We start from the raw sequence: 457,643 nt of genomic DNA, 5'->3' as shown, positions 1-457,643 counted from the left end.
AGCCGAGTTTTGAACACAGACGAGGGGATTATTCGCGGGATGTTGGGTACGCGTATCGACGCTGAAACCCACGCCGATCTAGCGGAGGCGATTGTAGGTTTGCGCGAAGAGGTGTTCGAGACACTCAAAGAACGCAATCTTGATCGCGCCATTTATCGTTTCGACCCTGAAAAATTCAATCCAACTATTCCGCTGGGCGGCAATCTTTTGTTCGCTGCACCACGTCGCGAAATTAGCCAGCAGGGGCTGGTCGCCGAAAAGATATTTATCGGCATGATCGCCGAGCATGGTCTTGCCGAGCAGGGTATCGCCATCTCACAGACGCTTGTCGAAACACTGCACCAGACATTCGGCATGGATGGCACCAACCACCCCTTGTTCACCGCGCTCAACATTGATGAAGAACTGTACGAGCAACTGGTCGATATCGCGAACCGCCGCCGGAGCCGGGGCGACGGCGCATTAACCGAGGAAGAGTTTGCACTGCTGCTTACGGTGCCATTCGCCTTCACCGCCGAGCAGATTGGCCCCGCCTTTCCCGAAAGCTTCAAGGAAGAAATTCTGGCTCTCCGCCGCAGTCGCGGGGCCGAACTGCGGGCAATGGCGGAAGACATGTTTGTGCCAATCACGCCGGAAAATTACCTGCCGCGGCTGACCTTGCTTGAGAACATGATCTATGGCCGTATCTCTTCCATGGCAGGGATGCAGGCCGATCTGGTGATGGATGTGGCTTCGGATGTTCTGCGGGCTCATAAGCTTCGTGCGCAAGTGGCCACAAATGTTTTCGATATTCCGACTGCAATCGGAGGCACTAATTTACCCCAGTCTATTCAGGAACGCGCGGCATTTACCCGTGCGGCCATGAAGCGGCCTGATGTATTTGTCTTTGATCAGGCACTGGCGGGTAGCGATCTGGGGCGTACCCGCGACCGTTTGCGTGATCTTATGCCCGAAACAACGCTGATCTTTCTGGATGACAACTTCAAAACTCCTGAGAGCTACGACATGTACGTGGAAATCAGCCATGGACGTATTGACGGGGCAGCAAGTAGCGAAGGCCCTGATGGAGCCGATAGCGTTTCTGACGATCTGCGGCGCAAGTTGACCCTTCTGCAGCGCAACCCGCTTTTTGGCGCGTTGGAAGCCCGTGCGCAGCGCCTTCTGGCATTTACCGCGCAGTGGTATGACGCACCCGCCGGTACTGTAATTTTCAACACAGGTGATCCTCCGGATGCGGCTTACCTCTGCCTGTCCGGCAAGGCGGAGCTTTCGTATCTGGATAAAGAGAACAATGCCCAGCATATCTCAACCGTAGAACCTGGCCGCGTAATAGGGGACCTCGCTGTCATTTTGCATGAGCCGAGACAGATGACGCTCAGAGCGCTGGAAGACGCCCGCTTTTTGCGCTTTGGCGCAGAGCAATACCGGTCTGTTATCGAGAATGACAAAGCCGTCCTGCTTAGCCTGCTCAGGACCGTTGCAGGGCATTTGACTGGCGCAGCTGAAGTGATCCGTGACGCCCGGATAGAAATACCGCGCGACAGTCAAAAGGAAGGCGACTAATGCGCTTGCTTCCCGACTATCGGGCCCACTGTATTCATACAGTTGCAGCTGCTCCGCGTGCGGAAATTTGGCGCACGGTTGCCGGAATCGTGGCAATGGTTGCCCTCTACATCCTGCTTGCATTGTTCTTTAATCAGGCATTGTCCGAACTGACACGCTATCGTCCTGCGTTTGAGGCAGAGTTGATCTCTGGCAGCACGCCCCTTGCCATGTATATTCTGTTGGTCAGCTTCGGGTTGATCACCGCCAGTGTGTTCATTGTGGTGAAGCTTTTGCACCAACGTGACATGCTGAGTGTCATTGGGCCGCTGGTCCTTGCTGTGCCACAGTTTTTTCGTGTGTTTGGAACCCTCGTTATACTGGGGCTGACGCTGATGGTGCTACCCCCGTACGGGTTCGGTGCGCCGATGGTCGCTAACATGTCAGCGGGTTTGTGGATGATGTTGCTGCCACTGTCGTTGGTGGCTGTCTTTGTGCAGATCAGCGCCGAAGAGATCTTTTTCAGGGGCTATCTACAGCAGCAGCTTGGCGCGCGCTTCCGCTCTCCTTTAGTGTGGATGGTTGTCCCATCTGTGCTGTTCGCGATCGGCCATTACCAGCCGGCAGAGGCAGGCGAAAACGCCGTCATGATCACGGTTTGGGCAGGCGTATTCGGATTGCTGATGGCAGATTTGACGGCGCGGTCAGGCTCACTTGGGCCAGCTTTGGCGGTTCATTTCTTTAACAATATTTCGGCGCTGTTGATTGCTTCGTTGCCAGACAGTTTGGGTGGGTTGGCCCTGTGGCATACACCTTTTGGGATGAATGATGTGGCTGAGGTGCGCGCTTGGATGCCGGTAGATTTCGCAATGATGTTTGTCAGCTGGCTGGCTGCACGGCTGGCCTTGCGCCGCTGATTGCAATTCCCGCGCGAGGCCCTTATTTGAAGGGAAACGTAACGTAACGAGGCGCTGTAATGAACTGGATCAACAACTACGTCCGTCCACGGATCAACTCGATCTTTTCGCGCCGCGAAACGCCGGAAAACCTTTGGACGAAATGCGATGAATGCGGCACGATGCTGTTTCACCGTGAAGTTAGTGACAATCTGAACGTCTGCACCAATTGCGGCCACCATATGCACATCTCTCCGCGCAATCGTTTTGCGGCGCTGTTTGATGGCGGTATCTTCAACGAAGTGAAGGTGCCTGCACCAACTGTTGATCCGCTCCAGTTCCGTGACCAGAAGAAATACCCAGACCGCTTGCGCGCAGCGCAAAAGCAGACCGAAGAGGCCGAGGCGATGCTGGTCGCGTCCGGTGAGATCGGGCGCACGCCGATCGTCGCTTGCGCACAGGATTTCAGCTTTATGGCTGGGTCCATGGGCATGTATGTCGGCAACGCAATCATCGCTGCTGCCGAAGAAGCGGTGAAACTGAAACGGCCGCTGATCCTTTTCTCGGCCGCGGGTGGCGCGCGCATGCAAGAAGGCATTTTGAGCTTGATGCAAATGCCGCGCACAACTGTCGCGGTGCAAATGCTAAAGGAAGCGGACCTGCCTTATATCGTTGTACTGACGCATCCGACCACGGGCGGTGTCACAGCAAGCTACGCGATGTTGGGTGACGTCCACATCGCCGAACCGAACGCGCTTATCTGTTTTGCGGGTCCCCGCGTGATCGAACAGACCATCCGCGAAAAGCTGCCCGAGGGCTTTCAGCGCGCCGAATATTTGCTGGAGCATGGTATGCTTGACCGCGTAACACCGCGTCCGCAAATGCGTGATGAACTGATCACAATTACGCGTATGTTGATGGGCATGCCCCCTGCCGTGCGTGGTGATCTGCCTGCGCCTGCCGAAGTTCCCCACGAATTGTCGCCAGTCGAGACGGAAGAAAAGACCGCGAAGCCTTCAAAGTAATTTCGGGGTTGGCCGTAAGCAAAAGGATGGGGTGATGTCTCGTTCGTCAGTGACGCGATCTAGTCTTTGCTCTCAGCGCTCTCTTAGAAAGATGTTTCTGTATGACCTCCGCATCCTCTGACGTGATCCTTGAACGGATGATGGCGCTTCATCCAAAGATTATTGATCTGACATTGGACAGGATGCTGCGTCTGCTGGAGGCGTTGGGGAATCCTCAGGACAAGCTGCCACCGGTTATTCACATCGCAGGTACCAATGGCAAAGGCTCTACGCAGGCGATGATCCGGGCGGGGCTAGAGGCGGCTGGAAAGACTGTGCACGCTTACACGTCGCCGCACCTTGCGCGCTTTCATGAACGTATTCGGCTGGCTGGAACGCTCATCACCGAAGAGGCGCTGACAGAGGTTCTGGACGAATGCTATGCTGCCAACGGCGGCGAAAACATCACCTACTTCGAGATTACCACCTGCGCAGCCCTGCTGGCGTTCTCCCGCACGCCCGCAGATTATACGTTGTTAGAGGTTGGCTTGGGCGGGCGTCTGGACGCGACCAACGTGGTTGGTGCACCAGTGGCCACGGTGATCACGCCGGTTGACCTTGATCACCAGCAATACCTCGGGGAAACGCTGGCTGAAATCGCCGACGAAAAAGCAGGCATAATCAAGCGGCGTGTGCCGTGCATTGTTGGTCCGCAGCAAGAGGCTGGTCTGGAAGTAATCGAAGCCGTCGCCGCCCGTAACTTGGCGCCACTCAGCATTTACGGCCAGCAATGGCATGCGCACCGCGAAGCAGGGCGCATGATCTATCAGGACGAGCAGGGCCTACTTGATTTGCCGCTTCCCAACCTTCCGGGCCTTCATCAGGTTCAAAATGCAGGCGGAGCGATTGCCACATTGCGCGCTTTGGGATTTGACGCCGCTGCCTGTGAGGGTGCTGTGACGCAAGCGCAATGGCCGGCGCGGATGCAGCGCCTCAGGCATGGCCCGTTGGTAGAGGCGGCAGGGCAGTCAGAACTATGGCTGGATGGCGGGCACAACCCCGCAGCAGGTCACGCGATTGCGGCCTTGTTGGCCGAACTGCCAAAAGTGCCGACCTATTTGATCTGCGGCATGCTCAATACCAAGGATATCAAAGGTTATCTGGACCCGCTTGCGCCACATGTGGCTGGTCTGCATGCGGTCTCTATTCCGGGCGAAGCGGCGACCCTTCCTGCAGAAACCACTGCCGCTGCGGCGCACGCGGTTGGTATGAACGCAACACAGGCTTTGGATGTTGTTTCAGCGCTTAAGGAAATCGTCGCGCAGGAGCCTCAAGCGCGTGTGTTGATCTGTGGTTCGCTGTATCTTGCAGGCAACATCTTGCGGTATAATAGCTAGCGCCCACTAGATAAGCGCTCGGCCTCATTGACCATTGATCAAACAGTCTCCTATGTCAGCTTTAAAACGGACGGCGCAATTTTCGCGCTGAACCGCAAAATCGAGGCTTGAGCATGGACAAAATTACCGAGAAAAAGCAAACGTCTTCTGTGCCTAAATCCGCGCTGGTGAGGCAACTGATCGCCAGCGCCGTCGCGCTTGGCATTATGGCTTTGGGCGCGTGGAGCCTGATGGGCCAGAAAGCGCCCTATCACCCCGAAGCATATACTGACGATGTGACGCGTCTTGGCGCGTCAGTACTGATTGGCGCGGCTGGGACCGACTAAGTCTCGCCCCAATCCTCGCTTTGCATCTCGCGAAGGCGTGACGCGGTGCGCTCAAATTCAAACGTGCCTTCACCTTCCAGATATAGCATTTCTGGTTTGGCCGCCGCCGAGCAGATAAGACGCACGCGCGCCTCATAAAGCGCATCGATCAGCGTGACAAAGCGCTTTGCCTCATTAAAATTACTACGGCCCAGCGAAGGGATGTCATCAAGCATCAGAACCTTGAGCGCCTCGGCGACAGCCAGATAGTCGGCTGGGCCAAGCGGCTGACCGCACAGGGCGTGAAAGCGTGCGCGCCCGATCCCGTTACGGAACATCGGTATAACGACATCGCGGCCTTTCACGCGCAGCGTAAGCGGCCCTGCGTCGCCGCCCGTAAGATCGCGCCAGACGGCATCCATTGCTTCGCGGCTATCGGCATTGACCGGGGTGAAATACACCGGACTGCCGGCCAACCGGTCCTGTCGGTAATCGGTCGGGCTCACCAATTCATGCACGACCATCTTTTCTTTGATCAGTTCGATGAAAGGCACAAAAAGATCACGGTTCAGACCGTCTTTATACAGGTCATCCGGTATCCGGTTTGACGTGGTGATAACAACGACACCGTCAGCAAAAAGCGCCTGAAACAGGCGCCCTACAATCATCGCGTCGGTGATGTCTGTGATCTGCATTTCGTCAAAGGCCAGCAACTTGACCGAACTGCTCACTGCTTTCGCAACCGGAGCAATGGCATCATCTACGCCTGTCTTGCGTGCCTCGTGCATAGCGCTGTGGATTTCTTGCATGAACGCATGGAAATGCACGCGGCGCGCGGGAATACCGTCGAGGGTATTTACAAAAAGATCCATGATCATGGATTTTCCGCGACCGACACCGCCCCAGAGATAAAGACCCTTTGGTGGTTCTGGCGCTTTGCGGAACAGCCCCTTCTTTACAGGCTGCAATAGTGCTTCGCGAATGCGGTCAAACTCTGGCAGGACCGCTACTTGGGCAGGGTCCGGGCGCAGGGTGCCGTCGGTGATCATCTGGTCGTATAGGGTGCTGAGGCTTGTCATGGACAAATCCCTATCGCCATGCGGCGCGGTTGAAAAGTGTGTGCATACAATCGGCTGATTGACGGGGGCAGCACGGTTGCGCAATCTTGCGCGATTATAGCGGAGACACACCTTGGAAAAATCACCTCTGTTCTCGCCTGTATTGATTGTGGGTTGCGTCATAATCATGGTGAGCTTTGCGATCCGCGCCTCTTTTGGCGTGTTCCAGATTCCCATCGCTGAGGAATACGGTTGGTTGCGCGCTGAATTCTCGCTCGCGATTGCGATCCAGAACCTTGCATGGGGTATCGGGCAACCATTTTTCGGTGCGATGGCAGAGAAGATCGGCGATCGTAAGGCTATTATTATCGGGGCTGTGATCTATGCACTGGGCTTGATCCTGTCGGCTGGCTCAGACACTCCGATTGCGCACCAGACTTACGCGTGGCTTGTCGGGTTTGGCATCGCTGGCACGGGCTTTGGTGTGATCTTGGCGGTTGTGGGCCGCGCGGCATCTGACGACAATCGATCAATGTCGCTGGCAGTTGTGACAGCAGCGGGTAGTGCGGGCCAGATATTCGGCGCACCTCTGGCTGAATGGTTGCTGGGCATGATGAGCTGGCAGTCGGTGTTCATCGTCTTTGCGGCAGCAATCCTGTCAATGATCCTGACGCTGCCTTTCATGCGTGCCCCTGTTCAAGCCGACCGCGCAGAGCTGGAAGAAGCGATGGGCACCATCCTGCTGCGCGCTTTCAAAGACCCAAGCTATACGCTGATTTTTCTTGGCTTCTTTTCTTGCGGCTATCAGCTGGCCTTTATCACGGCGCATTTCCCTGCTTTCGTCACTGAAATGTGCGGTCCGATCCTTGCTGGTGGTGTGCTGCACAATATTGGCATCACAACGACCTCGGCGCTGGGCGCTGTCGCGATATCGCTGATCGGGGCCGCGAATGTGGCTGGTACGCTGTTGGCTGGCTGGGCTGGTAAGCGGTATTCTAAAAAATACTTACTGGCTGGTATTTACACAGGCCGCACAATCATTGCGGCGGTTTTCATTATGCTGCCGATCACGCCGATGAGTGTCATCATCTTCTCAGTTGCAATGGGGTCGCTTTGGCTTGCCACGGTGCCGTTGACATCGGGGCTGATCGCGCATATCTACGGGCTGCGTTATATGGGTACGCTTTACGGGATCATCTTTTTCAGTCACCAGTTAGGTAGCTTTGCAGGTGTGTGGCTTGGTGGACGGATGTACGATGCCTACGGTACTTATACGACTGTTTGGTGGATTGGTGTCGCTGTCGGGGCATTCAGCGCCATCGTGCATCTACCGGTGCGAGAGAAGCCAGTGCGCCTTGCAGCGGCCTAATTCTAGGTGTCATGGCCCCAATCATCGGAATCAGGGGCAGGCAAAAAACCTGCGATCAGCGTGAGAACGGCTTCGGTGTGGGTGTAGGGCAGGCCATGGCCTGCATCCTCGATCACTTCATGTGTCACATCGCGGTTCCAAGCCGCCAGTTGCCCCATGGCGCTGGCAGGGATGACGCCGTCTTCAGCACCCCAAATTGCCAGTACAGGTAACCCGATACGCCGCAGTGCCATATGCTCACCCTCCATTGGTTTGGCAAGGATACCACGCAAGCTGGACATGACAGCAGGGATGAATCCCTGAAAAATAAGCTGCGCTTCTTGTCCTTCGATGATTTCCGGCGGGACAATCTGGGCTGTCTGTTCGGCGCGGATGCCGCGGCGCATCTGAATTGGAAAGGCGGCAAGCATCAGCCATTTTCCGGCCTTACCGCGCGTGCGTATGAAGCGCAGCCGCGGTGTGTCACGTATCGTCATGCCAGCAGAGGCCAGTAGTACCAGCCGCCTCACACGGGCGGGATAGGTGGCGGCAAACCCTGCCGCAATGGCGCCGCCCATTGAATAGCCGATCAGGTGGAAAGGCTCATCAATATCAAGATGGCTTAGTAGATCGTCCAATTGGCGGTTGAAGAAGGCCTTATCGTGCAGCCCCTCTGGCCGGTCGGAGAAACCGCGCCCGTAAAGGTCATACACCAAGACCCTAAATCCCAGCGCCACAAGCCCTTTGGTCAGCGGCGCCCAAACGAAGCTGGGTGTGGTCAGGCCATGGACGCACACCACAAGCGGTCCTGTTGCAGGACCAGCCAGATGGTAATGCGCGACGCCCTGACCAAGCTCGACAAACCGCCCGGGGGCAGAACCCCTGCGACCATCGCTCATCACTGATCGAGAATGCTCTATCACAAAAGGGGTGGCCACAACGGCGGCCAGAACCCCCAGAACGAGCAGCCAAATCATCCGGCGGCACGCCACTGCTTAAGGATATAGCGACTGGTCATCAGGTCCAGATGTGCGCCGCCACCATTCTTGCAGATCGTGATTTCTTCATTCGACGAACGGGTAAAGGCGGCAAGATCGTAGTAGTCTGCAATGATGTCTTCGCGCATGATAGCACCGGTCTCCAGCGGGATCTTGATCTCGCCAATATGGCCAACGGTGGTATCGAAACTGTCAACAAACAGGCGTGCGCGGCGTAAGGCTTCGTCATCTACTTCGCGCATGTCAGGGCGGTAGGCGCCGATCAGGTCAAGGTGCTGGCCCGGTTGCAGCCACGCCCCTTTAATCACTGGCTCGGTCGCCATGGTGGCGCTGCCGATGATATCTGCCTGCCTCACGGCGCTTTCCAGATCGTCAGCGATGGTCACATCGGGCCGCATGTCGACCAAGGCTTCGGAAGACGCGCGCGTGCGGCTCCAGACTGTGAACTGCGCCTTCGGGAAGGCCGCAGAATAGGCATCATACAAAGACCGTGCGACCGTGCCTGCACCGACCAGCAGGATATGTGTGGAATCCGGGCGTGCAAGGCGGCGCGCGGCCAAGAGACTGTCACCAGCAGTTTTCCATTTAGTGACCAGATGAAAGTCGATGATCGCTTCCAGCGTGCCATCGGTATCCGAATAAAGGCTGACACCACCGTTGATATTCGGCTTGCCCTTTGAGCTGTTGCCGGGAAACACAGTGGCTGACTTCACAGCCATGCCCATCCCGTCAATCCACGCGGCACGGCTTAGCAGCGTGTCTGGATCGCGGTATAGGAACGTGTCCCCGATCTCTGCCTTGGGCAGGTTGTGACCTTCGGCCAGCGCATCGGTCAGAGCAATCCAGTCGAGCAGCTTTTCACCTGCTTCAAAAGGGATGAAAGGAATATCGGTCATTGTGCCTCCTCCTGCGTAAGAAGCCCTGCTGCCACGAGGCGGTCTGCCCAGCCTTGTGATCCTTCAAATAAATGCGTCTGCCATCCACGTGCCGCCGCTGCAGCGATGTTTTCAGCGCGGTCATCAGTGAACAAAAGCGAATCCCCGCTCAGGCCCGAACCTTCTTCGACCATTTCATAGATACGCGTATCCGGTTTAATGACCCCCATGTGACCAGAGATAAAGTCGAGGTCAAAAGCCCGCAGAAAATGGTAAGAAGTGGCAGCCAAAGCATAGGTTTCGATGCCGAAATTGGTAAGCGAGAACACCGGTACTTCACGTTGTTTTAATGCGGCCATCAATCGGACTGAATGATCAATCGCCGGACTTGCAATATCCAGCCAGCGGTCATGCCATATTTTAAGCTCGGCCTGACGCTCAGGGTGTTTTGCTGCGGTTTCTGCTAAAACGGCGGAAAAATTCTCGCCCCTATCAACGCGGTCATTCATGGCGTGCAGATCGATGGTGGCAAAAAGGGCGCGGCGGTTTTCAGTGCCGATCTCGGCATCGAAGAAACGCTCTGGCTGCCATTCAATCAACACGTTGCCGATATCAAAGATCACGGCCTTTGGTGTCATGCTTTATCCTCTCAGCGGGTGTCGGAGTTTTCGGCAACCCGTTTATGTCAGCTTTTGTGCAGCTCTGATTTCACGTTCCAGCGCTTCCAGAAAGCGAGAGCGGTCAGCTTTTGTAAAGCCCTTGCCGCCGCCCTGTCTGAATGGATCAGCGGCGCGCAAGTCCGTCATAAGATCACGGGTCGCCAATACGTTGCCGATATTCGCCTGTGTCAGCGCTTCGCCGTTGTGCTTGATTACACGTGCACCGGCTTCGACGCACTTCGCTGCAAGCGGGATATCCCCTGTCACAACGACATCGCCGCGCCCTGCGCGGTCAGCAATCCACATATCCGCCACGTCAGGGCCGTCAGGGACAATAACAGTCTCTACATAAGGGTTTTGCGAAGGCCGAAGGCCGCCGTTAGATACGACATACATCTTTAGTTTGTGGCGTGTTATGACCCGCTCCGCTTCTTCTTTGACGGGGCAGGCATCAGCGTCGATATATATTGCGGTCATGCAGACCACAGCGCATCTGCGTGGAAGGTGACGTGATCTTCCATGAAGGTGGAGATGAAGAAGTAACTGTGATCATAGCCCGCTTGCATACGGAAGACGCCGTTCTGTCGGCGCTTGGCCATTGCACTGCTCAGCGCCTCTGGCATCAGCAGGTCAAGAAACTGGTCATCGGTCCCCTGATCTACCAGAATTGGTCCATCAAAGCCCTTCTCTTGCATCAAAAGGCTGGCGTCATGGGCGGCCCAATCGCCCTCCTCCGATCCCAAATATGCGGTAAGCTGTTTGCGGCCCCAGTCACTGTTTGTGGGATGCGCGATTGGTGCGAACGCAGAAACGGATTTGAATCGCCCTGGCAAAGACATCGCCAGCGTGAGTGCACCGTGCCCGCCCATGGAGTGACCGGAGATTGCCTGACGGTCCATGTCCAATGGAAAGTTTTCGGCCAGTAGCGCAGGCAGTTCGTCCGCAATGTAGGTCCACATTTGAAAATGTGGTTTCCACGGTTGCTGTGTTGCGTTGACGTAGAAACCGGCGCCTTGGCCTAGATCATAAGCTTCGTCATTGGCGACATCTTCACCGCGAGGGGATGTGTCAGGGAATACCAGCGCTATGCCCTGCTCGGCTGCCCACCCCTGTGCGCCGGCTTTAACCATCGCGTTTTCGTGGGTGCAGGTCAGACCAGAGAGAAACCAAAGCACAGGTACGGGACCATCCTGCGCCTCTGCGGGCAGGAACAGGGCAAAAGTCATATCGCAGTTACATGCTTTGGACGTATGTTTGATCACATGCTGGGTACCGCCAAAGCATGCATTGGATGAGAGGGTTTCCATGGAGGGTCTCCTTTTCGGGGTTGCCCATGGCTAACCAGCGCAAGCGCGTTGGGCAAGAGTTGTCTGTATCAAACGCCGACGGCGGCTTTTGTAACCCATCCGATCCAAAGGCTAACGCTGATGATGCTGATCGCAGTTGAAACCAGTATGGCCGCCGACACGCGCTGTGGGGCGACCCCGTAGTGCTGCGCCAGCATATACACATTGCCAGCCACAGGCAGTGCAGCAGCGGATATAATCACCGAAGCTTGGTAGGGATCGACCTTGAAAAGAGCAAAGCAGGCGAACGCCACAAACAGCGGGTGCAGCACCAGTTTACAAAAGCTCAACCAGCCCGCGACCGACAGCCGTTCGGCAGATTTTGAGGCGAGAGACGCGCCGATGGCAAATAAGGCTCCGGGTGTGGCGGCTGCACCAAGAAGGGCCAAGAATTCGTTCATAGGGTCTGGGATCGGAATTTTGAGACCGGACCAGGCAAGACCCAAGGTAATCGCAACAATCATCGGATTACGGATCAACCCCATCCCGACAGTGCGCAGGATGCGCAGGCTCATGCGACCATCACGCGATCCGGTGATCAGAATGACGATGAGCGACGAGAAAACGATCAGATCCACGGCCAACGCAAGCATGACCGGACCAATTGCCTCAGGCCCAAGAAGCAGAGTCAGCATCGGCACGCCGAGAAACCCGACATTGCCGATCACCGCGCACTGCGCCTCAATGGCGGTTACTTCGATGCTCAGGCCCCTGACGTAGCAGACAATGGTCGCAATTCCGTAGACAAATGCAGTCCCCCACAGATAGGCCGCCACCAGTCGCCCGTTCCAGACATCGGCCAGCGACAGGTTTGCGGAAAACCGGAACAACATTGCAGAGAGAGCAAAGTAGAAAACGAATTTCGTCAGATACGCTGTCGCCTCTGCCGTGAAGAATTTTGTTCGGCCGGCCCAAAAGCCCAGACCGATCAGGGCGAAAAAGGGGAGCGTTTTGAGGAAGATCGCAAGCATTTGTTACAGATAGCTTGGTGATATCTCGGACGCTAGTGAAAATCGGCCTGAAAGCTGGTGGCGGTAAGGCTGACATGGGCGTCCAGTGGCGGGAATAGTACGAACGCGCGTGGTCTGCGGGCGAAGTCATATATCCGCATCAGCCGCCAATGCGCGCGTTCACGATCTGCAACAGCGAGTTCGTTACGCGATATGTGGAACGGTGTCCTATCCCAGCCGGTTGTGGTTTTCACTTCGATCAGCCGGGGGCTGCCATCCGGCTCAAAACTGGCAATATCATATCCGGCACCATCACCATCTTTGTCCGAAACCCAGCGCACGCGCTTTGCCAGCTCAGGCGCACCATGTTGGCGCAGGGTGGCACGTTCATGCATCAATACGCGCGCCTCTCCCGCGCGGCCCAACGCACGATTCCGAGCATCACGCGCCGCAACGTCGAATTTGCGCGCGATGGAAAGGTATTCCTCGGCCTCTTTGGGCGGCGGTGCATTGCGCTGGGTGGGGGGCGTATCGAGATACAATGGAGCATCTTCGGCCATGCCCAATTTTGGTTTTGCAAACGCAGGTTCACCCATTTTCTGCAAATACCTTTCAACGGCATTCGGCAGTTTGGCGTTATAGTGCGGCAGTGGCTTGTAGCCCTTGATAAAGGGAAACCCAAATCCGATCATGATCGCACTGATATTTTGATGCAGCTTCTCGATGGACCCCTCAGGGTGAGAAACAAAGGGCAATAGTGCACGGCGGTGTTCCGCTTTGACGTATGGCGTCCCCGCCACGTCGGCATCCAGCATCGCAAAATAGTCTGCAACACAAATATCGAATTCTTCTTCGGTCCATGAGGTTCGCGCCATAGAGGCATCCTAGATTGCGCAAAGCGAAGGCACCAGGATGATATTCTGGCTTTTTGACCTTGGAAGTGAACTGACCAGTTTATATGGTAAGCCTTCATAGGCAGGAGCTTGAATGACCGCGCTGACCTCAATCCCCCAAGACGCCATTCATCGTGGGCGCAAATACAGCCAAGTGCTTGAGGGCGCGCGGGCCGTCTTCATGAAGGACGGCTTTGAAGGTGCAAGTGTGGATGACATCGCCCGTGCTGCCGAGGTATCCAAAGCGACGTTGTACAAGTATTTCCCGGACAAGCGGATCTTGTTCATAGAAGTGGCGCAGGTCGAGTGCGAGCATCTTGCACGTTCTGTTCTGGAAAATATTGATCTGTCTGCGCCCCCGCGTGAGGTGTTGATGCAGACGGGGCGGCATTTTCTAAACTTCCTGACCAGTAAAATCGGCCTGCAAATCTATCGTATTTGCGTGGCGGAATCACAGCGGTTCCCAGAGATCGGGCAGGGTTTTTTCGAATCTGGTCCTGCCGTGATGCGTGCTGAAATGGCCGTTTACTTCGATCGTGCGTGCGCGCGCGGAGAGCTTGAAATCGACGATTACGCCTTGGCGGCGGATCAGTTCGGTGAGTTGTGTAAGGTCGATCTATGGATGCGGCTGCTCTTAGGGGTTATCAAGGATGTAAGTAGCGCCGAAATCGACCGTGTGGTTGATAGTGCAGTAGAAACTTTTTTAGCGAGGTACGGGACATGAAATACACGATATTGGCAGCATTGATGTTGGCAGGTTGCGGCGCGGCGATCGCCCCGACAGCGGGCCGCGCCCCAGCAAACGCGCCGGATACGTGCAACGCAGCTGCGTATCAGGGGTTGATCGGGTCTGACGCCGCCTCCTCACTGGCACTGCCAGAACCTAAACGCCTGTATGGTCCCAATGATGCTGTAACAACGGATTTCAATCCCGCCCGGTTGAATGTTCAGCTGGACGAGATCGACAATATTGTGGCGATCACCTGCGGCTAGGTTTTTGGCCGCTTGTCGAGAATGCGCACGGCCTTTCCCTCTGATCGGGGAATGGCCCCTTTATCTCCGACCTCGATCTTTACGCTGATACCGACGGATTGCTTGATCCCCGCCGATAGTTTCGCAGCTGCGGCTGCCCGGTCATCCGCGCCAATGTTAGGGTCCGACACTTCGGTCAGAATGCGCATCTGGTCCATGCGGTCCGGCCGTGTCAGTTCGATCTGAAAATGCGGGGCCAAGCTATCAATCCGCATCAACAGCTCTTCGATCTGGGTGGGGAAAACATTAACCCCGCGAAGGATGATCATGTCGTCGCTGCGTCCAGTGACCTTTTCCATCCGCCGCATGCTGCGGGCGGTGCCGGCCAGTAGGCGCGTAAGATCGCGGGTGCGGTAGCGGATGATCGGGAACGCTTCTTTGGTGAGCGATGTAAACACCAGCTCTCCCTTTTCGCCTTCTGCCACAACTTCGCCTGTTTGGGGATTAATGATTTCGGGGTAAAAATGATCTTCCCAGATATGCAGACCATCTTTGCTTTCGACACACTCCATCGAAACGCCGGGTCCGATTACTTCGGACAGCCCGTAAATGTCCACGGCATGCATGTCGAACGCCTGCTCGATCTCAAGGCGCATGGCGTTGGTCCACGGTTCGGCCCCGAAGATACCCACCTGAAGGGAACTTTCACGTGGATCAATGCCCTGTTTGGCAAACTCGTCCAGAATGGACAGGGCATAAGAGGGCGTTACGGTGATGCCCTTGGGCTTGAAATCCTCGATCAGGCGAACCTGTCGCGGTGTCATCCCGCCAGAGATCGGCACGGTGCTAAGACCTAGCGCGTCCGCGCCAAGGTGAATGCCCATACCGCCAGTGAACAGGCCATAGCCGTAGGCATTGTGAAGCATGTCGCCGGGCCGCATTCCTGCGGCGCGCAAGGAACGGGCAACGACATTACCCCAATTCTTAAGGTCATTCTCGGTATAGCCGACAACAGTCGGCTGACCCGTCGTGCCAGAGGATGCATGGATGCGTTTCACCTGATCTTGCGGTACCGCAAACATCCCGAAAGGGTAGTTGTCCCGCAGATCTGTTTTGACGGTAAACGGGAACTTTGCCAGATCGCTCAGGTGATGCAGATCGTCAGGGTGTACGCCTGCCGCGTCAAATTTGGTGCGGTAGAAGGGAACATTATCATAGGCATGCCGGAGCGACCATTTAAGACGTTCCAGTTGCAATGCGCCAATCTCGTCACGGCTGGCAATCTCGATCGGATCTAGGCTGCTGCGGGCTGGTGTAAGGTCTTTCATGGGGTGTTTTCTCCGTCTTCGGCAAACAAGTGGCCTTTAATCGTGCGGGACAGGCCGCGCATGGTGGCAACCATACGCCCGTCTTCGCCCGTTACATCCACATCATACACACCAGAGCGTCCGCTCAGCGCGGTTTCCTGCGCCGTCGCGGTCAATAGCTCATCCGCTTTGCCGGGACTGATGTAGGTGATCTGGTTCTGCTGGGCGACCGTCAATTTGTTGTAGCTGTTGCAGGCAAATGCAAATGCACTGTCGGCGAGCGTAAAGATATAACCGCCATGGCAGATGCGATGGCCGTTGAGCATCCGATCAGTGACACGCATGGTCAGCGTAGCCGATCCCGGTGCAATCTGACTAATCTTCATACCAAGATCGCGCGAGGCATTATCGTTTGCCATCATCGCCTCGGCTGCTTTTTCCGCACGTGTTTGTGGAGTCATCACCTCACCCTGATGTGTTTCACAATTTGCAAACCATAACCGTATTTGTAACGCAATCAAGCAATTTGATTGCAAGGGGCTTGATTTGCACGGCGCTGAGGGCAAATCTGTGGGTATGAATATACCCACGATCCCGACAAACACTATGCAAGGCGCCAAAGCGGAGCGGCCAGTTGAACAGGTGGCATTCCACCGGACAGAGCTATCGGTAATCCTATCGCTCTATGGCCGTATGGTCGCAGCGGGCGAATGGCGCGACTACGGCATATCCTGCCTGCGCGAAGTGGCTGTCTTCTCGGTTTTTCGCCGCACCGCCGAGATGCCGCTTTACCGAATAGAAAAGCGTCCCAAGTTGAGAGCCAAACAAGGCATGTACGCTGTTGTTGGCACCAACGGGCAAGTGCTTAAGCGCGGGCACGATCTGAAATCCGTGCTTGGTGTATTGGAACGCAAGCTGATCCGCGTGGTAGAATAGAAAGCTAGGTTGCCGCCAATCTCTCAAAAGCTTGGCGACAACCGAAGGCAACTTGCGAAAATTAATCAGCGGTTGGCAGTCTGCGGTGGGCAGTCATTTCGCCGTCAGTTGCAGCAATCCGTGCAATTGCGTCTTTGATTGGTTCAAAAACAGTGGCCATTGCGTGTCCGTTCGCGTGTATCAGGGTGTCTTCATCCCAAACCAGCGCAACATGACCTTTCCAGAAAAGCAGGTCATTGCGCTGAGGTGCCGTGCCGGGCTCCAACAACTCACCAAGTTCCGCTTCTTGCATGTCGCTGTCGCCACCACAGGGGATATTGCAGGCTGCACAGGCCGCCTGAATCAGGCCAGAGCAGTCAATACCCAAGCGGCTGTTACCGCCCCAGAGGTACGGCGTATCAAGGTATAGTGCCGCAACGTCGGCAGGATCGCTTGCAAATAGATCAACAGTGGTGATGTGCTGTTTTGGGACAAACCCGTGGCTGGTGCGGATGAAACCGTCAGCATCGTCTAGCATGGCAAGTCTGCTTCCGTGGCTCAACGCGCAGCGATCAATCGCCTTGATATTGGCGTTCTGATATCCGTGGCTGGCCGCTGCGATAACCTTGTGGGTGATCTGCTGTGGCTTCGTGAGCGAGGAAACACCAACATACCCGCAATAACCGTCCGCTGCCGATTGTACATACGCCCAGCCGTCTTCACGCCACAAGATGGTGACATTTGCGCCGATCAGCAGCTGGCGATCACGAGCACCGTTAGGTTTACGCAGCAAGTTCACGACACTACGGCCGATCTGAGCAGGTTCGTTCAGGCCGGATCGATCGGGATCGGGGGTTGTACGGGGATGGGTCATTTGGTCAGTATCCTGTCTAAAGCATCCAGCAATGCGCGCGTGGCTTGGCCAACGCCGCCTTTGGCACGTGCGGGTGCCGCGCTGGGTTGCCAGCCGTATATGTCGAAGTGCGCGTAGTTGCTATCCGTAACAAAGCGACGCAGGAACAGCGCCGCAGTGATGCAGCCGGCAAAGCCACCTGACGGCGCATTGTCCAGATCTGCAACGGCTGGCTCAATCATTGCCTCATACGGGGTATGAAAGGGCAGACGCCATACCGGATCGGCCACGGCTTGGGCTGAACTCTCCAAGGCGGCGACAAACGTGGCGTCATCACTGAAATAGGGCGCAAGATCGGGGCCAACGGCCACCCGTGCGGCACCGGTCAGGGTCGCCATCGAAATGATCTGATCGGGCTTTTCCTCATCCGCCAATGCAAGCGCATCCGCCAGAACCAGCCGCCCTTCGGCGTCGGTGTTGTTAATTTCGACTGTCAGGCCCTTGCGCGACGTCAGGATATCCTGCGGTCGGAATGAATTCGAGGAAACTGAATTCTCCACCGCAGGGATCAGTACGCGTAGCTGCACATTTGCGCCCGTGCCCATGATCATATGGGCCAGCCCCAGAACTGCTGCCGCGCCCCCCATATCCTTTTTCATCAGGCCCATGGATGACCCCGGTTTGAGGTTCAGGCCACCTGTGTCAAAACAGACCCCCTTACCAACCAGCGTGAGGGTCGGGCCGCCATTTCCCCAACGGATGTCAATCAGGCGGGGTGCGCGGTCCGCAGCGCGGCCGACCGCATGGATCATCGGTAGATTGGCGGCTAGCAAATCCTCTCCGACGGTCACGTTGATCTGCGCATTGTGCTGCTTCGCAAGATCACGGGCGGCTTGCTCCAGATCTGGTGGCCCCATATCGGAGGCAGGCGTGTTGATCAGCGTACGTGTCAGGGCCTCGCCATTGGCGATGATCTGGATGCGATCTGCGTCGATACCCGCGGGTGCGATCAGTTTTGCGACCATCGGTTTAGCGGTCTTGTACCGGTCAAAACGGTAGCTTTCCAATAGCCAGCCCAAGGACTCGGTCTCGGCCTGCCCGGCCGATAGACCACCTGCAATTCGGTAGGTGCCTGAGGGCAGTTTGGCTGCTGCTGAGGCAAGTGCGAAACGCCCACGCGCGCGGCTTTGGGGTGTTCCGTAGCCTGCCAGCGCCATCATGGGCAATCCATCCGCCCCTGCGATGACAAGCGCCTCACCGATGCTGCCGGTAAACCCGTTCGCCCCGACCCAAGCTGCGACAGCCGGTGGTTGGTCTGCCAACCAGCCCTCTACGGTGTCCTGAGATAGAACATGCAAATCAATCGCGTCAGGGTCGACATCGGCAAAACGTAAGGACATGGAGCAGCTAACCTTTTGGTGGGGAGAGACAGAGGGGGTAGCCTAGCCCATCCTGCTGCCGCTGCAAGCGCAGTCGCTCAGATGCTGAGATCATCCATGGCCCAAACCGCAGAAAGCGACCGTTCCCCGATACGTAGCATCCGTGAAAGGGTGGCGGCGATTGCCATTTCATCCTCTCTATCTATGCAGGACGTCACATCGCCCGCGACCTGCGCAAGAAGACCCATGCCGATCTGATCCGAAATGGCGATCAGCGATCGGGCATGTTTGCGGAGCTGGCCCAGATTTCTGGCGCGCCACAGCGTGTCGCACTGTGACATTCGCACAGCCAGTTCTTCCATAGCACGAGAGATGACTGAATCAGCACTTGCTGTGCCTAACTGTGCATACAGTATGCCCAGTCTGGACTGATCTAGCTGTATTTGTTCGGATACTCTTATGTTGACAACGTTACTCATGAAACACCCCATTTTTTGCCCCCACGGCTGAGGTGGGTTATCCGTGAGAAGGGTTTTCAAATGGTTGTCGGCAAGAGGTGTTTTCGCTCGAATTCAGGATGAATTCAGTCTATTTGAGCGAAACGGCTTTTTGGAGTAAGACAGATCATGGACAAGGCAAAACCGCTTCCGGCGTATCTGGTGCAGCGTTATCACGGCTGGAAAGCAACAACATATGCGGAAAACAGCGCATGGTATCGCAAGCTGGCAACAGATGGTCAGCATCCGCGGGCTATGGTCATCTCTTGTTGTGACAGTCGCGTTCACGTCACGTCGATCTTTGGCGCGGATCAAGGCGAATTTTTTATCCACCGTAATATCGCCAATCTTGTTCCAGCCTATCAGCCTGATGGCGCGCAACACGGCACTTCTGCGGCGATTGAATATGCGGTGCAGGTATTGAAGGTCGCACATCTGATTGTGTTGGGCCATTCCAACTGCGGCGGTGTGCAGGGGTGCCTGAACATGTGCAGCGGCAACGCGCCGGAACTGGATGCCAAAGACAGCTTTGTCGGGCGCTGGATGGATATTCTGCGACCCAAGTACGAGCTGGTCAAAGACATCACAGATTCAGCAGAGCAGGTGCGTCAGCTTGAAAAGCACTCGGTTATGATGTCGCTCGAAAACCTGATGACCTTCCCTTGGTTGGCTGAAAAAGTGACCTCGGGTGAGCTGACGCTGCATGGAATGTGGACCGATATCGCCGAGGGCGGGTTGGAATACTACAACCCCGCAGCCACCAAATTCGAAACGGTCTGACAAAATACCAAGCAATAGGGGGAAACCATGTCCGAGTTTCTAAGCCTTGCCGGGCAAAACCTGCTTTCGCCCATCATTCTTAGTTTTGTGTTGGGTGTTTTTGCCGCCCTTGCGCGGTCTGACCTGAACATCCCCGAGGCAGTGGCCAAGGGCATGTCGATTTATCTGCTTTTTGCCATCGGCTTTAAGGGCGGCGCAAGCGTTGCCTCCTACGGTTTTGACCTGAGGCTTGGGCTATCGTTGCTGGCTGGTGTCGTGCTTTCGGCTTTGTTGCCACTTGTTGCTTTTGGATTGCTCAGGGTGATGACAAAGATCAGCCGCTTGGACGCAGCGGCTGTCGCGGCGCATTACGGGTCAATTTCGATTGTGACCTTTGTCGCGGCGACCTCGGTTCTGGAAGGGCGCGGTATCCCGTCAGAGGGATATATGGTCGCGGTTGCTGCCGCAATGGAAGCTCCGGCCATTCTGTCTGCACTATGGCTTGTCTCGCGCGGTGGCGATCAGTCCAAGGGCATGGACAGCACTTTGATGCGTGAGATCATGTTGAACGGCTCTATCGTTCTGCTGGTCGGTGCGTTTGCAATCGGCTGGGCGACAGGCGAACAAGGCCTGAAAGAGATTTCGAGCTTCATCGTGAATCCTTTCAAGGGCGTTTTATGCCTCTTCCTCCTTGATATGGGGCTTGTCGCAGGGCGCGGCCTACGCGGTGGCAGTGGATTGCTGACGCGCGGTGTGCTTGCTTTTGGCGTTTTGATGCCGCTGGTTGGATCGGTGTTCGGGCTTGCGGCTGGTATGGCGTTGGGGCTCAGCGCGGGCGGGGTTGCGTTGATGATGGTTCTGTCTGCTTCGGCCTCTTATATTGCGGTGCCAGCTGCAATGCGCGTGGCACTGCCCGAAGCCAATCCTTCACTTTATCTCACGCTGTCGCTGGGCGTGACATTTCCCTTTAACCTGACCATCGGCATTCCGCTTTATGTGGGCATTGCCATGGCTGTGACCGGAGGTTGATTGATGCAAACACACAAAGCAAAACGGGTTGAGATTACCATCGAGAACGTGATGGAGTCGCGCCTGACTGACGCTTTACGCAAGGCTGGCGTAACCGGATATTCGGTATTGCCAGTGCTTGGTGGCTCTGGACGCTCCGGTGCTTGGACGCGTTCCGGACAGGTAAGCCGTGCGCAGGGTATGGTGCAGGTCGTCTGTATTATCCGCCCGGATCGCCTTGATGCGCTGCTGGATGCGGCGTTCGAGGTGGTAGAGCGGCACATCGGTGTGGTCAGCGTGGTCGACTGCGACGTGCTGCGGGCAGAACGCTTTTAACCATGTGTTAACCATATCCGGCACAGGTTTGGGTATGGATCTGGAATCAGTCACTCTCAAACTACCGCGCGATCTTTTGTCAGGCGCCCAACGTGTTGCTACCGCGCGGGACGTCACAATAGGGCATCTGGTGCGGCACCTTCTTAAGCGGGAGGTGGAAAGGCAGCTATCTACCAAGGGGCGTGTGGCGACCGATGAACGTCTGCTCACGGCGCTTCAAGCGCTGCTCGCCCGCGATTTGGCACAGGCGTCAGGCTGGGATGATCTGGCAGAACGGTTACGTCCGCACGGCTATGCGTTGCACCCCTCCGACGGCGACATAGCTTTGTTCAAGAAAAGCTGCGGCACCCGCGTGTGCAAGGGGTCCGAACTCGGGGTTTCCTATGCCACGCTGGTGAAGCGCTTTGGCGGTCACATGGCAGGTCAAAGCCAGGTAACGGACGGCCAAAGCGTGATGCCCGCAGGGGCATTGGATGCCACGCGTCATGCGCTGCTCAGCGGCCATGTTGAAGCTGCGCGAGGTTGGCCAGACCTGATCAATCGCCTTGCGATCAATGGGATGGAGCTGCGAAGGCAGGGCGGTGACTTGGGCATTTACAAGGCTTCAACCGGCCGGCACTTGTGCAGTGCCGCTACAGTCGGGGCACCTTATCCAACATTGGTTGCGCGCTTTGGTAGCGAGCTTCCAGGTCAGGACAGCATCACCATGTCCGCAAGCAAGATAGCGAATTGATCGAACGCTCCAACTGGCGGGCCCTCAGCGCAGGACTTTTCCATCCGGCCAGCGGATGGTTTGCGCAACGGTGACTTCCTGAGTCTCACCGGCATCCAGCGACAGGTTCCACTGGAGCAGACCGCGCCGGTCATCGACGTCCTTCACGTCAGCGTTTGGTTGTGCTTCCCATTGGATAATCAGATCATCCTGTTCGCTGTAGGGCACAGCCTCAATCAATTCTACGTTCCAATCCTTCGTTCCAAGGTTTTCCAAGGTCATCCGGACCTCTTGGGTTCGTGCGTTGCTGCGGGTGATCAGGCCACGGTCACCTTCGCTGCGGTCCAATAAAGCATAGCTGAGCCGAAGGTCCTCTAGCGGACCGAATGCTTGTGTGAACTCTGCGCCTGCCGCCACGGCGGCAAAATCACTCTGTCCGACCAGCGCGCCATCCACGAATATCTGTGCGCTGGAGGCTGCCAGCAGCGGTTCACGGCTCTCGTTCGTCGCCTCTGCCATCAGAAACGCAGTTGTGTCGCGTGCAGGTACTGCGCGGGCAAACACGCGAGCATCAAAGTCGAGCGCATCAAGTTCCACCCGCGCGCCTTCGGCGCTTTGTGCAATCGTGATTGTATCGGGCAGAGTGTAGGTCACACCGGGCCCGTCAAAATTCGGCTCCGGTGTTGCGGGTGCCATCTCCATCATTACGGGCGGGGCACCAGCTGAATCAGCGCTGAGGCTGCTCACGGAGCGTTCAAGCTTGGCTCTTTCCTGAGGGTCATCAAAGCGCAGTAGCGGCGGATACAGTTCGGACGGGATAACCTGTCCGCTGGGTGCCAGAGTGGATAGCGACAGGGTCACGCCCTCCCAGTTTTCGCCACTGTTTTGATAAATCAGCGCTGCGCGGCCCAGCGTTAAGGTGTCAACATCGCCTGTGTTAAGCATGACGTTATAGGTTGGCTCCCATGATGCGCGGGCGGGGTAGTTGATAGATGCTACTACCGTACCGGCCTCAGGTACTGCCAACGTGAGAGCGAGCAAAGATTTGGGATCGACTGGGGGGGTGAGGGCGGCCAACGCAGCCTTTGCGTCCTCAAGTTTCTTCTCAAGATCGGTGCGTTCCTCGGCGACTTTGCGCGCCTCGCGTTGTGATTTGATTTGCGCCTGAGTGGCAGCCAGCGTTTGAGTTTCTACCATCTGTCCAATGGCTGCCAGTTCTTCAGGATTGCCGGGAAGATCATTGTTGGTGGCAAGCCCCGTCAGAAAGTCCAGACGTGCTTTGGCGGCATTCGCAGCGACGCTTGCATCTTCGATGCGGTCATCAAGGTCTCGCAAGGCGCGTTTCGCGTTTTCTATCTGCTCTTTGGCCGCGGCCACAGCGGCGCTATCGTTATCCGGTTCAGGCGGCAGTGCATCGGTACGCAGGCGTGTGCTGCCCAGTTTCGCGCCGGTGATGCTGACGCGCAGGCTGCTGGCATCGACCCATTGCGGCAGATCCGGTAGTACCAGCTCATGCGCACCGGCACTGACATCGACGCTCACCTCGCGAGTGACCACGGCAAAACTGTTGTAAACGGTTACGTTTGATGGCGCCGAGGGCAGGGAGAAGGTGTCTGCCAACGCGGGCAGGGGCAAAGCGGCAAGAGTGATGGCAAAATAACGCATGGGAATGGTGTCCTTTAATACTTCCACCAGCATGCAACGCTCTTTCCCAAAGAAAAAGGGGCGCCCTCTCGGACGCCCCCAAACCATTACCGCGTGGGCGGAAATTAGCCTTTCTTAAGCACTTCACGTCCGAGGAGTTCAGCAATCTGAACTGCGTTCAGGGCAGCGCCCTTGCGCAGGTTATCAGACACGCACCACAGGTTGATCCCGTTGTCGATTGTGCTGTCCTGACGGATGCGGCTGATGAAGGTCGCATAATCGCCTACACATTCGACAGGCGTGACGTAGCCACCTGCTTCGCGCTTGTCGATGACCATGATACCGGGCGCTTCGCGCAGGATGTCACGCGCTTCATTCTCGTCAAGATGATCTTCGAACTCGATGTTGATCGATTCAGAGTGGCCGACAAACACAGGCACGCGCACGCAGGTTGCTGTGACTTTGATTTTGGTATCGAGGATTTTCTTGGTCTCGACGACCATCTTCCACTCTTCCTTCGTATCACCGGAGTCCATGAACACGTCGATCTGCGGGATCACGTTGAAGGCGATCTGTTTTTGGAACTTGTTCGGGGGCACATCTGTAACGGGGTTATAGATGCTTTTGGTCTGGTCCCAAAGCTCGTCTGCGCCTTCCTTGCCGGCACCCGACACGGATTGATAGGTGCTGACAACCACGCGCTTGATCGTGGCGCGGTCATGCAGTGGCTTGAGCGCCACAACCATCTGCGCGGTAGAGCAGTTGGGGTTGGCGATAATGTTTTTCTTGGCATAGCTGTGGATCGCTTCGGGGTTCACTTCTGGCACGATCAGCGGGATGTCCGAATCGTAGCGGTAAAGCGACGAGTTATCGATCACAACACAGCCAGCAGCTGCTGCCTTGGGGGCATATTTCTTCGTGGCGTCAGAGCCTACGGCAAACAGCGCCATGTCCCAACCGGTGAAGTCAAACGTATCAAGGTCTTTCGTCTTGAGTGTCTTATCGCCAAAGCTGACTTCCGTACCCATCGACTTGCGGCTGGCAAGTGCGACGATTTCATCCACAGGGAACTGGCGCTCGGCCAGGATGCTCAGCATTTCACGGCCCACATTTCCGGTGGCACCTGCGATAACGACGCGATAACCCATCTCGTTTACTCCAATATATATGCGTTTGATGGTGCGGGCCTGTTATACCGCTTTGTTGGCTATGAAAAGGGGCTGGGTATTATGCCTTGTCCGGTTTGGTATCTGTCGAGAAAAGATAGATGACCAGACCAATGGCCAATGCCGCTGCAAAGAAGATAAAAATCATGACGAATGGCGTCGATTCCCATTTGGCAGGTGAATAGGCAGCATAAATGCGACCGGTCACAAACTGAGCTATGCCGACACCACCGATACTACACAGATTGAGCAGCGTCACACCCCGCCCGACCAGATGCCGGGGCAGCAAGCTGCGGCCATGTGACATGATTGCCGGGTACGTGGAGCCGAAAAAGCCGATGGCGCACATCAGGGCGATGACCCAAAGGACAGATGCTTCTGCCAGAATAATAACTCCTATGGTGGCCAGCAGCACGCCAAAGCTGCCGGTGAAGATCACCCATTTGCGCGTGTTGAATATCCGGTCCAGCGGACTGTAGGCCATGGGGCCGATGACCATCGCAATACCCATAGCAAGGCTTGCTTGTCCGATCAGGCGCGGTTCAGCGCGGAAGACTTCGGTAAGGTAAGGACCGATCCATAGGCCGCGCAAGGCGCCTACTTCTGCATAGCTGACAAGCATGAGGGGAAATATGAACCACAAGGCGCGGATGCGAAGCACTTCGGCAAAGCTGCCTTTTTGCGCGCTGGCTTCCTTTTCAGGGTCGCGTACAGCGAACCAGATCCCGACAGCCGTGCCTGACGAAAGCGTACAAAGCCCCCACAGGGCTGCGCGCCATCCCATAGTCTCGGCTGCCAGCGTGGTGGGATAGGAGGCAACGATATTGCCCAATGTCCCGACCCCAACCATCAACGCGGCTAGAAAGGCAAAGCGTGCTGGCGGATGATCCAGCGCAAAGATGTAGTAAGAGGCCATGAGCACTGGCGCGCAGCCAACCCCGATCAACGACATTGCAATTGCCAGATGCACAGGTGCCGAGGCCAGTGCAAATACGGCTGCACCACCGCCACCACCCAAGAGCAAAAGCACAGCCGCAGTGCGTCGCGGTCCGACGGTGTCCAGCGCCCAGCCGATGGGCAGCTGCATTGCGGCAAATGTCAGAAACCACATGCCGGAGGCAAAAGCGAGGTCTTGCGGAGTCGCGCCGATGTCTGTGGCCAAAAACGGGCTGAGTACAGCAAGAAAGGCGCGAAAGAACTGGCTTAGGACGTAGGCAAAGGCCAGTAGTGCGATACCCGCATTCATTCTTTGGTGGCCTGCCATTTTTTCGCAAGCGCACGCGCGCCGTTGCCGAGAATTAGTACATCAGCGCCAACAGCGACAAACTGCGCGCCGGCCGCGATAGCGTCATCAGTCATGCCGTCGCGGGTGGACAGGATACCGGGGGCTTTTCCCGCTGCCTTGATCCGTTTGATGGCATCCATGATTGCTGCCTGGATATCGGGATGATCGGCATTTCCCATATGGCCCATGTCTGCTGCGAGATCGGCAGGGCCAATGAAAACACCATCCACACCGTCCACAGCTAGAATATCATCCAGTGCTGCCAGACCGCGCCGGTTCTCTACCTGCACAAGCAGGCAAATTTGAGCATCGGCCGTGGTGCCGTAATCTGCGATTGTGCTGAAATGCGAGGCGCGTCCCAGTGCATAGCCGACACCACGATCACCATACGGAGGATATGTGACATCACGCACCAGTTGACGGGCCTGATCCGCGCTTTCGACCATTGGAACCAATACAGTCTGTGCGCCCGCGTCCAGAATCTGTTTGAGCAAATATGTCTCACCCACAGGTACACGGACAACGGCATGAGAATCAGTTGCGGAAAGAACCTGTAGCTGTGCCAGCGTCGAGCGTAGATCATTCGGGGCATGTTCCCCGTCGATCAAAAGCCAGTCAAAACCTGCTTGGCCCATCATCTCGGCGGAAAAGGCATCGGCCAAGCCTAACCAGCAGCCGAATTGCATTTTACCCTCGGCGAGGGCTTTCTTGAAGGGGTTCAGCGGCGCTGGCATCGGGCGTTTCCTTTTCGGGAGTGTTGCCGCACCCTAGCGCCGGATTGTCCCTGTTGACCAGAGGCTGTGCGTCTTCGGTCATATTGTTCCAAGCGGCCCGCAACTTGCGGCGGACAGCAGGAGTGGAAGTCGTGCTGTGACCCTTGATTTGTACAGGTTGCATCGCCTGCATGATGCCCGCAGCGCCCCGCGCCCGAAGCGCGCCGTCGCGGATCAGCTTGTCAAACACCCCTTGCGCCATCTCTGGCGAAAGGCGCAGCAGGCGCGCGAGCATAGCGGGATCAGCCTTTTCCTGAGCGCGCACAATCAATTGTGCCCATTTGTAAGTAGAAGGAGAGACCGCAGGCACTGCCGCAGATTGCGCGGCAGTTACAGGCAGCATTGCAGAGCTGCCAAGCGCACCAAGCGATGCGTTGAACTGGCGTCTATTCATGAGACCCTCCTGCGGTAGTCAATTGATCAAAGGACTTTGATCACGTCCTTGTCGATGGCAAGCATATAGCCGCGCCGCGCTATGTTCTTGACCAACAGCTCACTGACCATCTGGTTGCCAAGCGTATCGCGCAGCCGTTTGATCCTTGTAGCCCCGGCGGCTTCATCGCAATCGGCAGCAGAGCGTCCCGAAATGACGCCTTCGATTTCGGAGCCTGTCAGGATGTCATCATCCATGCGCGCCTCGGCCAGCACGGCCAAAGTCTCCATTGCCGCATCTGTCAGCTTGAAGCCAAGGTTGTTGAGGTAAACTTTGTTCTCTTCCCGGCTGATGAGCAGGGATGAGACTTGTATACCTGTTCGCTCAATCTGGGCCATGCGGCGGTTGAAGGTGATCAACAGCATCAAGAACACCACAGCAGCCACCAGCATCGCCGCGGCAAAGATCAGCAGAACACCGATCAGCACGCGGTAATTGGTCAGCGTATCGGAAAAAGCGGTGCCGGATTGCGCGAGAATCTCCAGCAGCTTGATCTCGGCTGCCGAAGTCAGGTTGTCATTCTCTACAAAGATACGCTCAACCCGCGCGTTGAAAGCGTTTGCGTCGGGGAGCGCCCAGAACAATACTGCCGCCCCCAGCACCAGCAACGCCGCAACCGCCGCGATCCCCATTGCCACAAGGCGGCCACCGCTGCGGCGGATGTCAGAAGCGGAGGAAGTTTGTTCCGGCACTATCTTTCCTTTTTGCTAGTCCTTCGGGTCCAAAGACAGAAACAACATTCAGAAGCGTCCAGCCCTTTGCGCCAAGGCGCTTGGACAGTTCGTTACGTGCGTTGGCTTTGGAACACTGTCCGTTCACCACGGCCACACCATAATGCAGCCGCAGCGGATTGTCCTGTTTGGCCTTGTAGTCGGCATAGCAATCGGCGGCCATGGCGGGCGCTCCGAGGCCCACCAGTACTGCAATGCACGCGGAGAGAAGTTTGTTTTTCATGCTTTGGACGATGCTATTTTCCCGCCTGATATACAATATCCAGCAGCCTGCTGCGTGCCGGTTATCCAATAACAATCTGACGTTATTGCCTGTCTTTGCCACATGCCCCCAACTTGATTGGACATCGCAGCACGGACAGCGTGCCGCATTCATACCGAAAGGAATAATCTCATGCGCTTCATGTTTCCCTCCCGTCTGATCGGCACAGTCACTGCAGCGGCGATGGCCCTTACCACCATTGCAGCCGTTCCAGCCCATGCAGACGATCAACGTAATGCTCGTATCGCGGCAACCATACTGGGGCTTGCCGTGATCGGGGCCATTGTGAACGACCACAAGAAGGACAAACGGGAAGAGCGCAAAGTCTACCGCGCGCCTGTCCAGCAGAAGAAAGTGTATAAAGAGCGGCGCAGAGAAGTGGTGAGGCACCGTGGCGCTGTGCAGCCCAGACCGCTGCCGCGCCGCGTAGACCGCAAGCTGCTGCCCCAAAACTGTCTTCGGAGCTTTGAGACCCGTCAAGGCCGTGCGCATATGTTCGGACGCCATTGTCTTGAACGGCACTACCGTTCCGTACATCGGTTGCCCCGGAACTGTGCAATGACCATCCGCACCTATCAGGGCAAACGGTCAGGCTATGATGCGCGGTGCCTGCGTCGCAGCGGCTACAGGCTCGCCCACGGGTAATAGTGAATTCGGCGCGCGGAGTATCACCACTTTCGCGCCGAAACCCATGCGAAACGTCCCTCGCATGGGATGGGAAAGGGAGAGATGTTCGGGCATCTCTCCCTTTTCTCTTGCGCCGAACAGCCGCATCCGGTTTCTCGGATGCCATGGAACCTGATTATTCATTTGAGACCGCTGCCCAAGCGCGCGGATATACCCGGATTGCCGGTGTGGACGAGGTAGGCCGTGGTCCATTGGCAGGACCTGTAACAGCCGCCGCTGTGGTGCTGGACCCTGCACGTATCCCTCCCGGCCTGAACGACAGCAAAAAGTTGACCCATAAAAAGCGCGAGCTGCTCTATGCGCAAATAATGGAAGTCGCCGATGTTTCGATCGCGCACGCGACGGTCGAGGAAATTGACGAACACAACATCCTGCGCGCCAGCCACATCGCGATGGTTCGCGCGTTGGATGGTCTCAAGACTCCGGCCGACTATTGCCTGATTGACGGAAACATGATTCCGCGCGGATTATCCCTTCCGGCAGAAACAATCATCAAAGGCGATGGTCGGTCTGTTTCCATTTCGGCTGCCTCAATTATGGCTAAAATATGTCGAGATTATGTCATGTTGTCCTTGGCGCAACAGCACCCCGGATACGGCTGGGAGACGAACATGGGATATGGATCAAAAAGCCACATATCTGCACTTCAAAATTTGGGCGTGACCCCACACCATAGACGTTCGTTCAAACCGGTGCACAATATCTTGTGGCAAGAATAATTCTTAATACTTTGATTCAATAAACAAATTGACCAAGAATCACTCTGCCGTCATCTTGGTCAGCAACCAATGAGTGCAAAAATGCACCGGGCAACGAGGCAGAGCAATGACAGTAAAAACGAAGGAAGCGCAGGCGCTTCCCCTGAACACGATCCTTGATGGCGATTGTATCGAGGTGATGAATTCACTCCCCGAGGCGAGCGTTGATCTGATCTTCGCAGACCCTCCTTATAATCTTCAATTGCGCGGTGATTTGCACCGCCCGGACAACTCCAAAGTTGACGCCGTCGACAATGACTGGGACCAATTTGACAGCTTTGCAGTTTATGACAAATTCACCCGCGAATGGCTGAAAGCGGCACGCCGCCTGCTTAAGCCAAACGGCGCGATCTGGGTGATTGGTAGCTATCACAACATCTTCCGCGTTGGCGCTGCTTTGCAGGATCAGGGGTTCTGGATTCTCAATGATGTGGTTTGGCGTAAGTCCAACCCGATGCCGAACTTCCGCGGCAAACGCTTCACCAACGCTCACGAGACAATGATATGGGCGGGCAAAAGCGAAGCCAGCAAGTATACCTTTAACTATGAGGCGCTGAAGGCGCTGAACGAAGGTATCCAGATGCGCAGCGATTGGGTCCTACCCATTTGTAACGGGCATGAGCGTCTGAAAGATGAGCATGGCGATAAAGCGCATCCGACACAAAAACCCGAAAGCCTGCTGCACCGTGTTCTGGTCGGCTCTACCAATCCAGGTGACGTGATCCTTGATCCATTCTTTGGTACGGGCACAACCGGTGCCGTGGCCAAGATGCTGGGCCGTGATTTCATTGGCATTGAGCGGGAAGAGGCCTACCGCGAGGTGGCGAAAAAACGGATCGCTTCTGTTCGCAAATTCGACAACGAAGCGCTTCAGACTTCTACATCCAAGCGCGCTGAGCCTCGGGTTCCGTTCGGCCAGCTGGTTGAACGCGGCATGCTGCGTCCCGGTGAGAACCTGTATTCGCTGAACAACCGTCACAAAGCCAAAGTGCGCGCCGATGGCACGCTGATCGGCGATGACATTAAAGGATCCATCCATCAGGTAGGAGCTGCCCTTGAAGGCGCGCCAAGCTGTAACGGCTGGACATACTGGTGCTATAAAAAAGAAGGAAAGCGCGTTCCGATCGACGTGCTGCGCCAGCAGATCAGGGCAGAAATGCAAGCCTGATCAACCCCACTCATTCGAACACCGCCAGTGTCACTGCGCCTTCCAAATGAAGGATCGCATCGATGACACTCACCTTGGCCCCGCCTTTATGGCGGGGCTCTTTTTTATGTCGCGAACTCAATACCCAAGATCAACGCAAGGCAACACATGAAGCCGATGAGGCCCCCTTTGCTTATTCTGTGCAGCAACCTGTCAAACGGGGCAGCAAGTGTAGGATCGAAATCGATAGGCTTTCTTAGAGCTCCACGCAGGCCGTTCACGCGAAGGCTTAGCCAGAAGCTTGCAATCACGGATACGGTCAACATTGGAAAGGAGAGCAACTGAGCTATGCTTAGCAGTGAAATCATAGATACCATCCACTAAAACTATAGGGGCTCTGACTTTGCTACAATACGCCTGTGCCTGACCTGCCTCAAATCAGCCGAGGATGCTTGCGGACACCATTGCGCAAGGCCTGCTCTACGTAGCGGACACCGAATTCTGATTTGTTAACAACGTAAAGAACGCCCGCCGTTGCCGCCTTTTCCCACATAAATGGCGTAGGCCAGTCGGAAACCATGATGACAGGAATATAGGCATGTTTCGGGTCTGCTGACAGCTCCAGCGCGAAATTCGCGCCGATGCCGTCTGGCAGATTGTTATCAAGCAGAATGAGAGATATCGCGCTTGCTTCCAAAACCTTTCGGGCTGAAGTTAGGGTAGAGGCAACCTTGACGCTCAGCTTGCCCTGTGACCTCCCGATAACGCGCGTCATCATCTCTTGATCGAACTGACTGTCTTCAATGATCAGGCACGTTCCGTTGCCAGAGCGATCACTGGCACTGTGCTGTTGCATGAGAATCCCCTATTCGCATTTGCGCGCCCTTGGGTATTCCAGAAAAATGTAAACAGCTTCTTAGCGGGGCAAGGGAGTCTCGGCGCGGTTGTAAGGCCGCCAGTCGTTGATTTCAGGATAGTACATTTGCCGCCAGCGCCGTACGCGCGGGTTCATGACACCTCGCCACAGAGGGGGCACCATCGCCAGCATTGTCATCACGGGATATCCGTGCGGCAGTTGTGGCGCTTTGTCCGGCCCATAGTTTTGTAGTACGGCAAAGCGGCGATCGGGTTTGTAGTGGTGATCAGAGTGGCGTTGCAAATTTATGAGCAGCCAATTTGACGCTTTATGCGCTGCGTTCCAGCTGTGGTGTGGTTGGACGTGCTCGTACTTGCTGTCCCCCAGATGCTTTCGGGTCAGGCCGTAGTGTTCGATATAGTTAACCAGCTCCAGCTGCCAGATTGCGACGCCTGCCTGCACCAGGAATAACCCGACGCCGGACCAGCCGCCAAGCAGCACCGCAAGCAGCAGAAAGCCGGCTTGTAACGCCCAGTAGCGCCAGAAAGGATTTTCCGGGTCGGTCCAAGGTAGATCTTTACGCGCCAGCATGGACCTTTCAGCCCGGAAGGCGCTGACCAAAGATTGCCGCAGTACACGTGGGTAAAACCGGTGGAACCCTTCGTTGTACCGTGCCGTGACCGGATCGCGCGGCGTTGCAACATAGCGGTGGTGCACCAGCATGTGTTCGGAACGGAAATGTGAATAGAGCGTCATAGCCAGCAGCACATCAGCCAACCAGCGCTCCATCTTGCTTTTCTGGTGCATTAGTTCGTGTGAATAGTTGATACCCACTGTTCCGCTAAGAACGCCGACACCAAAGAACACTCCGACGCGTTCTGCCGAATTCAGATGCTCAGCCTGAGGGACGTACCAAAGTAGGCTTGCCAGCAATAATAACTGCACAGGCGCCCAGATCAGTGTGATCATCTTGTACCAGTACATGTCAGCTTCGCCCGCAGACAGATCGGCGTTTTGGGTGTTCAGGCCAAGTGCTGCATCGAGAGCCGAAAAAAGATACCACGTTGCGACCGGTACCAGCAAAAGTGTCCAGCCTCCGTAGAGCGCAGAAATCCAGGCTAACGGCACAAGTCCGAGAGAGAGCCAGAAAGGCAGCGCCCGGCTCAGCTTGGCAAGCTCGTGCGGGGGGATGGGATTCACCGTTTCGGTCATGGTCTGCTCTTATCCGTTGTTTGCACAAATCATAGCAAGCTACCGCGGATTTTCCTATCAGGCTTTGTGTCCTGATGAAGCAGGTCAAACGCTTTGCGCATGACTGTAGGCAGATCAGACGGGGCAAAAGTGGTCTGCTCCATGAACACACCCCGTTGCGGTTCAACATCATGCCCGATGTCGGCAGTCATGATGCGCAGGACCAGATGGAAATGGGTAAACGTATGGCGCACGCTTACTTCGTGCTCTTCCCAATCGCCTGCTACAGGCGGGGCGCTGTCTGGGTGCGGCAACGTCATATCAACCCAATCCGATCCTGGCCAACCCAACATTCCACCCAGCAATCCTTTTTCGGGCCGCGTCTCCAGCAGCCACGCCCCATCCGCGCGACGGCCAAGATAAACCGTGCCATGACGTGTTGGTTTCGCCTTTTTGGGCGCCTTTTTTGGCAACTCCGCCATCGTTTCGGCCTGCCGTGCGGCGCAGTGTTGGTTCCAAGGGCAGATGCCGCAGGCCGGAGATGTTGGCGTGCAGATGGTCGCGCCCAGATCCATCACGGCCTGCGCATAATCGCCGGGGCGTTTCGCAGGAGTAAGCGACTGAGCATATTCCATAAAAACCGGTTTCGCCTTCGGAAGCGGTGTGTGGTTGTCATGGATGCGGGCCATCACACGCTCTACGTTGCCGTCAAGAACCGCGTGCGGCAAATCAAACGCAATCGAGGATACTGCGGCTGCCGTATACGGCCCGATTCCCGGCAGCTTAAGCAGCGCAGCATGGTCCGCAGGAAAAGCGCCATCATGTACATCAACAACGGCACGGGCGCATTTGAGCAGATTTCGTGCGCGTGCGTAGTATCCAAGGCCTGCCCACTCCGCCATCACATCTGCATCGGGTGCGGCAGCCAGATCTTGTACCGTAGGCCAGCGCGCAATAAAGCGCCGAAAGTAGTCTTTAACGGTGGCAACGGTAGTCTGTTGCAGCATGATTTCGCTCATCCAGATGGCGTAAGGGTCGGGCCGCACGCCATCTTTGCGTGCTTGCGGACCAACGCGCCAAGGCATCTCCCGTGCATTTGCGTCGTACCAATCCAGCAAGATTACAGACATGTTATCTTTGTCACGCACTGTTTATGAACCAATCCTGAATTGCTACGTGGCAGGGCCGCTGCCATGCGCTATGATACCTCATCGAACATATAGCGTGGCACCCTTGGGTCTGCCACTGTAACCAAAAGAAAGCAGACCACGCCATGCCGCCCCGCCGTACGACAACCACCAAGGGATTCGCCCGCACAGCCAACCTGCTGAGCGGCAAAATCCGCAAGGCGTCGGAAAGCCGGGGCTTTGCCCAGTCGCGTCTGTTGACTAACTGGGCCGAGGTGGTCGGAGACGACGCAGCCGCGATTTCCCGCCCTGTTGAGGTGTCCTACGGGCGCGGTGGCATGGGCGCGACACTGACCCTGCTTACAACGGGCGCCAATGCGCCAGTGCTGGAAATGCAAAAGGAACAGCTTCGAACGCGGGTCAACGCGGTCTATGGCTATAACGCAATTGCGCGGATACGGGTGACCCAAACCGCAGCAACGGGATTTTCCGAAGGACGCGTGGCGTTTGAGCATGCCCCGAAGAAGGATGCACCGGCGCCGGATCCTGCTTTGAGGGAAAAAGCCACACAAACAGCAGCGCAGATTGGTGATAACAGTTTGCGCGATGCCCTTGCCCGTCTGGGCGAAAACATATTGAACAAGAATAACCGCTAAGCATGCCGCGCGCATGTCCAAGGCAAAACTGATTGAAGGAATGACAATATGAACCGTAGAAACATCCTGCTTGGCACTGCAGCAGTCATTGGCCTTGGTGGCTGGTACATGACAAGCAACCGCAGCAGCACAACTGTTGCCTTCCCTGACGCGCCTCTGCCCGGTGCTGCAAATGCGCAAACGACAAGCGGCGATGTAGATACCTCAGGTATCGTCGACATGGTGTCCGGCAATCCTGACGCGACGGTCGAGATCATCGAATATGCCTCCTTCACGTGCCCGCACTGCGCGACATTCCATACTGACGCCTACAAGCAGTTGAAGTCCGAATACATCGACACTGGCAAAATCCGCTTTGTCTACCGCGAGGTCTACTTCGACCGCTTCGGTCTTTGGGCTTCATTGGTGGCACGTTGTGGCGGCCAGGAGAAATTCTTTGGTATCGCTGATTTGATCTATGCAGGTCAGGCGCAATGGACCCGCGCGGGTGAACCTGCGGCAATCGTGGAAGAACTGCGCAAGATCGGCCGCTTGGCGGGGCTGGACAGCGACACGCTCGAAGCATGCCTGCAAGATGGTGAGCAAGCACAGGCGCTGGTTGCATGGTACCAGCAGAACGCTGAATCTGACGGCATCGAAAGCACGCCGAGCTTCATCATCAATGGCAAGAAATACTCCAACATGAAGTATGCCGATATGAAGAAACTGATCGACGACGCGTTGGAAAGCTAATGGCGGCACCGCTTGAAGGGCTCAAAGTTATTGAGCTGGCCCGTGTTCTTGCCGGCCCTTGGGCCGGTCAAACGCTTGCAGATCTTGGCGCTGAAGTGATCAAGGTGGAAAGCCCCGATGGCGATGACACGCGCCAATGGGGCCCCCCCTTCATTGAACGCGGGGAGGACCGATCGGCCTCCTACTTCCATTCGGCCAATCGCGGCAAAGCATCTGTGATCGTCGATCTGCGCACACCCGACGGTCAGGCAAAGATGTTGGACCTGCTGGAAGACGCCGACATCTTGATCGAGAACTTCAAAACTGGCGGGCTTGCCAAATACGGCATGGATTATGATAGCCTGAACGAACGGTTTCCGGCGCTGATCTATTGTTCGATCACAGGCTTCGGCCAGACGGGTCCTTATGCGCACCGCGCGGGCTATGATTTCATCATTCAGGGCATGTCGGGCCTTATGTCCATCACCGGAGAGCCGGATCGCCAGCCGCAAAAACATGGCATGGCCATTACCGATATTTTTACGGGTATTTATTCGACGACTGCAATTCTTGCTGCCGTCTATCAGCGGAACAGTACCGGAGTAGGTCAGCATATCGACATGGCACTGCTGGATTGTGCAGTGGCGATTACCGGCAATCAGGGCATGAACTATTTGACCACAGGCAAAGCTCCGACTCGTCTGGGCAACGCGCATCCGAACCTCACCCCGTACGAAGTGTTTGAATCGTCTGACGGTCATTTGATTATCGCAACGGGCAATGACGGGCAGTACCAACGCCTGTGTGGGCTGTTGGGGCTGGATGATATGGCAACCGATCCGGATTATCTGAAGAATGCTGATCGTGTGGCGAACCGTCCGGCGATGAATGCGCGTCTGGAAGGTGCAACACGCTTACGCACCCGCGATGATCTGCTGGCCGCCTGCGAAGCCAACAACGTGCCCGCTGGTCCGATCAACACGATGGAAGATATGTTCAACGATCCTCAGGTCAAAGCACGCGGTATGCAGATCGAGATAGACGGCGTGCCGGGTATCAAATCGCCGTTCAAGTTTTCTGGTGCGGAGCTGCCATTGAATCGCCCTTCGCCCAAACTTGGCGAGGACGACTGAGCTAGGCTGCGCTGTCGGCGATCTTTTTCAGCGCGTCCCACAGGGCGTTTTCCTGCGGCATCTTGAGGCGAACCGGTAGGGTTATCACCTTGCTGCGAAACGCAGACGGTAGGCGCACAGCGTCCTTTTCAGTGGTCACCAGTTGCGCCCCTTTTGCAAAGGCGTCTGCCTCCAGCCGCATTAACAAAGCATTTGTCAGGGGTTGATGATCCTCTAGCGGTTCGGCGTGGATCAGGGTCGCGCCAAGCCCGCGCAATGTATTGAAAAACTTTTCAGGATGACCAATACCCGCAAATGCCAATAGTGGGGTATCAGTCCAATCCATACCTGTTTGAAGCGGCTCAAGAGCTGCGCGCACATGGGCCAGACCGCCGGGCAGGTCTGTTTTGTCGAACTCATGTTGTGCCGCTTCGTCTCCCACCGAGAGAACAAGATCAGCGCGTGCCAGCCCTGTGGCAACAGGTTCGCGTAAAGGCCCCGCAGGCAGGCACAATCCGTTTCCAAACCCCTTATGTGCGTCCACCACTACAATGCTGAGATCATAGGCTAGCGCGGGGTTCTGGAACCCGTCATCCAGCACAATTACCTTTGCGCCGGCGTTTTGAGCGGCGGCTGCGCCTGCTGCGCGGTCATGTGCCACCCAGACTTCGGCAAAAGCAGCCAGTAGCAACGGCTCATCCCCGACCTGCGCAGCCGTGTGGTGGGACGGATCAACGCGGACGGGCCCTTCCAAAGTGCCGCCATAGCCACGCGATACGATATGTGGTTCAAGGTACAGGTCCCGTAGGCGCTCTACTACAGCGATGACGGTGGGGGTTTTGCCTGTGCCACCTGCGTTGATATTACCCACGCAGATCACCGGAACATTCATTTTTAAGCGTGCGCCCTGCGCCAGCCTGCGTGCCGTGGCGCGTGCATATATTGCACCAAGCGGTTGCAGCAGGCGTGCGCGAAGTCCGGGGCGGGGCTTATGCCAGAAATCCGGTGCGCGCATCAGTGTATTACCTGTTCGGCATCTAGCGTTTCCTGAATCAGATCAGTGATCCTATCCATCAAGGCGGCACCTTCGCTCACCACATCCCAACCCGCATGTGCCATTATTGCGGCCTGATCCGGCGCGATTAATCGCGTCACAGCCATTCCCAGCGCCGCGCTGTCATTGATGATCCGTGCGGCCCCCGCAGTCGCGAGCCTTGAATAGCTTTGCAAATGTCGTCCCACACGTGGCCCGTACAGGATCGCAGAACCCAAAGCGGCCGCCTCAAGCGGATCAACACCATCCTGACCCGCGACCAATGATCCGCCCAGAAACGACAGAGGCGCCACACGATAAAACAAGCCGACATCGCGCGGGTCCTCCGATATCAACACCTGGGTTGTCTCATCGGGATAGTTGCCGTCATCCCAGCTGAGTACGCGAAAATCCTGCTGGCGCGTCTGCTCGAAAGCGTCTTGCGGAGTCAGGTTTCCGGAGGGGCGCAGTATCAGCAACAAGCGGTGCGACAGGCGCAACGCTTGCCGGTGGGCGGCCAGAACAGTCTGTAGTTCTTCTTGTTGGACGCCATTGGCAAACCAGATCGCTCTGCCGACGCAGGCTGAGGAAAGATCGTCGAGGTCCGTCTCGTTACAAGGGAGCGCTTGGCCGCCCGCTTGCAACGATGTGGTGATTTCTATGTCATCTTTGTCCAGACCCAGTTGCATCAAGCGCCGGGCGGCAGCAGGCGTACGCGCCATGACAGTGCTAAAAAGGGGCAACAGGTTGCGCGCGACATCGGGCAGCCACCGCTCCCGCCTTCCGTCGAAGCCAATGGTATCAGCGTTGATCAGAAAAAGGGGGCAGCGCCGCTCGGCTGTGGCCAATATCAGATTGGGGCGCAAGCCACCCCACGTCCAGACACAGCAGTCCGGGGCCCAATGTTCAAGAAAGGCGGCAACACTTGCGGGATGCTCGTCACATATTTCCGTTAGATATACCCCTTTGGGCCGCGGACCGCTTTCGGGTCCGCTTTCGCGCGGGATCGTTGAAAGGGAGATCAGCACGCTAAGTCCCGGCCGACTGGCTATCTGGCGCTGTGCCAAATCCTGAACAGCGATAAATGCAGCGTTTTCGGCGCAGTGAATCCACAGCAGCTCGCCATTTGGGCGTTCGATCTGAAAGGTCGGCAGCCGGGCCTCGCCGCGCCGCGCAAGAGCGCGGTAGGCAGACAGACCTAGCGAACCGGCCATGACCGGCTTAGCCCAGTTCTTCGGTTGAGGAAGCCGCAGCTTCTTCGTCGCGCAAGCGGTGCAGATGCGCGATGAAATAACGCATATGTGCGTTGTCTACAGTGCGCTGGGCTTCGTTCTTCCATGCGTCATAGGCGGCGGCATAGTTCGGGAATATGCCAACGATATGCAGGTCATCGACGTTCTTGAAAACATTTTCGCTGGGGTTCACCAGCTCTCCGCCGAATACAAGGTGAAGGCGTTGGGTCATGGCAAGATTCCTCATAGGGTGTTTAGATGTGTTTGCACGGTACAGCGGTATGCCGTCAAGCGGGCAGGCGTCAGACCAATGCCTCTAACAAGGCTGCATGAATCAGGGAACCGCCTGCAACGACACCGTCAAGGCGTGGATCAGCGCCATTGAAACGCAAGGGCGCGCCGCGTTGGTCTGTGATAGTACCGCCTGCTTCAGACACAATCAGGGCACCGGCCGCAATGTCCCATTCCCAGCTAGGGCGAAGCGTCAGCATTGCATCAAAGCGCGCCTGCGCAACAAGTCCGAGGCGGTAGGCAAGTGAGGGGCGGTAAGCGGGTTTGAACGAGGGACAGGCGCCGCTGAGCCACGCAGTACCGTGCAACGCAGGCTTGGCGGCAAGAATAGTCGCTTCTTCGAATGCTCCGATGCCAGAGGCGCGTATCGGTTGTCCGTTTAGTTGCGCCCCCGCACCGCGCGCTGCTGAGTAAAGAAGTCCGCGTAAGGGCAGATAAATAACGGCCGCTGTAATCTGCCCATGTTCTGCCACAGCTATCGCATGCGCCCATGTATCAGCACCTTCGGTAAAGCTGCGTGTGCCGTCGATGGGATCAACGATAAACACACGGTCATGGCCAAGGCGCTTTGTCCCGTCTTCGGTTTCTTCCGATAACCAGCCGTAGTCCGGGCGCGCCAGCAGCAGAACGTTTTCCAACAGACCGTTCACTGCCAGATCAGCCTCAGTCACGGGGCCGGCACCGCCGGGCTTATCCCAGCGCTGAGCCGATTTCCCGGCAAAGCTTGTCGCGACGCGGCCAGCGATGCGTGCGGCGTCGATCAGAAGGGGTAGGTCAGATGCCGGCAATGGTCATCCCCGGGACAAGCAGCGAAGGAACAACACGGCTAAGGTGCGCACGCGCGTCATTCGCTGGAACCAATGCCAGCAGCATATCGCGCAGATTACCGGCGATCGTGCATTCATTGACCGCGTAGGTGATCTCTCCGTTTTCGATCCAAAGCCCCGCTGCCCCGCGCGAATAATCGCCAGTGTTGGGGTTTATGGTCGAGCCGATCATAGACGTTACCAGCAAACCTGTACCCATATCGCGTATCAAATCCGCGCGGGTTGCTGTCCCTTGCGTCAGGGCCATGTTCCAACTGCTTGGCGACGGGCCAGAACCAGTGCCACATGCGGCATTGCCGGTTGAAGGCAATCCAAGCTGACGGCCAGTGGCCAAATCAAGTGTCCAACCCTGCAAAATGCCATTATCCACCACTGCACGCTTTGCTGTTGGTAAGAATTCGGCATCAAACGGACGGCTGCCGCCCGTACGCGGACGATGAGGGTCTTCTATAAGAGAGATACCTTCCGGCAGTACTGCGGTCCCCATTGCATCGCGCAAAAAGGATGCGCCGCGTGTGATGGCGCTGCCATTGATCGCGCTCAGAAGATGCCCGATCAGAGAACTTGCAATGCGTTCGTCGAACAGAACTGGATACGCGCCGGTTGGCGGCTTGCGTGCGTCAAGCCGAAGCAAAGCCCGCTCTGCCGCGCTGCGCCCGATCTCTGCTGCACCGCGCAGGTCGCTTTGAAAAATGCGGCTATCACCGTCGTAATCACGTTCCATCCCCGTGCCTGTGCCTGCAATTGCAACACAGCTCAGACCTCTGTCTGTGCGCTGGTAACCACCCGAAAACCCGTTCGATCCGGCAAGGTGGATGTCGCGTGCACCGTAGGCGGCGCTGGCCGATTGCACTTGGGTGATCCCTTTCACGTCAAGCGCAGCTGCCTCGGCCTGTGACGCAGCCTCTTGCAACGCGGCGGGTTCGGGTTCTGGTGTCGGGTCATACAGCTCAAGCGCACTAACATCCCATCCAGTCACAAGCTGCTCTGGCGTAGCAAGGCCGGCATAGGGGTTTTCAGGCGCTTCGCGTGCCATGGCGACAGCGCGTTCAGCCATCTCGGAAAGGGTTTTTGATGTTGTGTCAGAAGAGGAAACGATGGCACTGCGTTGGCCAATAAACACGCGCAGGCCAATATCTGTGCCTTCCTCGCGCTGCGCTTCTTCAAGCGCGCCTGCACGCACGTCCACCGATACCGAGGTGCCGCGCACGGCCATTGCATCAGCGCTATCCGCGCCTGCGGATTTTGCCGCATCCAGCATCTGCGCAGTCAGCGCATCAAGGGCTTGGGTCATCATCGTCTCCTGATCAAGGCTTAGAGGTAGCTGCGGTAGTCCCCCCCCGCAAGGGCACGGGTCAAAAAGAAAAAGCGGCCCAATGCGGGCCGCCCTATGCTTTCGGGACTCGAACGATGCCTATTTGATACGCTGACCATTGGCGAGGATTTGGCCTTCGTCGTTGAATTCGATGTTGGATTTAAGTGTATCCGGCGCGTCCCCGGGAACTGCAAACACGCCCATCATCATCCGCGCGCCCATGACCTGTTCAGCGGGGAGCATGCCCATGGCAACCAGTTTGTCCAACAGGCTATTCGCACCGGCGAGGTTGATGTTAATGTCGCCCACAGGCTTGGGAAAGCCCGGCATTGTGGTCTTGTCGCTGTTGTCAAAGGTCACGTCACCTGTCGCATCTAGTTTTGCACCCACCGCATCAATGGTCAGTTTATCGATGCGCAGCGCGGTCAGCTCTGCTGGCGAGGACCCGCTTTCGGCCAAGCTCTCCATCGTTTTCTGATCAAGGGAGTCGGCCAGCACCTTTGCCTTTCCGCTCATGTCCAACGCGACGGTCGCAGGATCGCGGGGCAACTGGTTCGACGGGTCAAACAACGCCCAGATAATATCGGACATGCTGAAGTCTGTCGCATTAAAGGCCAAAGAGAAATCCTGTGGATCATCAGACTTCAGAAGCGGCGCGCGCATGCTGATTCCGGTGTTCGCCATTTCGGCAAACAGAGGGAATGGCAGTCCGGCAATCTCCGCGCCGATTTGGACCTGTTCGGCGGCAACGTCATACCGGATGCCTTCGGCGTCCATTGCGATGCCCAAAGTCGATGCCGCAGATCCGGTTTTGAGCCTTGTGGGTCCGTCTTTTGAAACAAGCTCGGTCTTTGTTTCGGTGCCACGGGTGTTGAATGTGCCATCAAAGGCAAAACCCGCAGCCAAAAGCGGAGTTAGCTCCTGATTCTGTATGGTCTGACCGTCGGGCACAACGCTGGTGCCGGTAAAGATCACGCTTTCTACAGTGCTGGCAATGCTTACGGATTCGACATCTTCGGGGTTCTTAAAGAAAGCGTCATAGACCACGTTGCCGACATTCATGATTTGCGCATAGTTGCGGGTTTCGCCAAGGCTCACGGTTGTTTCTGACCGGATGTCGGTTCCACTGATTGATAGGCGGGCGTTGTCCTGACCCATTGCGGTCCCGTCTACCAGAAGTGACGTCAGGGCCAGCACAAAGCTTGGTGCGGTATAGTCATAGACCATCTCTGCGGCGTCACCGCTTACGATCATCTTTTGGTCGGTCTGAGTGTAAGAAAATTCAATTCTTGCGGGCTTTTTCGTTTTTTCAGGGGTGACGTCAATCACGATGGGCATCGTGGCAGGCATGACGACTTCTACGTTCCCGTCCGCTGTTTCGACGAATTGAAGCGTGCCCAGACGCAAAACCATCTGGTCAACGTCGGGTCCACCGTTGACCTGCACCGCGATATCGCTGACGGACAATGTGTCGGCGTTGCCGGTTTCGTTCGCTGTGACGGTATAACCTAGACCTTCAAGGTATCCGCGCCAGTCGCCCCAGACGTCTGCGGCAGCAAGATCGGCGCGAGCCGCATTTGCCATCAGCGACAGGCTGATCGCGGTGGAGGCAAAAAGAGAACGCGCAAGTAACATGGTTGTAAATCCTAAAGGGTCAGATGTTTGCGCAAGGGTCTGGCAAAGTGCTACGCGGGTCAAGGGGATGCCACGCGAGTGCAGCAGCAGGCTGGCCCCCAACGCGCGGGCGCGCTAGGTATCAGGTAAACAATCGGCGCAACCTGAAATAACAGGGAGAATACCCATGGATATGACCTCAAAGACAGTGATGATCACCGGCGCAAGCCGCGGCATTGGTGCAGAAGCTGCGCGGGTTTTCGCCAACGCAGGCGCGAATGTTGTGCTGCTGGCCAGATCGCAGGACGATATTGCTGCGCTCGCAGGAGAGATTGGCCAACGTGCGATCGCTATTCCGTGCAACGTGGCCCGCTACAGTGAAATGTCATCCGCCGTCGCGACCGCTGTGCAGGTTTTTGGCGGATTGGACGTCTTGATCAACAACGCCGGCGTCGTTGATCCCATCAGCAATCTTGGTGCGTGTGATCCTGACGCATGGGGGCAGCTGATCGATATTAACGTCAAGGGTGTGTTCAATGGGATTCATGCAGCGTTGCCTGCTCTGAAAGAAGGCGGGGGCGGATCGGTTCTGACCATCAGTTCAGGTGCTGCGCATAACGCGATTGAAGGATGGAGCGCGTATTGCGCGTCCAAGGCGGCGGTCAATATGATCAACCGTTCACTGCATCTGGAGGAATCTGCCAGCGGCATCCGCGCGATTGGTTTGTCACCCGGCACTGTGGCAACTGAAATGCAGCGCAAGATCAAGGCGTCAGGCATCAATGCGGTCAGCCAGTTGGACTGGGATGTGCACATCCCTGCGGACTGGCCGGCAAAGTGCCTGCTATGGATGTGTAGTGCAGAGGCTGATGCGTATTGCGGCGAGGAAATCTCGCTGCGCGAAGATGACATCCGACGCGCGGTGGGTCTGATATGATTGAACTGGCCCAAGACAGCGGCATTTGGACTGTCACTCTGAACCGTCCGGAAAAGGCGAATTCGCTGACCGAGGATATGTTGCGCGAGTTGTGCGAAATCATGGAGCGCGCAAGTGATGCGCGCGCCGTGATCCTGACCGGACGCGGCAAGATTTTCAGTGCGGGCGCAGATTTGGACGCCGCCCGCGCGGGTCTGGCTGTATCTGACCTGTGGGAGCGGTTGTCCGGAGCAATTGTTGCGTTGAACGGTCTAACTATTGCAGCCCTTAACGGAACATTGGCGGGTGGATCAACGGGCATGGCCCTGGCCTGTGATATGCGCATCGCTGTGCCTGAGGCCAAGTTCTTTTATCCGGTGATGAAGCTCGGTTTTCTGCCGCAGCCCAGTGATCCGGAACGTATGAAAGCGCTGGTTGGCCCTGCGCGCACCAAGATGATCCTTATGGGCGGACAAAAGATCACAGCCGATGACGCGCTATCATTCGGGTTGATTGACCGTATTGTTGAACAGGATTCACTTCTGGAAACCGCATATGCACTTTGTGCTGATACGGTCGCGGCACCCGAAAACATCGCCCATGGTATCAAGGCGATGTGCCGCTAATCACTTAGATCAGCGGGACGAAGGGCACATCGCAAGCTGCCAAAAGTAAGAGGGACGAAAGGATAAAGGCGATACGCATGGAAGCTTCCTGTGTTTGTTTGCCTGTTCTTAGCATGGCTTTACTGCTTGTCCTATCGCTTGCGCGGACCACCCGGCACTTTTGAGCGGAAAGACGGCGGCCTTTTGCTGACCCAAGCTGCAAACTTTGCCAATCGGGGATGTTCACGCAGGGCTTCGGGGGTGGCGTAGTCCCGCGCCAGCTCTGCTTCTGTCAGGGTTGCGTGGATTTCGCGATGACAAATGTGATGCATTAAAATCACCGGGCCGCCTTTGCCGCCCTTTAGTTTGGGGATGAGATGATGCAAGCTTTGCGGCACATCTGGCGGGATTGGCCGCTTGCAAAGAGGGCAAATCGGGTTTTCGTCCTGTGTGCCCAGCGTTCGCGCCACTTGATCCTCCTGCGTGCCTGCTTCAAGAGGGTGGTACGTTTAATCAGATAAGCAAGGGCGCTGATATGAATTTCGACTTTTCGGAATACCCGCCAATTGTGCAGCAAATTGCTGGTTACGCCGTGCAAGGCTATGATCTGGCCCTAGGCTGGTTGTTAAGCCCTGCGGCATGGTCGCAGTTTGCCATTCTGGTTGGGGCCTATCTGCTGGCGGTTCTGATCTCGCGCCGCCTTCGGCCCGCGCTTAAGGCGTTAATTGATCCTGCCGACAAGCAGAACATGTTCACGGCACCCCGCCTGTTCATTCTGCAATTCCTGCCGTTGATCCTGCCTCTGCTAGCCTACGCGCTTACCGGGATCGGTGAACAGGTTGTCCGGTCGATCTTTGACAGTGGCGCGGTGATTGCTTTCGGCAAACGGGTGTTCCTGTTCCTTGCCGTGCGGGCATTCGTGCGCGACATCCTCAAGGATCCGTTCCTAAAGTTACTGGGCCGCTTCATGCTGTTGCCTATCGCGGCACTTTATACCTTCGGTTTGCTCGACATTGTCACGCTGCAACTGACGGAAACTGTCGTGGGCGTGGGGAACATCCGCTTTTCGCTTATCTCTATCGTACGCGGCTTGATCGCCGGCTCGCTGCTGTTCTGGCTGGGGCAATGGTCCAACAGCCAGACATCCGCGCTGATTGAAAAACAGGAAATGCGTCCGTCGATCCGGCAGCTGCTGATCAAAACGGTCGAATTCATGATATTTGGTATCGCCTTCCTGGTGCTGATGAATGTCATGGGGATTAATCTGGGCGCTCTTGCCGTGCTCGGTGGTGCCATTGGTGTCGGTCTTGGTTTTGGTTTGCAAAAGATCGCATCGAACTTCATCTCTGGTGTGATCCTTCTGGTCGAAGGTCAGGCCACCGTAGGCGATTTCGTTGAGCTGGACGGCGGTGAATCAGGCAAAATCGTTAAGATGACCGCCCGCGCGGCAATACTGGAGACATTTGACGGCCGCTGGATTGTGGTTCCCAACGAAGATTTCATCACGACGCGCGTTGTAAACTACTCTGATTCAGGTTCGGCCAACCGGTATGAGGCGCCTTTTTCGGTCAGCTATGACACCGATATCAATCTGGTGCCTGCGATCATCGAAGCCGCCGTAGGAAAGCACCCCGAAGTGCTAGACCTGCCCTATCCTCCGGATTGTGAACTGCGAGGGTTCGGCGACAACGGGATCGATTTCGCAGTCGAGTTTTGGGTCAACGGCCTTGATGACGGTCCCAACAAATACACCTCTGACGTGCTGTTCCTCATTTGGAATGCGCTGAAAGACAACGGGATCGAGATTCCCTATCCACATCGTGTTGTCGAAATCAAAGGTGGCCTGCCTGCGCCTTCTGCCGAGTGAAGCAAGCTGTTGTCATAGGCAGCGGTCCCTCTGGTCTGATGGCGGCGGACGTTCTGGCACGTGCAGGAATCGCCGTGACCGTATGCGAGGCGAAGCCTTCGGTGGGGCGCAAGTTCCTGATGGCTGGAAAATCGGGTCTCAACATCACGAAGGTGGAGGATGAGGCTGCGTTTCGCGCAGGCTTTACCGACCGGACAACATGGTTATCGCCGATGCTCGATGCTTTTGGACCGGAGGAAGTTCAGGCTTGGGCTGCTGGTTTGGGGGAGAAGCTGTTTATCGGTTCCACGGGCCGTGTATTTCCTGAAGTAATGAAGGCATCGCCGTTGCTGCGCAAATGGCTTGCTAGGTTGGAAGGTGCGGGTGTGCAATTCAGAACCCGCTGGCGCTGGACTGGGTGGAACGAAGCGGGTGCTTTGACCTTTCAGACGCAGACAGGCCCGCAAAGTATCAGCGCGGACGCAACCATCTTGGCGCTGGGTGGTGCTAGCTGGCGCAGGCTTGGGTCTGACGGGGAGTGGTCAGGGATATTAGGCGCGCTGGGCGTGCCGCTTGCCCCGTTCGCTGCCGCCAATGCGGGCATCGCGGTGACATGGTCACCGTATATGGACAAACACTTTGGTGCAGCGCTCAAAGGTATCATGCTTCGTGCGGGGCAATATGTATCCCGCGGTGAGGCTGTTCTTTCGCGCAGGGGAATTGAGGGTGGCGGGGTTTACTCTGTCTCGCGGGGTGTCCGGGAAGGACAGCCGTTGACTATTGATCTGGCACCGGATCTGGATGTTGATGCTGTTGTGGCCAAGCTGGCAAAGCGCCGTGGCAAGGCCACGCTTACCAACCATTTACGCAAAACACTTGGATTAGAGCCCGCAAAGATCGCGCTGCTGCAAGAAATGGCCGGTCCTTTGCCCAATGATCCGGTGGAACTTGGACGGCTGGTCAAGGCGCTGCCAGTGCGCCATGCAGGGCTGCGCCCGATGGATGAGGCGATCTCGACCGCGGGTGGTGTCACGCAAGAGGCGTGTGATGCCGGTCTGATGCTACAGGCGCGGCCCGGCACCTATGTGGCGGGTGAAATGCTGGATTGGGAAGCGCCGACAGGTGGTTATCTGATCTCTGCATGCCTTGCGACAGGGGCATGGGCGGGCCACCATGCAGCGGCCCGACTAAAAACTTAAGCAGCAGTGCGTGCGCGCACGGCTTTGAAGGCATCGCGTTTGCGCATCCCCGAGGCCCATTCTGCCAGTTTGTCGTCAACCGGCGGGAAACCGGCACCGATGGACCAATTGATGCAGTGAACGGCCAATAGATCGGGGACTGTAATCTCGTCTCCCATCAGGAAAGGCGCCTCGAGCCGGTCTGACAGTAAAGCCGCAGCGCGCGTGAACTCTGCTTTCAGGCTATCCTTGATTTGTGGCACCCGCAACTCCTCTGGGAAGACAAAGCTGTGCTTCGCAGCGGCCCAGAGTATCGCGTCAAATTCGTCGATCAGCCAGAATAGCATGGCGTCCTGCCGTGCCCTTGCAGGCGTACCGGCGGGCGCGGTTAATGCCCCGTGCTTGTCTGCGAGGTACTGCATTATTGCAACTGAATCGGTGAGAACCTCATCGCCGTCCAGCAACGCGGGGATCTTGCCGGAAGGATTATATTGCTTTGCTTCGTCCGAACGCGGCGCGGCCGGGATCACTTCATACTCTTGACCAAGTTCTTCTAGCATCCACATTACGCGGAACGCGCGCGATTTCTCACTGCCGATTACCGTATACATAACCTAATCCTCCAAAGGGGTTTAGCTGGCTCCGTACATCGCCAGCCTGATAAATGTTCGCTCTATGATTGCCATTGCGGGCGCAGTCTGCCCCGCAGACCTTAGCTGCAGATCCGTATCTGTCAGGATACCAAGCGCTGTTTCCAGCTTTACCATGCCCCAACCGCGCGACTGGCGCATAACCCGATCGCGATCGCGCACACCCCAAATGGGCGCACCGGGATTACAGGCGGTGCGGTGAAGGGTACGAAAATGACGCATTGCCATGATGCTTAGTGTAACGGGTGCCACGCCCTGACTTTGCAATCGCCGCATCAGCGGTCCGATTTCCGTTGATTTCAGCTCTGCCACAATGTTCAGGATATCGTCCACGGCCGCTTCGACAGAGGCAGGTGCACAGGCGCCGATGTCATCAAGGCTTACCGGCGTGTTCGGGTCGCTCAGCTTATAAAGCGAAAGTTTTTCTAGGGTCTGACGGAAATCACCCGGATCAAGGCTGCGCGCGAGGTTTTCCAGCGCCGCCATCGAGCCGCCATCGGCGCGCAACTGCGCCTCGCTTAACAGCCGTTCAATTTCCGCGCGGTCGGGAGGATCATCATAGATACCCCATGCATAGGCATCGCGGTGGCCTTCGAATGCTTTTAGCAGTTTTGAAGTCTTCTTCAGATCTCCGGCCGTAACAACAATCTGGGCATCGCCCGGCTGCCAGTCAGCCATGGTTTCGACGATGATCTGGGAAACCAGTTCGTTCGCGCCTTCAACAAAAGCGGCGCTCGGTCCGGGGAAAAATCCGACAGCTTTGATCGCGTCCATCAGCAGCGCGGGTTCGCGCCGCAGATCACCTGCGGGAATACGGCTTAGGCGCATTTCCTCTTCCGCTGCGGGACCCAACAGAGCTTTCAGGTATTCTTGCCGCTTGAGCGCCACGCGCATGGAATCGCCGCCATAAAGAAGCAAGCCAAGCTTTTCTTTGGGCGGCTTGGCCACAATTCCTGCACCATCTCTACGGCCCAGTTTCATGCAGGCAGGTCCGCCGCATAAAGCCGTGCTGTGATCTGGTCACCCAAGATGACCATCAAACGCTCCACAGCGTCCCGTTCAGCGGCAAGTGTGGCAACGGTTGTACCAGTCGCAGAATAGGCTGTGAAATTCTCAACCGTACCGGATGTCACAATGGTGCCGTTGGCGCTATCGCGCAGTGAATAGGCCACCTGACCGGTCAGGTTAAAGCGCGTCGTGTCGCCGGCCGAGTTGATGGCAAGGCCGTCTTCGTCCGTGGCAATCGCCAGATCAAGTGCATAGCGTGGCTCTGTACCGCTGCGACCCAGCCGTGTCTCAAGATGACGGGTCAGCAGATAGCCTGCTTGTGTGGAGGGTTCCTGCACCAGAACCTGACCGTGCAATTTTGTACCGGACCCCTCCGGCCCGTACACCGGTGAGAAGCCGCAGGCGGCTAGCGCCAGCGGCAGGGCAAGCAGGGTTCTGCGGCTATACAACGACATTCACAATCCGCCCGGGCACGACGATCACCTTCTTGGGTGTTCCGCCGTCGAGGATACGGATCACAGCCTCATGGGCAAGGGCCAGCTTTTCAACTTCGTCCTTTGGCATGTCGGCGGGCACGTCGATTTCTCCGCGACGCTTGCCGTTTACCTGAATAGGCAGAGTGACTGTATCGTCCTTGAGCATTGCCGCATCAGCAAAAGGCCAAGGGGACTTGGCGATCAGGCCTTCGCCGCCTTGCGTGGCCCAGATGTCTTCTGACAGGTGTGGTGTCATTGGAGACATCAGTTTCGCCAGCGTCATCACGGCCTCACGTTGGGCAGCTTTGGACGCTTTGGATTTTTGCAGTGTCGCGGTGAAACCATAAAGCTTGGCGATCGCGGCGTTAAACCCAAAGGAATCGATAGCCATTGTCACGTCGTGGATGGCTTTGTGCATCTGACGCAGCAGATCATCGTCACCTTCGCCGGTGGCTCCATCACTCATCGCGGCAACCCGATCCGATATGTTCCATACGCGGGACAGGTGTTTATAGGCGGCTTCCGCGCCAGAGGCTGTCCATTCCACATCCCGCTCGGGGGGCGAATCGCTGAGAACGAACCAGCGTGCTGTATCGGCGCCGAAGTCAGAGATAATGCTCAGCGGGTCTACAACGTTGTTCTTGGACTTGGACATTTTGGCAGATGGAATGATTTTGACCTCAGTGCCACCGTCTTTGAGGAATGCCTTGTCACCCTTCAATTCCACTTCCTCGGGGTAGTGGTAGACGGGGCGCCCGTCCGGCCCTTCCGAGGTGTAAATGGCATGGGTCACCATCCCCTGCGTAAACAGCGCATCGAAGGGCTCAATCGCCGATTCGGGCAGATGTCCGGTGATGTGCATCGCGCGGGCAAAGAACCGGGCATAAAGGAGGTGCAGGATCGCGTGCTCAACCCCGCCGATGTACTGGTCAACGTTCATCCAGTATTCGGCGTCTTCCATGACAGTGGGCGTATCGGCATGTGGTGCGGTAAAGCGCGCATAGTACCAAGACGAATCGACGAATGTGTCCATCGTGTCGGTTTCACGCAGCGCCGATTTTCCGCAGGCCGGGCAGGGCGTTGTGCGCCATTCGGTATGGCGGTCAAGCGGGTTGCCGGGAATGTCGAATGTGACATCTTCGGGCAGTTTGACTGGCAGGTTTTCTTTCTTTTCGGGAACGACGCCGCAATCATCACAATGCACAACAGGGATCGGACAGCCCCAATACCGCTGACGCGACAAGCCCCAATCCCGCAAGCGGAATTTGGTTACGCCCTGACCAACGCCTTGGGATTCGCAAAAGCTGATGGCGGAATCGATAGCTTCGAGGCCCGTTTGCCACGTCTCTCCAGCAAAGCCGCGGTTGTAGAACACTTTTTCCGTTTTCTGCGGGACAAAGGGCTCTTCCAGCTTATCCGCGCTGTCCTCGGATGGCAGGAAGGTCGAAATGATGGGAAGGTCGTATTTGGTCGCGAACTCAAAATCGCGCGCATCATGGGCAGGACAGCCAAAAATTGCGCCAGTGCCGTATTCCATCAGGATGAAGTTGGCGATGTAGACCGGCAGCTCTTGCGACGTGTCGAACGGGTGCCGCACGCGAATTCCGGTATCCATGCCCAGCTTTTCGCCGGTCTCAATGGCTTCTTCCGTGGTGCCGCCTTTGCGACATTCGGCCGTAAAGTCAGCGATCTCGGGGTTATCACGTTCCAACAGTTTGGCGATCGGGTGGTCGGGCGAGATGCCGACAAAACTTGCACCAAGCAGTGTGTCAGGGCGAGTCGTGTAGACTTCGATCCGGTCATGTCCGTCTGGTGCGTTGATGGTCGAGAACGCAAATTGCAGGCCGCGCGACTTGCCAATCCAGTTTTCCTGCATCAGGCGCACTTTTGCAGGCCAGTTTTCCAGCCGGTCCAGCGCGGTCAGCAGCTCGTCCGAGTAATCGGATATCTTGAAGAACCACTGCGTCAGCTCGCGCCGTTCAACCAAGGCGCCAGAGCGCCAGCCGCGACCCTGTTCGACCTGCTCGTTCGCAAGCACTGTCATATCTACGGGGTCCCAGTTGACCACCGCATTCTTACGGTAAATCAGCCCGGCTTCGATCATGTCGATGAACATAGCCTGCTGGTGCTGGTAGTAATCCGGATGGCATGTCGCGATCTCACGCGACCAATCCAGCGAAAAGCCCAGCGGCTTCATCTGGTTTTTCATGTCTTCGATGTTCTGATACGTCCATTCACCGGGGTGGATACCCTTTTGCATGGCTGCGTTTTCAGCCGCCAGTCCGAACGAATCCCAGCCCATCGGATGCAGGACGTTAAAACCCTTCGCCAGCTTATACCGCGCGATCACATCACCCAGCGTGTAGTTGCGCACGTGTCCCATGTGGATGCGCCCTGATGGATAAGGGAACATTTCCAACACATAATATTTCGGCTTGTCGGCAGAACGAACCGCCTTGAAGATTTCAGAAGTCTCCCAGGCAGCTTGCCAGCGGGCTTCGATCTCGGAGGGGGTATATCGGGTCTGGGAAGTCATGGGAGGCGGGCCTTTTTACGCAAGAACGCCGGACGTGTGGTAATCACAAGGCCCGGCGCTGGAAGATAGAACAAAGAATTTGGGCTGTCAGAGTTTATTGTCAGCGATACGCATCTCGCGTGCACGCGACAGGATCGCGTCTTCGACAGCGCGGCTGGTTGCCGCGCTTACTGATCCCCCGCGCGATTGCAGCGCAAGATGAAGAGAGCGGGCATCAAGGGCAGGATCATCAATCAACACAGTCGCACGGTACGAACGTCCGCCGCCGGGCGGAGTGCCGTAGCCGGTCACGATCACGCCGGTAAACGGATCAACTGACTGCACAGGCAAAAAGCTGAGTACTTCGAGCGATGCGCTCCAGAGATACTTGTTCACCAGAACCGTGCTTTCAGAGCTTTTCTTGTTGAACAAGGACCAGATGGTATTGTCCGGGTTTGTCTCGACGTTGCTGGGAATGTTCTGGTTATTATAGTAGGCAGGCTTTTCGGTCGCAGGGCGGCCAAAGCCGCAGGCCGCTACGGTCCCGCACAAAATCGCAAACGCTGCAATGTTCCGAGCTTTCATGCGCCCCATATCTGCCACCCTTTATACCGTTTTGCTATGCAATACCCAAGCAGGCCCATCTGGGCAAGGTCTATGTAGTATAGTGTGTAGTGGGTTCAGAGGGCTCTGCGTAAAGAATTGAGCCATGGGCCACATTTGTGACTGTGGCAAAGCTGCACCATCATTGACCACTTTGCGTCAGGGCTGTTGGGTTTGCTTGCCAAAAGCTGAGGTGCGGCGCAAAAGAAGCTCATACCTAGATCGGAATTCCCCGGTCGGGTCCTTTAGAATTCAAACCGAGGGAAAACTCATGAAAAAAGTTCTCTTCGCAACAACAGCTCTGGTCGCCACAGCTTCAGTTGCAGCAGCAGACGTTACATTCTCCGGCTACGGCCGTTTTGGTATCGTATACCAATCTGACGATGGCACCGGCGACAGCTCAACAGACCTGACAAGCCGTTTCCGTATGCAGATTGACGCGACAGCAGAATCCGACGCTGGCGTAACAATCGGTGCACGTGTTCGCCTCGAAGGCGAAGAGCGTGACGCAGCAAACGGCGCACGCCCACAGTTCAACGGCGTTCGTTACTTCGCACGTTCCGGTGGTCTGGAAGTCGGCGTTGGCAACATCTACGGCGCTCTGGAATTCATGCCTGGCATGTACCCAATCGATCTTGGTCTGACCGGTCACAACTACGACTACACAGCCTTTAACTTCCGTGGCGATGCGTACGCTTCCGGCGGTCTGGGCAATGGCGGCGACAACGGCGTTGAATTGCTGTACTCCTTCGGCGATTTCTCCGTACACGTATCCGCGTCTGACACAGACGACCGTATCGCAGCACACGCCGCGTACACATGGAACGGCTGGACATTCGCTTTGGCTGCTCAGGACTCCGACTACGACTATGACACAGAGTTCGCAGCATCCGTTGCTGGTTCCTTCGGTATCGCAGACGTTACACTGGCATATGCCAAAAACGGCGACGACGATGCAACAGGCCTCGGCGGTGATCACATCGTTCTGGCAGGTCGCTTCGACGTAGGCGCAGCAACAAACGTAGAAGTTTACGTTGCAGACGCTGACTACTGGGACGACACCGCATTCGGTATCGACTTCAACCACGACATGGGTGGCGGCACGTCTCTCCGTGGCGGTGTTTCCACAGGCGGTTCCGTCGGTGACGAGACACTGGTTGACATGGGTGTTCGCTTCAACTTCTAAGTTGAACGAAATTACCTAAGTGATTTGGGGCAGACTTCGGTCTGCCCCTTTTCTTTTGTGCAATGCTGTTATCTTTAGGGCCGATACAGGAGGCCGATATGACACTGCACACCATTACCGATAAAATTGCCAAAGCCGAAGCCGCCGCAGGCCGCCCTGCTGGGTCTGTATCGCTTATTGCGGTCAGCAAGGTTCAGCCCAACGAAAGAGTCGAGGCTGTCCTGAAAGAGGGGCACCGCGTTTTTGGCGAAAACAAAGTGCAGGAAGCGGCAGGCAAATGGCCTGCCTTCCGCGAAAACTTTGACGGAGTCGAGCTTCACCTTATCGGGCCGCTTCAAACCAATAAGGCACGGCAGGCGATGGAGCTGGCAGATTTCATTCACACGCTAGATCGCCCCAAGTTGGCAAATACAATCGCGCGTCTTGCACAAGAGATGGGGCGCTGCCCAGGCTTGTTCATTCAGGTCAACACTGGCGAAGAGGATCAGAAAGCGGGGGTGATTCCGTCTGAGGCAGATGGATTTATCGCAGAATGTCAGGCGCTTGACCTGCCTGTGCACGGCCTGATGTGCATTCCACCTGTAAACGAGGAACCGTCATTGCACTTTGCCCTGTTGGCAAAGATTGCTGCCCGAAATGGCCTGACAGGTCTATCCATGGGGATGAGCAGCGACTTCGAAAAGGCGATCACATTTGGCGCGACGCATGTCCGTATCGGCTCTGCCATTTTCGGAGAGCGTGTCGCAGGAGGTTGATTCTACGGAACGATCAGGCGTGTGCTGTAGCGGATTTGTCGGGCGATCGCGTGCAGGTTTTCCCGTGAAAACGCGACGCATCCTTCAGTCGGGAAACCGGGCCGCCGCCATTGGTGGATGAAAATGGCTGATCCGCGGCCCCGCACGGCGTAGGGCCAGTTCCAATCCGTGAGAATCACCAGATCATACAGCGGGTCCGCGCGGCGCAATCGCTCATGGCTATGTGGATAGGGTGCGCAGACCATCATGTTGTAGTCTACATCAGAGGGATCATCTGACCAGAGGTCCTGCGGGCCGATCGGCTTCGCCCAACTTGTGGGGCGCGCGATTCTGTCGGGCCGATAGAGCATACCCACAATCCGGTGAATCCCGCGCGGCGTGGCGCCATCACCCTCGCGCTTGCGATCGGATATGCCGCCTTTCCCGATCGTGCAGGGCCAAAGCTGCCCCTGAAACCGTAACCCTTGAGGGGTCAGCACCATATCGTCAGCGGTCATCACAGCAGGTGGCCAGATTTCGCAGCCTTCGTCGCCAGATAAGCTGCATTGTGCCTGTTTTCCCCTACAGCAAGCGGTACGCGTTCGACTACGGTAACGCCGCACTGGTTCATCATATCAACTTTGCGGGGGTTATTGGTCAGAAGCCGGACGGATGAGAAACCCATCTCCTTGAGAATATCAGCCCCAAGCCGGAAGTCTCTCTCGTCGTCCTCGAAACCTAATCTGTGATTGGCCTCAACAGTGTCAAATCCTTGATCTTGAAGTGAATATGCGCGCATTTTGTTGGCTAGGCCGATCCCGCGTCCTTCTTGGTTCAGGTAAAGCAACACGCCATGACCCTCTGCTCCCATCTGCGCCAAAGCAGCGCGCAGTTGTGGACCACAATCACATTTAAGGCTGCCCATCAGGTCGCCCGTGAAGCACGCGGAATGGAGCCTGCATAGAACAGGCGCGCTGCGGTCCGGTCGCCCGATTTCAATCGCGTAATGCTCTTCGCCCCCGTCTTCGGGGCGGAAAACATGCAGGCGGCCAGCCTCGGACACCTCCATTGGCAGCCGTGCGTGGACCACGGAATGAAGTGGGCTGCGGGTATTGAGATGGGATGCTGCGGCAGCACCATTGACCCGCGTCAACGCATGGGTTGCGGCAAAGCCTGCGCTGTCGGCAAGTGGAACAATCAACGCGGCGGGCAACAAACGCGCCGACTTCACTAGATTCAGCGCAGTACTGTAATCACTCGCACCACCCTCTCGCATCGCCGCGAGCGGTCCCTTCATGGGGGCGCGTAAATCGTCGGCTGGGTCTGCCACGCTTTGAACCCACGCAAGCGTTGCGTCACGTGGCAGGATGATCCGCGCAAGATCACCGTCATAGGCGTGTGCCTTCAACGTCTGCGCACGTCGCGCTGTGATCGCTAAAACAGGCTGCGCATCCAGCGCCAGTACATCCGAAAGTCGCTGTGCGGTCAGAGTTTCTGTCGCAAGCACCAGCACGTCGCCCAGTACAACGGGCACGCCCATGCGCAAATCAGCCCGCGCGCGGGCCAACATTTCAGTAACATCGGGTGTGAATGTCATGGCGATTGTTACAACTCATAAGATCAGTTGAAAGATATCTAGGCCATGACCATCGGAATTGAAACATTTGACCGCTAATGTGACACGGCACCGTGAGGAAACGATGCATGCCCTTGTTGATTGACGCAGCGTCCATATCTTTATGCAAAGCAACGGAGACAACTTATGGCACAGCTCAAGAAAATTCTTCTGGTAGACGACGATGACGACTTGCGCGAAGCGCTGAGCGAACAGTTGATCATGACAGAGGACTTCGACGTTTTCGAAGCTGCAAATGGCGCAGACGCCATGAGCCGTGCAAAAGAAATGATTTACGATTTGCTCATCCTTGATGTTGGGTTGCCCGATACCGATGGTCGCGAGCTGTGCCGCCTGCTGCGCAAACAGGGGATCAAAAGCCCGATAATGATGTTGACCGGACACGATGGCGACGCTGACACAATTTTGGGTCTGGATGCCGGTGCCAATGATTACGTCGCCAAGCCGTTCAAGTTCCCAGTATTGCTGGCGCGGATTCGCAGCCAATTGCGTACGCACGAACAGTCCGAAGATGCGATTTTCCAGTTGGGGCCATACACGTTCAAGCCATCCATGAAGATGCTGATCACCGAAGATGATAAAAAGGTGCGGCTGACGGAAAAGGAAACGAACATTCTGAAATTCCTGCACCGGTCTTCGGAGGGTGTCGTGCCGCGTGAGGTCCTGCTGCATGAGGTTTGGGGCTACAATGCTGGTGTGACCACGCATACGTTGGAAACCCACATTTACCGTCTGCGTCAAAAGATCGAGCCTGATCCATCAAATGCCCGCCTGCTGGTCACGGAATCAGGCGGATATCGTTTAATGGTTTAGGTGTAGGAACTTTTTTTACGACTTGGTGTTATTAAAACAAGAGGCGGTCTTTTTTCATGAGTTTCCCGTCTGTTTGAACCCGAAGCTAAGCGGCCGGGACGATTGCTGCTTTTCCTCCCTGTTGGACTTGGCCGGGCCTTTGAGCCCGGTCTTTTTTTGCCTTGTTTGTGGTGGTTGACCGCTCTTTCAGGCGTTAGTGTGCGGCAACACAACTCCGGAGCCCACCCATGTCTTTCACCCTTGCCACCTGGAACATCAACTCGGTCCGTCTGCGAGAGCCTATCGTTTGCAAGCTATTGGCCGAAGAGGGTCCTGATGTTCTGTGTCTGCAAGAATGTAAAAGCCCGGTCGACAAAATTCCGATGGAGGCGTTCAGCGCACTTGGCTACACCCACATGATTGCCGAAGGGCAAAAGGGGTACAACGGCGTGGCGATCCTATCCAAGCTGCCGCTTGAGCCTGCGGGTGCGCATGACTTTGCCCAGCTGGGTCACGCGCGGCACGTGGCTGCCAAGCTGCCAAATGGTGTAACGGTTCACAACTTTTATGTCCCTGCGGGTGGCGATGTCGCAGACCGCGAGGTGAATGAAAAATTCGGCCAAAAGATGGATTATCTGACGCAGATGCGCGATTTTTTCCACGCAGAAGCGCCAAAGAAATCTATTCTGGTGGGCGATCTGAATATCGCCCCACGTGAAGATGACGTTTGGGACCACAAGAAACTGCTCAAAGTCGTTAGCCACACTCCGGTAGAGGTTGAAGCGCTGGCGCAGACGCAGGATTCTGGGAGGTGGGTTGATATCACACGTCAGGACATCCCCGATGGACTGCTCTATAGCTGGTGGAGCTACCGTGCCAAAGATTGGGATCAGGCGGACAAGGGGCGCAGGTTGGACCACGTCTGGGCAACTCCGGATATCTCATCTGCCGCACACGGAAGCCGCGTTTTGCGTAGTGCAAGAGGCTGGGAAAAGCCGTCCGACCACGCACCCGTTTTTGCAACTTTTGATCTTTAAAGCTAAGGCTCTTTGAAACTGCTGGCTGAGGCCACATATAAGTTCCAACCGCCAAGTATTGCACAATAGGACCGATGACATGATGGATATTAACCTGACCGCAGCCGCCCCCGCCGCCGACCTGATCAAGGATGGTACAGAAGCCACGTTTATGGCGGATGTAGTTGAGGCATCTCAAACCACGCCGATTATTGTCGATTTCTGGGCGCCTTGGTGCGGCCCCTGCAAAACACTTGGCCCCCAGTTGGAGGCGGCTGTGACCGCGGCCAAGGGTGCTGTGAAGATGGTAAAAATCAACGTGGATGAGGCGCAGGCGATTGCGGGCCAGTTGCAAATCCAGTCGATCCCGACAGTTTATGCATTCTGGAAAGGACAACCTGTTGACGGTTTTCAGGGTGCTGTTCCGCAGTCGGAAATCATCGCTTTTGTGGATCGTGTAATCAAATCTGCTGGCGGTGAGTCGCCGACAGATACGCTCAATGACGCCGTAGAGGCTGCCGAAGAAATGCTGGGCGAAGGTCAGGCAGACGACGCGGCACAAACATTTGCGGCGATTTTGGGAGAAGATCCTCTTCATGCAGGCGCTTATGGTGGGCTTGTTCGCGCCCACATTGCATTGGGTGATCTGGATCAGGCCGAAGGCTTGCTGAATGGCGCGCCCATCGAAATCTCCAAAGCGCCAGAATTGGAAGCAGCACACGCACAGCTGGAGCTGGCGCGACAGGCTGCGGACGCAGGCCCCGTAGCCGAGCTGACTGCTGCTGTAGAGGCTGATGAAGCGAACCTTCAGGCGAGATTTGATCTTGCTCAGGCGCTGTATGCGAATGGCGATGCAGAGGGCGCGGTGAACCAGCTTCTGGAATTGTTCAAACGCGATCGCGAATGGAATGACAGTGCTGCCAAAACCCAGCTTTTCACAATCTTCGACGCGCTAAAAGCCAATGATCCCGTAGTCTTGAACGGTCGCCGCAAATTGAGTTCGATGATATTTGCCTGAAGCGGTTGTCGCGCTAGTTCCAGCATATGATAAAACACACTGATCTGCCTGACACGATCCCGATCTTCCCGCTGGGCGGAGCATTGCTGTTGCCTCGTGCCCGACTGCCGCTCCATATCTTTGAGCCGCGTTATCTGCAGATGATCGAGGATGCGTTGAAAACGTCCACCCGTCTGATCGGGATGGTCCAGCCAAACGTTGTGCCGGGCCGTGAAGGTCCGGGCCTTCATACGATAGGCTGTGCCGGACGGATCACACAGTTCTCTGAAACAGAGGATGGCCGGTATATGGTAACCCTAGCCGGAATATCCCGCTACCGCGTGGTCAAGGAAGTTGAGGGTTTCACCCCCTATCGCCGCTGCGAAGTTTCTTGGGAGGGGTTTGATCTGGATCTTCAAAGCGAAGAAACAGATGCGGGTTTCAAGCGTAAGACATTTCTCGACGCGTTGGGCCGCTACTTTGACGAACGCGGATTGTCGGCCGATTGGGAAACGCTCAAAGATGCTGACGATGAGCTGCTGATCAATTCACTCTCGATGATGCTTGATTTCGAACCTGAAGATAAGCAGGCTCTGCTCGAAGCTCCCTCTCTCAGTACGCGGCGGGAGACGTTGGTTACCTTGATAGAATATGCCCTGCGCGGGGGCGGAGACAGTGAGTTGATGCAATGAGCGATACCGTCGTAGAGTTTGATCGCCGGATGCTTGAGGCGTTGATCTGCCCGCGCAGTCACGAAACGCTAAGCTATGACGCAGATCGTCAGGAGCTGGTGTCAAAAAGCGCAGGGTTAGCCTATCCGATCCGGAACGGTATTCCTGTCATGTTAATTGACGAAGCGCGCGTGCTTGACTGATCAGGCTCTAAAGGGGCAGGCCGCGCATTAGTCGTGGCAAATCACCATTCAGTCCAGCCGCCTCGCGTATGAAAGTCCGCCGCAAGCCGGGTAGTGCGCTGATGATTCCCATTCCAATATCGCGTGCCATACGAACGAACGTGTTGTCGTTTGAAAACAAGCGGTTGAAGCTGTCAGTGGCAAGCGCAAGAGAGGCGTTATCAAAGCGACGCCATTCCTGATAGCGCGCCATCGCAACGCCGGAACCGAAATCTTCACCACGCCGCTGTGCATCCACGATAACCTCGCTAAGTGCTGCAATATCGCGAAAACCGGCATTCAGACCTTGGCCGGCGATGGGGTGTACGCCGTGGGCGCTGTCACCTACGAGCGCCACGCGAGGTGCCACCATCTCATGCGCGAGCGATAGGTTCAGGGGATAGGTGTAGCGTGCTCCGGCAAGTGTGATATCTCCCAGAAAGTCACCAAAGCGTGGGCGCAGGACTTCTAGATAAGCTTCATCATCCAGTGCATGTATGCGCGCGGCGTTCTCGGTGCTTTCGGACCAGACGATCGAGCTGCGGTTGCCGGTGAGTGGCAAGATTGCAAGGGGGCCGGGGGGCATGAAGAACTGATGCGCGATTCCGCTGTGGGGCATTTCATGGGCAACAGCACAGACAAGGGCGGTCTGGCCGTATGCCCATCCCGTCCTTTTGATACCTGCACGTTCCGCTGTGCCTGATGTCCGTCCATCCGCCCCGACGCACAGCCGTGCCCGCAGTTGTTTGCCCGACGCAAGTGTTAGTGTGATGCCCGTTAAGTCGGCATCTTGTGCTGTCACTTCTGTGCTATTCAGAACCTCGATATGGCTGTTTGCATCTACCGCGTCCATCAGGGCGCGACGCAGGTGGCGGTCTTCGACCATATGGCCCATTGGGCCTTCTTCGATTTCCGCGTGATCAAAGTGCATGAAGAAGGGCGAAGTTCCTTCACCGGCGCGTCCATCTGTTACCTTGATCTCCAGCATAGGCTGGGCGTTGTCTGCAACTGCTTCCCATAGCCCGATACTTTCGAGCAGCCGGACTGACGTGAGCGCCAATGCGTACGATCGCCCGTCAAAGTCGTCAGCCTTTCGCGGCGCTTTCGGAAGCGCGTCAATGACGGTGACTTTCAGGCCACTCGACGCCAGAGCAAGGGCAAGGGCAGGGCCGTTAAGTCCGCCGCCGACAATCGCGATATCTGTATCAAATTTCATATCGCTCAATATGGCTGTCACGGGGGGATTGTCCATGCGCCCAAGCGCCGCTACCGTCACGACCAAACAGATAAGGAGTGCGAAATGCAAGACTGGCTCGGTATGACCGCCGCTGACCTTGGACGTGGCATCGCGGCAGGCGAAATTGATCCACTCACGCTGTGCGATACCTATCTGAAGGCGATTGAGGAACATCCTCTTCGCGACAGAATTTACGCACGTGTTACGGCGGATCGCGCACGCTCCGAAGCGGCGGCAGCGTCGGCGCGCGCGCGATCCGGGCGGCGTCTCTCACCGCTTGATGGTGTGCCGATCAGCTGGAAAGATCTTTTTGACAGTGCGGGTGTCGGGACGGAGGCTGGCTCCAAGCTTTTGGAGGGACGGGTCCCGGAACGTGACGCGCTGGTGCTACAGAATGCGACCGCCGCCGGGCTCGTCTGCCTTGGTAAGGTCCACATGAGCGAGCTCGCTTTCTCTGGTCTGGGGTACAATCCTTCGACCGCCACACCGCCTTGCGTGAATGATCCTGACGCGGTGCCAGGCGGATCGTCCTCCGGCTCTGCCGCTTCGGTCGCTTTCGGTTTAGCCGCAGCAAGCATAGGCTCTGATACGGGTGGCTCTGTGCGTATTCCTGCAGCTTGGAACGATCTGGTTGGTCTTAAGACCACGCACGGTCGGCTTAGCCTTGAAGGTGTTGTGCCGCTAGCGCTGAAATTCGACACTATCGGCCCGCTGTGTCGTTCTGTTGAGGATGCAGCCCTGCTTACCGCCGCCATGGAGGGCAGCAAATCGCCTGATTTGCGGGGCGCATCCCTGAAGGGGCGGCGTTTCGCTATTCTGGACACGGTGATGATGGATGGATTGCGCGATGCGCCAAAGAAAGCATTTGTAAACGCGGTCGCAAAACTGGAAGCAGCAGGTGCGGTGATTGATAGGATCGAAGTCCCAGCCGCCCAACAGGCGCTGGATATTTCCGGCCCTCTTATTACGTCCGAGGCCTACGGCCTATGGATGGACGTGATCGAAGCAGCGCCCGAGAGAATGTTTGCAGAAATCCTGCGGCGTTTCCGGCTTGGTCGCGGTTTTTCCGGTCCTGAATATGTATCGGCATGGGCGAAGCTTGACGCCGCGCGTTTGGCCTATGATCACGCCACGGCTGGGTATGACGCGATACTCGCGCCTTCATCGGCGGTGTTGCCGCCCAATCTGGAGCGGTTGAACGCGGATCCTGATTATTATGCGTCTGAAAACCTCATGGCGCTACGCAATACGCGCATCGGTAATTTGTTGGGTCTATGCAGCCTCACGCTGCCTACAGGCACGCCAAGCTGTGGTTTGATGTTGCTTGCCGCTCCTGATCAGGACAATGCCTTGCTGCGATTGGGTGCCGCTGCGGAAATGGCTCTGAGATAAGGGACCAAAAAGCCACAAGCTGCGCGGATACATCGGGTTTTTCCTAGACGGCGGGCGGCGGTTTAAGCTACCTTGTAACAAACGGGGCGATAACGATCCCGATCCGAGGCAGTTTTGATGAATTTTCCTGAGCGGTTTTCGAACCTTCCTGCTCATGCGTGGCCCCGTTTGCGTGCTCTCTTAGACGTGCACGAGGGGGGTGGTCCGCTGATCCAGATGACCATAGGCGAGCCGAAACATGCGTTTCCGGCTTGGGTTACAGACGTGATCGTAGAGAACGCTGCGGGATTTAACAGCTATCCGCCTAATGACGGCTCGCCCGCGCTGCGCGGCGCAATTGCTGGATGGATCAACCGCCGCTACGGCGTGCCAGTGGATGTGGACACGCAGGTGATGGCGCTCAACGGCACGCGTGAGGGGCTGTATAATGCAGTGATCGCTTTGTGCCCCGAGACGAAGAACGGCCAGAAGCCGGCAATCTTGATGCCGAACCCCTTCTATCAGGTCTACATGATCGGTGCGATTTCGGGCGGCTGTGATCCGGTTATGGTCAACGCAACCGAAGCCACAGGCCATTTGCCAGATTTTCAGGCTGTGGACGCGGCAACGCTGGATCGTACCGTTGCTGTCTATATCTGTTCGCCAGCCAACCCTCAGGGCTCTGTCGCGACCCGCAGCTATTGGGAAGACCTGATCCGCTTGGCGGAAAAGCATGATTTTCTTATCTTCGCGGATGAATGTTACTCTGAGATTTATCGCGATGTGGCACCGGTGGGCGCGCTTCAGGTCGCACATGATATGGGTGCTGACCTTAACCGCGTGGTTATTTTTCACAGCCTGAGCAAGCGTTCTAATCTGCCGGGTCTGCGGTCAGGCTTTGTGGCATCGGGTGTGGATTCGATCCGTGAGATCAAGCTGTTGCGCAACTATTCTGGCGCACCCTTGCCGCTGCCGCTTCAGGCTGCGTCGGCGGCGGTGTGGGACGACGAAGCGCATGTGATTGAAAATCGCGCGCTTTATGCAGAGAAATTCGAAATCGCCGACCGCATCTTTGGCAACGTTGCCGGGTATACTAGCCCCGAAGCAGGATTTTTCCTGTGGTTGCCCGTTGAGGATGACGAAGAAGCAGCAGTGAAGCTGTGGCGCGAAACAGGGGTGAAAGTGCTACCCGGCGGGTATCTGGCACAGGATGTGCCGGGCGCCGAGAACCCTGGCAAAAAGTATATAAGAGTGGCCCTTGTGGCCCCGAAAGAAGAGACAGAGCGCGGCCTTATGGCCATCCGTGACTGTCTTTATCCGGTATAAGAGGGACGAGTTATGGCATATCAGACACGACAGCGCGAACCGCTGATAGATAGCACCACAGCGGAAGCGATTGAAAAGCGCGGCAAGGAATTGCTTGGCGTAGTGCTGGTGGTGCTGGGCGTGATGGCCGCCATGATGATCGGCAGCTACACACCCGACGATCCCAACTGGATGCTGGCCACTGATGCTCCGGCGCAGAACTGGCTTGGCCGGATGGGGGCCTCCCTCGCTGCGCCGCTGTTCATGATTGTGGGCTGGGGTGCATGGGGTTTGGCGATCGTCTTGCTGGTATGGGGCGCGCGTTTTGCTCTGCATCGCGGACAGGATCGTGCCATGGGTCGCCTGATTTTCGCGCCGATTGCCGTAGCTTTTGGTGCGATCTATGCCGCGACACTCACCCCCGGCGCGGAATGGTTGCAAACGCATAGCTTTGGTCTGGGTGGTCTGTTCGGTGATACTGTCATGGGCGTTATCCTGACGGTGCTGCCGATCGGATCGACCTTTACGGTCAAATTGATGTCGCTGGTGATGGGGCTGGTGATCTTGGGAATGGGGGCTTTTGTCCTTGGCTTCACAAAATCCGAGCTTTCTCGGTTTGCGCGCTTTTTGCTGGTGGGGACCATCATGGCCTACGCCACATTGATGAACGTTTTGGGGCGTGGCGCCTCTGGTGCGGTCGGGATGGCGCAAAATCTACAAGCAAAGCAGTCGGAACGCCGCGAACATCGCCGCTCCGAAGCAGAGCAGCTTGCCGCTGAGGCGCGTGCGCAAGCACAAGTTGCACCGGCAGCTGCCCGTGGGTCACCACTTGTTGCAAGCCGCGCAGCGCCAGTTGAGGATCATTGGGCTGACGACAACGGCGATCATGCGCCCGCTCCGCACGCAAAAGGCGGATTGTTGGCGCGCATGCCGGGCCTGATCAAACGTCCGGACGCTATGCCAGAGCCGGAGCTGGTCGAGCCATATCAAGATGCGGTTGTTGACGATGTACCAGACACCGACCGGATCAAGACAAAGATTTCTGACGTTATCAAGAACCGCGTGCGTACAACAAACGCCGTGCATGTGCCCGCAACGGCACCTCTGACACGTGGGCGCGGTCGTGGACCGGACCCGCTCATCCTGAACACAAGCCGCGCCGAGCCGCCGTTGACTGCGCATAGCAGCCCCGCGCCGTTGCCGGCGGAACCACAACTGACTGCGCGCATCACCAATGCGGTCGCCAGTGCTGCGTCGCGCGCTATCCCAACTGCGCCGCCAGCCCCCGACTATGCCGACGCCGGCCCGATGGAGGACCTGACCGAAGATTACACCGCAGACGAAGCGAATATCTTTGTTGAGCAGGAGGCGATGGAAGAGGCCGCTTATGATGAACCGGCCGTTGTCGCACCAGTTGCTGCCGCGCCGCAGATTCCTGTCGCAGAGCCGAAGCGCGTTGTGATGCCGATGATGCGAAAACCCGTTCCACAAAGCAAACAAGCCAAGGCCGAAGCGCAGCCAGCACTGTCTTTTGACGAAACACATGCAGGGTTTGAGCTGCCACCGCTGAGCCTTTTGGAAAGCCCGGACAGCGTATCGCGCCTGCACCTAAGTGACGAGGCGTTGGAAGAGAACGCGCGCATGCTTGAGACGGTCTTGGATGACTACGGCGTTAAAGGCGAAATCGTCGCCGTGCGCCCCGGTCCTGTCGTCACCATGTATGAGCTTGAGCCCGCGCCCGGTCTCAAAGCGTCGCGGGTGATCGGCCTTGCAGACGATATTGCCCGTTCAATGGCGGCTCTTTCCGCGCGTGTATCGACTGTGCCAGGTCGTTCCGTCATCGGGATCGAACTGCCAAACGAGAACCGAGAGAAAGTTGTGCTGCGGGAAATTCTCAGTAGCCGTGATTTCGGCGATGGCAATCAGAACCTGCCGCTTGCGCTGGGCAAGGATATCGGGGGGGAGCCAGTAGTGGCGAACCTTGCCAAGATGCCCCACCTATTGATCGCGGGTACCACCGGTTCGGGTAAGTCCGTGGCGATCAACACCATGATCCTTAGCTTGTTGTACAAGCTGACGCCGCAAGAGTGCCGGATGATCATGATCGATCCCAAAATGCTGGAACTTAGCGTTTATGACGGTATCCCGCACCTGCTGTCGCCGGTTGTGACAGACCCCAAGAAGGCGCTTGTGGCCCTGAAATGGACCGTAGGTGAGATGGAAGACCGCTATCGCAAAATGTCCAAGATGGGCGTGCGGAACATCGAAGGCTACAATGGCCGTGTGAAAGAAGCGCTCGCCAAGGGCGAAATGTTCAGCCGCACGGTTCAGACCGGTTTTGACGAGGATACCGGCGAGCCGATTTTCGAGACAGAAGAAAACACCCCCGTGGCACTGCCCTATATCGTCGTGATCGTGGACGAGATGGCAGACCTGATGATGGTCGCAGGCAAAGAGATCGAAGCCTGTATCCAGCGTCTGGCGCAGATGGCGCGTGCCTCTGGTATCCACCTGATCATGGCGACGCAGCGTCCTTCGGTCGACGTTATCACCGGCACGATCAAGGCGAACTTCCCGACGCGGATTTCGTTTCAGGTTACCAGCAAAATCGACAGCCGCACCATTCTGGGTGAAATGGGCGCCGAGCAGCTGCTGGGCATGGGTGATATGCTGTATATGGCGGGCGGTTCCAAGATCGTGCGCTGCCACGGCCCGTTTGTGAGCGACGAGGAAGTTGAGGAGATCGTGAATCACCTCAAGCAATTCGGTGAACCAGACTATGTATCTGGTGTGGTCGAAGGCCCGCCTGAAGATAAAGAAGCAGATATCGACACGGTGCTTGGCCTAAATACAGGTGGGAACACCGATGGCGAGGATGCGCTTTATGATACGGCTGTTCAGGTGGTGATCAGGGACCGGAAATGTTCCACCTCCTACATTCAGCGTAAGCTTGCTATCGGCTACAACAAAGCCGCCCGACTGGTCGAGCAGATGGAAGATGAAGGTCTTGTCTCTCCGGCGAACCATGTCGGCAAACGTGAAATACTTGTGCCAGAACAGGGCTAACTTCCCCCGCTGGCACCCTCGTAGAAATGGCTCTCCTTCTCAGAGGAGGGCCATTTTGTGTTTCTAGGCGGCGTATGACCGCGCATTCAGGGGGAAACGGTGGAACATATGCCCAAACCGCGCAGTTGATATCGCATATCAATGCTTGCCCGCCTATGTTGAGGGTGACGCGAAATAAACGAACACAGGAAGATCCATATGCGATTTCTGAAGACCATTACGCTGGGCGCGGTTCTAGCCCTTGCTGCAACAGGGGCATGGGCTGACAAGCTGCCGCTGGGCAGTATCAGTAACTATCTCAATGGCCTGACAACCGCCAAAGGCGAGTTCACCCAGATCAATGGTGACGGGACCATCTCAACAGGTACAATCTATATCAAACGTCCGGGTCGCGTACGGTTTGAGTATAACGCACCCGACACGGGCCTTGTGATCGCAGGATCCAATACCGTTGTGATCTACGATACCAAGTCCAACCAGCCGCCAGAAACATACCCTCTGTCGCGCACGCCGCTATCCATCATTCTGGCGCGTAATGTGAACCTTGGGCAGGCCAAGATGGTCACGGGCCATGCCTATGACGGGAAGGCAACCACGGTCACGGCACAAGACCCGGAAAATCCGCAGTATGGAAATATCCAGATGAAGTTTACAGGCCCGACACCGGAACTGCGCCAGTGGATAATCAACGATGGGAACGGCTCTCAGACGACTGTTATCCTAGGTGCCCTGACAAAGGGTGGAAGCCTGCCCAACAGCCTATTCGATACAAGTAAGGGTGGTCGTTAACGACGCCCATGAATGCAAAAAGGCGCGGACAAGAAACTGTCCGCGCCTTTTTTTATTAGCTAAATGAATTTTCCTTAGCGGAGCCTGCATCCCGCAATCTGATCACGATACATCAGCGACCGGGCTTCGACCTTGCCAGCAACGCCCACAAGCCACGGCTTACTATTATAGCTGGCGCGACTGTAGCCAGTGTGGCCTTCATGGTAGGCCAGATACTGGTTGCGGGCATCATATAGGGGGATGCCGTTCCGCTGACGGGTGATGTTCATATACCAGCCCATGAAATCGGTAGCGTCTTTGATTCTGTTGCGCTTGGCACCCATGCGCCGCTCTGCGGTCAGGTATTCATCCCAAGTAGCGTCGAGCGCTTGACTGTACCCGTATGCGCTGGATTGGCGCCCCATCGGGATCACACCCAGAACATAGCGGAACGGTGTACGGGCATCGCCGACAAATTTGCTTTCCTGATGGATCGTGGCCATCTGAACGTGGATGGGAACGCCCCATTTACGCTCAACTGCTTTGAACGCTCGGTGATATTCGGGGCGCTGTTTGAGAATCGTGCACGCGTTGTCCAGATCCCGTGGCGGATTACTGGACGAGCCGCCACAGCTTGCCAGCAGCAGCACGATTATCATAGCGCGAAGGGGGTTTTTCATCTGCCTATCGCCTCAAGTGTCGTTTTTATATTTTTTACAACTATAGCGTAGATAGGGTCGGATTTACAGAGAAAACCTACAATAACACCGCCAAAAGAAGCGGCAATGCGCCGACCGAGATTAAGGTTGAGACAACGACAAGGCCTGCAACGGCTTGTGCATCAGCGCCATACTTCTCCGCCAGTAGATAAGACGTGACAGCCACAGGCGTAGCGATCTGTAACACCAGCACCCCGAAGGCGACCCGATCCAGATCAAAGGCCATTGCCGCAAGCCATGCGGTTCCAACGCAGAGGCCAAGCTTGATCACCGACAGCAAAACGGCCCTCCCGATACCTCCAGGGGTGAGCCGGGCCACGGCAACGCCGAGAGTAATCAACATCAAGGGGATCGCCATCTGGCCTATCAGCTCAAGCGTGTTGGTCAGAAATGTCGGTGTCTGCCAGTCTTGCCACAAAAAGACACCACCCAGCAGCGTGGCCCATACCAGCGGCTCACGGAGGACCTTGCCAAAGCTGCCTGTCCCCGCCACCAACCATATTCCAAAGGTGAAGGTCCAGATTGCCATGATTGCAAAAACCACCACAGCATAGCTGAGCCCCTCCGGGCCGAAGGCAAACAAGGCAAGCGGGAGACCAAGATTGCCGGTATTGCCAAAAATCATCGGTGCCAGATAGGTTCTGCGGTGCAGGCCGGTGGCCCAAACAAAAGCAGTCGCCGCAAGCGTAAGCACCAGATAGGCCGTGACTGTGGCAAGCGACAGCGCTGTCAGAGCCGCGGGATCAATCTGGGTCTGCATCAAGGATGTGAAGATCAAACAAGGGATCGCAAGGGTCATCGCCAACTGTGTGACAAAGTTGATGCGGTACTCAAATCCCATCTTTACCCAGCCAAAACCAACCGCAGCCAATAAAAAAACGGGCGCGACGATCTCCAGTACGGTTAGCGTCAAGTTCACAGACTGTTTCCTTTAACTTAGCTGAGTTGATTGGACAAAATGTCCTTGTTTCGGGTAGAAACGAAGGGTAGGGAGCGCATTGCTATGATCAGAACGCGCGCAAAATATCACTTGGGACAGGTAGTCCGTCATAAGAAGCACCCGTTTCGCGGGGTCATTTTTGATGTCGATCCCCAATTTGCAAATACCGAAGAATGGTACGAATCGATCCCCGAAGAAAGCCGCCCTATCAAAGGGCAGCCATACTATCATCTGCTTGCTGAAAACGATCAAAGCTACTACGTGGCCTACGTTTCCGAACAGAACCTAGTCGCGGATTATTCGGGTGAGCCGGTCGATCACCCCGACATCGGAGATCTGTTCGGCCCGTTTGAAAACGGCGCCTACCCTCTCCACTTCCAGCTGAACTAAACCGGCTTGCAGGGACGCCACAGACGCCCCCGCAAATCTGTTTAGAATCCAAGTGCGCAGCCGTCTTTACGAGCATCTGATGCGCCTTCAAGCACACCGCTTTCGTGGATTTTGATCGCCTGTGCGCCGCCAATAGCAGTTTGCGGGATTGCGACCTCATGGCCCATATCTGACAGTTCTGAGCGGACCGAATCGGAATAGCCACGCTCGACGTTAAGGACGCCTTTGTCACTGAAAGCACGGGGCGCATCAATTGCCGCCTGCGGGTCCATACCGAAGTCTGACAGATTCGTTGCGAAGCGGGCGTGCCCGCAACACTGATACGCGCCGCCCATCACGCCAAACGGCATCGTGATACGGCCACCTTCGCGGATCATGCCAGGGATGATGGTATGCATGGGGCGTTTGCCGCCCTTAAGTTCGTTCGGGTGGCCTTTTTCAAGCGTGAAGCCGGCACCGCGGTTTTGCATAAGCAGGCCAAATTTGTCCGTGCCGATACCGGACCCAAAGCCGTGGAAAATCGAATAGATCAGCGAAACGGCCATGCCATCACCATCTACCACAGTGATGTAAATCGTGTCTTTGTGCACGGCCTCAGTCAGGGCCGCCGGGCTTTGCATAGCTTTGGACGGATCAATCAGGGCTGCAAGCCGCTTGGCTGTATCCATCTCCAGCATATAATCGGCGCGGCTGGCATAGTCTGCATCTGCCAAGAACCGGTTGCGCGCATCATAAGCAAGCTTGGTCGCTTCAGCCTCGATATGCACCCGCTGCGCCCCCAATGGATCCATGCCGGCGATGTCGAACTGGGACAGAATATTGAGCATAAGAAGTGCTGTCGCGCCCTGACCGTTCGGCGGATGCTCGACCACCTCGATGTCTTTGTAGCTGCCTGAGATGGGTGTCGTTGGCGTGCAGGAAACAGCGGCAAAATCCTCGGCCGTGTGAAGGCCGCCCAATGCGTTCAGTGCGGAGAGCATATCCTCTGCGACCTCACCGGTATAAAAGGCATCGCGACCATCTTTTGCGATGCGCCGCAGGACTTCTGCCTGACCGGGCGCGCGAAATGTATCGCCCGCTTTCGGAGGCTGGCCACCCATGAGGAAGTGATCCCGCGCAGAGCCTTGAAGCGTCGCCGCATCGTTGCCCCAGTCAAAAGCAACACGTGGCGCAACGACCACACCCTGATCCGCATAGCGTATTGCTGGTGCAAGCAGCGCATCAAGGCCCAGTTTGCCAACGGTTTCCGACAGATGGCAAAATGCATCAATTGCCCCTGGTATCGTGACTGCATGTGCGGAATGGAGCGGCACAGCCGTTTCTCCGGAATCGCGCAGCGTGGCAGCATCCAGCGCAGCAGGCGAACGCCCTGATCCATTAAGTGCATGAACTTTGTCGCTGCCGCCTTCGGACCACAGGACAAAGCAGTCGCCGCCAATGCCAGTCATCTGCGGTTCGCAAATTCCCAGCAATACCGCGCCTGCAATTGCAGCGTCCATTGCGTTGCCGCCCCGCTCCAGCACGTCAATGGCTGCTTTTGCGCCCAATGGATGGGATGTGGCGCACATGCCGCCCGTTGCCAGAACCGGCGACCGGCCGGGAAATTGGAAGTCACGCATCGAAAAAACCTCACCTAATCATATGTTCACCCCCAGCCTAATGTGTTCAGGCAAGGCTGCCAATGCGAATGACGTGGGTATGATTGGGGGGAGGTTAGTGCCCCGGCGCCGCGTACTGGGTGGGGGCAATGAAACGCGACGCCGAGGGAAGCTATATGCAGCTACAAAACTATCTATGCCTTTCAAGAGTGACAGGAATGTGATGCTGATGCGGCAATGGCAAGGTATTGACGTGCCCTTGTCGTGCCAAACGGTAAAGCAAGCTATGGCTTGATATCGAAGTGCAGATTCAGGTGGTTTGTATTGCCGACCCGCATGTATTCTATTTTCCGTGCTAGCGAATGGATCATATACCAACCAAAGCCGCCTTCTGGTATATTGGACATGTCAACATCCAGTTTAGGCGCAGGCCCAGTGGGCACCGCCCCGTTCGGCATCGGTTTGCCCTGATCAATGATCGTAAGGTGCAAGACACCTGTCTTGTAGTCACCTCTGATTTCGATCTGCGTCTTTCGCGTTACTCTCGGCAGAGCGTGTTCAATCGTATTGTTCAGTGCTTCGGCAAGAACAAGTTCGACAGAGCTTGCTGCGTCTCTTGGAAGGCCCAGAGGGGCCAGCCGTAACATAGCCTGCGCAATCCCGTCGCGCACGGCGTCCTGTGATTCCGCAATTGCGATAGAGAAGGGGTGGAAATTGTGCTGCTCAGCCACGGCATGGGCCCGGTCGCGGTGGGGTCATGCCCTCATCTCCGCCAAGGCTTCTTCGACCGTGGAAAAGACGCCAAAGACGCTATCCATTCTTGTCAGGCGGAACACCTTTTCAACGGTCGTGGTCAGCCCTGCCAGAATTAGTCGCCTGTCCGGCCCCAAATTCTTCATTGCTGCGACAATCGCGCCTAGGCCGCTAGAATCGATAAATTGAACATGATTGAGATCAAGAAGCACCGGTTCTGTGCCCTCTTCGGTGATCTGGCGCATGCGATCTTTGAACGCCAACGCCACGGAAGCATCTATGCGCTGTTCCTGAACAGTGACAATCTGCAGTCCTGGTTCTTTTGAGCTGGTAAGTTCCATGATATATTCCTGCAAACATTGCGTGCGACCCCTTCCTAGAACCTAATCGCTAAGAAGTAGTAAGCACCCACGGAAAAGGAGAATAAATATGCGCAAAGTGGTGATAGCAGGTGCATCACGCACACCAATGGGCGGCTTTCAGGGCGCCTTTGCGGATATGACGGCGTCTCAACTGGGCGGTGCGGCTATCCGCGCTGCTCTGGATGGTGCCGGTCCTGCCGTGGTGGAAGAAGTGCTGATGGGGTGCGTCCTGCCCGCTGGTCAAGGGCAAGCGCCTGCGCGTCAGGCAGGGTTTGCGGCCGGTCTGGGTGAAGAAGTTCCTGCCACAACACTTAACAAAATGTGCGGCAGTGGCATGAAAGCGGCGATGATCGGCTACGATCAGATCGCATTGGGCCACACGGAAGTCATGGTTGCCGGTGGCATGGAAAGCATGACAAACGCGCCGTACGTCTTGCCCAAAATGCGCGGCGGCGCGCGGCTGGGTCATGCCGCTGTGATTGACCACATGTTTCTGGACGGTTTGGAAGATGCCTATGACAAAGGCCGCTTGATGGGCACCTTTGCAGAAGACTGTGCAGAGACTTATCAGTTCACACGTCAGGTGCAGGACGATTATGCGCTCGCATCGCTAAGCCGCGCGCTCGAAGCGCAGGAAAGCGGCGCCTTTGCCGATGAAATTAGCCCCGTCAGTGTGGTGTCCCGCAAGGGCACGGTTACTTTGGATGCAGACGAGCAACCCAAAACCGCGCGTCCGGAAAAAATCCCGCAACTAAAGCCTGCGTTCCGCGAAGGCGGTACTGTTACGGCCGCCAATTCGTCTTCTATCTCTGATGGGGCGGCCGCCATTGTGCTTGCGTCCGAAGAGGCAGCGAAGGCTCAGGGCCTATCGGTCAGAGCATATGTGATCGGGCACGCGAGCCACGCCCAAGCACCGGGCCTTTTCGCAACTGCCCCCGTTCCTGCCGCGCAAAAGCTGCTTGAGCGGATCGGCTGGAAGAAAGAGGACGTAGACCTGTGGGAAGTGAACGAGGCTTTTGCCGTTGTTCCGCTGGCATTCATGCATGAAATGGGGCTGGACCATGACAAGGTAAATGTGAACGGCGGTGCATGTGCGCTTGGCCATCCCATCGGTGCTTCTGGCGCCCGGATCATGGTGACCTTGCTGAACGCACTGGAAAAACGCGGGCTCAAACGCGGTGTTGCTGCTATTTGCATTGGCGGCGGAGAAGGCACCGCGATCGCGATAGAACGGGTCTGAACCCGAACGGACCAATACGCGCAGTTTTGATTAACAACTCAGGGCGGCCTCTGGCCGCCTTTCAACAGATGAAGTGCCCCTATGACACTGGACTATGACACGCTTGCCAAAACCATTGCTTCTCTGACTGAAGGGGAGGACGATGCCGTGGCGCTAATGGCAACCGTTGCTTGTGAAGTGCATCATAGTGACGAAAGGTTCGACTGGACCGGCTTCTACCGTGTCACTGCACCTGAGATGCTTAAGATCGGCCCCTATCAGGGCGGTCATGGATGCCTTGTGATCCCTTTTTCGCGAGGGGTTTGTGGTGCGGCTGCACGCACCGGTGAAGTGCAACTTGTGCCAGATGTTGACGCGTTCCCGGGGCATATCGCCTGTGCCAGTTCCACTAGGTCCGAGTTGGTCCTTCCGGTATTCGGAGCGGGGGGGGAACTGCTGGGTGTTTTCGATATCGACAGCAACCAGCCGGATGCCTTTACGGCGGCTGATGCAGAAGCGCTCACAAAAATTCTGAAAGAAACTTTCAATCTCGTGAAATAATACTGGATTTTTTCACGAAGTCTTGACAGGATTTTGTCAGTCACGCCGCGTTCACGAAACCTGGGTGGCTTTCAGCTGCGTTCTTGTCAGGGAAACCATGCATCACGAACTGCCTCAAATGTCCCACACGCTTGGCGCTGACTTGCGCGCTTTGCGGCGGGCGCGCGGGTTGACGTTGGCGCAAACTGCGCAGGCTTTGGGGCGCTCGGTAGGGTGGCTGAGCCAAGTCGAGCGTGACAAATCCGATCCCTCTATCACTGACCTTAGACAGATCGCTGCCCATTTCGATGTGCCTGTCTCTATCCTGTTCCGGCATGAATCAGCACCGGCAGCGGAGGCTGGGTATATTGTGCGCGCCTCCGCGCGCAGGCCCATCGGTTCCTCAGTGGCGGGGTTGGTTGAAGAGTTGCTGTCACCAGACCTTACAGACGACTTTGAGGTCGTCCATTCGACTTTCCAACCGCACAGCCGAATCAAAGAACCCGTCAGCCGCCCAACACAAGAAGTTGGTTACGTGATTTCAGGCGCGCTTGAGATCGAGATTGATGGAACTGCGCATATGCTGTGCGCCGGCGACAGCTTTCGCATTCGCGGAGAGTCGTTTCGGTGGGCCAACCCAACGCCAGACCCCGCTGTGGCGATCTGGGTCATCGCCCCGCCGGTGTATTGAGATGAGCTTTGAAGCATGGACAATCTTTGCCCTGTTCTGGGTCGTATTCGTTACCACGCCAGGGCCTAACGCATCTAATTGCATCAACAATGGCATGGTGCTGGGCATGCGAAGGGCAATGGTCGGTGTCGCCGCAATCCTGACGCAGGCGACGCTGTTTCTCTTGCTTTCGGCATTGGGTGTTACCGCGCTCATTGCAGCCTCCCCCACAGCGTTCACGGCCGCAAAGCTGCTTGGCGCTGGTGTGCTGATCTATCTTGGTGTCAGAGGTTGGGTTCAAGCGAACAAACCGGTCAGGATGGAAGCGCGCCCTGCAGGGTCGATTTATCTGCGGGCGCTGGCAATCGCGACCATCAATCCCAAAAGTGTGGCTGGCTATCTCGCTGCGTTTTCGCAGTTCGTGCAGCCGGATGTTCCGATCTGGGGGCAGATGCTGGTCATCATGCCTACAGCATTGGTTCTCACGACACTCAGCTACACAGGGTTTACGGCCCTTGGGGCAGGGTTGGGCCGCGCCGCGCTTGGTGCTGTGTTTAATATCTGGGTGCGCCGCGTAATGGCGGCCTGTTTTATCATCTACGGCTTGCTGCTGGGCAGCGCCGCGACACCCGGGAGGGGATGATGCTCAAAGGATCCTGCCAGTGTGGTGCTATCAAATTCACAGCCGAACGCCCCGCGCGCGATCCCGCAGCCTGCCACTGCACACAGTGTCGCAAACAATCGGGTCACCACTGGGCATCAGTGCAAGTCATGGATGACGCATTGGACATTACGGGCGCACCCACATGGTATGCCTCTAGCGCCAAAGCGAAGCGCGGATTTTGTCCCACATGCGGGTGTTTCCTGTTCTGGAAAGGGGCAGAAGACCCGGATACCGGCATCGCGCTGGGGGCGCTTGATGGCCCCACGGGACTGCGTCTCAACCGGCACATATTTACCGAAGACAAAGGCGACTATTACGAAATTTTGGACGATGTCCGCCAAGAGGAGCAAGAAACATGAGCGATTTCCCAAATACTGCGCGCGTGGTCATTATTGGTGGCGGCGTCGTTGGCACGTCCACGCTTTACCATCTGGCCAAAGCAGGCTGGAAAGACTGTTTGTTGCTGGAAAAGAACGAGCTGACTGCCGGCTCCACTTGGCACGCGGCGGGAAACTGCCCCAACTTTTCATCCAGCTGGGCAGTGATGAACATGCAGCGCTACGGCCTTGAGATGTACCGCACGCTGGGTCAGGACGTCGACTATCCTATGAACTACCATGTCACCGGATCATTGCGGCTCGCGCATAGTAAAGAGCGGATGATGGAATTCGAACGCGTCGCATCCATGGGGGCCTATCAGGGCTTGGATATGGGGATGCTTACCCCCGCCGAACTGAAAGAATACAACCCGTTTATGGAGGTTCACGACCTTCAGGGCGGCATGTGGGATCCACTGGACGGCGATATTGATCCCGCACAGCTGACTCAGGCGATGGCGAAAGGCGCCCGCGATGCGGGCGGGCGGATTGAGCGGTTCTGCCCAGTTACAGGCATCGACCGTGATGGTGACGAATGGATCATCAAGACTGATAAGGGTGAGATACGCGCGCAATACGTTGTCAACTGCGCGGGCTATTACGCCCAACGTGTGGGGGAGATGTTCAAGCCCTTTGGCGGACGCACAGTTCCAATGGTCGTCATGTCCCACCAATACTTTTTGACTGAACCGATAGCAGAGCTGGAGGCATGGACCAAAGAAGTCGGCCACAAGATGCCGTTGGTGCGCGACGTGGATATCTCTTACTATCTGCGGCAGGATAAGAACGGTCTGAACCTTGGCCCGTACGAGCGGAACTGCAAGGCGCATTGGGTCACGCCGGAAGACCCGATGCCCGAGGATTTCTCTTTCCAACTATATCCCGATGATCTGGAACGGCTGGAGTTCTATATCGAAGATGCCATGGCGCGTGTGCCGATCCTTGGCACCGCAGGTGTGGGTCGCAATATCAACGGCCCAATTCCATACGCCCCCGACGGGTTGCCCATGGTTGGTCCTATGCCGGGCGTTAAAAACGCGTTTGAAGGCCATAGCTTTACCTTCGGGATCGCGCAGGGCGGCGGTGCGGGTAAGGTGCTGAGCGAATGGATCATGCACGGTCAGACGGAGCTGGACATGTGGGCCGTCGATCCGCGCCGCTATACAGGTTTTGCCGATCATGATTATTGCCTGTCCAAAGCGCTGGAGACCTATGGCCACGAATACGCCATGCACTTTCCGCATCATGCGTGGCCCGCAGGACGCAACAAGAAACTGTCGCCGGTCCACACAAAGGTGCAGGAGCTTGGCGGTCAGATGGGCGCCTACAACGGATGGGAGCGAGCCAACTGGTTTGCCAAGCCGGGCGACGATACCTCGGAAGAATCGACGCAAACGTGGGACCGTGAAGGCCCATGGTCGCTACGTGTCCGCGAAGAGGTCGAAGCCGTCCGCGACGGGGTTGGGGTGCTGGACCTGCCGGGGTTCTCGCGGTTCAACTTGGCTGGCGAAGGTGCCGCAGAGTATTTGCGCGGCATGATCGCCGGTGGTCTGCCGAAAATCGGGCGCATGAACCTTGCCTACTTTCCCGACAATCGCGGCCGCATCCTGACTGAGATGTCAATCATGCGCCATGGTGAGGACAGCTTTACCCTGATTACTGCCGCCACGGCCCAGTGGCATGATTTTGACGTGTTAAACACGGGGTTGCCCGAAGGCCTGAACCTGACCGATCATACAGACGCATATTCCACCTTAATTGTTAGCGGACCTAAATCACGGTTGCTGTTTGAACAGATTGAAACCGAAGCTGATCTAAGCGCCTCATGGCTTTCTATCCAACCGGCAAAGATTGGTAATATAAGCTGCGCCCTTGCACGGGTGTCATTTGCGGGTGAGTTGGGGTGGGAAATTCACGCGGCAAACGCCGATATCCCAAATCTATACGCTGCCGTATTGTCCGCGGGTGCCAAGCCCTTCGGGATGTACGCCCTGAATTCGATGCGGATCGAGAAGGGCTATCGAGCTTGGAAAGGTGATCTCTCTACCGATTACACCTTGCTGGAAGCCGGGCTAGAGCGTTGGCTCAAGCTCGACAAGCCGCAAGACTTCCCCGGTAAAGCCGCTCTTGCTGCGCAGAAACAGCAGGGTATGAAAAAGCGCTTTGTGACGATGCTTGTTGAAGCAGGCGATCAGGACGCACCCTATATGTCCACGGTTTATCATGGTGAGGACGTCGTCGGTGAAACCACATCTGGCGACTGGGGGTACCGGATTGGCAAATCGGTCGCGCTGGGCACAATTCGCGCTGACCTAGCGGTGGCAGGAACAGAGTTGGAGATCAACATTTTCGGGCGTATGTGCAGGGCAACTGTACAACCGGATCAACCCCTGTGGGATCCTGAGAATGAAAGACTCAAAGCATGACAAACATCACCCTTCTGGATGGCTCTATCGGTCAGGAATTGGTTAAGCGTGGCAGTGGCCCTGCGACACCGCTTTGGTCAACCAGTGTAATGATAGAGCAGCCCGAGCTGGTGGAGCAAGTGCACAATGACTACTTCGCAGCCGGTGCAAGCGTTGCCACGACCAATACCTATCCCGTTCACCGCAACCGGCTAGAGCGGGTCGGTCTTGCCGCACAACAGGCAGCATTGATCAGGACCGCCGTGGATCAGGCGGTTGCTGCCCGCGATGCGCATGGTAGCGGCCGCGTTGCAGGTGCGTTGGGACCCATGCTGGCCAGCTTTCGCCCCGATTTGATGCCTGATGTCGGAATAGCCAAGGAACGTTTTGCCGAAAAGATTAAGATGATGGGTGACGGGGTGGACATCATTCTGGCGGAAACAGTCAGCTCCCTTCAAGAGTCTGAGGGTATTTTCCAAGGTTATGAGGCCTCTGGGAGCAATAAGCCGCTATGGATTTCGTTTTCCGTCGATGACGAAGACGGGACCAAGCTTCGTTCAGGTGAGCCGCTGATGATCGTGAGCCAGATGATGGCCCACTACAAGCCCGAAGCTGTGCTGCTTAATTGTTCAATGCCCGAAGCGATCACACAGGGTTTGCCGATCCTCACGGATTGCGGCGTCCCTTTCGGAGCCTATGCGAATGGCTTCACCATGATCACGGATGACTTCAAAAAGGACGCTGCTACGGTTGATGCGCTAAGCGCGCGTTCGGATCTGACACCCCAGAGGTATGCCGATCAGGTAATGGAATGGGTTGGTGCAGGGGCCACTATCGTCGGTGGCTGTTGTGAAGTCGGTCCCGAACATATCGCCGAAATCGCCCACCGCCTGCGCGATGCAGGCCATACAATCGTCTAGAAAGGTTTGCCCATGGCCGCTGTTCCCTCTCACGCGCGTGTCGTTATCATCGGGGGTGGCGTCATTGGCTGCTCTGTCGCCTACCACCTGACCAAATTGGGTTGGAAAGACGTGGTGTTGCTGGAACGCAAGCAGCTTACCTCTGGTACCACGTGGCATGCAGCAGGGCTGATTGCTCAATTGCGGGCAACAGCAAACATGACCAAGCTCGCGAAATACAGCCAAGAGCTTTATGGCAATCTGGAAGAAGAGACGGGCGTTGCAACCGGCTTTAAGCGCTGCGGATCGATCACGGTGGCCCTGACAGACGAGCGGCGCGAAGAAATATTCCGACAGGCCGCAATGGCCCGTGCATTTGGCGTTGATGTTGAAGAGATATCGTCGGCAGAGGTAAAGGAACGCTATGCGCATCTGAATATCGAGGGCGTTACAGGCGGTGTCTATCTGGACAAGGACGGCCAGGGCGATCCAGCCAATATCGCACTAGCGCTGGCAAAAGGCGCACGCCAACGCGGCGGTTTGGTTCTGGAACGCACGGCTGTTACAGGGATCAAACGGGAAGGCCGCCGCGTTACTGGTGTGGATTGGCAGCAAGGAGATGAGACAGGCCATATCACGGCCGATATGGTCGTCAACTGCGCTGGTATGTGGGGCCACGCCGTTGGCAAAATGGCCGGTGTGAACGTGCCGCTGCATGCGTGCGAGCATTTCTACATCGTGTCTGAGCCGATTGAGGGGCTTTCTCAGATGCCGGTCCTGCGGGTGCCGGATGAATGTGCCTACTATAAGGAAGATGCAGGTAAGATTCTTCTCGGCGCCTTTGAACCGAACGCAAAGCCGTGGGCGATGAAAGGCATTCCCGAAGACTTTGAATTTGATCAGCTGCCAGAAGATTTCGACCACTTTGAGCCAATCCTTGAAGCTGCAGTCAACAGGATGCCCATGCTGGCTGAAGCCGGTATTCACACGTTCTTTAACGGTCCCGAAAGCTTCACCCCCGACGACGCCTACCACCTTGGTCTTGCGCCCGAGATGGATAATGTCTGGGTGGCTGCGGGCTTTAACTCGATCGGGATTCAATCTGCCGGTGGTGCAGGCATGGCGTTGAGCCAATGGATGGATTCAGGTGATAAGCCATTTGATTTGGGCGATGTCGACATTTCCCGGATGCAGCCGTTTCAAGGCAACAAGACCTACCTGTTCGAGCGTTCCAAAGAAACGCTTGGCCTGCTTTATGCGGACCACTTCCCTTACCGTCAGAAAGCAACCGCGCGGGGCGTGCGCCGTACGCCGTTCCATGCGCATCTGCTGGAACGCGGCGCGGTAATGGGAGAGCTTGCTGGATGGGAGCGGGCCAATTGGTACGCGCGCGAAGGTCAGGAACGCGAGTATCGTTACAGCTGGCAGCGCCAGAACTTCTTTGAAAATGTGGCAGAGGAACATCGGGCCGTGCGCGAGAATGTCGGCATGTATGACATGTCGTCTTTTGGTAAAATCCGGGTCGAGGGGCGCGATGCGACCGCTTTCCTGAATTACATTGGTGGCGGTGACTACGCCGTGCCTGTGGGTAAAATCGTCTATACGCAGTTTCTTAATCGTTATGGGGGAATCGAAGCCGATGTAACTGTCACCCGCCTGTCAGAGACGGCTTATCTGGTTGTCACCCCTGCTGCGACAAGGTTGGCGGACGAGACATGGATGCGCCGCCATGTGGGGGACTTCAACGTGGTGATCACCGATGTCACCGCCGGCGAAGGCGTTCTGGCCGTGATGGGCCCCCGCGCGCGTGATCTGCTGCAAGCAGTCTCTCCGAATGATTTCAGCAATGCGACGAACCCTTTCGGCACCGCGCAAGAGATCGAAATAGGTATGGGGCTCGCCCGTGTGCACCGCGTGACCTATGTGGGCGAACTTGGTTGGGAAATTTACGTCAGTGCCGATCAGTCCGCTCATGTATTCGAGACGCTCGCGCAGGCGGGGGAGGATTTTGACCTCAAGATGTGTGGTATGCATATGATGGACACCTGCCGGATCGAAAAGGGCTTCCGCCATTTCGGACATGACATCACATCTGAAGATCACGTGCTGGAAGCTGGCCTTGGCTTTGCTGTCAAAACTGCCAAACCTGACTTTGTCGGGCGCGATGCTGTGCTGAAGAAAAAAGAGAGCGGTCTAAGCAAACGGCTTTTGCAGTTCAAACTGACCGACCCAGAACCGCTGCTGTACCACAATGAACCTGTCTTGCGGGATGGTGAAATCGTGGGCTACCTCAGCTCTGGTGCATATGGGCATAGTTTGGGTGGTGCGATCGGTATGGGGTATGTCCCCTGCAAGGGCGAAACCGCAACGGATGTACTGGCATCTTCTTACGAGATCGATGTGATGGGAACGAAGGTGCGGGCGCAGGCCTCGCTTAAGCCGATGTACGATCCCGCGTCCGAACGCGTTAAGGTGTAATGGGTACAATCTAGCTCTTTTGATCTGTAGCAGCATGTCCTACGCCTGCGGGCGTAGGAGACCGATATGCGCAATGCTGACACCGCCCCAAAATCCCAGAACCAGGACACGCCGCAGGGGCTTTTGTTTGCTGGCGGCGCATATGTCCTTTGGGGGTTCTTGCCGCTTTATATGAAGCTGCTGAGCCATGTGCCGGTCGCCGAAGTTATCGCACACCGGATCATCTGGTCCGTACCGATTGCCTCACTTGTGCTGATTGTGCTGGGCCGTACAGCCACATTGCGCGAAGCGTTCCGCAATCCGCGCATGTTGGCGATGGGCTGTGTAACAGCTGCATTGATCACACTTAATTGGGGGTTCTACGTCTATGCGGTGGTTACAGACCGCGCGCTGGATGCCGCTATTGGTTATTATATTAATCCGTTATTCAGCGTATTTCTGGCCGCTGTGCTGCTTGGTGAAAAGCTGGACCGCGCGCAATTGGTTGCTGTGGCGATTGCCGGTGTGGCAGTGCTGGTGCTGGTGTTCGATGCAGAGCGTATGCCGTGGCTGGCATTTGGCATGATGCTGACGTGGGGGTTCTATGCGCTGGCCAAAAAGAGTCTGCCGATAGGTCCTAATCAGGGCTTTCTGATGGAGGTTCTGATCCTTTCACCGCCGGCATTGGGGTATGTAATTTATGCACAGGCAACAGGCAGCACACATTTCCTGAACGGTAACAGCAATGACACTTGGTTGCTTTTGGGATGCGGTGTTGCCACTGCTGTGCCGCTGCTTTTTTACGCCAATGGGGCTAAGCTGTTGCGGCTTTCGACCATCGGTGTCCTGCAATACATAGCCCCTACGATGATACTTCTGAATGCGGTGTTCATCTTTGGAGAACCGTTCGGTCGCGCGCGGGCAATTGCGCTGCCTCTGATCTGGCTTGCGCTTATTATCTACACGATTTCTATGGTGCGTCAGATGCGGGCCAAGCGCGTTTGACAGACACGCAGCCTGCACCTCCCGTGGTTGCATAAGGCAACGGCAGGTGCAGATTTTGCATCGATATCAGGTCAATGCTGACTTATGTTTGAGGAATGTTGGGTCTTTTGACACCCGCTCATTCATTGCGGCGCGCAGCGCGCCAATGGTTTTGTATGGGCGCATCACAACCTCAAAGGTCTGCATCAAACCATCTGCATTCAAGGTGATCAGATCGACGCCAACACAGTCAAACCCGTCGACTTTGCACTGAAATTCCAGTGCCCAATCATTGTCAGACCCCATGACACGGCGATATTCGAAGTCGGTGAAAACCTCGTTCACATGGCCCAGCACAGCGGCTACAGCATCGCGGCCATTCCATGTCGCCCAATAAGTTGGTGGCTGGAACTTTACGTCCTCAGCCATCAAGGTCGGCACGATATCATGGTCTTTTGCGAGCACGGCGTCGTGAAATTTCTGAATTGTCGGATGCATTTTCTTCCTCCCGTTTTAATGAAGGTTGGCACGGCACGGGTTGAAAACCAATCGCGCACATGGGACTGAGGCAGTCATGGACGCAACGTATTCTCCCCCGACTGATCCGCTGGACGTGCTGCACCTCGATCATGAGGTTCTATTGGTTGATAAGCCTGCGGGTCTGCTTTCTGTTCCAGGCAAGGGGCCGCATCTTGCTGATTGTCTGCTTGCACGGGTGCAGGCCGCTTTTCCCGACGCGCTGTTGGTGCATAGGCTAGACAGGGACACATCCGGCGTGATGATCTTTGCCCTCACGCCTCATGCGCAGCGGCATCTGGGGCTACAGTTCGAAAAGAGGATGACGAAGAAAACCTATGTCGCCCGAGTTTGGGGCGTGCCGACAGAAAAGACCGGCACCGTTGATCTGCCGCTTATCGTTGACTGGCCCAATAGGCCGCGTCAGATGGTCTGCCATGAGACTGGTAAATCAGCGCAAACCGATTGGCGGGTGATCAAGGATGAAGGCACCACAGCACGCGTCCGTCTTACGCCGCATACTGGCCGCAGCCATCAGTTACGTGTGCATATGCTGAGCCTCGGGCACCCGATCCTTGGCGATCCATTCTATTCCGAAGGCCCTGCGCGTGATTTCCCGCGTCTAATGCTGCATTCAGAAGAATTGCGTTTCAAGCACCCCGATGGTGGCCAGTCGAGCAAGGTCCGCAGCAAGGCGCCGTTCTAGATCGTCGTCGACAGAATAGAAAAAGGGCCGCCCATAGGCAGCCCTTTCCCGAAAATCAGCTGAGCGCTTATTCAGCAGCCCAACCTGACACAGCTTTTACCTCAAGGAACTCTTCTAGTCCGAAAACACCGCCTTCGCGGCCGTTGCCGGACTGTTTGTAGCCCCCGAATGGTGAGCCTTGGGCAAAGCCCTGGCCGTTGGTCTCTACCATGCCTGAACGCAAACGGCGCGCTACACGGCGGCGTGTTTCTACATCGCTGGACTGGATGTAGTTTGTAAGGCCATATGGCGTATCGTTAGCGATTGCGATCGCTTCTTCTTCTGTCTCGAACGGGATGATCGACAGGACCGGGCCGAAAACCTCTTCGCGCGCGATGGTCATATCGTTGGTGACATCTGCAAAGACTGTTGGCTTAACATAGTAACCGCGGTTCAAACCGTCAGGGCGGCCAAGGCCACCGGCGGTCAGGCGTGCTTCGCTCATGCCTTTTTCGATCAGGCCCTGAATCTTGTTGTATTGCGCCTCAGAGACGACAGGGCCGATGTGTTTGCCTTCCTCTGATGCCGGACCTACGTGGGTGTTCGTCGCTACTTCGGACGCGCTTGCCACGGCTTCGTCATAGCGGGACTTGTGTACCAGCATCCGCGTCGGGGCATTGCACGATTGGCCTGAATTGCGGAAGCAGCGGATCGCGCCTTGCTTGGCCGCTTTGGGGTCGGCGTCTTCAAAGATGATGTTGGCACCTTTGCCGCCCAGCTCGAGGCTGACGCGCTTGAGCGTATCTGCCGCAGCTTTCGAGATCGCGATGCCCGCGCGGGTGGAGCCTGTAAAGCTGACCATGTCGACATCAGGATGCGCAGAAAGCTGGCTGCCTACGCCGGGGCCGTCGCCGTTGACCAGGTTGAACACGCCGGCAGGGAAGCCTGCTTCGTCGACGAATTCTGCAAACAGCAGGCCGGACAGCGGCGCGATTTCGGACGGTTTCAAAACCACAGTACAGCCGGTGGCAAGCGCTGGAATCACCTTGAGAATGATCTGGTTCATTGGCCAGTTCCATGGCGTGATCAGCGCGCAAACGCCGATAGGCTCCAGCAGGGTTTTTTCGGACGAGGTGAAATCACGCTCGAACGAGAAATCTTCAAAGGCTTTCAGGAAGCCGTCGATGTGCCAGCTGCCTGCACCGACCTGCTGTTGACGGCTGAGGAGAATCGGTGCGCCCATTTCCATGGACATGGCTTGTGCCATTTCTTCCTGACGCGCGTCATAGATTTCGGCCAGCTTGCGGATCAGCGCGGTACGCTCTTCCTTGGATGTCTGCGACCAGCTGTCGAAAGCGGCGCGAGCAGCGGAAACAGCCGCGTTTGTATCGGCTTCGCCCCCAAGAGAGATCACCGCACACTGCTCTTCAGTGGATGGATCAATTACGGCAAAGTCGTTTGCTGCGGCGGGTGCTACCCATGCGCCATTGATATAAAAGTTGCGTTTCTCCAGCATTGGTTATGCTCCTGATTTATGATTTGCGTCACTGTGTCACTGCAGGTGCCTGCCTGCAAGATGGCTATGGAAGTCACTGTATGAATGATTAAGTAATGACGTATTGAAATTTAAAGGAGAGAACTGAAATGAGTTTGCGCATTAATGATACGATCCCCGATCTGACGGTTGAGACCGATCAAGGTACTGTAACACTGCATGAGTTTGTCGGTGACCACTGGGCAATCCTGTTCTCTCATCCGAAGGACTTCACCCCCGTTTGTACGACCGAATTTGGTGCCGTGGCACAGCTGGCTGATGAATGGGCAAAGCGCGATACAAAAGTCCTGGGCATTTCGGTAGATGGTGTTGAAGACCATAAGAAATGGAAAACAGATATTGAGAAAGTCGGCGGCGCAAAAGCGGGCTTCCCGATTGTGGCCGATACAGATCTGTCGCTTTCCAAGGCGTTTGATATGCTGCCTGCCGAAGCATATTTGCCTGACGGTCGCACCCCTGCTGACAGTGCAACAGTGCGGTCTGTGTTCATCATTGGCCCGGACAAGAAACTCAAGCTGTCGATGACCTACCCGATGACTGTGGGCCGCAATTTTGCCGAAGTTCTGCGCGCACTAGACGGGCTCCAGACATCTGCGGGTCAAGGCGTCGCAACGCCTGCCAACTGGAACGTGGGCGATGATGTGATCATCCCGACAAGCGTTTCTGACGCAGATGCAAAAGCGAAATATGGTGAGTTCAAAACAGTGCTGCCATACCTGCGCACGACCAAATTGTCCGATTAAGTATCTGACCTTGTGTGGTCCTCGCGGTTTTCGCGAGGGCCGACAGGAATTTCGACGGGCAGATACTTTCCCATAAGGTGCTTAAGTCCAGTGAGGAGTTCGGCCCGAATATCGGGGTCGATTTCGTCGAGGCTCTGAATGCATCCGAAAACACAGGACACTTCAAAGAAACCTTCAGTAGCTTTTTTCGTACGCGCGAGGCTGCTTGGTTTTATATAGGCGGTCTTCGGGGCTGGTCCTAGCTCTCCGTGCGCCACCAGATGATTGGTGAGGGAAACAGGGTTGTACTGCTCTACCGAGCGAAAGCGGTGCCTGACCTGGCGGGCAAGCACTTCGGGATGGCTTTCGTGAAACTCGGCTTGGGCGTCACGCAACTGAGGGTGCGGCCAGTGTCCGACGTGAATGAAGTCTCCGGTTTCTCCAGTTTCAATCGCTCCGCGTTCTTGTGAAATGCGATAGGATGGCCGCGCGTTTGGCGTGCGGCCGGTAATACCGCGTAAAAATCGCCGTAACTTTATTCGAAACCGCTTGTGATCGGGTTTGAAGCGCTCTCCGCGGATCACCGGCGTGTTCCCGTCAAAAAAGTAATCTTCCGTGAGCGGTTGCAGGACCATGAAATCGTCATTCATATAGATGTAGCGATTGGACAGACCCGGGATACGCCATAGCGCAGCCTCGATTGTAAGGGAGTTGAATGTCGGCAGTGCATCCGCGCAGTCACCCAAGATTACCTTATGGTCAACGACCTTGATCTTATCCGCTGAGCAAAGACCGGCCGCTGCAAAGTTTTGAAGTTGCGACGGTACCTGCGCGTCCGTGACAATCCAGATAGTCCGAACGAACGGCAAGTTCTTAAGGACCGAAGCGACCGCAAAATAAATCTCGCCAGACGAATCGAATCGCGTGGTGCTTGTCGCTTCCGTGTGCGCGGACCCGCTGCGGTATTTTTGCATTTTTGCACGGTGCGCGGGGTCGCTGCCGTCTACCCAAGTGAGCACGACATCAACGGCATCTTTGACTGTTTCAGAGTGCGACATGTGCGGCGTTCCGTCTGAACATTAAAATTCAGCTGAATGATTTTTTGATCATAATAACCAGGTAATGCAATAGGCGTTCAGATTATTGCAAACATCCTATCTGAGCCAGTTATGAACTGAACCAGAATTGCATGGGAATACTATAGTGAGTTTGGTGCTTCCGCCCGTCAGTGCAATACCACGCGGGTTCCGATTGGCACACGGTTGTACAGGTCGATCACATGCTCGTTGATCATCCGTACGCAGCCGTTAGAGACACGGGCTGCCACGCTTTGCGGCTTCGGCGTGCCGTGGATGCGCAGATATGTGTCGCGGCTCCCACTATATAAATAGAGCGCGCGCGCGCCGAGCGGGTTCATCCCGCCGCCTTTCATACCACCAGCGTGCTGTGCATAGATGTGCGGCTCACGACGAATCATCGCTGCGGTAGGGGTCCAGCTGGGCCATTCTGCTTTGCGACGGATATGAAACGTACCGGATTTGTAGCGGTCAGCGGTCCCGATCCCGACTGCGTAGCGGATCCCTTTCCCGTCGGGCAAAGTCCAGTAAAGCGCAAAATTACCCGGATCTACGTGGATCTCATGGGGTTTGAATTCGTCTTTAATGTCTACGATGCGGGGCTGGAGATGGTCAGGCACCTGATAGGGGCCCGCTGCCGCAAAAGCGGGTGGCGTGATTAACGCGGCTGCGCCGGTAAAAAGAAGCGTTCGGCGATCGAAAAGCGACATGGCAGTGTCTCCGGAAAATTAACTGATTCTACAAACCAACGCTAAGCTAGCGTAAAAGTTGCATAAATCAGAGTCCGGTTTCCCTGATCAGCCAAGAGCGAATTGACCTGTAGCACATCAGACATTTTGCAAGCGCCTGAAATACAGCGAAAGTTGTTAAATCCCCGATGAGATGCGCGGACTTCGTGCGTTTAAGTCTCGACCGTTCATTTTCTGGGTGTGTGAGGTCAATGGAAAAGAGCGGTCATGTTGCCTGCGGGTTATCCATGCCAATCAATTATTGCATTCTCGATGCTGCTTTTACGTGGTCAACATGACCCCGGAAACACAAAGGCCCCGGCGTTTCCACCGGGGCCTTCGAAATAACAAAGCTCTAAGCGTTACGCTTCGGGAGCCTTCTCTTCTTTGATCTCTTCGCCAGTTTCCTGATCGACCACTTTCATGGACAAACGAACCTTGCCGCGATCGTCAAAGCCCAGAAGCTTCACTTTCACTTCCTGACCTTCCTTCAGAACGTCTGAAGGGTGGTTCAGGCGACGGTTTTCGATCTGGGAGACGTGGACCAGACCATCGCGCTTGCCGAAGAAGTTCACGAATGCGCCGAAATCGACGATCTTCACAACGGTACCAGTATAAACGGCACCTTCTTCAGGCTCGGCCACAATGGACCAGATCATGTCGTAGGCTTTCTTGATCGAGTCGGCGTTTGGTGACGCAATCTTGATGATGCCTTCGTCGTTGATGTCGACTTTGGCGCCGGACACTTCAACGATTTCACGGATGACTTTACCGCCAGAACCGATGACTTCGCGGATTTTATCCGTTGGCACTTGCATCGTTTCGATGCGTGGTGCGTGCACGGAGAATTCCTGCGCGCCGGAGATCGCCTTGCCCATCTCGCCCAGAATGTGCAAACGGCCTGCCTTGGCCTGAGCCAATGCTTTTTCCATGATCTCGGGCGTGATGCCTGCGATCTTGATGTCCATCTGCAAGGACGTGATACCTGCTTCTGTGCCGGCTACTTTAAAGTCCATATCGCCAAGGTGGTCTTCGTCACCAAGAATGTCCGACAGGATTGCGTATTCGCCATTTTCCTCAAGGATCAGACCCATCGCAACACCCGCAACGGCGGATTTGAGCGGAACGCCCGCGTCCATCATCGACAAGGAGCCACCGCAAACGGATGCCATTGAGGACGAACCGTTGGATTCAGTGATCTCGGATACGACACGGATCGTGTACGGGAAATCTGTCGCGGCAGGCAGAACGGCCTGAAGGGCGCGCCATGCAAGTTTACCGTGACCGATTTCGCGGCGGCCTGGAGGGCCCACGCGACCCACTTCGCCAACCGAGTAGGGAGGGAAGTTATAGTGCAGCAGGAAGTTGGATTTGAAGTTGCCGTGCAGCGCGTCGATGAACTGCTCGTCGTCTCCGGTACCCAGAGTGGTAACAACAAGACCCTGAGTCTCGCCACGTGTGAACAGCGCGGAGCCGTGGGTACGTGGCAGGATGCCAGTTTGCGATACGATATCGCGGATCTCGTCTGTTTTGCGGCCATCGATACGCGTGCCGGTTTTCACAACGTCACCGCGCAGGATGGAGGCTTCAAGACCTTTCAGAGCCGAACCAAGGTTCGCATCTGCCAGTTGCTCTTCTGTCAGAGCAGCCTTGACGGTTTCGCGTGCTGCGGCAACAGCAGCGGTGCGCTCTTGCTTGTCACGGATCGCGAATGCAGCGCGCATTTCTTTCTCGCCTGCTTTTTTAACAGCAGCAGACAGATCAGAGTAATCGACAGGCTGGAAATCAAACGGCTCTTTAGCCGCTGTTTCTGCCAGATCGATGATCAGGTCGATGACTGGCTGAATGTGATCATGCGCAAACTTAACCGCACCCAGCATTTCTTCTTCCGACAGCTCGTACGCTTCTGATTCAACCATCATCACGGCGTCTTTTGTGCCGGCAACCACCAGATCAAGGCGCTGATCAGGATTGTTCTTCAGATCCTGCATGTCGTCGATTTCTGGGTTCAGGATGTATTCACCATCCGTGAAGCCAACGCGGCAAGCTGCAATCGGACCCATGAAAGGGGCGCCGGAAATAGTCAGCGCTGCGGAAGCCGCAATCATCGCAACCATGTCTGGGTCGTTGACCAGATCGTGGGACAGAACCGTACACATCACCAGCACTTCGTTTTTGAAGCCGGGGACAAACAGAGGGCGGATTGGACGGTCGATCAGGCGGGATGTCAGCGTCTCTTTTTCGGTAGGACGCGCTTCGCGCTTGAAGAAGCCACCAGGGATTTTACCGGCGGCATAGTATTTTTCGTTGTAGTGTACGGTCAGCGGGAAAAAGTCCTGACCCGGCTTTTGTGCCCGTGCGAATGTGACGTTCGCCATCACGGATGTCTCGCCATATGTGGCGATGACAGAACCGTCGGCCTGACGCGCAACTTTCCCTGTTTCGAGTGTGAGCGTCTCTTCGCCCCACTGCATGCTTTTCTTAACTTCGTTAAACATCATCGTTTCCTTGTTGGCCCATTGGCCATTGCATAGAGGGCGTATTCCCTCTGACCCCTATATCTTGCTTTGGCTGCCGACGGGGTCTGTGCGACTGCTTTCAGATGAGTGGGCTGTACATGAGATTGGGGGCGATGGGAAGGGAGGGGTGTTTGGGGTACGCGTTTGGCACGTCGATGTCCGCTAAGCGGGAAAAGTGAGCATTCGCTGCGGTCGCGCCAATTTTGGCTTGGACCAACTCGAGCAAGAACCGGGGAACCCGATGATGTCCGCTTGATAAGGAAAAACCTCAACGGCTTGCGCGTCGTGCAAAAAACCGCTCTTTACCTCTGTACTCATCCTGGAAACATGAAAGCACAAAATGACGCAAATTGTTTCGTTTGCCGGATCAGGCTCTGACTTGGGTGCTCTGCATTGCGCCATGCTTGACGCGTTTTCCGACTATATCGTTCCGTTACAACCAGAGGCAGACACGTTCAAAGCGGCGTTGAGCGCGAGAAATTTTGATCCCGAGGCCTCCTTTGTCGCTCTCGAAGATGATGACGTCATCGGGTTTTGGAACGTCGCAACGCGGGGTACCAAACGGTATCTGATTGGCAGCGGAACTCGGATTGGCCACAGAGGCCGGGGATTGGCGTCCCGTTTGGGCATGGCGGCGATACATGCGGCGGAGAATGTCGGAATCGAGAGCTTTTGGCTCGAGGTCATCAAGGGAAACATAGACGCTGAACGTCTCTATCGGAAGCTGGGATTTGATGTGACCAGAAAGCTCGACTGTTATCAGCTTGATCATCCATCTCCTGATCAGTCCTCATGCAAACTGTCGGATTTTGATACCGTTGCGAATGTCATCCAGAGGTATTCGACGTGGGAGCCATCTTGGCAAAACGCTACGGAATCCCATTACGGCTCACAGCTGACGTCCTTCCTACATGAAAAAGGTGGAGCGATCATCGGCGCAGGTGGCCTAGTGCATCAGATTGCCGCCAGCGAACCCTCGGCTTTGGAAGACCTCCTCGCTGCGGCAGCCACAGTCGGCTCGCTGACATTGGTCAATGTCGATTCGGCTGACAACGCCTTGTGTTCTCTTGTGCAGAAGCTTGGGGCGCATCGCTTCATCGTTCAGTCTGAAATGCGCCTGTCGTTGCCAAACGTCTCCTAGCGGTCGTTCGAGCACGGCGCAGCATCGGTCAAAATGGGCTCCTTGCTGCCGTTCGCTGCGGTTGCAGCTATTTTGCAGCTAAGGCGTTGCTAGATTTGCCTAACGCATCAATCAACCCACTCAAGAACCCATCCGCCGTCACATCAACCAGCGCCTTGCCCTCTTCGTCCTGCAACGTGAACGGCGCAGGCTCGATCTTTTCCAATTCCCGCAGGCTCTTGCCGCCGCCGTGTTTCAGTACGTTGGCCGCGAGATAGTAGTGGTAGACGGTTTGCGCCAAGGCAGTGTGGCCTTCCGCCGCGAGCTTGTTGCGCAGCTTCACAAAGAATGGGCCGCGGGCGAAGTGGTGTTGGAGGCGGGCCTCGAAGGCAGAGACGGTCTCAATCACCATCGCTTCGATCTCGGCGATTTCCGCGTCGGGATTGTCAGCAACGGCCCGAGCATTGGCGAGAAGTTGGGCGACGTCTGGTGTGTCGGTCATGGCATGGTCCTTTGGGATAGCGTTCATGCCATAACTGGCTTTGTGTCTGCTTACTTGCTTAAGCTCGGGAAGTAATCCTCGCATTTGCCCTCGCGATAAACATCCGCCGTGCAGCAGTGCAATCCGCCGCCGAACGCGTAGGCATCGCGCAGCTCGACTTCGACAACTTCCATGCCAAGTTTGTCCATCTGCTCGGCCTGATAAACCTCTGATTTCTCGACACAGACGGTTTTCGGGTCCAGCACCAGCACGTTCATGCTGAGCCAAGTGGAGGAATAGCATAGCGGCGGGGGTGTGTTGTGGGCGGGCGTTGCGGCGTCCACAATCTCCCAGCCATTGTCATTGTACATTTTACGCTGGTCTTCGGGTAGGCGGCGGTGCGGATTGTTTAAGATCAGGCCCGGACGCAGTGGTGTGAAGGTCGCGTCGATGTGGATCGGGTAGGGATCACCGGGGAAGTTTACGGTATGGACGCGGTGATCGGGGAAGTGGCGGCGCAACCACTCGATCCCTTTGAGATTAGTTGTGAACCCGTGCTGCACCACCAGATCGCGGCCAAAGCGCAGCACATCGGCGGCATCGAACAGCGGCTCTTCTTCGGTGGTGACAAAGAACTTCTTCGCCGCCCATTCAAGGCGCTTCGCATCGCCAATTTTTTCTGAAAGGTAGTCCGGGTGATAGTCCGCATCGGTCAAGCGCGGCTTGGGTGCGCTTTCGTGCCGGAAGTTAGGGTCTTCGTCAAAATACTGCTGCATGAGCGGACGATAGTTCAGATATTCGAACCAGCGGCAGCGGTAGCTCATCGTTGCTTCCAGCATCTCGGAGCCGACCGTCAGCAATACGTCGCGCGGCGGCATGCAGCCAAACTGGCTTTCGGTATGGAAATCAGGTGTGGTGGCGGGCAAAGAGTGGTCGATGCTGGTGGGTCTATCCACACGGACCCCGCGCTTTTCCAGCATGGTCGCGAAATTATCGAGCAATTCATTTGCACGGTCGATGGTTTCCTGCGGGCGACGGCCCCACTGACCGCGCATGTCGCTGTCTTCGGGTACTTTGGCGTCCAGCGCGGGTTCTTCGGGCGGAATATGGCAATCGTCGGCGCGGCCAACGATTACATGCTTGAGGGGATCCCACTCGTTCCAGCTGTTGACGACCGTTCTCGGCATGATGCGCTCCCTGCGAATTATATGATCAAATGGGTAAGAGCAAAGTTGCCGCTACGCAAGCGAGAGTGACGGCGCCATTGCCGGAGAGTTTGCTTCGTGCCAACCTGATTTCAAATAGGGGGAAAGCTGATGGCGCTTTGGGAATTAGACGGTGTTGCGATAACGGCAGCGATTGCGCAGGGCGAGGTGACGGCGCGCGAAGTAACCGAAGCGACGCTGGCAAGGATGGATGCTGTAAATCCGGCGATCAATGCGGTCGTCGCGCGTGACGATCATGCAGCCTTGTCTGCTGCGGATGCTGTGGATGCAGCGCGGGCCAGTGGTGCTTCGTTGGGCCCAATGGCTGGCGTGCCCGTGACGACCAAAGAGAATGTCGATCAGGCCGGTTTTGCGACTACTAACGGTTTGCGCATTCAGAAAGAACTGGTCGCTCAAGACGATAACCCCGTCGTCGCAAACTTGCGCAGAGCAGGGGTGATTATCGTCGGGCGGACGAATACACCTGCTTTCTCGCTGCGCTGGTTCACCAGAAACTCGCTGCACGGCCACACGAAAAACCCACATAACCCACGCATCACGCCGGGTGGGTCGTCCGGCGGGGCGGCTTCGGCGACTGCGGCAGGTATTGGTGCGATGGGACACGGTACAGATATTGGCGGTTCGATCCGTTATCCAGCTTATGCCTGCGGGTTACAGGGAATCCGCCCGACGCTTGGCCGTGTTGCCGCATGGAATCCATCCAGCCCGGATCGTCATATCGGTGCGCAGTTAATGGCCGTCTCCGGCCCTCATGCCCGCTCGGTTCGCGACGTTCGTGTATCGCTCACGGCAATGGCGCAGCCTGACCTGCGCGATCCTTGGCACATGCCTGTGCCGATCGATGGGCCAGATTACCCACGCCGTGCGGCCTTGTGCGTCTCCCCCGAAGGATTGCAGACGCACCCGCTTGTGGAAAAGGCGCTGCGTGACGCGGCATCGCGGCTTGTCGATGCTGGCTGGCAGGTAGACGAAGTGGCTAGCCCCCCGTTCCGTGAACCGGCCCGCCGTCAGGCGCAGCTTTGGCTGGCAGAAATGGCCCGCGGTGCGCAAGCGGCATTCGCTCAAGAGGGTGATGCCGATGCCAACCACGTCTTGGCCGAGATGCACAAGCTGACGCCAGTACCGGACCTGAATGAAGTGCTGGACGCGATGCAGGCACGGGTTGGTTTCCTGCGCGACTGGCAGGCGTTCCTGTCGCAATATCCAGTGTTGATCTGTCCGGTATCGGCTGAACCTCCGTTCCCCGATCTACTTGACCTCGAGGATTTCCCCCGCGTGATGGAAGCACAGCTGACACAGGTGGGGCTGCCGTTGATGGGGTTGCCGGGGATGTCTGCATTTACAGGTTTTGCTGACAGTGATGCTGGGCGTGTGCCGATGGGCGCACAACTAATCTCGGGCCGCTATCGTGAAGATATTCTGCTGGACGCCGCAGAGGCAATTGAGGCCCGCGGTGAGGCAATTAAAGTGGTGACGCCGTAGTTTATTGGGGGCCTGAAAATTGGCGATGTCAGTAAACGTTGCCTGTCCGCGCAGAGCCCACTTGGCAAAATTTTTGCAGCGCATCGGACCGCTGTACCAGTTTTTCCTTGCCATATAGGCAGCGCTTCATCCATGTAGATTTTAGGGTGGGCGATGGCGTCGCCAGCATGCGAGTGCAAACCCTGTCTCACCATCCTGAACGCCGGGACTTTTCTTTGCCGCTAATGCGGTCGAGGGAGACCGGCTCCTTCGTGTGCATTTCGGTAAGCCGATGAAGGAGCCATGCTATGGAACGTCCAGAATTTTATCGTTTCCATCAGGGGGAGAAAACGCTTCCCTTTGAATCTCAAGAATATGAAAGCCGTCTGACAAAGCTTCGTTCAGATATGGCGGAAAACGGCATCGATGTTTGCGTATTCACCTCGATGCACAACATCGCATATTATTCGGGTTTTCTGTATTGTGCATTCGGCCGTCCCTACGCGTTGGTGGTCACTCCCACGGATGCGGTGACAATCAGTGCAGGCATTGACGCCGCACAGCCGTGGCGGCGCAGCCATGGGGACAATATCACCTACACGGATTGGCAGCGAAACAACTATTGGCGTGCCATTTTGTCGGTGACCGGAACGGGGCAGGCGATCGGATTCGAAGCAGATCACCTGACGCTTGCACAAAAATCATTGCTAGATACCTTCCTGTCTCCGAAAACGACAACCGATGTTGCCCCTATCACGATGCGGCAACGGATGCATAAATCAGACGCCGAAATTGATCTCATCCGAGCTTGCGCCCAAGTGGCCGATGTCGGCGGATATGCCGTGAGAGAAGCAGTCAAGGCAGGCATCCGTGAGATTGACGTGGCCATGGCTGGACGTTACGCAATGGAGCGGGAAATCGCAAACCGCTTCCCCGACGCTGAATATCGCGACACGTGGGTTTGGTTTCAGTCCGGCATCAATACGGATGGCGCTCACAACCCCGTCACATCGCGGACCCTACAATCCGGCGACATCCTAAGCCTGAACACCTTCCCGATGATTAGCGGATATTACACCGCGCTGGAGCGCACGATGTTTGTCGAAACCGTTGACGCCGATAGCTTGAAGTTATGGGAGGCGAATGTCGCAGCCCATGAATTGGGCATGAGCCTATTGAGGCCCGGCGTCAGCTGCGCGGCTGTAACCGAGCAGATCAACGCCTTCTTTGCGGAGCGCGATCTGCTGCAATACCGCACATTTGGGTATGGGCATTCGTTCGGTATCCTATCGCACTATTACGGACGCGAAGCAGGTTTGGAGCTGCGCGAAGACATTGATACGGTACTGGAAGCAGGCATGGTCATTTCGATGGAGCCGATGTTGACCGTGCCTGAGGGCAAGGCAGGCGCGGGCGGCTACCGCGAACATGACATTCTGGTCATCACCGAAGATGGAAGCAATAACATCACGGGTTATCCTTACGGGCCGGATTTCAACGTAATTTCCTGAAGATAAGGACGCGGGAGGGGGCGGCGCTTTCTCCCGCGGTTTTGAAAGCGGACACTGACCATCCAATCACCGATAGCGAAGTTGGTTCGCATAGCAGACCAACATGATTTGCGGAGTTGCCTGTGGTTTGACGAATTTCGGTGAAGAATCTTCGTAGTGGTGTCCCCCAGACATGAAAAAACCGCGCTCTGTAAAGAGGCGCGGTTTAATCGGGTCTGATTGTCGAGGCGTCGCTTAGCGGCGCAGGCCCAGACGTTTGATCAGGTCTTGGTAACGTGCATCGTCTTTGGACTTAACATAGTCCAGAAGCTTACGGCGCGTTGCGACCATTTTCAGCAAGCCACGGCGGCCGTGGTTGTCTTTTTTATGCGTTTTGAAGTGCTCGGTCAGCGTTGCGATGCGTGAGCTGAGAACAGCAACCTGCACTTCTGGGGAACCGGTATCGCCTTCTTTGGCGCCGAATTCGCTCATGATGCGGGCTTTTTCTTCTTTCGTAATCGACATCGGGGTCTCCTTGTCAAAAGGTTAAAAGGGATGGCGCAGGCCGGGATGTCGTCCAGCTCAGGCCCATGGAGGAATCGCAGGAACTTGCCTGCGATGGGGGCGTATAGGCGTGTTTTCAGAAATTGGCAAAGGCTTATTGCGCCTATATCATCGAAAGCGGTTTGATTAACCTGCGGCTAGGCCCACCTGAGTGGCCGTGCTGAGAGGGATCAGAGCGATATCGCCTGGCATTAGGTCCGTGCCATTGACGGTTGCAATGACTGACCCGTCCATCAACACAAGGGTCTGATCAGATGCATCGGGATCGGCTGATAGGGTTACCCGCGGCTCAACACTATCTGCGGCACTATCATCCCAAACCAGCACAATGCTGTCGTCCTCGACGGCATAGTCCATGATATGGGCCGCTTCACCGTCGGCTATCCAGCTGCCCAGCACGATCTCATCAGCGCCCTCACCGCTGGTGATGATATCTCCGGCTCCGGCAAGGATACTGTCATCTCCACCGCCGCCATTCAGAAAATCACTGGTGGCGTCATCATGAGCTATAGCATCGTCCATAATTCCGCTGAGCATGTCATTGCCCCAGCCGCCAAACATGACATCCGCACCTGCGCCGCCGATCAGCGTATCATCGTCCAGCCCGCCTTGTAGGGTGTCATCCCCTTCGTTGCCATGAAGGAGGTCATTATCAGCCGACCCTTGCAGCGCGTCATTACCAGCTGCGCCAACGAGCGTATCTCTGGCGTTATGTCCGAATAGGGCGTCATCATCGCTGCCGCCGTACATATCATCGCTGCCATCGTTCCCGTGCAAGGTATCCGATCCCTCGTTCCCGCGTAGCGTATCGTCGCCTGCTTCGCCGCGCAGCTCATCGTTGCCAACTCCGCCGTTGAGTTCATCGGCGCCTTCCAAGCCGCGCATCCGGTCGTCGCCGTCTGTGCCTTCAAGCCGGTCGTCGCTGTCCGTCCCGTCGGTGAGCGTTACCTGGTGTTCTGCTGACAGAACGAGGGGTGGCAAAATAGCGCCGTCATCTCCGCCACGCGGATCGTAAGCTGGCTCAAACGGGTCCTCAGGAGTGATTGCTTCATCCGAACTGACAGTGTCGCTGGCCGATAACGCATCGTTGGAGGGAGGATTGGCGGAGGGTTCCGGTTGGTCGTCCCCGTCATCAGCCATGGCATACGGATCAACGAAGGCAACTGCGCCAACTGCCATAACGCCCATTAATCCAGCTAACCAAAGCATACTGATAATTCCATAAATAGATGGGACCGCCCCGTTGCAATAAGCACAGGTTCGGTGTGAGTCGTCAAAAGAGTACGAGAAAAAAGGTTAATGTCGCGTGTCGTCGCGTATCATCAATCGTTGCTTGTCCAAACCTGAGGTGTGGCACTGTAGGGAAGGTATAGCGGGTGGCGAGGGTGACCGGCCTTTGTCAGGCCAAGATGATGCAACGTGTTTCCCTGCGTGCGTAGGCGCTGCGCCACGACTGGACCCTGATTGCGGTGCTCGGCGTGCACGCCCCATGCGGCAATGACTGTATCCGCCCACTTGGCGGCTTCATCCAGCGCACGTGCATTGTCCGGTCCCTCCGGATCTGCTGCCGCGCGCATGTCACGTGGATCAGTGGCGCGCAGCGCAAAAATGTTAACTGCACAAAATCCGCCAAATCCCAAAATCCGGGCGCGCTGTTCGCAACGATGAATGGTTGGATCGTTCTGCACCTCTGTCGCGGTGGAGGGGTTAAGCATGATGAAGGTCACGCGCGGGCCTGCTACATCCCAAATCCGCGTCAGGCTGTAGCGGTAGCGTTCGCAGTCGGAATACACCGCCGTTGACGGTGCATCCCCTTTGATATGGCTGCGGGTAATCATTCGCCGGTGTTAAATACACGCGAAGGATGCAGTTCTCCTGATTTGAAGGTGCCTACGGCCACGGCATGCCCCTCGTGAGAAGCCCAGCATTCATCACCGTATTCCACATCTTTCGCGAAGACCATGCCGGGGTTGCCGTTGCGCAGCTTGATAGCCCCTTCGCTGCTTGCCGTAACCTCCGGCAACTCCTGTAGTCCCATCTCAAGTGGTCCAAGGAAGGCGTCGAGGTCGGGTGTTTTGGCAAGTTCTTCAATCTGCGCCAGCGTTACGGCGTTGTCGACATCAAATGGGCCGGACCATGTGCGGCGCAGCTCTCTGACGTGTCCTTTACAGCCCAGAACATCACCAAGGTCCCGCGCGATCGAGCGGACATAGCCACCCTTGCCACACACCATTTCAAGCGTGACGTGATCGGCATCGGGCCGGTCCAGCATGATCAGGCTTTCCACAAATAGCGGGCGGGCCGCGATTTCCATAGTTTCGCCTTCGCGCGCCCGCTTATAGGCGCGCTGCCCGTCGATTTTCACAGCAGAGAACTGTGGTGGAACCTGTTCGATATCGCCGACAAAGCGGTGCAATGCCTCTTTGATCGTGGCATCATCCGGCCGCAGGTCGGACGTGGCGATGACCTCACCTTCTGCGTCATCTGTATTGGTTGAAATACCCAGACGCACAGTGAACACATACGCCTTCATGGCATCTGTGATGTAGGGCACTGTCTTTGTCGCTTCGCCCAATGCGATGGCCAAGACGCCCGTTGCATCAGGGTCCAATGTACCGGCGTGGCCTGCCTTGCGCGCGTCAAATGCCCACCGGACTTTGTTTACGACCGCCGTTGACGTGGGGCCAGCGGGTTTGTCGATCACAACCCAGCCGGAGATATCGCGCCCTTTGCGTTTGCGTGCCATGTGCTGTCCTCGATAAATGTTGTTGCGCGCCCTTTTGCAGATTGCGGGCGCAGGTGCAACGGTGTCGCCTCGTCCGATGCTGTCTAAAACAGGCGATACGCCGATCAGAGGCGGGGCTTATTCGGTATCCTGCGCGGGCAGGCTTTGCCCTTCGACCACACCGATAATCGGACCAAGCGCGCCAAAGCCGATGTCATTGCGCCCCAAGTCTGGCGCCCGCAACCGCGAGACATTACCATCGAAATAGAGCGCATTCCGCAGCTCCAGATGATCCTTGAAGAAGCTTCCGAAAGCGTGGAACGTCACGGGTGAATTGGAAATTACAAAAACGGCGCGCTTTCCGTCGTCACTGGTTCCAACACCGTTCCGGACAAAACGGGAGGTCGAGTCGCGCAAAAAACGCGGGTGCAAGGCGCCATCAATCACCAGCATCGGGCCTGATTGCGTAGCGCTGACACATTCGGGCGCTTCTTCGACATAGCGCAACGTCTCTATCACGTCGGCGCGGCGGTTGCGCAGGCACAATATTCCGTTGGGCAGAAGTCCGAAGTTGCCGGGGCCTGCGTTGCTGACAATGCCCTGATATGTTTCGCCGTCTTCAATATACAAACCAACGGGCGCGCGGTCGTCGTGATACATGCCGGCATTTGTCGCAAACCCAAGCGTAAATCCCTGTGCTTCAAGCGCGGCGTTCAAGGTGCCGAAGTATCCGAAGGGCCGTTTGCTTTCAGGCTCGTACAAGAACAGCCTGAGCATGTCGCGGTTCAGGTCGACTTCGCAAATTGCGTATTCGGTGCCTTTGTACGTTTCTTCGCGGCAGTCAGCGGCCAGCGCAGGCTGTGCCAGCGCAAACATTCCTACCGCCAGAGCCGCGCGAAAGATCACTCTTCCAGTGTCCCGTCGTCGGGTGCGTCTGCGTCGCGGCGCACAACATCTTGGGCCAGCATTCTGCGCGTCTCGTCCATCTGGTCAAATGTGCGGTCCAACTGGAAACGTAGTTCCGGCGAGAATTTGAGCGTCAGCTTTTTTGCCACCAGTTTGCGCAACTCATGCTTGTTGCGGCCCAGAAGCTTGAGCACGTCCTCTTGCCCGATGCCGCCCAAAGGCAGCACATAAGCTGTCGCTACCTTAAGGTCATTGGAGGTACGCACTTCGCCTACGGTGATGGACATGCGGTTGAGATCGGGGTCATGCACATCGCCACGCGCCAGAACATCACTGAGTGCGCGGCGAATCGTTTCGCCGACGCGCAGTTGTCGCTGGGTGGGGCCTGCGCCCTCATAAGATTTGTTCTTTGCCATACCCTCCCTCTACGAGGTCTGAACTTCTTTGCCAAGCGGATGCGCGCGCGCTAAACCGCTCAGCATCGGATCAAAGGGGACCAAGGCATGGCACAGACAACAGGTATCACCATTACAGGCGTCTCGGGGCGAATGGGGCAAATGCTGGTGCGCGAGGTCGCAATGCGAGCAGACACCCACCTGTTTGGCGCGGTCGAGCGCCCGGGTCATGACTGGATCGGGAAGGATCTGGGCGAGGCTATGGGCGGCGCGTCGAATGGGGTGATGGTGACTGATGACGCAGACGCTGCCATCGCTGGCGCGGACGCCGTGATTGATTTTACTGCCCCACAGGCCACTCTGGCGTTTGCTAAATCGGTTGCAAAAGCAGGTGTTGTCCACGTCATAGGTACGACAGGCATGAGCGCTGAGGAAATTGCGCAGCTTGCCGAACCTGCAAAGGGCGCCGTTATCGTGCGCGCAGGCAACATGAGCCTTGGCGTGAATCTGCTGACCCTGCTGACCCGCAAAGTTGCGGCCGCGCTGGATGAAGACTTTGACATCGAAATTATCGAATCACACCACAACCAGAAGGTCGATGCGCCTTCTGGTACTGCGCTGATGCTTGGCGAAGCGGCGGCGGAAGGCCGCGGCGTGAAGCTGACGGATGTCAGCGATTCGGGCAGAGACGGTATCACTGGTGCCCGCAAGCGTGGTGATATCGGTTTTTCCGCGATTCGCGGCGGTGACATCGTTGGTGAGCATGACGTCATGTTTGCCGGCGCAGGAGAGCGGATCATCCTGCGGCACATCGCATCTGATCGGGCATTGTTTGCGCGCGGGGCGCTTAAGGCGGCTGTCTGGGGTCGGGGCCGCGCGCCGGGCGAATATGACATGCTGGATGTGCTTGGATTGAATGACTAAGCCGTCCGGGCGGAAATCATTTGTCAGTAAAATGAAACCAATTCGGTTTCTCTTACGTATCTGTTGCAAAGGACCTCGGAGGAGAGACCTATGCAACGAACAATTATTACGGTTGTGGCTGCCGTACTGGCATGCGCGACACCGGCCGCTGCGGAGCTTTCGAAAGTAGAGAGCGCAGCTGAATTCAAACGACTGGTAAGCGGTAAAACCCTTACCCGCCCGCTGGTTCGGCTAACCGTTGGTGCGAACGGGGTGATATCAGGAAAAGGCGCAGCTTGGCCTGTAACTGGCAGTTGGACATGGAAAAACGGCTATTTCTGCCGCACTATTGAATGGGGCGGCGACGATCTGGGATATAATTGCCAGCAGGTGAACGCCTCGTCTGACCGTATCAGATTTACTTCGGATCAAGGCGCTGGAGACAGCGCTGAATTCTCTTTGCGCTGATCATACTGGAATATGCCGAAACGGCATCCCCGGAGCTTCACTAGAAGCTCTGGGGACAACAAAGGGTCGCAGTCAAAAATCGACCGCGATCCCTTTCTTTTCCCAATCACCGTAGCGAACAGGTTCGGGACCATTACGGCCACCCAACTCGGGCGGTAATTCCAACTCTCTTGCAGCGGCTCGGCGCGCTTCTGCTTCGGCCAGTGCGCGCTGGGCAGCAGGTGGCAGATCGGGCTCAGGCTCCGGTGTGGGGGGAACCGGGGCATCGGGAATGGGTGGTTCTTTCGGCGTCGGTGCTTTTACCATCGGACGTTCCTTTCTCAACTCTCTCTTGATATACGGCACGCCTTGCCCCAGACAACCGCCAGACCGCGAAGAGAAAGAGCATATCATGTCAGACACCGGCGTATCGGCGCGGAAATCCGCCGTTTTCCTTCTCGACCAGATTTTGGGCGAGGGCAAACTCATGTCCGAGCTTCTTGGTGCAGGGGTATTGGACAGGCTGCCAGCGGATGACCGTGCGCGGGCGCAGCGCCTTGCCCAGGACACGCTCCGCGGTTTGGAGCGTGCGGACCGCATCCTACAGAAGCATCTGAATAAATACCCACCGCTGACAGTGCGCAATGCCCTGCGCATCGGTACGGTCGAGCTGTGCACAGGCGGCGCGGCGCATGGCGTTGTAAACGCAATGGTGTCCGTGGTCGCGGGTGACCGCCACCTGAGCCACCTCAAGGGCCTGACAAATGCTGTCTTGCGCAAGGTTGCCGCAGAAGGCCCAGACGCATGGAGCGCACGCCGCGCCCCGCGTTTGCCCAAGTGGTTGCGCGGCCCGCTGGTCGAAGCTTGGGGCGCAGATGCCATTGCGGCGATCGAAACTGCGCACTTCAAGGGTGCGCCTCTTGATCTCACCGCCAAAGGTGATCCCGCTGAGCTGGCTGCCCGTCTGGATGGCACGCTTATGCCGACAGGTTCTGTGCGTCTTTATGGTGGCGGGCAGGTTTCCGCGATGGAGGGCTTTGCAGAGGGTGATTGGTGGGTGCAAGATGCCGCAGCTGCCTTGCCTGCGCTTATCCTGAACGCGCAACCCGGCGAAGTGGTTGCCGATCTCTGTGCCGCGCCCGGCGGTAAAACGATGCAGCTTGCAACCACAGGTGCAGAAGTGCGCGCGGTGGATGACAACCATTCGCGCATGCAGCGCGTAAAAGAGAACCTTGCCCGCACCGGTCTGACCGCACGCACCTTTATCAAGGATGCCCGTCAGTTTCAGGGGGAGTTCGATGCGATTCTGCTTGATGCACCCTGTTCGGCGACAGGTACAATTCGTCGCCATCCTGATTTGCCCCATGCAAAAGACGGATCGGACTTCGGCGCACTTATCGAATTGCAAGAAGAACTGTTGGACCACGCCTGGTCTCTGGTTAAGCCCGGTGGGCGGATGGTCTTCTGCACCTGTAGCCTGCTTCCTGACGAAGGTGAGGTGCAAATCGACGAGGCGCTGGAGCGTCATGGTGACATGATCGTGGACCGCGCAGCGCTTGACCTTCCGGGCATCGATCCAGTGTGGATTTCGTCCGAAGGTGGTTTGCGCTTGCGGCCCGATTTCTGGGCCGAGCAGGGCGGGATGGACGGATTTTATATCGTTTGCCTGCGCAAAGCCGCCTAAAGCCGGGCTTCAATTGGCGGGTTCGGTATCGCCATGTATGCGCTTTTCGGGATGGTCACCAACCCGTTCAGATCAAGCATGCTCCGACCTTCTGCAGAAAGATCATTGATTGATTCTCTGACAGCCTCTGACACTGCTGTCGCATTCTGCTGCGGTCCGGTGATATAGGGCAGGCCGGGTGTCGGGGTGGTATACTCCAGCACCCGCAGCTTATTTGCCCAAGGTTCATGGCGCTGGATCAGCCGCCAAGTCTGCGCATCAATGGCAGCGATGTCGGCAGTGCCTTGGGCAATCATCCGTGCCGAATTGACGTGCCCGTCGCTTTGCACACGCGAGGCAAACCAGAAACCGGCAGCCTTTGCGTGGGTGTAAAATGCAGCAAAACCGGATTGCGAATGTGCCATGTTAAACACCATGCGCGCGTTGGAAAACGCGCGCAGGTCTTCACGCGGATCATCCGCACGCACGACAATGGCTGAACAGTAATACCCCGCTGGCATTCCCTCTAGGGCGTAATCGGGTGTACCGACAAGCTGGACGGAGCTGTGTAACCTTGTCCGGTACGGCATCCCGCACGTCTGGCTCAGCACCAGCCCGGGGTCTTCCCAGACATCAAACTCCGCCGTTGTCTGTGATAGCGTTTCGGGAGAGGCGATGCCCCGTTCGGCCAGACGCGCACGTATACAACGCCAATAGGCGCTAAGTGCGACGTCAAGTTCAGGCCGCGCGTACATCATTAAGGAAGCGATCACACGATCACCTTTGGTTTCCGTGGGAAAAACGGTTTGGATGGTTCATGCATTAATGCCCTGAGGAAAACTTACGCAGCCTCAGGTTAGGGTATTCAGTTCAAAAGGAAAGGTCAGGCTTTGCGACCGATGCACGGCTGCCAGAAGGCGCTGCTGTATGTAGATTGATGACGAATGAGCGTACACCTGCCGGAAAAGCGGTGACTTGACCCGTTGCGCGCGCTAGACTTCGCCAAACGCCCAAAGAGCGTATAGGCAGAGCACATGATCCAGTTTCCCCGATTGAGCGCATATCGCACGCGCGTCTTGAACCAGTTGCACGCCCGTCTGGCGACCCGTGCATCAGGCCAAGCCCGTGGTTTTGTCTCTTCGCCAGAGCCGCGCACAATCGGTTCGTTTGCGCGGGGACGGCAGTTGGCAGCGGGCAATTTCCTGTTTGCCGGCAGCCTGATCACGGCGCCCGATCAGACCCCCTGGGAGGTCGAAGCCCCCGACACAGCATTTGCGCAGGCCCTGCATGGTTTCGCGTGGCTGGATGATTTGGCCGCTGTCGGTGACAGCCCGTCGCGCAGTGCTGCGCAGCGCTGGCTATGGCAATGGATCGAGCTTTACGGCAACGGACGCGGTCCGGGGTGGACGCCGGATTTGACGGGGCGACGATTGATCCGCTGGATCAACCACGCGCTTTTTGTACTGCATGGCAGCGGTGAAGCCGCCCCTGACAGTGAGGCGTTCTACCGATCGCTCATGCAGCAAACGCGATTCTTGTCCAAGCGGTGGCACGCCGCAGCGCCGGGACTGGCGCGTTTCGAGGCGCTTACGGGGCTAATTTATGCGGGGCTATCGTTGGAGGGGCTGGAGGCGTTGGCCGATCCCGCGATCAAAGCGCTCGCGCGGGAATGCGATGCGCAGATTGATGCGCAGGGCGGTCTGCCGACCCGAAATCCCGAAGAATTGCTGGATGTATTTACCCTGCTCACATGGGCCGCAGCTGCATTGTCGGATGCTGGGCGTGGCACGCCGCAGCCGCATCTGGCGGCGATTGATCGTATCGCTCCCACCCTGCGCACCTTGCGTCACGCAGATGGTGGGTTGGCGCGGTTCCATGGTGGTGGCCGCGGCGCCGAAGGATGGCTGGACCACGCGCTGGCCGCTTCCGGCGTACGAACCATGCAGTCCGAGGGGCTGTCGATGGGCTACGCACGCCTATCAGCGGGCCGGACGAGTATTATCATTGATGCCAGTCCGCCGCCCGGCGGTACCGCGTCGGCCAACGCGCATGCATCAACACTCGCCTTTGAACTAACCTCGGGGCGCCGCCCGTTGATTGTGAATTGCGGCTCTGGTGCGTCATTCGGTTTGGATTGGCGGCGGGCGGGGCGCGCAACCCCTTCGCACTCAACCCTTGTTTTGGGCGGCTATTCCAGCGCGCGTCTGGAAACCGCAGACAGGCGCACAGGTGTTGAAGCGCTGATTGACGGACCAACCCGCGTTCCAGTTGAGATCACACCAGTGAGCGACGGCATGAAGTTTGAAGGTGGACATGATGGCTATGCCCTCACCCACGGTTTGACCCATGCACGTACGCTGGAACTAACCAGTGATGGCCGCGCGGTGGCAGGTGAAGACATGTTGGTGGCGCTCGAAGAGGCTGAAAAACGTCGGTTTGACCGCGCAGTTGACCGAACAAAACTCAAAGGCATCGGTTTTGAGATCCGCTTTCACCTGCATCCCGAAGTCGACGCGACACTTGATTTAGGCGGAGCGGCAGTGTCGATGGCGCTAAAGTCCGGTGAAATATGGGTTTTCCGGCATGATGGCACGGCAGAAATCAGGCTGGAGCCAGGCGCATATCTTGAGGCGACCCGTCTGAAACCACGTGCAGCGCAGCAGATTGTTTTGACCGGACGTGCGATAAATCCTGTAACGCGGGTCCGCTGGTCCTTGTCCAAAGCGCAGGAAACTGCGATTGGCGTGCGTGATTTGGAACGGGATGACCCGTATCTTGACGCTGACTGACCAAAGGAGCCCTGCCATGGCCGATCTGTACCCCGTAAAACGTGCCCTTCTCTCTGTGTCTGACAAGACCGGACTGATTGACTTTGGACGTGCCCTTGCGGCGCGCGGGGTCGAACTGCTGTCAACAGGAGGCACGGCAAAAGCGCTTCGGCAGGCGGGACTTGAGGTGCTGGACGTGTCCGAGGTGACGGGCTTTCCTGAAATGATGGATGGCCGCGTTAAAACACTGCATCCCGTGGTGCACGGCGGTTTGCTGGCGCTGCGTGACGATGCCGGTCATGTTGCTTCGATGGAAGAACACGGGATTGGAGCAATAGATTTGGTTGTGGTGAACCTCTACCCGTTTGAAGAAACCGTCGCCAAAGGCGCGGAATATTCCGAAGTCATCGAGAACATCGATATTGGCGGGCCTGCGATGATCCGTTCCGCCGCCAAGAACCACGGTTTTGTCAGCGTGATCGTGGATGTCGAAGACTACGATACTTACGTTGCCGAACTTGAGGCGAATGATGGCCAGACCACCTATGCGCTGCGTCAGCGCCTTGCCCAGACGGCTTATGCCCGTACCGCGGCCTATGACACTGCCGTGAGCACATGGATGGCTGATGCTGTTGGCGGCACGCCGCGTCGTCGGACCTTTGGCGGGACGCTGACCCAGACTCTTCGCTATGGTGAAAACCCGCACCAGCAAGCGGCGTTTTACACGGATGGCAGCAGCCGCGCGGGCGTGGCCACAGCAAAGCAACATCAGGGCAAAGAACTGTCCTATAACAACATCAACGATACCGACGCCGCGTTTGAGCTGGTCTCAGAGTTCGCGCCAGAAAACGGCCCCGCTGTGGCGATCATCAAACACGCGAACCCTTGTGGTGTAGCAACTGGTGGCACAATGGCCGAAGCATACGCCCGTGCGTTTGACTGTGACCGCACGTCTGCTTTTGGCGGTATCATTGCGCTGAACCAGACGCTGGATGCAGAAACAGCCGAAGCCATCACCGGTATCTTTACCGAGGTGGTGATCGCCCCTGATGCAGACGAGGATGCCGTCAAGATTTTCGCTGCCAAGAAGAATCTGCGTCTGTTGACCACAGGTGGCCTTGCCGACCCTACCGCCGCGCGCCTTGCGCCACGTCAGGTATCGGGTGGCTGGTTGGTTCAGGACCGCGATGTGGGCAGGATCAGCCGTGATGACCTTAAAGTGGTAACCAAACGCCAGCCAACAGAGCAGGAAATGCAGGACATGCTGTTTGCGTGGACCGTGGCAAAGCACGTCAAATCCAATGCGATCATTTATGTCAAAGACGGCGCGACCGTCGGCGTTGGCGCGGGCCAGATGAGCCGCGTAGACAGCACGCGCATCGCGGCGCGCAAAGCGCAAGACATGGCAGAGGCCATGGGCCTGCCCGCACCGCTAACCCAAGGTTCCGTTGTGGCATCCGATGCGTTCTTCCCGTTTGCTGACGGCTTGGTCACGGCGGCAGAGGCCGGTGCTACCGCACTCATTCAGCCTGGCGGCTCCATGCGCGACGAAGAAGTCATAGCAGCCGCAGACGAAGCGGGTCTGGCGATGGTGTTCACCGGCATGCGCCACTTCCGGCACTAAGACAGGACCCGATCTCGATGCGGATGATTTTCTGGGCAGGCTTTGCTGCTTTTGCGATCGACCAGATCAGCAAATATGTGGTGATCCACATGATGGAGCTTGCCCGCATCCGAAGCATTGACGTGCTGCCGCCCCTGATCAACTTCCGCTACGGAGAGAACCGGGGGATCAATTTTGGTCTCTTCGGGGGCGGCTCGGAGGCGAGCCGCTGGTTTCTCATCATCCTTGCTGCGGTGATTTGTATCGCCGTTGTGATGTGGGCGCGCCAAAATGCACATTCGCATTTATCCCGCATTAGCGCAGGTTTGTTGGTTGGCGGTGCGCTGGCCAATGTTCTGGACCGTTTGATTTACGGCTATGTCCTTGATTTCTTGAACATGTCTTGCTGCGGTGTCGATAACCCCTTCGTGTTTAACATTGCTGATATTTTCATTTTTGCTGGCGCGCTGGGCCTGATCTTTTTCACAGATGACAGTAGCGCTGGCCCCAAGTCCGGAAGCAAGAACAAGCTGGGCAAGCGAACGGGTAAAAAAGCTGGGTGACATTGCTGCCCTGCCTGCGATATTGAAGGGCAATGGCGGTCTGGAGGCCTTTGATGCGTATATTTGCTTTGTTGTTCGTACTGCCCGTGCTGGTTGCGGGGTGTGCCAACGTCGGCTTGCGTGATTTACGCAGTAGTTCCAAAGGACCTGATGAATTTGGTATCCAGCCTGTCGCATCCTTGCAGGCACCAGCAAGCTTCACTGAGCTGCCCACACCGACACCCGGCGGGGCAAACCGTGCGGACCGGTCTGCGCTGGCAGAAGGCGCACAAGCCTTCGGCGGCAATCTGGGCGATCCAAACGCGGCTGTGCCTGCCAGCGATGGCGCCTTGGTTCAACATGCAAGCCGCCTTGGTGTTACACAAAACATCCGCCAAACCCTTGCTGAATCGGATGCAAAATTCCGCCGTCGCAAAGTTCGCCTGACGCAGTTCCGGATCGTGCCGGTCGACCGCTACAATCAGGCCTACCGCGGCGAGGCGCTGAATGCCCAGGCCGAACAGAGCCGCTGGCGGAGCGCAGGTGCGCGGACCCCCTCTGCGCCTCCAGCAGACTGACGCCTCATTACATATCTGTGATAAACCGTCGTGCCGCTTGAACATGCGCGCAGGCCGCGTACCTATGTGGTGCGTCCCATGGTTGACTGAGAAGGACTATCTTGATGTTTCGATACGCCCGATCCCTTTTTCTTTCTGCGGCACTGTTGCCCGCCGCCGCGCTGGCCGAGAGCAGCGGCAAAGTCACTGACTTTGTCCTTGATAACGGTATGCAGGTTGTTGTCATCGAAGATCACCGCGCGCCCGTGGTGCAGCACATGCTGTGGTACCGCGCAGGATCAGCGGATGAGCCCAAGGGTTCTTCGGGTGTTGCGCATTTTCTTGAGCATCTATTGTTCAAGGCGACTGACAAGCTTGAAGCCGGAGAGCTGTCTGCCACGGTGGCTGCAAACGGGGGCCGCGATAATGCCTTCACCAGCTATGATTACACGGCGTATTACCAGCGCATCGCGGCGGATCGTCTCGAGCTGATGATGACGATGGAAGCAGACCGGATGAAGAACATCCGCCTGACACCAGAGAATATTGCGACAGAGCGCAATGTGATCATCGAAGAGCGTAACCAACGCACCGAGAACAACCCTCAAGCGCTGTTTGGCGAACAAGTCAGCGCGGCCCAGTACCTGAACCACCGCTATGGCACGCCCGTCATCGGCTGGATGCATGAGATGGAGGAGTTGGACCTCGACGATGCGCTTGGCTTTTACGAACTCTACTATTCGCCGAATAACGCCATTCTGGTTGTCTCAGGGGATGTGACACCAGACGATGTGCGAGCCTTGGCCGAGAAACATTACGCCGCGATTCCGGCAAACCCGGACCTGCCAGAGCGCCTGCGCACGGAAGAGCCTATCCAGAACGCGGAGCGCCGCGTGATTTTCCGTGATGCGCGTGTGGCGCAGCCCTATATCTCTCGTAGCTATCTGGTGCCCGAGCGTGACAGCGGCGCACAGGAGACGGCGGCTGCGTTGACAATTCTGGCAGAAATCTTAGGTGGGGGGACAACTTCCTATCTTGCCGAGAAACTGCAGTTCGATACGCAGACTGCCACATATTCTGCGGTTTGGTATTCAGGCGTGTCATTGGACGACACGACTTTCCGAATGGTTGTTGTGCCATCCGACGGGGTAAGCCTTGAGGAAGGTGAGGCGGCGATGGACAAGGCGCTTGCCGATTTCATAGAGGCAGGCGTAGATCCTGAACAGCTGGACCGGATCAAGCTGCAAATCCGCGCTGCCGAGATCTATGCGCAGGACAACGTTGATGGTATCGCGAACCGCTATGGATCCGCGCTGACCTCTGGTCTGACAATCGCCGACGTGCAGGCATGGCCTGCTGTTCTGGACGGTGTAACTGCTGAAGATATCATGGAAGCCGCAAAGCTTCTGCGCCGCGAAGCCTCTGTCACCGGCTGGTTGATGCGCGATGAAGGAGACACTCAATGATCCGTTTTGCTACTGCCCTGTTCCTGGGCGCCGCAGCTGCAATGCCTGCACGCGCCGAAGTCGATATTCAGACAGTCACGTCCCCTGGCGGGGTCGAGGCGTGGCTGGTTGAGGAACGCTCTTTGCCATTCGTCGCGATTGAGATCGCCTTTCTGGGGGGCACCTCGCTGGATGTTCAGGGCAAGCGTGGTGCAGTTAACCTGATGTCCGCATTGCTTGAGGAAGGCTCTGGTGATCTGGACGCACGCGGATTTGCCCGCGCGACAGAGACGCTGGCAACATCTTTCGGTTTCAGCGCAGGATCGGAAGAACTCTCTATTTCTGCTCGTTTTCTGACAGAAAACTTCGATGCCTCTGTCGCGTTGCTGCGCGATGCGATCCAGAAGCCGCGCTTTGATCAGGCCGATATCGAGCGGGTGCGCGCGCAGGTGGTGTCAGGCCTTTCGTTCGAAGCAAAAGATCCGAATAAGATCGCCAGCAAAACCTTTGCGTCGATGGCTTACGGCAATCACCCTTATGGCACGGTTGAATCCGGCACGCCAGAAAGCGTCGCAGCACTGACGCGCGAAGACTTGCTAGAAGCGCATCGCAATGTGCTTGTGCGCGACCGTGTGTTGGTCGGAGCAGTGGGGGATATCACACCTGAGCAACTAGGTGACTTGCTGGACGCTGTATTGGGAGCTTTGCCGCAGAATGGTCCGCTCATGCCTCCGCATGTCGAGCCGGTCATTGAAGGTGGTACCACCGTTGTAGAATTCGAGACGCCGCAATCAGTTGTCCTATTCGGGCAGCGGGGCATTGCCGTGGATGATGATGACTATTTCGCCGCCGTGCTGCTCAATCAGGTGCTTGGAGGCGGTTCATTTGAAAGCCGCCTGATGCAGGAAGTGCGTGAAAAGCGTGGCCTGACCTATGGCGTCTATTCCTACCTCTACTCGCGTGATCTGGCCAATGCCTACATGGGCTCTGTCAGCTCTGCCAATAACCGCGTGGCCGAAGCAATTTCTGTCATCCGCGACGAATGGAGCCGTGCAGCGGAACAAGGTGTCACAGAAGAGGAGCTTCGGGACGCGAAGACCTTTTTGACCGGTGCTTATCCGCTGCGCTTTGACGGGAACAGCACCATTGCGGGTATTCTTGTCGGCATGCAAACGATCGGGCTTGAGCCTGACTACGTGAACACGCGTAATGAACGTGTTGAGCGCGTGACACTGGACGACGTAAAGCGTGTCGCATCAGAGCTGATGGACCCTGACGCATTGCATTTTGTGGTTGTGGGTAAGCCTGAAGGCTTGATGCAAGAATGATGCCACCGTCCTCTGCCCCTTTATGGGGGCAGAGGACGGGCTAAGCTGCGGCTCACTCTCCGTAAGGAACCCAGATGTTCTTGACCTCGGTTGCGTGCATAAGGAACGCTTTGGCGTCGGTTTTGTACCAGTCCTGCGCAAGCCCGTTTTGAACCCACGTCCGCTTGAGATTACTTGCTGATCCTTGCTCGATCACGTGATCAAGGGCCGGATCTCCAAAGCTCCAGACAGCATCGATATCCATGTGACGGGCCATTGTTTCTGCCACATCAGCATGTGATCCGGTCAGGATGTTCACCACGCCTGCGGGGACATCGGATGTATCAAGTATTTGATAGAAATCTGTGGCAGCCAATGGAAACGCATCCGACGCGCTGAGGATCACGCGGTTACCCATCGCGATGGCGGGTGCCATGATCGCTACCAATCCCAGCAGCGGCGATTGTGCGGGGCACAGGGCACCGATCACACCGACAGGTTCCTTCATCGCAAGGGCAATCCCGCGGATCGGAACACCGTGTGCTTGGCCATCGTATTTGTCTGCCCAAGCGGCATAGGTGAACAGGGACTGCAACGCCGCTTCTACCTCTTTCGAACCGGATTTTCCGCCCTGCATAGCGTCAAGCCGCTGTGCAAATTCGGGACCGCGCGCCGCGAGGTTCTCTGCGATGTAGTAAAGGATTTGCGCACGCAAGTGGCCTGTCGTCTTGGCCCACCCTTTTGCTGCCTGCGCAGCCTCTACCGCGTTGCGCACGTCCTTGCGGCTTGCCTGCGGGACATGACCCAGCAGCGCGCCGCCTTTGGCCCAGACCGGCGTGGAATAACCGCTATCGGGACGCGCCTGTTTCCCACCGATATAAAGCTTGGCGGTGCGGTCAATCCCGTCCTGCGGTGCGCCAGAACCGCTCATCGCTTCAACCTGCTTCACTGGTTTTCGTTTGGCTTTTGATTGCGTGTAGGCAGCAAGGCCCTCCCAGCCGCCTTCGCGGCCAAAGCCGCTTTCGCGTACGCCGCCAAAGCCCGCCGCAGCGTCCATCATATTTGTGCCGTTAATCCAGACAACACCGGCCGCGAGCTTTGGCGCGATATCAAGTGCCAGATTGATGTTTTCGCTCCATACGGTGGCGGCAAGGCCATAGCGCGTGTTGTTGGCAATGCTTACTGCCTCTGCTGGCGTGCGGAAGGTCGTCGAAACCAGAACCGGCCCAAAGATTTCTTCCTGCATGAGCGTATCTGCAGGGTGCAGGCCAGTAATCAGCGTCGGTGGATAAAAGCTGCCTTGCGTCGGGATTTCACAGGCTGCTACGTGGGTCGTGCCAGCGCTATTGGCTGCAACCATGCCGCTGATCGTTTCCAGCTGTTTCGGATCAACGATCGCGCCGATGTCCACGCTTTTGTCCAGCGGAGAGCCAATGCGCAGCTTGTCCATGCGCGCGCGAAGCTTGGCATGGAACAGATCTGCGACCGGCTCTTGCACCAGCAGACGCGAGCCTGCGCAGCAGACTTGGCCCTGATTGAACCAGATCGCGTCAACAAGCCCTTCGACAGCGGAATCCAGATCGGCATCGTCGAACACGATATAGGGCGATTTACCCCCCAGTTCGAGCGTCAGCGCCTTGCCTGATCCGGCGGTTGCCTCCCGAATCCGGCGGCCAACGGCAGTTGACCCGGTGAAGGCAATCTTATCAACATCCGCGTTCACGATCATCTCGCCCACAGCGCCGTTACCAGTGACGATGTTCACAACGCCCTTCGGAACGCCGGCCTGCATACAAATATCTGCAAACAACAGCGCGGTAAGAGAGGTGTATTCGGCGGGCTTCAAAACAACAGTGTTACCCATCGCCAGCGCAGGTGCGACTTTCCAGGCCAACATCAGCAGTGGAAAGTTCCAAGGGATAACTTGGCCACAAACGCCAAGCGCTTCGGCATCGGGAAGCTCGCTTTCCATCAGCTGAGCCATGCCTGCGTGATAGTAGAAGTGCCGCTGTGCGAGGGGGATATCGATATCCCGCGCTTCACGGATCGGTTTTCCGTTATCGAGTGTTTCCAGCACCGCGAAAAGTCGGCTGTGTTTTTGCAAAAGCCGTGCCAGCGCGTAAAGAACTTTGGCCCGCGCGGGGCCGCCTGCGGCTTCCCACTTGGGCTGCGCACGGCGGGCTGCTTTTACTGCGGCGTCTACGTCCGCTTGAGTGCCTTGGGTCAAATGGGCCAAAACGTCATCGGTGGCTGGGTTGCGGCTTTCGAATACGTCGCCGGGGGCGGTCATTTCCCCATCGATAAACTGACCAAAGCGGCCACCCTGATCCACGATCCACGCAAGTGCTTCGGCGGCGGATTCAGGGGCGGTGCCATAGTCCATGGTCTGGAATACGTCGGATACAGTCATGTCAGTCGCCCTTCGGGTCAGGAGGTGGGGTGGCGGTAGGTCGCGGAATAGTTGCCGCTCACGTGATGCTCCAGCTGTCGCTCGATGTCATTCAGCAGCGACGATGCACCAAAGCGGAACAGATCGGGCTGAAGCCAGCGATCCCCAAGCTCCTCTTTGATCAACGCTAGATAGGTGATTGCGTCTTTGGCTTTCGAAATACCACCCGCCGGCTTGTAGCCAACGCGGTAGCCGGTGCGCTCATAGTAGTCGCGGATGGCGCGGATCATTACCAATGACACAGGTAGCGTGGCATTCACGCTTTCCTTGCCTGTGGAGGTCTTGATGAAATCGGCGCCTGCCATCATGCAAACAAGAGACGCGCGAGCGACATTCCGCAAGCTGCCCAGCTCTCCGGTTGCAAGGATCGCTTTCACATGCGCATCGCCGCAGGCCGCGCGAAAAGCACGCATCTCGTCATAAAGAGCCTGCCAGTTGCCTTCCAGCACGTGACGGCGCGAAATGACGATGTCGATCTCGGCAGCACCTGCAGCAACGCTCTGTTCGATTTCGGCGATACGCAGCGGCAAAGGGGACAGGCCGGCTGGAAATCCGGTCGATACGGCCGCCACAGGAATACCGGAGCCTTGCAGCGCATCTACGGCGGGGCCGATCATTTCGTGGTACACGCAGACCGCGCCGACCGTTACGGGGGGCATTCCAAGCGCGTCCAGAACTGACGCCGTAACCGGTTGCCGCGCTTTGGCGCACAGTCGCCCTACGCGCCGCGCTGTGTCGTCACCGGATAGGGTGGTCAGGTCAATGCAGGTCACAGCCTTAAGCAGCCAAGCGGCCTGATGCGCCTTTTTGACAGATCTTCTGGCCGCGATAGAAGCCGCGCGCCGCTCAATCGCCGAGGTATTCGCCTGTGCGCCCAACACCCAGTTAAGGTCAAGCGGCATGCCCGCATTGCGCGGTTCGGTGACTTGGGGCAGCTGGGCTGCGTTAGTAGAGGTAGCGGTATAAGTATCTATCGACATCGGCAGGCACCTTTTCGAGGAATGCCTTACAAGTTCGCACGCGCGCGGGTCGCTTTGCAAGGCGTGCCGCTACGAGAGCGGGCGGGTCAACTGCCGCGATACGTAGAATAGCCGAAAGACGAAAGCAAAAGCGGCACGTGGTAATGCGCGTCTGGATCGGAAATGCCGAAGCGAATAGGGATCACATCAAGAAATCGCGGGGTTTCGGGGGGCATGCCAACATCATCCAGATAGGCGCCTGCCTCAAATACCAGCTCATAGGTGCCAGTGCTGAACTCCGCTTCTGGCAGAATAGGCGTGTCTGTGCGCCCGTCGTCGTTGGTTCGCAGTTGCGCACAGCGTACGCGGTTTTCTCCGTCGATGCGGTAGAGGGTGATCTGCAAGCCTGCAGCAGGGCGCCCTAAGCCAGTGTCTAGAACGTGGGTTGTAAGGTAGCCGTTAGACATGCGCATGCTCCGGTTCAGTCAGGGAATAAATTTCACAGCGTCAATATTGTCAAAATCACCACACCGCCCCCTAGAAGTGAAGGGATTTGAGGCAAACGTCACCCTGATTCGGCAAAATGACGGATGATTCGGTGATTTTAGTAAAATGATTCGGTTTTACTTTGACGGATGATTCTCTCTTGGCCTATATCTTGAGCCAGACGCTTTGAAACACCGATTTTTGGCGAAAAATACCTATATCTGGTGTTGAGGGGCATGGGGGACGGCATGATTAAACAGGCAGCAATTCTTGCGGCAGGGTTGGCGGTTAATGTCACAGCAGTGCTGGCAGAAGCGCGTCCGGTTCCCGAAAAGGTCGAGTTCATGTTCGACGGCGCAACAGTGAATATCGCAGCAATGGCACCCGAAGCTTCACGATATGCGGCCGGCTCAGAAAAAGAGTTTCGTAGTGATATCCTCAAAGCGCTTGGTGCACGCGCTTTTGAAGATGTGTTTAACTTTACTGACGCGCAATCGCTTGTGGTCTACGACAGCGGACCCACACAGAATGACGCCGAGACGTTGATCCGCTATTTACTAGCGGCTGGATACCTTTCCGAAAAAAAATCGCCACTATCGTGGCGGCCTGCAAGTGTGGCCCGTTCTTGGTCTGACAGTTCCGGAATGATGCTGTGAAAGCAACCGGACCCAAAATAACATTCGATACAACGGCCCCTCGATCTTCGGTCGAACAGCGGGTTGTTCGGGAGGCTTGGGAAAAGAAACTGAATGCTCCGAAGCACCCGAAAGCACTGCCGTGCCGTGTGATGGTTGAGCCTGTCCCCGGGGCATCTGAATTTGAGGCAATGGGTCCGATGTCCGAGCCCAAACCTGACTTTTATCCTCGCCAAGCAACGCGGGGCATGTCAGTTTCGGTTGTCGGTCTGACCATTCTTCTGGGAGTGGCCTCTGTTACGCTTTGGGGCTACGGCCACCAGTCTACCGAACCGGAAAACATCTCAAGTCTGCTGGGATTGAGCGAGCCGCAGGCCGGTCCAGAGCCAACGGGCGAAGATGCAACCAGCGCCGACACTTCTGATCTTTCGCCGCTGGTGCCTGCAGGACTTCAATCTACTCCCGCGATGACGCCAAAGCAGCAGTCACGAAACTCGTCGATCCGGAGACAGGGCGCGAACAAATCACGTGCGCTGCAAAATGTCGTTCTGGCAAGCCGCCATGATGGCGGGGTCGACAAAGATACCATGATGCTGACTCTGGCGAGAAACGGGTCATTGCACAGTCAAAGCAGCGCCAGAACCACAGCAGCCAGAGAGATGTCGCGTAAGATATTTGCCGTCTCTCCTGCACGCAGCGAGCATCTGAGCAGCCTGCGTCTTTTCACGGTTACGCAAGGTGACAGCCACGCGTACATCGCACTTCAATTTTACGGGTTGCCTGATGCTTACAGCCGCATCATAGAGGCAAATCGTGACACCCTACAATCGCCCGATATGATCCAGCTAGGCCAGCGGTTAATAATACCCAGCTGATAATAAACAATAAAAAGCGTCTCAGTGACATTCGGGCGAGCAACAGGCCGGACAGAAATGTCCGGCCTGATTGTATTGTGCAGCTGCTTTGCAAATTGCGGGGGGCTGCGGTTTTGTGCATGGTGATCGCGAAACCCCATCACAGGACCTTCCATGAACCGCTATCCCAGAGATTTCACCGGTTATGCTGGCACTCCACCTGACCCGCAGTGGCCAAATGGCGCGCGGATCGCAGTGCAATTCGTCCTCAACTACGAAGAGGGCGGCGAAAACTGTTTGCTCCATGGTGACGCGGCGTCCGAAGCTTTCTTGTCAGAGATCGTTGGCGCAGCGCCTTGGCCAGGTCAGCGGCACTGGAATATGGAAAGCATTTATGACTACGGCGCGCGGGCAGGGTTCTGGCGGTTGCACCGCTTGTTCACACACGCGCAGGTACCGGTCACGGTGTACGGTGTCGCCAGCGCGCTCGCACGCGCGCCCGAACAGGTTGAGGCGATGCAAGCTGCCGATTGGGAGATCGCGAGCCACGGTTTGAAATGGATCGATTACCGGGATCATTCGGAAGAGGCTGAAATGGCGGACATGGCCGAAGCAATCCGTCTGCATACCGAAGTGACGGGTGAGCCGCCGCGCGGTTGGTATTGTGGCAGAACCAGTATCAACACCGTGCGCCTTGCCGCGCAAACAGGGGCGTTTGACTATATTTCGGACACCTATGACGATGATTTGCCGTATTGGTCCGACATTGCGGGCACGGATCAGTTGATCATTCCCTACACGCTGGATTGCAATGATATGCGCTTTGCCACACCGCAGGGGTTCAATTCAGGCGATCAGTTTTACACCTACCTGTGTGACACGTTTGATGCGCTTTATGCCGAAGGTGCGGCGGGCGCTGCCAAGATGATGTCGGTGGGTCTGCATTGCCGCCTTATCGGACGGCCCGGACGCATTCAGGCGCTGGCGCGGTTCCTTGAGTACATCAAGGGTTTTGAAGGTGTCTGGACCCCGCGCCGGATCGAAATTGCTGATCATTGGCGCGCCACACATCCTGCGCCGTCGGCGCGCCTACGTCCCAGTCGAATGGCACGGGCGGAATTCGTCGACCACTTTGGCGGCATCTTCGAGCATTCGGCGTGGATAGCCGAGCGCGCGTTTGAGCTTGAGCTTGGACCAGCGCACGACAGCGCTGCCGGACTTCACAATGCGCTGGCGCGGATGTTCCGTTCTGCCAGCCGGTCAGAGCGTCTGGGCGTTCTCACAGCCCACCCCGATCTTGCGGGTAAGCTGGCAGCCGCACAGCGCCTGACAGCCGAAAGCACTGCAGAGCAGGCAAGCGCCGGCCTTGATGCGCTTACCGATGCGGAGCGTGTGCGCTTTACCGAGCTGAACACAGCTTATGTGGCCAAGCACGGATTTCCCTTCATCATCGCGGTGAAGGATCACACAAAAGATGGCATCCTGAACGCCTTTGAGGCACGGATCGCAAACGATACGGAAACCGAATTCGCCACCGCCTGCCGTCAGGTAGAACGGATCGCGCGCATCAGATTGGATCAAATACTATGAGCTATGCCTTCCCTCCCGGCGGTTTGCCGGATCAATCGATTTCACCAGAAGGCACAGCAGTTTTTACCGAAAGCTATGCTGTTTTGCCCGCATTGACCCAGCGCGACATCGTGACCAGCTATCTGCCGGGTTGGACAGGCATGCGGATGTGGGTGTTGGCGCGCCCGATGTCGGGCTTTGCCGAGACATTCAGCCAATACGCCGTGGAATTGCAGCCCGCAGGTGGGTCAGACGCACCAGAAGTTGACGACGAAGCGCAATCGGTCGTCTTCGTGGCCAGCGGCCAGATCACCTTGAACATTGATGGCGCACGGCACGTGTTGGAGGAGGGCGGTTACGCCTATATCCCGCCGGATGCGATCTGGACCGTCTGGAACGATAGCGATTCTGTGGCGCAGTTCCACTGGGTCCGCAAACGCTATGTGGGCGCCGAAGGCGTTGATCTGCCCGAAGCATTCGTGACGTCGGATCAGGCGGTCGCGCCGACCGTTATGCCCGATTGTGATGGGGTGTGGGCCACCACACGATTTGTTGAGCCCGACGATCTGCGCCATGACATGCACGTCAACATCGTGACCTTCCAACCCGGCGGCCGCATCCCGTTTGCCGAGACCCATGTGATGGAGCACGGGCTGTATGTGCTGGAAGGCACTGCGGACTATCTGTTGAACAAGGATTGGGTGCCTGTCATCGCCGGTGACTTTATGTGGCTGCGCGCCTTTTGCCCGCAGGCTTGCATCGCCACAGGCGACGCGCCGTTCCGCTACCTGCTTTATAAAGACGTAAACCGTCATATGCCTTTATGAGTGCTGAAATTTGTATCGAACCGCTGACGAAAGAGGCATTCGCGCCGTTTGGCGATATTCTGGATGCCAAGGGCCAGCCCGACAAAATGATCAATGCGGGTATGTGTGGTCGGTTTCATGACCGTGCGGACCTGACCTTTGCCGAAGGTGGCCGTGCGGGCATCAGCATATTCAATGCCAAGCCGCGCACACTGCCCTACACGCTGGACCTGCTAGAACGGCATCCCTTGGGATCACAGGCCTTCTTGCCCATGACTGAACACCCTTTTCTGGTGGTTGTGGCGCCCGATGAGGGCGATCGCCCGGGCGTGCCGCGCGCGTTCATGACGGCGCCGCATCAGGGGATAAATTTTCACGCGGGAACGTGGCACGGAGTCCTTACGCCACTGCACGCGCCGGGATTGTTCGCTGTAGTGGACCGGATAGGCGAGGGTGAAAATCTTGACGAATGGCAATTGGACGCGCCCTATACGATTACGAACTAAATCAAGATCTGGCCAAAAAGGCTGGGCGCACTTCAACAAGGGACAAAACCTATGACCATGCTTTCCATCGGAACGCCCGAACAGTTGCGCGATCCGAACTTTACGCCGCCGCTTTCGCGTGCCATCCCGCTAGGCATTCAGCACGTACTGGCGATGTTCGTCTCAAACGTGACCCCTGCCATAATTGTTGCCGGTGCTGCAGGTTTCGGTTTTGGCTCGGGCTCTCCTGACTTTCCTGAACTGTTGTACCTTATCCAGATGTCGATGCTGTTCGCCGGTGTTGCCACGCTGTTGCAAACCATCACCATAGGGCCAGTCGGCGCAGGCCTGCCGATTGTTCAGGGGACGTCTTTTGCTTTTATTCCGATCATGATTCCGCTGGTTGCGGGTAAAGGAGTTGACGGTTTGGCCGCGTTATTCGGCGGCATTGTTATCGGTGGTTTGTTCCATGCAGTCTTGGGGATGTTCATCGGTAAGATCCGTTTTGCGTTGCCGCCGTTGGTCACCGGTTTGGTTGTGACCATGATCGGGCTGGCGCTGGTAAAGGTCGGCATCCAGTATGCTGCTGGTGGTGTGCCCGCTATCGGGACCCCGGAATATGGTAGCCTGTTGAACTGGTCTGCCGCATTGGTTGTGATCATCGTCACGCTGGGGCTCAAGTTTTTTACCAAGGGTATGCTGTCAATCTCGGCAGTACTGATTGGGCTTGTCGTCGGCTATTTCTATGCTGTTGCCATGGGCATGTTGTCCTTTGGCGGAGACCGTGGCGTGATTGCCAGTTGGAACAATGCCGCATGGATCTCTTTGCCAAATCCATTCAAGTACGGGTTCGAGTTCTCAGCGGCGGCCATCATCGGTTTCTGCCTGATGGCCTTCATCTCGGCCATTGAAACAGTGGGTGACGTAAGCGGGATCACCAAAGGCGGCGCGGGTCGTGAAGCGACCGACAAGGAAATTGCCGGTGCCACTTATGCCGACGGTTTGGGTACTGCGGTTGCTGGCGTGTTTGGAGGTCTGCCGAACACTTCGTTCAGCCAGAACGTTGGATTGATTGCGATGACTGGCGTCATGAGCCGCCATGTGGTGACTTGCGGTGCGATTTTCCTGATAGTCTGCGGGCTGATCCCAAAGGTTGGTAGTGTAATCCGTACAGTCCCGATCGAAGTCTTGGGTGGCGGTGTGATCGTCATGTTTGGCATGGTTGTCGCGGCGGGTATTTCAATGCTGTCGGATGTCGACTGGAACCGCCGCAATATGGTGATCTTTGCTATCTCGCTTTCCATTGGTTTGGGTCTGCAGCTTGAACCGGGCGCAGTTCAGCACCTGCCCGACACGCTGCGCATCCTGATGACATCAGGCCTTCTGCCAGCCGCGTTGATTGCGATTGTCCTCAACCTTGTGCTGCCACAAGAGCTGGCAGAGGAATCAACCGAAGAAGTTTCGGGCGGTATGGCAGGCAAATCAAACGGGAGCCTTCCGCGCTAATCAGTGACGTACGGAGGGCAATCTGACGGGTTGCCCTCTGATCCCGACCCTCTTAATCCGAACGTCAGTCGGCTCCGGCAACCAACAGTCCGAAAGAATAAATATGTACGATCTTGCTGCCCTGTCTGCTTGGCTCGAATTCGCTGTCCGGTGGGTTCATGTGATCACCGCTATCGCGTGGATCGGAAGCTCTTTCTATTTCATCGCGCTTGATCTGGGCTTGCATCGTGACCGTAACCTGAGTTCCGGCGCTGATGGTGAAGAATGGCAGGTCCACGGTGGCGGCTTCTATCATGTGCAAAAGTACCTCGTGGCACCTGCGCAGATGCCAGACGATCTGGTCTGGTTTAAGTGGGAAAGCTATTCAACCTGGCTGTCGGGCTTTGCCTTGCTGATCCTCGTCTACTATCTGGGCGCTGAGTTCTATCTGGTTGATCCGTCGGTTGCGGATCTCAGCGTGTGGCAGGCGGTACTGATCTCGCTTGCGTCGCTCGGTTTTGGTTGGCTGGCGTATGACCAGATTTGCAAAAGCCGCTTTGGCGATGACAATACCCGCCTGATGGTCCTGCTTTATGTGATCCTTGTCGCGATGGCCTATTTCTACACATCCGTGTTTTCGGGCCGCGCAGCGCTGCTGCACCTTGGTGCGTTTACCGCAACCATCATGAGCGCGAACGTCTTTTTCATCATCATGCCGAACCAGCGCATTGTGGTCGCGGACCTGAAGGCAGGGCGCAAACCGGATGCGAAATACGGCAAGATTGCCAAACAGCGCAGCACGCATAACAACTACCTGACCCTGCCCGTGATCTTCCTGATGCTTAGCAACCATTACCCGCTGGCCTTTGCGTCCGAAATGAACTGGCTTATCGCCGCGCTGGTGTTTCTGATGGGGGTTACGATCCGTCACTACTTCAACAGCCTGCACGCCCGTCAGGGGAACAAACATTGGACATGGCTGGCCACTGCGCTGATTTTCATCGCGATCATCTGGCTGTCGACTGCGCCCATGTTCCGCGCATCCGAACCACAAGAGGCGCAAGGACCGGCGTTGCAATTCGCGCAGGCCGACGGCTTTGGCGCGGTGCAGGATATCGTCATGGGCCGTTGTTCGATGTGTCACGCGGCAGAGCCTGCTTGGGAGGGGCTGCACTGGCCCCCAAAAGGTGTGCGCCTAGAGACCGAGCATCAGATCGCCCTTGCCGCAAAGCAGATTTACCTTCAGTCAGGGCTGACCCATGCAATGCCTCCGGCCAATCTAAGCTATATGGAGCCCGAAGAACGCGCGCAGATCGTTGCATGGTACCGCGCAGCCACCGGCGGATAGACGTTCAAATTAGCAGGGGATAACCTTGCGGCGCGGCTTTTAGAATCGCGCCATCTCATGCTAGGTATTGCGGCATGGCTCAATCAAACCCCAACATAAGCGTATCCCAGCCCATCATCCGTCAGCTGGACGAGACTGCAATCAACCGCATCGCAGCAGGCGAAGTGGTTGAGCGGCCCGCCTCTGCGGTAAAGGAGTTGGTGGAAAATGCCATCGACGCAGGCGCACGTCGTATCACGGTGGAATACGCCGATGGCGGCAAAACCCTGATCCGTGTCACCGATGACGGCTGTGGTATCGCAGGCGACGACTTGCCGCTGGCGCTGTCGCGTCATGCCACGTCCAAGATCGACGGCACTGACCTGCTTAATATCCACTCTTTCGGCTTCCGCGGTGAGGCGTTGCCGTCTTTGGGTGCTGTTGGCAGGCTCACCATCACCAGCCGCGCAGCAGGACATGACGGAGCAGAGATCAGCGTCACAGGCGGCAAGCATGAAGCAGTGCGCCCTGCGGGCCTTAGCGCGGGAACGATCGTCACACTGCGTGATCTTTTCTATGCTACACCGGCACGTCTGAAATTCCTCCGGACGGATCGGGCCGAAGCGCAGGCCATTGGCGACGTGATCAAACGGCTTGCTATGGCCGAACCGTTTGTGCGCTTTGTGCTGCGCGATGTTTCTGGCGATGGTCAGGGCCGCGATGTGTTCCGCGCCGAGGCAGAGCAGGGCGATTTGTTTGACGCATTGCATGGCCGGTTGCGTCAGGTGTTGGGACGTGAGTTTGCGGAAAACTCCTTGCCCATTGATGCGGAAAGGGAAGGCTTTCACCTGACGGGTTTTGCCGCACTTCCGACCTATTCGCGCGGCTCTGCTGTGGCACAGTTTCTGTTCGTAAACGGACGTCCGGTGAAGGACAAAATGCTGATCGGTGCGTTGCGCGGCGCCTATTTCGATTTTCTAAGCCGCGACCGACATCCAGCGGTTGCCTTGTTTGTGGATTGCGACCCTAACCTGGTGGACGTGAACGTGCATCCAGCCAAATCCGAAGTGCGTTTCCGCGATCCCGCGATCGTCCGCGGATTGATTGTTTCGGCCCTACGTCACGCGCTGGCGAACGCGGGTCACCGCGCATCCAGCACGGTTGCTGATGCCACGCTGGGTGCGATGCGCCCGGAGCAAACGGAAGAGCCGCGCATTTATCAGATGGACCGCCCTTCAACAGGCGCGCGGTATTCTTCGTATCAGGCGCAGGCCCCTGAGGGCTTTGCCGAGACGAAAGGCATGTGGGGACGTGTCGAAATCCCGCCCGAGCAGACCCAGCAAGCGCAGGAGGAGCCGGTGGACTACCCCCTTGGCGCAGCGCGGGGTCAGGTCCATGAAAATTACATCATCGCCCAAACTGCTACCGGTATGGTCATCGTAGACCAACATGCGGCGCACGAACGGCTTGTCTATGAAAAGCTCAAGAACCAGATGGCTGCAAACGGTGTGCCTGCGCAGGCCTTGTTGATCCCCGAAATTATCGCGCTTTCCACCTCGGACCGCGCGTCGATTCTGGAAGTTGCCGATGAGCTGGCGCAGTTTGGTTTGGGGATTGAACCCTTCGGCGGGGATGCCATTGCCGTGCGTGAAACGCCGGCCATTCTGGGCGAGGTGAACGCCGAAGCGATGATCCGCGATATTCTGGATGAACTGGAGGGCGAAGGCGAAAGCCTACTGGTACAGGCGCGTATCGAGGCGATCCTTAGTCGCGTCGCCTGTCACGGTTCCATCCGTTCGGGGCGCTGGATGCGTGCCGAAGAAATGAATGCCCTGCTGCGCGAGATGGAGGCGACGCCGCATTCTGGCCAGTGCAACCATGGTCGCCCTACCTACGTGGAGCTGAAGCTTAGCGACATAGAGCGGCTGTTCGGGCGGACATGATCCAGATCGGCGAAGCGCAGTTCGCAATTAGCGATCCTATCACCATTGCGCTGTTGGTTTGTGCAGGTGTCCTTGGGCTGATCCTGATATTGCTCGTCTTCATGATCTTCCGGCCCACCCGTGTTCCGGCGGTATTGGCGCATCAGCTTCAAGCGCTGGGCAGCGGTCAGGAACAGCTGCGTGGCAACCTGCAAACGGTGTCTGACACGCAGGCAAACGCGCAGACCCAGTTGATTCAAAGCCTTGAGGCAAGGCTGGCTACTGTGCAGCTCCAGATGCAACAACAGCTTGCGCAAATGCAGGAACGCACGAACCAAAGCCTGCATGGAAGCGCGCAGCGCACGACCACCAGCCTTACCCAATTGCAGGAACGGCTGCGCGCCATCGACAAAGCGCAGGACAACATCACGAAGCTTTCTGGCGACGTGCTCTCTTTGCAGGATATCCTGAGTAACAAGCAGACGCGCGGTGCATTCGGGGAAATACAGCTGAATGATATTGTGTCAAAGGCGCTGCCGTCTGACAGCTATGACATGCAGAAAACCCTCAGCAACGGGCGCCGTGCCGATTGCCTGATACATCTGCCCAACCCGCCTGGACCTATCGTCATTGATGCGAAATTCCCGTTAGAGGCATATGAGGCGTTACACCGCGCGCAGACCGACTGGGAGCTGAAGTCAGCGGTGGCCAACATGCGCACATCGGTACGCAAACACATCCGCGACATCAGCGAGAAATACATTCTTGACGGTGAGACAGCGGATGGCGCGTTGATGTTTCTCCCGTCAGAGGCGGTATATGCAGAGCTGCATGCGAACTTTCCCGAACTGGTGCGCGAAGGCTTCGACGCCCGTGTCTGGATTGTGTCGCCGACGACCTGCATGGCAACGCTGAATACTATGCGCGCCATTCTCAAGGATGCGCGCATGCGCGAACAGGCGGGTGAAATCCGCAAGACCCTGCGCCTGCTGCACCGCGATGTAGAGCTGGTCGTGTCACGTGTGGGTAAGTTGGATACGCATTTCCGTCAGGCGCGCGAAGATCTCGAAGGGATCGGTACTGCCGCTGAGCGGGCGGGCAAACGGGCGGCCAAACTGGACAACTTTGATTTTGAGGAAATAGAGGCAGACCCGTCGGCTCCTGTTCTTTCGCCTGTTAAAGGAACCTTAAACTCATGACATCCACACAACCTGACATCAGCGCCCTGTCGCTGGACGCGATCCGCGCGACAGCGTCTGCCTTAGCCAACGATATCACACGCACACCTTGCCTCACGCTGGATAGTGGTTTGATGGCGCGGGTTCTGGGTGGCGGAGCCGCAGTTCTCAAGCTTGAGTGTTTCCAGCGTACAGGCACCTTCAAAGCACGCGGTGCTTTGTCGGTTGCACGCAGTCTGGACGACGGGCAATGCGCACGAGGTATCACAGCCGCCAGCGCGGGAAACCACGCGATCGCTGCTGCATGGGCCGCCCGCCAGATCGGCGCGTCTGCCAAGGTTGTGATCCAGTCCAATGCCAACCCGTTTCGCGTCGCGCTTGCAAAGGCCGAAGGGGCTGATGTGATCATGAAAGCGCCGGGGGCTGAAACCTTCGATGAGGCCGAGCGGCTGGTGCGCGAAGAAGGACGTACGTTCATTCACCCCTTTGAGGGGCCGCTTACTTCGCTTGGGACGGCAGGGGTCGGGCTTGAGCTGATGGAAGACGCCGGTGACCTGGATGCGGTGGTGGTGTCCATTGGCGGCGGTGGATTGATCAGCGGCATCGCGGCCGCAGTCAAACAGATCAACCCTGACTGCAAGGTCTATGGTGTCGAGCCTGAAGGCGCGGCCAGTATGCACTGCTCTCTCTCCAAGGGAATACCCATCCATTTAGCGGGCGTGAATACCATCGCGGATAGCCTTGGCGCGCCGATGGCGCTGCCCTTTGGCCATGCTCTATGCGCTGCTTATGTGGACGAAGTCGTGCTGATTGATGACGACACCATTTGCGCAGGTATGGTGGCGTTCCAGCAAGAGGCAAAGCTTGCCGTAGAACCTGCGGCTGGGGCGGCCCTTGCGGCCGTATTGGGCCCATTACGCCAACAGCTTCAAGGCAAGCGTGTGGGTGTGATCGTTTGCGGAGCGAATATTGATGCAGACACTTATCTGCGCCTGATGGCGCAGGGATGTAGCCGATTTGATGCTATGACTGCAGGGTAGTGACCTCAGATCCTGACAAACTTCTGCCAGATGCGCGGGAGAATGCCTTGAAACCGAAGCGGAGCATCGGTGACGGCTAGGCAGATACAGTCTTCGTGTATGTCTGCCACTGGTATGTGCTGTACATCACTATCTGCAATTTCAATGTCACCCCGGCCAAAGTATGCGTCATCGTCCTGAAATGCGCCTTTCAGGACCAAAGTCATCTCTGTTCCGTGATGCCCGTGGTCCGGCATGGCGGCGCCGGCGGGGATAGATAGCAGTCGCGCAGTTGCGCCTTTGGACGTCCGTAAAATTGCCTGCTTGACCCCCATCCCAACGGGTCGCCAGCGGATGCTTTCCAGATCATCCCCGATGTAGCTGTGAAGCGGGGTCGGGATATCGCTGGTGCTTACGTGTCGCGCGGGTGCGTCAAATCCGTTGTCCAGCTGCGCCAGAATTTGATCAAGCGAGCCTGCTGTCATGGCTGCTGCGTCATCATCCAGCAATGCCCCGCCCACGGCGTCATAAGCTTGAGCAGAAGCGCGACAGGTATCGCAAAGCGACAGGTGTGTGGCCACGATGAGGTTAAATGCCTCGGGCAGCGTACCCGCAGCGTAGGCCAACAGAGTTGCTTCATCAAGGTGATGCTTGATGGTGGCTTCGGTCATAGGGCGTGCATGTTTATCAGTCATATCAGCTACTTCATTGCATGGCGCAGACGGTCCAGCGCAAGACGAATTCGGGATTTAATGGTGCCAAGCGGGAGACCTGTGATTTTGGCGATTTCAGCTTGGGTGAGATCACCAAAATAGGCTTGTTCGATTAGTTTGCGTTGGTTCTGAGGCAGGTCCGCTATCGCGCTCACCAGTTTGGCACTTTCTTGCTGGAGCTCGATGACCTGCGATTGCTCGGGTTCAGGTTCCGGACCCCAAGGCAGGTCTTCGGGTTCTGGGCGCCGGTCACGGCGCAACATGTCGATGCGGCGGTTTCGCGCGATGGTGAACACCCATGTCGCGACCGATGCGCGCGTGGGATCAAACTGGTCCGCCTTCCGCCACAGCGTTGTCATCACATCTTGCGCACATTCTTCTGCGGTCGTGCCATCTGCGCCTGATTTGATGAGGTACCCTTTGACCCGCGGGGCAAAATGTTCAAACAAATCTGCAAACGCTGCTTTGTCGCGATTGTCGCGCACGCGCAGCATCTCGTCGATCCAAAGAGACTGGGCTGATGATGGCTTGTCGTTTTTCACGCGTTGTCGCCTTGAACAGTTCACTGGCCCCGCCAAAGCTGTCGGTGCCGGAGGGCGGGAACCGTGGGGCGTGTCGCGAGAAGAGGTCTGTCCGGAAGCTATCATACCAAGGATACGGAGCAAGGCGGTTGTTGGATCAAAAAAATGAATTCTGAAACTCATTTACATCCAATTCCGTATCTGAACCGTATACCACCATAACAACAAGCAGACAGGATACCGCTTCCACATGACATTTGACGCGCCGCAGGCTTCTTACCGCAACCAATCCCCTATGGCCCGCCGTGTCGCTGTGATTGGGGCCGGGATTTCCGGTATGGGGGCTGCACACATGCTGTCGCCCGATCATAAGGTGACTTTGTTCGAAAGCGGGGCGCGTTTGGGCGGCCATGCACGCACAGTTGTTGCGGGAAAGAACGGTGATCAACCTGTTGATACCGGGTTTATCGTTTTCAACTACGCCAACTATCCGCACCTAGCAGCGCTGTTCAAGGAATTGGACGTGCCTGTCGTGCCATCTAACATGAGCTTTGGCGCGTCGTTTGATGGCGGCCGCTTGGAATATGCGTTGACCAGCATGAACGCGATTTTTGCGCAGCGCAGAAACCTTGTGAACCCTCGGTTCCTCGGAATGTTGCGCGATGTGGTGAAGTTCAACAAAAATGCGTTGGCCTTGGCTCAGGATAAATCTCTTAGCCTTGGCGAATTTCTGGCAAAGCTTGGTACAGGCGACTATTTTCGAGACCATTATCTTCTTCCCTTCTCTGGTGCGATCTGGTCGACGCCAGTGGAGCAGGTCATGGAATTTCCTGCCCACGCCCTGATCAGCTTTTTCGAGAATCACGCTTTGTTGGGCTATTCCGGCCAGCACCAGTGGTACACGGTTCAAGGCGGCTCGATATCCTATGTGAACAGGGTCGAAGCAGCGTTGAAACGAAATGGCGTTGATGTCCGGCTCAGTGCTGCCGTTCAAGGTGTCCGGCGCACGGCGCAAGGCGTCGAAGTGAAAACTTTTGGTGGTGAGTGGGAGGCCTTTGATGAGGTCGTCATGGCGACACATTCCGATGACAGTCTTGCAATGCTCACCGATCCTACGGCCGCAGAACAAGCGGCACTCGGTGCAATCGCCTATCAACCCAATGATGTCATCTTGCATGCTGATACATCGATCATGCCGAAACGGCGGGCCACATGGGCTTCATGGGTCTATACTGAAGACGCGCGGACGAAATCGGACCGCATTGATCTGACCTACTGGATGAATTCTTTGCAGCCGATACCGGAGAGCGATCCGCATTTCGTCACGCTGAACACCAAACGCACCATCCGCGAAGAGCTGATCTATGATCAGGTCACTTTGCGCCATCCGGTTTATGATCTGGCGGCCCTGGATGCACAGGGGGCAATGCGTCAGATGAACGGGCGTAACCGGACGTGGTTCTGCGGCGCATGGATGCGCAACGGATTTCACGAAGACGGACTGGCTAGCGCGGTAGACGTGGTAACCGCACTCAAAAGCGCGGCACCCAAAGCAATGGCCGCAGAGTGACCAGAACTGTCGATCATATCGTCGGTCAGACCTATCATGGTCGTAAGGGCAATATAGAGAACGCCTTTCGCTACTCTGTAGACTATTTGCTGTTGGATGCTGAAGCTGACGTTCGCACACCGGGTCTGTTTGCACGCAACGCCCGTGGTCTGACATCGTTGCACGACATCGACCACGGTGGCGCACCGGGCCATGGCAGAGGGGCTGCTTGGGTGCGTGACGTGCTTGAGCAGTACCAGATCAACGTGATTTGCCGGATCGAATTGTTGGCTCAGCCGCGTGTTTTCGGCCATGTCTTTAATCCGGTTAGCTTCTGGCTATGTCGCCGCGAAGATGGCGCTTTGGTCGCTGTGATTGCCGAGGTGACCAACACTTACGGCGACCGCCATAGTTATTTGTGTCACCACCCTGACCTGCGCGAGATATCTCGCAGTGACCAGTTGCACGCGACGAAGATCATGCACGTATCACCCTTCCAGCCGGTTGAAGGTGACTATACTTTTCGCTTTGATATCACAGAGGCGCGCATCGGAATCTGGATTGATTACGGCCGCGCAACCGGTGGACTGATCGCCACGCTGACGGGCAAACGTGTGCCGCTTGGCAACGCGGGCATCCTGCGGAGCCTTTTGCGCCGACCCTTTGGCGCGCGGCGTGTGCTGGCGCTGATCCATTGGCAAGCGCTAAAGCTTTGGATTAAGGGCGCTGCATTTCGGGCAAGGCCGGAGGCGCCGCGTGACGAAGTTTCCAAGGGATGAGCATCGCTGCATCAGAACGATTGCCGTCCTATGCGCTATTCGCGGCCCTTCTGGCGTGCGCTGGCCTGCCAATCTATATCCATGCGCCTAAATTCTATGTCGACGAATACGGCGTCTCGTTAACGGCACTTGGAGCTGTGCTATTTGGATTGCGGTTACTGGATGTGGTTCAGGATCCACTTCTTGGTCGATTGTCAGAACGGTTGCGTGACCGGCGTGGCATTGCTGTCGGACTTGGGTGTGCGGTCATTGCATTAGGAATGTTAGGCTTGTTTGCTGTCCCGCCGATGACAGGGCCGGTGGTGTGGTTCGGCATTATGCTGACGATTGTTTTCTCTGCCTTCAGTTTTCTGACAATTTGTTTTTACGCGCAGGGCGTGGCCAAGGCGGACCGCATGGTTGGGCAAGGCCACTTGCGCCTTGCCCGATGGCGAGAAACCGGCGCGCTTTTGGGGGTCTGCGTGGCATCGGTTGCTCCGGTAGCTCTTGGTATGTGGACAGGTGCGCCTTTTACCGGCTTTGCAGTAGGTTTTGCGGTGCTTGCAGTGGGGGCGGCAATGGCGATGCGTGGCGAATGGGTGTCGGCAGGTGTGCCGATCGGCACAGGGTTTGGTACTGTGTTGCGTGACCCGCTGGCGCGGCGGTTATTATTTATCGCGCTGCTCAACGCGGCTCCGGTGGCTGTCAGCTCAACCCTATTTCTATTCTATGTGGAAAGCGCCTTGGGCGCCCCCGGATTCGAGGGGCCGCTTTTGCTGCTATTCTTCTTGTCAGCCGCAGGGGCAGCGCCCGTCTGGGGGCTGCTCGCAGAGCGTTTCGGGACCAAACGTGTATTGCTGGCTGCCATGATCCTCGCAATCTTTGCTTTTGGCGGCGCGCTGTTCTTGGGCGTTGGCGATCAATGGTGGTTTGCACTTGTTTGTGTGGCATCAGGGGCGGCGATGGGGGCCGACCTTACGCTTTTGCCTGCGCTTTTTGCAACGCGCATGGGACAAATTGCGCCATCCGCTGCGGAAGGTTTTGGTTTGTGGTCATTTGTTTCCAAGTTTACCTTGGCACTCGCCGCCGCCATTCTACTTCCCTCATTGGAAGGGGCAGGGTACGTCAGCGGGGCACAAGCCCCACCGCCCGAAAAGGCCGTGGATCTATTACGGTTGCTGTACGCAGGCGTGCCATGTGTGCTGAAACTTGCCGCCATCTTTTTGCTGTGGCGTACAACGCTGGATAGGACGCGTCATGAATGATGCTGTATTTTTCTTTTTGCTGGGCGCTGCGGTTGTCGTGTTCTTGAAGGTGCTGCGCCGTCGGGTTGCGGATTTTTCCGGCCAGAAGGCGGATGACTACGCCGATGACTTTCCACGATTTGATATGCGGGAACATTTAAACGGAAAAATGTTATGTGATGGAGTGATCTTTGGCCCGCTGGGCCGTGTAACCAGCACATTCGAAGCGGATTTCGACATCGTGTGGGAAGGTAATTCCGGCACGATAAAAGAGCACTTCCATTACAATGACGGTTCGACCCAACACCGTGAATGGCGGCTGGAGCTTGATGATGACGATGGGTTCGTAGCCCATGCCGACGATGTCCCGGGAAAGGCTTCTGGTTCGATTGCGGGGCCGGCGGTCTTGTTCAACTACAAGATTAAGCTGCCAGCCGCATCTGGCGGTCATACGCTGAAAGCGTTTGATTGTATGTATCTTACGAAAAGCGGCATCATCGTGAACCGGAGCCAATTTCGCAAATTTGGTTTCCGCGTTGCGGAACTGGTGGCGACCATTAGGAAAAAGGAAACGGCATGACACAATGGCAGGGCAAACGATACTGGCTGGTAGGCGCAAGTGACGGTCTGGGGGCCGCGCTAGCCCAACGTCTGAGCGGCGCAGGCGCAGAGGTTATCCTTTCTGCGCGCTCCGAAGACAAGCTTGCCGCGCTTGCGGACAGCTTGCCCGGCAAAGCGCGGGTTGTGACGTTGGATGTGGCGGATGCGGACAGCGTGGCCGAAGCGGTCAAAGACGTAGGCGCAGTGGATGGGGTTGTCTATCTGGCAGGTGTTTACTGGCCCTTTGGCGCTAAAGAGTGGAACGCCGAACAGGGTGCTGCCATGGCAGACATTAACTTTACCGGTTTGATGCGGGTGATGGGACAGATTGTGCCGGACATGGTTGCGCGTGATGACGGCCACATTGTCATTACCTCAAGCCTGACAGGTTTCCGTGGGTTGCCCGGCTCTATTGGATATACGGCGTCCAAGGCGGCGACGATGTCATTGGCGGAATGTATGTATGCCGACCTGCGCAAGACAGGGGTCAAAGTGCAGGTGGTCAATCCGGGCTTTATAGAGACGCAACTTACCGACAAGAACGACTTCAAGATGCCCTTCATTATGTCGCCCGAAGACGCGGCTCGCGAGGTGTTCGAGCATATGAACTCTGATAAATTTAAAAAGAGCTTCCCGTTTGCGTTCTCTCTGTTGTTTCGGGCAAGCCAGTTCCTGCCTGACTGGCTGTATTTTCGGATATTCAGCTGATCGTGTATCAGTGCTGTGACCGTGATGTGCCGCCCTCCGGGGCGGCATTATATTTTTCAGGATCGACACGCGGTTAGGTGTGTAATCCGCATTGGCAAGTCAGATCATGCCTTTGGCGCGGACCGCCTTAACGCTGTCGCGAGTGTTCATCAGCGCCATGAACGCAGTGATCTTCGGGAAGTCGGAGACTACGACGCCGTCCCCAGCGAGCCAGTTGCAGATCACAAACAGATACGCATCTGAAATCGTAAACCCAGTGCCGCAAACATAATCGCCGCGCAGGCATTCCGCCTCTACGTAAGCCGCACAGGCTGTCATGGTTTCGGTAACTTTGGCTGCCATATCTGCATGGCTTTCGGGTTTGTCTGCCCATCGGCTGCCGCGCATTTTATGCGCATGTGCCACATGCATGGTCGAGGCGAGATAATACATAACGCTGCGCATATGCGCGGCGGACTCTGGCGCCGCGGGGACGAGTTCTGCCTCTGGCGCCAGCGCTGCGATATATTCGAGTAGTGCACCTGTTTCTGTGAGAACCGCACCGCCATCAAGCACGAGTGCAGGCACCCGGCCCTTGGGATTGATCGACAGGTAGTCCGCTTTGGTTTGATCAGAGGTCGCAAAGTCGATCTTGGTCAGGTGATGCTCCAACCCCGCTTCGATCAGCGCGATGGCAGGAGCAATAGAGATCGTGCCGTTTGTGTAATACAGGTTCATCAATTAGCTCTTTCAAATATTGGTTTTTGACAGGCTGCGGTCCGGCGTATCGAGGTGTGGGGTCGCGTTGAACAAAACGGGCGACAGATGCCCGCCAATCGGGTGAAACTGATGCAAAGACGTGTGGAAGATCGCAATCGCCATGCGGGCAGTTGCTGCCACGCCAAGCTCCATTTGTTGTGCCAACACATTTGCGATCAGCCCGCCTGATGTCACAACTAGCGCTGGACCTGTGCCTGCCGCAATGTCAGCCAAACCATCGCGAATCCGGCTTTGGAAGTAGGCATAGGTTTCGGGCGCACCTTCAAGCTTGTCGTCTTTCCAAAACTGGAACACCGTGGGCAGATGGCTGATGAAGTCGGCCTGCTCTTTGGGGAAGGGGATGCTGTGCTGCTCTGTGAGTAGGTGGGCCAGCGTGAAATACTCTAGCTCGTTCAGGCGTTCGTCGCGCGTTGCCTCAAGGTCTGTACCCAGTCCATCCGCTGTTTCTATATGGCGACGCAAGGTGCCGGTAAACATGCGCGTGTGATGGGCGTGTGTATCGCGCAGATGCGCACCAAGCCACTTTGCCTGCTGGTGACCCAAATCACTTAGCTGGTCATAGCTGGCTTCGTCTGTAGCGGTGGAATTGGCCTGACCGTGGCGGATTAGGGTAATTGTCGACATGTATTCTCCTGCTCTATGCGGCCTTGATAAGGGAGGCCGATAGGCAGGGAAAGGGGCCTATAGGAAACCTGATGGACTGCACATGGCGGAAATGCGAGGCGCGGTGTCGGGAACAGCCTTCCGGCAAGAGATCAGCATGTCTAGAAACGTAGCAACCGCTTTGGAGGATATCGCTATGACGGATAAGGTCACATTCACGCTCAATGGCGAGACCGTTGAGGCGGAAGCCGGATTGACGATCTGGGAAGTAGCCAATGGCCGTGGTTTGAAAATCCCGCATCTGTGCCACAAACCCGCGCCGGGCTACCGTCCCGACGGCAACTGCCGGGCCTGTATGGTAGAGATCGAGGGCGAGCGCACGCTGGCCGCCTCCTGCATTCGCGAGCCCTCTGAGGGTATGGTGGTCACAACCAACAACGCCCGCGCCGAAAGTGCGCGCAAGATGGTGGTAGAGCTGTTGATGACAGATCACCCTGAACAAGATGTGGCACATGACAAATCCAGCCACATGTGGGACATGGCCGCGCTTAGCGGCGTCGAAGAAAGCCGCTTTCCTACACTTGAAGAAGGCCGCATTCCGCTGCTTGATGACAGCCATGTTGCGATGCGGGTTAATCTTGATGCGTGCATTTCATGTGGGTTGTGCGTGCGCGCCTGCCGCGAAGTGCAGGTGAATGACGTGATTGGCATGTCTGGCCGTGGTCATGACAGCTATCCCACTTTTGATCTGGACGACCCGATGGGCGCGTCATCCTGTGTCGCTTGTGGTGAATGTGTGCAGGCTTGTCCGACCGGCGCATTGATGCCAGCCAGTGTGCTGGACGCGGATCAGGTTGGCGATAGCGCCGACTTCGATCGCGAAGTCGAAAGCATCTGTCCCTTCTGCGGTGTCGGTTGCCAGATTTCTCTCAAGATCAAGGACGACAAGGTCAAATATGTTGACGGCATTAACGGCCCCGCGAATGAAGGAAGGCTGTGTGTAAAAGGCCGCTTTGGTTTTGACTATATCCACCACCCGCACCGCCTGACAAAGCCGCTGATCAGGCGCAAGGACGCTCCTGCAAAGGGCTTGAACGTCGATCCCGGCAACTATCTGGAGGTCTTCCGCGAGGCCACTTGGGATGAGGCGCTTGATGCGGCTGCAAATGGTTTGAAGAACATTGGCGGCACCGGCGTGGCCGGTTTCGGCTCTGCAAAGTGCACAAATGAGGAAGCTTACCTGTTTCAAAAGATCATCCGTCAGGGGTTTGGCCACAATAACGTCGATCACTGTACACGGCTTTGTCACGCATCTTCGGTTTCTGCCTTGCTGGAAAACGTGGGCTCAGGCGCTGTTTCAGCCACCTTTAACGAAATCGAAAATGCAGATGTGGCCATCGTGATCGGGGCCAACCCGATCGAGAACCACCCTGTTGCGGCTACCTATTTCAAACAGTTCACCAAGCGTGGAGGCAAGCTGATTGTGATGGACCCGCGCGGTCAGGCACTAAAACGTTTTGCCTACCAGATGTGCCAGTTCCGGCCCGGGACAGATGTCTCAATGCTGAACGCGATCATGAATGTGATCGTCGAGGAAGAGCTGTACGACCGCCAGTATATCCAAGCCTACACCGAGAACTGGGAAGCAGAGAAGGCACACCTGAAAGATTTTACACCCGAAAAGATGTCGGAAATCTGCGGCATCTCCCCCGAGGTAATCCGCGATGTGGCGCGTACTTTTGCAGGAGCAAAGGCCGCGATGATCTTCTGGGGCATGGGTGTCAGCCAGCACATCCACGGTACGGACAATGCGCGCTGCCTGATCAGCCTTGCGCTAATGACAGGCCATGTGGGCCGACCCGGTGCTGGCCTGCACCCGCTGCGCGGCCAGAACAATGTGCAGGGTGCGTCTGATGCCGGCATGATCCCGATGTTCCTGCCTGACTATCAGTCTGTCACCGATGACGGCGTGCGCTCAGCCTTTACAGAAGTATGGGAAAGCGGGGACTTCAGCGCCGAGCGCGGCCTGACGGTCACCGAAATTCTGGACGCGGTGCATGATGGTGATATTAAGGGTATGTATATTTTGGGTGAAAACCCTGCTATGTCCGATCCTGATGTTGAACACGCGCGTGATGCTCTTGCTAAGCTGGATCACCTTGTTGTGCAGGATATCTTTATTACTGAAACAGCAAACTTCGCCGATGTGATCCTGCCGGCCAGCGCGTTCGCAGAGAAATCCGGCACTGTCACCAACACCAACCGTCAGGTTCAGATGGGCCGCGTCGCGGTTCCCCCGCCCGGCGATGCCCGTGAAGATTGGTGGATCGAAGTGGAATTGGCAAAGCGGTTGGGCCTGAACTGGTCCTATACGTCACCGGCAGAAATTTTCGCGGAAATGAAGCTCAACATGGGATCGCTCAACAACATCACATGGAATCGGCTTGAGGCGCAGAACGCGGTGACCTACCCCTCACTCAGCCCCGAAGATCCTGGTCAGGCGATTGTATTTGCCGATGGTTTCCCCCGTTTCGGTGGCCGCGCGCGCTTTACGCCTGCGAGTATCATCGCGCCTGATGATACGCCCGATGCGGATTATCCGATGATCCTGACGACAGGTCGTCAGCTTGAGCATTGGCACACTGGTTCGATGACGCGGCGTGCCAGCGTTCTAGACGGGTTGGAGCCGGAGGCGAACTGTTCGCTGCACCCGTCCACCCTGCGCAAGCTTGGGGTTGAACCGGGTGAATTGGTGCGCCTGTCGACAAAACGCGGCAGTATCGAAATCATGGCCCGTATGGACCGTGCTGTCTCACCCGATATGGTGTTTCTGCCGTTCGCCTATGTTGAGGCGGCGGCGAATATTCTGACCAACCCGGCTGTTGATCCCTATGGCAAAATTCCCGAATTCAAGTTCTCTGCCGTGAAGGTTGAGGCGGTGAAGGCGCCTGTCGCGGCTGAGTAGAGAAGGGCTTATGATGCAGGTTGATGGGCAAAGATTTCTGGCGGATCTGCACAAACTGCGGTCTTTCGGCGCCAGCGGTGTTGGGAAAGGCGTCGTGCGTCCCGCCTATTCCGAAGCGGATATGGAAGCGCGGACATGGTTGAAGGGCCGCATGGAAGAGGCCGGTCTGCGCGTTGAGACGGATGCAATGGGCAACCTTTTTGGCTTGGCCGAGGGGCCGTCATTGCTATTGGGCTCGCACAGCGACAGTCAGCCAGAAGGCGGCTGGCTGGACGGGGCGCTGGGCGTGATTGCTGCGCTGGAGGTCGCGCGTTGCGCAGATATGCCAATTTCAGTGATCTCTTTTCAGGACGAAGAGGGTCGGTTCGGCGTGACCACCGGCAGTGCGGTTTGGTCAGGGCAGTTGGACCTTGAAGCGGCTGATCTATTGCTTGATCACAATGGTGTGGCGCTGGCGGAGGCACGGCGGGTTGTGAACCCCACTGGTGAAGTGGACCCCGCGCAATTCACCGGCTTTATAGAGATGCATATCGAACAGGGTCCAGTGTTGGACACGACGGGTGAGCGTGTCGGCGTCGTGTCGGACATTGTCGGTATTCGCGATATGAAGATTACGTTCGAAGGTCAGCAGAACCATGCGGGCACAACACCGATGCATCTGCGCCGCGATGCTTTTCAGGCGGTTTCCGAATTCAACCATGCGCTTGCCGAGCGTTTCAAAAATGTTGTGACACCAGCGACGGTCTGGACAATTGGCCATCTAAGCCTGCATCCCAATGCTTCGTCGATCGTACCGGGCAAGGCCGTGTTTTCGATGCAATGGCGCGATGGGGATGCTGACCGTTTGGTCCGGATGGAGCAGATAATCCGCGCGCTGGCACAGGAGATCGCGCAGGCGCGGGGAATGGAGGTTTCCTTTGGTCCAATGTTGGGGCTGGAGCCTGTCCATATGGATGCGCGCCTGCGTCGGGCGCTTGAAACCAGCGCAGAATCCCTTGCTTCGGGCGCATGGCGTGTGATGCCTTCCGGCGCATTGCATGATGCCACCAATGTCTCACGGTTAATGCCTGTTGCGATGCTTTTTGTGCCTTCTATCGGTGGAATCAGTCACGCGTTTGAAGAAGACACAGACGAAGAGCATCTGGTGCTGGGTCTGGAAGTGTTGGCGGGTGCTGTTGCGGCGCTGCATGGTTAGGGGCGACAGCACTATCTCCTAGATCCACGATACCTCACCAAGAAAAATGTAGCCCGCGCCGTAGATTGTTTTGATCAGTTGGGGGTTTTTCGGGTCTTCGCGCAGCTTTGTGCGTAGGCGCGATATGCGGACATCCATCGCGCGGTCGAAGCTTTCAGATGCGGCACCACCAAGGCTTTCTTGCATCTGCGCGCGGCTGATAAGCCGCTTTGGGGCGTCAAGGAACAGGCGCAACACTTCGCCCTCGGCATGGCTGAACGGGGTTTCCACACCCTGGGCGTCTTCCAGAACGTAGCGGTCAAAATGCGCGGTCCAGCCGTTGAAGGCAGCGGTGTTGCTGGCGCGCGTCGGCGGGCGTGTGCCGCGTAGACGGGCGCGGATACGGGCCACCACTTCGGCCGGATCGAACGGCTTGCTGATATAGTCGTCAGCCCCAAGCTCAAGCCCGGTCACCCTGTCCTGCACCTGCGCGCGCCCTGATATGATAATCACAATGGCACCCTGTTCCAGCGCAAGGCGGTGCACCAGTGTCAGTCCGTCCGTATCGGGCAGGGACAAATCCACAAGGCATACATCAGGGGTGCGTTTTGCCAGTGCTGCCTCAAACGCGGATGCGCGGCCAAAGCTTTGTGTGTCAAAGCCGGCCTCTTGCAGCACATCTGACAAAAGCGTGCGGATTTCGGGCTCGTCATCAAGAATGGTGACCAGTGGTTTTGTCATTTGGCGACTGCCTTTGTTGGGGTGATGAGGGTCGACAGATCCTCGGCTGTGAAGGGTTTGCGCAGTACAGGGGCATATTTCTGTGCTTCCAGAAATAGGGGCGCATCCGTAGGCAGTGAGGTCATTAGAACCAGCGGCGGGCTGGTTGGCCCAAGACGTCGTGCCAAATCGGTGCCAGTGCTATCACCTTCAAGCTGGAGATCACTGAGAATCAGCGCGATGTCGGGAAGATCAGCAAGAAGTGCGGTCGCTTCATCTGCAGAGGTGGCCTCGATCACCGAATGGCCAAGCTCCATCAGTATATCACGCAGCAAAGTGCGTAGATCATTATGATCCTCTACCAACAGCGCCAGACCCGTGGTCGCGGCGACCGCCGCCCGGTAGGGCAAGCGCAGCGTTACCTGCGCGCCGCTATCCGTATTGCTGAGGCGCAGGTCTCCGCCAGCCAGCTTTGTCATATCGTAGACCATAGGAAGCCCAAGGCCGGAACCTTCAGCCCCTTTGGTGGTGAAGAAAGGATCAAGTCCGCGAGAGAGGGCCACAGCAGAAAAGCCGGGACCGGAATCATTGATCTGAAACTCTATCCAGATGTCATGGACGCGCCGCACTGTGATGGTGATTGCGCCCTGTGCACCCATCGCGTCACGGGCATTCAGTACAAGATTTAGCAAGCTGTCTTGTAACATGCCACGATCCAAAAGAACGTGGCCTATGTCAGGAACTTGATGCGAAAGTGTCATTCCGGTCGGAAGAGTCGGTTCGGTCAGCGTCACAAGATCTTGCATCAGGTCGCGCAAATCTGTTGCCGTGGGGCGCAAACTGCGGGGGGCTGAGATCTGCGAGATGGAGCTCAGAAGCGCACCGCCGCGCCGTGCAGCGGCCAGCGTTCCTTCAATCAACGGGGCTGCTTGCGCGGGAAGGGAGGGTAGCCGACCCAACCGAGATTGCAGTCCGAGAATAATGGTCAACAGATTTGAGAAATCATGGGCCAGTCCCGAAGTGATCTGAGCGGCCAGCGCGCGGCGGCGGGTCTGTTGCAGGGCGGCGCGGGTTTGGGTTTCTTCGGTCACATCCATCGATAGAATATAAACGCCACCTGAACGATCCGGCGTAAACGCCGTGCGGATGCGCCTTGCGCTTGTTTCGTCGGTGAACTCCTGCACGGCGGGCGCGCCTTCATAGGCTGTTGTCAGGGCGCCCAGTATCTTGTCGTGGTTGTCTGAACCCAACACATCCCGGATCGGCAGACCAAGGATATCCGAAGGGCGGTGCGGGATAATTGTGCTTAAACGCTGGTTTGAGTAGGTATAGATACCTGCCGCGTCAACGTGCGCGATGTGGGCAGGCATCATTTCAGTTGTCAGGCGCGCGCGCGCCTCGGATGCCGTGAGTTGCCGTTTGGTTTCTTCCAGTGCCGTAATCATGGCGGCGCGTTCGCGGTTGGTTTGGGCCAGCTGTTCGGCGTGGGCAAGCAGCTGATCACTCAGAGCATCCGAGCGGGCGCGCAGCAGCGCTTCTTGTGTCTTTGTGGCTGAAATGTCGGTGTAAACTGTGACCCACCCCCCGTCAGGCAATGGCGACCCTTCGACCGAGATGGTCCGGCCGTTGGCGCGGGTCCGCTCCATATAATGTGGTTCAAAGGCGCGGGCCTGTTGGGTGCGCTCCTGGACAAAGCTGTCGATGTCGTCGATCTCGCCATATTCGCCGGTACGTGCGAGATGGGTAATGGTATCAACAAAGTCGGCGCCAGGTGTGACCAGAGCGTTTGGCAGGTTAAACATGGTCTTGAACGGCGCGTTGGAGACTACCAGCCGCAGGTCACGGTCATAAATCGACAGGGCCTGCCCGATAAGGTTCAGGCCTGCCATTGTCATGGATTTTGTTTGGTCATCGCTTAGCGCCATAGCGCACAGTTTGCACCCACACAGCAGGGTGTCAAAGGATGACTGCTGCCTGTTACAATTCGTAAGGATTGAGAAAACATCAGGAAAAAGTTGACGCAGATGCTCACCGTGCCATTCTACGCGCTACACTGAATCGCGAAAAAGCGATCGGCCTGTCATAAAGGCAGGATTGGGAGGATACACTTTGGCTTTGATACAATGTCCTGCGGGGCAACCTGCGTCTGTACCTGCGCTTTTGCACCGTAATGCAAAGCAGTTTGCGAACGCCCCTGCCTACCGTGAAAAAGAATACGGGATTTGGCAAAGCTGGACCTGGAGCCAGACACGCGACGAAGTCGAGGCGCTGGCGCTTGGCTTTCTTGAACTTGGGCTGAACGAGGGTGACTTCGTTGCAATCATCGGGCGCAACCGTCCTTATCTTTATTGGGCAATGATGGCCGCCGAGATGTGCGGCGCGGTGCCTGTGCCGCTGTATCAGGACGCAAACGCCGAAGAGATGGCTTACGTCATGAACCATTGCGGCGCGCGTTTTGCCGTTGTCGGTGATCAGGAGCAGGTCGATAAAATCACCGATGTGAAGGACCAGTTGCCGGAATTCGAACGGATGGTCTATCTCGATCCGCGTGGCCTGCGCAAATATGACCATGAGCATCTCAACCAGTACCAAGCGGTACAGGAGATGGGTCGTAAAAACCGCGATAAGCACATCAAGGAGCTGGAAGCGCGTCAGGCCAAGCTGGATTACGATAGTATCGGCGTGATGCTTTATACGTCTGGTACAACTGGTAAGCCAAAGGGCGTTGTGCTGAGCAACCGCAATGTGATTGAGACAGCCAAATCATCCTCCGAGTTTGATAATCTGCGCCAGTCCGATGATATTCTGGCTTATCTGCCGATGGCTTGGGTCGGAGATTTTATTTTTTCGGTTGGGCAGGCGCTTTGGACAGGGTTTTGCACCAACTGTCCCGAAAGTGCGGACACGATGCATGTCGATCTGCGCGAAATCGGACCCACATATTATTTTGCACCACCGCGGGTGTTCGAGACGCAGCTGACAAACGTCATGATCCGCATGGAAGACGCCAGTCGTTTCAAGAAAAAGCTGTTCGACTATTACATGGCGCATGCGCGCAAGGTTGGACCAGCCATTCTGGACGGCAAGGATGTCAGCTTTGGTGATCGGTTGAAGTACAAGCTGGGTGAGCTGTTCATATACGGTCCGCTTAAGAACACCCTTGGCTTTAGTCGGGTGCGTGTTGGCTACACAGCGGGTGAAGCGATCGGGCCAGAGATTTTTGATTTCTACCGGTCTCTGGGGATCAACCTTAAGCAGCTTTATGGTCAGACCGAAGCGACAGTTTTCATCACCGCACAGCCGGATGGTCAGGTGCGTAGTGATACGGTTGGTGTGACGTGCCCCGGTGTGGAGTTGAAGATCGCCGACAATGGCGAGGTTTTCTACCGCTCACCTGGTGTTTTCGTCGAATACTACAAGAACCCCGAAAGCACGGCAGACACCAAAGATGCCGAAGGCTGGGTTGCCACAGGTGACGCCGGATTTGTTGAGCCTGATACCGGCCATCTGCGGATTATCGACCGCGCCAAGGATGTGGGCAAGATGGCGAACGGCGCTTTGTTTGCGCCGAAATACGTTGAAAACAAGCTCAAGTTCTTCCCGAACATTCTGGAAGCGGTTGTTTTTGGAAACGGGAAAGAACAGTGCACGGCCTTTATCAACATCGACCTGACGGCCGTGGGGAACTGGGCCGAGCGTAACAATATCGGCTATGCCTCCTACCAGGAACTGGCGCGGCATCCGCAGGTGATGCAGCAGATTCAGGAACACGTGGAGGCGGTGAATGCGTCTGTGGCGGAAGATGAAATGTTGTCAGGCTGTCAGGTGCACCGCTTTGTCGTCCTGCACAAAGAACTGGATGCAGATGACGGAGAGCTGACGCGCACGCGTAAGGTCCGCCGCCGCATTATTGAAGAGAAATACCACGACATCATCACGGCGCTTTACGATGGATCGGAACAGATCAGCACCGAGACAGAAGTTACCTATGAAGATGGGCGCAAGGGCAGCATCAAGGCAACTCTGGAAGTGCGTTCCGCAAAGGTATTCGCGGATACACGCAAGATGGCGGCGGAATGAGGATGGGACGACGCGCGTCTGCGACGACGCCCCGCCCACCTTCCCGTAACCGACTGAGAATAACAGATAGAAGAAAGCAGGGGGGCATCGCGTGAAAGATAACGCTGAGAGTTATGTGACCGCGGACGGGCGCACGATCGGTCCTGTGGTGATGGAGATGAAGAACATTACTCTGCGCTTTGGTGGTGTGGAGGCGATCAAAGACATCTCGTTCGATATTCGCGAAGGTGAAATCCGCGCAATTATTGGGCCGAACGGTGCTGGTAAATCGTCGATGTTGAACGTGATCTCGGGGTTCTACGTGCCTCAGGAGGGCGAGGTTTGGTACCAGGGAACGCGCCGTCCTCCGATGAAGCCGTTTCAGGTTGCCCAACAGGGTATTGCGCGCACATTTCAGAACATTGCCTTGTTCGAGGGGATGTCGGTGCTGGACAACGTGATGACCGGCCGTCTGACACATATGAAGACTGGTATGTTGTCTCAGATGCTGTGGAAGGGCTCTGCGGAGCGCGAAGAGGTAGAGAACCGCGAAGTGGCAGAGAAGATCATCGATTTTCTTGAGATTCAGGCCATTCGCAAGACGCCTGTCTCACGCTTGCCCTACGGGTTGAAAAAACGAGTCGAATTGGCACGCGCATTGGCGGCTGAGCCTTCGATCTTGTTGTTGGATGAGCCAATGGCGGGGATGAACGTTGAGGAGAAAGAGGACATGAGCCGCTTTATCCTTGATGTGAATGATGAATTTGGCACCACAATTGCGCTTATTGAGCATGACATGGGTGTTGTGATGGACCTGAGCGACCGAGTGGTGGTGATGGATTACGGCAAAAAGATTGGCGACGGCACGCCACATGACGTGCGCAACAATCAAGATGTCATTGATGCTTACCTTGGCGTGGCACACGAGTAGGGAGACGCGACATGAATGAACAACTGGCATTCACAATAGAAGTGTTCGCGAACGGGCTGATGGCCGGGGTGCTTTACGCTCTCGTAGCATTGGGCTTTGTGCTTATCTATAAAGCGTCGGGGATTTTCAACTACGCCCAAGGGGTCATGGCGCTGTTTGCGGCGATGACACTGGTCGGCATCCAGAACGGGCAGGTGCCGTTTTCGCACCTGATCAACGCGATTTTCGGCACAGATGTGCACAAGTTTGGCTGGACGGTGCATTCGTTCTTTGCCATCGTCTTGACCGTTTTTGTAATGATCGTGTTGGCTTGGGCTGTGCAGCGGTTTGTGTTCCGCCACCTTGTCGGACAAGAGCCGATTATTCTCTTCATGGCGACCATCGGTCTGGCCTATTTCCTTGAAGGTGTAGCCGACTTGATGTGGGGGTCTGAGTTGAAGGCGCTGAACGTCTGTGCGGCTGAGGGCGCGTGTCTGCCGCAGGGCATGAACGTCTGGCTGGAGGGCACCACTTATGAGGCCTTGGGCTACGGCTTCTTCATCGATAACCTAGACATTGTTGCAAGTGTGATTGCTGCGTTGCTGGTGATCGGGTTGGTTGTGTTCGCTCAATACACCAAACAGGGCCGCGCGATGCGGGCTGTGGCAGATGACCATCAGGCGGCTTTGTCCGTCGGTGTATCGCTTAACTTTATCTGGATACTTGTTTGGTCTCTGGCGGGGTTTGTGGCCTTGGTCGCAGGGATTATGTGGGGCGCGAAATCGGGTGTTCAGTTCTCGCTGTCTCTGATCGCTTTGAAAGCTTTGCCGGTCCTTATGCTTGGCGGATTTACCTCCATTCCGGGTGCTATCGTGGGTGGACTGATCATCGGTGTGGGCGAGAAGCTGTTTGAATTCCTGATTGGGGCGCCTTTCCTTGGCGGCGCGACAGAGAACTGGTTCGCTTACATGTTGGCCCTGTTGTTCCTGGTATTCCGTCCGCAGGGCTTGTTCGGGGAGAAGATCATTGAGCGTGTTTGATACTGACATGTTGAACCGGATGCCGGAGATTTCCGGCAAGCTAAACAAAGAAGGACGCGCATAATGTTTTATCGTGAAGCAGGCGACTTTAGTACGACCTACGCCGAGGACCAGCAGACGTTCCCGATCAAATTTGATCGCTATCGCTATTATCTGGTCCTGTTCGTAGCCATCTTTGTGGTGCCATTTGTGCTCAATGACTATTGGGTCAACTCGCTGCTGTTGCCCTTCCTCATCTATGCCATTGCGGCACTGGGACTGAATATCCTTGTCGGGTATTGCGGTCAGGTGAGCCTTGGTACCGGCGGTTTCATGGCTGTAGGGGCTTATAGCTGCTACAAATTCATGACCGGCGTGGACATCTGGTGGGGCGGTGAATTGCTGTTCCGCTTGCCAGAGTTCAACATCTTTTTCTCCGTCATCATGGGCGGGATTATGACGGCCTTTGTGGGTGTTTTGTTCGGCCTCCCAAGTTTGCGGATCAAGGGGTTCTACCTTGCCGTGGCAACTCTGGCGGCGCAGTTCTTTCTTGTATGGTTGTTTAACCGCGTGGCGTGGTTCTACAACTACTCCGCTTCCGGCCAGATCAGCGCGCCCGAGCGGGACCTGTTTGGGGTATTGATCACTGGCCCATCTACGACACCTTGGGCGGCGTATATGTTCTGCCTCTTCTTCACGATTGTCAGTGCCGTCATTGCGCGAAACCTGACACGCGGTTCTTCGGGGCGTAAATGGATGGCGATCCGTGACATGGACATCGCGGCCGAGATCATCGGCGTGAACCCGCTGCGCGCCAAACTTACAGCCTTTATGGTATCCAGCTTCTTTATCGGTATCTCCGGTGCGCTTTTCTTCTCGGTCTATCTCGGCGCTGTCGAAGTGGGAGAGGCGTTCGGTATCCAGAAATCGTTCCTTGTGCTCTTCATGATCATCATCGGCGGTTTGGGCAGCATCTTTGGCTCATTCGCGGGGGCTGCTTTCCTTGTGCTGCTGCCGGTTGCGCTCAAAGTGGTTGGCGTGGACTGGCTAGGGTGGCCTACCGACATCGTGGCGCATTTGCAGCTGGTGATTGTTGGTCTGTTGATTATCGTATTCCTGATCGCGGAGCCGCACGGCATCAACCAACTGTGGCGTGTCGCGAAAGAGAAACTGAGATTGTGGCCCTTCCCGCACTAACGCGGGCAGGCTGCGAATAACGAAGGCGGGACAACCCGCCCATGAAACCAATCGGATAAAATCCAAGGGAGGAAACACCGATGAAATATAAACTAGGTACAATCGCCGTCGCATCCATGATGGCAGCAAGCCCCGTTCTGGCGGACCTTGTGTTCCCATCGCTGAGCTATCGCACCGGCCCCTATGCGGCGGGTGGTATCCCGTTTGCGGACGGTTATGCGGATTACTTCACGATGCTGAACGCACGTGACGGCGGCATCGGCGGCGTTATGACTTCCGTGCCCGAATGTGAGACCGGCTATAACACCGAGAAGGGTGTGGAATGCTACGAGTCGCTCAAAGGCGGCGGCGGTCTGGTGTATCAGCCCCTTTCCACAGGCATCACCTACCAGCTGATCCCGAAAACCACTGCTGATGACATTCCAATGCACACAATGGGCTATGGCCGTACGTCTGCAAAGAATGGCGAAGTGTTCAGCCACACGTTCAACTACCCTGCGAACTACTGGGATGGTGCCTCCGGTGCGATCAACTATCTGCTGGCTGAAAACGGTGGCGATCTGAAGGGCAAGAAAATCGCGCTCGTCTATCACAACTCTGCTTACGGCAAAGAGCCGATCCGCACGCTGACGGACCTGTCCGCCAAGCACGGTTTCGAGTTCAAAGAAGTGCCAGTTGACCACCCCGGTCAGGAGCAGAAGTCCCAGTGGCTGCAAATCCGCCGCGACAAGCCTGATTATGTGATCATGTACGGCTGGGGCGTTATGAACCAGGTTGCGGTTCAGGAAGCTGCGAACATCCGTTTCAACATGGAAAACTTCATTGGTATCTGGTGGTCCGGTTCCGAGAACGACGTGCTGGCAGCAGGCGATGCGGCCAACGGTTATAAGGCGCTGACGTTCCACGGTGTGGGCCGCGACTTCCCTGTCTTCGACGACATCCAGAAGCACGTTGTGGATGCGGGCAAAGCGGCGGGTGCCGGTGACCAGATCGGTACAGTTCTGTATAACCGTGGCCTCTATGCCGCGATGTTGGCTGCCGAAGCTGCGAAAACAGCGCAGGAAATCCACGGTGTTGCCCAGATCAACGCATCCCAGATGCGTGACGGTATGGAAGCACTGGAAATGACCGAAGAGAAGATGGCCGCACTTGGCCTGCCGAACTTTGGTCCTTCGTTCAAAGTGTCCTGCCAGAACCACGGTGGTGACGGCATGGTTGGTGTGACCCAGTGGGATGCATCCTCCAAGACATGGAGCCTGATCTCTGACTTTGGCGCGACAGACAAAGAGCTGATCGACGGCCTGATCGCCGAAGATTCCTCTGCCTATGCTGCGGAAAACAATATTGAGGCCGGCTGTAAGTAAGCTGCCTACCCTCTGGCCGCTGCCCTGCGTGGCGGCCAGAGGATTTCAAAAAACTCAAAGAGGGACCAAGGAACATGTTGGACGCAAACCCCGCTGAAGTGCAGGTCGAGAACCTGCTCGAAGTGAACAACATCGAAGTGATCTACAATCACGTGATCCTTGTTCTCAAGGGCGTGAGCCTTAATGTGCCAAAGGGCGGAATTACCGCGCTTTTGGGCGGCAACGGCGCTGGTAAAACGACCACGCTGAAAGCGATTTCCGGTTTGCTTGCCTCTGAACGCGGCGAAGTGACCAAAGGCTCGATCAAGTATCGCGGCGCCACCATCCAGCATCAGGACCCCGCCGAGACGGTGAAAAAGGGTGTCGTGCAGGTGATGGAAGGCCGCCACTGTTTTGAGCATTTGACCATCGAGGAAAACCTGCTGACAGGCTCCTATACGCGCGCCGACGGCAAAGGGGCCATCGCTGCCGATTTGGAGATGGTTTACAATTATTTCCCGCGCTTGCGTGAGCGGCGCAAATCTCAGGCCGGTTATACGTCGGGCGGTGAGCAGCAGATGTGCGCCGTTGGCCGCGCATTGATGAGCCGTCCCGAGACGATCCTGCTGGACGAGCCATCGATGGGCTTGGCCCCGCAGTTGGTTGAGCAGATTTTCAATATCGTTAAAGAGATCAACGAAAAAGAGGGTGTGACCTTCCTGCTGGCCGAACAGAACACCAACGTCGCCCTGCGTTTTGCGCACTATGGCTATATTCTCGAAAGTGGCCGTGTGGTGATGGATGGTCCCGCGGACGACCTGCGCGAGAATCAGGACGTGAAAGAGTTCTATCTGGGCATGTCGGACGAAGGCCGGAAATCTTTCCGTGATGTGCGCAGCTACCGTCGCCGCAAGCGCTGGCTATCCTGATATGGAGCCGTCTGCGCATAGCGATGATCCGCATCTTGTAGACCGTGTCGGGTGGCTTCGTGCCGCTGTAATGGGCGCTAACGACGGGATCGTTTCCGTGGCCTCACTGATCGTCGGGGTTGCAGCGGCCGATCCGTCAACCCGTGCAATTCTGATTGCAGGTGCAGCCGGATTGGCGGCTGGTGCGATGTCTATGGCGGCGGGTGAATACGTTAGTGTTTCGTCACAGGCTGATCTTGAGAATGCGGATATTGCCCGCGAAAAACAGGCGTTGCTGGATGATCCCGCGGGTGAAGAAGCCGAATTGGCCGAGATATATGTCGCGCGAGGCTTGTCCGAAGCAACGGCCCGACAGGTCGCGCGGGAACTGACCGAAAGTGACGCCTTGGGCGCACATGTGCGCGACGAACTTGGCCTTACAGAAGGCCAAGAGGCCCAACCCCTGCTGGCGGCATTTGCCTCAGCGCTGACGTTCAGTACTTTCGCTGCCATCCCGCTTGTTGCGGCCATGTTGGCGCCTGCGGCAGCATTGATCCCGGTCGTCGTGATCGTGACGCTCATTGCATTGACGGGCCTCGGTGCTTTGGGCGCGATCGCGGGTGGGGCTTCTATTGGGCCTGCCGCATTGCGCGTCGTTGTTTGGGGCGGGCTGGCCATGGCTGTGACCGCTGGCGTGGGACGCCTGTTCGGCGTGGCCGTCTAGACGAATTTGGATAGAAACGATGTGGGCATGCGCCTGCACGCAAGAACGAGTGACCAATATGAGCTTTTTCGACGATCTGGAAACCCGCAGCACAGACGCACGCGCGGCCGATTTGACCCACGCCCTGCCCGAACAGATTGCGCGGGCGAAGGGATTATCGGGATATGCAGGGACGCTGGACAGCGTAGACCCGACGCAGATCACCAGCATCGAAGCGCTCGCGGCGTTACCCGTCTTGCGCAAGTCCGAACTGGGCAAAGCGCAGGCGGTATCTGCGCCTTTTGGTGGCTTCACCACGAAACCCGCGCATGGGTTCAGTCACGTTTTTCAGTCACCTGGCCCGATTTATGAGCCCTCCTCGACCGACCCTGACTGGTGGCGTATGGGGCGTTTCCTTCATGCTATGGGAATCGGGGAAGGCGACATCGTCCACAACTGCTTTGGCTACCACCTGACCCCTGCGGGCATGATCTTCGAAAGCGGTGCGCGCGCTGTTGGCGCGGCTGTGCTGCCTGCAGGCACGGGGCAGACAGAGCTTCAGGTCATCGCGGCCCGCGACATCGGCTCGACGGCCTATGCCGGTACGCCCGACTATCTTAAGATTATTCTGGAGAAAGCCGACGAGATGGGGATCACCCTTGGCATCACCCGCGCGGCAGTAGGGGGCGGCGCGCTTTTCCCAAGCCTGCGTGCTTGGTACACTGAGCGCGGCATTACCTGTTTGCAGTGCTATGCCACAGCGGATTTGGGCAACATCGCCTACGAATCGCCAGCCGCCGAAGGTATGATTGTGGACGAAAACGTGATCGTCGAGATCGTGACGCCCGGCACAGGCATTCCGGTGGCAGAAGGTGAAGTAGGTGAGGTCGTTGTGACAACGCTTAACCCTGACTATCCGCTTATCCGTTTCGCCACCGGCGATCTAAGCGCTGTTTTGCCGGGTCAAAGCCCCTGCGGACGAACAAATATGCGGATCAAAGGTTGGATGGGTCGTGCGGACCAGACAACGAAAATCAAAGGCATGTTTGTGCGCCCGGAGCAGGTGGCGCAACTTGTCGCGCATCACAGCGAAATCACCCGCGCGCGGGTGATTGCGACCCGCGAGGCCGAGCAGGACGTGATGACCGTCATGATTGAAGGCGATGCTTCAAACACCGACGTCTACGCCGAGTCTGTAAGCCAGCTTTTGAAGCTTAAGGGGCGCCTTGAGGTGGTCGCATCAGGCAGTCTGCCAAAGGACGGTTTGGTGATCGAAGACAAGCGCACTTACGATTGAGACGTGCTTGCCGGAGCATCTGGCCTTTCCGAGTAAAATAGTCGACATAGAGGCATGGCCCATGTGACGACTCCTTCGAGCAAGACTAAACGCGATGGCGTGCGCGCGCTGTCTGGCGTAGCTGTCTTGGTCGCAGCAATCTGCGCTTTGCCCATGCTGGCCGTACTTCTGGCTGCGCTTTCTGGCGGCACAGAGACTGTGCAACTGTTAGCGCAGACCGTATTGGGCGGCTATGCGCGCACCACGTTTTCGCTGGTGGTGCTTGTGGCGCTGGGTACGTTTTCAATCGGTGTGGGGGCTGCGTGGCTCGTTACCATGACGCGTTTCCCGGGTGTACGTCTGTTTGAGATTGGTCTGGTGCTTCCACTGGCCTTTCCAGCCTATGTGCTGGCCTATGCCTATACCCATGTATTGGATCACCCCGGTATCGTGCAAGCCACGCTGCGTGACCTGACCGGCTGGGGGCCCCGCGATTATTGGTTCCCTGAAATACGGTCGTTAGGGGGCGCGGCGGCGATGCTGGTGCTGGTGCTTTATCCTTATGTCTATCTATTGGCGCGGGCAGCATTCTTACAACAAAGCGGGACAACCTTTCTGGCCGCGCGCGCGTTGGGCTCTTCGCCTTGGGCGGCGTTCTTCAAGGTTAGCTTGCCCCTTGCACGGCCGGCGATAGCAGGTGGTGTGCTGCTGACCGTGATGGAAACCATTGCCGATTTTGGAACCGTTGCGTATTTCGGCGTGCAGACCTTCGCCACTGGCATATACACCAGCTGGTTCTCTTTGTTTGACCGTGTAGGTGCTGCGCAGCTCGCGCTGTGTTTGCTCAGCTTTGCCCTGCTTTTGGCCATGCTTGAGCGGATGCAGCGGGGAGATGCCAAGTACCATGATCCGGCGCGTCAGGCGAAAGCTGCCCCACCGGCAGAGTTGCGCGGTTGGCGTGCAGGCTTAGCCATGCTGCTTTGCGGCGTGCCTGTTGTTTTTGGTGCGATCCTTCCGATCGTGGTGTTGTTCATTATGGGCCTTGGATCAGAGCAGAATTTGCTGAGCGCGCGCTATCTTGGGTTCATCAAGAACTCGGCCACTTTGGCATCTGTCGCGGCAGTCGTCACGGTAGCCGCAGCAATCAGTGTCGGATTTTTTCAACGGATGCAGGGCGGACGGTTGGCACAAGGGTCCGCTTATGTGGCGCGGCTTGGGTACGCCGTTCCGGGTGGCGTGATCGCCGTGGGCCTGCTGGTGCCTTTTGCGGCGTTTGATAACGCGCTGGATGCCTGGATGCGCAGTACCTTTGACATCTCGACCGGCTTGCTGATTACCGGGTCTATCTGGTTACTGGTTGTCGCCTATATGGTCCGCTTTCTGGCCGCCGCTTTGGGTGCTTACGAAGGCGGGCAGGCCATGGTGCATGTAAATATGGATGCGGCGTCCCGTTCCTTAGGGCAGGGGCCGATGGGCACGCTACGCCGCGTACACCTCCCGATTCTTGCACCAAGCCTGTTGACTGCGTTGCTGATCGTATTTGTGGATGTTATGAAAGAGTTACCCGCGACTCTCATCATGCGGCCCTTCAACTTCGATACATTGGCAGTGCAAGCCTATCGCTTGGCAAGCGACGAACGGCTCGAAGGTGCAGCCGTGCCAAGCCTTGTTATCGTGGCGATGGGATTGTTGCCTGTTATCCTGATTTGTCGTCAGGTCGGCCGCCGCTAGCGCGCCAATTAAGGCAAGGCCGCGCGCCAGAAGAGAACAGGCGCGCGGGAAAGCTTCATCAGTCTTTAGCGATCTTGTCTTGGGTCTTGGTCTCGAAATCGCTGGCATCGTGACGCTCATGCAATTGCATAGACAGGTCGTCGCCGAACGCGCGATTGACCATTCGGCCCCGTGTAACAGCAGGCCGAGCATCAATCGCGTTGGCCCACCGCATGACGTTTTCGTAGCTGGCCACGTCAAGGAATTCAGCCGCTGAATAAAGACGGCCAAGAACCAACTGACCGTACCAAGCCCAGATCGCGATATCCGCAATCGAGTATTCCCCAGCAAACCATTCATTCTCTGCCAGATGCCTGTCCATCACATCTAGCTGGCGCTTGGTTTCCATTGCAAAGCGGTTGATCGGATATTCAAATTTCTCGGGTGCATAAGCATAGAAGTGGCCAAAACCGCCGCCAAGATAGGGGGCAGAACCCATCTGCCAGAATAGCCAGCTCATCATCTCTGTCCGCTGGGCAGGGTCCTTTGGAATGAACGCGCCGAATTTTTCCGCCAGATGCAGCAGGATCGCGCCGCTTTCGAAGACGCGTTGTGGTGTGTCACCAGAGCGATCCATCAGCGCGGGGATCTTTGAGTTCGGGTTTATGTCCACAAAGTCGGAGCCGAACTGATCAGCCTCACCGATGTTGATCAGCCATGCGTCATATTCTGCACCCGAATGTCCGGCGGCCAACAGCTCTTCCAGTAGAATGGTGACCTTTACGCCATTTGGTGTCGCAAGAGAGTAAAGCTGCATCGGGTGTTTGCCGATCTCAAGCGTCTTGTCATGGGTGGCACCTGCGATCGGGCGATTGATCGAGGCGAATTTGCCGCCGCTTTCGCTGTCCCATGTCCAGACTTTTGGTGGGGTGTATTCGGCCATCGTTTTATCCTTTTCAATATTTTGTCTGTTGCCGACATATTGCGCGGCGGCAGGGGTAAGTACCAGTAACGATCGTCTGGTCCCTTGAGGGTGGTGCCAGATCGTTGCTGTGTTAGGTTTTAATCATCAGATAATCGATTTAGGAGAGATCATGGCGCAAGCAATGGCTGGATTGATCCGGATGGCTGTATTGCTCATCGCGCTGGCATCGCCTACCGCCTTGATCGCGCAATCCGATCTAGAAAACGGTAATCATCCGCGTCACGGGATCATGTGGAACAAGACGGGTTTGCCCGGGGTGTTTCCATTGCTTGTTAAGACCAACCTCGGTCAGAACTACGTTTTGTTGTTATCGGAACCTGACTCCGGAGAGGACGCATTCGCAGCGTTTATCGTTGGGGGGCGGTTCTTTAAGGTTCTGGTGCCGCCTGGGACCTACCGCGTTCGGTTTGCCACGGGGATAAGCTGGCAGGGCGAAGACGCCATGTTCGGCCAGCAAGGTGAGACAAAGATCATCGAAATGCCCGAGCTGCTGACATTTGAGGTGCAAGGGTTTGGGAACAAAGCAGGTCATATGATTGACCTGACTGACAGTGATTCTGGGGAAATGGCTTCGCTGCGCATTGAGCCAGAGTTGATCTGTCAAAGGATATCCTGGGAAATCGATCAATGTGGAATGCCCGCGGGGGCAGGGCGCATCGGATGTGATGAGCAGGATGCTTCCGGCGGGCCGATCCCCTTTTCAGGACGCCGCTTCAGACTGCGTACTGTTGTCTGTCAGTAGACAACAAAAAGGCCGCTCCGGCGGGAGCAGCCTTTTTAAGTCACCAAGAAGAGGCGGCTCAACCCTGACGGGCTTTAAAGCGCTTCTGGGTTTTGTTGATCACGTAAACGCGGCCTTTGCGACGCACAACACGGCAGTCGCGGTGCCGGTTTTTAAGCGAGCGGAGCGAATTGCGAACTTTCATCAGTTCCATCCTTCCAGTTATGTGGCGCGGGCCAGCGCCGGGTTACGGGCAGCACGTTCGCGAGGCGAACATGCCAATGAATACATGGTGGGCGATACTGGGATCGAACCAGTGACCCCTTCGATGTCAACGAAGTGCTCTACCGCTGAGCTAATCACCCACTATATGAACGCGATTCCCAAGCCCCAAACAAAAATGGGGCGCGAAAACACCGCGCCGTCCGCGTGCTATAAAAGGAGTCGCATCGGTGATCAAGGGCTTTTGGCTTTGTAATAATCTGCGCTATGTCTTTTATTTGAAAGGATACACATATGCCTGCTTCTGCTTTTGATGTTTTGCTGCCTGCGAGGCCTGCTTCATGTGTTGTATTTGCCTCACCACATTCCGGGCGAGACTATAGCTGGTCGTTCCTGCGCAAGACGGTTTTGAACGAACATGCGATCCGTTCTTCCGAAGACGCCTTCGTGGATAAGTTGTTCGAATGCGCGGCAGAGTACGGTGCGGCCTTCATCAAAGCTGGTGCTCCGCGGGCCTATGTTGACCTGAATCGCGCGCGTGACGAGCTTGATCCCGCATTGATCGAAGGCGTGCGGCGCATCGGACATAATCCGCGCGTGTCATCCGGTCTGGGGGTCATACCGCGCGTTGTGGCCAACGGAAGGGCAATTTACCGTGGAAAAATGAGCATGGAAGAGGCGCAAGAGCGGATCGAGCGCTACTGGGTGCCTTACCATAACCGGTTGCAGGCGCTGTTGGACTCGGCCCATGCCCATCATGGCCAGACGGTTCTGATTGATTGCCATTCTATGCCGCATGAGGCGATGGATGGCGTAACCCGAGCAGGCATCCGCCGCCCTGACGTTGTGCTGGGCGACCGCTTTGGTGCCGCAGCGAGCGGTGATGTCGTGGACCGGATTGAAGCTGCCTTTGCGGCGGCCGGCTTTGTTGTGACGCGCAATGCGCCATTCGCGGGCGCCTATATCACTCAGGCTTTCGGGCGGCCTGCAAAGGGGCAACATGCTGTTCAGGTGGAAATCGACCGCTCGTTATACATGAACGAGCAGTTGATCCGGCCCAATGGTGATTTCGAAGCTGTTCAGACCGCGCTGCGCGGTGTGATTCGGCAGGTCGCAGCCATTGGCGAAGGCCGCGTTCCGCTGGCTGCCGAATGACGCGCCTAGCGCAGCGTTCTGCCTTTGACTATCGCGCGCGCACCAAACCGGTCGCGGATGGCATCTGTGGCGCGCTCAGCCTTTGAGCGGCGGCCTGCATCAGGATCAAGGAGATCTCCGAGCTTGTCGGCATCCGCTGCATCGCTCAGGTCCGACAATCCGCACCCAAGCAACCTGTAGGGCCCTTTTTCTTTCACTTGATCGAACATGCCGCTTGCCGTGCGGTAAATCCGATCGGCAAGCTGGGTCGGGTCGCTGAGGGATATGCGCCGCGACAGTAATGTGTGATCTGCGCGCTTGAGCTTGAGCGTAACCACGCGACCAGCGAGATTCTTCGCCTTGGCGCGGTCTGCGACTTTCTCAGCCATTCGCCAGATATGACCGTCCAGTAAGTCCGGATCAGACGTGTCTTCGCCAAAGGTTGTTTCATTCGAAATGGATTTCATCGGCGCATGGGATGAGACGCGTCTGCGATCCTGACCGCGCGCAAGGTGGTACAGGCGTTCACCCATGCCACCGAAACGCGCGACCAGATCAGCCTGCTCCCAGCGCAGCAGATCAGAAAACGTGCGAATGCCCGCCTTTTCCAGTGATGCCTGTGCCGCGGCACCCACACCCCAGATCATGCGCACGGGTTTGTCGCGCAAAAATGCCTGCGTCTCTTTCTTACCTATCACGGAAAACCCGTGTGGTTTGTCGAAATCGGATGCGACTTTGGCCAGAAATTTATTGTGGCTCAGCCCGATAGAGCCTGTCAGCCCCAGTTCGGTTTTCATGCGGCGCACGAGGTGCGCAAGCATGACGGCTGGCGGCGCACCGTGTAGTCGGGCGGTACCGCTCATATCCAGAAACGCTTCATCCAGCGACAAGGGTTCGATTGCCGGAGTAAGCTCTTCCATCATGGCGCGGATCGCACGGGAGGCTTTGACGTACTCCTCCATGCGCGGCCTGATCACGACAGCTTCTGGGCAAAGTTTGAGTGCTTGAAACATCGGCATGGCTGAACGGACGCCGCGGATGCGGGCGACATAGCAAGCCGTCGAGACAACGCCGCGCTGTCCTCCACCGATGATGACCGGCTTACCTTCAAGCGAGGGATCATCGCGTTTTTCAACTGAGGCATAAAAGGCATCGCAATCCATGTGGGCGATGCTTAGATCCCACAGCTCAGGGTGGCGCGTCACGCGCGGACTGGCGCATGACGGACACCTGCGGGCGTCTTCAAATCGGGTCAGGCAATCGCGGCAAAGGGCTGGCATGGCGGGGATTGTGATCTATCAAGGGATACCTAACTATAAAGCTCCCAGCCGGAGAGAGCCATGCAATTCGACATTGAGCCATATGACGGGGCGCCGTTCGCAGGGGCCAAGCTTGCGCTATATCTTGGGGATGAATTGGCGGTGATCTTACGCGATGCGACGCCCGGCCTGATTTACGCCGATCATTGGGATTTGCCCGGTGGAGGCCGCGAGGGCGCTGAGACACCGCTTCAGTGTGCCTTACGAGAATGTCAGGAGGAGCTTGGGCTATACGTCCCGCAGGATGCTATTTGTTGGGGGCGATCGTTCAGCGAAGGCCCATTGGTCAAGTGGTTTTATGTTGGGTATTTGCCACAATCGTCACAGTCAGATGTGATTTTCGGGGATGAAGGCCAAGTCTGGCAAATGATGCGCGAAGAGACATTTATCACCCATCCGAAAGCCGTTCCATCGTTTCAGGCACGACTTTCGATCTGGGCCGCGACACGCGACGCGGCCCATGAAAATAAATAACTTTATTCGAAAAACCCCCCCGCTTCTCTTAGCGGGGGGAAGGTGACGAACATCAGGAAGATCCAGTTCGTCGGGGAGTATCACCACCTTACCGATAGCATGAAACGGTCACTTTACCTAGCTGGACAAAAGTAGACGCAGCGTCAAACCCGACCAATGTGTCCGATTTGGCACACGTTTAAGTTGAAGTTGGTGCATTTGACATCTCGGTGATGATGGCGCGGGCCGCAGCGGCGGGGTCTGCGGCGCGATGAATTGGTCGGCCAACCACCACATGGTTCGCGCCGTTGCGGATTGCTTCAGCGGGTGTTGCAACGCGCTTTTGGTCACCCAGATCGGCTCCGGCCGGGCGAACACCGGGCGTCACAATGAGCTTGCCCTCAGCTTCAGGCAGCGCACGGATCATCGCGGCCTCTTGCGGAGAGGCGATGACGCCGTCGGCCCCGGCTTCGAAGGCATTGCTGGCGCGTGCGACAACCAGTTCGGGCAGGTCGCCTGCGCGGATCAGGCCCGCGTCTAGGTCCGAACGGTCCAGTGAGGTCAGGATCGTCACACCGAGGATTTTCAAGTTGCTGCCGCCGGCACCTTCTTTGGCGGCGCGTACGACGTGCGGATCACCGTGCACGGTCAGAAAATCGATGTCGAATTGCGTCAGTCCGCGGACTGCTGCCTCGACCGTAGCGCCAATATCAAACAGCTTCATGTCGAGAAAGATGCGCTTGCCCTGTTCCTGCTTCAGCTCGTTTGCCAAGGCTAAGCCGCCACCGGTCAGCATACCCAGCCCGATCTTGTAAAAGTTCACCGTGTCTCCGAGCTTGGCCGCAAGTTCGAGACCGGCAACAGCGTTGGGAACATCAAGGGCGACAATCAGGCGGTCATCAGAGAGGGGATTGGTCATCGGGCAAGCTCCATCAGGCAAGGGTGTGACAAACGCCTTGCGGCATAGGCGATGGGGCGCGTCGTGTACATGAAAAAAGACCCGATCTCCGAGGGACGGCAGACCGGGTCACAGTGTCAGAGACAGTGCAGGCAGGCGAATGTCTCCGGTTTTGCGCGGCGGCGGTGTGCTGGGGACAATCAAACACACACGCCATATGCCTGGCGCAAATAGGGGTGGGCGGCTTGCGGCGCTTAGGCAGCGCGGTTCAGCGGCCCGAATCCGAGTTGGGCAAGCCATGCGCGAGGATCAAAGCTGGGCCGACCGGCGCGTGTGTTGGCAACATGGTGACGCATTTGGGAATGCATTGTTTTGCCAGCTTTGTGGCGGCGCAATGCCTGCGTCTCGAGTCCACGAGCAGCTTGCTCAAAGCTCATGGAAATAGGAGCTTCGATGGCGCAAGGGTATTTGGCGGTTTTGGTGTGGGAAGCAACAGTTACCAATGCCTCAAAGCATTGAGTGCCAGCGTTGTATACCACATCGCTAATTTGTACTTTGGTACGTTCCATATTCTCGACCTCTTCTGCTCTCGTATGTTCGGAGCTTCTGTGCTTATTTGGACACTTTCGATAAAAAATAAACTGTTAAGATCGAAAAAAGTTTCCCTCTGTGAGTCGGAAAACTTTGATCCTGAAGAATGTCATTTTATTTCATACGGTTAGACTAGGTCATTTTCCGCCGATCGCAGTGATGGACGGTCAGTCATTGTGTCATGGCCGTGAAGATGATGCGATCAGAGACAGAAAAATGCAGTGTAGATGATCTTGATCAAGGCGGGATTGCATCCCAAATGGGTAGTGTGAGGTCCACACCAGATGTATGCCGCCGGGCGGGTGCATCTCCTAGTGGACGCTTTTGAAAAGGAGAATGCCATGGACTTGAACAAGTTCACGGAGCGGTCGCGCGGTTTCGTGCAGGCTGCCCAGACTATCGCAACGCGGGAAAGCCATCAGCGCTTGGCGCCCGAGCATTTGCTAAAAGCACTTATGGATGACGAGGATGGGCTGGCAAGCAACCTCATCAACGCATCGGGCGGCAACGCCACAGCGGTCAAGCAGGCCGTGGATATCGCGTTGGGCAAGATGCCCAAGGTAAGCGGTGATGCTGCACAAACCTATCTTGATGGCGCAACGAACCGGGTATTGGCCGAAGCTGAAGCATTGGCCAAAAAGGCTGGTGACAGCTTTGTGCCAGTTGAACGCGTTCTGATGGCGCTGTGTATGGTGAAATCCGAAGCGAAAACCGCGCTTGAGGCGGGTAAGGTTTCTGCCCAAAGCCTGAACACAGCCATCAATGATCTCCGCAAGGGGCGCACGGCAGACACCGCCAGCGCTGAAGAAGGTTATGATGCGCTTAAGAAATACGCGCAGGATCTGACTGCACGCGCCGAAGAGGGAAAGATCGACCCGATTATCGGCCGCGACGAGGAAATCCGTCGCACGATGCAGGTTCTTAGCCGCCGCACCAAGAATAACCCGGTCCTGATCGGGGAGCCGGGCGTAGGTAAAACTGCGATTGCCGAAGGGCTTGCCCTACGGATCGTCAACGGCGACGTGCCTGAAAGTCTGCGCAACAAGAAGCTGTTGGCGCTCGACATGGGGGCGTTGATTGCCGGCGCGAAATATCGTGGTGAGTTTGAAGAGCGCCTCAAGGCGATCTTGACCGAGGTCACAGAGGCCGCGGGCGAAGTGATCTTGTTCATCGATGAAATGCACACACTTGTTGGTGCAGGTAAGGCTGATGGCGCGATGGATGCGGCCAACCTGATCAAGCCCGCTTTGGCGCGCGGTGAGCTGCATTGCATCGGCGCCACGACGCTGGATGAATACCGCAAGTACGTAGAGAAAGACGCGGCCCTTGCCCGGCGTTTCCAGCCTGTGATGGTGCTGGAACCAACGGTGGAAGATACCGTCAGTATTCTGCGTGGGATTAAAGAGAAGTACGAACTGCACCACGGTGTGCGGATCGCCGACAGTGCCTTGGTCGCTGCTGCAACTCTTAGCCATCGGTATATCACTGACCGTTTCTTGCCCGATAAAGCGATCGACCTTGTGGACGAGGCGGCCAGCCGTTTGCGCATGGAAGTCGACAGCAAGCCAGAAGAGCTGGACGCGCTTGATCGCCAGATCCTTCAGTTACAGATCGAGGAGGAGGCCCTGAAGATCGAAGACGATCAGGCCAGCAAGGATCGCTTGGAGGCACTGCAAAAGGATCTTGCCAGCCTCAAAGAGCGCAGCGATGCGATGACGGCTGCATGGCAGGCGGAACGTGACAAGCTTGCCGGTGCCCGTGACATCAAGGAAAAGCTCGACCGCGCCCGCGCCGAGCTGGACATCGCGAAGCGCGATGGCAATCTCGCTAAGGCGGGGGAGCTGTCCTATGGGGTCATCCCTGAGCTGGAGCGGCAGCTAGTCGAGGCGGAAAGCCGTGAAGAAGGTGTCATGGTAGAAGAAGCCGTGCGCCCTGACCAAATCGCCAGCGTTGTCGAGCGTTGGACAGGTATTCCTGCCGGCAAGATGCTGGAAGGGGAGCGTGACAAGCTGTTGCAAATGGAAGAGCAGTTGCACAGCCGGGTGATCGGTCAGGATGCTGCTGTTAAGGCGGTAGCCAATGCAGTGCGCCGCTCGCGCGCTGGTCTGAATGACGAAGATCGTCCGCTGGGTAGCTTCCTGTTCCTTGGGCCAACTGGCGTGGGTAAGACCGAGCTGACCAAAGCCGTTGCCGAATTCATGTTCGATGACGATAGCGCCATGGTGCGTATCGACATGTCGGAGTTCATGGAGAAGCATGCCGTGTCCCGTCTGATCGGTGCCCCTCCGGGTTATGTCGGATATGACGAAGGTGGTGTGCTGACCGAGGCGGTTCGCAGGCGTCCATATCAGGTTGTTCTGTTCGACGAGGTCGAAAAGGCGCATCCGGACGTATTCAACGTGCTGTTGCAGGTGCTGGATGATGGTGTGCTGACCGATGGTCAGGGACGTACGGTAGACTTCAAGCAGACGCTGATCATCCTTACGTCCAACCTTGGTGCGCAAGCACTAAGCATGGCGCCCGAAGGTAGCGACATGGTTGAAGCCAAGAAAGACGTGATGGAGGCGGTGCGCGGGCATTTCCGCCCTGAATTCCTGAACCGTCTGGACGAGACGATTATCTTTGATCGCCTGAACCGTGAAAACATGGACGGGATCGTGGATATTCAGATGGCGCGTTTGCTGAAGCGTCTTGCGGCACGCAAGATCGAATTGCAGCTGGACGAAGGCGCGCGCAAATGGCTGGCGGATGAGGGATATGATCCTGTATTCGGCGCAAGGCCATTGAAGCGGGTGATCCAATCCGCGTTGCAAAATCCGCTGGCAGAGATGCTGCTGGCAGGTGACGTAAGCGACGGTGACATCATCCCGGTAAGCGCGGGCGCTGACGGGTTGATCATCGGGGACCGGATATCGGCGACCAATCGCCCTAAACCGGACGATGCCACTGTGCATTAACAACAAAAGGCCCGCAGTGATGCGGGCCTTTTCTTTAGCCGCTCAACGATATCAGAAGATAAAGTCTGTCGCGTCGATAAGGGCCATGTCGGTGTTGAGCAGGGTGACCAAATCAGGGCCATTGGCGACAATCAACGTATGGGCGCCGCTTTGGACAATCGACAGGTCCGCAATGTCTTGCACGCCGACATAGTTGGTAAAGTCGAGCATGTCTGCGCCATCCTCGAAATCGGTGATGGTGTCGCGATGCGCGCCGTTCTCGAAGACAAAGACGTCGGCGCCAGTACCGCCTGTCAGCTCGTCCTTGCCGATACCGCCATTCAGGATATCTTCGCCTGAATCGCCATAGAGCTTGTCATTGCCATGTTCGCCGATCAGCATGTCGGCTCCGTCACCGCCATGCAGGCGGTCGTTTTTGCTGCCGCCGTTCATGCTGTCATTGCCCAAGCCGCCTTCCAGCAAATCGTTGTCATTGCCGCCCATAAGGGTGTCGTCGCCGGCTCCGCCAGTCAGTTTGTCTTTGCCGTCATCGCCGTACAGCTGATCGTTTCCGGCTTTGCCGTCCAGTTGGTCATCACCGGCATTGCCAGTCATGATGTCTACACCGGACTTCCCGTTTGCCTTGTCATTGCCTGCAGCGCCAACAAAGACTCTATCCAACAGGATGAAGTCCTCGTTTCCGAGCTCTGCGGCTGTGACGCCGGCCAATGTAAGCTGGTCCTGACCAAGGAAGTCGATAACCACGCCTTCGGGAGTATCCGTCATCGCAAGGTCTTCGATCGCGTTGATGCCATGAATGTCTTGTGATGTCAGATCAATTTTGTCTTCGCCGATGGTGAAGTCAGTGATCTCATCCGCGCCTTCAGCTGTGCCGATATAAAAGACATCGTTGTCGGCACCACCTGTCAGCGTGTCATTGCCGGTGCCGCCATCAACAGTGTCATTGCCTGCGCCGCCGTCAAACGTATCGTCACCACCCAGCAGGGCGACATTGTCATTCCCATCCGTCCCGATATAGAAATCAGCGCCTTCGGTGATCGCCGGAGGTGCCACATATTCGGTCGCGTTAATTGAATAGGTTTGGGCCGAACCCTGGCCAGCAACGCGCAGTGAGAAGCTGGTGCGACCGATAGCGGTAAATTCGAAAGAGATCGTGTTGCCATCAATCACGGCAGCAGACGTCGACGCGGTACCAAAGTTCTGGGCGTCACCGGAAACAACGCTGTTTTCTATGCTGAAGGCAGCAGCGGAATAGTTGAACTGATCCATCAGGTAGATTTCAGTGTAGCTGGCTATGTCCGCGACGGTCAGACTCACTGTATAAGTCTCGCCGATGGTCAGCCCTTCAAGGTTGACGCCATCGGTTGTGTCCGGTCCGCCCAAAGTGCCGTTGAATGTATCGTCCACGAGGACGCGGTATGAGCCCATGCCTGCATTATGCGTCGCATCGACGCCTTCGTTAATAATAGCCATCTATATTATGCCCGTTTTAAGTTTCCGAAATGCGCTGGTTTGCCTACCGTCAGAATGTTTGGTCGGACTGCGCAGAAGCTGGCTAGTTTCACATTCAGGCTAAATTGCGAAAAATTCGCGATATTTCCCCCTCACTTTTCCAGAAAGAGCCATAATTTCAGTTGGGTAGGGGCGAATCAAAGGCTTTGCCTGACGCTTCGGGCTACTGACAATAGAGTGTGCAGACTGAAATGTGGGGCAAAAGAATTTGGTCATGTGGCACGCGGCCACTACCTATACGTCAGCAATATAGGAGAGACCCCATGGCCATGCGCTGGAAGAACACGCTTAAAGATCACCAAGTGACGGACGAGGCGGCATTCCTGAACCGGCGGCAGCTTATGGGCGGCGCAGCGGCAGGGCTTGGCCTTGCGGGGATCGGAGCCGGAGCAGGGCTTGCCGCGGGCGAGAGCCTTACGGCGAACAGCTATGAAGATATCACCCAGTACAATAACTACTATGAGTTCGGCACGGGGAAGGATGATCCCGCCCGTTATGCCGGAACGCTGACGACCCAGCCGTGGAGCGTACAGATTGACGGGCTGGTGGATCGTCCGGGGAATTACGCTTTCGAAGACATCATGAAGGCCATGACGATTGAGGAGCGCATCTATCGGTTCCGCTGTGTAGAGGCGTGGTCAATGGTGGTGCCGTGGAACGGGTTCGAGCTGGCCGATCTGCTTAGTATGGCCGGTGTCCAGACTGGCGCCAAATATGTCGCCTTTGAAACTGCGTTGCGTCCGGATGAAATGCCTGGCGTGGCCTTTCCAGTTCTTGACTGGCCGTATGTAGAGGGCCTGAGGCTGGATGAGGCCATGCACCCGCTGACCATGATGGCCACAGGAATTTACGGCAAAGACATCCCTAACCAGAATGGCGCGCCGCTGCGATTGGTTGTTCCGTGGAAGTATGGTTACAAGTCCATCAAGTCTATTGTGCGGATCACCCTGACCGATACCCAGCCTCCGACAAGTTGGAACAAGGCAAACGCCCGAGAGTACGGCTTCTATAGTAATGTGAACCCGGAGGTGAACCATCCTCGCTGGAGCCAGGCGAGCGAGCGGGTGATTGGTGGCGGTCTGTTTTCAAAGCGGATCCCAACCCTGATGCTGAATGGTTATGAAGAAGAAGTTTCGCCGCTTTACGCCGGTATGGACATGCGGGCCAATTTTTAACGAGTAAGAGGTCAGGGGCCGGGCGCGGAATTTTCAGAGTTCCGGACTGCTTTTCGCAAAGCGGTGCCTTGGTCGCTGGCCGGAGGACGTCTTATGACTGCGGTGATCACCTACCTGAACGGCGCTCTACGCCGTGTGCCAGTTTGGCTCCTCTATATACTATGTCTTCTACCGGTCCCTTGGCTGCTTTATCTTGCGCAAACGGGTGGCTTGGGTCGTGAGCCGATCAAACCCTTGGAGCACGAGTTGGGCCAGATCGCTTTGCAGCTCTTGATCGCTGGTCTTTGCATCACACCTCTTCGGCAATACCTCGGCTTGAACCTGCTTCGGTTCCGTCGCGCTTTAGGACTGCTCGCTTTTATATATGTCGTGCTGCATCTAGCCGTATGGGTGGTTCTGGATATGAGCCTGCTTGGACAACAGATGTGGGCCGATATCTGGAAGCGTCCTTACATTACTATTGGTATGGCTGGCTTCGTCACGCTGCTGCCGCTGGCTGTCACCTCAAACAACCTGTCAGTGCGCAAACTAGGAGCATCGACATGGCGCAAACTGCATAAGCTTACTTATGTCGCAGTCCTGTTGGGGGGCATCCACTACATATGGCTCGTCAAAGGCCTTCAGCTGAAGCCACTTCTCTATATGGCGGCGATTCTGGCGCTGTTGGCTTTGCGAGTCGTCAAAAGAACCCGTTCGTAGGTTTTTGATTCCCCGATTCCCACGGATTCGCCCTGACTTGGAGCTGAAAATGACTGAGATTGTGGGTAACCCTGTGGATAACTCGGTATGCCGCAAAAAGAGCCACTCAAGCTTACGTATGGTCCGCGCAACAAACCTGCGCTCAAGCAACTGTTCGCGCAATCATCGCAACCTAAGCTATTGAAAATCCTTAAAAATCGGGAATTTTGAAAAAAGTGGGCTTTCTGTGAAAAAAGCGCTTGCGGGTTTGGTGAACAAACCCTAGAACCCCCCTTACCGAAGCGCAGCAATGAGCTACGGGGCAGCGGACGGAACGAAGCGGAGACGCGGAGGGAAGGAAGCGAAGGAAGAAAATCAGAGGTACTGACGGGCGGGCGCGCCAATAAGATATGGCGCATCCGGTTGATATTTGTCTCTACGTTATTTGAAAATTGAATATCTGAAGAGATATGTGGGCGGTTTGGTCTATTTCGATGGATCAACGTCTGTATATCGCGCTCTTAGGCTTCGGTCGATGATAGAGTGTCAGCTTCACTGTTTGACGGACTTTCGATTACTTTGGTAATCTTTAGTACATCAAACGGAGAAAAACGCCTGTACTATTCAGTAAGTAGTGCAGGACGATGTGCAGAGGTTCGACGTCAAGGATATGATCGTAAGATCATTTCAACTTGAGAGTTTGATCCTGGCTCAGAACGAACGCTGGCGGCAGGCCTAACACATGCAAGTCGAGCGCACCCTTCGGGGCGAGCGGCGGACGGGTTAGTAACGCGTGGGAACATACCCTTTACTACGGAATAGCCTCGGGAAACTGAGAGTAATACCGTATGTGCCCTTCGGGGGAAAGATTTATCGGTAAAGGATTGGCCCGCGTTAGATTAGATAGTTGGTGGGGTAATGGCCTACCAAGTCTACGATCTATAGCTGGTTTTAGAGGATGATCAGCAACACTGGGACTGAGACACGGCCCAGACTCCTACGGGAGGCAGCAGTGGGGAATCTTAGACAATGGGCGCAAGCCTGATCTAGCCATGCCGCGTGTGTGATGAAGGCCTTAGGGTCGTAAAGCACTTTCGCCAGGGATGATAATGACAGTACCTGGTAAAGAAACCCCGGCTAACTCCGTGCCAGCAGCCGCGGTAATACGGAGGGGGTTAGCGTTGTTCGGAATTACTGGGCGTAAAGCGTACGTAGGCGGATCAGAAAGTAAGGGGTGAAATCCCAGGGCTCAACCCTGGAACTGCCTCTTAAACTCCTGGTCTTGAGTTCGAGAGAGGTGAGTGGAATTCCGAGTGTAGAGGTGAAATTCGTAGATATTCGGAGGAACACCAGTGGCGAAGGCGGCTCACTGGCTCGATACTGACGCTGAGGTACGAAAGTGTGGGGAGCAAACAGGATTAGATACCCTGGTAGTCCACACCGTAAACGATGAATGCCAGTCGTCGGGCAGTATACTGTTCGGTGACACACCTAACGGATTAAGCATTCCGCCTGGGGAGTACGGTCGCAAGATTAAAACTCAAAGGAATTGACGGGGGCCCGCACAAGCGGTGGAGCATGTGGTTTAATTCGAAGCAACGCGCAGAACCTTACCAACCCTTGACATCCTGTGCTAACCCGAGAGATCGGGCGTTCACTTCGGTGACGCAGTGACAGGTGCTGCATGGCTGTCGTCAGCTCGTGTCGTGAGATGTTCGGTTAAGTCCGGCAACGAGCGCAACCCACATCTTTAGTTGCCATCATTTAGTTGGGCACTCTAAAGAAACTGCCCGTGATAAGCGGGAGGAAGGTGTGGATGACGTCAAGTCCTCATGGCCCTTACGGGTTGGGCTACACACGTGCTACAATGGCAGTGACAATGGGTTAATCCCAAAAAGCTGTCTCAGTTCGGATTGGGGTCTGCAACTCGACCCCATGAAGTCGGAATCGCTAGTAATCGCGTAACAGCATGACGCGGTGAATACGTTCCCGGGCCTTGTACACACCGCCCGTCACACCATGGGAGTTGGTTCTACCCGACGGCCGTGCGCCAACCCGTAAGGGAGGCAGCGGACCACGGTAGGATCAGCGACTGGGGTGAAGTCGTAACAAGGTAGCCGTAGGGGAACCTGCGGCTGGATCACCTCCTTTCTAAGGATGTTTCTAGTAACTAGGCTTGCCTAGCTCGTGAAACACTTAGCAGGACAGCAAACAAAGCTGTCCATATTTGGAACATCTTAGGATGTTCTTCGGACCGAGCCGTCCTCATATCTCTTCAGAAACAGAACACGAGCTACCGCTCGTATGGGTCGGTAGCTCAGGTGGTTAGAGCGCACGCCTGATAAGCGTGAGGTCGGAGGTTCAAGTCCTCCTCGACCCACCATGATCCCGTAAGGGACTGATGGGGCCTTAGCTCAGCTGGGAGAGCGCCTGATTTGCATTCAGGAGGTCAGGAGTTCGATCCTCCTAGGCTCCACCATTACACGTAGAACACATCTTCAAGCAGTCATCAGACTTCTTGGACGTCTGTTCTACAGACGAATTAACATCGTAAAGAGAGATACAAATTACAGCACTGTATGGTCGCGCCGAGTGTGGCGATGATCTCAGTGGGTGCTGATCCCGCAAGGGTGACGCGAGCATTTGCATGGACTGTTTCCTCGGTCCCCCAGATGTCTGCCTGCTGAAAGCGACAGTGTTGTCCAAGTCAAGTACACTAACCGGAGTGGTCGTAAGGCCACTCGAAAAGTTGCAGCCCTGCACGGGTCTGCAACAGTTATGTATGCTTTTGATCTGGAAACAGGGATGACAGTTTCTTACCAGCTTCTGTTATCCACGAGAGACGCAAGTCTTTCTCTTTCTGGATCAAATCAAGCGCGAAAAGGGCGTTTGGTGAATGCCTTGGCAGTAAGAGGCGATGAAAGACGTGATACTCTGCGATAAGCCATGGGGAGCCGAGAATAGGCCGTGATCCATGGATTTCTGAATGGGGCAACCCACCTGATACTTTGTTATTGTTGCCACTTCGGTGGCTCTCAATAATGAGGTAAAACAGGTATTTCTAGACTGAATACATAGGTTTAGAAAAGCAAACCCGGGGAACTGAAACATCTAAGTACCCGGAGGAAAGGAAATCAATATGATACTCCCCTAGTAGCGGCGAGCGAACGGGGACCAGCCGAGCCATGATTGTGGTTAGAATGCGTTGGAATGCGCAACCAGAGTGGGTGATAGTCCCGTATAAGAAGCATGATTGGACGTATTAAGTAGGGCGGAACACGTGAAATTCTGTCTGAAGATCGGAGGACCACCTTCGAAGGCTAAGTACTCCTTACTGACCGATAGTGAACCAGTACCGTGAGGGAAAGGTGAAAAGCACCCCGACGAGGGGAGTGAAACAGTACCTGAAACCGAACGCCTACAATCAGTTGGAGGGCCCTTGCGGCCTGACAGCGTACCTTTTGTATAATGGGTCATCGACTTGGTCTCTCAAGCAAGCTTAAGCCGTTAGGTGTAGGCGCAGCGAAAGCGAGTCTTAATAGGGCGAATGAGTTTGAGGGATCAGACCCGAAACCGAGTGATCTAGGCATGGCCAGGTTGAAGGTAAGGTAACACTTACTGGAGGACCGAACCCACATCCGTTGAAAAGGATCGGGATGAGCTGTGCCTAGGGGTGAAAGGCCAATCAAACTCGGAGATAGCTGGTTCTCTGCGAAATCTATTTAGGTAGAGCGTCGACCGAATACCCTCGGGGGTAGAGCACTGGATGGGTAATGGGGCCCCACAGGCTTACTGATCCTAACCAAACTCCGAATACCGAGGAGTACTAGTCGGCAGACACACGGCGAATGCTAACGTCCGTCGTGAAGAGGGAAACAACCCTGACCTACAGCTAAGGCCCCTAATTCATGGCTAAGTGGGAAAGCAGGTGGGACGACCAAAACAACCAGGAGGTTGGCTTAGAAGCAGCCATCCTTTAAAGATAGCGTAACAGCTCACTGGTCTAAATAAGTTGTCCTGCGGCGAAGATGTAACGGGGCTCAAGCCATGAGCCGAAGCTTAGGATGCATTTATTGCATGGTAGCAGAGCGTAGTGTGACATAGTTCCATGTGTCCTTATCCTCCTTCGGGTGGAATTGGACACAAGGAGCTTTCTGTGAAGCGGGCCTGTGAGGGATCCCGTGGAGAGATCACTAGTGAGAATGATGACATGAGTAGCGACAAAGAGTGTGAGAGACACTCTCGCCGAAAATCCAAGGGTTCCTGCTTAAAGCTAATCTGAGCAGGGTAAGCCGACCCCTAAGGCGAGGCCGAAAGGCGTAGTCGATGGGAACCAGGTTAATATTCCTGGGCCAGATGGAAGTGACGGATCACAGAGGTAGTTCATCCTTATCGGATTGAATGGGCTGCTGAGTGGTTCCTGGAAATAGCTCCATCGCTAGATCGTACCCTAAACCGACACAGGTGGATAGGTAGAGAATACCAAGGCGCTTGAGAGAACTATGTTGAAGGAACTCGGCAAAATACCTCCGTAAGTTCGCGAGAAGGAGGCCCGGTTTCTAGGCAACTAGAGGCTGGGGGCACAAACCAGGGGGTGGCGACTGTTTATTAAAAACACAGGGCTCTGCGAAGTCGTAAGACGACGTATAGGGTCTGACGCCTGCCCGGTGCCTGAAGGTTAAAAGGAGGGGTGAGAGCTCTGAATTGAAGCCCAGGTAAACGGCGGCCGTAACTATAACGGTCCTAAGGTAGCGAAATTCCTTGTCGGGTAAGTTCCGACCTGCACGAATGGCGTAACGACTTCCCCGCTGTCTCCAACATAGACTCAGCGAAATTGAATTACCGGTCAAGATGCCGGTTACCCGCGGTTAGACGGAAAGACCCCGTGCACCTTTACTACAACTTCACACTGGCATTAGGCCGAACATGTGCAGGATAGGTGGTGGGCTTTGAAGCAGGGACGCCAGTCCCTGTGGAGCCTCCCTTGAGATACCACCCTTGTTCTGCTTGATGTCTAACCGCGGTCCGTTATCCGGATCCGGGACCCTGTGTGGTGGGTAGTTTGACTGGGGCGGTCGCCTCCTAAATCGTAACGGAGGCGCGCGAAGGTTGGCTCAGAGCGGTCGGAAATCGCTCGTTGAGTGCAATGGCAGAAGCCAGCCTGACTGCGAGACTGACAAGTCGAGCAGAGTCGAAAGACGGCCATAGTGATCCGGTGGTCCCAAGTGGGAGGGCCATCGCTCAACGGATAAAAGGTACGCCGGGGATAACAGGCTGATACTGCCCAAGAGTCCATATCGACGGCAGTGTTTGGCACCTCGATGTCGGCTCATCTCATCCTGGGGCTGGAGCAGGTCCCAAGGGTACGGCTGTTCGCCGTTTAAAGAGGTACGTGAGCTGGGTTTAGAACGTCGTGAGACAGTTCGGTCCCTATCTTCCGTGGGTGTAGGATACTTGAGAGGAGTTGCCCCTAGTACGAGAGGACCGGGGTGAACGATCCACTGGTGGATCTGTTGTGGCGCCAGCCGCAGTGCAGAGTAGCTATGATCGGACAGGATAACCGCTGAAGGCATCTAAGCGGGAAGCCCCCCTCAAAACAAGGTATCCCTGAGAGCCGAGGTAGACTACCTCGTCGATAGGCCAGAGATGTAAGCGTGGTAACACGTTCAGTTGACTGGTACTAATGGCTCGATAGGCTTGATTTGATCCAGTAACAGATAGACTTCTGTTTCTAGACAATCAAAAGCATACACACACATCAGTTGTACTGACTTGGACACTATCTGAATTTGTTTGGTTTGGTGATCATAGCGTAAGCAAAACACCCGGTCCCATCCCGAACCCGGCAGTTAAGTGCTACTGCGCCAATGGTACTGCGTCTTAAGGCGTGGGAGAGTAGGTCATCGCCAAACCTAACAAGTCCAGATAGTGAGTATCTCTCATTACAATGCTACAAAAAAGCCCCGATGGTTCATCCCGCCGGGGCTTTCGCTTGTTTGGAACTTGAAGTGACATCCAAGGTAGTCATTCTATGAGAGCCTCGGAAAAACTGCCTGATTAAGTTCAGATAGCTTCTGATCATGATCTCAGTCCTCCTAAAACTGAACCGAGTGGCAGCGTTGGATCTGAGCCGCGATGATCGAATGATCTGGCAACAATCTGGGACCCAACAGCGAGCATATCCAAAACCGTCCAGTTAAGGCTCAGACTTTACCTGTGGCCAATGGGAAACGGAGGCCTATGGAGTCCATTAAGCGGTCCGCGCTAACAGTTCAGCTATTGAGGATGAAGCGATCTACTGGTCAGGCGAAGCTTAATCTCTGCAAGTTCCACAGCTGTAGAATGTCCCGGTAATTTATCTTCGCTCTATCCAGCATGATCCTGCGAGGCCGTTGGTTATGCTGAACGACAAGCTATGGGCATTGTGGATGCTGTCGGAATTTGCTTTGTTCGTCAGGCAGGGACTTCCATATTTTGAAGTGATGCCGTTCCTTTTCTTGTCGGCACGATAACCGCGCAACCGAATGGAAACATAAGTGAACAAAGCTCTTAGAAACCTGCCACAAATCGAAACGGTTTTGTCTTTTTCTGAAATTAAAACTCTGGCCGAACGCTTTAGCCGTCCTGAGGTGGTGTCCGCCCTGCGGAAGGCTATTGAACAGCTCCGCCATGAAATATTAGCGGACAGCACTGTTGCGTTGCCTGATTTTGAGGGCGCCGACTTCGCATCTTTAGTGGCGGCAGATATCGAAAATGCGCGTTCGCCGTCACTCTTGCCGGTTATAAACGCAACAGGTGTTATTATTCACACGAATTTAGGGAGAGCACCGTTGGCCCGTCAGGCTGTCGCGGCGCTTAGGGGGGCTAGCGAAGGGGCATCCAATCTGGAATTCGATCTGGAAAGTGGAAAGCGGGGATCGCGCCATACTCATGTAGAGGCATTGATCTGTGAATTGACAGGTGCCGAGGCGGCAGTTGTTGTGAATAACTGTGCAGCAGCAGTATTGCTGGGTCTTATGGTCACGGCTACCGGCAGGAGCGTGGTTGCCTCTCGTGGTGAACTGATTGAGATCGGCGGAGCGTACCGTTTGCCTGACGTGATAGTACAAAGCGGCGCCGTCCTGCACGAGGTTGGTACAACAAATAAGACGCGCCTGAGCGATTACGAGGCCGCTATCGATGAAACAACTGCGGTTTTATTGAAAAGTCACACCAGTAACTTCAAGATAATTGGTTTCACTTCTGCGCCTGAACGCGGCAACCTTGCAAAGTTGGCTCAGGAACGCGGTGTTATCCTTATGGAGGACCTTGGCAGTGGAGTTCTGATCGACCTGTCACCGTATGGCATGGGCGAAGAACCCGTTGTCTCCGATATTCTAAAAGCAGGTGTCGACGTGGTTATGTTCTCTGGGGATAAACTCCTGGGTGGACCGCAGGCAGGCATTATCGCTGGAAAGCGCGAGATCATCGCAAAGTTGAAATCGCATCCTTTGATGCGGGCTGTAAGGGTGGACAAGCTGTCACTCGCGGCGTTGGAGGCAACGCTTCGGCTGTACAGCGCGCCACACGATCCGGTCAAAGAAATCCCCGTATTGCGGATGCTGGCCGACGAAATCGAAAGTGTTGAAGCCCGCGCCACCAGACTGGGAAAAGAGTTGTCCAATCTGGAAAGTCTGCAGCTTGAAGTGACGCCAAGCATCGCCCGTGTCGGCGCTGGTGCTTTGCCAGAACGGGATCTCCATAGCTTTAGCGTGTCGATACGGTCAGATAAACATTCACCCGATGCGCTTTGCGCGGCTTTGCGACAAAATAAGCCGCCGATTATTGCGCGGATCGAACGGGATCGTGTTCTGTTTGATATGCGTACGGTCAACGATGACGAGATTGACGTGATTGCTCGGGCAGTTACGCGGATTGCTAACGGATGAAGACCTGCTGCGTTGTCGTAATTGGCCACGTGGACCATGGTAAAACCACTCTGGTCCACGCCATAACGGGGATCGCGACCGATAGACTACCCGAAGAGAAGGCCCGAGGTCTGTCTATTTTGCCAGGCTACGCCCACCGTCTTTACGATGGCGGCATGGTAGATTTTATTGATGCGCCGGGACATGAGGATTTTATTCCGGCGATGGTTGGTGGTGCATCCGGTGCTGATGCCGCGCTGATCGTTGTGTCGGCGTCAGAAGGCATCGGCGCTCAGACCTTTGAGCACTTGGAAATTGCAGCACTACTGGGTTTGCAACGTGGGGTCATTGCTGTGACCAAGATGGATTTGATTGATCCATCCATTGGCTCTGCGCGGCTTGATGAATTGCGGGCAGCGTTATCCCAAACCCCATTTGGTTCTGCTCCTATGATTCAATGCTCAGCTTTGAGCGGTGACGGCTTGGATGATTTGAATGCTGCCATTGATGCGCTTTTAGTTGAGCCGTCAGGTGAACAGCGTCCGCAAGAAATGATGCTGCCAATTGATCGTGTGTTCTCTCTTAAGGGGCAGGGGACAATTGTGACGGGCACCTTGTTAGGCGGAAATATCACGACAGGGGCTGAAGCCGTGATCCAACCGTTTGGCCATTCTGTAACCGTGCGCGGTTTGCACAGTCGGGGGGATGTGCGCAAAACTGCGCACGTGGCAGAGCGGGTCGCGGTGAATTTGCGTGGTGTATCAATTTCCGAAGTGCCACGTGGAGCAGTGCTATGTGCCAACGGGTTCGGCGCGCCAACGGAATGCTTCGACGTTGAGGTGGAGTTGCTGTCCTCTGTAGATCAGCCGCTCAAACACATGCAGGAAATGCGGGTTCTATTCGGCACATCCAGCGAGGTGGCACAGGTCCGGCTGTTCGGGGCAGGGAGGATCGAACCGGGACAAAAGGGATTTGCCCAGCTCAGGTTCAAGCAACCGGTGTTCGGTTATTCGGGTCAACGTGCTGTGCTAAGGCAGCTTTCGCCGTCCGACACGATTGGTGGCGCGCAGATTCTAGACCCTCAGGCAACGCCTGCACGTGGAGGTGACAAGATGCGAACCGGGCTTTTGCAGGCAGTCACAGATCGTAACCCCGAACGAATAGCTACCGCGTTGACCCATGCGGGACGTGGTGTTGCTAGCCTTCAAGATATCGCACGGTTGTCGCGTAGGCCCGAAGGTGTCGATCTGGGTTCTGAGTTCGTGACCATTGACCAAACACACACCGCGCTCAATCCTCATCTTGAGACGAACAAAGAACGTATTGTTGCGGCGCTCACTTCTTATCACAAAATGTATCCGTTAAAGTTGCTGGCGCCCCATGCGGTAATTCAGTCCGCAGGCGTTTCCCCTTTGGTTCAGGCGCATGTTGAGGCGCAGCTTTGCGAAAACGGTATTCTTCGTGTGTCGGGCAATAAGGTTGCCTTAATAAGCCATGACCCTGAGGCTACGCTGTCTTCCGGTCAGCGTCAGCAACTTGCAAGCATCGAGGAAACCTATCGTCAATCTGCGCTGGCTTCGACGCAGCCACCAACGGATCAGTTCAGCTCCGATCTGATGGGCTTTTTGGCAGATACGGGGCGGCTGATCGCTTTGCCCAATGTCGCTTTGAAGCAAACGATCGTGTTTCATGCTGAAGCTCTCTGCAACGCCGAACGGAATCTTAGGGCGGCGTTTCCTGCGCCGACTGGATTTACCACCTCGCAAGCCCGCGCCGCCCTTGGCACCAGTCGAAAAATTATTGTGCCAGTATTGGAATACTTTGACAGCACAGGTGCGACGTTGCGCGTTGATGATAGGCGCCAGTTTGTGGATGCTATTTAGGTTCCCCCTCCTGCGCGGCCTTGCTAGACAGGTGGTTATGCGGAGGTGACTGGAGTCTGGTGGCTTCCCTGGTCTTCAAAACCATGGACGCGCTTGAAAAGCGTGTGGTGGGTTCGATTCCCATCCGCCTCCGCCACCTTTCAAGAAGGCTGGACATTAGGGCAATACACTCTGCAAAGTATGTCTGACATCGGGGAGGATCTACATGAGCACTACGCAGCCGCAGTTTTCGCTGAAAGATTTGGCGGGGAATTCACACGATTACCCGCGAGATAAGGCAAGCGTTGTGTGTTTTGTGAAAGAGGATTGCGAGACGTGCAACACCGCAGCTCCGGTTCTGGAGGCCTTGCACAAAGCATTCGGTGATAAAATGGATGTACTGCTGATTTCTCAGTCCGGTGAGGCCAATACCGTCTTTGCAGAACGTCATGACCTGACCATGCCGCTACTTGATGATCGCTCCTGCAAGGCTGCATTTGAGTGGGACATCGAAAGCGTCCCGTCAGTTTTCTGGATTGATGCAGCGGGCACCGTACAATCACAGTTCGAAGGGTTTGTGCGTAGCGATTGGGAAGCGTTGGCAGCAGAAATGAGCACAACGGCAGGCTTGCCCGCCGCACAAATTGATTGGGAAAGCCTTCCGGCCTGGCGTCCGGGCTGCGGCTCGAAACATCTTGATCCAAGTGTCTATGACAAGCTGCGCGCAGAGGCAGACGGCAGCCCTATTCGCGCCCGCAAGATCGAGGTCGCACCAAGCGATGATGTTGCCGAGTTCATGTTCGATCAGGGTTTCTCTGACGGGCTGCCGTTGGTGCCCCCGACGCCTGAGCGGGTGCTGCGCATGTTATCTGGCACCCACCGCGATCCGCAGGAAGTCATCGCTTCGGTCCCGCCGAATATGGGCATAGCTACGGTTGAAAAGATTGCGATCAACGCTGTCATGGCGGGTTGTAAGCCAGAATATCTGCCAGTGGTGATCGCCGCAGTTGAGGCCGTCTGCACGGACGAATTCAACATCCACGGCGTTACCGCCACGACTATGGGGGCCGCTCCGGTCATGATCATCAACGGGCCGATACGTCACAAGATCGGCATGAACATGAAGCTTGGTGCGCTTGGGGCCGGCAACCGCGCCAACGCCACGATCGGCAGGGCGCTGCGCCTGGTGGTGCGCAATGTCGGCGGGGCCAGTACTGGCGGTGTTGAGCGGTCGACGCTTGGAAATCCGATGAAATTCACGATGTGTTTTGCTGAGTGGGAGGAACGCTCCCCCTGGGCGCCGCTGCACGTTGAGCGCGGATTCGATCCAGAAGATTCGGTGGTCACGGTTTTTGCGATGACAGGGGGGCCGGTGCATATCGTGGATCAGACTTCACGCGCGCCGGACCAGATTGCAGGTTCGCTTGGGCTAGGTCTTGAAGGGGTTTTCCTGCCAAAGATGCGCAATCTGCCTGTAGATGCATTATTGGTGGTGTGTCCCGAACACATTGATACGCTGACGCGGGAGGGGGACTTTTCCAAAGACCGCCTGCGCGACCAGATCCAAAATGTAACAACGCGACCGCTGACTGAGATGTTGATGGATGAAAACTCTGGCGCGGGAATATCCGCCGCGGCGGCAGAGGCGATGGGCCCGGATGCCATGGCGCGTTCCGTTCCGAAGTTCGCAGGAAAAGAATTCATCCATGTAGTCGTGGCTGGCTCTGACGCGGGTAAATTTTCTTCCGCCTTCCATGGTTGGGCGACAGGGGCCGTCGGCTCACAATCAGTTTCCAAAAAGATCGACCTGGGCTAAGTTGCCCTTACAGAGGAGGACCGAATGACAATAATTCTCGACCCCACAGATGAACGTGTGCCGGTTGAACGTCAGGTAAGTAAACGCAGCGGCAGCCTTTCGGGTGTCGTGGGTTTTCTGGATATCAGCAAGCCACGCGGAAACGTTATGTTGGATGAGCTGGAGCGTTTGTTGGCGCAAAAAGCGCCCGATGTGGCCATCCGCCGCTATGCTAAACCTACGTTCGCCAAGCCGTGTCCGGACGCACTGCGTCACGAGATACGGGACGCCTGCGACTATGTGGTAGAAGCACTGGCCGACTGAGGATCCTGCACGACGTGCAGTATGCACGACAATGTCTGGTTTGAAACCCAGGGGATTCCGGCAGTCTCTATCGCGTCAAGCGAGTTTGGCGATGCCGCCGAAAGCCAGCGCCGTGCGCTTGGCATGAACGGCGCGCATTATGTGTTGGTGCCGCATCCGATTCAGGATGCAACAGATGATGAAATGCGCGTGAAGGCCGCACAGGCCTATGAGCAGATCATCGCGGCGCTAACTCAGAATTAACTGATTCTGCCCCACGCGTTTGGCCGTGGGGCAGAACCTTGCTGCGGCTTTACTGCCTCGCTGAAAGGTGTTGCATCGTGTTTGGATGTTGCCACCCGATCAGGGCAGGAAGGGGCGTAACTGATATGCCCCGCTCAAGGATGCTTTGCCCCCATGCTCAACTCTGTACCTTTTACCCGTGATCTGGTGTTTGTTGGCGGCGGTCATGCCCACGCGCTGGTGCTGCGTAAATGGGGGATGAACCCGTTGCCCGGGGCAAGACTGACATTGATCAATCCCGGTCCGACAGCGCCCTATACCGGTATGTTGCCCGGCCACATCGCAGGGCATTACAGCCGCGATACGCTGGAGATTGATCTGATGCGTCTTGCCCGCTTTGCTGGCGCTCGCCTGATCCTCAGCCATGCAACCGCGATCGATCGAAAGGCCAAGCTGATCCACGTCGAAGGGCGGGGGCCGGTGGCCTATGACGTGGCCTCGATCGATATTGGTATCACTGCCCGCATGGGTATTGAGGGTTTTTCGGAGCACGCAGTTGGGGCTAAGCCACTTGATGTTTACGCCAGCGCATGGCGGACTTTCCTTGACGCTGTAGGGGGGAGCGATAAGGCGGCGACGGTTGCCGTGATCGGAGGCGGGGTCGCGGGATGTGAATTGGCGATGGCAATGGCCTTTGCGCTGCGCGAAAAAGGGGCGAAACCCGAAGTTACCGTGATTGAAGCCGGACCGACAATATCTGGTGTTGGTCCAAGGGCGCGGCGCAAGCTTTCTAATGCGATGCAAGGGTTGGGAATTACGTTTCTGCCAAATGCAAAAGTTACGCAGATCGAAAGCGGCCAAGTTATACTGGAAGGGCATGCACCAGTGGCTGCGGCGCTATGCGTTGGGGCGGCAGGTGCTTTCCCGCACCATTGGATCGCGCAGACGGACCTAACGCTCGAAGACGGCTTTATCGTGGTAGAGCCCGATCTACGGGTGAAAGGGGATACTGACCTTTTCGCTGTAGGTGACTGTGCGCATATGCCATTCGCCCCGCGTCCCAAGGCAGGTGTTTTTGCGGTGCGCGCCGCGCCTATCCTGTATAAAAACCTACGTGGTGTTCTGACCGAAGGTAAGCTTCGGTCATTCCGCCCGCAAAAATCATATCTCAAGCTTATTTCGCTGGGCGGCAAATCTGCCATGGCAGAGAAATACGGTTTGGCGCCTGCAGCACCTCTTCTGTGGCAGTGGAAAGATCGTATTGATCGGGCATTCATGGACAAACTGGATGAATTGCCTGTGATGAAGGTACCTGCGCTTCCGTCTGTGGTGGCCAAGGGTGTGCAAGAAGATGCGCAGGTTATTCCGCTTTGTGGTGGGTGTGGCGCCAAGGTTGGCGGCGGTGTTCTTTCACAGGTAATTAGCGCAGGACAGGGGACGTCGCAGGCGGATGTCGTCGCTGGTCCGGGCGACGATGCTGCTATCCTGCGCCAGTCGTGCGGGGGATATCAGGTGCTGAGCACTGATCATTTGCGCGCCTTTATCGACGATCCTGTGCAGATGACCCGCATCGCGGCAGTGCATGCCTTGGGGGATATCTGGGCGATGGGGGCAACGCCGCAGGCGGCTTTGTCCACTCTTGTGTTGCCGCGCATGTCGGCCGCCTTGCAGGCGCGCACCTTGCGCGAGATTAACGATGCGGCACAGGACGTTTTTGCAGAGGCGGGCGCAAATATTATTGGCGGCCATACGACAATGGGCGCAGAGCTGACGATCGGCTTCACGGTGACAGGCCTGCGGGACGATATGCCAATCACAGTTTCGGGCGCACAGGCGGGAGACATGCTGCTGCTCACGCGTCCTATCGGGACTGGCGTTATTCTTGCTGCGTATATGGCTGGAAAAGCCCCTGCTCGGATCGTCGCCGACGTGCTTTCGGCGATGGAGCAACCACAGCAGGCCGCGGCTGCTATTCTGCGGGATGCTCATGCCATGACCGATGTGACCGGATTTGGCCTTGCTGGTCATATTCAGGCAATCTGCGCAGCGTCACGTCTGCGCGCAGATGTGACGCGTGACAAGATTCCCGTCTATGCCGGTGCCCGCACGCTTTCAGATCAGGGGATTAGGTCTTCGTTGCTGGCGGCGAATATCGCGGATGCGCCCACAACGGGGATTGATGACCCGCTGCTGCATGACCCTCAAACAGCAGGCGGATTGCTTGCGGCTCTGTCACCCGATGCGGCGGAAAAAGCCATGGAAGCTTTGCGTGCCGCAGGGGTTGAGGCCGTCATCATCGGTAAATTGTCAGCAGGTTCGGGGCCGATACACGTCAGTTGAACCGCGCGTGCAAGTCTCGGGCGGTTTCGGCCAAAGTGTCTGTGTCCAAATCTTTCAAGCTAAGCAGGTGCGGCTTTTGCTCTGCGCGCGCCTGTGACTTGAGGTAGCGCGGATCATAATGTTGCGACATCAGCTGTTCGGCCAGTGTCTGCCAATCGCCACTGCGGGCCAGCATTTGCCATTCTCCGATGGTTGCGGATGAATGGTAGGCGCGCAAATGCTCAATCTTGCGGATCAGCGCTGTCGCATTATCCGTCAAATCTGAATAGGCTTTAGCAAGAAATGCCGCACGCGCGGACAAAGGGGCGCTAATTTCAATGCGGGGTGCTGCGCGCATCGATTCCCAAAGCGCAGGCGGGATAATTCGTGCACCGATCTTGCTGCTCTCGCCCTCTACCCAAGTTAGTCGCGCAGGATCCAACGCCTCCAGGGAGGATGCCAGCCGGGATTCGAACATCTTCTGCGAAGGTTGATCTATTGTGGTGGCACCAAATAACGAGCCACGATGCGCGGCCAACCCCTCAAGATCAAGGGTCTGGGCGCCGACATCGTTTAGGTGCTGGAGCAGCGCTGTCTTGGCCGTGCCGGTCCCACCATCAAGCAACATGATCCGGTGTTGCAATGGCGCATTGTAAAGCGCCGCGCTCACGTGTCTGCGATAGCTGCGATATCCACCTTCAAGAAAATGCACACGCCAACCAACCTGATCAAGAATTGTCGCAAAAGCGCCTGATCGCTGGCCGCCGCGCCAGCAATAGACCAGCGGCTGCCAGTCTCCCTTCATCTCCGCAAGTTCGCCCTGCAGATGCTGCGCGGCATTGGCGGCTACCAAAGCGGCCCCAACCTTGCGTGCGCGAAACGCGCTATCTTGGACGTATATCGTGCCGACCTCTGCCCGTTCTGCATCTGACAGTACCGGCAGGTTTACCGCACCGGGAATATGGTCTTCCGCGAACTCAGATGGCGAACGCACATCGATAATCATATCTGCACCAATCGCAGCGATCGAGGAAATAGACGTAAGTGACTGGCGGATCATGCGGGGCTCCGTGCAACAGCATTACCCTGTTCTAGTGATCACACCCGCAAGGTCTAGGACAAAGGGATGCCAGACGCTTTTTCAGTTTCCGGCGCTGGGCAAACTCGGAAGGTGAATGCGGGAATTGGTTGACACTTCCAAATGAAGATTCATATCGTATTCCACAGAGCGGAACAGTGTTTCAAGAAGTGAAGCGACCGCCATCACCGATAAGCCGCCGTTTGAGCGACAAGACGTCGGAACCTAGGGAGAGAGAAATGAAATACATTGCTTCAACATTTGCAGCATTGAGCCTGTCAGCCACTATGGCGACTGCTCAGGACATTGAGCTGCCAAAGCAGCTTAACTGGACTGCCTATGACACCGGATCAGCCGGTTATAACCAAGCCGTAGCCATCGGCGCGGCCTTGCAGGATGCGACAGGTGTGAACCTGCGCGTGTTACCGGGCAAAAACGATGTGTCGCGTACAGAGCCACTGCGTCAGGGTCGCGTCCAGTTTTCAGCGACCGGCGTTGGTGGCAGCTTTATGGCCCAAGAAGGTGTATTCGACTTTGGTGCCCAGAACTGGGGCCCGCAGCCTATCCGTGTCCTGATGGCCAACAATGGCGGGGCGATTAACCTTGCAGTCGGCGTAGCCGGTGATCTGGGTATCAAGGAATTTGCCGACCTGAAGGGCAAACGCGTAGCCTATATCGTCGGTGCACCAGCACTGAACGTAAACACCGAAGCCTATCTGGCTTATGGTGGTCTGACGTGGGACGATGTCGAACGGGTGGACTTCGGTGGCTTTGGTGCCAGCTGGACGGGTCTGATCGAAGGTCAGGTCGATGCGGCATTTGCCTCCACCAACTCTGGCAAAGCCTATGAGGCTGAAGCCGGTCCGCGTGGTCTGTTCTGGCCACCAATTGATCCCGAGAACGCTGACGGCCTTGCCGCGATGCAGGCCATTGCGCCGTTCTTTAGCCCGAACAAAGCAGTCGTCGGTGCCACCATTGATGGCACGGATGGCTATCAAGGCGCTGGTTATGCCTATCCTGTTTTGACAGCGATGGAGGCCACTGAGGCCGATCTTGTATACAACATGACCAAAGCGATGGTTGAGCTGTTCCCGAAGTATGACGGCAATTCACCCGGTATTGGTGGTTGGGCGCTCGACAAGCAAAACATGGAATGGGTTGTTCCCTACCATGAAGGTGCGATCCGCTACTTTACCGAAGTAGGTGCCTGGAACGATACAGCTCAGGCGCATAACGACAATCTGGTAGCACGTCAGGCGGCTCTTGCTGCGGCGTGGGAAGAAACCAAAGCAGCCAACCCCGACGACTGGGAAGCAGCTTGGGCTGAAGCGCGCCGGGAAGCACTGAAAGCAGGCGGTTTCCCTGTAACTTTCTAAGCTTCGTCACGTGATTGGATCGGCCAGCTTTTTCTAGCTGGCCGATCTGTCTTGTTCCTTTGCAGATACGGATGATTCAATGACCGATCAGAACAATGCCCCCGCTGACGCAAAGGGGTTCGAACAGGTTGCCATCGACGGGGAAACCCCGTCAGAGCGGTTGGCGGGCACAGCCCGATGGGTTGTTATCATCGGCACGCTGTTGTCGCTTGTGCTGGTCATCAACCAGCTGTTCAATCTTCAGCTGATGGGGATCGTTCTGATAGAAGGGCGCTATCTATATGTCCTTGGTGGAATGTACCTCGCGCTTAGTTTTCTGATTTTCCAAATGCGTGGCGGAAAAGGTGGCGTGCCTTCCTTGCTGGACTGGGCGCTGTTCGCGATCGCTTTGGCCTGCACGGTCTATCTAGCGCAAACTGCGCAGCTGAACCTGTCGCAAGGCTGGGAATACGCGGCACCTTTGACGGGGCAGTATGTCTCTGTGGTGTTCTTTGTACTGGTGCTAGAGGCGACGCGTCGCGCGGGCGGGTTTGTGTTGTTCTGTATTGTCACTTTCTTTGCATTCTACCCTACCTTTGCCGGCCATGTGCCGGATCCGTTCTCGGGCTTCGAGAGCACATTCATGCAGACGGTCCCTTATCATATTTTCTCGGCCGAAAGCTCTTTCGGCATCCCGATGAAAGCGTTTGGCGGCGTTGTGATCGGCTTTATTCTTTTTGGTGCGGTGCTGCAGCGGACCGGTGGTGGACAGTTCTTTAACGATCTGGCGCTGGGCCTTGTCGGAGGATACCGCGGCGGTGCCGCAAAAGTGTCGATCTTTGCCAGCGGTTTCATGGGGTCGATGTCCGGTTCAGTTATCTCGAACGTGTTGACCACGGGCGCTGTATCAATACCGGCAATGCGCAAAACCGGCTTCTCAGCCAAGACTGCCGCCGCGACCGAGGCATGCGCTTCGACCGGTGGCGTGCTGATGCCGCCCATTATGGGGGCCACGGCATTTATCATGGCCTCGTTCCTGTCGCGCCCATATGTCGAGATTGCCTTGGCCGCCGCCATCCCCAGCATCCTGTTCTATTGGGGGCTGTTTACGGGCATTGACGCCTATTCGGCCAAACGTGGCCTGCGCGGTCTGCCCAAGCCCGATCTGCCACGTTTGCGCGAGGTGATGATTGAAGGGTGGCCTTACATCTTCGTCTTTGCCCTGTTGCTTTATATGATGATCGGCCTGCGGCAGGAATCCTCCGCGCCTTTCTACGCCACCGCATTGCTGCTGGTGGTCAACCAATTCCGTGCGCGCTTTCGTCTTAACAAGCAGCGTCTGGGTAATATGATTGTTGGCGTCGGCATGGGGCTGGCAGAGCTTACGGCCATTTTGCTTGGCGTTGGTCTGATTGTTGGATCATTTTCGGCCACGGGGTTGGCAGGAACGTTGGTGAACGAGCTTGTGTTTATGGCTGGTGACAACACGCTGGTCTTGTTGTTGATGGGCGCGCTGACGGCCTTTATCTTTGGCATGGGGATGACTGTAACAGCTTGCTACATCTTCCTTGCCGTTGTTCTTGCCCCGGCGCTTGAGGCTGGTGGCCTAAACACACTCGCGGTGCACCTTTTTATTCTCTATTGGGGCATGGTCAGCTTTATCACACCACCTGTTGCGCTGGGCGCGTTCGCAGCCTCGACCATGGCGGGGTCAAATCCGATTGCCACGGGCTTCGAAGCGATGCGGCTGGGCGGCGTGATCTATATTGCACCGTTCTTCTTTGTTCTGAACCCGGCACTCATCGGGCAGGCTCCTGCATGGGAGGTCGTGATTGCCTTGTCCTCTGCCTTAGTCGGGGTGGCGCTGATTTCGTCCGCCCTACAAGGTTACATCAGCCTTGTAGGTCCGCTTGAAGGAGCACTGGGCAAGCCGTTGCGTGTTTTGCTGTTCTTTGGCGGTGTGTTGATTGCGATGCCGCAGAATGCTTTGGTACCGCTTGGCTATGCGGCTTCCTTCGCAGTTGGGGCAGCCCTGTGTGTAGTGCCCATAATTCTGGCGCGGCGTGCCAATGCTGTTGATCCGAGAGTAGCTTGAGCCATGATTGAGATAACACCTCCGATGGCGGACAATGCGCCGACCGAAACGATAGTTGAAAGGGTGCGCGCCAACGCCAAGGCCCATCCAGACTCTCTTGCATTGGTCTGCGGCGCAGAGCGCGTGACGTGGGGTGCGTTCGATGCGCGCATCAACCGTGTGAGCAACATGCTTTTGGCTATGGGGCTGACCAAGGGTGACAACATCGCTGTCATCTCGGCGAATTCTATTCCCTATGCAGAGCTTTTCATGGGCATTTTGCGCGCAGGTCTTTGCGTCACGCCGTTGTCTTCGATGGCGTCGCCGGATGCCCTGCAAAAGATGCTGGTCGATTGCGACGCCAAAGCCATATTCGTGGCGCAGCAGTATCTAGATTTGGTTGCAGGTTTTGTGACAAAGCTACCGCTGGAACGCTTTGCCATAGATTTCACACACCCGGACTTTACTGATTACGAAGCCGCGCTTGCGCAGGCCGGATCAGATGATCCGATGATTGCGCTTGAGATGTCGGATGCTTTCAACCTGATCTATTCATCCGGCACCACAGGCACCCCCAAGGGCATCTTGCACAATCACCTCATGCGAGCGGCGCAGATGGATCGTGTTTCGCCCAATGGCTATGATGATAATGCGCGGACGCTGATTTCGACGCCCCTGTATTCCAACACCACAATCGTCGCTTTCCTGCCTACGCTTTTTGGCGGCTCTACTGTGCACTTGATGCCTAAGTTTGACGCGCGGCAGTATCTGGAGATTGTCGAGCGTGAGGCGATCACCCACACGATGCTGGTGCCGGTCCAGTACAAGCGGATCATGGATGTGCCAGATTTTGACAGCTTTGACCTATCGTCCATGCGGATCAAGTTTTCGACGTCTGCGCCCCTGCGCGCGGTACTCAAGGCCGATGTGTTGGCGCGCTTTCCGGGTAAGCTGATCGAGTATTACGGCCTTACCGAAGGCGGCGGCGTCACCGTGCTGGTGGCCGATGAAAATCCGACCAAACTACACACTGTGGGTCAGCTTGCCCCTGGAAATGACATTCGTCTGATTGATAGCTCCGGTTGTGAAGTGCCGCAGGGTGAGGTGGGGGAGATTTGCGGCAGAGGTCCAACCATGATGGCGGGCTACTATGGCCGCGATGACCTGACGGCTGACTACATCTGGCGCGATACGGATGGGAACGTCTATTTTCGCTCTGGTGACATGGGATCATTTGACGAAGACGGTTTTCTGGTTCTGTCCGACCGCAAGAAGGACATGATAATTTCCGGCGGCCTAAACATCTATGCCAATGATCTTGAGCTTGTCTTGCTGCAGGACCCGGACGTGACAGACGCTGCTGTCATCGGTGTCCCTTCGGACGCATGGGGTGAGACGCCTCTTGGCCTTGTCGTTGTCCGCGAAGAGACTGTGCGCACGAGCGAGGATATCGTACAGAGAGCCAACGCAACGCTGGGCAAAAGCCAGCGCCTGTCGGGGGTGGAAATCCGTGAAACCCTTCCGCGCAGCACCATTGGGAAAATCCTCAAGAAAGATCTCCGCACGCCGTATTGGGAAAAGGAATGAACGTGACAGATACCAAGATGAACGGCGCAGAAAGCCTTGTGCACACACTGCTTGCGAACGACGTAAACGTTTGCTTTACCAACCCCGGCACATCCGAGATGCATTTCGTGGCTGCCCTTGACCACATTGCCGGAATGCGATCGGTTCTTGTGTTACAAGAGAGCGTGGCAACCGGTGCTGCGGATGGCTATTACCGCATGGCGCGAAAGCCTGCCTCAACCCTGCTACATCTGGGACCTGGCCTTGCGAACGGTCTTTCCAATCTGCACAACGCCAAAAAAGGCGGCTCCGGTGTGGTCAATATCATTGGTGAACATGCCTCAACACATATTGCGCTGGACGCTCCGCTGACGTCGGATATCGAAGGTATCGCCCGTCCGGTTTCACATTGGGTGCATACCTCGCACTCGGCGGCAGATGTTGGCGCGGATGCTGCTCGCGCAGTGCAAGCGGCGATGGTTAGTCCGGGGCAAATCGCCTCGCTTATCTTGCCAAGCGATACCGCGTGGAATGAGGGCGGCCAACCTGTGGATGCGGTTGATCTGCCTTCACCCGATCCCTTTGATGCAAGCCTGTTGGAACAATCCAGCCGCGCATTGGACGGACCAGAGACATTGCTGCTGCTTGGCGGGGAGGCGCTGACAGAAAACAACCTTGAGGTTGCCGGGCGGATTGCCGCCAAAACCGGCTGCAAACTTCTGTCCGAATGGTCCAACGCGCGCTTGGAGCGCGGGGAAGGCCGGGTCTATGTCGGGCGCGTACCTTACCCGATTGATATTGCTCTAGAGGTGTTGAAGCCATTCAAACGCATCGTTCTGGTTGGGGCGCGTGCGCCTATTGGATTTTTTGCCTATCCGGGAAAACCTGCAATTTTGACGCGCGAAGGTGCTGAAATTCTGACACTTGCAAATGCAGGCGCCGATCTCACCGCTGCGCTGGTCGCGCTATGTGAGGCAGCCGGTGCGATCGATACAGCTCCGGCGTATGTGGTCAAAGCTTCGCTGCCAGAGCGGCCTACTGGTCCAATTGATCTGGATACACTTGCTGCGGTAATTGCGCGTGCAATCCCGCAGGACGGGATTGTGGTGGACGAATCCGTAACAACGGGCCGTGCGTTTTCCCCAGCAACCAAAGGTGCTGCACGTCATACGTGGCTCAACAATTGCGGCGGCTCTATCGGGTATGCGATGCCTGCGGCCGTCGGCGCTGCCATTGCCTGCCCCGAGCGTAAGGTCCTGTGCATGACTGGCGACGGATCGGCGATGTATACGGTGCAATCGCTTTGGACGATGGCACGTGAAAATCTGGATATCACGGTGCTGATCTTCGCCAACCGAAGCTATAAAATTCTGCGTGGAGAATTGACCAACGTTGGTGTCGGCAATCCCGGACCCAAGGCGATTGATATGCTGTCCCTTGACCGTCCGGCGCTGGACTGGGTGCAAATGGCGCGTTCGATGGGGGTAAACGCACAGTGCGTAGATAGCTGTGAAGCGCTGGAGGCCGCACTTGAAGACGGTCTTGCAGGGACAGGTCCCAACCTGATCGAAATCACGCTGTAAGAACTGCTTACTACGCATGCTTTCTGCCTGAGAGCTTAATCGCAATTCTTATCGAATTGCGTGTCCATTGCGATGCGATTTTCCCAGTATAGGTACCCATTAGATTTGCGGAACTATGTTCCGTCTTGCGGTATTGCTGTCTGCGAATTTTCATCCTAGGCTCCACCAGTGATTGAGTCGTGTGTCTTTGGGAGAAAGATATGCGGCCTGCAATTTTGCGATATCTGTCAGAGTTTTGCGCTTTGCATGGCCGACAGAAATGGCACGTGGAGGGTGCCGGATTTATTCCAGAAGACCGATCTTTGATCGGTAGTAAACCTAGCAGTCATCGGGCGCTTTTCTGTCAGATCGGCATTTTTGAGATCGTTGATTTCATTACAGAGCAACTAGTGAAAATCATAACCGGGAGGATATTGAATGAGAAAGTTAAATAAATCCGTGAGGCTTGGCCTCGGGTCTGCCTTGGTCACGCTTGGCCTATCGACCGTAGCGATGGCACAGGACTATGACTGGCCGCGCCTGCTTGTTATCGGCACGCCGGGGACGTCATCAGGCAGCTTCGCATCGACAAACGGCTGGGGGCCAACGCTTCAGAAAGAGACGGGCACAACCGTGCGGATCGTCCCCGAAGACAGTGAGCCAATGCGCTATAAGCGCCTCACAGACCGTGAAGATATTGCAATATCTTCTGTGTCAGCCTCAGAGATCGCGTCACAAACCGAAGGCGTTGGCGGCTATGCTTCTGCAAAGCCAATGGCGCAACGCATTTTGTGGCACCATAACGATACGCCATGGGGTTTTGTCGTCGCGGGGGATTCCGACCTTAATAGCCTTGAAGACATTGCAAAGGGCGGCGTGCGCGTCACGTCTGGTGTGTTTTCTCCGGCAATTGTCACGGCTGTCACCCAAGCGTTGCCTGCCTTTGTCGGCCTGACGCCTGAAGAAGCTGCAGAAAAGATCACGTTTGTGCCCGCATCCAGCTACGGCGAAAACTGCCGCTCGGTTGTCGAGGGCAAATCTGACGTCGCTTATTGCTCGCCGATCTCGTCGGTGTTGTCAGAAATGGAAGGCGCCCCCGGCGGCATCCGCTGGCTGGCTATGGACCCTGAAAATAAAGAGGGTTGGGAGGCTTATTTGGCATATCGCCCCATGACCATTCCGACAAAAGTGTCACTGGGCGTCAAAACTGCGCAAGGCGTTAACTCTATGACGTCGAATTTTGTGTATTCCATCGCCGAAACAGCAGATGTCGATTTCGCTTACAACATGGCGAAGTGGATTCACCAATCACATGATGCTTACAAAGGGTCTCATGCACTGGCGGCACGGATGTCTGCTGATCTGTTCCGCGGATACTTGAACAGCAATCCGATCCCAATTCATGAAGGTACTGTGAAATACCTACGTGAGATCGGCCATTGGACCGACGAAGACGATGTGTGGAACAACGCGGCCATTGAGCAAATGGATCAATGGATCGCTGCGCGTCAGGCCGGCATGAAGGCCGCGATGGAACAGGGCGTAGAGATCAACTTCGAGAACGAAGCGTTTCTGGAAATCATGGCCAAGCATACCGAAGGCCTGAAGGTTTTCCGTTCGCGTCTGTAAACGTGGTTATCTCATGACAATTGACAGCTGCCGGAGCGGTGATCCGCTCCGGCATCCCCTGTATCTCTCTTCCACTCACATATTTCTCGGGATTACCTCATGTCGGATACTCAAACACAGACGGTTTCTGATTCTGATGCCGAACACAGATCGGAAACGACGCGGCTTGGGTCTTTGTTTTCATGGACCAGTATTGCGTTTGTTTTGCTTTGCACCTGTGGCTTGGGCATGGGGCTTGCCTATGTGTTTGGCGTGCCGATTGGCGGCAAGCGCCTGATTGAAGGCCAGTACTATTGGTTCTTTATCGGCATCTTCCTTGCTGCGGCATTCATCGCACTGCCAGCAACCAAGAACCAACGCACAGTCCCGATCTATGATGCGATTGCAGCCGCCATCGCGCTGGGCATCTGCCTGTGGTTTTCGACCCACGCATGGGACATCGTCCAAGCCGGTTGGACCAGCTACCCGGCAGGCGTAGTGCTGTGGATTCTGATGCTGGAAGTTGCACGCAGGTCGGGCGGAGTTCCATTCCTGTTGGTTGTGTTTCTGCTGGGGCTTTACCCGCTGGTCGCAGATTATTTTCCCGGCCTGCTTATGGGCATTCCTTATACCTTTGAACGTATGATCGAGGCGCATGTTTTCCGAACCGAAGGGTTGATGGGCATCACGACCAAGATCGTCGCCGAGATTGTGCTGGGTTTCCTCGTTTTCGCCGGCGTCCTGATCGCGACTGGGGCGGGGCAGTTCTTTATTGATCTCGCAAATGCGGGCTTCGGCAAATACCGCGGTGGTCCTGCAAAGGTTTCTATTGTCGCAAGCGCGTTTTTCGGATCGCTCTCCGGCTCAATCTTCTCAAACATTGCGGGCACCGGATCAATCACCATTCCAACAATGAAAAAGGCTGGATACCCGCCGCATTACGCCGCCGCGATTGAGGCGTGTGCCTCTACAGGCGGGGTGGTTATGCCGCCCGTAATGGGGGCCATTGCCTTTGTCATGGCGATCACAATTGGCGTGGATTACGCGACCATCATGGTGGCGGCGATCCTGCCGTCCTTGTTGTTTTACTTTGGTCTGATCTTGCAGGTTGATGCCTATGCCGCCCGCAAAGGGCTGGTCGGGATGACGCCGGACAGGTTGCCATCAGCGCGGGCGGTTCTACAGCGGGGCTGGCCCTTTTTGTCGGTCATGGTCTTCTTGGTCTGGGGGCTGCTGTATATGCGCTGGGAATACTACGCCCCATGGTATGCCAGTGCACTTATGATCGCGCTTAGTTTCCTTCAGCGCGATACGATGATGACACCCACGCGTCTGTTCGCGACCCTGCGACAGGTTGGCGTCTTGGTGACACAAACCGCAGCCATCATCTTGCCGATTGCATTTGTTGTGAGCGCTTTGACCATCACTGGCGTGACCGGCTCCATGACATCGGGCCTTGTCGCTTTGGGCGGGGACAATGTCTATATGATCATCGCTCTTGGTGTCTTGGCTTGCTTCATCATGGGGATGGCCGGATTGGCCATCGTCGCCTACATCTTTCTTGCGGTAACCTTAGCCCCCGCTATCATCGAAATTGGCGGGCTAAATACTGTCGCTGTGCACTTCTTCATTGTCTATTACGCGATGCTATCCGTCATCACGCCACCTGTCGGCGCGGCGGCATTCCTTGCTGCAACAATTGCGGGCGCCAAGCCTATGCAAACATCCTTTACGGCGATGCGTCTCGGGGTTGTGATTTACTTCGTGCCGCTGTTCTTCTTGTTCCAACCTGCGTTGGTGCTTCAGGGTGATTTGACCCCGCTCATCTATGTTCTGCCATCGATCATCATCGGGATTGTTCTGCTTTCGGGCGGACTGGAAGGCTACTTGTTAGGCGTTGGATTGGTACGGCCTTGGATGCGCCTTCCGCTTGCGGCAGCCGGGTTTGCCTTCAGCTTTCCCGGACTGATGACAACCATCATCGGTGGTGCTGCGTCGGCGCTCATGGTCGCGATCATCTGGCGGGAAAACAACAAACCTCAGCAGGCGGCCGCATAGCCTCCTAAATCTACAAAAAGCCGGATTCGGCCTCAATTAAGGAAATACTTATGTCTATTGTCCATGTCGTTGCAGTTATCACAACAAAACCTGGCGTACGCGCGCGCGTATTGGAACTGTTCAACGCCAATGTCCCTGCCGTGTTGGCGGAGGAGGGCTGTATCGCTTACGAGGCGACGATAGACACCGAAAACGCAGGTCCGATGCAAGCTGCGTTTGGTCCGGATACATTCGTTGTCATCGAAAAGTGGGAGAGCATGGAAGCCCTTGGCGCACATGCCAGAGCGCCTCACATGAAAGAGTACGGCGCAAAAACGAAAGACATGCTGGCAGATCGCAAGATTCACATCCTGTCGTCAGTTTAGCGGCAGAAACAGGTTCAGCACCCTTTAAATGGGTCAAAGTCGAGATGCCTGCGTTAGTGATCCTCCCAAACTACTGGGTGGTAAGAGTATCTATGCAGCTGAGTTAAAAATGGCTTGGCTTCTTCTGTATTTGCCCAAGAGCCATATTAGTGTGCCTCGGGATGATGATCGGCATTATCTTTATCAGTTGCCGCAACCTATCTCAAAGGATGTCGCAAGGTGCCCGGTTCGCCGGGCAACTTGGACGCGAGGACACCAGATAGCGCGCACCAAGAACGGTGTGGCTGCGAAGCTGCCTGCCTTATCTGGCGCTATTGGGCGGTCAATTCGCTTCGTCAAGAATGCTGTGACATCGCGGCCACGATCCGGATTGGCTTCGTGAGGAGTTTGCCACCACGGGAATAGCGCCCTGCATCTTCTGGACGAAAGCCACGCACAAGGTCCTGAAAGATATCAAACGCACGACGCGCGGCGCTATTGATGGTACAAACGCAACAAGGCCCGCCTGATTGGCGGGCCTTGTTGAATGCGATACATCGCCGAATTTGGTTGCGGGAGTAGGATTTGAACCTACGACCTTCAGGTTATGAGCCTGACGAGCTACCGGGCTGCTCCATCCCGCGCCAATTTCGTTTGGCTTTACTATGCCCGCCGAACAGAGAGTACAAGCGCAAACCGGTACGAAAACCAGAAAAATTTGCACTCGCAGCATTTAGGGGGAGGATGCCAAGACCTTGTTCGCTAAATAGAGGTGATCGGAGTGACGGTTGTGTCGCTTTCCAGCGCGTCAATCATGATTCTGCTTGTTGAAAGATCCTCCAACAACGCAGCGCGCAGGTTTGCACTGTCGGGGCTGCGTAGAATCGCGGAAGGGTGTACAGAAATTAGCACCGGTAGGCCTTCTAGGCTGGTTTCGATTTTGCCGCGCCGCGCCATGATCTGCGTGCCGTTCCCCGTCAATGCCTGAGCCGCCGTCGCACCTAAGGCGACGATAAGTGCAGGCTTGATCGTCGCGATCTCTTGGGTGAGCCAGACACGGCATGCTGATATTTCGGATCGGTTCGGGCTTTGATGGATGCGCCGTTTTCCGCGGGGCTTGAATTTGAAATGTTTGACCGCGCTCGTGATGTAGGCGGCGCTGCGGTCTATTCCTGCTTCGCGTGCGATGGAATCCAATATTTGTCCTGCCGGTCCTACAAACGGCTTTCCGCTCAGGTCTTCGTGATCGCCCGGTTGTTCTCCCACAATCATAAGGCGCGCGGCGTCCGGTCCGACCCCTGCCACAGCCTGTGTGGCTTGTGCGCCTATTGGGCAACGGGTGCAGGCATGGATGTTTTCGGCCTTCGGGCGTGCAGGCAGCCGTTCAAGAATACGTTCGGCGCGCATCGGTGGTAGCGTGGGCGCGTCTTGCTGCATTTGATGCACCCGCGTTTCGGCCTGCGCGATGAGATCGGGTATCAGGTCAGCCTCTGGTAAGTTCTTCCAATATTTCTTGGGCATTTCCGACTGCATCGCTTTGATCTTAAGGCGGGCCGGGTTGAAGATGTTCGCGTAATATGTCCGCCACAGGTCTTCGGTAGCATCGCTTAGGTTAAGGCGGTCACTGGGCAAAGCTTCTTGGCTCAGAAAACCACCTTCGAATTTTGTTGTTACTTCGGGCGTTACGATCCCCCAATCCATATCAGCAAAACGGCGGGTGAAAAATCCTGCTATCAGCTCTTCAATGCGGTGGTCAGGTTCAAACCAGCTGATGAACTGGCGGCGGTTTGCCCCTTTCGGTGTCACCTCACGAAACCGCACGAAGGCTTTCATTTTGTGCATGTCGCGGCGAATGTTCTTTGCCAATGCCACCAGTTTCTGCACCTCTGTATCCGCGCGATTATCGAGCAGGGCAGCATTGCCGCGACAGCGCAGCAATACGCGGTATAGAAGGTCATGGGCGCCAGTGGTTCGGCTGGCACAAACAAGCTTGGCCAGCGGCAAAAAATCTTTCGGCACGGTCATTGATTGAGCCGCGGGTAGGGCCGCGCCCGACCCGAAAAGGCTGCATTCAGCCCCATCCATTGTCCACTCGATCTGGTCGGCGTCTACACCATTGCTGGCGAGCGCGCGCGCAGCATCCCGCCATGCGTCAAAGGTACCCAGACGGGGCAGGCACGGGGCGTATATCACAAAAGGCTCAATTGTTCGGGCGCGGGCGCGAAGCGTGCGCGCAGGTTGGCAGCGTCGGTCATGCTGCCCGGCGACCAGTCCCGCGTAACAATGAACGGCTTGGCCTTGTTCACCAGCGCCCCAATTCTGGTGAGATCACCGAAGCCCAACGCGCCGTTCCGCCGCGCAGAAAGAATCCGAGCGACAGATTTGGTTCCGAACCCGGGCACCCTTAGCAGCACATCACGCGACGCGCGGTTGATGTCGACCGGAAACATGTGCCGGTTGGAAAGGGCCCACGCGAGTTTCGGGTCGATCTCCAGATCAAGCATGCCCCCTTTTGAGGACGCAGCAATCTCATCTGCTTGATATCCGTAGAATCGTAGCAACCAGTCTGCCTGATAGAGCCGATGCTCCCTCACCAGTGGTGGCTTGATCAAAGGCAGGGTCGCGGCGCTATCAGGAATGGGAGAGAATGCAGAATAATAGACCCGCTTGAGCTTATAAGAACTGTACAGACGGGTGGAGCTGTTCAGAATTGTCGCATCATCAGCGCCGTCCGCGCCTACGATCAGCTGCGTGCTCTGACCTGCCGGTGCAAATTTCTGGGCCTTTCGCCCCGTGTGCGTCCGCTCCTTTGCAGCTTGCTTGCGCAGCTCCACACGCCCCATGGCACGACGGATTTCATCACCGTTTTTCTCGGGTGCATAGGCCTTTATGCCGGCGTCAGTGGGTAGTTCGATATTCATCGATAGACGGTCAGCCAGCAGGCCTGCCTCTTCGATCAGTTCTGGAGCGGCATCGGGAATGGTTTTGAGATGGATGTAGCCGCGGAAATGGTGGGTATGGCGCAATTCACGGGCGATACGCACCATGTCTGCCATCGTGTCATCAGGGCTTTTGATAATCCCCGAGGATAAAAACAGACCCTCAATATAGTTGCGGCGATAGAATTCGGTGGTCAAGTGAACGACCTCTTCCACTGAGAAGCGTGCACGCTGTACGCTCGATGAAACGCGGTTGATGCAATAAGCGCAGTCATAGATGCAAAAATTGGTCATCAGGATTTTCAGCAAGCTGATACAGCGCCCGTCCGGCGCGTAGGCGTGGCAAATGCCCGAGCCTTCGGTGCTGCCCAGTCCCTTGCCGTCTGAACTGTTCCGCCGCGTCGTGCCTGATGAGGCGCAGGACGCGTCATATTTTGCGGCATCACTGAGTACCGCAAGCTTTTCCTGAAGGGTCATTTTTGTCATGGTGTTCTTATAATGTTCTCACGCGCTCGCTGGCAATAGCAGAGCTGACTCAAGCTTTTTTGCCGCAGGTGGGAACTTCGCGCAGGGATGCGCGTTTGTGGTCATGATCAAACATTTCCTCACCGCTATCATCCTCTCCTTTCCTGCTGCCTTATCAGCGGAGGTCGTAGGCGAAGTTGACGTCGACTGGCTTGGAAACGATCTGATTATTGAGGCGCTTGCCGACCCTGAAGTCCAAGGTGTGACGTGTCATATTACCTATTTTGAACGCGGCATTATTGACCGACTGCAAAAGGGTAACTGGTTTGAAGATCCCTCGAACTCTTCCATATCCTGTCGCCAGACCGGTCCAATCATTATCGGTGATATTGACCGCAGCGACGAAGGCGAAGAAGTCTTCCGCGAGCGGCGGTCAATTGTGTTTAAATCGCTGCGTGTGAAGCGGATCTTCGATGAGAAGAACCAAACTCTGATCTACATCAGCCATGCGCGGGAAATCCAAAACGGTTCAGCAAAGATGTCGCTGTCTACAGTGCCGTTGTACCAGCCATCACAGTCTGACTAAAAGTTGGCAAAGCGCCGCGCAGGGATGCGGGGTGCTTTCATGACCTGTTGCCTTGGTCATCCAATAAGATAGCATACGCACAAAACCATAACTCCACGAACGGGGCAGCAGTATGCAATTATCACGCCGGACTTTCGCAATGGGCCTAGGTGCCCTGACACTATCAGCATGTAGTGGCGCGCCCGCCATGCGAAGCAGTGCAAACATTGGCGGTGCATTGCCCGCCGACCTTCTGCCAACGCCCAATGCCGGTTACGACGCATGGGTTTCCAGCTTTCGCGGGCGCGCAGTCGGGCAGGGCATCAGCCAATCCACGCTGAACAATGCATTCCGCGGCACGGGCTATCTGCCGGGTTGTGTCAAACGTGACCGCAACCAGACTGAATTCAAACGCAGCCTTGAAGATTACCTGGCTATCGCTGCTTCGGATGAGCGGATCAGCAAAGGGCGCGCTGCATTTGCGCGTCACCGCGGCACTTTGCAGACCCTTGAGGGACGCTACGGTGTCAATGCAGAGATCATCTGTGCGATTTGGGGGCTCGAAAGCTTCTTTGGTGAGCGTCGCGGTGATGTGCCTGTGATCTCGGCCACCTCGACGCTTGCTTTTGACGGGCGTCGCGGAGCGTTCTTTGAAAAGCAACTGATCGCGGCCCTGCGGATTGTACAGAACGGTGATATCTCAGCTTCGCGGATGACAGGATCATGGGCTGGCGCGATGGGCCACACGCAGTTTATCCCGACATCCTATCAAGCATTTGCAGTCGACTTCACCGGTGACGGTCGGCGCGATATCTGGTCCGAAGACCCCACAGATGCGCTGGCCTCCACTGCTGCGTATTTGCAGCGCAACGGCTGGACGCGCGGAGTCAAATGGGGCGGTGAGGTCGGGAATGGCGCGCCACAAGGCAGCATCATTCAGCCACAACCCGGCGGGCCCCGTTTCGCGGTGACAAGCAACTTCCGCGCAATCAAGCGCTACAACAATTCGGACGCTTACGCGATCGGTGTCGGCCATCTGGCAGACCGGATTGGTGGTGCAGGCCCGCTTCGTTCCAGCTTTCCGCCGGATGCCAACGGTTTGACCAAAGATGATCGGGTCGCGCTCCAGCAGCGTCTGACAGCGCGCGGCTTTGATACTGGCGGTACCGATGGCGTTATTGGTCCAAACAGTGAAAAAGCGATCAGCGCCTATCAGGCCAGCAAAGGTCTGCCAGCCACAGGAAAGCCCTCGCAGGAATTGTTGCGCGCGCTGGGCTAGGTCCTTGTCCCTCTGTAAGGCGTCCCTTTAGCCGGATTTCAGTGGGTAAAAGGCGGTTCGGGCTGAGCAGACAAGGCTTTGGCAAACGAAAGATCGCGGCCATTATGCGTGCCGCGATCCATATGTGCAGGTGCAGAACACTATGCGAAGCCGTAAGTTTCTAAAAAGAGGGTAATCAAGGGTGGCGGCGACGCGGTCCACGCGCAAAACGATGCTGATCCAGTATTAGCAAAGCAGCTAGAATTTTCAACCTGAAGCTGTCTGTAACCTTATGAATTTAAAAAGAAACAGAAATTTACACGCGCAAATTGAAATCGGATGATTTTGTCTCGACCTGCCCTTTTTTGACCTCATTCCGCGATTAGCGAGAATTTGGAAACAATCTGGACTTTTCTCTCATGCGTAAAAATATGTGCCGCCTCTTTCCTCTTGCCCTTGTTGCGCTGACAGCGTGTGGTCCCGCGCCGGATGCCCACTCAAGCCGGTCTGACGTTTCATTGATGAGCTTCTCTTCGCACGGCGCTGGGACGGTTGATCAAGGTGAGGCGCTTGCGGCACTATCCCGTAGGATTGTTATGCAGACAACGCTCAAAGGGGCGGGGATCGGCGCTGCGCTGGGATGTGGCATCATGGTTGTATCGGCAGGCAATGCTCAAAACTGTCTGATCGGCGCGGCGTCAGGTTCCTTGGGTGGCGCATTGGTTGGCCATGCGGCGGGCAAGCAGAAAGTCACGCGGCAGATTGAAAAAGTGTCGGCCAGCGCCGTGGTTCGGACACTGCGGATGACAAACACCCAAATGGCATTGGTGCAACAAACCCTGCCCGCGCGACTTGCCGCTCAGGATGAGGCGCTTGCGCGCTTTGATCTTCAGTATGCGTCGGGTGCGATTAGCGCAGAGGAACATAGCAGCGCCCGTGCCGCCATTCAGGCAGAGCGAAGCGCGATGGCCGAAGCCCTGATCGAAACCGAAAATAATGCCATCCGCGCCGCCCAAAATCTGCGGATTGCCCACAGTGAAGGGCAAGCCGGGTTGGATTGGCATATCTCTGCATCAGAAAGTCTGGCCCGCATAGCAAGCTCCGCCCGCTCGGATATTTCGCTGCTCTGACGGGGTGTGCCTTGCTCCGTAGCTGCTGTTTTGAGCTTGCGAAAATCGGGTCAAAACGTCACCGTCAGAACGCAAATATATCCTGGAGGAGGAGTTCTGATGAAAACCCTGATCAAGTCAGCAGTGGCAGCCCTTGCACTGACAGCCCTAAGCACAACTGTCGCATCTGCGGAAACGCGTATCACATATAAATCGGCAAAAACCGGTTCGTCCTACTTTCAGATGGGCGTTGAACTGGCGGAGGCGATGAAGTCCGGCACTGATGGCAATGTGATTGTCACAGTCGAAGAAAGCCAAGGTTCGGTCCAGAACGTGATGGAGACACGTGCGCGTGGCGGCGACTATGTCTTCACAACACCGCCTGCACTTGTTCGCCTAGCCCAAGGCGGCAAGGCTATGTTCGAAGGCAAAGGCGACCCCAAGTTCGACGAAATTCGCGCCCTGTTTCCGATTCCGTCCCTGACCATGCACTTCGTCATGTCCAAGGACAGCGGCGTGACCGATATCACTGGTCTTGAAGGTAAAACCATTCTGCTGGGCAAGGGATCGTTCGGGGCGACCGAAGGGGAGAAATACCTTGGGTTGTTCGGCATGGCCGACAAGGTAAAGATTGCCGATGCCGAACTGTCGAACGCGGTTGCCGCGCTGAAGAACGGGCAGATTGACGGGTTCGTGACGGCAGGTTCATGGCCTGCGCCAAACGTGATCGAAGCGGCGGCATCCACGCCGGTTACCGTATTGTCGCTGACAGGTGACCAGATCACGCAGACCAAACGTACCACCTTAACAATTCCTGCCGGTACCTACGCAGGGCAAGATGGCGACATCACCACAACATCGCTGCCGGTTGTCGCCTACACAACGACAAGTATGGACGATGACACTGCGTACCAGCTGACCAAAACTTTCTGGGAAAGCAAATCCACGCTGGGTGAAAACGCACCATGGTGGAATGGTGTGAACGAGGGCCTGATGGGCACAATCGAAGGCACGATCCATCCCGGTGCACAGCGTTACTATGAAGAGGCAGGGATTGCTCTGACCGACGCGCAGAAGTAACAGCCCCTAGCAGGCCGGACCTCACGTCCGGCCTGTCTTAACCTATCTACGACAAGGCCAATCCGCCATGACAAATCTCTCTGAAGGCCGCTTGCAAAGCGCGCTGTGGTTGCTGCTTGCCACTTGTCTGGTTGGCTATCACCTGATGTTGGTGTTTTCCGGTCTTATCCCAAATCTGGTAAGCCGCCCCCTGCACATGGCGTTCATTCTGCCTTTTGTCTTGGTGCTCGGTGCAAAAAGCCGCGCTGCGCTGTTAAGCGGAAGCGTGCTGGCCGCGCTTGGCGCCGCGGCCGCTATTTGGGTGGCTGTGAACAGTGATAGCCTTGGGGACCAATACGGGTTCCTTGAAAGTAACTTTCAGACACTGGTTGCGATTGTCTTGCTTGGTGTGACCCTAGAGGCTGCACGACGTGCGATCGGTTGGCCCCTTCCTATCGTTGCAGGTCTTGCGCTGCTTTACGGTCTGTACGGTCAACATATCCCTGGTCAATTCGGCCATTCTGGTACGCCGACCGCCAGTTTTCTGGGAACGCTCACCATTGCCGAAGGCGGGATCTGGGGTTCTCTTACGGGCGTTTCGGTGAGTGTTGTGGCGATCTTTGTGATTTTCGGCGCGGTGCTGAACGCAGGCGAAGCAGGGCAGGGTTTCATGAATGTTGCCGCTGCTGCTGCGGGACGACTGAAAGGGGGCGCGGCCAAAGTGTCGGTGATCTCATCTGCACTGTTCGGTTCTATTTCAGGTTCCGCATCTGCCAATGTCGCGTCTACCGGCGCTGTGACTTTGCCGGCTATGACCAATCTAGGCTACCCCAAGCGGCTGTCGGCGGCTGTTGAAGCCGTTGCATCATCGGGCGGGCAGATCATGCCGCCGCTGATGGGGGCCGGTGCCTTTGTGATGGTTGAGCTGACAGGCGTTCCCTACACGTCCATTATGGCTGCCGCCTTGCTGCCGGCGTTTCTTTATTTTCTGGCGGTGTGGTTTGGCATCAATGCCTATGCAGGACGCTTTGACCTCAAAGGCGTCGCCGCCGAGGACCGCCCCGAACGCCGTGACGTGATCATCACATCGTTGTTTTTTCTGGTGCCGTTTTCTGTGCTTCTTTGGGCGATGTTTGTGGTAAAATATACGCCAGAATATGCCGCCGCGCTCGCGATCCTTGCAGGGGCCCTTTTGCTCTTTATCAACGGTAATCTGAAAAGCCACCGCGCCCAGATCATTGAGCGGTTTACCAGCGCCGTTATGAATGCTGCCAAGCAAGTATCGATGATTGCTTCCATCATTCTGTGCGCGTCGATCATCATTGGCGTGCTGTCCATCACAGGTCTGGGGGTAAAGCTGACCTCGCTGATCCTTGAAGGCTCGGGCGGCTTGCTCTGGCCATCGCTCTTGCTGACTGCGCTGGCTTGCCTGCTTCTGGGGATGGAAGTGCCAACAACGGCCGCCTATGTGATCTGCGTTTCAGTTGCGGGACCTGCGCTGATGAAGCTGGGGTTGGAACCGTTGCAGGCGCATCTATTCGTGTTCTGGTTCGCGTTGTTGTCCACAATCACACCTCCGGTCTGCGGGGCGGTATTTATCGCGGCAGGCATGGTCGGGGAAAACTGGCTGAAGGTCGCGCTGACAGCGATGGCGCTGGGCGTGGGGCTGTACATCATTCCGCTGGGCATGGTTGCGAACCCCGACATCCTGCGATTGGCCGAAGATCCGATTGCAGCGCTTATTGCGATGCTGCGTATCGCAGCGGGGTTGATGCTGGTATCTTACGGCTTGATCGGTGCGCGGCGCGTTCTGCCGACAATCCTGATGGTTGGAGCCGGTTTGGCGATCGTGTTTTCCGGACTACTGTTCTGACACCCTAGCTTTTTCGAAGGTGATTTTTCCTGCGTATCTTGCAGGGCTGACTACCGGATTTTGGCGCGTACAGCTCATAACCAAAACTCGAACATTATTTCTCTTGCTGGCTGTGATGGCTGGGCCGGTTTCCGGAGCCGCGCGCAAGAAGCACGACCTCCTGCTTCGGTCACAGTCTTCACGCTTGAAAAGCAGAATGTGACCCAAGCGCGGGTTCTGATCGGCCGTTTTGTTGCGACTCCGTGCGTGCTGGTGATTGCCGCGCAAGCAGATACTCTGGCTGTTATCCGACAGATTGATAGGGTTTTTGCCTGTTCTACCTTATCTGATGCCGACAACGCGCGCCGACAACGCGCGGCCAAACTGGTAGGCGGTGACGATGCCATCCCTGCCAGCTCGGAACAGGGCGAAAGCTTTGATCGTCGCGGGAACCGATCGCGCTGTTTATAGCCGCCGAAAACGGCTTTGAGTTGCGAGCCCTAAGGGGTGATGGGGCGCATGGCAGAGATGGGATCGTCACTGACGGCTGGCCGCAATGGATCGGATCATTGTGGCGGGTCTTCAAGAGGCAGCGCCGGGCGCAGTGGTGAACCCGCAGAAACAGACCCGGATATCGCGGAGGTTCAGATGAAAAAATAAGCTAAGCTAAGCTAGGCAGCCGCTCTTTTGCCCGAGGCAGTGCAGCGGCAGGGCATGACCGTCAGCACATCGGCGGCGGCTTTCTGATGATTGTGGCACTGGTATCCGAAGTTGGCACGCTGGATTCCGCGGGTTTGTTGGACTGCCTCGTGACCAATCTTGTCGATGAATTCAGCCGCCTCGAAGGGGGCGGCAACATGCAGGTTTTCGGTGCGCAATACGCAACACTGACAGGTATCCGCCGGGTCATTCGGGTCACTTCCCACTGTCGAAGGGCAACCGGTCCGAACGCGCTGCCCATAGCCAAACTGGTCGAAGAGCCGCTGGAGCCTGTTTCGGAATTCTTTCCGGATGGTATGAAACGTGTAGTCCCCTACGATACGTTTCCCTTCGTCGAACGTTCGATCAAAGAGGTGGTCGTCACCTTGTTTGAGGCGGTCGGGCCGGTTTGTTCTGTGATGCTTCTGTTCAGCCGGAACCTGCGTGCAACCCTGATCCCGACTTTGACGGTACAAATGGTGCTGCTCGCGACCTTTGGCGTGATCGCGGCTTTTGGCATCTCGATCAACTCCCTGACGATGCGATCTTTGTGGTCGAAAACGTAGCGCGCTTGATGGAACGATATTTTGATCCCTACGTGGCCAGCAAAAATACAAGGGGTCAGATCGCAGGCCAGTGCGTGTGGGTACTGCCACGAACCGCGTATTGGAAAAGGTCTCGGACCACTATCTTGATAACAAATTCTATCGTTCAAGTCCGTCTTCACCGTCAGCGGGTTCAGCTTTGCCGGTTAAGGTCAAAACATGGGCCTTGCGTTTATTGGCCTGAAAGAATGGTCAGAACGTGAAGCCGTAGGCCAAAGCGTATCGGCCATCGCCGGACGTGCATTTGGCGCATTCTCGCAAATTCAGGAGGCGCTTGCCTTCCGGATTGTTCCTCTGGTCGGGATTGAACTCGGCAACGTCAGCGGATTTGACTTCTACCTTCAGGCCCGCTGCCGTCGCGGTGGGCCTGTAGGAATCTGCGGTCGGGGACATGCTTTCGATCGCATGGGCATGCCACTATGTGAACGACTTTATGGATAACTGCCGCGCAAAACGTGTTTATATTCAGGGTGATGTGCCATGTCACATGGTGCCCAAAGACCTCGAGCACTGGCGGGTCCACAACGCGACAGGCGGATTGGCCCCGTTCTCGCCGTTCTCAACGACAAGCCAGAAGTACGGTGCGCAGATGCTCTACCGGTACAACGGGGTAGCCGCAGCACAGCTTCAGCGCAGTCCGGCTGAGGGCGTCATGACCGGCGAAGCCATGGCGGAGATGCGGCCTCTGGCCGCCCAACGGCCGTCTGGGTTCGAATTGTCTGGACGGCCATTGCGTTGGAGGAAATTGAGGCGGACGGCTAGGCAGGCGTGCTTTATGCGCTGTCGCTTGGGGGGCTTCCTGTCCCTTGCTGTTTTGTATGAAAGCTGGTCGGCTCCCTTTGCGGTGATGTTGGCGCGCTGGTTGGCGCATGGCTAGGTGGCTTTGCGAATGGTGTGTATTTTCAAGTATCTTTGCTGACGGTGATTGGTCTTGCCGGCAAAACTGCGATCCTGATCGTCGAGTTCGCCTGCGAACAGGCCAACGTTGGCGTTGCAGAAGCGGCGAAATAGCGGTTTCGTCGTATCCTTATGATATCTATGGCGTTTTCTTTTGGAGCCTCGTCGGTTGTTCTGCCCTCTGGCCGGACAGCGATCGGGTCCGGCGTTCTGAGCGGGGCAATCTCCGGGACGTTACTGTGTGTTTTGTTTGTGCCAGTGTTCTTCGCCGTCATCCATCGGCTGTCGCGTCAAAGAACCTGAGGCCCTCAGTAAGGAGCCCAATTTCCCGCCTTTTTAGGGTCGGAAATGCGCCCACCCTCTTTCTTGAGACCACAGATTTCATCCAACTACATGCTGCGTTCAGGTCGGAACGCACCGCGCGATAGATCTGCGACCAGCCGGGTCCAAAGCTTCAAATCAATAAATGTTCTGGGAACATGGTGCTGCTGGAGAGAATCGAACTCTCGACCTCTCCCTTACCAAGGGAGTGCTCTACCTCTGAGCTACAGCAGCGCCGATAGCGGGCTGATTAGCTTCTATCCGTCGCTTGCGCAACCCAAATTCGCGCCTAATCTGGACCCCGCGCAGTACCTGCGCTAGACAGGCGCTATGGCAGACAAACAGTCCTCTCACACTCCGGCCCAAACACCTAAAGCGGCAGAAGCTGCGCGCAAGCAGGCGCGGCTGTCTCAGGCGCTTAAGGCTAACATGGCGCGGCGCAAAACGCAGGCGCGGGCGCGGGCGACGGATACGTCAGAGGGCAGCACCACAGGCACAGCGCAAACCGCGCAAGACAAGGAATCCTAAAACATGGACGCAATTCTGGTACGGGGCGGTGGGCCGCTGGCGGGCTCAATTCCGATTGCGGGTGCGAAGAACGCCTGCCTGACGCTGATGCCTGCGACACTGCTCAGCGAAGAGCCGCTGACGCTGACCAACGCGCCGCGCCTGTCCGACATCCGCACCATGACGCAGTTGTTGCAGTCTCTGGGCGCTGAGGTCACTTCCCTCCAAGAGGGCAGGGTGATTGCCATGTCTTCCCATGGTGAGATCAACACTCGAGCGGAATATGACATTGTGCGCAAAATGCGTGCCTCCAATCTGGTATTGGGGCCGCTGCTGGCGCGTGAAGGCTATGCTGAGGTGTCTCTGCCCGGCGGATGCGCAATTGGCGCGCGGCCTATGGATATTCACACGGATGGTTTGGCCAAAATGGGCGCGGAAATTGATCTGCGCGATGGCTACCTGTACGCAAAGGCTGCTGGTGGGCGCCTTAAGGGGGCTGTCATTGATTTCCCCTTCGCCTCTGTTGGCGCGACCGAAAATATCATGATGGCTGCCACGCTGGCCAAGGGAACCACAGTAATCAACAATGCCGCGCGTGAGCCGGAGATCGTGGATCTAGCGGATTGCTTGCGCCGCATGGGCGCGCAGATTGACGGCGACGGCACATCCAGCATCACCATTCAGGGTGTGGACCGCTTGGGCGCTGCGACGCACCCTGTTGTCACGGACCGAATTGAGCTGGGCACTTACATGCTTGCGCCCGCCATCTGCGGTGGTGAGGTTGAGTTGCTGGGCGGACGCATCAACCTGATTGGCGCTTTCTGCGAAAAGCTGGACGCCGCGGGTATTGAAGTGACCGAGACGGACAAAGGCCTCAAGGTGAAGCGTCGCGGGGACCGCGTTAGCGCAGTTGATGTGACAACCGAACCCTTTCCGGGTTTCCCGACAGACCTGCAGGCGCAGATGATGGCGCTTTTGTGTACGGCCGAAGGGACATCGACGCTTGAGGAGAAAATCTTTGAGAATCGCTTTATGCACGCGCCGGAGTTGATCCGCATGGGCGCGAAAGTGGACGTGCACGGCGGTAAGGCCATTGTGACCGGCGTAGAAAAACTCAAAGGTGCGCCTGTTATGGCGACTGACCTGCGTGCCTCTGTTTCGTTGATCCTTGCAGGCATGGCTGCTGAGGGTGAGACGAAGGTTTCCCGTGTCTACCATCTGGATCGAGGGTATGAGCATGTGGTGGCGAAACTGTCCGGCGTTGGGGCCAATATTGAGCGGATCAAAGACGAATGAATGATGATGCACGCTTTGAAGATGGCGGCGAAGCACCGCTGAACCTCGGCGCTTTGGACGCCGACGATCTGGTAGTCATTTCCTCGCTTGTGCAGGACGCGGTGTTTCCCGCGTCCGAGATGCGCTGGCTTAAGCGCGAAGGCCGCTTTGCCCTGCTACTGAACCGCGTACGCTGGGAAGACGCAGGTGCCAAACGTCATGCGCCAGAGCGTGTTCAATCGGTATTGATGTTCTCCAATGTGCAGGCGGTTGCCTCTCAGGGGGTGCCGAAGGGGGATGCCGACACGGTGCTGTCTCTTTTGCACATGGCGTTTGACGAAAGCGAAAGCCCCTCGGGGCAAGTCACCCTGACGCTTGCCGGAGACGGGGCTATTCGCCTGACTGTGGAAGCACTGGATGTGACACTTAAAGACGTAACGCGCCCCTATGTGGCACCGTCGAAAAAACGTCCGAACCATCCAGACTAAACCATTGCCCGTAGCTGTATTTGCAGGACAGCGTTTTGCTCTAACTCCCTTAAATACTTGCACCCGCGTCAAAATGCAGCTGCCGCTCGCCCCTTGAGGAAAGCGGCGAACGCCGCTACCTGCTTGAGCCAACACAGGAGCTTGTCCCATGCCCGTATTCCTTGATGCCACTGATGCCGATTTTGAAGCATCCTTCACAACGCTACTGAACGCCAAGCGCGAAGACAGCCCCGATGTGGATGCCACAGTGGCTGGTATCATCGACGATGTACGTATGCGCGGTGACGCAGCGGTGATTGAATTAACGGCAAAGTTCGACCGGATCACACTGACACCGGACAGCCTGCGCATCACCAGCGAAGAAGTCGCGACAGCATGTCATCAGGTTTCGGCCGAGGATAGGGCCGCCTTGGAGCTGGCAGCCGCGAGGATACGCTCCTACCATGAACGTCAACTGCCCGAAGATGCGGAATGGACAGATGAGGCCGGAGCCACGCTGGGATGGCGTTGGTCGGCGGTCTCTGCCGCGGGCCTTTACGTGCCGGGTGGGCTGGCCAGTTACCCCAGCTCGGTTTTGATGAATGCGATTCCGGCCAAAGTTGCCGGCGTCACTCGCCTTGCCATGGTCGTGCCGACACCAGACGGGGTACTTAATCCTCTGGTTCTGCTGGCTGCGCAAATATCAGGCGTAGACGAAATCTACCGCATTGGCGGCGCTCAGGCCGTGGCTGCGCTGGCCTATGGTACCGATGCAATCGCACCGGTGGACAAGATCACCGGTCCCGGTAATGCCTTTGTCGCCGCAGCCAAACGCCGCGTCTTTGGCAAAGTGGGCATCGACATGATTGCCGGTCCGTCAGAAATTCTTGTTATCGCGGATGGTGACAATGATCCGGACTGGATCGCCCTTGATCTGTTGTCGCAGGCTGAACATGACGAAAGCGCGCAGTCCTTGCTGATTACAACCGACCCCGCCTTTGGCAAAGCCGTTGCCGCAGCGGTCGAGCGGCGACTGGAGACATTGCAGCGTGCGCATATTGCGGGCCCCTCGTGGCGTGATTTCGGTGCCATCATCACTGTCCCTGATCTGAACACGGCCGCGCGCCTAGCAGACAGGATTGCCCCTGAGCATCTTGAACTTTGCGTGGCTGATCCGCACGCTTTGAGCGCAAGTATCACGCATGCCGGTGCGATCTTTCTGGGTCAGTGGACACCGGAGGCGATTGGCGACTATGTGGGCGGCCCCAACCACGTGCTTCCGACTGCCCGTTCAGCACGCTTTTCTTCAGGCCTTTCGGTGCTCGATTTTATGAAACGTACAACGCTGGCGCATATGACGCCCGAAGCCTTGCGCGCCATCGGTCCTGCCGCAGAACGGCTCGCATCGTCCGAAAGCCTCGAAGCGCACGGTCTTTCGGTGACGGCGCGGCTGGATAAGCTGAACCGATAAGGGGCACTAGAGCGGTTTGCACAGACGACAGCAATGATACCGCCGATCTCAAGCGGTCCGCATTTGACATGAAAAGATGCGCATCCATTGCCACGCCGCGCGTGCTGGCGTATTCAAGCCGCTAAACCTCTCGCAAAAGGATGCGCCGATGTCCCGCATCGTTCAGATCAACCTTGATGACGCCAACCTCCCCCCGCCTACAGCGGAGATCGAGCAGGAGCGCCGTGTTGCTATGTTTGACCTTTTGGAGGACAACACCTTTGTGCTTCCTTCGCGCGAAGGGCGTGCCGTTCCGCCGGGGCCATACCATCTGGATCTATCCATTCGGGACAAGCGACTGGTATTCGATGTGAATACTGAAGATTCCGAAAAAGCGGCAGAATTCCATCTATCACTTGGGCCGTTTCGTCAGGTGGTCAAAGATTACTTTCAAATCTGCGAGAGCTATTTTGACGCCGTGAAAAAGCTGCCGCCGGCCCAGATCGAAACGATCGATATGGCGCGCCGCGGTATTCACATGGAAGGTTCTCGTGTGTTGCAGGAACGGCTGGAGGGAAAGGCGGAAATCGATATTGATACCGCACGCCGTCTGTTCACCCTCATTTGTGTTCTACACTTCGGGGGCTGACGTGACGCAGCAGCTGCCGCAATCAGTCCTTTTTTGCTGCGATCACAATGCGGTCCGTTCCCCCATGGCCGAAGGCCTGATGAAGAAATTCTTCGGCATGGATGTTTATGTTCAGTCCGTTGGGGTCAAAAATGACCTTGAGATTAACGGTTTCTCGATAGCGGTCTGTCAGGAGATGGGTGTCGAACTGTCACGCCATCGCTCGCGCAGTTTTGACGAAATGGAAGAGTGGGGCGATGACCTTAGCTCTTTTGATCTGGTCGTTGCATTGTCGCCTGCATCCCAACGCCGCGCGCTTGAGCTGACGCGGTACTTTCACTTGGATGTTGAATATTGGCCGATCCTTGACCCGACAGGGCTGGGGGATGGACGTGAAGCCACACTTGCCCAATTTCGCAACGCGCGCGATCAGATTGCGACGCGACTGCAAGATCGGTTTGGTCCGCCAACGCAATCGCCTGTCTAGAAATAGGAAAACACGCAAGCGCCCGCATGCGCTGCCGTTGACCTGGTTTCCATCAGTCCGAACGAAATCTGATCAAGAGGTCTATGCGACGCAGTGCAGCCCGGTCTTAGGAACAGACGGCGGCGGCGGTGCGACCAAACGCTTTCCACGTCGCCCAGAAGGCATTGTCAGAGGCGCGATCGGACTGGCGCCATACCTGCACCTTATGTGGGTCTTTGAACGCTTTTACACCGCGGCGTTGATCAGATGAGGATAGCTGTTGATCAGCGACAGCCTGAACGCAGCCACACCGTTGTGAACTGGCGGCCTTGCGTCCTTGCGCCATACAGGCGCGTTGGAGTGGGCCCGTCGCATAAAGCTGCGTCGGGGTAAATGCCCCCCGCGTGGTGTAGTTTGACGCTTTGCCACCGCAGGCGGCAACTGTGGACAGCGCTACAAGCGCCAAAACCATTGGTTTCATTATCTCTGCCTTTGTCTCATGCCGCGAATGGGGTTTTCCCCTTTGGGTGCGGCTTTATCTGCTCTGCTGCCTAGTATGCACAAGTTTGAGTTTTCTTCAAATCACAAATGAAAACGCCACCCCAGAATTTCTCTGCGGTGGCGTCAGGAGCTGGTATTTTAGAGTGTTTAGAACTTCCAGCGCGCGCCCACGAATGTCACGTCAACATCGTCAAAATTGCTTGTGCCGCCATCAACTTCAAAGGTCCGGTATGTCGCGTAAAGTTCGACGTTATAGGCGTCGACCTTTTGCACGACCGCAATGCCGAAAGATTGCGAATCGCTGCCTGCAAATGCGAAATCCGACCCGCTGTAAAAATCGGCAGAAAGATATGTGCGTCCGAAGGATACCCAGTCACGCTGATAGCCTACTTTTGCGTAGGCGTAATCTGTATCCGCTTCTCGGGATTGACCGGCAGCCAAGGCAAAGCTCAGGCCTGTGGGCTCGTGCAGGACTGCGGCAGAGGCCACGGTGAATGCTTCGGCGCTGTCGCGGATCGAGTGGCCCAGACGCGCTGCGACTTTGTAGTCGCCGTAGTCTTTGTCGTATGACAGGCCAAAGTCGTAGAATTCATCATCGTTGCCGCTGGCCAGAACTTCCTGACCTGCCGACACTGCGAATCCGAAGCCATTATAGGTTGGCGTGTCATAGCGGATGCGGAAGCGACGGCCGCCGTCAAAGGTTTTGAATGCATTGCCGATGGAAGTGCCAGAGATCGTCCCGTCAGTCAGCGCAAGCGATTGGCTGCCTGCAAGGTCGCTTGTGCCGGCATAGGCAGCAACGCCAGTGCCTGAAAAGTCGGCCTCACCCGAACCGTCTGTTGCGATGCTGCCTTGACCGAACGAGAATGTACCTATTGTGGCTGTTTGATAGATGATTTCCAGCTTGCGCAGTTCACGACGGTTGTAACCGGCATCCAGATCGTTGTCGTCGCCATTTATGGCGCTTGATCCGGTCAAGCCGAGCGCGGTTTCAAAGTTGAACCGGAATTGACCGCCATTGGCCAAATCCTGCCGAAAGGTCACACCGACACGAGAGTTCGAATTGTCGTTGTCGATCAGGGCTGTCTCTGTATCTACGCCGTTATCAACATTGATAATTCCAAGGTTCAGTTGCCCGTAGAAGTCCCACTCCGGGGCGGTGTCCTGAGCGGCAGCAAATGTTGGAAGAGCGAGCAATGCAGGCACGGCTAAACGATTGATCGGGCGCATGGTTTGTCCTTTTTGGGTATTTTTAGAGAGGCGGCGAAATTTGGCCGTCGCGCCCCCTATGCGCCTCCTTTTTCCGGATGGAAATTCAAGTGTGAACACAATAGATCACGGAGCTGTGAGTGGGCTCGTGATCTGTCTTTGGGGGCGTCCGCTGCGTCATGCTGTCCCGCGCTGGCGGCGATCAACCGGATGTCTGGCGTACGCGCGTCATAATTGCACGCAAAAGCAGTCCCCCAAGGATCATCATCCACCTTGACCGCCCTTCAAAACCCCTACATATCCAATTCATGACACCACTTTCACACATCCGCAATTTCTCCATCGTCGCGCACATCGACCATGGCAAATCCACCCTCGCTGACCGTCTCATCCAAGAGACGCAGACCGTCGCCTTGCGCGATATGAAAGCGCAGATGCTGGATAGCATGGACATCGAGCGTGAGCGGGGCATCACGATCAAGGCCCAGACCGTGCGGATCAACTACAAGGCGCTCAATGGTGAGGAATATGTCCTCAATCTGATCGACACGCCGGGTCACGTCGATTTTGCCTACGAAGTCTCCCGCTCCATGCGCGCGGTTGAAGGTTCGTTGCTGGTTGTCGATTCCACGCAAGGCGTCGAAGCACAGACGCTGGCCAACGTGTATCACGCCATCGACGCCGATCATGAGATCGTGCCGGTCCTGAACAAGATCGACCTGCCCGCCACCGATTGTGACCGTGTGGCTGAACAAATCGAAGACGTGATCGGTATCGACGCGTCTGGCGCGATCCGTGTGTCTGCGAAAACCGGTGAGGGTATTGTCGAGACTCTGGAGGCCATCGTTCACCACCTGCCCGCGCCAAAGGGTACGCTGGATGCACCGCTTAAGGCGATGCTGGTGGATTCATGGTATGATAGCTACCTCGGTGTGATCGTTCTTGTCCGTATTATGGACGGGCAGCTGAAAAAGGGCGACCGCATCACGATGATGCAAAACGGCTCCGTCCACCACGTGGACCGCATCGGCGTGTTCCGTCCGGCCATGACGGAAATTGACGTGCTTGGCCCGGGCGAGATCGGCTTCCTCACCGCCTCCATTAAACAGGTGCGCGACACGCGCGTGGGTGACACCATTACCCATGAGAAAAAGCCGTGCGACAAAGCGCTGCCGGGCTTTAAGCCGTCCCAGCCTGTGGTTTTCTGTGGCCTATTCCCCGTGGACGCGGCCGAGTTCGAAGACCTGCGCGACAGCATTGAAAAGCTGGCGTTGAACGACGCGAGCTTTAGCTACGAGATGGAAACATCCGCCGCACTTGGCTTTGGCTTCCGCTGCGGGTTCTTGGGCCTGCTGCACCTCGAAGTGATCCGCGACCGGATCGAGCGTGAGTATGACATCGACCTAATCACCACTGCGCCGTCGGTGATCTATCACATCCACATGCGCGACGGCTCCATGCAGGAACTGCACAACCCCGCCGACATGCCCGACCTGACGTTCGTGGACCACCTTGAAGAGCCGCGGATCAAGGCGACGATCCTTGTGCCCGACGAATACCTTGGTGACGTGCTGAAGCTGTGTCAGGACCGCCGTGGCATCCAAATGGATCTGACCTATGCCGGTTCCCGCGCGATGGTGGTCTATGATCTGCCGCTCAATGAGGTGGTGTTCGACTTTTACGACCGTCTGAAATCGGTGACCAAGGGCTATGCCAGCTTCGACTATGCGATGATCGGCTACCGCGAAGATGCGCTGGTGAAAATGAGCATCCTTGTGAACGACGAACCCGTCGATGCGCTTAGCACGATGGTCCACCGCGACCGCGCCGAAATGCGCGGCCGTGCGATGGTCGAAAAACTAAAAGACCTGATCCCCCGCCACATGTTCAAAATCCCGATCCAAGCGGCGATTGGCGGCAAGGTGATCGCGCGTGAGACCCTGTCTGCCATGCGCAAAGACGTGACCGCCAAATGCTACGGCGGCGACGCCTCGCGTAAACGCAAACTGCTGGATAAGCAGAAGGCGGGTAAGAAGAAGATGCGGCAGTTTGGGAAAGTGGATATTCCGCAGGAAGCTTTCATCAGCGCACTTAAAATGGATGGCTAAGCAACAAAAAACCGTCAGCTGAAAGCTGACGGTTTTTTGTTGACGGTGGGAGGCAGCGTATTGCAAAGCAATGCGCGTTCCCACTGGGTCAAGATGGAGTGCCGCGGCTAAGTAAGTTATCTTTGTCTCATGACATTCATTTTCAAAAATGGAATAGACTGGCTATGAATAACTTTAACGAGGCGATCAGATGGTCTCGATTGGCACGTTTTGGCAAAAGCAATTTGGCAAGATTGACGATTGTTGCGCCATTTCTTGGCTTTCTGGTCTTTCTAAATACAGGCTTGGAAAACTATATATTGCTGGGTCCTGTTGAGCTCTCAGAGGGTTGGCTTAAGTACTTAGCGGATCGGCGAGTTGAGATTTTGTACATTGGACTGTCGCTTCTGGGTGCGGCGACCGGCATATTTTCACTTATCGCGCCGGATACAATAAAAAGTTCAGAACAGTATTCTGATTTCATTCAATTCAAAGAAAGTACAAAGACAGATAATGCCGTCATTGGTAGCTTCGAAGAAACGATTGAGGCTTGTGAAACAAGACGTATTGAGGTTGTGGAATCCTTCCATGATATTCCAGAAACTTGGAACTTTCCTGCGAAGATTAAATCGTCAATCTATCGATTAATAATTGAGGTTTTTAAAAAAGTGAAGATTGGATTAACCATAATCCAATTGAGAAAATTAAAAACGAAGGCGCCGATGAGACAAGCTTCTACATGTTCAATGGGCTTCCTGATATCGACCCAATTTTTGACTGTGTGGCGAATCAACGCAGGGTGGAGTTTGCAATTTGGAAATCGTTTTTTGCAACATCTCCTGATTTTTCCATCGATGTTTTTCGTCTTGAGTACCTGATAAAAGACTATTCCAGCCCACGGTTAAGATGCTTCGTATTTGCATTGCTTGCAGTCGGTTCAGCCATTTCGCTTTTGCCAACAATGGTGTCAGTTTGGTTAGTGTTTCAGTACTCGTTTTGATTTAGGACTGCCAAATCTCTGAATTGGCAGCGCCCGTGTCCGGTGCTTATCACCCACCCCCACGCCTCCGGCGCACCACCCCATTTGAACAAACCCCCAAGCGCCCTATCCTCTAGACCACAGCCCAGAGGACCCGCGCCATGCTCCACTTCGCTTTCGCCATCTACTCCATCGCCTTCTCCGTCACCTCGGGCGCTATCGCCGTGGCCATCATCATGGCCGGTTTCTTCTCCTTCCCCACCATGATCGGCGCGCTTATCGCAGGGGCGCTGATCTCCCTTCCGCTCAGCTATTTCATCCTCAAACAAATGGATTGGTCCGAGCCTGACAAACGACATGCAGCGCGCCCTGATCGGTGGTACATCCGCTGACAAACACGTCAGCCCAAAGGACCGCCCATGACCTGCCCCCTCTGCACCACAGATGCTCCGCTTATCGACACGCCCGTCTCCGGCGGCCCGGCAGAGGCCAGCATCCAGATTTGTGCCCTTTGCGCTGACCCTGCCACTCCCGCCGATCATTTCCGGCCCATCGCATCCACCATGTGGTCCGAGGACCACGCGCTGCAAGTCTATGCGATGCGTACGCTAAAGCGGCTCGATACCGATTGGTCCCGCGATCTGGCCGAACAGCTTTACCTCGATGAGGAAACGCAGGCTTGGGCCGACAATCAAGCCGCCGAAACGAACCACAAAGACAGCAACGGCGTCCCGCTTGCCAATGGCGATACTGTGGTGCTGATCAAGGATCTGAACGTCAAAGGTGCGGGCTTTACCGCAAAGCGTGGCACGGCGGTGCACCGGATTTCGCTGGTGCAGGACAACGATGCCCACATCGAAGGTCGCGTGGAAGGCCAGCGTATCGTGATCCTGACAGAGTTCGTAAAGAAGCGCTGAGCATTGACCCATATCAAGGTTCCTTGATTCCGCCAGCGCTATGGTCCGCGTGACCAAACCCGCGTGAAAGGAACGCTTCATGATCCGCCTTGCCTCTATCCTGTATTCGATCATCGGGACGACCCTTAGCGGGATCGGTATCATTGCGGTTCTCACAGCTGGCTACGTGTCACCCACGGCGATCATTGTCGCCGCGGCCATAGGTGCGGTGTTGGCGTTGCCGGTCTCCTATCTTGTTGCACGCAAGATCAAGGCGCTGACTGCGACCTAGGGTAAGGTTTTCTAGGGCGTCCTGCGTTGCTGCCGTATACGGGGCGCGTTGGCGTGGTATAGATAGGCTGACATGTCTTTTAGCTGATCCGAGGTCCATCATGACACCCTGCATCCTATGCGTCGCCATCACTGGCTCTGTTCCGACAAAAGCGGCGAACCCCGCCGTGCCCATCACCATTTCAGAGCAGATCGAGAGCACGCATGCCGCCTATGAGGCAGGCGCCAGCATATGCCATGCCCATGTGCGCAATGCGGATGAGACACCGTCGTCAGACCCTGAGAAGTTCGCAAGACTGCAAGAGGGGGTTAAGGCGCATTGCCCTGATATGATCATACAGTTCTCGACCGGTGGGCGATCGGGCGCGGGGCATGAACGGGGTGCGATGCTTTCGCTGCGGCCGGATATGGCAAGCCTGTCTGTCGGGTCCAACAATTTCCCGACCCGCGTTTATGAGAACCCGCCAGAGTTGGTGGACTGGCTGGCGTCCGAAATGCGCACCTATGACGTCAAGCCCGAGATCGAAGCATTCGACCTGAGCCATATCCACAAGGCCGCCGAAATGAACCGGGATGGCCGCATCCCGGGCCAGCTTTATATCCAGTTCGTCATGGGCGTGAAAAATGCCATGCCCGCTGACCGCGAAACATTTGATTTCTACATCAAGACTGTCGAGCGCCTTGTGCCTGACGCGCTATGGTGCGCAGCGGGAGTTGGCCCGAACCAGATCGTTTTGAACGATTGGGCCATTGCCGCAGGCGGTCATGCCCGCGCGGGACTAGAGGATAACGTGCGTCTGGATAAAGACACGCTCGCGCCCTCGAATGCTGCGCTTATCAAACGCGCTGCGGATCTGTGTGAAAAGTACGAGCGTCCTGTCGCAACTCCGGCTCAGGCGCGTCAGTTGTTGGGGCTGCGTCCCGCATAAAGCAATGCGCGTAGGTCGGCGGGGGTGGCTCCGCCGTCCAGTAGGACGCGCATCACATCTTTGCTAAAGTCCCATACATCATCCGTGTGGACCAAATGATGCGTGAGCAGACCCAGCGGCTCGGCCACATCCGTACGCCCCTCGCGACGGTCACGGAGAGTACCGACAATGTCGGCCAGTAGCTTTTCTGGTGGCACCAACCCGCGGTGCCCGCGCCAGTAAATAGGATCGATATGCGTGTTTACCTGCACTATAGCAGGCGCATCAAAAGATACTTCGCGCGGTCCGTAGGTTGATACACCAGCATAGCCGAGCTCTGCCAAGACGGGCAGCAGTCGTGGTTCTATCCGGTTCCAAGGTGGCACAAACAGCGACAGCAGGCGTGAACCGAACTCTTCGTTCAACTGCGCGATAGCTTGGCGAAGCTCGGCTTCGGCCTCTTTCCGTAGTTGTCCGAACTCGGCGTTTTTCTGACCCTTTGGCGCGTGGCTTACGTGCTGCCAGCCGTGGACCACAGGGATAAGCGTGGTTTCGGACGCTATTACGGCGCTCAAAGACGCTTCGGCGAAATGAGGGATCACCGCAAGATGTACGGGGATGTTTACGTCTTTGGCCAAAGCGGTCAAACGCTCCAACGCAGGGGTCGCAGCGACGGCATCATCATCCCGCCACCACACGGGCAGCTCAAGGTCTGCGCGCCGCCAAAGCGCCAATTCTGCCTTCAGTGGTGTCCAGTCAATTCTCATGGAGTTCTCCGCGCGTGGGTGAAGGCAACTGTGCGCGCAGCTCCGTCAAACAGACTTCCTGCGCTTGATCGGAGGGGCGCAGCAATCACGTCGTCCAGCGCGGCGCAGAGACTCTCTGCTGTCAGCTGCGCACGTGGCAGTGATGCTATGCCTGATTGGGTGGCCAATGCAGTTGCACGCAATCCTTGCTCGACTTCGCCACCCTCGTCAAAAGGTACAAAAACAGCGGGTGTTCCGGCCTGCAAGATATCCAGTGCGGTATTGTATCCACAAAGCGAAACAGACGCCGCCGCATGATAAAGCATTTGTCTGAAATCCGGACGTGCAGCTTCGACAATAACGTTTTGGGGTGCGTGACGGCGGAGCGCCTCAATGCGTGAATGCGCGGTAGCACCTCCGACAAGAAGGCGCATCGGCCGATCCATCAACGCCGCAGCTGCTATGGCAGCTTCATAGACCGGACCGCCGACATCGCCTCCGCCCGCACTTACAATTACTTCGCCTGAACCCTCTGTCGCAGGACCGGGTGTTGCCGGGGCAGGTGCCACGAAACCTGTATAGTGAAGATAGGGCCGCAATTGCGCCGAAACGGGCCAGCTAAGGTCCAGCGGGGTGAGAGCCTCATCCGAGTGCACCAGAACTGCATCATAGAATTCGGCAATCATTTCGTCGGCAAAAACAGCTTTTTTGGGCTTGGAGGGGGGCGCAAGGATGTCACGGATGGATGCGCAGACAAGCGGCGCTGTCGGCAGCGCGCATGCTGAACTCAGCAGGGCTGTAAACTCGGATTTTAGTATTCGGCGCCCAAACGGGAACAGCTCTGTGATCAGGATGTCCGGTGCGAAAGACGTGAAAGTTTCCAATAGAGTTTTTTGTCGTGACGCAAGATAAGCCTCTTCTACAATGTCCCCGTCAGCGTCCAACAGGCGTGAAAAATCCACCCCGTCAGAGCGAACAGGCTGCAATTGCAACATGGGAACATCATTATGCTGCAGCAGTGGTGCGGGCATACCGCCAGAGACAACCTGTACGGTGTCGCCTGCAGCGATATAGGCACGCGCCAGTGTCAGTGCGCGGGCCAGGTGCCCCGTTCCAAGCAAATGGGTGACAACGATCATGACCTTCACGGTGTGGCCTTTATCAATCGGACAGGGTCCGGCAACAGGCGCCAGTTGTTGTTGTCGATTTCAATGATGAATAGCCGGTTGCGTTTGACCGCGAAGGGGGCAGGCCCGTCAAAATTCCACCCCGAGGCATGAGCCATCAACACACGCATCACCCCGATATGGCACACGGCAATGGTGTCCGTTTTCAGCGAATTTGCCCAAGGCACCAAGCGATCACGTAACGCCGCAGGGCTTTCTCCATTCGGTGGCGTATAGTTCCAGCCCCATGTTTCAATGTCCCGATGATCGCAGGCAGGGTCATTGCGTAGCTCTTGCGCAACTCGGCCCTCCCAATCGCCCCAATTCATCTCGGTCAACGCGGGATCAGTACGTGCTGATCGTAGCGCGACCAGTTCTGCAGTTTTGGTCGCTCGTTTGAGGGGGCTGGACCAAAGTGACGCCTCATCCCACGGGGATGGAAGGCGCAGCGCGCTCAGGTCGGAAACCGCGTTGTCGTCTAACGCGATATCACTGCTGCCTTGCACGCGGCCTTCTCGATTCCAAGAGGTGTGGCCGTGACGTAACAGGGCAAGGCGGATCATGTCACACCAGCCTGTGCCAATCCGCCACGAATGGTATCGGCAGCTGCAGGCAGCAAGTGTCGCGCGCGGATATAGTCCTGGATATCCTGCTGCGCGGGAGGTTTAGACAGCGCAAAGTCGGCAAGCCCTGCTGCCCCCTCATCAACACGAGGATAGGGGCGCGGATAAAGGACGTCGCGCACACCGGGGCGGTCTTGGGCGATGATGGGTAGCCCGTGTGCCTGTGCTTCTAGATAGGTCATGCCAAACGCCTCATCCACACCGGGCCAAATCAGTTTGCCGGCCCGATCATAGGCCTTTGCCAACGCGTCCGGCTCCAACGCACCCAGAAACCGGACACGTGTGCCAAAAGGAGCCATCAGCGCCTCAACCTGCGCACGTGCCGGGCCGTCCCCGACAATAACAAGCTTTGTCTGCGCTGGCAGCAAGGAAAGCGTTTCGGCGATAAGCCGATAGGACGGCAGCTTTGCCGCTGTGCGCATCATGCCAACGGCAAGTAGGTCTGTGCCGCTTGCCAGCGTCGGCAGATTTGTTCGGGGCAGAAAGGGGGCAAGGTGTACAAGCTTCTGCTGAGCGGGGGCATGTGCGGCCAGTGCCTCGTGATCCCTATCCGTAAGGTAAAACACCACATCTGCCGCATCGCAGGCAGCTTCCGCCGCTTGTGCAAAGGTCTCCCACGGTCCGTCCAAACGTTTGCGCGCGCGTGTCGCTTCGATCAGAAGATAAGGAATGCCAAGCGCGCGTGCAGCAGCGGGGCCAATCAGATCGGGCGCCTTATAGTAATTGTGATAGGTGATCCACGCCTGCCAGCCCGCGCTGCGACCGCGGGTGATGATGTCGGGCAGCAGATGTTCAGCCTGTTCCATCAGTGAAGTCTGTAGCTGCGCGTCACCTTTTCCATCCCTGCTGCGCAGGTTGGCAGCCAGATCAACCTGCGCCCCCATGTGGTCCAGTGCCAGCATTAATGAGCGTGCCATTGCGCGGTCACCGGAGGGAACGGGGTGCGCAGGTGGCTTGAGAGGAGCGTAAAATGCCAGCCGCATCAGATGCTGGTCAGGATGCCACGCAGGCGCTTGGCCAAGTGGGCAATGCCCGGTGCCATTGTGAACTCTGAATGCAAGCGCTTGTGTGCGGCATCAGACAAATTTGGCCCAAGCGTAGGGTCTGAAGCGACCTTCATCATTGCGGATGCAAAGGCCTGTGGCGTGTCTTCGGCCAGCAGGCCATGCTGGCCGTTCGTGATGAACTCGGGAATGGCCGAAACTGGTGTGGACAGGATTGGCAGCTTCTGGCTTGCCGCTTCCATCAACACATTTGGCAGCCCGTCGCGGTCACCGTCCTCGGCGATGCGCGACGGCAGAACAAACAGATCGGCCGCGCGCATGGCATCGATCACGTCAGGCTGGTCGCAGGCACCGCGCCATGTGATCCTATCGGCGACACCAGCGGCTTGCGCCCTTGCCCGCATCGCAGAGTCCAAAGGCCCGCCCCCGATGTGGGTCCAGCTCCAGTCCAACTCAGCGGGAAGCAGAGCCAGCGCATCAATCAGCGTGTCAAAACCCTTCTTCTCGACCAGACGGCCAACCGACATCATAGCCAAGGGAGAACCGGAGGCGCGCGGCGTTCGGGCAGGCGCTGTGGGGAAACGCTTAAGATCCAGCCCGTGATAGACAAGGTCAACGCGTGCCGGCGTGTCTGCCAAGGATTGCAGGTACTCTGCGCCAAAACCTGTGCAGGTGGCCCCGAAAGCCGCGCCATAGGTATCTGGCGACAGCTTTTCGCGCAGTTCCCATTCGGGAGAGGTCCAAATGTCCTTCGCGTGTGCCGAAAATGACCAAGGCAGGCCGCGCAGGATGGCGGCATAGCGCGCCACTGAAGATGGTGTGTGCAGAAAATGCGCATAGAGCGCTTCCAGGCTTTCTGGTGCTTCATGGGCAAGGACACAGGCCTGACCCCATCGACGACGGCGGTTGGCCGTATCATCGCGATCCAGATCACGGGCATAGGCATCGGCCGCTGCGTCAAATCCGGGCAATGCGGTGACGGCTCCCATGGCCTCATGCACCCGGCGCGGTTCTTCATGCAGGTATTCGGGTAGATAGTGTACTTTCGCTTGCAGGCGGTCGTGCAATGGATGGGTTTTGATATCGGTGGGATGGCGCAGGGACCACAGATCAAAGCGCAATCCCGCTTCCTCCAGCGCGACAAGTTCTTGGGCGATGAAGGTTTCCGAAAGCCGGGGCCAGCCTTTTACAACGACAGCTAGGGGGGGCGTGCTCATCTCTGGTTAGTCCTTTTGGTCCATAAGGGCGCGACCGCGTTGCACCACCATATCAAGTCCATCGAGCAGGCCATCGGCCCCCGCATCCGATGGTTTTTGTTGCGTCGGCAGCGCCCGGATCGCTTCGATCATCGCCTCGACAGTCATGCCGTCGCGGCCATCGTCCAGCATACGCACTAGCCCCAGTTCTTCAGCACGACTGGCCCTGATCCATTGCTCTAGGCGTGGCACTGTGCGCGGTACGATCACCGCACGCTGGTCAAAGCTGAGCACCTCGCAAAAGGTATTATAGCCGCCCATGCAGACGACGCCCTCCGCGCCGGCAAACAACGCTTCGATCCGGCTGTCGAAACCGGTTGCCGTGACACGACCGCCCAAGGCGTCGACGCGGGCATCAAACGCATCGCGCACTTCGCCGGACAGAAACGGGCCGTATACCAGCATCGCGTGCGGGCCCAGATCCGGATCGGCCTCATAGGCATCCAGCACCAGCGACACCATCGCGGCACCGTCACCACCACCGCCCGGTGTGATCAGGATGTAAGGTTCGTCAGGGACATCGGCACTGTCGGTCATTTTACGGCGCAGATAGCCCGTGTAGTGCATGCGCGCGCGGGTCGCATCGCTAAGGGGCAATCCCTTTGTCGGATCATATATATTTTCGACACCGTATACCCAAAATTCGTCATAGTAGGCTTCTGCAGCAGCAACCGCGCCTTTGCGCGCCCATTCTGCGGCCAGCACCTCTGGCTCGTCCAGCACATCGCGCAGGCCCAGAACCACGCGACAGTGTCCTTGTTCCTGCAGCCATTCCAGCGTGGTTAGAAGTTCGCCGCGAAACCCTGTCGGCTCTTTGTCGACGATCAACAGGTCGGGACGGTATTGTTCTACTGCGGACTGGATCAGGCCGGCGCGCAGATTGGTGGTGGCATCGATATTTCCCCCAAGCGTCGAGCTGATGTAGGAGCCATCGGGCAATTTCGTGACGCCCGGCAGTCGGATGTGATCGACCCGCTCGGGGAAAGTGAACCGGCCTGCAACGGGTGAACCGGTAAGAATAATTGCTGACGCAGATGGATCACCGGCGGTCAACGCTGTCGCCAACGCCCGTGAACGCCGCAAATGGCCCAATCCAAATGTGTCATGACTGTATAGCATGACCCGTCGCGAAGGGGCGCGGGCGTTGGCTTGGGCGATGGTATTTTGCGGCATAGGATTTCTTTCTGTCGTCACCGGCAAGCTCACAACCTTAGGTCGCTGCCAGATTTGCCGAATATTCCCTTGATGTCATACAGTACCGCGCCTTGCCTTCCGAAGGCCCGCACTGCATCGCTGCCCAGTTCGACATAGTCGCGATGGCCGACAGCGACGATAATCGCATCATATGCACCTTGCTCAGGTGTATCGATGGCGGTCAGGCCGTGCTCTGAACGCAGCCGCTCTGCACCGACCCAAGGATCGTGCACCACAGCCTTCACGGCGTATTCGTCCAGCTCTGCCACAATGTCCGCGACCCGCGTGTTTCGCGTATCTTCGCAGTTTTCCTTGAAGGTATATCCAAGGATCAAGACCTGCGCTCCGCGCACGCCGATGTTCCGTTTCAGCATATTCTTGATCAGGGTTTGCGCCACATGCGCGCCCATCGCATCATTGATGCGGCGGCCCGCAAGAATGACTTCGGGATGATAACCCAGCTGTTCAGCACGGTAGGTGAGGTAGTAGGGGTCCACTCCGATGCAATGACCGCCAACAAGGCCCGGCCGGAAAGGCAGGAAATTCCACTTCGTTCCTGCTGCTTCCAGTACCTCAGTCGTATCAAGGCCGAGCCGTTCGAAGATCAGCGCGAATTCATTGACCAAAGCGATATTCAGATCCCTTTGTGTGTTCTCAATGACCTTGGCAGCTTCGGCTGTGGCGATAGAAGATGCGCGGTGCAAACCGGCCTTGACCACAGGGGCGTATATCGCCTCAACACGATCAAGCGTTTCAGCATCCTGCGCGGCGATGATCTTGATCACATTCTCCATCGAATGCTCCGCATCACCGGGGTTCACCCGTTCGGGACTATATGCCAGCTTAATCTGCGTGCCTGCTGTCAGGCCACTACCAGCGGCAAGCGCGGGCCCACAGATTTCTTCTGTCACACCCGGATAGACAGTGCTTTCCAAAACAACCAGCGCGCCATCTGTCAGATGCGGTGCGATCGACGCGCAAGCGCCAAGAACCGGACCAAGATCAGGGGCTTTGGCATCGGTGATCGGGGTTGGTACTGCAATAATAAAAGCGGTCCGGCCTGCCAGGTCCGCAGGATCATGCGAAAACCGCGCGGTGCTGTCCGCCACTTTTTCACCAGCGATCTCGCCGTTGGGGTCTCGGCCAGCGCGTAGGGCTTCAACGACAGGCGCATGAATGTCAAAGCCCAAAACGTCAAACCCGCCGCGGGCCAGCGCCAGTGTCAGGGGCAGTCCCACATACCCTAAGCCTAATACGGCGATACGGTCGGCAATCGGGGTCGCGGTCATAGACATGTCCTTGGGCTGCGCGTCAGAGGGGCGCAAACACCGCAACCCCATTTCGCTATGGCACGAAAGCCTAACGCTTGTAAAACATCATGAAGATCGAGCGTTCGACCAAGTTGAGCACAGAAACTGGGCACTCGAGTGACAATTGCAATGCGTGGGCCGAGCCCGTAGCGTCACAACATAGTGACTGCTGACCAACGGCGCACGCGCGTGAGGGACTAAAATGATGATATATCGCCTGCTTCTGGCTGTTTTGGCGCTAATGTTTTTGGTGCTTTCGCCTGCATCAGATGTTCGGGCGCAAAGTCTGGGTTCACTGCTGAATCTCAGCAGCACCGAAAGCGCCGACGCTGCAGACGAAACATTGGCCGAGACTTTGCGCAACGCAGCCCGCGATGGTGTAGGGATCATTGTGATTAACAGCGACGGCACGGTTATCACCCAGTCCGAACCTGCTCCTGATCTTGTAGAACAGAGGCCGGAGAAGTCAGAGATGTCACGTTTGATGAAGGCGCAAGAGAACGCCGACTTGTTTCGCGACGCGTTGATTGAGCGGCTTGGCCAGATGCCGGTTGCGGTAAACGAAGTGCTTTATATTTTACGCGCAGCCTCGCCGGACGGCACGATCATGCTTTTCGTGAAAATTCTGGGGATGAGTTTGCTGCTGTTCGGCATTGGTGTTCTGGTTGAACGCGAGGTGTTTGGCAAACGGATCGCCAAGCGTTTTGTGGTCAGTCGCGTGCTTGAAACGCCCACGGGATATGCCGAAAAGATGCCATTTCTGGTGTTTCGGTTCTTCATGGGAGTCATCGGCATCCTTATCTCGATGGGGGTGGCATATGTGATTGGAGTGATCTTCTTTCCGCCGCTCGAGGATAGCGCGGTGCAGTTCACCGTCACTCTGATCAATATCGCCTATTTCTGTTGCCGTGTGACCGCAGGTTTGTGGCGGATGATACTCTCCCCGTTCCTGACGCAATACCGTATTCCTGTCTTTTCTGACCGCGATGCAAAGCGACTGCACCGCTGGATGTGGGGGCTTGGCAGTTTTGACATCTGCGCGATCCTTTTCGGCATCTGGATCGGAGAGCTTGGGCTGAACTATGACGTCTATGCCTTTGTCGCGGCCGTGTTGTCGGCGGCAGTTGTTTTGCTGAATGTGCTGTTGGTGGTGGTAAATCACAGGGCTATCTCCAATGCCTTGCGACAGGGCAAAGAGATGTCCGAGGTCGGCATGTTGATACGGTTCCTCAGCCGTACCTGGGCGCCCGTCGTGATCGCCTATGTGATCTTTGCCTGGTTTGAACTGACCATTGATCTTGTGCTTGAAAAACCCAGCTCAATTCCGCTGATCGCGGGGGCATACGGAATTCTGATTTCGATCATCGTTGTGTATGGAGTGGTGAACTACCTGATCGAACGAAGCTTTGCGCGCGCTCGTGTGGTGCGTCTGATGCGTGAAAAACAGGCAGAATTCGAGGCGTCAGAGCAGGCGCGCCTTGAGTTAGAGGCCCGAACGTTACGTGAGTTGCGCGAAGACGGGCCCGATCCGGATGCGCCTCCTGAAACATCACTCGGGGCGGGCAGTGACGCAGGCCCGTTGGCTGCGCGGATTGAGCAGGCGCATGTTCCGACCCCTCCGACGGAGGCAGAGCTGACAGAAGCCGAGCATGAGATGCTGTCAGCTGCTCATGGACAGCCCGTGCACGTGCTTAGCAGTTTTGAGGCGCTGGCGCGGCGGGTGGCCGGTATTCTAGCCTTTGTCGCAGGTGCCTACGCGTTTTTCTACATCTGGGATAATGACGGCGCGCGCATGGTCGAATCCGTGCTGGACCGCCTTCTCGACATTATCATCATCATCTTCATCGGTTACGTGATTTATCATGCGTTCCGCATCTGGATCGATACCAAGATCGCCGAAGAATCCGGTGATGAAGAGGAAGAGGCAGAGCTGGGGGATGAGGGCAGTGCGGCTTCTTCGGCATCCCGTCTGGCGACACTGCTGCCGTTATTCCGGAACTTCACGTTGATCGTTGTGGTGGTCACAATTATCCTGATTGTCCTGATGGAAGTCGGCATAAATGTGGGCCCGCTGTTTGCTGGTGCAGGTATTGTTGGCGTTGCTGTCGGCTTTGGCTCTCAGGCGTTGGTGCGTGATATCTTTGCCGGCGCTTTCTTCTTGTTCGATGACGCGTTTCGCAAGGGCGAGTATCTGGACGTAGGGGGCGTGAAAGGCACGGTCGAGAAAATCTCGGTTCGGTCATTCCAGCTACGCCACCATCTGGGTGCGCTACACACAATTCCTTTCGGTGAATTGCAGGTCATGACCAACTACAGCCGTGACTGGGTCATTATGAAGCTGCCATTGCGTGTGACTTACGACACGGACGTGGAAAAGGTGCGCAAGCTGATCAAAAAGCTTGGCATTGAATTGCTGGATGATCCGGTTATCGGGCAAAACTTTATCCAGCCGCTGAAGTCGCAAGGCGTGATTGAAATGCAGGACAGCGCGATGATTATCCGCGTCAAATTTATGACCAAACCGGGCGATCAATGGCTTGTGCGCAAACGGGTGTATGAAGAAATCCGCGCTCTGTTCGAGCGTGAGGGGATCAAGTTTGCCCACCGCGAAGTAACTGTACGGCTGGCCGATGGTAAGGCCGAAGACCTGACAGAAGAGCAAAAGCAAAAAGTGGCCGCCGCTGCGCATGCGTCTATCGAGGAAATGACAGAAGAGGCGGAGGGCGCTAACACGGGGGATGATCGGTAGCTCTTGATCCTTAGGCGGTTAGCTCTAGCTCGCAATGAATAGAGCATTCATTTTAGGAGCCAACATGTCTGACATCGCTATTCCTTCCCGCCGCCAGTTCTTGATGACCACCGCAGCCGCTGCCGGCGCGGTAACAATCCTGCCATATGCTGCCTTCGCAGCGGCCCATGGCGCAGATTCATTTGAGACACCAGCAGGGCCGATCACGATCACGCCTGTGTCCCACGCCTCTTTTGTGGCCCAGACCCCGGTCGGCGTAATTTACGTAGATCCGGTAGGCGGCGCAGACAAATATACAGACTTCCCCGCGCCTGATCTGGTGCTGATCACACATGAGCATGGTGATCACTACAATCAGGAAACGCTTGATGCGATCGTAGCTGAGGGCACGCAGATCATTGCCAACCCCGCTGTTTTTGCGATGTTGCCCGAGACGATGCAAGCACAGGCAAGTGCCGTTGAAAACGGTGGTGCAGCTCTTTTCAACGATCTGAGCATCGACGCCATTCCCGCCTACAACATAACAGAAGAGCGTAAGAACTTTCACCCGCAAGGGCGCGACAATGGCTATGTGCTGAACTTTGAAGGTTTCCGCATGTATGTCTCGGGCGACACGGAAGATACGCCAGAAATGCGCGCGCTGGAAAATATCGATCTGGCGTTCGTCTGTATGAACCTTCCATTTACAATGGACGCGAATGCAGCGGCATCTGCAGTTGCAGAGTTTAAACCAACGTACGTCTACCCGTACCACTATCGTGGCCGTGACAACGGCACGCAGGATCCAGCTGAATTCGCCAAGATGATCGGCACTGAAACAGAAGTGAAATTGGGCGGTTGGTACGCGGAAGGCGAACTGGGCTGATTTTCGACATCGGTCTTTGGCTGACGTAAAAAATGCGAGAGGCTCTGCCTCTCGCGCCTACCGGGATATTTATGGCCAAAAGAAATAGGGGCGCGGCAGAAATGCTGCGCCCGTTTTACGTGCGGTAGGGGTCGAGAGACGCCCGCAGGCCATCACCGAGGAAGTTGAACGCCAGCACGACCACGATGATCGGCAGCATAGGGATCGCGGTCCAAGGGTAGATTTCGATGCTGGCAAGGTTTTGTGCATCGTTCAGCATAACCCCCCATGAAACCGCAGGCGCACGCAGGCCAAGACCCAGAAAGCTGAGCGCGGTTTCGCCAAGAATCATAGCGGGAATTGAGAGTGTGGCGCTGGCAATCAGGTGGCTCATGAAATTGGGAAGAAGGTGACGCCGGATCACGCGAGCGGGCTTTGCGCCCATCATCTCTGCTGCGCGGACGTATTCCTCTTCGCGCAAGCTCAGGAATTTAGCGCGCACTGCACGGGCAAGGCCGGGCCAATCGAGAATGCCGAGAATGATCGAGATAATGAAAAAGACCGATACCGGGCTCCAATTGGAGGGCACCGCTGCGGAAAGCGCAAGCCAGAGTGGCAGCTCTGGCAGGGAGCGGAGAATTTCGATCACACGGTTTATTAGCCAGTCGGTTTTGCCGCCGAAGTAGCCTGCTATGGCTCCGAAGAAGATCCCGAGGACAAAGCTGACGGTAATGCCGATGAGGCCCACGGTGAGGGACAGTTGAGCGCCATACAGGATGCGACTGAAAACATCGCGCCCCAAGCGGTCACTGCCCCAGAGAAAGACGGTAGCGCCGCTGGGAGCACAGAACAGATGCGTGTCCGAAGGGATAAGCCCTGCGACTTTGTACTCAGCGCCCTCGCAGAAAAACCTGAGCGGCATCGGTTGGGTTGTATCGAGCGTGTAGCGCCAGCGATAGTTTTCAAGGTCTGCGACGGCTGTGGTGGGGTAGACAAAGGGGCCGATGAATTCGCCTTCATGCCACAAATTGATCTCTTGTGGTGGATGATACAGATAGTCGGCGCTGCGTTCATTGGCGGTATAGGGGGCAACGAAGCCTGCAACTGGCAGGATCAGATAGCAAAACAGCAGGAACAGGCCGGAGATCAGCCCGAGTTTATGGCGCCGAAATTTGCGCCAGATAAGGATGTAGCTGGGTGCGTCGAATTCAGCGCGTTCCGGAGCAGAAAGGTTTGCTTCATCTGACCACGGGGCTGTGTCGACGAAGCGGTTGTCAGGTTGGATGCTCATGCGTCTCGTGCTCCCATGCGGATGCGCGGATCAAGCAGCATCAGTAGCACATCAGAGATCATAGTGCCGATGAGTGTGAGCAGGGCCACAAACATCAGTACGAAGGCCGCAAGAAACTGGTCTTGGGATTTGAGCGCAGTGAGCAGGTAAGGACCAATGGTTTGCAAACCCAGCACCACAGAGACCAGCACCGACCCTGATACCATAGCAGGCAGCAGGTTACCGATGTCGGCCACGAACGGGTTGAACGCCATCCGAAGCGGGTACTTCCTTAGCATTGCGGACGGCTTCATGCCCTTGGCAATGGCCGTTTCGACGTAGGGCTTGCTCAACTCATCCAACATATTGGCACGCAGGCGTTGCATCATGGCTGCCGCGCCAGATGTGCCGATGACGAATGTCGGAACGATAAGGTGAACCAGGATTGATTTCACCTTATCCCAAGTCATTGGCTCACCTTCGAATTCCGGCGCCATCAACCCACCGATAGGCAGGTCAAAATATTTGTGTCCATAGTAAAACAGGATCAATGCCAGCAGGAAGTTTGGAGTGGCAAGCCCCAGATAACCGACAAACCCTGCTGTGTAGTCAACCCACGTTTCCGAACGCGCAGCGGCGAGCACACCTAGAGGGAGTGCTACGACATAGACGAAAAGCACGGCTGCAAGATTGACCAGAACCGTCAGCCAAAGCGCATCGCCAACAATCTCGGCGACGGGGCGGTCAAATTCGAACGACCAGCCAAAGTTTCCATGGATCAGCCCGGAAAAGCCCTGAGGGCCGGGCATAAACCCTGCCCAAATCATGTATTGCTCCCACAACGGTCGATCGAGCGCATATTCCGTGCGCAAGAACTCAGCTTTGGCGACGCCCGCCGCTTGTCCGGTGGCACGCAGTTCGGAGATCTGGTTGCTTAGGTAATCGCCCGGAGGCAGATTGATGATGGCAAACACAAGTATCGACACGATCCAGAGCGTCAGCAGCATCGTTGCAAAACGGCGAATGGCATAGAGAAGTATTCTCATTGGCTGACCTGCATGAACGCGTCTTCAAAGTAAAATTCATCAACCCGGTGAATGCCGAAATGCGCGCCCGGATCATAGGCCCAGATGCCAATTTCCGGCACGTTGCGAAGCCGCTCTGAAACGACGACGGGTTGAGGCGCGCCAGATAGAATGCCGATGGCAAATTGCTGTTGCGCGTGGATGTCCAGCATTTCGGCCCAGATCGCTGCACGCTCATCGGGATCGGTGGTGTGGGCCCAGTCATATTCCAGTTGCAACAACCGTTTCGGGCCTTCCATGTCGGGCGCTTCACCGGTTTTGCCCATCGTTTGATAATACTGCCCCCATTTCGGCCAGGAAAAGAATTCCTGCTGGGTTGGTGCAAGGTATTTGGGCGATGTTTCCGCGCGGGGCAGGCCGTTGTCCCAGCCATACCATACGGCAGCCATGCCGGTCCCCGCATATATCCGGCTGCGCAGAATGTCGCGGTCCAGAGGGCGCATAATCAGGCGGATGCCAAGCTCGCGCCAGGTGTCTGTAATGATGGTGAGTGCATTTTCTTCTTCCTGCCGTTCGCCAGCCGTCTCAACGACGAATTCCATCGGGCGACCATCAGGCAATAGGCGCAATCCGTTCGCAGCGCGTTCGGTCAGCCCCATCTGGTCCAGCAGTAAGTTGGCATAGTCGATATCCAGCCGTGACCAAGCCAACAGGTCTTCGGGATCATGTAGCGGGCTGCGCGGAAGCGCGGTCATGCCGCCTTCATTGGCCAGACCGAAATAGAGGGCTCGGTTGATCATGCGGCGATCAATGCCAAGGCTTAGGGCGCGACGGAACCGGACATCGCGCATGACTTCGCGCCATACCGGATCTGCGAAGTTGAGGTTAGGGTAGATGGCGATTTGGCTGGCGGTACCATTGAGCCACAGCAGGGTTCGGTAGCTGCCGCTATCTGCTTCGCCCTTCTTGAGAATGGGTACATCACGGAAATCAAGGCCGCGAGCCTGGAGGTCAACCTGACCCGCGTTGGATTTGGCTGCGACCAGACCACCGCCCACAACAGTCATCTCGACCACGTCGATGTAGGGCAGTTGGGTGCCAACAGTATCGATGCGGTGGAAGTACGGGTTGCGGACAAAGATGTTGCGCGACGAAGCGTCACCAGAGGCATTCATCCACGGTTGCAGGGTCGGTTGATCGGGGTTGTCAAACTTGTACATGTTGTCGCGCTTGTTATGCAGCGCGGCCCAGCTTCTTACTCGGGTTTCTCTGATTTGTTGTTTCAGAAATGCGGGATCAGCAAAATCGGCATGGAACTGCTTTAGGTAATGCGCAGGTCTGTAGATGAAGGGGGGGCTGGCTTGGGCCAGAAGCGGAAGGAAATTCGGGTTCGGTGTTTCCCATTCGAACACAACCGTATGTGCATCTGGGAAACTTACCGTACCAATCTTGCCATCAACCGTCATCCAGTCAGGCAGACCAGAGGGCGATATCTTTGGATTGTTGGCCACATTGTTCCACCAATAGGCAAAATCGGCAGAGGTAAAGGGTGCGCCGTCAGACCAACGGTGGCCCGGACGCAGATGCAAGGTAAAGCGGCGGTCCTCCACGATATCGACCGCTCGCAGAATATCCGGTTGGAGTGAGTAGTCCGGCGCATAGCCAACAAGCCGCGCATAGCCATAGACCACCATCTGGCGTATGTCTTTGCTCCGCGATACAAGTGTGCGTAGGGTGCCGCCCTGCTTTCCGAGCGTGCGGCCTTTGGCTTCGATATCTACCACCAATGGCTCTGTCGGAATGCGCATTGCGGCAGGGGGCAAATCACCTGCCTGAACTTCGCTCGCCCAAAAGCGGCTTTCCTGCACAGGTACGTGCTGTGCAAGGGCAGGAACGGCCAGTAGGGCCAGCGCCATACCTAATGTGATCAGTCTACGCATGACATCGCACCTTATGTCCGGGTTCCAGCTCTCGTAACATCGGGGCGTCTTGCCCCTCAAAGCGGAACATTTCGGGCCAGCCCTCGGGGCTTCCCGCCCCTTTTGCGACCAGATCAAGGTCGATGGGGCGCGTGATATCCGGCTCCGGCTGGGCGGCAATCAGTGCTTTTGTATAGGGATGTTGCGGATTGTAAAAGAGCGTGTCGGGTGACGCTTGTTCGACGATCACACCGGCGCGCATGACGGCAACCTCATCCGCGATCCGCGCCACGACAGCCAGATCATGGCTGATGAACAGGTAGCTGAGGCCAATGCGGTCACGGATATCTTCAAGGAGACCAAGGATCTGGTCCTGCACCGAAACATCAAGCGCCGAGGTTGGTTCATCACATACAAGAAGCCGCGGATTCAGCGTCAGCGCGCGCGCTATTGAGAGGCGTTGCCGCTGACCGCCGGAAAAGGCGTGTGGAAAGCGCGGTAGCATATCGGGGCTAAGCCCGACCATGCGGATCATTTCGGCGGCCTTTTCGCGCCGCTCTGCTGCTGTGCCAATACCGTGGATTTCAGCAGGTTCTGTCAATGCTTCCTGCACCCGCATCCGCGGAGACAGCGAAGAATAGGGGTCCTGAAACACCATTTGCGCATCGCGCTGGAAACTACTGCGCTGGGCTGATGTCAGGTCATGGACGTTGACCGGCGCCTCGAATTTGCGTGCAGAAAACAAGACCTCGCCACCGGCGTCCGGCTTGATGGCGCCCAAGGCAACCCGCGCGCATGTCGTCTTGCCCGATCCGCTTTCACCGACCACCGCCAAAGTCTTGCCGCGGGGCAGCTGCAAATCCACGTCGCGACATGCTGTGATGACGCGGGGTGCGCGCCACCCGCCGGTTCTCAGGGCAAATGTTTTTGTGACACCGCGAATGTCGAGAATAAGGTCAGTTTTCGGTTCAATGCGTCTGGGTGCTGCCACTTCGGGGATCACAGGGGCGGCGGCAAAAAGCTTTTTGGTATAGCTGTGCGCGGGCGAACCGAGCACCTGTTCGGCGCTTCCTGATTCCATCACGCGGCCCTTGTTCATGACAACAACCTTGTCAGCCATGTTGGCGACGACACCCAGATCATGGGTCACAAGGATGACGGCCATTCCTGTCTCGGCCTGAAGGTCCTTAATCAGCCCCAGAACCTGCGCTTGCGTGGTGACATCCAGCGCGGTTGTCGGTTCGTCAGCGATCAGCAAATCGGGTTTGGAAACCATCGCCATGGCGATCATTGCGCGTTGTCGCATGCCGCCTGACATTTCAAACGGATAGCTGCTCCATGCCCGCTCCGGATCAGGAAAGCCCACTCGCTCGAACTGGGCAAGCACTTGCTCTTTTGCATCTTGTTTGCCGATGCTGCGGTGCAGGTGCAGGACTTCTGCAACCTGATTGCCCAATCTGTGCAACGGCGAAAGCGAGCGCATCGGCTCCTGAAAAATCATCGAGATACGATCACCGCGCAGGTTGCGCATCTGGCGCGCTCCGACAGTGACCAGATCGCAACTCGTTTCGTCATGTTCATAGCGTATCGCGCCACCGCGCAGCTGTGCGCCCGAGGGTAGAATGCGCAACACAGCACGACAGGTCAGCGTCTTGCCCGACCCGCTTTCACCGACCAACGCGAGCGTCTCTCCGGCGTCGACGGCAAAATTGACGCCGTCAACGACAGGCGCGGCTTTGCCGAAGCCGATGGTCAGTCCTTTCACATCCAGAAGCGGCATGAGTGATCCTTGTCCGTTAATCTGAGTGAACCTTATTAATCCAGCGCCGTCCAGCGCTGTTCCCGTAAGGTCAGGTTGCTACAGGTAATGCCCGCGCTCAAGTCAGTGCCTAGGTGGAATTTACTGTCGGGCTTTCAGTAGGGCAATCAGCGCGGTATCCCGCTGTTGCTCCAAAGTAGCGATGTCGCGCCCTGCAGCTTCTGCCGCTACTCCGTCGACAAGGGCTGTGCACACATCCTGCGTCAGCGAAGGCACCCCAAGCGATGCCCAGCGACGTTCCTGACTGGGGCCAAGGTGCGAAAGATATCCGGCCATGCCGCCTTCGCCACCGCCCAAATGATAGGCCATATGTGCCCCAATCACGGACCAGCGAAGCCCCGGCCCATTTACCAGCGCCGCATCAATCGCCGCGACGTCTGCGATTCCCTCGGCCACCATATGCACCGCTTCGCGCCACAGCGCAGAGGACAGACGGTTCGCAATATGGCCGGTGGCGTCCTTGTTCATCCGGACAGGCACGCGACCGGCTGCGCGGTAGATCGCCTCGGCGCGGTTCAACCGGTCAGCGTCATGTCCAAATGTTTCTACCAGCGGAACAAGATGCGGTGGATTGAAAGGGTGAGCTGTAATCAGGCGATCAGGGTCGGAGAAGCCGGAAGCGAGCTCTGACCACGTGAGCGCAGATGTGGAAGAGGCAAGGATTGCATCCGGTGCCATCATCGGCTCAACACGGGTGTAGAGGGCGTGCTTTAGGTCAAGGTTCTCAGGGCCGTTTTCCTGAATTAGTACAGCGCCCTCGACTGCTTCTTCGACCATATCATGGTAGACCACCTTGCCCTGACTGGCAGACTCCGGCTCCAGTTCTTTCAACTGAGCCAAAGGGCGTGTCATCCGCTCGGCCAGTTTGTCGAGCGCTGTACGCTGCGGATCCCACACGCGGACAGTCGCGCCGTGATGGACAAAAAGCGCTGCCCAACAGGCACCAATTAGCCCCGCACCCAAAATCGCTATCTGAGTATCTTCTAGGTCGGCTGTCATTCCATTATCCATTGGTGTGGAGGAAGCATGGCTTCATTCCAGCATTATGGCAACACGCGTCCTGACAGGGAGCATAAGTGTTTCGACAATCGGGCGGTCAAGCGAGCGAAAGCCGTTTTGACAACTGTCACCATCCACCAATAGACGCGGATATGTTAGTTGCAGGATGTTTCTCGGTGTCATGGCTGATACAGCGACCAATGGATGGACCCGGTTTGCGGTTGTGTGCGGGCCATGTCAGAGCAGATTGAAGGACGTTATCAATGCTACATGCCTTGTTGATCGGAACGCTGATGATCATCGCGTTGCTTGCTGTCTCAATCGCAATATTTGCCGTTGCTGCACGGATGCTGCGGTGGCTGGATGAAACGCATGCGTTCGGATATGCGCGGCTGCCGCTGGCCTATGATCTTGGCATCGCTGCGATGTGGATACTTTTCGCCCTGACCTGCTCTGTCTGGGGATGGGCGCTATTGTATATGGCGCTGGGGCTTTTCGACAGTCTTGAGCCTGCGATCTATTTCGCAATCGCGACGTTCACCACGGTTGGCTATGGGGATATTGTGCTGGGCACAGACTGGCGACTGCTTGCAGGTATGACAGCCGCCCACGGGTTGCTGACCTTTGGCCTTTTCACGGCGTTTCTAGTTGAAACATTCAACTTTCCAACCCGACACAGGCGTGGCTGAGCGCGGCCAGACAGGCCGCGCCAGTTTCTATTTCTGGATCGCTTCAAGATAGTCGAGAAGATCGGTGAAATCGGCTTCAAGCACTTCACCATCTGCGCCACCATCCGGGTAGACGTGTCTAAGGCCAACCTGAGCGAACTCCGGCATTGCCGCGTCAGGATCGTCTTTTTCCAACAGGCCCATCACGAAACGCCGCACGAACTCCCGCGGGAATGCGCCGTCATTACGCGCGCTCAACCCTGTTAAATCCGGTGGGGCAACTCCAATACCCAGAGATTCCGGGCCGGCCCCTTCGCCGTTCACCCCATGACATTGGGAACACTCTTTCGCATAAATCACCTGTCCGCGCTTAATCGCGTGCCTTGTGTCGATGGATGTCTGCGTACAGGCGGTCAACAAAATGGCGCAAAGGCCACCTGTGAGGATTGAGCGGGCATGCATGTGACTGATGTTCTCCGTTATATGGCGGGGCGCATCTGCGCCATTTCTTCTGAGCCTATAGTTATCGTGAACATTAGCATAGGGTGTGCCGTAGTTGTTTGATCTTTATCAAGGTACATGCGAAATCTGGACACTACACTGCCGCTGTTTGCAGTGTGCCCGCCTTGGGTCATAACCAGTGCCGAACATCAACTGACCTGCCCGAACCCAAACCCCGCATCGGGGATATAGGCGCGCAAAGGTCTTTTACGGAGCTTTAGATGCGAACCCTCCATGGCAGCGCTGAATGAGCGGGCTTAATTCATTGCAGAACAAAACTGTCAGCGTGTCGCGGGACGATGGCAAACTTGTGCTGTCGGGGTGCTTGCTCATTGATACGATAGATCAGTTGAGCGCTCAGGAACTGCATGCAGATGCTTTGACCGCTATTGATGTCAGCGGACTCAGCCAGATGGATACGGCGGGCGCGTGGTTATTGGTTGACCGGCAATTAGCGGCTGCGAACCTTGGTCGCGAGGTGCCGATCACCGGTGCAAGCGACGCACAGGCGCAGTTGATTGACACCGTGCGAAAGAACATGCCGCCGACAGAGGCTGAGCTTGCGAAACCGGTGAACATTCTTGATCGTTTCGAGGGCTACGGACGCAAAGTGGTCGATGGCCTTCGCAAGGCAACCGAGCTTGTCTCTTTTCTGGGCCAGGTGATTGCAACATTGGGCGGGATTATCCGCCATCCAAGCCGCCTGCGGCTGACCTCTGTTGTGCATCACTGCCAAGAGATCGGCGTGAATGCGGTGCCGATCGTGGCGCTGATGGCGTTTCTGATTGGTGTGGTTCTGGCATTTCAGGGCTCTGCCCAATTGCGTCAGTTCGGGGCAGAAGTGTTTGTGGTAGATTTGATCGCCATCTCTATCCTGCGAGAACTTGGCATCTTGCTGACGTCCATCATCGTCGCGGGCCGCTCTGGTTCGGCCTTCACCGCGGCGATCGGGTCGATGAAAATGCGCGAGGAAATCGACGCCATGCGCACGCTTGGCCTTGATCCTGTGACGATCCTTGTGGTCCCCCGCGTTCTGGCATTGATGCTGATGCTTCCTGCGCTGGGGTTCATCGCTGATATCTCGGGGCTTGTCGGCGGTGCGTTGATGTCATGGATCGAACTGGGTGTCTCTCCGGCTGTGTTCCAGACCAGATTGGTCAACAACACGGATGTCTGGCACTTTGGCGTTGGCATGATCAAGGCGCCATTCTTTGCCCTGATCATTGGCATCATCGGATGCTATGAGGGGATGAAAGTTGGCGGTAACGCAGAGTCATTGGGCCGCTTGACCTCCGCTTCGGTTGTTCTTTCGATTTTTATGGTCATCGTTATGGATGCGCTGTTTTCAATCTTTTTCGCCATCGTGGGGGTGTAATAATGACCGAACAAGACCCCATCATACGCGTCCGCAATCTGGTCACACGCTTTGGCACGCACACGGTACATGACGGTCTGGACCTTGATGTGCGGCGCGGCGAAATCATCGGCGTCGTTGGCGGCTCTGGCACAGGCAAGTCCGTTCTGCTGCGTGCCATTGTCGGATTGCTGGAACCGAACGAGGGCCAGATCGAGGTGTTCGGCGAAAGCGTCCGGTCAACATCCGAGGCGCATTACCGTGCGCTGCGTCGACGGTGGGGCGTGATGTTTCAGGACGGTGCCCTGTTTTCGTCCCTGACCGTGCGCCAGAACGTCGAAGCGCCCATGCGCGAACAGCTCGACCTGTCCGATGAAGTGCGCGAAACCCTTGCGGGTATCAAGGTTCGCATGGTGGGGCTGCCCGAAAACGCGATGATGAAATACCCGTCAGAGCTGTCGGGCGGTATGCGCAAACGGGCAGGTTTTGCCCGCGCAATCGCAATGGATCCGGAAATTGTGTTTCTGGACGAGCCGACAGCAGGTTTGGATCCGATTGGCGCTGCGGCTTTTGATATTTTGATCAAGCAGCTACAAGCGGCGTTGGGGCTGACAGTTTTTCTGGTGACACATGATCTGGACAGCCTTCATGCCATATGTGACAGGGTTGCTGTGCTGGCGGATAAGAAAGTTTTGGCGGTAGGCACTATGGATGAAATGCTGCGCGTTGATCACCCTTGGGTGCATGAGTATTTTCACGGGCCACGCGCCCGGGCTGCTCTCTCTTCCTCGGCCAAACAGGAAGGGGTCGCCTGATGGAAACCCGTGCGAACTATATTCTGATTGGCGTTTTCACGCTTTTGGCCATTCTGGGGACGCTGGGGTTCTTTATATGGCTCGCCAGTGTGCAGGTTAACAAGCAATATCAAAACTACGGCATCCTTTTCGATGATGTCTCCGGTCTTGATGCTTCTGGCGATGTTCTGTTCAACGGTATTTCAGTGGGACGTGTCATAGGGTTGCGGATTGATGACAACGATCCTGCCAAGGTATTCACCACCATTGAGATTGAAGCGGATATTCCCGTGCGCTCGGATACGGTGGCGCAACTGCAGTCCCAAGGGGTGACCGGGGTTTCCTATATTTCGCTTTCCGGTGGGACGCCGCAGGCGGCGCCGCTTGCGGTAAATGACGACGGGGTGATGATTATTCCGTCGCGCCGTTCGACTGTGCAGACGTTGGTGCAGGAAGCACCGGATTTGCTGATTGAAGCAACAAAGCTGATGGAGCAGTTCCAGAAGCTGGCAGGACCGGAAAATCAGGAATATGTGACCAACATTCTGCGCAATCTCGATGCATCATCGGGGCGGCTGGATGAGGCAATCAACGATTTCTCGGAGATTACCGGCACCGTTCGTGAAGCAACATCGCATATCACCCAGTTTACTGAGCGGCTGGATGCAATTGGAGCGACAGTCGCAACCACGCTGGAGCAGGCAGATAGCACGCTGATTGCCGCGACGAGCGCGTTCGAGAGTGCTGATACAGCGCTAGCAGGATCAGCCGATGCTATCGCCAAAGCAGAAGGCACGTTCGATCAGGCGCGCCAGATATTGGACGAAGATGTTCCACGCATTCTTGCGCAGCTTTCGGATGCGGCCACTTCGACCAATACCGCCATAGCCGATTTGCAGGCGCGCTCGGGCGCAACGCTTGACGGGTTCTCCGAAACTGCAACGCTGCTCAATGCACGGTTGGCAGAGTTGGAGCAAACGCTGGCTGAAGCCAACACAGCGTTTATTGCTGTGACAGAAGCATCAGACGGGTTCGACAATCTTGTAGAAGGCGACGGTACTGCCATGGTTGCGGAGGCAAGGCTGGTTCTTGATGATGCCAAACGTGCGATCACGACGATTGAAACCGTTGTGACCAACGATGTTCCCGTCATCATGACTGACATTCGCACCGGCGTTGCGCGCGCCAACAAGGCAGTCGAAGATGTCGCCGCAAACCTGACCAACGCTACGGATCAGTTGGATCCAATGGCAGAAGCGGCGCAGGAGGCTATTGCCTCTGCTAATGCGCTGTTTGGCAGAGCGCAAAGCAGTCTCGCGACGCTTGATACAACTCTTACGACGGCTCAAGGCACGCTTGGTTCTGCGCAGACCAGCTTTGACGCGGCGACCAATGTTCTTGATACGGACCTTGGCCCGATGGTGGCGGACATTCGAAGTGCCTCGGACCAGATCACACAGGCCGTTACAGAAGTAAGCCGTGATGTGCCGGAGATCGCCGCAGAGCTGCGTGCGCTTATTGCACGGAGCGATGCCGTTGTTGGCCAGATACAGCGTGCCGTTTCCCAATCCGCACCTGCGGTAGACAGTTTCGCCAGCCGCGGTCTGCCAGAGATCACCCGACTTGCCGCTGACGCGCGATCGCTACTGAAAACGCTTTCCGACATTAGCCGCAAGATTGACCGTGACCCGGCAGGATTTATCCTTGATGGCCGCGTGCCCGAATACAGGAGATAGAGCTATGACTTTTCCAAGCCGCAGAACGGTACTGTTGGGCAGTATGTGTGCCCTTGGCGGGTGCAGCACCCTGTCTTCGCTTAATTCGGCTTCAAAACCGCTGGATACCTATGATTTGCTTGCCGTATCCGGCTCAAAAAGTGGCCCTCGCACCTCTCGTACGTTGCTTGTCGCTCAGCCACAGGCCTCTGCGGCGCTAACAAGTGACCGGATCATGATCAAGCCGGCTCCGGCCTCTATCACCTATCTGCCTGATGCCCGTTGGAGCGACGAAGTGCCCGCCGTGGTTCAGTCACTGCTGATTCGAAGCATTTCCGAAACCGGGCGCATCGCCTATGTTGGTCGCACCGATGCAGGCCCGATCCCTGACAAGGCGTTGCTAACGCGTATCGACGCGTTCGAAGTCAACCGGTTGGTCGATGCCACCCTTGAGGCACGCGTTGATATTAACGTTACAATCGTCAACGACGCCGATCAGCGCATTGTCGCATCGCGCCGTTTCACACAGGCCGCATCAGTACCAAACGACACGCCAGCGCAAATTGTAGAAGTCTTTCAGCAGGTGATGAATGTGCTGCTTCCCGAGATGGCTGATTGGGCGATCCGGCAGGTCTGACCCGAAGCCGCAGTTTCCGGGGCTGGGATGCGCCGGTTCCGTCCCGTAGTTTGCATTTATAGGCCTGTCCCCTTGACTTCACAGTCTGCGCGCGGTGTAGCTGCGCGCGATATATTACTATGCTTGTGGCGTCGCCCACAAAGCATTCACCGCCACAAGAGGAACCGTCATGCACGCTTATCGAAGCCAGACCTGCGCTGAATTGAACGCCAAGGATGTGGGCAACACCGTCCGCCTTTCAGGGTGGGTTCATCGTGTGCGAGATCACGGCGGTATTCTGTTCATCGACTTGCGCGACCACTACGGCATGACGCAGCTTATCTGCGATCCGGATTCGGCCGCATTTAGCGACGTTGAAAAGGTTCGTTCGGAATGGTGCATTCGCATTGATGGCGAAGTAAAAGCGCGCGATCCCGAGCTGGTGAATGCCAATATCCCCACAGGCGAGATCGAAGTCTTTGTTCGCGAGATCGAAGTCTTGGGCAAGGTGAACGGCGATCTGCCCTTGCAGGTGTTCGGCGAGCAGGAATACCCTGAGGAAACGCGCCTGCGCTATCGTTATCTGGACCTGCGCCGCGAGAAGATGCAGCGCAACATGATCTTGCGTTCTGACGTGGTTAGCTCAATCCGTAAACGGATGTGGGACCAAGAGTTCAAAGAATTCCAGACACCGATTATCACAGCCTCCAGCCCTGAAGGCGCGCGTGACTTTCTGGTGCCTTCGCGCCTGCATCCGGGCAAGTTTTATGCGCTGCCGCAAGCGCCGCAGCAGTTCAAACAGCTGCTCATGGTTTCCGGCTTTGATAAGTATTTTCAGATTGCGCCCTGTTTCCGTGACGAAGACCCGCGTGCAGACCGCTCGCCCACCGATTTCTACCAGCTCGACCTTGAGATGTCGTTTGTTGAGCAGCAGGATGTGTTCGATACAATCCAGCCCGTTCTGACAGGTATCTTCGAGGAATTCGGTGGTGGCCGTCCCGTTGATCAGGAATGGCCGCAGATTTCCTACAAGGACGCGGCGCTTTGGTATGGCTCGGATAAGCCCGACCTGCGCAACCCGATCAAGATGCAGGTTGTGTCCGAGCATTTCGCGGGCTCCGGTTTTGCCATCTTTGCCAAGTTGCTTGAGCAGGAAGGCACCGAAATTCGCGCCATCCCCGCACCGAAAGGTGGCAGCCGCAAGTTCTGTGACCGCATGAACGCCTTCGCGCAAAAAGAAGGTCTGCCCGGCATGGGCTACATCTTCTGGCGCGATCAGGGTGAGGGCATGGAAGCAGCAGGACCGCTGGCCAAGAATATCGGGCCCGAGCGTACAGAAGCGATCCGCGTGCAGCTTGGTCTTGGCGTTGGCGATGCCGCGTTTTTCCTTGGTGGCAAGCCAAAGGCGTTTGAAGCTGTCGCTGGCCGTGCGCGAAACGTCATCGGCGAAGAATTGGGCCTGACCGACAAAGAGCGTTTCGCGTTTGCCTGGATCGTGGACTTCCCGATCTACGAGAAGGACGAGACGACAGGTAAGATCGACTTTGAACACAACCCGTTCTCGATGCCACAGGGCGGGATGGACGCACTTCACGGTGATCCTCTGGATGTGTTGGGCTACCAGTACGATCTGGCTTGTAACGGGTATGAGCTGGTGTCAGGTGCGATCCGGAACCACCGTCCAGAAATCATGTTCAAAGCATTCGAAATTGCCGGTTACGGCGAAGATGAGGTGCGCAAGCGCTTTGGTGGTATGGTCAACGCCTTCCAATACGGCGCTCCGCCTCACGGTGGTTGTGCGGCCGGTATCGACCGGATCGTGATGTTGCTGGCGGAAGAAAACAACATCCGCGAAGTCATCCTGTTCCCGATGAACCAGCGTGCCGAAGATATGATGATGAACGCTCCAAATGATCCGATGCCGGATCAATTGATGGAGCTGGGCCTGCGTGTGATACCGCAGGACTAAATGCAAAAAGCGCCGCAGGAGACTGCGGCGCTTTTTCGTTTCGGACTAGTCTTCGAGGCTGTCTTCCCGTTTCTTGGCAATCAGGCCTCGCTCTTCTTTCTTGCGGGTCTCGAAATCTTTGCCAAAACCTTCGTTGTGCTCTTCGCCGATCACCTTTTTGGCACGCTCGAATACTTCGGATTCTTCCTCTTCCATGTGATGCTCGTAATCATGTTTGAGAGTCTTGAAGCGGGTAAGCCATCCTGAAGATGACATGTCTGTCTCGTTCAGCTCTTCCATGAGGTCATCCAACTGCTGGTGTTCATGTACCGAGTGGCGCGCCGCGTCTTGTCCCCAAGTCTCGGAAATCAGTTTTGAGTAAAAGGTCTCTTCTTCTGCGGCAGCGTGGGATTTTACATCTTCATAAAACGTGTTCCATGCTTCGCGGCGCTCTGGGCTGTCGCCGCTCGTCTGCTCGATTTTATTGAGCAATTCGCGATGGGAGTCGTGATCTTCTTTGATGGCGTCATAGATGGATGGCATGGTAGTTCTCCTCTTGGATGTTGCTTTGCAAACGCTCCACGGAGGCAAAGGTTCCTACGCAGCAGTATCGAGAGGATCAATCAATGCTTGGCGCGCAGCTGTATGCGCCCTATCACTCTGGTATGAATGTATCTGTTTCTTCCGCGCCTGTAGGCGCGCCCGTTCACGACTGGACCCCGCCTCCCGCGCCTGATTGGGATGTCCTTGAGGGGCGATATGTGCGCTTGGAACGGTTGAATGCAGATGCGCATGCTGCGCTTTTGTACCGCGCTTATGTTGGTCACGATGGGGTCTGGGATTACATGCCCTATGGGCCGTTTTCTTCAGCCGCGCAGTATCATCGCTGGGTCCGTGATCATGCAGGGCTACATGATCCATGCTTCTATGCGATCAAGAATTTGCAGACCGGTCATTGGGAAGGTGTTGCCAGCTATCTGCGCATAAACCCCGAAGCGGGTTCTATTGAAGTCGGGCACATCTGCTATAGCCCTGCGTTGCAGCGCACTGTTGCGGCAACCGAAGCCATGTATCTAATGATGTCATGGGCATTCGACGCAGGCTACCGGCGCTATGAGTGGAAGTGTAACGCACTCAACCTCGCATCGCGCCGTGCAGCTGAACGACTTGGCCTGAGTTTCGAAGGCGTGTTCCGGCAAGCAATGGTGGTTAAGGGGCGTAATCGCGACACCGCTTGGTTCGCCGCGATCGATCCGGAGTGGCCTGCGCTCAAGGAAGCATATGCAGCCTGGCTGTCACCAGCGAACTTTGACAGCAACGGGCAGCAGCGTGAAAGCCTTGGTGATATGACCCGCCTTGTACGTGTCACCGATGACCCAGCGCTCAAGTCACGCTAGATCGCAATTTTCTGAGATAACCGCTGCTGGATTAGGCCTGCAATTTGGGCCGCTTCTGATGCGGTTCCTCTTCCTTCAGCGCGCTTTCCCTCCAATGCGATTGCTGCTTGCTCCATGCGACCATCCTCGACCGAGCGTGCAACCCCCTTTAGGAACTGCGCAATATAATCCAGCGCCTTATCATTGGGGAGGTTTTCCAGAAGTTCGGCCGCATAGTTTATATCATCATGATACGCGAGCTCGTCCGGCGATACCTGTTCATCCTCAATAAGGCGCAAGCCTGAAGGCTGGCGGTCTTGGGGTAGGGTGGCAAGGATCATCTGCTGGAAAACGGCTAGAGATGTGATCGGTTTGCTCAGGAAGCCCTGTGCACCTGCTGCCATCGCCTCCTGCTCCAGCCCGTCATCACCGGATGTGGCCAGCACCACACTTTTTTCCGCGTCTGCTTGTGCCAGTTCTGCAATCAGATCCGCACCGTTACCATCCGGCAGGCCCATGTCCACAACAACAACCGATGGCCGGTAGACCTGCAAATGGCGGCGTGCTGAGCGGATGCAGTCCGCCCGTCTGATGCGCGCGCCAGAGCGTAGGCACAACAGGCGCATCGCCTCACAGGCGTACCTGCTGTCTTCAACGACCAGAACGGTCAGACCCAGCAGCGGGCGTGCCGCAGTGGGCGTCGGGTAGTTGGCCGCGAACGGATCGTTGGTCTCCATGGTGCTCTCCGATTCCATTAAACTTGTCATCAGATTACGAACCCATACCTAAAAGAGAGTTAACGCGTCGCATTGCATGCCCCGCCTATGCATCGCATAAACGCGCCAGATTGATGCACTGAGGAGAAATTCATGATCGGACGCCTTAACCATGTAGCTATTGCCGTGCCGGATCTTGAGGCAGCGGCGGATCAATACCGCAACGCGCTGGGCGCGAATGTCGGCGCACCGCAGGATGAACCTGACCACGGTGTCACGGTTATCTTTATTGAGCTGCCAAATACCAAGATCGAACTACTCTACCCGCTGGGAGAGAACTCTCCGATCCAAGGGTTTCTGGACAAGAACCCTTCAGGCGGCATTCACCACATCTGTTACGAAGTCGATGATATCATCGCGGCGCGGGACCACCTGAAATCAACGGGTGCACGTGTGCTGGGCACTGGCGAACCAAAGATCGGTGCGCATGGCAAGCCTGTGATCTTCCTGCACCCCAAAGATTTCAATGGCGCGCTCGTCGAACTGGAGCAGGTTTAAGTCATGGGCCCGGTCTCAGCCATCGTTCTGTATGCAATTGTCTGGTTCATGCTGTTCCTGATCATTCTGCCCATCCGCGTTCAGACCCAAGGTGACCTGAAAGACATCGTGCCCGGCACACATGCAGGTGCGCCTGAACATCATCATTTGGGTAAAAAGGCGCTTTGGACCACAGGCATCGCTTTTGTGATTTGGGGCAGCTTTGTTGCGATTATTCTTTCAGGTGTGATCAGCGTGGATGATCTGGAAAACTGGGTGGGGCGGGGCGCCCCTGCGGCAACATCTGGAACAGGTGAGTAAACGTCGCGGCCCCTAGAATCGGAATGACGAGGTTCAGAAAAGGGATGGACAGCGGTATCGCCATCAGCGTTCCCGCTGCCCAGATTGTCACGAAATGCTTGCGTCGCAACTCTTTGGCCCGTTTGCGCCCGACACGGCGCATCGCCGCTAGGGTGTAATACTCTCGCCCCAGCAAGAAACCGTTTACGGCCCAGAAGATGAAAATCGCCACCGGGGCAAAGACGACATAAAGGATCAGGGCCAGCGCGTTGACAGCCACGATCACCCCGAGAAAATTCACTGTGTCTCGCAGACCATCCCAAAAGGGCGTGCGCGGCTGTTGCGGGATTTGCGGATAATGCACAGCTTCAACAGCATCGGCCACGTCGTCCAGAAACATCGACGTGATGGCAGAAGCCACAGGGATCATCAAAAACACCGACAGAAAAAGCAGCAGGAACACTGCGCCCCAGCTGAACAAATCGTCCAGCCACTGAACCTCTCCCAGTACGGGGAGCCAGACGCTGTCTCCTGCCACCCAATTGATCAACCAGACAAAGCCTGCCGATGCGCCGACCAGTAGCGCTATCGTCAGGCCTACGCCCATCAGCAAGACACGCTGAAAGCGCGGATCGCTCAATTGGCTGAGCGCCAGACTGAAGGCGGTGATAATCGTACTCAAAGCCATGTCGTGATCTTTTCCAGATCGGGGCGTGGACGGTCAGGGGGTGTGCTGGTCTCGGTGCCGATGTGGATGATGCCGGCAATCCGTTCATGCGCGGCAAGGCCAAAGCCTTGTTCCATAAAAGCGCGGTCATGGCTGGCCCAACCACTTAGCCAGTTGGCCCCCCATCCGGCTGCAAGCCCAGCGTTTACAAGTGCCAAACAGACAGCGCCTGCTGAATAAGTCTGCTCAAGTATCGGAATTTTAGGGGAGTCTTTTTGAACCTCGATCACCGCCACGGCCAGATTGCCCTGATCGAACTGCCCGCGACCTTTGACGATCTGTTCGGAATCCAAGCCCAACGCCTCGCCGCGCGCCTGTGCCAGTTCGGCCAGCGGCGCCATTGCGGCGCGGTCGATCACAATGAACCGCCATGGCTCAAGTTTGCCGTGGTCCGGCGTGCGCGCTGCGGCCTCAAGCAATGTCTGCAACGCTGCGCGATCAGGAACCGGCGTCGTCAGTGTCTTGGCAGGGCGGGATCGGCGCGTGAGCAAAAACTCCAACGCTTGCGGGTTCGGTACGGGCATAGTCTAAAGTCCTAATTCTTTTGCCATATCGTCTATCAGCTCTTTCTGGAACGCTGCAACGCGTGGATTTGGCTGTCGGCGGGTTAGCACATGATCCATGGGGTCGGCAGCATGGATATAGCTGCCTGACAGGGCCTCTATTACCGCATGTCCACAGAACGGCACGTATACCTCGGAATAGCCGCCCTCATGTACAACCACCAGCTTCCCGCCGCAAACCTCTTCGGCGGTTTGCTTGATGCGGGTAGTCATATCGCCAAACGTTCGCGCCATCGCCAGCATAGACCCAAGCGGGTCGGGTGCCGCGCAGTCATAGCCGCAGGCTACGATCATGATATCGGGCGCAAAGGCCTTGATCTGCGGGATTACAACAGTGTCGAGCGCGTGCAGATAGGCGTCATGTCCCGTACCGGGAGGCAGAGGCAGGTTCAGGTTAAATCCTGCACCATCTTCACAGCCTCGGTCATGCAACGCGCCTGTTTCAAGGGGGTAGTTGCCCTCTTGGTGCATTGAAATGGTGAGCACATCCGAGCGACCATAATACACCGCTTCGGTCCCGTTGCCGTGGTGAACATCCCAATCAAGGACAACTGCACGTGTGATACGTCTTTCAGCCAGTGCGGCCTCTAGCGCGATGGCGATATTGGCCATCAGGCAAAACCCCATCGGGCTTTCAGGTTCGCAATGATGACCGGGTGGACGGCTAAGCGAATATGCGTTGGTCAATTCACCGCTTGCTACGGCGCGTACCGCAGCCGTGGCCAGACCCGCAGATAGTGCCGCGATCTCATATCCGCCAGAGGCGAAAGGGGCGTGATGCCCGATCTCTCCGCCGCCAGCATCAGAGGTGGCCTTGAACGCATCAAGGTAAGAGGCGGGATGCACCCGCAGCAGGTCCTCGCGGGTGGCCTGAGAAGCGCTCCGCATATACAGATCGCGGGTGATGCCGGTGACATCCATCAGGTTTTTAAGGCGCCGCTTTGTCTCGGGGCTTTCGGGCAGACCTCCTGCGGCCAAGGGTTGTACCAACCCACCAACTGGCAGCGTGCCGGCATAGTTGCCGCCGGCATGCCAGAATGTGCGCTCGTCCCAGAAAAAACCTGTCGCCATGATCGCCTCCTAAGCCTAGATCAAGACAAGCAAAGCGGACGCGGATTGTCCACGGCTATCGGGCTTCGTCGATGATCGCCTGCACATCCAGTCGCGCATTGCCCATCTTCAGATTACCTTGTGCGTCATACTTCCAATCGTCGCGCGGGCGGTCGCGGTAAAGCTCTACGCCATTGCCGTCAGGATCGCTTAGATAGACGGCCTCACTCACACCATGATCGGCAGCCCCCTCAAGAGGGATGCCCGCAGCCAACACCCGTTTGATCACGCTGCCAAGTGCGGCGCGATCAGGATAAAGAAATGCGCTGTGATACAGGCCGGTATGGCCTGGTGGTGGCGGCGTCCCATCGCGGCTTTCCCAAGTGTTCAGGCCAATATGATGATGATACCCGCCCGCGCCCAAAAAGGCTGCCTGATCGCCCATACGTAGCGTCAGATCAAACCCCAATACATCGCGGTAGAAGGTAATCGCACGGTCAAGGTTTGCAACGCGCAGATGGATATGGCCGACTGTGGGATGGGACATGTCTGTTACTCCAGTTTACATGGAGCAACAGTTAAGCGCTTGCTTTTCGTAGTGCGAGGCTGAGGCACGCGCAGCACCTGTGCAAAGAAACACAGGCGCGACTGTTTGTTGAGTGGGCGCGGATCAGGCGCCCACCATTCCGACTATTTCATAGGTCTTTTTCAGAATCGGTGCGGTGATCTCTCGCGCTTGAAGTGCGCCTTTCGCAAGCAGCCGGTCAATCTCGGCAGGATCATTCATCAGCCGCGCCATTTCGGTTGAGATCGGGGCAAGTTTGGCCACAGCCAGATCCGCCAGCGCGGGTTTAAACGTACCGAACTGCTGTCCGCCAACATCTGCCAGAACCTGTTCGACCGTTTGCTCGTTCAGGGCGGCGTAAATGTTAACAAGGTTGCGCGCCTCGGGGCGATCTTTCAGGCCCTCGACCTCGGAAGGAAGGGCATCCGGGTCTGTTTTGGCCTTGCGAATTTTCTTGGCGATGGTGTCGGCATCGTCTGTCATGTTGATGCGGCTGGCATCTGATGCGTCAGACTTGGACATCTTCTTGGAGCCGTCGCGCAGGGACATCACACGGGTGGCAGCACCCTCAATCACCGGCTCGGTCAGCGGGAAGAAATCAACACCGTAGTCATGGTTGAACTTGGCCGCGATATCGCGCGTCAGTTCAAGGTGCTGCTTCTGGTCTTCGCCCACAGGCACGTGGGTGGCGTGGTAGATCAGGATATCAGCAGCCATAAGCGCAGGGTAGGCGAACAGCCCTAATGATGCGGCTTCGGCGTTCTTGCCGGCTTTGTCTTTCCACTGTGTCATGCGGCCCATCCACCCCATGCGGGCGACGCAGTTGAAAATCCATGCCAGCTGCGCGTGCTCTGGCACTTGGCTCTGGTTGATGAGGATGGACTTGTCAGGGTCAACGCCGCTTGCGATAAAACCGGCGCAAAGCTCGCGGGTGCTCCGCTTGAGATCTGCGGGGTTCTGCGGAACGGTGATCGCATGCAGATCCACCATGCAATAAATCGACTGCACACCTTTGCTCTGGGCGTCGGCAAATCTCTTGAGAGCGCCCAGATAGTTTCCCAGATGCAGATCGCCAGACGGCTGGATGCCGGAGAAAACGCGGGGGGTGAAGGTGGTCTCGGTCATGGGATGCTCCGATGGGGCTGGATATGCTGTCGCTGAGGGCTTACCCATGGCACAGGTTCCCGTCAACCAGAGCTGAAAGCAGTACATATGTCAGACCCCCACGACCCCGAGTTCGAACCGCCTTTTAACAAGCTACCAGCCGTGGTGGTTATCCTGTTTCTCATCATGGCCGGAATCGAAGCCATTCTGACCTTGGGCGAAGCTGGGCTGGTCGGTGGCCCGCAGGCGATTGGCTGGCGTTTGGCACTGGTGCGTGACTGGGGTTTCTCTGGCGATATCTTTGATGCCATGCTCGCACAGGGATATTGGTCATGGGATAATTTAGCGCGCTTTTTGACGTACCCTTTCATCCACCTCAGCTTTACCCATGCGTTGATCGCTGTGGTGCTGATGCTGGCGCTGGGCAAAATGGCCGCCGAAGTGATGGGCCAGCTTGCGATGCTGGCGCTGTTTGTGGTGTCGGGCATTGGCGGTGCGCTGACCTATGCATTGGTGCTGGATGATCCTGTATGGCTGATCGGTGCGTATCCTTCGGTCTATGGATTGATTGGTGGCTACAGCTTCTTGCTATGGCGCAAGCTGGCCGCAAGCGGCGGCCAGCAGCTTCAGGCCTTTACGCTGATCGCGATGTTGATGGGCCTGCAGTTGGTCTGGAGCCTGTTTGCCACGGTGGGCAATGGCTGGGTGGCCGAACTGGCAGGATTTATCTGCGGCTTCGCCCTTAGTTTTCTTTGTGCACCCGGAGAGTGGGCGCGCATTCTGGACCGGCTGCGTCAGCGGTAGGCCTAGCGGCCTCGCCGCATGGCAGCTTTGAATTCGGACAGTTTGAACGCGCCCATCATCTGGCCGGAACCAAAGTAGGCGATGGCACCCAGCACCAGCAGGATAAACAGGCCAAGACCGCGCCACCATGGCAGCGCAAGCAGCGCGCTCAGTTGCAGGTTAAAGAACCACAGGGCTGCGCCCATTACCAGTGATGCTGCGATGATGCGCCAGATGCGGGTACGGAAACGCGCATCAACCCGTGCCGTTTTGCCAAAGCCCCGCGCGCCAATAGCCAAAAGTGCGTACATAATCCAGCCTGCTGCGGTTGCGGCAATGGCAGGTGCAAGCCAACCGACCCACGGCGCAAGCCCAAAGGCCAGTCCGCCGTTGACCACCATGGCAACCAACGCAAAATAAAATGGTCGCTGCGTGTCGCCGCGCGCGAAGTAAAGTGGTTGTACGATCTTCTGCAGCACGAATGCGGGCAGGCCCAAGCCATAGATCATCACAGCCGTTGCAATCGCCGCCGTGTCATCGGTGCCTGAGGCTCCGCGTTCGAACAGCACAGAGACAAGCGTTAACGGGATCACCATCAACGCCACAGCCGACGGAATGGTCAGCGCAAGCGAGATTTCTGCGGCGCGGCTCAGAGCAGACTTTGCACCAGCGTCATCACCGGCTTGCAGGCGGCGTGAAAGCTCGGGCAGCAGCACAACACCCACAGCGATGCCCACAACGCCAAGCGGCAGTTGGTACAGCCGATCGGCGGCAAAAAGCCAGCTTACCGCATTTTCATATTGTGAGGCCACAAGTTGCCCCACGACCAGATTGACCTGCATAACACCGGAGGCAAGTGCCGCAGGCAGTGCGATAACGACCAGATCGCGCATGTTCTTGTTCCAGCGCGGAAGCGCCGGGCGCAGCGAAAAACCGGCGTTTGCCGCAGCGCGCCATGTCAACGTCAGCTGTGCAATACCCGCCAGCGGAACCGCCCAGACCAACCAGTTGATTGCTTCGGCTCCGGTAAGTGTTGCAATTGTCAGGGCGGAAATCACAAAGATATTCAGCAGGACAGGCGCTGCTGCAGCAGCCGCAAAACGCCCTGTGGCATTCAGGATGCCTGAAAAGAGCGCAGACAGTGACATGAACAGAATATAGGGAAATACGATCCGTCCATACCCGACCGTCAGGTCAAACCGGCCGTCGTCCGTGAATCCTTCGGCCGTCAGCCAGACAAGCGCAGGCATAAAGATCATCCCGAGCGCGGTCAGGAACGTCACGATAAAAAAGAGCCCCGAGAATGCGTTTTGCGCAAAGGTGTCGGCGTCGGCGCCAGCCTCCAGTCGTTTGGAGAACATCGGCACAAAGGCCGCATTGAACGCGCCTTCGGCAAAGAAGCGGCGGAACATGTTGGGCAAGCGGAAGGCGGCTACGAAAGCATCCATCAACGGCCCGGGCCCGATCAGTGAAAGGATCATTACCTCGCGCACGAACCCCAACACCCGGCTAAGCAGGGTCCAGACACCTACGGTGAAAAAACCGGACATCAGGCGGATGGGTTTCATGGAGCGGAGCCTTTGTTGCTGGTCTCTCTTGCCCTAGCGATTGACAGGCAGCGTTGCAAATGGCTTTTTCCCGAGGGCACGCGGGAGGCGGTTTTAGGACGGCGCGGAAGTTTGCAATTACGATCGGGTGGCTTGCTGCGGCGCGATCTGAACCCATCGTGCTGTAATTGCCAGACCCGTAAGCGCAAGCAGCCCCCCAACAGTATACCACCCCAAAATCCGTTGGAGATCATCCGCCGGCAGCAACCCTGCTTCTTGCGCGCTGGTCGCCGCAAGCAACAGTGTCGAGGCAAAGAAGATCTTACCCCCAAGACTTTTGAGTGAAAGATACGTGGCCCGCGTCTGGCTTTCCAAAAGCGGTTGAATGCGGGCGATAATGAAGGGATAGGCCAGCGAATCCGGAACGATCCGCAAAAGCAGCACACCGATCACCACCACTGACGTGCTGGTTGCCAAGGCACCCACCAGCGCAATTTGAAGACCAAACGCGCAGATAAGAAGCAAAGGCAAACCAAGAGCGCGCCGCAATCGCAGGGCAATAAGGGAGGCAAGCACCGAGACAAGCATCATCGCGCTGGTCACGGCCCCGCTCACCAGCGGCGCTTCGGCGGCAAGGTCCAACTCATCCAGAGCCGTCAAGATAAAAGGCTGGCCAAAAACAAAGGGCAAATGGCTGAAACCGTACATCAAGACAGTCAGCACAAAAAGCCATGCCAGAACAGGATGCAGCATGGCTGCTTTAAGCTGGCTGATCTGGGTGCCAAGGTCGGGTGTACTGTCGGAAGAACGCGGTGGTTCAGACATATAGGCGACCAATGCGGCGGCCACTGCGAAGGCAATCGCGGTTGCGTAGAATGGCGCGACAGGTGACCAAAAGCTCAGTGCGCCGCCGATCAGGGCAGACAGGGCAAACCCTGCAAGGCTGAAACGCCATGCACGCACTTCTTGCGCTTCAACCTCATCGGCTCGGCCTGTTGCTTCCAATGCCTCATAAAGCAGGGACGTATCTGTGCCGGATTTGAACGCTGCTCCTGCGCCGATAAGGCTTTGCCCCAATGCGAAAATGGCAAAGCTGCCGCCTGCAGCCAATGCCAGACATCCAAGCAGGCTGCACAGCGTCGACAAAGCAAGCGTCACCCGCCGCCCAAGCCTGTCCGAAAAGTAGCCAGAGGGCACCTCAAGGAGCGTGGTCGAGATGTCGTAGACGGAATAAAGAATGATCGCTTCGGCGCCGGACAGGTTGGCCTGAAAGTACAAGAACCACACCGCCTGCCAAAAAAGCAGGGCGTTAAAGAACTGAAACCAAGGCATTAACGTGACTGTACGGTGCAGGGTCAAATAAAGGGGCCTTTGTACACGCATGGCGAGGCAAATCAGCCACATTATTCAGGCTCAGCTGTCTGCCCGCGCCACACCTTCTAATATTGCTTCGCGCAAACGCTTCTCCAGCGTGCGCTGTTTGGCTTCGGAATAATACTTCAGCCCGAACATATCTTTCACGTAGAAGGTATCAACAACCTGTTCGCCGTAGGTCGCGATTACCGCGTTGGCAATATACACGTTCGCGCCCGCTAAGGCACGGGCCAGATCATAAAGCAGCCCTGGTCGATCACGGGTATCCACTTCGATGATAGTGTAGATTTCCGAGCCGTCGTTGTCGAAAGTGATATGCGTCGGCACGCGAAATGCTTTTTCGCGCTTCTTGACCTTGTCACGGGATTTAAGCGCATCGCGTGCAATCACCTCGCCGCGCAGCGTCTTTTCAATCATCTGGCGGAGGCGGGGCAGCTTGGACGCCTCATAGGCGTTGCCTTCGCTATCCTGTATCCAGAAGGCATCGGTGATGTAGCCATCTTTGGTCGTATAGCTGCGGGCGTCCACCACATTGGCGCCGACCAGCGCCAAAGCACCAGCCAGTCGCGAGAAAATTCCGTGGTGGTCCGGCATCACAAAGCACGCGCGCGTGGCGTCGCGGTCTTCATCAGGATGCAAATCAATCAGAACCGAGTCGGGTTCGATATCGCGCAAGAGGTTGGCAAAGGCGACATGGGCGGTGACGTGCAGTCCTTGCCAATAGGGATCATAATGCCGTGCAGTTTCCGCCTTGAGCGCTTTTTTGGGCCAGTCGGGCAGCGCAGCACGCAGGGCCTTCTTGGCCTCTGCGCCGCGATTCTTGCGGTTAAGGTCTTCAAGGCCGGTTTCAAGCGCGCGCTCGGTCTGGCGGTAGAGCGCGCGGATAAGCACGGCCTTCCAGTTGTTCCAGGTATCTGGGCCAACGCCGCGAATGTCACAAACCGTCAGTACGCAAAGCAAATCCAAACGTTTGACGGTCTGCACAGCTTTGGCAAAGTCACGCACCGTGCGTGGATCAGCAATGTCGCGCTTTTGCGCCATGTCAGACATCAGAAGGTGATACCGCACCAGCCATTCGACAGTATCGACTTCGTCTTGTTTAAGCCCGAGACGAGGGGCCACTTTGCGTGCGATCTGAGCGCCGAGGATCGAGTGATCTTCGGATCGACCCTTGCCAATGTCATGCAGCAGTAGGGCAACATAAAGAATTTTGCGGTTCACGCCGCGCTTGAGGATCGAGGACGCAACAGGAAGTTCTTCTTCCAGTTCGTTCTTTTCGATCATGGCAAGGTGGGCGATGGTCTGGATGGTATGCTCGTCCACGGTGTAGCTGTGATACATGTTGAATTGCATCATTGCTACGATGGGTTCGAATTCTGGGATGAAAGCGGCAAGGACGCCGAGTTCGTTCATCCGCCGCAAGGCGCGTTCCGGATTGCCATGCTTGAGCAGCAAATCCAGAAAGATGCGCTGGGCCTCAGGATCGTTGCGTAGAGTGTCGTTGATAAGATGCAGGTTTGCCTTCACGGTCCGCATCGCGTCGGGGTGGATCAGCATGCCCGTCCGTAAAGCTTCTTCGAATACGCGTAGCAGATTGAGCGGGTCGCTCAGAAAGGCCTCACTATCCTTTAGGGCGATACGGTTGTGCACGATGACATAGCCGTCTTTGATCCGCGGCCTGCGCCGAAAAATCCGCTCTAGCAGCGGTTCTGATTTGACGTGCATATCTTCCAGCTTTGTCAGGAAGATGCGGGTCAGATCACCAACAGCCGTGGCGTGGCGAAAATAGGCTTGCATGAAGACTTCGACCGCGCGGCGGCCTGCGCTATCCTCAAAACGCATGGCTTCAGCCACGCTTACTTGCATGTCAAAGGTCAGCTGTTCGGTGGCGCGGTTGGTCAACAGATGCAAATGCCCACGCACGGCCCACAGAAAGTTTTCGGCGGCTTTGAATGTTTCGTATTCGTCTTCGCGAAAGACGCCCTCGGCGACCAGATCAGCAGAATGTTCGACGCCGTGAATGAATTTGGCGATCCAGAACAGCGATTGAAGATCACGAAGGCCGCCTTTGCCTTCTTTCACATTTGGCTCAACAACATAGCGTTGGCCCTGCTTTATATGGCGACTGTCGCGTTCGGCCAGTTTGGCCTCAATAAATTCGCGCCCTGATCCCGAAAACAGATCCCGTTTAAGCGTGACATCCAGTTTCTGCGCAAGGTCAGTGTCGCCGCAGATATAGCGATGCTCCAACAGGGCGGTCTGAATGGTGAAATCTTCTGTGGCGAGCTGTACGCAATCGCGAATGGTACGGCTGGAATGACCAACCTTTAGCTTCAGGTCCCAGAGCAGGTACAGCATCGCTTCGATCACATTGCTTGCCCACGGGCTGATTTTTCCTGGTAGCAGAAATAAGAGGTCTACATCTGAAAACGGTGCCATCTCGCCGCGGCCATAGCCGCCGACGCCAATCACGCTGAGGGCGGGCGCGGTTGCAGGTGCAGGGTGAAGGAATTGCGTTGCCACCTTGAGAACCGACTTTACCATCCCGTCCGTCAGGTAGGTGTAAGAAACGGTCATCGCGGCCGCATCGAAAGGATTGGCGGCAAATGCCTCTGCGATTTTGGCGCGCCCTTTGGTCTGGGCGGTGCGCAAAATCTTTACGGTCTCTGCACGCAGTGCTGTTTCGTCAGAAATGCGCGCCGCAGCAGCTGCAATTTCTGCATCAACTTCGTCTTGGTCAAAAATCTCACAGGGTAGGGCGCTCAGGCGCGGCTGTAATTCCGCGCCCGAATCCGATGTCATTTGGTCTGTCACCGGCGCGCTCAGAAGCCCGCGCCGCCGAAGGCCTGTGGTGCAGCTTCCAGCAATACAACCTGATTGTTGCGCACTGCTGCCACGGCAAGCCCACGCTCGTTTGTTCCATCAGCGCGCAAACGGAAGATGCCGTTTGCCCCTTTGAAACCGGCGCCTTGCGTCAAGGCTGAGGTGGACAAAGCGTTTTTCTTACCACTTTTCACGAGTGATCCGATGGCTGCAATGCCGTCAAAGGCAAGTCCGGCAATATCCAGAGGCCGCTCGCCATAGGCTGCGTTATAGCGGGATGCAAATGCCGCGCTTGCACCTGGGTCAGGCAGTGCAAACCAGCCCCCCTGAATGCCAGGCAAAGCAAGTGTCTGCGCTGGAATGTCCCAACGTGTCAGGCCTATGTACTGGCTATTCTGGTTGCTGACGCCTGCGCTGGGCAGCATTTCTGCCAACAACGGCAATGCAGTTGACGAGTTCGCCGTCAGGAACAGCGCGTTCGCTCCTGTGCTTTGCATCGCGGATTTCACCTGCGGAACCGCAGCCCGTACGCCTTCCTGACTTAGCGGATATTCAACGGTGCCAGCCAATGTCGCGCCATTCGCGGCAATCGCTTGTTGAATGGCATTGCGTCCCAGTTGGCCGCCGATGTCATTGGCGTGCAGAACGACGATCTTGTCTTTGCCAGCGCGTTTTGCGTAGTTCACCAATCGGTTGGCAGTATTATCAAATGTGGGCCCAAGGACGAATACGTTGCCGCCCGCGATGGTTGTGTTGTTCGAGAATGACAAAACGGTCACGCCGGATTCCGCAACAGCCACACCTGCTGCATTTGCGGCCTCGCCATAGACAGGTCCGATGATGATTTTGGCGCCATCGTTCACCGCTTGCGCGGCGGCTGTGGCTGCTGGTCCGGCTTTACCGGCCGTGCCATAGACCCGTAGATCAATTTGAACACCGCCAAGGTCGCGGATCGCCAGACGCGCTGCATTCTCAAGGTTCTTCGCCAGAAGATTATCGGCGGCGGAACCTCCCCGCGGAACAAGAAGCGCCACAGGCACCGGCGCGTTAGGGTCAATCTTGGGGCCGCCTGCACCGCTCAAACCGCCAAGCGCAGCCGGATCACAGGCCGACAGCATCATCGCAAAAATCGGCAGCATTAATAGCCGGATCGGCTTTCGGATGGTGCGTAGGATGGCAAACATGGTAACAGTACTCCCCAGTCAATGGCGCAGGAACCCACCCGCGCTGTAATTTGCGCAATCATATCGTGTCACAGGGGCGGGTCCAGCGTTGAATATCCATAAGCAGAAGTTAGCGCCAGGAATTACCTTTGTCGGCGTGCCGATAGGGACTGCCCGCGACATCACATTGCGGGCGCTAGATGTCTTGGCCAGCGCGGATATGTTGGCCGCAGAGGACACGCGCAGCTTGCTTAAGCTCATGGATATTCACGGTATTCCGCTGGAGGGGCGTAAGATTACAGCCTTGCATGACCATTCCGGTGAAGGGGCTGTCACGCGCCTTATCAATGCAGTGAAGGATGGTAAATCAGTGGCTTATGCCTCCGAGGCAGGAATGCCACTGATCGCTGATCCGGGGTTCGAGCTGTCGCGCGCAGCAGCGCAGGCCGGTGTTCCGGTCACTTGCGCGCCTGGGCCCTCGGCAGTGCTGACAGCGCTTGCGTTGGCTGGATTGCCAACGGATTCTTTCCATTTTGCCGGTTTTCTTCCAAATGCCAAAGCGGCGCGGATAAGCGCGCTCGAAGGTCTGCGCGATGTTCGCGCAACGCTTGTCTTTTACGAATCACCTAAACGTCTGGGCGCGATGTTGCGTGATGCAAATACGGCGCTGGGCGGCGCGCGCGCAGCCGCTGTGTGCCGTGAGTTGACAAAGAAGTTCGAGGAAGTCCGCCGCGGGTCGATTGAAGAATTGGCGGATTTCTACAGTCAGGTCACACCCAAGGGCGAGATCGTCGTGCTGGTGGATCGCGGGGATTTAGAAACTGTTAACTCTGATGACTTAGAAACGTCGTTGAAGGCTGCTCTGGCAGAGCTGTCTATGCGCGATGCTGTGGATCTGGTTGCAAAGGCCCACGCTTTGCCGCGCCGACAGGTTTATCAGGCCGCTTTGGAGCTGAGTACGCAAAAAGGTTAAAGTGAATGGCACACCCGCAGAAAAATATTCATCGCGGGAGCATGTCATTTCACGCGGGTCTTGCCGCTGAAACCATCATTGCATCGGATTACGAACGGCGCGGTTTCACGATTGCGCACCAGCGCTGGCGTGGAAAAAGCGGCGAGATCGACCTGATCGTTCAGGACGGCGAAGGATTGATATTCATCGAAGTAAAGCAAAGCCGTAGCTTTGATCGTGCCGCACTGCGTCTAAGTCCTGCGCAGATCGGCCGTATCTACAACTGTGCAGCAGAGTATTTGGGCACGCAACCGCGCGGAAACCTGACAGAAGTCCGCTTTGACGTGGCGCTGGTGAATGGTCACGGAGAGACACAAATCATTGAAAACGCCTTCGGTCACGGCTGAGGGCATTGCGCCGGACGCCCTGCTTTGTCATCAAAGAGACAACAGCAAGGATACGCACATGAAAATCGCCTTTCAAATGGACCCGATCGGGGACGTTAATATCGACGCAGACAGCAGCTTTCGCATCGCCGAAGAGGCGCAAGCGCGCGGTCACTCATTGTTTTTCTATACGCCTGATCATCTGGCCTATCAGGAAGGCCGCATAACGGCACGTGGTCATGACATGACCGTGCAGCGCGTCGCAGGTGAGCCTGCCATTCTGGGCGAGATGCGCGAAGTCGACCTTTCCGATTTTGACGTGGTTTGGCTGCGGCAGGACCCGCCCTTTGACATGCACTACATCACGTCAACGCATCTGCTGGACCGGATTGCAGAGACAACATTGGTCGTGAATGACCCGTTTTGGGTACGCAATTATCCGGAAAAACTTCTGGTGCTAAATTTCCCTGATCTCACACCGCCGACGACAATCGCCCGCGATCTGTCAACGATCAAGGCCTTCAAGGAAAAGCACGGCGATGTCATTCTCAAGCCGCTTTACGGCAACGGCGGCGCGGGGGTCTTTAAGCTGACCCATGATGACCGCAACCTCAGTTCGTTGCACGAATTGTTCACTGGCTTTTCGCGGGAACCATTGATCGTCCAGAAATTCCTGCCGGATGTGTCCAAGGGGGACAAACGGGTGATCTTGATCGACGGTGAGGCTGTTGGGGCCATCAACCGTGTGCCTGCGGAGGGTGAAACGCGTTCTAACATGCATGTCGGCGGTCGCCCTGAAAAAGTGGGCCTGACCGACCGTGACCTTGAGATTTGCCAGCGCATCGGTGGTTTGTTGAAAGAAAAAGGGCAGGTGTTTGTCGGGATCGACGTGATCGGTGACTACCTGACGGAGATCAACGTAACCTCGCCCACCGGCATTCAGGAGCTTGAGCGTTTCGACGGCGTAAACATCGCTGCGAAAATCTGGGAGGTAATCGAGGCCAAGCGCGCATGAGCTTTGCGCTAGGTCTGCTTAATCCCTGGTTACGGGCTGTCGAAAAGCGGCGCATGCGCAACGGCTCTGTTCAGGTCTTGCGCAGGGCGTTTGAGGTTCAGGCCCGTGTATTGTTTCGCGCACCGCGTGGCGTACAGCGTCGCTGGACAGAATACGGTGGGGTCCCCTGCCTGGAGATGACTCCGCGGACCTGCATCGAGGGGCGGTATTTGTTGTATCTGCATGGGGGCGGGTTTGTTTTTGGCAGCCCGAACACCCATGCCGCTATGGTTGCGCAGTTGGCCTCGCGCGTTGGCGCACGCGCCGTTCTTCCGCGCTATCGCCTTGCGCCAGAAGCACCATTTCCTGCCGCGCCGCATGATGTGCGGGCCGCTTGGGATGGATTGATTGCGTCTGGTATTGCTCCCGAAGACATCGTGCTTGGCGGTGATAGCGCAGGCGGGGCGTTGGCCTTTGGCCTTATCGCTAGCCTATGCGCTGACGGGGCCGCTGTTCCGGCCGCCGCTTTCGGGTTCTCGCCTCTGACTGATCTGACCTACAGCGGTGAAAGTTTCGGACAAAACGCGCAGTGTGATGTTCTGCTTCCGGCAGAGCGTGCTACGGCGATGGCCGAAATGTTTCTGCAAGGCCATAGCGGGGATGATCCTTGCGTCAGTCCAATGTTTGCGGACTTTAACGGCGCGCCGCCAGCGTGGATCACTGTCGGCGATACAGAAATACTGCTGGACGATGCGCGCAGGCTTGCTGCGCGGATACGTGAAGGCGGTGTCCCCGCAGAGTTGGTCGAGCAGCACGATTTACCGCATGTATGGCCTTTGTTTCACACCTTATTGCCCGAGGCGCGGCGGACACTGGATGCGCTGGCGCTTTGGATTAAGCATCAACAAGGCTGGGCAGTCTAAAGCTCACCGCTTCAGCGATATGCGGCTTTCGCACATCAGTGGAGCCATCAAGATCGGCAATGGTGCGTGCAACCCGCAAGACGCGGTGATAGCCGCGCGCGGACAAGCCAAACCGCTCAGCCGCTCGAACAAGAAGCGTGCGCCCTTCGGCATCGGGGGATGCCATTTGTTCCAGCATTGCGCCTTCTGCATCGGCGTTGCACAGAATAGTGGGTGAAGCCGCAAAGCGTGCTGTCTGTCGCTGCCGGGCCTGTGCCACCCGCGCCGCAATCTCGGCTGAACTTTCACCAGAGGCAGGCAGGTCAAGATCTGAATAGCTTACCGGTGGGACATCAATGCGCAGGTCGAACCGGTCCATTAATGGACCAGAAATACGGCCCATATAATCCTCTCCGCATTGCGGGACGCGAGCGCAGGCGCGGGCAGGATCGGTCAGATAGCCGCATTTGCAGGGGTTTGCGGCAGCAACCAACATAAACCTGCAAGGGTATTTGACGTGGGCATTGGCGCGACTGATCATCACCTCGGAAGTCTCGATCGGTTGGCGGAGGGTTTCCAGAACATTGCGCGGAAATTCGGGGAACTCGTCCATGAACAGGACGCCGTTGTGGGCAAGGCTGACCTCCCCCGGTTTTGCGTTGCGCCCACCGCCAATAATGGCGGCCATAGATGCGGTGTGATGCGGTTCTCTAAAGGGTCGCGCACGGCTGATGCCGCCTTCGTCCAGCAATCCGGCAAGCGAGTGGATCATAGAGGTTTCCAAAGCTTCAGCAGCCGAAAGTGGAGGCAGTATTCCAGGCAGGCGGGCCGCGAGCATGGACTTCCCCGACCCCGGTGTGCCGATCATGATTAGATGATGGCGTCCAGCGGCAGAAATTTCTAACGCGCGCTTGGCGCGTTCCTGTCCTTTGACCTCCTGTAAATCCCGACTGTGATCAACTGGCGCTACTTCTCCGGGTTCTGCCGGAGACAGCGGGACCTGACCGGTGTAGTGGCGCACAACATCGCCTAAACTGCGCGCTGCAATCACCTGACAGGCGTTGACCCATGCCGCCTCTGCCCCTGATCCTTCGGGGCACAGCAGGCTGCGTTCTTCTTGTGCAGCGGCCATGGCGGCAGGCAAAGCGCCGACCACCGGTACCAATGAGCCATCCAGCGAAAGCTCTCCTAACGCGACCACCGTTTCCACCACATCTTTGGGCAGGATGTCCAATGCAGCCAACAGTGCCATCGCAATCGGCAAATCAAAGTGGCTCCCCTCCTTCGGGAGGTTTGCCGGGCTGAGGTTGATTGTGATGCGCTTGGAGGGCAGCGCAATCGCCATAGAGGTTAGCGCCGTGCGCACGCGATCGCGGGCTTCGGACACCGCCTTATCGGGTAAGCCCACGATGGAGAATGCGGGCAATCCTGGTGTCACGGCACATTGCACCTCGACGATGCGCGCCTCAACCCCTTGAAAAGCCACGCTATAGGCGCGTGCCACCATTTGTTCGCTCCATCCCTACCATTTGGTTAACGGTACAGCTGGAAGTCTTTAAGAATGGTTAATGCTTTAGGCTGGCCAAGGGGCAGTCTGGCCGACAGGCGGGTAGGGAAAAGGATCGTAAGTGGTTTTCAGTCCTTCGGCGCGCCATTCGCGGAAAGCAGGGTCTTTAATTGTGTTCTCACAGTAGGTACGCGCAGCATCCGACACGGGTAGGTTATATCCCACGATCCGCGCACAAACGGGCGCATAAAATGCATCCGCCAGCGAGTATTCTCCAAACAACCAAGGTCCATCCACGGCTTTTTCGCGGGCGAAATCCCACAGCGTCTCAACCCGCGCCAGATCGGATTTTACGGCATCGGATGGCGCAAACTCCGCATCCACATGGATCAATTGCATCGGGCAGCTTCCCCTCAGGGCACCAAAGCCTGCTGCCATCTCGGCGCAAAGCCAGCGTGCGCGGCTGCGGGCGGCAGGGTCGCTTGGCCAAAGCTTGGCTTGCGGGTGCCGCTCGGCAAGCGTTTCTGCCATGGCCATGCTTTCGCCGATCACTTCCCCCTCAGGTGTGCGCAGTGCCGGAACAAGCCGTGCAGGCGCAAGAGGGGCCATATCCTGCGCCATCGTGCCACCGTAAAGGCCGACCAAATGCGCGCGGTAAGGCAGGTTGAATTTATGCAGCATCAGCCAGCCGCGCAAAGACCAGCTCGAAAAACTGCGATCACCAATATAAAGTTCATATGTCATAAACTGCACGCTAGTCGGCTTATCCTCGCTCCGCAAATTCAATTGCGTGGGCACTGGCATCAAGGAAGATGATTGATCCGTGCTACGTCCCAGCGTTCATTTCCCAAATGCTGCAATGTGGTGACAGAAATGTTGTCGATCTTGTGCGACATTGCCTCATAGGCAGAGACGTGGAGCGCGCGTTGGACTTGCGTCAGGATCACTCCGAAATGTGCCACGGCTATGATGTCGCCTTGGGGATGGGCCGCATTCAGGCGATCTACCACGGCGCTCACCCGCGCCATTGTCTGGTTCCAGCTTTCGCCTTCCGGCGCGCGGATATCACCGGGTTTTTCCCAAAATGTGCGGCTCAGCTCAGGATCGCGGGCGGCCACGGCGTCAAAATGCATCCCGTCCCAAACGCCAAAGTCGATTTCTCGTAGGTCTGGTTCATGGGGCAGGCGTGTATGGTGCGGCGCGCTTAGCGCGTCGGCAGTGGCAACAGACCTGATCAGGTCAGATGAAACAACCACGGCATCCTCTGGCAGATGTGCACGCACGCGCCCAATCAGGGCGGTGTCGGACAGATCGGCAGGTACGTCGCGCCAACCGACAAAGCTTTTTTCGTGGGTCGGCCCGTGCCGCACCCAATGCCAAGTCGTCATGCAAGGGCCCCTTTAAGTATCTGCGGTATACCAGCTACGACCATGACGGCCAAATCTGCCTCACGCGCGAGAGCGATATTCAAGCGTCCCTGTGCCTCGCGGAACTGTCGGGCCAGTTTGTTATCAGGGACGATTCCGTGTCCCACTTCGTTTGAGACGATGACCCAAGGCGCAGGGCAGGCACGCAGCGCTTCCAGCAAATTTTCTGTCGCGACCGCAAGATCGGCTTCTATCATCATCTGGTTGCTTAGCCACATCGTGGCACAGTCGATCAAAACCGGTGTATCGGGCGCCAAAGCTGTCAGGGGACCGGCCAGTTCAAGCGGTTCTTCAACAGTCACCCACCGCGCGTCGCGCCGCGCTTTGTGCACGTCTACACGAAATCGTGTTTCATCATCTTCCGCGCGACCAGTGGCGAGGTATGTCACTGCTAAGTTTCTAGAAAGAATAAAGTTTTCGGCCCATTCCGATTTTCCAGAAGCCGCGCCGCCTAGAACGAATGTCCCTGTGGGCAACATTTTTTCCAACCTTTTTGTGAACCAATATCTCGCTTCATGCGTAATCCTATCAAAGCGTCACTTCAAGGTGACTACATGATCCAGGGAGATCAAACAGATGGCGACCGGAACTGCGCAGGACTTTTCACTCACTCGGACGGCGATGAAAGCAGAGCTTTTGGATGCCGAAACAGAGCTCAAACTTGCTTACGCTTGGCGCGACGAGCGTGACGAGGCATCGTTACATCGGCTGATCAACGCATACATGCGATTGGCCATTTCAATGGCATCAAAATTCAAACGCTACGGCGCGCCCATGAATGATCTCATTCAGGAGGCTGGTCTGGGTCTGATGAAGGCAGCAGACAAGTTCGACCCTGACCGCGGCGTGCGTTTTTCCACATACGCAGTATGGTGGATCAAGGCATCTATTCAGGATCACGTGATGCGCAACTGGTCGATGGTGCGTACCGGGTCCACTTCCTCGCAAAAATCCTTGTTCTTCAACATGCGTCGCGTTCAGGCGCGGCTAGAGCGTGAGGCCGCAAGTGCAGGTGAGACGCTGGACCGCCACCAGTTGCGGCAGATGATCTCTACCGAGATTGGCGTACCTTTGCATGACGTTGAAATGATGGAGGGCCGGCTGTCCGGCTCTGACTATTCGCTGAACGCCACCCAATCCGCCGAGGACGAAGGCCGTGAATGGATCGATGCTTTGGAAGACGACACCGCACAAGCAGCCGAGCGCGTTGAGGATAGCCACGACACAGCCCAATTGCGGGAATGGCTGGTTGCCGCGATGTCTGCGTTGAACGACCGCGAACAGTTTATTGTCCGTGAACGGAAACTGCGGGACGCGCCGCGCACTTTAGAAAGTCTTGGTCAGGAACTTAGCCTGAGTAAAGAGCGGGTGCGGCAGCTAGAAGCAGCAGCTTTCCAGAAGATGCGCAAGTCTCTTGAATTGCAGTCGCAGGAAGTGCACCATTTCCTTACATGAACATGATGTTACCATCTTTGCGAAATTTAAGCGTGGCCTTTGCGGTCGCGCTTTTTTCGTGTGGTGCAGCGGCCGAGATTCCCCAGACTGCACGGAATGCTCATGTGGTGGTGTTGGGCGAACAGCATGACAACCCTGCGCATCACCAGCGACAGGCAGAGTGGACCGAAGCCATCGCGCCAAAGGCACTGGTTTTTGAAATGCTGACCCCGGACCAAGCTGCCAACGCAAATTTCGCTTGGGTGGATCAAGTGGAACTAGACGCAGCAATCAACTGGTCACAGAACGGCTGGCCATCATTTGATATGTATTTCCCCATTTTCAAAGCGGCACAGGGCGCGATCATTTATGGCGCACTTGTGACGCGCGAAGAGCTACGTGCACAGCTTGAAAAACCGGTCTCGGAGCATCCGCTGTCAGCCACTTTCGGATTGGATCGGCTGGCCGATCCAGAAGAGCAATCCGCGCGCGAAGTACTACAAGCGAACGCACATTGCGGTGCCCTGCCGGAAGAGATGCTGCCAGTGATGGTGGATGCCCAGCGTTTGCGCGATGCGGCGTTGGCTGACGCCACTTTGCGCGCAGTGCAGGCCACTGGAGGACCGGTTGTGGTCATTACAGGCAATGGTCATGCGCGTAGCGATTGGGGAATGCCTGCACTGCTGGCTTATGCCGCGCCCGAGGTGCGGGTGTTTTCGGTGGCGCAGGGAGAAGATAGCGCAGAGGTTGATGGCGCCTTCGATCTGACACTGGACGCACCCTCACCGGATCGTCCCGATCCCTGTGAAGCATTCAAATAATAGGTTTGGCCATAGGGTCTGGTGCTGTGTGGACCTGCCGCTTATGTTGCGTGTGAATTAGCCACTTGAGGGGCGCATCATGCTTGCAGGCAAACACATTCTACTCATCATCGGCGGCGGAATCGCTGCGTTCAAGTCGCTTGATCTGATCCGCCGACTGCGCGAACGGGGTGCAGTTGTGACACCAGTCCTTACCCGCGCAGGTGAGGAATTTGTGACGCCGTTGTCTGTTTCTGCCTTGGCTGGTAATAAGGTTTTTCGCGATTTATTCGATCTGGGTGATGAGGCCGAAATGGGCCATATCCAGCTCAGCCGCGTTGCCGATCTGGTGGTGGTCGCACCGGCGACTGCTGATCTGATGGCGAAAATGGCAGGCGGGTTGGCCAATGATCTGGCATCGACCCTACTATTGGCCACAGACACGCCCGTTATGATTGTTCCGGCGATGAATGTGCGCATGTGGGAACACTCTGCAACCCAGCGGAACCTTGCGACCCTGCGGGCAGATGGCATTGCGGTCGTCGGACCCAACTCGGGGGATATGGCCTGTGGTGAATTCGGCCCGGGCCGCATGTCTGAGCCGTTGGAGATTGTGGCCGCTGTTGAAGCCGCGTTGTCAGACGGTCCGCTCAAGGGGCGGCGGGTGTTGGTCACGTCCGGTCCTACGCACGAACCAATTGATCCTGTCCGCTACATCGCGAACCGCTCCTCCGGCGCGCAGGGGACTGCACTGGCACGCGCACTCGCGCAGCTTGGCGCGCATGTGGTCTTTGTGACCGGACCTGCCGATGTGCCACCACCGGACGGGGTCGAGGTGATCGCGGTTCAGACCGCCCAGCAGATGAAGGACGCGGTCGAGGGGGCATTGCCAGTCGACGCTGCTGTCTTCGCGGCTGCAGTGGCTGATTGGCGGGTTAGCACGGCTTCTGATCGCAAGCTGAAGAAATCCAAAGATGGCTTGCCCGTGCTGGAGTTCGCCGAAAATCCCGACATCCTGCGCGGCGTTAGCCAGATGAAAAAAGGGCGTCCGCCTTTGGTCGTTGGCTTTGCGGCCGAGACCCACGACGTGATCGAGAACGCAACGGCGAAGCGCCTGCGCAAGGGCTGTGACTGGATCGTGGCCAATGATGTCTCTCCCGCTACAGGCATCATGGGGGGCAGTGAAAACGCTGTGACGCTGATCAGCGATGACGGGGCAGAGGAATGGCCCCGCATGGGCAAGGATGCCGTGGCGCAAAAGCTGGCAGCGCGCATCGCCGCCGCGATCTCGGGATGAGCAGTGTCGACGTCCGCATGACGTGGGAGGTCGACGCGGATCAAACGCTGGGCCTGCCGCAGTATGAAACCCTTGGCGCGGCGGGTGCTGATTTACGGGCAAACCTGCCCGATAAACGCGCTGTCACGCTAGAGGTTGGCGCGCGTGCACTGATCCCCACAGGTCTGCGCCTAGCTATTCCCGACGGGTTCGAGGTGCAGATCCGTCCCCGTTCCGGCCTTGCACTGAAGCACGGGATCACGTTGCCCAACAGCCCCGGCACGATTGATGCAGATTATCGCGGACCATTGGGCGTGATTGTAATGAACGCGGGCGATGCCGCATTTACGGTAGAGCATGGCATGCGGATCGCTCAAATGGTGGTCGCGCCGGTTGTGCAGGCTAGGTTTCAACTGGTTGAAAAGCTAGAAACCACTGCGCGTGGCGTAGGCGGTTTCGGCTCTACCGGAACGGAGTAATCGGGTGCTGGTATTTATTCTTGTTGCGGTGATCTGGGGTTTGGGGGCAGTGATGCGTACCCCGCGCGCTGCACGGTGGATCATGATTGGTTTACTATTGGTGGCGGTAATTGTCGTGCATCTGGTCTTTCCTGACGATCATCCGTTGCGGGCAGCCATCGGTGGCAATGCAGCGATATGGCTTATTTTTGTGACAATTGGCGGGTTGATTTGGGCCTATTCGCAGGTGATCTCGCGCTTGCGCACACGCACTGGCGTTGATGAAAATAAGCAGTCTCAGCCAGCAGGCCAACCCGGCAGCTTTTCCGAGACGGAGCTGAACCGCTATGCCCGCCACATCACTCTGCGAGAGATCGGCGGGGCAGGGCAAAAGGCGTTGAAGAATGCCAAGGTGCTGGTTGTCGGGGCAGGTGGGCTTGGCGCTCCGGCTCTGCAATACCTGTCGGCTGCAGGGGTCGGAACCATCGGTGTTATTGATGCCGACACTGTCGAAAACACGAACCTGCACCGTCAGGTCATCCACAAAGATGCGTCGATCGGCATGCCTAAGGTCTTTTCGGCTCAGGCCGAGATGGAGGCGCAGAATCCGTTTGTCACCGTGCGCCCGTATCATCGCAGGTTGGATGACAGCATAGCTGTCGAATTGATTGCTGAATACGATCTGGTACTGGACGGCACAGACAATTTCGAAACGCGCTATCTGGTCAACGCAAGCTGTGTCAAAGCAGGCGTGCCGCTGATCTCCGGTGCGCTGAGCCAATGGGAAGGGCAACTAAGCGTATTTGATCCAGCCCGTGGTGCGCCCTGCTACCAATGCATTTTCCCTAAAGCCCCCGCAGCCCACCTTGCGCCCAGTTGCGCCGAGGTGGGTGTGATCGGGCCGCTACCTGGCGTCGTGGGCGCGATGATGGCGCTTGAGGCAATCAAGGTGATAACTGGTGCGGGCGCTGCTTTGCGCAGCCAGATGGTGATCTACGATGCGCTTTACGGTGAAAGCCGCAACATCCGCATCACGCCGCGCAGCGATTGCCCCATCTGCGCGCATATCTCCGCCTGAATATTGTATCCCCCACACGGCATTCTTAGTTTGAGTGCAAAGGAGACAGCTTATGAACACCCTGCTGCAAGACTGGAAAACGCCTTTTGGCATCGCGCCATTTGACAAAGTCGCGGATGAAGACTTTGCACCCGCGCTCGAAGACGCGCTGAAAGCCCACACCGCCGAGATTGACGCGATCGCCAGCAATCCAGAGCCCGCTGATTTCGCCAACACGGTTGAAGCGCTTGAGACTGCCGGTCATCTGCTTGATCAGGTCTTGGGCGTTTTCTTCACCGTTGCAGGTGCCGACAGCACGCCGACGCGCGAGGCGTTACAGCGTGATTTCTCACCCAAGCTATCGGCCCATTTTTCCGAGATTTCCAGCAACAAGGCACTGTTCGAGCGGATCAATGCAGTGTGGGAAACACGCAATACGCTAGACCTGACTGACGAACAGGCGCGGGTGCTGATGCTGACACACCGTGGTTTTGTGCGGTCCGGCTCTGCGTTGACCGGCGCGCAAGAAGCGCGGATGAAAGAGATCAAAGGCAAACTTGCGGTGCTGGGCACCCAGTTCACGCAAAACCTGCTCGCGGATGAGCGGAGCTGGTTCATGAAGCTGAGCGAAGCCGATCTGGAGGGCCTGCCGGAGTTTGTCGTCGATGCTGCCCGTGCTGCGGGTGAAGAGAAGGACGCAGGCGGCCCGGTGGTCACGCTCTCGCGTTCGATCATTACGCCGTTTTTGCAATTCAGCCCGCGCCGTGATCTGCGGGAAGCGGCATTCAAAGCATGGGAAGCACGTGGCGCAAACGGTGCCGAGACGGACAACCGCGCGATAGCCGCCGAAACGCTGCACCTGCGCAAAGAGCGTGCCGCGCTTTTGGGCTATGACAGCTTTGCTGACTACAAGCTGGAAACCGAAATGGCCAAAACGCCGGATGCGGTGCGCGAATTGTTGATGCAAGTCTGGGAACCTGCATCGGCGCAAGCAAATGCGGACGCCGAGGTTTTGCAGCAGATGATGCGGGATGATGGCGTGAACGCCGAGCTGGCCCCGTGGGACTGGCGCTATTACGCAGAGAAAAGGCGCGCGGCAGAGCATGATCTGGATGAGGCAACCCTTAAGCCTTATTTCCAGCTGGACCGGATGATCGAGGCGTCGTTCTCATGTGCAAACCGTTTGTTCGGGTTGGAGTTCAAGCCGCTTGATGTGCCTCTTTACCATGCGGACTGCCGCGCATGGGAGGTCACCCGTGACGGGGCGCATGTGGCTGTGTTCATCGGTGATTATTTTGCGCGCGGTTCCAAGCGGTCCGGTGCTTGGTGCTCTGCCATGAGATCCCAAGCCAAATTCCCTGAGGTCCAGACGCCTGTGGTGATCAACGTCTGCAATTTCGCCAAAGGCGATCCGGCGCTGTTGTCCTATGATGATGCGCGTACGTTGTTCCATGAATTTGGCCACGCCCTGCACCAGATGCTGTCCAACGTGACCTACGAAAGCATTTCGGGTACGTCCGTGGCGCGCGATTTTGTTGAGCTGCCCAGCCAGTTGTATGAACATTGGTTGGAGGTCCCTGAAGTGTTGGGGGAATTTGCCACACACGCCAAAACCGGTGAAGCCATGCCGAAAGAGTTGCTTGATAAGGTCCTTGGTGCTGCCACCTTCGACATGGGCTTTCAGACGGTGGAATATGTGGCCTCTGCGTTGGTTGATCTGGCGTTCCATGAAGGAGAACCACCTACCGACGTGATGGAAAAACAGCGCGCTGTGCTGGAAAGCATCGGGATGCCATCGGCCATCACCATGCGCCACGCAACACCGCAGTTCGCGCATGTGTTTTCTGGGGATGGCTATTCCAGCGGCTACTACAGCTACATGTGGTCCGAAGTAATGGACGCCGACGCCTTTGAGGCGTTCGAGGAAGCAGGCGGAGCGTTTGATCCGGAACGTGCGCGTGCACTGGAACAGAACATTCTTTCCACCGGTGGCAGCCGCGATGCTGCGGAGCTTTATGTCGCGTTCCGCGGCCGCTTACCGGGAGTTGAGGCGTTGCTCAAAGGGCGTGGGCTGATCGCCGCTTAATAGCCTAGCGCGCGATCGACGAGGTTCAGATAGGCTTCGCCTGCTTCACCACGGCGGATGTTCTCGACGATCGCGCCGCTTGCCGTGCTGGCGCGGGTTTCAGCGGCAATGTGAGGGGTAACCGTGACATGGGGGTGCGCCCAAAAGGGATGCTCCTGCGGCAAAGGTTCAATCCGGAAGACATCAAGCGTTGCGTGCGCGATCTGCCCGCTGTCGAGGGCGTCTATGAGGGCTGCGTCATCAATCAGCGGGCCGCGGCCCGGATTGATGATGAATGCGCCACGGGGCATCAGGGCCAGCGTTTCGGCATTGAAGATGTCGGTTGTCGCAGGGGTGTCAGGCAGCAGAGTGACAGCAATATCTGCACGGCTGAGTGCTTCGGCAAAACCCTCCTCGCCATGCAGACAGGTAACGCCTTCTACGGATTTGGGGCTGCGCGACCATCCGGTTACACGAAAGCCAAGACCAAGAAGTGCGGCGGCACAGGCTGTGCCAAGCGCGCCCAGACCAAATATCACCACTTCACGTTCTTGCGCCAGCGGTGGGGCTTTTGTGCTCCATTCGTGAGATGGGTTCACGATATGCGCGTCCATCCCCAAATGATACCGCATGACGTGGCCAGTTACCCATTCCACCATCCCCTTTGTCAGGCCGGGATCGACCATTCGGGCAAGCGGGATGTGTAGTGTTGCGTTGCCCGTTATTTTCTCCACACCGGCCCATAGGTTCAAGACCGCCTTGGCGCGCGTATATGGGGTGAAATCCTGAAGATCGCTGTTGGGTGCGTAGATGATGTAATCCACCTCGGCAGGTGGGATGTCCTGCGCCAGATATGCGTCGATCCCGGCGGCTTTCAGGGCGCTGCGCAGGGCGGGTTCATAGGTTTCCCAACGTTCGGAACGGGCGGCAAAAAGAACATTGATCATTTCGCAAACGCTCCCTTCATATCGGCAAGCCCTTTGACTTCGATCGGGTTGCCTGACGGATCCATAAAGAACATTGTCGATTGTTCTCCGGGCTCACCGGGAAAGCGGGTCTGCGGCTCAAGCACAAAATCAATGCCTTCGGACAAGAGCCTGTCTGCCAATGCGCGCCAGTCCGCGAATTCAAGCACAACGCCGAAATGCGGCATCGGTACTTTATGATCGCCTACCAGTCCGGTGGCGGCCACGGAAAACGGAGTGCCCAAATGGCACGAAAGTTGATGTCCGAAGAAATCGAAATCTACCCAAGTATCTGTGCTACGCCCCTCTGCACAGCCGAGCAAGTCACCGTAAAATGCGCGGGTCTGGTCAAGGTCGACGACGTTGAAAGCAAAGTGAAAAATTGACATGAGCAAGCAGCCTTATCTGACGTGTTTCGCCCACAGATACCCCAGCATGGCAAACATGCAAAGACCCGCCTCAGCGCGGTCTATGCACGTGGGCTGATTGCACCAGACCAAACGCCAGCATCAGCACAAGCATGGCTGATCCACCATAGCTTACCAGCGGCAACGGCACACCCACGACGGGGGCCATGCCCATCACCATCGACATGTTGACGGCGAAGAACAAAAAGAAGTTCAGCGCAATGCCCAAGGTCAGCAAAGAGGCGAAGCGATCTTTGTTCATGATCGCAGATGCAACGCAAAACACGATGATCAGACCATAAAGAACAAGCAGGGATATCCCGCCAACAAATCCGAATTCTTCGGCCAGTGTCGTGAAGATAAAGTCAGTGTGTTTTTCCGGCAGGAAGTTCAACCGTGATTGCGTGCCCTGCATGAACCCACGGCCGGTCCAGCCACCGGAACCAAGAGCAATCTTGGATTGCGCAATGTGGTATCCGGTGTTCAGCGGGTCCGATCCGGGATCAAGAAAGGTATCAATTCGCCGGAACTGGTAGTTCTCGATCAGTTGCCATTCGGTGCCACGCGACTGGAATACCGCGGCAATCAGGGCAACGCCGGCGGCAATCACGGTCGCGAAGTAGGCCCAATGCACGCCGGCCAGAAACATGAGCCCACCCCCCGCAGTCAGCAGCAGAATCGCGGTGCCGAGGTCGGGCTGTTTCACAACCAGAAAGGTCGGAACGATAATAATCAGCACTGGCAATAAGACCCAAAGCGGACGCGAGATTTTCTTGGGCGGTAGCCAATCGTAATAGGCGGCTAGAAACATGACCAAGGTGATTTTCATCATCTCGGAGGGCTGCAGGCGAAAGAAGCCAAGATCAATCCAGCGCTGTGCGCCCATCCCCACTTCGCCGAATAATTCGACCCCGATCAATAAGATCACCGATACCCCGTAGGCAACACCGGCAAGGTTGCGCCACATCCAGATCGGGACCAACCCCACAGCAATCATCAAGGCCAAGCCAAGGGAAAAACGCTTCATCTGCGGTTCCGCCCAAGGGCTGTAGCTGCCTCCGGCTACCGAATAGAGCATTAGAAAACCGGCACCTGCCACCGCAGTCAGCAACAGGATCAACGGCCAGTTAAGGAACAGAACCTTGCGCAGGCCAGTCGGGACAGACTTTACCGTATACTCAAGATAACTCATGCTTGATCCTTGCCCTTTTTGATGCGGGCATCGGGCTGCACATCCCTCAGTTCGCGCTGCTGGGTCTTGATACGTGCCCGATCTGCTGTCGGATAAGCCTCAAGCGGGGGCTCGCCCTCATAGAGGGCCTGCAACATCACATCGCGCGCAATCGGCGCCGCCGCAGAAGATCCGCCGCCGCCATGCTCAACCAGCACGGCGCAGGCATATTTGGGCGCGTCATAGGGGGCGAAGGCAACAAAGAGCGCATGGTCACGCTGCTCCCATGGGACTTCACTATTGTTGACCACAGCAGAGCGCACCTGACTTGTGCCCGTTTTGCCAGCCATGCGCATGCCATCGGCGATGATACGGCTGCGATATGCCGTGCCACGTCGGTCGTTAACCACCGAATACATGGATTTGCGCATCTTGCGTAGGTTGCTGTCTTTCATATCCAAGGGGCCGTTGCCTTTGACTGGCTGCTCGATCCCGTTGACCGATTTGATCAGCCGTGGCGTCACCTCGCGCCCCGTGGCAAGCCGCGCCGTCATGATGGCCAGTTGCATCGGTGAAGCGAGCATAAAGCCCTGACCAATCGAGGCATTGACGGTATCGCCGATGACCCAGTCTTCACCACGTTGGCGCAGTTTCCAGTCTTTCGTCGGCGTCAGGCCGGAGTTTACAGAACTAAGCGCCAGATCGTGCTTGATGCCTAAACCAAAGCGATTGGACATGGCTGAAATCTTCTCGATCCCGACCTTCAGCGCCAGATCGTAGTAATAGACATCGCAGGACGATTTAAGCGATGTTTCCAGATCAACCCAACCGTGGCCTGCGCGTTTCCAGCAGTGGAAGCGGCGCCCGCCGACCTCAAGATGGCCAGGGCAATAGACAGTCTCGTCCGGTCCGATAATGCCAGCCTCGATCGCGGCCATAGCGGTCATCATCTTGAAGGTCGAACCGGGGGGATACGCGCCCTGAACAGTCTTGTTCACCAAGGGGCGGTAAATGTCGTTGAGCAGGGGATCATAGTCTTTTGACAAGATGCCGCCAATGAACAGGTTGGGATCGTAGGACGGGGCAGAGCAATTGGCGACGATGTCACCTTTCTCGCAATCCAGAATAACAACAGCAGCGCTTTCGCCGCTCAGGCGGGCTTGTACATAATTTTGCAGTTTTGCGTCGATTGTCAGTTGCAGATCCGCGCCGGATTGACCTTCGCGGCGCTCAAGCTCGCGCATGACGCGGCCTGTCGCGTTGACCTCAACCTGACGGGTGCCGGCCACCCCGCGCAGCAGCGATTCTTCGCGCGCTTCGACATTGATTTTTCCGATCTGGAACCGCGGGATGCGCAGCACCGCATCGGGGTTTTCCAGCGCTTCGAGATCTTTCGGGCTGACGCTTCCCACGCGCCCCACCACATGAGCAAAATCAGAGCCGCGCGGATAAACGCGGGTACTGCCCACCTCTGGTGACACACCGGGCAGGGCAGGGGCATTCACTGAAACCGCGCTGACGGCATCCCAGCTGACGTTTTCGGCAATTGTGACGGGCAGGAAGGGGGCGGAATTATCCGATAGTTCTTCAAGCGCCCTGTCGGTCTGCTCAGGCGACAGATTTATCAGATCGGCAACCCGCTGCATCACAGAGCGGTAATCGCCTGCATCTTCGCGCACCATGACAATCCGATAACTGGGCACGTTTTTGGCCAGCTGCATACCGTTGCGGTCAAAGATTTCACCGCGAACCGGTGGGATCAGGCGAATATTAATGCGGTTCTCTTCGGCGAGAAGACGAAACTGGTCGGCCTGATCTACTTGCAGATACCGCATCCGCGCCGCCAGCCCGCCCATGAACAACAGCTGTGCCCCGCCCAGCAACGCGGCGCGGCGGCTAAGCTTCGTGTGGCTTGCGTCTGTTTCGGCTCTGCTGCGTCTCATGCATTCTGCCCCATTATCATTCTACCCGCGACCGCCCAGCGAATCGAGTTCGCCGGGGGCGGCACGTCGGACACCCATTAATGTGCGGGTGACAAACACGACTGCCGGATAGAACAGTATCGTCATGCCCAGTTCTATCATGCTCAGCCTAAGCTGGGGTGGCTGGACCAGAAGAACAGATAGCACAATCCGGTTCATCAGCAAAATGCCGATCAGCAATAACGAAACCGCGATCCATTCCGCCCCGAAGGTCGCGTCACGCAGCGATTTGCTGCGGTTGCTCAGATTGTTGCAGGCCAGCAGCGCCAGCAAGGCCCACAAACCCGGTGGGCGCTGTAGCAGCAGGTCATTCAGCAAGAACAGCGCTGCCAACAGCAATGCCGGTACATAGTCAGGCCGCCGCAGTGACCAGGCAAAGGCAAAGGCGATCAACAGATCGGGGCCGACCCAAACGCGATCTGTTCCCTGATCCAGAAGCGCACGCAAGCGTGCTTCTGCGGGATCGATCGTTTCAAGTGGCGGAAATAATTCGGGCGAAAACAGGCTCACTGGCTGCGTATCAATTGGCAGTAGGTGAAAAAACAGCAAGAGCAGAGCCAAGGCAACAAAGGCACTGCGCATCAGCCAGAGACGGGCGGTAGAGAGATCGTCCATGGCCGTTAATCCGTAGCAGCGGGCGGTTCACCTTCCGCCGCTGGTAGTGGGGTGTTGCGTGGGGCAGTTGCGATGACCGAAGGCGAATTGACCACGGCGTCCGTGCCGTGGTGACGAAGCACGCGCAAGAACTCCAACCGTTCAAAATCCGCAGCAAGCCGGACGCGAAGCCGCCCGCTTGGGTCAGCGGCGATCTGTCCGATCAGCAGACCTGCCGGAAAGACGCCGCCGTCACCAGAGCTGATCACGCGGTCACCGGGGCGCACCAGATCGGGGTTTTCAAGGAAATCAATCGGCGGCGCGGCAGAGTTGTCGCCTGCAATAATCGCGCGCTGACCAGAAGGCTGTATCACTGCCGGTATGCGGCTCGACGTATCGGTCAACAAGATGACCCGAGCGGTGTTTTCTCCGACACCTGATATCCGGCCGACAAGGCCAATGCCGTCCATGGTTGCCCAGCCTTCAACCAATCCGTCGCGGGCACCTACGTTTAGCAGAACCGACTGCCGGAATGGCGATCCGGAATCGGCCATCACAACGCCGGTCACATAGGTTAGGCGCGGATCAAGCCGAACATTGTTGAGATCAAGCAAGCGCGCGTTCTCCTGCTCTAGCTGCAAGGCCGCTTCTTTCCACGTCTGCATCCGCCGTAGTTCCGAACGCAGTTCCTGGTTTTGTTCGGTCAGTCGCTGATAGCTTTGGAAATCACGTAGCAGGTTCACCGTGCCTGTGACCGGCGCCATGGCCCAATCAAGGTTTGGCACCAGCTTGTCGGTTACTTGGGCGCGAAAGCGTTCTACGCGCGGGCTGTCGATCCGCCACAGCAAAAAGATAGCCCCCAAAACCAACACAAGCACCGCCAGCAATAGGCGGCGCAGCGGGCCGGTATAGTCACTGGACTGTGATCGATCTCTGGCCATGACGGCGTGACGCCCTCCTCAGGCCTGCTTTAGCTGTCGTAGTCGATAGCGTGCCGCAACTGCTTCTCGTACTCAAGCGCTTTGCCCGTTCCGAGCGCCACACAATTCAGCGGCTCATCCGCGACAGAGATGGCCAGACCGGTCTGCTCGCGCAGCGCCAGATCCAGATCACCCAACAGCGCACCACCACCCGTCAGCATCACGCCGCGGTCAACGATATCGGCAGCAAGGTCAGGCGGCGTGGTTTCAAGCGCGGTCATCACCGCTTCGCAGATTTGCTGAACAGGCTCTGCCAGCGCTTCGGCAATCTGGGCCTGCGTGACTTCGATTTCTTTCGGTACACCGTTCAACAGATCGCGTCCGCGTACCTGCATCGAGGTGCCGCGCCCGTCATCTGGCATACGCGCAGTGCCGATAGATGTCTTGATCCGCTCGGCTGTGGTTTCACCGACCAGCAGGTTCTGCTGACGCCGCAAATAGCTGATGATCGCTTCGTCCATCCGGTCACCGCCCACGCGGACTGACCGCGCGTAGACGATATCGCCAAGAGACAGAACTGCGACCTCGGTTGTACCGCCACCGATATCAACGACCATGTTGCCGGTTGGATCGGTGATGGGCATGCCCGCGCCAATCGCCGCCGCAATCGGTTCGGCAATCAGGCCTGCACGGCGTGCGCCGGCGCTGAGCACAGATTGACGGATTGCGCGTTTTTCAACCGGCGTGGCACCATGAGGCACGCAGACGATGATTTTCGGTTTAGAAAAGGTCGAGCGTTTGTGCACCTTGCGGATGAAGTGTTTGATCATCTCTTCGGCAGTGTCAAAGTCGGCAATCACACCTTCACGCATGGGGCGGATCGCTTCGATGCTGCCGGGTGTACGACCCAGCATCAGCTTGGCATCTTCGCCCACAGCCAGCACTTTTTTCACGCCGTCTTTCACGTGATAGGCGACCACTGAAGGCTCTGACAAAACGATGCCTTTGCCCTTTACATAGACCAGTGTGTTCGCAGTCCCCAGATCAATCGCCATATCAGACGAGAACAGACCGCGCAGGTTTCCAAAGATCGACATGTGGGCAACACCTTGCAAAATACGAATTTGCCCGCGACTCTGAGATACGCAGGCTGCGTCCTTATAGGGGCGGGGTGCGGTGGTTTAAAGGGGGTGTTCGCCACGTTTCGGCGTCTTTGTGCCGCTTGAACTGTCGCGACAGCGGGTCATATTGGCGGATAAGATAGCAGAGGTGACAGAATGAAGAAGATACAAACACTTGGTGTACATCACATAACCATAATGGGCGCCGACCGGCAGACAAGTATCGACTTTTGGGAGGGTCTGCTAGGTATGCCGTTCCTGTTCGATCAGCCTAATCTGGATGATCCGGACGAAGGGCACCTTTATTTCGATCCCGGCGACGGGCGTTTGATCACCATCTTTACAAACGAAGATCGCAAGCCTGTTCACAGTCGCACGCCAACTGATGCTGGCTGCGTGCACCACCTCGCGTTTGAGCTTGATCGCGCGATGTTTGATCAGGCGATTGCGCGCCTTGAAGCCCGCGGCATCGGCAATTCGGGTGTCAAAGACCGCGGATTTATGCATTCGATCTACTTCAAAGATCCTCTTGGTCTGCTGATTGAACTGGCTTGCTATACCTTCATCCCGCCGCGCGGTTCCAGCCACGCCGAAGTGATGTTGGAAGCGCATAAATTGCGTGTTGCCCGTGGCGATAAGGCGATAGATCGCGAGCATTTGGCGGATGCGAGCGTTATGATCGTGGAGCGGTCGCAGGGCTCATTGAGCGAGGACCGCGGGGCGAAGAACCCCTACAGATAACGCTGGGGGTTCGGTCGAGGATATAAATCCTATCGCTGACGGCAGGACTGCGTTCAGCGCGGTCCTTACGGGTCTTCCGATGATACTTCGCTTGAAGTTCACCATGATCTTTTCAGAAGGTTGAACAATTCCGTGAGTATCGGGCTGTCTTTTCGGCGATCCAAAGTATCAAAGCACAGGCAGGCAGGCACCGAAACAGCATCGCACACTGCAAGGCCAAAGGATTGCTTTTGATGCAGCGCAATGGAGTCGCGGCACAAGCTTAGCCCGATACCGGAGCGAACCATTTCTAACATCGAAGCCTCTTCATCGACACATGCAACTACATCCAGTCGGTCGTCCACATCGTCATAAACTTTGGATAATAGGCGATGATGGACAGAGGTTTCGGGAGTTCCAATCCAAGGGAGTGTCGCGAGCGACGACCAGTCAGCGTTTTCAATCTTCTGTTGCCATCCGACCGGACCGATGACGCGGTAGGTGAAATCTGCAAGCTTGATGGCGTGTACGGGATCTTCGCTTTCTGATCCCATCTGCTGTAGATCGTCAGGTCCGCACAAATAAAAGCCCGCATCAACCCGGCCCCGTTTCAACCAGGCCAGAATATCTCCGCTGACACCATGCGTCAGTTCGGTTTCGATGTCCGGATGCTCTGTTCTCAGGCGGGCCAGCAAGCGGCCCAGCCGGATGAATTCCGGGTCAACGATCGTCCCGATTTTGAGCTTGCCGCTGACCCGACCAGAGCGTTGCCGGGCACTGCGGTGAAAATCGGTCATTGCTTCCAGAATATGTTCGGCCTTTGACAGCACCGCAGCCCCATCATGACTGATTTGTAAGCCGGTCGCTGTACGCGTGAACAACGCTATTCCCGTTTCCTCACCAAGCCGCTTTATCTGATGGCTGATCGCGGGTTGCGTAAGGTTAAGCACTTCTGCGGCGCGTGAAACGCTGCCTTCCCGGGCGACGGTCACAAACGCCAAGATGGTGTTAATGTTTGAAAATCGGTCCATATCAAATTTTCTAATATCGCTGTGTGGCAATTGTCATTAGGTTTTTGGGATGCTGTCGCTCACTGATCGCTGGAATTCGCGTTCCGGCAGGAGACTTTGCCGAAGGATTTGCTTTGCACGCAACCAGAACTGTCCGCTCGGCATCCCGCTCTTTGCGTGATCTAAACTGTAACGACTGATGGATGGGAGCGAAAATGTCCGAAGCTGCAAACAGGTTTGACTATATCGTAATCGGCGGCGGCTCTGCGGGGTGCCTGATGGCAAACCGGCTGAGCGCTGATCCGGAAAACCGTGTGCTTCTTCTGGAAGCAGGTAAGCCGGACACCTATCCATGGTTTCATATCCCCGTCGGCTACCTTTACTGCATTGGCAACCCGCGGGCCGACTGGATGTATAAAACCGAACCTGACAAGGGCCTGAACGGGCGTAGCCTTTTGTACCCGCGCGGCAAGACGTTGGGCGGCTGTTCCTCTATCAACGGCATGATCTACATGCGCGGTCAGGCGCGCGATTATGACAACTGGGCTAAGCTGTCCGGTGAGGAGGCGTGGAACTGGGAAAACTCCCTGTCCGATTTTATGGCCCATGAGAACCACTACAAACTGGATGATGGTGCCGATCCTGTGACAGGCGACAACAGTCGCTTTTCGGACATGCACGGCCATGGCGGCGAATGGCGCATTGAAAAGCAGCGTTTGCGTTGGGATGTGTTGGACAGTTTCGCCGATGCGGCCACAGAAACCGGCATCCAGAGAACCGACGACTTCAACAGCGGTGATAATGCCGGTGTCGGTTACTTTGACGTGAACCAGCGTTCCGGCTGGCGTTGGAATACCTCCAAGGCGTTTTTACGTCCTGTTAAAAAGCGCGAGAACCTGACCATCTGGACCGAAGCGCAGGTGGAAAAACTGACATTCGAAAAGCAGGACGGGGACAAGCTCCGCTGTGTGGGGGCCAAGGTCCACCGTGAAGGTATGCCCGTCACTGTAACCGCCGCGAAAGAAGTTGTGCTGTCAGCAGGAGCCGTGAACTCCCCGCAGATCCTGCAACTTTCCGGCATCGGACCCGCAGCTTTGTTGAAAGAACACGGCATCGACGTGGTCATGGATCAGCCCTTTGTTGGTGAAAACCTGCAAGACCATTTGCAAATCCGCGCAGTGTTCAAGGTCAAGGGCACAAGCACGATGAATATGCTGGCGAACTCTCTGGTGGGCAAGGCAAAGATCGGTCTGGAGTACTTGCTGAAGCGCTCCGGCCCGATGAGCATGTCACCCAGCCAGTTGGGTGCTTTCACACGCTCTGATCCAAGCCGGACACATGCCAATCTGGAATACCACGTGCAGCCCCTCAGCCTTGAGGCTTTTGGCGACGATCTGCACGATTTTCCGGCCATCACAGTCAGCGTCTGTAACTTGAACCCGACCAGCCGTGGGTATGTACGGATTGCATCTGCGGACTTCCGCGATGCGCCGAAGATCACGCCGAACTATCTGGACACAGCGGACGACCGCAAAGTCGCTGCAGACAGCCTGCGTCAGGTGCGCCAGATTATGGCCCAATCTGCGATGCAGCCGTATGAGCCGGAAGAATTCAAGCCGGGTGTCGCATATCAGACCGACGACGAACTGACGCGGCTTGCGGGGGACATCGCCAGCACCATTTTCCATCCTGTTGGAACCGTGAAAATGGGGCGCGACGATGATGAAACAGCTGTTTTGGACCCATATTTGCGGCTGAAGGGTGTTTTGGGGCTGCGCGTTGTGGATGCCTCCGTCATGCCGGAAATCACCAGCGGCAACACCAATTCGCCTACAATCATGATCGCCGAAAAGGCTGCTGGCTGGATTCTGGCCGGTCAGTAGCCGACCGCACCAATCAAAATTTTGACACCTTACAGGATGTCACATGCGTACTTCGTTTTCCAACTTGCCGCTTACCCGATGCCGAAGGACTGGGCCTACAAGGTTTCCGCGCTGATGAAAGAGGTCCACGATCCAGTCTATGGCGACATAACCAGTTCGGCCGCACTCAACCTGTGTTCAACCCTGCCATCGGCGCCCGAAGTCAACGGCGCAGTAGCAGCCGTAAAAACTGCGTGGCCCGGATGGTCAAAAACCCCTGATGATGTCGTTGGTAGGGTCACCCACAGGCTTGAAGTTCTGGAGTTCGCACCAAAACCTTCCGAGCATGTTCCGTCGGCATCGTTGAAGCTGATCAAAGAGACCTGCCGAAGGCGTGTTCAATGTGGTTTGCGGCGATAAGAAAGCCTTGGATGCACTGCTGCACAGCCTCGATGTCAAAGCCATCAGCTTTGTCGGATCGAACCCGATTGCGAAATAAACTCACCAGACCGGTACAGCCAATGGCAAACGCGTTCAGGCGCTAGATGGTGCAAAGAACCACGTGATTGTCATGCCAGATGAAGATCTGCAAATGAAAGCTAACGCCCTGATGGGCGCGGCCTTTGACCCCGCTTGCGAACGATGCATTGCGATTTCTGTGGCCGTGCTTGTGACAGATGCGTTGATCGAAATTATAATCCTGAAAATTATCGCGCTGAATGTTGCCCCAAAAACTGACAAAGCGTCTGAAACGGGTCCACTGGTCACTGAACAACATCTCGCAGAGGTGCGCGGCTATATCACACGGGTGAATCGGAAGGCGCAAAGGTTGTTAAGAACAGCGGTACGTCTAATCAGGATGTGCAGGGCTATGAAGGCGGCTATTTTCTTGGAGGGGCACTGTTGGACAATTCACGCCCGACATGACCTTCTCCCGCAGGTTTGAAACCTCAAAGTCCGAATTCACCCACTTGGCTTTGCGCAAGAAACCTACAGCGCTCCTCATAGGTGTCGTGCAAGGACAGGGCGAAATGCAATTTAATATAGGCCATTTCCGGTGTCGTATCGCGGCCGTCTACCACATTGTTGTCTCTCATAACCTGACCTGCGGCATAGGTGCCCAGTTTCATTCCGCCTTCGGGGCACTGGCTGACGGCGATGATTGGAATTTGCCGGTCGCGCGCGCGGCCAAGTGCGGCGCGCATCTCTGGCGTGTCGGGCGCGGTTCCGGACCCATAGCACCGCAACACCAGCCCGTCGCAGTGTTCGATGGAAAAAGCCAGAACATCAGTGAATGGCCCCGGCGTGACTGAGAAAACGCCGACCTTCTGCGGAAACAGAACATTCAGACCTGCGCGATCGGCGTCAATTAGCGGGGCAGCCGTGCTTGTCTCGGCCTCAAATGCGTCAAATGCGCTGGAATGGGATTTCCGCACGCGGGCACCATGCAAGAGACGTCCTGCAAATTGAACCCAAACCCCGGGTTTACCGGTGCCAGCGGCGTTCAGCGCGCCGCGCAGGTTGTCCAGACCATCGTTGCCTTCCACCGTCAGGGGCAACATTGAACCAGTGACGATCACCGGCTTGTCCAACCCCGGAAGCGCCAGACAAAGCGCCCCTGCCGTGTAGGCCAGCGTATCCGTGCCGTGGGTAACAACAACCGCGTCACAGGTGGCATGGGCATCATTGATACAACGTGCGATTCTGATCCAGTCAGCGGGTGTTGCTTGGGCGCTGTCGATCAACGGTTCAAGCGCGTGGATGGAAACGCTTGCCGCAATCTCTCCCGAAGCCGTCAGGCCTTGCACCGCATCCTCCAAGACGCCCGCCTTCGGGGCAAATCCATCTTTCGTTTCGATCATCCCGATCGTGCCGCCCGTATGGATCAGAAGTATGCGCATAGTGGTTCTCCGTGCTGTGGCTTTACAGCAAATGCTTAGGTATCCTTGCGTATCTGTCCTCAATCGCGCGCGCAATGCAGGCGCGACCAAGCGATGAAGAGCCGAGATGCTTCAAATCCTGACTTTGGATTGCCCGGATCAACTGGACATGATTTGAAAGCTCCGACACGGACGGTGTCAAAGAAAAGGAAGCTCAATGACATTTTCAATTGGCATCGGCCCGAATATTCGAAAATCAGCTTACTTTGATGCAACTGTGCGCGACGGTGTTCAAAGTTTCTCAGTCTACAATCACATGTATATACCGGCTCACTTTGGTGATCCTGAGGCCGAATACGACCGCCTGCTGAACGGTGTCGCAATGTGGGACGTTGCTGCGCAGCGACAGGTTCAGCTCGCCGGACCAGATGCGGGACGGCTTGCGCAATATCTGACGCCGCGCAACTTAGCCAAGACCAAGATTGGACAAGGTCGATATGTACCGCTGTGCGATCATGACGGCTGGCTGATCAATGATCCGGTGCTTCTGAAGTTGGCCGATGATCGCTATTGGCTGTCGGTGGCAGATAGTGACATCCACCTTTGGGCCGCCGCGCTGGGCCGTGAAAAAGGATGGGACGTTGAGATCACCGAGCCCGATGTCTCCCCTCTTGCGATACAAGGTCCGAAAGCGGTGGATGTGGTAGCCAAGCTATTTGGCGACAAGGTGTACTCGTTTCGGTATTTCGGGTTTGAAGAAATCACTCTGGACGGTATTCCGCTGGTACTGGCCCGATCAGGATGGTCCAAACAGGGCGGGTTTGAACTGTACCTTCAGGATCAGACCCGCGGCACCGAGCTTTGGGATAAAGTGAAGGACGCCGGTGCGGAATTCGATATTGGCCCAGGCGCGCCGAACGATTTGGAGCGTCTGGAAAGCGGGCTTATTTCTTATGGTGCAGATATGCGCTGGCAGACCTACCGCACAACGCCGTTTGAGATGGGGTTTGGCGCTTTGGTTGATCTCAAGTCTGGGATTGATTTCGTCGGGCGGGCGGCGTTGATGCGCATTGCGGCCACCGCACCCAAACGCCGCCGTGTGGGGTTGGTCATTGATGGAAATCCACCATTGGTGGGGCATCCGGTTCCCTTATCGCATAATGGAATAGAGGCTGGATTCGTCAGTGAATGGGCGTTCTCAAAGAGGGTGGGCAAAACTGTTGCTGTCGGAATCATTCAAGCCGATTTGCCTATAAGCTCGGATCAGCTGACCATCAAGATCGACGAAAAGGAATACGCCGCGCAAGAGCATGACATTCCTTTTGTGGCCTAGTCCGGAGCTGAGCCGACCAAGTGGCCGCTCCGTAGACGGTGATCGTCAATGCCCCGAAACTGCTGCGTACAGGCCAAATAGGCCGACCGCTACAAGGCTAAGCGCCCAGACAACGTCCAGATTGAACCATGTCTTTGATAGAAACTTCAGGCCCAGCCAGAAATAGATAATGACTGCAACCACTGCGCCCGCCAGCGTCATCGAGAAAGTGTGAACAGCTGCCACCAGAAACGCGGTTGTTATGTTGTTGCTCATCAACGTTTGCGCGGCAAAATGGCCTGTTTCTTCAGGGCTAATACCGCAAATGCCGAGGTAAATAGGCACCAGCATCAGCCCCGCACCGTGTGCCATGGCAGCCAAAAAAGACCACAGGGCCAGTCGTGCGGGGTGAACCCGCGCCAGAAATTTCGGGTGCCGACGGTTGATAAGCAGGTACACCCCCATGGCAATGACCAAAAGGCCGGCCGCAACCCGAATTTCGACCTCCCACTGGACCAGAAAGATCATCAGGGAAAACGGTACAAGGATACCTATCATGGCCAGAAAATGACCCATGGCCAGCATTGCCAGCGCCTTGGGCATGGCAGAGTGACGCCGCTCCATGAGTGCAGCAGAAACCGCTAGCGGCCAGCCCATGCCGGGATTCACACCATGATACATGCCGGAAAATATGACAGCCCACCAAAGGGCTGTCATCGATGATGCGTCACTCATGCGTTAGACAGACGGGTAGCAAAAACTGTCGGTAGAGCAGTCGCCGCCCTCAAGTCTGATTTGGTGACTGCGCAGACCTTCAGGAAACTCGACATAGAAATCCTTGTCGAGTTCGAGCCCCCCGTTTTCACCGACCCTCGCCATGACCATCTGGCCACCTTCGCCATCGGGATAAAACTGATCATCCCAAGTCGAGTAAAGCGAGTTGGTCCAGTAGACACGTTTACCGTCGCGGCTGATTTCAACCATCTGCGGACCAAATGCAAAAGGCTTGCCGTTGGGGTGATCTGTGCCACGTGCTATGCCTCCCAGTTCGACCTTGCCGGTCAGTTTCGGGTTCATCGGGTCCGTCACATCATACTGGTGCATCTCGCCCAAGCCCCAGCACGCGACGTATAGATATTTGTCATCAAGGCTTAGGTCGATGTCGGTGACCAGTGGTGGCACTGCCTCAAACCCTTGCAGAAGTGGCGGCAGGTTTTCTGCCTTTTCGGGGCGCGGATCAATGGTGATCGTCTTCTTGGATTGCCATTTGCCATCGTCGTCCCGCCACCATGTAAAGATCGCACCTTGCAAGTTGGACGTATCCACAACCACGCCGCAGAACCCGTATGACTTGGTCGGGTCATGCGCAGGCCGGATTTCTAGCGCCATCTGGTGGTTCTCGCCCAGATCCATGGTCTGGATGTTCTTGCGGGCACGCAGATCCCAGAAGTGGATCGAATGACCGTATTTGTTGCTTAGAAGATCTTCGGCAACGATGCCGTTTTCGAACTGGGGCGGCAGACCCCATTCCGAACTGACCATGTAGTCCTGCGGCAGGTTCCACCAAAAGTCATAGTGCTTGTCCTGTTTGCCACGGTCCATTTCATATTGGCCGATGATCTCGAATGTTTCGCAATCCATGATAAAGATGCCCGGAGGGCCATCCGTGCCATCTTTGCCACCGCCACCAAGACACGACACATAGATGCCTTCGGGTCCGCAATGTATTGTGTGCGGACGCGAATAGCCCGTCTTCGCGAATAGTTCTTCCGGTTCAATCGTTTTGTGAATCTTTGCCTTCAGGGGCTCTTTGACGTCAATCACATAGATGCGCGACGACCGGATGCCCGGCACGATCAGGTAGCGACGTTCCAGAAATGCGTGACCGGTCAAGGGCGAAAGGGAAGACGAACAGGCGTTCCAGCCAAAGTGGTGAAATTCGTCGCCCTTATTCGGCACGATCACCTGATGCACGATCTGGCCATAGGTGTCGGAATCCGGTTTCAGATCGATCACCGCGATGCCGTCCGACTGCGATCCGTCGGGGCTGAGCATGACAGTAAACGCATAGTTTTCCACCGGTGCTTCCATGGCAAGTTTCGGGGACGCGTGAAATGTTGGATCAGGTCGTAAGTTCATCTTATCCTCCCAGATTGGTGTGCGCCTTTGGCGCGGTTTTAACGGGTGCTGCAAAACCGACCCGTAATTCAGAGGCCTCCTCAAACCTCATCGACGTTACATAATTGAATTTCTCCGCTGGTTTTCTGCGGTAGTTCGCCCCGCGTTTTGATCGTGATTGGCAAAGCGACGCTGAAAACTATCTGCCCAAACCATAGCGATGCGAAATAGATGGTTACCAATTACGAATGCGATGCCGCTCGCGCACAGATCCTTTGTTTTTTGAATTCCACCAGTGGAAATGGGCCTGCCAGTCACGGCGACATTATCCAGTTTCCTTATCCAGTGGTGTAGATGCATATCGGCAGAAACTCTCACTTGGTGAGGCTGTGGTATCGAATGATGAGAGTATTTTGAGTCAAATCAAGCAATTTTCTACGCAGGAAAATAGCGGCGCAGGGATGCAGTTGCAGCAATAGCGGCGGGAAAACCGTGCGCTGGTGCGGAGGTCAACTCCGCATAACTAAAGGCTAGCGGTCTGCTGATTGAGCTATGTGTCACAAGAATGAGGCGATCCGCCCCTGTGATGGACCAGAGGTATTTTTCCGCAATCTTCAATCAGAGAAACGGCAGCGCGCAAAGCGTGACCTTATCCCCTGACAGCGTTTGATATCGGCATATGGGGCCGCCATGGGGCAATCTGATAAGAAGCTGAATCTGCATTTTCAAAGAAGTCCTTTTATCGGGGCGACATCTTTCGCTGTATTCCGGACGGGTGAACACACGCGCAAACACACGAGAACCGGCCGAGGGATGCAGGTTCGAGGCCGGAAGTATATCCGGCCTCGCCGTTATTTAATTGGCGTCTTTATAATTGATCTCGCGCTTGTCTGTGCCGCCTTTTTCGCGGCGGACCAGCAGGCGGTTAAGCGCGTGGATATAGGCGCGCGCCGAGGCGACGACGGTGTCGGTATCAGCGGACTGACCTGTCACGATGCGGCCGTCTTCCTCCATGCGGACCGACACGGTTGCCTGCGCGTCAGTGCCTTCGGTAACAGCGGCCACCTGATAAAGCTGCAAACGGGCAGAGTGCGGGACGAGCGCCTTGATGCATTTGAATGAGGCATCGACAGGACCATCGCCGGTTTGTTCCGTACTTTGTTCCGCATCGTCGATGATCAGGGTCATCTTGGCCACATTGGGGCCTTCGGTGCCGCAAACCACATGCATCGATTTCAGCTTGATCCGGTCGGCCTCGGGGTCGGAGGCGACACGCATCAGCGCAATCAGGTCTTCGTCATAGATTTCCTTCTTGCGGTCAGCCAGTTCCTTGAACCGTACAAACACGTCCTTAAGCTGGTTATCCCCCAACTCATACCCGAGGTTTTCCAACTTGGACCGCAGTGCCGCGCGGCCGGAGTGTTTGCCCATGACGATGTTCGTCTCGGTCAGGCCTACATCTTCGGGCCGCATGATTTCGAAGGTCTCTGCGTTCTTAAGCATACCATCCTGATGGATGCCGCTTTCATGCGCAAAAGCGTTCTTGCCGACGATGGCCTTGTTGAATTGCACAGCAAACCCGCTGACAGAGGCAACGCGGCGCGAGATGTTCATGATCTTCGTGCTGTCGACGCGCGTTTGGTAGGGCATGATGTCATTGCGCACTTTCAGCGCCATCACGACCTCTTCAAGTGCGGTATTGCCCGCACGTTCGCCAAGACCGTTGATGGTGCATTCGATCTGCCGCGCACCAGCTTCGACCGCGGCCAATGAGTTGGCCGTCGCCATGCCCAGATCGTTGTGGCAGTGGGTCGCAAAGATGATTTCATCCGCGCCGGGTACACGCTCCAGAAGTGTGCGGATCAGTTCTGCGCTTTCGCGCGGGGCAGTATAGCCAACTGTGTCAGGAATGTTGATCGTGGTGGCACCGGCCTTGATCGCAATCTCGACCACACGACAGAGGTAATCGATCTCTGTACGGGTGGCATCCATGGGTGACCATTGCACGTTTTCACACAGATTACGCGCATGAGATACCGTTTCATGGATGCGGTCGGCCATCTGGTCCATGTCAAGATTGGGAATCGCACGATGCAAAGGTGAAGTTCCGATAAACGTGTGAATCCGCGGGTTGACCGCGTGCTTGACCGCCTCCCAGCAGCGATCAATGTCGCCGAACTGCGCACGGGCCAGCCCGCAAATCTGGGCAGTCTTGGCTTGCTTGGCGATTTCGGAAACGGCGGCAAAATCACCCTCTGATGCGATGGGGAAGCCTGCCTCGATAATATCGACGCCCATTTCGTCCAGAAGCTGGGCGATCTCCAGCTTTTCGGCATGGGTCATGGTTGCGCCTGGCGACTGCTCACCGTCGCGCAACGTCGTGTCAAAGATCAAGACGCGGTCTTGTTTGCTAGTGGTCATTGGATTGTCTTTCTGTTGTCTGCTGAAGCTTTTCTTGGCGCGCGACACATCCCTCTGAGCGGGCGCGCCGGAGGGCACGCTCAGAGGCGGGCTAGCAGCAGGGCACGCAGCAATGGCGCAGTCGGGTGCGCGGAAAATGGGCTATGTGCATCGTTTTTCATGAGCATAGTTATAACGCCGCTTTTCCAGATGGGAAGGGGGGTAATTATGTCTTTCTTGCCCTAGCGTCGGTCGGCTGGAATCACAGGCAAATCTGGCGAAAGCTGCTGTTGAACTGCGTCGGTTGCGTGCTATCTGGCCGTTGATGAAAAGAGTATTGATCATCGGCGCGTCGGGCGGAATAGGCTCAGCGCTTTGCACTGATTTTAAGGCGCAAGGAGCAGAGGTTGTGGGGTTGTCACGCTCTGTCGACGGGTTTTACATCACCGATGACGCAAGCGTTGAAATGCATTTGGCAAAACTGGACGGGCCGTTTGACGGGCTAATCGTGGCCAGTGGCGCGCTGGAGATTGACGGCGCAGTGCCAGAGAAAACCATCAAATCAGTGCGCGCGCAGTCCATGGCAGACCAGTTTGCGGTGAACGCCATTGGACCTGCCCTTGTTTTACGCCACGCGGCACGGCTTTTGCCGCGTGAAGGCCGCAGCGTTTGTGCGGTGCTAACTGCGCGGGTCGGCTCCATCGGAGATAACCGGATCGGTGGTTGGACCAGCTACCGCGCGGCGAAGGCTGCAGCCAACCAGATCGTGCATACCACTGCTATCGAGTTGGCTCGCACCCACCCTGAACTGGTTTGTGTGGCACTGCATCCCGGTACGGTTGAGACGCCATTCACGCAGAAATACCTCGGCAGGCATCCTGCTGTGCCCGCCGACGAGGCTGCACAAAACCTGGTGCGTGTTCTGACGGGTTTGACGGTTGATCAGACCGGTGGCTTTTTCGATTGGGCAGGAAAAGAGGTGGCATGGTGAGCCGACTTGTTTTGGTTTTGGGGGATCAGCTTTCGGAAGGCCTGAGCGCATTGCGCGAAGCGGACTGCGCAACTGATACTATTGTGATGGCCGAGGTTGTCGATGAGGCGACCTATGTGCGCCACCACCCCAAGAAGATCGCGTTGATTTTCACTGCCATGCGCAAGTTTGCCGCCATGCTTGAAGACGCAGGGTGGACCGTCGCCTACAGCCAGTTGGATGATACCGACAATGCAGGCTCAATCGTAGGAGAGCTTTTGCGGCGGGCCGAACAGACCGGCGCCAAAGAGGTCATCTGCACAGAGCCGGGAGAGTGGCGGCTGATCAACAAGCTGACGCATGCGCCGATCAAAACACGCATCCTGCCTGACGATCGCTTCCTTGCCTCTCATGCTGAATTTGAGGCTTGGGCCGAGGGCCGCAAAGCGCTGCGGATGGAGTATTTCTACCGCGATATGCGTCGCAAGACCGGTCTGTTGATGGAGGGCGATGAGCCCGCAGGCGGACAGTGGAATTTCGATCACGACAATCGCAAGCCCGCCCCCGGTGATGTTGCCCCCGAAGGACCGTTGAGGTTTGAACCTGATAATATCACGGGCGATGTTATGGCGTTGGTTGAAGCGCAGTTCGACGATCACTTCGGAGAGCTTCGGCCTTTCTGGTTTGCCACTACACGCGCGCAGGCGTTGGAAGCGTTGGACCACTTCATCACTCATTCCCTGCCGCGTTTTGGTGATTTTCAGGACGCCATGCTGCGCGGTGAAGAGTTCATGTTTCACGCAATTCTTTCCCCTTACCTCAACATAGGGCTGTTGGGTCCCCTAGAGATTTGTAAGGCAGCGGAAGCGGCCTACAAACGCGGCGATGCACCAATCAATGCCGTCGAAGGGTTTATCCGCCAGATCATCGGCTGGCGGGAATACGTGCGAGGTATCTATTTCCTTGAAGGCCCCGAATACGCCCAGCGCAACGCGCTAAACCAAAAGCGGGATTTGCCGAGCGTTTACTGGGGTGGGAAGACTGATATGGCTTGCATGGCGGCTGCGGTGGATCAAACTGCAAAAGAAGCCTACGCCCACCACATCCAGCGTCTTATGGTGACAGGTAATTTTGCACTGCTAGCGGGGATTGATCCGACGCAAGTCGCGGACTGGTACCTAGAGGTCTACGCAGACGCCTTTGAATGGGTCGAAGCACCCAATGTTGTAGGGATGAGCCAATTCGCCGACGGCGGCGTGATTGCCTCGAAACCCTACGTATCCTCAGGGGCCTACATCAACCGGATGTCGGACTATTGCAAAGGTTGCGCTTATAAAGTGAGCCAGAAAACCGGCGAAGGGGCGTGCCCCTTTAATACGCTTTACTGGCACTTTCTGGATCGTCACCGTGATCGGTTTTCAGGCAATCCACGCATGGGAAACATGTACCGCACGTGGGATCGCATGGACGAGGACAAGCGCAAAACCGTGCTTGCTGACGCGGAGGCTGTTCTGGCAAAACTTGACGCGGGCGAGGTTGTTTGACGCAAGACGGCATTCCATCGAAAAGCTTCGACAGAAGACGCGGGATCACGGCGGCTCGTTTATCCACGGTGTCCGTTTAAGGTGAAGCGGTTTGGAATATGTGTGAAAGCGTCTCTGCAGCGGTGAACTGATCGTAAATGTATGCACAAAGTTCAGATGGATACCCAAAAGATTAACAATGACCTCACAAGCTACCGTTCAGTTCATCAGAAATTGATATCCCTCTAGCCATGCAAGGCTGTGCTGTCGTCAGGTGCTTCGTCACGTTCGAACATGCCGTAGTCACGCAAGACGTGTGCCACGCGCAGTCGGTAGTCGCTAAACATCACCTCGCGCCCTGCCTTTTGCGCGCCCCGGTGTCGGGTCAGACGCCTCCATTCGTTCAATGCCTCCTCGTCGCGAAAAAAGGATAGGGAAAGCAGCTTTTCGGGATTGGTGATACTTTGAAACCGTTCGACCGAGATAAAGCCGTCTATCTGCTCGACCAGCGGCCGCATCTCTGCCGCCATGGCAAGGTAGGCCTCCTTTTTATCTGCGTGCGGCATGACTTCGAAGATGACTGCGATCATTGGCTTTCTCCATGAGGGGCTGAGGCGAGGGTGAGGAATGTGCGGTCTTCGCGCAATAGGAACTTTTCAGATTGTGCGAAGGCATAGTTTTCGCGACCCAGTGGATCGTCTGCAAGGCGGGATCGGTAGGTCTCATATGCCGCAAGCGAGGGGATATTGTAGATTCCGTAGGCGAGCGTCGAAGACCCTTCATGCGGGGCGTAGTATCCCACAAGATCAGCACCGCATCGAGGGATGGCCTGACCCCAGTTGCGGGCATAGCGTTGGAATTGTTCTTTCTTGGTCGGGTCAATGTGGTAGCGGATGATGCAGGTGAGCATTGGAGTTCCTTTCTGTTTCTGCCCTTGTCTAGCGCATTGATTGGCGTGAGTGCTTCGTCTACGGTCGAAGTATGAAAGAAGGTCCAGACATAGCCCGTATTGCTGCGCTGATTGGTGATCCGGCGCGCGCAAATATTCTAAGCGCGCTCATGAGCGGGAAAGCTTTGACCGCAACCGAGCTTGCGAATGAGGCTGGTGTCACGGTTCAAACCGCAAGCGCCCATCTGGCCAAGCTTGAGGCGGGCGGGCTGACTTCGGTGCGCAAAGCCGGAAGGCACCGCTATGTGTCGCTAAGCGGGCCAGAGGTAGCGGCGGTTCTGGAGGCGCTTATGGGGCTGGCCGCAGGGCAAGGGCATTTACGCACATATACGGGTCCACGCGATGTGGCACTGCGTGAAGCGCGGGTATGTTACAATCACTTGGCCGGCGCGCGGGGCATCGCAATGTACGATTCCATGACGGTGCAGGGTTATCTGACCGAACAAAATGACACAGTCGTCTTGAGCGCCTCGGGCGCAAAATTTGTGACCGCGTTTGGCGTAGATCTGGCCGCGTTGGAACGGGCCCGCGCGCCGGTTTGTCGGACCTGTCTGGACTGGAGCGCGCGGCGGACCCATTTGGCCGGTGGGCTGGGGCGTGCAATGTTGGTGCAGATGGAGGCGCTTGGTTGGGCCGCGCGCGAAAGCGGCAGCCGCGTTGTCCGGTTCACGCGCCAAGGTAGCGTGGCGTTTGAGGCGCAGTTCGCCATTAATGCGTAAAGGGCTGTCTTGTTCGCGGCGCTTGCTTCTGTAACGCTCTGGCTAAATCACAGAAAGAGCAGAAGTCACAATGTCAGTTACCCCTCCCGATTTTCCTTGGTCCCCCGCGATGAATGCCTACGGGTTCTACTGTATTCCGGGCACATTCAGGAAACGCGAGGTTTCACAGATTCTGTTGAAGGGTGAAGTGAACGAGCCACGCACGCTGAGCTTGATCCAGCAGTTTGCAGGAAACGGCGATATCGTGAGTGGTGGCGCATTTGTAGGTGATTTCCTGCCGTTTATGTCCCGAACGTTGAAGCGCGGTGCCTACGTCCATTCGTTTGAACCGAACCCGACCGGGTTTGCTGCAGCGAGTATGACGCTTGCGCTTAACGATGTCAGGAACGTCAAGCTTTCGCCTGTTGCTGTCGGGAAGGAGGCGGCAGTATTGCCACTGCTAATTTCGACGGCAGAAGGCAAGGAAATGGGTGGGTCGTCCAAAATCGTGGAAGAGGCAAAAGAGGGCCGTACGATTGATGTCGATATCGTGCGGATTGATGATCTGGTGCCCGACTCCCGTAAAGTCAGTGTGCTTCAGTTGGACATCGAAGGGCACGAAGGCCTCGCCTTGGAAGGCGCGCCACAGACGCTTGCCAATGGACATCCGCTGGTGGTGCTGGAAACCTTGGCCGCCCAAGACCCGCGTGAAATTGAGGCGAAGCTTCGAGAACTCTGTCCTGCTGCCGAATACACCTTGATGGGTATGATGGAGCGTAACGCGTTCTACAAACCGCTCAAGGCGCGCAGCTGATTTCTAGCTTAGTCGCTTGATGGGGTCTCGGGCGCTGTTTCTACCGGCTCTGTAACCGCAGGCTCGGTCAGTGCTCCGTTGTCCCAATCGCCTGAAGCTTGCTCGCCCGTGGCGTAGCGCATGGTGCCTTGCCCCTGACGTTTGCCGTCCTTGAACATGCCGACATACACATCGCCATTTGCGTAAGTGGCGGTGCCTTGTCCTTCGATCTCTCCGTTGGCCCATTCCCCTTCGTAGACGAAGCCGCTGGCCATCGTGATCTTGCCCGTGCCTGCGCGGCGACCGTCAAGGAATTGCCCTTCATAGACAGTGCCGTCGGGGTAGGTAGCCGTGCCTGTGCCGTGGCGCAGCCCGTCTTTCCACATGCCCACATAAGTGCGGCCATCGCCGTAGGTGAGCGTCCCTTGACCCTCATTGCGGGCATTTACGAACCCGCCCTCGTATATCATGCCATTGGGATAGGTCGCGCGGCCTTTGCCTTCTATCACGCCGGCGACCCATTCACCTTCATAGGTTGAGCCGTCAGGGTAGGTGATTTTGCCCGGCCCCTCAGCGAGATTGTCGATAAATGTGCCGGTCTGGACGGAGCCGTCAGGGTAGGTCACGGTGCCAGCTCCTTCGGCGCGGCCTTCGACCCATTGTCCTTCGTATGTATAGCCGTCAGAGCCTTTGAACGTGCCTGTGCCGTGGCGTTGGTCGTTCAGGTATTCGCCGGCATAGGTGTCACCTGACGCTGTCGTGGACGAGCCTGTCCCCTCGCGGCGACCTTCAACCAGATCGCCTTCGTAGATGTCACCATTGGCTTGTACGATCTTGCCTTTGCCATTGAGCTGTCCGTTGGCCCAAGTGCCCTCCAGCGTGAAACCTTCGGGGTGGGTCAGTTTGCCGGTGCCAGAGCGCGCACCATTGACGACGGTCCCTTCATAGATTGCGCCATCCGCGTCTTTGATAACAGCTTGACCTGTGGCCTGACCGTCAACCCAGTCGCCTTTGTATTCATAGCCGGCGGGCGTAACCAAAACGCCCTTGCCGTGCCGTTTACCATTGCGAAAGCCACCTTCGTACCGTTCGCCGCTGGCATGGATTGCAATACCCTGACCCGCGATAGTACCGGCCTGCCATTCACCCTCATAGGTGCCACCGTCTGCCATAGTGATCTTGCCAATGCCCTCGGGTTTCCCCTTGGAGAAGTCCCCCTCGTAGATCGATCCGTTGGGGAAGCGGGCGATGCCCTTGCCTTTGATCTCTCCCTCTACCCACTGTCCCGAATACTCGTACCCGTTGGGCAGGGTGTAAGTGCCAGTGCCATGTTGCAGGCCATCCTTGAAGGTGCCTTCATAAACGCCGCCGTCATCGTATTGCTTGCTGAGCACTTGCGTGTTTTGCGCCCATGCAGGCGCAAGGGTCAAAGGTGTCAGGGCGGCGGCGAGCAGCAGGGTACGCAGTGTCATGGTGGTCCTGTCATCTGGGTCGGGCATCACGTGCCCGTCTGGTCAGGAGCAGACTAATGATGCAGGTCCAAAGGGGCAACGTCCTTTTGCGGCGTCGGCCAATGTGGGCTTTCCCTAGACGCCTGATCTGCTACATCAGGCGAAGTAAACGAGAGGGATACCCATGGCAGAGCGGTTTCGCATTACATTGGCGCAGCTGAACCCGACGGTTGGCGATCTGGCAGGCAATGCCGCCCAAGCGCACGCAGCATGGGTCGAAGGCCGCGATGCCGGCGCTGATCTGGTCGCGCTGCCCGAGATGTTTATCGCGGGCTACAACGCTCAGGATCTGGTTATGAAGCCGGCGTTCCAGCTGGACGTGATGACGCATATCGAGGCTTTGGCAGCGAAATGCGCGGATGGTCCGGCCTTGGCGATTGGCGCGCCGCTGGCGGAAGGTGCCGAACTGTTCAATGCCTATCTGATCCTCAAAGGCGGCAAAATCGTCTCGCGTGTGCTCAAGCACCATCTGCCCAATGAGACAGTCTTTGACGAAGTCCGTATCTTTGACAGCGGGCCATTGGGCGGTCCCTATTCAGTCGGCAATACCCGCATTGGCAGCCCGATTTGCGAAGACGCGTGGCACGAAGATGTTGCCGAGACATTGGCTGAGACGGGTGCAGAATTTCTGTTGGTGCCCAACGGCTCCCCTTATTACCGAGGCAAATTCGATACGCGGGTGAGCCATATGGTTTCACGTGTCGTCGAGACGGGGCTGCCGCTGATCTACCTGAATATGGTTGGTGGTCAGGACGACCAGATTTTTGACGGTGCCAGCTTTGGCCTGAACCCCGGTGGCAAGCTGGCCTTCCAGATGCCTGCGTTTGACGCACTTATACAGCATGTGGACCTTGAGCGTGGGCCGGATGGCTGGCGTATCATTGAGGGGGAAAAAGCCGTTCACGCAGACCCTTACGCGCAAGATTACCGCGTGATGGTACAGGGTTTGCGGGATTACATGCGCAAGACCGGTTTCAAAAAGGTTCTGTTGGGTATGTCCGGTGGCATCGATTCGGCGCTGGTGGCGACGATTGCGGTTGATGCGCTGGGCCCCGAGAATGTGCGCTGTGTTATGCTCCCGTCCGAATATACCTCTGCTGCGTCCCTCAAGGATGCAGAGGATTGCGCACAGGCGCTGGGCGCGCGGTATGACTATGTTCCGATTAAGGAGGGGCGCGATGCGATTACGCAAACGCTGGCACCGATGTTCGAAGGGACCAAGCCTGATTTGACCGAAGAAAACATCCAGAGCCGCTTGCGCGGTTTGCTGTTGATGGCGCTATCCAACAAATTTGGCGAGATGCTGCTGACCACTGGCAACAAATCCGAAGTAGCCGTCGGATATGCCACGATCTACGGCGACATGGCGGGTGGTTATAACCCGATCAAAGACCTTTATAAAATGCGCGTGTTCGAGACATGCCGCTGGCGTAACGCCAACCACGCCGCGTGGATGATGGGCCCAGAAGGCCGCGTGATCCCAGAGAACATTATTACAAAAGCGCCATCGGCCGAGTTGCGCGAAGACCAGAAAGACAGTGACAGCCTGCCTGACTATCCCGAACTGGACGCTATGTTGGAAATTCTAGTGGACCGTGACGGCTCCATTGCTGATTGCGTCGCCGCAGGTTTCGACCGTGATGTGGCCAAGAAGGTCGAGCATCTTGTCTATATTTCCGAATACAAGCGCTTTCAGTCCGCGCCGGGGCCGCGCCTGACAAAAGGTGCTTTCTGGCTGGACCGCCGCTATCCAATCGCAAACCGCTGGCGCGATCCGTCCTGAAACGAATAGAGCGGGTGCAGGCGTGCTGGGGCATGGGCTGTTATCGACGCGGCAACCTGCACCCCACAAAGACTTGAGTTGTGCATTTCGGTTGAACACGTAAGCGTTGCACTGGCGGCAACCTTGGAGACGTTGATGCGGTATTTATTCTTTGTGCTGGCGCTGTTTATGGCGCCAATGGCGCAGGCCTGCGGCGCGGACAGTGATTGCCTGCTGGGGGACCGCGTCTATCGGATATCTCTGCCAGCGGGGCAGAGCGGCCCGGTTGGTGCAATAGTCTGGGCGCATGGGTACCGGGGCTCTGCGGCAGGCGTTATGCGTAACATGAGCCTGCGACGGATGGCTCATTCAAAGGGGTTAGCGCTCATTGCTGTTCAAGGTGTGGGGGGCAGCTGGGATTTGCCAAATGGCCCGCGTACGCCTGATAGCACTGGCGCGGCAGAATTTGCCTATTTTGAAGCAGTGATCGCAGACGTTCAGACGCAATTTGACATTGATCCTGCGCGGCTGGTGTCGAGCGGTTTCAGCGCGGGGGGCATGATGGTCTGGAATCTTGCCTGTGCGCGCCCTGAAACCTTTGTCGGGTTCATTCCTTTTTCGGGCACCTTCTGGCTGACCCCTCCCGATAACTGTGTAACCCCTGCTGCAAGTTTGGTGCATATCCACGGCGACCGCGACACGACCGTGCCGCTGGAAGGACGAGAGATTGGGCCGACCCGTCAGGGCAAGGTTTCAGATGCGCTGCGGATGTATGCAGACTTGGGGGCGTTCGGACCCGCACGCGATGTGGACACGGATATGTTGCGCTGTTCACAGCGCGAAAACGCGGCCGCAAAAATACTGGAGCTCTGCCTGTTCGAGGGAGGGCATTCGTTCCGAACCGAGTACCTTGAGTATGGGTTGGAACGTTTGGCTGCCGCCGGAAAGTTTTAGCAGACATACGTCTGTGCCGATCCCTGCTCAGAACAAATGTGCGCGATGCGCAGTCAACTGGACAAACGGGTGCCGCTGTGCCAGCAAGCGCGACAACAGGAGGCATCTATGTCTGATAAAACCATTACACGTTTCGCCCCGTCCCCGACCGGCTGGATTCACGTCGGGAATTTGCGCACTGCGCTGATGAACTACCTGATTGCGCGCAAGGCGGGTGGCGAATTTATTCTACGGATTGACGATACTGATCCCAACCGCTCAAAAGAAGAGTATGTGGATGGCATCAAGCGTGATCTTGATTGGCTTGGTCTGCATTGGGACCGCGTAGAGCGGCAATCCCTGAGGTTGGAGAAATACCACGAAGCCGCAAAAGAACTGCGCGAGATGGGCCGCTTTTATGAGGCGTTCGAGACGCCAACCGAGCTGGACCTCAAGCGCAAAAAGCAGCTGAATATGGGCAAGCCGCCAGTCTATGACCGTGCCGCTCTTGCACTAAGTGATGCGGAAAAGGACGCGCTGCGCGCCGAGCGTGGCAATGGCGTTTGGCGCTTTAAGCTGCTGCAGGAACGTATTGTCTGGAACGATGGTATTCTTGGAGATGTCAGCATCGATGGCGCATCAGTGTCTGATCCCGTGCTGATCCGTGGCGATGGCCAAATTCTGTACACGCTGGCCAGCGTAGTGGACGATACCGAAATGGGTGTAACCCACGTTGTGCGCGGCTCTGACCATGTCACCAACACAGGGACCCAAATCCAGATCATGCAGGCGCTGGGCGGCTCTGTGCCTGCGTTTGCCCACCATTCCCTGCTCACTGGTCCGCAGGGCGAGGCGCTGTCAAAGCGTTTGGGTACACTGGCGCTTAAGGATCTGCGCGAAGCGGGGATTGCACCGCAAGCATTGCTGAGCTTGATGTCCCGTTTGGGATCAAGTGATCCGGTCGAATTGCGCACCGAAATGTCCGAGTTTGTGGAAGGCTTTGATATATCCCGTTTCGGCTCTGCCCCGACGAAGTTCGATGCCGAAGACCTCAAGCCATTGACCGCACGCTATTTGCAAACCCTGTCTCTGGAAGATGTGGCTGAAGATATCCGTGCCTTGGGTGTGCCCGATGTACACGCTGAGCGTTTCTGGAGCGTTACGCGTGAAAACATCACTACCCTGCACGACCTCAAAGGTTGGTGGACAATGTTCAGCGAAGGCGCAGAGCCGGCAATTGACGAGGAAGATCGTGAGTTCATCGCACAGGCTATGACGATGCTGCCAGAAGGTGAATTTGATGACTCCACATGGGCCAATTGGACCTCAGCTGTGAAAGAGGCGACTGGCCGTAAAGGTAAGGGTCTGTTTATGCCGCTGCGCAAGGCGCTGACCGGTCAGGCACATGGGCCGGACATGTCGGCAGTGATGCCGCTTTTGCAGGTGGTCAAAGCAAGGGCCTAAGCAGCTGCACGCCCTCCCCCGCAAGGGGGAGGTGCCGGATCAATCGGCCACGATAGTTGCGTTGCGCAAGGCAAGGTGCTGATCGACCAAAGCAGTTTCCTGCGCGCTTAGGATTTGCGCGCGGGGATATTTAGGGGCCGCGCGATCATTCAAAACATGCGTGTCCCAGCCATCGGTCGTCGCAAAGAAATCAGCCACGCCGCCAGCACCAAATTCCCGCAAATAGCCCTGTACGACCACATCCAGATAGCTCAGCAGAATGTGGTTGGTCTGTCCCCTTACCCATGTCTCGGGTGGTACGGAATAATGTGAGATCAGGGTTTGTGGGGCACGCGGATGTTGGACTGCGGTTCCTGAAGGGATGCGCGCATAGCCGTATTCGCGGGCATCAAGTGCGGCCCAATCGGCCCCCGGCACTTCGGCGATCAGGCCGTCAATTGTTGTGGATGGATCAGCGATAACACTTAGAAAAGCCAATCCGCGCTCTTGGGTATAGACCCATTTACGGCGCCAACCATTTAGCTGCGCGCGTGCGGCCTCCTGGTAGCTGTGCGTGTCGCGGTTAACAAGGCTGCCATAGCCAAAGAAACAGGGATGCATTGTGAGTGATTGCCTTTGAATTTATGGCGCTACCTAAACATTGCTTGGACATCTGGGCAACCCTGCACATGGCGATTGAAAAAGCCCGCAGGCTTTGGCAAAACAGCAAAAGCGAAGGAAGAGTGCCATGAAATTTACCGAAGAACACCTGTGGTTGCGCGTCGATGATGACGAAGGTGAAGTGACCGTCGGTCTCACGACTTACGGCGCAGCCGAATTGGGCGAGGCCACATTTATAGAGCTGCCCGAAGAAGGTGACGTCATATCCGCAGACGATCCCGTTGTTGTGATCGAGGCGGATGATGATGCGGTAGATATCCTTGCCCCGCTGGATGGCGAGGTGATCGAAGTCAACTCTCCCCTAACCCGCGCGCCCGAGGTCATTTCAGAGGACCCACAAGGGGATGGTTGGCTGTTCAGGATGAGCATCGACGATCCCGATGCTCTTGAAGAGTTGATGGATGAACCGACCTACCAGAAATACATCCGGTAGGTCGAAGGATTAATTTTCGTCCGTAGATGTGAGGAGGAAGTTGAACTTTTTCTTCAGCTTTCTCCATGTCGCTTTGTCAGGTGCGATCAGCAGATGGCCGGTCTTGCGCGTCGCGTCATAGTCGCCCCCATCAAGCATTTCCACATGTGCGCCAGCGCGTGCCATAATCAATGCGCCGGCCGCGTGATCCCATGGATGCAGCAGGGCCGTCAGACTGAAATCCACATACCCCTGCGCCAGCATCCGGTATTCATGCGCGGAACAGCGCAGGGTATTGATGCGGGTAAAGTCAGGGAATGTCGCGGCAAGTGCTGGCTGCTTGTCCTTTGGAAACAGATGCAGCGGTATGATGCCTGACATTTCTTCCAGAGGTTTGCTTTTCGCGGCCTGCAGGGTTTGCGCCGCGCCAAATGGGCGCTGCAGCTGCGGGGTCATTTCTTCGTCGGCGATCGCCCAGTCATCGCCTACCGGATCATAGATAAGACCGAATACAGGTTTGCCGTAGCGTGTCGCGGCGATGATAACACCAAACAGCGGCAATCCGTGGGCGAAGTTCCATGTCCCGTCTACCGGATCAATATGAAACGCCAACTGGGCGTCTGCGATGTCGTCCAGAAGCGATGGCTTGGCAGAGACTGCTTCTTCCCCGATGACCAGCGCAGAGGGGAATGCGATTTGCAGCGCGCGGGCGATCATCGCCTCTGCTTTGGTGTCAGCATCAGTCACCAGATCCTGCGCATTCGATTTGGTGCGGATATCGCCGTCCGACAAACGGCGGAAGCGGGGCATCACCTCGGCGCGGGCGGCGCGGCGCACGATGTTGATGATCTGTGTACGCTGTGCGTTAGAGATCGGGGGTGCCAACGTCGCTGGCAAAGACTGGTCGGATTCTGGGGTGGTGCTGGTGTCGGTCATTTAGGCACTCCTTGTTCAAATCAATTCTACCCCCCTCGGCACTGGAGGCAAAGGGGAAGAGCAGGAATTAGGCATCGTTTAGGGGCCAATTATTCTCTTGCGCGCAGCGCACGGGCAGGGCGGGCCTGTAGTGCGCGGCGGGCAAAGCCAAGACCGGCCAGAACGGTGGCCGCGATCCCGCCCGCGATGATCATCAGAGCAGAGGGCCAGATAATGATATAGTCGGTTTCCATCACGAAATTGCTCACCGCCCAGCCGCCCAATGCACCTGCCAGAAGGGCCACGGCACCCGCAGCAAAGCCCAAAATGCCGGCACGTAAAATGAAACTGGCTGCGATCATGCGCCGTGAAGCGCCCATCGTCTTGAGCATGGCTGCTTCATAGGTCCGCGCATCAGCGCCTGCAGCGGCCGCACCGATCAATACCAGAAAGCCGGTAAGCAATGTTGCGGCAGCGCCGTAGGAGGTTGCTGCAGCCAGACCGCCCAGCACATCCGCCACCCGCGCCAATGCATCTTTGACACGAATGGCGGTGATATTCGGGAACTGGCTTGCCAGATCGCGCAGGATCTGTGCCTCTGCCTCCGGTTCGGCGTAGACGGTTGAGATAAAGGTGTGCGGCGCACCCTCAAGCGCGCTAGGGTTCATCGTAAAGACAAAGCCGATACCAGCGTTGGAAAAATCCACCTCTTGAAAGCTTGTGATGGTACCTGTGATATCTCGGCCCAGTACATTGACCGTAAGCGTATCACCGAGGCTGAGGCCGATCTCATCGGCTTCTTCCGCAGCAACGCTGATTTGTGGCGGGCCGGTATAATCGGCATCCCACCATTGGCCTTTGGTGATGATTGCCGTCTCGCCGGGTTGCGCGGCATAGGTTAAGCCCCGATCTCCACGCAGGGCCCAGTGGTCTCCACCAGTTTCGGCGGCGGGTCTGCCGTTGATCATGGTAACAACGCCACGCAGCATGGGGGCACTGTCAATGCGGCTTACCGCGGGATCGTTTTTCAGGCGTTCAGTATAGCCCGGCATCTGCTCCTTTTGGATATCAACAAAAAAGTAGCTTGGCGCAACATCAGGCAGGTTGCCCGCAATGGCCTGACGCAGGTTGCCGTCGATTTGCCCGACTGCTGCCAATACAGAAAGGCCAAGTCCGAGCGAAAGAACAACGGCACCAGCACCTTCGCCTGTGCCGCCGATTGCAGCCATGGCCCAGCGCCAACGCGGCCGCCCTCGCAAGCGATGGCTAAGCGCGCGTGCTGCGATGCGTATCAAGAAGGCCGCAAGCGATAGCAGTGCAAGGGCGCCAGCAATGCCGCCCAGCGTCCAAAGCGTGAGCCACCAGTTGCCGCTGAACCAACCGGCAAGCCCGACAAGCGCGGCGATTGCGAACCCGGTTGCAAGGATGAAGGGCAGGGCAGGTAGGCGGCTGGCACCGTCCCATGAATCCCGAAAAAGGGTCGCGGCGCGCACACGATCGGTCCGCGCCAATGGCCATAGGGTAAAGATGAAAGCCGTCAGTAGCCCGTACAGACCCGCCTCTATCAGTGGTTCGGGGAATATGGCGAAGGCCGAGGGGATTGGTAGCCGCGCCTCCAGCACTGGTGCAAGCGCGATGGGGACAGCAGCCCCAAGAACCACACCAATGGCTACGCCGAGCAGGGACAGGATGCCAATCTGGATAAAATAGGTTTGAAAAATCGTGGCACGATCTGCACCAAGCGCACGCAGGGTGGCTATGACTTCGGTCTTGCGTGCCAGATAGCTGCGCACGGCAGCAGACACCCCAACGCCCCCCACAGCAAGGCCGGATAGCCCCACAAGTATAAGGAAGGAACTTAACCTTTCTACAAAGCGCGCAACGCCCGGCGCGCCGTTGCTGGCATCACGCCAGCGCATGCCGCTGTTGGCAAATGTCTCTTCGGCCTCGGCCTCCAGCTCAGGGATTGATGCCTCTGGCGGGAGAGTGAGGCGGTATTTGCTGTTGTATAGTGTCCCCGCAGAAAGCAGGCCCGAAGCTGCAAGACTGTCGCGTGTGACCAACGTGCGCGGCCCGAGGGCAAAGCCTGAACCCGCGCTATCCGGCTCACGAGTGATCTCTGCCCGCAAGATGAAGGATTGCGTGCCCAAGGCGAATGTGTCCCCGATGCTCAAACCAAGCCGATCAATCAGAGCGCGTTCCATAACGCCACCCGGTAGACCATCTTCCACTGACAGCGCATCAGCCAAGGCGATGTCTGGCGCCAGCTCAACGGACCCCACAAGCGGATACAGCCCGTCGACAGCCTTTACCTGCGTCAAGGCGCGGTCATCGCCGGCAGCGGCCATCGACCTGAATTCAGCCACTTCGGACACGGCCGTGGCATTGCCCTGCATCCATGCCAGTTCGACTTCGGTTGCGAATCGGTAAGTCAGCTCAAGTTCGGCGTCGCCGCCCAGAAGCGCCGCACCTTCGCGGGATAGTCCCGCCTCAATGCCAGAGCGGACGGACCCAACCGCAGCGATTGCGGCCACGCCAAGCGCAAGGCAGGCTAAGAACAAACGAAAACCGCGCAAGCCACCGCGCAATTCGCGGCGGGCGAATTTGGTCGCAAGGGCAAGGCTCATGCGATGCGCCCGTCACGCAGGGAAATGACCCGGTCACAGCGGGCCGCCAAAGCATCAGAGTGGGTAACCAGCACCAGTGTCGATCCGTGCTTGTCGCGCAGGTCAAACAGCAGATCCATGATCGCATCGCCATTGGCGCTGTCGAGATTGCCTGTCGGCTCATCCGCGAGCAGGATCGCAGGCCGCGGCGCTGTTGCGCGGGCCAGTGCGACGCGCTGCTGTTCACCGCCGGATAATTGCGAGGGGTAGTGATTGGCCCGCGCAGCAAGCCCCACGGTCTCTAATGCTTCGGCTGCCCGATCAAACGCGTCTGCATGTCCGGCCAGCTCTAACGGCGTGGCGACGTTCTCCAGCGCGGTCATGGTCGGGATCAAGTGGAAGGACTGAAAGACAATGCCCATCCGGTCACGGCGAAACCGTGCCAGCGCATCTTCGTTCATGGCTGTCAGATCTTCACCCATGGCATGCACGCTGCCTCCTGTGGCCTGCTCCAACCCACCCATAACCATCAAGAGAGAGGATTTGCCGGAGCCGGAAGGACCGATCAAGCCGATACTTTCTCCTGCGGTGACCTCTAGTGTTATGCCGTGCAGAATTTCGACAGGCCCTGCATTGCCATTTAGACGCAAGGCTGCATCTTTAAGAGAGAATATTGGATTGCTCATGGGGCCCTCGTTTATGGCGTCCCTTTGGGATATGGAGGGAATGTCGGAATGCGCAAGGCTTTAGCATGGATTCTTACGGTTTTTGCAGGAATGGCACAGGCGGAGGACATGGTCATTGCCGCTTTGGGCGACAGTCTGACCCAAGGCTATGGGCTGGTGCAGGAGGAAGGTTTTGTTCCGCAGCTTGAAGCATGGTTGCGGGCGGAGGGCGATGATGTGCAGTTGGTCAATGCGGGTGTGTCCGGCGATACGACCGCAGGTGGCCTATCCCGTGTGGGATGGACATTGACGCCAGAGGTGGACGCGATGATCGTGACGCTAGGCGGAAACGATCTGCTGCGTGGTTTGTCGCCAGATCAGGCACGTAATAATATTGAGGGCATCTTGCAGGCTGCTCAGGAAGCCAATGTTGAGGTGCTGCTGATCGGGATGGACGCGCCGGGTAACTTTGGCCCTGACTACAAGGCCGAGTTTGACGCGATTTATCCGGAATTGGCGCAGACTTATGGTGCAGTGTTTCTCGAAAGCTTCTTCGCGGGGCTGAGCGAGGATGGTATTGCGCCTGATCCTGCAAGTTTGCGGGAGTGGTTTCAGAGCGACGGAATTCACCCGAACGCCAAAGGTGTTGAGCGTATCGTTCAGGCAGTTGGCCCCAAAGTTCAGGAGCTGATTGAGCAGGTAAAGGCAGGCGGTTGATCCGTATGCCCATTTTTTAAGCGGCTGCATTTTTTTATTCGCCGGTCTAAATTTTACCAGTTGATAAAAAAATAGACCTGTGCCAGCGTTTGACCCAAGGAACGGTTTTCTTAGGGGATCAGCAATGGCGGACAAGGTTTTTGAAGCGGGCGTACAGGCAGGGCGGTTGGATTCGCCGACCTATGAGACGCATTTTGCGGACCTGCATCCGCCACTCGATACTCATGAAGCGATCGTCGCGGCGGACCGCTGTTACTTCTGCCACGATGCGCCCTGCATCACGGCATGTCCCACGGATATCGACATCCCGTTGTTCATTCGGCAGATCGCGACAGGTACGCCGGATGCAGCTGCCAAAACGATCCTGAGCCAGAACATCATGGGTGGCATGTGCGCCCGCGTTTGTCCGACAGAGCAGCTATGCGAACAGGCCTGCGTACGTGAGATGGCCGAGGGCAAGCCGGTCTTGATCGGTCAGCTTCAACGCTATGCAACGGATCATTTGCAAGAGCAGGGCGTGCATCCGTTCACCCGTGCCGCTGCTACTGGCAAGCGGGTTGCCGTGGTGGGCGCGGGGCCTGCGGGCCTGTCCGCCGCGCACCGTCTTGCCATGCTGGGCCATGATGTCGTGGTTTATGACGCACGGTCCAAGGCGGGCGGTCTGAATGAATACGGAATTGCGACCTACAAGACGCCGGATGATTTCGCGCAGGGCGAAGTGGACTGGCTGCTTAAAATCGGCGGCATCACGATCGAAACGGGTCGGACATTGGGCACCGACGTCACGTTGGAAGAACTCAAATCTGACTTTGATGCTGTCTTCCTTGGCATGGGGCTGGGCGGCGTGAACGCGCTGGGCGCAGATGGCGAAGACAAAGATGGCGTTTTAGACGCTGTCGATTTCATCGCAGATTTGCGTCAGGCGTCTGACGTGGCAAAGGTGCCTGTTGGCCGTGATGTGGTCGTTATCGGCGGTGGCATGACGGCAGTTGATGCTGCTGTTCAAGCCAAACTATTAGGCGCGCTAAACGTCACATTGGTTTACCGTCGTGGTCGGGACCGGATGAACGCCAGCCCGTTCGAGCAGGACCTTGCCGCCAGCAAAGGTGTGCGGATTGTGACCCATGCGACGCCAAAAGCTGTGATCGGCAATGGCGCTGTGCGCGAGATAGAGTTCGACTATGTGGGCGACGACATGACCCCTACGGGTCAAACGTTGCGTTTGGCCGCAGATCAGGTGTTCAAGGCGATTGGCCAGACACTTGAAGGCGCAAACCTTCCCGCGCTTGAAAACCGGAAGATCAAAGTGGATGGCGCTGGCCGTACATCGGTTCAGGGTGTTTGGGCGGGCGGGGACTGTGCTTCTGGCGGCGACGACCTGACTGTGACTGCTGTGGCCGAAGGCCGTGATGCTGCAATGGATATTCACGCCGCGCTCATCGGGTAGTCTTTTTGTGCTATGATGTCTGCAAAAGGGGAGACTTTAGCGATGTATGTAATGAGCTTTGTTGCCGCTGTGCCGACAGATCAAAAAGACGCCTACCTTGCGCATTGCCGGATGGCTGCGGAAATCTTCAAATCCCACGGCGCGCTTCGCGTGGTCGAGCTGTGGGGCGAAACGGTGCCGCCGGGAGAAAAGACATCCTTTCCTCTGGCTGTGGCTGCCAATGAGGGTGAGACGGTTGTGACCGGCTGGCAGGAATGGCCGGACAAGGCGACTTGCGATGAGAATATAGAAAAGGCGATGCGCGATCCGCGTTTGGCCGAAATGGGCGCGCTGCCGTTCGATGCGGCGCGGATGATTTATGGCGGGTTCGAAACCCTCGTGGATATGTAGGAGCATCTCCCATGGCTGATCTGACAACTGACTTTCTGGGTATCAAATCCCCTAACCCTTTCTGGCTGGCCTCTGCGCCACCAACGGATAAGGAATACAACGTTCGTCGCGCATTTGAAGCGGGCTGGGGCGGGGTCGTTTGGAAAACACTTGGCTCTGAAGGGCCGCCCGTTGTGAACGTGAACGGGCCGCGCTACGGCGTGATCCACGGCGCTGACCGGCGCGTGCTGGGGCTTAATAACATCGAGCTGATCACCGACCGTGATTTGCAGACCAATCTGGATGAGATTACCCGCGTCAAAGCTGACTACCCCGACCGTGCCCTTATCGTGAGTATCATGGTCCCGTGTGAGGAACAGGCGTGGAAAGACATTCTTCCTAAGGTTGAGGCCACTGGCGCTGACGGGATTGAGCTTAACTTTGGCTGTCCGCACGGAATGTCGGAACGCGGCATGGGTGCAGCGGTAGGGCAGGTTCCTGAATACATCGAAATGGTGACGCGCTGGTGCAAACAGTATTATTCCAAGCCGGTCATTGTGAAGCTGACACCAAACATCACCGACGTGCGCAAACCGGCTGAAGCTGCGAAGCGCGGTGGTGCAGATGCGGTCAGCCTGATCAACACCATCAACTCTATCGTTGCTGTCGATTTGGACACAATGAGCCCGCACCCAAGCATTGATGGTAAGGGCACACATGGCGGCTATTGCGGTCCTGCGGTAAAGCCGATCGCGCTGAGCATGGTCAGCGAGATCGCGCGCGCGCCTGCGACAGCGGGCATGCCGATCAGCGGTATCGGTGGTGTGACCACATGGCGCGATGCGGCAGAGTACATCACACTGGGTTGTGGCAATGTGCAGGTCTGCACAGCAGCGATGACTTATGGTTTCAAAGTTGTTCAGGAAATGATCAGTGGCCTGTCCGAATGGATGGACGAAAAAGGTCACACTTCCATTCAGGACTTTATGGGCGCGGCAGTGCCTAACACGACTGACTGGCAGTATCTGAATCTTAATTACGTTGCCAAAGCGTCTATCAATCAGGACGACTGTATCAGCTGTGGCCGCTGCTTTGCTGCCTGCGAAGATACTTCGCATCAGGCGATCGCTATGTCAGAGGACCGCACCTTTACGGTGATCGACGAGGAATGCGTCGCCTGTAATCTCTGCGTCGAGGTCTGTCCGGTCGATAACTGTATCTCCATGGTGCCGATGGCAGCAGGGGCGACCGATCCCCGAACTGGCAAAGTGGTCGACGATACGTATGCAAACTGGACAATGCACCCTAACAACCCTTCGGCGACGGCTGCAGAATAGGCGTTGTTATTCGGGTACTGTCCAGACTGGTTTCGGTGCCGGAGTTTTGAGGATTGGTGCTGTGGGCAACGGATCAGGTGGAGCATAACGGTCCACCTTGTTCTGGCGTTCTGACAGTTCATCAACAGGTGTATGTGTCGCCGCGATCCCATCAATCAATGCTTTGTTCCGGGCGATATCCATTTCTCTCGCGGCAGATGTTCGACTGTCGGCATCTGCTTGTGCCTGAGCACGGATCACTGACTTCGGTTCCGCGCTATCTGGCTGCCGTTTGGCGGATCTTTGGTATGCGCTTCCGTGGCCTGTATCCGCGCCACTTCCGGTAGATGCGCCGCGCGTGTCCGCCGATGCGCCAGCAGGCTGAATTGCGTTCACGTCGGCTCCAGCGGCGGCGATGTTGGCCGTGCTTTGTGCCTGCTTCGGCGGAGAAACAGTGCTCATAAGGTTTACAGATATATTCAACGCCATGACTGGCCCCTTTTTGCAAAAGTAGCCCGCCACCCGCATTAAGGATTCATTCCGAGACCTTAACGCATCCTTAATTCTCAGGGAAATTTTACTTTTTAGTTAACGGGTGCCAGCAATCGGCGGAACATCTGTTCAAGATGTTGATGGGCCCTTGCTGCGGGGTCTTCTTCGCTCAGCAGAACACTGATTTGGGCTCCGAAGTCCGCATAGTGTTGTGTGGTCGACCAGATAGAAAACATCAGATGCGCGGGGTCCACGTCTGCAAGTTTTCCCTGCGCAATCCAGTCCTGAATGATGCTGCATTTCTTATCAAATAAGGGTTTGAGATCATTCTTGAGATAGTCCGCTATCGAAGGCGCGCCTTGTAGAATCTCACCGGCAAAAAGCTTGCTTTCGGCGGGAAGTTCCAGTGCCATGTCGAGTTTGTGGCGCACATAACCGAGCAATTCTTCGACAGGGTCACCTTGTGGGTCAAGTTCTACTAACGGGTCAAGCCACGTTTCCAGAAGCTGGCTCAGCAGGGTCACATAGATTTCAGTTTTGCCTTCGAAATAATATAGCACGTTGGGCTTGCTGAGGCCCGCGCCTTTCGCGATGGCGTCAAGAGTGGCACCGCCAAATCCGTCGCGGGAAAACACTTCCAGAGCGGAGTCAAGAATCAGTCGCCGGTTGCGTGTTTGGATGCGGCTTGGCTTTTTTGCAGTGGCGTTTTTCACGGGCGTCTCCGCATGTGCTGGAAAAATGGGCAGATAATCAGGCGCTCTTTGTCTCTTTTTAAAGCAGTTCTTGACAGGAATGAAGTCAGGCGCAATCGTCAGTTTACCAATTGGTAAAAAATTGATCGCTTGTTAGCAGATCTCATTAAGACAGATAGGAGCCCGCAATGCCAGCGCCCGGACAGAACCTCAAAATCAATCCAGACCGTTTGTGGGACAGTTTGATGGAGATGGCACAGATCGGACCCGGGATCGCGGGGGGCAATAACCGCCAGACCCTGACCGACGAAGACGGTGAAGGACGCGCGTTGTTTCAACGCTGGTGTGAGGCTGCTGGCTGCACCATGGGTCTGGACCAGATGGGCAACATGTTTGCACTTCGTGAAGGCACCGATCCTAATGCTTTGCCGGTCTATGTGGGAAGTCACCTCGATACGCAACCGACGGGCGGTAAATATGACGGGGTTCTGGGCGTTCTGGGCGGTCTTGAAGTTCTCCGTACGCTGAACGATCTCAACGTAAAAACAAAGCATCCGATTGTGGTGACCAATTTCACCAACGAAGAAGGCACACGCTACGCGCCTGCGATGCTTTCCTCTGGTGTATTTGCGGGCATCCACACGCAAGATTGGGCATATGCCCGGGAGGACGCAGAAGGCAAAACCTTTGGTGATGAGTTGAAGCGGATCGGTTGGCGAGGTGAAGAAGAAGTGGGGGCGCGCAAGATGCATGCCTTCTTCGAGCTGCACATTGAACAGGGGCCCATCCTAGAGGCGGAAGGTAAAGATGTTGGTGTTGTGACGCACGGACAGGGGCTTTCCTGGACGCAGGTAACTGTGACGGGAAAAGACAGTCATACCGGTTCCACCCCGATGCCGATGCGCAAAAACGCCGGGCTTGGCATGGCACGTATTCTTGAGAAAGTAGACGAGATTGCATGGTCGCATGCACCCCACGCCGTGGGTGCAGCCGGACATATTGATGTCTATCCAAACTCCCGCAATGTGATCCCCGGCAAGGTGGTGTTTACCATTGATTTCCGGTCACCAGATTTGAGCGTGATCGAGGATATGGAAGCGCGGCTGCGGGTTGAGGGGCAAAAGATTGCTGACGACATGGGATTGGGCATCGAGTTCGAGAAAGTTGGCGGATTTGATCCAGTGGCATTCGACGACGGATGTGTCACAGCCGTACGCAATGCGGCGGAGCGGCTGGGGTATTCCCACATGAACCTGATTTCGGGTGCGGGGCATGATGCCTGCTGGATCAACCGTGTCGCACCCACAGCGATGGTGATGTGTCCGTGTGTGGACGGGCTTTCGCATAACGAGGCGGAAGAAATCACCAAGGAATGGGCGATGGCGGGGGCGGATGTGCTGCTGCATGCGGTTGTAGAGACGGCGGAGATTGTGTCCTGATATTAGTGGAGAATCCGGCTTTTTGGGCGCTTATCGTTGGTGGCAGTTTTGCTGTCATGGCCCTCTTTGTCCAACTCGTGATTGCCTCAAAGACCACAACGTTTTTGAAAAAGGTACTTTATGTGATCTCCTTTGCAGGTCTTGGAGCGGGCATCGGATACTACGGAACATACGTCTATTATTTTATACAATGGGCAAACTCAGTGTAATAATTCGAGATTATGGAAAGCGGTTCGGGAAGGAAAACACATGACCAAAGTAATTAAAGGTGGCACGGTCGTCACGGCGGACCGGACGTGGAAGGCGGATGTGCTGATCGAGGGCGAGAAGATCGTTCGCATTGGCGAGGATCTGATCGGTGACGAGTACATTGACGCGGAGGGGGCCTATGTAATCCCTGGCGGGATTGACCCGCATACGCATCTGGAGATGCCGTTTATGGGTACAACCGCCGCCGAAACGTTTGAAAGCGGCACTTGGGCGGCTGCCGTGGGCGGGACCACGATGATTGTTGATTTCTGCCTTCCGGGTGAGGATGGCTCGATCAAGAATGCAATCAATGAATGGCACCGGAAGTCCGCACCGCAGATTTGCTCTGATGTGGGTTACCACATGGCTATCACGGGTTGGAACGAGAATGTCTTTAACGAGATGAAAGATGCCGTGGACATGGGCGTGAATTCGTTCAAGCACTTCATGGCATATAAGGGCGCGTTGATGATTGAAGACGATGAGATGTTCGCCTCCTTCAAGCGTTGTGCCGAACTGGGTGCGCTACCGATGGTGCATGCGGAGAACGGTGATCTGGTGGCCGAACTTCAGCAAAAGTATTTCGATGAGGGAATTACAGGGCCTGAAGGCCATGCCTATTCCCGCCCTCCAGAGTTGGAAGGGGAAGCCGCAAATCGCGCGATTACCATCGCAGACACCGCGGGTGTTCCATTGTATATCGTGCATGTGTCGTGTGAACAGACCCACGAAGCCATCCGCCGTGCACGCCAAAAAGGGATGCGTGTTTATGGTGAGCCGCTGATCCAGTTTTTGACGTTGGACGAAAGTGAATATTTCAACAAAGACTGGGATCATGCTGCCCGGCGGGTCATGTCGCCGCCTTTCCGCTCGAAGGATCATCAGGATAGTCTCTGGGCGGGCTTGCAGGCAGGAAGCTTGCAAGTGGTCGCAACCGACCATGCTGCTTTCTCAACCGAGCAAAAACGTGCGGGTCGAGATGATTTCCGGATCATCCCGAATGGATCGAACGGATTGGAAGAGCGGCTTGCCGTTCTTTGGACCGAAGGCGTTGAGACAGGCCGTCTGACCATGAATGAGTTTGTTGCGGCGACCAGTACGAACGTGGCAAAGATTTTGAACATCTATCCTCGGAAGGGCGCCATCGTAGAGGGTGCTGATGCGGATATCGTTGTGTGGGATCCGAAGATTACCAAGACGATTTCGCCTGCAAACCATCATTCTGTCTTGGACTACAATGTCTTTGAGGGCTTTGAAGTGCGCGCGCAGAGTCGGTATACGCTGAGCCGTGGCGAGGTGATCTGGGCATGGGGCCAGAATTCGCAGCCCAATCCCGGACGTGGCCGGTTTGTCCCGCGTCCTGCCTTTCCAAGTAGCAACGTTGCGTTGAGCAAATGGAAAGAGCTGAATGCGCCGAAGATGATCAAACGCGATCCATTGAATATTCCGGCGGGGATTTGAGTGTTTAGCAGGAATACGGGAAAATTTTTGTGAGTGATCTGCAAAATGTAATAAGTGCGCGTGGTTTGGATTTGACCTTCCAGACCAACGACGGACCTGTCCACGCGCTTCAGGGTGTGGATCTTGACATCAAACAAGGCGATTTCGTCAGCTTTATTGGGCCATCGGGTTGTGGGAAAACAACTTTTCTGCGGGTGATGGCCGATTTGGAACAGCCAACTGGCGGCGAGATTACCGTGAATGGTGTGTCACCACGCGCAGCCCGAGAAGCACGTGCCTATGGCTATGTGTTTCAGGGGGCGGGATTGTACCCGTGGCGCACCATTGGCGGGAACATCCGGCTGCCATTAGAGATCATGGGTGTACCAAAGGCCGAGCATGCAGATCGGGTTGCGCGGGTGCTGGAGCTGGTCGAGCTTTCAGGATTCGAGAACAAGTTTCCCTGGCAGCTGTCGGGCGGCATGCAGCAGCGGGCAAGCATTGCGCGGGCGCTATCGTTTAACGCAGATCTGCTTTTGATGGATGAGCCGTTCGGTGCCTTGGACGAAATTGTTCGTGACCATTTGAACGAGCAGCTTTTGAAGTTGTGGGAACGGACGGAAAAGACGATTGCTTTTGTCACCCACTCAATCCCTGAAGCGGTCTATCTGAGCACCAAGATTGTAGTCATGAGCCCACGACCGGGTCGGATTACGGATGTGATTGAAAGCACTCTGCCGAAAGAGCGGCCTTTGGAAATTCGGGAGACGCCGGAGTTTCTGGCGATTGCACACCGTGTGCGTGAAGGATTGCGGGCAGGGCATGCGGATGAGTGATATCATTGCAGATCTCGTTCGGCACGCGTCTGTGACGACGTCCCGCCCGCCATCCCGCGGGTTTGTCTGGGGGGCAGTATGAAGTCTGTTATCCCTGTTCTTACTGTCGTTGTCGCGATTCTAGGGTTCTGGTTGCTGGCGGTGATCCCGATGAATATGCATCTGGTTGCCGATCAGGCACAGCGGGAAGGGATGCTTGTTGAGCCTGATACCCCCGCAGTGCGCCAAGAGATTGGCGGTATAGGGCTTGCCCTGCGCAATCCTGATCTGATTCCACTGACATATCAGTTCAAACGTCCGCGCCTGCCCAGCCCACAGCAGGTTGCAGGCGAGATGTTTGATACGATCTTTGCCAAGAAAGTGACATCGAAGCGGTCGCTGGTCTACCATGGTTGGGTGACGTTGGCGCCGACCTTGCTGGGCTTTGCAATCGGAACCGGCTTGGGCATTCTGCTGGCTGTCGGCATTGTTTATAGCCGCGTTATGGATCGGTCTGTCATGCCTTGGGCGATCGTCAGCCAGACGATCCCCATTCTCGCGTTGGCGCCGATGGTGATTGTTGTGCTTGGTTCAATGGGCATACAGGGGCTGTTTCCAAAGTCATTGATTGCCGCGTATCTGTCTTTTTTCCCTGTCGTTGTTGGCATGGTGAAAGGATTGCGTAGCCCGTCAGCAATGCAGTTGGATCTACTGCGGACTTATAACGCGTCCGATACGCAAAGTTTCTGGGCATTGCGGCTTCCTGCATCTGCGCCCTACTTGTTTGCCTCTTTGAAGATCGGGATATCGGCGTCTTTGGTCGGGACCATTGTGGCTGAGCTGCCGACTGGCGCGCGCGCTGGATTTGGTGCGCGGATGCTGGTGGGTGATCAGTATGGGCAGCCTTTGGTATCATGGGCCGCATTGTTTGCGGCAGCTTTGACGGCGGCAGCACTTGTCGGTCTTTTTAGTGCGATTGAGCGGGTAACCCTGCGACGTATGGGGATGGGCGCGGCATGATCTATGTAGTGACCGGTTTGATCCTTTGGATCCTTGGATGGTGGGTGAATGTCCGCCTGGCGAATGGCGCATCCTCTGATAGCACGGCTGTCAAAATTGCGGTGCCAGCGATATTTGGTTTGGTAATTGTCGTCGTTTGGGAGTTGATGGTGCGCGGTTTTGAAGTGAACCCGGTTATCCTGCCTGCGCCTTCGGCGGTTCTGGAACGGCTTGGCCAAGAAGGGCCAATACTTTGGGCCGATTTCCGTCAAACTGTCATCAAAGGTGCGATGAGCGGCTATATCATTGGCGCCGTTGCTGCATTTGTTGTGGCCATCATTGCGGATAGGTCCGAATTCCTGACACGTGGAATCCTTCCGGTGGGCAGTTTTATGGCTGCCTTGCCGATCGTAGGGACCGCGCCCATTTTGGTCAAATGGCTGGGCAGCGATTGGGAATCCAAAGCCGCTGTGGTGGCTGTAATGGTTTTCTTTCCGATCCTAGTGAATACTGTTGCGGGCCTGAAAGAAACGAACACCATGCAGCGCGATCTGATGCGGACCTATGCGGCGGGCTATTGGCCCACATTGTTCAAGCTCCGTTTGCCTGCTGCGATGCCATTTATTTTCAACGGTTTGAAAATAGGTACAACGCTTGCTCTGATTGGCGCGATTGTCGCCGAATTTTTCGGCTCGCCAACAGTTGGAATGGGCTTCCGCATCTCTACCAGCTTTGGACAGCTTGCGCTTGATATGGTCTGGGCCGAGATTGTGGTGGCGGCCTTGGCCGGTAGCGCCTTTTATGGGCTGATGACCTTGATCGAAAAACGGGTAACCTTCTGGCATCCGTCACAGAGATAACCAACGACCCTGATAAACGGGGCATAGTATTAACCAACCGACTTGGAGGTCGAATGATGAAAAAGTTTATGATGGCGGCGGCATGTGCCGCAGGATTGACGGCAGCACCGGTATTCGCAGAAGGGCATGCCAACACGGTAACGTTGCAGTTGCAGTGGGTCACGCAATCCCAGTTCGCGGGCTACTACGTGGCACAGGACAAAGGCTTCTATGAAGAAGAAGGTCTGGAAGTAACGATCCTACCAGGTGGCCCTGATATTGCACCACCTCAGGTGCTGGCAGGCGGCGGCGCGGATGCGATGCTGAACTGGATGCCATCCGCGCTTGCTGCGCGTGAAAAGGGTTTGCCAGTAGTGAACATTGCCCAGCCATTCAAGACATCCGGCTTGATGCTGACTTGCTGGAAAGATACCGGCATCACCTCCGTTCAGGACTTCAAAGGTAAGACAATCGGCGTTTGGTTCTTTGGCAACGAGTATCCGTTCCTGAGCTGGATGAGCAAGGAAGGCATCAGCACTGACGGTGGTGAGGATGGTGTTACCGTGCTGAAGCAGGGCTTCAACGTGGACCCGTTGTTGCAGCGTGAAGCGGATTGTATCTCAACGATGACGTACAATGAATACGGTCAGGTGCTTGATGCAGGCGTTAGCCCTGATGAGCTGGTGACGTTCAAATACGAAGACCAGGGTGTCGCAACGCTAGAAGACGGAATTTATGTCCTCGAAGATAATCTCAAGGATGACATGTTTGTCGATAAGATGACCCGCTTTGTCCGCGCGTCGATGAAGGGTTGGGAATACGCAGCAGCCAACCCCGAGGAAGCAGGCGCCATCATCATCGAGAATGATGAAACCGGTGCGCAATCCGAAGAAGCGCAGGTACGTATGATGAAAGAAATCGCCAAGCTTACAGCTGGCTCTACTGGCGCATTGGTCGAAGCTGACTTCCAGCGCACTGTGGACACGCTTCTGGCTGGTGGCTCTGATCCGGTGATCTCCAAGCAGCCAGAGGGTGCATGGACGTCTGTGATCACCGATGCTGCTTTGAAATAAGCTGACACCGATCACGGACTGCAGGGGCTGGCGCGAAATCGCTGGCCTCTTTTTTTCGGGGGGAGAGAACTGCCCAACGCCGCAAGGGCTAAGATCTCTTGCAAAGCAGCAACCTAGACACTTGCACATCTGACTTGCTTAGTCTGAAAACAAGTCGAATTGGCAAACTGGATCGAACTTGAGCGGCGAAACAAGGCTGGATGAGCTCATTAAGTCTCTCTCAGCAGTTCTCGTTGATGGCCTCTATGTTTTCGTGACACTTCCGGCAGATCAGAATCTGGCAGATATTGAGCCTCGTATGATGTTCAAAGAATCAGAGTGTACGACCTATATTCCATTGAAGTCCGAGGCGGAGACGTATGGCTTAGCTCACGACTTCCCGTGCCGAATGATCACGCTCAACATTCATTCTTCTCTTGAAGCGGTGGGGTTCATGGCCCGAATCGCGACTGAGTTTGCAAAGTGTGAGATGGGTGTAAATCCTGTGTCCGGCTTCTTCTATGATCATCTATTTGTACCGGACGGTCGCCAGCATGACGCGATGAAGGTTCTGCCGGAAATGTGCCAAAGCTGAGATGTCTCACTTGCGGTAACAAGGTTGCGCTGCTGCCCAATTGGAAAAGGCCAGTGCGATCACTGGCCTTTTCCATTCAGTTATTGGGGGAAACTTAGAGAACCGTAACTTTGGTTCCGATTGGCACGCGCTGGTACAGATCTTGTACATGCTCGTTCAACATACGGATACAGCCGTTGGAGACGGAGCGACCGATTGATTTTGGCGCTGTTGTGCCGTGGATGCGGAAATACGTGTCTTTGCCGTTCTGGAACAAATAAAGCGCACGTGCACCCAGCGGATTACCGGGGCCTCCGGGCTGAGCTTCTGTATTGCCGATGAAGCGGGCGTAAGCATCTGGGTCACGCTCGATCATTTCATCGGTCGGGCGCCACGTCGGCCATTCCTTTTTCACTGAGATCGTTGCGGAGCCGGTAAATTCGAGACCTGCTTTACCTACACCAACGCCATAGCGCATTGCCTGTCCGACATCAGTGATAAAATACAGATAGTAGCTGCGTGGCAGGATCAGCATTTCGCCGACTTGATAGTTCTTCTTCACGCGCACCATTTGCGGCGTCGGATCAAAAGCAGCTGCTTGGGCAGAGGCGAGCTGGGGAAGGGCAGTGGCGGCAATAGTGCTTGCAATAAATGTACGGCGGCGCATTTTACGGTCCTTTTGCGGATGAATTGGGGTTAATGTCGCCAAAATACCTAAATTATCAAGCCCAGAACAGAAAAACCGGCCATTCGTTGCAGAATGGCCGGTCAAATCTTTGTGCTTTGCGCGTGCGAATTTATATCCGCGCCGCAATCAGCGGCTTACGCGAGGGCGATGTTTGTCGCGGATTCGCGGCCATCACGGCCAGCTTCGATGTCGAAAGTCACTTTCTGGTTGTCGGCCAGACCTGTGAGGCCAGCGCGCTCAACAGCTGAGATGTGCACGAACACGTCTTTGCTGCCGCCATCGGGTGCGATAAAGCCGAAGCCTTTTGTTGTGTTGAACCATTTTACGGTGCCAGTAGCCATTCCGTAGTCTCCTAAGTTTAGATGCCATCCGCAGTGTGCGATGGCCCGGCTTGGTCGGTCTGTAATCGAGAGACTGAACGCGGTAGCGGAGACAGTGGTCTGGATAAAGATAACGTTTGCATTCTGAGATATGGCATAATGACCGCAGAATTTCAAGTGTCATGGGGGCTGCTGGCAAACATCTGCCATCGAAGCGCAGATGGCCTTATAGCTATAATAACCTATGGGGTTTAATGAAAAAACACCGAGCTTGGTCGGAAAAATGACCGACTTGGAGACGTGATTTTGTGTCAGGCCAGCAGCCATCGCAAGGCGTGAAACTCATGACCCGAATCTGCAAGGGTGACATTTGTCTACCCGTTTTTGTGCTGGGTTTTCTTAAGATTTGCTTTTCCGGTCCTACTTGTTGACATGCCCTCGCCGCACGTCTGCCTTGATTGTCTTTGAAGGTGCAAGAACCGGCCCTTGTGTGATCTGCCGGCGCTATAGGCAGTAACGAGGAACCAGCGGATGCGAATATTGGCAGTGGATGATGACCCATTGATGCTGGACGTCTTGGGTGTCGCTCTTGAAGAGAACGGTTTTGATGACATTACTTTTGCGGCCACAGCAGAGGATGCGCTGGAATTAATTGAGGTGGCCAAGGTGCCATACGATGTGTTTCTGCTGGATATCATGCTGCCAGAAATCAGCGGAATTGAGGTCTGCGCCAAGTTGCGTACGTTAGACCGCTATCGCGCGACACCTGTTGTGATGATCACTGCAAGCCGGGCCCGTGATATGATGAAACGCGCATTCGAGGCTGGCGCCACCGATTTTGTGAATAAGCCCTTTGATCCGCTGGAACTGGTGACCCGAATCCGGCTCGCGGCGATGCTTAATGACAGCCAGCAACGCGAACGGGACAATGTGGCTGCGCTGGAGAAATTCGCGCGCCTTGCCGATGTTTCGTTTGATGAACCGTTTGACCTGCAGTTACGGCCCTGCGTGAAGCGTTTTTTGAGCCTTGAGAACGAGTTTCTGCGGCGCGGAGACTCCCGCCTTCCGGTGTCATTGTGCAGTGTGCAGATTGACAACGCACTGGGGCTTTTCCGCGGGCGGAAGCCGGCGCAATTCAGGGCAGTGGTCGAGGCCGTTAGTCAGGCATTGAGTGACGTGGTCGACCCCCGAAATTGCTACTATGCCTATGCTGGAAGAGGAACAATTTTTTTGGTGGCCCATGAAGCGGCGACATTTAACCAGACTGATTTGCAGCGCCGCGTGAAACACGCGCTTGACGGACATTGGGACGAGCACATGACAGGCGTATCAAAGGCGCCAACGATTACTGCGCGCCGGATCAAAGGGCCGGATTCCTGGCCCGGCAAGATGGCCGCAGATGTCATGCGCAGTTACCAATCCCGTGCCGATCTGGGCAGTCAGGCCGATCCGTTTGAGGTGCAGGGACTGTTCGAGAGACTGTCTGTCAGGATTGGGGGGGCTTGATCGGGGCTGATAGATTGCCCGAATAAGGAGTGTTTGTTCATACAGCGCATATTGTAATGCTCTGTGCCTAACTCTTTCGACAATGGCTGGCCCGCTAAAAGAAAGGGCGACCCTGCGGCCGCCCTCCCTTACGTATTCTAACGCATGAATTTCTTATGCTTCAGGCGCTTTGGTTCCAGCGCATCGGCACCAAGGCGGCGTTTCTTGTCCTCTTCGTAGTCTTCGAAGTTGCCTTCAAACCACTCCACATGGGCCTCACCTTCGAAGGCAAGAATATGGGTGCAGATCCGGTCAAGGAAGAAGCGATCGTGGGAAATGACTACGGCACAACCGGCGAAGTCTACCAAAGCATCTTCAAGCGCACGCAGGGTTTCCACGTCCAGATCGTTGGTAGGTTCATCGAGCAGCAGCACATTGCCGCCGGACTTCAGCAGACGTGCCATGTGAACACGGTTGCGCTCACCACCTGACAGCAGGCCGACCTTCTTTTGCTGGTCGCTACCTTTGAAGTTGAAGGAAGAGCAATAGGCGCGGGAGTTTACTTCGGCATCGCCAAGCTGAATCAGTTCTGCGCCACCTGTGATCGCCTGCCATACGTTGTCATCGGAGTTCAGGTCATCGCGCGACTGGTCCACGTAAGACAGTTCAACGGTGTCACCAACCTCGATCGTGCCCGCATCAGGCTGTTCTTGACCGGTAAGCATCTTGAAAAGGGTAGATTTGCCGGCACCGTTGGGGCCGATCACGCCGACAATACCACCGGGCGGCAAAGAGAAGCTGAGGTTTTCAACAAGAAGCTTGTCGCCCATGGCTTTGGACAGTCCTTCAACTTCCATCACCTTGTTGCCCAAACGTTGGCCGTTGGGGATAACGATCTGCGCTGTGGCGAGCTTTTCGCGCTCTGACTGGTCTGCCATCTCGTTATAGGATTTGATACGCGCTTTGGATTTGGATTGGCGTGCCTTGGCACCCTGACGCATCCATTCCAATTCCCGCTCCAGAGTTTTCTGACGGGATTTGTCTTCGCGGGATTCCTGGCTCAGACGTTTTGCCTTTTGCTCCAGCCAGTCAGAGTAATTGCCCTCACAAGGGATGCCGCGGCCACGGTCAAGCTCAAGAATCCAAGTGGTGATGTCATCCAGGAAGTAACGGTCGTGGGTGACGATCAGAATTGTGCCCTTGTAGGCGATGAGGTGCTGTTGCAGCCATGCGATCGTTTCGGCGTCAAGGTGGTTGGTCGGTTCGTCCAACAGCAGCATTTCGGGCGCTTCCAGCAGCAGTTTGCACAGTGCTACGCGGCGCGCTTCGCCGCCGGAAAGATCATTGATGTTCGCGTCATCCGGAGGGCAGCGCAGCGCTTCCAGGCTCACGTCGATCTGGCTGTCGAGGTCCCAGAGGTTTTCTGCGTCGATCTGGTCTTGCAGTGCTGCCATCTCATCTGCGGTCTCGTCCGAGTAGTTCATCGCCAACTCGTTATAGCGGTCAAGGATTGCCTTTTTGCCAGCAACGCCGAGCATCACATTCTCACGCACAGTCAGCGTCGGATCCAGCTTTGGTTCCTGCGGAAGATAGCCGACTCGCACGCCTTCAGCGGACCAAGCTTCCCCTGTGAAGTCTTTGTCCATGCCGGCCATGATTTTCATCAATGTGGATTTACCGGCGCCGTTCACGCCGACTACCCCGATTTTTACGCCGGGTAGAAAGTTGAGGTGGATGTTTTCAAAGCATTTTTTGCCACCGGGGTAAGTCTTGGAGACCCCTTGCATGTGGTAGACGTATTGATATGCGGCCATTTCGCTGTTCCTCGTATGAGTCAGGGTTTGCCTTGCAATATCTGGCACGCAAGGCAAGATCAACGGCACAAGGGTTGCGTGCTGCAAGCATAGCGAATGTCGGTGAGTTCCGAGGCGACCTGAGCGGCAGCCATCAGCGAATTAAGAAAACGAATTCACGGGTAAGCGAGTCGCTTTCCCGGCAGTCGGCATTTTTCAATGCGCGTAGCCGGAAAGGTCGCGAACCGATAATATGCCTCATTGTGGGTCGATTGATTATTCTTACTGAATAATTAGGGCCGATTTCCTGAGAAATGAGAAAAAATAGGTCAAAATGTCGCAGCGGATGGTGCTAGAGTTTTTGCAACCTCTCCGGGCATTTGCCCAGGCTGGCGGGAGGGAAACTGGACTGCTGTTTTGACGCAGTCACAAGCAGGGGAAATATAATGTCTCAAACCACACTTATCGTGGGGCTGGATGGGTCGGATGCGGGCAAGCGCGCGCTCGATTTCGCGACAGCCCGGGCAAAGCTGATAGGCGATTGCAGCATTTTGATAGTTTACGTGATCGAATGGTCGCCGTTCAGTTTTCAGACCGCCGAAGAAAATGAAATGCGTCACGCACGCCGCGAAGAAGAACTGAAGCTTGCCCATGAGCGGGTTATTGAGCCTGCAGTTGCGATGGCGCAATCGGATGGCTGCACCGTGAAGGGGATCGTGAAACATGGTGATGTTGCCGAAATCCTGGAAAAGCTCGCCAAAAAGCACAACGCGTCTCAAATCGTCGTGGGACGGGTCGGCGAGCGGAACATAAAAGAGCGGTTGTTTGGCGGCGTGACAGGCAGACTTGTTGCTGCGTCGAGCGTTCCGATTACGGTCATTCCATAAGGGGATAGATATGAAACGATTTATTACAAGCGGTTTAGCGGCAGCGGCATTGGCCCTGCCCACATTGGCAGCCGCACAGGATGCGGTTTCATTCGACCAGAAGGTCAACGATGTTTTCGCCGGCTCCACAGGCTGGTTCGTGAATTTGATCTTCATGAACCTGCCCGGGACAAGCTTTCCTTGGATCGTGCTGTGGCTGGTTGTTGCTGCCTCGATTTTCACGATTTATTTTGGTTTCATTCAGTTCAAAGCTTTCGGTCATGCGATCAGCCTGGTCAAAGGCGACTATTCGGATCCTGAAGATGCGGGCGAGGTCAGCCACTTTCAGGCGCTGACAACGGCGCTGTCCGGTACTGTTGGTTTGGGCAATATTGCCGGCGTTGCGGTTGCTGTCGGTATTGGTGGCCCAGGGGCGACTTTCTGGATGATTATTGCCGGCCTGTTGGGCATGGCATCCAAGTTCACGGAGTGTACGTTGGGTGTGAAGTACCGGAACGAGTATTCTGATGGATCAGTTTCAGGTGGTCCCATGTACTACATGACCAAAGGCTTCAAAGAGCGTGGCCTGCCAGGTGGTAGAGTATTGGCTGTGATTTTTGCGATCTTCACCATCGGTGGTGCATTGGGCGGCGGGAACATGTTCCAAGCGAACCAAGCGCATGCGCAGATTACCCAGATCACGGGTGACTTTTCAGGCCTCATTACCGGCGGCATCTTTGCTGTCGTCGTGTTCATGGTAATCGTTGGCGGGATTAAATCCATTGCATCTGTGACAGAGAAGGTCGTGCCGTTCATGGGTGTGATGTATGTTGTCGCCGCGTTGATCATCTTGATCGTGAATGCCGACCAGATCGGCTGGGCCTTTGGCCAGATTTTCGCCGGTGCCTTTACGGGTTTGGGTGTTGCTGGCGGTTTTGTAGGCGCTTTGATCCAGGGCTTTAAGCGGGCGGCTTTCTCAAACGAAGCCGGCGTGGGTTCAGCAGCGATTGCGCACTCTGCCGTGCGGACGAAAGAGCCAGTGACAGAGGGTGTTGTTTCCCTGCTGGAGCCGTTTATTGATACGGTGGTGATCTGCACCATGACAGCGCTGGTTATCACGATCTCCGGCGTGTTGGTGATGGACCCAGCGACGGGCAACTTCGTGCTCAACGAGGCTGGAAATGCGATCCAGACGACGGATGGCTCTTCTGGTGTGGCGCTGACGTCTGCCGCTTTCGCAACAGGCTTCAGCTGGTTCCCTTATGTTCTGGCAGTTGCAGTGGTCCTGTTCGCCTTCTCGACCATGATCAGCTGGTCCTATTACGGTCTTAAGGCATGGACCTACCTGTTTGGTGAAGGCAAAACGACCGAGCTGATCTTTAAGCTGATCTTCTGCTTCTTCATCATCGTAGGTGCAGCAGCGCAGCTGGGCGCGGTAATCGACTTCTCCGATGCGATGATCTTCGCAATGGCGGTGGTGAACATCACGGCGCTGTACTTCCTGATGCCAATCGTCAAGCGTGAGATGAACAGCTACTTCGGTCGCCTTAAGACCGGCGAGATCGCCAAGTTCGATAACGGTCTCTGATTGACAAATGGTGGGGCTTCCCCTCCTTTCGGCCCCTGAGATACCTCGGGGGCCATTTTTCTTTGCGCCATGATATTCCATATGCGGCACCCGGTCAGGTTATCGGGCTGTTGGGCGGTTCGTTTGATCCGGCCCACGCTGGCCATGCGCATATCACGCGTGAAGCGCTCAAACGCTTTGGTCTTGATCAGGTCTGGTGGCTTGTTAGCCCCGGCAACCCGCTTAAATCCCATGGTCCAGCGCCTATGGATCAGCGCCTTGAACAGGCGCGTGCAGTGATGCAGCATCCGCGCGTAAAGGTGACAGGTATCGAAGAGCGCCTTGGCACACGCTACACCGCCGCAACGTTACGTGCGCTGCAAGCAATTTATCCAAAGCAGCGGTTCGTTTGGTTGATGGGCGCAGATAATCTGGCGCAGTTCCATCTTTGGCAGGACTGGCAAGACATCGTTCATTCGGTGCCGATGGGAATACTTGCACGTCCGGGGCAACGAATCTCTGCCCGGATGAGCCGCGCAGCGACACTTTATGCGCCCTACAGAATACCGGGGCGTTTTAGTCAGAAGCTTGCCCATACGCGCGCGCCGGCATGGTGTTTTGTAAATGTGCCGATGATGGATGTTTCCTCGTCCGCTATCCGGGCCTCCGGAGAATGGTCAGCGTAGACGGGCCGAGCATAGACCGGCAGTCAGGATGATGATCAATCCGGTCCACGTCCAGACATCAGGCAGGTCTCCGAAGATCACCCAACCAAGCCCAACGGCTGCGACCAGCTGGAAATAAACCAGCGGCGCGATGCGCGTTGCTGGTGCCAGCTTGTACGCGTAGAGTAGCAGCAGGTTCCCCAACATAGAGCATAAGGCAGAGGTAACCGTGAGTGCCGCAACCGCGCCTGTCATTGTTGGAATCTGCGTTAGCCCGAATGGAAGCAACAGTAGTGCGGATATCAAGAGCTGTGTAAACGTAAGGGCCATCGGGCTGCCAAGGGGACCAAGCCAGCGCGACATGGTCAAGAATATGCCGTAGCAGGTACCCGCTGCAACGGCCCATAGTACGCCTGCGCTGGTTTCAATTCCGGGCCGGACCACGATCAGAACGCCGATAAATCCTGCGATCACTAGGGCAGAGCGCAGCACCGTCACCGGCTCACGTAGGAACAGTACAGCCAGCGCGTAGCTGATAAGTGGTCCGATAAAGAATGCTGCAAAAACGGTTGCGACATCTTCGATCCTGAGGGCCGTCTGGATACAGGTAATTCCGACAGCGAGAATTGCTGCGCGCAGCCAGATGCGCCAATTTCGCAAGAGTGCCCAAGCGCTACGCGGCACGAACGGCAAAACAACCAGAGCGCCGACTAGAAACCGTGACCAAGCGACGAAGATCGGCGCTGTCGCATAGGAGCCTGTCAACAGCTTGCCGGCGCTATCTCCTGCGGGGATCAACGACATGGCGAGAAACATGATAAGGACAGCGCGTTGCATCAGGGTGGCTAGCATGCACGTCGATGGACAGAAAGTGATTTTTGACCGCTTGTGGCGGGGACCGCTCTTGCGCTACCTCTAGGTCATGAAACGCGCATTATCACGACGGCATTTTCTGGGTACGGCTGCGGCAGCAGCAAGTTTGATGGGCGCGTCTGCCGTTCGGGCGGCCCCGCCAGAGGCTTCTTTGCGACCGATGCTGCGTGGCGAAGATTTCTTTAAACGTGCTGTGCGCAGCGCCAAAGATATCGTGGGCGAGGCAAGGCTAACCGACAAGGTTTCCTTCGTGGTAGCCGATCTGAATTCTGGCATGACGCTTGAGAGCGCGGACGCTGTAACGTCCCGTCCACCTGCCAGCGTAACGAAAGCGATCACCGCCCTATATGCGCTGGACGCCCTTGGACCGGATCACCGTTTCGAGACCCGGCTATTGGCCACCGGTGGCGTGTTAGATGGCGAGATTCTGGGTGATCTGGTTTTGGTGGGGGGGAGTGATCCCACATTAGACACTGACACACTGGCTACGATGGCTGCCAATCTGAAGGCGGCGGGGATCATCGGTGTCAGGGGCGATTTCAAGGTTTACGAAGCAAGTCTGCCTGTGTTGGACCGGATCGACCCCGAGCAGCCTGATCAGGTCGGCTATAATCCGGGGGTTTCGGGGCTCGCGCTGAATTACAACCGTGTCCATTTCGAGTGGAAGCGCGCGAATGGCAAATATTCCATCACGATGGAAGGCCGGACTGAACGGTACCGCCCAGCCGTTAGAATGGCGGCGATGCAGGTCAGGGACCGGTCTTCTCCAGTCTACACCTATGAGAACCGTTCGGGCCGCGATGCATGGACGGTTGCACGTGGAGCCCTGGGCGGTAGCGGTGCGCGCTGGTTGCCGGTGCGCAAGCCGGGTCTTTATGCCGGTGAGGTATTCGAAAGCCTTGCAGGGTCGAACGGTATTCGCCTAGGCGCGCCCAAGATGATATCGGATCTGCCCGTTGGTGAGGTGCTGGTCGATAATCAAAGTGAGGATTTGCGCAGTATCCTGCGCGACATGCTGAAGTGGTCAACGAATCTGACCGCTGAAATGATGGGGCTGGCCGCCACAGCCGCGCGCGGCAAACCCGCCGATAGCCTGAAGGCATCAGCACAAGAGATGAATGATTGGGCTCAATCGAGTTTGGGCATGCAGTCTGCCGCGTTGGTCGACCACTCGGGCCTTGGTGATGACAGCCGCTTGACTGCCAGCGATATGGTGATTGCCTTGCTGAAAGTTCACGCGGAAGGGATGCGCGATATCCTGAAGCCGATTGTGATGCGAGACGACAGCCGCAGGGTGATAAAGGATCATCCGATTAAGGTCGATGCAAAGACCGGCACACTAAACTTTGTTTCATCACTCGCAGGCTACCTGACAGGGCCTGACGGAACTGAGATGGCTTTTGCGATCTTTGCAGCAGACGAAGGTATCCGCGCCACGCTTACCCGTGCGGAACGCGAAGGCCCGCCCGGTGGCGTAAGCTGGAACCGCCGAGCAAAACGCATGCAGCAGCAGTTGTTGGAGAGGTGGGGCGTGTTATACGGCGCCTGAAGCTGTTCAGCTTAGGTGACGCGCACGTGCGCCACGTTCAATCGCGGCGGCGTGCAAACGGTCGATCTCCAGTTCGTAGCGGATTTCTTCAAGCAAGCGCAGCTCTGTCTCTTCCAATGTGCCGTCTGCTGCGGCCACGTCGCAGGCCAATGCATAGGCTGTCTCGTTGAGGCGGTCCGGCAGCGCTTCCTTGATTAAACCGAAAAGCGCATCAAGCCCGTCTTCCTGTTCGAACAAATCAAATACCATCTGGCTGACGGTTTTGATGCGGTCCACATCGAAGTCCGAGAAAATCGGGAGCAGGTTCACTGCGGACTGAATCTTGATCAGTTCGGTCGTGCCGATGTCGCCATCAGAGGCAGAGACAGCGACCATAACCGCTATCAGAGAATCCTGTGCGCTGAGCGCGAGAGACGGGTCATTTGTCATAGGATGGGTCCTTTGCGCGCGACTGGTTGGCTTGCAGAATATTGACGGCGTGGGCCTTGCGCAATAGATGAAGCGACAGCCGCGCGATTGGGCGCGGGTGATAATTTTCGGGAAGTCTGATATGTCTGAGATGCGGGATGCAGCAATGCAGAGCAAAGCGTGGCCTTTTGAAGAAGCGCGCCGGGTGCTCAAACGCTATCAGGGTAAGATGCCCGAGAAGGGGTATGTGTTATTCGAAACAGGTTATGGCCCCTCCGGTCTGCCACATATCGGCACCTTTGGTGAGGTGGCGCGCACGACAATGATCCGACGCGCATTTGAGGCGATCAGTGATATCCCAACGCGGTTGATCTGTTTTTCCGATGATCTGGACGGTATGCGCAAGGTACCGAGCAATGTGCCAGACCCAGAAGCCTTGGCAGAGCATCTGCAAAAACCGTTGACTTCGGTGCCAGACCCGTTTGGCGAATACGACAGCTTTGGTGATCATAACAACGCGATGCTGCGCCGGTTCCTCGATACATTTGGTTTTGAGTACGAATTTTACTCGGCTACAGAATTTTATGGCACCGGACAGTTTGACGAAACGCTGATGCGCGCGGCAGAGAAGTACGACGAGATCATGGCTGTGATGCTGAAATCTCTACGCGAAGAGCGCCGCCAGACCTATTCGATATTTCTGCCCATTCACCCCGAAACCGGTCGCGTGATGTATGTGCCGATGAAGAAAGTGGATGCCAAGGCAGGCACAATCACTTTTGACACTGAAGAGGGCGAAGAAATGACTTTGCCCCTGACAGGCGGGAATGTGAAGCTTCAGTGGAAGCCGGACTTTGGCGCGCGCTGGGCGGCGCTTGGTGTTGATTTCGAAATGTACGGCAAGGACCATTCGACCAACACGCCGATTTACGATTCGATCTGCCGGATACTGGGTGCCCGCGCGCCAGAGCACTTCACCTATGAGCTGTTTCTGGATCAGGATGGTCACAAGATTTCCAAGTCGTCGGGCAACGGCCTGACGATCGACGAATGGCTTACCTATGCCAGTGCCGAATCCCTGTCTTACTTCATGTATCTCAAGCCGAAGACGGCCAAGCGCATGTATTTCGATGTGATTCCGAAGGCTGTGGATGAATACCATCAGCAATTGCGCGCCTATGAAACGCAGGACATCAAGGCCCAGTTGAACAATCCTGTGTGGCATATTCACGGTGGCGACGTACCAAAATCTGATATGGTCGTGCCGTTCTCAATGTTGTTGAACCTTGCGTCGGTCTCATCGGCCGAGGACAAAGCACAGCTATGGGGCTTTATCCAGCGCTATGCACCCGAAGCGACACCTGAAAGCCACCCCGGTATGGATGCGGCGGCAGGCTATGCTGTGCGGTATTACAATGATTTTGTGAAGCCAGCAAAAGTGTTCCGCGCGCCGACCGAACTGGAGCGCGAAGCATTGGAAGACCTGCGCGCACAACTTGCTGCGTGGGATGGCGGTCTGGATGCCGAAGCGCTGCAAACCATGGTCTTTGCTGTCGGAAAGGACCGGTTTGAGCCGCTGCGTGACTGGTTCACCGCGCTTTATGAGGTTTTGCTTGGAGCATCCCAAGGGCCGCGGTTTGGCGGTTTTATCGCGCTGTACGGCGTTGATGAAACCGTTTCTCTGATCGACGATGCGCTGGCGGGAAAACTCACCAAGGCGTGAAACTCTTGCCCTCCGGCTTGCGTGATTTAGCTTATAACACGCAGGTCAGAGGAGTTGGCGAGATGAGAGTACTGGTATTGGCGACAGCTATGGCAGTCATTGGGGCGTGTGGCGCGTTGGCGCAGAATGCCGATATCCGCAGTACCATCAGCAGCCAGTTCGAAGCGTTCAAAGTCGATGATTTCGCCACGGCATTTACATTTGCCAGCCCCAGCCTTCAGCAATTTTTCCAATCCGCCGACAATTTCGGAATGATGGTGACGCAAGGCTATCCGATGGTGTGGCGGCCTGCGGAGGTGACCTATCTCGAGCTACGTGAAGAGGCAGGTACGTTTTGGCAGAAGGTCCAGATCATAGACGCCGAAGGTCGTGCGCATTATCTTGAGTACCGGATGATTGAGACTCCGGAAGGCTGGCGGATCAGTGGCGTTCAGATCCTTGATGCACCAGGCGCAGCGGTCTGAGATGCAACGCCACCGTGACGGTGGCGTAGCGGCCGATTAAGCCCTTGTTGATATTTCCCAATGCCTGTCCGGCAGTTGCGCCGGAGAAGCGCGAAAGGGATACATATGAACATGGCTACATACACGCCTGCCCCCTACTCAGAGGGTCTGGCGGCATATTCGAACGGGAACGGTACTCCGGGATCTCCTAGTTATGCCACCTCGGGGAATGGTGTCTTTGTCCCGGCAGATCAGGATTTTGGCGGCGCGTTGGAAATTCTGAAAACCGACAGCACGCAAAGAGTACGCTACAAAGGTCAAACGCCGATCGAGCCTGGTTGCTATGTCCAGATCAAGGTCCGGGTAAAAGCGATCAGTGGCAATTTGCCAGCGATCCGCATTGCAGCCTATGCAGCGCAATCGAACGGCTCCGCCATTCCGGGCGTTGTTACCGAAGGCGCAACCACGCCGTTGACGGCATACGGTAACGTTGTTGAGGTCAGTGCAATTATTGGCATCGGCAACCGCGCCGGAGTCGACATGGTGTGGGGGCCAAGTGCTGCTTACGGGCATTTTGGTATTGATCTGATCGGGCAGAACGGTGGCATTGTGCGTATCGATGACTTCGAGATCAATGACGTCTCAAATCTGTTTCTGGGAGACATTGTTGCGACAGTAGATGTACGCGATTTTGGTGCTATCGGGGATGGTGTCACCGATGACACTGCTGCGTTCGAGGCTGCAAATCGTGCCGCGGATGGCCGGACGGTTTTGATTCCTTCAGGGACTTTCCGACTGAACGGAGATGTTACGTTCGACACGCCGACAAAGTTTGTCGGCAAGGTGAGCATGCCGACTGCCGCAGTACTGCTTTTGCGCAGAAACTTTGATCTACCTAACTATATCGAGGCCTTCGAGGATGAAGAGCTTGCGTTTCGTAAGGCGTTTCAAGCCTTGCTCAACAACGCTGATCACGAATCCCTTGATTTGGGTGGCAGAAAGGTTGCGCTTACAAAACCCATTGATCTGCAGGCGGCGGTTCCAAACCGCACCAGATATGAGACCCGCCGCGCGATCCACAATGGTCAGTTGATCGCGCTTACTGGCGGCGATTGGGCGACGACGACGATCACTGCGCAGGCTACTTATGATCCGGGGAATTCGCGCACGCTGACAGGTGTTGCGAATGTGGCGAATATTCCGATTGGTAGCCATGTGAGCGGTGTAGGTGTCGGCCGCGAAATTTATGTGCGCGGCAAGAACGTTGCCCGCAACGAATTGACCTTGAATGGACCTTTGCACGATGCAGCGGGCACGCAAAACTTTACCTTCCGGCGTTACAAATACATGCTCGATTTTAGTGGCTTCGATGTCATCGCTAAATTCGTCCTGCACAATATTGAATTCCAGTGTCAGGAGCTGTGCAGCGGCATCATGTTGGCGAACGCTGGGACAATATTTACCGTTCGGGACTGTTTTATCACCACACCGAAAGATCGTGGAATCACATCGATGGGTGGTGGCTGTCAGGGCATGTTTATTGAGCGCTGTCAGTTTCTTTCATCCGAAAACGATGTGCCTGTATCGCAAAGAAAGACAATCGCGCTTAACGTTAACGCCAATGACGTGAAACTGCGCAACTGCAGGTCTGAACGGTTCAGGCATTTCGCGGTCATGACGGGTCAGAACCATCTTATCGTCGGGAACCACTTCTTTCAGGGTGATACGGTGAGCGGTGGCATCCGCTCCGCCGGTGTGGTTCTTGCAGAGCCATATGCTTCGTGCGTGTTCACCAACAACTATGTCGACAACGCATTCTTTGAGTGGACAAACGAGCGCGATCCAAGACCTGAATTCGACGGTGGCTTCTCCTTCAGCGCGCTTGATATCACCAGCAATATTTTTCTGTCAGGCGAGGTCGCAACCAGCTTTAGCTATCTGGTGGTGAAACCATATGGGGCAGGGCACTTTATCAACGGATTGAATGTGGCGGGCAATCGCTTCCGGAGTATCAACGGGTATGTCGAACGAGCCGAGCGTGTCGATACCAGCTATGCAGACCTGAATTTCACGCGCATGCGCAACGTCCGGTTTGAGGGGAATTCGTTTCACGGGGTAAGCAAGCCAGTCGCGAATCCGCATTTGTTGGAAGTGTCTGAAAATACGAACAGTCAAACCTGGGTTGTAGAAACAGGACCAGGGCTGCCGTTCGAAGCGCGGTCGCTAAGTGTGGATGCGGTGGTGGTGCGTGGCGGCGTCCGAAACGCGTCTAATCAGCTCAATTACGACACACCTTTTGTGCGGGCGCAGCAGGGTCCGAACGCGGATCAAGTGCATGTCGTGTGGTCAGAACCCGTGCGCGGCAAGATCGCCGTTACGGCACGCATGGATAATGATGTCGTATAAATAAATAGGCTTCGGCGGAGAACCTGCCGGAGCCACACCCGCTAGAAATCGCGCCAGAGGCCAATTTTCAGCGCGCTGTTGTCCCAATTCCCTATCTCGGCCTCTCCTCCGAGCTTTACCCGAAACTTGCCTTTTTCGGGTTTGAAGACGAGAGAAGGGGCGAGCGTTGCGATAGTGGTCCCGTCAACGTGCGCTGTATAAAGTTGAAGCATACCGGTTGTAATATCGGTGAAATTTACACCCAGTGTCGCGTCAACTTTGCTGACATGCTGGGCGTAGGTCAAATCCCAGATAACAGCAGCTTCGACGGTCATCCAGCCCGAGGTCTCTGCCCATGACGTGCCGCGCCCCCAACTGACGCCTGTCCGAAAATGGGGGAGTATTTCGTCACCGAGCCATCCAACACCTGCCCCCAGCTCATACGCCCACTTTGATCTGGCATCCGGAGCGCTAAGCGCACGGCGCAGTGAAAATGTCGCGATCCCGCCATGTAGCGCGTTGCGTGGTCGGAACATGCCGATATCCGCGATCACCGTTGTTTTATCACTTAGACCATACTCAAGATATGTCTGGCTGGCTGTATCAAGGGTGTATGTGCTGGCGAACGATACTTCCATAAAAGCCGACCCCTGCTCACGTAGCCAAGGGCCCGCTTGGGTCGTGGTGCCGTTCAAGGCGATTATGAAAATGGGAATAAGGCGATGTAGCAAGATGGCAGAGCTCCTGCCTATATCTTGGTTAACATCTGTTAATAAAAAGTTACTTGTCACAAAGAAAAAGGTCCGGCGCTTTGGCCGGACCTTTTGGAGTTCTTGTTATACCGTGACGCGGTCGCCACGTGGTCCGGCAATCAGCCAGACGATGAAGCCGACGACAGGGAAGACGACCACGCCGAGCGTCCAGAGAATTTTTGCCAGACCTGATGCGCGGGATGTGAAGATTTGGTAAATCGCATAAATGTCAGCGATCAGTACCAGAATGCCGATAAGACCATATTCCATGATTTTTTTCCTAAGTTTGCTGCGTTGTTGCTTGAATATACAACACGTGGTGCGACAAAAGGTTCCAATGGCGGTGTTGTTATGAGCTCGGAAATATTACTGGACGGCTCCAACGTACTGTTTTGGCAGGGCGGACAAACGAACAGCGCTGTTCCAGAACGCGTGGTAAGGGCGCTAATCGCGCGCCGGTATTCGCCCCGGGTTTTCTTTGATCACAGCATCGGCAGGCACATGAACCTTGTCGAGTTGGAGGCGATAGCATCGCTCGCTGAGGTCATCATTGCACCGCGCGGCACACCAGCTGATCCGATGTTGTTGGCAGATAGCGCCGGTGGACGAATCCAGATCGTGAGCAATGACCGCTTTCGTGCGTGGCGCGATCATTATCCCTGCTTACGCAATAGCACACTCGTGACGGGCCGGATCGGCAAAGGCGGGCGGGTGAGCTTCTCCAAAAAGCTCAGGGCCGCCGCGATCTAGCGGCCGCGCCGTTTGACCCCACCGCGCATACCACCCCGCCCCATGCTGCTGCGGCCTGATTTTTGTTTGGCGTCGTCAACGGCTTTTTCTACCGCATACTGCCGCGCCATTGGATCGTCCGCGATGGCAAGGTCTACAGCCTCCAGCCGCTTTACCTCGTCGCGCAGGCGTGCGGCCTCTTCGAACTCCAAGTTTTCGGCTGCCTTGCGCATGTCGGTGCGCAACCCTTCCAGCACGGTTTGTAGATTGCCGCCCGCCAACGGATTGTCGATCTTTGCGGTGACGCGGTTCATATCCACGTCTCCTTTGTAGAGACCGGCAAGGATGTCCTCGACGTTCTTCTTGACCGTTGTTGGCGTGATGCCGTGCTCTTCATTGTAGGCAAGCTGCTTCACGCGGCGGCGCTCGGTCTCGCCCATTGCGCGCTCCATGCTGCCGGTGATGCGGTCGGCATACATGATCACACGGCCTTCGGCGTTTCGTGCCGCGCGACCGATTGTCTGGATCAGCGACGTTTCCGAGCGTAGAAATCCCTCCTTATCCGCGTCCAGAATCGCGACTAGCCCACATTCGGGTATGTCCAGCCCTTCGCGCAGTAGGTTGATGCCAATCAGCACATCGAAGGCTCCAAGACGCAGGTCGCGCAAGATTTCGATCCGCTCGATTGTATCAATGTCCGAGTGCATGTACCGCACGCGGATGCCTTGTTCGTGCATGTATTCCGTCAGGTCTTCGGCCATGCGTTTGGTGAGTGTCGTGCAAAGCGTTCGCATGCCGTCTGCTGCAACCTTGCGCACCTCGTCAAGAAGATCATCGACCTGCATCTCGACGGGTCTGATTTCGATCACCGGATCAATCAGACCTGTGGGGCGAATGATCTGTTCGGTAAAGACACCGCCGGTCTGTTCGATTTCCCATGCCGCTGGTGTGGCAGACACAAATACGGACTGAGGGCGCATTGCGTCCCACTCCTCGAATTTGAGCGGGCGGTTATCCATGCAAGAGGGCAGGCGGAAACCGTGTTCAGCCAGCGTCATTTTGCGTCTGAAGTCACCTTTATACATCCCGCCGATCTGCGGGACGCTGACGTGGGATTCGTCAGCAAATACGATTGCATTGTCAGGGATGAATTCGAACAGCGTGGGGGGCGGCTCCCCCGGGGCGCGCCCCGTCAGATAGCGTGAGTAGTTTTCGATGCCGTTGCAGACACCTGTCGCTTCCAACATCTCAAGATCAAAATTTGTCCGCTGCTCAAGCCGCTGCGCTTCCAGCAGTTTGCCTTCAGCCACCAATTGATCGAGCCGCATCCGCAGCTCTTTCTTGATGCCGATGACGGCCTGATTCATCGTGGGTTTTGGCGTTACGTAGTGTGAGTTTGCGTAGATGCGCACCTGTTCCATTGTGCCGGTCTTTTCTCCGGTAAGCGGATCGAACTCGGTGATGCTTTCCAGCTCTTCGCCGAAGAACGAAAGCTTCCACGCGCGGTCATCAAGGTGGGCAGGAAAGATTTCCAAGCTATCGCCGCGCACACGAAATGCGCCCCGCTGAAACGCTGCATCATTACGTTTGTAGGCTTGCGCCACCAGATCGGCGATAACTTGTCGCTGGTCGTAGGAATTGCCAACCTTCAAATCTTGCGTCATCGCGCCATAGGTCTCGACCGAGCCGATGCCGTAGATGCACGACACCGAGGCCACGATGATCACGTCATCGCGTTCCAGCAGGGCGCGGGTGGCAGAGTGGCGCATCCGGTCGATCTGTTCATTGATCTGGCTTTCCTTCTCGATGAACGTGTCGGACCGCGCAACATAGGCTTCGGGCTGGTAATAATCGTAATAGCTGACGAAGTATTCGACCGCGTTGTCAGGAAAGAAACCCTTGAATTCACCATATAGCTGCGCTGCGAGTGTCTTGTTCGGGGCCAGAATGATAGCGGGGCGCTGTGTCTCTTCGATCATTTTCGCCATGGTAAAGGTCTTGCCCGTACCGGTCGCCCCCAGAAGAACCTGATTGCGTTCGCCGTTGCGGATACCCTCTGACAGCTCTTTGATTGCGGTCGGCTGGTCGCCTGCTGGTTCGAACTCGGTCGCCAGCACAAATGTCTTGCCGCCCTCCAGCTTTGGTCGGGAGCGGACATCAGGCGCGGGGTTCGCCAGAATGGGCGTTGCGTCGCTTCTGTCGGTTTGTGCATAGGGCATGGGGCAGTCTCCGGTTGCGAGGCTTATAGGTGTCATGTTTTCGCCAGTGTTCAAGGCATGGGGCGCGATAACCTGTCATAAACTGTCAGTAGAGCGCGCTCTTGATCCATTCGGACAGGCATGTCATATCCAACCCAGCCAATGACGGAGAGCCTCAATGCGCGCACGAATCTATCAACCTGCCCGTACCGCAATGTCCTCAGGGACGGCAAAAACCCATAAATGGGTGCTTGAATTTGCGCCGGCAGAAGCGCGCGAAGTTGATCCGCTGATGGGCTGGACGTCTTCGTCGGATACACAAAGCCAAGTAAAGCTGCAGTTCGCCAGCAAAGAAGAAGCTGTAGAATACGCGGCAGAGCATGGGATTGATGTGTTGGTGCAGGAACCGCACCGTCGCAAGCCGAACATTCGCGCAGGCGGCTATGGCGAAAACTTCGCAACGGGCCGTCGGGGTGCGTGGACACATTAGACTGCTGTAAATCGGGGTGAAAGCCCTGCGGTGATGCATTGATGGCGATCGCGCTAAGTGATCGGAACAACCGTTGGCAATCACGCAGAACCATTTTCGTAGCGTTTCAAAGAGCGGCCTATTTGGTCGCTCGAATTATTTCCAACATGGCTGGAGCCTATCCTTATGACCATCGCCCACCTCGTCACCCATTCCGGTGGCTTTCATGCGGATGAGCTGTTGTCCTCTGTCATCCTGACACGCTTGTTTCCTGAAGCCGAGCTGCTTCGCACGCGCGACAAGGCGTGGATCACGCCTGGTGAGGACCGGATTATTTATGACGTGGGCGGTGATTTTGATGCAGCGGCGCAGATTTTTGATCACCATCAGCGACCCAACCCGCTGCGCGAAGACGGCCAACCTTATAGCTCATTCGGTTTGATCTGGGCGCATTATGGTCGCGACTACCTGCGTGCGATGGATGTTCCCGAAAAAGATGTCGAGGCGATCCATGACTCGTTTGATAGAGGTTTCGTTCTGCCCGTTGACTTGGTCGATAACGGCGCCGTGAATACATCTGAGGCCGGCCCGTTGTTTTCGGGTTTGACCTTGCCGGTGCTTCTGGAAAGCCTGAAAACCGTGTTTGATGATCGCGAAGAGGGCGCCGACGACCGTGCTTTCATGGCAGCGCTGCCCGTGGCGCGCGCATTTGTCGAAGCGCAGATCAAACGCAAGGCCGCCAAATTTCGCGCTGAAGACATGGTGATGGCGGCGATCGACGCCGCAGGTGAGGGCCGTATTCTGGATCTGCCAATGGGGATGCCGTTCCGTGCTGGTGTGGAAAAGGCCGGAGCCGACCATCTGTTGTTCGTTATCCATCCACGCGGCACAGACTGGACACTTACCACGATCCGCATAGGCGACGATACGTTCGACAACCGCGCAGACTTGCCCGCCTCTTGGGCAGGATTGACCGATGACGCGCTGGAAGCGGCTACTGGCGTCACGGGGGCAAAGTTTTGTCACAACGGCCGGTTTATTGCGGTGGCAGCGTCACGCGAAGCAGTCCTGAAAATGGCTGATATCGCGGTGGCAGAGGCCTTGGCGGAATAATTTTTGCGACGCCCGACCTATTGTTCGAGCAGGGCGTCGCAGTAATAGTGACGGAGTGGCGTCACACGAGGGCAACATTGGCAACCGCACCTTTGAACTCTGGCTACTTGCGGCTGGTCTGAAAATGCCGGACGGCACCCACCGTTAGAGTTCGATATGCTCTGCCCCAATCGTCGCGATCAGTTTGTTGCCGCTGCGCGAGATCCCCTCACGGTGGCGCGTCACGGTAAAAGTCGCATCCATATCCTGAAACGAGCGCATGTAAGGGACAAGGTTCATCGCCATCACATCTGCCGAAAGGATGCGGTGCGGCGTCATTGTTTCAACTGACGCACCTGCCTTCGCTGCAATCCCGGCTGCCTGCAAGGCGGGGTGATCTCCACATTCGTCATAGATCAGAAAATTGCCTGCGGGCTTTACATCACCTGAAATAGTGCCCCAAGAGGAGACGGCATGCGGTTGGTCGTCGTGCTGCTCGAATAGTTCCATGTTTGGCAGTCTGCCCGTCGGAACGATAACCACATCTGGGTTAAGCCGGTCACATCAGCGCTTTGCGCCCAAGTATATAAAAATGAAACGTCACATCCCTCTCCACACATTGTGCCATGTCCCAGTCCATGATCCCGATGATCTCCCGGAGACGCGGCGATTGTGGCGTCGGTCGCCGCTGTCCGTCTGGTTCTGATGCGAACAGGGGCGAATGTCATCCTCACGCCCCTCGAAGGCGGTCAGAAAGTCCATCCCCCCCCGTTGAGCCAACACGATTGCCAGTCGCTGGGTTCCTGAGCCGTCACCGATAGGCTGATTTCGTGCGTCTGCTGACGCTGTGAGTAAAGTGCATCAATTAGGCATTCCTCACTTGGTATAGTGAAGGCGTCCCACCTCACCAAACAAGAGCTGCCACTACCTGTAAGCGTCCCACGATTTAGAGTCATAGTAAGGTGAGGGAAGAGTGGACTATACATTCTTCAGTAAAGTCCCCTTAGTCGGCAACCGCCCAACCGGAGCGATGTTCGCGACGCGCATCGCAAAATGCTGCTGCTGCTCTAGGTGTAGTACTACACCCTGATCGAACGAGGCTTCCGATGGACCAGAATGCGCGCAATAATCTGAAACTCTACGATGATGTGGCCAGCCAGTGGTGGTCTGACGACATTCGCTGGGTCCGCACGCTCAAGAATATGGTGCCCGGCAGGCTTGGATACTTCGACACACTCTATAACTGGCAGGGCAAAAAGGTGTTGGATCTTGGCTGCGCTGGTGGGTTCATGGCAGAAGCGCTGGATGATCGAGGTGCCCATGTGACAGGCATCGACCCGGCTGCCGAGGCGATTGCAGCAGCGCGCGACCACGCTCATGACCGCAGTATACAGTATGATATAGGAGTAGGGGAGGCGCTGCCGTATTCTGATGGCGCCTTTGATGTGGTCGTCTGTGTAGATGTATTAGAGCATGTCACGGATCTGCAGGCGGTTCTGGATGAAGTTTCCCGTGTTCTCAAACCTGGGGGCATGTTTCTGTTCGATACGATCAATCGTAATCCGCTGGCCCGCCTTGCTACTATAACAATAGCAGAAGACGTGCTGCGTCTGCTTCCCAAAGGCACGCATGATCCAGACATGTTTATTAAACCCTCGGAGCTCCGGGCCGGTTTGCAGGCCGCCGGAATGAAAGTCGGCAAGCTCACAGGGCTTGGTCCAAGAGGAATCAGTCGCCGTGGTGACCTGATATTCGGTCGATTGCCGCTGACAGCGATCATTTACATGGGATCGGCGGCAAAACCGCGGGTCTGAGTCGGGTTTGATTCCTCTGATTTACGGCGAGTCGGGGTGGAACTGGCCGATTCCGCCGAAAAGCATGCCCAATTTTTGCCCACTGCCGCAAGTTTTCACGGAAATGACAGAGGTGTGGATAAAAAGTATTTGGCAGACATCTTCAGCAGGGCCATAAAAATAAGGGAAAACAAAGACGAATATCGGCGCGGCTCAGAAAAATGGACCTTTTGGTCATTTCTGTGAAAAAAGCGCTTGCGGGTTTGGTGAACAAACCCTAGAACCCCCCTTACCGAAGCGCAGCAATGAGCTACGGGGCAGCGGACGGAACGAAGCGGAGACGCGGAGGGAAGGAAGCGAAGGAAGAAAATCAGAGGTACTGACGGGCGGGCGCGCCAATAAGATATGGCGCATCCGGTTGATATTTGTCTCTACGTTATTTGAAAATTGAATATCTGAAGAGATATGTGGGCGGTTTGGTCTATTTCGATGGATCAACGTCTGTATATCGCGCTCTTAGGCTTCGGTCGATGATAGAGTGTCAGCTTCACTGTTTGACGGACTTTCGATTACTTTGGTAATCTTTAGTACATCAAACGGAGAAAAACGCCTGTACTATTCAGTAAGTAGTGCAGGACGATGTGCAGAGGTTCGACGTCAAGGATATGATCGTAAGATCATTTCAACTTGAGAGTTTGATCCTGGCTCAGAACGAACGCTGGCGGCAGGCCTAACACATGCAAGTCGAGCGCACCCTTCGGGGCGAGCGGCGGACGGGTTAGTAACGCGTGGGAACATACCCTTTACTACGGAATAGCCTCGGGAAACTGAGAGTAATACCGTATGTGCCCTTCGGGGGAAAGATTTATCGGTAAAGGATTGGCCCGCGTTAGATTAGATAGTTGGTGGGGTAATGGCCTACCAAGTCTACGATCTATAGCTGGTTTTAGAGGATGATCAGCAACACTGGGACTGAGACACGGCCCAGACTCCTACGGGAGGCAGCAGTGGGGAATCTTAGACAATGGGCGCAAGCCTGATCTAGCCATGCCGCGTGTGTGATGAAGGCCTTAGGGTCGTAAAGCACTTTCGCCAGGGATGATAATGACAGTACCTGGTAAAGAAACCCCGGCTAACTCCGTGCCAGCAGCCGCGGTAATACGGAGGGGGTTAGCGTTGTTCGGAATTACTGGGCGTAAAGCGTACGTAGGCGGATCAGAAAGTAAGGGGTGAAATCCCAGGGCTCAACCCTGGAACTGCCTCTTAAACTCCTGGTCTTGAGTTCGAGAGAGGTGAGTGGAATTCCGAGTGTAGAGGTGAAATTCGTAGATATTCGGAGGAACACCAGTGGCGAAGGCGGCTCACTGGCTCGATACTGACGCTGAGGTACGAAAGTGTGGGGAGCAAACAGGATTAGATACCCTGGTAGTCCACACCGTAAACGATGAATGCCAGTCGTCGGGCAGTATACTGTTCGGTGACACACCTAACGGATTAAGCATTCCGCCTGGGGAGTACGGTCGCAAGATTAAAACTCAAAGGAATTGACGGGGGCCCGCACAAGCGGTGGAGCATGTGGTTTAATTCGAAGCAACGCGCAGAACCTTACCAACCCTTGACATCCTGTGCTAACCCGAGAGATCGGGCGTTCACTTCGGTGACGCAGTGACAGGTGCTGCATGGCTGTCGTCAGCTCGTGTCGTGAGATGTTCGGTTAAGTCCGGCAACGAGCGCAACCCACATCTTTAGTTGCCATCATTTAGTTGGGCACTCTAAAGAAACTGCCCGTGATAAGCGGGAGGAAGGTGTGGATGACGTCAAGTCCTCATGGCCCTTACGGGTTGGGCTACACACGTGCTACAATGGCAGTGACAATGGGTTAATCCCAAAAAGCTGTCTCAGTTCGGATTGGGGTCTGCAACTCGACCCCATGAAGTCGGAATCGCTAGTAATCGCGTAACAGCATGACGCGGTGAATACGTTCCCGGGCCTTGTACACACCGCCCGTCACACCATGGGAGTTGGTTCTACCCGACGGCCGTGCGCCAACCCGTAAGGGAGGCAGCGGACCACGGTAGGATCAGCGACTGGGGTGAAGTCGTAACAAGGTAGCCGTAGGGGAACCTGCGGCTGGATCACCTCCTTTCTAAGGATGTTTCTAGTAACTAGGCTTGCCTAGCTCGTGAAACACTTAGCAGGACAGCAAACAAAGCTGTCCATATTTGGAACATCTTAGGATGTTCTTCGGACCGAGCCGTCCTCATATCTCTTCAGAAACAGAACACGAGCTACCGCTCGTATGGGTCGGTAGCTCAGGTGGTTAGAGCGCACGCCTGATAAGCGTGAGGTCGGAGGTTCAAGTCCTCCTCGACCCACCATGATCCCGTAAGGGACTGATGGGGCCTTAGCTCAGCTGGGAGAGCGCCTGATTTGCATTCAGGAGGTCAGGAGTTCGATCCTCCTAGGCTCCACCATTACACGTAGAACACATCTTCAAGCAGTCATCAGACTTCTTGGACGTCTGTTCTACAGACGAATTAACATCGTAAAGAGAGATACAAATTACAGCACTGTATGGTCGCGCCGAGTGTGGCGATGATCTCAGTGGGTGCTGATCCCGCAAGGGTGACGCGAGCATTTGCATGGACTGTTTCCTCGGTCCCCCAGATGTCTGCCTGCTGAAAGCGACAGTGTTGTCCAAGTCAAGTACACTAACCGGAGTGGTCGTAAGGCCACTCGAAAAGTTGCAGCCCTGCACGGGTCTGCAACAGTTATGTATGCTTTTGATCTGGAAACAGGGATGACAGTTTCTTACCAGCTTCTGTTATCCACGAGAGACGCAAGTCTTTCTCTTTCTGGATCAAATCAAGCGCGAAAAGGGCGTTTGGTGAATGCCTTGGCAGTAAGAGGCGATGAAAGACGTGATACTCTGCGATAAGCCATGGGGAGCCGAGAATAGGCCGTGATCCATGGATTTCTGAATGGGGCAACCCACCTGATACTTTGTTATTGTTGCCACTTCGGTGGCTCTCAATAATGAGGTAAAACAGGTATTTCTAGACTGAATACATAGGTTTAGAAAAGCAAACCCGGGGAACTGAAACATCTAAGTACCCGGAGGAAAGGAAATCAATATGATACTCCCCTAGTAGCGGCGAGCGAACGGGGACCAGCCGAGCCATGATTGTGGTTAGAATGCGTTGGAATGCGCAACCAGAGTGGGTGATAGTCCCGTATAAGAAGCATGATTGGACGTATTAAGTAGGGCGGAACACGTGAAATTCTGTCTGAAGATCGGAGGACCACCTTCGAAGGCTAAGTACTCCTTACTGACCGATAGTGAACCAGTACCGTGAGGGAAAGGTGAAAAGCACCCCGACGAGGGGAGTGAAACAGTACCTGAAACCGAACGCCTACAATCAGTTGGAGGGCCCTTGCGGCCTGACAGCGTACCTTTTGTATAATGGGTCATCGACTTGGTCTCTCAAGCAAGCTTAAGCCGTTAGGTGTAGGCGCAGCGAAAGCGAGTCTTAATAGGGCGAATGAGTTTGAGGGATCAGACCCGAAACCGAGTGATCTAGGCATGGCCAGGTTGAAGGTAAGGTAACACTTACTGGAGGACCGAACCCACATCCGTTGAAAAGGATCGGGATGAGCTGTGCCTAGGGGTGAAAGGCCAATCAAACTCGGAGATAGCTGGTTCTCTGCGAAATCTATTTAGGTAGAGCGTCGACCGAATACCCTCGGGGGTAGAGCACTGGATGGGTAATGGGGCCCCACAGGCTTACTGATCCTAACCAAACTCCGAATACCGAGGAGTACTAGTCGGCAGACACACGGCGAATGCTAACGTCCGTCGTGAAGAGGGAAACAACCCTGACCTACAGCTAAGGCCCCTAATTCATGGCTAAGTGGGAAAGCAGGTGGGACGACCAAAACAACCAGGAGGTTGGCTTAGAAGCAGCCATCCTTTAAAGATAGCGTAACAGCTCACTGGTCTAAATAAGTTGTCCTGCGGCGAAGATGTAACGGGGCTCAAGCCATGAGCCGAAGCTTAGGATGCATTTATTGCATGGTAGCAGAGCGTAGTGTGACATAGTTCCATGTGTCCTTATCCTCCTTCGGGTGGAATTGGACACAAGGAGCTTTCTGTGAAGCGGGCCTGTGAGGGATCCCGTGGAGAGATCACTAGTGAGAATGATGACATGAGTAGCGACAAAGAGTGTGAGAGACACTCTCGCCGAAAATCCAAGGGTTCCTGCTTAAAGCTAATCTGAGCAGGGTAAGCCGACCCCTAAGGCGAGGCCGAAAGGCGTAGTCGATGGGAACCAGGTTAATATTCCTGGGCCAGATGGAAGTGACGGATCACAGAGGTAGTTCATCCTTATCGGATTGAATGGGCTGCTGAGTGGTTCCTGGAAATAGCTCCATCGCTAGATCGTACCCTAAACCGACACAGGTGGATAGGTAGAGAATACCAAGGCGCTTGAGAGAACTATGTTGAAGGAACTCGGCAAAATACCTCCGTAAGTTCGCGAGAAGGAGGCCCGGTTTCTAGGCAACTAGAGGCTGGGGGCACAAACCAGGGGGTGGCGACTGTTTATTAAAAACACAGGGCTCTGCGAAGTCGTAAGACGACGTATAGGGTCTGACGCCTGCCCGGTGCCTGAAGGTTAAAAGGAGGGGTGAGAGCTCTGAATTGAAGCCCAGGTAAACGGCGGCCGTAACTATAACGGTCCTAAGGTAGCGAAATTCCTTGTCGGGTAAGTTCCGACCTGCACGAATGGCGTAACGACTTCCCCGCTGTCTCCAACATAGACTCAGCGAAATTGAATTACCGGTCAAGATGCCGGTTACCCGCGGTTAGACGGAAAGACCCCGTGCACCTTTACTACAACTTCACACTGGCATTAGGCCGAACATGTGCAGGATAGGTGGTGGGCTTTGAAGCAGGGACGCCAGTCCCTGTGGAGCCTCCCTTGAGATACCACCCTTGTTCTGCTTGATGTCTAACCGCGGTCCGTTATCCGGATCCGGGACCCTGTGTGGTGGGTAGTTTGACTGGGGCGGTCGCCTCCTAAATCGTAACGGAGGCGCGCGAAGGTTGGCTCAGAGCGGTCGGAAATCGCTCGTTGAGTGCAATGGCAGAAGCCAGCCTGACTGCGAGACTGACAAGTCGAGCAGAGTCGAAAGACGGCCATAGTGATCCGGTGGTCCCAAGTGGGAGGGCCATCGCTCAACGGATAAAAGGTACGCCGGGGATAACAGGCTGATACTGCCCAAGAGTCCATATCGACGGCAGTGTTTGGCACCTCGATGTCGGCTCATCTCATCCTGGGGCTGGAGCAGGTCCCAAGGGTACGGCTGTTCGCCGTTTAAAGAGGTACGTGAGCTGGGTTTAGAACGTCGTGAGACAGTTCGGTCCCTATCTTCCGTGGGTGTAGGATACTTGAGAGGAGTTGCCCCTAGTACGAGAGGACCGGGGTGAACGATCCACTGGTGGATCTGTTGTGGCGCCAGCCGCAGTGCAGAGTAGCTATGATCGGACAGGATAACCGCTGAAGGCATCTAAGCGGGAAGCCCCCCTCAAAACAAGGTATCCCTGAGAGCCGAGGTAGACTACCTCGTCGATAGGCCAGAGATGTAAGCGTGGTAACACGTTCAGTTGACTGGTACTAATGGCTCGATAGGCTTGATTTGATCCAGTAACAGATAGACTTCTGTTTCTAGACAATCAAAAGCATACACACACATCAGTTGTACTGACTTGGACACTATCTGAATTTGTTTGGTTTGGTGATCATAGCGTAAGCAAAACACCCGGTCCCATCCCGAACCCGGCAGTTAAGTGCTACTGCGCCAATGGTACTGCGTCTTAAGGCGTGGGAGAGTAGGTCATCGCCAAACCTAACAAGTCCAGATAGTGAGTATCTCTCATTACAATGCTACAAAAAAGCCCCGATGGTTCATCCCGCCGGGGCTTTCGCTTGTTTACGAGTGAGATGTTGACACGTACATCCAGGCACTTAGCTCTATCACTTTTATCAGGGTCGCTAGGTCTCAGCTCGAGAGCTCAATCTTTTCCAAAAATCTCAATAAAAACCCCAGAATGTCCATTTTCGGAACACCGTTCCGCAGTTGTCTGTAGACATCATCGTTCCGATCCTCATTATGTCATCTTCTATGACAGCGAAATTTAATTCTTTGGTGGCCGAATGACAGGCCAGGTTACAGATCGCAAATTTGCGAACACGCTAGCGCGTGGCTTAGACGTATTGCGGGCGTTTCGCGCCAGTGACAACGGCTTGACCCATGCCCAAATCGCTGACCGGACCGGACTGCCAAAACCAACTATCTCCAGACTTACCTATACGTTGTGCGAACTTGGATATCTCAGCCACGGGGGCAGGAATGACCGCTTCCGGCTTGGACCAGCCGCAATTGTACTAGGTTCTGTTGCGTCGGTTTCCGTTGGCTTTGTTGATATGGTAAGCGACGATATGCAGCGCCTCGCGGATGCAACCGGTACTCTTGCCCTCATTTCGGTGAGGGATTCAGACCGCATGATGTTGGTGCGGACCTGGCGGCCCGCCACTGCTTCGGCGATCTGGTTAGAACCGGGCCATCGCATACCTGTGCATGGATCTTCTTCTGGTATGGCCTATCTTGCCGCGCTTGATGATGAGCGGTTCGCCAGTATGAGCCCTGATGAGGACATGCAGATTTTTAGGCAAAAGGGCTATGACCAATTGTTGGCACGCGGCTTTGTCATTACGCCCGATGTCACGCGATACGCTAGTACAGTCAACGCGGTTAGCGTTCCCTATTACGCAAATGAATTTGGTGAAGCTGTCGCATTTACATGTGGAGGCACGCCAGATGCACTTCCTAGAAAGCGCATGCAGAATGACGTGGGTCCCGCTTTGCACGCGCTTGTAAAAGAACTCGAAAATCGCACCGGATGTGCGCCAGCGCTATGCCGCCGTGGATAAACTCAAGGAGAAATCAATGTCCGTCCCCGTATCTTTTTCTGTTAACGGCCCTGTCGCCATCCTGCGCATCCAGAACCCGCCGGTCAATGCGCTGTCGCAGGCCGTGCGGCAGGGGCTATCGGACGGCATGGATCGCGCGGAAGCCGACCCTGATATAAAAGCAGTTGTTATCGTGGGGGATGGCCGCGCGTTTATCGCAGGTGCAGATATAACCGAGTTTGGCAAACCGCCGATGGAGCCATTTCTGGGGGATCTATGTGCGCGGATTGAAGGTTCGCCTTTGCTCGTGGTCGCATCAATGCATGGTGTTTCTCTTGGCGGCGGGTTGGAAATCGCTTTGGCTACGCATTACCGAATTGCACAGCCGAGCGCCCGGGTTGGTTTGCCTGAGGTTCACCTGGGGCTCTTGCCTGGGGCCGGAGGCACTCAACGGCTGCCGCGCCTAACCGGAGCAAACAAAGCGATCGAAGTGATCACATCAGGACGGCAGGTCAAAGCAACAGAAGCTTTGGACATGGGCATTGTTGATGAGATCAAAGAGGGTGATCCGCAAGAGGTTGGCGTAGCTTATGCGATGGACCTGATCGCAGCGGCTGCACCGCGACGGGTGGTGTCCGACCTGCCTGCAGCAGACCCGATAGATTGGAACGCGGCCCATGAAGGTGCACTTCAAAAAGCGCGCGGCCAACTAAGCCCCGGTGCCGCTGTCCGCGCTGTTCAGGCAGCATCCGAGCTACCTTTTGACAAAGGTATGCAGCGCGAACGTGAATTGTTCATGGAGATGCTGCAAAGTGATCAAAGCCGCGGGATGATCCACGCCTTCTTTAATGAACGCGCTGTCAGTAACTTGCCCGAACTCAAAGGCGTGACACCACGTGCTCTTCAGGCGATCGGAGTGATAGGCGGCGGGACAATGGGCGCAGGGATTGCAACGGCGGCTCTCTTGGCGCAATTGCAAGTGGTATTGATCGAAACAGGTGAAGAGCAGGCCAATGCTGCGCGCAACCGGATCGAAGGCAATCTGTCCGGTGCGCTCAAACGGGGAAAAATCACCCAAGAGCAATTTGATGCGCTGACCACGCAGGCGCTTACTGTGGCGGTGAGCTATGACAGCCTTGCGCAGGTCGATCTGGTGATTGAGGCCGTATTTGAGGATATGGCAGTCAAGAAAGAAGTGTTTGGCAAATTGGACGCCGTCTGCAAGCCAGGCGCAATATTGGCCTCAAACACGTCATATCTGGACATCGATGAGATCGCGGCGTCCACATCGCGCCCTGCCGATGTGATCGGACTGCATTTCTTCTCTCCTGCTCACATCATGAAGCTTCTCGAAGTTGTTGTTGCCGACAAAACCGCTGCAGTCGTTGTCGCGACAGGGTTTGAACTAGGCAAACGTTTGGGGAAAATCTCGGTGCGCGCGGGCGTTTGCGACGGGTTCATCGGCAACCGTATTCTGGCAGTTTACCGGACGGCGGCAGATCACATGGTGCTCGATGGCGCGTCCCCTTATCAGATTGATCGCGCGCTAACGGGTTTTGGTTTTGCCATGGGGCCGTTTGCTGTCGCAGACCTTGCCGGCCTTGATATTGGCTGGATGACTCGCAAGCGCAAAGCGCCTGACCGCCATCCCGAAGAGCGGGTACCAACATACATCGATAAACTCTGCGAACAGGGCCATTTCGGCCAAAAAACGGGCGAAGGATATTACCTGTACGAAAAGGGCCAACGCGCCAGCGTGCCCAATCCCAAGATCCCCGAGCTTATCGCCGCCGAGCAAGCTGAATTGAAAATTACGCCACGTGAGTTCACTGATCAGGAGATTGTCAGGCGCTACATGTGTGCCATGGTGAACGAAGCCGCAAAAGTAGTGGAGGAAGGCATCGCCCGACGACCTGCTGACGTGGATATGGTTCTGCTCTTTGGCTATGGCTTTCCGCGTTATTGGGGCGGGCCATTGAAGTGGGCTGATTTGCAGGGCCTGCCCGCTGTTTTGGCCGATATTAAGCGTTTTGCGCAAGACGATGCTTGGTTCTGGAAGCCAAGCGCCTTGCTAGAACAGCTTGTGGCCGATGGCCGCAGTTTTGAAGACCTAAACCGTCAAGGCGCTAAGTAGCGTCCACACGGTATCGAATGGATTTGTAGGAGGAACACGAAATGGATCTGAGCTATTCTGACGAAGAGAAAGCGTTCCGCGACGAAGTGCGTGCGTTTCTGGAGGAAAAAGTCACCCCGGAGATGAAAGCCAAAGTGCGCGGAAAAGGTGAGTTGACCAAAGCCGACATGGAGCATTGGCACGCCACACTGAACGAAAAAGGCTGGCTTGCGCCGAACTGGCCCAAGAAATTTGGCGGTGCCGAATGGAACGCCGTTCAAAAACACATTTTTGAAGAAGAGGCCGCTGCTGCTTCTGCGCCGCGTATTGTGCCCTTTGGTCTGGGCATGCTTGCGCCCGTACTGCAAAAGTTTGGCTCGCAGGAGCAGAACGATTACTGGCTGCCGCGCATCCTGTCCGGTGAGGACTGGTGGTGTCAGGGCTATTCCGAGCCGGGCGCAGGTTCTGACCTTGCCTCTCTCAAGACGACAGCCATCAAAAACGAGGCGGGCACGCATTACATCGTGAACGGCCAGAAAACGTGGACGACGCTGGGCCAACACGCCAACATGATCTTCTGCCTCGTCCGCACCGATAAGGACGTGAAGCAGCAAGAAGGCATTTCATTCCTGTTGATCGACATGGATACACCGGGCATCGAAGTGCGCCCGATCATCCTGCTGGATGGCACACATGAGGTGAACGAAGTATGGTTCACGGACGTCGAAGTGCCTGTCGAGAACCTTGTTGGCGAAGAAAACAAAGGCTGGACCTATGCGAAGTATTTGCTGACGCATGAGCGGACAAACATCGCCGGCGTCGGCTTTTCTCAGGCTGGTTTGAACACGGTCAAACGTTTGGCACGTTCCGAAATGGCGGGTGGCAAGCCACTTATTGAGAACCCGTATTTTGCTGCGCGCGTTGCGCAGGTCGAGATTGATCTGATGGCGATGGCAACAACCAACCTGCGGATCGTTTCCAAGGCGGCCGCCGGTCAGGCGCCGGGGGTTGAATCCTCAATGCTTAAGGTGAAAGGCACGATCATCCGTCAGGAAATCAACGATCTTGCCCGCCGTGCAGCAGGCGCATACGCGATGCCGTTTGCATCCGAAGCGATCGAAGGCTCGAACGAAATGCTGCCCGATCCGCTGGACGCAGGTCCGGTCGCGGCCAAGTATTTCAACAACCGCAAATTGTCGATCTTCGGGGGATCCAACGAGATCCAGCGCGGGATCATCGCAAAAGTCACGATGGGGAGCTAAGGGCCATGAATTTTGATCTGACAGAAGAGCGGCAAATGCTGCAAGACAGCCTGCGTCGCTTCCTCCGGGACCGCTACGACACGGCTACACGTAACAAGATTTTGGAAAGCGACAGCGGCATGTCGTCTGAAATCTGGGCCGAATTGGCCGAGCTTGGCGTCATCGGCGCGCTCTTCACCGAAGAGCAGGGCGGCTTTGGCGGCAAAGGTTTTGACCTTGCCGTGGTGTTCGAAGAACTGGGCCGCGCCGGTGTGGTTGAGCCTTTCCTCGATACGGCTGTTCTAGCTGGTGGCTTGATCGCCGATCTGGGCAATGACGACCAGCAGGCCCACGTGGAAGAGATCATCGCAGGCTCTTTGCAATTGGCCTTCGCCCATGGTGAGCCGACCAGTCGCTATGACCTTACACGTGTCAGCACAACCGCGACAGAAAAGGGCGATGAGATCGTCCTGAGCGGCCGTAAAGCCGTTGTTGTGAATGCTGAAGCTGCTGACATGCTTGTGGTGTCAGCGCGTGAAAGTGGCGAACAGGGCGATGCAGACGGCATTTCGCTGTTCCTTGTTCCGAAAGACGCCAAAGGGGTAACCGTTCAGGGTTATGCTTTGTTGGCTGGTGGCCGTGCGGCTGAAGTGACGCTTGAGGATGTGGCTGTACCTGCATCTGCACGTCTTGGCGCTGCTGGTGCAGCGTCTCCCGCGATTGAGGCACGTATTGCTGCGGCGAATGTTGCGCAAACAGCCGAAACGCTGGGCGCGATGGAGACAGCTTGCTATCTGACCAAAGACTATCTTGGTACGCGCAAGCAGTTCGGTCGCCCGATCGGCACGTTTCAGGCTTTGGCGCACCGCTTCTCTGACCTGCTGATCGAGATGGAGCAGGCGCGCTCTGCCGTCATCATCGCGGCAGGCCATCTTGAGGATGAGCGCGGCCCACGTGAGCGTCACGTGTCAGCAGCCAAAAACCTCATCGGCCGTGTGGGCCGTCTGGTGGGCGAAGAAAGCATCCAGCTGCACGGTGGCATTGCGATGACGCAAGAATACGAACTGGCCCATATCGCCAAGCGTATCGTCATGGCTGACCACCGCTTCGGCGATGTGGATCATCATCTGGAGCGGTTTATTGCCCTCGCAGCAGCCTAAAACAGAGGCCGGTTTCATCCGTGATGAGACCGGCACCCAAAGCTTGGTCGGGTACGTGGTGGATGTCCGCGATCCCGCCCACGGTCGCTGCTACCTTGATGTAGGGCCGCAGCACCTTAACCGTCACGGCGCGCTGCATGGCGGGATCGCTGTGACCCTTCTGGACAACGCAAGCGGCACAACGGGGTCGCTTACCGTAGATGCCAGCGGCAAGGCTCCGTTTTTGACGGTGTCTATGAATACACAGTTTGTGGGCTCCGGCAGACCGGGGCGGATGACCGCCAGCGGAACTGTCACGGGTGGGGGGCGCAGCCTGTTGTTTATTTCTGCAGAGCTACGGCATGAGGACGGCACATTGGTTGCCACATCGACGGGCGTCTTCAAACGCGTCCCGCCGGAAAAACTGACCACATAGGGAGAACCGCCATGGGCGCACGTATGGAGGACGCAGGCGACCGCCTGATCATCTGGAACGGCAACACAGAGAAACGCGGCGCATTATCGCCGGAGCTTTATGCCTGCATTCTAGAGGCTTGCGAACTGGCGAAAGAGCGGCGCATCCGGTCCATTATTCTGACGTCCGAAGGCCCGTTCTTTTGCGCGGGCGGTGATTTGAATGTGCTGATTTCACGGCAGGGCATGCCAGAGGAAGAGCGCCGCGCGGGAATCGACGGGTTGCACGATGTGATACGCGCGATGCGTGCCTGTCCTGTCCCGATCATCGCAGCAGTCGAGGGTGGTGCCGCTGGTGCCGGCCTCAGCTTTGCTCTGGCGTGCGATATCATCGTCGCAGCACAAGGTGCAAAGTTCGTTGCGGCCTATGTGAAGGCCGGTTTGGTCCCCGATGGCGGCTTGACAGCGCATCTGGCGCGCACGGTGCCGCGCCAGCTTTCGATGGAAATGTGCCTGCTGGCCCAGCCGGTTCTGGCAGAGCGAATGCACGCACTTGGTGTCGTTAATGCACTGACAGAGGCTGGGCGGACAATGGATGCTGGGCAGAAGTTTGCGGATCGTTTTGCTGATGGCCCGCGTGATGCGCAGGCTGCCATTCGCAAGATGGTTGCAGCCGCCTACGATGCGACCGAAGCAGAGCAGCTGGATCATGAACGTGACGCTATGGGCTTTGCCACTGGCGCGCCGGAAGCCGCCGAAGGCATTGCCGCATTTTTGGAAAAACGCAGTCCGAATTACGGCTGAAAGGCCAAGACTAGTTTATGGGAGGATGCCGAATGGCACGGGTAGAAGATTTTTTAAAAGACCGCGTAAAGGTTGCCCCCGACAGCACGGCACTAAGCGATTCCAGCGGCGTGCATTGGAGCTATGCAGAGTTTGACCGCGCCAGCGAGGATCTGGCCGATCATTTGCGGGAAGCAGGTGTGCAGCCCAATGACCGTGTACTTTTATTGGTTGAGAACTGCGCAGCTGCTGTCGCAACACTACATGCTGCATGGAGGATTGGCGCGGTAATCATCCCGTTCAACGCGCGGCAAACACAGGGTGAAGTTGAGCGTGTGGTCAATCACGCTACGCCCGCCGCTATCGTGATGACGGGGCATATCTCCGCTGATGCGGCCGCTCACGGCGCGCGGATGGGTGCAGATGAGGTCTCCGGTGCTTTCGGCACGCTGTTACTTGCAAAGCGGCCATCGGACCCTGATCCCGTTCTCGAAGACGTCGCCGTTTTACTTTACACCACAGGCACCACCGGCGATCCTAAAGGGGTTATGCTCACGCATGATAACGTCCGCTTTGGCGGCATGGCGTCCAGCATGCTACGGCGGATGACGCCGGATGATGTTGTCTACGGTGCGCTTCCGATGAGCCATGTTTTCGGCCTGATCTCGGTGCTAACAGGTGCATGCTATACTGGTGCGCATGTGATGATCGAGGCGCGGTTCTCGGCGCAAAAGCTATATCAGGCGGCAATGGATGGCGTGACGATCATTCCAGCTGTGCCGCAGATGCATGCGCTGGTGATGCAGTACACCAAAGAACAGGGGATGCAGCGCCTTGGCGCACCCAAGCTACGCTATGTCTCATCAGGTGGTGCGCCACTTGATCCCGCGTGGAAGCGCAAGGCAGAAGCCTTTTACGAACTACCGCTGCAAAACGGATTTGGCATGACCGAAACAGCTTCGGGCGCATCAGCTACGGACAATCCTATTGGTTCTCCCGATGTCTCCGTTGGTCCGGTCACACCGGGCACAGAGGCCCGCATTGATCCGGATGCCCCCGGCGGCAACGGTGTCGACGAAGGCGAGGTTCTGGTCCGGGGGCCACATGTGATGAAGGGCTATTACCGCAATCCCGTAGAGACAGCAAAAGCGCTGGATGCAGACGGCTGGTTGCACACAGGCGATCTGGGCAAGATTGATGATGAGGGTCGTCTATACATTCTCGGGCGTTCGAAAGAGCTGATTATTCACGGCGGTTTTAACGTGTACCCGCCCGAGGTAGAGGCTGCGTTGAACGATCACCCGCAAGTCATCCAAAGCGCTGTGGTCGGGCGATTGAAGGACGGGGACGAAGAAGTGCTCGCTTTTGTGCAGGTGTCAGATGCAGACAGACCGGATGTGGAAGAGCTGCGCCAGTTCATCAAAGAACGCCTGACCGGATATAAGCGGCCCAAGCATATCGTGCTGACAACGGCGCTGCCTGCTGCGCCCACTGGAAAGCTGCTCAAGCATAAGATGATTGAAACATTCGCGGATGAGTTGCCCTAGGCAGCTCATCCTAAATTTTTCGCGCATTTGCCGTCTTAGATGTAAACACCTGCGGCGGCTTCGCGGATCGCACGAATGTTCGCACCGTAGGGCGCAGGGTCCTGCACCGAGCCGCCCTTGAACACGGCAGAACCAGCCACCAGAACATCGGCCCCCGCGCCAGCAACGATTGGCGCGGTTTTAGGATCAACACCGCCGTCGATCTCGATGTGTACGGGGCGGTCGCCGATCATGCTGCGCAGGGTTTTGATCTTGTCGGTCATGTCGATGAACTTCTGACCGCCAAAGCCGGGGTTCACCGTCATCACACATACCAGGTCGGTGATATCCAACAGATGCGCGACTGCTTCGGCCGGTGTGCCGGGGTTCAGGGCAACCCCCGCTTTGGCACCTGACGCGCGGATGGCTTGCATCGTGCGGTGAATATGGGGCCCTGCCTCTACGTGGGCGGTGATGATGTCGGCACCAGCGCGGGCGAAATCCTCAATGTAGGCATCCACCGGAGAGATCATCAAATGCACGTCCATCACGCCTTTGATGTGAGGACGGATGGCGGCACAGGTAGCAGCACCAAAGGTGATGTTCGGTACGAAATGCCCGTCCATGACATCCACATGAATCCAGTCCGCGCCCTGCGCTTCGACAGCGGCGCACTCCGCGCCAAAATTGGCGAAATCTGAGGCAAGAATTGAGGGGGCGATTTTGATTGAACGGTCGAAGGACATAGGCAGCGGCCTTTGGTTGATGGGGTTGGCATGCTGATAGCGGCTTGCACGGAGCAGGGCAATCGGTGGGGCGCAAATTGGCGATCTGCGGCTGCTGCGCGCTTGACTTAACGAATTGGGCAGGGGCACTCTGCGACATATATTTCGGGAGGATAGGATATGACCATTTTAACACGGCGCCAGACGCTTGGCGGGATTGCAGCTTCGGCTGCGGCAGCGGGTCTGGCGGCACCGGCAATTGCGCAGGGCCGTAAGATCGTGTTGGGCGCGCTTGGTTTCACCAGCCACTCAGGCACATTTGTCGCGGTTGAACGGGAGTATTTCAAACAGGCTGGCTTGGACGTGGAGCTGAAGTTTTTTCAGGCGGCCCAGCCGATGGCTGTGGCCATTGCCTCAGGCGATGTTGATTATGGTCTGACAGCGATTTCTGGCGGTCTTGTCTCGCTTGCGGATAAGGGGGCAGTGAAAGTCATCGGTGGCGCATTGCAAGAAGAGACCGGTATCGACGGTCAAAAGTTTCTTGTTTCGGATGCAGCGTTCAAATCCGGTATCACAGCGCCCGGCATGTTGGACGGTAAATCCTACGGTATCAGCACGGCTGGCTCCTCCTTTCACTATATGGGTGCCAAGATGGCCGCGGCTGAGGGAATATCCCTGCAATTCAAGCCGTTGCAAAAGGTTGGCGCGATCATCGGCGCGCTGAAGTCGGGACAGATCGACGCGTGGTCCATCGTGCCGCATATTGCCAAACCGCTTGCGGGTTCTGGTGCGGTGCATATCATCGGTGATGTGGCGACGTATCTGCCGGACTATCAGGTCACGACGCTGTTCACCTCCGCCAAGAACGCGAAGGATGAAAAGCAGATGACCCAAGACTATCTTGCCGCTTATTCCAAGGGTGTTGCCGACTATAACGCTGCCATGATCGCCCGTGATGGCGGCGATGAGGGTGTGAACGCGATGGTCGATCTGATCCACAAATACGTTTACACAGACCGCCCGCGTGAAAAGGCGGCGCCGTCGATTATCAATGGCACTATGCGCCTGAACGAAGGCGGCAAAATGAGCGTGGCCTCTGTTCGCGACCAGCTTGAGTGGTTCCAGTCAGAGGATCTGGTTGGCAAAGACATCTCGCTGGATACGCTGATTGACACGTCTTATGTGGAAACAGTCGGCGCTTGATCGTTCGGCACTGATGCGGGGGGCCGGACCTGAGTGTCCGGCCTTTCTAATTATGAGGGCAAGATGGATCTGAAGCTCGATGCGGTAACACACCGCTATAGCGATACCGTTGTTCTGCGGGACATCTCTCTGGATATTCCGTCCGGTCGGATCACCTGTATCGTGGGGCCGTCCGGCTGCGGCAAATCCACCTTGCTACGGTTGCTGGGCGGTTTGGAGAAACCAACCGAAGGTGCCGTTCGTCAGGTCGGCAGCCCGCCGGAGGCTTGTCTGAATGCGCTGACCTATATCTTTCAGGACTTTGCGCTGCTGCCGTGGCGGACGGTTGCGGGGAATGTTGCTTTGGTACTGGAAGATCACAATCTACCAAACCAGCGCGATATCATCGCTGATGTGCTTGCCCGCACGCGGCTGTCGGATTTTGCAGATGCTTTGCCCAAGCAATTGTCTGGTGGGATGAAGCAGCGCGTGGCAATCGCCCGTGCTTTAGCGGTGAATCCTGCTGTGATGCTGATGGATGAACCCCTGTCCGCTTTGGACAGCCAAACCCGAGAGTTGCTGATGGACGATCTGGTGGCCTTGTGGACGCGCGCACCTTTTACTGCGGTCTATGTCACCCACAATCTGGCCGAAGCCGTACGGCTGGGGCACCGGATTGTTGTCCTGTCTCGCCGTCCCGGTGAAGTGCGCGAGATTGTCGAAATAGACACACCGCTTGAGGCCCGCGCGCATGGCGATCCAGAACTGGACGCGCAACAGCAGCACCTTTGGAGCCTTATGCGGGACGAAGCCGCAGCAGCGGATGCGGAGTTGCTTCATGTCTGACCGGGTTCCCTTTCGCGGCGGTGGCTTTGCCCCTGTGCAGGTACGTGGGCTAGGCATCGCCGTTTTTGTGTTGCTCATTGCCTTTGCCGAATGGGGCACGCGCAGTGGCTGGATCAGCTCTCTGACGTTGCCCAGACCATCGGATGTACTGGCCACCTTCGGAGAGCTTTGGCAAAGCGGGTTGCTGTTTAAACATCTGCTCCCATCGCTCAGCCGCCTAGCTGTTGGCGCGACAATGGGTGCGATTGTTGGTATTGCCGTAGGCGTGATGATCGGGCTGTTCGCTTATGTCCGTGCTGGGCTGGTGCCGCTGGTTGCCGCGATTTTTCCGATACCGAAGATCGCGCTGCTGCCGTTGTTCGTGATCTGGTTTGGCATTGATGAGGGGTCGAAATACGCGCTGATCGCTTTTGGCACTTTCACACCAACGGTGGTGGCGACCTATGCCGCCGTTGACAATGTGGATCGGACGCTGATCCGCATGGGTCAAAGCTTTGGCCTGTCGTGGTGGTCCATTGTCCGCAAGATCGTGTTGCCCGGTGCCATGCCGGGCATCCTGTCGGGGCTGCGGATTTCGCTGACGATTGCGATCATCCTGCTGGTCGCTGCAGAAATGCTGGGCGCGCAATACGGTGTCGGCGCCTACATCCTTGAGGCCGGCAGCTTGTACGATCTGGAACGGCTTTTTGCGGGCGTGGTGATCCTGTCCGCGCTGGGCGTAGCTGTGTCATCAATTATCGGCGTGTTGGAACGGCGCGTGCTGCGCTGGCGAGTCTGACGGGAACCAAGCAATCGCTATGTGTGTTGTCTTCGTGAAACATAGGGAGACGGCAATGGCTCAGTATGACAAAGGTGACAAGGTTGAGTGGGACTGGGGGAATGGCACTGGTGAAGGGACCGTGCAAAAGACCTACACCCGCAAGATCACCCGCAGCATCAAAGGTACAGAGGTGACCAGAGATGGCAGCGATGATGATCCCGCGCTCTTTATCGAGCAGGAAGATGGCGACGAAGTGCTGAAGCTTTCTTCAGAAGTTCGGGCGGCGTGAACGTGGATCTGGTTTATGTCAGGGATGATCAGCCGGGCATCAGACGGCAGCGCCGCGGGCGCGGCTTTAGCTATGTCGCCCCTGACGGCACCACCATCGCACGGGGGGCTGAGCGTGCCAGGCTTGAAGCTTTGGCTGTTCCTCCGGCCTACGAAGACGTCTGGATGTGTGCGCTGCCGAATGGTCACCTTCAGGCGACCGGCCGCGATGCTCGGGCGCGCAAACAGTACCGCTATCATGAGAAATGGGCAGAAGCGCAGGCGCGTACCAAATTTGATAGCCTGACGGGATTCGCACACAACTTGCCCCGTTTGCGTGCGCGGGTTGCGCGGGATCTGGAACAAGAAGCGGGCGAGCGTGATTTTGCCTTAGCCTGCGCCGTGACTTTGATCGACCGGACGTCGCTTCGGGTCGGCCACCCCGAGTATACTGATCAGAATGGAAGCTATGGCGCCCTGACATTGCGGCGACGGCATGTGACGCTAAGCGATGATGGCATCGCCTTGCGCTACGTTGCGAAGGGCGGCAAGAAAGTACGCCGACAGGTAAAGGACCGCACGTTGAGCCGTGTTCTGCACAAAATCGGCGATCTTCCCGGTGCAGAGGTTCTGACGTGGCTTGATGATGATGGCACGCCGCATATGCTCAGCTCGCAAGCTTTGAATGCCTACATAGCAGAAGGTGCCGATGAGGAAGGTATTACGGCAAAGACGTTCCGAACATGGGCGGGCACCGTGGCGGCATTTGAAATCGGCGAAAAGGGCAGTGCGACAATCAAAGACATGGCCGAAGCCGCTGCTGCACGCCTTGCCAATACGCCAACTGTTGCGCGAAACAGCTACATCCACCCCGATGTGGTAGAGTTGGCGGGTACCGAGGCGCTGTCCGGTTTCGATGCCGGACGATCTGGGCTGCGCGCAGCCGAGAACCGTCTGCTGGCGTATCTGGAGCGTTAGATTAGGACCGTTTCGGCCTTGTAGGACATATATGTTGACCTAAATTGCCAATCCGTGCTTTCTGGCCCCACAGTGAGTTTCGGGGAGGAACAGATGGACTGGCACCAGATTTTCGCAACACGCAACAGCCGCATGAAAGCCAGCGAAATACGCGAGCTTCTAAAGCTGCTGGACCAGCCTGACATTATCTCATTCGCTGGTGGTATCCCTGATCCTGATCTGTTTCCTGCCGAAGCTTTCCAGCGGGCATTTGCCGCGGCGCTTGGCCCCGAAACCCAAGCGACTGCATTGCAGTATTCCGTGTCCGAAGGATATGGCCCGCTCCGCGACTGGATCGTCGGTGAAATGGCCCGACTGGGGATACCCTGCACCCGGGACAATGTGTTGATCACTTCCGGCTCCCAGCAGGCGCTTGATTATCTAGGTAAGCTGCTGCTTAGCCCCGGCGACACGGCCTTGGTCGGCTGGCCCACGTATCTTGGTGCGCTGGGCGCGTTCAATGCATATGAACCCCGGTATGACCGGCTTGATCCTGAAACGAACCGTTCGGCTTCCGACTATGCCGAAGCGGCAGGCGAAGGCCGCGTGAAATTTGCCTACATGTCGGTGGATTTCGCAAACCCCACAGGCCGCACGCTTGATTCCGATATGCGCGAACGTGTCATTGATCTTGCTGACGCGCTGGACATCGCAGTGATCGAAGACGCGGCCTATCAAAGCCTGCGCTACGAAGGCGAGGCACTTGCACCAGTCCTTGCGAGAGAGATCGAGCGTAAAGGCGATATCAATGCCTGCCGCACGATCTATTGTGGCAGCTTCTCCAAAACGCTTGCGCCGGGCCTGCGGGTTGGATGGGTCTGCGCGGCTGAAGAAGTCATCAGCCAAATGGTGTTGCTGAAACAGGCCGCTGATCTGCACAGCTCGACCATTAACCAGATGGCCATTGCAACTGTTGCCAAAGAACAGTTCGACAGCCATGTCGCAAAGATCAAGACAGCCTACATCGCACGCCGTGACAGCATGCTGACTGCGCTAGAGGCGCACATGCCGAAGGGTGTCACATGGACACGGCCCGAAGGCGGTATGTTCATCTGGCTTGAGCTGCCCAAACATCTCAATTGCGCTGATCTGCTTGCCAAATCGCTCCAGTCGGAAAGAGTTGCATTTGTGCCGGGGCATGCGTTCTTTGCGGACGGCTCAGGCGCCAACACCCTGCGCCTGAGCTTTAGCCGCACGGACGAGGCAAGCATTGCCGAAGGTATCAAACGTCTGGGTCGGCTGATTGCCGCCGCTCTCTAAGCGATATCTTGATTGAACCGGCGCCCGCATGGATTTAAATAGCGCAATATGAGAACTGCGCTTTTCCTGTGTTTGTTGATGGTCGCTGCCCCGCTGGGCGCGCATCCACATATCTTTGTGAACACCGGGTTGTCCTTTGTGGTGGACGCGCAGAACAGGCTTACCCACGTGCAAGTCACGTGGGAATACGATGAGCTTTATTCCCTGTTGGTGACAGAGGATATGGAGATCGACAGCGACTACGATGGTATTCTTACACCTTCTGATACAGCCACATTGACCGGCTTTGATATGAACTGGGTCGAAGGATTCAACGGTGACCTTGTGGGGGAACTTGGTGGTGAACCGCTAGAATTCTCGGGGCCCACAGCGGCGACAGCGTCGTTCAATGACGGCAAGATCACGACCACTCATGTGCGTAAGGTCATTGGTAGCCCACAGATTACGGGCCCCGTTGTTTTCAGGCCTTACGACGGCACCTACTACACAGCCTACGAAGTCGGCCTGCCGGTTGGGGTGCAGGGCGCATCTGATTGTCAGGTTACCCTGGACGAACCAGACATTGAGGGCGCGCTTTCCATGACAAAGGCAGAGTTGTCTGCACTACCACAGGATTTCGACATGGAAGCCGCAGGCCTGAGCGATATCGGCGCACGCTTCGCAACGGAAGTCAGGGTCACATGCGCGGCGCTGTAACGATCGCCGTTCTGGTGGCAAGCACCGTGTTGGCGTGGCTGTGGTTCAGCGGTGGTTTCAACAACATCAGTGTCTGGGCTGCGGGCGAGCAGCGGAATTTTCAAAACGGAATCGCACGCACTCTGCGCGCCTTGAGGGGCGGTGAGGTTGGGGCTTATGCGCTGTTGCTGGGCAGCTGCTTTGCCTACGGTTTTTTTCACGCGATCGGTCCGGGCCACGGCAAGCTGCTCGTGGGGGGGTATGGCATGGCGCGCGCTGTGCCGATGCTGCGTTTGTCGCTCATCGCGCTGGTTTCAAGCTTGGGTCAAGCGGTCACAGCGGTGCTGCTGGCCTATGGCGGCCTGTGGTTGCTCGGGCTCACCCGTGACCGGATGGTTGGCGCGGCAGAAGATTGGCTGGCCCCGCTGAGTTACGCGATGATTGTGGCGATCGGCCTTTGGCTGGTGCTGCGCGGTGTCCTTAAATTGCGGCGGGCGCAGGCGGAAAGCGTGCATGATCATGCGCATCATGGTCATACTGAAATTTGCGACAGTTGCGGCCATCGTCATGGCCCTTCGATTGAAGATGCCGAGCAGGCAACAAACCTGCGCGATGCGCTGATCCTGATCGCTGGCATCGCAGTGCGTCCCTGCACTGGCGCTTTGTTTGTTCTTATCATCACATGGCAAATGGGTATCCCATTGGCCGGTATCGCAGGTGCGTTTGCCATGGCGCTGGGCACAGCTTCGGTCACCGTTGCAGTAGGTATCGCCGCCAGTGGTTTTCGCGGTGGTATCATCCGCAGTATTGCGCAGGCAGGTGCATTGGTCTGGGTCATGCCCATGATCGAAGTTGCCGTTGGCCTTGTTGTTGTCGCGCTGTCGATGGCGCTACTACTCAGGGCTTTCTAGGCGTTAGTAGATTGCAGTGTAGCGGATGATGATCGGCGTAAGCGTGATCAGGAAAAGCGCCGGCAACATCAGCATCGACATCACACCTGACATCTTCACCGGCAACTTGTTCGCCATCTCTTGGGCGTTCATTTCGCGCATTTCGCGCATTTCCGCGGCATAGGTTTTTAGCGCCAGCGTCAAGCTGGTGCCGAATTGCATGGATTGTACAATGACCAAAGCAAAGCTTTTCGCCTCATCAATCCCCATCCGGTCGGCCATATCAAACAGTGCGGCCTCACGATCACGTCCCGCCTGTATCTCAAGCTGGAGAAGCAGGAACTCATACGCAATTTCGGGGGATGCACGGCTGATCTCGTGACCGACACGGGTGATGGCAGCATCGAAACCCAAACCCGCCTCAACCGAAATTTGCACCAGATCAAGCGCGTTTGGAAAGGCCGCGCGAATACTGGATTGCCGCTTTTTGATCTTGGAATAAAGCCAGAAACCGGGGCCATAAAAGCCGATAGCCGTGCCAACTGCCGCGATTTGCATCATGCGCAACGTGCCCGTGCCATTGATTGTATCGGCAAGCACTTCGGGCAACAGACCTGCCCGGCTCAGCGCGATGCTCGCGAACACAAGGAAAGGGGTGATCATGGCCAGAAACAGGCGGATCATGAAAAACACTTCAACAACGTCAGGTCGCTCAAACCCCAGCTTGCCCAGCTGGAAACGGATCTGGGCGCGCTCTGATGGATCTTCGGGGATCAGCCCCTTTTTCCAGCCTTTCGGATCGGTGGCATCGGTCTTTGATAGGCGCGGTGCCGCGTTGTCCCGTGACATTGAGGCCGACATTGACCGGATACGTTCCGCTGTGCGGTCTCGACCCAGATAAAGGCCGACGACGCCCATCAGAAGCAGGATCACAGCAAATGTCATGCAGTAAAACAGCAGGTTTTCAGTGCTGGCCAGAGATTGGGCCGTGCCGATTTTTGATAGATCAAACATGTCCTATACCTCGAAACTGACAAGTTTGCGCAAGGCCAGAAAGTTCGCAACAATCAGGGCCACAATCGCAACGGCCATCGGTTTGAACATCGGATCGTCGCTTACGTCCGCATAATATGCAGGTGCCGTGATAGACGTGGCCAAGTAGATCAAGACAGGCAAACCTGACAACACATAAGCTGAAATACGACCTTCCGACGAGATTGCTTTGACCCGTCTGCGCATCATGATGCGGGCACGTACAACTTTGCTGAGCGTATCGATCATATTGGCCAGATTGCCGCCTGTTCCATGCTGGATTGCGATGGAAACAGACAGGTATTCAATGTCCTCATGCCCGGTGCGGTCGGCAAAGTCACGAAACGCATCGGTAAGGTAATCACCGTGGCTGACCTGATGCGCCAGTGTGCGGAATTCAGCACCCACAGGATCTGCCATGGTGCGTCCGACATTGGCGATGGTTGCATTGATCGGGTGACCCACGCGCAGCCCACGCATCATCAAATCCAATGCATCTGGCAGTTGTAGCGTCAGCGCATCCATGCGCTTGGAATAACGGCGGTTGACCAATTGCAGCACGATGAATGCCGTCAGTCCGATGCCTGCCGGGAATGCCAGCACGGGGCTGGTGAAGAATGTCAGCAAAGCGCCAAAGACTGCGCCGCCGCCCAGAATGCCCATGCAAAGGGCAAAGCGGCGGTCATCCAGATCGGCGCGGCGCAACAACTGACCAACATTCCCGATAAAGGGCAGGCTTAGGCCTTTGTCTGTGCGCGCACCTGACCGAACAAGCGCCGCAGCCTCTGTCTTGGTTTTCTTCGGGATCATCGCCTGAAGCCGAGAGCTTCTTGCGCGGGCCTGAGCGGTATCGGGTGCAAGGATCATCCGCACGGCGACCGCCCCCAGCAGGCTGCAGCCGATCACGCTGAGAATGGTCATGGTGGTCAAAGAAATGTCAGCCATCACACGGACCCGTCTGCCATGCTGGGCACAAAGGCGTCTGCAGCCAGTGGGACACCGGAATTTAGCAACGCTTCAAAACATTGCGGGCGCACGCCGGTTGCCATCATCCGGCCCTGCACTTTGCCTTCTTCATCAACACCCATTTTCTTGAAAACGAAGATGTCCTGCATCATGATTGTATCGCCTTCGAGGCCAACGATTTCAGAGATGCTCATGACGCGCCGACTGCCGTCGCTTAGACGGTTAAGCTGCAAAACCAGCTGTAAGCCGGCGGCGATCTGGTAACGTACGGCCTGCATGGGAAAGTCGTTGCCGATCATCGTGACCATCTGTTCCAGGCGGCTTACCGCGTCGCGCGCGGTATTGGCGTGAATTGTGGTCATTGAACCGTCGTGACCGGTGTTCATGGCCTGTAGCATGTCAAAGGCTTCGGCGCCGCGCACCTCGCCGACCATAATGCGGTCAGGGCGCATGCGCAGCGCGTTGACCAGCAGATCGCGTTGGGTGATCGTGCCTTTGCCTTCCGCATTGGCGGGGCGTGTCTCTAGCCGCACAACATGTTCTTGCTGCAACTGTAGTTCTGCCGCGTCTTCAATCGTGACCATGCGCTGGCGCGGGTCAATAAAGGCGGACATGGCGTTAAGCATCGTGGTCTTGCCCGAACCGGTCCCGCCAGAGATCAGGCAGTTCATCCGGCCCTTAACTGCCGCCTCAAGGAAAAGGGCGGCCTGACGGCTTAGCGCGCCGTGTTCAAGCAACTTTTCCATGCGCAGCGGCGTCTTTGAAAATTTGCGGATCGACAAGCTTGGCCCGTCGATGGCGCAGGGGCGGATAATGGCGTTCACGCGGCTGCCGTCTTCAAGGCGCGCGTCCACCCATGGCTGGCTTTCGTCAATCCGGCGGCCAACGGTTGAAACAATCTTGTCAATGATCCGCAACAGGTGGCGTTCATCGCGGAAGGAAACTTCGGTCCGCTCCAAGAGCCCGCGACGTTCGACAAATACCTTGTCCGTTCCGTTCACAAGAATGTCCGAGATTGTCGGGTCAGCAAGAAGGGGTTCAAGTGGACCAAGGCCCAGCACTTCGTTCAGAAGTTCATGGATGAGTTGCTTGAATGCCTCTGACGGCATCAGCGTGCCTTCAGATTTAAGGTGCTGTGCAACAAGGCCCGAAATTTCGCGGTGCAGGTCCTCGCGGCTTACCTTGTCCAGCAACGTCAGGTTCAGTTTGTCCAGAAGCAGTTCATGCAAGGTGCTTTTAAGCGCCATGTTCGGGTCCGCAGGGCGCGCCAGCGTTTGTGTCGGCGCGGGCTGTGCCGCTGGCACAGGTTCAGCAGCTTTGACGCTCTCGATCTTTGGCAACGGCGGCATCACTTTTACCGGAGACGCAGACGCGAGCGGCGCAGGTGTGTTGGCTGCTTGGGTCGGCGCGGTTGCACCGGTACGGGCGCGGGACTGGTTAAATGCCTTAAACATGATTGTGTTGCCCTTGCGTGGTTTCAGGTGCGGCACTGGATTTCGGTGCGAACATACGTCCAGCCAGCGCTGTGATTGCGCGTGCCATGCGCGAGCGCTTTGCGCTCATCTGTATCGGAATACCCAGATCACTGGCGCGCCGTGCCGTTTTTACGTCCAACGGGACCCAATGGGTCAGGGAGCGACCGATCAAGGCCTCGCATTCGCGCAGAGCTGCTGACAGACGCAGGGGTTTTTGCTGTTGATTTACGACAACTTCGACCGGCAGGGTCATATGTTCGTCACCGATCAGGTCAATCAGGCGGCGGGTGCGCTTGATTGACGGCAGCGAGGTGTCTGTGACCAAGATGACTTGTGCCGCCGCGCCTAGTACAGGCAGCGTCCAATCGGTAACGGCCTGCGGCATATCCACGACGATATGATCGTAACGGTCTTTGAGCATGGTGATCATAGCGGCAACATCGGATGGTGAAAGCGCATCGAGAGGTGCGAAAATGTCAGGCGCAGTGAGCACGTCAACGCCGCTGTTGTGGCGCACCATCGCGCGATCAATGAACGCGGCGCTGAGGGGGAGTTCGCCTTTTATCAGTGCGCCCGCTTCTGCGCTGTCAGGAAGGTCCATTGCCAGCGCAATCGCACCATTCTGGATATCAAGATCAAGAAGGGCGACACTGCCGGCACCGCCGATATCGGCCTGTGCTGCCGCAAGGTTGACCGCCAATGTGGTCGCGCCTGCACCGCCGCGTGCGCGGAGTAATACGGTGACACATCCGCGTTGTTTCTCTTGGGGCAAGGAGACATGTGCGGAGGCTGCCGGTTCCAGAGGTGGCTCGACAACGTCTTGGTGTGGTTCCTCAGTCGGGGCTTCGGGTGCTTTTTTCTGCTCCTCACGGGGAGGGAGGGAGATGATCTCGGCCACGCCTGTCTGAGTGAGACGTGCGCGCTGTTCATCGGTCAGGACATCCCGCGTCATTGCGATGCAGTGCGGGGCATCATCGCCTTGGGATTTTATCTTTTGCACCGCAACAATATCTTCGGCGATGCTGTTACTCAGCTCAAACACGACAAAGTTCAGGCCGGACCATGCCTGCGCGTTATCTGCGACAGCTTGCGTCAGTGAGCATTCCAGAAGTCTGCCGCGTACGGCTTGGTCGCTCTGCATCTCTTCGAGCATGGTTGCACCCACTGCCGGGCTTTGTGCCACAACCAGCACGCGGGCTATTGCAGGTGTGGTCACCGCTTCAGCGACCTGGCGTTCTAGATCATGGTTGGCATAAGTCATCGAGAGTGTCCTTATCGAATGGTTTCAGCAGGGAGCGACGCGCTCATGGAAGGGAAGAGAAAGCTCTGACCAAGGGTCGTATCGTCAGAGCCACCTGCGGAACGGGCAAGTGCGCCCAGAGGTGAGATGAAATCGAATTGCAGATCGGCAAGCTCAACTGTCACTATGGGCGTATACGGCGCGCCAACACGGTTAAGCGCGGGGTCATAGTGATAGGTGAACAACAGGTTCTCCGGTTTGGCACCCGTAGGCAGCAATGCTTCGACCTGAGCCCAAATCGCGGCCGCCGTCGGGTGATCGGTACTGCCCAAGCAGCTGCTTGCCTGAAGCTGTTGGCACAAGTTTGTGCGTTCCGTGCACCGTGTGCCGTTCGGCACATCCAGCGAAAGCGTACCAATAAGCCCGCGGGCGTTTGTTGCTGCCAGATTCGGGCAGACGGCTGGACGCACCGCGGCCATCCGCACGGCACGTTCGGTGGCCTTTTCGGCCAGAACGCGTGAAAAGCTCAAGCGCGCGAAATCAATCAAGCCAAAGACCAGCAGCAGGAACAGGGAAGTCACGATAGCAAATTCCACCAGAGTGGCGCCGTCTTCTGACCGGGAATATTTGCGGATGTTGGCATGCAGGTGGATCATGAACCGATGATCCTTGCGCTGTCGCTAATTGTTGTCGTTACCGCAGGAAGTGACCCGCCGCCAAATGAGAACATTCCGCTGAACGGATAGGTGATTTTCAACGTTGCCGTGATCGTCGCGACGGGCGCCGTTGCCTTGCCGCGCCAATCGCCTGAAACGCATTCTAACGTGCTGCTGACATTCAAAATATCCACATCAGATGAGAAGACGCTTTTTTGTGCCCGATCCAGCTGCACCATATCCGTAAGCGTCTCATCCCACTGCGCCACGCCCGCGCCAGATGTGCAGACATCTGACTGCACAACGCGGCTAAGATAGCGCGCAGCATCACGGACACCCGAAACGGCTGTTTGGTAGGAATGATATGTCCGCGATCCTTCGATGGCGACGCCAAGCATCAGCATCATAACCGGAAAGATCAGCGCGAACTCAACAAGAGCTGCACCGCTTTCTTCGCGGATGAAACGGGAGGAAGTGATCATTCGACCAGCCTCACTACGTCGCGCACGTCGACATCAAGGTTGCCGCGCCCGTCGCCTTTGCAGTTACTGCCCAGACAGGCGGTCACTTCAACGTCAAGAACGCCGTTTTCCGCGCTGCCCAAGGCAAAGGCTTCGAAATACTGCACCACAGGCGCACGCACACCTGCCTGAACGTCGACATTCAAACAATCAACGGCTGCGATCACCATCAGGCGGCGTTTCGTATCGAGCTCCAGATCAGGAGTTGGAGCGTCTTGCGGAGCACATACTTGCCCGACGAGATCGTTCACTGTGTCGACAACTCCGCCGATTACGCCGCCCAGAAGCCCGCCGCTGCTGGTATCGGCGGTACCAGTGCCGCCGCCGTTGCTCGAAGAAATCTCTCCCGTCGCTTCCAGTTCGGCAAGATAGAATTCGTAACGCGTTTGCGCTTCGGGGAAAGGGTCAACACCGCCGAAGTAGGTATCGACATATTCTGCTCTTCCGACAGTCCAGTTCCCATTGCCGCGCACGCTGCAATTGCCGATCAGAAAGCAATCATCAGCTGGCAGAGTGGTGCCGGTCGTCAGTGGATCCGGTACACAAATGCCCAAGGGATTGAACCGCCCGTTGAATAGCGTGGGAGCGGCCGCAAACGCATCACCGATCAGGCCGGTCGCAATGCCTTCAGCTCTGCCAAAACGGGTGTTGATGGAGTTCATAAGGTCATCGCCGTCCACTGACGTCGACAGGACCAGCCCACCACCGCTACCCGCGCAGGCAGTTTCGGGCTCTCGCGAAGCGATCAGGCAGGCGGTTAGCTCATCGCCCAGCAGACCGACACAGATATCCAGCCCGCCAATTACACTGGTCAGGGTGTCTACGGCGCCGATGTTTCCGGGCAGCAACTGACCAAGGTTAACACTGGCGTCCAGCCGCAAGGTCGATCCAATCGCGGCATCTGTGTCCAGGCTGATGGTCGGGGCGCACATGGCAATCGGCGCGACATTGCACGCCTCAAGCTCGAACTGCGCGGCAGCGCGCGCAGATGTCAGCGTGTTGATGGAACTGCCGTTCAGTGAGGTGAGGATTGCGCCAAAGCCAAGCGGTACGTTGGCCGGGGCAACCTGAATGTCGATGAAACGCGCGCTTGCGGGTTCAGTCGTTTCATATTGCGGTGCGCGTTCGAACCTGCCTTCACGGTTGGATTTGTAGAAGGTCATGGTGACGATGTCAGAGGCAACCAGCGCTTTGCTGCCCTCTGCAAATGTCTGTGTATCGGATATCAGGGACGTACCTGCTGCCCGCGCACGGGTCAGCGCATCCGGCTGTCCGTCAAGCTCGGCTGCGGCCGCGAGGGCGATACTGTCGGCATATGATTGAAGTTCGGACTGGGTTGTTCCCAGACGCCCCATGTCAAAGACAAGGCCGATGAGGCCAAGGAAGGCGACCAGACAAAGAGCCCAGAGCACCATCATGCTGCCGTCTTCGCCGCGACGGTAGGCGCGCGTAACCGAATGAGGAAGCATGAAGAAAGCCTTTTGTGCGGGGGGGGAACCTTCGCCACAGCCCATAGGCGCGGCGAAGGTTTTTTCGAAAGTTAAGCGTGAGACTTATGGGGTAGTGGTTGTTTCTTCGCCCTTGAGAGCGCCAGAAGCTGCCGTCATTTTGGCGTCAACGTCGTTACCAAGCGCCAAAAGAGCACCGGCGCCAACTGTCACGGCCAGACCAAGAGCGATGCCGTACTCAACAAGGGTTGCACCCTCTTCGGAGCGGCGCAGACGGGCGAATACGTTTTTGATGTTAAGTTTCATGTTGTAGTCCTTTAATCGTTAAGGGGCGAAAATTCCGCCGGGGGGTATGAGCTGACACCATAGTGCCGCCGATGACCTCAAATTAGCTTAAGAGATATTTAACCACATCGTTCACAAGGATGATGGTTTGGGGCCATTTAAGGGCAAAGCGGGGGCGGACCGGACAAGATCGCTGATTTCACACCAATAGCGTGTATTCTTTGAAATGGTTGATAATCCACAAGGTCGGTTAACGAATCTTGTCTGATTGGCCGTCTCGGTTTTGCAAACTATTCATCTTCCCACATCTTGCAGATAAGATAGTAACTGAACAAAAGAAGGAGCAGTACAAACCGTGCCGCGTTCAAGTCTGACTGACCGAAGCCAAGTGCTGCCTTTTGAAGGAGCCACCGATCTGCATCAACGGATCGCGCGTAACTTTGTCTTCATTACGGATTGGAATGCTGCGTTGGCAGGGCACTTCGAGCTGTCAGCGATTGTTCAAATTTTAACACGGCAAATAGAATCCTACAGCACCGCGTTGTTCCGGCTGTTAAGAGACGATGCGCTTCCTGTGGCATCCGCGATCCGGCCGTCAGAACCCGGTCCAGCCCCCACAAGCAGTGGCGCATTGCTGCGGTATCTGCGTGATACCCGATTTGATGCACTGCAATCCGGCGCGATCTTTCATTTATCCGCCTTGCGCGCGGAGCCTGAATTCGCCGACAGCCCTGCCGCGTCAGAATGGGATGCGCGGCCTGATGTCATTGAGGTGAGTGTCATTATTCTGGAGGCTGAAGAAGACAGAATTGACTCTTTCGAGATCGTCTTTGATGTGCCGCCAAAGCGTAGCGCCGAAATCCCGCCGGTGCTGGTGACTTCGGCCTTGGCCTACGCTTGGACACTGCGCAGCCCGGGTCTGATATCCAGATTGACCCGTACCCGCAGTCGCGCCCTGTCGGCGGCTGGCGGCGGTAATAATATTTTGGGTCTGGGCAATCCATGCGGCCTTAGCCGTGCTGAATTGCGGGTGTGCCAGTTGGTGGCTGCAGGCGACAAGGCGAAAGAGATCGCCGAAGTGTTGGGCGTGTCCATCGCAACAGTCCGGACCCATCTGCGTAATATCTATGCGAAGACAGATACAAGCGGCCAGATCGAGCTTGTTGCCGTGATAAACGCCGAGAAGGAAGATGGCGCGTGAGTCTTGCCGCCTTTGGCCTATGGGCCTGTGTGCCGATCCTGCTCTACACGATCTATACAGACCTCTCTGATCTGCGCATTCCCAACAGCGCTGTCATATTGCTGGCAATAGTGTTCATCGCGACGCAGCTCCCGTTTATGCCACTGCCTGAATTGGCTTGGCGGATACTTGCAGCGCTTTTCGTCTTCGGTCTCAGTTTTGTTGTATTTGCTTTGCATTTATTGGGCGGGGGAGATGTGAAGCTTTTGCCCGCAGTCGTCCTGTTCGTGCCATCAAATGCATGGGCCCAGTTTGTTCTGGCGCTTTCTGTGAGTGTTATCCTTACCCTGACAGTTTTGCGTCTTGTACGTGGTTTTACGGGCGGCGGGCGTTGGCTATCTGTGAACCAGAGCGCGCGTTACCCGCTTGGGCCCGCAATTGCTTTGGCAGTTCTGATCTATAGACCGCTGGGTGCAGTCGTTATTGCTGCTCTTTCTGGATGAGCCGCTGAAACCGCCGGATTGGACTATGACCTTCAGGCGCTGGGGGTGATCGTTGCGCAGGCCTCTACAAAGGTATCAATGCGCCAGATTATTTCACCCGGACATATCGCAAGATCGGCGTAGGGGCCTTCTAGATGTGCGATGATCTGCGCTTCGCACTGGTGCGCTGTTGTACCCAAGTCATGAAATCCAACGGTACCCGCGGTACCGGCGATCTGATGCAGAATGTTCCGCGCACTAACAAGGTTGCCATTGATTTCGTCAGTGGTCTCCCCGTCCCAAGCGGTAAGTACATGTTGTGCGATGCTGTTCTTGCGGTCTTCCAGTAGGTCGACAAAACGATCGCGAATTCGATCAAGACCGGGCAATTGCTGCGCGATGGCGGTCATGCGATTTCCTCCATATCGAAAAGGTCATAGTTCAAACGCTCATGTTCAGCGGCGGCCTTTTCGGCTGATGTTTGTGCCGTAACGAGAGACCCCAGAATCTGCTCACCTGATTTCCAGGCAAGGCGAACAGCAACGCCAACGCTAACGCGTGGAGGCATCACGGTATCACCGTCGGGAATGATCCCAGCCCGGTTCAGGTTCAGATTAATCCGATCAGCTATGGCAGCCGTATCCGGACGGCCGCGGCTTTCTGTGACGCAGACATAGGTGCCATTGCCCGCATAGGAAATCAGGGCGTGACGATAGCTTAGCGTATCAGAGATCACTCCGGCCACGTCAGCGAGGAGCAGTCTGACGTTATCAGCACTCAGCCTGTCGAAATATGAAGCAGGGTTTCGTAATGTGACGGCAAAAACCGTGGACCCGAATAATGCGGTTCGGGAAAGCTGCGCGAGATAGTTTTTCATAGCGTCCATAGAGATGACACGATCAATATCGTGCAGATCAATCTGCGCCGCGAAGTCCAATTGTTCAGTGGCATTGTTAGCGGCTTGCTTTGATGTGGTTTTGCGGCTTTGAACCAACTGGTGGATCACGTTGACGCGGGCTCTCAACTCTTTCAGGTCGAAAGGTTTGGAGACATAGTCAGTTGCACCGGCAGCGAACGCCCCGTCAATATACCGCGTCTCTGACATGGCAGTTAGCATCAAGATCGGGGCTGCTTCGTATTTTTTGATCTTACGGATAAGTCCCGCCAGCGCGGTTCCGTCCATTCCGGGCATCCGGATATCGAGGAAGAAGCAGTCAAAGGGATCGTCTTCTTGTTCAAGCAAGGTCAAGGCGTCTTGTGCCGATGCAGCCGCAACCATCACATGATCGTCCATGGTTGAGAACACTTGCCCCAGAATCCCCAGGATGATTGGATCATCATCTACCGAGAGAATCTTCATTGCAGGGTACTCCACTCAAGTTGGGCATTCAGCGCTTTGTTGATGGGAAGGTCGCTGGAAAAAATGGCGAAAGTGGGTCTATTTGGTAGCAAATGAGGGGTGTTAAGTTGGAAGCGGCGCGATCCCGGACGGAATAATGCTACTTGGATTGGTGCATGTCCGCGCCTGCCCAGTTGCGCAGGGGCTATGACTTAGGCCGCAGTGGGTATCTCACTCACGCGCAATCACTATATAAAGTGTCTGAATTCTACCTTGAGGCTGCTCCGCCAATTAACGGTGCCGGTTATGAGACGTTGATGTCAGGCTGAAATTTTTGTCTATATTCTAAGACTTTGTGTGCTGTGGGCGCGTGCTTCATGATTGCCCGATGGCATATATCGGTTGACCTGAGCATGGCGGGATTGAATGTTGGCGCAAAGGTTTGTCGCACAAAAAGGGGATAGGAATGGCTGTTGAGAACTGGGTCGCAAAAGACATCGAAGCGCTGACAGAGTTCCGGCGCGATCTACACCGGAATCCTGAACTTTTGTACGATGTGCACCGCACCGCCGCGAGTGTGGCAGCGCGCTTGCGCAGCTATGGTTGTGACGAAGTGGTTGAAGGGATCGGCAAGACTGGTGTGGTTGGCGTCATCAACGGGCAAAGCAGCACATCGGGACGTACCATCGGTTTGCGTGCTGATATGGATGCATTGCCGATTGAGGAAGAAACCGGTGTCGCATGGTCCTCGACCGTAGCAGGAAAGATGCATGCTTGCGGGCATGATGGACATACGACCATGCTACTGGGTGCGGCTAAACATCTGGCCGAGAGCCGCGCGTTTGATGGCTGCGTTCTGGTCATTTTCCAACCCGCCGAAGAGGGCGGTGCTGGTGCGCAGGCCATGATCGAAGACGGCATGTTCTCGCGTTGGCCCTGTGACGAAGTTTACGGCATGCACAACCGGCCGAACCTGCCGGTGGGCGAATTTACCATCAACGAAGGCCCGATTATGGCTTCCGTGGACGAAGTGCGTATACGGGTCACCGGGCTGGGCGGCCACGCTGCAATGCCACACAGTACGGTTGACCCTCTGCCGATCGCAGCGGCGCTGATCCAGGCTGTGCAAGGCCTGACCGCGCGCAGCGTAGATCCAATGGATAATGCTGTCGTATCGCTTTGTACCATCCACGCTGGCGATGCATTTAACGTGATCCCGCAAGAGGTCGAGATCACCGGCACCGTCCGCACCCTGCGCGAAGAAGTCCGCAACCACATCGAACAGCGCTTGCGCATTCTGGTCGAGCAGACCTGCGCGGCACAAGGGGCGAAAGGGCATCTGGAATATATCCGGATGTACCCTGTCACAGTGAATGACCCCGAAGGAACGGCCCGCGCCGCGCGTGCGGCCCAAGAGGTGGCGGGGGATAATAATGTCTCGCTTAATATGCCAGCCAGCATGGGCGGCGAGGACTTTTCGTTCATGCTGAACGAAGTGCCGGGCGCGATGATCAACATTGGTAATGGGCCTTCAGCAGGGCTCCACCATCCGGCGTATGATTTTAACGATGATGTGATTGCTTGGGGGTGTTCGTTCTGGACAACCCTTGTCCGTCAGCGGTTACCGCTGGCATGACATTTCGCATTGTTTTTGATCTTGATGGCACGTTGATTGACAGCGCGCCGGACATTCAGGGCGTGGCGAACGCTTTGCTGGCCCCGTATGGCATGCAAATCACTTTGGCGCAGACCCATTCGTTTGTCGGCAATGGGGTGCCCGTTTTTGTGACCCGTATGTTAAAGGCTGTGAAATTGCCGCAACAGTTGCACGGTGACATGGTTGAGGCGTTCAAGGCCGCATATCTTACGGCCCATCATGACACAGTGCTTTACCCGCAGGTGGGCCAGACGCTCAAAGCTCTTCACGATGATGGACATGCTTTGGGTATTTGCACAAACAAACCTCTCGCGCCGTGTATGGCGGCGATGGACCACTTGTCGCTCAGTCCCTATTTCCAGACCTTTTGGGGTGGTGATAGCCTGCCTGTATCAAAACCTGATCCCGCGCCATTGCTTGCTGCATTCAAGGCTTTGGGGGCGGGGCCATGTATCTATGTCGGAGACAGCGAAGTGGATGCGCAGACGGCACAAGCCTGCGGCGTGCCATTCCTGCTTTTTACGGAAGGGTACCGCAAAACCGAGGTTTCCGACATTCCCCATACGGCTGATTTCAGCGACTTTGCTGAGCTGCCAGAGCTGGCTATGCGATACGCTGGGCCGCTTTGACGTTTTCAGAAACACCCACCGCGCGGGCATTCGCACGGTGGGTTAGGTCGGCTTATTTCCAGCCAACGTCGTTGAAGATTTCTTGGGCTTTTGGCAGGTTTTCGGCCACAGCTGATAGATCGACACTGTCAGCTTTAAACTCGCCCAGCTTCGCGACGCTTTCGCTCAGCGCGACACCGTCAACGGCCGGGAATTCATCATTGCCCGCAGAGAAATACTGCTGCGCCTGATCGCTGGCGAGGTATTCAAGAAACGCGATTGCATTGTCGCGGTGCGGCGCATTCGCGGCAACACCGGCGCCTGAAAGGTTCATATGTGCACCTTCGGCTTCCTGCGCAGGGAAAATCCAACCGATCTGGTCAATGCTCTCGGTTACGCCTGTGACGTCGGTGCGCAATGCGCGTGCGAAATAGTATGAGTTCGCGATCGAAATATCGCATTCACCGGAAACAAGGCCGCGCAGTTGGTCGGTGTCGCCGCCCTGTGGGTCGCGGGCGAAATTGTCGACCATGCCTTGTGCCCAGGCATGCGCAGCTTCTTCACCGTGGTTTTCGATGATCGACGCCAGCAGGGTTTGCGAATACGTGCTTGAAGAAGACCGGTGGCAAACCATTCCTTTGAATTTCGGATCGGCAAGCGAGACATAGTCGAGCGGTGGTTCGGTCACGTTGTTTTTGTCATAAAAGATGATCCGTGCGCGCTGGGAAAATCCGAACCACTGGTTCTCATTGTCTTGCAGGTTGGATGGAATGCGGTCTTCCAGCACAGCGCTATCGATGGATTGCAGCACGCCTGCATCTTTGGCGCGCTTAAGGCGCGAGGTGTCTACCGTGATCAACACATCAGCGGGAGAGTTCGCACCCTCGGCTTGCATGCGCGCGATCAGCTCATCCGCTTTGCCTTCGATCCGGTTCACTTTGATACCGGTGGCTTCGGTGAAATCGCTATAAAGCCGTTCGTCCGTGTCGTAGTGGCGTGAAGAGTAGAGATTGACTTCGCCCTCAGCTGTTGCAGCGTTGACGCCGGCCACAAGGGCAGCGGCAGCAATGACGAGGGGGGAAAGGGGGGAGCGGGCCATGATGATTCCTCTTTGGCTTTATTCCGATTATTTTTGTCAGATACTAAGTTCGTGCGGCCAATGCAATAAACTTGATTGTTTTAGTCGGAATAAATTTACTAGGGTCTTTCATGCCCAATCAAGCAATCCGCCGCTGCGATGTTCAATCAGTAAACGCGGGCTGGTTGCAGCCGCACAGCGTAAGCGGGTGGCGGATTGGTCTGCGGTCGCTTTCAGTGCGTCAAAGCTGAACAGGGGCAAACCGGCCCTTTTTAGATCCGCTGCAAGGTCGGCGCGCGCGGGATTGACTGCGATACCTTCATCGCTGACCAGAACATCAATGTGTCGGCCTTGGGTGGTCACACAGCGCACATCATCCACCAGTTTGGCATAGCCGCCACCCCCAAGACCTGTGGTGACGATTGTCAGTCGCGCGCCTTCGGCCGCATCGGGATGCCCGCCCGGGCCGCCGATAAGCCTGCCATCCCCGCCGATCGTGACATTGACATTGAACTGGCGGTCAATCTCCACCGCGCCCAACACCATGACATCAAGCCGGTTCACGATGGCCAGGCTTTCCAGCGGGTTGGCGTATTCCGAAGCGCTCATGGCAAGGTGGTGCGGGTTGATGATCGAGGACGCGACGGCTGCACCGTCAAAGCATTGTACATCATGAATACGCTCGAACAGACCCGCGCGGTGTAGCTCTGTATGTGCGCCTGTAATCCCGCCTGACAGAAAGCTGCCGCGCAGACCGGCGCGGGCCATCGCGGCTCCAATCAGCGGTACCGAGGCAAGGGAGTATCCTCCCGCACCTGTTTGCAGGGATAGCCCGTGGCGCATCATACCTGCAGCGGCGATGACCTCTGCGACCCAACCGCCGATCTGCTTTGCCTGAGGCGTTTGCGCAGGCAATGTGGTGTCAGAAGCAATGCCGCTCACTTCTCCGGGGGTATCGAATGGCACCACTGCATCCACCTTATCGCCGGGGATGTCGGTATGGGGCAGAGGGCTTTGCGTGATTTCATGCGCGCAAACGACCGTGTGGCGGGCATAGCCCGAGTCAACTTGTGCATAGCCTAGCGGACCACAGGGCAGCGCACCGCCCCGGCCCGTGCATGCACCATCTGCCTGCGCAAGTGACGCGCCCACAAATGCGACATCAACGCGCAACAGGCCTGTGCCCAACGCCCGCGCCCGACCGCCATGACTTTGCAACAAGGCAGGGCCGCGCAGCGCACCTGACAACAATGCAGCGGTAACAGGCCCCTTGGCGTAGTCGGTCACAACGTCGCCGATCACACCGCTTTCGATATGATCAGCAAGCGGCGCGTGTACCGGAAACAGAGAGCTTGGCGCGATGGTCAATCCGCGCAGACCACGCCGCGCAGCCTCAGCCAGAACCGCGTTCATCAGCCGGTCACCATTGCGGTAGTGGTGGTGAAAGGACAGCACCGCCCCGTCGCCGATACTGAAGGCATCAAAGGCTGCCGAAAGGTTACGCACCTGTTTGTCCGCTTGTCGCGCATCAGAACGTGGAGGGCGCATCTGCAACGAAGCGACCGGTGCAGGGCCCATCGGCCCCAAAGGAGTGGCCAGCGGGCCGGTCAGGTATGCCAGCCGTGCGCTTTGCGTATCTGATCCCACTGCTAGAACCGCGCGGCGGCTGACATGGCCAGCCTTCCCTCAGGGGTCGCCGCAGCCAGTGTGACGGTTTGACCTTTCTGGCGCGCATGTAGCGTGAAAGGTGCTGTGTCAAATAGCGGGCTGGCCGCACGAAACTCAAAACTCTCGGGGCGCGCGCCGCCCATGACGCGCTGCGCCAGATCCATCAGCAGTGTGGCAATCAGGGGGCCGTGCACCACCAGCCCGCCATGCCCTTCGACATCGCGGGCATAGTCGCGGTCATAGTGGATGCGATGCCCGTTAAAGGTCAGCGCCGAATATCGGAAAAGCATGACTTCCGAGGGGGTGACAGTTTCTTTGTGCTGCCAATCATCGCCGACGGGCACAGTGAGGCGGGGCGTCGCGCTGGGCGAAGGATCTTCGCGGTAAACAATATCATGCTCTTCCCAAAATGCGGGTCTGTCTGCATCGCCGATCTCGTGGCGCACGGTGACAAAACACAAGGCGCCGGAGCGGCCCTGTTTCACGGATACATCCTTGATTACAGATGTCTTGCGGACGTTTTCGCCGATATGCACATCATCGCTAAAACCGAACCGCCCTCCGGCCCACATGCGTCGGGGTAAAGCAACAGGGGGCAAGAAGCCGCCCTTTGCCGGATGTCCGTCGCGTCCAAGTGCGCTGAGCGGGGCGGAGCGTAGAAAGTATATCCAGTGCCACAGCGGCGGCAGAGTATCGCCCGAGCCTAGTGCGGGCACCCGATCCAATGTCATCTCCATCAGGTTTGCAGGACCCACATGAAGCGTGTCTTCGAGCATCTCCTTGCGTCCAATCCATTGACGAAGGATTTCGGGGTCTTGGGTCGGTTGCATGGGCGCTCCTTTGTGCGATGTCCCAACTGTCAGATTTGGTGCCTCTGCGGTCAAGCCGGAGAATTTTGTCGGACGGACTGCCATTTATATAAACGTGCCCTACGTTAGGCATTTCACGATAGATAGGTTTGCCCGAAGCTGTGCTGATCAATACGGAAAATGATGCAATAGATGCCGTTATCACTTGGGTAGACGGGAACGCGCCTTCTCATCGGGCTTTGCGGGCCCAGTATATGGCGCAAAACAGCGCGCCTTTGAACCTGAACGCCAGCAATCCGCATCGGTGGGAATCCAGCGACGAAATCTATTACTGTCTGCTTTCCATACATAATCACGCGCCTTGGGTGCGCCATATATGGATTGTGGTTGACCGCACGGCGCCTGATTTCTCTCAACTGCCCGCAGGCTTGAAGGCCAAGCTGCGCATTGTGTTGCACGAAGAGATTTTTGAGGGTTACACAAATGTACTGCCCACGTTCAACTCGCTTGCCATCGAAAGCGTTCTGTGGCGGATCGACGGACTGAGTGAGCGGTTCTTGTATTTCAATGATGATGTTTTTCTTACCGCGCCTTTAAATCCAGAAGATGTATTCGCGCGAGAGCGTCCCGTGCTGCGCGGGCAGTGGCGGGATTATGCGGCGATGCTTGATGATCCGAAGGCAAGGGATGATCCCGCGCTATTCAACCACTTTGTCCAAATCAATGCAGCAGCCCTGTGCGGTTTTGGCCCCGCGCGTGTGTTTGCTGCGGCGCATGTGGTACACCCGATGCGGCGCAGCATCATGGCGCAGCAGTTCAACCAGCAGCGTGCCGCCTTCGAGAACAATATCAAGCCGAGGTTTCGGGAGCTTGAGCAATTTCTGCCTCAGGGCTTGTATAACCATGCCTGCATTGCCGAAGGGCGGGCTGTTTTTGCGCCTGCCAGAGACTATCGGCACATCAAAAGTGGTCAGGGAGCGTTTGACGCGCCAGAAATCACACGCGCCCTTTTGGTCCGTGACGCACTGGCGGAAACGCGGTTCTTATGTGTGAATGATCTGCCGCAACTCGAAGCGCTGGTGCCAGACGCGCGAAATCTAATCAGTGAGGCAATTGGTGGCGGTATGCGTTAACGGGGCTTTTATTGTTTGCTGCACAAGCTAACAATGACCCCGCACAGCAAGGAGCCGACGCAATGTTTCTAAAGAACGCATGGTATGTGGCCGCATGGGGTCATGAAGTAACACGTGCCCTGCAACAAGTCGTCGTGCTGGGTGAGAAGATTTGCGTTTACCGCACCGAAGGTGGTGAGGTCATCGCGCTGGAGGACGCCTGTCCGCACCGCAAGCTGCCGCTCTCAAAGGGGCGCATCAAAGGGGACAACGTGGAATGCGGCTATCACGGGCTGACCTTCGATTGTGCAGGCCAATGCGTTTGGGCGCCCGGGATCGGACGCATCCCGTCAGACGCGCGGGTAAAACCCTATCCTGTGCATGAAAAATACGGGCTGATCTGGATATGGATGGGTAATGCGGCCATCGCGGACGTAGAAGATATCATTAATATTCCAAACTTTGACGATCCTGAATGGGGCCTTAACACCGGTGCGGCGATGGGGCTCAACTGCAACTATCTGTTGATGTGCGACAATCTGTTGGACCCCACACATGTGGCCTGGGTGCACGAAGGCTCGTTCGCCTCAGACGCGACCAAGGACACGCCGCTGCGGGTGACCCGAACAGATGACGGTGTGATTGTTCACCGCTGGATGATGGATCATGCGCCTGCGCCATTCTATGCCAAGATTGTGCCCTTCGAGGGCAATTGCGATCGCCTTCAGCATTACGAAGTCCGCTACCCCGGTCATGCGCTGATCCGCGCGGTGTTTACCCCCGCAGGCACTGGTGGTGCAGACGGGCCGCTGTCGGACGAGACGTTTATCATGGACAGCTACAACTTTATGACGCCCGTGTCAGAACGTGAAACGCGTTACTACTGGTTCCAGCTGCGCAATCTGCGCCCTGACGATCAGGCCCTGTCAGAAATGATGTCTGAGGATGTGCGCAAAGCATTCGAGGAAGACCGCGCCGTTCTGGACGCCGTGCAGATCGGGCTGGAGACAAAGACCTCTGCCCATATTGATCTGGGGATTGATGCAGGCCCGCTGCGCTTTCGTCGCCAATTAGAGGCGATGATCGCGCAAGAGGCGTTGGTAGACGAAAAGATGCGCTAGACGGCAGCAAACTCGTCATAGGCCTCAAGCGCTTTGGCACCGAACGCGATAGACGGACCTCCGCCCATGTAGCCGATCATTTCCAGCGCCTCGCACAGCTCTTGCCGTGTTGCGCCAAGACGTACCAGCGATTTGACGTGAAAGCCGATGCAGCTGTCGCACCGGGTAGAGATCGCAATGCCAAGGGCGATGAATTCTTTTGTCTTTTCGTCCAGCGCACCATTCTTTTTGGCTGCTTTGCCCATGGTGTTGAAGCCGGCAAACATATCGGGGGATTGCTGCTGCAACGCACCCATCCGCTTCATCGTATCATCAAGGAATTTGGTCCAGCTCATATCGTCTCCTTTAGCGGCTTTCATCGGCGCCCATCTTTCGCTCCAGCCAGCGCACAAAGAAGCTGATCACAAGCACCAGCACAAGGTATTCGAGGATCAGGAGCGTGTAGATTTCCAGCGGGCGGTATTCTGTCACGACCAGTTCATTCGCGCGGCGGGTCAGTTCCTGCATCCCGATAACGGAGGCAAAGGCGCTCATTTTGACAATGTAGATGAACTGGTTCGCCAAAGGTGGCAGGATGCGCCTGATCGCTTGCGGCAGGATCACATATCGCATGGTTTGCGTATACGTCAGACCAATGGTCTTGGCCGCTTCGGTCTGGCCGCGTGCGATGCTTTGGATGCCAGAGCGGTAGATTTCGGCAGTGAAGGCGGAATCGGACAGGGCCAGCGTGATCACGGCGCCCCAGAACGCATCGATCCGCACCGAGATACCCATCGATTGCAGCACGACAGGCAATCCATAGAAGACCCAGAACAGCATCGGCAATAGCGGGATCGCCCGGATGAATTCGATGTAGATGCGGCTTGGCAATCTGATCCAGCGGTTCGCAGACATGCCGGGAAGCGCCACCAGCAATCCGATCACCATCGACAACACGGCCGCGATGACCGACAGCAGGATCGTTGCGCCAAACCCGTCGAGCAAGAAGCTGATATTTGACCAGCCTTTTGGCGTGGTCGGGTCGATGACGTACCACCCCCAATTTCCAGCACTTCCGCAGCCGGCAAGAAGCGTCAGGCAAGTCAGCGCTATAAGATTTTTCATGCGCGCGCTCAATGTTTCAGGATCTGGTTAAGGAAAGTGCGGCACCGCTCGGTTTGCGGGTTGCTGAAGAATGCTTCAGGCGTACCCGTCTCAACGATCTGTCCGTGATCCATGAATACCATGCGGTCAGCGGCGCGACGGGCAAAGCCCATCTCGTGCGTGACGACGATCATTGTCATTCCGCTTTCGGCCAGATCAACAATAACGTCCAACACCTCAGAAATCATCTCCGGATCCAGCGCTGAGGTGGGCTCATCAAAGAGCATGATCTTGGGCTCCATACACAAAGATCGTGCGATGGCGACACGTTGCTGCTGGCCGCCTGACAGCGCGCCGGGCTTCTTCCCTGCCTGTTCGGGTATCTGGACCCGTTCGAGGTATTTCATAGCGCGCGCTTCGGCGTCTTTGCGGCTTAACCCGCGGGCCTTCATCGGGCCAAGCGTCAGGTTTTGCAGGATGGTCAGATGCGGGAAAAGATTGAATTGCTGAAACACCATCCCGACCTCGGATCGGATTGCCTCAATCGAGGCGGCATTTCCCATGGTCGTGCCATCAACAACGATGCTCCCGCTGTCATGCGTCTCAAGGGAGTTGACGCAGCGGATCAGCGTTGACTTGCCCGAACCGGACGGGCCGCAGATCACAATTCGCTCACCATGGGCCACGTTCAGGTTCACGTCTTTGAGAGCGTGAAGATCCCCGTACCACTTGTTCAGGCCTTTGATCTCAATCGCGTTTGTCTGATCTGTGTCTGCTTGTTCTGCCATGGAAGCCGTCCTGTCAGAGAATATAACCGATATGATAGTTGCCCAATGTGTCGGCGGCGTTAAGTTGCAGTACACAATAGATTTGTCGCATTTGCGAACACATAGAACAATCCACTGGGGAAGACACATGAAATTACTCAAATCTCTCGCTCTTGCGGCAGGCTTTGCCGCCAGCGTTCTGGCCGGACCGGCGCTGGCGCAATCCGCGCTCAACGAAATTTTGAGCGAAGGCAAGCTGAAGGTCGGCACCACAGGAGATTGGAACCCGATGTCTGTCCGCGATCCCGCGACCAACTCCTATGTCGGGTATGACATCGATATCATGACGCAGCTGGCCGCCGATCTGGGTGTCGAGCTTGAAATGGTGCCAACGGATTGGAAGACGCTGGTAAACGGTGTTGTGGCAGGCAATTATCACATGACCGGCTCTGCCTCCATCAGCCCTGCGCGGCTTAAGGCTGCGGGGTATTCCGACAGCTATATCGCCGTTGAAATGTTCCCCTTCACCACCGAAGACAAGCTGGTGAATTTTGATGGCTGGGACAGCATCAATAAAGAGGGCGTGAAGGTTGCGACCACTCTGGGCACGTCCTTTGAGAAGATGGTCAAAGAATGGTTCCCCGCTGCCGAGATCGTGGTTGTCGAAGCACCCGCACGCGGCTTCCAAGAGGTGCTTTCAGGCCGTGCGGATGTGTTTGTGACATCCAATATCGAAGGTTCCGAGCTGCTGCAAAAGTTCCCAAATGTGCGTCAGGTCGAAGTCAGCTCTCCGCGCGCACCGACGCCGATTGCGATGCTGCTGCCGCAAGCTGACCAAGTCTGGATCAATTACGTCAACAGCTGGATCGAGCTGAAAAAGACCCAAGGGTTCTTTGATGATGTCGCCGCGAAATGGGGCCTGTAAGCCCCGTTTGATACCACACCAAGGGGGCGCCAGCGGGCGCCCCTTTTCATTCAAGGCAAAGCCAGACCATGATAGATGAAGACCTCACCCAAGGGCCGCTGACCGGCCATTTCCGCCGCCTCGCAATCCCTGCTGCTATCGGCATGTTGTTCAGCACTCTCTATAATGTTGTCGATACTTTCTATGCTGGCTTTTTTGGCACGCAGGCACAGGCTGGGCTGGCTGTCGGATTTCAGGCGTTCTTCATTCTGGTCGCAATCGGTTTTGGCCTGAGCTCCGCGATGAGCGCGCTTGTCGGCAATGCCAAAGGCCGCAAGGATCAGGCCGAGGCACGGCATCTTGCGGTACAGGGCACCGGCCTTGCGGCAATGGCAACACTGGTGATGATGGCAATTGCTGCATTCGCTGGGCCTTCCCTGATTGCGGTGGTGTCGGAGCCGGGCGGCTACCGAGATGCAGGACTGGGGTATTTCAGCTGGCTGATGTTTGCTTTGCCGGGGTTCATCATGGGGCCCGCCGCGAACGGTATTCTACAAGCACGCGGTGACACCCGCACCATGCAGCGGGCCCTTGTCGTGGCATTTTTCGTGAACGTGGGCCTTAATCCGCTGCTGATGTACGGAATCCCCGGTGTGATCGGTGGGCTTGGCTTCAACGGAATCGCGCTTGCCACCATTCTTAGCCAAAGCGGTGTTGCTGTCTTCATCCTGTGGCGGGTCTTTGGGCGCGCAATGATGCGAGACCTCAAACTGGCTGAGTTCATGCCTGTCCCCGCGAAGTATTACGAGATCATCGCCCAAGCATTCCCCGCTGGCTTTGCCTTGTTGGTTACCTTTTCCAGCGGTTTCATCGTTCAATATGCGCTGAAAGACTACGGTGAGGCTGCGTTGGCGTCATACGGAATCACGATGCGGGTTGAGCAGTTGTTCCTGTTGCCTGCGCTGGGCATCACGATCTCTTTGGTTCCGATCGCAGCGCAGAATTATGGTGCCGATAACAATGATCGTGTGCGCGCAGCGTTTCACCGCTGCTGGATTTTGGGTGTGATCGGCACATCGCTGGCGTTTCCGTTCTTGTGGTTTGGCGGCGGTTTGGCGGCGCGGGTTTTCTCGGATGATCCCGAGGTTATCCGTATCTCTGCCCTGTTTCTGAAGGTAGAGGCCGCGATCCTGCCAATCTATGTCGTGCTTTTTTCGATCAACTCTTTGCTGCAGGCACTACAGCATGCAGCTTGGACAATGTGGATCGGCATTTACCGCCAGTGGATCGGTATTGCCCTGTTCATCTGGTTGTTTGCCTATGTGATCGATGGCGGCCTGACAGGCGTGCGGCTTGGCATCGCAGCCGGAGTGGGAACGGGCCTGCTGCTATCGCTATGGGTAGGGGTACGTGTCGCGAACAGGTGTATCGGTGGTCTGGGTATGCCAACTTTGTCGCTTAAGGCCTGAAAAATTAGCAAGCGGCGCACTAAGCACCGCTTGCGTTGGTGCCTATAGCCCCAGCTTTCCGACCATGGTCGCGATAATCCGGGCGTGCACGACTGCGCGGTCGGTCCCTTCTGGGTCTGTGCAGACCGGATCATCGTTCTCTTCTTTCAGGATTGCCGCACCCTGTGGTTTGCACAGCGGTAACACCGAAAAATGCGCTGCAGGAGAAATGCGGGTGATATCGGCCTGCGGTACCACAGTCGGCAACCCCGCGATGTCAAAGTCGGTCGCGAGCAGGCGGCTGTCACCCTCGCCGAATGACATCAAGGTTACATCGCCAGTCAATCCGGCAGCGTCCTCCTCCGTTATGCCCCAGATCAGACCCGGGTCCATTGCGAAGACTGAGGTGATGCGTGCATCGCTGTAATCACCGTTCCACTGCGCCTCTGACACATCCTCCAGTCCGGCATTGCCATGCAACAGGTCGGCGCAATGACTGGACGCCTCACCATACGTTTCACAATGCGCAACATAACCTGCGTGGTTGCCGTTCAGCCCGCCCAAAGACAGAGCGGTCCAACCGCCATAGGAAAATCCTGCTGCCATGATCCGCGCAGGATCAATCCGTCCGTTCAATTCCGGATCAGCCAGAACTGTATCAAGGGCAAGACGCACGTCTTGTGTGCGGGTCCAATGCTTGAGCCCCTCTGCCAGATCGAAGTCACCCCATGTCGAGTTGGGGTGGTTGACCGCAACCACAATCGCGCCGCTATCTGCCAGCGCAGTCGATAGCCACCCGAGAGAGCGGATATGACCGCCCATTCCATGACTGAGCAGAACCAGCGGGTGTTTGCCTTCTGCCATCTTTGCGTCTTTGAGGATCGGCATCCCTATGAAGACCGGATTTTCGGCATAGGTTTCTGCGCTTCCACCGCCTGCTGCCGGATAATAGATCGCGCCGGTCACGGGGCGCCCATGATGCGGAGCATCAAAGCTGAGGTCGCGCATGCCGGCCGGATCGGCAGCTGCGGTCGACGCAATCATCAGGGCGAAAGCGGTTTTTGGTAGTAGGGTCATGTCAGTTTCCATTTGTTGAATTGTGATGACGCTTTGATGCGACACAACTGGGCTGACACGCGTCCTGAATCCTGTTTGAGGTCGCCAAGATCGCGTTTTAGGACCATCGTGCGCCAGACAAAGGTCGAAAGGACCCCCATGCCCAGCCTGCCAATTCCGATGATCAGCGCCCTGATACTAAGCTGTTTGTTGTTGCGTTTGTTGATTGTGGACAAACGGCATGGCCCGCTGGCGATGCTATTGGCTCTTTGCGCGCTACAAGGGCTGATTATTTCACTGGCGCAACATTTTCAGGTGTCGTGGGCGCGCCCTTTGCAGCCAGTGACAGCAAGCCTGATCCCGCCAATGGCTTGGGTTGCGTTTCAAACGACTGCGGTGCGAAAGCCAAATGCGCGCGATGCGGTGCACCTGATCGGACCGTTTTGCGTAGTGGCTGCTCTTTTGATACAGCCGCAACCGCTCGATTTTCTGATCCCCGCGGTTTTCGCCGGTTATGGTCTGGCGATCGTCTGGCAGTCCCGAAAAGGGGCCGACGCTCTCCCGAGGATGCGTCTGGAAGCAGGTGACATGCCGGGGCTGGTTTGGCAGATCATCGGCTGGGCCTTGATTGCCTCAGCGCTGAGTGACGGATTGATCGTCTTGGTCCAGATCATTGGGATGGGATATCTTCAGCCTTGGATCATCAGTATTGCCTCCAGCACAACGCTGGCTGTGATCGGTGTGCTGACCTTGTCGGGCGCGTTGGGGGCCGGTGCGCCTGATCCCGAAGAGGCAGCCGCCCCGCGAGAAGCAGACGCGCTGGACACGCAAATCATGACGCAGCTGGACGCTTTAATGGCGCAGGCACAGCCGTATCTGAACCCAGATCTAACCATGTCTCAACTGTCGCGCCGGTTGCGGGTGCCTGTGAAGCAACTGTCGGGCGCGATCAACCGTGTGACCGGCGACAACGTCTCGCGCTATATTAATGCGGCGCGGATTGCAGCGGCACAAAACTCGCTGCTGTCTGGTGAAAACGTGACGGCGGCAATGCTGGGGGCAGGTTTCAACACAAAATCTAATTTTAACCGCGAATTTTTGCGTGTCGCCGGCGCAAGCCCCAGCGATTGGCTGGCACAGCAGCGGGCCTAAGGGGCTCCCTTTGCGAATGTCCTTAATTACGGGAAGACCGCAAGCGCTGGGCGAAAGGGTAGTAGCTGTCGATATCATCGTGAAACACTCGTCCACTCTAGTTCGACTGGCTGACTGCTGCACTCTGTACCACCTCACCAAAGAAGGCGGGTCAGATGTGGTTCTGGTAGAGCCGGACCTAGGCCACGCAGATGACCACCTTTGGCTTTAACCGCGCGATGGTCGGGCTCAACTCCCTTTCGATCAGATATTATAAAGAGCTGTGCAATGCCCCCAATATCCGGTCGGATATATCCAGAGAGATCGCGGCAATCGCCTTGCCTCGACAGTCGCAGATGGACGGCTATCGCGACTTCGCCTCAACGGCGCGTTACGTGCGTGCCTAGACCATTTTCTTAACTGCCACGGCCTGTTGGAGGCCGAGACGACATTCGCGCGCACGGGTGCATAGCACGGGGCGCTTCCGGTATGGTTCACAAATTCTGCGGGCGCTGGTCTGATTTCGCCGCGCGCGGATTAACCTTGAATTCATGGCAGTAGGGTATCACCGGATCAACAGCCCCGATGTGCGAGTCTCAATATGTTCCAGTTTTTGCGTTTACTCCTAGCGGCCTCCATTCTTTTGTTGTCTCCTTGGTCAGGGGGGCATCTGTCCGCGCAAGAGCAACTGCAACCGACTGTCCAAGATGGTGCGAAAACTGCTGCAAATGTCCACCTGTCGCGAGGGTACGATATGGCGGCGCGAGCCGACTTTGAACAGCACCGCCTCGCACCATTTGCCATCGAAAGGATAGATGCGGCAGAAGCAGAACAAACCTATCACGCGCGCCTCAATTACGGTTCGGCTGGTGGATTGCCTCATGCGGGTGGGATGGCCGCACAAGGCGGGGCGGCGCTGATGGAGACGAAGGCGCGCGCACCGATCCTGCTGGATATGCCTAAGGTGCAGGGCGCAGGTCAAAGTATTGCACGCGACCGTTCGGCAAGCGTCATAGTTGTTATATTCTGCAGCGCTGCGGTTTTTTTGGTTACGCTTGCAGTCTGCGCAGCGATGCACCGCCGGATCACGACCAGACTGCGCGATACGCTTGCATCGCAGCAAATGCTAATTAGTGGCTTCAATCAAGCCGATGCAGCCGTCGCAATCTTTGACGGGGATATGGGCGCGGTCTGTTGGAGCGGAGGGTTAGAGGACCAGTTTCCAAGACTGGTTCCCTCGTTAAAATCTGGTTGCACGCTTGATCAATGTTGCTCGAAAGCATTCTCAAACGGGGACTTTGATGTGGAAATCGCGTCCGAGGACATCACAGTTTTCACAAAGACAATTCTCGAACGTCTGCGGGCAGGAGAGCGGGTGCAACAGCTTTTGCAAACACGTGACGGTCGCTCATGTGATCTGCGCATGTTTCGGCTGGGCCGACACCATTATGCGGCGGTCTGGTTTGATGCGTCCAAGCTACATCATCAGAATAAACAATTAGGCGATCAGCAGCGCGAACTGGTGCGAGCCAATCAACAGCTCTTGGCCTTTTCCGCAATGGCAGCGCATGATCTCAAGGCGCCATTGGTGCAGCAATCTGTCTTGATGGAATTCATTCTCGAAGATCTTGCGGAAATTGGCATCGATCTTCCTGTGACGCTGCAAAACCACTTTTGCATTCTAAATGATCTATCACGAAAGATGAACGTGCTGGTGGTGGATTTACTGGACTACGCCAAGGCAAAGTCGGACTGCGGCAACCCGCAATGCTTTGCGCCAAACGAGCGGTTCAATGGTGTGCTGAAACTGGCCGCGCAGAGGCCCTGCATGGTGATTGAGATCGAGCCGGACATGCCGGACGTCGAAGTCGATCCGACTTCGTTTGATCTGGTGATGCGAAACCTGATCTCCAATGCGGTCAAACACCATGACCGTGCAGGGGGCAAAATTAAGCTGCGCGCTTATAGACTTGAGAACGAGGTTACCATTGAGGTCGAAGACGATGGCCCCGGAATCGCACCTGCACAGCGTTCACAGGTCTTCGAACCGTTTGCCCGTCTTACGCGGGTAGAGGGAAGCGGGCTTGGCCTCGCGTTGGTTCGAAAGACTGTAACCGCTTGGGGTGGATCAATCAGCCTGCGTGCCGCACCGCAACGGGGATGTATTTTTTCCATAACGCTGCCCGCAGCGGCAGCGCAGCTTAGGAAAATGCCGACGGCTTCATATGGCAGGAGCGGAGGCCATTCCCAATATGCCCTTGGTCTGGCGTGAAAAATCGCGACGCCTGCTCACCTCATGTGGCTTAGAAGGCCGGCAACTTCGTGATCTCTGATCGGACCAAAGGCCGCTTTGTCCAGTCTTGCTGCGCGCCGCCAGACAACACGTGGCCGGTTCACTAAAGGTCGGCGCATGCGAATGTGAAGCATGCCCTGAACCCGCGAATTCGATCGCGGCCGAACGACCCTTATGTTCATAATATCCGTGTTTCTGCAGGGTAAGTTTGGGTGAACATTCCAAGCTATCACAAATCAGCTGTGGTGCGCGGCCGATCGTGAAACGACCGTGAAGCCAGAGTTATTGTGCCTCAAGAAAAGGCGGTGCTGAAAAAACTGTCACGCAAGCACGTTTTTTTTGCACTGTTGACTTGCGGCTGATGGCGGGGCGCGGGACACTTCAAGGATGACTGCGCCTACACCTCTTGTTGTATTCTCCGACCTTGATGGCACATTGCTGGATCATAGTGATTACAGCTGGTCCGCGGCGCAGACCGCCCTTCATGTCCTGGCTGAACTGGGCGCACCTGTAATACTGGCAAGCAGCAAAACCGCTGCGGAAATCGATGTGCTTCAAGATGCGTTGGGCCTGACTGGTTTGCCCGCAATTGTTGAGAATGGGGCAGGTGTGACCAATCTGCACACCCAAACAATAGAAGAAAGCTACAAAGCTTTACGCAAACTTCTTGATGAAGTCCCAAAGGTGCTGCGCGCCTGTTTCGAAGGCTTCGGCGATATGGATGTGGCGCGGATCATGGCGTTGACTGGATTGCCGCAGAAGGACGCCGGTCGCGCCCGTGAACGCGCGTTCTCAGAGCCAGGAATGTGGCACGGCACGCAAGCTGCTGAGGCTGAGTTCATCAAATCGCTGGCACACCTGGGTATTTCTGCACGTCGCGGAGGCCGGTTTCTAACGCTGTCGTTTGGTGGCACAAAGGCGGACCGGATGGCTGAGGTGATCGCGCAGTACAAACCACTGCGCTGCATCGCGCTGGGTGACGCACCTAATGATGTCGAAATGCTGGAGACTGCTGATTTCGGTGTCATCGTCGCAAATCCGCATCACGAAGCGTTAACTCCGCTGGAGGCGGAAAAAACTGGCCGGATCATTCGTACGTCCAAGGCTGGACCTGCGGGATGGAACGAGGCCGTGTTAGAGCTGGTTGATAAATTTAAACTTACTGTAGGGCGTATCTGAATGGTTGATTTTCATCAAAACGGGAATATCGCAACTCTCCACAATATGCGCACGCGCGGCTTAGAAGATATGACCTATGAGCTGGAGACTTTCGCACAGAGCCGGAAGATGTCGCTCATACTTCCGTGTCTCTATTCAGAGCTGGAAACCGAGGCGATGCCTAAAATATTGTCAGAGTTGTCGAAGGTTACCTACCTGCACCGGATCATCATCGGTCTGGATAAGGCCGACGCAGATGAATACAGGCATGCGCGGCAGTTCTTCAAAGGCCTGAACCAGAACCATATCGTAATCTGGAACGACAGCCCCCGGATGAAAGAGCTTGAAACACGCTTGGCCGGAATGGGGCTTGCCCCAACCGAAGCGGGTAAAGGCAAAAACGTCTGGACCTCTATGGGGTACCTTATCGGCTGCCAGGATAGTGCTGTCATGGCGATCCATGATTGTGACATCCTGACCTACACCAATGAACTGCTGGCGCGTCTGATCTATCCGGTGGCCAACCCGACTTTTCCCTATCAGGTGGCAAAGGGATATTACGCCCGCGTGGGTGGGGAAAAACTGAATGGCCGCGTGACGCGGTTGCTGGTCAGTCCTTTGCTTATTGCGCTGAAGCGCGTGATCGGCGATCGGGATTACCTCGATTATCTACGCAGTTTCCGATACCCGCTGTCGGGTGAATTTGCCATGCGCAGTGCTATCCTGCCAGATTTGCGGATGCCTTCTGATTGGGGTTTGGAGATTGGCGTACTTTCAGAAGCATGGCGCAATTTGGCACCCAAAGCGGTCTGTCAGGTCGAAATTGCTGATGCCTACGATCACAAACACCAGGATCTAAGCCCCGAAGACGCGGCCAACGGCCTTAACCGGATGTCGGTGGACATTTGTAAGGCCATTTTCCGCAAGCTGGCCGCTGATGGCACCACCTTTACCCCGAACACCTTCCGGACACTCAAGGCCACCTATTACCGAAGCGCGCTGGACCTTTTGGAAGCCTATTACACCGATGCGCAAATGAACGGCCTCAAGCTGGACCGTCACAGCGAAGAAGCGTCGATCGAATTATTTGCAGAGAACATCATGCGCGCGGGCCAGACGTTTCTGGAAAACCCCCATGAAACGCCGTTCATCCCGACATGGAACCGTGTGCATTCTGCTGATCCCACCTTTCTGCGCGACATGCAGGCCGCGGTTGCGGCGGATGCGAAGGACTATCAATAATCCCCGTTGCTGATCCAGCGACACTGGTAAGGGGCGAGGGTGACAGTTTCACCTGTGATCGCCTCGTTTGACAGCAGATCGACCCAATCCTCATCTCCGATCAGATTGAGGCGTAGGGCTGGTATCTCAACTTCCTCGGCGCTGACGTTGTGCAGAGCAAAGATGGATTGCTGCCGATCAAGGCTCTGCCGCCAAATCGCAAAGATGCGGTGATCGTCCATATGGATTGTGAACTGGGTTGCGTTAGGGTGAAAGGCCAGTTGTTCCTGCCGGATTCGCAGGCGGCCTCTTAGCCCGTCCAATACTTGAGCTTGCGGCGTATCGGGCTGTGCCAGTTTCGCGCGCAAATCCCCATAATCCCATCGGTGGCGGTTGATGGCGCGGTTCATGCCCCGTTTTTTGACGCCGGCGTGATCATTGGGGGTCGCAAGCATTGAGTGGATGTAGAAGGCCGGAATGCCTTCCAGCGACATCACGATTGTCTGCGAACAGATGAAGCGGTCAATGTGATAGGTGTCCGGCCCCGCGACAGTCTGCGACATTGCATCAAAGAAGGTGGTATTAAGCTCATATGGTGCTTCACCGCCATCAGGTAGCGCCCGCATGGAAACAAGGCCGCCAATCCGCTTGACCACATTGATAACCGCTGCTTGGTCCATCTCTGAAAGCAGCCCCTCAGCGGGGCGCATTCCTATGCCGTCATGGCTGGCGGTGAAATTGAGATAGGCACATCCCAGCGGGGCAGGTGGCATGCTGCGCTGCCAGTTTTCCAGATGCGCTGCTGTGCCGGTCATCATCGCGTGCAAGATTAGCGGCGGCAGCGGGAAGTTATAGATTACATGGGCTTCATCGCGCTTGCCAAAATAGCTTAGGTTTTCCGCCTTGGGGACGTTTGTCTCTGTCAGCAGGATCACGGGCTCAACAGCATAGTCACACAGCAAGCGGATCAGCTTTACGATTGCATGTGTTTGAGGAAGGTGGATCGAAGGACTTCCAATTTCCTTCCAGACAAAGGCCACGGCATCGAGCCGGATAATCTGCACACCGTTGTCCATGTGCAGGCGGATGATCCGTAAAAACTCAAGCAGCACCTCGGGATTGCGGAAATCCAGATCAATCTGGTCATGGCTGAAGGTACACCAGACGTGGCGCGGACCATCGCTCGTTTCAATTTCTTGTAGCAGTGGCGTGGTGCGGGGGCGCACGACCATGCTCAAATCATTGGACGGCTCGGCCTCGAAAAAGAAGCGGTCATAGGGTGCCTGCCGCTGGCGATAGGCATTGAACCAAGCGCCCTGACTTGAGACATGGTTCAAGACCAAATCGGACATGAGTTTGAAGCGGTCGGCGATGCGGTTGATGTCAGCCCAGTCGCCGAGCTGCGGATTGACAGCGCGAAAATCCGTAACGGCAAATCCGTCATCAGAGGTGAAAGGGAAAAACGGCAGGATGTGCACGCCATTGATCGTGCCTTCCAGATAGCGGCACAAGAAATCGTTAAGCAGATCAAGCGGTTTGTGCGCCCCGTCTTTGATGCTGTTGCCGTAGGTGATCAGCAGGGCATCATGTTGCGACCACATGGAATTGCCCGGTTTGCGCTTGCGTTTTCGGCGGTGCGTCCCTTCCGGCCAGAACGCATCACTGATGTCGCGGCAAAGCGATAGGGTGTCACGTTCTGGATAGATCTGCGCCACATAAGCGGCGAGCAAGCGGTTGAATGTCGCCTTATCCGCGGGCTGGTCTGATTGGTGCTTCATAGACCCATGCAAACACATCCAGTGGGCCGTGACAAATTCCGCTACGCCAAACGGCGCTTGAACCCCGTCCGGCAGAAAAATTGCCGTTTTTTATAGCACTGTGGGTCTGTGGTTTGAATAACGCTAGATCGCAGAAGAGTGGGCCGTTTTCTTTGAGGTGCGACTGTCCACGTAGCCTGCGACAACCCGGACAAGCGGATAGGCTTCGGGTTTTAGCTTTAGCCCTTCACCGCTGATAAAGAAAACGTCCGAGAATTTCTGCATCAATGATACAGCCATTGCCCTGATTGCTTCGCGGTGATCAGGAAAGGCTTGGCAAAGTGTCTTTTCGTCAAAGGTAAAACGGCACATCAGGTCCTCGATAACGCGGGCCATCAACGCGTCATCTGTACACATTTCGAATCCCTTGAAGCTGGCAAAACCGGTGGCGTTGATACGTTCCTGATAGGCAAATGTTGCTGGCGCGTTCTGGGCGTAACCCTGGGCGAACTTCGAGATCGCAGAGGCTCCGAACCCCAACAGGGTTGGGCTTTGATCATCGGTGTAGCCTTGAAAGTTGCGGTGCAGTCGCCCTTCTTTGCTGGCCAGTGCAAGGCTGTCTCCCGGCTTTGCAAAGTGGTCGATGCCCACAGGCTCATACCCGTTTTCTGTGAACATCTTCTCGGCAAATTCAGCCAGCGCAAAGCGGGCCATCGGATCAGGTAAATGTTCTTCGCGGATCATCACCTGTCGCTTCGACATCCAAGGCACATGGGCATAGCCATAAATGGCAAGCCGATCCGGTTGCAGCGCGATAACATGCGAAAGCGTTTCCGAGAAACTTTCTAGCGTTTGGTGAGGTAGGCCATAAAGCACATCAAGGTTGAGGCTGCTGACACCGTTGCTGCGCAAAAAATCGATAACTGTTTCTGTTTGCTCAAGGCTTTGCTCGCGCCCGATGGCAGCCTGAACCTCGGGGGCAAAATCCTGCACACCAAGGCTTGCACGATTGAGGCCAAAGTCGATCAGTGTTTGCAGTAGGGGTTTTTCTGCCTCGGTCGGGTCGATCTCAACCGAAAATTCGAAATTCTCTGCGGGTTCAAAAGCATCGAACACCTCGCGCAGGAGTGTGCTCATTGTCTGGGCGGACAGGATTGTCGGGGTGCCACCACCCAAATGTAGCCGGGACATTTTGATGCCGGGTGCAAGTGTTGCGCGGACGCCGGTGATTTCTTTGCGCAAGATGTCGACATATGCGTCGACGGGACGCATCGTTTTGGTGCCTTGGGTCCGGCAGGCGCAGAACCAGCACAGGCGCTTGCAAAATGGGATGTGGATATAGACTGACACATCTGAGCCATCCGGCACGCTTTGCAGCCAGTCGTTCTGGTGCTTCAGCCCTTCACCCTCCTGAAAGTGGTTTGCGGGTGGATAGCTCGTGTATCGAGGCACACGTGCGTCAAAGAGGCCATAGCGGCGAAAGATGTCGATCTTGCTCATTCTTCCATGTAGGGTAGCCAGAACAAAACATTCTTTGATGCAGATCAACATGAACACAAATCTGAAAACAGTTCCAAAAGTCAGCTGTACCAGCTGTCCTATTCGCCACCGTGCCGTTTGTGCGCGATGTGATACTGATGAGTTGTCGGTGCTGGACGGGATGAAATCTTACCGGAGCTTTGCGGCAGGCGAAACGATCCTGTGGCGCGGGGAGCCTTTTGCATTTGTAGCCTCTGTGGTTACGGGTGTTGCTAGTCTGTCCAAAACGCTTGAGGATGGTCGGACGCAGATGGTTGGTTTGTTGTTGCCGTCCGATTTTATCGGTCGTCCGGGGCGCCATGAAGCTGCTTTTGACGTGATTGCGACCACGGACGTTATGTTGTGTTGTTTTGACCGGGCGCCGTTTGAGACGTTGGTGGATGAGACCCCTCATATCGCGCACCGTCTGATGGAGCTGGCGCTGGACGAACTTGACGCCGCGCGTGACTGGATGCTGTTGCTGGGGCGCAAAACTGCGCGCGAAAAGATCGCAACATTCATCGAGCTACTTGCCCGCCGTTCAAATACCGATGATCCCGGCCGAATCTCCGCTATGCCGTTGCCGTTGACGCGGGACCAGATCGCAAACTATCTGGGCCTGACGCTTGAGACGGTCAGCCGTCAGTTCAGCGCGCTGAAAAAGGAAGGCGTGATCGATTTTTCTGATCGGCGAACGCTGTCCATTATGGATCTTGCGGCGCTCCAAGACGCAACCGGCAACGATTCCGACGGCGGCATGATTTCTTAGAAAATTCGTAAGTTGATCCAGATCAATGTCTTTACCCTGACACGCACATAGAAAAGTCCTGCGAACAGGGGTGTCTTTTGGTGCCCTTCTGAATTTGAGGGCACAACTATGGACTATGTCAAACTTATACTTTTAGGTTTTGTCACCTTGTTTGCTGCGATCGGCGCCAATTGGGCGCATGATCTGGCGTATCAGGTACATGCCGTACTAATCATGTTGATCGCTGCCGGGATGTTTATCTGGGTACTGCGTAATATTGACGAAGCGCCGCGCGCGGCTGAACCCGAAGGCATCTATTTCGATGGCGTCATACGGGCGGGCGTGATTGCCACCGCTTTCTGGGGCATCGCAGGCTTTCTGGTCGGGACGTTTATCGCGTTCCAACTGGCATTCCCTGAACTGAACTTCGACTGGGGCCAACCTTTTACCAACTTCGGCCGACTTCGCCCGCTGCACACCAGCGCGGTGATCTTTGCATTTGGTGGCAACGCGTTGATCGCGACATCGCTTTATGTGGTGCAGCGTACCAGCGGTGTGCGCCTCTGGGGCGGTAACGCGGGCTGGTTCGTTTTCTGGGGATATCAGTTGTTTATCGTTCTGGCGGCCACCGGCTATTTGCTGGGGGCGACACAGTCCAAAGAATATGCAGAGCCTGAGTGGTACGTAGATATCTGGCTGACGATCATCTGGCTGACCTATCTGGCTATCTATCTGGGAACGATCTTCAAGCGCCGTGAGAAGCACATCTATGTGGCCAACTGGTTCTTCCTGAGCTTTATCATCACCGTAGCGATGCTACATGTGGTCAATAACCTCAGTATTCCTGTCAGCATCTGGGGCAGCAAATCTGTCCAGGTATTCTCTGGCGTGCAAGATGCAATGACCCAGTGGTGGTATGGCCACAACGCCGTTGGCTTCTTCCTGACAGCGGGCTTCCTTGGTATGATGTATTACTTCGTTCCGAAGCAGGCTGGCCGTCCTGTCTATAGCTACAAGCTGTCGATCATCCACTTCTGGGCACTGATCTTCTTGTATATCTGGGCCGGACCACACCACCTGCACTACACAGCGCTTCCCGACTGGGCCGCGACACTGGGTATGGTGATGTCGATCGTGCTGTGGATGCCTTCATGGGGCGGTATGATCAACGGTCTGATGACGCTGCAAGGCGCGTGGGACAAGCTGCGCACCGATCCGATCATGCGCATGTTCGTTCTGTCGCTCGGCTTTTACGGTATGTCGACATTCGAGGGTCCGATGATGTCGATCCGCGCGGTGAACAGCCTGTCGCACTACACTGACTGGACCATCGGTCACGTACACTCCGGTGCGCTGGGCTGGAACGGCATGATCACCTTTGCCTGTATCTACTTCCTGACGCCACGTCTGTGGGGCCGTAAAGAGATGCACTCAATGTCCGCGATCAACTGGCACTTCTGGCTCGCGACACTTGGCATCGTTCTTTATGCGGCGTCCATGTGGGTGTCCGGCATCATGGAAGGCCTGATGTGGCGCGAAGTCGACGACCAGGGTTTCCTCGTGAACTCCTTTGCCGACACCGTAAGCGCCAAGTTCCCGATGTATGTGGTCCGCGGTTTGGGCGGGGTCCTGTTCCTGAGCGGCGCGGTTATCATGTGCTGGAACATGTTCATGACGATCCGCGGGGCAAAACCAGCCACCGCGGCCGTCCCTAACGCAACACCTGCAGAATAGGATCAGATCATGGCCTTTCTTGACAAACATGCCATTCTGGAAAAAAGCCCGACCTTGCTTTTGACCTTTTCCCTGTTCGTTGTGACCATCGGGGGTATCGTAGAAATCGCGCCGCTTTTCTGGCTCGAAAATACCATTGAGGAGGTAGAGGGCGTGCGCCCCTACAGCCCGCTGGAACTGACCGGACGTGATATCTATGTCCGCGAGGGGTGCTACGTCTGCCACAGCCAGATGATCCGGCCCATGCGCGACGAAGTAGAGCGTTACGGCCACTATTCGCTGGCGGCGGAATCGATGTATGACCACCCGTTCCAGTGGGGGTCCAAACGAACGGGCCCCGATCTGGCACGTGTTGGCGGGCGTTACTCTGACGCGTGGCACGTTGATCACTTGCGCGACCCGCAATCGGTTGTGCCAGAAAGCATCATGCCAAAGTACGCCTTCCTAGCGGATACAAAGATCAAAGCTGACCACATTGGCGATCTTCTTTCTACGCACCGCTTTGTCGGTGTGCCGTATTCGGATGCACAAATTGAAGCCGCCTATGCAGACTTCAAGGTTCAGGCAGATCCTGATGGCGACACGGATGGTCTGATGGAGCGTTACCCCGGTGCCGTTGTGTCAAACTTTGACGGTCAGCCCGAGCTGACCGAAATGGACGCGCTGATTGCATATCTTCAGATTCTGGGCACGATGGTCGATTTCTCGACCTTCACCCCAGACGCAAGCCGATAGGAGGAAAATCATGGATACCTATTCGTTTTTGCGTGAAATCGCAGACAGCTGGGTGATGCTGGGAATCTTCGCTTTCTTCATCGGTGCCGCCATCTGGGCTTTCTTGCCCAGCCAACGCGGGGCGCGTGACGATGCCAGTATGATCCCTTTCCGTAACGAAAAGCCTGCCAAGACCTGCGCAGGCACATGCGCAGATTGCAAAAGCAAGCAATCTTCCTTTGAGTCGAAAGGGGCCTGAAATGTCTGACAAGAATAGCAAGGTAGACGAAGCCACAGGCGTTGAGACCACTGGTCACAGCTGGGATGGCATCGAAGAATTGAACAATCCGCTGCCGCGTTGGTGGCTGTGGACGCTCTATGCAACCATTGTCTGGGCAATTGGCTACACCATTGCTTATCCTGCCTGGCCGATGATTTCAGGCGCAACAACCGGTGTTCTGGGCTGGTCGACACGTGGCAATGTGGCAGAAGAAATCAAACTGCATGAGGCCAAGAATGATGGCTTGGTGGCAGATCTTCTGGCGACAGAGCTTGCCGCGCTCGCCCCCGAAGACGATCTGCACCGCTATGCTGTTTCACGCGGCGGGGCGGTGTTCCGCGCACAGTGCAGCCAGTGTCACGGCTCTGGTGCGGCTGGTGCAAAGGGGTATCCGAACCTTCTGGATGATGACTGGCTTTGGGGCGGCGACGTGGACAACATCGCATTGACCGTCGCGCATGGTATCCGCAACGAAACTGACGGCGATGCGCGCTACTCAGAAATGCCAGCGTTTGGCGAGATACTGGAAGACGAAGAAATCGGCGATGTGGTCGAATACGTCGTCAGCCTGTCTTCGCCGGAATTTGACGCGGGCATGGCGGAACGCGGAAGCGTTTTGTTTGCTGACAACTGTTCCGCCTGTCACGGCGAGATGGCCGAAGGTAACCGTGATATGGGCGCGCCCAACCTTGGCGATGCGATCTGGCTTTATGGCGGCGACCGCGCCACGCTGGAGAATACTGTGCGTTATTCCCGTTACGGTGTGATGCCTGCTTGGGGCCAACGCCTGAACGAAGCCGATGTGCGTGCGGTTTCCGTTTATGTTCACAGCCTTGGTGGCGGTGAGTAATATCAGGATACCGCGCAGGCGGTTCAGGCGCGAAGTGGCACTGTTCGCAAACTAAGCCGCTTCCGGGGCGTGTTCTTGATGCAGATCAAGGCACGCCCTTTTCCATTGTCCTAGGAAGAGGCCAGCGAACAGGAAAGACTCTCTCATGACCGAACCCGCCCCGATTCTATATGCTCCGCGTGAGCCTATTTTCCCGCGCCGTGTGACCGGCGTTTTTCGCCGTTTTAAATGGGCGATCATGATAGTCACGCTTGGTATTTACTATCTGACACCATGGATCAGATGGGACCGGGGACCGAACCTGCCTGATCAGGCGGTTCTGGTGGATATCGCCAGTCGCCGGTTCTATTTTTTCTGGATCGAGATTTGGCCGCACGAATTCTATTTCGTTGCGGGCCTTCTCATCATGGCGGGTCTGGGGCTATTTCTGTTTACATCCGCGCTGGGCAGAGTGTGGTGCGGGTATACCTGCCCACAGACTGTCTGGACTGATCTGTTCATTCTGGTTGAGCGCTGGATTGAGGGCGATCGTAATGCGCGCGTGCGTTTGCACCACGCCAAATGGGACGTGCGCAAGTGGCGTCTTAGGTTAACCAAATGGCTGGTCTGGCTGGGCATCGCGGTGGCAACGGGGGGCGCTTGGGTTTTCTACTTTACCGATGCGCCGACATTGCTGCGTGACCTGTTCATGCTTTCGGCCCACCCTGCCGCCTATATCACCATCGTAATCCTCACCCTGACAACATTCGTCTTTGGTGGCTTCATGCGTGAGCAGGTCTGCATTTATATGTGCCCCTGGCCGCGCATTCAGGCGGCCATGATGGACCCGGACACGATCACTGTCGCTTACCGCGACTGGCGCGGTGAACCGCGCGGCAAAGGAAGCGCGCGCAAGCGTGACCGCGTTGCTGCCGAAAAGGCCGAGCGCGAGGCGCAAGCGGCTGGCCCAGGGACAGTACGCTACAAAGCCACGCCATATCCCAATGCACCCATCCAGTTGTCCGGTGGCACAGCCCAGCTTGCAAGCCCGACGCAAGAGCACGGCGACTGCATTGATTGCATGGCCTGTGTTAACGTCTGCCCGATGGGCATCGACATCCGCGATGGCCAGCAAATGGAATGCATCACCTGTGCGCTGTGCATTGATGCATGTGATGACGTGATGGACAAAATCGGCAAGCCGCGCGGATTGATTGACTATATGGCGCTGTCTGACGAAGCGGCAGAGCGGGCAGGGGAGGCACCAAAATCCATCTGGCGGCATGTCTTCCGTCCGCGGACAATTCTTTATACGGCTCTTTGGTCTCTTATCGGCATCGGATTGGTGTATGCGCTGTTCATCCGTAGCGACATCGAGCTGACGGTCAGCCCGGTACGCAACCCCACCTATGTTGTGCAGTCCGATGGGGCGATCCGGAACATTTATGATGTGCGCCTGCGCAACAAACTGGGCGAAGATCGCACCTTCCACCTGAGCCTCACCAGTGACGCGACTTTGCGGATTGAATTGCAGGGGCGTGCGGGCGAGTTGACCGTGCCCGTGCCTGCCGATACCACAATCTTGCAACGCGTCTATGTTTCGGCCCGCGCACAAGATCCTTCAGCAACAATGCACACCACGGATCTGCGCATCTGGGTCGAAGATCTGGATAGCGGCGAACGCGCAAGCCGCGCCACTACATTCAACGGGAGAGTACAATGATAACCGAGATCAAGGGATGGCACGTTCTCACTGCGTTTCTGTTGGCGTTCGGCGTCATTATCGCGGTTAATCTGACGCTGGCCTATCAGGCCGTGCGGACGTTCCCGGGGCTAGAGGTCAAGAATTCCTATGTTGCAAGCCAGACATTTGACGCAGACCGCGCCGATCAGGTGGCGCTGGAATGGGATGTGTCGGCAACCTTGGTTGGAAATGAACTGAGCCTGATCATCCTCAAAGACGGCAGGGCCATATCGCCAAAGATCGACGAAGCGATCTTTGGGCGTGCGACCCATGTTGGTCAGGACCAGACGCCGGATTTCGCCTTTGACGGTAAGTCCTTGCGCGCCACGGTCATAGGTGGGGAGGGCAACTGGAACCTGCGGATCAAGGCACGCTCTGATGACGGCACGCTTTTCCAGCAACGCGTTATCGTCGAGACGAAATCATGACATCCGCTTGCCCAGCTTGCGCTGCGGGTCCCGCCGCCTCTGCCGTTGCAGAAGGTCCAGCGCTGCAATTTTCACTTCCGACAATCCATTGCGCAGCCTGTATCGGTAAGATCGAGCGGGGCCTAAGCGATGTCATCGGCGTTCAGGCTGTACGGGTGAACCTATCGCTCAAGCGGCTGTCTGTCACTGGCCCTGCCGATCCTGACCGTATACTCAGCGCGATTGCCGATCTTGGGTATGAGGCCTATCCGTTGGATATGGGCGCGCTGAACAAAGCGCGCGATGATCAGGGGCGTGGTCTGTTGACCCGCATGGCCGTTGCGGGCTTTGCGATGATGAACGTTATGTTGTTGTCCATCGCGGTTTGGTCCGGTGCGGAAGACTCCACGCGCGACATGTTCCATATGATCTCGGCGGCAATTTCACTGCCTGTTGTTGCCTATGCCGGCCAGCCGTTTTTTCTGAACGCTTGGGCGGCGCTGCGTGTGGGTAAGTTGAATATGGATGTGCCGATCTCGCTCGCCATCCTGTTGGCTGCGGGCATGTCGCTGTATGAAACTTTCAACAGCGGCGCACATGCCTATTTTGATGCGGCTCTTTCACTGACGTTTTTTCTGCTGATCGGTCGTTACATGGACCACCGGACGCGCTCTGCTGCGCGTTCTGCCGCAAAAGAGCTGACAGCGCTGGAGGTGCACACCGCAGAGCGGATGCGCGACGGCAAAGTGCAAACCGTGCGCGCAGTTGATTTGGCTGTAGGGGATACAGTGTTGGTGCCTGCGGGCGCGCGGGTGCCAGTAGACGGGACACTCCAGAGCGACAGTGCCTTGTTGGACCGATCAATCCTCACGGGTGAAACAGCTGCTGTTTCAGCGGAAACAGGCATGGCGTTACAGGCGGGTGAGATCAACCTCTCCGCCCCGTTCCAGATGCGCGCTACAGCGGTGGGTGAGGATACCTCTCTGCGCCGTATGGCGGCGATGGTCGAGACGGCAGAGAATGCGCGCAACAGTTACACCGCGCTGGCAGATCGTGCCGCCGCCATCTATGCGCCTGCGGTGCATCTGCTGGCATTGGCGGCCTTTCTTGTCTGGTTGGCGATCTCGGGCGACGTACGTTATAGCCTGAACATCGCGATTGCCGTGCTCATTATCACCTGTCCTTGCGCGCTGGGCCTCGCGGTGCCTGCTGTGTCCACAGCGGCTATTAGCAGGCTTTTCTCGCATGGATTTCTGGTCAAACATGCCACCGCGTTGGAGCGTCTGGCAGAGGTGGACCAGATTGTATTCGACAAGACGGGCACACTGACCCAGCCGTCAGTAATTCTGCCCGAGTGTTTGAGCCATGATGATCATATGGTGATCAAGGCGCTTGCACAGGCCTCTCATCACCCGATGTCCAAGGCTCTTGCTGCGACCCTCAAAGACACCGAAGCTGCAGAGCTGCACGGCATTTCAGAGATGTCCGGCGACGGGATCAGTGCGCAATTGGGCGACCAGACAGTCCGGCTTGGCCGTGGTGCATGGCTGGGGGCGGATTTTGCCGGACTTGGTTATCGCCGGGGTGATGAGGCTGCCGTAAAGTTTGATGCCTCGGAAACATTGCGCAGCGGTGTGAAGGAAGCTTTGGAAGGTTTGAACCTACCAAGCGAGATCATGACGGGCGATACTGAAGGGCCCGCGAAAAAGCTTGGTGCCCAGCTGGGTCTGCCCGTCACATTCCAGGCACGCCCTGCTGATAAGCAACGGCGACTGGCGCAACTGGGGGCGCAAGGCCATCACGTACTGATGATTGGTGATGGGTTGAATGATACGGCCGCCTTGGCGTCGGCTCATGCCTCAATCGCTCCGGCGACCGCGCTAGAAGCCTCACGGTCTGCGGCGGATGTTGTGGTGCTGAAGGAAAGCTTCGCCGAACTGCCACTGGTGTTGGTGGTTGCACGCGCAACCCGCCTGCTGTCACAGCAGAACTTTGCAATCGCGGCCGTCTATAATATGATTGCCGTACCGATTGCCCTTGCAGGCTATGCCACGCCGCTGGCAGCTGCTTTGGCGATGTCGGCATCGTCGATCACGGTCTTGCTAAATGCTCAACGTATGAGGTGGATGTCATGAATGTTCTGGTTATCCTGATACCGGTTTCGCTGATCCTAGGCGCGCTTGGACTGGTGGCGTTCCTGTGGACCGTACGATCCGACCAGTATGACGATGACAAGGGCAACGCCGCAAGGATACTGCTGGACGACGACTAAACAGATTTAACGCCGTTTGCCGGTTTTCTCTGGCCGCTTGTTACCACGGGCACCTGTCAGCGTCGGTGTGTTTTCTCGGTTTTCTTCAGATAGTTTGCGCCAACGCTCCAACCGGTCTGCATCAAGCGTACCTGCCTTTACAGCCTCTTGTACCTTGCAGCCGGGTTCGTGCAGGTGGGTGCAATCCCTGAACCGGCACTGAGGTGCAAGTTCGGTTATTTCGGCAAACAGCACATCAAGTCCTGAGGCGACATCGCTAACGTGCAGTGTTCGCATTCCGGGCGTATCAATGACCCAGCCGCCCGCTGCAATCGCGTGCAGCGAACGGGAAGTGGTTGTATGACGGCCCTTTGCGTCACCTTCACGAATACCGCCGGTCAATTGCGCCTCTTCCTGCGGTTTGGCCGCAAGTGTGTTCAGCAGGGTTGATTTCCCCACCCCGGACGACCCGACAAGAGCCACTGTCTGTCCTTCGCCGCACCATGGTGCCAGCGATGTGACGGCTGACTGCGTCTTGGCGTTGAGCGTCACGACCTCCAGATCACGTTGCAAGGCAGCGGCTTGTTCTTGAAAGGGGCCGGGGTCCTCAACCTGATCGGCTTTGGTCAGCACGATAACGGGCCTTGTGTCGGCTTCGTTTGCCAAGGCCAGATAACGTTCAAGACGCGCAGGATTGAAGTCATCATTGCATGAGGTCACGATGAACAGCGTGTCCAAATTGGCCGCAATCAGCTGCGGCGTGCGCGCCCCCATTGTCTGCCGCTCCAGCAGTGACTGGCGGTCCAGCCGCCGCACCAACAGATGGGTGTCAGGATCTGCCAGCACCCAGTCACCGACCGCGAAGTCAGCGGTATTCGTGCGTGGCTGCAATTTAAGCTTTACCGGCCCGAACACCGATTCAGCCGTCATACGAGAACGGTGCACGGTTGCAATGCGCAAGCGGTCAAGGGGCGCTTCGTCCGCGGTTAGCTGTTCTTCATAGAAGGAAGACCAGCCAAGGGCGGGCAATGAATGGATCGGAAGAGATGGTTTGTTTTTCACGAGTACCTGAATGATCCCGCGCCCGCTTTGATGCAAGCTTTTCTGCTGGTCTGGCGGCAATTAGCCCATAGAAAATACTCTTTTCATCAAAGCGCCCAGATGCGAGACACGAGCATGTCAAAGAAAACCCTAAACGAGGCCAATCTTGCTGCCCTCGGGGCCGAACGCCTTGCTGCCTTGTTGATTGAGGTCAGTACAGGCAGCGCGGAGACCAAGCGCCGCCTGCGGCTGGAATTGAGCCATAACCTCGGGGCGGAAGAGTTGGCCCATGATGTGCGCAAGCGGTTGGCATCCATCCGCAGATCGGCCAGCTATGTCGGCTGGCGCAAGCGCAAGGCGCTGGTCAAAGATCTGACAACGCAAGCGGACATGATCACCAACAAGATTGCGCCAGAGGCACCTGAGCAGGCGTTTGATCTGTTGTGGCAGTTCATTGAGCTTGCACCGTCGGTATATGACCGCGTCGACGACAGCCGTGGCGAGGTCGGCGATGTTTTCCGCGCCGCAATTGCACGGTTTGCAGATATTGCGCCGCGCGCTTCTATCAGCCCGGTGGATCTGGCAGAGCGCGTTTGGGATGCTGTGCGTGACAGCAAGTATGGCGAATTTGACGGAAGCGTCACGCTGCTTGCAACAGCTTTGGGCCATAGAGGGCTTGAGCAGCTCAAGGAGCTTGTAAATTCTTACGCACAATCTGTGACTGAAACGCCTCAAGACCACGAGGCGCTGCAGTTTTTGCGCGATTTGCGCAGCAGCGGCGGGGATTTTGCGGCGGAACAAAAGGCGCGTTTGGTAAAGGCGATCTTGCAGGAAATCGCTACTGTCCAGAATGATACTGACGGATTTATCGCGCAATATTCTGAGGCGGAGATGAAGCGGCCTGCTATCGCTGCTCAAGTCGCGGAACTCCTGATGTCGCACGCACGTGCAGAGGAGGCGCTGGATGTTCTCACGCGCGCACAGCCCAAAGGGGATGCGCGTTGGCACAGTGTCTATATAAAATGCTTGTTTGCACTGGACCGCGTGTCAGAGGCCCAAGACCATCGCTGGGCTTGCTTTTGTGAAACTCTGGATTCGCAAATCTTGCGCGATTACCTGAAATTGATACCGGATTTCGAAGATATCGAAGCCGAGGATCAGGCCAAGGCGCATGCTATGACATTTGACGATGTCACAGCCTCAATGCGGTTCTTTTTGTCCTGGTCTGATCTACGTTCTACAGCGCAGCTGATCGAAAACCGTATACATGAATTGGATGGCAACCAATCAGAGGTCCTAATTCAGGCGGCCGAGGCGCTGCGCAGCAGATATCCGCTGGCTGCAGTCCTTTTATGGCGTGCGATGATCGACAGCATACTTTGGGAAGGTCAATCAACGCGGTACGCTCAGGCGGCGGATTTCATCATGGATTGCGCGGCGGAAGATGCCGAAATCTACGACTATGGGCGTTTTGCATCTCACGACGCACATCTTGAGGGCCTCCGGAACCAGTTCAAACACAAAGCGTCATTCTGGACGAAGTTTACCTAAGTATCGGGTGTCGATTGGTGATTTGCAGCGCAGGGAATTCTTAAGGAAGGCGCGCTAAGGTCGGGTAAAACCACCATGGCGGACCACCTCTTGTCTCAATTGAACCTACCCTCAACCGGCCGGATCACGATGTTTCATGTTTGCATTGTCGTGATGTCCTTGATGCTTACGATTGCGGCATGGCAGTTTTCCGAACATCAGCTTAAAAAGCGGATTGGTTTACGTTTTGACGCCTCTCGCGATCAGGTGCTCGCACTGATATTGGAGCGAATGGCAAAATACGAAGATGCGCTTTGGGCCGGTGTCGCCGCCGTTAAATCGCATGACGCTGATATCACTTATTCAACATGGCATGAGTTCGCAGGTACCTTGCGTATTGAAGAAAGATACCCCGGCATCAACGGCATTGGGATCATACACTTTAAATTTCCTGATCAAATTGATGAATATCTGGCTTACCAGCGGGTGGACCGTCCTGATTTCGACATCTACCCACAACATGACAAGCCATATTTTATGCCGATCACGTTTATCGAGCCTGAAGATCTGAATGCCGCTGCCATCGGGCTGGATGTTGCACATGAGCTTAACCGGCGCTCCGCGGCTTTGCTTAGTCGTGACACCGGGTTAGCGCAAATAACCGGACCGATCACACTGGTCCAAGATTCAGGGCATACGCCGGGTTTTCTTTTCTATGCGCCGTTTTACAGGGGGGGACCGCATCAGGATACAACTGCGCGGCAGACTTCATTCGCTGGTGCGGTATATGCACCATTCGTGGTTCAAAAATTGATGGATGGCCTTCTTGCCAAACACCTGCGCCATATTCGTTTCAGTATCACTGACGGCAATCAGGTAATCTATGATGAGCATTCCATGGATGATCCGCTGGTGGACGTAGACCCGATGTTCTCTGAGCAAATCAGTGTGAAGCTATATGGCAGGGAGTGGCTTTTGGACATGCGGTCAGACCTCGCATTCCGGCAAGACAACTCTCGCTTCTCACCCTTGGCCATTCTGGTGGCGGGCCTGGTTATTGAGGGGTTTATCATCGCCTTGATGTTCATGATGGCGCGGGCAAATAGCCAAGCTGTGGCCTATGCGGACGCAGTGACACTACGGCTAAAAGAAAAGACTGCCAAATTGGCCAGCAGCAACGAGCAACTCTGCGAGAAGAATGAACAGCTTGAGCGATATGCATACGTTGCCTCGCATGACCTTAAAACGCCGATCCGCGGAATAGGTGGGCTGACAGAAATGATTCAGGAGGATTTGGAGGACTATTTCAGTTCCCCTGATGCAAATCCGGAAGTCCGCGAAAACCTTGGCCGCATACAAGAACGCGTAGAGCGCATGAACCAACTAACAGGGGGCATTCTCCAGTTTTCACAGCTTTTGAATGCGGCAGAGCATAATGAGCGTCTTGATCTGGCCGCGCTGGTGGCGGCATTACGTCATGACTTTGGACTATCGGCTGAGCAGTTGGTCCTGACAGGAAATTGTACCGTCTTGCACGTTGATACGATCAATTTCAGAGGTGTTCTTGAAAACCTGATTGGCAACGCCATCAAGTATCACGACGGGGCGAAACCTCTTGAGGTTATTGTTAGCGCGACAAAGAACGGTGGCAGCACCCACGTGAGTGTGTCTGATAACGGCCCGGGTATTGCTCCTCAGTTCCATGAACGGATATTTGATGTTTTCCAAACGCTCCGCTTGGCCGATGCACCGGAAAGTACGGGTATCGGGCTGGCAATCGTCAAGAAATCGGTTGAGCGGCATGGCAAGTCGCTAAAGTTGCAATCATCGTTGGGGAACGGCGCGGTATTTAGTTTTGACTGGCCGAACGTGGTTGTCGCTAACAAAGACAATGCTTCGTCAAAGGGCGTGCGAAATGCCTGAAGAAATGACAATCCTCCTAGTCGAAGATAACGATCTTGATATCGAATTGTTCAAGCGTGGCCTCAAACGATTTGGTATCTCCCATCCGCTCGTTATAGCCCGTGACGGAGAAGAGGCACTGCGCATTCTCGACGTAAACCTGAATGAGCAGACCATTGCACACCCTTTCGTAGTTTTGCTGGATATCAATATGCCACGCATGAACGGGCATGAATTCTTGGAAGCCATTCGGGCATCTGAAGAATTTAAAAGTTTGCGGGTCTTCGTCTTCACGACTTCGGAGAACAAGAAAGATGTAGACCTCGCATATCAGCAAAACGTGAGCGGCTACATCGTCAAGCCGAACTCATCGGCCGAGCTTGTGGAGGTTTTGCGCAGGTTGCATGAATTCTGGACGCTCTGTGAGGACCCTTCTGCGCCGGCCTATGGATCTTGCTTGGGTCTTTCCTGAAGGGCGTGCCGTTCAGTTGACCGATTATGGGATCAGTGCATATCTGCTATAGCAACCATAAATTCTTGTCATGTTCCTGTAATTTCTTGATTGGTCCCGATTGTGCCGCTACCCCACTAGGGAATGAGGATTCAGGCATGAAGATTTGCGCCATAACAATGGTCTACCGTGATTACTGGGCGCTGGCGCAATGGTATCGGCATTATGGTAGTTATCTGGGCTATAGAAACCTCTACATAATTTCGCATGGCTATGATCCTGAGATTGCAAAAATCTGCCCCGAAGCCAGCATAATTACCATTCCGCGCGATGAACTCAGGCACTTTGACCGCGTGCGGCTGAATCTCATGAATGATTTCCAATCAGGTTTGGGTAACCTCTATGACTGGGTAATCCAGACGGATGCGGATGAACTGGTTTGTTTCAATCCGGCCACCTATGGTTCATTTCAAGAACTGTTCGAGACAACTAACGCACCGGCGCTATTCGCTTTGGGTTTGAACATTGCTGAGGTGGATGGCGATGCGCCTCTCAAGCCAGAAGACAAGGCTCTGGCGCATCGCAATATCGCCTGTATCACGGGCAATTACAGCAAGGCATGGGCGGTGAGAAAATCGCTGCCTCTGCGCTGGCACGGTGTCTTTTGCGGTTATCGCAAGACCGAAGATTTTCCATTCGAAATGCCCGACGATGTTTATTTTGTGCACCTCAAACACGCCAATTCCGAAGCGCTAAAGGAAACCAACGCAGTACGCCGGTCAGTTGCGGATACAGTCGGCGAAGATTGGAACGTCAACGGGTGGGCCAAACCGGACTTTCACGCAAAACGCTTTTTCCGCAAAATGGCTGCTGCAAAAGAGCTCCCTTGGGAGGAAGCCGTTGCGCTGGGCTATCGCGAAATCCGGGACAATCCGGTGCGGGACCCGAAGCGTGGCATCGTAAAGCCCCCGTTCATCAACTATGTCTGCCGCACGATATTGCCGGAATGGTTTCGCGAGATATAGCGCACTGGCCTCTTGATGGAACTGCGCACTTCGCCCATAACGGCGATCAACGTCAGCATGGTATCGCCTAGCCGCTAACTGCTTCGATATTGTGTTAGGTAAGAGATCAAGGTCTCGACCAGATAAACGCTGATGTTTGTGCGGCTCCGTAGCTCAACTGGATAGAGCAAGGACCTTCTAAGTCCGAGGTTGAGGGTTCAAGTCCTTCCGGGGCCGCCATTTTTAAACAATGTGTCCGATGTCAGGAAAATGGATGGAAGGTTTCACGCATCCTGCGTCCGTGCCTCTGCCAGTTCTTGTTGTAGTCTTTTTTCTTCTTCCGCCAGCGGGGTCGAAAACCGCGCTAGCAGAAAATAGGCAACGGGCGTCAGATAGAGGGTGAACAACGTCGCAAGGCCAAGCCCCCCAACAATCACCCAGCCGAGTGCTTCGCGTGCTTCCGCACCGGCACCCGTTGATAGGACAAGAGGCACGCCGCCCAATACGGTTGAGGTCATCGTCATCATCACAGGACGTAGGCGGATCGTGGACGCATCCACGATTGCGTCACGCACATCCTGCCCCTTGTCGCGTAGCTGGTTTGCAAATTCGACAATGAGGATTCCGTTTTTCGCCATGATGCCGATCAGGATGACCAACCCAATCTGGCTATAAACGTTCAGACTTTGCCCCGACAACAGCAATGCAAACACGGCACATGCCAGTCCCAATGGCACGGTCGCCATCACTACAACAGCAGAGACAAAACTCTCAAATTGAGCGGCGAGCACAAGGAACACGACCAGAATGGCGAAGCCGAAGGTCAGCAGCATTCCAGAGTTTGTTTGGTCCAAAGTGGCAGCTTCCGCCAGCGGGATGATCCGGTTTTCGTCGGCAAGAACTTCATCGCCAATGGCCTGCACCTGAGCCAGTGCATCGCCCAAAGACAATTCGGGAGTCAAACCGGCTGTCAGTTCAACAGATCGGTTCTGCCCTTCGCGGTCCAGCTCGGGTGCGACCGCGCGCTCTTCGAGCGTCACAAAGCTCGACATTGGCACCATCTGGCCGTTTGCGGCCTGAACAAAGACATTCTCAAGATCACCTGGATCATTGATCGGGTTGGAGGTCGACAACATCTGGACGTCGAAACTTTTGTCCTCAATGAATACATCGGCGACCTTGCGGCCGTCCAAGAGCGCCTGAAGCGCTTGTCCCAGACCCGTGATGTCGATTTCAAGATCAGCCGCCAGAGCGCGGTCGATCTGAACAAAAAGCTGTGGTTGGGTCCTTTCATACTCAAGCCGGACCTGACCCATGCCGGGGATCTGGCTCAGGCGATCCACCATAGTCTCGGCGACCTCGGACAACTGCTCATAGCTATCGCCAGTGATCCCGAATGCCAGCCCGCGTCCCGCCCCCCGAATGCCGAGAGAGTTAGGTTGGATCGCGAAGGCGCGTACGCCAATGACGCTGCGCAGCTTGCCGTTGATCTCTCCGACGATGTCTTGCTGGCTGCGCGCGCGGTCTTGCCATTTCGCGAGGGTGAAGACCATGAAACCCCGGTTGTCGGCTCCAAATCCGCTGATGGAAAAAATGTTGGTCACTTCGCCTGCGTCCTGCAACGGCTGTATCAAATCCTCAATCTGTTGCATCTTAGATTGGGTGTAATTCAGCGACACGCCCTGCGGGGCTGTAACGCTGAGCAGGGCAACTGCGCGATCCTCGCGGGGGGTAAGCTCTTGCCGGATGGTCGTTGTCATAAGGATCGCGGTGACCATGACAAAGACCGACACCAGCACGATGACAAAAGGCATCGCCAAAGCACCTTTTAGCGTGAAGGCGTAGAACTGCTGCAATTTACCCCCCAGCCAGATCATCGGCCCGCGCGCGTCTTGTCGAGGGGGCTTGGTCAGCAACCTGCTGGCGAGCACCGGACACAGGCTGAGCGCGACGACCGAAGACAAAAGTACCGCCATAGCAAGGGTGAAGCCGAATTCACGGAACAATCCGCCTGCCTGACCGGGCAGGAATGACAGCGGTACGAACACTGCGGCAAGGGTAGCAGTGGTCGTGATGACCGCAAAGAATACCTGTGCTGTGCCGTTCACGGCTGCTGCACGTGCGCCCATGCCCGCCGCGCGCTGCCGCACGATATTTTCAAGCACTACGATGGCATCGTCTACCACCATCCCTGTCGCAAGGACCAAAGCCAAAAGGGTCAGGATATTGATCGAGAAGCCCGCAAGATATATCGCGGCAAGGGTGCCGATCAGGGCGACAGGTAGTGTCAAAGTAGGGATCAGCGTGGCGCGGAAATCTCGTAGGAACAGAAAGATCACAGCCACGACAATAGCGATCGCAAAGCCCAAAGATTTGATAACTTCTTCGATTGAACCAGAGATAAAAGTGGCATCGTCTGAGGTCACGAATATATTCACGTCATCAGGCAGTGTTTCGTTCAATTGGGCAACAACTTCGCGCACGTTAGCCGAGATTTCGAGCGTGTTTGACGTGGCCTGCCGGATGATCCCGATGCCAAGGCCCAGTTGGCCATTCGCGCGCAGAGCGGTCTCGCCGCTGGCGGGGCCAAGGGTGACCTTGGCAACATCGCCGATCAGAACGTCGGGCTTGATCTCAAGCGCTTCGAACGCTTCGGCTGTTGCAACGCTTGCGGTTGTGCGCACGTTGATAGACTGCCTGTTTCCTGCCAGATCACCGGCGGGAGAGTCGAACGCAACCCCTGACAATACGCGCTGCATATCGCCCAGCGACAGGCCACGGCTTGCAAGGCCAAGCTGGTCTATATCAACGCGGAAAATGGGCTCGCGGTCGCCGTATACTTGCAGGTCAGCCACGCCTTCCACGGAAATCAGGCGGTCTTCTACGCGGTCCTGCACAATCGCAGTTAATTCCTGAGGAGAGCGGCTGGGCGATGTGACCGCAATGCGCATCACCGGTTGGGCATTGGCATCGGCTTTCACGATCTCGGGCTGATCCGCATCTTCGGGCAGTTGGTTGACGATCCGCGCAACCGCGTCGCGCACATCCGTTGCCGCCACGTCTATGTCGACGTTGTCGTTGAATTCTACCGTTACGCGGCTGCGCCCGAACCGGGAGTTGGAAGAGATGCTGCGCACACCTGACACACGCCCGACGGCACCTTCAATCCTGCCTGTCAGCTCTTGATCCACCGATTCAGGCGATGCGCCTGCAAACGGGGTTGTGATGGTCACCACCGGACGGTCCACGTTCGGCAGTTCACGAATTTCGGCACCGAAAAGCGCCGCGATGCCTGCGAGTACGATCAGCGCATTCAGCACGAAAGCCAGAATGGGCCGCCGCACAAACAGTGCGGTTCCGGGTGACGTCGGCGCGCTCACAGTTTTTCCGATCCGGTGGCGGCGGCGGACACTTCCTGTTCGACAACACTCACCTCGGACCCTTCGCGCAAGGTCTGGACCCCTTCGGTAATGACAAGGTCATCTGCGGCCAGGCCGTCAGAGGACACAAGGACCTGATCGCTGTTGCGCTGGACGATTTTGACGACAACCTGGCTGGCCTTGCCGTCGCGGACAGCCCACACATACGGTCCGTCGCTGGACCATTGCACTGCCAGTGGGGCGATGGACAAAAGCGTATTTCCCGGGAAAGTAAGATTGACGGAAAAGGCCATGCCAGCGCGAAGCAGATCCTCCTCATTGGCAACGCGCCCTTGAACCAGCAATGTTCTGCTTGCCCGATCAACCACGGTATCAATCGCGCTGATTTCACCTGTCAGCACTTTGTCGTCGAACCCCAAGGGCATCACCTGAATAGACTGGCCAACCTTGATGTTGCGTACCGCCCGTTCCGGCACGCGAAAGTCGATCAGGATCTCAGAACGGTCCGTGATCGTAACCAGTTGGTCCTGCGCACTGACGCGGTCGCCCTCTTCCAGATTGATGATGCCGACCCAGCCGGAAATAGGGGCTGTAAACTTGCGCTGGGAAAGGTCGAATTCTGCTTGGCGCACGGACAGTTCCGCGTTGCGCAGCAGCAGTTCGGTTTCTTTGAGGCGAACTTCTGTCGTAGCGCCGCTGGCCTGCAAGCGTTTGATGCGCGCTTCCTCTGTGCGGGCATCCTCCAGCTGGATGCGGGCCTGCTCAAGCGCGATGCTTTCCGCTTCGTCCTGAAGTTTGACGATAAGCGTTCCTTCCTCCACGTAGCCACCTGCAGCGAGGTTGAGCGCTGTGATGACACCGACTGCATTGGAACGAACAGTAACCGATCGTCGCGCACGCCCGTCGCCAATCGCCGTGATGCGATCCTCTCGCACCATCTCGCCCACAGTGACCGCAATCACGGGCGTCGCACCGCCACGCGATCGGCCACCACCCTGCGATGCAGCCTGCTCCGCAGGGGCCTCAATATCCAAAAGGTCAAGAATACCGACGCGTTCCAGCAAGGGGCGCGCAGCAGGTACATAAGTGATCCATACGTAAAGGCCTGCAGCAATTACCGCGAGCGATACCAGAATTTGACGAAGCGCTTTCATGCGTATGGCTTTCTGATGTTATCGGAGTCTACGAACAAACTAGTGCGATTGCAGAAAAAGCCCCTTATGTTTTCTTTGGACAGGGGGCGCAGTTCTTTGGCGCATTTTGTTGATTGCTTAGCAAGGCCTATCAAGCGTTTTTACGACTTTGATCGCCGATATTTCCGGTAGGCGCCTGGGGTGGCACCGGTCCAGCGTTTGAAGGCGCGGTGTAGATTTGCCGACGTGGCAAAACCAAGATCCTGAGAAATGGCTTCGATGCTTTTGTTTCCAAGACTGAGATCGCGGATCGCTATATCACGCCGCAGACTGTCTTTTATGTTTTGAAATGATGTGCCTTCCGCGTCTAGGCGCCGCATGAAAGTGCGCGGAGTCATGTTCAGCGCAAGCGCAGCCTCATTTAATGAGCAACCCAAAGCTTTCGACAGTTGAACGTATTCGCGGACCCGAAGCGGCAGCGCATGCTCCCGATATGTGGTGAAAATCCAGTCGCGCGGGGCGCGGATCAGGAATTCTTGCATCTCGTCGTTGCTGCGGGCAACGGGCAAATCAGCAAGTCCAATGTCAAAGGCGATCGCCGAATGGGCAACTCCAAAGCGGACCGGCGCGGGAAAGAGGATGGCATAGTCTTCGGCAAAGTCAGGTCGGGCGAAGGCGAAATCTACGCTGATTACGGGCAGCTCTCTTCCTGTTAGCCATGAACCAATACCATGCACCAGTTTGAGCAACAGCATATGGCCAAACCTTTGCGCAGGTGCACTGGCGCGCGGGATAAGAGATATTTTTAACGTGTCCCCACTGTCTTCCAACACGAGGGTGTAGTCATCCAACAGCAGGTTCCAGAAAGTGGTAAATCGAAACAAAGCTGCGGAAAGGGATGAGGCATCTCGCACGGTCGCGCAAAGATGCTTTAGCGCGCCTGACCGTATCGGGCGGCTCCAGAGCCCCATCATCTCGTCTCCGGTCTCAATGGCGACCAGTTGGTAGAGGCGCACAATCTGGTCGTGGGTGACACGGGCCAGCGGGTGGGAAACGTCAGCAAGACTGGTCTTATCCAGAAAGCGTATCAATTGATCCGGCGTGCATTTGTGATGCAGTACAGACAACCAGTCATCCAGAAACGCGCGTGAGACAGTCGGTAGAACTGTGTCATGGGGGGAGGATACCAATCTGTGCTTCATAAAGTCTGAACTGTCACTTTTTGAATGGTTTGCGTCCATAGGTGCGATAGACACCCCTAACTCAACACGGTATCTGGCAGAAAGAGAAATCTCAATTACTCACTCTGTGCAAAGGATGCTCGCATGACACCCCGTATCGACCCTTCCCGTTACACAAACCTTGATATTGTTGCGCATGATGACGGGGTTTGGGTAGTGACATTAAATCGTCCTTCAAAACGCAATGCGCTTAATGCTGAAACGATCGAAGAACTGGTCGAATTCTTCTCGGTGGCTCCGCGTGCGGGTGTGCGGGCGATTGTGTTGGCGGGGGCCGGTGATCACTTCTGCGCTGGCCTTGATCTGGTTGAACATCATCAAGAGGATCGCAGCCCTGCGGATTTCATGCATTTGTGCCTGCGCTGGCACGAAGCGTTCAACAAGATGGAATACGGCGGTGTGCCCGTCATCGCCGCGCTGCACGGCGCAGTAGTTGGCGGTGGTCTTGAACTGGCAAGCTCGGCACATGTACGCGTCATGGACCAGACCGCGTATTTCGCCCTGCCAGAAGGGCAACGGGGCCTGTTCACCGGAGGTGGTGCGACGATCCGCGTGACGGATTTGGTCGGCAAGGCACGCATGATTGATATGATGCTGACCGGCCGTGTCTATCAGGGGCAGGAAGCGGTCGATCTTGGCTTGGCGCAATATATTGTCGAAGGCTCCAGCCTTGATGCGGCGATGGATTTGGCCCGCAAAGCAGCGCAAAACCTTCCACTTTCCAATTTCGCGATTTGTTCGGCTGTTAGCCACATGCAAAACATGTCGGCAATGGATGCCGCCTACGCCGAGGCTGTTGTCGCCGGTGTGGTCAATACGCAGCCAGACGCGCGCGAACGTCTTGCCGCGTTTGCTGACAAAAGCGCAGCACGGGTGCGCCCGAACGGCTGACCGCGGCCCATGTGATTGTCAAATCTCCGGTCGACCGCAGTGGTTTGCGGCGTGGATATCAACGGGGGGCTCTTGTTGGCTGCTTGCGCAGCTTAAAAGCAATAAGCGCCCTCTCGGTAGTTGCGCTGATGGTTCATGTGGTGCTTTCGTCGGCCTTTTCGAGAGACGCCAACAGATCGTCAGCGACAGGTTTGTATTTGCGCACAGCATCCTCCTTTACGGGGCCATAGCCGCGAAATTCTAGCGGAGTTTTCAGAATGGTGCCGACATCTTCAACTGTTTGCGTGGTCACGAGGCGAGGCAGGGCCGACAAAACATCTTCAAACCAGACGATCAGCGCCGTTTCCTCTTTCCGCTCATCCATATAACCAAATGCATCAAACATAGTGCCACGCAGGAATTTCAGCCGCGCCAGACCGCGCAGTGCAGGGGTGAGCCATGGGCCAAAGCTGCGCTTTACGGGGCGGCCACGTGCATCTTTCCGGCGCGACATTAGGGGCGGCGCCATGTGGTAGTTGATCTTGAAGCCTGGCTCGAATTCCTCGGCAAGTTTCGCCATAAATTCAGGTTGGGCGTGCAGTCTGGCCACTTCAAATTCATCTTTGACAGCCATCAGCTTGAACAACGACTTTGCCGCAATCAAGGACAGGTCGTCTGCATGTGCTGCCGGAAGCGCATCATGAAAGCGGGTGATCGTTGTTTCATAGCGTTTCGCATATTCAGCGTCCTGATACTCGGTCAGGAATTCCAAGTGGCGTGCGCGCAATGACCGGAGCGTTGGAGTCGGCGCAGGGGCCGATTGGGGAAGCAATGCTTGGGGATTGGTGGAAAGGATGCGGCCGAAATCGAACGCGCGTGCATTGCTTTCAATCGCAACGCCGTTCAGTGTTATGGCCTGTTTCATCGCGGCTTCGCTGACGGGAACAAGCCCCTTCTGCCAAGCATAACCCAGAAGAATGATGTTGGCGAAAACGCTGTCACCCAAAAGCTCCTCCGCCAGCGCGTTGGCATTCAGGCCCCAGACGTAGTCGTCACCGACGATCCTGCGAATGGCCGCTTCACGCTGGTCTATGTTCAGTCGCGCGTCGCGGTGAAGAACCAGATCACCAGTCGGCATCTCGGCGGTGTTCAATACCACCGGTGCGCCCTTGCGGTAGTGGGCAGAGGCGCGCGGCGCTGAAGAAACCACCGCGTCACATCCGATCACGGCATCAGCCGATCCAGCATCGACACGCACCTGATTGATCGCATCAGGGCTTGCCCCGATCCGCACATAACTCAGGACCGTGCCGAACTTTTGCGCAAAACCCGTAAAGTCGAGCACGCTTGACCCTTTGCCTTCCAAGTGGGCAGCCATGGTAATCAGCGCGCCAACCGTGACAACGCCTGTGCCGCCTACGCCAGTGACCAGCAGATCAAAAGGCGTATCGAGCGGTGGTAGCTGCGGCGTCGGGACTGCGGCCAGCAGGGCGGGTAAATCCACTTTGGTGCCTGTTTTCTTGCGGCGCACAGCCCCTTCTACAGTCACAAAGCTGGGGCAAAAGCCGTTCAGACAGGAAAAATCCTTGTTGCAGGTGGATAGGTTCACCTGGCGCTTGCGCCCGAATTCGGTCTCCAGCGGCTCGATACTCAGACAGTTGCTTTCTACCGAGCAATCACCGCAGCCTTCGCATACAGCAGGGTTGATAAAGGCGAACCGCTTGGGGTCTTCGATCTTTCCGCGTTTGCGGCGTCGGCGCTTTTCTGTGGCGCAGGTCTGCTCGTAGATCAGGACGGTCACCCCGGGCACGTCGCGTAGTTCTCTCTGCACAGCGTCCAGTTCTTCACGCGGATGAAAACTGGTGCGCGCAGGAAAATCGGCGCGCTGGAATTTGTCGATATCGTCAGAGACCAGCGCGATGCGTTCGACCCCTTCAGAGCGGCAGCTCTGGGCAATGCCGGTCACGCTGACGGGGCCATCGACAGGCTGGCCACCGGTCATGGCAACCGCATCGTTATACAGGATCTTGTAGGTGATGTTCGATTTTGCGGCGACAGCCTGCCGGATGGCGAGAGAGCCGGAATGATACCACGTCCCTTCGCCCAGATTCTGGAAGATATGTTTGCCGCCGTTGAACTTTGACACAGCTACATTTGGCACCCCTTCGCCGCCCATCTGCGCATAGCCAGCCGTGTCTCGGTCCATCCAGCTTGCCATGACATGACATCCGATGCCCGACGCGGCTTTGCTGCCTTCGGGAACTTTCGTTGATGTATTGTGGGGGCAACCAGAACAGAAATAGGGGGTGCGCGTTGCGCCGGGCACATTCAACAGAACCGGAGGTTTTTCGGTAAGCATGCGGGCCTTTTCCGCAAGGTCCTCCTCTGGAAAGAAGGCGTTCAGCCGTTCGGCCAGAATAGGCACCAGCTTCAGTGGGCTCAGCTCACCTGTCCACGGCAGTAAGGGATCACCTGCTGAACGGTGCTTTCCGACCATCGTATGGGGTTTGTCGCCGGGCCAGTCATAAAAATATTCCTTAAGCTGGCTTTCGATGATGCCACGCTTTTCTTCGATAACCAGAACTTCGCGCTTTCCGCGCACAAAGGCCAAGGCGTCACGTCGCGCCAACGGCCAGACCATGCCGACCTTGTAGACGTCGATGCCCAACCGCCGACAGGCCGCCTCATCTAGGCCAAGCAGACGCAGGGCTTCCATCAGGTCTAGGTGACCTTTTCCGGTGGTCACAATGCCAAATGCCGCATCATCAATGTCATAAATGCGCCGATCAATCGGGTTCGCTTCGACAAAGGCTTCTACGGCATCAAGCTTGTACTCTATGCGGGTTTCAATTTCAGGGCTCGGCAAGTCCGAGCTGCGGATATGCAGGCCGCCAAGGGGCACATCGATGTGTGGCAGCGAAAATGTGCGATCGGGAGAAAGGTCCACGGATCTGCCGCTCTCGACAGTTTCAGAGATCGCTTTGAACCCGACCCATGTGCCGGAAAAGCGGCTAAGCGCGATGCCGTATTCACCAAAGGCAAGATACTCGGATACATCGGCCGGATTCAGCGTGGGCATGAACCATGTCATGAACGCCACGTCCGATTGGTGCGGCATAGAAGAGGACACGCAGCCGTGGTCGTCCCCCGCGACCACCAGAACACCGCCTTTGGGGGCAGAACCATAGGCATTGCCATGGCGCAAAGCGTCGCCAGACCGGTCTACGCCGGGGCCTTTGCCGTACCACATCGAAAACACGCCCTCGACCTCGGTGTCGGGGTCAAGCACCGCCTGTTGAGCACCCAGAACTGCCGTTGCACCAAGGTCTTCGTTTACCGCAGGCATGAAGGTGATGTTGTGTTTGGCCACCTCGGGGCGGGCGCGCCACAGTTCCAGATCAAGGCCGCCCAGCGGCGACCCGCGATAACCGGAGATGAACCCGGCGGTATTGAGCCCCGCCGAGCTATCACGCCGTGCCTGATCCAGCATGATACGAACCAATGCCTGAGTTCCCGTCAGGAAAACCCGCCCTTTTTCAAGCGTGTATCGGTCAGACAGTTCGTAGGTCTTAAAGTGGTGGGATTCGTCAGTCATATCGGCCATCCAAGGTGTTTTCGCCATTCTACCGAGTTCTGCTGGAATTCTTGATCTAAATTCAGTAAAAATCAGTATTTGCCGGATATTTTATTCGGTTTTGAGGTAAAAGGTGGAGGGAATACCCGTATGCAGATTGATGCGCGAGACAGACTTATTTTGTCGCTACTGCAAGCTGACTGCCGGTTATCCAATGCAGAATTGGCGGAAAAAGTTGGTATGTCTGCCTCGGCATGTTGGCGGCGGGTCCGCACTTTCGAGGATGAAGGCATCATCAAGCGCTACCGGGCAGAGATATCTGCCGAAGGGGTTGGGTTCACGTTTCAGGCGTTGGTGCACGTGCACCTCACCCGACACAACCCTGAACATCTTGCCGGTTTCGTTGCGGCAGTCGAAGCGCGCCCGGAGGTTCAAGACTGCTATGCCACAACGGGGCAGGCAGACTATTACTTGCGGGTATTGTGTCGCGATATAGCGGCCTACAATCTGTTTCTTGAAGACTTCCTGTTCAATCTGCCCGCAGTGGCAAGTGCCCAGACCAATGTTGTCTTGCGGGAAATCAAGCGCAGTCAGGCGATCTCGATGTGATGTGCAAGCAGACGGGCGCGGGGTGCGTTGACGGGGTGACCCAACGCTGCACCTAGTGGTCACAAAATGTTCACAAAACTGCAGTTTGCCTGTGATCTTTCGATGGTCTGAGGTCCTCAGCCCAATCAGGGCATTAATACTCTTGGGGGATACCATGTCATTCAGCCGTCGTTCCGTTCTGAAAATTTCCGCAGCAGGCTTGGCCGCGCCAATGATCCTTAAAGCCAGCGATGCGCTTGCGTCTTCTGGCAGCGTCAAGGTGCTGGCATGGGGGGATTACATCCAGCCCAACATGGTCGAGGCGTTCGAGAAAGACACCGGCATCAAGCTTGAGCTGACAACGTTCGGCTCCAATGATGAAGCTGAAAGCACGATCCGCGCCAACGGCGGCAAGGGGTTCGACATTGTGACCCCGTCAATCACGAACTCTGCAGGTTATCTTGACGACAACGGGGATAGCTATTTTGCGCCGGTCCCTGCGGGTGTGAACGTGGGCAACGTGATCCCCTCCTTTCTGCGCGACAGCGCGTCGCTGGGTGGTGTGATCAAGGGCGAACAGGTGTTGCTGCCTCTGGATTGGGGCACCGAAGGCGTGACCTACAACAAAGAAAAGATGCCCGTCGATGGCACCGTATCCTACGGTGATCTCTGGGCCGATGCCGCCAAGGGCAAAGCTGCGTTCCGGCAGAAATCTGTAATCATGGGCACGGGCCTTTATCTGGATGCTACGGGCGAAGTGCCGTCCAACCGGATGCTGGACGTCTACAAATCCGAAGAGGACGCCCGCCGCGTCTGGGGTGCAGTCACCCAGTGGATTCTCGAGCGTAAAGAGAACTTTGGCGCCTTCTGGAACAACGCAACCGAAGCGTCCTCGGCCTTTACGGAGGCTGGTGCGATTATCGGTCAGACATGGGACACCACGGGTCTGTTGTTGAACCGTGACAATCCCGATTTCCTCTACCGCGCACCAAAAGAGGGCATCATCACATGGCTCGACAGCTTCGGCATGCTCAAGCAATCCGAAAACCCAGAGCAGGCAGTCGCCTTTATGAATTTCATGCTCAAGCCTGAAACCGGCGGCATGTTCTCCAACAACACGGGGTATAATTCCGCCGTTGCTGGTGCTGCGGAATTCGCTTCGGACGAATACAAGAAGCAGTTCAACGAAGTCTACACCGCAGAGGTTCTTGGCAACATGTGGTGGTGGCAGGCGGATACGCCGTTCTTTGCGCCCGTGCGCAACGAATTCGTAGAGATCATGACCAACGCCTAACTCTGGCCAAGGATGACAAAGGGCGGCTCCGGCGCGACCGGGGCTGCTTTTCGATTGTGCGGGGACAAAATGCGCGGAAAATCAGTTACGCTGGACCAATTGGAGGTCACTTACCCAAACGGCTTTACGGCTGTTCAGCGCACCAATCTGGTGGTGGAGGCAGGAGAGTTCTTTTCCATTCTGGGGCCTTCTGGATGTGGTAAAACAACAATTCTGCGTTCGGTGTCAGGGTTTGTGCAGCCTTCGTCGGGGCGTATCCTTATTGGTGATCAAGATCAGACAGGCTTGGGCCCAAACACGCGTGAGACTGCGTTAATCTTTCAGAACCTCGCGCTGTTCCCTCTGATGCCGGTTTGGGAAAACGTGGCTTTTGGCCTTGAGGCGCGCGGCGTGTCCAAGCGTGATCGTCGTGCGAAGGCTGAGGAATTGCTGCATCTGGTGGCGCTGTCCGATCAGGCTGACAAGAAACCGGGTGAGCTTTCGGGTGGTCAACGGCAACGTGTTGCGATTGCGCGCGCTCTGGCTGTCGATCCGTCGGTGCTTTTGCTGGATGAGCCGCTCTCGGCGCTGGACCTCAAGCTGCGGCAACATATGCGCGCAGAGCTGCGAAATATTCAAAAGAAAACTGGTGTCACGTTTATCTACATCACCCACGATCAGGGAGAAGCGCTGACAATGTCGGACCGGATTGCCGTCATGAACGCAGGTCGTATTGAACAGGTTGGCACCGCAGATCACATCTATTCCAACCCAGTCTCGGCGTTTTCAGCGTCCTTCGTGGGTGAGGCGAACCAGCTTGCTGGTTTGATCAGTGCGGTAGATGGAAATATGGCCCATATCGATACGCCACACGGCCGTTTTCTAGGGCAAAACCCCAAAGGCCTTTCCATAGGCGAGGACGCCATTCTTTTTGTTCGGCCTGAAAATGTTGGCTTTGAGCCGTCGAAAAACATGGTGTCAGCGCGCGTCCTGCGCAGAGACCTTGAAGGGCCGTTTGTGAATTTACTTATGGCGACCACGTCCGGCGCCGAAATGGCGATGTATGTGCCGAACACGGGTGAGATCGAGGCGATGCAGGGGGCAGAACTGCAAATCGGCTTTGCCCCGCAAAAGGCGACAATTCTGCCGGTTGGCCCTGTCGCGCGCACCGGACAGGACATCGCAGCACAATGAACGGCCTCTTCCAAAGCTTTGGCAAAGGTCTGACGGCGATTTTCTTCGCCTGTGTAGTTGCATGGGCGCTGGTCCTGATCATCCTGCCACAACTGGCGATGCTTGAACGTGCAATGACCAAACCCGCGCGCCAGCTGGACAGTTCTGTTGCAGGATCATTGGAACGTGACGCGGCCAATTGCGTGAACATCCTTGGGCATTATCTGGAGCCAACGGAGGCTTCCGCAGAAAGCGGTGGGGTGGCCATTCCTTCGGCAACCGGCATGGCGATTCCTTCGATGTCAGGCATGGCTTCGCCCACGCTGAATGCAGGTGCTGCACGGCCCTATATCTTGCAATGCGACCGGGCGACCACCCACCGCAAGATGGTCCGCGAAAGTGGTGAGCGCGCCTTTCTGGACCAGCTTTATGACCTACCCGCGCTGAGCGTCCCGGCAGACGCGCCTATCCCCGACCAGATAGAGACGGCTCGCCAGATCGAACAGATCGCCGCGCAGCTCTACACTACTCTGCAAGAAGCAGAGGCGAATGCCTCTCAGTTGGGGTTCGGCAATTTCACGGCGATCGGCAAGCCTGTGATGATCCCCCGTACCGCCGAAGCCCAAGCCCAAAGCGATGCCGCCTGGGCATCCAAAGCGCTGAGCCTTATCGGTCTGCGGTTCACAAAAGACGGCAATAGCTATCAGCGGATTGGTCTGGAAGTTCTGGCGCGAACGCTGTTCTTTGCCATCTGCGCAACTTTGTTGTCCCTGATCGTCTGTTACCCCATTGCCTATAAAGTCGCCTTGGCGACAACACCCGAACGCGCTGTCTGGCTTATGCTGGGTCTGATCATCCCCTATGCCATTGTCGAATTGATGCGTATCTACGCGTGGACTTCCATCATCGACAATCGTGGGCTGATCAATGAAGTGCTGCTATGGGTCGGCGCGATCACAGAGCCGATCCAATTCAAACGCTCGGCCCTGACTGTGTTTGTCGTGATCGTTTACACCTATGTCTTGTTCATGGTGTTCCCGATCTACAACGTGATGAATACGTTGGACCGCAACCAGATAGAGGCGGCCCGTGATATGGGTGCTTCAACTGCGCGGGTACACTGGCGCATTACTATGCCCCATTCCAAAGCCGGTATCGCAGTCGGCTGCATTGCGACTTTCATGCTGGCGGCAGGTGCCTTTTCGGTGCCCCGGATCATCAGCCGCGGGCTGCAATCCGAATGGTTCAGTCAAACAATCTATAACAAGTTTTTTGAGGCGGAAAATTCCAACATCGGTGCGGCCTACAGCTTTTCCTACACATTGGTTTGCTTTGTGATCGTGGCGGTTTTCATGTGGGTAATGCGCACGCGCCTCAAAGACTTTGCGAGGGTACAATGACATCTGAGCGCATATTGAACGGTTATATGTGGGCTTTCATTGCCTTCATGTTTGCACCTTTGATTTTGATGATCGTCACATCGTTCAATGACGTTTCGCCCCCGTCGGTGACGGATTGGCGCGGGTTTACGGGCAAATGGTACGCGTTTTTCTGGATGTCGGAGGCTGACATTCGTGCCGACCCTGTCCTGCGGGCGTTGGACCGCGACCGCTTTGTCGCCTGCTTTGGCAACTCGCTTCAGGTTGCTGCTATCGTGGTGCCGCTATCTTTGCTGCTTGGCTTGTCGGGGGCGGTGCTGCTGACGCGCTGGCGGGGGCGTGCAAACGGGTTGCTTTGGTGGGTTCTGTTGTCACCGATGCTTGCACCCGGCATTATTTTGGGATTGTCGGCTTTAGTTTTCTGGGGGCGGCTTGGTGTGGGCGCCGGATTGTTCACCGTTATGATGGCGCAGGTCACATTTGTTGCGGGGTATCCGCTGCTGATCTTGATGGCGCGCCTGCAACGGCAACCTATCGAGCTTGAGGAAGCTGCCCTTGATCTCGGGGCATCTCCTTTCCATGTGTTCCGCCGGATCACGCTGCCGTTCTTGCTGCCCGCGCTTGCCTCGGCTGCGGTGATTGCGCTGCTGTCTTCGATAGAAAACTACAACACCACCATGTTCGCAAAAGGCGGCGCTTGTACCTTCGCGACCGAGATCGGAGCGATGAGCCGGAACCCGAACGGGCATCCTCCGGTGATCAATGCGGTTGGTACGGTGATTATCCTCATCACTGTGGTGGCGGCGCTTGCGCATGCTGCTGTGTCCCGCCGCGAAATGCGCTGATCGTCTGTTATGAAAATCACCGCACGTTGCCATCCGCTGCTTGAATCGCTGTTGCCCAAACCAATTCCCGCTTCCATGGCGCTTCCGGCGTGGATGGCGACAATGCCAGCAGAGGTGGCGGGGGAAACCCTGGGCGGGGCGGCGGTTCGCACACTCAAACATTGCCCGCCAATTATTGATATGATGCGCCTTGGCGTGCTGATCCTTTGCCCGACCGATATCACTGTGCAAGCGGGAGAGGTGTCATGGGCGTGGAAGCCGCCAGTCCTGCCAGACGCTGACATCAGCCGCGCGCCAATTGGTGTGCATGTGCCAGAACAAGCTGACGGAACACCTTATGCGCAGCGTGAGCTGATCCTGAAATTCATCAATTACTGGACACTCGAAACGCCATCAGAGTGGTCATTGATGTTTATACATCCGCAAGGCTACCCAGATTTACCGTTCACAACCTTGGGCGGTGTTGTTGATTGTGACGGGTTCAAGGATGGGTACGTGCATTTCCCTGCGCTGCTAAAGCCGGGTTTCGAAGGGGTGATCCGCAAAGGCACGCCGATTGCACAAGCCGTGCCAGTTCAGAAAGAAATCGCGCTGGAGGTTTGCTCGATGACCCCTGAGCAGGTCGCGAGTAACCGTAAGATGCAAGAGGACCTCGGACTTAAGGCCGGGCATTATCGCAAATCGTTTCGCCAATCCGGGAAAGGGCGTGTTTTGCCGGATTGACGTGAGCTGTTGCGCCTGATTAACGCGGGCGCGTTGTATTTATAGTCAGGCGCAAGGGGAGGGACCCTTTTGCCGTGCGCGTCAGCATCTTGATGACTTCCGGACGCCATGAATGGTCCTGCAAAAGCCTGTCGCGCAAGGCCTTATCCGGTTCTCCCTTTTCCACTTTGATGCGGTAGAGGGTAATCTGGGCCTCCACATCCGGCTGGTCAGAAAAGCACATCAAGGCCTTGTCCCATTGCCCTAAACGCAAGGCGATGCGCCCCAGATTTCGCTGCGCATCTGCATCTTTGTCATCCAGATCTACAGCGCGTTGGAACGCGCCATAGGCCTGTTCCAGATCGTTGGCATTTAGGGCCGCACGCCCCAGTTCAAACCACGCAATGGCATAGCGCGGATTCAGCGCAACTGCCCGCCTAAGCCAGACGGCCATTTGCGCGGGCTTGCCTGCGGCTTCCAATACTTTGGCAAGGTTATAGAAAACTTCCGGCGGGGCGGTTTTGCCTTTGGCCAAACGGCGCAAAAGACGTTCTGCGGCTTCCCAGTCCTGCGCAGCCAGAAGCGGCCCCAGTTTTTTCTGATCAGTCATGACGTTTCTCCGCAGTTTGTCACAGCAGTTTCACACACCTACGTCACAACCATATGAAAAATCACAGGATGTTTCATGTATACTGACATTTTCTCCCTGCCGGGTACCTTCTGGCGCGGCAATCTGCATACCCATTCAACCCGGTCTGATGGCATTCTTGAACCGGCAGAAGTGTGTCGGAGGTATAAGGCAGAGGGATATGATTTCATTGCTTTGACGGATCACTTTATCGGACGCTACGACTATCCGCTGACCGATACCCGCGCATATCGGGATAGTGATTTCACCACCATCCTCGGCGCTGAACTTCACTCTGGCGCGATGGAGAATGGGGAGTTGTGGCACATTTTGGCGGTTGGTCTTCCGATGGATTTCGTGCGGCCGAATGCGCCGGATTTTCATGTGCGTCCCGATCAGGAAGCCGGCGCCGAGCTGGCTGCCCGCGCCCGCGCGGCAGGGGCCTTTGTTGCCATTGCGCATCCCGAATGGTCCGGACTTACCACTGCGGATGCACGCACCATCAAGGCCGCGCATGCAGTGGAGGTCTATAATCACGGATGCGCCATGGGATGTGACCGGCCGCACGGCTTTTACACATTGGACCAATTGCTGTCAGAAGGGTGTAAACTTTCGCTGTGTGCCACGGATGACGCGCATTTTTCAGAGCCGGATCACTTTGGCGGCTGGGTTATGGTCAAAGCCAGAGAAAATTCGCCAGAAGCACTTCTTGAGGCTCTGAAAGCGGGCCATCATTACAGCACGACCGGACCTGACTTGAGCGGTATACAGTGGGAAGACGGCCACGTGACTGTGCAAAGCTCTGCCGTGAAAAGCGTGATTGTACAGGGACAAGGTTCCGCCGCAGTGGCCGTGCATGGCGTTTCTATGACCTCGACCCGTATTCCGCTTGATCGCTTCGGGGCCAGCGACTGGCTGCGTGTAACAGTGATAGACAGCGCGGGCAAACGCGCATGGTCCAATCCGGTTTGGAAAGAAGACTTGGCGTAGGCCCGACAAATTGTGGCCAAGTTCGAACAGATGTCAGTTGGGACTGTCTATGCGCATTCACGACGCCTTTATAGAGCAGCAACTCGATCTGAAAGTGGCGCCGAAAGTGACTGTTTTACCTTTGCAGAAAACAGCCGCATCAGCGCCACTTTGAACTTAGGTTAGCGTTTAGCCATCCACAGCATATCAACGTCATGCCGCTTCTTGCCGGCGTCTTCACCGATAAGAAGTGTACCATCGTTCAACGTCAGGATGTTGTCTGGATTTGCTGGCAGGTTGGCATCGCAGCGGCCTTCGGCATCCGTTTTGCCAACGACATATGGGTCCAGGCGGGTGATGTTGTAATCATCCCCTGTGGTCGCGACATAGGTCGCGCCGCAGCCTTCGGCATTCAGTGCGATATCGCCTGCAACACCGGTGTCTATAATACCTGTCGACCAGTCTTTGTGACCCCAGCTTTCATCCATCGTAAAGGACAGCGCAGACACACCAAGATAGACGGTCTTCCCATGAGAGGTGACGCCCTCAAGTTTGTCCCACTCATTGGTCGCCCCCATGGCGGCAGCAGTCCGGCGCGATTCGAGAAACGCGGCGCGGTTGTCTGGTGCAGTGCCAGCAGCATGCGCACGGATTTGATCATCGGACACATAGCTGGTCTGGCCATCCACATAATCGGCGACCTGCACGTTGTCATATTCAGCAATCCAGGTTTCAATATCGGCGTTATTGGAATGACCAAGCTTGACCCAAGTGACGTCAAAGCCTGTAATCGCCGGATCGGTGCTGTCGTCCTGAGTTAGTTTTGCCGCAAACAGCGTGCCGCTGCTTAGATCACCAGCAACGTCAGCGACGAACTTGAAAAAGACACCACCAGAGGCTGTGTTGTATGTTTCATGACTGTAAACAGCGCTATCGTCATCGGTCATATAGACTGTTTTATTGTCTGGCATGATCGCTGCAGTTTCATGCGACAGACGGCCGGTCGCATAGTGTTTGACCAGCTCTTCACTGTCAGCAGTGGCCGCATTGTTGATTTCGATCATATAGCCATACCGATAAGGGTTCGCCATTTTGCCGATGTACTGTGACATGTTCTTGGGCTTGATATAGTTGATGTCATTGCCGCCCTGAAAGCTGGCACGTTCATCGTCATCATGATTGTCGGGGTGGTTCCAAGTGGCCGAATTGTAGAAGAAATACTCCTCAGCCAATAGCGGTGTGCCCCAAGGCGTTACGATGCCGGAACATAGCACAGCACCACCGTCGACCGATGCAAGATCCAGCATTTTCGAAGATGCCAGATCAGCTGCCCACTGGCCATCGTTCCTTGTCAGGCTCACCTTTGAGACCGCGCTTGCGCCGTCACGGCCGGCACCTTCCCATCCCGTGTAAAGATATGCTGTGTTGGCGCCAGTGGGAACAAAGCCGTTAAAATCGGGCGTGTTCGAGACATACATCAATTCTCCGGCAGCATCATAAACACCACCAAAGAGCTGACCGTTGCCCAAGGTGTCCCCCGCTTTGGCGAAAACCACATACTTACCCGAATTTGTACTGACCCCGCCGCGTGCATTTTCCGCTGGAATAGACATCGTGGGGGCCGATGGGTCAAACCCGGTTACATAGCCAACCAGTGCAGCTGGCGCGTCATCTTTAAACGTATTCTTGCCGCCCGGGTGCTGAGCGTTCAGAAACAAATCGCCAATGGCGTTTGTCGAAATACCGGTTACTTCTGCCCCGTCAGGCATCGTTGCGATCCGCGTTAGCGTAACTTCGGCCGTTGCTAAAACCGGCAGCATCGCAATAACCGCCGCGGTGGTGAATAGATGTCGCTTGATCATGTCATGTTCCCCCTTGTTGTCGATTCTGGCCCAAGCTTAACGGAGACTTTGCAGAAACTAGAGTTTTAAGTTGAGGCGGCACTGGTGCTGTTGTGTCTGGAAAGGCCCGCCACGCGATCGGCAGACTTGCGTTGAGATCATAAGGCATACCGGAGGGAAGAAGCGCCTTAATGACGACAGCCTGAGCCGGAAGGGGAAACAAAACCATCAGAGTCAAAAAGTGAATTTTTAATTCAAACCTGCCGCTTTTTCCACCAAAGCGTCATTGTGGCGTCTGACTGCCTGATGCATGCGCAGCGCATCATCCAACTGGGTATTCCAGATTAAATGGCATCGAATATGACGAACTATCTGGTTTCGAATGCGCCCAGATCTATTCCGGCGCCTTGCGGGCGTCGGGTCCCGTCAATATCCTGGGCCGGGCCACGCCCTTTTACGCCCGCGCTTGTAAGGTCCGATGACGGCAGCAACCGGTAATCGCCACCGGCCGCATCGCGAAAGATGGCTGCCGGATCGGAGACCGTGACATTCGTCCCTTTCGGTTGATCAGGTGGCAGTTTCGTTCTGATCGAGAACCGCGCAGCTAGATTGTTGGCTAATAGGTTTTGCCATGCAAGCTGACCACCCTTGGCATCCTGAAGCATTATCCACGGATAATCCTTCGCTTGGCCATCTGGATGCACCACGGTATTATTGACGATCCGTGACGTGCTCGCACCGTACAAAGAGATTCCGTGATATCCTGTCACCTCAACCAGATTGTTGGCTATCGTCAGGTTTTCATAGGGGCCGTCGAACAAGCCGATCCCCTGCAAGCGACAGCGCAACGGATGGGCCTTGGGGCCGCGCCATTCCAGTATCCGGTTGCCCTCGATCCGTAGTCCCCGCAAGGGGCCGCTGCCGTCCCGTGGTGCCCAGGCCTGAAAACCGTCATCGTGGTTGTCATCCACTTTGATGCAGTCCTGCACGGTGTTGCCGCTGACAACTGAATCATCGGCCAGTGCACGCATGGCATCGCCTGTGAACCCGCGAACGTGATTTCCTTCGATGCGTGCTGCGGGGCCAAGGGCGGTGATGGCGAAACCTGTTGCCGTAATCTGGCTGTCGAAAACGCCGCTGTTAGCGCCCTCAATTCGCACGCCACCGATGCCCTTTAATGAGAGCCATTCTGAAAGGGACCAATCAAGATAATTGCGCGCGGCATCTTCACGACTACGGACATCAAGCCCCTCGAAAACGATGCTGTTGGTGTTGGGTCTGGACAGGACAACGGCCTTCTGGGCGATGTCGGCTGTTGGCCACACCGCTAGATCGCGGATCACCAATCCCGAAGCGTCCTGTACCAAAACCGCCTGAACATGCGCACCAGCGGCCCCGCGAAAGGTCAACGCGGGGTCGAAATGCAGCCCTTCCAATACCAAGACGCCGTGGCTGCCGCGCTCAAGTACAACGGTATCGCCAGCGCCGACCTGCCCAGAGGCTATCGCAGCTTCAAGCGCCTGCCAGCCACGGCCAGCCTCTTGGCGAAACTCGGCTGCTTTTGCCGCACCGAACAGGCATATTGTCACCGCAAAGATTGCCCACCGTAGCGTCATCCCAACCACCCCCGCGCAAGTGCCCTAACCAATGACACTGCATTGGCGATAGCGAAAGGCTGCGCGCGCAACGCTCTTACCGCGTGCCGCCGCGCATCGGTGTAATCGCCCAATGCGCGCAGCCCCCCTGATATCCGCCGGTGGTGCTGGGCGTTTGCCGGTGGGTCTTGCTCGAACAGCGCCTTGTGTTTGCGCATGACCAAGCGCTGGGCCAATGACCGCTTTTCAACCGAGCGTGTTACGGAGTTGTCAGACATTCTCTGGATGACCAGCTCCTCATCGAGAAAGTCTATGGTGCCGCGCTTTGACACGCGCAGCATCAGCTCCCAATCCACCAACGCAGGAAAGTCTTCATCGAAACCGCCGAGTTCGTCAAAGATATCTCTGCGCAGAATAAGCATCTGGGTCGAGATAAAGCTGCCACGAAGCAACGCGGGCAGCATATTTTCAGACAACGGGCCGATGGTGTGTTTGGGGACCCTTCCTGTTGCGGGGCTTTGGGGGGCGGTATCAGCCTTGATCACCATCGCGCAGAAGCCTGCGATATGATTGCTTTGCTTCAGCCGATCCATTTGTCGCGATAACCGCTCTGGCAACCAGACATCATCGCTATCCTGAAAGGCGATCCAATCGCCATGCGCCTGCTTGACGCCGTAGTTCCGTGCGCCACTTGGACCCTGTGATCCCTTATTGTCCAGCACTACCAAACGCGGGTCAGACATTGCCGCCAGAACATCAAGCGTGCCATCACGCGATCCGTCATCGATCACGATGACCTCAAGGGGGGTGTAATCCTGCGATAGCACGGATTGAACGGCTTCCGCGATGGTCGCCTGACGGTCGCGACACGGAATGATGACGCTGACCAGAGACTTCGTATCATTGACTTTATCGGTCATGGTACGAAATTCCGTGACGCAACCGGAGAAGTCCACTTAGTATATACGTGGAAGTCCGGAATTTTGGAAAACAACGGGAGCGCAGCATGATCAGGCTGGCCGATCTGAGCGGCGGACGCGACAACAATCTCAACCTGATCCGTTTCTTGGCGGCTGTTGCTGTGCTTGTGTCCCATGCCACGCCGATCGCAATTGGCGCCGGAGTGGCCGAACCGCTGGTCGCGGTGACTGGTCACTCTTTGGGGACGATCGCCCTGTTCATCTTCTTTGCCATATCGGGCTTTCTGATCACGGCAAGCTTTCAGCGATCGTCCAGCCATATCAGTTTCATTCTGGCGCGCACGCTGCGGCTGATGCCGGGGTTGATTGCCAGCTTGTTGTTGGTGGCCTTTTTGATGGGACCGTTCGTTACGACCCAGCCTGTGTCGAGCTATTTCGCTGATTGGAATGTTTATGCTTTCGTGCTGCGCAACACGGCATTGTTCCCGTTGCAATACCGGCTGCCCGGTGTCTTTGACGGTCAGCCGGTAGAGGCGGTTGTCGGCTCTATCTGGACGCTCAAACATGAGGTGTTGTGCTATGTCGGTGTGTTCATTGCGGGGCTGGCCGGAGCATGGAAGAGCAATGCGCGCGCGGCTGGTGCTTTGGCGCTTTACGCGGGTGTTTGGGCGGTAGGGGCGATGTTTGCAGATGTTGTGTCGTATCATGCGGCCAAACTGCTGACGCTGTCGATGCCCTTTGCCATCGGCGTGGCGTTCTGGATTTGGCGCGATCGAATTGTTCTGCATCCCGTTATTTTCGCTGCACTTGCAGCAATCGCGTGGGCCATGGCAGGTACGCCATTGGCTTTGCCGTTGTTTGCACTTGCGCTTAGCTATGCGACGTTCTGGCTGGCTTATGTTCCCGGCGGTGCTGTGCGACGCTTTAACCGCTTGGGTGACTATTCCTACGGCATTTATGTCTATGCTTTCCCCCTGCAGGGATTGGTTGTCTATCTGTTCGGGCCGCAGACGCCTTTGCAAAATATGGGGTTGGCTTTCGTTCCGACGCTGCTTGTTTCGATCTTGTCCTGGCATTTGGTTGAGCAGCCGGCAATGGCGCGCAAGGCGGCGATCCTCAGGCTTTTGGGCTACGGGCCGCGCGCGCCGCGACTGACCGATCCAGAAGGGCTGAACGTCGATCCGGCGCGGCGTCTGTGACATGAAGATCATCCCGCAATGACGTCAAAGTCGGGTGCCAGTCCCATCCCGTGCACCTGATCGCGGATTTCATCTAGGTACAGCGCGTTGGCGACCAGAACGAGGTCGGGCGCAATATCGTGCAAATCGTCCGGGGACCTAACGGGCAAGCCGATGCCGGGAATGTGTAAGCCGTGCTTGCGGGGGTTCAGATCAATCATCGCGGCAAGGGATTGCGCCGCCGTGCCCTTCAGGGCGTTGGCAAATGTGATCCCTTTCGATCCGGCGCCCCAGATCACAGCTTTGCGGCCATGCCCCAAGCTGGCGTTCCTTTTCTCCAGCTCATCCGCGAAGGCGGTCGCGAACTTGTCGGCAGCCTTTAGCACAGTGCTGGTGTCGGTCGGCAGAAAATCGGGGTCAGGCGCTGCGGGAAGTCCCTCGGCCATTAGAAATTGATCACCATAGCCCGCGCTTATCGATGCAGGGGCAAAGCCTGCCCGGCGGAACAATGTCTCTAGTGCAGGTGCCGTCCAGTATCCAACATGTTCATAGATCACATCCCAGAATGAGGTCGCTTCCAGCATCCAACCGGCATTGGGCATTTCGAAATAGATAGGCGTATTGCGGTCCCCGACAGCACGGCGGATGTCGGCCAAAAGCGGTGCGGGCGTGTCCAGATGTTCCAGCACATGGCGGCAAAGCAAGGCATCAAAAGCGCGATCCAGCTGGTCTGACTGGAAATACTCCGGCACAATATCGACCTCGGGCCTTGCGGTGAAAGGGGTCTCTACGCCGCGCATGGTCGGGTCAAATCCGATTGCTGACCCCACGCCCTGTTCTGCCATCAGATCCAGCATAAAACCATCGCCGCATCCAATCTCCACCACTGGTTTGCCGATCAGGTTGTATTCCTTCACCAAATGCGCTGCCAGTTGCGCGGCAAAGTCCCGAAAGTTGGCAGAGAAGTGCAGGGCGTTCTCATAGCCGGGTGCGTATTGCATCAGATCGGGATCGAAGGCCGCGTTCCAGATCATTGCACATCTGCCGCATATCGCCAGATCAAGATCACCGGTAGGAGCATCATGTGCAGTTTTGGCATCTGGCCACAGTTGATTGGTAATGATCGGCTGCGCAGTCATCGAAAAGAAGACATGCGCATGCCCGTTGCAGACGGGGCAGGGGCCGACTGATACGGTCATACAGCCACCAATTCAGGTGAAAGCCCCATATCAGCAAGCTGCGCACCGATTTCGGGCAGATAGACGGGGTTCATCACAATGACGGTGTCGGGCGGCGCGTCCTTCAAGGCTTCGGGCGCGAGCACTTGGTGACCTGTGCCCGGCACATATTTGCCCTGCTTGAACGGGTTAATATCCACCACTTGCGACACCATCGGACCTAGATCGTCGGTGGTCAGAAACGACACGCCTTTTGATCCGCCGCCCCAAATCGCAACCCGCTTTCCTGCAGCGTGCCGCTGGCCCACAAAATCACGCCAGTGTTCGCGCACTGCGCTGACTTTTTCTGGAAATGCGGCAGCAAGCTCGCGCAATTTGTCCATATCGTCTTCGCCGGGCAGGGTGTCTGTATCTCCGGTTTGACCGTACATGATGATGTATTGGCCTTCATAGGCAAGATACATTTTGGTGACGCCGATACCCGCAGCACGAAAGGCGCGCGCGTGGCTGCCTAGCGTGAAATATGAACAGTGCTCGTAATAGATATCCCAGAACGCGCCCTCATCCAGAACGCGTGCCACATCAGGCGTTTCAAAGAAAATACCAGCACCGTCGCCCGCGATCTGGACAATATCGGCCATGAACGCGCCCACTTCGGGAATATGTTCAAGCGTGTGGCGGCAGATCACATAGTCAGGTTGCTCTTTGATTTGTTCGGGGTTCAGATACGCGCGGATGAAATCAATGTGCTCGCCATCCGCGCCTGGCAGGCGTTCGGGAATGAAACCTGGATCAACGCCCAAACCCCGCGCGCCGGTCTGACGCACCAATTCCTGAAGGAAATCACCCTTGCCGCACCCGACCTCAAGCACGCGCTTACCGCGTAGGTCGGTCAGGCTTTTGATCTCTGCAGCAAGACCCTTGGCAAATGCGTTGAACGTACCGGAGAAATGCTGGCTTTCTTCGGTCGTCGATGCATAGTCGACATGCTCCAGCACGAATTCGGTGTTGAACACCAATCCGCAACCGTCACAAAATGCAAGCACCAGTGGTGCCCGTCCAAAGCTGCGCGCTTCGTCTTGAGTATCGAGCAAAACGCAAGACTGAACCGGAATGGCATCAAGGCGGTAAATCTCAGACAGTGCGCGTGATCCGCACGCGGGGCAGGAGCTGCGACGCATCGCCTACTTCTCCACAATTTCTAGGTGCGGGATCGGCACGACAAACTTGCCTCCTCCGTCAAGATAATCTTGTTGCTGGCGCACGATCTCATCGCGAAAATTCCACGGCAGGATCATCACGTACTCGGGTCGATCGGTAAGCAGCCTTGCCGGGTCGTCGATCGGGACACGCACTCCGGGCATATACTTCCCGTGTTTGTGGGTGTTCTTGTCAACCGCGTAGTCGATGGCTGTATGATCGAGATTGAGAAAATTCAACATGATCGTACCTTTGGCCGCCGCACCATAAGCTGCGATGCGTTTGCCCTGTGCGCGGATGTCATGAACAAGCTTGCGTGCTTCGTCCCTGAAGTGGCGCACACGGGTGCCAAAATCGGCGTAATAGTCGTATTGGTCCAACCCCAATCGGACTTCCTCTGCCAGAATATCTGCAACTGTTTCCGTCGGCTTGGCCGTCTTGCCGAAGTAAAGTCGCAGGGAGCCGCCGTGAATGGGCAAGCGGCGGACATCATTCAGATAGAGGCCGTTGCGTTCGAACAGCAGCTTGGCTGAATGTACCGAGAAATAGCACAGGTGTTCATGGTAGATCGTGTCAAACTCAATGTAGTCTATCAGGTCACGAACATAAGGGAATTCAACGACAACCTGGCCGTCTTCAGCCAACAGGGTCTCCATTCCCTTAACCAGATCGTTCTGGTCGGCGACATGGGCCACGACGTTATTGGCGATGATGACGTCGGCACGGCGGCCTTCGTTCTTGAGTTTTTGTGCTAAACGGCTTCCGAAGAAATCGTTGATGGTGTCGATCCCTTTTTCCTGTGCCGCAGTCGCAGGCTGGAGAGCGGGATCGATTCCGAGAACGCCGATGCCATGCGCCTTGAAGTTTTGCAGCATGTAGCCGTCATTTGACGCAATCTCGACCACCAGATTGTCCGGACCAAGATTTCGCTTATCGATCAGTTCTTCTGCATTGGCTTTTGAATGCGCCAGTAGGTCTTCCGAAAAAGAAGAGAAGTAGACGTAGTCATCGCCGAACATTTCTTCTGGTGGGCGGGTTTCCAGCAGCTGTACCAACGTACAGTCGGGGCAAAACCCCAGCCGCAGCGGTGAAAGGCTTTCGCTGTGATCAAGTGCGCCTGTGTCGAGCAACCCGTCAGAGCGGGGCATCATCCCTAGATCAAGGATCGGGTCCAGTCCCTTGTGCCCGCAAGAAATGCAGCTGACCTTCGCGGCATCCGCGCGAAAGGCGTCATCTATTCCTTGTTTGGCGTTTTCTGTGTGATGCAGGGAAGAGTCGATAATGCCATCCGCAATCAATTTTTTGATGTGGCCGATGCGCTGGTACCTTGGCCCCTCGAATTCCTCGAGAGTCAAATCTTGGGCGCGGTATGCTTCATACAGCGACTGCGCGCCTTTCCGTGCATCCCACTGGGGTTTGAAATGCGGCATGACGCGCTGGATTTTGTCGCAGTTGACGCGGTAGGATCGTTTGTCGGGGCCGGCGTCGTCGGCAAAGGTCACATCGCAGCCCGGAACAACATCAGCGACAATTTCAGCCAATTCCTTGATCTGGTAATTGTGGTCGGTGACCCCGACGTTGAACGCCTCGTTGTGGATGTTTCCGATCGGGGATTCCAGCGTTGCAAGAAACGCGCGGCTAATATCTTCGATATGGGTGATGGGGCGCCACGGTGTGCCGTCTGATTTCATGTGGATGTTGCCAGTTGTAACGGCCCAAGCCACAAGATTGTTCAGCACCAGATCGAACCGGATGCGCGGGCTGACGCCATAGGCTGTGGCAGAGCGCAGGAAGGTCGGGCAAAATGTATTATCGCCCATTTCGGCGAGCGCCATTTCAGATTTGACCTTGGACTCACCGTAAGGTGTCACGGGATTGAAGGCGCCATTTTCGTCGATGAAATCTTCTCCGCCCGCTCCGTAATTGCTGCAAGATGAGGAAAAGACAAACCGGCTGACGCCCGCTTCCTTTGCTGCGCGGGCAACGTTCATCGTTCCTTCGTAGTTGATGTCAAAAGTGGTCTCGGGGCGGTAGTCGCCAAGGGGGTCATTTGACAGGGCAGCAAGATGCAGGACCGCATCAACACCTTCGAAGTCCTCAGGCGTCACGGAACGGATGTCTTTCAGCAGCGTCGGCACGTCGGGCATTTCGCCGCCGGGTGCAAAGGTACAGCGGCGGTAAAGGTCGGTGTCGATCCCCGAGACATCGTGACCAGCTTGCTGCAGCATAGGGGTTAGAACAACACCGATATATCCACGGTTTCCCGTTACCAGTACACGCATACTTACTTCTCCCAATGTGCCCAAGGACGGTCGCCAGAGTCCCATATCTTTTGCAGGACATGCTTATCGCGCAGCGTGTCCATCGCCGCCCAAAAGCCTTCATGACGATAGGCCATCAATTGTCCGTCACGTGCGAGGTTCTCAAGCGGTGCGTGTTCGAACATCACCATGTCACCTTCGATGTAGTCAAAAACCTCTGGTTCAAGCACAAAGAAAGCGCCATTTATCCAGCCTTCTGCCGTTTGCGGCTTTTCCTCAAATGCGGTGACACGGTCGCCGTCAAACCGCATGTGGCCATAGCGGGCCTGAGGGCGCACTGCAGTGACCGTTGCCAGCTTCCCGTGTGATTTATGAAACGCCAGCAGCTTGTTCAGGTCCACATCGCTGACACCATCACCCCAGGTCAGCATGAAGGTTCCGCTGCCCATGTGGGGCTGGAGCCGCTTCACGCGTCCACCGGTCAAGGTTTCGTTGCCGGTTTCAATCAGATCGATGTTCCACTGAGGGTGCTGTTCATCGTGACGCACCAGCGGTTCAGGATTGCCGAGCCGCACCGTCAAATTACCCGAAAGCTGACCATACTCAGCAAAATAACGTTTGATATGGTCGCCCTTATACCCAAGCGCGACAGCGAAATCCTGATGTCCGAAATGCGAGTAGATATTCATGATGTGCCACAGGATTGGTTTGCCGCCAATTTCTACCATAGGCTTGGGACGAACAGAGGTTTCTTCGGCTAATCGAGTACCTTTGCCACCGGCCAAAATTGCGACTTTCATAATTGCTGTCTCCAAAGTTAAGTTCAAAATAATTAGGCAAATAGTCCACTATAAGAGACATTCTCCGCATTTAAATCGAATTCAGTCAAGCCTCCGAGGATGCCGATCAGCTCATCTGCGCTGTCGGTGTCTCCGGTCAGCCAGATCGCTGCACCCTCAGGCAGAGTGGCGGCATCAATCTCGACGAAATAGTCGCTGGCGATGCCATGCAGCAGCAAGATGTCCTCGGTTGTCGAAAAATCCCAGACGTAGAGGAAATCATCAATACCCGAACTGGCCGCAACGCCGTCATCGTAAAAGACCCCGTTCGCATCCCCCATCACAAAGGTATCTTCACCAGCATACCCTGCGGCAACATCGCGTTCACCCGCGCCGGGGAGCGCGGCAGTCAGGTCAACACCCATCAGGGTATCATCCCCTTCGGTCCCTTGAAGAATGTCGCTGCCCGTAATTTCGGTCACGGTCACATCACCAAAACTGACGTCGAAATAGTGGGCGTTAAAATAGACAGATCCCGTTTGTGGCGCGTCGCTGATATCAAAGGTCTGCACGCCTTGCATGGTCCATGCTTCGGGCTCTGCGGTGCCTTCTTCCCAAATGCGGACCGAAAAGAGCCGGTCATAAAGCGCGACTTGCTCTACCTGCACTGTGAAATTGTAGGTGGCACCCTCGTCCAGAGACAACGCCATCGTGTTGAGTTCCGAGAAGAAGTCTCGGGACGGGTGAAGATCAAGGCGGCCTGTGCCATCACCATTCTTGTCGGTGTAGAAAAACGCAGCCCCCGGTTCCCATCCTGACAAGGGCTGGAACCCAGAGATGGGGTCGTTTGTGTGACCGGTCCAGAGCATGCCGATGGCAAACCCGCCGCCGTCACGCCCGCGAGGATCGCTGTTCAGCAAGTCGTGCATCGTGATCGTCGTGTTCAGCTGATAATTGTCCCAACCCGCATCGCCCATCACCACCACACGGTCATATCCCAGTTGCGTGGGGCGCAGCCCGTCAGGCCCGATTTCCCATCGACCATCAGCAATCTGGACAGCATCCGAGACGTTGGTTTGGGTGCTCCAGTCGATGGCATAGTTGGGGTCCCATGCAATGCCGTCTTCGTAGTCGATCACAACTTCCTGCGTGAAAACATCGCCCAATTCAGTGGTTGCGGTGATTAAGATGATGTCGTCCGCCGCGCTGCCGTCCAGCGCAGAATACCGTATGTCGATGTTGAAATCGCCGGTGTCCTGCAAGCGTCGCGTATCCGCACCGATGGATAACTGCCGCACGGCTCCGCCATTCAACGTGTAGGACAGGCCCGTTACAACAGCATCAACATTGCCAAGAACGTTGATGAATTGTTGGCCCTCTCCGTTGCTGCCAAAGCTTTGCTGCGACCCTTCCCAAACAGTGATCGGATTGCCGACAATCAGCCGCACGTCAGCGCTGGAGGTGTCGGTGCCGTCGCTAACAGTGTAGCTGAAATTATCCTGAACGGGGCTGTTTATTGTGGGTGTGTAGGTCAGCGTGCCATCGCCATTATCAACAAGGCTGCCATGGTCTGGTTGGATGATACCCGTGACGGTCAAGGTGTCGCCATTGCTATCGGTGTCATTGGCCAGCAGGTCCGAAACATCAATGATTGTCGGCGCAAGGCCGTCTACCACTGCGGTATCATCGTTGGTGATCGGAGTGAAATTTGCTGGGACGACAACGCTGTCTTCATTTACCAGCGGATTCATCGCGTTCTCAAAATAATCTACCAACGCGGTATAACCCGGCACATTTGAGTCGAAAGATGTGCTGCCGGAAAACAGCCCTACCTGCGTGACTTCCATGTCATGGGTCATGGTGAATGCAGTGGTCCAAGTGCCATTTGCGTCACTTGTTTCGAACAGCCAGTTGCTGCCGTCGCGGGAAATCCGGAAGTCTGTCACGTCACCTGAATCGATGCTCTGGAACAGAGGGTAGGTGGTTTGACCGCCCTCAATCACACCCACGATCAAGACAAGACCACTGTTGGTAAATGCCATGTCAAAGCGTATCCAGTTTTCGGCATCCTGAATAACCAAAAGGCCATGCTCTTGATATGCTTGCTCAGGTTCGGTCAAGAACCCTGCTGAAATCTGGAAATCAGTATCTGGTTGGTCTTGCAGCACACGCGGTGAGGTCAATACATCAGACGCAGATACCGGCAATCCGCGCGGCGAAACGATCTGCAATACACCGTTACTGCCGACCGATCCTTCCGTTCCTGAGCCGCCAATGCCGGAAAAGGACCAAGCCGGATCCAGCACGCCATCTGCAAAATCATCCGAGATGGAAGGCGGTTGCACCGTCAGTGTCAGCTCGGCTGTGTCCGTTTGACCGTCAGCGCTCATCACATAGCTGACCGTGATATCACCTAGAAAACCAGCATCGGGGGTGAAGGACAGCGTGCCATCGCCATTGTCGATCAGCGTGCCGGAAGACGGAGAGCCGATTGAGACAAGGTCCAGCTGCGCGCTTACTGCCTGATCATTTGCGAGCAGATCAGTTGCCGTGTTGATCAGGGTTGTGGTGTCGGGCAGTACGAACAGCACATCGTCAACAGCCTGAGGGACTACATTGGCATCTTCGCCTAAGATCGGGTCTGAATTAGTCTCAAACCAGTCGACCACTGCGGTAAAGCCTGTGGATGCGCCAAGGTTGCCAGCGAACAGGCCTCCGCGGTTCAGCTCCATCGCAAAGGTGAAGGAACCCGCAACCGTCCAGTCAGAGCCGTTTTCCGAATATTCCAACGTCCAGACATCGCCTTGGCGACCTGCGCGCATGAATTCCACCTGTGCCGGATCAATCAGCGTGTTGAACATTGTGTTGGTGGTGCCGCCAGTCGTGTGGGCCCCATAGATATGTAGCCCGTTCTTATCGCTATAGACATCGAGGCGCACCCACTTCCCCGCATCCTGTTCGAACAAGAAACCCTGCAACTGGTAGGGGCCTGTAGGCACCGACAGGAACCGCGCGGTGAATTGAATGTCCTGATCCAGAACATCCTGCATCAGGCGACCTGATGTATTGGTGCCGTAAGCATCGAAGGTTCCATTGCCAGAGCGGAGCTCAAGTACGCCGTCCGGGCCAGTGATGCCGCGACCGGCAGTCGTGCCAGCAGGCCCTTCAGCAGTCCAAAACCCGGAGAGTGATCCGCCGGAGAAATCATCGGAATATCCGTTTGGCGGTGTCCCCACTGTCAGCGCGACGCTGGCCGTATCGGTGGCACCAAAACTGTCCGCTGTCGAATAGACAAAGGTGTCATAACCCACGAACCCAGCATTCGGGCTGTACGTGAAAGAGCCGTCTGTGTTGAACGTCAGAGTGCCGTTTTGGGGCCCATTGATCAGGCTGGCGGTCAGCGTGTCACCATCAGCATCGGTGTCATTGGACAGCACGCCGCTTGCAGCATCGACGGCAAGAAGCGCATCGACCTGCGTAGTAAATGCATCGTCAACCGCCACCGGAGTGCTCTGGTCAAACGGCAGCCCGTCATCCTGCAACAACGGATCAGTGGCAACCTCAAACCAATCCACGATCGCTGTGAACGAATTGGATGCGGTCACGTTGCCAGCCATGACGCCGATGGCAGTCATGTCTATCGCTGCGGTGGCAGTGCCTGCAACAGACCAGTTGTTTCCATCCTGCGAATAGGCGAACTGCCAGATGTCCCCTGTACGGGTCAGCTGCAAATAGGGCGCTGCGTTAACCGCCAGCACTGTGTTTAGTAACACAGTAGGGGTGCCATTCAGCGTCAGCGCGGCAAATGCGCGTAGGTTGGTGCCGTCAAAATACGTGTCAAAGCGCAGCCATGAATTCTGATCTTCCTCGACCAGAAAACCTTGTGTCTCATAGCGGGTGTCAGGTGTGGAAAGGAACCGTGTGGTTACTGATACATCCACATTGTCGATGGCCTGCATCAGCCGTGTGGCCATGTTCTGGCCCCAAGGATCCTGCGCGCCCGTCGCCGTCAGCGCAACCGCGCTTTCTGATCCGCTCTCGTAGGGGGCAATGGCGCCGCTGCCGGGGGTCGTGCCGGTCCAGACCCCAGAAACTTCACTGGCAGAGAAATCATCGGAAACGCCGGTTGATTGAGGCGTGCTGCCAACTGTGACGCTTACAGTCGCTGTGGTTTGCAAAGCACCATCCGAGACTGTGTAATCAAAGCTGTCGCTTCCGGCGAAGCCAGCATTGGGCGTATACGTCAGCGTGCCGTCGCCATTGTCAGTGAGGGAGCCGGATTGTGCCGGTCCGAACTCTACAATGCTTAGGGTCGAACCATCTGGGTCGCTATCATTTTCCAAAAGGTCGGCTTGGTCAAAAATTAACGCAGTGTCTGCAGCCGTTACGAGCTGGTCATCTTCGGCAGTCGGCGCAGCATTTGGCGGTGCAACTGACCCATCTTCAGCGGTAAGCGGGTCTGACCCAAATTCGATATAGTCGACAAGGGCCGTGAAACCGTTGGAGCCGGCAAGGTTGCCTGCGAAGACACCTGCGTCAGAAACCGCGATAGACCGAGTTGTGGTGCCAGCTAACGTCCAACTGCTGCCATCTTGAGAATAAAGGAACGTCCACGTGTCGCCGCTGCGCTCCAGACGCAGAAACGGTGCAGTACCGCCCTGTATCACTTGTTGGAACAGGACTGTGTTGCTTCCTGCATTGCTGAATGCCGCAAAGGCGTAAAGCTTGCTACCGTCCGAATAGGTGTCAAAGCGCAACCAGGTATCGGCGTCTTCTTCAATCAGAAAACCCTGCAGCTCATATTTACTGTCTGGCGTAGACAGGAACCGCGTTTCGACTGTGAAGTCGGTATCGTCCATCGCCTGCATCGCCCGCGCAGTGGTGTTTGTGCCCCACGCGTCATAGGTGCCATCCGGAGTGATCAGGGATAGGAATGCGTCGCTGCCGCTGGTGTCCAAAGCCCAAGAACTGGCGCCTGGTGTGGTGATTGTCCATTGGTCACCCAGAGCTGCGGCTGAAAAATCGTCGGACTCTGGGCCGGACACGGCCATCTCACCCACCGTAATATTGACTGTGGCAGTTGTCTGATGCGTCCCATCGGACACGGTATAGCCAAAACTGTCAGTCCCGACAAAGCCGTCAGCGGGCACATAGGTGAGCGTGCCATCGCCATTATCCGTCAAGGTGCCGGATTGTGCGGCGCTCACCTGCGTAACAGTTAAGGCCGCACCTTCGGGATCGCTATCATTCGCAAGAAGGTCAGCCACATCCAGCACCAACGCGGTGTCAAAGGCTGTAGCCAGTGTATCGTCGGCGGCGACCGGTGGTGCATCGGCATAACCGGCATCTTCCGTTAAAAGCGGATCATCATCGAAGGCGATCCAATCAACCTGTGCTGCAAAGCCATTCGATCCGGCGAGATTACCTGCAAACACACCAGCCTGACTGACCGCAAGGCTTTGTTCGAAAACGCCCGCTACGGTCCAGTTTTCGTTATCGACAGAGTACAGGCAGGTCCAAGTATTGCCGATACGTTCCATGCGCAGGTAGGGTGCCCCGTCCGGTGGAATCTCAACCTGAAATTTTTTCGTGCTGGTTCCATTTATCGTTACGGCCGCGAAGGCAAAAAGCTTATTGCCGTCCGAAAATGTATCAAATCTGATCCAGTTACTTGCATCCTGTTCGACCAGAAGGCCCTGCATTTCATATTGTTCGTCAGGGACCGTCAAGAAATGGGATGAAAACGCGAAATCTGCATTCTGCACAGCTTGCATCGCGCGCGCGGTACCATTGGTATTCCACGCATCGAACGTACCGTCGGGCGTGTCCAAAACCAAATAACCATCAGAAACTGAATTACCCCAAGTGGCTGTACTGCCGCTCGGGGTAGTCAGTGCCCATGAATCTAGTTGGGTCACGTCAGAAAAATCAGAAGAATTCGCCATGGCGACTCCGATTTAATAAATTGATATACACATAAAACTTTTAGACTTAGATAATAGATTAAGCCTAGCAGTGGCGAAGTTTTGCCGCAAAGGTTAATTGGTGAATAAATATTTGCCATTGAAATGTAACGAATATTTTGTCCGGTTCTAAATGAAGTTCAATCATAGGTTGCTGCAAGCAGGGCGGCTTCAGGCCTCACGATAAGGTGGCCCGAGGGGGTGGAGCCGAATCATAGGCTTGTGAAATAGTTGCCCTATTTCTCCGGTGAGGGCAGCAATGCCGGTGATCTGATCCGCTTGGCAAGATCACGTATTGATAACATCAATAATCTCAAGTCCTTGGAGTAGCTTGATAAATCCAGCAAGATAGAGGCGTGTGCATCATTGTGTCAGCACGAAGAGATTGCTTGGTAATCGTAAAACGGGTAAGATTAACTAAGAAGGTGAGCACATTGCCGTATCAAGGAAGATAATTTTCTCTTCTGTTGGTCGTCTGCTCTACGAACGCTGCCCGGGCGCTAGCTTGGAAAGCTTATGTTTTACGATGCCGAATATCGGCAGTTTTATTTTGTGATTTGTTTCTTTTTCATTTTACGGCCCCCTTTGGCAAACAAACTGGAGGAAAGGGATAATGTCATTTTTTATATTTTTAACAACTGTTTATCTACTCGTTGCATTTTTTGCGGCAATTCTGACCTACTGCGAACAGCAAGATAGCGGCGGCATCACTTTCATTAACAAGGTTCTGGGATTCTTGGCCTGCGCGTGCTGGCCAATCACCGTTCTCTTGGTCGTGGTATCCGTACTATTCAGCGGGCCTAGTGATTCTTATCCATTAGAGAAGCAAAAGATGAGCTACACAAAATCGTAAAGCGATAGAGCGTTTTGCGAAGAAACGGTCAGAGACGAATGCTCCTTTATACAGACAGGTTTGTTTGAAAATTCAGGGGATTTATGGCTGCCTGAGAGTATTCTGGTCAGTATTTTTCGCATGTGCCTTTTCCAATTGTACTGACAAAAGCTTGCATGATTTGGCGGGCCTTTTGTCGTTGAGCCGCAAACTTTACAGGATCTCATTCAGTAACCTTGGTGGCGAAGCACTTCCTGTTTCTGGTTTGCTTGGACGGTAAGCTAATAATTTGACGGGATAGAATGTCAGCGGCGGAAGGTCCTTCGATGGGTGGATCAATACCGCGACGATGCTTTAGCCATTTTTTCTCTGTGCCCGTTGATAAGCTGAGATAAGCGTGTCGACCTGATGATCCCAGCTGAGTTCCGTTTCAATGCGGCGTCTACCACTTTCTCCCATCTGGGCGCATGTTTCAGGATCGTGTAACAGCGCAATCATCCGGTCGGCTAAATCCAAGGGATCATTGGCGTCAGCATACGCCGATGCATCCTGCGCTGACCTGCGTCCTTCGGTAACGTCGAACTGCACTTGGGCTTTGGAAAACGCCATGTATTCAAGCACTTTGTTCATGGTGGATTTGTCGTTCATTGGATTAACCCGGTCGGGGTTGACGCATAAATCTGCGGTGGACAGGACTTCAAACAAGTCGTTGTCGGGGGCGCGTCCGGTGAAGGTGACGTAATCTGCCAATCCCAGATTGGTGCTCATCTGTCGCATTTCGTCCAGCGCCGATCCGCCCCCAACAAGGACAAACTGTATGTCTTCGCCGCGTTCAAGTACAGCGACGCGCGCACCTTCTAGCAAAAGATCCAGTCCTTCCTGCGCGCCCATGACGCCCACGTAACCAACCATAAACTGCCGCCCGTTGCGCCATTTCTGGTTCGGTGGAAGCGGTTTAAGTTTGGTTAGGTCAGGGCCAGAGCGGACGATGAACACGTCTTCGGGCTCTTTTCCGCCGCGTTCGATCGCAATCTGGCGGTAGGATTCATTGGTTGAAATAACGACGTCTGCAGCACCAAATGTCAGGCGTTCAAACCATATCATCAGTTTCCAGAAAAACCCGCGCTTCCCGAATTTGGCCTCGTAAAGTTCGGGGTTGATGTCATGGTGGTCGAAAATATAGCGACATCCCCATAGCTTGAAGGGAAGCGCAACTAGGAAGATCAGATCGGGAGGATTGCATCCTTGGATCGTGTCAAAACGTTGTCGACGCCAGACCTTTATTGCTAAGCGTAATTCGTGAAACAGCGCGGCTGTATATTCGACGATATAGCCGAACGGACCCGAGGCATCGAAAGGTAGGGGGTGCCGGTGGATTTCAATCCCATCGATGGTTTCGAAACGGCTGTCGTGGCCTCGGCCAGTCGGACAAATCACAGAAACATTTGCCCCTGCCGCCTTCAGTGTACGGCATTCCTGCCATACGCGTCGGTCAAATGGCACGGGCAGGTTTTCAACAATCATCAGCACATTACGGCCTTCGAGTGGTCTGTCACGCCGTGCTGCATCCATGCGAGGGGTCGTTACCGTCATGGCAGTGTCCCCAAATCAATGACGTCTACGCCCTCAGGCATCTGTAGTTGTTCTACAGTGGCATTGTTGACCAAAACGCGGTCGTATTTCGCTGCGGCAATCTGATCGCGGTCGACGAGCAATCGGTTGAGCATGGGCAACGCGCTAAACGCATATCCCAGATTGGCGCCGACAAGCATATCGGCCTTAACAGCTGGATCGAAAACATCCAGCGTGTGACCTGCCGCCATGATCTTTCTGGCTAGGTCTACATGTGGGCTTTCGCGCAGATCGTCAGTGCCTGCCTTGAATGCCAGCCCTACCATCAGGATCCGTGCGCCCTGATCCAGACCCGCGACCGCCCAGTCGAACAGAGCGTGCTTGTGCGCAGCATTCGAGCGCAGCAGGCTATTGATCATCGGCAAATTCACGCCCGTATCGGCAGCGATATATTGCAGCGCACGCACATCTTTGGGAAGACAGGATCCGCCAAAAGCGCCCCCTGGCCGCAGGTAATAGGGTGAGATGTTCAGTTTGGTGTCGGAGACGAATATTTCATGAACTTGCTTGGCAGAAATGTCGTTTGCCAGACAGGTCCGCCCGACTTCGTTCGCAAATGCGACCTTCAATGCATGCCATGAATTGTCTACGAACTTCGTTATCTCTGCTTCGCGAAATCCGACGGTGAAACGGGGCGCATCGATGCCCTCGTTCAGGGCAGTCATCGTTGCGTTCGGGGTGCTGTCCTTGGTGCCAGTCACGATCTTGGGCGGGGCGAAGTAGTCATCGACAGCGCTGCCTTCGCGCAGGAACTCCGGATTATAGACAACTTCAATCCGGGGGGGATTTGTATCGGTAACAATAGAATTGATGATTGGTAAAATCAGCTCATGGATCGTGCCTGGCCGGATGGTTGACCGGTAAGCCACAGACAACCCCGATAAATCGCGTTCCTGCACGGTCTGAGCGATCTGGCGCGTTACCTCAGCGATATAGCGCATATTGTGCGCGCCCTCCGGGGCTGACGGTGTGCCAACGCAAACAAGGACAAGATCGGCGCCATCCAGATGAGATCCTATCTGGGTGTCTGCCTGAAACGTATTGGCTGCGCGTGCGTCGCGCAAAAGCTCTGTCACCTTTGGTTCAATAATGGGAGCTTCGCCATTGTTGATCGCAGCGACTTTCTTGTCGTTAACGTCGATTCCGACGACCGTGTGTCCTTGAGATGCAATGCAGCAGCCAGCGGTGAAGCCCACGTATCCAAGTCCGAAGATAATAACTTTCATCAGAGTTTCCGTCTATAAAAGGTCTTTTAGTGTCGATGTGCGGTGTCGATAGATTTAAAAATGGTTGTTGTGTTCGTTAATGGTGGTCGTGGGAGTTAGTTACTTCAGAGCGTAGCGGCCGGGCCGCAAGACAGACAGTAGTGGCAGCAAAGGTAGCCTGATTGTCCAATGCCAAGCATGCGCGCGCAAAAGCTTTGGCAAATGTCTAAAATAGAGAGCGTAAGCCATTCCGGGACGGCCCGCACCAAACGCTTTTCGGGTCGTATAGCTAATCGATTGCGCCAGAATACGCGCAAGGTGAGGATCTGCCGAATTCGGGTAGGCACCTTTCCGAGCCTGAGCGAGGAGATGAGCCAGACCGATCCTCATCTGCTCCAAGTCGGTGCTCAGCCTATCGTCTGCTCCAGCCTCAATGCCAACCAAAGGAGCATCACGCAAAAGATCGCATCCGCAATCCGCCGGCAGCCTGAGAAATAGGTCGGTGTCTTCGCTTGCGCGAAGGTCCGGATCAAAGCCGCCATGCGCATGAAAAAGCTCTCTCAGTATCACGCAGCAACCTGATCCCAGCCTAATATCACGGGCATGTAGCGCAGCGTCTCGAAAGCCGACGTAGTGGGACAATGTGGAATTCCCTCCAATCGGGTGAGGTGGCATTTCATCTGCTTCAAATGTCGTATTTTGCAAAAAGTTCAGAGCTTTGGCTTCGGGGTGGGCCAGCGTGTCGAGAAGGTTCGGCAGCGTGTGCGGAAACCAGACATCATCGCTATCCAAAAATGCGATATAGCGACCGATTGCGATGTCTGCTCCTGTGTTTCGAGCTGCTCCCGGTCCTGAATTCTGTTGAACCAGCACCTGCCCGCCGTGTCCTGCATGTGACATCGCTTCACGCGCAGCTTGCGCCGTATTATCCGGCGATCCGTCATCAACTACAATGACTTCGATTTGCGGGCTACTGGCGACCGAAGCGATCGCACGGCGGATCTTTTCAGGTCGGCACCAGACTGGAATAATAACGGAAAGAAGGGGGGTCATGGGGCACGCACCAACGCTGGCGTAAGGACAAGCCGCACCAGTTTCCGCGCCGCACCTCCCCGGCATATGATCCAAGAATATCGCGCCAGAAGGCTGTAGGCGCGGCGCACCTCTCCGGCTTTGAAGGCTTTGCGAATGAGGGTGATTGCGCTCCAGGCGAAGATGCGCAGCGGGCTTACAACTGTATCCGGGTACTCGCCTGAGCGATATTGCGACAGGCAGAATTCCAGCCCTCGTATCCCACCGTCCAAATCGGCTGTAAGCGCATCTTCGCTTCCTTTTGCATGAACGACCAGCGGGCACCTTGTTAGAACGACACAGGGACCGAAGCCCGCAGAACGCAGGATCAAATCGCTGTCCTCGGCATTACGTTCCGTCGAGGAGAAGCCACCGATGGAAAGGAAGACATCTCGGCGCATCACCAGATTGCACGCGCCATATCTCAATCCCCATTGCGCTGTCGCCGCAGCCGTATAATCGGCAAACTCCAAGGCCTTTACGGGCTCGCTGTTTGATAGGTCGGCAATATCCTCATCGGGCGCGACATCGACGGTCTGAAGAAACAGGATGGGCACAAGCGGGTGTTGGTTAATAGCATCGGAAATCGCTGGAACTGTCCAGGGAAGCCAGCGATCGTCACTGTCAAGGAATGCTAAAAACTGCCCGGTCGCCTTCGCAGCCGCGGCATTGCGAGCGCTTCCCGGGCCACCATTGAGCTGCCTCAGCACTTGTGATCTTGACCCGAGCCCGTCTTGATCTAGCGTCGCGCATGCCACACTGGCGCTCTCGTCGGATGACCCATCATCCACAACGATCAATTCACATTGGGGATGGCTGGCCAGCCCAATGCTCCTGATCGTCGCTGCTATTCTATCCGCACGATTATAGACCGGTATTATGATAGAAATTTGCACAGAACTGCTCAACGAGAGCTTCCTCTTGAAAAAAAAAGAATAAATGTAGAAACTTAAATAATTATTAAGACATTAGCGGCTGCACCCGCCTTCCGACAAGTTTTTTTTATCCAAGGAATATTGCTGCATGGCGACGCCTCAGGGGATTTCTATTTCGGAACGGCTCGTTTTTGTTAATTCAGCCAGTTCTGTTTTGACCCGGATTATAAATTTGTCTGTAATTGTATGGGTTTATCAGTTTTTACTGGCAAGGATTCCAGCTGATGAATTTGCGGTCTATCCGGTGGTGGCTGCAATCATGGTGATGGCCCCGCTTTTCTTCACTTCGTTCACAGGTGGCATTACCCGAAATGCGCTAGATGCCTATGCCAAGGGCGATGGATTAGCCGTTACGCGGATCGTTTCGTCAATTCTGCCGTTGATATGGCTGATGACGGGAATCTTTCTGCCTTTGGGGGCTTTGCTTGCGTTCAACATTGATCATGTCCTGAACATACCCGATGACATGGTTTGGCAGGCGGGCCTGATGATGGCGCTGCTGGTGTTGGCCTTCGCAGTACAGATGGTGCTGGTCCCCTTTCAGATCGGCTTTCATATTCACCAGAGATTTGTGGAGATGAATCTGATCATGTTGGGCCGCGAGGTCCTTAGATTACTGTTATTGCTGGGCTTGATGTTCGGGTTCGGGGCGCAGGTCATATGGGTAGTGGTGGCTTCGTTTCTTGCCGATACGGTTTGTGCCGTCGCGTTGGCGCTGCGGTCCCGCGCACTGGTTCCCGAACTGCGGTTCCGCCGCGAATTGGTAGACCGAGTTGAGGCGCGGGGGCTGGTTTCATTCGGGCTTTGGACATCGCTCGGGCAGCTCGGCAATGTTATGTACACCCATGCGGCTACAATCGTGCTGAACCTTTACGGCACGCCGCAGGATGTAACCGTCTACTTCATTGGGGCAACAATTTTCCGGCAATTGCAGGCTTTGATTCAGGTTGCGACGCAGCCGCTTTTGCCAGCGATTACAGCGATGCAGGCCCTTGATGAGCGCAAGAGGCTTTCGCGGACTATGAATCGGGGGGCGCGTTATGGCCTTTGGGTGGCATTGTTGCCGGGGGTCGCGTTGACCGTATATGCCAAAGACTTCATTGTGCTGTACGTTGGCACTGATTACGCACAGGCTGCTGTGGTGCTGATGCTGTTCATGGCAATTTTACCTTTCGACAGGGCAACGACCCTGCTGCCAATGACGTGTATTGCAATGGCAAAGGTAAGAGAGTTCTTCTTGCCCGCGTTTTTGTATCAGCTTCTAGGTCTCGTCCTCATGGTCGTTCTGGCAGGGCCATTGAAGCTGGGGGCAATCGGGGTCACGCTCGCTTTGGCTGCAATTACCATTGGATCACAGCTCACCTATTATTGGAATCTTAACCTAAAAATTACGCAGTCCAATCTTCGAGAATTTGCGGGGACTGTGCTTTGGCCGGGCTGGTTGCCGGGGGCCGTTGCCGCCTTGGTTTGGGTAGGACTGGCAACGATTGAGCCCGTTTCAAGCTGGCTTCAGCTTTTCGGCTACGGTGTGTTGGGCGGTGTGGTTTATGTTGCTGTTGTGCTGACTGTTGGTCTTGAAACGTCCGAATGGATGCGGCTGAAGGCTGTGATCGTCCGGCGAACCTCCCGTGTAAAAAGAGGACCGGAAAAATGAATAAGAACAGTGCTGTAGATGGCAGCATAGTATTAAGCATCGCGCTGCCAGTCTATAATGGCGAGAACTATCTGGATGATGCAATCCGCTCTATCCTTGGGCAAACCATCCGGGATTTTGAGTTGATAATTTGCGATAACGCTTCGACCGACAATACCGAAGCAATTTGTCGCTCCTGGATCGAACGCGATCCTCGCATTGTTTATTGTCGCCACCCCTCGAATCTCGGTGCTGCGCCGAACTTCAATTCGGGTTTCCGCCTCGCAAAGGGACGCTATTTCAAATGGGCTGCCCATGATGACATCTTAGAGTCCGGATATCTGAAAGCGTGCATAGATTTGCTGGATTCTGATTCACGCATAGTGATGGCTCATACCGGCACTCGTTTCATTGATGAGACTGGAACGGTAATCCACGAGTACGATCGCGAAACAGGGGCATTTGACAGTGTCGACCCGCTTGATCGATTTTCGGCCGCTATCGACGAGGGGCACTACTGTGTTACGGTTTTTGGCGTCGTGCGTAGAGAGATTTTGGCGCAGACGAGCCTCATTGCCAGTTTCGTAGGCTCGGATCGCAGTCTGATTGCAGAAATTTCACTGCGCGGTCGTATCTGCCATGTGCTTGAGCCTCTGTTCCTGTCGCGGGATCACACGGATCGATCGGTGCGCGCATTGGATATTGACGAGCGCGGTGCATGGTTTGACGCCAGCAGTAAGGTGCGTAGTGACTGGCACAACTGGCGGATGCTGTATCATCATCTGCGTGTCTTGGTTCAATCCCCATTGCCCTTGCTGCAAAAGATCGCAGGACTAGGCCGAATAGCGCGTTGGGCATGGAGGTGGAAACGGCGATTGCTGTCCGATTTCCGCAGGCGCTAGAGAGGTACGAAGTCTGGAAGGTGCGGCAGCGCGGTACTGATGAAATCAGTAAGGCGGGCATCGGCCGCTTCCAGATCACCGTTCTCGATTGGCGTAATAAAGCGCACCAGTGCGCCATCCGTTCTGCCTGTGCGCAAGGCGTCGATAAGCACGGTAAACTTTGCCAAGATATCGTTGGTCTCGCGTTTGTTGCGCCCTTCGAACCAGTAGTAGACCAGTTGCTGTTCTAACCCTTTGCGGATCGTCGCGCGGTTCACGTCGAACGTACCATAGGCGGTGTCGGTCAGGGAAAGCGTATGGCGTCCAAAGCTGGCGATTTCCCAACCGTTGGCAGGCAGGCATATCTCGGGGGAGTGAAGGCCTGCGCCACGCGACTGGTCGGCATAGTAACTGGCAAAGATATTGATCGGCTCTCGGCCATCGCGTGCGACAAAGGTGGCGTCGAGGTAGTCGTCAGCGCCCAATACTTGCACGATATCGGCGGGGAGTGTCTGGCGCAGTGCTGTGCGGTCATCCAGAATATTCGGGAACAGGGCAAAGTTGGCACGAGGCAGTGTGATCGTTCCCGGCTTTGGCAGTGTGAGCAACGCCAATGATGTTAGTCCTGTTATAATTATAGCGAGAGCCAATGACCGCGACCCGTTAAGCGAGCGCAGCCGCCCTATCACTGCGCCAAAGCCGCTTGGGTCTAGATCTAACAACTGATGTGGACGGGTTTCTTTTGCCATTGTCTGGCGTAGCAGCCAGAGAATTAGGACCAACGCCAGCACGCAGGCTAGCAGGATTGCCCATCCCTCGAAAGCGTGAAGCAGGCTTTCGGCTGCCTCGATGCCATAGCTATTGACCGAAATCCCCACCATGCCGATACGAAGCGCATTCAGCCCGACAGTAACAGGTATCGCAGCAACCAGCAGCACAGCCTTGTGCCAAGTCGGTCCCCGGTAAAGAGCCGCTAACATCAGTGCTAGAGACAGAACCGGAATGACATATTGCAGGCCAGAGCAAGCTTCGGCCACCTGCAATTTGTAGACGCCGAGATCAATGACGTTACCATCTAGAAATACCGGTATGCCGGCAGCCTCGATCACCGCAACACCAATCCGCGAGGAAACGGCCTGCAACGCGAGCGTTACTTTCCAGTACAGGAGTTGTGGCAGTGGCAGCATGAAGATCAGCATCAGCGTTGGCAGGACGCCCTGCCGCGCACGCGGCCAGCCGAGACATAATAGGATTAGCCCACCTACAAAGGGCACAAGCCCATAGGCGGTCAGATCAGCGACCCGGGCGTGGCTCCCCACAAAAGCGAGAGCCAGACCAAACAATACCAATATGATGCCTGGCCAACGCAACGTGCCGCGCTCGGATGCGGCGGGCGGTGTATCGCGCAATCCGCGCAACAGCAGGAATGCGGCGAATATCGGGATCAGGGGGCCGTGCGAATAGGTCGGGGTCATCCATTCGCGCGTTAATGCGGCCGTACCAAATGCAAAGGCTGGCAGGGCAGCGATGATCGCCACCAAAAGCATGGGACCACCCCAATACCTTTTAGAAGGACCAGCGGGGGCAGCAGCATCTACCATTGCAGCGTTATCTGACGCCCCAGTGACACGAATAAGGCGTTCGAGGCCGCATTATCCTCACGGGTGTGCGTCACCCCGACATTCAGCGCCCAATCTCTCGTCAGTGCGTGGTTGTAAGATGCAGTGACCGATCCGCGCCAAACGTCGTCAGCGGTATTCGACAGCCCCGTCACGCGGGCATAGTTTATGCCGACGTTCACAGCGGAAACATTGTTGATCTGGGTGCTGTGGGCCACACTTGCCACGGTTTGCAGGATCGCCTGATCCTCTCCAGTGGTGCGTGCGCTCCGCTCAAGCTTGGCCGTCAGGCTGCCTCGCGGTAGGTCGAGTGCGTAGTTCAGGCGACCAATAGCACGCACACCTTCGGAGGTACTGGTTGCGCCGACGGTCATATCCAGCCGCGCCAGAGGCAAGTCCAGCGCGCGCCCGAAGGTGAGCGAGTTGCGACGGCCCGTTGTTGAGAAATCTGTCGCTACATTGACGCGGATTTCGCCAGCAGGAAGATCGCGCGCGTAACCAAGAGCGCTGCTAATGCCGCTATCGGTCGTCTCTTGCCGCAGGCCTCCGATGGTTTCACGTGTCTTGACGCTGTCATGTGAAAGGCGCGCGGTCAGACGTTGACTGGCATCCAGTCGGGCGTCGAATTGAACGCCCAGTTGCGAAGTGTCGCGGCTGGTGTTTTCCAGATCTTCTGCGTCGTAACGGATGTGATTAGCCTGAAGATGCATTTGCAACGAAGGTGACAGATCAAGCCGAAAGTCAGAGGTCAGCCTGATAGTTTCGCGGTCGTAAAGATCTGCATTAGTTGTGCTGCTGTAGTCGCGCAAATCATAGGCTGCGCCGAGGGTTAGGCCAAGTGGGCCTTCGCGACCGAATTCCAACTGCGTATCCGATCTGACGCGGTCCAACTGGCCAAGGTCTTCTATCAAGTCTGATGGCAGGATGATCTCGTCTTCGAGTTCCTCCAACTCGGTCAGTACGCGACCCAGCCCCAGTTCTTGGCGTTGAAATTGCGCAGACACGTCCAGAGACGCGCCAATGCTCTCGCGGCTATAGGCCAACGATGCGCTTGGGTCGCGGAAGCCGGAGCCGATGCGGGTGCCGGGTACTGTGCCCAGTTGGTAGACCGTGCCAAGCCCAAAAGCGAAGGTTTCGGTGCGCGTTTCAGAAAACAGTGAAAACCCCAGAGACTGCGTGGCGATTGTGCCGCCTTCGGGATTGTCTGTTGAAAGCGCAAAGTTGTCGTTTGCTTCAACCCGCGTAGAGGTTTCAAAGATAACCTGCATGCCGCCCTCGCCCTGATCCTGCGCGGACAGGGGGCCCGCTAAAGCAGCTGAGAAAGCACCGAGGGCGATGAAGTGGCGCATGGCGTTACTCGAACAGACGCCGTTCAGGGGCGATGATCACGTCGCCTTCGATCAGAACGATGGGTTTGCCACGGGCTGCACCGGCGGCAAGCTGGCGATAATTGATGGTATAAATGCTCTCGGTCATTCCGGGGGCGGTGCGACGTAGTTGCAGGCGTTTGGTTGCCGCAAAGCGCGTCAGCCCGCCGCTTGCGGCCAGAAACTGCAGCAGTGTTGTGTTCGGCTTTACGTCAAATTTGCCGGGTTTTGCGAACTCACCCAACGCGTAGATAGAGATCACGGGCGGTGGTGCTGGTTGACGCGGCGCAGCAGGAACCTTTGGCGGGGCGAGAGCCGCAACAGACAAAAAGACTGTCGGAGGCTGCGCAAAGAACGGCGTGAGGCGATCCGTGACCCTGTTCTTGAGCGTTGTCAGTGTCTGTCCGGACACTTTAATTACTCCGACGTTGGGGAGCGAAACTGTACCGTCAGGCAGTACCAGAAGGTTTCGGTTGAGTGATGGATCTTCCAGCACCTGAAAAGTCAGGGTGTCGCCCGTACTCAACCGGTAGGTGCCCTGTGCCTCGACCCGCTCAACACCGAAAAAACCAGCCAGCAGCGCCAGCAGCCCGACAAAAAGATAACGTTTCATGCTTACTCTCATTTTGCTCTCTCTTGCGCAGGGTAATGTGTGCGGCTGACGTTGCGACAACAAAACATCCCGAAGGCATCGCATTGTACGAGAACGTCGCTTTTTTGCATCTTTTTCTGTGCTTTTAACCCTCTTTCGCCGTACCAAGGGCGGCGATAGCATCCATGCCTTCCCGCGCCCTGTCAGCCAATACGCTGTCCGGAACGACCAGGTCCATTGCGCGCGTCAGAAACGCCTGCGCACGTTGGCCTTGCGACGCGGCAATCAGTGCTTCAGCGGCTTGGATCTGGACAAGGGGATCGGTCGAAAGTGTCTCTGCTGCGGGCACCAAAAGAACCACTGCAGCTGATACATCACCCTGACGAAACCGTATCCATCCCAGAGTGTTGCGGAATTGCGGGATGTCACTGCGCTCCAACGCCTTTGACAGATCTGCCGCGCGGGTCAGGCTTTCCTCATCCTGCCGCGTTGTAGATAGTAGATTTGCCAAGTTGTTCACAGCAGGCAGATTTGACGGTGCATGTTCCAATACCCGCTCATAGGCCTCAATTGCTTCTTCGGGGCGGTCTGCCTGATGCAGGACCAACGCGCGCTCCCACTCGAGTCGAGGCGAGTTTGGCCGAGCAGTCAGGCCCTCGTCAAGGATCGCCAGAACGGCTTCAGCATCAGATTCGGTCGCCACAGCTTGAGCCAGCGAAATCCACAAATATTCGCTGTCAGGTTCTCCCGCGATCAGAGAACGGTAGGTTTCGATCGCGCGCGCGCTCTGCCCTTGGGCGACGGCAAGCCGTGCCGAAATCGCCAGCAGCAGCGTATTTTCAGGCGCTGCTGCCAGACCTTGATCCAGTACGCGCCGTGCATCATCCGCACGGCCCGCCGCTATGTAGGCCTGAATAAGCGATAGATAGGCCATCGAGCCGCCCTGATCTGTCGCGTCCAAAGCCTCTAGTGTTTTGAGCGCCTCACTCAGCGGCGCTCTTGCTGCCAGAAGCGCCAGATCAAGTTGATCAGCTGCGCGAGCGGGGGCGGGGCCTGCGTCGAGACGCCTTAAGGTTGTCGCGATCGACGCTGCACGGTTCCAGTCACCCTGCTCGATATATAAGTTTGCCAAGGCAGCAAGCAGGCCGGGATGGCGCGGTTGAGTTGACAATGCGCGTGTCAGCACATCGATGGCCGATCCGGTGCGCGCGTCTTGGGCGAGGTGGCTTGCGAAGATGAGGGCGATGTCGGGGGATTGACCTGACGCTGCGAAAGCTAGGGAAAGTGTCCGTGTAGCAAGCGCATCGGCACCCTGAGCGGAATGGGCGCGCGCAAGTAAAAGCAAAAGCTGCGGATCGCTGTCAACGGAACCCAAGGCCGCGCGCAAGGTTGAGATGGCATCGGTGTTCTGACCTTTGTCCAAGAGGAACTTCGCCTGCAATTGCGCGGCTTCGGTCATGTTCGGATGCTGTGATATGACCAGCGCAACGGCTGCTTCCGCGCCTGCGCGGTCCCCGATATCGTCCAGCATCTGGGCCAAAACAATACGGTACCGCGCAGTGTCAGAGCGAACTGAATCGACAGGCGATACCTCGGCCTCAGCAACGATAGCTTTCAACTCGGCGATCGCATCCTCGCGAGCGCCGGTTTGAAAAACCACACTGGCCCGCATCGCGCGAAACAACAAAGGGTCCGCATCGCTGTCGACAAGAACGTCGAGATCGGCCAGTACCGCATCGGGGCCTTTCCAGGTTGCCAGAAATTCGATCAGATCAAGGGTGCGTGCAACCTCGTCCTTTGTGTCGGTTGCCCTTTGGCGCAAAAAACTCTCGGCAACAGCGAGTTGGTCATCCCGTGCCAGCCAATCGACATAGCGCGTGGCAATGTTGCGGTTTTCCGGAAACAGCTCAATCATTGCCCGGAACTGCGCTGCGACTTTATCAGGCTTTTCCAACGCCTGTAGCGCAAGCAGCCGCTGGTCGTGAAGGGAACGATCGTTCGGCCAGCGCAACAAACCAGTGTCGATAACGCTCAGTGCCGCATCGGGATCGTTTAGGCGGAGCCACCCATCAGAAAGGGCGCGCGACAACGGCAAAAGGGGCGTTTCAGAGGCCGCGTTAGCCATTCCTTCGATGGACTTGATCTGGGCCTGTTTGTCAGCAGCGCCGACGGCCTGAGCATAATCCATGACTTGATCAAGTGCCAAGATTTCCTTTTTTGCAGGGGCGATCTTCTTCGCCCGCGCCAGATGCATCTGCGCAACCTCCCAGCCGTAACTTTCCATTGCCAGCTCGGTCATTGCTATCAGAGCGGACAAATGATCGGGATCTTGTTCCAGCAATCTTAGATATTGCCGTGAGGCATGCTGCGACTCGCCCGAAGAACGCAAGAAATTTGCGTATATTTCCCGTGCTTCAGTGTTGTCAGGCGCGTATTTGAACACGTTGTTGAAGGCGACGCCGGCACGGGCCACATCGCCTTCTTCTACTAATTGGATCGCCTGTTCAAACGCTGCTGCTGCACGTTCTTCGGGCGATTTGCATCCAGCCAATAGCGGACAGATCAGGAAGAGGACGGCAACAGCAAACTTAGGTAAACCAACAGGCATATTCAGGTGCCATCCTTCGCGAATAAAAACAGAGGAAAATTAGTGGCCATTGCAGCTAAAAACGACGCCTACTGTTTTAAAAAGAATCCAAATGTCGGTGCGCAAGGACATCACGCGGTAGTATCTGCTGTCATACGCTTCGCGTGCGGCAAACGCGCTTTTGTTGCGTTCGGAGACCTGCCAGAGACATGTAATGCCGGGCCGCATCCGATAATAGCTGTTGCCGGGGTACATGCTCTTTTGCTCGGGCAGCATTGGCCGCGGCCCCACGATCGACATTTGACCCAGCAAGACGTTGAGAATCTGTGGCAATTCATCCATCGAGCTTTTGCGCAGGAACCGTCCAAAGGCCGTCACACGGGGATCGTGCACAAGCTTCTGGTGTAAATTCCATTCGGCCCGTGCTTCTGGGTTGCTTTGCAAATATTCATCCAGCTTCGCATCGGCATCTCGTACCATTGTGCGCAGTTTGAACATCTGAAATTCATTTCCATTCCGACCTACGCGCTTCTGAATGTATATAGGTGAGCGCGTCAGTATAGCCGAAATTGTGATCAGAACTAAAAGCACCGGCGCCCAAAACGGCAGGCTGAGCAAAACAATCATAACGTCAAGAACGCGCTTTCCTCCTAGACGGTATAGCGATTTGTAGTTGTTGCTGCGATGTCCGGCAGCATTCTCATATAAAAAAGTATTTATCACGTTATATTACTTCACGACAAAATATGCCGTGCCCCTTAAAAATGAATGCAACCCATCAAAAAAAATGGGGCGATCAAAAATTCACTGCTGGGACCTCGGATGGCAGTCTAATGCTGCTCTGATTTATTAAAAAATAGGTATTCGAAAAAACTTGATGGCAATAAAAGTCGATGCGGTTACAGAAATTGTTCCGCCTATGTAGGAATACTCAGAGGAATCGGCGAGTTTGTCAACAATTTGATTTCTAGGTTGAGGCAGATAAGTCCTAAAAATTTGTTAACGCGCACTCTGTGAGCGCTAAAATCTCTGAAGAATCCGAAATAATACTGTTTTCTCAGGCTTTTTTGGCAATCCCTTGCTAGACTGCTGGGATATTGATTCTATTTTTTGTTGGAAATACGTTTGTAGATGGCAAAAACTGCCCCAGTTACGCTCCCGTTCGGGTTGCGCCGACGGCCTTTCGCGCTGCAGCCGGATCCGGATTTTCTTTTCTGGTCAGAGCCGCATAGGAAAGCCTATTCTGTGCTGGAATACGGTTTGATGATGCGAGCGCCGATCACTTTGCTGACAGGCGATATAGGCGCGGGCAAGACAACCTTGATCCGGCGTCTGATCGACCAGATGAGTGACACCACAACCTTTGCACTTGTGTCGAATACCGTGATTGAACAGCGCGAGATTGTGTTGTGGATTCTCAACGCCTTAGGTCTGCAAGTGGACAGGCAGGATTCCTATGTTACCCATTTTCAGCTGTTGCAGGATTTTCTTATCGCAGAGTACGCTGCCGGCAGGCGGGTTGTTGTGATATTCGACGAAGCACAGAACCTCAGTCCTAGCGGCCTGGAAGAGCTGCGTATGTTGACAAATATCAATTCCGGCTCGGACGAACTGTTGCAGCTTGTTCTGGTAGGTCAGCCCGAACTACGCGAGACAATTCTGGCGCCAGGTTTGGTGCAATTTGCGCAGCGAATCTCCGTTAGGGCGCATTTGGAGCAGATGGACCGAGAGATGCTGGGCGACTACGTGACGCATCGCTTGCAGGTCGCAGGCGGGGACGGAGAAGAGATCACCAAAGATGCGCTTGATCTGATTTTCCGCATCTCGAAAGGTGTGCCAAGGTTGGTGAACCAGATTGCAGAAATGGCGATGACATATGCGTTTGCCGGTACAGAAACGCGGATCACAGCAGATTTGGTCCAGAAGGTGTTGGATGATGAAGTGTTGCTGATACTGGACGAAACGCATGCCAGAGGTGACGAATGAAGCTGGAACTACGCTATTGGCTGACCATACTTCGTCTCAGGGGTGTGCTCTTTACCTTTGTGGCGGTGCCGGTTGTCGTTTTTGCGATCTTTCTGGCGATGGAACTGCCGACCACCTACCGCAGTTCGGCGCAGCTGTTGGTCGAAAATCCGCAGATCCCCAACGATCTGGCCGCGTCAACTGTACGGACCGATGTCGGTGAGCAGTTGCAGATCATTCAACAGCAATTGCAGACCCGTCAGAATTTGTTGGATGTGGCTGATCGGCTAGAACTGTTTCCGGCGGGTACGCCTCCCGAGCAGATCGTTCAGGATCTACGTCGGCGGATTGATGTGCGGCTAACCGGGGGCAGAGGGCAGGCCACAATCCTCAGCGTCAGCGCTGAGGCGCAAAGCGGTCAGGCAGC

Annotated in this window: 415 protein-coding genes, 9 tRNA genes, 6 rRNA genes and 2 pseudogenes (2 of these 432 only partly in view); 250 read left to right on the top strand and 182 right to left on the bottom strand. The window is 56.2% G+C overall.

The features are described from left to right. From K3757_RS17475 to K3757_RS17455, 5 genes are all read left to right on the top strand, one after another. On the top strand, window positions 1-1,563 hold the 3' portion of the coding sequence (locus K3757_RS17475) for an ABC transporter transmembrane domain-containing protein (RefSeq protein ID WP_259997652.1). 1,509 nt of this gene lie to the left of the window's left edge; only the last 1,563 of its 3,072 coding nucleotides appear in the window; its start codon lies off the left edge, out of view; the stop codon is at window positions 1,561-1,563. After that, a complete protein-coding gene (locus tag K3757_RS17470; protein WP_259997650.1) occupies window positions 1,563-2,459 on the top strand; it encodes a CPBP family intramembrane glutamic endopeptidase in 897 nt (298 codons plus the stop codon). Before K3757_RS17475 ends, K3757_RS17470 begins: the two co-directional genes overlap by 1 nt. A gap of 59 nt (window positions 2,460-2,518) precedes the next feature. Then, a complete protein-coding gene (gene accD, locus K3757_RS17465; RefSeq protein WP_259997648.1) occupies window positions 2,519-3,463 on the top strand; it encodes an acetyl-CoA carboxylase, carboxyltransferase subunit beta in 945 nt (314 codons plus the stop codon). A 101-nt stretch (window positions 3,464-3,564) separates the two neighbouring features. After that, the gene (locus tag K3757_RS17460) at window positions 3,565-4,839 is read left to right on the top strand and encodes a folylpolyglutamate synthase/dihydrofolate synthase family protein (protein WP_259997646.1); all 1,275 of its coding nucleotides are present in this window, start codon (window positions 3,565-3,567) and stop codon (window positions 4,837-4,839) included. Window positions 4,840-4,952: 113 nt separating this feature from the next. Beyond that, window positions 4,953-5,165: a hypothetical protein gene (locus K3757_RS17455; RefSeq protein WP_259997644.1), complete on the top strand. Its 213-nt coding sequence runs from the start codon at window positions 4,953-4,955 to the stop codon at window positions 5,163-5,165. On the opposite strand, the gene zapE is transcribed toward K3757_RS17455, so the two are convergent. After that, complete coding sequence (gene zapE, locus K3757_RS17450; protein ID WP_259997642.1) at window positions 5,162-6,223, bottom strand: cell division protein ZapE; 1,062 nt, start codon at window positions 6,221-6,223, stop codon at window positions 5,162-5,164. The genes K3757_RS17455 and zapE overlap by 4 nt on opposite strands. A 166-nt stretch (window positions 6,224-6,389) precedes the next feature. On the opposite strand from zapE, the gene K3757_RS17445 reads away from it, so the two are divergent. Next, window positions 6,390-7,571: an MFS transporter gene (locus tag K3757_RS17445; protein WP_409202592.1), complete on the top strand. Its 1,182-nt coding sequence runs from the start codon at window positions 6,390-6,392 to the stop codon at window positions 7,569-7,571. 2 nt (window positions 7,572-7,573) lie between these two features. Here K3757_RS17445 and K3757_RS17440 read toward each other — a convergent pair whose 3' ends face one another. The 7 genes from K3757_RS17440 to K3757_RS17410 all read right to left on the bottom strand — a co-directional run bounded on the left by K3757_RS17440 (window position 7,574) and on the right by K3757_RS17410 (window position 13,253). After that, a complete protein-coding gene (locus tag K3757_RS17440) occupies window positions 7,574-8,527 on the bottom strand; it encodes an alpha/beta fold hydrolase (protein WP_259997638.1) in 954 nt (317 codons plus the stop codon). Then, on the bottom strand, window positions 8,524-9,444 hold the full coding sequence (locus K3757_RS17435; RefSeq protein ID WP_259997636.1) for an ornithine cyclodeaminase family protein: 921 nt from the start codon (window positions 9,442-9,444) through the stop codon (window positions 8,524-8,526). The genes K3757_RS17440 and K3757_RS17435 overlap by 4 nt, the downstream gene beginning before the upstream one ends. Beyond that, complete coding sequence (locus K3757_RS17430; RefSeq protein ID WP_259997634.1) at window positions 9,441-10,061, bottom strand: HAD family phosphatase; 621 nt, start codon at window positions 10,059-10,061, stop codon at window positions 9,441-9,443. The genes K3757_RS17435 and K3757_RS17430 overlap by 4 nt, the downstream gene beginning before the upstream one ends. A 42-nt stretch (window positions 10,062-10,103) precedes the next feature. Next, window positions 10,104-10,559, bottom strand: coding sequence for a YaiI/YqxD family protein (locus K3757_RS17425; RefSeq protein ID WP_259997631.1), 456 nt, complete (start codon window positions 10,557-10,559; stop codon window positions 10,104-10,106). Beyond that, on the bottom strand, window positions 10,556-11,389 hold the full coding sequence (gene fghA / locus K3757_RS17420) for an S-formylglutathione hydrolase (RefSeq protein WP_259997629.1): 834 nt from the start codon (window positions 11,387-11,389) through the stop codon (window positions 10,556-10,558). Before fghA ends, K3757_RS17425 begins: the two co-directional genes overlap by 4 nt. Before the next feature lie 68 nt (window positions 11,390-11,457). Beyond that, window positions 11,458-12,399: an AEC family transporter gene (locus K3757_RS17415; RefSeq protein ID WP_259997627.1), complete on the bottom strand. Its 942-nt coding sequence runs from the start codon at window positions 12,397-12,399 to the stop codon at window positions 11,458-11,460. 32 nt (window positions 12,400-12,431) lie between these two features. After that, complete coding sequence (locus K3757_RS17410) at window positions 12,432-13,253, bottom strand: DUF3883 domain-containing protein (RefSeq protein WP_259997625.1); 822 nt, start codon at window positions 13,251-13,253, stop codon at window positions 12,432-12,434. 112 nt (window positions 13,254-13,365) lie between these two features. Here K3757_RS17410 and K3757_RS17405 point away from each other — a divergent pair, with 112 nt between their 5' ends. Both K3757_RS17405 and K3757_RS17400 read left to right on the top strand, forming a co-directional pair. Next, on the top strand, window positions 13,366-13,995 hold the full coding sequence (locus tag K3757_RS17405; protein ID WP_409202554.1) for a TetR/AcrR family transcriptional regulator: 630 nt from the start codon (window positions 13,366-13,368) through the stop codon (window positions 13,993-13,995). Then, window positions 13,992-14,264: an I78 family peptidase inhibitor gene (locus K3757_RS17400; protein ID WP_259997623.1), complete on the top strand. Its 273-nt coding sequence runs from the start codon at window positions 13,992-13,994 to the stop codon at window positions 14,262-14,264. Before K3757_RS17405 ends, K3757_RS17400 begins: the two co-directional genes overlap by 4 nt. Here the strand turns inward: K3757_RS17400 and paaK are convergent. Both paaK and paaI read right to left on the bottom strand, forming a co-directional pair. After that, entirely contained in the window at window positions 14,261-15,571 is a 1,311-nt protein-coding gene (gene paaK / locus K3757_RS17395) for a phenylacetate--CoA ligase PaaK (protein ID WP_259997613.1), read from the bottom strand. The two genes, K3757_RS17400 and paaK, sit on opposite strands and share 4 nt — an antisense overlap. Continuing rightward, the gene (gene paaI / locus K3757_RS17390; protein WP_259997610.1) at window positions 15,568-16,011 is read right to left on the bottom strand and encodes a hydroxyphenylacetyl-CoA thioesterase PaaI; all 444 of its coding nucleotides are present in this window, start codon (window positions 16,009-16,011) and stop codon (window positions 15,568-15,570) included. The genes paaK and paaI overlap by 4 nt, the downstream gene beginning before the upstream one ends. Before the next feature lie 115 nt (window positions 16,012-16,126). Between paaI and K3757_RS17385 the strand changes: the two genes are divergently transcribed. Continuing rightward, the gene (locus K3757_RS17385) at window positions 16,127-16,486 is read left to right on the top strand and encodes a DUF2794 domain-containing protein (RefSeq protein ID WP_409202591.1); all 360 of its coding nucleotides are present in this window, start codon (window positions 16,127-16,129) and stop codon (window positions 16,484-16,486) included. Between the two features lie 61 nt (window positions 16,487-16,547). Here K3757_RS17385 and K3757_RS17380 read toward each other — a convergent pair whose 3' ends face one another. From K3757_RS17380 to K3757_RS17370, 3 genes are all read right to left on the bottom strand, one after another. Next, window positions 16,548-17,339: a C40 family peptidase gene (locus K3757_RS17380; protein ID WP_259997608.1), complete on the bottom strand. Its 792-nt coding sequence runs from the start codon at window positions 17,337-17,339 to the stop codon at window positions 16,548-16,550. Continuing rightward, window positions 17,336-18,718 carry a M17 family metallopeptidase gene (locus tag K3757_RS17375; RefSeq protein WP_259997592.1) on the bottom strand — a complete coding sequence of 461 codons (1,383 nt, stop codon included), beginning with the start codon at window positions 18,716-18,718 and terminating at the stop codon, window positions 17,336-17,338. Before K3757_RS17375 ends, K3757_RS17380 begins: the two co-directional genes overlap by 4 nt. Before the next feature lie 77 nt (window positions 18,719-18,795). Then, window positions 18,796-19,176 carry a hypothetical protein gene (locus K3757_RS17370; RefSeq protein ID WP_259997590.1) on the bottom strand — a complete coding sequence of 127 codons (381 nt, stop codon included), beginning with the start codon at window positions 19,174-19,176 and terminating at the stop codon, window positions 18,796-18,798. 147 nt (window positions 19,177-19,323) lie between these two features. Here K3757_RS17370 and K3757_RS17365 point away from each other — a divergent pair, with 147 nt between their 5' ends. Genes K3757_RS17365 through K3757_RS17350 form a run of 4 tightly spaced genes read left to right on the top strand, consistent with a single transcriptional unit; the run spans window position 19,324 to window position 22,030 of the window. Beyond that, complete coding sequence (locus K3757_RS17365) at window positions 19,324-19,974, top strand: carbonic anhydrase (protein WP_259997588.1); 651 nt, start codon at window positions 19,324-19,326, stop codon at window positions 19,972-19,974. A gap of 27 nt (window positions 19,975-20,001) precedes the next feature. Next, window positions 20,002-20,982, top strand: a complete 981-nt coding sequence (locus K3757_RS17360) for a sodium-dependent bicarbonate transport family permease (RefSeq protein WP_259997586.1) — start codon at window positions 20,002-20,004, stop codon at window positions 20,980-20,982. A 3-nt stretch (window positions 20,983-20,985) separates the two neighbouring features. After that, window positions 20,986-21,297: a P-II family nitrogen regulator gene (locus K3757_RS17355; RefSeq protein ID WP_259997584.1), complete on the top strand. Its 312-nt coding sequence runs from the start codon at window positions 20,986-20,988 to the stop codon at window positions 21,295-21,297. A gap of 34 nt (window positions 21,298-21,331) precedes the next feature. Beyond that, a complete protein-coding gene (locus tag K3757_RS17350; protein ID WP_259997582.1) occupies window positions 21,332-22,030 on the top strand; it encodes a hypothetical protein in 699 nt (232 codons plus the stop codon). A gap of 24 nt (window positions 22,031-22,054) precedes the next feature. Here the strand turns inward: K3757_RS17350 and K3757_RS17345 are convergent, their stop codons facing one another. The 7 genes from K3757_RS17345 to K3757_RS17315 all read right to left on the bottom strand — a co-directional run bounded on the left by K3757_RS17345 (window position 22,055) and on the right by K3757_RS17315 (window position 28,264). After that, window positions 22,055-23,674 (bottom strand): DUF4139 domain-containing protein, encoded by a 1,620-nt coding sequence (locus tag K3757_RS17345; protein ID WP_259997580.1) that lies wholly within the window; start codon window positions 23,672-23,674, stop codon window positions 22,055-22,057. A gap of 104 nt (window positions 23,675-23,778) precedes the next feature. Further along, the gene (locus K3757_RS17340; RefSeq protein ID WP_259997578.1) at window positions 23,779-24,801 is read right to left on the bottom strand and encodes an aspartate-semialdehyde dehydrogenase; all 1,023 of its coding nucleotides are present in this window, start codon (window positions 24,799-24,801) and stop codon (window positions 23,779-23,781) included. A gap of 79 nt (window positions 24,802-24,880) precedes the next feature. Next, complete coding sequence (locus tag K3757_RS17335; protein ID WP_259997576.1) at window positions 24,881-26,065, bottom strand: MFS transporter; 1,185 nt, start codon at window positions 26,063-26,065, stop codon at window positions 24,881-24,883. Continuing rightward, window positions 26,062-26,838: an HpcH/HpaI aldolase/citrate lyase family protein gene (locus K3757_RS17330; RefSeq protein WP_259997573.1), complete on the bottom strand. Its 777-nt coding sequence runs from the start codon at window positions 26,836-26,838 to the stop codon at window positions 26,062-26,064. The genes K3757_RS17335 and K3757_RS17330 overlap by 4 nt, the downstream gene beginning before the upstream one ends. Then, window positions 26,792-27,271, bottom strand: coding sequence for a hypothetical protein (locus tag K3757_RS17325; protein ID WP_259997571.1), 480 nt, complete (start codon window positions 27,269-27,271; stop codon window positions 26,792-26,794). The genes K3757_RS17330 and K3757_RS17325 overlap by 47 nt, the downstream gene beginning before the upstream one ends. Before the next feature lie 26 nt (window positions 27,272-27,297). Then, the gene (locus K3757_RS17320; RefSeq protein WP_409202590.1) at window positions 27,298-27,942 is read right to left on the bottom strand and encodes a transcriptional regulator; all 645 of its coding nucleotides are present in this window, start codon (window positions 27,940-27,942) and stop codon (window positions 27,298-27,300) included. A gap of 31 nt (window positions 27,943-27,973) precedes the next feature. Next, window positions 27,974-28,264 (bottom strand): hypothetical protein, encoded by a 291-nt coding sequence (locus tag K3757_RS17315; RefSeq protein WP_259997558.1) that lies wholly within the window; start codon window positions 28,262-28,264, stop codon window positions 27,974-27,976. A gap of 171 nt (window positions 28,265-28,435) precedes the next feature. Between K3757_RS17315 and K3757_RS17310 the strand changes: the two genes are divergently transcribed. From K3757_RS17310 to K3757_RS17300, 3 genes are all read left to right on the top strand, one after another. Beyond that, window positions 28,436-28,948 carry a hypothetical protein gene (locus K3757_RS17310; RefSeq protein ID WP_259997556.1) on the top strand — a complete coding sequence of 171 codons (513 nt, stop codon included), beginning with the start codon at window positions 28,436-28,438 and terminating at the stop codon, window positions 28,946-28,948. A 146-nt stretch (window positions 28,949-29,094) separates the two neighbouring features. Further along, the gene (locus tag K3757_RS17305; protein ID WP_259997554.1) at window positions 29,095-29,709 is read left to right on the top strand and encodes a ribonuclease HII; all 615 of its coding nucleotides are present in this window, start codon (window positions 29,095-29,097) and stop codon (window positions 29,707-29,709) included. Window positions 29,710-29,815: 106 nt separating this feature from the next. Continuing rightward, window positions 29,816-30,916 (top strand): site-specific DNA-methyltransferase, encoded by a 1,101-nt coding sequence (locus K3757_RS17300; RefSeq protein ID WP_259997552.1) that lies wholly within the window; start codon window positions 29,816-29,818, stop codon window positions 30,914-30,916. A 412-nt stretch (window positions 30,917-31,328) separates the two neighbouring features. Here K3757_RS17300 and K3757_RS17295 read toward each other — a convergent pair whose 3' ends face one another. The 3 genes from K3757_RS17295 to mutY are packed head-to-tail and all read right to left on the bottom strand — an operon-like array spanning window position 31,329 to window position 34,072. Next, window positions 31,329-31,751, bottom strand: a complete 423-nt coding sequence (locus K3757_RS17295; RefSeq protein WP_259997550.1) for a response regulator — start codon at window positions 31,749-31,751, stop codon at window positions 31,329-31,331. Window positions 31,752-31,811: 60 nt separating this feature from the next. Next, window positions 31,812-32,963, bottom strand: coding sequence for an alkane 1-monooxygenase (locus K3757_RS17290; RefSeq protein ID WP_259997548.1), 1,152 nt, complete (start codon window positions 32,961-32,963; stop codon window positions 31,812-31,814). 29 nt (window positions 32,964-32,992) lie between these two features. Then, complete coding sequence (gene mutY, locus K3757_RS17285) at window positions 32,993-34,072, bottom strand: A/G-specific adenine glycosylase (protein ID WP_259997546.1); 1,080 nt, start codon at window positions 34,070-34,072, stop codon at window positions 32,993-32,995. 143 nt (window positions 34,073-34,215) lie between these two features. Here mutY and K3757_RS17280 point away from each other — a divergent pair, with 143 nt between their 5' ends. From K3757_RS17280 to K3757_RS17270, 3 genes are read left to right on the top strand one after another with little or no spacing between them, the layout of a single operon-like run. Further along, on the top strand, window positions 34,216-34,725 hold the full coding sequence (locus K3757_RS17280; protein ID WP_259997544.1) for a DUF721 domain-containing protein: 510 nt from the start codon (window positions 34,216-34,218) through the stop codon (window positions 34,723-34,725). A 48-nt stretch (window positions 34,726-34,773) separates the two neighbouring features. Then, window positions 34,774-35,457, top strand: coding sequence for a DsbA family protein (locus tag K3757_RS17275; protein WP_259997542.1), 684 nt, complete (start codon window positions 34,774-34,776; stop codon window positions 35,455-35,457). After that, window positions 35,457-36,569: a CaiB/BaiF CoA-transferase family protein gene (locus K3757_RS17270; protein WP_259997540.1), complete on the top strand. Its 1,113-nt coding sequence runs from the start codon at window positions 35,457-35,459 to the stop codon at window positions 36,567-36,569. Before K3757_RS17275 ends, K3757_RS17270 begins: the two co-directional genes overlap by 1 nt. Window position 36,570: 1 nt before the next feature. On the opposite strand, the gene lpxK is transcribed toward K3757_RS17270, so the two are convergent. The 6 genes from lpxK to K3757_RS17240 all read right to left on the bottom strand — a co-directional run bounded on the left by lpxK (window position 36,571) and on the right by K3757_RS17240 (window position 42,881). Continuing rightward, window positions 36,571-37,563: a tetraacyldisaccharide 4'-kinase gene (gene lpxK / locus K3757_RS17265; protein WP_259997538.1), complete on the bottom strand. Its 993-nt coding sequence runs from the start codon at window positions 37,561-37,563 to the stop codon at window positions 36,571-36,573. Continuing rightward, complete coding sequence (locus tag K3757_RS17260; protein WP_259997536.1) at window positions 37,563-38,795, bottom strand: 3-deoxy-D-manno-octulosonic acid transferase; 1,233 nt, start codon at window positions 38,793-38,795, stop codon at window positions 37,563-37,565. Before K3757_RS17260 ends, lpxK begins: the two co-directional genes overlap by 1 nt. 7 nt (window positions 38,796-38,802) lie before the next feature. After that, window positions 38,803-39,045: a DUF4170 domain-containing protein gene (locus tag K3757_RS17255; protein WP_259997534.1), complete on the bottom strand. Its 243-nt coding sequence runs from the start codon at window positions 39,043-39,045 to the stop codon at window positions 38,803-38,805. Between the two features lie 70 nt (window positions 39,046-39,115). Beyond that, window positions 39,116-39,892: a 3'(2'),5'-bisphosphate nucleotidase CysQ gene (locus K3757_RS17250; protein ID WP_259997532.1), complete on the bottom strand. Its 777-nt coding sequence runs from the start codon at window positions 39,890-39,892 to the stop codon at window positions 39,116-39,118. After that, window positions 39,879-41,225: a TldD/PmbA family protein gene (locus K3757_RS17245; protein ID WP_259997529.1), complete on the bottom strand. Its 1,347-nt coding sequence runs from the start codon at window positions 41,223-41,225 to the stop codon at window positions 39,879-39,881. Before K3757_RS17245 ends, K3757_RS17250 begins: the two co-directional genes overlap by 14 nt. A gap of 120 nt (window positions 41,226-41,345) precedes the next feature. Continuing rightward, window positions 41,346-42,881 carry a DUF2125 domain-containing protein gene (locus tag K3757_RS17240; RefSeq protein ID WP_259997528.1) on the bottom strand — a complete coding sequence of 512 codons (1,536 nt, stop codon included), beginning with the start codon at window positions 42,879-42,881 and terminating at the stop codon, window positions 41,346-41,348. A gap of 166 nt (window positions 42,882-43,047) precedes the next feature. Between K3757_RS17240 and K3757_RS17235 the strand changes: the two genes are divergently transcribed. Next, a complete protein-coding gene (locus K3757_RS17235) occupies window positions 43,048-43,797 on the top strand; it encodes an SDR family oxidoreductase (protein WP_259997526.1) in 750 nt (249 codons plus the stop codon). After that, entirely contained in the window at window positions 43,794-44,402 is a 609-nt protein-coding gene (locus K3757_RS17230) for an enoyl-CoA hydratase/isomerase family protein (RefSeq protein WP_259997524.1), read from the top strand. Before K3757_RS17235 ends, K3757_RS17230 begins: the two co-directional genes overlap by 4 nt. 131 nt (window positions 44,403-44,533) lie before the next feature. Here the strand turns inward: K3757_RS17230 and K3757_RS17225 are convergent, their stop codons facing one another. Then, window positions 44,534-44,851 (bottom strand): HNH endonuclease, encoded by a 318-nt coding sequence (locus tag K3757_RS17225; protein ID WP_259997522.1) that lies wholly within the window; start codon window positions 44,849-44,851, stop codon window positions 44,534-44,536. Window positions 44,852-44,916: 65 nt separating this feature from the next. Here K3757_RS17225 and K3757_RS17220 point away from each other — a divergent pair, with 65 nt between their 5' ends. Next, window positions 44,917-46,248 (top strand): mechanosensitive ion channel family protein, encoded by a 1,332-nt coding sequence (locus K3757_RS17220; protein ID WP_259997520.1) that lies wholly within the window; start codon window positions 44,917-44,919, stop codon window positions 46,246-46,248. Next, a complete protein-coding gene (locus tag K3757_RS17215; protein ID WP_259997518.1) occupies window positions 46,245-47,426 on the top strand; it encodes a TIGR03862 family flavoprotein in 1,182 nt (393 codons plus the stop codon). The genes K3757_RS17220 and K3757_RS17215 overlap by 4 nt, the downstream gene beginning before the upstream one ends. Here the strand turns inward: K3757_RS17215 and K3757_RS17210 are convergent. The 5 genes from K3757_RS17210 to K3757_RS17190 form a co-directional block, all read right to left on the bottom strand. Then, window positions 47,423-48,016, bottom strand: coding sequence for a glutathione S-transferase family protein (locus K3757_RS17210; protein ID WP_259997516.1), 594 nt, complete (start codon window positions 48,014-48,016; stop codon window positions 47,423-47,425). The genes K3757_RS17215 and K3757_RS17210 overlap by 4 nt on opposite strands. 21 nt (window positions 48,017-48,037) lie before the next feature. Next, window positions 48,038-49,036, bottom strand: coding sequence for a DNA polymerase III subunit delta (locus K3757_RS17205; RefSeq protein WP_259997514.1), 999 nt, complete (start codon window positions 49,034-49,036; stop codon window positions 48,038-48,040). Continuing rightward, window positions 49,033-49,518 (bottom strand): LPS assembly lipoprotein LptE, encoded by a 486-nt coding sequence (gene lptE, locus K3757_RS17200; RefSeq protein ID WP_259997512.1) that lies wholly within the window; start codon window positions 49,516-49,518, stop codon window positions 49,033-49,035. Before lptE ends, K3757_RS17205 begins: the two co-directional genes overlap by 4 nt. Next, window positions 49,505-52,075, bottom strand: coding sequence for a leucine--tRNA ligase (gene leuS, locus K3757_RS17195; RefSeq protein ID WP_259997510.1), 2,571 nt, complete (start codon window positions 52,073-52,075; stop codon window positions 49,505-49,507). Before leuS ends, lptE begins: the two co-directional genes overlap by 14 nt. Window positions 52,076-52,162: 87 nt before the next feature. Further along, window positions 52,163-52,639 (bottom strand): DUF3576 domain-containing protein, encoded by a 477-nt coding sequence (locus K3757_RS17190; protein WP_260001310.1) that lies wholly within the window; start codon window positions 52,637-52,639, stop codon window positions 52,163-52,165. A gap of 289 nt (window positions 52,640-52,928) precedes the next feature. Here K3757_RS17190 and K3757_RS17185 point away from each other — a divergent pair, with 289 nt between their 5' ends. Both K3757_RS17185 and K3757_RS17180 read left to right on the top strand, forming a co-directional pair. Beyond that, window positions 52,929-53,843 (top strand): porin, encoded by a 915-nt coding sequence (locus K3757_RS17185; RefSeq protein WP_259997508.1) that lies wholly within the window; start codon window positions 52,929-52,931, stop codon window positions 53,841-53,843. 98 nt (window positions 53,844-53,941) lie between these two features. Next, window positions 53,942-54,598 carry a YggS family pyridoxal phosphate-dependent enzyme gene (locus K3757_RS17180; protein WP_259997506.1) on the top strand — a complete coding sequence of 219 codons (657 nt, stop codon included), beginning with the start codon at window positions 53,942-53,944 and terminating at the stop codon, window positions 54,596-54,598. A gap of 2 nt (window positions 54,599-54,600) precedes the next feature. On the opposite strand, the gene K3757_RS17175 is transcribed toward K3757_RS17180, so the two are convergent. Both K3757_RS17175 and ribA read right to left on the bottom strand, forming a co-directional pair. Continuing rightward, complete coding sequence (locus K3757_RS17175) at window positions 54,601-55,095, bottom strand: L,D-transpeptidase (protein WP_259997503.1); 495 nt, start codon at window positions 55,093-55,095, stop codon at window positions 54,601-54,603. After that, window positions 55,095-56,174 carry a GTP cyclohydrolase II gene (gene ribA, locus K3757_RS17170; protein WP_259997501.1) on the bottom strand — a complete coding sequence of 360 codons (1,080 nt, stop codon included), beginning with the start codon at window positions 56,172-56,174 and terminating at the stop codon, window positions 55,095-55,097. Before ribA ends, K3757_RS17175 begins: the two co-directional genes overlap by 1 nt. A 165-nt stretch (window positions 56,175-56,339) precedes the next feature. On the opposite strand from ribA, the gene K3757_RS17165 reads away from it, so the two are divergent. From K3757_RS17165 to K3757_RS17145, 5 genes are all read left to right on the top strand, one after another. After that, the gene (locus K3757_RS17165) at window positions 56,340-57,026 is read left to right on the top strand and encodes a response regulator transcription factor (RefSeq protein WP_259997499.1); all 687 of its coding nucleotides are present in this window, start codon (window positions 56,340-56,342) and stop codon (window positions 57,024-57,026) included. 227 nt (window positions 57,027-57,253) lie between these two features. Then, window positions 57,254-58,042: an exodeoxyribonuclease III gene (locus K3757_RS17160; RefSeq protein ID WP_259997497.1), complete on the top strand. Its 789-nt coding sequence runs from the start codon at window positions 57,254-57,256 to the stop codon at window positions 58,040-58,042. Between the two features lie 79 nt (window positions 58,043-58,121). Next, a complete protein-coding gene (locus K3757_RS17155; protein ID WP_259997495.1) occupies window positions 58,122-59,039 on the top strand; it encodes a co-chaperone YbbN in 918 nt (305 codons plus the stop codon). A 26-nt stretch (window positions 59,040-59,065) separates the two neighbouring features. Then, entirely contained in the window at window positions 59,066-59,710 is a 645-nt protein-coding gene (locus K3757_RS17150; RefSeq protein ID WP_259997493.1) for an LON peptidase substrate-binding domain-containing protein, read from the top strand. Next, a complete protein-coding gene (locus K3757_RS17145; RefSeq protein WP_259997490.1) occupies window positions 59,707-59,892 on the top strand; it encodes a Trm112 family protein in 186 nt (61 codons plus the stop codon). Before K3757_RS17150 ends, K3757_RS17145 begins: the two co-directional genes overlap by 4 nt. A gap of 7 nt (window positions 59,893-59,899) precedes the next feature. Here the strand turns inward: K3757_RS17145 and K3757_RS17140 are convergent, their stop codons facing one another. Continuing rightward, on the bottom strand, window positions 59,900-61,162 hold the full coding sequence (locus K3757_RS17140; RefSeq protein WP_259997487.1) for an FAD-dependent monooxygenase: 1,263 nt from the start codon (window positions 61,160-61,162) through the stop codon (window positions 59,900-59,902). A gap of 48 nt (window positions 61,163-61,210) precedes the next feature. On the opposite strand from K3757_RS17140, the gene K3757_RS17135 reads away from it, so the two are divergent. From K3757_RS17135 to K3757_RS17120, 4 genes are all read left to right on the top strand, one after another. Then, the gene (locus tag K3757_RS17135; protein WP_259997485.1) at window positions 61,211-62,539 is read left to right on the top strand and encodes an amidase; all 1,329 of its coding nucleotides are present in this window, start codon (window positions 61,211-61,213) and stop codon (window positions 62,537-62,539) included. A 117-nt stretch (window positions 62,540-62,656) separates the two neighbouring features. Further along, the gene (locus K3757_RS17130) at window positions 62,657-63,844 is read left to right on the top strand and encodes an aminotransferase class I/II-fold pyridoxal phosphate-dependent enzyme (protein ID WP_259997484.1); all 1,188 of its coding nucleotides are present in this window, start codon (window positions 62,657-62,659) and stop codon (window positions 63,842-63,844) included. Window positions 63,845-63,856: 12 nt separating this feature from the next. Beyond that, window positions 63,857-66,889, top strand: coding sequence for a DNA translocase FtsK (locus K3757_RS17125; RefSeq protein ID WP_259997482.1), 3,033 nt, complete (start codon window positions 63,857-63,859; stop codon window positions 66,887-66,889). A 198-nt stretch (window positions 66,890-67,087) separates the two neighbouring features. Beyond that, a complete protein-coding gene (locus K3757_RS17120; RefSeq protein WP_259997480.1) occupies window positions 67,088-67,678 on the top strand; it encodes an outer membrane lipoprotein carrier protein LolA in 591 nt (196 codons plus the stop codon). Between the two features lie 74 nt (window positions 67,679-67,752). On the opposite strand, the gene K3757_RS17115 is transcribed toward K3757_RS17120, so the two are convergent. Together K3757_RS17115 and K3757_RS17110 are read right to left on the bottom strand one after the other, a co-directional pair. Beyond that, on the bottom strand, window positions 67,753-68,337 hold the full coding sequence (locus K3757_RS17115) for a lytic transglycosylase (RefSeq protein ID WP_259997478.1): 585 nt from the start codon (window positions 68,335-68,337) through the stop codon (window positions 67,753-67,755). 76 nt (window positions 68,338-68,413) lie between these two features. Next, a complete protein-coding gene (locus K3757_RS17110; protein ID WP_259997476.1) occupies window positions 68,414-69,295 on the bottom strand; it encodes an AEC family transporter in 882 nt (293 codons plus the stop codon). A gap of 84 nt (window positions 69,296-69,379) precedes the next feature. On the opposite strand from K3757_RS17110, the gene hspQ reads away from it, so the two are divergent. Then, window positions 69,380-69,706, top strand: a complete 327-nt coding sequence (hspQ, locus tag K3757_RS17105; RefSeq protein WP_259997474.1) for a heat shock protein HspQ — start codon at window positions 69,380-69,382, stop codon at window positions 69,704-69,706. Between the two features lie 41 nt (window positions 69,707-69,747). On the opposite strand, the gene K3757_RS17100 is transcribed toward hspQ, so the two are convergent. From K3757_RS17100 to K3757_RS17090, 3 genes are all read right to left on the bottom strand, one after another. Continuing rightward, window positions 69,748-71,325, bottom strand: coding sequence for a gamma-glutamyltransferase family protein (locus tag K3757_RS17100; RefSeq protein ID WP_259997472.1), 1,578 nt, complete (start codon window positions 71,323-71,325; stop codon window positions 69,748-69,750). Window positions 71,326-71,588: 263 nt separating this feature from the next. Beyond that, window positions 71,589-72,035 carry an ATP-binding protein gene (locus tag K3757_RS17095; protein WP_259997470.1) on the bottom strand — a complete coding sequence of 149 codons (447 nt, stop codon included), beginning with the start codon at window positions 72,033-72,035 and terminating at the stop codon, window positions 71,589-71,591. Between the two features lie 24 nt (window positions 72,036-72,059). Further along, window positions 72,060-72,398: an STAS domain-containing protein gene (locus K3757_RS17090; protein ID WP_259997468.1), complete on the bottom strand. Its 339-nt coding sequence runs from the start codon at window positions 72,396-72,398 to the stop codon at window positions 72,060-72,062. A gap of 88 nt (window positions 72,399-72,486) precedes the next feature. Here K3757_RS17090 and K3757_RS17085 point away from each other — a divergent pair, with 88 nt between their 5' ends. The 9 genes from K3757_RS17085 (at window position 72,487) to rarD (ending at window position 82,655) form a co-directional block, all read left to right on the top strand. Beyond that, on the top strand, window positions 72,487-73,659 hold the full coding sequence (locus K3757_RS17085) for an acetyl-CoA C-acyltransferase (protein ID WP_259997466.1): 1,173 nt from the start codon (window positions 72,487-72,489) through the stop codon (window positions 73,657-73,659). Between the two features lie 81 nt (window positions 73,660-73,740). Then, on the top strand, window positions 73,741-74,199 hold the full coding sequence (locus K3757_RS17080) for a GAF domain-containing protein (protein ID WP_259997464.1): 459 nt from the start codon (window positions 73,741-73,743) through the stop codon (window positions 74,197-74,199). Between the two features lie 97 nt (window positions 74,200-74,296). Further along, a complete protein-coding gene (locus tag K3757_RS17075) occupies window positions 74,297-74,869 on the top strand; it encodes a helix-turn-helix domain-containing protein (protein ID WP_259997462.1) in 573 nt (190 codons plus the stop codon). 1 nt (window position 74,870) lies between these two features. Then, the gene (locus tag K3757_RS17070; RefSeq protein WP_259997460.1) at window positions 74,871-75,491 is read left to right on the top strand and encodes a LysE family translocator; all 621 of its coding nucleotides are present in this window, start codon (window positions 74,871-74,873) and stop codon (window positions 75,489-75,491) included. Next, complete coding sequence (locus K3757_RS17065) at window positions 75,491-75,871, top strand: GFA family protein (RefSeq protein WP_259997458.1); 381 nt, start codon at window positions 75,491-75,493, stop codon at window positions 75,869-75,871. Before K3757_RS17070 ends, K3757_RS17065 begins: the two co-directional genes overlap by 1 nt. Then, window positions 75,868-78,315 (top strand): FAD-dependent oxidoreductase, encoded by a 2,448-nt coding sequence (locus K3757_RS17060; RefSeq protein ID WP_259997455.1) that lies wholly within the window; start codon window positions 75,868-75,870, stop codon window positions 78,313-78,315. Before K3757_RS17065 ends, K3757_RS17060 begins: the two co-directional genes overlap by 4 nt. Next, a complete protein-coding gene (locus tag K3757_RS17055; protein WP_259997453.1) occupies window positions 78,312-79,214 on the top strand; it encodes a homocysteine S-methyltransferase family protein in 903 nt (300 codons plus the stop codon). Before K3757_RS17060 ends, K3757_RS17055 begins: the two co-directional genes overlap by 4 nt. Before the next feature lie 12 nt (window positions 79,215-79,226). Next, window positions 79,227-81,671 (top strand): FAD-dependent oxidoreductase, encoded by a 2,445-nt coding sequence (locus K3757_RS17050; protein ID WP_259997451.1) that lies wholly within the window; start codon window positions 79,227-79,229, stop codon window positions 81,669-81,671. Between the two features lie 66 nt (window positions 81,672-81,737). After that, a complete protein-coding gene (gene rarD / locus K3757_RS17045; RefSeq protein ID WP_259997449.1) occupies window positions 81,738-82,655 on the top strand; it encodes an EamA family transporter RarD in 918 nt (305 codons plus the stop codon). A gap of 66 nt (window positions 82,656-82,721) precedes the next feature. On the opposite strand, the gene K3757_RS17040 is transcribed toward rarD, so the two are convergent. After that, on the bottom strand, window positions 82,722-83,132 hold the full coding sequence (locus K3757_RS17040) for a nuclear transport factor 2 family protein (RefSeq protein WP_259997389.1): 411 nt from the start codon (window positions 83,130-83,132) through the stop codon (window positions 82,722-82,724). Window positions 83,133-83,208: 76 nt separating this feature from the next. On the opposite strand from K3757_RS17040, the gene K3757_RS17035 reads away from it, so the two are divergent. Next, a complete protein-coding gene (locus K3757_RS17035; protein ID WP_259997387.1) occupies window positions 83,209-83,856 on the top strand; it encodes a pseudouridine synthase in 648 nt (215 codons plus the stop codon). A 67-nt stretch (window positions 83,857-83,923) separates the two neighbouring features. Here the strand turns inward: K3757_RS17035 and K3757_RS17030 are convergent, their stop codons facing one another. Continuing rightward, window positions 83,924-85,351, bottom strand: coding sequence for an aldehyde dehydrogenase family protein (locus tag K3757_RS17030; RefSeq protein ID WP_259997385.1), 1,428 nt, complete (start codon window positions 85,349-85,351; stop codon window positions 83,924-83,926). Window positions 85,352-85,479: 128 nt separating this feature from the next. Between K3757_RS17030 and K3757_RS17025 the strand changes: the two genes are divergently transcribed. Then, window positions 85,480-86,133 (top strand): peroxiredoxin, encoded by a 654-nt coding sequence (locus K3757_RS17025; RefSeq protein WP_259997383.1) that lies wholly within the window; start codon window positions 85,480-85,482, stop codon window positions 86,131-86,133. Here K3757_RS17025 and K3757_RS17020 read toward each other — a convergent pair. From K3757_RS17020 to pnp, 3 genes are all read right to left on the bottom strand, one after another. Beyond that, on the bottom strand, window positions 86,130-87,170 hold the full coding sequence (locus K3757_RS17020) for a Stealth CR1 domain-containing protein (RefSeq protein ID WP_259997380.1): 1,041 nt from the start codon (window positions 87,168-87,170) through the stop codon (window positions 86,130-86,132). The two genes, K3757_RS17025 and K3757_RS17020, sit on opposite strands and share 4 nt — an antisense overlap. Before the next feature lie 167 nt (window positions 87,171-87,337). Beyond that, window positions 87,338-87,898, bottom strand: a complete 561-nt coding sequence (locus tag K3757_RS17015; protein WP_259997378.1) for a L,D-transpeptidase — start codon at window positions 87,896-87,898, stop codon at window positions 87,338-87,340. A 380-nt stretch (window positions 87,899-88,278) separates the two neighbouring features. Continuing rightward, window positions 88,279-90,414, bottom strand: coding sequence for a polyribonucleotide nucleotidyltransferase (gene pnp, locus K3757_RS17010; protein ID WP_259997376.1), 2,136 nt, complete (start codon window positions 90,412-90,414; stop codon window positions 88,279-88,281). A gap of 361 nt (window positions 90,415-90,775) precedes the next feature. Here pnp and K3757_RS17005 point away from each other — a divergent pair, with 361 nt between their 5' ends. Then, the gene (locus tag K3757_RS17005) at window positions 90,776-91,576 is read left to right on the top strand and encodes a GNAT family N-acetyltransferase (RefSeq protein ID WP_259997374.1); all 801 of its coding nucleotides are present in this window, start codon (window positions 90,776-90,778) and stop codon (window positions 91,574-91,576) included. A 67-nt stretch (window positions 91,577-91,643) separates the two neighbouring features. Here the strand turns inward: K3757_RS17005 and K3757_RS17000 are convergent, their stop codons facing one another. After that, complete coding sequence (locus K3757_RS17000) at window positions 91,644-92,057, bottom strand: hypothetical protein (RefSeq protein ID WP_259997372.1); 414 nt, start codon at window positions 92,055-92,057, stop codon at window positions 91,644-91,646. Window positions 92,058-92,107: 50 nt separating this feature from the next. Continuing rightward, the gene (locus K3757_RS16995) at window positions 92,108-93,223 is read right to left on the bottom strand and encodes a serine/threonine protein kinase (protein ID WP_259997370.1); all 1,116 of its coding nucleotides are present in this window, start codon (window positions 93,221-93,223) and stop codon (window positions 92,108-92,110) included. A gap of 129 nt (window positions 93,224-93,352) precedes the next feature. On the opposite strand from K3757_RS16995, the gene K3757_RS16990 reads away from it, so the two are divergent. Together K3757_RS16990 and K3757_RS16985 are read left to right on the top strand one after the other, a co-directional pair. Further along, the gene (locus K3757_RS16990) at window positions 93,353-94,744 is read left to right on the top strand and encodes an amidase family protein (protein ID WP_259997368.1); all 1,392 of its coding nucleotides are present in this window, start codon (window positions 93,353-93,355) and stop codon (window positions 94,742-94,744) included. Window positions 94,745-95,031: 287 nt separating this feature from the next. Next, window positions 95,032-96,234, top strand: a complete 1,203-nt coding sequence (locus K3757_RS16985) for an aminopeptidase P family protein (RefSeq protein ID WP_259997366.1) — start codon at window positions 95,032-95,034, stop codon at window positions 96,232-96,234. Window positions 96,235-96,468: 234 nt separating this feature from the next. Here the strand turns inward: K3757_RS16985 and rpsO are convergent, their stop codons facing one another. The 6 genes from rpsO to rbfA form a co-directional block, all read right to left on the bottom strand. Continuing rightward, window positions 96,469-96,738, bottom strand: coding sequence for a 30S ribosomal protein S15 (gene rpsO / locus K3757_RS16980; protein WP_259997355.1), 270 nt, complete (start codon window positions 96,736-96,738; stop codon window positions 96,469-96,471). Window positions 96,739-96,903: 165 nt separating this feature from the next. Beyond that, window positions 96,904-97,986 carry a calcium-binding protein gene (locus K3757_RS16975; protein WP_259997353.1) on the bottom strand — a complete coding sequence of 361 codons (1,083 nt, stop codon included), beginning with the start codon at window positions 97,984-97,986 and terminating at the stop codon, window positions 96,904-96,906. 113 nt (window positions 97,987-98,099) lie between these two features. Next, window positions 98,100-98,615 (bottom strand): DUF1643 domain-containing protein, encoded by a 516-nt coding sequence (locus tag K3757_RS16970; RefSeq protein ID WP_259997352.1) that lies wholly within the window; start codon window positions 98,613-98,615, stop codon window positions 98,100-98,102. Next, the gene (truB, locus tag K3757_RS16965) at window positions 98,612-99,523 is read right to left on the bottom strand and encodes a tRNA pseudouridine(55) synthase TruB (protein WP_259997350.1); all 912 of its coding nucleotides are present in this window, start codon (window positions 99,521-99,523) and stop codon (window positions 98,612-98,614) included. Before truB ends, K3757_RS16970 begins: the two co-directional genes overlap by 4 nt. 117 nt (window positions 99,524-99,640) lie before the next feature. Further along, entirely contained in the window at window positions 99,641-100,378 is a 738-nt protein-coding gene (locus tag K3757_RS16960) for a phosphodiester glycosidase family protein (RefSeq protein ID WP_259997348.1), read from the bottom strand. A 26-nt stretch (window positions 100,379-100,404) separates the two neighbouring features. Then, complete coding sequence (gene rbfA, locus K3757_RS16955; RefSeq protein ID WP_259997346.1) at window positions 100,405-100,824, bottom strand: 30S ribosome-binding factor RbfA; 420 nt, start codon at window positions 100,822-100,824, stop codon at window positions 100,405-100,407. Window positions 100,825-100,911: 87 nt separating this feature from the next. On the opposite strand from rbfA, the gene dapB reads away from it, so the two are divergent. Both dapB and K3757_RS16945 read left to right on the top strand, forming a co-directional pair. Then, window positions 100,912-101,727: a 4-hydroxy-tetrahydrodipicolinate reductase gene (gene dapB / locus K3757_RS16950; RefSeq protein ID WP_259997344.1), complete on the top strand. Its 816-nt coding sequence runs from the start codon at window positions 100,912-100,914 to the stop codon at window positions 101,725-101,727. Between the two features lie 90 nt (window positions 101,728-101,817). Continuing rightward, the gene (locus K3757_RS16945) at window positions 101,818-102,174 is read left to right on the top strand and encodes a dihydrodipicolinate reductase (RefSeq protein WP_259997342.1); all 357 of its coding nucleotides are present in this window, start codon (window positions 101,818-101,820) and stop codon (window positions 102,172-102,174) included. A gap of 72 nt (window positions 102,175-102,246) precedes the next feature. On the opposite strand, the gene K3757_RS16940 is transcribed toward K3757_RS16945, so the two are convergent. Beyond that, complete coding sequence (locus K3757_RS16940; RefSeq protein ID WP_260001309.1) at window positions 102,247-102,447, bottom strand: DUF1674 domain-containing protein; 201 nt, start codon at window positions 102,445-102,447, stop codon at window positions 102,247-102,249. A gap of 118 nt (window positions 102,448-102,565) precedes the next feature. Between K3757_RS16940 and K3757_RS16935 the strand changes: the two genes are divergently transcribed. Then, window positions 102,566-103,837, top strand: coding sequence for an RsmB/NOP family class I SAM-dependent RNA methyltransferase (locus K3757_RS16935; RefSeq protein ID WP_259997332.1), 1,272 nt, complete (start codon window positions 102,566-102,568; stop codon window positions 103,835-103,837). Here K3757_RS16935 and K3757_RS16930 read toward each other — a convergent pair. Further along, window positions 103,834-104,589 (bottom strand): phosphate/phosphite/phosphonate ABC transporter substrate-binding protein, encoded by a 756-nt coding sequence (locus tag K3757_RS16930; RefSeq protein ID WP_259997330.1) that lies wholly within the window; start codon window positions 104,587-104,589, stop codon window positions 103,834-103,836. The two genes, K3757_RS16935 and K3757_RS16930, sit on opposite strands and share 4 nt — an antisense overlap. Before the next feature lie 261 nt (window positions 104,590-104,850). Between K3757_RS16930 and K3757_RS16925 the strand changes: the two genes are divergently transcribed. From K3757_RS16925 to K3757_RS16900, 6 genes are all read left to right on the top strand, one after another. Next, window positions 104,851-106,605 (top strand): heparinase II/III family protein, encoded by a 1,755-nt coding sequence (locus K3757_RS16925; RefSeq protein WP_259997328.1) that lies wholly within the window; start codon window positions 104,851-104,853, stop codon window positions 106,603-106,605. Between the two features lie 16 nt (window positions 106,606-106,621). Further along, on the top strand, window positions 106,622-108,208 hold the full coding sequence (gene purH, locus K3757_RS16920; RefSeq protein WP_259997326.1) for a bifunctional phosphoribosylaminoimidazolecarboxamide formyltransferase/IMP cyclohydrolase: 1,587 nt from the start codon (window positions 106,622-106,624) through the stop codon (window positions 108,206-108,208). A gap of 17 nt (window positions 108,209-108,225) precedes the next feature. Continuing rightward, on the top strand, window positions 108,226-108,750 hold the full coding sequence (lspA, locus tag K3757_RS16915; RefSeq protein ID WP_259997324.1) for a signal peptidase II: 525 nt from the start codon (window positions 108,226-108,228) through the stop codon (window positions 108,748-108,750). A gap of 53 nt (window positions 108,751-108,803) precedes the next feature. Further along, window positions 108,804-109,307 (top strand): DUF3035 domain-containing protein, encoded by a 504-nt coding sequence (locus tag K3757_RS16910; RefSeq protein ID WP_259997322.1) that lies wholly within the window; start codon window positions 108,804-108,806, stop codon window positions 109,305-109,307. A gap of 104 nt (window positions 109,308-109,411) precedes the next feature. After that, on the top strand, window positions 109,412-110,752 hold the full coding sequence (locus K3757_RS16905; RefSeq protein ID WP_259997320.1) for a pitrilysin family protein: 1,341 nt from the start codon (window positions 109,412-109,414) through the stop codon (window positions 110,750-110,752). Further along, window positions 110,749-112,059 carry a pitrilysin family protein gene (locus K3757_RS16900; RefSeq protein ID WP_259997318.1) on the top strand — a complete coding sequence of 437 codons (1,311 nt, stop codon included), beginning with the start codon at window positions 110,749-110,751 and terminating at the stop codon, window positions 112,057-112,059. Before K3757_RS16905 ends, K3757_RS16900 begins: the two co-directional genes overlap by 4 nt. A 52-nt stretch (window positions 112,060-112,111) precedes the next feature. Here K3757_RS16900 and K3757_RS16895 read toward each other — a convergent pair whose 3' ends face one another. From K3757_RS16895 to uraH, 3 genes are all read right to left on the bottom strand, one after another. Then, complete coding sequence (locus tag K3757_RS16895) at window positions 112,112-114,448, bottom strand: aldehyde dehydrogenase family protein (protein WP_259997316.1); 2,337 nt, start codon at window positions 114,446-114,448, stop codon at window positions 112,112-112,114. A gap of 17 nt (window positions 114,449-114,465) precedes the next feature. Then, window positions 114,466-115,467 (bottom strand): deoxyribose-phosphate aldolase, encoded by a 1,002-nt coding sequence (gene deoC / locus K3757_RS16890; RefSeq protein ID WP_259997315.1) that lies wholly within the window; start codon window positions 115,465-115,467, stop codon window positions 114,466-114,468. 86 nt (window positions 115,468-115,553) lie between these two features. Continuing rightward, the gene (gene uraH / locus K3757_RS16885) at window positions 115,554-115,913 is read right to left on the bottom strand and encodes a hydroxyisourate hydrolase (protein WP_259997312.1); all 360 of its coding nucleotides are present in this window, start codon (window positions 115,911-115,913) and stop codon (window positions 115,554-115,556) included. 267 nt (window positions 115,914-116,180) lie between these two features. Between uraH and K3757_RS16880 the strand changes: the two genes are divergently transcribed. From K3757_RS16880 to K3757_RS16835, 10 genes are all read left to right on the top strand, one after another. Next, window positions 116,181-116,588, top strand: coding sequence for a hypothetical protein (locus K3757_RS16880; protein ID WP_259997310.1), 408 nt, complete (start codon window positions 116,181-116,183; stop codon window positions 116,586-116,588). Beyond that, on the top strand, window positions 116,585-117,442 hold the full coding sequence (locus tag K3757_RS16875; protein WP_259997308.1) for a LysM peptidoglycan-binding domain-containing protein: 858 nt from the start codon (window positions 116,585-116,587) through the stop codon (window positions 117,440-117,442). Before K3757_RS16880 ends, K3757_RS16875 begins: the two co-directional genes overlap by 4 nt. Window positions 117,443-117,595: 153 nt before the next feature. Beyond that, window positions 117,596-119,011: an allantoinase PuuE gene (gene puuE / locus K3757_RS16870; RefSeq protein ID WP_259997307.1), complete on the top strand. Its 1,416-nt coding sequence runs from the start codon at window positions 117,596-117,598 to the stop codon at window positions 119,009-119,011. Beyond that, on the top strand, window positions 119,008-119,817 hold the full coding sequence (locus K3757_RS16865) for a bifunctional allantoicase/(S)-ureidoglycine aminohydrolase (RefSeq protein WP_259997305.1): 810 nt from the start codon (window positions 119,008-119,010) through the stop codon (window positions 119,815-119,817). The genes puuE and K3757_RS16865 overlap by 4 nt, the downstream gene beginning before the upstream one ends. Continuing rightward, on the top strand, window positions 119,814-120,302 hold the full coding sequence (locus tag K3757_RS16860) for an ureidoglycolate lyase (RefSeq protein ID WP_259997303.1): 489 nt from the start codon (window positions 119,814-119,816) through the stop codon (window positions 120,300-120,302). Before K3757_RS16865 ends, K3757_RS16860 begins: the two co-directional genes overlap by 4 nt. A 51-nt stretch (window positions 120,303-120,353) precedes the next feature. Next, on the top strand, window positions 120,354-121,787 hold the full coding sequence (locus tag K3757_RS16855) for a uracil-xanthine permease family protein (protein WP_259997301.1): 1,434 nt from the start codon (window positions 120,354-120,356) through the stop codon (window positions 121,785-121,787). A gap of 103 nt (window positions 121,788-121,890) precedes the next feature. Further along, window positions 121,891-123,114, top strand: coding sequence for a urate hydroxylase PuuD (locus tag K3757_RS16850; protein WP_259997298.1), 1,224 nt, complete (start codon window positions 121,891-121,893; stop codon window positions 123,112-123,114). A 74-nt stretch (window positions 123,115-123,188) separates the two neighbouring features. After that, entirely contained in the window at window positions 123,189-125,036 is a 1,848-nt protein-coding gene (mutL, locus tag K3757_RS16845; protein ID WP_259997296.1) for a DNA mismatch repair endonuclease MutL, read from the top strand. After that, window positions 125,033-126,214, top strand: a complete 1,182-nt coding sequence (locus K3757_RS16840) for a DNA recombination protein RmuC (RefSeq protein ID WP_259997295.1) — start codon at window positions 125,033-125,035, stop codon at window positions 126,212-126,214. The genes mutL and K3757_RS16840 overlap by 4 nt, the downstream gene beginning before the upstream one ends. After that, window positions 126,211-127,233, top strand: coding sequence for a pyridoxal-phosphate dependent enzyme (locus K3757_RS16835; protein ID WP_259997294.1), 1,023 nt, complete (start codon window positions 126,211-126,213; stop codon window positions 127,231-127,233). The genes K3757_RS16840 and K3757_RS16835 overlap by 4 nt, the downstream gene beginning before the upstream one ends. 5 nt (window positions 127,234-127,238) lie before the next feature. Here the strand turns inward: K3757_RS16835 and K3757_RS16830 are convergent, their stop codons facing one another. Together K3757_RS16830 and K3757_RS16825 are read right to left on the bottom strand one after the other, a co-directional pair. Continuing rightward, window positions 127,239-127,907: a ChrR family anti-sigma-E factor gene (locus K3757_RS16830; protein ID WP_409202553.1), complete on the bottom strand. Its 669-nt coding sequence runs from the start codon at window positions 127,905-127,907 to the stop codon at window positions 127,239-127,241. A 5-nt stretch (window positions 127,908-127,912) separates the two neighbouring features. After that, window positions 127,913-128,419 (bottom strand): sigma-70 family RNA polymerase sigma factor, encoded by a 507-nt coding sequence (locus tag K3757_RS16825; RefSeq protein WP_260001307.1) that lies wholly within the window; start codon window positions 128,417-128,419, stop codon window positions 127,913-127,915. A gap of 277 nt (window positions 128,420-128,696) precedes the next feature. Here K3757_RS16825 and K3757_RS16820 point away from each other — a divergent pair, with 277 nt between their 5' ends. The 5 genes from K3757_RS16820 to K3757_RS16800 are packed head-to-tail and all read left to right on the top strand — an operon-like array spanning window position 128,697 to window position 133,305. Then, window positions 128,697-130,016 carry an NAD(P)/FAD-dependent oxidoreductase gene (locus tag K3757_RS16820; RefSeq protein ID WP_259997292.1) on the top strand — a complete coding sequence of 440 codons (1,320 nt, stop codon included), beginning with the start codon at window positions 128,697-128,699 and terminating at the stop codon, window positions 130,014-130,016. Then, window positions 130,013-130,774: a DUF1365 domain-containing protein gene (locus tag K3757_RS16815; RefSeq protein ID WP_259997290.1), complete on the top strand. Its 762-nt coding sequence runs from the start codon at window positions 130,013-130,015 to the stop codon at window positions 130,772-130,774. The genes K3757_RS16820 and K3757_RS16815 overlap by 4 nt, the downstream gene beginning before the upstream one ends. After that, window positions 130,771-132,018 carry an MFS transporter gene (locus tag K3757_RS16810; protein WP_259997289.1) on the top strand — a complete coding sequence of 416 codons (1,248 nt, stop codon included), beginning with the start codon at window positions 130,771-130,773 and terminating at the stop codon, window positions 132,016-132,018. Before K3757_RS16815 ends, K3757_RS16810 begins: the two co-directional genes overlap by 4 nt. Then, a complete protein-coding gene (locus K3757_RS16805) occupies window positions 132,011-132,577 on the top strand; it encodes a DUF3833 domain-containing protein (protein WP_259997278.1) in 567 nt (188 codons plus the stop codon). Before K3757_RS16810 ends, K3757_RS16805 begins: the two co-directional genes overlap by 8 nt. Next, entirely contained in the window at window positions 132,574-133,305 is a 732-nt protein-coding gene (locus K3757_RS16800; protein ID WP_259997276.1) for an SDR family oxidoreductase, read from the top strand. The genes K3757_RS16805 and K3757_RS16800 overlap by 4 nt, the downstream gene beginning before the upstream one ends. A 99-nt stretch (window positions 133,306-133,404) precedes the next feature. Here the strand turns inward: K3757_RS16800 and K3757_RS16795 are convergent, their stop codons facing one another. Then, complete coding sequence (locus tag K3757_RS16795; protein ID WP_259997266.1) at window positions 133,405-134,022, bottom strand: glutathione S-transferase family protein; 618 nt, start codon at window positions 134,020-134,022, stop codon at window positions 133,405-133,407. Window positions 134,023-134,034: 12 nt separating this feature from the next. Beyond that, entirely contained in the window at window positions 134,035-134,688 is a 654-nt protein-coding gene (locus K3757_RS16790; protein WP_259997264.1) for a histidine phosphatase family protein, read from the bottom strand. A gap of 175 nt (window positions 134,689-134,863) precedes the next feature. Here K3757_RS16790 and fdhF point away from each other — a divergent pair, with 175 nt between their 5' ends. Next, window positions 134,864-137,632 (top strand): formate dehydrogenase subunit alpha, encoded by a 2,769-nt coding sequence (gene fdhF, locus K3757_RS16785; protein ID WP_260001306.1) that lies wholly within the window; start codon window positions 134,864-134,866, stop codon window positions 137,630-137,632. 13 nt (window positions 137,633-137,645) lie between these two features. Then, window positions 137,646-138,827, top strand: coding sequence for a Zn-dependent hydrolase (locus tag K3757_RS16780; RefSeq protein ID WP_260001305.1), 1,182 nt, complete (start codon window positions 137,646-137,648; stop codon window positions 138,825-138,827). An 18-nt stretch (window positions 138,828-138,845) separates the two neighbouring features. Here the strand turns inward: K3757_RS16780 and K3757_RS16775 are convergent, their stop codons facing one another. Both K3757_RS16775 and K3757_RS16770 read right to left on the bottom strand, forming a co-directional pair. Further along, window positions 138,846-139,547, bottom strand: a complete 702-nt coding sequence (locus K3757_RS16775; protein WP_259997262.1) for a response regulator transcription factor — start codon at window positions 139,545-139,547, stop codon at window positions 138,846-138,848. Continuing rightward, on the bottom strand, window positions 139,544-141,451 hold the full coding sequence (locus K3757_RS16770; RefSeq protein ID WP_259997254.1) for a PAS-domain containing protein: 1,908 nt from the start codon (window positions 141,449-141,451) through the stop codon (window positions 139,544-139,546). Before K3757_RS16770 ends, K3757_RS16775 begins: the two co-directional genes overlap by 4 nt. Before the next feature lie 184 nt (window positions 141,452-141,635). Between K3757_RS16770 and K3757_RS16765 the strand changes: the two genes are divergently transcribed. From K3757_RS16765 to K3757_RS16725, 9 genes are all read left to right on the top strand, one after another. Continuing rightward, the gene (locus K3757_RS16765) at window positions 141,636-143,606 is read left to right on the top strand and encodes an AMP-binding protein (protein ID WP_259997253.1); all 1,971 of its coding nucleotides are present in this window, start codon (window positions 141,636-141,638) and stop codon (window positions 143,604-143,606) included. Window positions 143,607-143,697: 91 nt separating this feature from the next. Beyond that, window positions 143,698-144,516 (top strand): ABC transporter ATP-binding protein, encoded by an 819-nt coding sequence (locus K3757_RS16760; protein ID WP_259997252.1) that lies wholly within the window; start codon window positions 143,698-143,700, stop codon window positions 144,514-144,516. An 11-nt stretch (window positions 144,517-144,527) separates the two neighbouring features. Next, entirely contained in the window at window positions 144,528-145,535 is a 1,008-nt protein-coding gene (locus K3757_RS16755; RefSeq protein WP_259997251.1) for a branched-chain amino acid ABC transporter permease, read from the top strand. A gap of 63 nt (window positions 145,536-145,598) precedes the next feature. After that, window positions 145,599-146,711, top strand: coding sequence for a branched-chain amino acid ABC transporter permease (locus tag K3757_RS16750; protein ID WP_259997250.1), 1,113 nt, complete (start codon window positions 145,599-145,601; stop codon window positions 146,709-146,711). Window positions 146,712-146,791: 80 nt separating this feature from the next. After that, complete coding sequence (locus K3757_RS16745; protein WP_259997249.1) at window positions 146,792-148,075, top strand: ABC transporter substrate-binding protein; 1,284 nt, start codon at window positions 146,792-146,794, stop codon at window positions 148,073-148,075. A 74-nt stretch (window positions 148,076-148,149) separates the two neighbouring features. Further along, window positions 148,150-148,983, top strand: a complete 834-nt coding sequence (locus K3757_RS16740) for an ABC transporter ATP-binding protein (protein ID WP_259997248.1) — start codon at window positions 148,150-148,152, stop codon at window positions 148,981-148,983. Beyond that, window positions 148,943-149,686, top strand: coding sequence for a VIT family protein (locus tag K3757_RS16735; protein ID WP_259997247.1), 744 nt, complete (start codon window positions 148,943-148,945; stop codon window positions 149,684-149,686). Before K3757_RS16740 ends, K3757_RS16735 begins: the two co-directional genes overlap by 41 nt. A 58-nt stretch (window positions 149,687-149,744) precedes the next feature. After that, window positions 149,745-150,962 (top strand): phenylacetate--CoA ligase family protein, encoded by a 1,218-nt coding sequence (locus K3757_RS16730; RefSeq protein ID WP_259997246.1) that lies wholly within the window; start codon window positions 149,745-149,747, stop codon window positions 150,960-150,962. Window positions 150,963-151,025: 63 nt separating this feature from the next. Then, window positions 151,026-152,672: an iron ABC transporter permease gene (locus K3757_RS16725; RefSeq protein WP_259997245.1), complete on the top strand. Its 1,647-nt coding sequence runs from the start codon at window positions 151,026-151,028 to the stop codon at window positions 152,670-152,672. A 58-nt stretch (window positions 152,673-152,730) separates the two neighbouring features. On the opposite strand, the gene yghU is transcribed toward K3757_RS16725, so the two are convergent. Next, window positions 152,731-153,594, bottom strand: a complete 864-nt coding sequence (gene yghU / locus K3757_RS16720) for a glutathione-dependent disulfide-bond oxidoreductase (RefSeq protein WP_259997243.1) — start codon at window positions 153,592-153,594, stop codon at window positions 152,731-152,733. Window positions 153,595-153,745: 151 nt separating this feature from the next. On the opposite strand from yghU, the gene K3757_RS16715 reads away from it, so the two are divergent. Further along, window positions 153,746-154,378 (top strand): hypothetical protein, encoded by a 633-nt coding sequence (locus tag K3757_RS16715; RefSeq protein WP_259997242.1) that lies wholly within the window; start codon window positions 153,746-153,748, stop codon window positions 154,376-154,378. A gap of 58 nt (window positions 154,379-154,436) precedes the next feature. Here K3757_RS16715 and ykgO read toward each other — a convergent pair whose 3' ends face one another. Both ykgO and K3757_RS16705 read right to left on the bottom strand, forming a co-directional pair. Then, the gene (gene ykgO / locus K3757_RS16710; RefSeq protein ID WP_025058716.1) at window positions 154,437-154,562 is read right to left on the bottom strand and encodes a type B 50S ribosomal protein L36; all 126 of its coding nucleotides are present in this window, start codon (window positions 154,560-154,562) and stop codon (window positions 154,437-154,439) included. A gap of 85 nt (window positions 154,563-154,647) precedes the next feature. Further along, window positions 154,648-154,722 (bottom strand) — tRNA-Val (locus K3757_RS16705). 151 nt (window positions 154,723-154,873) lie between these two features. Between K3757_RS16705 and K3757_RS16700 the strand changes: the two genes are divergently transcribed. Further along, the gene (locus tag K3757_RS16700; protein WP_259997238.1) at window positions 154,874-155,734 is read left to right on the top strand and encodes an N-formylglutamate amidohydrolase; all 861 of its coding nucleotides are present in this window, start codon (window positions 154,874-154,876) and stop codon (window positions 155,732-155,734) included. A 5-nt stretch (window positions 155,735-155,739) separates the two neighbouring features. Here the strand turns inward: K3757_RS16700 and K3757_RS16695 are convergent, their stop codons facing one another. Continuing rightward, window positions 155,740-156,993 carry a DNA polymerase IV gene (locus tag K3757_RS16695; RefSeq protein WP_259997236.1) on the bottom strand — a complete coding sequence of 418 codons (1,254 nt, stop codon included), beginning with the start codon at window positions 156,991-156,993 and terminating at the stop codon, window positions 155,740-155,742. Between the two features lie 60 nt (window positions 156,994-157,053). On the opposite strand from K3757_RS16695, the gene K3757_RS16690 reads away from it, so the two are divergent. After that, on the top strand, window positions 157,054-157,506 hold the full coding sequence (locus tag K3757_RS16690) for an NUDIX hydrolase (protein WP_259997234.1): 453 nt from the start codon (window positions 157,054-157,056) through the stop codon (window positions 157,504-157,506). 178 nt (window positions 157,507-157,684) lie between these two features. Here K3757_RS16690 and pyrF read toward each other — a convergent pair whose 3' ends face one another. Together pyrF and K3757_RS16680 are read right to left on the bottom strand one after the other, a co-directional pair. Then, the gene (gene pyrF, locus K3757_RS16685; RefSeq protein WP_259997232.1) at window positions 157,685-158,404 is read right to left on the bottom strand and encodes an orotidine-5'-phosphate decarboxylase; all 720 of its coding nucleotides are present in this window, start codon (window positions 158,402-158,404) and stop codon (window positions 157,685-157,687) included. Between the two features lie 233 nt (window positions 158,405-158,637). Beyond that, window positions 158,638-158,952 carry an orotidine 5-phosphate decarboxylase gene (locus K3757_RS16680; RefSeq protein ID WP_259997231.1) on the bottom strand — a complete coding sequence of 105 codons (315 nt, stop codon included), beginning with the start codon at window positions 158,950-158,952 and terminating at the stop codon, window positions 158,638-158,640. 363 nt (window positions 158,953-159,315) lie between these two features. Here K3757_RS16680 and clpB point away from each other — a divergent pair, with 363 nt between their 5' ends. Further along, window positions 159,316-161,931: an ATP-dependent chaperone ClpB gene (gene clpB / locus K3757_RS16675; protein ID WP_259997230.1), complete on the top strand. Its 2,616-nt coding sequence runs from the start codon at window positions 159,316-159,318 to the stop codon at window positions 161,929-161,931. 51 nt (window positions 161,932-161,982) lie between these two features. Here the strand turns inward: clpB and K3757_RS16670 are convergent, their stop codons facing one another. Next, on the bottom strand, window positions 161,983-163,404 hold the full coding sequence (locus K3757_RS16670) for a calcium-binding protein (RefSeq protein ID WP_259997229.1): 1,422 nt from the start codon (window positions 163,402-163,404) through the stop codon (window positions 161,983-161,985). Between the two features lie 302 nt (window positions 163,405-163,706). On the opposite strand from K3757_RS16670, the gene msrP reads away from it, so the two are divergent. The 13 genes from msrP to selD all read left to right on the top strand — a co-directional run bounded on the left by msrP (window position 163,707) and on the right by selD (window position 179,746). Then, entirely contained in the window at window positions 163,707-164,618 is a 912-nt protein-coding gene (msrP, locus tag K3757_RS16665) for a protein-methionine-sulfoxide reductase catalytic subunit MsrP (RefSeq protein ID WP_259997227.1), read from the top strand. A gap of 93 nt (window positions 164,619-164,711) precedes the next feature. Further along, complete coding sequence (msrQ, locus tag K3757_RS16660; RefSeq protein ID WP_259997225.1) at window positions 164,712-165,317, top strand: protein-methionine-sulfoxide reductase heme-binding subunit MsrQ; 606 nt, start codon at window positions 164,712-164,714, stop codon at window positions 165,315-165,317. Window positions 165,318-165,984: 667 nt separating this feature from the next. After that, a 16S ribosomal RNA gene (locus tag K3757_RS16655) occupies window positions 165,985-167,447 on the top strand. Window positions 167,448-167,602: 155 nt separating this feature from the next. Beyond that, window positions 167,603-167,679: transfer RNA gene (locus K3757_RS16650), tRNA-Ile, on the top strand. Window positions 167,680-167,699: 20 nt separating this feature from the next. Then, window positions 167,700-167,775, top strand: a tRNA-Ala gene (locus K3757_RS16645). A gap of 389 nt (window positions 167,776-168,164) precedes the next feature. Beyond that, window positions 168,165-171,001, top strand: a 23S ribosomal RNA gene (locus K3757_RS16640). A gap of 92 nt (window positions 171,002-171,093) precedes the next feature. Next, a 5S ribosomal RNA gene (rrf, locus tag K3757_RS16635) occupies window positions 171,094-171,208 on the top strand. Together the 16S, 23S and 5S rRNA genes with 2 tRNA genes alongside form the textbook arrangement of a ribosomal RNA operon. A 624-nt stretch (window positions 171,209-171,832) precedes the next feature. Then, a complete protein-coding gene (gene selA, locus K3757_RS16630) occupies window positions 171,833-173,224 on the top strand; it encodes an L-seryl-tRNA(Sec) selenium transferase (protein ID WP_259997223.1) in 1,392 nt (463 codons plus the stop codon). Beyond that, a complete protein-coding gene (gene selB / locus K3757_RS16625) occupies window positions 173,221-175,086 on the top strand; it encodes a selenocysteine-specific translation elongation factor (RefSeq protein WP_259997220.1) in 1,866 nt (621 codons plus the stop codon). The genes selA and selB overlap by 4 nt, the downstream gene beginning before the upstream one ends. 41 nt (window positions 175,087-175,127) lie before the next feature. Further along, window positions 175,128-175,222 (top strand) — tRNA-Sec (locus tag K3757_RS16620). Between the two features lie 69 nt (window positions 175,223-175,291). After that, window positions 175,292-176,881: a peroxiredoxin gene (locus tag K3757_RS16615; RefSeq protein ID WP_259997216.1), complete on the top strand. Its 1,590-nt coding sequence runs from the start codon at window positions 175,292-175,294 to the stop codon at window positions 176,879-176,881. Window positions 176,882-176,905: 24 nt separating this feature from the next. Continuing rightward, window positions 176,906-177,427: a UGSC family (seleno)protein gene (locus tag K3757_RS16610; protein WP_259997214.1), complete on the top strand. Its 522-nt coding sequence runs from the start codon at window positions 176,906-176,908 to the stop codon at window positions 177,425-177,427. Window positions 177,428-177,580: 153 nt separating this feature from the next. Continuing rightward, the gene (gene selD / locus K3757_RS16605) at window positions 177,581-179,746 is read left to right on the top strand and encodes a selenide, water dikinase SelD (RefSeq protein ID WP_259997211.1); all 2,166 of its coding nucleotides are present in this window, start codon (window positions 177,581-177,583) and stop codon (window positions 179,744-179,746) included. Here selD and mnmH read toward each other — a convergent pair. Continuing rightward, on the bottom strand, window positions 179,739-180,785 hold the full coding sequence (gene mnmH, locus K3757_RS16600) for a tRNA 2-selenouridine(34) synthase MnmH (protein ID WP_259997208.1): 1,047 nt from the start codon (window positions 180,783-180,785) through the stop codon (window positions 179,739-179,741). The genes selD and mnmH overlap by 8 nt on opposite strands. A gap of 257 nt (window positions 180,786-181,042) precedes the next feature. Here mnmH and K3757_RS16595 point away from each other — a divergent pair, with 257 nt between their 5' ends. The 7 genes from K3757_RS16595 to K3757_RS16565 all read left to right on the top strand — a co-directional run bounded on the left by K3757_RS16595 (window position 181,043) and on the right by K3757_RS16565 (window position 191,391). After that, window positions 181,043-182,179 (top strand): TAXI family TRAP transporter solute-binding subunit, encoded by a 1,137-nt coding sequence (locus tag K3757_RS16595; protein WP_259997205.1) that lies wholly within the window; start codon window positions 181,043-181,045, stop codon window positions 182,177-182,179. 79 nt (window positions 182,180-182,258) lie between these two features. Next, window positions 182,259-184,253, top strand: coding sequence for a TRAP transporter fused permease subunit (locus K3757_RS16590; RefSeq protein ID WP_259997203.1), 1,995 nt, complete (start codon window positions 182,259-182,261; stop codon window positions 184,251-184,253). Window positions 184,254-184,256: 3 nt separating this feature from the next. After that, complete coding sequence (locus K3757_RS16585; protein WP_259997201.1) at window positions 184,257-185,819, top strand: class I adenylate-forming enzyme family protein; 1,563 nt, start codon at window positions 184,257-184,259, stop codon at window positions 185,817-185,819. Then, window positions 185,816-187,381 (top strand): acetolactate synthase large subunit, encoded by a 1,566-nt coding sequence (locus tag K3757_RS16580; RefSeq protein ID WP_409202552.1) that lies wholly within the window; start codon window positions 185,816-185,818, stop codon window positions 187,379-187,381. Before K3757_RS16585 ends, K3757_RS16580 begins: the two co-directional genes overlap by 4 nt. A gap of 417 nt (window positions 187,382-187,798) precedes the next feature. Then, window positions 187,799-188,989 (top strand): TAXI family TRAP transporter solute-binding subunit, encoded by a 1,191-nt coding sequence (locus K3757_RS16575; protein ID WP_259997199.1) that lies wholly within the window; start codon window positions 187,799-187,801, stop codon window positions 188,987-188,989. Between the two features lie 99 nt (window positions 188,990-189,088). After that, on the top strand, window positions 189,089-191,026 hold the full coding sequence (locus K3757_RS16570) for a TRAP transporter fused permease subunit (RefSeq protein WP_259997198.1): 1,938 nt from the start codon (window positions 189,089-189,091) through the stop codon (window positions 191,024-191,026). A gap of 50 nt (window positions 191,027-191,076) precedes the next feature. Next, a complete protein-coding gene (locus tag K3757_RS16565) occupies window positions 191,077-191,391 on the top strand; it encodes a putative quinol monooxygenase (protein ID WP_259997197.1) in 315 nt (104 codons plus the stop codon). A 546-nt stretch (window positions 191,392-191,937) separates the two neighbouring features. Here the strand turns inward: K3757_RS16565 and K3757_RS16560 are convergent. The 3 genes from K3757_RS16560 to K3757_RS16550 form a co-directional block, all read right to left on the bottom strand. Next, window positions 191,938-192,014, bottom strand: a tRNA-Met gene (locus K3757_RS16560). A gap of 118 nt (window positions 192,015-192,132) precedes the next feature. Next, entirely contained in the window at window positions 192,133-193,563 is a 1,431-nt protein-coding gene (locus tag K3757_RS16555; RefSeq protein ID WP_259997195.1) for a UdgX family uracil-DNA binding protein, read from the bottom strand. Then, entirely contained in the window at window positions 193,560-194,795 is a 1,236-nt protein-coding gene (locus K3757_RS16550) for a putative DNA modification/repair radical SAM protein (protein ID WP_259997193.1), read from the bottom strand. The genes K3757_RS16555 and K3757_RS16550 overlap by 4 nt, the downstream gene beginning before the upstream one ends. 103 nt (window positions 194,796-194,898) lie before the next feature. On the opposite strand from K3757_RS16550, the gene K3757_RS16545 reads away from it, so the two are divergent. From K3757_RS16545 to K3757_RS16505, 9 genes and pseudogenes are all read left to right on the top strand, one after another. Then, on the top strand, window positions 194,899-195,360 hold the full coding sequence (locus K3757_RS16545; RefSeq protein ID WP_259997191.1) for a CreA family protein: 462 nt from the start codon (window positions 194,899-194,901) through the stop codon (window positions 195,358-195,360). A gap of 112 nt (window positions 195,361-195,472) precedes the next feature. Next, a complete protein-coding gene (locus K3757_RS16540) occupies window positions 195,473-196,618 on the top strand; it encodes a lytic murein transglycosylase (RefSeq protein ID WP_259997189.1) in 1,146 nt (381 codons plus the stop codon). Window positions 196,619-197,016: 398 nt separating this feature from the next. Beyond that, window positions 197,017-197,727: a hypothetical protein gene (locus K3757_RS16535; protein WP_259997186.1), complete on the top strand. Its 711-nt coding sequence runs from the start codon at window positions 197,017-197,019 to the stop codon at window positions 197,725-197,727. Between the two features lie 99 nt (window positions 197,728-197,826). After that, window positions 197,827-198,786 (top strand): TAXI family TRAP transporter solute-binding subunit, encoded by a 960-nt coding sequence (locus tag K3757_RS16530; protein ID WP_259997178.1) that lies wholly within the window; start codon window positions 197,827-197,829, stop codon window positions 198,784-198,786. 67 nt (window positions 198,787-198,853) lie between these two features. Further along, window positions 198,854-200,638, top strand: a complete 1,785-nt coding sequence (locus K3757_RS16525; protein ID WP_259997170.1) for a TRAP transporter fused permease subunit — start codon at window positions 198,854-198,856, stop codon at window positions 200,636-200,638. A gap of 60 nt (window positions 200,639-200,698) precedes the next feature. After that, a complete protein-coding gene (locus K3757_RS16520; RefSeq protein ID WP_259997168.1) occupies window positions 200,699-201,088 on the top strand; it encodes a hypothetical protein in 390 nt (129 codons plus the stop codon). A gap of 275 nt (window positions 201,089-201,363) precedes the next feature. Next, window positions 201,364-201,882, top strand: coding sequence for an efflux RND transporter permease subunit (locus K3757_RS16515; RefSeq protein WP_259997167.1), 519 nt, complete (start codon window positions 201,364-201,366; stop codon window positions 201,880-201,882). Between the two features lie 198 nt (window positions 201,883-202,080). Next, window positions 202,081-202,362, top strand: coding sequence for a hypothetical protein (locus tag K3757_RS16510; RefSeq protein WP_259997166.1), 282 nt, complete (start codon window positions 202,081-202,083; stop codon window positions 202,360-202,362). After that, a pseudogene (locus K3757_RS16505) lies at window positions 202,313-202,932 on the top strand (efflux RND transporter permease subunit). The gene K3757_RS16510 and the pseudogene K3757_RS16505 overlap by 50 nt, the downstream one beginning before the upstream one ends. A 366-nt stretch (window positions 202,933-203,298) precedes the next feature. On the opposite strand, the gene K3757_RS16500 reads toward K3757_RS16505, so the two are convergent. Beyond that, window positions 203,299-203,373: transfer RNA gene (locus K3757_RS16500), tRNA-Thr, on the bottom strand. Window positions 203,374-203,469: 96 nt separating this feature from the next. Here K3757_RS16500 and K3757_RS16495 point away from each other — a divergent pair. The 6 genes from K3757_RS16495 to K3757_RS16470 all read left to right on the top strand — a co-directional run bounded on the left by K3757_RS16495 (window position 203,470) and on the right by K3757_RS16470 (window position 207,953). Further along, complete coding sequence (locus K3757_RS16495; protein WP_259997165.1) at window positions 203,470-203,667, top strand: hypothetical protein; 198 nt, start codon at window positions 203,470-203,472, stop codon at window positions 203,665-203,667. A gap of 3 nt (window positions 203,668-203,670) precedes the next feature. Beyond that, a complete protein-coding gene (murA, locus tag K3757_RS16490) occupies window positions 203,671-204,942 on the top strand; it encodes a UDP-N-acetylglucosamine 1-carboxyvinyltransferase (RefSeq protein WP_259997164.1) in 1,272 nt (423 codons plus the stop codon). Further along, entirely contained in the window at window positions 204,939-205,409 is a 471-nt protein-coding gene (locus tag K3757_RS16485; protein ID WP_259997163.1) for a DUF2948 family protein, read from the top strand. Before murA ends, K3757_RS16485 begins: the two co-directional genes overlap by 4 nt. 148 nt (window positions 205,410-205,557) lie before the next feature. Next, complete coding sequence (hisD, locus tag K3757_RS16480; RefSeq protein WP_259997162.1) at window positions 205,558-206,859, top strand: histidinol dehydrogenase; 1,302 nt, start codon at window positions 205,558-205,560, stop codon at window positions 206,857-206,859. A gap of 148 nt (window positions 206,860-207,007) precedes the next feature. Further along, window positions 207,008-207,487: a UPF0262 family protein gene (locus tag K3757_RS16475; protein WP_259997160.1), complete on the top strand. Its 480-nt coding sequence runs from the start codon at window positions 207,008-207,010 to the stop codon at window positions 207,485-207,487. Window position 207,488: 1 nt separating this feature from the next. Further along, window positions 207,489-207,953: a low molecular weight phosphatase family protein gene (locus K3757_RS16470; protein WP_259997157.1), complete on the top strand. Its 465-nt coding sequence runs from the start codon at window positions 207,489-207,491 to the stop codon at window positions 207,951-207,953. A 106-nt stretch (window positions 207,954-208,059) separates the two neighbouring features. On the opposite strand, the gene K3757_RS16465 is transcribed toward K3757_RS16470, so the two are convergent. Both K3757_RS16465 and K3757_RS16460 read right to left on the bottom strand, forming a co-directional pair. Continuing rightward, on the bottom strand, window positions 208,060-208,413 hold the full coding sequence (locus tag K3757_RS16465) for a hypothetical protein (protein ID WP_259997155.1): 354 nt from the start codon (window positions 208,411-208,413) through the stop codon (window positions 208,060-208,062). A gap of 167 nt (window positions 208,414-208,580) precedes the next feature. Then, window positions 208,581-209,663: a porin gene (locus K3757_RS16460; protein ID WP_259997153.1), complete on the bottom strand. Its 1,083-nt coding sequence runs from the start codon at window positions 209,661-209,663 to the stop codon at window positions 208,581-208,583. A 287-nt stretch (window positions 209,664-209,950) separates the two neighbouring features. Between K3757_RS16460 and lepA the strand changes: the two genes are divergently transcribed. From lepA to K3757_RS16430, 6 genes are all read left to right on the top strand, one after another. Next, window positions 209,951-211,750 (top strand): translation elongation factor 4, encoded by a 1,800-nt coding sequence (lepA, locus tag K3757_RS16455; RefSeq protein ID WP_259997152.1) that lies wholly within the window; start codon window positions 209,951-209,953, stop codon window positions 211,748-211,750. 164 nt (window positions 211,751-211,914) lie between these two features. Beyond that, a complete protein-coding gene (locus K3757_RS16450; RefSeq protein WP_259997148.1) occupies window positions 211,915-212,607 on the top strand; it encodes a hypothetical protein in 693 nt (230 codons plus the stop codon). 262 nt (window positions 212,608-212,869) lie between these two features. After that, window positions 212,870-213,100: a hypothetical protein gene (locus K3757_RS16445; RefSeq protein WP_259997146.1), complete on the top strand. Its 231-nt coding sequence runs from the start codon at window positions 212,870-212,872 to the stop codon at window positions 213,098-213,100. 27 nt (window positions 213,101-213,127) lie between these two features. Continuing rightward, window positions 213,128-213,625, top strand: a complete 498-nt coding sequence (locus K3757_RS16440) for an alkylphosphonate utilization protein (RefSeq protein WP_259997144.1) — start codon at window positions 213,128-213,130, stop codon at window positions 213,623-213,625. A gap of 79 nt (window positions 213,626-213,704) precedes the next feature. Then, on the top strand, window positions 213,705-213,896 hold the full coding sequence (locus K3757_RS16435; protein WP_259997142.1) for a hypothetical protein: 192 nt from the start codon (window positions 213,705-213,707) through the stop codon (window positions 213,894-213,896). Between the two features lie 97 nt (window positions 213,897-213,993). Beyond that, complete coding sequence (locus K3757_RS16430; RefSeq protein ID WP_260001304.1) at window positions 213,994-214,824, top strand: 3-keto-5-aminohexanoate cleavage protein; 831 nt, start codon at window positions 213,994-213,996, stop codon at window positions 214,822-214,824. On the opposite strand, the gene K3757_RS16425 is transcribed toward K3757_RS16430, so the two are convergent. The 7 genes from K3757_RS16425 to K3757_RS16395 form a co-directional block, all read right to left on the bottom strand. Continuing rightward, window positions 214,797-215,570: a polysaccharide deacetylase family protein gene (locus K3757_RS16425; RefSeq protein WP_259997139.1), complete on the bottom strand. Its 774-nt coding sequence runs from the start codon at window positions 215,568-215,570 to the stop codon at window positions 214,797-214,799. The two genes, K3757_RS16430 and K3757_RS16425, sit on opposite strands and share 28 nt — an antisense overlap. Next, window positions 215,567-216,697, bottom strand: a complete 1,131-nt coding sequence (locus K3757_RS16420; protein ID WP_259997137.1) for a glycosyltransferase family protein — start codon at window positions 216,695-216,697, stop codon at window positions 215,567-215,569. The genes K3757_RS16425 and K3757_RS16420 overlap by 4 nt, the downstream gene beginning before the upstream one ends. Beyond that, on the bottom strand, window positions 216,694-217,278 hold the full coding sequence (locus K3757_RS16415; RefSeq protein WP_259997135.1) for a histidine phosphatase family protein: 585 nt from the start codon (window positions 217,276-217,278) through the stop codon (window positions 216,694-216,696). The genes K3757_RS16420 and K3757_RS16415 overlap by 4 nt, the downstream gene beginning before the upstream one ends. Continuing rightward, complete coding sequence (locus K3757_RS16410) at window positions 217,275-218,255, bottom strand: glycosyltransferase (RefSeq protein ID WP_259997133.1); 981 nt, start codon at window positions 218,253-218,255, stop codon at window positions 217,275-217,277. The genes K3757_RS16415 and K3757_RS16410 overlap by 4 nt, the downstream gene beginning before the upstream one ends. 65 nt (window positions 218,256-218,320) lie before the next feature. Next, the gene (locus K3757_RS16405) at window positions 218,321-219,559 is read right to left on the bottom strand and encodes a glycosyltransferase family 4 protein (RefSeq protein WP_259997131.1); all 1,239 of its coding nucleotides are present in this window, start codon (window positions 219,557-219,559) and stop codon (window positions 218,321-218,323) included. 6 nt (window positions 219,560-219,565) lie between these two features. Next, window positions 219,566-220,771 carry a glycosyltransferase family protein gene (locus tag K3757_RS16400; protein WP_259997128.1) on the bottom strand — a complete coding sequence of 402 codons (1,206 nt, stop codon included), beginning with the start codon at window positions 220,769-220,771 and terminating at the stop codon, window positions 219,566-219,568. Window positions 220,772-220,800: 29 nt separating this feature from the next. Continuing rightward, window positions 220,801-222,081 (bottom strand): nucleotide sugar dehydrogenase, encoded by a 1,281-nt coding sequence (locus tag K3757_RS16395; RefSeq protein WP_259997125.1) that lies wholly within the window; start codon window positions 222,079-222,081, stop codon window positions 220,801-220,803. A gap of 223 nt (window positions 222,082-222,304) precedes the next feature. Between K3757_RS16395 and K3757_RS16390 the strand changes: the two genes are divergently transcribed. Then, a complete protein-coding gene (locus K3757_RS16390; RefSeq protein WP_259997123.1) occupies window positions 222,305-224,851 on the top strand; it encodes a mechanosensitive ion channel family protein in 2,547 nt (848 codons plus the stop codon). A 64-nt stretch (window positions 224,852-224,915) separates the two neighbouring features. Further along, window positions 224,916-225,716, top strand: coding sequence for an MBL fold metallo-hydrolase (locus K3757_RS16385; protein ID WP_259997122.1), 801 nt, complete (start codon window positions 224,916-224,918; stop codon window positions 225,714-225,716). 115 nt (window positions 225,717-225,831) lie between these two features. Here the strand turns inward: K3757_RS16385 and K3757_RS16380 are convergent, their stop codons facing one another. From K3757_RS16380 to K3757_RS16360, 5 genes are all read right to left on the bottom strand, one after another. Continuing rightward, window positions 225,832-226,986, bottom strand: a complete 1,155-nt coding sequence (locus K3757_RS16380; RefSeq protein WP_259997120.1) for an ABC transporter permease — start codon at window positions 226,984-226,986, stop codon at window positions 225,832-225,834. Then, a complete protein-coding gene (locus K3757_RS16375; RefSeq protein WP_259997119.1) occupies window positions 226,983-228,011 on the bottom strand; it encodes an ABC transporter permease in 1,029 nt (342 codons plus the stop codon). Before K3757_RS16375 ends, K3757_RS16380 begins: the two co-directional genes overlap by 4 nt. Then, window positions 228,008-229,930 carry an ABC transporter substrate-binding protein gene (locus K3757_RS16370; protein WP_259997117.1) on the bottom strand — a complete coding sequence of 641 codons (1,923 nt, stop codon included), beginning with the start codon at window positions 229,928-229,930 and terminating at the stop codon, window positions 228,008-228,010. Before K3757_RS16370 ends, K3757_RS16375 begins: the two co-directional genes overlap by 4 nt. Next, entirely contained in the window at window positions 229,923-231,689 is a 1,767-nt protein-coding gene (locus K3757_RS16365) for an ABC transporter ATP-binding protein (RefSeq protein WP_259997115.1), read from the bottom strand. The genes K3757_RS16370 and K3757_RS16365 overlap by 8 nt, the downstream gene beginning before the upstream one ends. A gap of 120 nt (window positions 231,690-231,809) precedes the next feature. Further along, window positions 231,810-232,727 carry a 3-hydroxyacyl-CoA dehydrogenase NAD-binding domain-containing protein gene (locus K3757_RS16360; protein ID WP_259997114.1) on the bottom strand — a complete coding sequence of 306 codons (918 nt, stop codon included), beginning with the start codon at window positions 232,725-232,727 and terminating at the stop codon, window positions 231,810-231,812. A 263-nt stretch (window positions 232,728-232,990) separates the two neighbouring features. Here K3757_RS16360 and K3757_RS16355 point away from each other — a divergent pair, with 263 nt between their 5' ends. Further along, complete coding sequence (locus tag K3757_RS16355) at window positions 232,991-233,416, top strand: potassium channel family protein (RefSeq protein WP_259997113.1); 426 nt, start codon at window positions 232,991-232,993, stop codon at window positions 233,414-233,416. Window positions 233,417-233,443: 27 nt separating this feature from the next. On the opposite strand, the gene K3757_RS16350 is transcribed toward K3757_RS16355, so the two are convergent. Beyond that, window positions 233,444-233,857 (bottom strand): cytochrome c, encoded by a 414-nt coding sequence (locus K3757_RS16350; protein ID WP_259997112.1) that lies wholly within the window; start codon window positions 233,855-233,857, stop codon window positions 233,444-233,446. A 286-nt stretch (window positions 233,858-234,143) separates the two neighbouring features. Between K3757_RS16350 and K3757_RS16345 the strand changes: the two genes are divergently transcribed. The 5 genes from K3757_RS16345 to aspS all read left to right on the top strand — a co-directional run bounded on the left by K3757_RS16345 (window position 234,144) and on the right by aspS (window position 240,344). Beyond that, complete coding sequence (locus tag K3757_RS16345) at window positions 234,144-235,271, top strand: ABC transporter permease (RefSeq protein WP_259997111.1); 1,128 nt, start codon at window positions 234,144-234,146, stop codon at window positions 235,269-235,271. Between the two features lie 2 nt (window positions 235,272-235,273). Beyond that, entirely contained in the window at window positions 235,274-236,065 is a 792-nt protein-coding gene (locus K3757_RS16340; protein WP_259997110.1) for an ABC transporter ATP-binding protein, read from the top strand. Beyond that, the gene (locus K3757_RS16335; RefSeq protein ID WP_259997109.1) at window positions 236,065-237,780 is read left to right on the top strand and encodes an MlaD family protein; all 1,716 of its coding nucleotides are present in this window, start codon (window positions 236,065-236,067) and stop codon (window positions 237,778-237,780) included. The genes K3757_RS16340 and K3757_RS16335 overlap by 1 nt, the downstream gene beginning before the upstream one ends. Before the next feature lie 4 nt (window positions 237,781-237,784). Continuing rightward, on the top strand, window positions 237,785-238,396 hold the full coding sequence (locus K3757_RS16330) for an ABC-type transport auxiliary lipoprotein family protein (protein WP_259997107.1): 612 nt from the start codon (window positions 237,785-237,787) through the stop codon (window positions 238,394-238,396). Between the two features lie 169 nt (window positions 238,397-238,565). Next, a complete protein-coding gene (gene aspS / locus K3757_RS16325) occupies window positions 238,566-240,344 on the top strand; it encodes an aspartate--tRNA ligase (RefSeq protein ID WP_259997095.1) in 1,779 nt (592 codons plus the stop codon). Between the two features lie 45 nt (window positions 240,345-240,389). Here aspS and K3757_RS16320 read toward each other — a convergent pair whose 3' ends face one another. Continuing rightward, window positions 240,390-240,866 carry a hemerythrin domain-containing protein gene (locus K3757_RS16320; protein ID WP_259997092.1) on the bottom strand — a complete coding sequence of 159 codons (477 nt, stop codon included), beginning with the start codon at window positions 240,864-240,866 and terminating at the stop codon, window positions 240,390-240,392. A gap of 122 nt (window positions 240,867-240,988) precedes the next feature. Between K3757_RS16320 and K3757_RS16315 the strand changes: the two genes are divergently transcribed. Further along, window positions 240,989-241,720: a GNAT family N-acetyltransferase gene (locus tag K3757_RS16315; RefSeq protein ID WP_260001303.1), complete on the top strand. Its 732-nt coding sequence runs from the start codon at window positions 240,989-240,991 to the stop codon at window positions 241,718-241,720. On the opposite strand, the gene K3757_RS16310 is transcribed toward K3757_RS16315, so the two are convergent. After that, window positions 241,717-242,436 carry a response regulator gene (locus K3757_RS16310; RefSeq protein ID WP_260001302.1) on the bottom strand — a complete coding sequence of 240 codons (720 nt, stop codon included), beginning with the start codon at window positions 242,434-242,436 and terminating at the stop codon, window positions 241,717-241,719. The two genes, K3757_RS16315 and K3757_RS16310, sit on opposite strands and share 4 nt — an antisense overlap. Before the next feature lie 132 nt (window positions 242,437-242,568). Between K3757_RS16310 and mce the strand changes: the two genes are divergently transcribed. Together mce and K3757_RS16300 are read left to right on the top strand one after the other, a co-directional pair. Then, window positions 242,569-242,973, top strand: a complete 405-nt coding sequence (gene mce, locus K3757_RS16305) for a methylmalonyl-CoA epimerase (RefSeq protein ID WP_025050021.1) — start codon at window positions 242,569-242,571, stop codon at window positions 242,971-242,973. Window positions 242,974-242,976: 3 nt separating this feature from the next. Then, the gene (locus tag K3757_RS16300) at window positions 242,977-243,273 is read left to right on the top strand and encodes a DUF1467 family protein (RefSeq protein ID WP_259997090.1); all 297 of its coding nucleotides are present in this window, start codon (window positions 242,977-242,979) and stop codon (window positions 243,271-243,273) included. Here K3757_RS16300 and K3757_RS16295 read toward each other — a convergent pair. The 5 genes from K3757_RS16295 to trpS form a co-directional block, all read right to left on the bottom strand. Beyond that, window positions 243,203-243,940 carry an EI24 domain-containing protein gene (locus K3757_RS16295; protein ID WP_259997088.1) on the bottom strand — a complete coding sequence of 246 codons (738 nt, stop codon included), beginning with the start codon at window positions 243,938-243,940 and terminating at the stop codon, window positions 243,203-243,205. The two genes, K3757_RS16300 and K3757_RS16295, sit on opposite strands and share 71 nt — an antisense overlap. Further along, a complete protein-coding gene (locus K3757_RS16290; RefSeq protein ID WP_259997084.1) occupies window positions 243,931-244,503 on the bottom strand; it encodes a nitroreductase in 573 nt (190 codons plus the stop codon). Before K3757_RS16290 ends, K3757_RS16295 begins: the two co-directional genes overlap by 10 nt. Window positions 244,504-244,506: 3 nt before the next feature. Continuing rightward, on the bottom strand, window positions 244,507-245,613 hold the full coding sequence (locus K3757_RS16285; protein ID WP_259997082.1) for a class II histone deacetylase: 1,107 nt from the start codon (window positions 245,611-245,613) through the stop codon (window positions 244,507-244,509). Window positions 245,614-245,668: 55 nt separating this feature from the next. Next, a complete protein-coding gene (locus tag K3757_RS16280; RefSeq protein WP_259997080.1) occupies window positions 245,669-246,139 on the bottom strand; it encodes a VOC family protein in 471 nt (156 codons plus the stop codon). A gap of 123 nt (window positions 246,140-246,262) precedes the next feature. Then, window positions 246,263-247,282 carry a tryptophan--tRNA ligase gene (trpS, locus tag K3757_RS16275; RefSeq protein WP_259997079.1) on the bottom strand — a complete coding sequence of 340 codons (1,020 nt, stop codon included), beginning with the start codon at window positions 247,280-247,282 and terminating at the stop codon, window positions 246,263-246,265. Window positions 247,283-247,369: 87 nt separating this feature from the next. Here trpS and K3757_RS16270 point away from each other — a divergent pair, with 87 nt between their 5' ends. After that, the gene (locus tag K3757_RS16270) at window positions 247,370-248,065 is read left to right on the top strand and encodes a rhomboid family intramembrane serine protease (protein WP_259997076.1); all 696 of its coding nucleotides are present in this window, start codon (window positions 247,370-247,372) and stop codon (window positions 248,063-248,065) included. Window positions 248,066-248,067: 2 nt separating this feature from the next. Here the strand turns inward: K3757_RS16270 and murJ are convergent, their stop codons facing one another. The 4 genes from murJ to K3757_RS16250 all read right to left on the bottom strand — a co-directional run bounded on the left by murJ (window position 248,068) and on the right by K3757_RS16250 (window position 254,972). Next, window positions 248,068-249,612: a murein biosynthesis integral membrane protein MurJ gene (murJ, locus tag K3757_RS16265; protein WP_259997075.1), complete on the bottom strand. Its 1,545-nt coding sequence runs from the start codon at window positions 249,610-249,612 to the stop codon at window positions 248,068-248,070. Window positions 249,613-249,729: 117 nt separating this feature from the next. Continuing rightward, window positions 249,730-250,950 carry an MFS transporter gene (locus tag K3757_RS16260; RefSeq protein WP_259997074.1) on the bottom strand — a complete coding sequence of 407 codons (1,221 nt, stop codon included), beginning with the start codon at window positions 250,948-250,950 and terminating at the stop codon, window positions 249,730-249,732. Window positions 250,951-251,004: 54 nt separating this feature from the next. After that, window positions 251,005-253,767: a [protein-PII] uridylyltransferase gene (locus tag K3757_RS16255; protein ID WP_259997073.1), complete on the bottom strand. Its 2,763-nt coding sequence runs from the start codon at window positions 253,765-253,767 to the stop codon at window positions 251,005-251,007. 20 nt (window positions 253,768-253,787) lie between these two features. Next, entirely contained in the window at window positions 253,788-254,972 is a 1,185-nt protein-coding gene (locus tag K3757_RS16250) for a penicillin-binding protein activator (protein ID WP_259997072.1), read from the bottom strand. Window positions 254,973-255,060: 88 nt separating this feature from the next. Here K3757_RS16250 and rsmI point away from each other — a divergent pair, with 88 nt between their 5' ends. The 4 genes from rsmI to K3757_RS16230 are packed head-to-tail and all read left to right on the top strand — an operon-like array spanning window position 255,061 to window position 258,206. After that, a complete protein-coding gene (gene rsmI / locus K3757_RS16245; RefSeq protein ID WP_259997069.1) occupies window positions 255,061-255,924 on the top strand; it encodes a 16S rRNA (cytidine(1402)-2'-O)-methyltransferase in 864 nt (287 codons plus the stop codon). 41 nt (window positions 255,925-255,965) lie between these two features. Next, window positions 255,966-256,310 (top strand): YraN family protein, encoded by a 345-nt coding sequence (locus tag K3757_RS16240; protein ID WP_311201745.1) that lies wholly within the window; start codon window positions 255,966-255,968, stop codon window positions 256,308-256,310. Between the two features lie 58 nt (window positions 256,311-256,368). Then, complete coding sequence (gene gshB / locus K3757_RS16235; protein WP_259997065.1) at window positions 256,369-257,304, top strand: glutathione synthase; 936 nt, start codon at window positions 256,369-256,371, stop codon at window positions 257,302-257,304. After that, complete coding sequence (locus K3757_RS16230) at window positions 257,301-258,206, top strand: alpha/beta hydrolase (protein ID WP_259997063.1); 906 nt, start codon at window positions 257,301-257,303, stop codon at window positions 258,204-258,206. Before gshB ends, K3757_RS16230 begins: the two co-directional genes overlap by 4 nt. On the opposite strand, the gene K3757_RS16225 is transcribed toward K3757_RS16230, so the two are convergent. From K3757_RS16225 to cobU, 4 genes are all read right to left on the bottom strand, one after another. Then, entirely contained in the window at window positions 258,178-259,692 is a 1,515-nt protein-coding gene (locus tag K3757_RS16225) for a YifB family Mg chelatase-like AAA ATPase (protein WP_259997061.1), read from the bottom strand. The genes K3757_RS16230 and K3757_RS16225 overlap by 29 nt on opposite strands. Before the next feature lie 66 nt (window positions 259,693-259,758). Further along, window positions 259,759-260,436 (bottom strand): glutathione S-transferase, encoded by a 678-nt coding sequence (locus tag K3757_RS16220; protein WP_259997052.1) that lies wholly within the window; start codon window positions 260,434-260,436, stop codon window positions 259,759-259,761. 59 nt (window positions 260,437-260,495) lie between these two features. Then, window positions 260,496-261,080 (bottom strand): histidine phosphatase family protein, encoded by a 585-nt coding sequence (locus K3757_RS16215; protein ID WP_259997051.1) that lies wholly within the window; start codon window positions 261,078-261,080, stop codon window positions 260,496-260,498. Continuing rightward, window positions 261,077-261,598, bottom strand: a complete 522-nt coding sequence (gene cobU / locus K3757_RS16210; RefSeq protein ID WP_259997050.1) for a bifunctional adenosylcobinamide kinase/adenosylcobinamide-phosphate guanylyltransferase — start codon at window positions 261,596-261,598, stop codon at window positions 261,077-261,079. The genes K3757_RS16215 and cobU overlap by 4 nt, the downstream gene beginning before the upstream one ends. 97 nt (window positions 261,599-261,695) lie before the next feature. Here cobU and K3757_RS16205 point away from each other — a divergent pair, with 97 nt between their 5' ends. From K3757_RS16205 to K3757_RS16180, 6 genes are all read left to right on the top strand, one after another. Next, window positions 261,696-262,574, top strand: coding sequence for an RNA polymerase factor sigma-32 (locus tag K3757_RS16205; protein ID WP_259997049.1), 879 nt, complete (start codon window positions 261,696-261,698; stop codon window positions 262,572-262,574). A 32-nt stretch (window positions 262,575-262,606) separates the two neighbouring features. Further along, a complete protein-coding gene (locus K3757_RS16200) occupies window positions 262,607-263,374 on the top strand; it encodes a ChaN family lipoprotein (protein ID WP_259997048.1) in 768 nt (255 codons plus the stop codon). Between the two features lie 79 nt (window positions 263,375-263,453). Beyond that, entirely contained in the window at window positions 263,454-264,650 is a 1,197-nt protein-coding gene (gene coaBC / locus K3757_RS16195) for a bifunctional phosphopantothenoylcysteine decarboxylase/phosphopantothenate--cysteine ligase CoaBC (protein WP_259997047.1), read from the top strand. Beyond that, window positions 264,647-265,108, top strand: coding sequence for a dUTP diphosphatase (dut, locus tag K3757_RS16190; RefSeq protein ID WP_259997046.1), 462 nt, complete (start codon window positions 264,647-264,649; stop codon window positions 265,106-265,108). Before coaBC ends, dut begins: the two co-directional genes overlap by 4 nt. A gap of 52 nt (window positions 265,109-265,160) precedes the next feature. Next, complete coding sequence (locus tag K3757_RS16185) at window positions 265,161-266,165, top strand: molybdopterin-synthase adenylyltransferase MoeB (protein ID WP_260001301.1); 1,005 nt, start codon at window positions 265,161-265,163, stop codon at window positions 266,163-266,165. A 52-nt stretch (window positions 266,166-266,217) separates the two neighbouring features. Then, on the top strand, window positions 266,218-268,230 hold the full coding sequence (locus K3757_RS16180; protein WP_259997044.1) for a M3 family metallopeptidase: 2,013 nt from the start codon (window positions 266,218-266,220) through the stop codon (window positions 268,228-268,230). On the opposite strand, the gene K3757_RS16175 is transcribed toward K3757_RS16180, so the two are convergent. The 7 genes from K3757_RS16175 to K3757_RS16145 all read right to left on the bottom strand — a co-directional run bounded on the left by K3757_RS16175 (window position 268,227) and on the right by K3757_RS16145 (window position 275,345). Continuing rightward, a complete protein-coding gene (locus K3757_RS16175; protein ID WP_259997041.1) occupies window positions 268,227-269,156 on the bottom strand; it encodes a glyoxylate/hydroxypyruvate reductase A in 930 nt (309 codons plus the stop codon). The genes K3757_RS16180 and K3757_RS16175 overlap by 4 nt on opposite strands. Then, entirely contained in the window at window positions 269,153-269,563 is a 411-nt protein-coding gene (locus K3757_RS16170) for a VOC family protein (RefSeq protein WP_259997039.1), read from the bottom strand. The genes K3757_RS16175 and K3757_RS16170 overlap by 4 nt, the downstream gene beginning before the upstream one ends. 70 nt (window positions 269,564-269,633) lie before the next feature. Continuing rightward, window positions 269,634-270,773 (bottom strand): rod shape-determining protein RodA, encoded by a 1,140-nt coding sequence (rodA, locus tag K3757_RS16165; protein WP_259997034.1) that lies wholly within the window; start codon window positions 270,771-270,773, stop codon window positions 269,634-269,636. Beyond that, the gene (gene mrdA / locus K3757_RS16160; RefSeq protein WP_259997033.1) at window positions 270,770-272,695 is read right to left on the bottom strand and encodes a penicillin-binding protein 2; all 1,926 of its coding nucleotides are present in this window, start codon (window positions 272,693-272,695) and stop codon (window positions 270,770-270,772) included. The genes rodA and mrdA overlap by 4 nt, the downstream gene beginning before the upstream one ends. A gap of 21 nt (window positions 272,696-272,716) precedes the next feature. Beyond that, window positions 272,717-273,349 (bottom strand): rod shape-determining protein MreD, encoded by a 633-nt coding sequence (locus K3757_RS16155; protein ID WP_259997025.1) that lies wholly within the window; start codon window positions 273,347-273,349, stop codon window positions 272,717-272,719. A gap of 5 nt (window positions 273,350-273,354) precedes the next feature. Beyond that, the gene (mreC, locus tag K3757_RS16150; RefSeq protein WP_259997024.1) at window positions 273,355-274,269 is read right to left on the bottom strand and encodes a rod shape-determining protein MreC; all 915 of its coding nucleotides are present in this window, start codon (window positions 274,267-274,269) and stop codon (window positions 273,355-273,357) included. Window positions 274,270-274,298: 29 nt separating this feature from the next. Further along, on the bottom strand, window positions 274,299-275,345 hold the full coding sequence (locus K3757_RS16145; protein ID WP_259997022.1) for a rod shape-determining protein: 1,047 nt from the start codon (window positions 275,343-275,345) through the stop codon (window positions 274,299-274,301). Between the two features lie 180 nt (window positions 275,346-275,525). On the opposite strand from K3757_RS16145, the gene K3757_RS16140 reads away from it, so the two are divergent. Next, window positions 275,526-276,110 carry a VOC family protein gene (locus K3757_RS16140; protein WP_259997021.1) on the top strand — a complete coding sequence of 195 codons (585 nt, stop codon included), beginning with the start codon at window positions 275,526-275,528 and terminating at the stop codon, window positions 276,108-276,110. 98 nt (window positions 276,111-276,208) lie between these two features. On the opposite strand, the gene K3757_RS16135 is transcribed toward K3757_RS16140, so the two are convergent. Then, the gene (locus tag K3757_RS16135) at window positions 276,209-277,120 is read right to left on the bottom strand and encodes a LysR family transcriptional regulator (protein ID WP_259997020.1); all 912 of its coding nucleotides are present in this window, start codon (window positions 277,118-277,120) and stop codon (window positions 276,209-276,211) included. 194 nt (window positions 277,121-277,314) lie between these two features. Between K3757_RS16135 and K3757_RS16130 the strand changes: the two genes are divergently transcribed. The 3 genes and pseudogenes from K3757_RS16130 (at window position 277,315) to K3757_RS19165 (ending at window position 279,907) form a co-directional block, all read left to right on the top strand. Next, window positions 277,315-278,982 carry a GMC family oxidoreductase gene (locus tag K3757_RS16130; protein WP_259997019.1) on the top strand — a complete coding sequence of 556 codons (1,668 nt, stop codon included), beginning with the start codon at window positions 277,315-277,317 and terminating at the stop codon, window positions 278,980-278,982. 114 nt (window positions 278,983-279,096) lie between these two features. Next, complete coding sequence (locus K3757_RS16125) at window positions 279,097-279,381, top strand: hypothetical protein (protein WP_259997018.1); 285 nt, start codon at window positions 279,097-279,099, stop codon at window positions 279,379-279,381. Continuing rightward, window positions 279,356-279,907 (top strand): annotated as a pseudogene (locus K3757_RS19165) (aldehyde dehydrogenase family protein). Before K3757_RS16125 ends, K3757_RS19165 begins: the two are co-directional and overlap by 26 nt. Window positions 279,908-279,911: 4 nt before the next feature. On the opposite strand, the gene K3757_RS16120 reads toward K3757_RS19165, so the two are convergent. Then, complete coding sequence (locus K3757_RS16120; RefSeq protein WP_259997016.1) at window positions 279,912-280,862, bottom strand: asparaginase; 951 nt, start codon at window positions 280,860-280,862, stop codon at window positions 279,912-279,914. A gap of 196 nt (window positions 280,863-281,058) precedes the next feature. Here K3757_RS16120 and K3757_RS16115 point away from each other — a divergent pair, with 196 nt between their 5' ends. Next, window positions 281,059-282,174 (top strand): glycine cleavage T C-terminal barrel domain-containing protein, encoded by a 1,116-nt coding sequence (locus K3757_RS16115; protein ID WP_259997013.1) that lies wholly within the window; start codon window positions 281,059-281,061, stop codon window positions 282,172-282,174. A gap of 45 nt (window positions 282,175-282,219) precedes the next feature. Here the strand turns inward: K3757_RS16115 and K3757_RS16110 are convergent, their stop codons facing one another. The 3 genes from K3757_RS16110 to K3757_RS16100 form a co-directional block, all read right to left on the bottom strand. Beyond that, window positions 282,220-282,888 carry a hypothetical protein gene (locus tag K3757_RS16110; RefSeq protein ID WP_259997010.1) on the bottom strand — a complete coding sequence of 223 codons (669 nt, stop codon included), beginning with the start codon at window positions 282,886-282,888 and terminating at the stop codon, window positions 282,220-282,222. Between the two features lie 3 nt (window positions 282,889-282,891). Continuing rightward, on the bottom strand, window positions 282,892-284,292 hold the full coding sequence (locus K3757_RS16105) for a selenium-binding family protein (RefSeq protein WP_259997008.1): 1,401 nt from the start codon (window positions 284,290-284,292) through the stop codon (window positions 282,892-282,894). Between the two features lie 834 nt (window positions 284,293-285,126). Continuing rightward, window positions 285,127-286,692 (bottom strand): 2-isopropylmalate synthase, encoded by a 1,566-nt coding sequence (locus tag K3757_RS16100; protein WP_259997007.1) that lies wholly within the window; start codon window positions 286,690-286,692, stop codon window positions 285,127-285,129. A 304-nt stretch (window positions 286,693-286,996) separates the two neighbouring features. Between K3757_RS16100 and K3757_RS16095 the strand changes: the two genes are divergently transcribed. After that, window positions 286,997-287,662: an SDR family NAD(P)-dependent oxidoreductase gene (locus tag K3757_RS16095; protein ID WP_259997004.1), complete on the top strand. Its 666-nt coding sequence runs from the start codon at window positions 286,997-286,999 to the stop codon at window positions 287,660-287,662. Beyond that, window positions 287,656-289,185 (top strand): cryptochrome/photolyase family protein, encoded by a 1,530-nt coding sequence (locus K3757_RS16090; protein WP_311201744.1) that lies wholly within the window; start codon window positions 287,656-287,658, stop codon window positions 289,183-289,185. Before K3757_RS16095 ends, K3757_RS16090 begins: the two co-directional genes overlap by 7 nt. A 224-nt stretch (window positions 289,186-289,409) precedes the next feature. On the opposite strand, the gene K3757_RS16085 is transcribed toward K3757_RS16090, so the two are convergent. Together K3757_RS16085 and K3757_RS16080 are read right to left on the bottom strand one after the other, a co-directional pair. Then, window positions 289,410-289,754: an antibiotic biosynthesis monooxygenase gene (locus K3757_RS16085; RefSeq protein ID WP_259997002.1), complete on the bottom strand. Its 345-nt coding sequence runs from the start codon at window positions 289,752-289,754 to the stop codon at window positions 289,410-289,412. Next, window positions 289,751-290,074: an NIPSNAP family protein gene (locus tag K3757_RS16080; RefSeq protein ID WP_259997001.1), complete on the bottom strand. Its 324-nt coding sequence runs from the start codon at window positions 290,072-290,074 to the stop codon at window positions 289,751-289,753. The genes K3757_RS16085 and K3757_RS16080 overlap by 4 nt, the downstream gene beginning before the upstream one ends. A 71-nt stretch (window positions 290,075-290,145) precedes the next feature. Here K3757_RS16080 and K3757_RS16075 point away from each other — a divergent pair, with 71 nt between their 5' ends. After that, on the top strand, window positions 290,146-290,832 hold the full coding sequence (locus K3757_RS16075) for a helix-turn-helix transcriptional regulator (RefSeq protein WP_259997000.1): 687 nt from the start codon (window positions 290,146-290,148) through the stop codon (window positions 290,830-290,832). Window positions 290,833-290,902: 70 nt separating this feature from the next. After that, the gene (locus K3757_RS16070; RefSeq protein WP_259996999.1) at window positions 290,903-291,625 is read left to right on the top strand and encodes an FkbM family methyltransferase; all 723 of its coding nucleotides are present in this window, start codon (window positions 290,903-290,905) and stop codon (window positions 291,623-291,625) included. Window positions 291,626-291,633: 8 nt separating this feature from the next. On the opposite strand, the gene K3757_RS16065 is transcribed toward K3757_RS16070, so the two are convergent. Next, a complete protein-coding gene (locus K3757_RS16065; RefSeq protein WP_259996998.1) occupies window positions 291,634-293,076 on the bottom strand; it encodes an MORN repeat-containing protein in 1,443 nt (480 codons plus the stop codon). Between the two features lie 163 nt (window positions 293,077-293,239). On the opposite strand from K3757_RS16065, the gene K3757_RS16060 reads away from it, so the two are divergent. The 3 genes from K3757_RS16060 (at window position 293,240) to gltX (ending at window position 297,274) form a co-directional block, all read left to right on the top strand. Beyond that, window positions 293,240-294,898 carry an NAD+ synthase gene (locus tag K3757_RS16060; protein ID WP_259996997.1) on the top strand — a complete coding sequence of 553 codons (1,659 nt, stop codon included), beginning with the start codon at window positions 293,240-293,242 and terminating at the stop codon, window positions 294,896-294,898. Between the two features lie 135 nt (window positions 294,899-295,033). Then, window positions 295,034-295,831, top strand: coding sequence for a PHB depolymerase family esterase (locus K3757_RS16055; protein ID WP_259996990.1), 798 nt, complete (start codon window positions 295,034-295,036; stop codon window positions 295,829-295,831). Between the two features lie 108 nt (window positions 295,832-295,939). Further along, the gene (gene gltX / locus K3757_RS16050) at window positions 295,940-297,274 is read left to right on the top strand and encodes a glutamate--tRNA ligase (protein ID WP_259996989.1); all 1,335 of its coding nucleotides are present in this window, start codon (window positions 295,940-295,942) and stop codon (window positions 297,272-297,274) included. A 39-nt stretch (window positions 297,275-297,313) separates the two neighbouring features. Here the strand turns inward: gltX and K3757_RS16045 are convergent, their stop codons facing one another. Continuing rightward, a complete protein-coding gene (locus K3757_RS16045; RefSeq protein WP_259996988.1) occupies window positions 297,314-297,874 on the bottom strand; it encodes a gamma-glutamylcyclotransferase family protein in 561 nt (186 codons plus the stop codon). Between the two features lie 127 nt (window positions 297,875-298,001). Here K3757_RS16045 and K3757_RS16040 point away from each other — a divergent pair, with 127 nt between their 5' ends. Further along, window positions 298,002-298,367, top strand: coding sequence for a glycine cleavage system protein H (locus K3757_RS16040; protein ID WP_259996987.1), 366 nt, complete (start codon window positions 298,002-298,004; stop codon window positions 298,365-298,367). 9 nt (window positions 298,368-298,376) lie between these two features. Here K3757_RS16040 and K3757_RS16035 read toward each other — a convergent pair whose 3' ends face one another. The 3 genes from K3757_RS16035 to K3757_RS16025 all read right to left on the bottom strand — a co-directional run bounded on the left by K3757_RS16035 (window position 298,377) and on the right by K3757_RS16025 (window position 302,553). After that, on the bottom strand, window positions 298,377-299,282 hold the full coding sequence (locus tag K3757_RS16035) for an inositol monophosphatase (protein ID WP_259996986.1): 906 nt from the start codon (window positions 299,280-299,282) through the stop codon (window positions 298,377-298,379). Between the two features lie 89 nt (window positions 299,283-299,371). Further along, a complete protein-coding gene (locus tag K3757_RS16030; RefSeq protein WP_259996985.1) occupies window positions 299,372-301,888 on the bottom strand; it encodes an ABC transporter permease in 2,517 nt (838 codons plus the stop codon). After that, window positions 301,885-302,553, bottom strand: a complete 669-nt coding sequence (locus K3757_RS16025) for an ABC transporter ATP-binding protein (RefSeq protein WP_259996984.1) — start codon at window positions 302,551-302,553, stop codon at window positions 301,885-301,887. Before K3757_RS16025 ends, K3757_RS16030 begins: the two co-directional genes overlap by 4 nt. A gap of 48 nt (window positions 302,554-302,601) precedes the next feature. On the opposite strand from K3757_RS16025, the gene K3757_RS16020 reads away from it, so the two are divergent. The 4 genes from K3757_RS16020 to preA all read left to right on the top strand — a co-directional run bounded on the left by K3757_RS16020 (window position 302,602) and on the right by preA (window position 306,402). Further along, on the top strand, window positions 302,602-303,249 hold the full coding sequence (locus tag K3757_RS16020) for an arylesterase (RefSeq protein ID WP_259996982.1): 648 nt from the start codon (window positions 302,602-302,604) through the stop codon (window positions 303,247-303,249). A 124-nt stretch (window positions 303,250-303,373) separates the two neighbouring features. Further along, window positions 303,374-304,696 (top strand): NAD(P)-dependent oxidoreductase, encoded by a 1,323-nt coding sequence (locus K3757_RS16015; protein ID WP_259996979.1) that lies wholly within the window; start codon window positions 303,374-303,376, stop codon window positions 304,694-304,696. A 51-nt stretch (window positions 304,697-304,747) separates the two neighbouring features. Continuing rightward, complete coding sequence (locus K3757_RS16010; protein WP_259996978.1) at window positions 304,748-305,086, top strand: DUF1428 domain-containing protein; 339 nt, start codon at window positions 304,748-304,750, stop codon at window positions 305,084-305,086. Between the two features lie 11 nt (window positions 305,087-305,097). After that, window positions 305,098-306,402 (top strand): NAD-dependent dihydropyrimidine dehydrogenase subunit PreA, encoded by a 1,305-nt coding sequence (preA, locus tag K3757_RS16005; RefSeq protein ID WP_259996977.1) that lies wholly within the window; start codon window positions 305,098-305,100, stop codon window positions 306,400-306,402. Between the two features lie 6 nt (window positions 306,403-306,408). On the opposite strand, the gene K3757_RS16000 is transcribed toward preA, so the two are convergent. Together K3757_RS16000 and K3757_RS15995 are read right to left on the bottom strand one after the other, a co-directional pair. After that, window positions 306,409-306,870 carry a hypothetical protein gene (locus tag K3757_RS16000; protein WP_259996976.1) on the bottom strand — a complete coding sequence of 154 codons (462 nt, stop codon included), beginning with the start codon at window positions 306,868-306,870 and terminating at the stop codon, window positions 306,409-306,411. A gap of 95 nt (window positions 306,871-306,965) precedes the next feature. Then, window positions 306,966-307,586, bottom strand: a complete 621-nt coding sequence (locus tag K3757_RS15995) for a TetR/AcrR family transcriptional regulator (RefSeq protein WP_259996975.1) — start codon at window positions 307,584-307,586, stop codon at window positions 306,966-306,968. Between the two features lie 167 nt (window positions 307,587-307,753). On the opposite strand from K3757_RS15995, the gene K3757_RS15990 reads away from it, so the two are divergent. The 7 genes from K3757_RS15990 (at window position 307,754) to K3757_RS15960 (ending at window position 314,993) form a co-directional block, all read left to right on the top strand. Then, window positions 307,754-309,004 (top strand): Zn-dependent hydrolase, encoded by a 1,251-nt coding sequence (locus tag K3757_RS15990; protein WP_259996974.1) that lies wholly within the window; start codon window positions 307,754-307,756, stop codon window positions 309,002-309,004. A 249-nt stretch (window positions 309,005-309,253) separates the two neighbouring features. After that, on the top strand, window positions 309,254-310,714 hold the full coding sequence (hydA, locus tag K3757_RS15985) for a dihydropyrimidinase (RefSeq protein ID WP_259996973.1): 1,461 nt from the start codon (window positions 309,254-309,256) through the stop codon (window positions 310,712-310,714). A gap of 29 nt (window positions 310,715-310,743) precedes the next feature. Beyond that, a complete protein-coding gene (locus K3757_RS15980) occupies window positions 310,744-311,529 on the top strand; it encodes an ABC transporter ATP-binding protein (protein ID WP_259996972.1) in 786 nt (261 codons plus the stop codon). Window positions 311,530-311,607: 78 nt separating this feature from the next. Next, window positions 311,608-312,528 (top strand): ABC transporter permease, encoded by a 921-nt coding sequence (locus tag K3757_RS15975; protein WP_259996971.1) that lies wholly within the window; start codon window positions 311,608-311,610, stop codon window positions 312,526-312,528. Then, window positions 312,525-313,367: an ABC transporter permease gene (locus K3757_RS15970; protein ID WP_259996969.1), complete on the top strand. Its 843-nt coding sequence runs from the start codon at window positions 312,525-312,527 to the stop codon at window positions 313,365-313,367. The genes K3757_RS15975 and K3757_RS15970 overlap by 4 nt, the downstream gene beginning before the upstream one ends. Window positions 313,368-313,423: 56 nt before the next feature. Beyond that, complete coding sequence (locus K3757_RS15965) at window positions 313,424-314,419, top strand: ABC transporter substrate-binding protein (RefSeq protein WP_260001296.1); 996 nt, start codon at window positions 313,424-313,426, stop codon at window positions 314,417-314,419. Between the two features lie 178 nt (window positions 314,420-314,597). After that, the gene (locus K3757_RS15960; RefSeq protein WP_259996968.1) at window positions 314,598-314,993 is read left to right on the top strand and encodes an ACT domain-containing protein; all 396 of its coding nucleotides are present in this window, start codon (window positions 314,598-314,600) and stop codon (window positions 314,991-314,993) included. 94 nt (window positions 314,994-315,087) lie between these two features. Here the strand turns inward: K3757_RS15960 and K3757_RS15955 are convergent, their stop codons facing one another. Further along, the gene (locus K3757_RS15955; RefSeq protein ID WP_259996967.1) at window positions 315,088-315,639 is read right to left on the bottom strand and encodes a L,D-transpeptidase; all 552 of its coding nucleotides are present in this window, start codon (window positions 315,637-315,639) and stop codon (window positions 315,088-315,090) included. Between the two features lie 155 nt (window positions 315,640-315,794). After that, window positions 315,795-316,001: a cold-shock protein gene (locus K3757_RS15950; RefSeq protein ID WP_007117950.1), complete on the bottom strand. Its 207-nt coding sequence runs from the start codon at window positions 315,999-316,001 to the stop codon at window positions 315,795-315,797. Between the two features lie 510 nt (window positions 316,002-316,511). On the opposite strand from K3757_RS15950, the gene K3757_RS15945 reads away from it, so the two are divergent. Next, window positions 316,512-317,486 carry a PleD family two-component system response regulator gene (locus K3757_RS15945; RefSeq protein ID WP_259996966.1) on the top strand — a complete coding sequence of 325 codons (975 nt, stop codon included), beginning with the start codon at window positions 316,512-316,514 and terminating at the stop codon, window positions 317,484-317,486. Window positions 317,487-317,623: 137 nt separating this feature from the next. Here the strand turns inward: K3757_RS15945 and ettA are convergent, their stop codons facing one another. After that, entirely contained in the window at window positions 317,624-319,279 is a 1,656-nt protein-coding gene (ettA, locus tag K3757_RS15940) for an energy-dependent translational throttle protein EttA (RefSeq protein WP_259996965.1), read from the bottom strand. A gap of 425 nt (window positions 319,280-319,704) precedes the next feature. Here ettA and K3757_RS15935 point away from each other — a divergent pair, with 425 nt between their 5' ends. The 3 genes from K3757_RS15935 to K3757_RS15925 all read left to right on the top strand — a co-directional run bounded on the left by K3757_RS15935 (window position 319,705) and on the right by K3757_RS15925 (window position 322,377). Further along, a complete protein-coding gene (locus K3757_RS15935) occupies window positions 319,705-320,145 on the top strand; it encodes a universal stress protein (RefSeq protein WP_259996963.1) in 441 nt (146 codons plus the stop codon). Window positions 320,146-320,155: 10 nt separating this feature from the next. Next, window positions 320,156-321,712, top strand: coding sequence for a sodium:alanine symporter family protein (locus K3757_RS15930; protein ID WP_259996961.1), 1,557 nt, complete (start codon window positions 320,156-320,158; stop codon window positions 321,710-321,712). A 62-nt stretch (window positions 321,713-321,774) separates the two neighbouring features. Continuing rightward, complete coding sequence (locus K3757_RS15925; protein WP_259996958.1) at window positions 321,775-322,377, top strand: nicotinate-nucleotide adenylyltransferase; 603 nt, start codon at window positions 321,775-321,777, stop codon at window positions 322,375-322,377. Here the strand turns inward: K3757_RS15925 and K3757_RS15920 are convergent. Next, window positions 322,369-323,193: a DMT family transporter gene (locus K3757_RS15920; RefSeq protein WP_259996956.1), complete on the bottom strand. Its 825-nt coding sequence runs from the start codon at window positions 323,191-323,193 to the stop codon at window positions 322,369-322,371. The two genes, K3757_RS15925 and K3757_RS15920, sit on opposite strands and share 9 nt — an antisense overlap. A gap of 85 nt (window positions 323,194-323,278) precedes the next feature. Between K3757_RS15920 and dacB the strand changes: the two genes are divergently transcribed. Beyond that, window positions 323,279-324,778 carry a D-alanyl-D-alanine carboxypeptidase/D-alanyl-D-alanine-endopeptidase gene (gene dacB / locus K3757_RS15915; protein WP_259996954.1) on the top strand — a complete coding sequence of 500 codons (1,500 nt, stop codon included), beginning with the start codon at window positions 323,279-323,281 and terminating at the stop codon, window positions 324,776-324,778. Window positions 324,779-324,784: 6 nt separating this feature from the next. Here the strand turns inward: dacB and K3757_RS15910 are convergent, their stop codons facing one another. Beyond that, the gene (locus K3757_RS15910; protein WP_259996953.1) at window positions 324,785-325,207 is read right to left on the bottom strand and encodes a tellurite resistance TerB family protein; all 423 of its coding nucleotides are present in this window, start codon (window positions 325,205-325,207) and stop codon (window positions 324,785-324,787) included. 121 nt (window positions 325,208-325,328) lie between these two features. Here K3757_RS15910 and K3757_RS15905 point away from each other — a divergent pair, with 121 nt between their 5' ends. The 3 genes from K3757_RS15905 (at window position 325,329) to K3757_RS15895 (ending at window position 329,758) form a co-directional block, all read left to right on the top strand. Then, window positions 325,329-326,909: a lysine--tRNA ligase gene (locus tag K3757_RS15905; protein WP_259996952.1), complete on the top strand. Its 1,581-nt coding sequence runs from the start codon at window positions 325,329-325,331 to the stop codon at window positions 326,907-326,909. 62 nt (window positions 326,910-326,971) lie between these two features. Then, the gene (locus K3757_RS15900) at window positions 326,972-327,373 is read left to right on the top strand and encodes a DUF4864 domain-containing protein (RefSeq protein WP_259996951.1); all 402 of its coding nucleotides are present in this window, start codon (window positions 326,972-326,974) and stop codon (window positions 327,371-327,373) included. 105 nt (window positions 327,374-327,478) lie between these two features. After that, window positions 327,479-329,758, top strand: a complete 2,280-nt coding sequence (locus K3757_RS15895) for a glycoside hydrolase family 55 protein (RefSeq protein ID WP_259996950.1) — start codon at window positions 327,479-327,481, stop codon at window positions 329,756-329,758. A gap of 41 nt (window positions 329,759-329,799) precedes the next feature. Here K3757_RS15895 and K3757_RS15890 read toward each other — a convergent pair whose 3' ends face one another. After that, complete coding sequence (locus K3757_RS15890) at window positions 329,800-330,375, bottom strand: hypothetical protein (RefSeq protein ID WP_259996949.1); 576 nt, start codon at window positions 330,373-330,375, stop codon at window positions 329,800-329,802. 198 nt (window positions 330,376-330,573) lie between these two features. Next, window positions 330,574-330,759 (bottom strand): PLDc N-terminal domain-containing protein, encoded by a 186-nt coding sequence (locus tag K3757_RS15885; protein ID WP_259996948.1) that lies wholly within the window; start codon window positions 330,757-330,759, stop codon window positions 330,574-330,576. 81 nt (window positions 330,760-330,840) lie between these two features. On the opposite strand from K3757_RS15885, the gene K3757_RS15880 reads away from it, so the two are divergent. Next, window positions 330,841-331,239 (top strand): hypothetical protein, encoded by a 399-nt coding sequence (locus K3757_RS15880; protein ID WP_259996945.1) that lies wholly within the window; start codon window positions 330,841-330,843, stop codon window positions 331,237-331,239. Here K3757_RS15880 and uvrB read toward each other — a convergent pair. Then, on the bottom strand, window positions 331,236-333,437 hold the full coding sequence (uvrB, locus tag K3757_RS15875; protein ID WP_259996944.1) for an excinuclease ABC subunit UvrB: 2,202 nt from the start codon (window positions 333,435-333,437) through the stop codon (window positions 331,236-331,238). The genes K3757_RS15880 and uvrB overlap by 4 nt on opposite strands. A 157-nt stretch (window positions 333,438-333,594) precedes the next feature. Between uvrB and K3757_RS15870 the strand changes: the two genes are divergently transcribed. Together K3757_RS15870 and K3757_RS15865 are read left to right on the top strand one after the other, a co-directional pair. Continuing rightward, on the top strand, window positions 333,595-333,906 hold the full coding sequence (locus K3757_RS15870) for an ETC complex I subunit (protein ID WP_259996942.1): 312 nt from the start codon (window positions 333,595-333,597) through the stop codon (window positions 333,904-333,906). A 165-nt stretch (window positions 333,907-334,071) separates the two neighbouring features. Continuing rightward, entirely contained in the window at window positions 334,072-334,998 is a 927-nt protein-coding gene (locus tag K3757_RS15865; RefSeq protein ID WP_259996941.1) for an MYG1 family protein, read from the top strand. 144 nt (window positions 334,999-335,142) lie between these two features. On the opposite strand, the gene K3757_RS19160 is transcribed toward K3757_RS15865, so the two are convergent. After that, window positions 335,143-335,487, bottom strand: coding sequence for a hypothetical protein (locus tag K3757_RS19160; protein ID WP_409202551.1), 345 nt, complete (start codon window positions 335,485-335,487; stop codon window positions 335,143-335,145). Between the two features lie 596 nt (window positions 335,488-336,083). On the opposite strand from K3757_RS19160, the gene ubiG reads away from it, so the two are divergent. The 14 genes from ubiG to K3757_RS15790 all read left to right on the top strand — a co-directional run bounded on the left by ubiG (window position 336,084) and on the right by K3757_RS15790 (window position 350,978). Continuing rightward, a complete protein-coding gene (ubiG, locus tag K3757_RS15855; protein ID WP_259996937.1) occupies window positions 336,084-336,791 on the top strand; it encodes a bifunctional 2-polyprenyl-6-hydroxyphenol methylase/3-demethylubiquinol 3-O-methyltransferase UbiG in 708 nt (235 codons plus the stop codon). Window positions 336,792-336,827: 36 nt separating this feature from the next. Next, window positions 336,828-337,016, top strand: a complete 189-nt coding sequence (locus K3757_RS15850) for a hypothetical protein (RefSeq protein ID WP_259996927.1) — start codon at window positions 336,828-336,830, stop codon at window positions 337,014-337,016. 437 nt (window positions 337,017-337,453) lie between these two features. Beyond that, window positions 337,454-338,916 (top strand): 16S ribosomal RNA (locus K3757_RS15845). Window positions 338,917-339,071: 155 nt separating this feature from the next. After that, window positions 339,072-339,148, top strand: a tRNA-Ile gene (locus K3757_RS15840). A gap of 20 nt (window positions 339,149-339,168) precedes the next feature. Then, a tRNA-Ala gene (locus K3757_RS15835) sits at window positions 339,169-339,244 on the top strand. 389 nt (window positions 339,245-339,633) lie between these two features. Beyond that, a 23S ribosomal RNA gene (locus tag K3757_RS15830) occupies window positions 339,634-342,470 on the top strand. A 92-nt stretch (window positions 342,471-342,562) separates the two neighbouring features. Further along, window positions 342,563-342,677 (top strand): 5S ribosomal RNA (gene rrf / locus K3757_RS15825). Between the two features lie 308 nt (window positions 342,678-342,985). Continuing rightward, window positions 342,986-343,762 carry an IclR family transcriptional regulator gene (locus K3757_RS15820; protein ID WP_259996926.1) on the top strand — a complete coding sequence of 259 codons (777 nt, stop codon included), beginning with the start codon at window positions 342,986-342,988 and terminating at the stop codon, window positions 343,760-343,762. Between the two features lie 16 nt (window positions 343,763-343,778). Continuing rightward, window positions 343,779-345,875: a 3-hydroxyacyl-CoA dehydrogenase NAD-binding domain-containing protein gene (locus K3757_RS15815; protein WP_259996925.1), complete on the top strand. Its 2,097-nt coding sequence runs from the start codon at window positions 343,779-343,781 to the stop codon at window positions 345,873-345,875. 41 nt (window positions 345,876-345,916) lie between these two features. Continuing rightward, window positions 345,917-347,116, top strand: a complete 1,200-nt coding sequence (locus K3757_RS15810) for an acyl-CoA dehydrogenase family protein (protein ID WP_259996924.1) — start codon at window positions 345,917-345,919, stop codon at window positions 347,114-347,116. A 5-nt stretch (window positions 347,117-347,121) separates the two neighbouring features. After that, the gene (locus tag K3757_RS15805; protein ID WP_259996921.1) at window positions 347,122-348,255 is read left to right on the top strand and encodes an acyl-CoA dehydrogenase family protein; all 1,134 of its coding nucleotides are present in this window, start codon (window positions 347,122-347,124) and stop codon (window positions 348,253-348,255) included. After that, window positions 348,236-348,670: a PaaI family thioesterase gene (locus K3757_RS15800; protein ID WP_259996919.1), complete on the top strand. Its 435-nt coding sequence runs from the start codon at window positions 348,236-348,238 to the stop codon at window positions 348,668-348,670. The genes K3757_RS15805 and K3757_RS15800 overlap by 20 nt, the downstream gene beginning before the upstream one ends. An 11-nt stretch (window positions 348,671-348,681) precedes the next feature. Further along, window positions 348,682-349,452, top strand: a complete 771-nt coding sequence (locus tag K3757_RS15795) for an oxepin-CoA hydrolase, alternative type (RefSeq protein WP_259996917.1) — start codon at window positions 348,682-348,684, stop codon at window positions 349,450-349,452. Between the two features lie 32 nt (window positions 349,453-349,484). Next, window positions 349,485-350,978: a class I adenylate-forming enzyme family protein gene (locus K3757_RS15790; protein WP_259996915.1), complete on the top strand. Its 1,494-nt coding sequence runs from the start codon at window positions 349,485-349,487 to the stop codon at window positions 350,976-350,978. A 35-nt stretch (window positions 350,979-351,013) separates the two neighbouring features. Here K3757_RS15790 and rpe read toward each other — a convergent pair whose 3' ends face one another. Continuing rightward, entirely contained in the window at window positions 351,014-351,703 is a 690-nt protein-coding gene (rpe, locus tag K3757_RS15785; RefSeq protein WP_259996912.1) for a ribulose-phosphate 3-epimerase, read from the bottom strand. A 159-nt stretch (window positions 351,704-351,862) separates the two neighbouring features. Between rpe and K3757_RS15780 the strand changes: the two genes are divergently transcribed. From K3757_RS15780 to K3757_RS15745, 8 genes are all read left to right on the top strand, one after another. Then, on the top strand, window positions 351,863-352,885 hold the full coding sequence (locus tag K3757_RS15780; protein ID WP_259996910.1) for an ABC transporter substrate-binding protein: 1,023 nt from the start codon (window positions 351,863-351,865) through the stop codon (window positions 352,883-352,885). A 63-nt stretch (window positions 352,886-352,948) separates the two neighbouring features. Then, a complete protein-coding gene (locus tag K3757_RS15775; RefSeq protein WP_259996908.1) occupies window positions 352,949-353,710 on the top strand; it encodes an ABC transporter ATP-binding protein in 762 nt (253 codons plus the stop codon). Then, the gene (locus tag K3757_RS15770; protein WP_259996907.1) at window positions 353,703-354,488 is read left to right on the top strand and encodes an ABC transporter permease; all 786 of its coding nucleotides are present in this window, start codon (window positions 353,703-353,705) and stop codon (window positions 354,486-354,488) included. Before K3757_RS15775 ends, K3757_RS15770 begins: the two co-directional genes overlap by 8 nt. Before the next feature lie 55 nt (window positions 354,489-354,543). Then, the gene (locus K3757_RS15765) at window positions 354,544-354,759 is read left to right on the top strand and encodes a DUF2945 domain-containing protein (protein ID WP_259996905.1); all 216 of its coding nucleotides are present in this window, start codon (window positions 354,544-354,546) and stop codon (window positions 354,757-354,759) included. Further along, a complete protein-coding gene (locus K3757_RS15760) occupies window positions 354,756-355,715 on the top strand; it encodes a DNA topoisomerase IB (RefSeq protein ID WP_259996904.1) in 960 nt (319 codons plus the stop codon). Before K3757_RS15765 ends, K3757_RS15760 begins: the two co-directional genes overlap by 4 nt. A gap of 93 nt (window positions 355,716-355,808) precedes the next feature. Then, window positions 355,809-357,014, top strand: a complete 1,206-nt coding sequence (locus K3757_RS15755) for a PLP-dependent aminotransferase family protein (RefSeq protein ID WP_259996903.1) — start codon at window positions 355,809-355,811, stop codon at window positions 357,012-357,014. A 48-nt stretch (window positions 357,015-357,062) separates the two neighbouring features. Then, window positions 357,063-357,710 carry a DUF1007 family protein gene (locus K3757_RS15750; protein ID WP_259996902.1) on the top strand — a complete coding sequence of 216 codons (648 nt, stop codon included), beginning with the start codon at window positions 357,063-357,065 and terminating at the stop codon, window positions 357,708-357,710. Continuing rightward, on the top strand, window positions 357,695-358,600 hold the full coding sequence (locus tag K3757_RS15745; RefSeq protein ID WP_259996901.1) for a nickel/cobalt transporter: 906 nt from the start codon (window positions 357,695-357,697) through the stop codon (window positions 358,598-358,600). Before K3757_RS15750 ends, K3757_RS15745 begins: the two co-directional genes overlap by 16 nt. Before the next feature lie 3 nt (window positions 358,601-358,603). Here the strand turns inward: K3757_RS15745 and K3757_RS15740 are convergent, their stop codons facing one another. From K3757_RS15740 to K3757_RS15705, 8 genes are all read right to left on the bottom strand, one after another. Beyond that, window positions 358,604-359,593 carry a type II secretion system F family protein gene (locus K3757_RS15740; protein ID WP_259996900.1) on the bottom strand — a complete coding sequence of 330 codons (990 nt, stop codon included), beginning with the start codon at window positions 359,591-359,593 and terminating at the stop codon, window positions 358,604-358,606. 3 nt (window positions 359,594-359,596) lie between these two features. Then, window positions 359,597-360,556, bottom strand: a complete 960-nt coding sequence (locus K3757_RS15735) for a type II secretion system F family protein (protein WP_259996899.1) — start codon at window positions 360,554-360,556, stop codon at window positions 359,597-359,599. Next, window positions 360,556-362,031 carry a CpaF family protein gene (locus tag K3757_RS15730; RefSeq protein ID WP_259996898.1) on the bottom strand — a complete coding sequence of 492 codons (1,476 nt, stop codon included), beginning with the start codon at window positions 362,029-362,031 and terminating at the stop codon, window positions 360,556-360,558. The genes K3757_RS15735 and K3757_RS15730 overlap by 1 nt, the downstream gene beginning before the upstream one ends. Next, window positions 362,024-363,313, bottom strand: coding sequence for an AAA family ATPase (locus tag K3757_RS15725; RefSeq protein WP_259996896.1), 1,290 nt, complete (start codon window positions 363,311-363,313; stop codon window positions 362,024-362,026). Before K3757_RS15725 ends, K3757_RS15730 begins: the two co-directional genes overlap by 8 nt. An 11-nt stretch (window positions 363,314-363,324) precedes the next feature. After that, a complete protein-coding gene (locus K3757_RS15720; RefSeq protein WP_259996893.1) occupies window positions 363,325-363,948 on the bottom strand; it encodes a TadE/TadG family type IV pilus assembly protein in 624 nt (207 codons plus the stop codon). After that, window positions 363,945-364,430 (bottom strand): TadE/TadG family type IV pilus assembly protein, encoded by a 486-nt coding sequence (locus K3757_RS15715; protein ID WP_259996892.1) that lies wholly within the window; start codon window positions 364,428-364,430, stop codon window positions 363,945-363,947. Before K3757_RS15715 ends, K3757_RS15720 begins: the two co-directional genes overlap by 4 nt. Continuing rightward, entirely contained in the window at window positions 364,427-365,938 is a 1,512-nt protein-coding gene (locus tag K3757_RS15710; protein ID WP_259996891.1) for a TadE/TadG family type IV pilus assembly protein, read from the bottom strand. Before K3757_RS15710 ends, K3757_RS15715 begins: the two co-directional genes overlap by 4 nt. An 84-nt stretch (window positions 365,939-366,022) precedes the next feature. Beyond that, on the bottom strand, window positions 366,023-366,223 hold the full coding sequence (locus tag K3757_RS15705; protein WP_259996890.1) for a Flp family type IVb pilin: 201 nt from the start codon (window positions 366,221-366,223) through the stop codon (window positions 366,023-366,025). Between the two features lie 334 nt (window positions 366,224-366,557). Between K3757_RS15705 and K3757_RS15700 the strand changes: the two genes are divergently transcribed. Further along, window positions 366,558-367,403, top strand: coding sequence for a helix-turn-helix transcriptional regulator (locus K3757_RS15700; RefSeq protein ID WP_259996889.1), 846 nt, complete (start codon window positions 366,558-366,560; stop codon window positions 367,401-367,403). Further along, window positions 367,400-367,885 carry a prepilin peptidase gene (locus tag K3757_RS15695; RefSeq protein WP_259996888.1) on the top strand — a complete coding sequence of 162 codons (486 nt, stop codon included), beginning with the start codon at window positions 367,400-367,402 and terminating at the stop codon, window positions 367,883-367,885. Before K3757_RS15700 ends, K3757_RS15695 begins: the two co-directional genes overlap by 4 nt. Before the next feature lie 32 nt (window positions 367,886-367,917). Here K3757_RS15695 and K3757_RS15690 read toward each other — a convergent pair whose 3' ends face one another. Continuing rightward, window positions 367,918-368,274: an Hpt domain-containing protein gene (locus tag K3757_RS15690; protein WP_259996887.1), complete on the bottom strand. Its 357-nt coding sequence runs from the start codon at window positions 368,272-368,274 to the stop codon at window positions 367,918-367,920. Continuing rightward, the gene (locus tag K3757_RS15685; protein WP_259996884.1) at window positions 368,271-369,224 is read right to left on the bottom strand and encodes a two-component system response regulator; all 954 of its coding nucleotides are present in this window, start codon (window positions 369,222-369,224) and stop codon (window positions 368,271-368,273) included. Before K3757_RS15685 ends, K3757_RS15690 begins: the two co-directional genes overlap by 4 nt. A 155-nt stretch (window positions 369,225-369,379) precedes the next feature. Between K3757_RS15685 and K3757_RS15680 the strand changes: the two genes are divergently transcribed. From K3757_RS15680 to K3757_RS15670, 3 genes are all read left to right on the top strand, one after another. After that, the gene (locus tag K3757_RS15680; protein WP_259996881.1) at window positions 369,380-369,532 is read left to right on the top strand and encodes a hypothetical protein; all 153 of its coding nucleotides are present in this window, start codon (window positions 369,380-369,382) and stop codon (window positions 369,530-369,532) included. Between the two features lie 137 nt (window positions 369,533-369,669). After that, a complete protein-coding gene (locus K3757_RS15675; protein WP_259996880.1) occupies window positions 369,670-370,839 on the top strand; it encodes a M20 aminoacylase family protein in 1,170 nt (389 codons plus the stop codon). Next, window positions 370,836-371,489 (top strand): HAD-IA family hydrolase, encoded by a 654-nt coding sequence (locus K3757_RS15670; protein WP_259996879.1) that lies wholly within the window; start codon window positions 370,836-370,838, stop codon window positions 371,487-371,489. Before K3757_RS15675 ends, K3757_RS15670 begins: the two co-directional genes overlap by 4 nt. Before the next feature lie 52 nt (window positions 371,490-371,541). Here K3757_RS15670 and K3757_RS15665 read toward each other — a convergent pair whose 3' ends face one another. From K3757_RS15665 to K3757_RS15655, 3 genes are all read right to left on the bottom strand, one after another. Then, window positions 371,542-372,567: a Fe(3+) ABC transporter substrate-binding protein gene (locus K3757_RS15665; protein ID WP_259996878.1), complete on the bottom strand. Its 1,026-nt coding sequence runs from the start codon at window positions 372,565-372,567 to the stop codon at window positions 371,542-371,544. A gap of 108 nt (window positions 372,568-372,675) precedes the next feature. Beyond that, the gene (locus K3757_RS15660; RefSeq protein WP_259996877.1) at window positions 372,676-374,193 is read right to left on the bottom strand and encodes a citrate lyase subunit alpha; all 1,518 of its coding nucleotides are present in this window, start codon (window positions 374,191-374,193) and stop codon (window positions 372,676-372,678) included. 2 nt (window positions 374,194-374,195) lie between these two features. After that, complete coding sequence (locus K3757_RS15655; RefSeq protein ID WP_259996875.1) at window positions 374,196-375,044, bottom strand: MaoC family dehydratase N-terminal domain-containing protein; 849 nt, start codon at window positions 375,042-375,044, stop codon at window positions 374,196-374,198. Between the two features lie 140 nt (window positions 375,045-375,184). Here K3757_RS15655 and K3757_RS15650 point away from each other — a divergent pair, with 140 nt between their 5' ends. After that, a complete protein-coding gene (locus K3757_RS15650) occupies window positions 375,185-376,156 on the top strand; it encodes a stealth family protein (protein WP_259996874.1) in 972 nt (323 codons plus the stop codon). A 62-nt stretch (window positions 376,157-376,218) separates the two neighbouring features. Beyond that, window positions 376,219-377,256, top strand: coding sequence for an aromatic ring-hydroxylating dioxygenase subunit alpha (locus K3757_RS15645; RefSeq protein ID WP_259996873.1), 1,038 nt, complete (start codon window positions 376,219-376,221; stop codon window positions 377,254-377,256). Here K3757_RS15645 and K3757_RS15640 read toward each other — a convergent pair. Genes K3757_RS15640 through K3757_RS15630 form a run of 3 tightly spaced genes read right to left on the bottom strand, consistent with a single transcriptional unit; the run spans window position 377,253 to window position 379,127 of the window. Further along, window positions 377,253-377,561 (bottom strand): carboxymuconolactone decarboxylase family protein, encoded by a 309-nt coding sequence (locus K3757_RS15640; RefSeq protein WP_409202589.1) that lies wholly within the window; start codon window positions 377,559-377,561, stop codon window positions 377,253-377,255. The genes K3757_RS15645 and K3757_RS15640 overlap by 4 nt on opposite strands. Before the next feature lie 40 nt (window positions 377,562-377,601). Continuing rightward, window positions 377,602-378,360 (bottom strand): amino acid ABC transporter permease, encoded by a 759-nt coding sequence (locus K3757_RS15635; RefSeq protein ID WP_259996870.1) that lies wholly within the window; start codon window positions 378,358-378,360, stop codon window positions 377,602-377,604. A gap of 8 nt (window positions 378,361-378,368) precedes the next feature. Then, a complete protein-coding gene (locus K3757_RS15630) occupies window positions 378,369-379,127 on the bottom strand; it encodes an amino acid ABC transporter ATP-binding protein (RefSeq protein WP_259996869.1) in 759 nt (252 codons plus the stop codon). 127 nt (window positions 379,128-379,254) lie between these two features. Here K3757_RS15630 and K3757_RS15625 point away from each other — a divergent pair, with 127 nt between their 5' ends. Next, window positions 379,255-380,031 (top strand): transporter substrate-binding domain-containing protein, encoded by a 777-nt coding sequence (locus K3757_RS15625; protein ID WP_259996868.1) that lies wholly within the window; start codon window positions 379,255-379,257, stop codon window positions 380,029-380,031. Between the two features lie 68 nt (window positions 380,032-380,099). Beyond that, entirely contained in the window at window positions 380,100-381,479 is a 1,380-nt protein-coding gene (locus K3757_RS15620) for an MATE family efflux transporter (RefSeq protein ID WP_259996867.1), read from the top strand. A gap of 42 nt (window positions 381,480-381,521) precedes the next feature. On the opposite strand, the gene K3757_RS15615 is transcribed toward K3757_RS15620, so the two are convergent. Continuing rightward, entirely contained in the window at window positions 381,522-382,535 is a 1,014-nt protein-coding gene (locus K3757_RS15615; protein ID WP_259996866.1) for a hypothetical protein, read from the bottom strand. Between the two features lie 138 nt (window positions 382,536-382,673). Between K3757_RS15615 and K3757_RS15610 the strand changes: the two genes are divergently transcribed. The 5 genes from K3757_RS15610 to K3757_RS15590 all read left to right on the top strand — a co-directional run bounded on the left by K3757_RS15610 (window position 382,674) and on the right by K3757_RS15590 (window position 388,338). Continuing rightward, window positions 382,674-383,666 carry an AraC family transcriptional regulator gene (locus tag K3757_RS15610; protein WP_259996865.1) on the top strand — a complete coding sequence of 331 codons (993 nt, stop codon included), beginning with the start codon at window positions 382,674-382,676 and terminating at the stop codon, window positions 383,664-383,666. A 191-nt stretch (window positions 383,667-383,857) separates the two neighbouring features. Further along, window positions 383,858-384,052, top strand: coding sequence for a hypothetical protein (locus K3757_RS15605; protein WP_259996864.1), 195 nt, complete (start codon window positions 383,858-383,860; stop codon window positions 384,050-384,052). A gap of 347 nt (window positions 384,053-384,399) precedes the next feature. Further along, window positions 384,400-385,917, top strand: a complete 1,518-nt coding sequence (locus tag K3757_RS15600; RefSeq protein WP_259996863.1) for an ATP-binding protein — start codon at window positions 384,400-384,402, stop codon at window positions 385,915-385,917. A gap of 408 nt (window positions 385,918-386,325) precedes the next feature. Continuing rightward, window positions 386,326-387,117 (top strand): mannosyl-3-phosphoglycerate phosphatase, encoded by a 792-nt coding sequence (locus K3757_RS15595; protein ID WP_259996860.1) that lies wholly within the window; start codon window positions 386,326-386,328, stop codon window positions 387,115-387,117. Then, window positions 387,118-388,338, top strand: a complete 1,221-nt coding sequence (locus K3757_RS15590; RefSeq protein WP_259996858.1) for a glycosyl transferase — start codon at window positions 387,118-387,120, stop codon at window positions 388,336-388,338. Here the strand turns inward: K3757_RS15590 and K3757_RS15585 are convergent. Both K3757_RS15585 and hemN read right to left on the bottom strand, forming a co-directional pair. Next, on the bottom strand, window positions 388,332-390,095 hold the full coding sequence (locus K3757_RS15585; RefSeq protein WP_259996855.1) for an alpha-amylase family glycosyl hydrolase: 1,764 nt from the start codon (window positions 390,093-390,095) through the stop codon (window positions 388,332-388,334). The genes K3757_RS15590 and K3757_RS15585 overlap by 7 nt on opposite strands. Window positions 390,096-390,218: 123 nt before the next feature. Beyond that, on the bottom strand, window positions 390,219-391,574 hold the full coding sequence (hemN, locus tag K3757_RS15580) for an oxygen-independent coproporphyrinogen III oxidase (RefSeq protein WP_259996853.1): 1,356 nt from the start codon (window positions 391,572-391,574) through the stop codon (window positions 390,219-390,221). A 49-nt stretch (window positions 391,575-391,623) separates the two neighbouring features. Here hemN and fnrL point away from each other — a divergent pair, with 49 nt between their 5' ends. The 9 genes from fnrL to ccoS all read left to right on the top strand — a co-directional run bounded on the left by fnrL (window position 391,624) and on the right by ccoS (window position 400,320). Then, on the top strand, window positions 391,624-392,361 hold the full coding sequence (gene fnrL / locus K3757_RS15575) for a transcriptional regulator FnrL (protein ID WP_259996851.1): 738 nt from the start codon (window positions 391,624-391,626) through the stop codon (window positions 392,359-392,361). Between the two features lie 108 nt (window positions 392,362-392,469). After that, the gene (ccoN, locus tag K3757_RS15570; protein ID WP_259996848.1) at window positions 392,470-394,074 is read left to right on the top strand and encodes a cytochrome-c oxidase, cbb3-type subunit I; all 1,605 of its coding nucleotides are present in this window, start codon (window positions 392,470-392,472) and stop codon (window positions 394,072-394,074) included. A 9-nt stretch (window positions 394,075-394,083) separates the two neighbouring features. Beyond that, complete coding sequence (gene ccoO / locus K3757_RS15565) at window positions 394,084-394,809, top strand: cytochrome-c oxidase, cbb3-type subunit II (protein ID WP_259996846.1); 726 nt, start codon at window positions 394,084-394,086, stop codon at window positions 394,807-394,809. Between the two features lie 10 nt (window positions 394,810-394,819). Continuing rightward, window positions 394,820-395,047, top strand: coding sequence for a cbb3-type cytochrome c oxidase subunit 3 (locus K3757_RS15560; RefSeq protein WP_259996844.1), 228 nt, complete (start codon window positions 394,820-394,822; stop codon window positions 395,045-395,047). A gap of 1 nt (window position 395,048) precedes the next feature. Beyond that, on the top strand, window positions 395,049-395,918 hold the full coding sequence (ccoP, locus tag K3757_RS15555) for a cytochrome-c oxidase, cbb3-type subunit III (RefSeq protein WP_259996842.1): 870 nt from the start codon (window positions 395,049-395,051) through the stop codon (window positions 395,916-395,918). Between the two features lie 145 nt (window positions 395,919-396,063). Then, window positions 396,064-397,620, top strand: coding sequence for a cytochrome c oxidase accessory protein CcoG (gene ccoG, locus K3757_RS15550; RefSeq protein ID WP_259996840.1), 1,557 nt, complete (start codon window positions 396,064-396,066; stop codon window positions 397,618-397,620). Continuing rightward, window positions 397,617-398,069 (top strand): FixH family protein, encoded by a 453-nt coding sequence (locus K3757_RS15545; RefSeq protein WP_259996838.1) that lies wholly within the window; start codon window positions 397,617-397,619, stop codon window positions 398,067-398,069. The genes ccoG and K3757_RS15545 overlap by 4 nt, the downstream gene beginning before the upstream one ends. After that, entirely contained in the window at window positions 398,066-400,183 is a 2,118-nt protein-coding gene (locus K3757_RS15540) for a heavy metal translocating P-type ATPase (RefSeq protein WP_259996836.1), read from the top strand. The genes K3757_RS15545 and K3757_RS15540 overlap by 4 nt, the downstream gene beginning before the upstream one ends. After that, window positions 400,180-400,320 carry a cbb3-type cytochrome oxidase assembly protein CcoS gene (gene ccoS / locus K3757_RS15535; protein WP_259996834.1) on the top strand — a complete coding sequence of 47 codons (141 nt, stop codon included), beginning with the start codon at window positions 400,180-400,182 and terminating at the stop codon, window positions 400,318-400,320. Before K3757_RS15540 ends, ccoS begins: the two co-directional genes overlap by 4 nt. A 6-nt stretch (window positions 400,321-400,326) precedes the next feature. Here the strand turns inward: ccoS and rsgA are convergent, their stop codons facing one another. Next, window positions 400,327-401,361 carry a ribosome small subunit-dependent GTPase A gene (rsgA, locus tag K3757_RS15530; RefSeq protein WP_259996833.1) on the bottom strand — a complete coding sequence of 345 codons (1,035 nt, stop codon included), beginning with the start codon at window positions 401,359-401,361 and terminating at the stop codon, window positions 400,327-400,329. Between the two features lie 114 nt (window positions 401,362-401,475). Between rsgA and K3757_RS15525 the strand changes: the two genes are divergently transcribed. From K3757_RS15525 to K3757_RS15505, 5 genes are all read left to right on the top strand, one after another. Beyond that, the gene (locus K3757_RS15525) at window positions 401,476-402,891 is read left to right on the top strand and encodes a DUF6880 family protein (RefSeq protein ID WP_259996829.1); all 1,416 of its coding nucleotides are present in this window, start codon (window positions 401,476-401,478) and stop codon (window positions 402,889-402,891) included. 75 nt (window positions 402,892-402,966) lie between these two features. Then, a complete protein-coding gene (locus K3757_RS15520; protein ID WP_259996827.1) occupies window positions 402,967-404,793 on the top strand; it encodes a CHASE domain-containing protein in 1,827 nt (608 codons plus the stop codon). Next, window positions 404,786-405,244: a response regulator gene (locus K3757_RS15515; protein WP_259996826.1), complete on the top strand. Its 459-nt coding sequence runs from the start codon at window positions 404,786-404,788 to the stop codon at window positions 405,242-405,244. The genes K3757_RS15520 and K3757_RS15515 overlap by 8 nt, the downstream gene beginning before the upstream one ends. A 137-nt stretch (window positions 405,245-405,381) precedes the next feature. Further along, window positions 405,382-406,248 (top strand): glycosyltransferase family 2 protein, encoded by an 867-nt coding sequence (locus K3757_RS15510; protein ID WP_259996825.1) that lies wholly within the window; start codon window positions 405,382-405,384, stop codon window positions 406,246-406,248. 142 nt (window positions 406,249-406,390) lie between these two features. Next, window positions 406,391-406,467: transfer RNA gene (locus K3757_RS15505), tRNA-Arg, on the top strand. 44 nt (window positions 406,468-406,511) lie between these two features. On the opposite strand, the gene K3757_RS15500 is transcribed toward K3757_RS15505, so the two are convergent. From K3757_RS15500 to K3757_RS15490, 3 genes are all read right to left on the bottom strand, one after another. After that, a complete protein-coding gene (locus K3757_RS15500) occupies window positions 406,512-409,607 on the bottom strand; it encodes an efflux RND transporter permease subunit (protein WP_259996824.1) in 3,096 nt (1,031 codons plus the stop codon). Then, the gene (locus K3757_RS15495) at window positions 409,604-410,761 is read right to left on the bottom strand and encodes an efflux RND transporter periplasmic adaptor subunit (protein ID WP_259996823.1); all 1,158 of its coding nucleotides are present in this window, start codon (window positions 410,759-410,761) and stop codon (window positions 409,604-409,606) included. Before K3757_RS15495 ends, K3757_RS15500 begins: the two co-directional genes overlap by 4 nt. 140 nt (window positions 410,762-410,901) lie before the next feature. Further along, a complete protein-coding gene (locus tag K3757_RS15490; protein ID WP_259996822.1) occupies window positions 410,902-411,942 on the bottom strand; it encodes an AraC family transcriptional regulator in 1,041 nt (346 codons plus the stop codon). Window positions 411,943-412,065: 123 nt separating this feature from the next. Here K3757_RS15490 and K3757_RS15485 point away from each other — a divergent pair, with 123 nt between their 5' ends. After that, window positions 412,066-412,872, top strand: coding sequence for a crotonase/enoyl-CoA hydratase family protein (locus K3757_RS15485; RefSeq protein ID WP_259996821.1), 807 nt, complete (start codon window positions 412,066-412,068; stop codon window positions 412,870-412,872). Window positions 412,873-413,005: 133 nt separating this feature from the next. On the opposite strand, the gene K3757_RS15480 is transcribed toward K3757_RS15485, so the two are convergent. Then, complete coding sequence (locus K3757_RS15480) at window positions 413,006-416,446, bottom strand: indolepyruvate ferredoxin oxidoreductase family protein (protein ID WP_259996820.1); 3,441 nt, start codon at window positions 416,444-416,446, stop codon at window positions 413,006-413,008. 129 nt (window positions 416,447-416,575) lie between these two features. On the opposite strand from K3757_RS15480, the gene K3757_RS15475 reads away from it, so the two are divergent. From K3757_RS15475 to K3757_RS15445, 6 genes are all read left to right on the top strand, one after another. Then, window positions 416,576-417,034 (top strand): Lrp/AsnC family transcriptional regulator, encoded by a 459-nt coding sequence (locus tag K3757_RS15475; RefSeq protein ID WP_259996819.1) that lies wholly within the window; start codon window positions 416,576-416,578, stop codon window positions 417,032-417,034. 154 nt (window positions 417,035-417,188) lie between these two features. Continuing rightward, on the top strand, window positions 417,189-418,307 hold the full coding sequence (locus K3757_RS15470) for an extracellular solute-binding protein (RefSeq protein ID WP_259996818.1): 1,119 nt from the start codon (window positions 417,189-417,191) through the stop codon (window positions 418,305-418,307). Window positions 418,308-418,376: 69 nt separating this feature from the next. After that, a complete protein-coding gene (locus K3757_RS19155; RefSeq protein ID WP_409202550.1) occupies window positions 418,377-419,480 on the top strand; it encodes an ABC transporter ATP-binding protein in 1,104 nt (367 codons plus the stop codon). After that, window positions 419,477-420,859 (top strand): ABC transporter permease, encoded by a 1,383-nt coding sequence (locus K3757_RS15455; protein WP_259996815.1) that lies wholly within the window; start codon window positions 419,477-419,479, stop codon window positions 420,857-420,859. The genes K3757_RS19155 and K3757_RS15455 overlap by 4 nt, the downstream gene beginning before the upstream one ends. Beyond that, window positions 420,856-421,683 (top strand): ABC transporter permease, encoded by an 828-nt coding sequence (locus tag K3757_RS15450; protein WP_259996813.1) that lies wholly within the window; start codon window positions 420,856-420,858, stop codon window positions 421,681-421,683. The genes K3757_RS15455 and K3757_RS15450 overlap by 4 nt, the downstream gene beginning before the upstream one ends. Before the next feature lie 9 nt (window positions 421,684-421,692). Continuing rightward, window positions 421,693-422,406, top strand: a complete 714-nt coding sequence (locus tag K3757_RS15445; RefSeq protein ID WP_259996811.1) for a hypothetical protein — start codon at window positions 421,693-421,695, stop codon at window positions 422,404-422,406. 19 nt (window positions 422,407-422,425) lie between these two features. Here the strand turns inward: K3757_RS15445 and K3757_RS15440 are convergent, their stop codons facing one another. Further along, window positions 422,426-422,995 carry a lipopolysaccharide assembly protein LapB gene (locus K3757_RS15440; RefSeq protein ID WP_259996809.1) on the bottom strand — a complete coding sequence of 190 codons (570 nt, stop codon included), beginning with the start codon at window positions 422,993-422,995 and terminating at the stop codon, window positions 422,426-422,428. Between the two features lie 75 nt (window positions 422,996-423,070). On the opposite strand from K3757_RS15440, the gene K3757_RS15435 reads away from it, so the two are divergent. After that, window positions 423,071-424,003 carry a CehA/McbA family metallohydrolase gene (locus K3757_RS15435; RefSeq protein WP_259996807.1) on the top strand — a complete coding sequence of 311 codons (933 nt, stop codon included), beginning with the start codon at window positions 423,071-423,073 and terminating at the stop codon, window positions 424,001-424,003. A gap of 161 nt (window positions 424,004-424,164) precedes the next feature. Here K3757_RS15435 and K3757_RS15430 read toward each other — a convergent pair whose 3' ends face one another. The 3 genes from K3757_RS15430 to K3757_RS15420 form a co-directional block, all read right to left on the bottom strand. Then, window positions 424,165-425,844, bottom strand: coding sequence for an alkaline phosphatase PhoX (locus K3757_RS15430; protein WP_259996805.1), 1,680 nt, complete (start codon window positions 425,842-425,844; stop codon window positions 424,165-424,167). Between the two features lie 347 nt (window positions 425,845-426,191). Beyond that, entirely contained in the window at window positions 426,192-427,439 is a 1,248-nt protein-coding gene (locus K3757_RS15425) for a right-handed parallel beta-helix repeat-containing protein (RefSeq protein ID WP_259996803.1), read from the bottom strand. After that, window positions 427,436-428,338 (bottom strand): glycosyltransferase, encoded by a 903-nt coding sequence (locus tag K3757_RS15420; RefSeq protein WP_259996801.1) that lies wholly within the window; start codon window positions 428,336-428,338, stop codon window positions 427,436-427,438. Before K3757_RS15420 ends, K3757_RS15425 begins: the two co-directional genes overlap by 4 nt. 86 nt (window positions 428,339-428,424) lie before the next feature. Between K3757_RS15420 and K3757_RS15415 the strand changes: the two genes are divergently transcribed. Continuing rightward, entirely contained in the window at window positions 428,425-429,537 is a 1,113-nt protein-coding gene (locus K3757_RS15415; RefSeq protein ID WP_259996800.1) for an acyltransferase, read from the top strand. 8 nt (window positions 429,538-429,545) lie between these two features. Here K3757_RS15415 and K3757_RS15410 read toward each other — a convergent pair whose 3' ends face one another. Genes K3757_RS15410 through K3757_RS15390 form a run of 5 tightly spaced genes read right to left on the bottom strand, consistent with a single transcriptional unit; the run spans window position 429,546 to window position 440,879 of the window. Beyond that, window positions 429,546-430,715, bottom strand: coding sequence for a class I SAM-dependent methyltransferase (locus K3757_RS15410; protein ID WP_259996799.1), 1,170 nt, complete (start codon window positions 430,713-430,715; stop codon window positions 429,546-429,548). Continuing rightward, on the bottom strand, window positions 430,712-431,875 hold the full coding sequence (locus K3757_RS15405; RefSeq protein ID WP_259996798.1) for a class I SAM-dependent methyltransferase: 1,164 nt from the start codon (window positions 431,873-431,875) through the stop codon (window positions 430,712-430,714). The genes K3757_RS15410 and K3757_RS15405 overlap by 4 nt, the downstream gene beginning before the upstream one ends. A gap of 3 nt (window positions 431,876-431,878) precedes the next feature. After that, a complete protein-coding gene (locus tag K3757_RS15400; RefSeq protein WP_259996797.1) occupies window positions 431,879-434,176 on the bottom strand; it encodes an NAD-dependent epimerase/dehydratase family protein in 2,298 nt (765 codons plus the stop codon). 2 nt (window positions 434,177-434,178) lie between these two features. Further along, window positions 434,179-434,955: a glucose-1-phosphate cytidylyltransferase gene (rfbF, locus tag K3757_RS15395; RefSeq protein WP_259996796.1), complete on the bottom strand. Its 777-nt coding sequence runs from the start codon at window positions 434,953-434,955 to the stop codon at window positions 434,179-434,181. 32 nt (window positions 434,956-434,987) lie between these two features. Next, window positions 434,988-440,879 (bottom strand): cadherin-like domain-containing protein, encoded by a 5,892-nt coding sequence (locus K3757_RS15390; protein ID WP_259996795.1) that lies wholly within the window; start codon window positions 440,877-440,879, stop codon window positions 434,988-434,990. Between the two features lie 631 nt (window positions 440,880-441,510). Between K3757_RS15390 and K3757_RS15385 the strand changes: the two genes are divergently transcribed. Further along, window positions 441,511-441,750: a hypothetical protein gene (locus tag K3757_RS15385; protein ID WP_259996794.1), complete on the top strand. Its 240-nt coding sequence runs from the start codon at window positions 441,511-441,513 to the stop codon at window positions 441,748-441,750. Window positions 441,751-442,083: 333 nt separating this feature from the next. On the opposite strand, the gene K3757_RS15380 is transcribed toward K3757_RS15385, so the two are convergent. The 4 genes from K3757_RS15380 to K3757_RS15365 all read right to left on the bottom strand — a co-directional run bounded on the left by K3757_RS15380 (window position 442,084) and on the right by K3757_RS15365 (window position 446,533). Further along, window positions 442,084-443,322: a glycosyltransferase family 4 protein gene (locus tag K3757_RS15380; protein ID WP_259996793.1), complete on the bottom strand. Its 1,239-nt coding sequence runs from the start codon at window positions 443,320-443,322 to the stop codon at window positions 442,084-442,086. Continuing rightward, a complete protein-coding gene (locus tag K3757_RS15375) occupies window positions 443,319-444,587 on the bottom strand; it encodes a nucleotide sugar dehydrogenase (protein WP_259996792.1) in 1,269 nt (422 codons plus the stop codon). The genes K3757_RS15380 and K3757_RS15375 overlap by 4 nt, the downstream gene beginning before the upstream one ends. A gap of 99 nt (window positions 444,588-444,686) precedes the next feature. Continuing rightward, window positions 444,687-445,619, bottom strand: coding sequence for a glycosyltransferase family 2 protein (locus K3757_RS15370; RefSeq protein WP_259996790.1), 933 nt, complete (start codon window positions 445,617-445,619; stop codon window positions 444,687-444,689). Then, complete coding sequence (locus tag K3757_RS15365) at window positions 445,616-446,533, bottom strand: glycosyltransferase family A protein (protein ID WP_260001294.1); 918 nt, start codon at window positions 446,531-446,533, stop codon at window positions 445,616-445,618. Before K3757_RS15365 ends, K3757_RS15370 begins: the two co-directional genes overlap by 4 nt. Before the next feature lie 211 nt (window positions 446,534-446,744). Between K3757_RS15365 and K3757_RS15360 the strand changes: the two genes are divergently transcribed. Both K3757_RS15360 and K3757_RS15355 read left to right on the top strand, forming a co-directional pair. Further along, entirely contained in the window at window positions 446,745-448,226 is a 1,482-nt protein-coding gene (locus K3757_RS15360) for a lipopolysaccharide biosynthesis protein (RefSeq protein WP_259996788.1), read from the top strand. Then, complete coding sequence (locus K3757_RS15355) at window positions 448,223-449,107, top strand: glycosyltransferase (RefSeq protein ID WP_259996785.1); 885 nt, start codon at window positions 448,223-448,225, stop codon at window positions 449,105-449,107. Before K3757_RS15360 ends, K3757_RS15355 begins: the two co-directional genes overlap by 4 nt. On the opposite strand, the gene xrtD is transcribed toward K3757_RS15355, so the two are convergent. From xrtD to K3757_RS15330, 5 genes are all read right to left on the bottom strand, one after another. Beyond that, on the bottom strand, window positions 449,104-450,633 hold the full coding sequence (gene xrtD / locus K3757_RS15350) for a VPLPA-CTERM-specific exosortase XrtD (protein WP_259996783.1): 1,530 nt from the start codon (window positions 450,631-450,633) through the stop codon (window positions 449,104-449,106). The two genes, K3757_RS15355 and xrtD, sit on opposite strands and share 4 nt — an antisense overlap. 47 nt (window positions 450,634-450,680) lie before the next feature. Continuing rightward, window positions 450,681-452,054, bottom strand: coding sequence for a hypothetical protein (locus K3757_RS15345; RefSeq protein ID WP_259996781.1), 1,374 nt, complete (start codon window positions 452,052-452,054; stop codon window positions 450,681-450,683). A gap of 4 nt (window positions 452,055-452,058) precedes the next feature. Continuing rightward, window positions 452,059-452,685, bottom strand: a complete 627-nt coding sequence (locus K3757_RS15340) for a polysaccharide biosynthesis/export family protein (RefSeq protein WP_259996779.1) — start codon at window positions 452,683-452,685, stop codon at window positions 452,059-452,061. A 124-nt stretch (window positions 452,686-452,809) separates the two neighbouring features. Continuing rightward, entirely contained in the window at window positions 452,810-455,272 is a 2,463-nt protein-coding gene (locus K3757_RS15335; RefSeq protein WP_259996776.1) for a tetratricopeptide repeat protein, read from the bottom strand. A 39-nt stretch (window positions 455,273-455,311) separates the two neighbouring features. Continuing rightward, complete coding sequence (locus K3757_RS15330) at window positions 455,312-455,974, bottom strand: sugar transferase (protein WP_259996773.1); 663 nt, start codon at window positions 455,972-455,974, stop codon at window positions 455,312-455,314. Between the two features lie 408 nt (window positions 455,975-456,382). Between K3757_RS15330 and K3757_RS15325 the strand changes: the two genes are divergently transcribed. Continuing rightward, window positions 456,383-457,237: an ExeA family protein gene (locus tag K3757_RS15325; protein ID WP_259996771.1), complete on the top strand. Its 855-nt coding sequence runs from the start codon at window positions 456,383-456,385 to the stop codon at window positions 457,235-457,237. Then, on the top strand, window positions 457,234-457,643 hold the beginning of the coding sequence (locus tag K3757_RS15320) for a hypothetical protein (protein ID WP_259996768.1). It continues 1,138 nt past the right edge of the window; 410 of the gene's 1,548 nt are visible here — the first part of the coding sequence; the start codon lies at window positions 457,234-457,236; its stop codon lies beyond the right edge, outside the window. Before K3757_RS15325 ends, K3757_RS15320 begins: the two co-directional genes overlap by 4 nt.

The sequence above is a fragment of the Sulfitobacter sp. S223 genome (genome assembly GCF_025143825.1).
GTDB lineage: Bacteria > Pseudomonadota > Alphaproteobacteria > Rhodobacterales > Rhodobacteraceae > Sulfitobacter.
Note: the sequence above shows the minus strand (reverse complement) of the source record. Positions and strands in the feature narration are given on the sequence as shown.

What these genes read in the sequence shown, in the direction of transcription:
- K3757_RS17470 (WP_259997650.1), top strand. Translation starts at nt 1,563, where the DNA reads ATGCGCTTGCTTCCCGACTATCGGGCCCACTGTATTCATACAGTTGCA.
- accD (WP_259997648.1), top strand. Translation starts at nt 2,519, where the DNA reads ATGAACTGGATCAACAACTACGTCCGTCCACGGATCAACTCGATCTTT.
- K3757_RS17460 (WP_259997646.1), top strand. Translation starts at nt 3,565, where the DNA reads ATGACCTCCGCATCCTCTGACGTGATCCTTGAACGGATGATGGCGCTT.
- K3757_RS17455 (WP_259997644.1), top strand. Translation starts at nt 4,953, where the DNA reads ATGGACAAAATTACCGAGAAAAAGCAAACGTCTTCTGTGCCTAAATCC.
- zapE (WP_259997642.1), bottom strand. Translation starts at nt 6,223, where the DNA reads ATGACAAGCCTCAGCACCCTATACGACCAGATGATCACCGACGGCACC.
- K3757_RS17445 (WP_409202592.1), top strand. Translation starts at nt 6,390, where the DNA reads ATGGTGAGCTTTGCGATCCGCGCCTCTTTTGGCGTGTTCCAGATTCCC.
- K3757_RS17440 (WP_259997638.1), bottom strand. Translation starts at nt 8,527, where the DNA reads ATGATTTGGCTGCTCGTTCTGGGGGTTCTGGCCGCCGTTGTGGCCACC.
- K3757_RS17435 (WP_259997636.1), bottom strand. Translation starts at nt 9,444, where the DNA reads ATGACCGATATTCCTTTCATCCCTTTTGAAGCAGGTGAAAAGCTGCTC.
- K3757_RS17430 (WP_259997634.1), bottom strand. Translation starts at nt 10,061, where the DNA reads ATGACACCAAAGGCCGTGATCTTTGATATCGGCAACGTGTTGATTGAA.
- K3757_RS17425 (WP_259997631.1), bottom strand. Translation starts at nt 10,559, where the DNA reads ATGACCGCAATATATATCGACGCTGATGCCTGCCCCGTCAAAGAAGAA.
- fghA (WP_259997629.1), bottom strand. Translation starts at nt 11,389, where the DNA reads ATGGAAACCCTCTCATCCAATGCATGCTTTGGCGGTACCCAGCATGTG.
- K3757_RS17415 (WP_259997627.1), bottom strand. Translation starts at nt 12,399, where the DNA reads ATGCTTGCGATCTTCCTCAAAACGCTCCCCTTTTTCGCCCTGATCGGT.
- K3757_RS17410 (WP_259997625.1), bottom strand. Translation starts at nt 13,253, where the DNA reads ATGGCGCGAACCTCATGGACCGAAGAAGAATTCGATATTTGTGTTGCA.
- K3757_RS17405 (WP_409202554.1), top strand. Translation starts at nt 13,366, where the DNA reads ATGACCGCGCTGACCTCAATCCCCCAAGACGCCATTCATCGTGGGCGC.
- K3757_RS17400 (WP_259997623.1), top strand. Translation starts at nt 13,992, where the DNA reads ATGAAATACACGATATTGGCAGCATTGATGTTGGCAGGTTGCGGCGCG.
- paaK (WP_259997613.1), bottom strand. Translation starts at nt 15,571, where the DNA reads ATGAAAGACCTTACACCAGCCCGCAGCAGCCTAGATCCGATCGAGATT.
- paaI (WP_259997610.1), bottom strand. Translation starts at nt 16,011, where the DNA reads ATGACTCCACAAACACGTGCGGAAAAAGCAGCCGAGGCGATGATGGCA.
- K3757_RS17385 (WP_409202591.1), top strand. Translation starts at nt 16,127, where the DNA reads ATGAATATACCCACGATCCCGACAAACACTATGCAAGGCGCCAAAGCG.
- K3757_RS17380 (WP_259997608.1), bottom strand. Translation starts at nt 17,339, where the DNA reads ATGACCCATCCCCGTACAACCCCCGATCCCGATCGATCCGGCCTGAAC.
- K3757_RS17375 (WP_259997592.1), bottom strand. Translation starts at nt 18,718, where the DNA reads ATGTCCTTACGTTTTGCCGATGTCGACCCTGACGCGATTGATTTGCAT.
- K3757_RS17370 (WP_259997590.1), bottom strand. Translation starts at nt 19,176, where the DNA reads ATGAGTAACGTTGTCAACATAAGAGTATCCGAACAAATACAGCTAGAT.
- K3757_RS17365 (WP_259997588.1), top strand. Translation starts at nt 19,324, where the DNA reads ATGGACAAGGCAAAACCGCTTCCGGCGTATCTGGTGCAGCGTTATCAC.
- K3757_RS17360 (WP_259997586.1), top strand. Translation starts at nt 20,002, where the DNA reads ATGTCCGAGTTTCTAAGCCTTGCCGGGCAAAACCTGCTTTCGCCCATC.
- K3757_RS17355 (WP_259997584.1), top strand. Translation starts at nt 20,986, where the DNA reads ATGCAAACACACAAAGCAAAACGGGTTGAGATTACCATCGAGAACGTG.
- K3757_RS17350 (WP_259997582.1), top strand. Translation starts at nt 21,332, where the DNA reads ATGGATCTGGAATCAGTCACTCTCAAACTACCGCGCGATCTTTTGTCA.
- K3757_RS17345 (WP_259997580.1), bottom strand. Translation starts at nt 23,674, where the DNA reads ATGCGTTATTTTGCCATCACTCTTGCCGCTTTGCCCCTGCCCGCGTTG.
- K3757_RS17340 (WP_259997578.1), bottom strand. Translation starts at nt 24,801, where the DNA reads ATGGGTTATCGCGTCGTTATCGCAGGTGCCACCGGAAATGTGGGCCGT.
- K3757_RS17335 (WP_259997576.1), bottom strand. Translation starts at nt 26,065, where the DNA reads ATGAATGCGGGTATCGCACTACTGGCCTTTGCCTACGTCCTAAGCCAG.
- K3757_RS17330 (WP_259997573.1), bottom strand. Translation starts at nt 26,838, where the DNA reads ATGCCAGCGCCGCTGAACCCCTTCAAGAAAGCCCTCGCCGAGGGTAAA.
- K3757_RS17325 (WP_259997571.1), bottom strand. Translation starts at nt 27,271, where the DNA reads ATGAATAGACGCCAGTTCAACGCATCGCTTGGTGCGCTTGGCAGCTCT.
- K3757_RS17320 (WP_409202590.1), bottom strand. Translation starts at nt 27,942, where the DNA reads ATGGGGATCGCGGCGGTTGCGGCGTTGCTGGTGCTGGGGGCGGCAGTA.
- K3757_RS17315 (WP_259997558.1), bottom strand. Translation starts at nt 28,264, where the DNA reads ATGAAAAACAAACTTCTCTCCGCGTGCATTGCAGTACTGGTGGGCCTC.
- K3757_RS17310 (WP_259997556.1), top strand. Translation starts at nt 28,436, where the DNA reads ATGCGCTTCATGTTTCCCTCCCGTCTGATCGGCACAGTCACTGCAGCG.
- K3757_RS17305 (WP_259997554.1), top strand. Translation starts at nt 29,095, where the DNA reads ATGGAACCTGATTATTCATTTGAGACCGCTGCCCAAGCGCGCGGATAT.
- K3757_RS17300 (WP_259997552.1), top strand. Translation starts at nt 29,816, where the DNA reads ATGACAGTAAAAACGAAGGAAGCGCAGGCGCTTCCCCTGAACACGATC.
- K3757_RS17295 (WP_259997550.1), bottom strand. Translation starts at nt 31,751, where the DNA reads ATGCAACAGCACAGTGCCAGTGATCGCTCTGGCAACGGAACGTGCCTG.
- K3757_RS17290 (WP_259997548.1), bottom strand. Translation starts at nt 32,963, where the DNA reads ATGACCGAAACGGTGAATCCCATCCCCCCGCACGAGCTTGCCAAGCTG.
- mutY (WP_259997546.1), bottom strand. Translation starts at nt 34,072, where the DNA reads ATGTCTGTAATCTTGCTGGATTGGTACGACGCAAATGCACGGGAGATG.
- K3757_RS17280 (WP_259997544.1), top strand. Translation starts at nt 34,216, where the DNA reads ATGCCGCCCCGCCGTACGACAACCACCAAGGGATTCGCCCGCACAGCC.
- K3757_RS17275 (WP_259997542.1), top strand. Translation starts at nt 34,774, where the DNA reads ATGAACCGTAGAAACATCCTGCTTGGCACTGCAGCAGTCATTGGCCTT.
- K3757_RS17270 (WP_259997540.1), top strand. Translation starts at nt 35,457, where the DNA reads ATGGCGGCACCGCTTGAAGGGCTCAAAGTTATTGAGCTGGCCCGTGTT.
- lpxK (WP_259997538.1), bottom strand. Translation starts at nt 37,563, where the DNA reads ATGCGCGCACCGGATTTCTGGCATAAGCCCCGCCCCGGACTTCGCGCA.
- K3757_RS17260 (WP_259997536.1), bottom strand. Translation starts at nt 38,795, where the DNA reads ATGGCCGGTTCGCTAGGTCTGTCTGCCTACCGCGCTCTTGCGCGGCGC.
- K3757_RS17255 (WP_259997534.1), bottom strand. Translation starts at nt 39,045, where the DNA reads ATGACCCAACGCCTTCACCTTGTATTCGGCGGAGAGCTGGTGAACCCC.
- K3757_RS17245 (WP_259997529.1), bottom strand. Translation starts at nt 41,225, where the DNA reads ATGACCCAAGCCCTTGATGCGCTGACTGCGCAGATGCTGGATGCGGCA.
- K3757_RS17240 (WP_259997528.1), bottom strand. Translation starts at nt 42,881, where the DNA reads ATGTTACTTGCGCGTTCTCTTTTTGCCTCCACCGCGATCAGCCTGTCG.
- K3757_RS17235 (WP_259997526.1), top strand. Translation starts at nt 43,048, where the DNA reads ATGGATATGACCTCAAAGACAGTGATGATCACCGGCGCAAGCCGCGGC.
- K3757_RS17230 (WP_259997524.1), top strand. Translation starts at nt 43,794, where the DNA reads ATGATTGAACTGGCCCAAGACAGCGGCATTTGGACTGTCACTCTGAAC.
- K3757_RS17220 (WP_259997520.1), top strand. Translation starts at nt 44,917, where the DNA reads ATGAATTTCGACTTTTCGGAATACCCGCCAATTGTGCAGCAAATTGCT.
- K3757_RS17210 (WP_259997516.1), bottom strand. Translation starts at nt 48,016, where the DNA reads ATGTATACGGTAATCGGCAGTGAGAAATCGCGCGCGTTCCGCGTAATG.
- K3757_RS17205 (WP_259997514.1), bottom strand. Translation starts at nt 49,036, where the DNA reads ATGAAACTGGGCCGTAGAGATGGTGCAGGAATTGTGGCCAAGCCGCCC.
- lptE (WP_259997512.1), bottom strand. Translation starts at nt 49,518, where the DNA reads ATGTCGTTGTATAGCCGCAGAACCCTGCTTGCCCTGCCGCTGGCGCTA.
- leuS (WP_259997510.1), bottom strand. Translation starts at nt 52,075, where the DNA reads ATGACTTCCCAGACCCGATATACCCCCTCCGAGATCGAAGCCCGCTGG.
- K3757_RS17190 (WP_260001310.1), bottom strand. Translation starts at nt 52,639, where the DNA reads ATGAAAGCTCGGAACATTGCAGCGTTTGCGATTTTGTGCGGGACCGTA.
- K3757_RS17185 (WP_259997508.1), top strand. Translation starts at nt 52,929, where the DNA reads ATGAAAAAAGTTCTCTTCGCAACAACAGCTCTGGTCGCCACAGCTTCA.
- K3757_RS17180 (WP_259997506.1), top strand. Translation starts at nt 53,942, where the DNA reads ATGACACTGCACACCATTACCGATAAAATTGCCAAAGCCGAAGCCGCC.
- K3757_RS17175 (WP_259997503.1), bottom strand. Translation starts at nt 55,095, where the DNA reads ATGACCGCTGACGATATGGTGCTGACCCCTCAAGGGTTACGGTTTCAG.
- ribA (WP_259997501.1), bottom strand. Translation starts at nt 56,174, where the DNA reads ATGACATTCACACCCGATGTTACTGAAATGTTGGCCCGCGCGCGGGCT.
- K3757_RS17165 (WP_259997499.1), top strand. Translation starts at nt 56,340, where the DNA reads ATGGCACAGCTCAAGAAAATTCTTCTGGTAGACGACGATGACGACTTG.
- K3757_RS17160 (WP_259997497.1), top strand. Translation starts at nt 57,254, where the DNA reads ATGTCTTTCACCCTTGCCACCTGGAACATCAACTCGGTCCGTCTGCGA.
- K3757_RS17155 (WP_259997495.1), top strand. Translation starts at nt 58,122, where the DNA reads ATGATGGATATTAACCTGACCGCAGCCGCCCCCGCCGCCGACCTGATC.
- K3757_RS17150 (WP_259997493.1), top strand. Translation starts at nt 59,066, where the DNA reads ATGATAAAACACACTGATCTGCCTGACACGATCCCGATCTTCCCGCTG.
- K3757_RS17145 (WP_259997490.1), top strand. Translation starts at nt 59,707, where the DNA reads ATGAGCGATACCGTCGTAGAGTTTGATCGCCGGATGCTTGAGGCGTTG.
- K3757_RS17140 (WP_259997487.1), bottom strand. Translation starts at nt 61,162, where the DNA reads ATGGACAATCCCCCCGTGACAGCCATATTGAGCGATATGAAATTTGAT.
- K3757_RS17135 (WP_259997485.1), top strand. Translation starts at nt 61,211, where the DNA reads ATGCAAGACTGGCTCGGTATGACCGCCGCTGACCTTGGACGTGGCATC.
- K3757_RS17130 (WP_259997484.1), top strand. Translation starts at nt 62,657, where the DNA reads ATGAATTTTCCTGAGCGGTTTTCGAACCTTCCTGCTCATGCGTGGCCC.
- K3757_RS17125 (WP_259997482.1), top strand. Translation starts at nt 63,857, where the DNA reads ATGGCATATCAGACACGACAGCGCGAACCGCTGATAGATAGCACCACA.
- K3757_RS17120 (WP_259997480.1), top strand. Translation starts at nt 67,088, where the DNA reads ATGCGATTTCTGAAGACCATTACGCTGGGCGCGGTTCTAGCCCTTGCT.
- K3757_RS17115 (WP_259997478.1), bottom strand. Translation starts at nt 68,337, where the DNA reads ATGAAAAACCCCCTTCGCGCTATGATAATCGTGCTGCTGCTGGCAAGC.
- hspQ (WP_259997474.1), top strand. Translation starts at nt 69,380, where the DNA reads ATGATCAGAACGCGCGCAAAATATCACTTGGGACAGGTAGTCCGTCAT.
- K3757_RS17100 (WP_259997472.1), bottom strand. Translation starts at nt 71,325, where the DNA reads ATGCGTGACTTCCAATTTCCCGGCCGGTCGCCGGTTCTGGCAACGGGC.
- K3757_RS17090 (WP_259997468.1), bottom strand. Translation starts at nt 72,398, where the DNA reads ATGGAACTTACCAGCTCAAAAGAACCAGGACTGCAGATTGTCACTGTT.
- K3757_RS17085 (WP_259997466.1), top strand. Translation starts at nt 72,487, where the DNA reads ATGCGCAAAGTGGTGATAGCAGGTGCATCACGCACACCAATGGGCGGC.
- K3757_RS17080 (WP_259997464.1), top strand. Translation starts at nt 73,741, where the DNA reads ATGACACTGGACTATGACACGCTTGCCAAAACCATTGCTTCTCTGACT.
- K3757_RS17075 (WP_259997462.1), top strand. Translation starts at nt 74,297, where the DNA reads ATGCATCACGAACTGCCTCAAATGTCCCACACGCTTGGCGCTGACTTG.
- K3757_RS17070 (WP_259997460.1), top strand. Translation starts at nt 74,871, where the DNA reads ATGAGCTTTGAAGCATGGACAATCTTTGCCCTGTTCTGGGTCGTATTC.
- K3757_RS17065 (WP_259997458.1), top strand. Translation starts at nt 75,491, where the DNA reads ATGCTCAAAGGATCCTGCCAGTGTGGTGCTATCAAATTCACAGCCGAA.
- K3757_RS17060 (WP_259997455.1), top strand. Translation starts at nt 75,868, where the DNA reads ATGAGCGATTTCCCAAATACTGCGCGCGTGGTCATTATTGGTGGCGGC.
- K3757_RS17055 (WP_259997453.1), top strand. Translation starts at nt 78,312, where the DNA reads ATGACAAACATCACCCTTCTGGATGGCTCTATCGGTCAGGAATTGGTT.
- K3757_RS17050 (WP_259997451.1), top strand. Translation starts at nt 79,227, where the DNA reads ATGGCCGCTGTTCCCTCTCACGCGCGTGTCGTTATCATCGGGGGTGGC.
- rarD (WP_259997449.1), top strand. Translation starts at nt 81,738, where the DNA reads ATGCGCAATGCTGACACCGCCCCAAAATCCCAGAACCAGGACACGCCG.
- K3757_RS17040 (WP_259997389.1), bottom strand. Translation starts at nt 83,132, where the DNA reads ATGCATCCGACAATTCAGAAATTTCACGACGCCGTGCTCGCAAAAGAC.
- K3757_RS17035 (WP_259997387.1), top strand. Translation starts at nt 83,209, where the DNA reads ATGGACGCAACGTATTCTCCCCCGACTGATCCGCTGGACGTGCTGCAC.
- K3757_RS17030 (WP_259997385.1), bottom strand. Translation starts at nt 85,351, where the DNA reads ATGCTGGAGAAACGCAACTTTTATATCAATGGCGCATGGGTAGCACCC.
- K3757_RS17025 (WP_259997383.1), top strand. Translation starts at nt 85,480, where the DNA reads ATGAGTTTGCGCATTAATGATACGATCCCCGATCTGACGGTTGAGACC.
- K3757_RS17020 (WP_259997380.1), bottom strand. Translation starts at nt 87,170, where the DNA reads ATGTCGCACTCTGAAACAGTCAAAGATGCCGTTGATGTCGTGCTCACT.
- K3757_RS17015 (WP_259997378.1), bottom strand. Translation starts at nt 87,898, where the DNA reads ATGTCGCTTTTCGATCGCCGAACGCTTCTTTTTACCGGCGCAGCCGCG.
- pnp (WP_259997376.1), bottom strand. Translation starts at nt 90,414, where the DNA reads ATGTTTAACGAAGTTAAGAAAAGCATGCAGTGGGGCGAAGAGACGCTC.
- K3757_RS17005 (WP_259997374.1), top strand. Translation starts at nt 90,776, where the DNA reads ATGACGCAAATTGTTTCGTTTGCCGGATCAGGCTCTGACTTGGGTGCT.
- K3757_RS17000 (WP_259997372.1), bottom strand. Translation starts at nt 92,057, where the DNA reads ATGACCGACACACCAGACGTCGCCCAACTTCTCGCCAATGCTCGGGCC.
- K3757_RS16995 (WP_259997370.1), bottom strand. Translation starts at nt 93,223, where the DNA reads ATGCCGAGAACGGTCGTCAACAGCTGGAACGAGTGGGATCCCCTCAAG.
- K3757_RS16990 (WP_259997368.1), top strand. Translation starts at nt 93,353, where the DNA reads ATGGCGCTTTGGGAATTAGACGGTGTTGCGATAACGGCAGCGATTGCG.
- K3757_RS16985 (WP_259997366.1), top strand. Translation starts at nt 95,032, where the DNA reads ATGGAACGTCCAGAATTTTATCGTTTCCATCAGGGGGAGAAAACGCTT.
- rpsO (WP_259997355.1), bottom strand. Translation starts at nt 96,738, where the DNA reads ATGTCGATTACGAAAGAAGAAAAAGCCCGCATCATGAGCGAATTCGGC.
- K3757_RS16975 (WP_259997353.1), bottom strand. Translation starts at nt 97,986, where the DNA reads ATGCTTTGGTTAGCTGGATTAATGGGCGTTATGGCAGTTGGCGCAGTT.
- K3757_RS16970 (WP_259997352.1), bottom strand. Translation starts at nt 98,615, where the DNA reads ATGATTACCCGCAGCCATATCAAAGGGGATGCACCGTCAACGGCGGTG.
- truB (WP_259997350.1), bottom strand. Translation starts at nt 99,523, where the DNA reads ATGGCACGCAAACGCAAAGGGCGCGATATCTCCGGCTGGGTTGTGATC.
- K3757_RS16960 (WP_259997348.1), bottom strand. Translation starts at nt 100,378, where the DNA reads ATGTTTGCGCTGGCACAGCCTGCGCTGGCCGCTGACTGCCGCGAAGAA.
- rbfA (WP_259997346.1), bottom strand. Translation starts at nt 100,824, where the DNA reads ATGGCAAAGAACAAATCTTATGAGGGCGCAGGCCCCACCCAGCGACAA.
- dapB (WP_259997344.1), top strand. Translation starts at nt 100,912, where the DNA reads ATGGCACAGACAACAGGTATCACCATTACAGGCGTCTCGGGGCGAATG.
- K3757_RS16945 (WP_259997342.1), top strand. Translation starts at nt 101,818, where the DNA reads ATGCAACGAACAATTATTACGGTTGTGGCTGCCGTACTGGCATGCGCG.
- K3757_RS16935 (WP_259997332.1), top strand. Translation starts at nt 102,566, where the DNA reads ATGTCAGACACCGGCGTATCGGCGCGGAAATCCGCCGTTTTCCTTCTC.
- K3757_RS16925 (WP_259997328.1), top strand. Translation starts at nt 104,851, where the DNA reads ATGATCCAGTTTCCCCGATTGAGCGCATATCGCACGCGCGTCTTGAAC.
- purH (WP_259997326.1), top strand. Translation starts at nt 106,622, where the DNA reads ATGGCCGATCTGTACCCCGTAAAACGTGCCCTTCTCTCTGTGTCTGAC.
- lspA (WP_259997324.1), top strand. Translation starts at nt 108,226, where the DNA reads ATGCGGATGATTTTCTGGGCAGGCTTTGCTGCTTTTGCGATCGACCAG.
- K3757_RS16910 (WP_259997322.1), top strand. Translation starts at nt 108,804, where the DNA reads ATGCGTATATTTGCTTTGTTGTTCGTACTGCCCGTGCTGGTTGCGGGG.
- K3757_RS16905 (WP_259997320.1), top strand. Translation starts at nt 109,412, where the DNA reads ATGTTTCGATACGCCCGATCCCTTTTTCTTTCTGCGGCACTGTTGCCC.
- K3757_RS16900 (WP_259997318.1), top strand. Translation starts at nt 110,749, where the DNA reads ATGATCCGTTTTGCTACTGCCCTGTTCCTGGGCGCCGCAGCTGCAATG.
- K3757_RS16895 (WP_259997316.1), bottom strand. Translation starts at nt 114,448, where the DNA reads ATGACTGTATCCGACGTATTCCAGACCATGGACTATGGCACCGCCCCT.
- deoC (WP_259997315.1), bottom strand. Translation starts at nt 115,467, where the DNA reads ATGTCGATAGATACTTATACCGCTACCTCTACTAACGCAGCCCAGCTG.
- uraH (WP_259997312.1), bottom strand. Translation starts at nt 115,913, where the DNA reads ATGTCTAACGGCTACCTTACAACCCACGTTCTAGACACTGGCTTAGGG.
- K3757_RS16880 (WP_259997310.1), top strand. Translation starts at nt 116,181, where the DNA reads ATGATTAAACAGGCAGCAATTCTTGCGGCAGGGTTGGCGGTTAATGTC.
- puuE (WP_259997307.1), top strand. Translation starts at nt 117,596, where the DNA reads ATGAACCGCTATCCCAGAGATTTCACCGGTTATGCTGGCACTCCACCT.
- K3757_RS16865 (WP_259997305.1), top strand. Translation starts at nt 119,008, where the DNA reads ATGAGCTATGCCTTCCCTCCCGGCGGTTTGCCGGATCAATCGATTTCA.
- K3757_RS16860 (WP_259997303.1), top strand. Translation starts at nt 119,814, where the DNA reads ATGAGTGCTGAAATTTGTATCGAACCGCTGACGAAAGAGGCATTCGCG.
- K3757_RS16855 (WP_259997301.1), top strand. Translation starts at nt 120,354, where the DNA reads ATGACCATGCTTTCCATCGGAACGCCCGAACAGTTGCGCGATCCGAAC.
- K3757_RS16850 (WP_259997298.1), top strand. Translation starts at nt 121,891, where the DNA reads ATGTACGATCTTGCTGCCCTGTCTGCTTGGCTCGAATTCGCTGTCCGG.
- mutL (WP_259997296.1), top strand. Translation starts at nt 123,189, where the DNA reads ATGGCTCAATCAAACCCCAACATAAGCGTATCCCAGCCCATCATCCGT.
- K3757_RS16840 (WP_259997295.1), top strand. Translation starts at nt 125,033, where the DNA reads ATGATCCAGATCGGCGAAGCGCAGTTCGCAATTAGCGATCCTATCACC.
- K3757_RS16835 (WP_259997294.1), top strand. Translation starts at nt 126,211, where the DNA reads ATGACATCCACACAACCTGACATCAGCGCCCTGTCGCTGGACGCGATC.
- K3757_RS16830 (WP_409202553.1), bottom strand. Translation starts at nt 127,907, where the DNA reads ATGACTGATAAACATGCACGCCCTATGACCGAAGCCACCATCAAGCAT.
- K3757_RS16825 (WP_260001307.1), bottom strand. Translation starts at nt 128,419, where the DNA reads ATGCTGCGCGTGCGCGACAATCGCGACAAAGCAGCGTTTGCAGATTTG.
- K3757_RS16820 (WP_259997292.1), top strand. Translation starts at nt 128,697, where the DNA reads ATGACATTTGACGCGCCGCAGGCTTCTTACCGCAACCAATCCCCTATG.
- K3757_RS16810 (WP_259997289.1), top strand. Translation starts at nt 130,771, where the DNA reads ATGAGCATCGCTGCATCAGAACGATTGCCGTCCTATGCGCTATTCGCG.
- K3757_RS16805 (WP_259997278.1), top strand. Translation starts at nt 132,011, where the DNA reads ATGAATGATGCTGTATTTTTCTTTTTGCTGGGCGCTGCGGTTGTCGTG.
- K3757_RS16800 (WP_259997276.1), top strand. Translation starts at nt 132,574, where the DNA reads ATGACACAATGGCAGGGCAAACGATACTGGCTGGTAGGCGCAAGTGAC.
- K3757_RS16795 (WP_259997266.1), bottom strand. Translation starts at nt 134,022, where the DNA reads ATGAACCTGTATTACACAAACGGCACGATCTCTATTGCTCCTGCCATC.
- K3757_RS16790 (WP_259997264.1), bottom strand. Translation starts at nt 134,688, where the DNA reads ATGTCGACAATTACCCTAATCCGCCACGGTCAGGCCAATTCCACCGCT.
- fdhF (WP_260001306.1), top strand. Translation starts at nt 134,864, where the DNA reads ATGACGGATAAGGTCACATTCACGCTCAATGGCGAGACCGTTGAGGCG.
- K3757_RS16780 (WP_260001305.1), top strand. Translation starts at nt 137,646, where the DNA reads ATGCAGGTTGATGGGCAAAGATTTCTGGCGGATCTGCACAAACTGCGG.
- K3757_RS16775 (WP_259997262.1), bottom strand. Translation starts at nt 139,547, where the DNA reads ATGACAAAACCACTGGTCACCATTCTTGATGACGAGCCCGAAATCCGC.
- K3757_RS16770 (WP_259997254.1), bottom strand. Translation starts at nt 141,451, where the DNA reads ATGGCGCTAAGCGATGACCAAACAAAATCCATGACAATGGCAGGCCTG.
- K3757_RS16755 (WP_259997251.1), top strand. Translation starts at nt 144,528, where the DNA reads ATGAATGAACAACTGGCATTCACAATAGAAGTGTTCGCGAACGGGCTG.
- K3757_RS16750 (WP_259997250.1), top strand. Translation starts at nt 145,599, where the DNA reads ATGTTTTATCGTGAAGCAGGCGACTTTAGTACGACCTACGCCGAGGAC.
- K3757_RS16745 (WP_259997249.1), top strand. Translation starts at nt 146,792, where the DNA reads ATGAAATATAAACTAGGTACAATCGCCGTCGCATCCATGATGGCAGCA.
- K3757_RS16740 (WP_259997248.1), top strand. Translation starts at nt 148,150, where the DNA reads ATGTTGGACGCAAACCCCGCTGAAGTGCAGGTCGAGAACCTGCTCGAA.
- K3757_RS16735 (WP_259997247.1), top strand. Translation starts at nt 148,943, where the DNA reads ATGTGCGCAGCTACCGTCGCCGCAAGCGCTGGCTATCCTGATATGGAG.
- K3757_RS16730 (WP_259997246.1), top strand. Translation starts at nt 149,745, where the DNA reads ATGAGCTTTTTCGACGATCTGGAAACCCGCAGCACAGACGCACGCGCG.
- yghU (WP_259997243.1), bottom strand. Translation starts at nt 153,594, where the DNA reads ATGGCCGAATACACCCCACCAAAAGTCTGGACATGGGACAGCGAAAGC.
- K3757_RS16715 (WP_259997242.1), top strand. Translation starts at nt 153,746, where the DNA reads ATGGCGCAAGCAATGGCTGGATTGATCCGGATGGCTGTATTGCTCATC.
- ykgO (WP_025058716.1), bottom strand. Translation starts at nt 154,562, where the DNA reads ATGAAAGTTCGCAATTCGCTCCGCTCGCTTAAAAACCGGCACCGCGAC.
- K3757_RS16700 (WP_259997238.1), top strand. Translation starts at nt 154,874, where the DNA reads ATGCCTGCTTCTGCTTTTGATGTTTTGCTGCCTGCGAGGCCTGCTTCA.
- K3757_RS16695 (WP_259997236.1), bottom strand. Translation starts at nt 156,993, where the DNA reads ATGCCAGCCCTTTGCCGCGATTGCCTGACCCGATTTGAAGACGCCCGC.
- K3757_RS16690 (WP_259997234.1), top strand. Translation starts at nt 157,054, where the DNA reads ATGCAATTCGACATTGAGCCATATGACGGGGCGCCGTTCGCAGGGGCC.
- pyrF (WP_259997232.1), bottom strand. Translation starts at nt 158,404, where the DNA reads ATGACCAATCCCCTCTCTGATGACCGCCTGATTGTCGCCCTTGATGTT.
- K3757_RS16680 (WP_259997231.1), bottom strand. Translation starts at nt 158,952, where the DNA reads ATGGAACGTACCAAAGTACAAATTAGCGATGTGGTATACAACGCTGGC.
- clpB (WP_259997230.1), top strand. Translation starts at nt 159,316, where the DNA reads ATGGACTTGAACAAGTTCACGGAGCGGTCGCGCGGTTTCGTGCAGGCT.
- K3757_RS16670 (WP_259997229.1), bottom strand. Translation starts at nt 163,404, where the DNA reads ATGGCTATTATTAACGAAGGCGTCGATGCGACGCATAATGCAGGCATG.
- msrP (WP_259997227.1), top strand. Translation starts at nt 163,707, where the DNA reads ATGGCCATGCGCTGGAAGAACACGCTTAAAGATCACCAAGTGACGGAC.
- msrQ (WP_259997225.1), top strand. Translation starts at nt 164,712, where the DNA reads ATGACTGCGGTGATCACCTACCTGAACGGCGCTCTACGCCGTGTGCCA.
- selB (WP_259997220.1), top strand. Translation starts at nt 173,221, where the DNA reads ATGAAGACCTGCTGCGTTGTCGTAATTGGCCACGTGGACCATGGTAAA.
- K3757_RS16615 (WP_259997216.1), top strand. Translation starts at nt 175,292, where the DNA reads ATGAGCACTACGCAGCCGCAGTTTTCGCTGAAAGATTTGGCGGGGAAT.
- selD (WP_259997211.1), top strand. Translation starts at nt 177,581, where the DNA reads ATGCTCAACTCTGTACCTTTTACCCGTGATCTGGTGTTTGTTGGCGGC.
- mnmH (WP_259997208.1), bottom strand. Translation starts at nt 180,785, where the DNA reads ATGATCCGCCAGTCACTTACGTCTATTTCCTCGATCGCTGCGATTGGT.
- K3757_RS16595 (WP_259997205.1), top strand. Translation starts at nt 181,043, where the DNA reads ATGAAATACATTGCTTCAACATTTGCAGCATTGAGCCTGTCAGCCACT.
- K3757_RS16590 (WP_259997203.1), top strand. Translation starts at nt 182,259, where the DNA reads ATGACCGATCAGAACAATGCCCCCGCTGACGCAAAGGGGTTCGAACAG.
- K3757_RS16585 (WP_259997201.1), top strand. Translation starts at nt 184,257, where the DNA reads ATGATTGAGATAACACCTCCGATGGCGGACAATGCGCCGACCGAAACG.
- K3757_RS16580 (WP_409202552.1), top strand. Translation starts at nt 185,816, where the DNA reads ATGAACGTGACAGATACCAAGATGAACGGCGCAGAAAGCCTTGTGCAC.
- K3757_RS16575 (WP_259997199.1), top strand. Translation starts at nt 187,799, where the DNA reads ATGAGAAAGTTAAATAAATCCGTGAGGCTTGGCCTCGGGTCTGCCTTG.
- K3757_RS16570 (WP_259997198.1), top strand. Translation starts at nt 189,089, where the DNA reads ATGTCGGATACTCAAACACAGACGGTTTCTGATTCTGATGCCGAACAC.
- K3757_RS16565 (WP_259997197.1), top strand. Translation starts at nt 191,077, where the DNA reads ATGTCTATTGTCCATGTCGTTGCAGTTATCACAACAAAACCTGGCGTA.
- K3757_RS16550 (WP_259997193.1), bottom strand. Translation starts at nt 194,795, where the DNA reads ATGACAAAAATGACCCTTCAGGAAAAGCTTGCGGTACTCAGTGATGCC.
- K3757_RS16545 (WP_259997191.1), top strand. Translation starts at nt 194,899, where the DNA reads ATGATCAAACATTTCCTCACCGCTATCATCCTCTCCTTTCCTGCTGCC.
- K3757_RS16540 (WP_259997189.1), top strand. Translation starts at nt 195,473, where the DNA reads ATGCAATTATCACGCCGGACTTTCGCAATGGGCCTAGGTGCCCTGACA.
- K3757_RS16535 (WP_259997186.1), top strand. Translation starts at nt 197,017, where the DNA reads ATGCGTAAAAATATGTGCCGCCTCTTTCCTCTTGCCCTTGTTGCGCTG.
- K3757_RS16530 (WP_259997178.1), top strand. Translation starts at nt 197,827, where the DNA reads ATGAAAACCCTGATCAAGTCAGCAGTGGCAGCCCTTGCACTGACAGCC.
- K3757_RS16525 (WP_259997170.1), top strand. Translation starts at nt 198,854, where the DNA reads ATGACAAATCTCTCTGAAGGCCGCTTGCAAAGCGCGCTGTGGTTGCTG.
- K3757_RS16515 (WP_259997167.1), top strand. Translation starts at nt 201,364, where the DNA reads ATGATTGTGGCACTGGTATCCGAAGTTGGCACGCTGGATTCCGCGGGT.
- K3757_RS16510 (WP_259997166.1), top strand. Translation starts at nt 202,081, where the DNA reads ATGGGCCTTGCGTTTATTGGCCTGAAAGAATGGTCAGAACGTGAAGCC.
- K3757_RS16495 (WP_259997165.1), top strand. Translation starts at nt 203,470, where the DNA reads ATGGCAGACAAACAGTCCTCTCACACTCCGGCCCAAACACCTAAAGCG.
- murA (WP_259997164.1), top strand. Translation starts at nt 203,671, where the DNA reads ATGGACGCAATTCTGGTACGGGGCGGTGGGCCGCTGGCGGGCTCAATT.
- K3757_RS16485 (WP_259997163.1), top strand. Translation starts at nt 204,939, where the DNA reads ATGAATGATGATGCACGCTTTGAAGATGGCGGCGAAGCACCGCTGAAC.
- hisD (WP_259997162.1), top strand. Translation starts at nt 205,558, where the DNA reads ATGCCCGTATTCCTTGATGCCACTGATGCCGATTTTGAAGCATCCTTC.
- K3757_RS16475 (WP_259997160.1), top strand. Translation starts at nt 207,008, where the DNA reads ATGTCCCGCATCGTTCAGATCAACCTTGATGACGCCAACCTCCCCCCG.
- K3757_RS16465 (WP_259997155.1), bottom strand. Translation starts at nt 208,413, where the DNA reads ATGAAACCAATGGTTTTGGCGCTTGTAGCGCTGTCCACAGTTGCCGCC.
- K3757_RS16460 (WP_259997153.1), bottom strand. Translation starts at nt 209,663, where the DNA reads ATGCGCCCGATCAATCGTTTAGCCGTGCCTGCATTGCTCGCTCTTCCA.
- lepA (WP_259997152.1), top strand. Translation starts at nt 209,951, where the DNA reads ATGACACCACTTTCACACATCCGCAATTTCTCCATCGTCGCGCACATC.
- K3757_RS16450 (WP_259997148.1), top strand. Translation starts at nt 211,915, where the DNA reads ATGAATAACTTTAACGAGGCGATCAGATGGTCTCGATTGGCACGTTTT.
- K3757_RS16445 (WP_259997146.1), top strand. Translation starts at nt 212,870, where the DNA reads ATGCTCCACTTCGCTTTCGCCATCTACTCCATCGCCTTCTCCGTCACC.
- K3757_RS16440 (WP_259997144.1), top strand. Translation starts at nt 213,128, where the DNA reads ATGACCTGCCCCCTCTGCACCACAGATGCTCCGCTTATCGACACGCCC.
- K3757_RS16435 (WP_259997142.1), top strand. Translation starts at nt 213,705, where the DNA reads ATGATCCGCCTTGCCTCTATCCTGTATTCGATCATCGGGACGACCCTT.
- K3757_RS16425 (WP_259997139.1), bottom strand. Translation starts at nt 215,570, where the DNA reads ATGAGAATTGACTGGACACCACTGAAGGCAGAATTGGCGCTTTGGCGG.
- K3757_RS16415 (WP_259997135.1), bottom strand. Translation starts at nt 217,278, where the DNA reads ATGATCCGCCTTGCCCTGTTACGTCACGGCCACACCTCTTGGAATCGA.
- K3757_RS16410 (WP_259997133.1), bottom strand. Translation starts at nt 218,255, where the DNA reads ATGGCACGCTCATTAATGCTGGCACTGGACCACATGGGGGCGCAGGTT.
- K3757_RS16405 (WP_259997131.1), bottom strand. Translation starts at nt 219,559, where the DNA reads ATGAGCACGCCCCCCCTAGCTGTCGTTGTAAAAGGCTGGCCCCGGCTT.
- K3757_RS16400 (WP_259997128.1), bottom strand. Translation starts at nt 220,771, where the DNA reads ATGCCGCAAAATACCATCGCCCAAGCCAACGCCCGCGCCCCTTCGCGA.
- K3757_RS16395 (WP_259997125.1), bottom strand. Translation starts at nt 222,081, where the DNA reads ATGACCGCGACCCCGATTGCCGACCGTATCGCCGTATTAGGCTTAGGG.
- K3757_RS16390 (WP_259997123.1), top strand. Translation starts at nt 222,305, where the DNA reads ATGATGATATATCGCCTGCTTCTGGCTGTTTTGGCGCTAATGTTTTTG.
- K3757_RS16385 (WP_259997122.1), top strand. Translation starts at nt 224,916, where the DNA reads ATGTCTGACATCGCTATTCCTTCCCGCCGCCAGTTCTTGATGACCACC.
- K3757_RS16380 (WP_259997120.1), bottom strand. Translation starts at nt 226,986, where the DNA reads ATGAGCATCCAACCTGACAACCGCTTCGTCGACACAGCCCCGTGGTCA.
- K3757_RS16375 (WP_259997119.1), bottom strand. Translation starts at nt 228,011, where the DNA reads ATGAGAATACTTCTCTATGCCATTCGCCGTTTTGCAACGATGCTGCTG.
- K3757_RS16370 (WP_259997117.1), bottom strand. Translation starts at nt 229,930, where the DNA reads ATGCGTAGACTGATCACATTAGGTATGGCGCTGGCCCTACTGGCCGTT.
- K3757_RS16365 (WP_259997115.1), bottom strand. Translation starts at nt 231,689, where the DNA reads ATGCCGCTTCTGGATGTGAAAGGACTGACCATCGGCTTCGGCAAAGCC.
- K3757_RS16360 (WP_259997114.1), bottom strand. Translation starts at nt 232,727, where the DNA reads ATGACAGCCGACCTAGAAGATACTCAGATAGCGATTTTGGGTGCGGGG.
- K3757_RS16355 (WP_259997113.1), top strand. Translation starts at nt 232,991, where the DNA reads ATGCTACATGCCTTGTTGATCGGAACGCTGATGATCATCGCGTTGCTT.
- K3757_RS16350 (WP_259997112.1), bottom strand. Translation starts at nt 233,857, where the DNA reads ATGCATGCCCGCTCAATCCTCACAGGTGGCCTTTGCGCCATTTTGTTG.
- K3757_RS16345 (WP_259997111.1), top strand. Translation starts at nt 234,144, where the DNA reads ATGAGCGGGCTTAATTCATTGCAGAACAAAACTGTCAGCGTGTCGCGG.
- K3757_RS16340 (WP_259997110.1), top strand. Translation starts at nt 235,274, where the DNA reads ATGACCGAACAAGACCCCATCATACGCGTCCGCAATCTGGTCACACGC.
- K3757_RS16335 (WP_259997109.1), top strand. Translation starts at nt 236,065, where the DNA reads ATGGAAACCCGTGCGAACTATATTCTGATTGGCGTTTTCACGCTTTTG.
- K3757_RS16330 (WP_259997107.1), top strand. Translation starts at nt 237,785, where the DNA reads ATGACTTTTCCAAGCCGCAGAACGGTACTGTTGGGCAGTATGTGTGCC.
- aspS (WP_259997095.1), top strand. Translation starts at nt 238,566, where the DNA reads ATGCACGCTTATCGAAGCCAGACCTGCGCTGAATTGAACGCCAAGGAT.
- K3757_RS16320 (WP_259997092.1), bottom strand. Translation starts at nt 240,866, where the DNA reads ATGCCATCCATCTATGACGCCATCAAAGAAGATCACGACTCCCATCGC.
- K3757_RS16315 (WP_260001303.1), top strand. Translation starts at nt 240,989, where the DNA reads ATGAATGTATCTGTTTCTTCCGCGCCTGTAGGCGCGCCCGTTCACGAC.
- K3757_RS16310 (WP_260001302.1), bottom strand. Translation starts at nt 242,436, where the DNA reads ATGGAGACCAACGATCCGTTCGCGGCCAACTACCCGACGCCCACTGCG.
- mce (WP_025050021.1), top strand. Translation starts at nt 242,569, where the DNA reads ATGATCGGACGCCTTAACCATGTAGCTATTGCCGTGCCGGATCTTGAG.
- K3757_RS16300 (WP_259997090.1), top strand. Translation starts at nt 242,977, where the DNA reads ATGGGCCCGGTCTCAGCCATCGTTCTGTATGCAATTGTCTGGTTCATG.
- K3757_RS16295 (WP_259997088.1), bottom strand. Translation starts at nt 243,940, where the DNA reads ATGGCTTTGAGTACGATTATCACCGCCTTCAGTCTGGCGCTCAGCCAA.
- K3757_RS16290 (WP_259997084.1), bottom strand. Translation starts at nt 244,503, where the DNA reads ATGCCCGTACCGAACCCGCAAGCGTTGGAGTTTTTGCTCACGCGCCGA.
- K3757_RS16285 (WP_259997082.1), bottom strand. Translation starts at nt 245,613, where the DNA reads ATGGCGACAGGTTTTTTCTGGGACGAGCGCACATTCTGGCATGCCGGC.
- K3757_RS16280 (WP_259997080.1), bottom strand. Translation starts at nt 246,139, where the DNA reads ATGTCCCATCCCACAGTCGGCCATATCCATCTGCGCGTTGCAAACCTT.
- trpS (WP_259997079.1), bottom strand. Translation starts at nt 247,282, where the DNA reads ATGACCGAGACCACCTTCACCCCCCGCGTTTTCTCCGGCATCCAGCCG.
- K3757_RS16270 (WP_259997076.1), top strand. Translation starts at nt 247,370, where the DNA reads ATGTCAGACCCCCACGACCCCGAGTTCGAACCGCCTTTTAACAAGCTA.
- murJ (WP_259997075.1), bottom strand. Translation starts at nt 249,612, where the DNA reads ATGAAACCCATCCGCCTGATGTCCGGTTTTTTCACCGTAGGTGTCTGG.
- K3757_RS16255 (WP_259997073.1), bottom strand. Translation starts at nt 253,767, where the DNA reads ATGACATCGGATTCGGGCGCGGAATTACAGCCGCGCCTGAGCGCCCTA.
- K3757_RS16250 (WP_259997072.1), bottom strand. Translation starts at nt 254,972, where the DNA reads ATGTTTGCCATCCTACGCACCATCCGAAAGCCGATCCGGCTATTAATG.
- K3757_RS16240 (WP_311201745.1), top strand. Translation starts at nt 255,966, where the DNA reads ATGTCATTTCACGCGGGTCTTGCCGCTGAAACCATCATTGCATCGGAT.
- gshB (WP_259997065.1), top strand. Translation starts at nt 256,369, where the DNA reads ATGAAAATCGCCTTTCAAATGGACCCGATCGGGGACGTTAATATCGAC.
- K3757_RS16230 (WP_259997063.1), top strand. Translation starts at nt 257,301, where the DNA reads ATGAGCTTTGCGCTAGGTCTGCTTAATCCCTGGTTACGGGCTGTCGAA.
- K3757_RS16225 (WP_259997061.1), bottom strand. Translation starts at nt 259,692, where the DNA reads ATGGTGGCACGCGCCTATAGCGTGGCTTTTCAAGGGGTTGAGGCGCGC.
- K3757_RS16220 (WP_259997052.1), bottom strand. Translation starts at nt 260,436, where the DNA reads ATGACATATGAACTTTATATTGGTGATCGCAGTTTTTCGAGCTGGTCT.
- K3757_RS16215 (WP_259997051.1), bottom strand. Translation starts at nt 261,080, where the DNA reads ATGACGACTTGGCATTGGGTGCGGCACGGGCCGACCCACGAAAAAAGC.
- cobU (WP_259997050.1), bottom strand. Translation starts at nt 261,598, where the DNA reads ATGTTGCCCACAGGGACATTCGTTCTAGGCGGCGCGGCTTCTGGAAAA.
- K3757_RS16205 (WP_259997049.1), top strand. Translation starts at nt 261,696, where the DNA reads ATGGCGACCGGAACTGCGCAGGACTTTTCACTCACTCGGACGGCGATG.
- coaBC (WP_259997047.1), top strand. Translation starts at nt 263,454, where the DNA reads ATGCTTGCAGGCAAACACATTCTACTCATCATCGGCGGCGGAATCGCT.
- dut (WP_259997046.1), top strand. Translation starts at nt 264,647, where the DNA reads ATGAGCAGTGTCGACGTCCGCATGACGTGGGAGGTCGACGCGGATCAA.
- K3757_RS16185 (WP_260001301.1), top strand. Translation starts at nt 265,161, where the DNA reads ATGCGTACCCCGCGCGCTGCACGGTGGATCATGATTGGTTTACTATTG.
- K3757_RS16180 (WP_259997044.1), top strand. Translation starts at nt 266,218, where the DNA reads ATGAACACCCTGCTGCAAGACTGGAAAACGCCTTTTGGCATCGCGCCA.
- K3757_RS16175 (WP_259997041.1), bottom strand. Translation starts at nt 269,156, where the DNA reads ATGATCAATGTTCTTTTTGCCGCCCGTTCCGAACGTTGGGAAACCTAT.
- K3757_RS16170 (WP_259997039.1), bottom strand. Translation starts at nt 269,563, where the DNA reads ATGTCAATTTTTCACTTTGCTTTCAACGTCGTCGACCTTGACCAGACC.
- rodA (WP_259997034.1), bottom strand. Translation starts at nt 270,773, where the DNA reads ATGAGTTATCTTGAGTATACGGTAAAGTCTGTCCCGACTGGCCTGCGC.
- mrdA (WP_259997033.1), bottom strand. Translation starts at nt 272,695, where the DNA reads ATGAGACGCAGCAGAGCCGAAACAGACGCAAGCCACACGAAGCTTAGC.
- K3757_RS16155 (WP_259997025.1), bottom strand. Translation starts at nt 273,349, where the DNA reads ATGGACGATCTCTCTACCGCCCGTCTCTGGCTGATGCGCAGTGCCTTT.
- mreC (WP_259997024.1), bottom strand. Translation starts at nt 274,269, where the DNA reads ATGGCCAGAGATCGATCACAGTCCAGTGACTATACCGGCCCGCTGCGC.
- K3757_RS16145 (WP_259997022.1), bottom strand. Translation starts at nt 275,345, where the DNA reads ATGTCGATCTTTGGAAACCTGCGCGGTCTGTTCTCGTCTGATATGGCG.
- K3757_RS16140 (WP_259997021.1), top strand. Translation starts at nt 275,526, where the DNA reads ATGAAGAAGATACAAACACTTGGTGTACATCACATAACCATAATGGGC.
- K3757_RS16135 (WP_259997020.1), bottom strand. Translation starts at nt 277,120, where the DNA reads ATGGACCGATTTTCAAACATTAACACCATCTTGGCGTTTGTGACCGTC.
- K3757_RS16130 (WP_259997019.1), top strand. Translation starts at nt 277,315, where the DNA reads ATGTCCGAAGCTGCAAACAGGTTTGACTATATCGTAATCGGCGGCGGC.
- K3757_RS16125 (WP_259997018.1), top strand. Translation starts at nt 279,097, where the DNA reads ATGAAAGAGGTCCACGATCCAGTCTATGGCGACATAACCAGTTCGGCC.
- K3757_RS16120 (WP_259997016.1), bottom strand. Translation starts at nt 280,862, where the DNA reads ATGCGCATACTTCTGATCCATACGGGCGGCACGATCGGGATGATCGAA.
- K3757_RS16115 (WP_259997013.1), top strand. Translation starts at nt 281,059, where the DNA reads ATGACATTTTCAATTGGCATCGGCCCGAATATTCGAAAATCAGCTTAC.
- K3757_RS16110 (WP_259997010.1), bottom strand. Translation starts at nt 282,888, where the DNA reads ATGAGTGACGCATCATCGATGACAGCCCTTTGGTGGGCTGTCATATTT.
- K3757_RS16105 (WP_259997008.1), bottom strand. Translation starts at nt 284,292, where the DNA reads ATGAACTTACGACCTGATCCAACATTTCACGCGTCCCCGAAACTTGCC.
- K3757_RS16100 (WP_259997007.1), bottom strand. Translation starts at nt 286,692, where the DNA reads ATGACCACTAGCAAACAAGACCGCGTCTTGATCTTTGACACGACGTTG.
- K3757_RS16095 (WP_259997004.1), top strand. Translation starts at nt 286,997, where the DNA reads ATGAAAAGAGTATTGATCATCGGCGCGTCGGGCGGAATAGGCTCAGCG.
- K3757_RS16090 (WP_311201744.1), top strand. Translation starts at nt 287,656, where the DNA reads ATGGTGAGCCGACTTGTTTTGGTTTTGGGGGATCAGCTTTCGGAAGGC.
- K3757_RS16085 (WP_259997002.1), bottom strand. Translation starts at nt 289,754, where the DNA reads ATGATCGCAGTCATCTTCGAAGTCATGCCGCACGCAGATAAAAAGGAG.
- K3757_RS16080 (WP_259997001.1), bottom strand. Translation starts at nt 290,074, where the DNA reads ATGCTCACCTGCATCATCCGCTACCACATTGACCCGACCAAGAAAGAA.
- K3757_RS16075 (WP_259997000.1), top strand. Translation starts at nt 290,146, where the DNA reads ATGAAAGAAGGTCCAGACATAGCCCGTATTGCTGCGCTGATTGGTGAT.
- K3757_RS16070 (WP_259996999.1), top strand. Translation starts at nt 290,903, where the DNA reads ATGTCAGTTACCCCTCCCGATTTTCCTTGGTCCCCCGCGATGAATGCC.
- K3757_RS16065 (WP_259996998.1), bottom strand. Translation starts at nt 293,076, where the DNA reads ATGACACTGCGTACCCTGCTGCTCGCCGCCGCCCTGACACCTTTGACC.
- K3757_RS16060 (WP_259996997.1), top strand. Translation starts at nt 293,240, where the DNA reads ATGGCAGAGCGGTTTCGCATTACATTGGCGCAGCTGAACCCGACGGTT.
- K3757_RS16055 (WP_259996990.1), top strand. Translation starts at nt 295,034, where the DNA reads ATGCGGTATTTATTCTTTGTGCTGGCGCTGTTTATGGCGCCAATGGCG.
- gltX (WP_259996989.1), top strand. Translation starts at nt 295,940, where the DNA reads ATGTCTGATAAAACCATTACACGTTTCGCCCCGTCCCCGACCGGCTGG.
- K3757_RS16045 (WP_259996988.1), bottom strand. Translation starts at nt 297,874, where the DNA reads ATGCATCCCTGTTTCTTTGGCTATGGCAGCCTTGTTAACCGCGACACG.
- K3757_RS16040 (WP_259996987.1), top strand. Translation starts at nt 298,002, where the DNA reads ATGAAATTTACCGAAGAACACCTGTGGTTGCGCGTCGATGATGACGAA.
- K3757_RS16035 (WP_259996986.1), bottom strand. Translation starts at nt 299,282, where the DNA reads ATGACCGACACCAGCACCACCCCAGAATCCGACCAGTCTTTGCCAGCG.
- K3757_RS16030 (WP_259996985.1), bottom strand. Translation starts at nt 301,888, where the DNA reads ATGAGCCTTGCCCTTGCGACCAAATTCGCCCGCCGCGAATTGCGCGGT.
- K3757_RS16025 (WP_259996984.1), bottom strand. Translation starts at nt 302,553, where the DNA reads ATGAGCAATCCAATATTCTCTCTTAAAGATGCAGCCTTGCGTCTAAAT.
- K3757_RS16020 (WP_259996982.1), top strand. Translation starts at nt 302,602, where the DNA reads ATGCGCAAGGCTTTAGCATGGATTCTTACGGTTTTTGCAGGAATGGCA.
- K3757_RS16015 (WP_259996979.1), top strand. Translation starts at nt 303,374, where the DNA reads ATGGCGGACAAGGTTTTTGAAGCGGGCGTACAGGCAGGGCGGTTGGAT.
- K3757_RS16010 (WP_259996978.1), top strand. Translation starts at nt 304,748, where the DNA reads ATGAGCTTTGTTGCCGCTGTGCCGACAGATCAAAAAGACGCCTACCTT.
- preA (WP_259996977.1), top strand. Translation starts at nt 305,098, where the DNA reads ATGGCTGATCTGACAACTGACTTTCTGGGTATCAAATCCCCTAACCCT.
- K3757_RS16000 (WP_259996976.1), bottom strand. Translation starts at nt 306,870, where the DNA reads ATGGCGTTGAATATATCTGTAAACCTTATGAGCACTGTTTCTCCGCCG.
- K3757_RS15990 (WP_259996974.1), top strand. Translation starts at nt 307,754, where the DNA reads ATGCCAGCGCCCGGACAGAACCTCAAAATCAATCCAGACCGTTTGTGG.
- hydA (WP_259996973.1), top strand. Translation starts at nt 309,254, where the DNA reads ATGACCAAAGTAATTAAAGGTGGCACGGTCGTCACGGCGGACCGGACG.
- K3757_RS15975 (WP_259996971.1), top strand. Translation starts at nt 311,608, where the DNA reads ATGAAGTCTGTTATCCCTGTTCTTACTGTCGTTGTCGCGATTCTAGGG.
- K3757_RS15970 (WP_259996969.1), top strand. Translation starts at nt 312,525, where the DNA reads ATGATCTATGTAGTGACCGGTTTGATCCTTTGGATCCTTGGATGGTGG.
- K3757_RS15965 (WP_260001296.1), top strand. Translation starts at nt 313,424, where the DNA reads ATGAAAAAGTTTATGATGGCGGCGGCATGTGCCGCAGGATTGACGGCA.
- K3757_RS15955 (WP_259996967.1), bottom strand. Translation starts at nt 315,639, where the DNA reads ATGCGCCGCCGTACATTTATTGCAAGCACTATTGCCGCCACTGCCCTT.
- K3757_RS15950 (WP_007117950.1), bottom strand. Translation starts at nt 316,001, where the DNA reads ATGGCTACTGGCACCGTAAAATGGTTCAACACAACAAAAGGCTTCGGC.
- K3757_RS15945 (WP_259996966.1), top strand. Translation starts at nt 316,512, where the DNA reads ATGCGAATATTGGCAGTGGATGATGACCCATTGATGCTGGACGTCTTG.
- ettA (WP_259996965.1), bottom strand. Translation starts at nt 319,279, where the DNA reads ATGGCCGCATATCAATACGTCTACCACATGCAAGGGGTCTCCAAGACT.
- K3757_RS15935 (WP_259996963.1), top strand. Translation starts at nt 319,705, where the DNA reads ATGTCTCAAACCACACTTATCGTGGGGCTGGATGGGTCGGATGCGGGC.
- K3757_RS15930 (WP_259996961.1), top strand. Translation starts at nt 320,156, where the DNA reads ATGAAACGATTTATTACAAGCGGTTTAGCGGCAGCGGCATTGGCCCTG.
- K3757_RS15920 (WP_259996956.1), bottom strand. Translation starts at nt 323,193, where the DNA reads ATGCAACGCGCTGTCCTTATCATGTTTCTCGCCATGTCGTTGATCCCC.
- dacB (WP_259996954.1), top strand. Translation starts at nt 323,279, where the DNA reads ATGAAACGCGCATTATCACGACGGCATTTTCTGGGTACGGCTGCGGCA.
- K3757_RS15910 (WP_259996953.1), bottom strand. Translation starts at nt 325,207, where the DNA reads ATGACAAATGACCCGTCTCTCGCGCTCAGCGCACAGGATTCTCTGATA.
- K3757_RS15905 (WP_259996952.1), top strand. Translation starts at nt 325,329, where the DNA reads ATGTCTGAGATGCGGGATGCAGCAATGCAGAGCAAAGCGTGGCCTTTT.
- K3757_RS15900 (WP_259996951.1), top strand. Translation starts at nt 326,972, where the DNA reads ATGAGAGTACTGGTATTGGCGACAGCTATGGCAGTCATTGGGGCGTGT.
- K3757_RS15895 (WP_259996950.1), top strand. Translation starts at nt 327,479, where the DNA reads ATGAACATGGCTACATACACGCCTGCCCCCTACTCAGAGGGTCTGGCG.
- K3757_RS15890 (WP_259996949.1), bottom strand. Translation starts at nt 330,375, where the DNA reads ATGGAAGTATCGTTCGCCAGCACATACACCCTTGATACAGCCAGCCAG.
- K3757_RS15885 (WP_259996948.1), bottom strand. Translation starts at nt 330,759, where the DNA reads ATGGAATATGGTCTTATCGGCATTCTGGTACTGATCGCTGACATTTAT.
- K3757_RS15880 (WP_259996945.1), top strand. Translation starts at nt 330,841, where the DNA reads ATGAGCTCGGAAATATTACTGGACGGCTCCAACGTACTGTTTTGGCAG.
- uvrB (WP_259996944.1), bottom strand. Translation starts at nt 333,437, where the DNA reads ATGCCCTATGCACAAACCGACAGAAGCGACGCAACGCCCATTCTGGCG.
- K3757_RS15870 (WP_259996942.1), top strand. Translation starts at nt 333,595, where the DNA reads ATGCGCGCACGAATCTATCAACCTGCCCGTACCGCAATGTCCTCAGGG.
- K3757_RS15865 (WP_259996941.1), top strand. Translation starts at nt 334,072, where the DNA reads ATGACCATCGCCCACCTCGTCACCCATTCCGGTGGCTTTCATGCGGAT.
- K3757_RS19160 (WP_409202551.1), bottom strand. Translation starts at nt 335,487, where the DNA reads ATGGAACTATTCGAGCAGCACGACGACCAACCGCATGCCGTCTCCTCT.
- ubiG (WP_259996937.1), top strand. Translation starts at nt 336,084, where the DNA reads ATGGACCAGAATGCGCGCAATAATCTGAAACTCTACGATGATGTGGCC.
- K3757_RS15820 (WP_259996926.1), top strand. Translation starts at nt 342,986, where the DNA reads ATGACAGGCCAGGTTACAGATCGCAAATTTGCGAACACGCTAGCGCGT.
- K3757_RS15815 (WP_259996925.1), top strand. Translation starts at nt 343,779, where the DNA reads ATGTCCGTCCCCGTATCTTTTTCTGTTAACGGCCCTGTCGCCATCCTG.
- K3757_RS15810 (WP_259996924.1), top strand. Translation starts at nt 345,917, where the DNA reads ATGGATCTGAGCTATTCTGACGAAGAGAAAGCGTTCCGCGACGAAGTG.
- K3757_RS15805 (WP_259996921.1), top strand. Translation starts at nt 347,122, where the DNA reads ATGAATTTTGATCTGACAGAAGAGCGGCAAATGCTGCAAGACAGCCTG.
- K3757_RS15795 (WP_259996917.1), top strand. Translation starts at nt 348,682, where the DNA reads ATGGGCGCACGTATGGAGGACGCAGGCGACCGCCTGATCATCTGGAAC.
- K3757_RS15790 (WP_259996915.1), top strand. Translation starts at nt 349,485, where the DNA reads ATGGCACGGGTAGAAGATTTTTTAAAAGACCGCGTAAAGGTTGCCCCC.
- rpe (WP_259996912.1), bottom strand. Translation starts at nt 351,703, where the DNA reads ATGTCCTTCGACCGTTCAATCAAAATCGCCCCCTCAATTCTTGCCTCA.
- K3757_RS15780 (WP_259996910.1), top strand. Translation starts at nt 351,863, where the DNA reads ATGACCATTTTAACACGGCGCCAGACGCTTGGCGGGATTGCAGCTTCG.
- K3757_RS15775 (WP_259996908.1), top strand. Translation starts at nt 352,949, where the DNA reads ATGGATCTGAAGCTCGATGCGGTAACACACCGCTATAGCGATACCGTT.
- K3757_RS15770 (WP_259996907.1), top strand. Translation starts at nt 353,703, where the DNA reads ATGTCTGACCGGGTTCCCTTTCGCGGCGGTGGCTTTGCCCCTGTGCAG.
- K3757_RS15765 (WP_259996905.1), top strand. Translation starts at nt 354,544, where the DNA reads ATGGCTCAGTATGACAAAGGTGACAAGGTTGAGTGGGACTGGGGGAAT.
- K3757_RS15755 (WP_259996903.1), top strand. Translation starts at nt 355,809, where the DNA reads ATGGACTGGCACCAGATTTTCGCAACACGCAACAGCCGCATGAAAGCC.
- K3757_RS15750 (WP_259996902.1), top strand. Translation starts at nt 357,063, where the DNA reads ATGAGAACTGCGCTTTTCCTGTGTTTGTTGATGGTCGCTGCCCCGCTG.
- K3757_RS15745 (WP_259996901.1), top strand. Translation starts at nt 357,695, where the DNA reads ATGCGCGGCGCTGTAACGATCGCCGTTCTGGTGGCAAGCACCGTGTTG.
- K3757_RS15740 (WP_259996900.1), bottom strand. Translation starts at nt 359,593, where the DNA reads ATGTTTGATCTATCAAAAATCGGCACGGCCCAATCTCTGGCCAGCACT.
- K3757_RS15735 (WP_259996899.1), bottom strand. Translation starts at nt 360,556, where the DNA reads ATGGCTGACATTTCTTTGACCACCATGACCATTCTCAGCGTGATCGGC.
- K3757_RS15730 (WP_259996898.1), bottom strand. Translation starts at nt 362,031, where the DNA reads ATGTTTAAGGCATTTAACCAGTCCCGCGCCCGTACCGGTGCAACCGCG.
- K3757_RS15725 (WP_259996896.1), bottom strand. Translation starts at nt 363,313, where the DNA reads ATGACTTATGCCAACCATGATCTAGAACGCCAGGTCGCTGAAGCGGTG.
- K3757_RS15720 (WP_259996893.1), bottom strand. Translation starts at nt 363,948, where the DNA reads ATGATCCACCTGCATGCCAACATCCGCAAATATTCCCGGTCAGAAGAC.
- K3757_RS15715 (WP_259996892.1), bottom strand. Translation starts at nt 364,430, where the DNA reads ATGATCACTTCCTCCCGTTTCATCCGCGAAGAAAGCGGTGCAGCTCTT.
- K3757_RS15710 (WP_259996891.1), bottom strand. Translation starts at nt 365,938, where the DNA reads ATGCTTCCTCATTCGGTTACGCGCGCCTACCGTCGCGGCGAAGACGGC.
- K3757_RS15705 (WP_259996890.1), bottom strand. Translation starts at nt 366,223, where the DNA reads ATGAAACTTAACATCAAAAACGTATTCGCCCGTCTGCGCCGCTCCGAA.
- K3757_RS15690 (WP_259996887.1), bottom strand. Translation starts at nt 368,274, where the DNA reads ATGACCGCCATCGCGCAGCAATTGCCCGGTCTTGATCGAATTCGCGAT.
- K3757_RS15685 (WP_259996884.1), bottom strand. Translation starts at nt 369,224, where the DNA reads ATGAAGATTCTCTCGGTAGATGATGATCCAATCATCCTGGGGATTCTG.
- K3757_RS15680 (WP_259996881.1), top strand. Translation starts at nt 369,380, where the DNA reads ATGTCCGCGCCTGCCCAGTTGCGCAGGGGCTATGACTTAGGCCGCAGT.
- K3757_RS15675 (WP_259996880.1), top strand. Translation starts at nt 369,670, where the DNA reads ATGGCTGTTGAGAACTGGGTCGCAAAAGACATCGAAGCGCTGACAGAG.
- K3757_RS15670 (WP_259996879.1), top strand. Translation starts at nt 370,836, where the DNA reads ATGACATTTCGCATTGTTTTTGATCTTGATGGCACGTTGATTGACAGC.
- K3757_RS15665 (WP_259996878.1), bottom strand. Translation starts at nt 372,567, where the DNA reads ATGGCCCGCTCCCCCCTTTCCCCCCTCGTCATTGCTGCCGCTGCCCTT.
- K3757_RS15655 (WP_259996875.1), bottom strand. Translation starts at nt 375,044, where the DNA reads ATGCAACCGACCCAAGACCCCGAAATCCTTCGTCAATGGATTGGACGC.
- K3757_RS15645 (WP_259996873.1), top strand. Translation starts at nt 376,219, where the DNA reads ATGTTTCTAAAGAACGCATGGTATGTGGCCGCATGGGGTCATGAAGTA.
- K3757_RS15640 (WP_409202589.1), bottom strand. Translation starts at nt 377,561, where the DNA reads ATGAAGCGGATGGGTGCGTTGCAGCAGCAATCCCCCGATATGTTTGCC.
- K3757_RS15635 (WP_259996870.1), bottom strand. Translation starts at nt 378,360, where the DNA reads ATGAAAAATCTTATAGCGCTGACTTGCCTGACGCTTCTTGCCGGCTGC.
- K3757_RS15630 (WP_259996869.1), bottom strand. Translation starts at nt 379,127, where the DNA reads ATGGCAGAACAAGCAGACACAGATCAGACAAACGCGATTGAGATCAAA.
- K3757_RS15625 (WP_259996868.1), top strand. Translation starts at nt 379,255, where the DNA reads ATGAAATTACTCAAATCTCTCGCTCTTGCGGCAGGCTTTGCCGCCAGC.
- K3757_RS15620 (WP_259996867.1), top strand. Translation starts at nt 380,100, where the DNA reads ATGATAGATGAAGACCTCACCCAAGGGCCGCTGACCGGCCATTTCCGC.
- K3757_RS15615 (WP_259996866.1), bottom strand. Translation starts at nt 382,535, where the DNA reads ATGACCCTACTACCAAAAACCGCTTTCGCCCTGATGATTGCGTCGACC.
- K3757_RS15610 (WP_259996865.1), top strand. Translation starts at nt 382,674, where the DNA reads ATGCCCAGCCTGCCAATTCCGATGATCAGCGCCCTGATACTAAGCTGT.
- K3757_RS15605 (WP_259996864.1), top strand. Translation starts at nt 383,858, where the DNA reads ATGACCACCTTTGGCTTTAACCGCGCGATGGTCGGGCTCAACTCCCTT.
- K3757_RS15600 (WP_259996863.1), top strand. Translation starts at nt 384,400, where the DNA reads ATGGCGGCGCGAGCCGACTTTGAACAGCACCGCCTCGCACCATTTGCC.
- K3757_RS15595 (WP_259996860.1), top strand. Translation starts at nt 386,326, where the DNA reads ATGACTGCGCCTACACCTCTTGTTGTATTCTCCGACCTTGATGGCACA.
- K3757_RS15590 (WP_259996858.1), top strand. Translation starts at nt 387,118, where the DNA reads ATGGTTGATTTTCATCAAAACGGGAATATCGCAACTCTCCACAATATG.
- K3757_RS15585 (WP_259996855.1), bottom strand. Translation starts at nt 390,095, where the DNA reads ATGAAGCACCAATCAGACCAGCCCGCGGATAAGGCGACATTCAACCGC.
- hemN (WP_259996853.1), bottom strand. Translation starts at nt 391,574, where the DNA reads ATGAGCAAGATCGACATCTTTCGCCGCTATGGCCTCTTTGACGCACGT.
- fnrL (WP_259996851.1), top strand. Translation starts at nt 391,624, where the DNA reads ATGAACACAAATCTGAAAACAGTTCCAAAAGTCAGCTGTACCAGCTGT.
- ccoN (WP_259996848.1), top strand. Translation starts at nt 392,470, where the DNA reads ATGGACTATGTCAAACTTATACTTTTAGGTTTTGTCACCTTGTTTGCT.
- ccoO (WP_259996846.1), top strand. Translation starts at nt 394,084, where the DNA reads ATGGCCTTTCTTGACAAACATGCCATTCTGGAAAAAAGCCCGACCTTG.
- K3757_RS15560 (WP_259996844.1), top strand. Translation starts at nt 394,820, where the DNA reads ATGGATACCTATTCGTTTTTGCGTGAAATCGCAGACAGCTGGGTGATG.
- ccoP (WP_259996842.1), top strand. Translation starts at nt 395,049, where the DNA reads ATGTCTGACAAGAATAGCAAGGTAGACGAAGCCACAGGCGTTGAGACC.
- ccoG (WP_259996840.1), top strand. Translation starts at nt 396,064, where the DNA reads ATGACCGAACCCGCCCCGATTCTATATGCTCCGCGTGAGCCTATTTTC.
- K3757_RS15545 (WP_259996838.1), top strand. Translation starts at nt 397,617, where the DNA reads ATGATAACCGAGATCAAGGGATGGCACGTTCTCACTGCGTTTCTGTTG.
- K3757_RS15540 (WP_259996836.1), top strand. Translation starts at nt 398,066, where the DNA reads ATGACATCCGCTTGCCCAGCTTGCGCTGCGGGTCCCGCCGCCTCTGCC.
- ccoS (WP_259996834.1), top strand. Translation starts at nt 400,180, where the DNA reads ATGAATGTTCTGGTTATCCTGATACCGGTTTCGCTGATCCTAGGCGCG.
- K3757_RS15525 (WP_259996829.1), top strand. Translation starts at nt 401,476, where the DNA reads ATGTCAAAGAAAACCCTAAACGAGGCCAATCTTGCTGCCCTCGGGGCC.
- K3757_RS15520 (WP_259996827.1), top strand. Translation starts at nt 402,967, where the DNA reads ATGGCGGACCACCTCTTGTCTCAATTGAACCTACCCTCAACCGGCCGG.
- K3757_RS15515 (WP_259996826.1), top strand. Translation starts at nt 404,786, where the DNA reads ATGCCTGAAGAAATGACAATCCTCCTAGTCGAAGATAACGATCTTGAT.
- K3757_RS15510 (WP_259996825.1), top strand. Translation starts at nt 405,382, where the DNA reads ATGAAGATTTGCGCCATAACAATGGTCTACCGTGATTACTGGGCGCTG.
- K3757_RS15495 (WP_259996823.1), bottom strand. Translation starts at nt 410,761, where the DNA reads ATGAAAGCGCTTCGTCAAATTCTGGTATCGCTCGCGGTAATTGCTGCA.
- K3757_RS15490 (WP_259996822.1), bottom strand. Translation starts at nt 411,942, where the DNA reads ATGAAGCACAGATTGGTATCCTCCCCCCATGACACAGTTCTACCGACT.
- K3757_RS15485 (WP_259996821.1), top strand. Translation starts at nt 412,066, where the DNA reads ATGACACCCCGTATCGACCCTTCCCGTTACACAAACCTTGATATTGTT.
- K3757_RS15480 (WP_259996820.1), bottom strand. Translation starts at nt 416,446, where the DNA reads ATGACTGACGAATCCCACCACTTTAAGACCTACGAACTGTCTGACCGA.
- K3757_RS15475 (WP_259996819.1), top strand. Translation starts at nt 416,576, where the DNA reads ATGCAGATTGATGCGCGAGACAGACTTATTTTGTCGCTACTGCAAGCT.
- K3757_RS15470 (WP_259996818.1), top strand. Translation starts at nt 417,189, where the DNA reads ATGTCATTCAGCCGTCGTTCCGTTCTGAAAATTTCCGCAGCAGGCTTG.
- K3757_RS19155 (WP_409202550.1), top strand. Translation starts at nt 418,377, where the DNA reads ATGCGCGGAAAATCAGTTACGCTGGACCAATTGGAGGTCACTTACCCA.
- K3757_RS15455 (WP_259996815.1), top strand. Translation starts at nt 419,477, where the DNA reads ATGAACGGCCTCTTCCAAAGCTTTGGCAAAGGTCTGACGGCGATTTTC.
- K3757_RS15450 (WP_259996813.1), top strand. Translation starts at nt 420,856, where the DNA reads ATGACATCTGAGCGCATATTGAACGGTTATATGTGGGCTTTCATTGCC.
- K3757_RS15445 (WP_259996811.1), top strand. Translation starts at nt 421,693, where the DNA reads ATGAAAATCACCGCACGTTGCCATCCGCTGCTTGAATCGCTGTTGCCC.
- K3757_RS15440 (WP_259996809.1), bottom strand. Translation starts at nt 422,995, where the DNA reads ATGACTGATCAGAAAAAACTGGGGCCGCTTCTGGCTGCGCAGGACTGG.
- K3757_RS15435 (WP_259996807.1), top strand. Translation starts at nt 423,071, where the DNA reads ATGTATACTGACATTTTCTCCCTGCCGGGTACCTTCTGGCGCGGCAAT.
- K3757_RS15430 (WP_259996805.1), bottom strand. Translation starts at nt 425,844, where the DNA reads ATGATCAAGCGACATCTATTCACCACCGCGGCGGTTATTGCGATGCTG.
- K3757_RS15425 (WP_259996803.1), bottom strand. Translation starts at nt 427,439, where the DNA reads ATGACGCTACGGTGGGCAATCTTTGCGGTGACAATATGCCTGTTCGGT.
- K3757_RS15420 (WP_259996801.1), bottom strand. Translation starts at nt 428,338, where the DNA reads ATGACCGATAAAGTCAATGATACGAAGTCTCTGGTCAGCGTCATCATT.
- K3757_RS15415 (WP_259996800.1), top strand. Translation starts at nt 428,425, where the DNA reads ATGATCAGGCTGGCCGATCTGAGCGGCGGACGCGACAACAATCTCAAC.
- K3757_RS15410 (WP_259996799.1), bottom strand. Translation starts at nt 430,715, where the DNA reads ATGACCGTATCAGTCGGCCCCTGCCCCGTCTGCAACGGGCATGCGCAT.
- K3757_RS15405 (WP_259996798.1), bottom strand. Translation starts at nt 431,875, where the DNA reads ATGCGTCGCAGCTCCTGCCCCGCGTGCGGATCACGCGCACTGTCTGAG.
- K3757_RS15400 (WP_259996797.1), bottom strand. Translation starts at nt 434,176, where the DNA reads ATGCGTGTACTGGTAACGGGAAACCGTGGATATATCGGTGTTGTTCTA.
- rfbF (WP_259996796.1), bottom strand. Translation starts at nt 434,955, where the DNA reads ATGAAAGTCGCAATTTTGGCCGGTGGCAAAGGTACTCGATTAGCCGAA.
- K3757_RS15390 (WP_259996795.1), bottom strand. Translation starts at nt 440,879, where the DNA reads ATGGCGAATTCTTCTGATTTTTCTGACGTGACCCAACTAGATTCATGG.
- K3757_RS15385 (WP_259996794.1), top strand. Translation starts at nt 441,511, where the DNA reads ATGTCATTTTTTATATTTTTAACAACTGTTTATCTACTCGTTGCATTT.
- K3757_RS15380 (WP_259996793.1), bottom strand. Translation starts at nt 443,322, where the DNA reads ATGACGGTAACGACCCCTCGCATGGATGCAGCACGGCGTGACAGACCA.
- K3757_RS15375 (WP_259996792.1), bottom strand. Translation starts at nt 444,587, where the DNA reads ATGAAAGTTATTATCTTCGGACTTGGATACGTGGGCTTCACCGCTGGC.
- K3757_RS15370 (WP_259996790.1), bottom strand. Translation starts at nt 445,619, where the DNA reads ATGACCCCCCTTCTTTCCGTTATTATTCCAGTCTGGTGCCGACCTGAA.
- K3757_RS15355 (WP_259996785.1), top strand. Translation starts at nt 448,223, where the DNA reads ATGAATAAGAACAGTGCTGTAGATGGCAGCATAGTATTAAGCATCGCG.
- xrtD (WP_259996783.1), bottom strand. Translation starts at nt 450,633, where the DNA reads ATGCTTTTGGTGGCGATCATCGCTGCCCTGCCAGCCTTTGCATTTGGT.
- K3757_RS15345 (WP_259996781.1), bottom strand. Translation starts at nt 452,054, where the DNA reads ATGCGCCACTTCATCGCCCTCGGTGCTTTCTCAGCTGCTTTAGCGGGC.
- K3757_RS15340 (WP_259996779.1), bottom strand. Translation starts at nt 452,685, where the DNA reads ATGAAACGTTATCTTTTTGTCGGGCTGCTGGCGCTGCTGGCTGGTTTT.
- K3757_RS15335 (WP_259996776.1), bottom strand. Translation starts at nt 455,272, where the DNA reads ATGCCTGTTGGTTTACCTAAGTTTGCTGTTGCCGTCCTCTTCCTGATC.
- K3757_RS15325 (WP_259996771.1), top strand. Translation starts at nt 456,383, where the DNA reads ATGGCAAAAACTGCCCCAGTTACGCTCCCGTTCGGGTTGCGCCGACGG.